The sequence below is a fragment of the Rhizobium halophilum genome (assembly GCF_021648825.1).
Classification (GTDB): Bacteria; Pseudomonadota; Alphaproteobacteria; order Rhizobiales; family Rhizobiaceae; genus Neorhizobium; species Neorhizobium halophilum.
The window spans coordinates 166,180-615,229 of the sequence record NZ_JAKJHS010000001.1 but is presented as its reverse complement, the minus strand read 5'-3'; the positions used below and the strand labels follow the sequence as shown (position 1 = coordinate 615,229).

Below are 449,050 nucleotides of genomic sequence, written 5' to 3'. Positions count from 1 at the left end.
TTCTGTGTGTGTCATGCATATCTCCTTTCGTTCCTCCTCAAGATACGAAGCCGGTTCAGAAGAACAATGAACGCGAATTGACATGAAAATTCATCCATGCTGAACAATGGCAGATGGATCGCCTGACGCGCATGGAGCTCTTCGTCCGGGTGGTGGAGCGCGGTAGTTTCGCCGCTGCCGCTGCCGATCTCCGTCTTGCGCGTTCCACCGCGACGGCGGCGATCAAGGCGCTGGAGGCGGATCTCGGCGCGCGCCTCTTGGAACGGACGACCCGGCACGTCGCGGTCACCCTTGACGGCCGCGCGTTCTACCAGCGCTGCCTGTCGATCCTCGCGGAGATGGCCGAGGCGGAGACGATCTTCCGGGAGGCAAAGCCGCAAGGCGTCTTGCGGGTGGACGCGCATCCCATGCTGACGCAGACATTCTTGCTCCCGCACCTTCGCGAGTTCCTCGACCGCTACCCGGCCCTGGAACTGCAGATCGGCCAGACGGATCGCTATGTCGACCTAATCCGAGAGGGCGTCGACTGCGTCATCCGCGCCGGCGAAATCTCCGACAGTTCAATGATCATGCGGAGGCTCGGCGCGATCACCGAAGTGACCTGCGCCAGCCCCGCCTATATCGAGGCCCACGGCATGCCCGAGACGCCGGAGGCGCTGGAGGGGCATCAGGCGATCGGCTTCATCTCCTCGCGTACCGGGCAGGTCTTGCCGCTGGAGTTCACCGTCAACGGGCAGATCCGCGAGATTGCGCTGCCGACGCGCATCCGGGTCAACAATTCCGACACGATCGTGGACCTCGCCTGCCGTGGCTTCGGTCTGATCCAGGCGCCGCGTCACCGCCTTCAGCCCTTCATCGAGAGGGGTGAACTCGTAGAGGTGCTCGCGGATTTTCTACCGGCGCGAACGCCGCTTTCGGCCCTCTATCCACAGAACCGGCAGCTCTCGCCGCGGGTGCGCGTGTTCCTCGACTGGATCAGCGAGATCTTTGCAAAGGCCGAGCTCTAGAAGCCGCAGTTGCCTGCCTTCACGCGCCATCACCTTGGCGTGAATCGGCGCTGCGGCCATAGTTCAGGACCCGCGGCGCACTAAATTGGCGCCCATGATCAAAAGACGCACCCTCATTTCTGCCATCCCCCTCGCTCTCACTGCCCCTCATGCTCTCGCGCAGGCTGTTCCGCAGGCGCCGGAGCCCGGCGCATCCCTCGGCGCCGTCTTGGACGGGGCGAGAGGCCTGGAGCCTCTCAAGGTGGTGCTGGTTTCCCGGGAAGGAGAAATGCTCGCCGAACGCGCCTTCAACGGACATTCCATCGGCGCATCGACCAACATCAAGTCGGCCTCCAAGTCCATCATCTCCGCCATGGTCGGCATCGCCATCGACAAGGGTATGCTGCAGGGAACCGACCAGAAGATCGCGCCGATCCTCGAACGCGAGCTGCCGCGCGAGCCGGATCCGCGCATGTCGGAAATCACAATCGGAAACCTTCTCTCCATGCAGGCGGGTCTCGCCCGCATGTCGGGTCCCAACTACGGCCGCTGGGTGTCGAGCCGCAACTGGGTGCGGTTTGCCTTGTCGGAACCGTTCGACGGCGAGCCCGGCGGCTCTATGCTCTACTCCACCGCCTCCACCCATCTCCTCTCGGCCGTCCTCACCCGCGTCGGGGAGAAGTCGACGCTGGCGCTGGCGCGCGAGTGGTTCGAGCCGGTGGAAGGCTTCCGTATCGGCTCCTGGGAGCAGGATCCGCAGGGGATCTATCTCGGCGGCAACCAGATGGCGATGACGGCACGCTCATTGCTGGCCTTCGGGGAGGTTTACCGAAACGGCGGCAAGGCGGAGGATGGCACGCGCATCATCTCCGAGGACTGGATAGAGCAATCGTGGACCCAACGGACGAACTCCCGCTTTTCCGGCGATGGTTACGGCTACGGCTGGTTCCTGCGCAGGATCGGCGGCGAGGAGGTCAAGTTCGGCTGGGGTTATGGCGGCCAGATGCTCTATGTCGTCCCATCGCTCGGGCTCACGGTGGTGATGACATCGGACGAGAATTCACCCTCGGCACGGACCGGCTATCGCGACGACCTGCACGCCCTCCTGGCCGAGATCATCGGTGCCGTGCGCTCCGCCTGACGTGAGCAATGATGTTGCGCGGGCGAGAAATTGCGCTGGCGTTTCAAAGGAGCGGTTCCGCCATTCTTCCCCGTCCATCCCCGCAGCCTTGCCTCGTCCTATCCTGAAACAGTCATCGGGCAGGGGCCGGGTTCGCGAACCGGTTGCCTCCCCCCCGGGAAGCACCCGGCGCCCGGTGATGGTTGCAGACGGTGGCGGGCCGGCGTCAGGCCGGTCCCCACCCGAAGCTCCGGAAAGAGAACTGACACCTCTCCTCCGGATCTTCGGGAAAGCCGGAAGCGATCGGGCAGGCAGTCATGCCTGACACACCAATACCCTCGATGCCGATTGCCTGCCCATCCCCTGATCCCGTCGCGGAGCTTTCCGACGCGGTTCTTCCTGCTGCCGGTCGGCAGGTGCAAGGGTTCTAGCGAGCCTGCTTCACGCCAAGCCAAATCATGTGCTTCGCCCCGCGGCCCCTGGTGCTGGCACGCGTCGGATTTTCCTCAACCGCGAACCCTGCCGACTCCATCCGGCGCGTGAAGCGGGAATCCGGGGCAGAAGACCAGACGGAAAGCACGCCACCCGGCCTCAGCGCAGATTTGGCCGCTCCCAGACCGCCGGCATCGTAGATGCGGTCGTTCTCGTCTCGCGTCAGCGCCTCCGGCCCGTTGTCGACATCGAGAAGGATAGCGTCGTAGACGGTCTTCTCGCGACGGATCAGCTCGCCAACATCCGCTTCCACGACCATGACGCGCGGATCGCCCAGGCAGCCCTTGAACACCTCGGCCATCTCGTTCTTCGCCCAGCGGATCACCGCCGGTACGAGTTCCGCAACGACGACCCGGGCGTCCTGCGGAAGTTCCGCCAAGGCCGCACGGAGCGTAAAGCCCATGCCGAGGCCGCCGATCAGGATCACGGGCCGCCCGCGATCACGGATCTTGTCGATGGAGAGACGCGCCAGCGCTTCTTCCGATCCGGAGAGCCGGCTGTTCATCAACTCGTTGGTGCCGAGCATGATGGAAAACTCGGAGCCGCGCCGCTTGAGGCGCAGTTCCTCGCCTCCGCCGGGAACGGTTACGGTATCGATCAGGGTCCAGGGGATCACGGGCTCAGGCCGAGATGTCGATGACGCCGCAGTCACCGGCTTCGGAGGAAAAGGCGAGCAGCTTGCCCGTCGCGCTCCAGCTCAGGCCGGTGATGGCCCCCTTGCCGGGACGACGCAACAGCGCCTCCTTGCCGTCGGCGATCCGCACGCCAAGGATCATGCCGTCGACGAAGCCGATTGCAAGGACCTCCTCCGCCGGATGGAAGGCAACCTGGGTGACCATGATGTTAGCGCGGGTGCCAACCTCCAACGGCGCCTTGCCCATCGGGCCGTCCTTGGCCGAGAACGGCCAGACGATCGCGGCGGGCGCGCCGGAGGAGGCGAGCCACTTGCCCTTCACCGACCAGGAGAGCGACTTCACCTTGGCCGGGTAGCCGGTCATGCGCATGTGGCGTGCTTCGCCGGGCTTGCCGTCGAGCTTCCAGCCGTGCAGCGCGTTTTCCTGCATGGTGGTGACGAGGAAGCGGCCATCGGGGGAGAAGGTCACGCCGGTGTGGGCACCCTTCCAGTCGAGATCGACAGGCGCGCCATTGGTGCCGACCCAATGCAGTGTGACGCCATTGTACCGCGCCACAGCAATCCGCAGGCCTTTTGGCGCGAAGGCAATGCCTTCCACCGTGCGCTGTTCCGAAAATTCCCGCGTCGTGCCGTCCGCAAGGCGCACGAAGCTCGTGCGCCCATGCGCATAGGCAACCGCCCCCTGCGGCCCGCCGGCGACCACGTTGATCCACTTCCGCGGCGCTTCGGCGAGCTGCGTCACGCTGCCGTCATGGGCAATGCGCAGCACCTTGCCATCCTCACCGCCGGTAATGAGGGTGGCGCTGTAGGGGTCGCGGATGCAGGTGAGCAAGCCCTCATGCGCTTCCGTCACCTTCTCGCCGCCATCGAGGCGGTGGATGGTGCCGGCAGCAGAGGCGAAGAGGGGAATCTCGCCGAGGAAATGCGTGGCGACGATGTGGCCTTCAAGATCAAGCGGTGCGACGGTCGGCATCAGGCTTGCGTCGCCTCGCAGGCCTTGAAGCTCTTCTCGATCTTCTCGACGTCGAGATTGCGTCCGATGAAGACGAGGCGGCTTTCGCGCTTCTCGCCATCCTTCCAGGGACGCTGGTGGTCGCCCTCGACGATCATGTGGACGCCCTGCACGACGTAACGCTCCTCGTCGCCCTTGAAGGCGATGATGCCTTTCAGGCGCAGGATGTTCGGTCCGTCCGTCTGGGTGATCTTCTGGATCCACGGGAAAAAGCGCTCGGGGTTCATCTCGCCGCCGCGCAGAGAGATGGACTTTACGGTGACGTCGTGGATCGGGGAGGGGGCTTGATGATGGTGGCCATGGTCATGGTCGTGATGATGGTGGTGATCATGATCGTGGTGGTGATGGTCGTGGCCGTGATGATGATGCCCGTGATCATGGTCGCAATCCGGGCCGCAGACATGGTCCTCGTGGCCATGCTCCAGGAACTGCGGATCGTTTTCCAGTGCGCGCTCCAGGTTGAAGGCGCCCTGGTTCAGGACCTTGGCAAGGTCGACGCCGGAACGGCTCGTCTTGTAGATGCGGGCGCCCGGGTTGATGGCCCGAACGACGTCCTCGATCTGCGCCAGTTCTTCCGGCGTCACCAGATCGGTCTTGTTGATGACAACGACATCGGCGAAGGCAATCTGGTCCTCAGCCTCGCGGCTGTCCTTCAGGCGGAGCGGCAGGTGCTTGGCGTCGACCAGAGCGACCACGGCATCGAGTTCGGTCTTGGCGCGCACGTCGTCGTCCATGAAGAAGGTCTGCGCAACCGGAACCGGGTCGGCAAGGCCAGTCGTCTCGACGATGATGCCGTCGAAGCGGCCGGGGCGGCGCATCAGGCCTTCCACGACGCGGATCAGGTCGCCGCGCACCGTGCAGCAGACGCAGCCGTTGTTCATCTCGTAGATTTCCTCGTCGGATTCCACGATCAAGTCGTTGTCGATGCCGATCTCGCCGAACTCGTTGACGATGACCGCATACTTCTTGCCGTGGCTCTCGGAAAGGATGCGGTTCAGAAGCGTCGTCTTCCCGGCGCCGAGATAGCCGGTAAGAACGGTGACGGGAACGGGCTTGGCGGTGGTCGTGTCGGTCATGGGAAACCTCGAAGGATGAGCCGGCGCCGGGCCGGCGCGCAAAAGGTGTCGGCCTGATATAAGGGCAAGCCGGAAGCAGTTCAAAGGGTTTTGAATGTTATAAGGTGACAGCGGTTGTCACGGCTTGGTGTCGACGTCTGTCTCCCGCAGGAGACGGTCTGTGGTCAGGATGGGCTGCCCCATTACCTTGGCATGCGCATACTGGAAGCAATCGAAGTTGCTCAGATACCGACGGCCGATGCCGTGATCCTGCGCCACTGCGACGGCGTAGTGCAAGATCTTGCGGGGCTGGCCTGTCTCCCTCAACTCGATATTGCGGTCGTCCAGCCATTCAAGTACGGCCCCTTCCGCGTCGCGATAACTACAGTCGAGCTGATCCGGACGCGAAAGGATAATGATGGCCTCCCAGGCAGCGAGTGCTGAGGTGAAGGACGAAGCTGCGCCGAGTAAGGCCTCTTCATAGGCGTCGGCCGTGTCTTCGCCCGCTATCAGCGATATGATTGCGCAAGCATCTACGAACATCAGTCAGATGCCTGTTCGTGGTCGAGTTCGTGGAACGCTTCGGCAGGAACAGGCTGTCTGCTCGGCTTGAAAGCGAGGCCGCGTCGAGCAAGTATGCGCCTTGCAGTCTCACGTGGACTTTCGTTCTTCAGGCGGTTCGCGATCGTTTCGCGCAGTGCATTGACGACTGCGTCTGTGATAGTCGTGCCGTCAAGCTCCGCCAATTCGCGCGCCAGAGCATCCGCTTGCTTGTTCCGGATATTCAGGGTCACTCATGGCCTCCTGTGTAGTAGCAACATAGCCACTTGTGTAGCTTGCTGCAATGTGAGTCATGCCAACTCCCCCGCATCAAACAACGCCACGTCCTCCAACAGTTCCACGATGCCCTTCACCGCATGCGCAAGTATCGCCTCGCCTTTCTCCGCGGTGGCCGCGACCGCGTTGCCGGCGACGCCTTGGCTGTTGAGATCTGACATCTTCCAGCCGAAGGCATGGCGGCCGTAGGCGCGCAGGTGCTTGAAACGCTTCTCGAACTCCGACTGCCGGGAGGCAAAGGCAGCAGCCTTCTCCATGTGGACCTTTTCCGGGTGCAAAGCCAGCATCACGGAGGTTTCGATGTCACCACCGTGGATGTCGATCGCTTTGTCTTCTGGCGCGATCAGACCTTCCGGCACGCCGAAGCGGGTCCAGCTTGTCGCGACGGCAAGCACGTTGAAGCGCATTCTGGCCTCCGTCGCGACGACCGTCATCAAGGGCGAGTTGCCGCCATGGGCGTTCAGCATCACGAACTTGCGCAAGCCCTGTCGGTGCAGACCGTGGGCGACGTCAAGCCAACGGTTTACCGCTTGGTCGAAGGTCAGCGTCCTCGTTCCCGGCACGTCCATGTGTTCGATGGAGTATCCGACCGGCTCAACGGGCAGGAAGGTGGCCGGCAGGCGAGGGGGCAGGGCCTCGATCAGCCGATCCACAATCCCTTTTGCGATCAGCGTATCCGTCTCGAACGGAAGGTGGGGCCCGTGCTGCTCGTGGGCGCCGAGCGGCAGGATGGCAATCCACTCCGCCCGCAAAGCAGGATCCAGTGTCGGTTCATTGTCCTCGAAACGTGGCAGCGGGTGGGGCATCTGGCGGTCTTTTCGCGGTTTCGGTATGGGTAAGGCGTCGAGCATAAAGCCATGCTCGATCCGGCATAGAGACGGGGAGACTGCATGGTCAAGAAGAAGGACGGCAAGAAGAAAGACGGCAAGAAGTGCAAATCCGACAAGAAGAAGGATTTTGCCGGACCTGCCGGAGGTGAGCTTGCAAGTGCCGTCACCCAAGCTGCCCGTTCCCTGCGTACCGCCCTCAGCCGCAGTCTCGCGCATAGCGGGCTCTACGCCGGCCAAGACGGCGTCATCCTCTCCCTGGCAGCGCAGGATGGTTTGACCGCCGGGCAACTGGCGGAGCGACTGGGGGTCAAGGCTCCCACCATGACCCGCACCATTGGCAGACTGGAGGTGCAAGGCTTCGTCAATCGCCGCGAAGACGGAACTGACGGACGCCTCACCAAGGTCTTTCTCACCGCACAGGGAAGGGCGACGGTGGAGCAGATCAATCGCAGCGTAGCGGATTGCAGCGCGCTGGCGTTACGCAATTTTTCCGAAAAGGAGACGAAGGCCCTGCTTCGCCTGCTGAAGGCGATGGACGAGAACCTGCAGGCTCCGGCCACCGTTGCCGTTCCTGTTGCTTCAGCAGAGCAGGCAGTTGCGGAACAGGATTAAAGAATTTAAACGAGTTTAAACGCCGGCTGACGCCGGTGTAGCCTGGCCGGAGGGGACGTGGCTCAGAAAATCAAGCTGTCGACCATAGCGGAAAGCCTTGGACTTTCCACGGCCACGATATCGCTTGCGTTGCGCGACAGCCCGCTTGTCGCGGCAGAAACACGCGAGAAGATCAAGGGTCAGGCCCGGACACTGGGTTATATCTACAATCGACGCGCCGCCAGTCTTCGCACGTCGCGCTCCGGAATCGTGGGTGTGGTCGTCCACGACATCATGAACCCGTTCTATGGGGAAATCCTCAAAGCCATCGAAAGTGAACTCGACCGCAGCGGCCAGACCTTCATCCTGTCCAACCACTACGATTCGGTCGAGAAGCAGCGGACATTCATCGAGACCCTGCTGCAACTCGGCGGTGACGGGGTCATCATGTCTCCGGCCATCGGTACGCCGATGGAGGACGTGAAGCTTGCCGAGGCCAACGGGCTGCCGGCGATTCTCGTGGCGCGCTCCATGGATGGGGTCAACCTGCCGACGTACCGCGGTGACGACAGCTACGGGATCTCGCTTGCCACCAACCATCTGATCGGCCTCGGACATCGCGTGATCGCCATGATAGGTGGAACAGACCAGACGTCCACAGGCCGCGACCGCTACCAGGGCTATGTTAACGCGCTTCGTCGAGCCGGGATCGAGGTGGATCCGGAGTTGCGCATTCCCGGACCCCGATCCAAGCAGGGGGGCTTCGAGGCGGCCGTGCATTTCCTCTCCCTGCCGCAGAAGCCTACTGCGGCCGTCTGCTGGAACGACCTCGTCGCCATCGGTCTAATGAACGGCATTGCCCGCGCCGGCCTCGTTCCCGGACAGGATATCTCGGTGACCGGTTACGACGACCTGGAGGAGGCGTCGATCGCGACGCCGGCGCTCACCACCGTGTGGAACGGCCAGAGCGAGGTGGGAAGGCTTGCGGCGCGCGCGCTTCTGGACCGCCTGGCCGGCAGCCATGATCCCGATGGCATCCACCTGATCAAGCCGGAAATGCGCATCCGCCAGTCGACCGGCATCTACAAGTCAAGAAGCTGAAGAAACGAGGAGACACCATGCCCGACCATTCCGTTGCCGTGCTCGTTCCAGGACGAATCCACCCGCGCGTTCTTGAAAGGCTGAAGGAGCACGTCGAAATCGTCGCCGTGCCTATGGGAGCGCCGACGGAGGTTGCTCCGGAACTGCGCGATCGTATTCGGGGTGTCGCCATCTCGGGCGTCCTTGACAATGGCTGGATCGAGAGCCTGCCCAATCTGGAGATCGTCTCAAACTTCGGCGTCGGCTATGATGGAGTGGACACCAAGAAGGCTGCTGAGCACGGCATTGTCGTGACCCATACGCCAGACGTCTTGAACGATGAGGTTGCGGATACGACGATTGCACTGCTGCTCAACACGGTCCGCCAATATCCAAAGGCAGAAAACCATCTGCGGGAGGGGCGCTGGAAGAACGAAGGCCCGTATCCCCTGACCCCGCTTTCGCTCAAAGGCCGCAAGGTGGGTATTCTTGGGCTCGGTCGCATCGGCATGGAGATCGCCAAGCGGCTGGAGCCGTTCAAGGTGGAACTGGGCTATCATACCCGCAGCCGTCGCGAAGGCGTCGACTATACCTATTATTCCTCATTGAAGGACATGGCCGAGGCGGTCGATACCCTCATCTCCGTTGTTCCGGGTACCGCTGCCACGCACAAGATTTTCGATATGGAGATCTTCAAGGCGCTTGGTGAAAACGGGGTGTTCATCAACGTGGGGCGCGGGACCAGCGTCAACGAGGACCATCTGATCGCCGCGCTGAAGAATGGCACCATTGCCGCGGCCGGGCTGGATGTCTTCTATGACGAGCCGAACGTGCGGCCGGAATTCCTGGAGCTGGCCAATGCTTGCCTCCTGCCGCATGTGGCCTCGGCATCCGTGCCGACCCGCAATGCGATGGCCGATCTCGTGGTCGACAACCTGATCGGCTGGTTCAAGGAGAAGAAGGTGATTTCGCCGGTGCCGGAGACGCCCGTAAAGCGTTGAAGCCTTCCTGCCCCTGCTGATCAGCGGACGGCGGAGAGCGACTTTGGCCGCTCGACCGCGGGTCCGGTCCTGTTGGTGGCATAAGCTCGAACAGCATCGCCGAAAGCCTGGAAGAGGGCGCGTGAGGGGCAATCGGTTTCCGCCCAATACTCCGGGTGCCATTGGACGCCGATTGCGAAGTTCTTGGCGTCGATGACCGAAACAGCCTCGATCGTCCCGTCCTCTGCGGTGGCTTCAACCTTAAGGCGCGGCGCCGTCTCGCCGATGGCTTGGCGGTGGAGCGAGTTCACCTGTATTTCCCCCGACAGACCGAGGTGACGGGCGATGCAGGATCCTTCCTGCACGAAAACGGGCTGGCGGATGGCGAACATGTGGTCACGTTCCGGCGCATTGGGCTTACGATGGTCCCACATTCCGGGCTGCTCGTGGATCTCCGTCGCCAGCGTTCCGCCGAGCGCGACGTTCAGTTCCTGGATGCCTCGGCAGATGGCGAGCAGCGGAATGTCGCGTTCCAGCGCTCCTCGAATCAGCGCCAAGGAGGTCGCGTCACGCGCGGGATCGAACGGACCATCGGCATCCGTCGCAGGCTTGCCGTAGAGTGACGGATGAACGTTGGTGGCGGATCCGGAAACGAGCACGCCGTCGACCCGATCAAGAATGGCATCGATCTCATTGCCCTCCTCGAAAGCCGGCACGACGAAGCACATCACCTCCGCTACTTTAAGGGCCGCCTTCAGGTACTGATTCGGGCTTGCATGCCATACGGCGCCTTCGATTTCCCGAATATCTGCAGGCACGGCTACGATCGGCTTTGGCATCTGGTGTCTCCGGAACATGAATTCGACTTGTCGCGCTGGATCAGCGGGTCGTCAAGCTTGCTGGGAAAAGCTCCTTCCGCCCAATCTTTAAGCATATGGTCAACAATCTCCCACGACTGGCCCGTTCTTGCGCAGGTTCCCGGATTCGTTGCAAAATTCCTGCTTCCAACACTAAGGAATGAGAGCCGAATACTTGCACACTGCAGGGCGACATGGTTACTTCGCCGCACCGTCGGGACAGGGAAAAGCACCTCCCGACCAGTTTCAACCGGGAGGTATTAATGGATCGTCGTTCGTTCATCAGGAAGGCTGCCGTGACAGGCGCGGGCGCAGCTGCTGCGACCACACTTGCGGCTCCGGCCATCGCGCAGCAAAATCCCAAGGTAACCTGGCGTCTCACCTCCTCTTTCCCCAAGTCTCTCGACACCATCTACGGCGGCGCTGAGGACATTGCGCGCCATGTTTCCGAAGCGACCGACGGGAATTTCACCATTCAGCCGTTCGCTGCCGGTGAGATCGTGCCTGGCCTGCAAGCGCTTGACGCCGTCAGTGCCGGCACCGTGGAAATGGCCCATACCTGCTCGTACTATTTCGTCGGAAAGGATCCGACGTTCGCAATCGGCAGTGCCATTCCGTTTGGCCTCAACGCGCGCCTGAGCAACGCCTGGTTCTACCAGGGCAACGGCAACAAGCTGCTCAACGAGTTCTACGCGACCCACAACGTCTACAGCATTCCTTCGGGCAACACCGGTGCTCAGATGGGTGGATGGTTCCGCAAGGAGATCAATACCGTTGAAGACTTCCAGGGCGTCAAGATGCGCATCGCAGGCATTGCCGGGCGGGTGATGGAGAAGCTCGGGGCCGTTCCGCAGCAGATCGCGGGCGGCGATATTTATCCTGCGCTCGAAAAAGGCACGATCGATGCGGCCGAGTGGATTGGCCCCTATGACGACCAGAAACTTGGTTTCCACAAGGTTGCCAAGTATTACTACTATCCGGCCTTCTGGGAGGGCGGTCTGATCATTCACTCCTTCATGAACCTCGACAAGTGGAACGAGCTGCCGAAGAACTATCAGGCTGCGCTGACCGACGCTTGCGCCTTCGCCAACACCAACATGATGGCGAAGTACGACATGAAGAATCCGACCGCTATCAAGCAGCTGGTGGCGGAAGGGGCGATCCTGCGGCCTTTCAGCCAGGAGATCCTCGAAGCCTGCTTCAACGCCGCCCAGGAGGTTTACGCAGAGATTTCAGGATCGAACGAAGCATTCAAGAAGATCTACGACGATCAGGTGGCCTTCAAGCGGGAAGGCTATCTTTGGATGCAGCTGTCGGAATACACCTACGACACCTTCATGATGATCCAGCAGCGCAACGGCAAGCTCTGATCAGACGAACCTGTCGCAAAAGAAATGGCCCGGGCAGCTATGTCCGGGCCATTTTCTTGGAAGGGTTGCGCGGGCGACCTCAGTCGCCCCCGTCATCACTGATTGATCGGCGGTGGCTGGCTGAGGTCCGGTTGTGCCGGTTGTTGGGCGGCTGCAGGTTGCTCTGTTTGCGCTGGCGGCTGGCCCGGGAGACCCTGTAGCGGTGGCAAGCCGATCTGTGGCGCGGCCGGCTGTGCCGGCTGCGGTTCGGGCTGCTGTCCGCCCAGATCGAGCGGAGGCAAGCCGAGCGCTGGCGGCGTTGCTGGCGCGGTCGAGTTGGGTGCCTGCTGTCCTCCGCCGAGGCCGAGCGGAGGCAGGCCGAGATTGGGTGCGTTGCCGCCACCAGCCCCACCGCTTCCCCCCTGTCCGCCAATCGGCGGGAGGCCGAAGTTGGGGCCGCTGTTGTTCTGGCCTCCAAACCCAGGGATCTCGATCTGGAAATCCGCCGGATTGGCTGCAGGCGTCTCGGCCTTGTAGTGCATCACCAAGCCCGGGAAGAAGATGACCACCAGGATCATCAGGAACTGGATGACAATGTACGGGAAGACGCCCTTGTAGATTTCCGTCGTCTTCATCGCCGGCATGGTCTTCTTGGTCACCTTGTCCAGCCATGGCGAGGCGGGAGCGATGGAACGCAGGAAGAATAGCGAGAAGCCGAACGGCGGAGTCAGGAACGACGTCTGCAGGTTGATGCTGAGCATAATGCCGAACCAGACCAGGTCTATCCCATGCGCTTCTGCCACCGGTGCCAGCAAGGGCACCATGATGAAGGCGATCTCGAAGAAATCGAGGAAGCAGCCGAGAATGAAGACGATGATCGTTACGACGATCAGGAAGCCGTAGTCTCCGCCGGGGAGCGCCAGCAGCAGTTCCTCGATCCAGACATTGCCGTTGATGCCGTAGAAGGTCAGGCCGAAGACGCGCGCGCCGATCAGGATCATCATGACAAAGGCGGAAAGCTTGGTGGTGGCTTCCAGCGCGTTCTTCACAATGCCGAAGTTCAGTCGACCCTTTCCAAGCGCCAACAGAAGTGCGCCGGTTGCACCCATCGCGCCGCCTTCTGTTGGCGTCGCGATGCCGAGGAAAATGGTGCCGAGGACGAGGAAGATCAGCGCCAGCGGCGGCACAAGAACGATGATAACCTGCTCGGCGAGCCGTGAGATGATCTTCTTTTCAAGCCGGCTGTTGATCAGTGCCACCGCATAGGCCGTTCCCACGGCGAAGGCCATGGCGGTGACCAGCTGCCATTCCGGACTGCCGATGGCCGTGAAAAGCACGTGCATGCCGAGATAATAGAGGGCGATGGAGACCAGGAGCATCACGCCGAGCGAGGTCACGCCATTGCCGAGCGTGCGGGCTTCCATCGGAAGTGCCGGCGCCCATTGCGGCTTCAACATGGAGATGGCGAAGATGTAGAGGCAGTAGACTCCCACGATCATCAGTGCTGGATAGAGGGCACCAACATACATGTCCCCTACCGAACGGCCGAGCTGGTCAGCCATGACGATCAGCACGAGCGATGGCGGGACGATCTGGGCGAGCGTCCCGGAAGCTGCGATCGTGCCGGCCACCAGCGGCCGCTGGTAACCGTAGCGCATCATGATCGGCAGGGAGATCAGGCCCATGGCCATGACCGAGGCCGCAACCACGCCGGTGGTGGCGCCAAGCAGCGCGCCAACGAGGATGACGGCATAGGCGAGGCCGCCGCGTACCGGCCCGAAGAGCTGGCCGATCGTGTCCAGCAGGTCTTCCGCCATTCGGGAGCGCTCGAGAATGATCCCCATGAAGGTAAAGAAGGGGATCGCCAGCAGCGTATCGTTATACATGATGCCGTAGATGCGCTCGGGGTGCGATTGCAGCAGCGGCCAGAACAGCCGGATTTCCGGCGAGATGGCGGAGAGTTCCACGCCGATCACGAAGTAGAGCAGGCCCCCGGCGGCAAGCGTGAAGGCGACAGGATAGCCGAGCAGCAGCATCAGCATGACGCTGGAGAACATCACCAGCGGCAGATTATGGGCAATGAAGTCAATCACGCGTCAGACCTCCGTCGCTGCAGGCGGCATTTCGCCGGCAGTGTCATGGCGCGGATCCTCCAGCCGTCCGGTGATGACGGCATAGCGCTTGATGATCTCGGAGAAGGCCTGCAGCAGGAGCAGCAGGAACCCCAGCAGCACAACCAGTTTTGCCGGCCAGATGGTGAGGCCCCCCGCATTGGAGGAAATTTCGCCGGAGTTGAACGACAGCCAGAACCATGGCCAGGCCAGGTAGGCCATGAGCCCAGCGAAGGGAACAAGGAAGATGATGTGCAGGACGAGGTCGATGATATCGCGCGTGCGCTTCGTCCACATGGAAGACAGGATGTCGATGCGCACATGCTCGTTCTTCAGGAGGGCATAGGCTGCCGCCATCATGAAGGCTGTACCGAACAGGTACCACTGCACCTCCAGCCAGGCATTAGACGACATGTCGAGTGCCTTGCGCAGGATGGCATTGCCGGCGCTGATCAAGACAGCAGCCAAAAGCAGCCATGACACGGATTTTCCGACTGCCGTCGTCACGGCATCGATCGCGCGAGAAAGCGCGAGCAGCGCAGCCATATTCCCCTCCTGTTGAAGCCTGCGGCGATCCTGCCGCTCACGTGGTGAGGAGAAAGCAGTCGCCAAAGCTCATAATCGAGGGCGACCTGTATTGGCTGGGCGGCGAAAAATCAATTGCGGCGCTGGCCGGTTCACTTGATTTTCAGACGCTGTGACCCAGCGGCTCCAAGTCACTGGCCCAAAATCCGAGCACGTTTCATTTTTCTTCTGGCTCCCGCGAAGTCAGCTGCGATAATGCAAGTTTCTTGAAAGCGGCTTTGAGATGTTGTTAAGCAAAGGCTGAAATACAGTCGGCTCGATCAGGAAGCAGGCTATACCTGAAAATTAAGGGGTTTGGGCGAGGATGCTGCTGAAGTCGAGGGGCAGAGTCGAATGATGGGGCGACAGGCGACGCTGCCGACAGATGTTTATCTGTCCTTCGTCAGCTCGCTGTTTGGAAATCGAGGCACATTGGTGACCGGCGTGGTCGTCCACGTCGTCTGGTGTGTGATCGTTTTCAGTTACACGGGATCATGGTTCTACCTCTATGCTGGCGCCGGCTTCCCGTTGGTGTTTGCTCTTCGCTATGCCGACTTTCTGCGATTCGACAGGGTTGACAAGGCCTCGCTGACCGACCGGGACATCAGTCGATGGGAGCGACGCTACGTCATCGGCGCGACGCTTCTGGCCCTCCTGCTCGGCACGACCAGCGGCCATGCCATGCTCGTCCTCAAGGACAGCTTCGTCGCCTTTACCTGCATTGCCATGACGATGGGTTCGATGATGTCGATCGTCGGCCGCAACTATGGATCGCGCCACGCGGTAAACTTCCAGACGCTCGGATGCTGCGTGCCCATCATCCTCGCCTGTGTCGCCAGTGGCGATCTGCACCTGGCGATGATGTCTCTGTTGCTCATTCCTTTCGGTTTGACGACGCGGTCGATGGCGAATGGCGTGCGGGAGTTTCTCTACGAGAACGTTCTGGCCACCAGAAAAAACCGACTCATCGCGAACCAGTTGGATCTCGCGCTTACGACCATCGCGCACGGTCTCATCATGCTCGACCACGAAGGGCGGATCGAGGTGGTCAACCGCCGAGCCTGCGATCTGCTTGGTCTGCCGGAGGCCTCCGAGATCCAGGGCCTTTCGCTGGTCGGCGTCCTCGATGCACATGGCAGCTACCGACCCACGAAGGTGGTCTGCGAGGTGAAGAAGCTTGTGAGCGGCAGCCTCGATCGGACCGTCTTCCAGTTGCGGGCTGAGTTGCACGTGGAGTTCTCCGCCAGTCGGCGTGAGGATGGTGGTGTTGTCTTGATCTTCGAGGATGTCACTGCCCGCGTGGCCGCTGACGAGAAGATCCTGCACATGGTGCAGTACGATACGCTGACCGGGCTTGCCAATCGCGCCCATTTCGCTGCCTTGGCTGCGGCCGAACTCCACCAACGGCCTGCCCAAACGCTTGCTGCTCTGGTCGTCCTGGACCTTGAAGGCTTCAAGCATGTCAACGATCTGCGCGGGCACGTGGTGGGCGACCGGCTTCTGATGGCAGTGGCAAGCCGGCTTTCGGCGCAATTCGGCCGGGATATTCTGGCCGGTCGGCTGGTGGGCGATGAATTCACCCTCTTTTTGCTTGCGCAGGATCGGTCGGAGTTGGAAGCGCGAGTCCAGCAGGTCCATCGCGAAATCCAGCAGGCCTATGAATTGCCAGATCTGCGCATTTCCATCTCCGCCAATGCGGGCTGTGTCGTGGCGCCGGCGGATACCTTCGACATGGAGAGCTGGCTGGTGAGGGCAGACCTCGCGCTGCGGGATGCGCAGGCCAAAGGAAATGGCTCGCTATCCCTCTTTCGTCCCGAGATGGACGCTCGCTACGTCGAGGAACAAAAGTTGCGGGCAGATCTGCGGGTGGCGGTGGCAGAGCGTCGGCTCGCCGTCGTCTACCAGCCGATGTACGTCGCTGACGGTAGCAAGATCGAGTGTATGGAGGCCCTTGTCCGCTGGAGACATCCCGAGAAGGGCATGATCCCCCCGAACGTCTTCATCCCGATGGCAGAGGAGATGGGGATCATCTCCCAGATCACGGCATTCGTTCTGGAGCGTGCCTGCGAGGAGTGCAGCGGCTGGGCGCGTCCGGTTGCAGTTTCCGTCAATCTCTCCGTCTACGATCTGCTCGATCCCGAACTTGTCGTGACCGTATCCGCCACGTTATCGCGCTTGGCCTTGCCACCGGCGCGCCTTCACCTGGAGGTCACCGAAAGCTCCTTCATCGATGATCCTGTTTCCGTAGGCAGGGTGCTGCATCAGCTGCGGGAAAAGGGCATTACGATTGCTGTGGACGATTTTGGCACCGGTTTTTCCAGCCTCAGCTATCTCACCTCACTGCCCCTGGACCTCGTCAAGCTCGATCGGGCGTTCGTGCGCGATCTGACATTGGAGCCGAAGCGGATCAAGCTTCTTCGCGGGATCGCACAGATGTCCCGCGACCTTGGGCTGCGGGTCGTGATCGAGGGCGTGGAAACAGCCGAACAGCTTCAACTCATCAACGACAACCACTTCGCTGATCTGGTTCAAGGTTATCTTTTCTCTCCGCCGGTCGATCCGCATGTTGCTGCAGCCATGGTGCAAACAGCACGCCGGGTCCCGGCATCGAGAGGGTCGCGCAAGCGCGTCAAGCCCAACTCTTAAGCCCCGCTGCATGTCTAGGAGAGGGCGGCGCGGATTAACCATCTGTGTCGAAATAGCACGCCCCGCCTGCCCTTAAACATCCACATTGCGTGAACTCCGGTTAACCTCTCGTTAACCTAGGAGAGTGTCCGCATGTCCCCCACCAGTTCCATAGCAACCAAAGACTTTTCCAAGAAGCTCCTTTCCGTTCTGGATGCAATCGAATACCGCCGTATCGAGAGCCAGGAAGATTTCGAAGACATCGCCCGACTTCGGTACAAGGCGTACCAGGAAAGAGGCGTGCTTCCGCGCTCTGCGAGCAGCATGCTGGATGAGGTCGACTTCGACGACCACGCCTATGTTTTCGGTATCTACCTGCACGAAGAGCTGGTCAGCACCATCCGGGTACACCATGTGACGCCGTCACACCGGATCAGCCAGTCCTCCGGCGTATTTCCGGATGCGGTGAACGCCTTCCTCGATGCGGGAATGACGTTGATCGATCCTGCGCGCCTTGCGATCGATCCCGACCTGGACGGGGAGCGGATGGCGCTTCCTTATCTAACGGTGCGACCGACAATCCTCGCCGCCATCTATTTCAATGCCGATCGGATGCTGCAGCATATCCGGCCCGCGCATTCCGCGTTTTATCGACGCTACTTCTATGCAGACACGGTTGTGCCTGCCACCTTCGCGGACATGTATGGTTTCGACCTGACGCTTCTTGCGTCACGCACGCGCGAGATCGGCCCAAAGCTGCTCAGCCGCTTCCCAATATACGAGTCGCAACCCTACGAGCGCCGGCTGATGTTCGATCGTTCTGCGATCAGCGGAATGGCGCCGCTCACGATCCTGCCTACCGCCCGGCTGGCGCGATCCAGCATCAAGAGTGGTGGCCGCCTGATGTGATCGCGGGCGTGGAACGCCTGCGCCATAAGCTGCCATTGCGCTTTATGGCTGCTTTGTGTAAGGCCTGAAACAATGCCCGCTCCGCCGTATTCAACGATCTGGGGCGGTAAGATCAGGTATCTGACGGCCGTTGCTGCGCTTGGTCGGCGCATGCGCGCCGCGCAAGGGAGACGATAAATGGACAACCACAGCACCGGACCCGTGGAAACAGGCGCACAGATGGATTACGCCGAGCACGAGAAAACCTACGGCGGCTTCCTGACGCTCACCAAGTGGGGCACCATGCATCTCGTGGTGCTGATGATCGCGATGGCCGCCGGCTTCTTCGGCGGTGCAGGCTTCTTCGGCGCGCTGATCATCTTCATCGTCCTGAACGCAGCCGGGTTCTACCTGCTTCGGTAACGAGCACGCCGGATAAGTCGATGAGGACAGGTACAACATGGTTGTGCCTGTGAGGGCAGAGACGGGGAGGGGCGTGTCTTGGCGAAGTTAGTTTTCGTACCTCGCGAGAGGGCGGGTGAGGACCGGGTTGCGGCCTCGGCGGAGACGGTAAAGCGTCTTGCCGGGCTCGGATTGGATGTTGTGGTCGAATCGGGAGCCGGTATCGCATCCGGGATTCCGGATGCGGATTACCAGGCGGCGGGAGCACGTATCGGCGGATCCGGTGATGCCGCCTCTGCCGATATCGTCCTCAAGGTAAACCGCCCCGAAGGCGAGGAAATCTCATCCTACAAATCCGGCGCGGCGGTCTTCGCCAGCATGAACCCTTACGGCCAGGACGCCGCCATCGCCCGGATGGCGCAGGCCGGTCTAACCACCTTTGCCATGGAACTCATGCCGCGCATCACGCGCGCTCAATCCATGGACGTACTGTCGTCCCAAGCCAATCTTGCGGGATACCGCGCGGTCATCGACGCGGCCCATGAATTCGGCCGGGCGCTGCCGATGATGATGACGGCGGCGGGAACGGTTCCAGCGGCCAAGGTGTTCGTTATGGGGGCAGGCGTGGCCGGACTGCAGGCGATCGCCACCGCCCGCCGGCTCGGAGCGGTCGTAACCGCCACGGATGTGCGCCCCGCTGCCAAGGAGCAGGTCGCGTCGCTCGGCGCAAAGTTCATCGCGGTCGAAGACGACGAGTTCAAGGCGGCCGAGACTGCCGGCGGCTATGCCAAGCAGATGTCGAGCGACTATCAGGCGAAGCAGGCGGCCCTGGTCGCAGACCACATCGCCAAGCAGGACATCGTCATCACCACGGCCCTCATTCCTGGCCGCCCGGCGCCGCGTCTCGTCACCCGCGCCATGCTCGCCTCGATGAAGCCGGGATCCGTTGCTGTCGACCTTGCGGTGGAGCGGGGCGGCAATATCGAGGGATCGGTGAAGGGTGAGGTTGCGACCGTCGAGGGCGTCAAGGTCATCGGCTACGCGAACGTGCCAGGACGTGTTGCTGCCTCCGCTTCGGCGCTATACGCCAAAAATCTCTTCGCCTTCTTGGAGACGATGGTCGACAAGGAGACCAAGGAATTCTCGGTCAATCCTGACGACGAACTGATCCAGGCAACCATGCTGACGCATGGCGGGCAGGTGGTTCATCCCAACTTCGCCGAGGCCGCGAACGCCGCTCGCGAAACGGCTGCGGCAGCAGTGCCCGCAGGTCCGGTCGCAACGAACGCTGCGGCGAAGCGGGCGGTCGCAAAGCCTGTCCGCAAGGCTGGCACGGCCGCTGCTGCGACCGAAGGGCTAGAAAAGCCGAAGCGGGTGCGCAAGAAGCCTGAGACGGCGACGCCGGGCGAGAAGGAGGAGCTTTGATGGCGAGCGATATGATGAACTCTGCGCTGGAGAGGCTCGACCAGGCCGTCGATGCGGTCCGGGTTGCCGCCGAGCAGGCGCCTGATGCGGTGGCGCAGGCCGCCCACGGTGTTTCCGGCGGTGCCATCGATCCCTTCGTCTTCCGGCTGGCGATCTTCGTGCTGGCGATCTTCGTCGGCTATTATGTTGTCTGGTCCGTCACGCCGGCTCTCCACACGCCGCTGATGGCGGTGACGAACGCGATCTCCTCCGTCATCGTGGTTGGCGCGTTGCTGGCTGTCGGCATCTCGGCCAGCGGCTATGCCACGGGCTTCGGCTTCGTGGCGCTGGTGCTGGTCTCAGTCAACATCTTCGGCGGCTTCCTGGTGACGAGCCGGATGCTGGCCATGTACAAGAAAAAAGAACGCTGAGGGTCCTGGGAACATGTCGCAGAACCTCGCAGCCTTCCTCTATCTTGTCTCCGGTGTGCTGTTCATTATGGCGCTTCGCGGTCTTTCCCACCCGACCACCAGCCGCCAGGGCAATCTCTACGGTATGGTCGGCATGGGAATCCCCATCGGCACGACGCTGCTGCTCGCGACACCGAGCTTCGGCGGGCTTGTCCTGATCGTCGTGGCGCTTGCCATCGGCGGCGGCGCCGGCGCCTATATCGCCCGCACCATCCCAATGACGGCGATGCCGCAGTTGGTCGCCGGCTTTCACTCGCTGGTCGGTCTGGCTGCGGTTATGGTCGCCGCAGCAGCTCTTTATGATCCCGTCTCCTTCGGAATCGGCGCCGTCGGTGAAATCCATGCCCAGGCGCTGGTCGAAATGGCGCTCGGCGCGGCGATTGGGGCGATCACCTTTACCGGCTCCGTCATCGCCTTCCTCAAGCTGGATGGGCGCATGTCCGGCAAGCCGATCCTGCTGCCGTTCCGGCACGTGATCAACATCGGGCTCTTGCTTGCTATCCTCGTCTTCATCGTCAGCCTCACCCAGACGGAAAGCCACGCGCATTTCTGGCTGATCATCGTCCTGTCGCTGGCGCTCGGCGTGCTGCTGATCGTTCCGATCGGCGGCGCCGACATGCCGGTCGTCGTTTCGATGCTGAACTCATATTCCGGCTGGGCCGCCGCCGGCATTGGCTTTACGCTGGGCAACCTGGCGCTGATCATCACCGGTGCGCTGGTCGGCTCGTCGGGTGCGATCCTCTCCTACATCATGTGCAAGGGGATGAACCGCTCCTTCATCTCCGTCATCCTTGGCGGTTTTGGTGGTGAGACCGCCGCGGCCGGCGCAGACGACGGCGTGCAGCGGACGGTGAAGCAGGGCTCCGCCGACGACGCGGCCTTCCTCATGCAGAACGCTCAGAAGGTCATCATCGTGCCGGGCTATGGTATGGCGGTCGCCCAGGCGCAGCATGCGCTGCGGGAACTGGCCGACACGCTGAAGGAACACGGCGTCGAGGTGAAATACGCGATCCACCCGGTGGCCGGCCGCATGCCTGGCCACATGAACGTGCTGCTGGCCGAGGCCAATGTTCCCTATGACGAGGTCTTTGAGCTGGAAGACATCAATGGCGAGTTCGCGCAGGCGGATGTCGCCTATGTGATCGGCGCCAATGACGTTACCAACCCTGCGGCGCGCGACGACAAGTCCTCGCCCATCTACGGCATGCCGATCCTGGACGTCGACAAGGCGCGGACCTGTCTCTTCGTCAAGCGCTCGCTCGGCTCCGGCTATGCCGGCATCGACAATACGCTGTTCTACAAGGACGGCACGATGATGCTGCTCGGCGACGCCAAGAAGATGACCGACGACATCGTCAAGGCGATGAAGCACTAAGCTTTTGCTTGCGAGTAGCGAGTAGCGAATAGCCATTAGTTAGAGAGCCCGGTTTGCTGCCAGGCTTTTCTCGTTCTTGGGAATCATGTCAGAATGCTGAAGCTCAGAACCGGCGAGTTGGATGGTTACCGTCACCGTATCGCTTCCAGAATCGGCAAAGGACTGGCTGGATGAGCAGGTTCGCCGCGGTCCTTACGCAACTGCAGGCGATTATCTGACGCAGCTCATCTTGCGCGAGCGTGCGCAACGCGGGGAGGAGCTTACGATTGAGGAGTTGCGTGATCTCCTGTCAGCATCCCGGCATAGTGGTGTGAGCCCACGGAAGGTGTCCGAATTTTTCTCTGAGGCGGAGAAGGTTGCGGAGCAGTGGAAAGCGGGACGTGGCTGAACAAAGGCTGACACGTCAGGCAGAGGTGGATCTGCTAGATATCTTCCTCTATGGCATGGAAACCTTCGGGCATTTGCAGTCGCAGACTTATGCAACGTCCATGGAGCGCTGCCTCGAGCTGTTGGCGGAAAATCCGCGAATAGGGCGGCTCGCGCCCTACTTGGGCTCGAGGTTCGAAGGCATGAACATGTCGGTCACGTCATTCTATTCGAAGAGGCAGAGTTCGGCATTCTTGTGCTGGCGATCCTGCACAAGAGGGTGTTGCTTCGACTGAAGCCGTAGACGGCTTCCCGTTCAGCATCATCGAACAATCCGTCACGGTCCCTTTCCTCCCTCAGCCCTGACGAAGCGCGTGGTGCCACGCCATATAGGGTGAAACTGAGTTTGCGCTTCCTAAGGAGCACCCCATGAAAAAAATCGGCTTTCTTTCCTTCGGCCACTGGGCGCCCTCGCCGCAATCGGGCACGCGCTCGGCCGGTGACGCGCTGCTGCAGTCGATCGATCTTGCCGTCGCGGCTGAAGAGCTCGGCGCCGACGGCGCCTACTTCCGTGTCCACCATTTTGCCCGCCAGCTTGCCTCGCCGTTCCCGCTGCTTGCCGCCGTCGGCGCCAAGACCAGCAAGATCGAGATCGGCACCGGCGTGATCGACATGCGCTACGAGAACCCGCTTTACATGGCCGAGGACGCCGGTGCCGCAGACCTGATCTCGGGCGGACGCCTGCAGCTCGGCATCAGCCGCGGATCGCCGGAGCAGGTGATCGATGGCTGGCGCTATTTCGGCTACGAGCCGCAGGACGGTCAGAGCGACGCCGACATGGGCCGCCGCCATGCGGAGGTGTTTCTTGACGTGCTGAAGGGGGAAGGCTTCGCCAAGCCGAACCCGCGGCCGATGTTCCCCAACCCGCCGGGCATGCTGCGCCTGGAGCCTTACTCCGAAGGGCTGAGGGAGCGCATCTGGTGGGGCGCCGGTTCGAACGCGACGGCTGTCTGGGCCGCCAAGCTCGGCATGAACCTGCAGTCCTCGACGCTGAAGGACGACGAGACGGGCGAAGCCTTCCACATTCAGCAGGCCAAGCAGATCCGCGCCTATCGTGATGCCTGGAAGGAAGCCGGCCATACGCGCACGCCACGCGTTTCGGTGTCGCGTTCGATCTTCGCCATCGTCAACGACATGGACCGCGCCTATTTCGGCCGCAGCAAGGATCAGGATTCGATCGGCTATATCGACGCGAACACGCGCGCGATCTTCGGACGGTCCTATGCGGCGGAGCCGGATGCGCTCGTCGAGGAACTACGGCAGGACGAGGCTGTGGCTGAGGCCGATACGCTGCTCCTCACCGTGCCGAACCAACTGGGCGTCGAGTACAACGCCCACGTTATCGAAGCGATCCTGAAGCACGTCGCGCCGGCGCTCGGCTGGCGGTAGGGTCGCCGGCGTCCAGTTGCCGAAGGCCTCAGCTGGTGCGGGTGCGGGCGAGGCCATCCTTGGCCGGCTGGTAGTTCGGATCGAGCCGGGCCGCGTGGGCGAAGGATTTGGCAGCGCGGGCCCTGTCGCCGCGTGTCTCGTAGACAAGGCCTTGGTTGGTCCAGGACTCTGCAAGCTTGTCGTTGTAGCTGATGGCCGTGTTGATGTCGGCAAATGCGTTCTCGTCATCGCCGGTGGCGAGGTAGGAGACGGCGCGGCCGTTGTAGGGTTCAGGCGAGCTTGGCGAAAGCGAGATGGCCTTCGAGAAGTCCTCGATCGCCTGCGCATGCTGGCCACGAAGCTGGTAGATCAGTCCGCGGTTGTGGTAGGCGCGGCCGTCGGTTGTGTCGAGCTGGATGGCGCGGTTGAAGTCGTTGAAGGCCTCGTCGGTGCGGCCCGCCTGCCGATAGATATTGCCGCGGCCAATATAGGCGACGTCGTAGTTCGGGTTCAGCTGCAGCGCGCGGTTGTAGTCATTGGCGGCTTCCACGGGCTTGCCCATGTTGCGGTAGACGAGCGCGCGGTTGGCATAGGCCTGATAGAACTGCGGGTTGAGCTGGATGGCGCGGTCGAAATCCTCCAGCGCCCGATTGAACTCTCCGGCGCGACCGTAAGCGGAGCCGCGAACGTTGTAGCCCTCCGGATTGTTCGGGTTGCTGTTGATGACGGCTGTCAGCGAGCCGATATTCTCTTCCGAACCCTGTGCGCGGTCGAGGGTGATCAGGTCGGTGGTTTGGGACGTGGTCGAGCAGCCGGCGAGGAGCGCCGCCGCCGCGAGAGCTAGAGCGGGAAGCGTGGCGCTGCTGCGAACTGATGCGATGATAGCCGGGGTTTCGAATGTTGCGAGAGAAGGAGCAGCAGTCTTGAAGGCCATCAGGCGCAGTTCCTCGTATTTTTGCAGGAGCGGACGGTTCGTCCGGACAAAGTAAAAGCGGAGGCGCCATCGTCGCCCCCGCCTTATTAACACGTCAAAAACGTCTAAAAAACGACCGATTAACGGGCGGTGCGAGCCGGAGCTGCGATCAGACCTTCGCGCTGCAGGCGCTTGCGGGCCAGCTTGCGGACGCGGCGAACCGCTTCGGCCTTTTCGCGAGCACGCTTTTCAGAAGGCTTTTCGTAATAGTCGCGCATCTTCATTTCCCGGAAGATGCCTTCACGCTGCATCTTCTTCTTGAGAGCGCGGAGAGCCTGATCAACGTTGTTGTCGCGGACAAGTACCTGCACGTGTAAACCCGTTCCTTTGGTTGGTTATTCGCCAAGAATCGACCAGATCCACGGCGAAAGAATGACTTTGCCCGGCGGGAAGCCGTGCGATTGGACGAGGCAGTTAGCAGAAAGCGTGCCGCAAGTCCATATGCCATAGGGGTTGTGGCTTCAAATTCCTGCAAGCCGAGCCTCCTGCCTTTCAACCTTTCAGGCCCACACTATATCGGTGTCCTCAGATACGAGGTCCCATCCTCATCTGGCATAAAAAGGAGAGCTCCATGCGCAGCGTAGCCCATTCGCGATTCGGAGATCCAGCGGAAGTGCTGGAGATTCGTGAGGTGGAGATGCCGGTGCCGGCAGCCGGCCAGATCCGTGTGAAGATGGTGATGGCATCCATCCACAATCACGACCTGCTGACGGTGAGCGGCGACTACGGCTACAGGCCCGCACTTCCCGCGCCGGCGGGGACAGAGGCGATGGGCATTGTCGACGCGCTGGGGAATGGCGTAACCCATCTGAAGGTTGGCCAGCGTGTCGCAGCGTCGGGCCAGGGGACTTGGGGCGACTACTATCTCGCTGCGGCCGCTTCGGCCGTGCCCGTACCGGACGACATCTCCGACGAGGCCGCAGCGCAGCTGGTTTCCATGCCGCTCAGTGCTTTGACCCTCCTCGATTTCATCGGTGTGGGTCGCGGGGGCTGGATCGTTCAGAACGCTGCCAACGGCGCCGTCGGCAAGGCGCTGGCAAAGTTCGCGGAGCGGCGCGGCGTCAATGTGGTTGGCCTCGTCCGCCGACAGACGGCTGTCGAAGAATTGGCGGCGCTCGGCATCGGCAATGTCGTTTCTACTTCAGACCACGGCTGGAAAGACCACGTGGCGGCCATCACACAGGGCGCTCCGATCGTGGGTGCCGTCGACGGCATTGGCGGGCCGGATGCGGGCGACCTGCTGTCGCTCCTCGGGGAGAAGGGGGTATTGGTTTCCTTCGGCCTGATGTCTGGACGCCCGCTCGAGCTCTCGGCCAGCGACCTCATCTTCAAGGAAGCATTGGTGAAGGGCTTCTGGTTGTCCAAGATTGCTCCGACGCTGGGTGCCGACAAGCTGAGAAGCCTGATATCCGAGATCGTTCAAGCAGTGGCGGCCAGAGACGTCAGGCTGACGGTGTCGGAGGTGTTTCCCCTTTCCGACGTTGGGCGCGCAGCGGCGGCTGCAGCGGAGCCGGGCCGCAAGGGCAAGGTCCTGCTGAAGCCATGATGCCGTCTGCAGCATCGTCCATTCGCAACGAGAGACGGTGTTGATGGCGCACAGCGGAGGCAGTGCGCGTCGAAGAGACGGCTGGCGTAGACGTTGTCGCGCGCTGCTCGCGTGTTTCTATGGCCTGGCCGGCATCCTGCACGTTGCCTTTCCGCGTCCATTTCTAAGCATCACGCCCTCCTGGGTCCCACAGCCCGAGACGGTGATCTTTCTGACCGGGCTTGCGGAAGTTTCGGGTGCGGTCGCCCTTCTTCGGCCTTCCTTGAGAGGCTATGCCGGGGTCGGCCTCGCGCTCTACGCCATCTGCGTTTTTCCAGCGAACGTGAAGCACGCGATGGATGCCTTGGGATCGGCCGAGGCTTCCTTATGGCAGTGGCTGTACCACAGCCTGCGCCTGCCGTTTCAACCCGTGCTCGTGTGGTTGCCTCTGTTTGCGACGGGTCTCCTCATGAAGGAAAGCGCCGACCGCTCATCGCAGGGACGGTGAAGTAAGCGCCCCATGCGTCCCTCCATCGTGCGCCGACGAGGCAGAATGTCACGCCCTCGTGTCGAAACAAATCCGCATGGAGTCGCAAAAGCGCTATTGCGGCTGGTGTCGATTTGCGATGGGTATGTCTACAAAGCACCCCTGGCACTGAGGAATTGAAAGGGCGTCATGCGCAAATATTCGGTCTTCGCTCTGGCTCGCGAAGCGCTGCGGGCGCACAAGGGTTGGGACGCCCAGTGGTCGTCGCCGGAACCGCGATCGAGCTATGACGTGATCATTGTCGGCGGTGGCGGACACGGCCTGGGAGCGGCGTACTACCTGGCCAAGGAGCACGGCATCACCAATGTTGCGGTGCTGGAAAAGGGCTGGCTCGGCGGCGGCAATACCGGTCGTAATACGACGATCATAAGGTCCAACTATCTCTATGAAGAGAGCATGGACATGTACGAGCATTCCCTGAAGCTGTGGGAAGGCTTGAGTCAGGATCTGAACTACAACGTCATGTATTCGCCACGCGGCGTGATGATGCTCTCGCACAACACGCATGACATGCAGAGCTTCAAGCGGCACATCAATGCCAACCGGCTCTATGGCATCGACAACGAATGGCTGACGCCGGAGCAGGCGAAGGCCTATTGTCCGCCGCTCGATATCTCCAAGACCGCACGCTACCCGATCAACGGGGCGGCCCTGCAGAAGCGGGGCGGCACGGCGCGCCACGATGCAGTCGCCTGGGGTTACGCCCGCGCCGCTTCCGACCGCGGCGTTCATATCATTCAGAACACCGAAGTCACCGGCATCCGCCGCGGACCGGACGGCGAGGTGACGGGGGTGGAGACCAATCGCGGCTTCATCGGCGCCAAGAAGATCGGCGTTTCGGCCGCAGGACATTCGTCCGTGGTGATGGAGATGGCGGGCGTTCGAGTGCCTCTCGCCTCCAACCCGTTGCAGGCGCTGGTATCGGAGCCACTTAAACCCATCTTCCCCTGCGTCGTGATGTCGAACACCGTGCATGCCTACATCTCGCAGTCGGACAAGGGCGAGTTGGTGATCGGCGCCGGTACCGATCAATACAACTCCTACAGCCAGACGGGCGGCCTGCAGATCATCACGCATACGCTGGACGCGATCTGCGAGCTCTTCCCGATGTTCCGCCGCGTCAAGATGATGCGCCAGTGGGGCGGCATCACCGACAACACACCGGATCGCTCCGCCATCCAGAGCGTCACACCGGTGCCGGGCCTCTTCGTCAACTGCGGCTGGGGAACGGGCGGCTTCAAGGCAACACCGGGCTCGGCAAACCTCTTTGCCCATCTGATCGCGAAGGGCGAGCCGCACAAGCTGGCCGCGGGCCTAACACTCGACCGCTTCCGCACCGGCCGCCTGATCGACGAAGCGGCAGCCGCCGCCGTGGCGCACTGATTTCCCGAGGATCCCCAGATGCTTCTGATCCACTGCCCCTATTGCGAGGAAGATCGCTCGGAACTGGAATTCCGCTGGGCCGGCGAAGCGCATATCGCGCGGCCCGACGCGATCGCCGACATTACCGACGAAGAGTTCGCCGAATACTTCTTCCTGCGCAACAACGAGAAGGGTCTGACCTACGAGCGCTGGCGCCATATCCATGGCTGCGGCCGCTTCTTCAATGCAGCGCGTGATACGGTAAGCGACCGGTTCCTGATGACCTACAAGGCCGGTTTGCCGAAACGGCCGGTGCCCGGCGTATCCGCAACGGAGAAGACCGTCGAAACCTATGAGCAGACGGAAGGAGATGCGCGATGAGCGGTTCTTCCCACGGCTCCGCCAAGAACCTCGGCGCTTTTCGCCTCAAGGGCGCAGGGCGCCTGACCCCGGCACGCACGTCGCGCTTCACCTTCGACGGCAAGAGCTATACGGCGATGGAGGGCGATACGGTCGCCTCCGCACTGCTGGCGCATGGCGTGCATCTTGTCGGCCGCTCATTCAAGTATCACCGCCCGCGCGGCATCCTGTCTGCCGGACCGGAGGAGCCCAATGCGCTCCTCGACGTGGCGCGCGACAGCGCACGCCGCCAGCCGAATGTCCGGGCGACCGTGCAGGAGGTGTTCGATGGTGCAAAGATATCCTCGCAGAACCGCTGGCCGTCGCTCGCCTTCGATGTGGGTTCGGTCAACAACCTGCTGTCGCCCTTCTTCCCGGCGGGCTTCTACTACAAGACGTTCAAATGGCCGCGGGAGGCATGGGAGAAGGTCTACGAGCCGATCATCCGTCGTGCGGCCGGCCTTGGCGTGGCGCCGAAGGAAGAGGATCCGGACCGCTATGCCAACCGCTTCGCCCATTGCGATGTGCTGATTGCGGGCGCTGGGCTGGCCGGGCTGACGGCAGCCCTTTCCGCGGCGGCGACGGGGGCGGAGGTGATCCTTGTCGACGAGCAGCCGCAGGTTGGCGGGGCGCTGCATTTCGAGACCTCCACGACGGTCGACGGGAAGAACGGCTTTGACTGGGCGCAGGAGACGGCGGCGAAGCTTGCCGCCATGCCGAACGTGCGCATCCTGACCCGCACCACCGTCTTCGGCTACTATAACCACGGCTTCCTTGGGCTCGCCGAGCGGGTGAGCGACCATCTCGATCGGCCGGGACGGGAAACGCCGCGCGAGCGGTTGTGGCAGGTGCGCGCGAAACGCGTGATCCTGGCGACAGGCGCGATAGAGCGTCACATGGTGTTTGCCAACAATGACCGTCCGGGCATCATGCTGGCGTCCGCAGCACGGACGTTCCTCAACCACTACGGCGTTGCCGTTGGCCGCAATGTTGGCGTCTACACCGCCCATGACAGCGCATATGAAGCCGCCTTCGACCTGAAGCGTGCCGGGGTCTCGATTGCTGCAATCGTCGACTGCCGCGAGCAACCGGGCGAGGCGGTTTTGGCGGAGGCGCGTGCGCTCGGCATCACCGTGCTGACAGGTCATTCCGTCATTGATACCACCGGGCGCCTGCGCATCAAGTCGATGACGGTTGCCCGCAACGGCAACATGGACATCCGCAAGATGGCGGTTGACGCGCTGATCGTATCCGCCGGCTGGACGCCGTCCGTGCATCTGTTTTCCCAGTCGCGCGGCAAGCTGCGCTGGGACGAGGCGAGCCAGCGCTTCCTGCCGGACATCTACGCGCAGGATTGCGTCTCGGTCGGCGCCTGCAACGGTACCGACGAGACGGATCTGCTGGTGGACGAAGCCATTTCCGCCGGCGGCGGCGCTGCGTCGGTCAACGCCGAGAGGCGCTTCGGCTGGAGCGGCGGCATGATCGGCGCGGCGGAAGGAGCAGGACCGGACACAAGGGTGAAGGCCTTCGTCGATTTCCAGCATGACGTAACGGCAAAGGACATCCGCCTTGCGGTGCGCGAAGGCATGCACTCGATCGAGCACATCAAGCGCTTCACCACCAACGGCATGGCATCCGACCAGGGCAAGCTTTCCAACATGCACGGGCTGGCGATTGCCGCCGAAATGCTGGACCGGCCGATCCCGCAGGTGGGGCTCACCACCTTCCGTGCCCCCTATACGCCGGTGACCTATGGAACGCTGGTGGCGCATTCGCGCGGCGAGTTATTCGACCCGGCACGCAAGACGCCAATGCACGATCTCGAAGCGGCTGAAGGCGCCGAGTTCGAGGATGTCGGCAACTGGAAGCGCGCCTGGTATTTCCCGAAGCGCGGCGAGGATATGGCGTCCGCGGTCAACCGCGAATGCCGCACGGTCCGCGACGTCGCGGGTGTCTTCGATGCCTCCACCCTCGGCAAGATCGAGGTGGTGGGGCCGGATGCGGCGCAGTTCCTCAACCTCCTCTACACGAATGCCTGGGACACGCTGAAGCCCGGCAGATGCCGCTACGGCATCATGACCCGCGAGGACGGCTTCGTCTACGACGACGGCGTCGTCGGCCGGCTGGCAGAGGATCGCTTCCACGTGACGACGACGACCGGCGGCGCACCGCGGGTGCTGCACCACATGGAAGACTATCTCCAGACGGAATTCCCGCATTTGAAGGTCTGGCTCACCTCCACGACCGAGCAGTGGGCGGTGATTGCCGTGCAGGGGCCGAAGGCGAGAGAGATCATCCAGCCGTTCGTCGAAGGGCTGGACATCTCCAACGAGGCCTTCCCGCATATGAGTGTGGCGGAGTGCGCAGTGATGGGCGTGCCAGCGCGGCTCTTCCGCATGTCGTTCACCGGCGAACTGGGCTTCGAGGTCAATGTGCCGGCGGATTACGGCCCGGCGGTTTGGACGGCGATCTGGGAGCGGGCGAAGAGCATGGGCGCCTGTCTCTACGGCACGGAAACCATGCACGTGCTGCGCGCCGAAAAGGGCTACATCATCGTCGGCCAGGACACCGACGGGACCGTGACGCCGGACGATGCGGGGCTCGGCTGGGCGGTTTCGAAGAAGAAGACCGACTTCGTCGGCATCCGTGGCCTGAAGCGTCCGGACCTCGTTCGCGACGGCCGCAAGCAGTTGGTGGGGCTGCTGACCAACCGTCCGAGCGACGTGCTGGAGGAGGGGGCGCAGATCGTTGCCGATCCCAATCAGCCGAAGCCGATGACTATGCTCGGCCACGTCACTTCGGCCTACTGGTCGGAGAACTGCGGCCGTTCGATTGCCATGGCGCTGGTCGCCGGCGGGCGGTCACGGATCGGCCAGACGCTCTATGTGCCGATGAAGGACAGGACGATTGCCGTCGAAGTGACAGACACGGTGTTCTTCGACAAGGAAGGAGGCCGCATCCATGGCTGAGATGTCTTCACCCGCCGCCGCGCGTACACTCGCGCTTTCAGGCGTTCGCGGACGCGCCGCTTCCCTTGCCGTCACGCCCGCCGCACCCGCGGAACGCATCTCGCTCAGGGCGCGATCAGAAGATGTCGCGGCCCTTTCCGCGGCGCTCGGACTGGAGCTGCCGACGAGGCCGAAGACGTCCGCCGCTAACAACGGGCGAACGGCGCACTGGCTCGGGCCGGACGAATGGCTGGTGATAGGCGAGGGCGAGAAGGGAAGCGGCCTGATGGCCGCCTGTGTGGCCTCCGGCGTGCTGCATTCGGCCGTCGACGTCTCCCATCGCAACACTGCGATACTGGTGGAGGGGGCCGGGGCGGCGGCAGCGATCAATGCAGGTTGCCCGCTGGACCTGTCGCTTAAGGCTTTTCCTGTCGGCGCCTGCACGCGCACGATCTTCGGCAAGGTGGAGATCGTGCTGCTGCGGACCGGTGAAGAAAGCTTCCGAGTGGAGGTCTGGCGGTCGTTTTCGGACTATGCCTATGCCTTGCTCGCCGAAGGGGCGCTCGACGCCACGTTCTGACGCGGCCGCCGGGCAGCTATTCGCCCGGCTGGCGGTGCTTGTGCTTGCGGTCGAGATCCCATTCGTGGAGGCGAAGGGCGAGATAGCCAAGCAGAACGATAATCGACGGTAGGACGATCGAGTAGAAGAACCAGAAATCCATCAGGCGAGCCTCCGGAGTGCGCGTCTTGCCTGGTAATGTAATAGAACTGCGCCGATTAACCAACCAATCAAGCTGATAATCATGCGCGAGCCGGGAATCGTGTTGAACACGGTCAGGTTATAGACATAGCCGGCCAGTGGTGTCGCTATGCCGACGGTGAAGCAGGCGGTGAATGCGCGATCGAGTGCATTGGCCAATAGCTTCGTCTGCTCGATCTCTGCCGCGTTGAGATCCGTCATTGCCAGCCCGTCCATTTGACCCAGCGGCCGTGGAAGTCAGCGCGACCGATCTCCTGGCGCTTGCCGCCCGGCCAAACCTGGAGGCGAAGGGCCGCACCATCAGGATTGTCGTCAGCTTCCAGTTCCAGACGCGCAAGAGGTGCGTCGGCGGTGGCGGGGCTTCCGGCGTCGGCGATGATGGCTTCGCCTTTGGCGCGATTCTCCGGCGGCAGGTATTGCCAAGCGATTGTGTGGTAGATGACCGTTGCGGCACCTTGCCGGTCCTTTGACAGCATCCGGGGCAGCCATGAGAGGGCATCGGCCCGGTCCACCGGCGGCGGCGCGGAGGCGGCGATCGACAGAGCTGCCTCCAGGCGCTCCATCCGGTCCCTCTGGTCGGCCCAGACATAGGACATCAGCCGCTGGCGATCTTCGGCGGAGGTCGGGTCGAGCGGGTTGAGGTCGCAGCCGCGGCGTGACGGACATCGAGGTGAGCGGTCGGCGGCTCTGAACCCTGCCAATCCGGCTGAAGATGAACGCGCGACGCCGGATCGCCCCATTCAAAGCTGCCGAGACGATAATGGTAGTAGTCCCACTGCAGGTTCAGGCCGGCACTAGCGCCGATCTCCAGCAGGTCGAGAGGCTTGCCGAACAGCTGGGCTAGGGTCAGGAAGCCCGGCAGGAGCGCACTGCTGCGGCGGATCTCGTTGGTCTGTGGCGCCGAGCGCAGACGGTCGGAGATGAAGTCCCCGTGCGTCTTCATGGCCGCCTTGACCGCACCCCACAGCTCGTCATCGGAGACCTCGTGCGGCGGGTAGACGGACGCCAATGCCTCGTCTTGTCGCGAAAGAACCAGGGCATGAAGGGCGCCGGCCAGCCGAAGGGCAAGAGCATCACCGGCGCCTGTTGGGTCATTGGGCCAGTTCAGGATCTCTTGCTCAACCCGGCCTTTGGCCTCCAGCCTTTCTCCAGCCAGCCGGGCTGGCTGTCAAAGGCGAGCCGAGGGTTTCGCAGGCGACAGCCTGCCGTTCGAAGGCCTGCCGGATCATGTCCTGCCTGTCCATGTTTCGCGCCGTCATCTTTTAGAGGGAGAGGTTCAGCGTCTTTTCCCGCTCGATGTAGTCTCGTTGCTTGTCGGTGATGTAATCGCGGGTGATGGGGGCGGCGTCTCGCTTGCGTGACATCTGCATGTGGAAGACGAGCTGGCTACCGGTGCGGAACATCATCTCCGCGCTGATCAGGTAGAATTCCCACATGCGGGCGAAGCGCTCGTCATACATGGCAATTACCCGCTCGCGGTTCTTCTCGAACCGCTCCGCCCAGTGGGAGAGCGTGATAGCGTAGTGAACGCGCAGGAACTCCAGGTCCATGACCCAGAGGCTATTCTTCTCGACGCTTTCGAACACTTCCGAGAGGGCAGGCGAATAGGCGCCGGGAAAGATGTATTTCCTGAGCCAGGGGCTTGCCATGCCGGGCGGGCTCATGTGGCCGATGGAGTGGAGGACGGCGATGCCATCGTCCGGCATCAGGTCGTTCAGGTGGGAGAAGAACTCGTCATAATGCTGCACGCCGACATGTTCGAACATGCCAACCGAGACGATGCGATCGAACTTGTCGTCGACGTCGCGATAGTCGCGGAGCTCGAACTTAACCCGATCGGAAAGGCCGGCCTGCTGTGCCCGCTCCGAGGCAAGCTTCTGCTGTTCCCTTGATAGGGTAACGCCGGTGACGCGGACGTTTTCGATCTGAGCCAGATACAGGGCAAGGTCGCCCCAGCCGCAGCCGATGTCGAGCACCGTCATGCCTTCCTTCAGGCAGAGCTTGGAGGCAAGTAGCCGCAGCTTGTTGCGCTGCGCCTGCTCCAGCGTTTCTCCCGGCTCGCGAAAATAGGCGCAGGAGTAGAGCATGTTGTCGTCGAGGAAGAGCCGGTAGAAGTCGTTGCCGAGGTCGTAATGGTGCGCGACGTTCTGCTGTGCCTCACCCTTCTTGTTCGACTGCTGGCGCTTGCGAAAGCGCATCTTGATCGAGCGGAGGGCCTTCTGCAGCGGATATGAGCCGAGCGACAGCCGATTGATGGAGAAGAGGGTCAGGAAGTCGCGAAGCGTCGAACCCTCCTCGAAGCGCATCGTCCCGTCCATGTAGGCTTCGCCGGCGGAAAGCTCCGGGTTGAACACCAGCGTGCGGTAGAGCCGCTTGTCGGTGAGGCGCATCGTCACCTCCGGGCCGGGCGCCTGGCCGCCGAAGACGTGACGCTTGCCATCGGCATCAATGACCGTCAGGCGTCCCTTCCGGATGAAGGACTTCATCATGTGGGAAAGCGGAAACATTCGTACCTCGCATATCGGTTGTAGACGATAGGATGGTCTGCGTATGCTTCAGGCTCGGCTCAAACCTCCGGCGGCCGATCTTTTGGATCAAACTGCACGATGGTAGTCCAGTTCGCCGTCAGTGCCGGCTTCTTCTCGTTCTCGATCTCGACGGATACGTCGTAGGTGGTCATCAGCATTCCGGCACCGCGGAAGCGGCAGTCACTCAGCGTGAAGTGCCCTCTCACGCGGGCGCCGCAGCGAACGGGTGACATGAAGCGGATCTTGTCGAAGCCATAGTTCAGCCCCATGGTCTGCTCGCGAATCTTCGGCAGGCAGCCGAAGTTCATTGCCGACAGAAGCGACAGTGTCAGGAAGCCGTGTGCGATGGTACCGCCGAACGGGCTTTCGGCTGCGGCGCGCGCGGGATCGACATGGATGAACTGGTGATCGAGCGTCGCATCGGCGAACTTGTCGATCATCTGCTGGTCGACGGTGATCCAGTTCGAGATCCCGAGAACCTGTCCCACCAGGCCCGGCACGTCCGCCAGCGATATTTCCCGCGCCATCTTGCCTCTCTGATTTCCGTCGTCTGGCAGCAATGTACAGACTTTGCGCCCGATGGGTAGCACATGCGTGCAATGCAGCGTCAGGCTAAGATGCAGAAGGTCACGCTGCGCGGGGGAACGATGCTTTCCCAAGGGCTCGCGTCCGGAAGGCTCAACCAGTCTCCCGCCAATGCGACGGGTTGGGCTTCCGGCGTACGATTGAAGATGACGGCGACCCAGGTCTGCCGTCCTGTCGTCGCGTCGTTCGTCTTCAGTCTGAGGGTGAGGACGGAGGCGTCCCCCCTTTCCCAGTCATCGGCCGTCATCGGCGTGCCGGAGGGATCAAACCAATCGATGTCGTCGCCAGCATCGGCAAAAAAGCCGGTTTCCGCGAAGACCGAAAACCGTTTGCGCAGCGCCGAGAGTTGCGCCGTGTGCTCGAGCAACTCGTTGTCGAGCGCCTCCCAGTTTACCCAGGTGATCGCGTTGTCCTGGCAGTAGGCATTGTTGTTGCCGCCCTGGCTACGTCCGGCTTCGTCGCCCATGGTCAGCATAATGGCACCGCGGCTGGCAAAGAGGGTGGAGAGCAGCGCCTTGACGTCGCGGCGGCGTTTCTTGGTAATGCCGGCGTCGTTGGTCGCCCCTTCGATGCCGTTGTTCCACGAGAAGTTGTCGTGGTGGCCGTCCCGGTTCTCCTCGCCATTGGCATGGTTGTGGCGTTCCTCATGCGAGACCATGTCCATCAGTGTGAAGCCGTCATGGGCGGCGATGAAGTTGACGCTGCGCGTGACGTGCTGGCCGTGGCGGGCGAAGATGTCCTGCGAGCCGGCAAGCCGCGTGGCGAGTTCTCCGAGCGTCCAGTGATCGCCGCGCCAGAAACGCCGAATATCATCGCGGGCGCGGTCGTTCCATTCCAGGAATGGTGGCGGGAAGTTGCCGAGCTGATAGCCGCCGGGGCCGATGTCCCAAGGTTCGGCGATCAGGATGCGGTCGGCAAGCACAGGATCCTTGATCATTGCCTGCAGGGTCTCGCTTTCGGCGGAAAATCCGTGGGGGCCACGCCCCAGGATCGGTGCCAGATCGAAGCGGAAGCCGTCGATCCCGGCATGCAGCACGAAGTGCCGTAGGCTGTCGAGGATCAGGCTTCGGACGAAGGGATGGTCGCAGGCGACGGTGTTGCCGGTGCCGGTATCGTTGACCAGCGTGCCCGGTTGGCCTTCCACATGGCGGAAGCAGGCGAGGTTGTCGAGGCCGCGCAGCGAGAGTGTCGGGCCTGCACGATCGCTTTCGCCGGTATGGTTGAAGACAAGGTCAAGGATGACGCCGATGCCGGCGTCGTGCAGCGCCGCCACCGTCTCGCGCAGTTCCCTGATGCCCCCGGGGCAAAGGCGCGGGTCGAGCGCCATGAAGCCGACCGGGTTATAGCCCCAGCCGTTGGTAAGCGCGAGCGGCGGCAGGTGCCGCTCGTCGATCCAGGCGGTGATCGGCATCAGCTCCACCGCGTCCACACCGATGCGCTTGAGGTGCGCGAGGACGGACGGGTGGGCGAGGGCGGCGATGGTGCCGCGCTGATGCTCGGGTATGTCCGGGTGGAGCATCGTGAAGGGACGGACGGCAATCTCGTAGATCAGCCCGCCGGTGCGGAAGAGCGGTGCTGTCTGTACAACCCTGTCGTGGCTGCGAAGGATCGCCTTCGGCATGAGAGAGGCGGTATCGACACCGTGTAGTCCCAGCTTTCGGTCATAGACAAAGGGCCGGTCGATCTCGGTGGCATAGGGGTCGAGCAGCAGTTTCGACGGATCGAACCACAGGCCTTGGTCCGGCTCGTAGGTGCCGAGGGCGCGATAGCCGTAGCGAGTACCTTCCGCCGCCTTCGGTACGGAAAGGCGGTGGATGTTATCCTCGCCGCGCTGCATCGGCAGGCGGGTCTCCCTGTTGCTCTCGTCGAAGAGGCAGAGGTCGATCGCCTGTGCGCCCTGCGACCACACAGCAAAGTCAGCGCCGTCGTTAGTGGTTCGAACACCGTCCGGGATTTCTTCGTCTGCCATCGATCAGGTGATCACGGTTGGCGCGCTACGGCCGGTGCGTGTCTTGATCCCGGCGATCTCGTCGGCCACCGCGATCAGGTCGGCGAGTGCCGCCTGCGTCTCGATGCCGTGCCTGGAAGCATCCGGCTCGTAACGCTCGACATAGACGCGCAGGGTCGCGCCCGAGGTGCCGGTGCCGGAAAGGCGGAAGACAACGCGGCTGCCACCTTCAAACAGGATGCGGATGCCCTGCTTCGTGCTGACGGAACCATCGATTGGATCGGTATAGGAAAAGTCATCCGCCGCCTCGACCTTCAGGTCGCCAAAGCTCTCGCCGGGGAGCGACGACAGCTTCTCGCGCAGCGCGTCCATCAGGCCATTGGCGGCGTCGGTATCGACTTCCTCATAGTCGTGGCGGGAATAATAGTTGCGGCCGTATCCGGCCCAGTGCTTGCGGACGATGTCGGCGACGCTTTCCTTGCGGGCGGCGACGATGTTCAGCCAGAAGAGGATGGCCCAGAGGCCATCCTTCTCCCGGACGTGATCCGATCCCGTTCCGAAGCTTTCCTCGCCGCAGACGGTGACCTTGCCGGCATCCATCAGGTTGCCGAAGTACTTCCAACCTGTGGGCGTCTCGTACATGCCCAGCCCGAGCTTTTCCGCCACGCGGTCGGCGGCAGCGCTGGTCGGCATGGAACGGGCGATGCCGGCGATGCCTTTAGCGTAGCCGGGGGCGCATTTCGCATTGGCAGCGATGATCGCGAGGCTGTCGGACGGAGTAACGAACATGCCTTTGCCGACCACCATGTTACGATCGCCGTCGCCATCGGAGGCGGCGCCGAAGTCCGGGCCATCGGCGCTCATCACATCGTCATACAGCTCCTTGGCATGGACGAGGTTCGGGTCCGGATGGTGGCCGCCGAAGTCTGGCAGGGGCGTCGCGTTACGAACGGAGCCTGCGGGCGCGCCAAGACGATTCTCGATGATCTCCATTGCATAGGGGCCGGTAACGGCACCCATGGAATCCATCGCGATGCGGAAGCCGCCGGAGATCAGGTCGCGAATGGCGCTGAAATCGAACAGGCTCTCCATCAGTTCGGCGTAGTCCGCGACCGGATCGATGACTTCCACGGCCATGCCGGCGAGCTCAAAGCTGCCGACCGTGTCGAGGTCGATGTCGGGTGCGTCGGCAATCTTGTACTCGCTGATGATCTTGGAGCGCTCGAAGATCGCTTCCGTGATCTTTTCCGGTGCCGGGCCGCCATTGCCGATATTGTACTTGATGCCGAAGTCCTCGTTCGGCCCGCCGGGGTTATGGCTTGCCGACAGGATGATGCCGCCGAAGGCACCGTACTTGCGGATGATGTTGGAGGCGGCGGGGGTGGACAGGATGCCACCCTGGCCGACCATCACCTTGCCGAAACCCGCAGCGGCGGCCATTTTCAGGACCTTCTGGATGACCTCGCGGTTGTAGTAGCGGCCATCGCCGCCGACCACCAGCGTCTTGCCTGCAAAGCCCTCGAGCGAGTCGAAGATCGACTGGATGAAGTTCTCCGCGTAGTTCTCCTGCGCGAAGATGGGCACCTTCTTGCGGAGCCCGGAAGTGCCGGGCTTCTGGTCCTTGTAGGGGGCGGTCGCAACGGTCCGGATCATCGTCTTATCGGCCTTTCGTGGTCAGTCGGGTGTAGAGGGCGGCATAGACGCCCGCGCTCTTGTTCCAGGATACATCGGATTTCATGCCCTGCTTCTGCATCGCGAGCCAGGCCTTCTGGTCGGCGTAGAGGCGGAAGGTTCGGCGAAGCGCCCGGCGAAGGCCATCGTTCGTCGTCGGGGCGAAGCTGATGCCGGTGGCAACCTTGGCGGCAAGGGCTGCGGGATTGGCATCGATGATCGTATCGTTGAGCCCGCCGGTGCGCGCGACGACGGGAATGCAGCCGTAGCGCAGGCCGTAGAGCTGGGTCAGGCCGCAGGGCTCGAAGCGCGACGGGATGAGGATCGCGTCTGATCCCGCCTGCATCAGATGCGACAGCGGTTCGTCATAACCGGTGATAATGGCGACGCGGCCGGGATGCTGCGCGGCTGCGTGGCGGAAGGCGTCCTCCAGCCAGGCTTCCCCGGAGCCGAGGACGGCAAGCCGGCCGCCCTGAGGTACGAGATCGCCCACGCATTCAGCCAGAAGATCCATGCCCTTCTGCCCGGTCAGGCGGGAGACCACGCAGAATAGCGGGCCATCCTCCTGCTCAAGGCCGAAACGTTCGGCCACGGCGCGCTTGTTCTTCCCGCGGTTCTTGAGGTTGGCCGTACTGTAATTGGCCTTGATCAGCGGGTCGCGTTCGGGGTTCCAGACGTCGGCATCGATGCCGTTGACGATGCCGTGCAGATTACCCGCACGGGAGGCGAGCACGCCTTCCATGCCCAAGCCAAATTCGCCTGTCAGAATTTCCTCCGCATAAGTCGGGCTGACCGTGCTGACGGCCGCTGCCGCCTGCACCCCGGCCTTGAGATAGCCGATGCCGCCCCAATACTCGATGCCTTCGATCGAATAGGCATCCGGCGGAAGCCCGAGATGGGGAAAGATGTCGACCCCGTAGCGTCCCTGGAAGGCGATGTTGTGGATCGTCATCAGGCTCGGCGGTGCCGGCTTACCGGAATAGCGCAGATAGGCGGGCAGCAGTCCGGTCTGCCAGTCGTGCACATGCACGAGATCGGGACGCCATGCCTCAATCCTCCCCAGCGCGATATCGGCGCCGGCGCGAGACAGGGCGGCAAAGCGGCGCCAGTTGTCACCGTAGTCCTGGCCGTCCGTATCGAGATAGGGGCCGCCGGCGCGATCGAAGAGTGAGGGCGCGTCGAGGATGAGGAGATCGAGCCCCTCGTGACGGGCCTCCAAAATCGTGGCCGCATGGTCCAGCAGGTCGTCGTAGTGCAGGCAGGGCGAGGCGTCGCGCACCGCCCGCATGACCGCCGGGTAGCCGGGAATGAGCGTGCGGGTGCGCACGCCATGTTCATCCAACGCCAGCGGCAGGGCGCCGACGACGTCGGCGAGCCCTCCGGTCTTGATCAGCGGATAGATTTCGGAGGCGACCGAAAGGACGTTCATGCGGCGCTACAGATCCAGTTTGTCGATCATCGGCTGGGTGATGAGGCAGATGCCGCTTTCGGTGCGGCGGAAGCGTTTTGCATCAAGCTCCGGATCCTCGCCGACGACGAGACCCTCCGGAATGGTGACATTGGAATCGATGACGACGTTGCGAAGCTGAGCGCGGCGTCCCACCCGGACGTTGGGAAGAACCACAGCGCCATCCAGCCTGGAATAGGAATTGGCGCGCACGCCGGTGAAGAGCAGGCTCCTGTGGAGTGTCGAGCCGGAGATGATGCAGTCCCCCGATACGACCGAGGAGATCGCCGAGCCGCGGCGGTCTTCGTCGTCATGGACGAACTTGGCGGGCGGGGTGATCTCCGCATAGGTCCAGATCGGCCAGGACTTGTCGTAGATATCGAGTTCCGGCAGCACCGCCGTGAGATCAACGTTCGCCTGCCAATAGGCCTCGATGGTGCCGACGTCCCGCCAATAGGACTCGCGCTCGAAATCGGAACGGACGCAGGAGTTGGTGAAACGGTGCGCCACCGCTTTACCGTTCTTGACGATCCACGGAATAATGTCCTTGCCGAAGTCGCGGCTGGAAGAGGAGTCGGCGGCGTCGCGCCTCAGCGCCTCGAACAGGAACTTGGTGTGAAAGACGTAGATGCCCATGGACGCCAGAGCGAAGTCCGGCTTGTCGGGCATGCCCGGTGGGTCTGCGGGTTTCTCGACGAAATCGATGATCTCGTCCTTCTCGTTGACATGCATGACGCCGAAGCCCGTCGCTTCCACGCGCGGCACCTCAAGGCAGCCGACGGTCACGTCTGCGCCTGAATCGACATGCTGCTGGAGCATGTATTCATAATCCATCTTGTAGACGTGATCGCCCGCCAGGATGACCATGTATTCAGGATTGTATGTCTCGATGATGTCGATGTTCTGGTAGACGGCATCCGCCGTGCCTTCATACCACTGCGTTTCCGAAACACGCTGCGAGGCGGGCAGGATGTCAAAGCTCTCGTTTCGCTCCGGACGGAAGAAACCCCAGCCGCGCTGCATGTGGCGGATCAGCGAATGCGCCTTGTATTGGGTCGCGACGCCGATGCGGCGGATGCCCGAATTTAACGCGTTCGACAGCGCGAAATCGATGATGCGCGCCTTGCCGCCGAAGTAGACGGCTGGCTTGGCGCGCCGATCGGTTAGTTCCTTCAACCGGCTGCCGCGGCCACCGGCGAGGACATAGGCCATGGCATCACGTGCCAGCGGTTGGTACCTTTTATCGTCCATAGTCCTCCCCCCTTTGTTTATGACTGTTCCAGTTCAAGCATGATCGTCGCCAGCGGCGGCAATGTCATCGTCGCGCTGATGGTTCCTCCCGCATCGACGGCCTGCACGCGACCACCATTGCCCTTGCCGCCGCCGCCGTAGATCTCCGCATCCGTATTGAGGGTTTCACGCCAGCGGCCCGCTTTTGGCAACGGGATTCGGTGATTTTCGCGATATACGGGCGTGAAATTGGTAATCACTGCCACAGGTTTTTCGCCAGGTGCGAGGCGCAGCCAGGCGAAGACCGAGTTCTCATCGTCATCGGCGACCAGCCACTGGAAGCCTTCCGGCTCGCAATCGCGAGCGTGAAGGGCTGGCTTTGCGCGGTAGGTAATGTTGAGATCGCGAACAAGCCGCCGCATGCCCTCGTGCTGGTGATAATGCAGGAGGTTCCAGTCGAGCGACTTCGCCTCGCTCCACTCGCTCCACTGGGCAAACTCCTGACCCATGAAGAGCAGCTTCTTGCCCGGATAGCCCCACATGAAGGCGTAGTAGGCGCGCAGGTTGGCGAATTTCTGCCAATCGTCGCCGGCCATCTTGGCAATCAGCGAACCCTTCCCATGCACCACCTCGTCGTGGCTGAGCGGCAGGACGAAGTTCTCCGAAAAGGCATAGGTCAGCCCGAAGGTGATCTCGTTGTGGTGATGCCTGCGGTGCACCGGCTCGCGGCTCATGTAGCTCAGCGTGTCGTGCATGAAGCCCATGTTCCACTTGAAGCCGAAGCCGAGCCCGCCTTCGTGGACCGGGTGGGACACCTTCGGCCATGAGGTCGATTCCTCGGCGATCGTCATGACGCCTGGATGGTTGCCGTAGGAAAGCGTGTTGAGCTTTTGCAGGAAGCGCACGGCTTCCAAGTTCTCGCGGCCGCCGTATTCGTTTGGGATCCACTCGCCATACTTGCGCGAGTAGTCGAGGTAGAGCATCGACGCCACCGCATCGACGCGCAGGCCGTCGAGGTGAAATTTCTCGGCCCAGTAGAGCGCGTTGTTGATCAGATAGGACAGAACCTCCAGGCGGCCGAAATTGTAGATCGCTGTGTTCCAGTCCGGATGGAAGCCCTTGCGAGGGTCCTCATGCTCGTAGAGGGCGGTGCCGTCGAAATGGCTGAGGCCGTGCGCGTCCGTCGGGAAGTGGGCGGGAACCCAGTCGAGGATGACGCCGATGCCGACCTTGTGGCAGCCGTTGACGAAGCGGGCGAAGCCTTCCGGGTCGCCAAAGCGGGCGCTTGGCGCGTAGAGCCCGGTCGTCTGGTACCCCCAGGACGGATCATAAGGATGCTCGGTGATTGGCAGGAGTTCGATATGGGTGAAGCCCATGTCCGTGACGTAGGGGATGAGGCGCGAAGCCAGTTCATCCCAGGACAGGAAGCTGCCGTCCTCGCGGCGCTGCCAGGAACCGGCGTGCACCTCATAGATGGAGATCGGCTGCCGGCGGTGGTTCGCCTGTTCCCAATGGCGCCGGTGGGCCTCATCCTCCCACTCCTGCTTGAGTTCGGGCGTGGTCACGGAGGCGTTCTTCGGGCGAAGCTCTGCGCGGCGGGCAAAGGGATCCGCCTTCAGGGGGAGTACATTGCCCTCACTGCCGACGATCTCGAACTTGTACGACGAACCTGCCTGGACATCCGGGGCGAAGATCTCCCAGATGCCGGTATCGACCCGCAGCCGCATGACGTGCATGCGGCCGTCCCAAGAGTTGAAATCGCCAACCACAGAGACGCGTTGCGCATTTGGCGCCCAGACTGCGAAATGGAAGCCGTCCACGCCTTCGTGCCGGATCGGATGAGCCCCCATCTTGTCGAAGAGACGCAGGTGTGAACCTTCGCGGACGAAATAGTCGTCCATCGGGCCGAGCACAGGACCGAAACTATAGCAATCGGTGACGGCCCACTCATCATCGGCGCGCCGTGCGCGATAGCGGATCGGGCGGAGGTTCTGCGCCTCCACCGGTCCCTCGAAAAAGCCCGCCTCATGGCGCTGCTTCAGCTCTCCAAGCGGAGTGCCGTCGAGCGCGAAGACAGAAACGGCCTCCGCGCCGGGAATAAAGCAGCGGACATGATAGCCGGAGGAGAGCTTATGGATGCCAAGGACGGCGAACGGGTTTGCGTGCCGTCCTTCCACGATCGCCTCGATCTCGGACGCCGGAATTTCGCCAGGGGCTCTTCCGTCGTCGGCAGACCGCGGCGATGTTGTCATCAGGCTCTCCAGATCTCCGACGCGTATTGGCGAATGGTTCTGTCAGAGGAGAACCAACCCATCCGGGCGGTATTGCGAATTGTCTTTGAATACCATGATTTAGGGTCGGTCCAGATTTGGTCAACGGTTCTTTGTGCGGCCGCGTAGGCATCGAAATCGGCGGCGACCATGAACCAGTCATGGTTGTAGATGCCGTCGATCAACCCGGTGAACCGGGAGCGGTCGTCCGGAGAAAAGACGCCCCCAGCAATCGCATCCAAAGCCTGTGCAAGCTCCTTTGACCGCTCGATGACGGTCCGCGGCTCATAGGCGTCGGCGCGGAGTTCGGCCACTTCTTCCGCCGTCATGCCGAAGATGACGATGTTGTCTTCGCCGACATGATCCCGCATCTCGACATTGGCGCCATCCAGCGTGCCGATGGTGAGAGCCCCATTGAGCGCAAACTTCATGTTGCCGGTGCCGGAAGCCTCCATCCCGGCTGTCGAAATCTGCTCCGAGAGGTCGGCGGCGGGAACCATGACCTCGGCCAGAGACACGTTGTAGTTCGGGATGAAGACGATCTTCAACAGACCCCGCACGGCCGGATCGTTGTTGATGACCCGGGCGACATCGTTTGCCAGTTTGATGATGAGCTTGGCGTTGTGGTAGCTCGGAGCGGCCTTGCCGGCGAAGAGCTTGACGCGCGGCACCCAATCCAGCTCCGGACGCGAGCGGATCTGGTCGTAGAGGGCGACGGCTTCGATGATGTTGAGAAGCTGCCGCTTGTATTCATGGATACGCTTGATCTGAATGTCGAACATCGCCGAGGGATCGACGCGCACCCCCATGCGACTACCGACCAGGTTCGCGAGCTGGACCTTGTTCGCCCGCTTCACCGCCGCGAACTTGTCCTGGAAGGGGGGATCGTCAGCAAAATCGTCGAGTGCACGCAGAGCCTCCGTGTCGTCGAGGAAGTTTTCACCGATCGCTTCGCGGATGAGGGAGGTCAGTTCGGGGTTGCACTGCATCAGCCAGCGACGGGGCGTAATACCGTTCGTCTTGTTGTTGATGCGCTGTGGATAGAGCTTGTGGAGGTCCTGGAACACCGTAACCTTCATCAGGTCGGTGTGCAGAGCGGAGACGCCATTGACCGAATGCGAGCCGATGAAGGCGAGATTGCCCATGCGCACCCGGCGATCGCCATTCTCGTCGATCAGCGATATCGAGCGGATCTGTGTGTCGTTGAAGCCCTTTTTCTTGCGCGCCTCAAGCAGGATCTTGGCATTGATGGCGTAAACCAGTTGCATGTGGCGCGGCAGGAGGCGCTCGAACAGCGGCACGGGCCAGCTTTCGAGTGCTTCGGGAAGAAGCGTGTGGTTGGTGTAGGAGAAGGTGCCGCGCGTGAGTTTCCACGCCTCTTCGAATTCGATGCCGTGCACGTCGATGAGCAGGCGCATCATCTCGCCAATGGAGACGGCAGGATGGGTGTCGTTCAGCTGGATCGCGACCTTGTCCGGCAGGTTCGAGAAGTCGGGATACTGCTGAAGATGCCGGCGCAGAATGTCCTGCAAGGAGGCGGACGAGAAGAAATACTCCTGGCGCAGGCGAAGCTCCTGGCCGGCCGCCGTGGCGTCGGCCGGATAAAGAACGCGGGTCAGCGCCTCCGCCTTGTTGCTTTCGCGCAGCGCGCCGATGTGGTCGCCAGCGTTGAAGGCGTCGAGCAGGATCGGGTCGATCGGCTGGGCGGACCAGAGACGCAGCGTGTTGACGCGCTGCGCGCGCCAGCCAACGACCGGCGTATCATAGGCGGTGGCGATGACGCGCTCGGCCGGTTTCCAGACATAGCGGGGAGGCTCGTCGTAGCCTCCGATGGTTTCCACCGAGCCGCCGAAGCCGATCTCATAGGAGCTTTCGCGGCGCTCGAATTCCCACGGGTTCCCGTGAGCAAGCCATGTTTCCGGCAGTTCAACCTGCCAGCCATCCGCCATCTGCTGGCGGAACAGGCCGTGGATATAGCGGATGCCATAACCATAGGCAGGAATGTCGACGGTCGCCATGCTTTCCATGAAACAGGCCGCAAGACGGCCGAGGCCGCCATTGCCGAGCGCCGCATCTGGCTCCAGCCCTACGATGACATTGAGATCAACGCCGAGGGACCCTAGAGCCTCCTTCAGATCTTCCATGACGCCGAGATTGGAGACGGCATCGCGCAGCAGGCGGCCGATCAGGAATTCCAATGACAAATAATAGACCCGCTTGTCGCCGTTCCGGTAGGCGCGGCGGGTGGATTCCATCCACCGGTCGATAATCCGGTCACGCACCACGAGAATCGCTGCGGTCAGCCAGTCGTGCGGCTTTGCCACCTTCGCGTCCTTGCCGATCCGGTAGGTCAGGCGCTCGATGATCTCCTCGGCGAGGATCTGCGGATTGGTGCTGCGCGGCGGCGGCTGGGGAATATCAACGGTGGGAAGGGTGTTGTCCATGGGTTCGCCAATTCTTCTGGTGGAGCAGGATGGGAGAGGCCCGCTTCGGCCATTGGTCCCTGATTTGCATTGTGCGAAGTTTACGCATCCTTGCGGGATGCTGGCAACAAACCGATTGAATCGGCGGAAAAAAGGCGTGGAGGAAAGGAGGCCGTGGAATAACGACAAAAGAAAACCCGCCGGTGAGGGCGGGTTCATGACAGACGGCGGAGTAAAATCAGTGGGTGAGTAGCGTACGAGCTTTGACCGCTTCCTTCGCGATCTGGGAGAAGTCGGATACCAGCTGCTCCATGGTCTCCGGCTCGTAGTAGTCACTCGCCGTGCTGGCACAGTAGCGAAGCAACTGCTTTCCCTTGTCGGGTGCCATGAAGGCGACGGTGAAGACACGCGTTTTTGCCTCCTTCGCATCGTCACAGCGATCCCGCACCGCCGCATCGATCGTGGGGTTCCACTGGTTGCTGTAGCCGGTCATCTCACCGTCCGTCATGAGGACGATGAATCGCTCGACGGTCTCATTCTCTTTCTTTTCGTGCTCTTCACTTTCGCTATCGCTTCCGTCGGGGGCTTTTTGGACCCCAAGATGTGCGACCTCCATTGCCCCGCTGGCGTCCGTTCCTCCCTCCGGTTTTTCGGGCAAGCCTGCAACATAAGTGCGTGCCGCGGAGGTGCCCCATCCCATGAGTGGCTGGGTCTGTCCCATGACGTTGTGGTTGTAGGATACTGCACCGGTCCGCGTCAGATCTCCCTCTGGATCTGCGTCATCCAGAGCGCTGAACAGGGCGTTCGCTGCCATCTTGAGAGCAGCGATCTTCTTTACGTAAGTGATGTCCCATTCCTTGCACTCGTCACTCCAATTCTTTTTCTTTTTGCACGTCTTGCTCTCGACAGTCGTCGTATTCCAGTCCATCGACCCTGATTCATCGAGAACGAGCGCCATCGAGAGTGCGGTCTCCTTCTCGCTGATGCCGCTCGTCGACGTGCTGTTCGTCGCAATGTTCATTGTCTGATAGCCGAATACGCCCATCAACGGCGTCAATGCCACGTCGTAACTCGAGCCGACGGAGACTTCGAAGTTCGTGCCGGCACTGGTGGTGGTGGTCTTGATGTCGACAGCGGTCGTCGCCGCCATCTCGCTTGCCGCTTCCGAGCCTATGGAATTCCCCATCTGGGCAATGAAGAACTGCTTGGCGATCTCCTTGGCCGCCGCTTCGTTGACGGCTTCACCCGTAGCAAGCGCGGTGGAGGCCGCAAGTGCCGCAGAATCGGCTGCTTCCTGCAACTGCGTCTTCGACATCATCATGTTTGTAAGATCGAGGGCAACGCCGCCGGCTCCGATCAGGACCGGCAGGAGGATTGCCGTCATCATACCGAAATTGCCGCTGCGGTCCTCGAGGAGCCGCGATATCCGTTTGTTCGCCATCATCGCCGTCTTCCCTGTTCATGCACCTGAACCACGGAGAAGCTGTATCAGGAACCCGTGGAGGAACGGCTAAGCGATTGGATTGCATTTTAACGGTATCGGCGGAAACGCCGGCACGGCTAGTCGTGAGGAACCACATCCACGGCCTGCTCGATCGTCTGCCCGCCGTGACCCCTCAGTACGCCGATCACAGGGGCGATGTCGGCGTAGTCTCGGCCATAGGCGACGACGATATGATCGGCACCGGCCGCGATGTTGTTGGTCGGGTCGAGTTCCACATATCCCATCGCGTCCCCGCACCAGACCCGTACCCAGGCATGCATGGCGTCGGCTCCCTCCAGGCGCTCCTGGCCCGGCGGAGGATTCGTGCGCAGGAAGCCGCTGACATAGCCGGCGGGAATGCCGAGGCTGCGCAGGGCAACGATCATCACGTGAGCGAAATCCTGGCAGACGCCACGTCGCAATCGGAAGGCTTCCTGCGGCGTGGTATCGACAGTCGTGGCGTTGCCGTCGTAGGCGAACTCGCGATGGATGCAATCGCAAAGTGCGAAAGCCACCTCCCGAACCGTCTGCTCCGACTGAGTCATGTCGCCGGCAAAGGTGGCGATCTCCGGGACGTACGGGGTACGCGCGCCCGGTGCTGCCAGATGATGAGGCGAGGCAGGATCCAGCGACCAGATCGCAGCCAGCTCCTTCGGCAGATCCCGCAGCGTGGTCCAGTTTTCCGGCCGGACCGGACAGTCCTCGACCAGCACCCGAGCCTTCATCCGGATGTCGAGCCGGCGGTGCGGAGCGCGCAGGAGGACGGACGTGGCGGGCTGGCCAAAGAAATCGGTGAAGGTGGTCATGTCTTCCGGTGAGGGGGAGACATCGATGGACCCGTCAAGCAGCGTCTGGCGCCCGGGGATTTCCAGGGGCAGCAGCCGGATCATGTGCCGGGCATTGGAGGCCGGCACGTCGTAGGCGTAGCCCATGTGAAGCGAAAGGTCGTAGCGCATCGGGCGTTCAGGCCAGATAGGTTCGGGCGAGGGTTTCGGAGAGGTACTCCATGTCCCGCTCGAGCTTAACGTAGCCGTCCTTTGTCATGTCATCGGCGGTCATCACCGCAAGCCCGGACTGGAGCCGCATGATCTGGCGAAAAACCTCCGACATCTGGCCGTCGACATAGGCGTTCGGCAGTTGTTCGATCTCCGTGCGCAGCTCGTTCAACTGGAACAGGATGGAGCGCGGGTTGACCGGATCGAGCGCCAGAAGGTCGGTGACGGTCAGGCTGGTCGTGTTGACGTTGTAGCGGCGGCGATGGGTCATGACGTTGTCGCCGATCTCGAGCAGCATGTCGAAAGCACCGTCGGGAGCGTCCGCTCCGGACATATGACCGAGAAGCCGCGTCATGTGCAGCCCACGCTCCAGATAGCGGCCGATCGACAGGAAGCGCCAGCCGGTGAAGCGGTACATGTTTTCGTGCACAAGACCGGCAAAGCCTGCGAGCTTTCGCAAGAGAACGGTCATGGCATGGGCAGCATCGTCACCGGGGCTGACAGTTTCATGGAAGCGGCGGGCGGTGCGGGCGAGGTCTGTGAGGGCAAGCCAGCCATCGGGGGAGAAGCGGTCACGGATATTGCCCGCGGCGTAGCTTGCACTTTCGATGCTGTGCAGGAGCGGCGCGGGCACGCCGCTCGAGGCCGCATAGATGCCGACCGCTTCGAGATAGCCTGCAACGTCGGCCAGAAGCGGCTGGCGCGGATCGGCCGCTTCTGAGAACCGCTGGTGCCAGGCGCGCAGGATGCGCAGGGAGCCTTCCGCCCGTTCTGTATAGCGGCCGAGCCAGAAGAGGTTGTCGGCGGCGCGGCTTGGCAGGCTGCCGGGTGCGGCTCGTTCGACGGTGCCTTCCCGCGGCAAAAGGGTCGGTGTCGCCACAGGCGTCTCGCTGACGATCCACACATCGGCTGCCGTTCCGCCTGCCTGCATGGCGATTGCCGCGACATCGTCTCCCGCACCAATACGGGCGAAACCACCTGGCATGATCTGCCAACCTCTCTCAGTGCGTGCAGCGAAGACCCGCAGCGACATCGGCCGCGGGACCAGTTTTCCATCTTGAAAAGCGGGCGTCGTAGACAGCGTTACGACCTCCTGGCCGACGAGTTTGGCGCCATCGGTGGCAAGCCAGTCACCCACGCGTTCCCGGGCGGTGTCGCGCAGCGAGCGGCCGAGCACCGACTGGCCCTGGTCATCGAAGAAGGGGCGTGTGGAGAAAGCCGGACCGATCACCATGCGCTCGATATTCGCGGCAACGTGATTGCGTTCATTTTCCTGACCGCACCACCACGTGGCGATCGACGGCAGTTTCAGCTCTTCGCCGAGAAGCCGGCGCGCGATCGCTGGCGTGAAAGCTAGCAGCGCCCGCGTTTCGAGGATGCCCGAGCCGAGGGCATTGATCATCATCGCGGAACCCGACCGCAACGCCTCCACCATTCCCGGTGCGCCGATGTGCGAGGTTTGGTCGAGCTCCAGCGGGTCCGCGTAGGAGGCATCCAGCCGTCGCCACAAGGCGCCGATCGGTTTCAATCCTGCGACCGTTCGAACCATAAGCTGCCGGTTGACGACCGCGAGATCCTCCCCCTCCAGCAGCATGAAGCCGAGATAGCGGGCGAGGTAGGCGTGTTCGAAATAGGTTTCGTTTGCCGAGCCGGAGGTCAACACCGCAATGCGATGATCCGGCGAGGGGCGTTGCGCCTGCAGCGTTTCCCGGAAGCTGCCGAAGAAGGAGGCCAGCCGGTGGACATGCATCTCTGCATAGAGGTCGGAGAAGGAACGGGTGGTGGCGACGCGGTTCTCCAGCGCAAAGCCGGCTCCCGAGGGCGCCTGCGTTCTGTCCGACAGCACCCACCATTTTCCGTCAGGGCCGCGGCCAATCTCGAAAGAGCAGAAATGCAGGTAGTGACCGCCTGCGGGCTTAACGCCGACCATCGGCCGCAGGAATTCGGGGTTGGAGCCGATGAGGGACGGCGGCAGGAGGCCTTCTCCTACGAGCCGGTTGTCTCCGTAGATGTCGGCGAGCACTGTCTCCATCAGGTCCGCGCGCTGGATCAGCCCCTCTGAGACGATGGCCCACTCGCGGTCGTCAATAAGAACCGGGATATGCGAAAGCGGCCAGTGGCGCTCGGCATGCGGTTCGGAAGCATAGGAATGATAGAAGACGCCGGCGTCTCGGAGATAGCGATCGGCGCGGGCGAAGCGCTCGTGAAGCTGGTGCTCCGACATCGCCGCCAGCGCGGTTGTGAACTGTCGCCAGGCGGGGCGGATGCCGCCATCGCCGTCCATCATCTCATCAGCGATGCCGGGTAGGGGTGCATAGTCAAGACCCGGCTCTCGGCGCCGCCGATCCAAATCCCCTGCCGGTGCCTTTGCCATACGTAGTTCTGGCTCCCAGGGGCCGGCGCGTTGAGAATGGATTCGAGTGTGTGCAATGCGGCAAGGGAAAGCAAGGCAAGCTTTGCGTCACTGCTGGGAATTTTGTGGCTAATCGAGCGTGCGACGGAAGCGGTGTGCGGCGTCAGGAACCCGCCTTCGCACAAGATGCGAGGCGGGTCTCGCAATCTAGCTGCGGCCGAACTCGTCGACGATGCGGATGATGTCGTCTTCACCCAAGTAGGAGCCGGTCTGCACCTCGATCATCTCGAGCATGATCTTGCCCGGGTTGGCGAGGCGGTGAAGTTCACCCTGGGGAATATAGACCGACTCGTTCTCCCTCACGACCTTCACCTCGTCGCCTATCGTAACCTCGGCGGTGCCCTTGACGCAGATCCAGTGCTCGGAGCGGTGGTGGTGCTTTTGCAGCGAAAGCTTCTTGCCCGGCAGGACGAAGAGGCGCTTGACCTGAAAGCGGTCGCCATTGAGGATCGAGGTATAGCCGCCCCAAGGGCGGTAGGAGGTCGGGTGATCCCGCGTCAGCGGTGCGGTTTCCTTGTCCGCAGCAAGGCGCTTCACCAGCTTGCCGACCTGCTGGCTGTCCTCCAGGCGCCCGATGTAGACGGCGTCTTCGCTGGCAACGATGGCGACATTCTCCATGCCCTGCACGGCTAGATGGCTCGTGCGCGACATGACGAGCGAATTCTTCGTGTCGAGGAGGGTGGCGTTTCCGGAGACGACATTTCCTGCATCGTCGCGGCGGCCAAGCTTCCACACGGCGTCCCAGCTCCCCAGATCCGACCAGGCGAACGAGGAGGGCACGACGGCGGCATTGCCGGTTTTCTCCATGATCGCGTAGTCGATCGAGATGTCGGGACTTGTGGCGAAGGCTTCGGCATCGAGCCGGATGAAGTCGAGGTCTGCAACTGCCGTTGCGACGGACGCGCGGGCGGCGGCGGCGATCTCGGGCACATGGATCTCCATCTCGTGCAGGACCTGGCCTGCGGTAAACATGAAGATGCCGGAGTTCCAACAGAAGCCGCCGGCGGCCAACATGCGTTCAGCCTCGGCAGCCTGCGGCTTCTCGACGAAGGCCTTGACCGCATGCGCGCCCCCTGCCAGCGCTTCGCCAACCTCGATGTAGCCGTATCCCGTGGCCGGCTCCGTCGGAGTGATCCCGAAGGTGACAAGCTTGCCGGAGCAGGCGGCCTCGCGGGCGATGCGGATGGCTGCGAGGTAGTCCTCGTCGGCGGCGATCTCATGGTCGGAGGCCAGCACCTGCAGGACCGCCTCTTCCCCGGCACAGCTGGCAACGAAGACGGCGGCTGCCGCAATGGCCGCCGCCGTGTTGCGTGCCATCGGCTCCAGAAGCGTGCCTCCAAGTTCAACGCCCATTTCGCGCGCCTGCTCGGCAACCAGGAAGCGGAACTCCTGGTTTGTGACGATCACCGGCGGATCGTAGAGCGCGGTGTCGGAGACCCGCGCAAGAGTTTGCTGAAAAAGCGTATGCTCGCCGACGAACTGGATGAACTGTTTCGGTGCACTGGCCCGTGACAACGGCCAAAGGCGCGTCCCCTTGCCGCCCGCCATGATCACCGGGACTATCCTCACTGCCATATCGGTTCGCCTGCCGTTGAAACTCGTGCTTTGGAAGCTGACTGTGTCAGTGTCTAATGGCTCTCGAGCACGATGCAAGGGGGAAGGAGCTGTTGCTGCTCCCCCCGCAGGCGGAGTTTAGCGGAAGAGCTGCATGATGGTTTCCGAGTTGCTGTTGGCAATCGACAGCGACTGTACCGCCAGTTGCTCCTGCGTCTGCAGTGCCTTGAGACGCGTTGAGGCCTCGTCCATGTCGGCATCCACCAGTCTGCCGATGCCGCGGTTGATGGAGTCGCCCAGCTTGTCTGCGAAGAACGACTGCATTTCGATGCGCGACTGAAGCGAACCCAGTTGTGCGGCAGCCGAGGCAACCTTTTCCGCCATATATTCGACGCCCTGCAAAAGGACGTCGACGGAGCGATATGAGGAGGTGACGTCGACATCAAGGATGCCGAAATTGGTGGGTGCCGCAATGGCCTGAACGTCGGTTACCGAGAAAGAGGAATGCTTTCCAAGGGCCGGATGCGCGGAAGGCTCCAAGTCCAGATAAACCACAGTCGAGTTTGCTGAAGCGGTGATACCCAAATCTCCCAGCTTGTAGTCCAGGACCTTCGCAAGATCCTCAGCGTCAGACACGAGCCCCGTGCGAATGCCGAGCGCCTGGTTGATGTCGTGCTTCAGAATGATCACCGTGGTGGAGACTTCGGTATTGATTTGAAGCGTGAGAGAAATTGCTTCGGCATCACCGAGTTCGAAAGCTTCGGTGAAACCGAAAGCGCCCCAGGCGACCTCACCCTGGTCAAATTGCCCGTTATACAACCCCAAGGTTTCGGCGCCGGGCAGGGTCGAGGTGAGGTGGCTGATGCGGATGCTGGATTCGATGCCAGGGAGGCCGTCGTCGGATCGGATTGCGGCACCGTCGTCTAGCCAAGGACTGGTATTGTCCAACGGGTCCACTCGAAAGTAGCTCGTGGGACTCGAGTGTGCTGGAACAAGCGCGTTTTCTAAGGCCTTGTTGAAGACCTTCGCCAGGTCAGAGCCAACACTGATCTGTCCGGTGGAAACCCCAAGTGCATCGTTAACAACTGTTTCGTCAATGATGACACTATAGGTTTTCCCATCGGACGTATCACCCGCGTCCATGGTGATGTCGAAGGATACCTGCTCTCCTGCAGAAAATGTAACGGGATTTGGAAAGTAGGCGCTAGTTCTGGCGGAAGAGCCGTAGCCGTCTATCGGATAGCCGCCGTTCAGCCCTCCGAACGTCCCCGTTCGAATCGGCTCAGCCTGCAGCAGCCCGCCGGCGGTGGTATTGAACAGTGCCATCTGGCGCAGGTCGACGGGAACCTTGGAAACGTGAACACGGTCCGAGGAATCGCGAATCAAGGCCGAGACAACAGACGCCGTTGCCTGACGTGGGTCGGACATGTCGGCGATGTTCGTGGACAGCCAGTTCTCGCCGCTGAAGCTCGACCCTTGGGCGATGGTGAGGATTTCCTGCTTGAGCTGCTCCAGTTCTTCCTGAATCTTTGCGCGGTCCACGCCTTCTTCCGCGGCAGCGACAACCCGAGCCTTGAACTGTGAAAGGATATCCGAGACGGCATTCATGCCCGCATAGGCGGTGTCGACCTTTGCCGCGCCCAGGCCAAGCGCATCCTGTACTGCCGAAAGCGCTAGATTGTCCGACCGCATGGTTGTTGCCACCGACCAGTACGCCGCATTGTCTTCTGCCGTGGCGACACGCAGACCTGAGGAAACCTGTTGCTGAGTGTGGCTCATCTGGCCGCCGATCGCGCGCAGCGTCGCAAGCGCGGATTGCGCCGCAATATTGGTGTGTAAGGATGTCACGGGATAACCTTAGCTAGGTTGCTGAGGACATTAAGGAATCGCGAGTGTCATGATCGCTGTTCTGCAACCTATGAAGTGTATGGTTAATGGATGGTAAAGAGGAGAGTGCATCTCCTCGCAGGAAGATGCGCGCCCGCCAGGGGCGGAACCGCCTCCCTAGAACACGAGACTTCCTGCCATGAAGGCGAGAACCAAAAAGATCAGGAAGACGAAGAGGGCGAGGAAGAACAGAACTTTTGCAATGGTCGCGGTCGCAGCAGAAACCCCGGAGAAGCCGAGGAAACCAGCGATGATAGAGATCACAAGAAAGATCAAAGCCCACTTCAGCATGTTCGACACCTCTTCTTTCGGACCTGACAACGCCGTGGAAGCTGCCGATGTTCCAGCCAAGAGTTCCGGTATCGGTGGCAAGGAGGCGTATAGTCCCAACATCAGCCAATGCTGGCAAAGCAGGCGTGGTGACGCCAAGGCCGGTCTGCAGGAGGCGACGAAAAAGGGCTTCCGATGCGTCGGAAGCCCTTGATCTGAAACTGGATGGTGGGCGTGACAAGGATCGAACTTGTGACCCCTACGATGTCAACGTAGTGCTCTCCCGCTGAGCTACACGCCCATCCGATGTCGGCGCATAGATCATATGGTGGTCGGGCCGTCAACTGGTTTTTGGTCAGGAATGCGAAGCTTTTTCGAAGGGCCGCGCCTATCCCGTTCTTGCCCCTCAGGCGGCCGTCAGCATCTTGTTGACCTCGTTGACGAGGTCACGGAGGTGGAAGGGTTTCGAGAGGACTTTCGCATCCTTGGGGGCCTTGGAGTCGGCGTTGAGCGCGACGGCGGCAAAGCCGGTGATGAACATCACCTTGAGATCCGGATCGAGCTCGGTGGCGCGCCGGGCGAGTTCGATACCGTCCATTTCGGGCATGACGATGTCGGTCAGGAGCAGCGAAAAAGGCTCTTCGCGCAGCCGGTCATAGGCGCTTGCGCCGTTGTCGAAGGAGGATACTTCATAGCCAGCCTTCTCAAGCGCTTTGACCAGAAAGCGCCGCATGTCGTTGTCGTCTTCCGCGAGAAGAATTTTCTGTATCATCCGTGGGTCGTCGTCCATCATCACGAGAAAGTTGGAGCATGCAGCCTAGCCAAATCAGGGTAAACGCCCATTTAATGGCGGCAGACGCAGTTCACTAGAACAGATAGATAGTATGGACTTCACCAGAGGCAACTGGCAACATGCCGCATCGGGAAGTTCGCGACATGGTAAAGGCTAGATGGATCGGGCAGCGGGCGATTATCATCATTTCGAAATCACAGAACCGACCGCTCAGACACTGCCTTTCGTCTACAATTCCCCTCATAGCGGGCGCCACTATCCGACCTCCTTCCTGAATGATGCTAGGCTGGACTCGATTGCGATTCGCCGCTCCGCCGACCATTATGTTGATGAATTGTTCGCTGCCGCGCCGGCTCTTGGCGCGCCGCTGCTCGCAGCTCATTTCCCGCGTGCTTATCTTGACGTCAATCGCGAGCCCTATGAACTGGACCCGAAGATGTTCGACGGCCCGCTGCCGCCGTTCGTCAACATCGGTTCGCTGCGTGTGGCGGGCGGCCTAGGGACCATCCCGCGCATCGTGGCGGAGAATATGGAGATCTACCGGCGCAGATTAAGCGTGGACGAGGGGCTTTCGCGCATCGAGGAGATCTACAAGCCCTATCATGCCGCATTGCGTCGTCTTATCGCGCGCACTCACGCACGCTTCGGCTTCAGTGTCCTCATTGACTGCCACTCGATGCCGGGCAACATCCGCGTCTCTGGGTCGGACATCCGCCCCGACATCATCATCGGCGATCGCTACGGCACGAGCGCCTCGGCGGACTTGTCCCGGGCCGCGATCAGTCTGCTGACGGAACTGGGGTTCACGTCGGTGCGCAACAAGCCCTATGCCGGGGGCTTCATCACCGAACATTATGGACGACCCGTTCGCGGCCTCCACGCCCTGCAGATCGAGATCAGCCGGGCGCTCTACATGGACGAGGTGACGCTTGAAAAGCGGCCTGACTTTGAGTCGATGGTCGGAGCCCTGTCCACCTTCATGCGCGGCATGGCGCAATTCGCCGAGGAATTCGGCAGCACCACCGCGCTGGCCGCGGAGTAGGTCGCCGACAAGGCGGGCAAAAAAAACCGCGCCGAGGCGCGGCTAGTCTAGGGAGGAAACACCCAAGGAGGGCATTACAGTCAAAGACTGTGATGTGACGCTACGTTTGCGTTGCACAATTGTCAAGCACGCAGACGCCATGTCTATATTTTAGACAGCGGCTGTTGCAGTTCTCCCACATTGCATCTTGCCCTATCCCGGTTAGAACGGCCGGACCATTTCCGTCATGAGGTCTTTTATGGTTCCCGATCGCGCCTTCTTCTGTGCCCTCGCCGACGCCGCAATGGCGGAGACGCTGCCGCGCTTCCGGACCGGCGCCTATGTCACAAACAAGCTGGAAGGCGGATTCGATCCGGTGACCGAAGGAGACCGGGCGGCGGAGACGGCTATCCGCCGGCTGATCGAAGAGCGCTTTCCCGAGCACGGCATCCTCGGCGAGGAACATGACAGCATCGGCCTGGATCGCGAGCACATCTGGGTCATCGACCCGATCGACGGCACGCGCGCCTTTATTTCCGGCGTGCCGGTCTGGGGGACGCTGATCGGTCTCCAGAGCGGTGGCCGTTCGGTGATGGGGCTGATGGACCAACCTTTCACCGGAGAACGGTATTTCGCCGACGGGGAGCGCTCCTGGTATAGCGGCCCGGATGGGGAGCGGCAGATCCGAACACGCGCCTGCACCACGCTGTCGGACGCGATCCTATTTACGACCTCGCCGCACATCTTCCTGGAGGAGGAGGCGGAGCGTTATCACGCCGTTGAACGACATGTTCGGCTTTTCCGCTATGGTACCGATTGCTATGCCTACGCCCTGCTTGCCGCCGGACATGTGGACCTGGTGATTGAAAGCGGTCTGAAGCCTTACGACGTCGGTGCGCTCATTCCTTTGATCGAACAAGCGGGCGGCGTCATCACGACCTGGGATGGTGGCCGGCCCGAGACGGGCGGCAATATCATAGCGGCAGCGACGGGTGAGTTGCACGCGCAAGCGATCAGCATCCTGCGCGGCGGCTGAGGGATTTAGGCCGCTGTCTCGGAAAGGTCCATCCCGCCGTCCAATCCCGGCATGAACGCTTCGATCGCGGCAAGGGCCTGAACGCGGTAGATATCGCGCTCGTGGAAGAGTTCATGGCGGGCGCCGTTGATCGTCACCAACTGGCCGGCACGGAAGTTGCGGGACAGTTTTTCTTGCTCGACATAGGGGATGACGCCGTCGAGAACGGGCGCCAGCAGGAGCGTCGGGATGGTGATGTGGGTCAGGTGCTCCTGCTGAGACACCCGTTTCGCGCCCTTCAGCGTCTCGTGCAGCCAGCGAAACGTCGGAGCGCCGACGGTGAGTTCCGGATGCGCCTCCATGATGTTTGCGGTGCGAGCGAAACGCTCTTTCGACGACGTGAGCGGGTTGCCCTCGAAGGGCCGATGGCTGCGGTTACCTCCGGTGGAGAGATTGCCCAAACCCGTCCAACAGGCGAGGGCGGCGAGCGGCCGGATCAGTCCGATCGGCAGGCGCTCATGCCGCAGGCCGACGTAGGGTGCCGCAAGCGCCATGCGACTGATCCGATTGGAAAGACGGGGCGCCGCCGACAGAGCGATAAGCGCGCCGGTTGAATGAGCGACCAGGAAGAAGGGAAGGCGGGTATCCGGAAGGACGATCTGCTCCAGGAAGATCTCCAGATCCCGTTCGTAATGTGCCAGCCGCCGCACGTGGCCCTTGCGCTTATTTTTCAGCAAGCGATCAGAGCCGCCCTGGCCGCGCAGATCGAAGGTTGCAACCCACAGCCCCATCGCGTTCAGGTCACGGATGGTTTCGAAGTACTTCTCGATGAACTCGTTACGACCGTGGAGGAGGACGACGGTGCCCTTCGCAGGTGCGCCGTCGGAGCGGAAGATCGCATAGCGAAGCCTAACGCCCTTGTAGCCGCTGAAATATCCGGCGGTGTAGTTTGCGGGTGGCGGATTGTCCGGCGTGAGGTGAAGGATGTCGTCCATCGGTCCTGGGCTCGCGAGGTTTCGCCAAGCGATAGGCGCTGGGCTGGCAAGGTCAAGGAAAAAAGCCGGAGCAGGCAGAAAGCCTTGCTCCGGCAGCAGGACTGAAGAGAAGGGACGTGGCTTCAGTCGACGACGACACTCTGGCCGTCGATCGCTGTGGTTATAGTGGTTCCGGCTGAACCCGGTTTGACCGTCCCATTCATGTATCATTCAGCGGTCCACGCAGCGGCAATGCGAGGTCTTGACGCCGAAAATTGCAATTCCCATCTAACTTCTGCGGGCGCCAAACGGGCTCGTCAAACGGTCGCCGCATCGCCTTTTCGGGATGTGGAGATCACCAAACCAATCGCAACGTCGCTTCCCAGGAGGACACTTATGCGTCACGTCGACTTCTCCCCCCTCTACCGCTCCACGGTCGGTTTCGATCGTCTTTTCAACCTGCTTGATACGCGTGGCCAGACCGAACAGGCGCCGAGCTATCCGCCCTACAACATCGAGCGCACCGGCGAAAACACCTATCGCATCACCATGGCGGTTGCCGGCTTCGACGAGAAGGAACTCTCGATCGAGGCCCATGCGCATGTACTGACGGTGAAGGGTGAAAAGGGCGAAGAGGAAACCACCGAGCAGAGCGAATATCTTTACCGTGGTATTGCCAAGCGCGCGTTTGAGCGCCGCTTCCAGCTGGCCGACCATGTGGAAGTTCAGGCAGCGTCTCTCAAGAACGGCCTGCTTCACATCGACCTTCTGCGCAACATCCCGGAAGCTATGAAGCCGCGCCGCATTGCGATCGCCGCCGAGGCATCCGATGCGCCGAAGACCATCGAGGCGCAGGTCGCTCCGCAGCAGATCAACTAACGTCTGCCTTCCTGTCCCGCATCCAACGGCTCCTCCTCCCGGAGGGGCCGTTTCCATTTGAACACCATGCCCTTCCTCGCCTGACCGGCGGTCGCGAACAGTCGACCATCACGGATCGTCTCGAGCGATAAGAGGAAGGCAGGGGCTTTGCGAGGGCTAAGCAATCGCGTCCAGAAAGGCGTCGACGTCGTCTGGCGTCGTCGCGAAGCTGGTCACAAGGCGCACGAGTGTCTCGTCTTCCGATACCGCCTCCTGCATGTCCCTCGGCTGGAGCCAGTCGTAGAATTTCGCGCCCTTTTCGCCGGCAGCCTTTGCGGAACCCTTCGGTATGATGGCGAAAACCTCGTTCGATTGGGTCGGCCACGCCATCCGGGCGCTGTTGGATGCCGATAAGCCCTGACGCATCCGGTCGGCCATTGCGTTCGCATGGGCGGCCAGTTCCAGCCACAGGCCATCCTTCAAGTAAGCCTCGAACTGTGCCGCGATGAATCGCGACTTGGAGAAGAGTTGGGCTGTGCGCTTGCGGATGAAGGGTAGTTCCCTGGCCATATCGGGGTCGAAGAAGACGATGGCCTCGGCGCACCAGCAGCCGTTCTTCGTGCCACCGAAGGAGAGAATGTCGACGCCGCGCTTCCAGGTCATCTCAGCCGGCGTCGCGTCCAGCCCCACCAATGCGTTGGCAAAGCGAGCGCCGTCCATGTGGAGCGGAAGACTTTCTCCCTTGGCGATGTCGGCAATGACCTGGATTTCATCGAGGCTGTAGATGCTGCCCACTTCAGTTGCCTGGGTCAGGGTAATGGCGGCGGCGCGGCCGTGATGGACGGCATCCTGAGGGTAGCGGGCCATGCGCGCCTTGAGATTGAGAGGGTTGATCTTTCCTTCTGCGCCTTCGACGGGTATCATCCGCATGCCGCTGAAAAAGTCGGGCGCGCCGCATTCGTCCTCGATCACATGAGCCTCGCTGTGGGCGAAAACCACGCCGCCGGGGCGTTCGATGCTGGCAAGCGCCAGCGAATTGGCGGCGGTTCCCGTCGCGACGAAGAATACGGCGACCTCCCGTTCGAAGATCTCGTTGAAGCGCTGCTCGATGGACCGGTCCAGTTCACTGGTGCCATAGGCAGCGGCGAAGCGGGTGGATTCACGCAAAAGCCGTTCATTGATGGCCGGGTGCGCGCCGGCCCAGTTGTCTGAGGCAAAGAACATCGGGAGGAATTCCTTGGTGTTTGGGAGAGCTGGGACCTTAACGTTTTTTAGAGGCGGATCAATCCGCGGTTCCCGTTGTTCGACTGGTAGCAAAAAGAGATTGTTAAGCCGCGGGCGGAGGTAAGAAAATTACGTGAATCGCGCGGCAGTGCTAATCTTCTGTCGGCTCACTTCCGATTGTGGGGCTCCCGCTCTTGTGATGCCCGGTAAGCTATGGCATAGATCGATGCGAAATAGGTCATAATTGCTGTCCTATTTCGATCTGCTGATCCCCTTCTTGCGAGGAGGACGCCGACGGTGCCGGCGCTAAATTGCCCCTGATACAACTCAACCACCTTGTCCTGCGGGACCGAAGGAGGAAACGACGATGACGAAGACCGTTGACATGCATGCCGCTGGCGCGTTTGCCCGAGAGGCCGACATTGTAGTCAATCGTCCATCCGTGCCGTCGGGCTTGCCGGCTGCGCAGGGGCTTTATGATCCGCGCAACGAGCACGATGCCTGCGGCGTCGGCTTCATCGCGCACATGAAGGGCCAGAAGTCGCATCAGATCGTCAAGGACGGCCTCTTCATCCTTGAGAACCTGACGCACCGCGGTGCCGTCGGGGCCGATCCGCTGATGGGCGACGGTGCGGGCATCCTGGTGCAGATACCGGATCGCTTCTTCCGTGAAGAGATGGCCCGTCAGGGCGTCACGCTGCCAAAGGCCGGCGAGTATGCCGTCGGGCACATATTTATGCCGCGCGATCCGGAGCAGATCACCCATTTCAAGAAGGTCATTTCGGACGTGATCGCGGAGGAGGGACAGCAGTTCCTCGGCTTCCGTGATGTGCCGGTGGACAATTCGTCGCTGTCAAAGGCGCCGGAAATCGCCGCCACCGAACCGCATCACGTGCAGATCTTCATCGGCGCTGGCCGCGATGCTGCGACCAATCAGGATTTTGAACGCAAGCTGTTCACCCTGCGCAAGGTGATCTCGAACCGGATTTACGATGCCTTTGGCGGCCAAGAGACCGGCTTCTACCCCGTGTCGCTGTCGTCCTCGACGATTGTCTACAAGGGCATGTTCCTCGCCTATCAGGTGGGCGCCTATTACAAGGACCTGTCCGACCCGCGCTTCGAATCTGCCGTCGCGCTCGTCCACCAGCGCTTCTCCACCAACACCTTCCCCTCGTGGAAGCTGGCGCACCCGTACCGCATGGTCGCGCACAACGGCGAGATCAACACGTTGCGCGGCAACGTCAACTGGATGGCGGCGCGCCAGGCCTCGGTCTCATCACCGCTGTTTGGGGATGACATTTCCAAGCTTTGGCCGATCTCCTACGAAGGCCAGTCGGACACGGCCTGCTTCGACAACGCGCTCGAATTCCTCACCCGCGGCGGTTATTCGCTGGCGCATGCGGTGATGATGCTGATCCCGGAAGCCTGGGCCGGCGACCAGTCGATGTCGCCTGAGCGCAAGGCATTCTACGAATACCATGCGGCGCTGATGGAGCCGTGGGACGGACCGGCAGCGGTTGCCTTCACCGACGGCAAGCAGATCGGCGCGACGCTCGACCGCAACGGTCTGCGTCCGGCGCGCTATGTCGTCACCTCCGACGACCGCGTTATCATGGCCTCGGAAGCAGGCGTTCTGCCGGTGCCGGAAGAAACCATCATCAAGAAGTGGCGCCTGCAGCCGGGCAAGATGCTGCTGATCGACATGGAGAAGGGGCGCATCATTTCCGATGAGGAAGTGAAGAGCGAGCTTGCCACCAAGCATCCCTACCGCAACTGGCTGGACCGCACCCAGATCATCCTGGAAGAGCTGCGTCCGGTCGAGCCGCGGGCGCTGCGCCGCGACGTGTCGCTGCTCGATCGCCAGCAGGCCTTCGGCTACACCACCGAAGACACCAAGATCCTGATGTCACCGATGGCGACGACCGGGCAGGAAGCTGTCGGTTCGATGGGGACCGACACGCCAATCTCAGCGATGTCGGCAAAATCGAAGCTGCTTTATACCTATTTTAAGCAGAACTTCGCGCAGGTGACGAACCCGCCGATCGACCCGATCCGCGAGGAACTGGTGATGAGCCTCGTCTCCTTCATCGGCCCCCGTCCCAACATCCTCGACCATGAGGGTATGGCGAAGGCGAAGCGGATGGAGGTGCGCCAGCCGATCCTGACCAACGGCGATCTGGAAAAAATCCGCTCCATCGGTCACATGGAGGATCACTTCGACACCAAGACGCTCGACTTCACCTATGCGATCGAGCGCGGCGCCGAAGGCATGCCGGAAATGCTCGACCGGCTCTGCGAGCGGGCGGAAGCAGCCGTGCGCGGCGGATACAACATCATTGTCCTTTCCGACCGCCAGATCGGCCCGGATCGTATCGCGATCCCGGCACTGCTCGCGACGGCTGCCGTCCATCACCACCTGATCCGCAAGGGGCTGCGCACCTCCGTCGGCCTCGTGGTGGAGACCGGCGAGCCGCGCGAAATCCATCACTTCTGCTGTCTCGCCGGTTTCGGCGCGGAGGCGATCAATCCCTATCTCGCCTTCGACACGCTAATCGACATGCATACCCGCGGCGAGTTTCCCAAGGAGGTAGATGCCAGCGAAGTCGTCAGCCGCTACATCAAGGCGGTGGGCAAGGGCATTCTGAAGGTCATGTCGAAGATGGGCATCTCGACCTACCAGTCCTATTGCGGCGCGCAGATCTTCGACGCGATCGGCCTGTCCTCCGAGCTCGTCAACAAGTACTTCTTCGGCACGGCGACCACCATCGAGGGCGTCGGCCTGAAGGAGATTGCCGAGGAAACGGTCCGACGTCACCAGGCGGCCTTCGGCAAAGACCCGGTTCTGGCGCGCACGCTCGATATCGGCGGCGAATATGCTTACCGCATGCGCGGCGAGAGCCATGCCTGGACGCCCGATGCCGTCGCCTCACTGCAACACGCGGTGCGTGGAAACAGCCAGGACCGGTATCGTGAATTCTCCGCAATGGTGAATGATACGGCGCTCAGGATGAACACGATCCGCGGCCTGTTCAAGATCAAGACGGCGGAGGAGATCGGCCGCAAGCCGGTTTCGGTTGACGAGGTCGAACCGGCCGTGGATATCGTCAAGCGCTTCTCGACCGGCGCGATGTCCTTCGGCTCGATCAGCCGCGAGGCGCATACGACGCTGGCGATCGCGATGAACCGGATCGGCGGCAAGTCGAACACCGGCGAGGGCGGCGAGGAGAGCGACCGCTATTTCCCGCTGCCGGACGGCTCGCAGAACCCCGAGCGTTCGGCCATCAAGCAGATCGCATCGGGCCGCTTCGGCGTGACGACCGAATATCTGGTCAATGCCGACATGCTGCAGATCAAGGTGGCGCAGGGTGCCAAGCCCGGCGAAGGCGGTCAGCTGCCTGGCCACAAGGTGGACGCGACGGTGGCCAAGACGCGGCATTCGACGCCAGGGGTCGGCCTGATCTCGCCGCCGCCGCACCACGACATCTATTCGATCGAGGACCTGGCGCAGCTCATCTACGACCTGAAGAACGTCAATCCGGAAGCGGACGTCTCGGTGAAACTCGTGTCGGAAGTCGGCGTCGGTACGGTTGCCGCCGGTGTTGCCAAGGCGCGCGCCGACCACATCACGGTCGCCGGCTTCGACGGCGGTACGGGTGCTTCTCCGCTCACATCGCTGAAGCATGCCGGCTCCCCGTGGGAGATCGGTCTGGCGGAGACGCAGCAGACACTGGTGTTGAACGGGCTGCGGTCACGCATCGCGCTGCAGGTCGACGGCGGCCTGAAGACCGGCCGCGACGTCATCATTGGGGCGCTGCTCGGCGCCGACGAGTTCGGTTTCGCCACAGCGCCGCTGATTGCGGCGGGCTGTATCATGATGCGCAAGTGCCATCTCAACACCTGCCCCGTCGGCGTGGCGACGCAGGATCCGGTGCTGCGCAAGCGCTTCAAGGGCACGCCGGAGCACGTCATCAACTACTTCTTCTTCGTTGCCGAAGAAGTGCGCGAGATGCTGGCGGCGCTGGGCTTCACCAAGCTCGACGACATCATCGGAATGTCGGAGCTCTTGTCCAAGGACGACATGATCGCTTACTGGAAGTCCGAAGGCCTGGATTTCACGAAGATCTTCCACAAGGTGGAGGCTCCGAAGGAGGCGACTTACTGGACCGAGCGGCAGAAGCACCCGATCGACGACATTCTCGACCGGAAGCTGATCGAGAAATCGATGCCGGCGCTGGAAAACAAGGAGTCGGTGGTCTTCGAGGTGCCGATCAAGAACGTCGACCGGTCCGCCGGGGCGATGCTTTCGGGGGCACTTGCCAAGCGCTGGGGCCACAAGGGGCTGAAGGACGACACGATCCATGTGACGCTGAAGGGTACGGCGGGCCAGTCGTTCGGGGCGTTCCTTGCACGCGGCATCACCTTCGATCTGGTGGGCGACGGCAACGATTACGTCGGCAAGGGGCTTTCAGGCGGTCGCATCATCGTTCGGCCGCCGGAGAACTCACGTCTCAAGGCGGAGCAGGCGATCATTGTTGGTAATACCGTGCTTTATGGTGCCATCACCGGCGAGTGCTATTTCCGCGGCGTAGCCGGCGAGCGCTTCGCCGTTCGCAACTCCGGCGCACTGGCCGTCGTCGAGGGCGTGGGCGACCATGGCTGCGAATACATGACGGGCGGCATCGTGGTGGTGCTCGGCGAGACGGGCCGCAACTTCGCGGCGGGCATGTCGGGCGGCGTTGCCTATGTGCTCGACGAAAGCGGCGATTTCGCCAAGCGCTGCAACATGGCGATGGTGGAACTGGAGCCGGTTCCCGAAGAAGACGACATGCTGGAGAAGCTGCACCATCATGGTGGTGACCTCATGCACAAGGGGCGTGTCGACGTCTCGGAAGATATGACGCGCCACGACGAAGAGCGGCTTTACCAGATGATCTCCAACCACTTGCACTACACGGGTTCGGAGCGGGCCAAGGAAATCCTCGACCGCTGGACCGAGTTCCGGCCGAAGTTCCGCAAGGTCATGCCGGTGGAGTACCGGCGTGCGCTGGAGGAGATGGAACGGATGCGCATGGGTGTTGCGGCGGAGTGAACCGCCTTCGCCTTATTCATTGGCTGTTTGCCATGGCAGCAGCAGTCGCCGTGCCGGCGGCTGTGTTCGTGGCGAGTGGCACTATCGCAGTAGAACATTGGGTGCTGGGGGCGACCATGGGTTTCGCCTACTGGTACTGGGGGCCGACAGGCACCTCGCTTTGAAAAGGGACGAAACATGGGCAAGGTAACGGGTTTCATGGAAATCGACCGGCAGGTCATGAAGTACCAGCCGGCATCGGACCGTATCCGCCATTTCCGCGAGTTCACCATCCCGATGTCGGATGCGGAAGTGACCAAGCAGGCGGCACGCTGCATGGATTGCGGCATTCCCTACTGCCACGGCCCGACCGGCTGTCCGGTACACAACCAGATCCCGGACTGGAACGACCTCGTCTACAGCGGCAAGTGGGAAGAGGCGATCCGCAACCTGCATTCCACCAACAACTTCCCGGAGTTCACGGGTCGCGTCTGCCCGGCCCCTTGCGAGGAGGCTTGCACGCTGAACCTTGAGGACTCGCCGGTCGCGATCAAGACGATCGAGCAGGCGATTGCCGACAAGGCCTATGAGCTTGGCCTGGTCGGCCCGCAGCCGGCGACGGAAAAGACCGGCAAAAAGGTCGCGGTCATCGGCTCCGGACCCGCCGGCATGGCGGCGGCTCAGCAACTCGGCCGCGCCGGCCACGACGTGCATGTCTACGAGCGCGAGACGAAGCCCGGCGGCCTGCTGCGCTACGGCATCCCGGACTTCAAGCTGGAGAAGAACTTCATCGACCGCCGCATCGAGCAGATGAAGGGCGAGGGCGTCACCTTCCATTGCGGCGTCAACGTCGGTGTCGACATGCCGGTCGAACAGATGCTCGCCGAGCATGACGCGGTGCTCTACTGCGGCGGGTCGGAAACGCCCCGCGCCGCCGGCATCCCCGGCGTCGACCTGCAGGGCGTCCATGACGCCATGCCCTATCTGGTGCAGCAGAACCGCCGCGTCGGTCGCGAGAATATCGACAGCGTCGGCTGGCCGGCGGATCCGATCATCGCCGGTGCCAAGCATGTCGTAGTCGTCGGCGGCGGCGACACGGCGTCCGACTGCGTCGGCACGGCTTTCCGCCAGGGGGCCGTGAAGGTCACCCAACTCGACATCCGCCCACAGCCTCCCGAAAAGGAAGACAAGCTTGCCGTCTGGCCCTTCTGGGCCACCAAGATGCGCACCTCCTCGTCCCAAGCAGAGGGGGCTAAACGCGAATTCCAGGTGGCGACACTCGAGTTCGTCGGCGAAGACGGGCATCTCACGGGCGTCCGTTGCTGCGAGGTGGACGAGCGTCGTAGGCCAATCGCCGGCACCGACTTCATCATCAAGGCGGACCTCGCCTTTATCGCCATCGGCTTCTCCGGGCCTCTGCAGGAGGGCGTCCTGAGCGAACTGGAAGGCAAGCTGACGCTGAATGTCGACCGTCGGGGCTCGACCAATGTCGTCGCAAACGACCGCGACTACCGGACATCGGTCGACAAGTTCTGGGTTGCTGGCGACGTGCGCCGTGGCCAGTCCCTGGTTGTCTGGGCAATCCGAGAGGGGCGCCAGGCAGCGCGCGCGATCGACGAAGCGCTGATGGGGGCGTCTGTGCTGCCCGTATAGTGGGCGCTGGCGTCAACCGGCGCATCCCAGTCGACACGGGGTCGCGGACCATTGGCGTCCTAAAGGTTTTCGCAGAGCATATCGAGCGGAGACCGGCAATGGCCGCCATCGGGGGCGACTACGGCAAGGCGCGGTCTTGGGAACCCATTTTCAGCGCTCTTCCGAACGCCTGTAGTCGTCTATCCTTCCCGTTGGGGCGGGCGGAAGTTCGCCGCGCTTGACCAGCATGTCGCGCGGTGACTCGACGATGGGGGCCGGGAGTGGGGCTGCGCCGAGCAGCTCGCTGCCACCGTCCAACTCCGGGTCCGTCAGACTGATGGGCTGCACAGGAACCGCGGCCGTGGGTGAGGGCGGCAGGATCTGCAGTTCCGGCAGGTTGCTGGCATCAAGCTCCACCAGTTCCGGGCTGGCCATTTCCCCAAGATGCCGTCGGGCATATTTTTCGACGTAGAACGCAAGCTTGCGCTTGCCGGCGGTGGTAAAGCCGATGCCGTCAGAACCCCGCAGGCGGGCCTGTTGGCCGTTCATATCAGACCCCGTGATGACGAACTTGCCTTCCTCATCGACAAAGCCATCCCAGATATCCACGAACTCTCCGCCGATCTTGGACATCTCGGCGCGGTAAATCCCATTGAGCTTCACGGCGTCGCGCATCAGCGACGGCGACTGGAAGGATGGCAGACCAACCCACAAAAGCGGAATGCCTCGGTCGGTGACAATGGTGCCGATTTCCCGCACGCGGCGCTCATACTCCCTGAACCAGTCATCAGCGGGGAAATCAAGTTGGCCCCCTTGCGTCTTCATCTGCTGCCGGTCGTTGGCCCCGATCATCACAACCACCAGCGCTGGTTTGACCTCGTCCAAGGCCGTCGGCAATTGCTCTGGCCAGTTGTAGTAGTCCTGGCGCACGAGGCCGGAAGAGCCGTTACTTCTCTCTTCCACGACCACACCCGGTGACTGCTCGAAAGCTGTCTGGAGTTCGCTGCCGAGACCGCCGGCGAGGAAATCTCCGACCACCAGGATCGACCGCGCATTCTCGAGCTTTTCGACCGGTTCTGGCTTTGCAGGCGCTGGGGGTGGTGCAGGCCGCGGAGCCGAGGCTCGTGCTGCTGGAGCACGGTTGCGTCTCGGCGGCCTCTGTTCGCGTTGCCGCTGACGCCGTGGAGCGACTTCCCGCATCGGCGGCGGCGGATCGATGTAGCGCCGGCCACCGCCGAAGATCATATCAAGAAGGTTGCGACGCGGAGCCGGCTCCTGCGCGGAAGCTCTGTCCCAATGCATGGGCCATGCCAGCAACAGGGTGAGGAAGATCACCATGCACCGGCGGAAGATGCGGAGACCGCCCATATTCTGCAAAACCTTCATGCTTTTGCCGTCTGTTCTCGCCGCAGGAGCTCAAGAGCGCGATCTGGGGCGAGAGGATGTTGTTGTCAACTCAGCGCAGCGCCTTGAGAAGGTGATGCGACGGCTCACCATTGGCTTCCATCCCCAGCCGCTGCTGGATCGCGGAAATGGCCGCCTTCGAGCCGGAGCCGAAGTTTCCGTCAATTTCACCCTGGTAGTAACCGAGTTGCTTGAGCTTCGTCTGCAGTTCGAACTTCTCCGCCACGTCGAGGGTGCCATCCGGTCGCGGCCAGCGCTGCTGCATCCCGCCAAAGCCGGCGATCTGGTCGGCGAGCAGGCCCACCGCAAGAGCGTAGGTATCAGCTGCATTGTAACGTTTGATCACGAAGAAGTTGCGCGTCATGAGGAAGGCGGGACCACCGGCGCCGGCCATCAGCTTCAGTTCAGCGCGATCGCTCGGGCGAGGAAAGGGCTTGCCGTTGGGGCGCGCGAAGCCGAGCGCCGCCCACTGTGCCAAGGTCTTGGTCTGGCCGTCGTACTTTGCAGCGCCACGCGGCAGGACCGCTTCATAGCCCCAGGTCTTGCCCGTCTGCCAACCGTTCTTGGCCAGCAGGTTGGCGGAGGTCGCAAGCGCGTCCGGAATGGAGTTCCAGATATCGGCACTGCCATTGCCGTCGGCATCGAACTTGTAGAGGAGATAGCTCGACGGGATGAACTGTGTGTGGCCCATGGCGCCTGCCCAGGAGCCGGTGAGATGGCCCGGCGTGATGTCACCCGATTGAAGGATCTTCAGCGCAGAGACAAGCTGCGTACGTGCAAACTTGGCCCGCTTCGGATCGCCCCAGGCAAGCGTGGCTAAGGCTTGCGGGACATGATGCAGGCGATCCGGCTTCTCCAGGACGGCTCCGTAATTGGATTCCATGGACCAGATGGCCAGAAGAACATGTTTGTCCACGCCAAAATGGCGTTCGAGGGCAGACAGCGTACGCCCATGCTTCGACAGCATCTGCTGGCCGATCTGCACGGTATAAGGGTTCACGCGGGAATCGAGATAGTCCCAGACCTGGGACTTGAACTCCGGCTGGTAGGCGGCTTTCTCAAGCACCGCCCTGTCCGGTCCGGTAATGCCTGCGAACGCTTTGTCATAGGTTGAACGGCTGATGCCGGCCTTGGCCGCAGTCGGGTAGAAATCTGCAATCCAAGACTTGAAACCCGCATCGGCGCGGGCATGTATCGGAGTGGTCGCGAGGGCAGCCCCTGCGATCAGGGCGAGGGCGAGGCCGCGAATGCGATTGGTAGAAAAGAGTGTCATCGGCAGTCGTGTCCGTTGCTCATCAAGTTCATACTTCACCGAGCATGGTGTCCGGCTTAACGAATGGATAACAGCACAGGGTCAACAAACCCTTTACCATATTCTACAAGATGGCGTCACCGGTTGTATCCGAACGTAAATCAGCCCAAAATGACGGGATTGTGATTAGCACATCGAAATGTGCTCAGGAGGTGTGCGTGGCACAGAAGAAGATTCGTAAGGCGGTCTTTCCAGTGGCGGGGTTGGGCACCCGGTTCCTTCCGGCCACAAAGGCCGTACCGAAGGAAATGCTGACTGTCGTCGACAAGCCGGTCATCCAGTATGTCGTGGACGAGGCAGCGGAAGCCGGCATCGAACACTTCGTGTTCGTCACGGGCCGCGGCAAGGGCGTCATCGAAGACTATTTCGACATCCAGTACGAACTGGAGCAGATGCTGCGCGAGCGCAACAAGAACGCTGAACTCAGCCTGCTCGCGGACCTGCTGCCGACGGCCGGGACGGCGAGCTTCACGCGCCAGCAGGTGCCGCTCGGCCTCGGGCACGCCGTGTGGTGCGCTCGCGACATCGTCGGCAACGAACCCTTTGCCGTCCTGCTTCCTGACATGATCATGTCGTCGCAGAAGAGCTGCCTCAAGGGCATGGTGGAGATCTACGAGCAAACCGGCGGGAATGTTCTGGCGGTGGAGGAGTGCGATCCCGAGATGGCTCATAAATACGGCATCGTGGGCGTGGGTGACAAAGTCGGAGAAGGCTTCAAGATCACCCAGATGGTCGAGAAACCGGCCAAGGGGACGGCACCCTCGAACTTCTACATCAATGGCCGCTACATCCTACAACCGGAAATCTTCGATATCCTGGAGACGCAGGAGCGAGGTGCCGGCAACGAAATCCAGCTCACCGACGGCATGCTCGCGCTCGCCAATCAACAGGACTTCGCCGCCTACCATTTCAAAGGGCAGACCTTCGACTGCGGCGCCAAGGATGGCTTCATTCTTGCCAACCTAGCCTTCGCCCTGCAGCGCGGCGACATCCGTCCCGCGATCGAGGGCCCGCTAAAGGACATGGTCGGCAGGCTCGGCTGAGCCGATATCACCTGAAGGAACGAGCGCCCGGCCCAGTGTCGGGCGTTTTGCTATCGGCGAAGGGTAAGGCCGAGACCGGCCCGAAGCGTCCTGGTGTCTGTGCCGACGCGGTCAGTCAGCTCGTATTCCACCGCCGTCGTCATCTCCAGATAGCGGCTCACGTTCCAGGTCAGGCCGGCGCCGGTGGTCCAGGTGGTTTCGTCGGCCGTGTGCGGGAACTCGCGCTGCGTTGCGCCTCCTGTGAGCCGGCCGACGAGATTGTGTCGCAACTGATGCGTCAAGGTGGCGGCGAGATTATACTCGACCCAGCCGTTAGAACCTGCGCTTGCGGCATCCTGCAGAGTCGTGCGCAAGGCAAGGTCGAGATCTGTTCCGCGGCGGGGAGACCAGTTCAGACGCCCGTCAAGCGCTACGCCATCGAGTGTCTCAAGGCGCCGGTCGATATAGTCGACCCACTCGTATCCGGCGCCAAGCTCGCCTCTCAGCTTCTCTCCAAGATCGACTTCGACACCGCCACGCGCGCCATAGATCCATGAGGACCTTTCGTAGCCTCCCGCATCCTGCCGTTCATCGTAGAATGTGCGACCACCGCGGATCTCAACGAAGGGGATTAGGGCGGGAGAGATCTCGTAACCCAGGCGCAGCCGGCCATCCACCGTGGTGCGATCGCGGTCGCTGAGATCGAGGCTCGAACCGTCCTGAAGCTTTGCGTCTCCGTAGATCTCGCGATTGACACCAAGCCCGGCCAGACCCCGAAGGATGCCAGCGTCGCGCTCGAGAGTGATGCCGCTGCGGAATTGATGAACTGTCGATTGGGAGGATGCTCCTCCGATGGCATTCGGATCGCTGTTGTCTTCGCGCTCGAAATCGTAGCCGGCGGAGATGTTCGCAACGGTGGTGTCGCTGAGGTCGAGCCGAAGATCAGCATCGAACTGTCCCTCGGGATCAGGGCTGTCACCGTCGCCGATATTGCGTTCGATCATCGCTTCGCCGGTCACGGAAAGCTGATGTCGAGACCAGTCAGAGCTCAGCGTCCCGCGGATGGTTGTGCCAAGGTAGTTGCGCCTGGTATCTGCCGCGCCGTCCTTGATTAGCTCCCGATTGATCGACTGGCTGATCGACGGGCGCAGCAGGAGGGTCCCCAGGCGAATGCCGCCGGGATCGTCTGGCGCCGTAGCTGCTTCTTCTAACGCAAACTCTTCTTCCGCCGGATCGCGCAGATCCTCGAAGGAAGGAGTGAGATCCTCCTCATAAGGGGGATCGTTGATCGGCGTACCATTCCCCGCGCTGGTGGCTCCGGTTATGACTTGGCCATCTGGAGGGGACGCAGAGGTCAAGACCGTCTCAGGGACTGTTGCGCCCTCAGATCCAGGGGCGGGCTCGGCACGGCCGATCGCGAGGGAGGTCGAACTGCTCGCGGCGGCGGAGCGGCTGCCAAGCGGGGTCACGCCAACCGGTGAAGCAGAGGCCCAGGTTCCATCCGCGGGGCGGCTCTGGATCGAAGAGGCGGGTTCGAGTTCCTGGCTGGCGCGGGCCGGATAGAGCGTCTGGGCCAGTCCGTTCTCTGGGTTGATCAAGGCCGAGCATGCCAGCAAAAGTGCCAGGACGGTTCGCCGCGGGGCGCGCTGCCGGCCTTGCTGCTCCATTGCCATCATCCCACTGTCGGTCCCACGATCGTTGCCTGATGGTAAAGCTTCTTGGTTAACAGATGCTTGTGAAGCACGAGGGCGAACGAGCCGAAACGGTGGACTCGATCCTGCGAAGGGATTACATGCAAGTCATGATCAAGAGCGCCATCAAACCTACAGACTTCGACATCCTGCAGTCGGCTCTGCGGACCATCGGGATCGAGAAAAACGGACTAGCTGCGCTTGAGCAGGCACTGCAGGGTGCTCTCGCTGAGCCGTTCCAGCACGCTGTCGACCTCATTCTCGGCCTGGCCGGCCGCGTCATCGTTACCGGTGTCGGCAAGAGCGGGCACATCGGTGCGAAGCTTGCGGCCTCGCTTGCCTCGACTGGGACCCCGGCATCCTTTGTTCATGCAGCGGAGGCCAATCACGGCGATCTTGGCATGATCTCTCGAAAGGATGCGGTGATTGCCGTATCCTGGAGCGGCGAGACGGCCGAACTGCAGAGCATCGTTGCCTATTGTCGAAGGTTTTCGATCCCGCTTATTGCTCTGACCTCAGGAGAGGTCTCCACCCTTGCACGGGAAGCGGACATTGTCTTGCTGCTCCCAAAGGAGCAGGAAGCCTGCCCCCACGGGCTGGCGCCAACCACCTCCACGATGATGCAACTCGCGATCGGGGATGCGCTGGCCGTGGCACTTCTGGAGGCGCGCGGTTTCACGGCACTGGATTTCCGCGTTTTTCATCCTGGCGGCAACCTGGGCGCCATGCTCAGCCACATCAGCGACATCATGCATACCGGCAGCCGGGTGCCTCTCGTGCCGAAAGGTACCCCGCTGCCGACCGCCGTGATGACGCTCTCCGAAATGCGCTTCGGTTGTGTCGGCGTTGTGGACGAAGATGGCTGCCTGTGCGGGGTCGTCACCGATGGGGATCTGGCGCGTGGGCTCAATCTCAACCTCAGCGCCATGATCGTTGATGACATCATGAGCCAGAGCCCAAAGACGGTGCAGGAGAAAACTCTTGCCACCACGGCCATGGCCATCCTCAATCAGTACAACATCTCGGCCCTTATTGTTGTGAACGATGACAATCGCCCCGTGGGGATCGTGCATTTCCACGACCTGCTGCGTGTCGGCGTGGCCTGATCAGATCATCTCGACCCGAAGATCGCGGCCGTCCGCAGAAACGATCTTGACCCGTGTTCCCGCCGGCAAGTCCGGCCCCAGGACCGGCCACCAAGTGTCGTCGAGGCGAATCCTGCCTCGTCCCTCGCTGATCGGTTCACGCAAGGTCGCGGTGCGGCCGACAAGGCTTTCGCCACGGCGGTTGAGATGGGGCTCGTCGCTGGTGTGCGGCTTGCCATAGAAGCGGCGTCCAGCAAGGGCAAAAGCTCCGGCAAAGGCTGCAAAGAGCACGAACTGCAACTGCCATGACCACCAGGCCGCATCCCAGAGCAGCAAGGACAGCGCGCCGACCACGATCGCGGCGGCACTGATCCAGATCAGGAAGACGCCCGGCGCCGCCAGTTCGGCGGCGAGCAGAACGATGCCGATGATCCACCAACTCCAGGGGCCGAGATTGGCGGCGAGGGTCTTTAGCATGGTCAAGTCTCGCTTCGCGGCGCGAATGGGTTGACGGGCGGCGTGGTGCGGGGCGCGGCCAAGGGCGCCTGTCGCGAAGACGATGGCGAGGCCGGCTGTTGCGGCACCGTTAAGCTAACACGCGCAGGCCCGTCACCGTCGCCGAACACTTCCTTCGCAATCGCGCCGATACCGCCGAGCGAGCCGATGAGCGAAGAGGCCTCCATCGGCATCAGGACGATCTTGGAGTTCGGCGCCTTGCCGATTTCGGCGAGGGCTTCGGTGTATTTCTGGGCGACAAAGTAGTTGATGGCCTGAACGTCGCCAAGGGCAATGGCTTGCGAAACCGACTGGGTCGCCTTGGCCTCGGCTTCGGCCAAACGCTCGCGTGCCTCGGCCTGACGGAAGGCGGCTTCACGCTCGCCTTCAGCTTGGAGGACGGCAGCCTGCTTCGCCCCTTCCGCGCGCAAGATCTGTGCGTTGCGGGAGCCCTCCGCCTCCAAGACCTGAGCGCGCTTCTCCCGCTCCGCCTTCATTTGGCGGCCCATGGACTGAACAAGGTCGGCCGGCGGCTGGATGTCCTTGATCTCGACGCGGGTTACCTTGATCCCCCAAGGACCAACAGCCTCGTCCACGACGCGTAGAAGTCGCTCGTTGATGACCTCGCGGTTGGAGAGGAGCTCGTCGAGATCCATCGATCCCATGACCGAGCGGATGTTGGTCATGGTCAGGTTCTGGATCGCATTGCGGAGATCGGAAATCTGATAGGCGGCCTGGGCCGGGTTCAGCACCTGGTAGAACGCCACGGCATCCGCCGAAACACTCGCGTTGTCCTTGGTGATGACCTCCTGAGTCGGAATGTCGAGCACCTGCTCCATCACGTTCATCCGGGCGCCGATGCGCTCGATGAACGGCGTGATCAGGTTCAGGCCCGGATCGAGCGTGCGCGTATAGCGCCCGAATCTTTCGACGGTATAGCGATAACCCTGCGGCACCGTTTTGATCCCGGCGAACAGGACCAGGATGACAAGGAGAACGATGACAATCACGACGATATCGAAGCCGCCCAGCATGGCTGACCCTCCAGCTCAAGAAATTTGAGACTGGAGTATCATGTTCCCGCCCGGGATGAAACGAAGGAGGTCAGACCCAGCCCTGAATCTCGCGGCGTACGACCTTTTCCAGCACGTGCATGCCCTCCGGGCTGTCGTTGAGGCAGGGGATGTGGAGGAACTTCTCGCCGCCGTGGTGCTGGAAGATTTCCCCAGCCTCGCCGGCGATTTCCTCCAGTGTTTCGAGACAGTCGGACACGAAGCCGGGGTTGATGACGGCGATGCGCTTGATGCCTTCGTCGCCCAGCTTCTCCATCGTCTTGTCCGTGTAGGGCTGGAGCCATTCTTCCGGCCCGAAGCGGGACTGGAAGGTAACCATGAACTTCTCCTTCGGCAGGCCGAGGCGCTCGCGCAGCAGCCGGCCGGTCTTCTGGCAATGGCAGTGGTAGGGATCCCCCTGCTTGAAGTAGGATTGCGGGATGCCGTGGAAGGAAGCGACCAGCATTTCCGGCTCCCAGTCGATCTGCGCCAGGGCCTTCTCTACCGAGACCGCAAGCGCATCGATATAGGTCGGATCGTCGTGATAGGGCGGGACGGTCCGAAGCGCTGGCTGCCAACGCATCTTCATCAGGTGCTCGAAGGCCTTGTCGTTCACGGTCGCCGTCGTCGAAGCGGCATACTGCGGATAAAGCGGGAAGAGCAGGATCCGCTCGCAGCCCTGCGCGTAGAGTTCATCGATCTTGGAGGCGATGGAGGGGGTGCCATAGCGCATCGCCCAGTCGACGACGACGTTCTGCAGATCTTTCATCGCGGCTGCCATCAGCTCCGCCTGGTTGCGGGTATAGGTGCGCAGATAGCTCTCGTTCAGGTCCTTGTTCCAGATCTCTTCGTAGGCCTTGCCGACCTTTTGAGGGCGCTTGTTCAGCACGATGCCGTAGAGGATCGGATACCAGTAGAGCCTGGACCATTCGATCACGCGCCGGTCAGAGAGGAACTCGGCGAGATAGCGGCGCATCGGCCAGTAGTCAGTGCCATCCGGCGTGCCGAGGTTGACGAGAAGAACGCCGACTTTTCCGAATTTGATCTGGGGGTGACCTGGCGGCATGTAACTGGCTGTTACGTCCATCTGACGATTCCGCTTGTTGTTGCGAGAGCAGGGCGCCCTCGGAGGCTGGCACTATCTAGAAACAAAAAGCGGCCCGGGAAAGCCCGGGCCGCACATTGTTGCGCGCAAATTGTCTTATCTCGCAGGAAGTTGAAGCTCTTGCCCGATCTCAAGGAGATCGGGATTGCGGAGTTCGTTTTGCTCAGCGATTCGTGCCCATATGGTGCCGTCGCCATAGACGGCCTCGGAGATCCTCCACAAGGAGTCGCCGCGGGCAACCACGTGGGTCTGTGCTGTCGTGGTACTTTCGGCAGCGGCAGGCACAGTTGCGTCGGCAGCGGGAGGCGCCTGCGTTGGAGCGGTATTTGCAGGAGCGGCAGGTTCTGTCGGTGACGCCGGGGCAGGGGTTGCAGGCGCCTCGGTGGCCGGGGCATCGGCCTTCGCCGTTTCCTGCGCCGATGTCACCTCCGTGACCCGTCCTTCGGTGAAGGGTTCATAGGGGCTGTTGGCCGACAGATAATCGGCCACCGCCTGCTCGAGGTTGGGTCCGAAATCGTAGGGATTGATAGCGCTGGTCGCGAAGGTCTTGTAGCCGTCACCACCGCCGCGGACGTAGTTGTTGGTCACAACACCGTAGATCTTCTCCGGATCAAGCGGCACGAAGGCATCGCCTTCCTTGACCTGCACGTCGACGATACGTTCGCCAGCCGGTCTGGACTTATCAAACGAATATTTCATGCCGGCGACCTGCGGGAAGCGGCCGGCCACCTCCTCAATCTGGCTGACGCCGTTCTCAAGCGCGGCGCGAAGGTCGGTGCCCTTGAGCTGGAAGGTGGCAATCGTGTTCTGGAAGGGCAGGACGGTCAGGATCTCGCCCATGGTGACCTCGCCCGCGTCGATGGAGGCCCGCAAACCACCGCTGTTGGCGATGGAGATGGTAATGCCCTGATCCTTGACGCGGTCGAGCTGCGCGTCGGCGACGAGGTTGCCCATGGAGCACTCTTCGACGCGGCACACGTCTCGGTCTCCGACGATGACCTCCTTTGTGGAGCCCACCACCTTCTGCTTCAGCTCTTCCAGCGGCTGGCCGAGTTCTTCCACCTTGGCGGAATAGCCGGCATCGGGCACGACGGAGGAATCCAGCAACTGGGGAGCGCCTTCGGCGGATTTCACCACGCCGTTGTCGTCGAAGACGACCTTCAAGTCGCCGAGGTATTTGGAATAGGCATAGGCCTGCACGATCGGCACATCCGTGCCTCCCGGGTTCTTCACCAGGGTCGGGTAGGGACCGGCGGCCTTTTCATCCGTGCTGGAGAGGAGGGTGTGGCTATGGCCACCAACGATGACGTCGATGCCGTCCACGGCTGCGGCGATCTCCTTGTCCCGCTCGTAGCCGACATGGGAAAGCAGGACGATCTTGTTGATGCCCTGACCCTCGAGGTCGGCCACGGCCTTCTTCAGGTACTCCACCTCGTCCTCGAACCGGATCTGATCTCCTGGCGAGGAGGTCTCATCGGTGTCGGTCGCGAGAACGGAGACGACGGCGACCTTCTGGCCACCCATCTCCTTGATGATGTAGGGCTCGAACTTGCCAGCGACGGGGCTGCCCTCGGCGGCAATCGTGTTGCCAGAGATGATCGGGAAGTCCGATGCCTCGATGAACTTCAGCAGTTCCTCAGGGCCGTCGTCAAACTCGTGATTTCCGATTGCCATGGCATCGAAGCGGATGCCGTTCATGAAGTCGGCAATGGGGCCGCTCTTGAACATGCTGTAGAAGAGCGAGCCCTGGAACTGGTCGCCAGCGTCGAGCACGAGAAGGTTTGCGTCCCGCAATTCGCCGCGACGGGTGTCGATCGCCGTCTTCACGCGAGCGATGCCGCCGAAACACTCGTTCTTGGATGCCTCTTCCTCCGAGCAGGTGGAGTCGTATTTGTTGATGGCCTCGATGCGCGAATGGAGATCGTTGATGTGGAGGATGTTGAGCTCGTAGTCGGCCAGGGCCGTCCCGGCAAGAAGGGCAAACGCCGAAGCGGTCATCAGCCCCAGCCTGAATGTCTTCATCATCTTGGTCTCTCCGTTTCGCTTTGGATTGGCGGTCCTGCGCGCCAGGTAGCATCACCCTCGACCGGCGCCGAGAGCATGTTTCCACCAAGGGGGTGGCGACTGCAAGGAGAAATGTGCGGTGCGAGAGGACGTCCGCTGCGGCTGTTCCCAAACGGAAAAACCCCGCCGGAGCGGGGTTCGGAATGGAGCCTGATGCTGCGATCAGGTTCGGCGGGTCAGGGAGAACTGTGCTCCGCTGTCTTGCGTGCAGTTCAACTGGCTGGGCGTTACAAGCGCGCAGTTGACGCGGGACTGGGTGTTGCGGACAAGCGACGTCATGTTGATTTCCACCAGCGTGGGCGAAAGGCTGACATAGGTGCCCGAGGCCAGCAGGGTGTTGCTGTCGGTCGAGCGCGTATTGAAGGTTCCGCCTTGGAAGGTCGAGACTATTCCGTTCGGGTCCGCCCAGGTGCCTTCGACGCCCTGCGGCTGTGCGCGCTGCGGCGGAAGGCGCGATGGCTGCGGGGATGAAACGCAGGCAGTCAGCGTGGCGGCGGCAATGAGCGCAATGCTCGCTTTCAGTTTCATGGTCGTTAGTCTCCCGCAGTTCAACCGTCTGGGTGCTGATCGAAAATCTATCTAACGCAGTCTTGCCGGTTGCACAGCCCTTTTCCGGCGTTTCAACAAGGAAACGCCGGAAATCCGATGCTGCACCGGCAGGATCAGCGCACCAGGATGTTGCGGAACTGCCAAGGATCAGAGGTGTCGATGTCCTCTGGGAAGAGGCCCGGACGGCCATCGAGCGGCGTCCAGTCGGTGTAGTGGCCTTCTACCGGCCCGAGATAGGGCGACTGGACTTCCAGGCAGCGCTTGTAATCGACCTCGTCGGCCTCGACGATGCCGGCCTTCGGGTTTTCTAGCGCCCAGACCATGCCGGCCAAAACAGCCGAGGTTACCTGCAGGCCCGTCGCGTTCTGGTAAGGGGCAATGCGGCGGGTTTCTTCCAGCGACAGACGCGAGCCGTACCAGTAGGCGTTCTTGTCGTGGCCGTAGAGCAGAACACCGAGCTCATCTACGCCATCCACCAGTTCGTCCTCGTCCAGCACGTGCTGGACCGGTTGTGCCTTGCCGCCGTTGCCGAACATCTCGTGCAGCGAAAGGACGGCATCGTTGCAAGGGTGGTAGGCATAGTGGCAGGTCGGCCGATAGGAAACATCGTCGTGCTTGTCGCGGACGGTGTAGTAGTCGGCGATCGAGATCGACTCGTTGTGGGTGACGAGGAAGCCGTATTGCGGCCCCGGTGTCGGGCACCAGCTGCGAACTCTCGTGTTGGCACCCGGCTGCTCCAGATAGATTGCCGCCTTGCAACCCTTCTTGTGCTTCTTGGCGTTCTTCGGCATCCACTCCTCGTGGGTGCCCCAGCCGAGTTCGGCCGGCTGCAGGCCTTCGGCGATGAAACCTTCGACGGACCAGGTGTTCCAGAAGACGTCCAGCGGCTTCGGGTTCTTGGTCCGCTGCGTGTCGCGTTCGGCGATGTGGATGCCCTTGACGCCGACCTTCTTCATCAGCTTGGCCCAGCCTTCGCGATCATCGACCGAGGGCTCGTCGTACTTGATGCCGAGGTCGTTGGCGATGTTGAGCAGCGCCTGCTTGACGAACCAGGAGACCATGCCTGGGTTTGCGCCGCAGGTGGAAACGGCGGTGGTGCCGCCCGGGTTCTTCGCCTTTTCCTGGCGCACCGTTTCGCGCAGCGCGTAGTTCGTGCGATCGGCATTCTCAACGGAGGTATCGAAATAGAAGCCGAGCCAGGGCTCGACCACCGTATCGATATATAGAACGTCCAGCTTGCGGCAGAACTTCATGAGGTCGAGAGATCCGGTGTCGACCGACAGGTTGACGCAGAAGCCCTGGCCACCCTTGCCGTCGTCGAGCAGAGGTTTCAGGAGTTCCTTGTAGTTCTCCTTGGTGACGTGTTCCTTGATGTGCTTGACGCCATGCTTGGCCAGCAGGTCCGCCTCGTCGTCCCGCGGATCGATCACGACCATCCGGCTCTTGTCGAACTTGAAATGGCGCTCGATCAGCGGCAGTGTGCCGCGACCGATGGAGCCGAAGCCGATCATCACGATCGGGCCGGTGATTTCGCCATGAACCGGATATGTCATTTCACTCATATGCTTCTCCTTCAGAGCCGCGGCATCACGCCGCTGCGCCGCTGGGCTGACAGGGTGCGGATGAGAGCGCTCGATCGCAAATTCGCGCGCTCTAGATCATAAATCCCCGTCACAATAAAGAGGTTGCAGAGGGCGCTCGGAAAAACGGCAGATGCGGCTTTGCCGAGCATCAGGGCAAGGCGCCAAAGCCTCTCCGGCGCCTGTCCAGAGACGCCGCTTGGATGTTGCAGCGTCTCACGGTCGCCGGTGGCGGCGCAGGTGATCCACCAGCGCCCGCAGCTTCGGCGCCATATTGCGGCGGCTTGGATAGTAAAGATAGAAGCCGGGGAAGCGGGGGCAGTAGTCTTCCAGGAGCGGCACCAGTTCGCCACGCTCTATTGGCGCGCGAAAAGACTCTTCCATACCGAACGTGATGCCGGCCCCGGCGATCGCCAGGCGGATCATCAGCGCCATATGGGTTGTGGTTATCTCGTCGCCGACGGCGACGGAGAACTCCTTTCCATCTTCTGCAAATTCCCAGCGATAGGACGCAATGCCGGCGGCAGTTCTCCAGCCGATGCAGCGGTGCGACGCGAGTTCGCGCGGGTGGCTGGGTGCGCCGTGGCGTTCGACGTAACTGGGAGATGCTACCGCGAGCTGGCGCTGGTCGCCTGAGACGGGGAGTGCGATCATGTCCTGGGCGATCACCTCCCCGAGCCGCACCCCTGCATCATATCCTTCCGCGACGATGTCGAACTCTTCATCTGTGACGGTAACGTGGACTTTCACCTCGGGATTCGCCTCGGCGAAGGACGCAAGGAGCGTGCCTGACAGGAAGCTTTCGGCGATGGACGAGACCGCCAGATTCAATTGCCCGCGAGGACGGCCGCTGATGTTGCCCGCGGCCTCGACCGCAGCCTGGAGGCCGGCGAGCGCAGGTGCCGCATCGACGTAGAGCCGCTCGCCTGCTTCAGTCAGCGACACGCTGCGGGTGGTCCGATTGACCAGCGCAATGCCCATCGACTCTTCCAGCTTGCGCATGGTCTGGCTGACGGCGGCGCGCGTGACGCCAAGCGCGTCTGCGGCAGCGCGGAAGTTCTTCTGCTCCGCAACGGTGGCGAAGACTGCAAGCGCATTGAGGTCGACTATCATTGGTTAGCTTTCCTTACCAATCTGGAAACGTCGAGTTGGCTATCGCTGACAATCGCGCGTCCTTACCTTTCGATCAAGCTCAACGAAGCTTCGCGGAAGGAGAAAGAACGATGGAAAAGATTGTCCTCATCACAGGCGCATCAAGCGGCATCGGAGCAGGCATCGCCCGTGAACTGGCAAAGGCCGGTGCGACGCTGATGCTCGGTGCCCGGCGGACCGACCGGCTTGAGGAACTGGCGGCGGAAATCCACGGGGATGGCGCGAGGGTCGCCATCCGCCGGCTGGACGTGACGGATCGCGAAGACGTTGCCGCCTTCGCGGAAGCGGCCAGACAGCAGTTCGGCCGCGTGGACGTGATGATCAACAATGCGGGCGTCATGCCGCTGTCGCTCATGGCCTCGCTGAAGGTCGACGAGTGGAACCAGATGGTCGATGTCAACATCAAGGGCGTGCTCTACGGCATTGCGGCCGTTCTGCCGGAGATGACGGAGCGAGGCTCTGGCCACATCATCAACATCGCTTCGATCGGTGCTCTCAGCGTTGCCCCGACGGCCGCAGTCTATTGCGCCACCAAGTTTGCCGTCCGGGCGATCTCCGACGGTCTGCGCCAGGAGCGGGAGGACATCCGTGTCACCTGCGTCCACCCAGGCGTCGTGGAAAGCGAGCTTGCCTCGACCATCACCGATCCGACCGCCGCCGAGGCGATGAAGAGCTATCGCGCCATCGCGCTCACGCCCGATGCCATCGGCCGCGCCGTCCGCTTCGCCATCGAGCAGCCTGACGACGTGGACGTCAACGAGATCGTCGTGAGGCCGACGCGGTCGACGACCTGAGGAGAGATAGGTGGCAAACCGGCACTCGATTCTATTCGCCGCCGCGCTTGCGGGCGCGGCACCCAACACGGCAACTGCCGAGGAACAGATGACCAATCAGGTTGAAGTGCAGACCCATCCCTATGTCGGCATGTGGGTGACGGATGATAACCGCATCCGTCACGAACTTCTGCCCAACGGCCGCTACGATGAGGCCCGCGGCACGCGTGAAAGCGCCTACCAGGGCCGCTATGTCGTCACCGGCAATCACGTCGACTACTGGGACGACACTGGATTCACCGCGGACGGCGAGTTCGTGGACGAGGACACGCTGCACCACGCAGGCATGATCCTGCGGCGGCAGCGTTAACCTTCGACCAACTCGGCGGGGATCAGCCCGCGCAGGGCATTGCCGACGAAGAGCCGGCGGTTCGAAAGGGCGGCCGGCTTCAGGACCTCCGAACGAGCCTTGCCCTCGCGGATCAGCTCGGCGCGCAGGATGCCGGGCAGGAGGCCGCTGGAGATGGCCGGGGTGAGAAGGATGCCGTCCCCGGTCTCGATGAATAGATTGGTGATGGTGCCTTCACAGAGTTCGCCGCGCTCGTTCAGCAGGAGCACCTCGTCGGCCTCCTCCAGAGGAAATTCGGCGCGGGCCGCCTCGTAGAAATCGCGCCGGGTCGTCTTGTGGCGCAGGAAGGCGTCGTCGGAAGAGAGGCTTTGCGCGGCAATGCGCAGCCGCCAGATCTTTCCTTCCGGCTCCGGTTCGAAGGGAGCCGCGGTGACTTCCGTCTTGCCGCGGTAGCTGACGGAGAGGCGAACCCGCAACGGCTGGTCGCCGCTGACGGCGAGCTTGAGTGCCATGGCCGGATCGGCAGGAGGCAAGAAACCCAAGGCGTCGATCGAACGGTTCAGGCGCCTCAGGTGCTGGTTGAGACGCAGGAAACCCTGCTCGGGCTCCCAGCGCAGTGTCTCGATCAGTGCGAGATCGCCTGTTTGCCGACTGCGAACTGTGCTTTTAGAAGACATTCCTGATATTCCGCCTCGGCCGTCGAATCGAACACGATCCCTCCGCCGACATTGAAGACGGCCTTTCCGTCGTTGAAAAGGCTCAGCGTTCGGATCGCCACTGAAAACTGCATGGGGCCTTCCGGATCGCACCAGCCGATCGCGCCGCAATATACGTCGCGCGGTCCGGCTTCCAGATCATGTAGAATCTTCATCGCCCACATCTTCGGCGCGCCGGTGATGGAGCCGCAGGGAAACAGAGCCGCCATGATCTCCGGCAGGCCGATCTCCGGCCGCAGCCTGGCGCGCACATGGCTCACCATCTGGTGGACGGTCGGATAGGTCTCGATCGCGAAGAGCTTCGGGACCGAGAGCGTGCCGACCTCGCTGATGATCGAGATGTCGTTGCGCAGGAGGTCGACGATCATGCGGTTCTCAGCCTGCGTCTTCTCGTCCGCCAGCATGGCGGCGACGATGGCCGCGTCCTCCTGTGGCGTGGACCCCCGCGGTGCGGTTCCCTTCATCGGATGCGTCTCGATGAAGCGGTCCTTGTCGACGCGGAAAAAGAGTTCGGGTGAGCGTGACAGGATGATGGGCCCGCCGAGATCGACCAGCGCGCTGTAATGGACCGGTTGGCGTGCAACGAGGGACCAGAAGGCGTTCCATGGTTCGCCAGCCCAGCGAGCGGTCACCGGCATGGTGAGGTTAGCTTGGTAGCAGTCGCCACGGCGCAGGTGCTCGTGCAGCTTGTCGAAGCGGACGCGGTAGGCGGCAAAGTCCCAGGCGGCGCGGGGGTCGGTCAAGAACGATTCCTCCAATCGAACCTCGGGTGCCGCCAAGGGCTGGCCAGCGCCGGCCGGGCCATCGAAGATGCCGATCGCCAGCAGCGGCGTTTCCCGATCGTCGATGATCAGCGGCTTCAGCTTCTCCTCGAAGACAAAGCCGGCCTCATAGGAGAGGTAGCCGGCAAGCCAGCAACCGTCCTGCCGCGCCTGTTCGAGCCGGGCCAGCGCCGGGAGAACCTCGTCCGCCGTCCGGGCGATGACGAGGTCGAGCGGCTTGCGGAACAGCAGGCTTTGCGACCGTTTGTCGTCGCGGAAAAGGACGTAGGGGCTGTGCTTCATGTAAGTATTATGCCGGAGCTGCCCCGACGCGTCTCAAGCCTTGTCCAGCGCCTCCAGTTCGTCGATCAGCCCCTCGATCATCGACAGGCCCTTCGACCAGAAGGAGGGGTCGGTGGCATCGAGCCCGAAGGGCGCCAGCAGTTCCGAGTGGTGCTTCGTGCCACCGGCCTTGAGGAGATCGAAGTACTTCTGCTGGAAGCCTGGTTCGGCGTTCTGGTAGACCGCATAAAGCGAGTTCACCAGGCAATCGCCGAAGGCATAGGCATAGACATAGAAGGGCGAGTGGATGAAGTGGGGGATATAGGCCCACCACGTCTCGTAGCCTTCCGAGATGCGGATCGCCGGCCCGAGGCTTTCCTCCTGCACTGAAAGCCACAGCTCACCGATCTGCTCTGAGGTCAGCTCGCCTTCCTTGCGCGCAGTGTGGAGCTTGCGCTCGAATTCGTAGAAAGCGATCTGGCGCACGACCGTGTTGATCATGTCCTCCACCTTCTGGGCGAGCATAGCCTTGCGCTCGCGCTTGTCCTTGATTTTCTCCAGAAGCGCGCGGAAGGTCAGCATTTCGCCGAAGACGGAGGCGGTTTCCGCCAGCGTCAGCGGCGTCTGCGCCATCAAGGCGCCCTGTTCGCCGGCCAGCACCTGATGCACGCCATGGCCGAGTTCATGGGCGAGCGTCATGACATCGCGCGGCTTGCCCATGTAGTTGACCAGAACGTAGGGGTGAGCCGACGGCACGGTCGGATGAGCAAAGGCGCCCGGAGCCTTGCCGGGACGGACCGGCGCATCGATCCACTCCTCGTCGAAGAAACGGCGGGCGATGTCCGCCATTTCAGGGGCGAAGCCGGCATAGGCGGAGAGCACCGTCTCCTTCGCATCCGGCCAGGGAATGAGCGCCTTTGGCGTTTCCGGCAGCGGCGCATTTCGATCCCAGAAGTTCATTTCATCCATGCCGAGCCACTTGGCCTTCACGGCGTAGTAGCGGTGCGACAGGCGCGGATAGGCTTCGCGGACGGCGGCCGCCAGCGCATCGACCACTTCTCGTTCCACCCGGTTTGCGAGGTGGCGGCTGTCGGCGATGTCCTCGAAGCCGCGCCAGCGATCGGAGATTTCCTTGTCCTTGGCCAGCGTGTTGGTGATCAGCGTGAAGACGCGGATATTCTGCTGGAAGGTTTTGGATAGCGCCTCTGCCGCCTTGCGACGCACTTCCTCCTCCGGCTCCTGAAGCATGTTGAGCGTGAGCTCCAGCGGCAGCTTCTCGCCGTCGATCTCAAAGCGAAGCTCCGCCATGGTTTCGTCGAACAGGCGGTTGAAGGCGGCGGCACTGGTCATCGACTTTTCGAGGAAGAGCTGCTCGAGCTTGTCGTCGAGCTGGAAGGGCTTGTCCTTGCGCAGGTCGATGATCCAGGGACGGTAATGCCCCGCCTGCGGATCGCGCTCCATGGCCGCGTCCACGACAGCATCCTCGATCCGGTTGAGCTCCAGCGCGAAGAACAGCAGGTGGGCGGAAAGATCTGTCAGCTTCGACTGTACATCGCCGTAGAACTTGCCGTTGGCCGGATTTGAGGTGTCGGAGAAATAGGTGAGCCCGGCAAAGGAGCCGATCTTGCCGAGAAGGTCTTCCAGTTCCTCATAGTCAGCCAATGCCTGACCGAGACCCTCGGCGCCGGTCTTTTTGGCAGCGTCGGCTAGCTTGCCCTTCCACTTCGCCTCGAACTCCCGGGACAGTGTGGCTGCCCGTTCCATGTCGGAGCGAAACTCGGCGGATTCGCGCGAGGGATAGAGATCAGAGAGCTTCCAGACCGGCAGGTCGCCGAGGGGTGGGAGCACGGCTGCGCCTTGCTGCGCCGGCGATCGTACAGCGGTCACGGAGGTCTCGGGGCGTCTCATCACATTTCCCTTCTGGTCGTTCCATCAACGGCTGTCATTCCGTGGAAGCCGTTAAAATGCAAGCCTTTCTGAAAACATCATGTTCAAGCCTGTCTGTCACACCTGACATCGTTGAAGACCCAACTGCCACATTATGATTGATGTCGGGAGCCGAGCATGACTGCGCAAATCCTTCTGATCGATGACGATCCGATCCAGCGCCGCTTGTTGAAAAGCACGCTGGAAGCCTATGAACATGTCGTGCATGTGGCCGAAAACGGCCCTGCTGGCCTTGAGTTCCTGCGCCAGCGCAGCAAGCAGGTGGATGTGATCATCCTCGACCTTGAGATGGGAGGCATCAACGGCGAGAGCATCATCGAGGCGATCCGTGCACTGGGTGTTGAGACACCGGTGGTGGTGCAGACCAGCCAGCCCGACGGCGAGGCAATGGTGCAGGCGGTCCGCTCAGGTGCCTTTGACTTTCTGGTGCGCCCGGTCTCCCCCGAGCGGATAGCCGCCTCGGTTGCCCACGCGCTGAAGCTTGGTCGGTTGGATGCGAGCGGTAGGACCGCACGCCGCTCTCGTTCCGGCGCCATCACGTTTGCCGACATCGTTTCGGCGAGCTCCGACATGCTCCGGGTGGTGGATCTTGCCCAACGGGCTGCAGATGCTTCAATTCCGGTCGTTCTGGAAGGAGAAACGGGCGTCGGCAAGCAATTGGTGGCGCGCGCCATTCATACGGCGAGCGGCCGCTCAGCGAAGCCCTTTGTAGTGCTCGATTGCAATGCTGTTGCAGCCGAAGACATAGAGCAGGCGCTGTTTGGCAGCGTGAGGGGCGGTTCTGAGCTTTCCGGCAAGCTCGCCGAGGCCGAAGGGGGCACACTCTTCCTCGATGAGGTGGGCGATCTGCCGCTGGATGTACAGGCAAAGCTTGTGCGTGCCGTCCAGGAAGGGGAGATCGAACCGATCGGCTCCTCCGCACCGCGGAAGGTCGATGTACGGATCATCTCGGCGACGACCAAGGATCTGATCGAGGAGGTGCGGGAAGGGCGGTTCCGCGAGGACCTCTACTACCGCCTGAATGTGTTTCCCATCACCATCCCGGCGCTGCGCCGGCGCAAAGAAGACGTGCCCCACCTAGCGCGGGTTTTTGCAGAGCGCTTCGCGTCCGAGCAGAAGTTGCCGCGCAACGTGACTGTCGGGCCCGCGGCAATGGCACTGCTCACCGCATATGACTGGCCGGGGAACGTCAAGGAGCTCGAAAACGTCCTGTTCCGTGCCGTTGTCCTGGCGCAGGGGGAGGTGCTCCGCGAAACAGATTTTCCACAAATTGCCGCCCAAATGTCGCAGATGATGCGTCCCACAACAGGGCGGGGCGATGGCTTCATCTCTGGACTGACGGCAAGCTCGCCGCCGTCGCCCCTTGAGCAGGCTTCGTCTCTATCGGTGTCTGGTCTTGCGCGTGAGGCCTTCGGTCATCTGGTGCCACGGACCACCCGTCCTGACCCGCGTGCCCTTCTGGCAGCCGCCTATCCCGCTGCAGCGGCTCCGGAGAACGCCATTCCTACGGTGGACCCCTCCGGCGAAGTCCGCAAGCTTTCCGAGGTGGAAGAAGAGCTTATCCGGTTCGCGCTGAAGTTCTACCGGGGCCAGATGAGCCAGGTCGCGCGCAAGCTCGGCATCGGCCGCTCCACCCTCTACAGGAAGCTGAAGGACTATGGCATCGACCCCGACGACCCGCTGAAGGAGGCCGCATAATCGAATGTCCATTAGCGAGCGTTAACTTTCACGCAAGGATGTTCTGTCAGCTTCTGTCAATCACTCGGTAGCGAATTATTGACTCTGATGAAGAGAGTCGTGATTGTGTGGCAAAATTGCCATCGTCTGACCGCAATTGACAGACATAGACGGCAACCAGGGATGTTGTCGACAGGACGGGGATCGCCTTGCCGGATCTGAATGAACAGAAGACGCCGCCAGACGGGAGCATATGGCTTCGTTCGGCCCGTCTTCTGAAGTCGCTGAGGGCGGCTGCCGTTTCGATTGCAACCGCCTTCTGCGTGGCCGCGCCACTCGTGCTCGCCGCCTCCTCGGAGGCCGCCGCAGAGACGCGCAGCCTGAAACTCTACTTCATCCACACGAAAGAGCGGGCCGAGATCGTCTTCAAGCGCAACGGCCGCTACGACCAGAAGGGTTTGCAGCAGATCAGTCAGCTGTTGCGCGACTGGCGCCGCAACGAGCCGACGAAGATGGACCCGCGGCTGTTCGACCTCGTCTGGGAGGTTTATCGGCGCAGCGGGGCAAGAGATTACATCCACGTCGTTTCCGCTTATCGCTCCCCGGCCACGAACGGCATGTTGCGGTCGCGTAGCAAGGGCGTGGCGAAAAACAGCCAGCATATGCTCGGCAGGGCGATGGACTTCTACATCCCGGGTGTCAAGCTTGCCACATTGCGCGCGCTTGCCATGCAGATGCAGGTTGGCGGCGTCGGCTATTACCCCACGTCCGGCTCGCCATTCGTGCATCTGGACGTTGGCGGTGTGCGTGCATGGCCACGCATGAGCCGCCAGGAGCTCGTCAAGCTCTTCCCTAAAGGCAACACGGTTCATCTCCCGGCCGACGGTAAGCCTTTGCCCGGCTACCAGCAGGCGCTGGCCGACTACAAGAAGCGCGTCAGCGGAAGCAGCATCGAGATTGCCAGCACGGCGGGCGGCAGCAGCCGCTCGCAGGAGAAGAAGCGTCCTAACCTCTTTGCCATGCTCTTTGGCGGAGGCGACGAGGACGAGGATGCCGATGCAATCGCGGCGCCGGCTCCGGCTCCGGCCGATCGTCCGACCCCCGTCGCTCCCGCAGCAAGGGCGCAGGAGCCCGTCATGGTGGCCGCCGCGGAGCCAGAGGGGCTTCCGGGCGTGGAGACGATTGCCGCACCTGTTCCCGAGTCGCGCCCCGCCTTCCGCCAGGATGGCGGACCCGGTGGCCTGGCGACGGCCCTTTATTCACCTGCGCGCAACGCGGCGCAGGAGGCCCTGCAGGCCGCACTTCCGCCAACTCCGCGGCCGGGTGAAACGCTGGTGGCGCCAGAAGGCGATGGATTCGCGGATCTGCAGCAATACGCGATCCCTGTTCCGACGCTCCTCGGCAACCGGGGCATGAAAGGCGACAGCGAAGGCGGCATCATGACCGCGTCGGCCACCGCCGAGCTGCCAGAGGAAGTGTTTGCCTCCATTCCGCTGCCCGTGTCACGGCCATCCGTGGCGGAGCCTCTGGTCGCGGCGGTGACTGTCGATACGGAAGGCGAGACAGCTCTTGAAGAGCAGCAGCAACTGACCCCTGAAATCGTCGCGGCACTGGCGGAAAGCGGGGCTTACGCCCGCTCGGCCGTGCAAGCGCCGGCAGCTCCTGCACAGGAAAAGCCGTTCGAGATGGCAGCTATCCCGGCCACCCAGAACGCCGTCGAGGCTATGCGCTTCGGCGACGGCTTCGATGCTCCCGCACCGACAGCGCAGGACGTGACGACACCTATGAAGGGCGGCCGCGCCGCAGCGGCAGCACATCAGGCGGCTGCGCCGGCATTGACGGGCGATCTGCTCACCAAGTGGGCGGTCAGCAACAACCGGGTCGCAGAGGTCGCATCCGTCAAGGCGCCTCGGGTTGTGACGCGGACGTTGAACAGCGAGTATTCCGCTGCCTATGCGGCCGGTGCCTTCAAGCCGGTGACGCGGGCTGCTGCGATCGACCTCAACCGCTTCAGTGCACCTCCGACCACGCGGTAACGTAAACTCTCCAGAAAAAAACCCGCCTTGAAGGCGGGTTTTTTTAGTGCCGGCTGGCCGGGTCGCTTATGCGGCGTCCTGTTCCGGAGCGCCCTCGATCATACCGAGAGCCTGCAGGTAGGTGTCGAGGATCAGGTCTTCTTCCATCCGCTCCTGCTCGTCCTTCTTGCGCAGCGCGATCACCTTCTTGAGGATTTTCGTGTCGAAGCCCATGGACTTGGCTTCGCCGTAGACATCCTTGATGTCGTCGGCGATCGTCTTCTTTTCTTCTTCCAGTCGTTCGATGCGCTCGACAAATGCGCGGAGTTGGTCGCGGGCGACGCCATGAGCATCAGACATCGAGGGTCTCCTCTAGTGCGGGTTCTGAGATTGTCGTGTCACCTGCCGCGAAGGGCGCCGAAGGTCAAGTCGAATCGACCCAGGTCTTAGTGATCAACAGGCTTGTTTCGCTCGAATGCGGCTTTTTGATCGCCATTGGCCTCGTTCTGGTGGAGTCTCTTCCACTCTTCATACGGCATGCCATAGACGATCTCGCGAGACTGCTCCTTGCTGACATCGAGGCCACTGTCCATTGCGGCCTCGCGGTACCAGTTCGAGAGGCAGTTGCGGCAGAAACCGGCAAGGTTCATCAGGTCAATGTTTTGCACATCGGTTCGCTCGCGCAGGTGTTGCAGAAGACGGCGGAAGGCTGCCGCCTCGAGTTCCGTTTTCTGAGGGTCGCCGAGTTTGGTCAATGTCGTGCTCCGATCCTTAGGGTTAGGTGGAATAGGGGCCTGTGCGCGAGGCGAAGCGCTCGTAGCGGTGAAGAAGCGGATCTTCATTCAGGCGGGTCAAGATAGGGGCGAAGCGCTCAGTCCAGTCTTCGATGCCCGCATCGCTGCCGATCAGATCCTGGCGTACCTCGATCAGCGCATGCGGGGTGCCGGACGTCATGCAATGACGATACATGGTGTCGCCACGCAGCGCACCATCATAAGGCTCGTTGTCGCCGATCACCAGCTTCTCGTCTTCGCGCAGCATCGCGAGGAGAGGATGAACGACCCGATGGTCCGTGTCCCACAGCACCGCGGCGTGCCAGGGACGCGGCACACCCTTCCACGCGGGCGTAAAGGAATGTAGCGAAATGACGAGAGGGGCACGTCCCGACGCGCCGGCTTTTGCGAGCGTCCGCTCCACCGCACGGTGATAGGGGCGGTGATAGGTGTCGAGCCGCCGGTTCCATTCATCCTCTGTTATGGGATAGTTGCCCGGCACGATAGCACCGTCGGAAATCTTCATGATCAGCGTCGGATCGTCCTCGCCGCGATTGGGATCGATCAGCAGCCGGGAGAAGCAGCCGAGGACGGCAGGTATGTTGAGGCGTGCGGCAAGCCTGCGCGTCAATCCCTCGATCCCGATGTCGAAAGCGATATGTCGACCAAATGCGCTGTCGGGCAGGCCGAGGTTCCCGTATTGCGGCGGCAGGCGGTTCATGGCGTGGTCGGCCAGCAAGACCATTCCGCCGTCATAATCGCCTTCTACTATCTCGAACGGAACGAAGTCTTGCATGGTCGGTCAGCTTATTCTGGTATGTTGCGGAGAAGCCTCGGTTGATCGCATGCGACGTCTGAAGGTGCAAGCTTGGTCTCTTTCGCGCCGGCGTCGGGCCGGTACAATCGATTAAACCCGCGTTGACTTTCCCCCCCTGCCGGGTGAGAAGGTGCTTCGTGAATAACCATGGGGTCCCATCGGAAGCCGTGACGAAATTATCCCATTTCTCTCTTTCCCGCTCCTTCAGCCTAATGCCGGCGATTGCCCTAGTCGCCGCTTTCGGTGCGCCCATGTTTGCCGCCGGAGCGGCGCATGCGGATTTCCGCGTCTGCAATGGCACCCAGAACCTCGTCGGGGTTGCTATCGGCTATCGCGCGCAGGAGGGATGGACGACGGAAGGCTGGTGGCAGGTCCCTGCCTCGACCTGCGCTACCCTGATCGAGGGCGAGCTTCAGTCCCGCTATTATTATCTCTATGCCGAGGACGCCGCACGGGGCGGTCGCTGGACGGGCGACGTCAACATGTGTGTCGCCGAGAACGAATTCAAAATCGTCGGCGTCGAAGACTGCTTCACGCGCGGCCATCAACGCATGGGCTTCAAGGAATATGACACGGGGCGCCAGGGCAGCTGGATGGTGCAGCTTTCGGACGCACCAAGCGCGAATGCCCCAAGCCCGGGCACTCCAAATACGCAGGAAGGCCAGAATTGATGAAGCGTAACCGCAAGGTGAAGATCCTCGCCACACTTGGCCCGGCATCTTCCGAAGAGGATATGATCCAGAAGCTGCATGAGGCAGGCGCGGATTTGTTCCGCATCAATATGAGCCATGCCAGCCATGAGATGATGCGCACGCTGATTCAGCGCATTCGCTCTGTCGAGGAACGTTGCGGCCGTCCGATCGGGATACTCGCGGACCTTCAGGGGCCGAAGCTCCGCGTTGGCAAGTTCGCCGAAACGAAGGTGACCCTGGAGCCCGGGCAGACCTTCACGCTCGACAATCGTGAGGAGCCGGGTGATTCCACGCGCGTTTTCCTGCCGCATCCGGAAATCCTGGAAGCAGTGAAGCCGGGCCACCGGCTGCTGATCGACGACGGAAAGCTTCTTCTGCGGGCCGAGAAGGCCGACGGCAAGAAGATCGTCTGCACCGTCGTCTCCGGCAACAAGATCTCGGATCGCAAAGGCATCAGCCTACCCGACACGCTGCTGCCGGTCGGCGTTCTGACAGACAAGGACCGTGCCGATCTCGATGCGGCGTTGGCGACGAACGAGATCGACTGGGTGGCGCTATCCTTCGTGCAGCGCCCGGAAGACCTTGCGGAGGTGCGCAAAATCGCCCGCGGCCGCGTTGGTCTCATGTCCAAGATCGAAAAGCCGCAGGCAATTGAGCGCATCGAGGAGATCATCGAGCTTTCCGACGCGCTGATGGTCGCCCGTGGAGACCTCGGCGTGGAGATGCCGCTCGAGGCAGTGCCCGGGCTGCAGAAGCAGCTGACGCGCGCCTGTCGCCGGGCCGGCAAGCCGGTCGTGGTTGCAACCCAGATGCTGGAATCGATGATCACGTCGCCGGTGCCGACACGCGCCGAAGTGTCCGACGTTGCGACGGCCGTCTTCGAAGGCGCGGATGCCATCATGCTGTCGGCAGAATCGGCCTCCGGCGACTATCCGGTGGAAGCGATCTCCACCATGGCCTCGGTCGCCAGCACCGTTGAGCGTGACCCATATTACTCTAACATCATCTACGCCCAGCGTCCGACACCGGAAGCCACCGGCGCCGATGCCATCTCACTTGCGGCGCGGCAGATTGCGGAAACGCTGAGGCTGTCGGCCATCGTCACCTACACCTCTTCGGGAACGACGGGCCTACGTGCGTCGCGCGAGCGGCCGCAGGTGCCGATCATCGCGCTCTCGCCCATCGTCCAGACAGCCCGCCGGCTTTCGGTCTGCTGGGGCCTGCACTGCGTGGTTGCCAAGGACGCCGAGGATCTCGACGACATGGTGAACCGCGCTTGCCGCATCGTCGTGTCGGAAGGCTTCGGCAAGGCAGGCGACAGAATCATCATCTCGGCCGGGGTGCCGCTTGGTACGCCTGGGGCGACCAACATGCTGCGCATCGCCTATATCGGCAGCGACGGCCAGAGCGGGATCTAGGGCTCCAGGGGTGCGCCGGGCGGCTCTGTCACGGCGCGGTCACTTGTGACGCGGACGTCAAGTCGGCTGGCCGTGCCTTGCAGATCACGCTCGCGGCCAGCCAGCTTCTCGATTGCCGCGATGGCAACATCCGTCGCCACATAATCCGGCTTATGGCCGCATTTGTCGATCCACACCAATTCCGCGTCGTCGATGTCGAGCTTGAGACCGACCGAGTGGATTTCCTCGGCCACGACGCCGTCGCGGCTACCGCTGATGATGACGGTTGGGGCCTCGATTGTGCGATAGCTTGGCGCCACGCGGCGGGCATAGTCGTTTAGATTAACGACGTCGATCGCATTGTTGCGGAAACTGCGAGGCCGGACTGCCAGAGCCGGCGCGCCATGCTCCATGTACTCGTCTGGACGCGGGTTTGGATCAAACACGCTCTTCGTCGCCTTGTCGAGCCGCATCAGGCCCGCAGGCACGAGCACGGTGCGGGTGAAGAGCCAGCCGAGATAGGGCGTTGCTGCAAGTTCGTAGTACCAGTCGACGCCGCCCGGCCAAGGGTGGCTCGCCGGCGCGAGGAAGATCAGCCCGAGTGTCTTCTCGGGATGGTAGAGGCCGAAGCTCGCCGTGACGGCGCCTCCGAAAGAGTGGCCGACGATGATTGCCTTGTCGATGCCGCGGGCCTCCATCAAGCTCCCGATGGCTGCCGCCTGGCCATCGGGCCATGCATTCTCCTCGCCGCCACGTTCGGAATAGCCGTGGCCCGGGCGGTCGACAAACAGGAGCTCGGCACGACCCTCGAGTGTAGGGCGAAAGGCCGCCTCCTGATCGCGCAAATTACCGCCGGCGCCGTGTATGAAGACGATCGGCGGCAGATCGGCGTCGGGACCAGCCGGTATGTGCAGCGCGTTCATCTGAAAGCCGCCTACGTCGGTCAACTCGCCGCGGTTGGGAAACCTTTGCTCTATTGCATGAGCCTTCCAGGCGGAGAAACCCATGGCAGCGAGGATCAGCCCGACGATAACGACGGATACGGCAATGGCAAAATTCAGCATGATCAGGTTCGGCTGCCTGCAAGTTTTTCGGAGAGCTTGATGGCCGCTTCCTGCGCGTCGCGATCGGCTGGGTAGACCTCTAGATATCGCTGCCATGCCTTGAGTGCCAGTTCGTCCTGGCCGGCGTCGGAGAGAATTGCGGCCATGCCGGCAATGGCGCCGAAGTGACGCGGCTCTCGCTGCAGGACCTGATTGATGTCAGCCATGGACTTGCGCTTGTCGCCCATTCCATAGTGCAGGCCGGCGCGACGGTTCCAACCTTCAACATAATCCGGCTGAAGCAGGGTCACCTGATCGAGGAAATCAAGCGCAGCGGCATTCCGCTTCTCGCCGATTGCGGTGGCCGCCCACTGCATGAGCAGATCGATGGTGGCGCTGCCGGAGGCGCTGATCTCCGTCATGATCTCCTGCGCAAGACCGCGAGCCTTGCCTGGATCGCGCTCCCGTTTCAGCGCATCGAAGAGAGTGTCGAGAGCATCGTCGGCAACGACCGCGGGTGCTGCTTGAGGCCCTTGCTGCGATAGGGCAGCAGGTGCAGCGAAAAAGGCTGCCAGCAGGGCTGAGGTCAAAACAATTCGGCGCATGCGGATATAGGTAATCCGCATGCGCCGAAGATCAAACCGGAAAATCCGAACTTTCGACAATGTGAATGGCGCGGGTGCGCCAGTCGCTGCCGATCAGCCCTGGCGGGCCTTGAAGCGCGGGTTCTGCTTGTTGATGATGTAGATGCGGCCCTTGCGGCGAACCAGGCGGTTGTCGCGGTGACGGGCCTTCAGCGCTTTCAGCGAATTCTTGATCTTCATTGTTCTCGTCCGCAAATTTTACGAGCGACTTGGCCCGCTTGTCTCTTACATTGAAAAGCGCGCCGCTTTTTCCCGAGGAGAAGGGCGCGCTCGATGTTGGCCGTGCTGATAACCCGAGCCATACAGCCTGTCAACCATTGGACGGCGTTTTCGGTCCTGTGAGCTCCGTAACATGCCCCATTTTGCGGCCCGGCCGGGCCTCGGCCTTGCCATAGAGATGGACGAGCACGTCCGGGCGCTGGAGCCATGACGCGACATCCTCGATCTCATCGCCGATGAGGTTGGTCATCCGGCAGTCGGAATGGCGGCAGGGATCACCGAGCGGCAGGCCTGTAACAGCACGAATGTGCTGCTCGAACTGCGAAACCACGCAGGCTGCTTCCGTCCAATGGCCTGTGTTGTGGACCCGTGGGGCGATCTCGTTGGCAATGAGGCCGCCGTCGGCCATGACAAAGAACTCGATGCCAATCACGCCAACATAGCCGAGCGCGTCGAGGAGACGCTTGGCGGCGTCTTGTGCCGCAGCCGCCGTCGATTCGGAAACAGTCGCGGGAACCACGGAGGTGTGAAGGATGCCGTTTCGGTGGACGTTCTCAGCAGGATCATATGCCAGGACAGTTCCGTCCCGGGCACGCGCCGCGATAATGGAGATCTCTCGCTCGAAGGGGACGAGGCTTTCGAGAATCAGAGGAACGCCACCCATGGCATGGAAGACGCCGGTCGGCATGTCGGCGGACGAGCGGAAGACGCGCTGTCCCTTGCCGTCATAGCCGAACCTGCCGGTTTTCAACACTCCGCGTCCGCCGAAGTCGGCAAGCGCGAGGTCGAGGTCCTGCTGGCTGTCGACGGCCCGGAAGTCCGCGGTGGCAATGCCGCAGTCGTTGAGGAATCGCTTTTCGGTCAGCCGATCCTGCGCCACCTCAAGCGCCTTGGGCGGTGGGTAGACAGGAACGGTCGCCTGCAGGTGTTCTGCCGCCGATACCGGCACGTTTTCGAACTCATAGGTGACGACGTCGCAGGCCCGTGAAAGCGCTTCGAGCGCCGAAGGGTCGTCGTATTGCGCCACGATCTGTTCGCTCGCAAGCTGTGCTGCCGGGCAGTCCGATTGCGGCTCAAGAATGATGGTGCGGACGTTCAGGCGCGCAGCTGCCATGGCGAGCATGCGACCAAGCTGGCCACCGCCGATAATTCCGATGGTGGTGACGTTCATGCTTCCTTGTCCATGGGATATTCCGCAACGGCAGCACTTTGAGCCGCCCGCCATTCATCGAGTCGCTCGGCCAGATCGTCGTCGGTGAGCGCCAGAACAGCGGCGGCCAGCAGCGCCGCGTTAACTGCGCCCGCCTTGCCGATTGCCAGCGTCCCGACGGGGATACCGGCAGGCATCTGGACGATCGAGAGGAGGCTGTCCTGTCCGGAAAGGGCCTTTGACTGCACGGGCACCCCAAACACCGGGAGGGGTGTCATGGAAGCCGCCATGCCCGGGAGGTGGGCAGCGCCGCCCGCTCCGGCGATGATAACCTTGAAGCCTTCGTCGCGAGCCCTCTTTGCGAAGTCGAAGAGTCGGTCCGGCGTACGATGCGCGGAGATGATTCGCGCTTCATAGTCCACGTCGAGCTGGTCAAGCGTGTCGGCGGCATTCTTCATGGTGTCCCAGTCGGACTGGCTTCCCATGATGATAGCGACGGCGGGGCGGTCGGAGGCCATGGGTGCATCCTCCTCAGGCGATGATGTCGGGAAGAATTTGGTCTTCGAGCTGGGTGATCTTGTCCTTGATCACAAGCTTCTTCTTCTTCATTCGCTGGATGCGCAGCGCCTCGCACCCGACCTGGATCATCGCGTTGATCGCGGCATCATAATCTTCATGCTCCTGGCGAAGTCTTGCCAGTGCCAGCCGAATATCCGCCTGTTCCTGGTCCGCCATGATCGCTGTCCCCATTCCACTCAAACCTTCTGTCGACTGCTGCCGATGTGCGCAAGCTCCTACCATCAATCGGCATTAACTGGAAGTTATGCAGGGCCACCAATTTGCCCCAATCAAGTCATGATTCCACCTTCGACAAACCAGTTCGATCGTGTCACACTTCCTTCGCAAACCCCAAGCTTCGGCCATAGGGATGGCCGGGCAGGTTATCTAAGGAGGACATGCCGACATGACCATTCAGGCTCATATTGCATCGCTTGAAAAGAAGCACGGTGCTCTGGAGGACGAATTGCAGACCATCCTGTCCTCTCCTTCCTCTGACGATCGCGAGATCGCCGAGGTCAAGCGTCGCAAGCTCCGTCTCAAGGACGAGTTGGAGCGTCTGAAGGCCTCCACGCGCCACTAAGGCGTGGATACGTCCTGCCGCTCGCCAGCGTGTAACCCAGTTCCTGGCACAACGCGGTTTTATTGATCCTTCCCGACTTCTCTGGTCGTGGCTCCGGTCACGACCAGAATTGATCCAGCCAAAGATTGAGCCGGTCAAAGCCCTGGTTGTTGACGGAGTAGACCCTCCGCGTTCCGGCATTGCTGACCGTAACCAGCTTGCAATCCAACAGAGCCTTGAGATGTTGAGATACGGCGGGACGGCTGATTGGCAGGCCCTTCGCCAGCTCGTTGACCGTCTTCGGACCGCGCCGAAGCTCCTCCAGCAAATGGCGCCTGTTCGAATCGGCGATGGCATTGAAGGGGTCGGTGCTGCTCATTGCTTCAAGCTAAGGCAAAGGTGAAAACCCATCAAGCGGATTGTGCGATGCAGCATGAGGCCGCGAGCCATTCTTGTGTCGCCATGCTGCCCGTCCTAAGCTCGCGTGGGAGGAAGTGGGATGAGCCTTGCCGGACGGGAATACCATCAGATCTTCGAAGAAGCGTGCCGCGAAATCACCGGTGCAAGAGATGCAGCCGTCTTGCGCCGGGAACTCCTTCGTTTGGAAGGGGTGCTTTGGGACGGCATCGGGGGCGTCTTCATGCGGATTTCGCTCGCCATTTCATCACTGGTGGTCCTGCTGCCTGTTTATCTGCTGGACCTGCCGCAGTCGTTGAGCCTGGGACTGGTCGTCGCGGGCAGCCTCTTTGCCCTGACCGCCCTGATCTACGGGTTATGCCGCCTCGTGTTCTATCTCGAGATCGGGCGCCACGTCGGCGGTCGTCGGTTTGGTGAGCCGCCGGAGACCGATCTGGAGTCTCGCCCTTAGATCACTGCGTCCCAGAGGAGCTTCAAGCCCGTCACAAGCGCGAGGCCGTAGGTCAGCGGGTAGAAAACCTCTGTTTTCAGGTGATGGATGACCCAGGCGCCCATCATGGTTGCGGCGAGCGCAATGGGAAACAGTGTTGCTGACGCGACAAGGTTTTCGAAGTCCAGAGCACCCAACGCAAAATAGGGGATCAGCTTGATCGCATTGACCAGCGCGAAAAAACGAACGCTTGCACCGGTATAGGACTTGGGGTCGAGTTTGAGCGGCAAGGTGTAGATCTGGAAGGGCGGCCCACCCGCGTGGGCAACGAAACTTGCGTATCCGGCGAGCGTCCCCCAGGCAGTCGCCGCGACGGGTCGATGCTCCTTGGGAACTTGCTCCCTTGCGGAATGAGGCCCGTAGACCTGATAGAAATATCGGGCGGCGAAGAGGATGGTACACACGGCTATCACGAATTTGAGGGCATTCGGCGAGACATAGGCCGAAGTTGCCCAGCCCAACGCAATGCCGATGATGCCGCCGGGTAGGATCATCAGCAGCGTGCGCTGATCATTGTGGTTGCGCCAGGCCCAGAGTGCGACGATGTCCATGATGATCAGGATCGGCAGGAAGATGGCTGCGGCCTGCAGCGGGTCAACCACCAGCGCCAGGATCGGCACGCCCATCAGTGCGAATGCGCCTCCCAAACCTCCCTTCGACAATCCGACAAGAAGCACGGCGGGGATAGCCGCGGCGAAGAACGCAAGATCCAGATGCATGACGGGCAGTTGATCCAAGTATCGGTCCGGTCTATCGATCGGAGGAGGGGCGACCGATACTCGTCTCACAAAAATGCCGAACAGGAAACACCATGAGAGAACCCGACGACCGTTGCAGAGTCGTTTTGATCCTGCCCCCGAGCGACAACCTCGATCAGCAGGCGACGCAACTCGAAGACGCGCTCGCCGCCGGCGACGTGGCCACAGTGATCCTGCCGCAATATGATCGGGACGACCAGCAGTTCCAGAATGTGGCTGAGCGCCTCGTGCCGATCGTCCAGGCCCATGGTGCTGCGGCGCTGATTGCCGGCGACAGCCGGATCGCAGGACGCGCGAAGGCCGACGGATTGCATTTCGAAGGCGGCATCGAGGATCTGCGCGACACCTTGGCTAAGCACACGCCAAAGATGATCGTGGGCGCCGGAGGGGCGCCTGATCGCCACCGGGCGCTGGAGATCGGTGAGGCACAGCCGGACTACATCTTCTTTGGCAAGCTCGACGGCGACATCAAGCCGGAGCCCCACCCCAAGAACCTGGGGCTTGGCGAATGGTGGGCTTCCATGGTGGAGATCCCTTGTATCGTCATGGGTGGCAGCGACGTTTCCTCTGTGCTGGCCGTGGCGGAAACGGGCGCCGAGTTCGTGGCTTTGCGAACGGCTGTCTTCAACCATCCGGACGGGACTGCCGCGGCAGTGGCAACCGTCAATGCTCTCTTGGACGAAAAAGCGCCACGGTTTGAGGCTTGATGGCCCGTATGCGGTCCACATCCCACCCTCTTCGTCCTGGTATAGCCATTCTGGTCACCGCCCTTGCGGGCGCTCTGGCGGTTCCGCCGGTCTTCGCCCAGCAGTCGCCGCCGGCGGTAACGCGGCCGCTCGAGCGCGGAACCGAGCCCATGAAGAAGGGGCGGGTAGGGGAAGGCGAGGCGTCCGAGGAGCAAGCCGATGACCTCGATGCATCCGGCGGGGTGCAGCTTTATCAGAGAATGGGCGTCACGCTTCCGCCGGCGCCGCCCGAAAAGCCTTACGACGGTCCGATCGATGAGGCCTATGGAGCTTATCAGCGGGGCCTCTACGTGACCGCTCTTGCCAAGGCGTTGCCGCGTGCGGAAGAGGGAGATCCGGCGGCGCAGACACTGGTCGCCGAGATGGTGACCAAGGGGCTCGGTATCAAGCGCGATCCCAAGGCGGCTGCCTTCTGGTACGGGCAGGCCGCGGAGCAGGGCGACCCGGCGGCCATGTTTCAGTACGCGCTCCTGCTGATGTCCGGCCGCCATGTGGAGCGCGACAAGGCGAAGGCCGACGAGTTCATGCGCAAGGCCGCCGAAGCCGGCAATGCCTCCGCGCAGTTCAACTGGGCGCAGATCCTCGTTTCCGACAACCCGGGAGAAAAGGGGCTCAAGCTCGCGCTTCCGTTCTACGAGAAGGCGGCTGCGCAGGGACTGGCGGATGCGCAGTATGCCGTGGCGCAGCTTTATGTCTACGTCAGCGGATTGCCGGAGGAGAAGAAGAGCAAGGCGCGTCTATGGCTTGAGCGGGCGGCGAAGGCCGGCTTCGATACCGCTCAGCTCGACATGGGCGTATGGCTGGTGAATGGCACAGGCGGCGAGCGAGACTACGAGGAGGGTTTTCAGTGGATGCGCATTGCCGCCTTACGGGGCAATGTCGTGGCGCAGAACAAGCTTGCGCACCTTTACATCAACGCGCTGGGAACGCGGCCTGACCCAGTCCAGGCGGCCAAGTGGTATGTGCTGTCCCGCCGCGCGGGCCTCAAGGATCCCGAACTGGAGGATTTCTACCTGGGGATCAGCGAGGAGTTGCAGAAAAAGGCGATCGAAGCCGCAAATCTGTTCCAGCGCAGCCGCTGAACCGCGGGGTCTTGGCAGCCCGCAAAGGGCTGTCAGGCCGAGGGGACACAGATTGCCAACGACAGTGTCGCGAACTGGATGGGCGGTGCCTGGCTCTATCGTCGACGCCGAAAGCGCCGACGGATTGCGCAAATGACAATCCGGTTCCCGTGCAAGACTTGAACTTGCCCCGGTTTTATGGTCTTGAAGCCGCCCATCACTGCATAAGCCAAGAGATCCGTCCCGCCGCAACTCAGTGCGGGGCAAGCTTCCGCACTTCAAGGAATTTCCTGTATGGCTCGTTCCGCCCTTCTTAACGTCATGGTCCAGGCTGCCCTCAAGGCCGGTAAGTCGCTGTCTCGCGACTTCGGGGAGGTGCAAAACCTGCAGGTTTCCGTGAAAGGTCCCAGCGACTTCGTTTCGCAGGCGGACCTGAAGGCCGAGAAGATCGTGCGCGACGAACTGATGAAGGCGCGGCCAACCTATGGCTTTCTGGGGGAGGAAGGCGGCGAGGAGACGGGAACCGATGGGGCCCATCGCTGGATCGTCGATCCACTCGACGGCACGACCAACTTCCTGCACGGCATTCCGCAGTTCGCCGTCTCGATCGCGCTGGAACGGAACGGCGAGATCGTTGCAGGCGTCATCTTCAATCCGGCGACCGACGAGCTTTACACCGCAGAACGTGGCGGCGGTTCTTTTCTCAATGACCGCCGTTTGCGGGTAGGCGCACGCCGTGCCCTTTCCGACTGCGTGATCGGTTGCGGCGTCCCCCATCTTGGCCGTGGCAACCACGGAAAGTTCCTCGTTGAGCTTCGTCATGTCATGGGCGAGGTCGCAGGCATTCGCCGTCTCGGCGCAGCGGCCCTGGATCTTGCCTACGTGGCCGCCGGACGAATGGACGGTTTCTGGGAGACGGATCTGTCTCCCTGGGACGTGGCCGCCGGCCTGGTTCTGATCCGCGAGGCTGGCGGGTTTGTGAGCGACATGAGGGGCACCACCAATATCTTCGACAGCCGCAATGTCGTTGCCGGCAACGAATACGTGCAGAAGGCATTGCTTGAGGTGGTTAACCGCCCTGTGCCGACGCGCTAGGCCGGTTGAGGCGGCTGCGGGCGCTTCGGCACTTCAATTCGTCGCATTTTTCCACTAGCCTCCGGGCCAAACCTTACCAGGAGGCCGAGTCACAACATGGCGAATGCGAGAGTGGACGATCTGGACGAGTCGGAAACAGGCCGCGGCTACAGCCACAAACTCTCCAATCCCGTCCCCTTTCTGTGGACGATGTTGATCTTCCTCATCCTCGTCGGATTCATCGCGGCCATTCTCTACCGGCAGGCGCACAGCGCCTTCATGACAAATCCGGGGTTGAACGGCTTCATCCTTGGCGTCCTCATTATTGGCATCGTGCTGGTCTTCAACCAGGTGATCAGCCTCATTCCCGAAGTGCGCTGGTTCAATTCCTATCGAGCTGCGGGCAGTGCCGACCGGGTGGGGCGGGAGCCAAGGCTGCTCGCACCCATGCGGGCGTTGATCGGCCGTCGCCAGACCATGTCGCTTTCGCCATCCTCGCAGCGCTCCATCCTCGATTCGATCGGCACCCGCCTTGACGAGTCGCGCGAGATATCCCGCTACCTCATCGGCCTGTTGGTCTTCCTCGGGCTGCTCGGTACGTTCTGGGGCCTGATCGGCACAATCGGATCGATCAGCACCGTAATCCAGACGCTCGACCCCAATGGTGGGGATACGAATGATGTGCTGGCGGCCCTGAAGAGCGGGCTGACGGCGCCGCTTTCCGGCATGGGGACGGCATTCTCGTCCTCGCTCCTCGGCCTTTCCGGCTCGCTTATCCTTGGCTTTCTCGACATCCAGGCGGGCCGGGCGCAGAACCGCTTCTATACGGAACTCGAAAACTGGCTTTCTTCGCTTACCGATGTCGGCTTCGATCTTACGCCTGCGGCAAGCGGTGCGGGCACGCCTTCCTCGGAGGAGCTGAAGGCACTCACCGATCAGCTGCGCAAGCTGGCGGCAGTTCAGGCAAGGGCGAGCGATGGCGGACAGAACGAGAAGTCGCTGTCCGCCATGGCCAATCTTGCTGAAGGCATCCAGGGACTCGTCAAGAACATGCGCAACGAGCAGCAGATGCTGCGCGACTGGATCGAGGCTCAGCAGGAGGAGGCGAAAGCACTGCGCCGTACGCTCGACCGGCTCTCCGAGAAAATCGGGAGCAAGTAACGCATGGCGCTCGTGAAAAATCGTCGCCGGGAACGGGGGGTCGACTATTGGCCTGGCTTCGTGGATGCGCTTTCCACTCTGCTCCTTGCCATCATGTTCCTGCTTACGGTCTTCGTGCTGGCCCAGTTCATCCTTAGCCGGGAAATTACCGGTCGCGACGAGGTGCTTAACCGACTCAACAGCCAGATCGCTGAACTCACTGAACTCCTTGCGCTGGAAAAGGGGAACACCCAGGACCTCGAAGACACCCTTGCAAATCTGCAATCATCCCTCGCGAGTTCCGAAACCGAGCGGTCACGCCTTCAGGCGCTTCTCGATCAGGGGGCAGGAAGCAACGATGCGGCGAACAGTCGGATCGGGCAGTTGACGGAACAGCTCGATGAGGAGCAGCAGGTCAGCGCGCGTGCGATGAACCAGATCGAGCTGCTCAACCAGCAGATCGCTGCCCTTCGTGCGCAAATCGCGGCGGTCGAGCAGGCGTTGCAGGCGTCGGAATCGAAGGACCAGGCATCACAGGCGCAGATTGCCGATCTTGGTCGACGCTTGAACGTGGCGCTGGCGCAGCGGGTGCAGGAACTGAACCGGTACCGATCGGACTTCTTCGGGCGGTTACGGGAAATTCTTTCCGACCGTGAGAATATTCGCATCGTCGGCGACCGGTTCGTCTTCCAGTCGGAGGTGCTTTTCCCGGTGGGGGGCGCAGAGCTCGATGCCGCCGGTCGCGACGAAATGAGCAAGCTCGCTGCGGCTCTTCTGGAGCTGGCGCAGGAAATCCCGCCCGAGATCAACTGGGTGCTGCGTGTGGATGGCCACACCGACGCCTCTCCACTCACCGGAGCCGGCCGCTACGCGGACAACTGGGAACTCTCAACGGCGCGAGCAACGTCCGTCGTCAAATATCTGATCTCGCTCGGAGTGCCGGCAGAGCGACTGGCAGCCGCGGGCTTTGGTCAGTATCAGCCGATCGCCGAGGGAGACACGCCGGAGGCGCGAAACCAGAATCGGCGTATCGAACTGAAACTTACAGAGCGCTGACGGTATCGCGCTCTAGATCGTGGAACTGCAGGCGGGCGAGACGGGCGTAAAGTCCGCCCTTGGCGATCAGGGTCTGGTGCGTGCCTTCCTCGACGATGTGCCCCTCATCCATCACCAGAATGCGGTCCGCCTTGAGCACGGTTGCCAGACGGTGGGCGATCACCAGTGTGGTGCGATCCTTCATCAGACCATCCAGAGCCTTCTGGACCAGTGTTTCGCTTTCCGCGTCAAGCGCCGAGGTCGCCTCGTCGAGAAGCAGAACCGGCGCGTTGCGCAGGATTGCCCGAGCGATCGCAATGCGCTGGCGCTGGCCTCCGGAAAGAGTAATGCCACGTTCGCCAATCAAGGTCTCATATCCATGGTCCAGCTTCGAGATGAACTCGTTAGCCTGAGCGGCGATGGCTGCGGCCCTGACTGCTTCCCGGTTTGCCTCCGGTGCACCGAATGCGATGTTGTCGTGGATCGAGGCAGCGAAGATGGTGACGTCCTGCGGGACGATTGCTATCCGATCGCGTAACTGCTGGAGGGACGCCTCCCCAATATCGATCCCATCCAGCTGTACCGACCCGGAGACGGGGTCGTAGAACCGCAGCAGGAGCGAAAAGATGGTGCTCTTGCCCGCACCCGAGGGTCCGACGAAGGCAACCGTCTCACCAGGGTGGACGTGAAAGGAGAGGCCGTTCAGCGTTATGGTGTTCTGACGCGTTGGATAGGCGAAGGAGACCCTATCGAAGACCACGTCGCCGCGGGGCGGTGCGGGAAGGCTGATGGGGTCGGAAGATTCCTTAACCGCAGGTTCTTCGCGCAGGAGCTCCGTTAGCCGTTCGGCGGCGCCGCCTGCCTGCGAGAGCTCTCCCCAGACCTCGGAGAGCTGGCCCAAGGCGCTTGCACCGATGACAGAATAGAGAACGAACTGGCCGAGCGTGCCTGCGGTCATCGTTCCGGACAACACGTTCTGGGCGCCGTACCAGAGGATCGCGACAATGCTGCCGAAGACCATGAGAATCGCAAAACCCGTGAGCAGAGCGCGCGAGCGGATGGCAGCGCGTGCGGCCTCGAAGGCTTCCTCTACCGTTCCTGCATAGCGGCTGCTGGCCGCAGCTTCGCCGTTGAAGGCCTGGACAGTTCGAGCCGCGCCGACCGTTTCGGCGGCATAGGCTGAGGTGCGCGCCAGGGTATCTTGTGCTGCGCGCGAACGGCGCCGTACGGAGCGGCCGAAAGCGACGAGCGGGAAGACGATGATAGGGATCGCCCCCAGCGCCAGGCCGGAAAGTCTGGGGCTCGTGTAGATCATCATCCCCATGGCACCGAGGCACAGGATGGTGTTGCGCAGTGCCTGGGAGGCGGCAGATCCGAAGGTGGACTTGATCTGGGTGGTGTCAGCCGTCAGGCGGGACACGATCTCGCCCGACTGGTTGACGTCGAAGAAAGCCGGCGACAGGCTCGTGATCCGCGCAAAGACGTCACGCCGCAGATCGGCGACGACGCGTTCACCCACCGTGATGACGAAGTAGTAGCGGAGGGCGCTTGCAAGCGACAGCAGGACAGCGAGGCCAAACAACATGCCGAAGTAGTTGTTGATGAACGTGCCGTCGGAGATTGCAAATCCGTGATCGATCATGCGGCGGACGGCGAGGGGAAGGGCCAGGGTCGTGGCTGCCGAAAGGATCAGGGCAAAGAGGGCACCGAGAACAAGACCGCGATAGCGGGAGAGGTAGGGAAGGAGCCTCGCCAACGGCCCAATTGCCTTGCCTCTTGGCTTTTTGTCTTCTGCGTATGCCACTTTACCCTCTTACTCGCCCGCCTCTTTCTGAGGCCGACGGGCCTTGTGCTCCCGGCGCCCATCCTGTATAGGCTCCGCATCGAATTGGGAAGCCGTGGCCTTATGGTCTGCGGCTTTCATTTATTGAAGAGGGTTCGAGATCGCAATTGCGGCATATGGACCCGGACAGCAGGAATAGGGCCATGAAGACTGATATCCATCCCGAATACCACAAGATCAAGGTCGTCATGACCGATGGTACCGAATACGAAACCTTTTCCACCTGGGGTTCGGAAGGCGCCACGATGAACCTTGAAATCGATCCGAAGTCGCACCCGGCCTGGACCGGCGGCAACCAGCAACTGATGGACCGTGGCGGCCGCGTCTCGAAGTTCAACAAGCGTTTTGGTGGTCTCGGCCTCTAAGCCGATCGATCGTCCCCTTCATAAAAAGGCCCGATCCTTGACCGGGCCTTTTTCTTTGTCCGCGAACAAAAAAGCAGGCCGAAGCCTGCCCTTTCGATAGGTGGATTAATCTCGCCTCAGGCGCTGAAGGCCGTCTGTAGCAGGTTAAGCTGGGCGCGCACGCCGTTCTCGTTGTCAGGGGTGACCACAGCGTCCTTGGGTCGATAGATTTCACGATCGAGGATAGCGACACGATTCTGCAGGCGCAGGGACCGCTCAACAAGGTCCCGAAACCCTTCCGGCAGATCCAGCCAACCCGGGGCGTTCTTGTCGACATTGAAGCCGTCCAGACGCACCTTGTTTTTCTCGACCAGCACCTGATCCCGACTCATCTCGCCGTTGTTGACTGCGCGCTGTAGCAGAAGCCAGGACGCCATCTGCATGAGGCGTGTCGTGAGTCTCATGGATTCGGCCGCGTAGAGAACCGACGCGAGCCGAGGCAGAACCTTCGAGGCAGTGCGCCCGGGCCCATCCAAATAGGCTGCAGTCTCCTCGACCAACGACATCCCTTCGGCATAAAGCGCCTTGAAATGCGAGGAGGCGGCAGCGCGGCCTGCGAAGTTGACTGTGTTCAGTCCCTGTTCCGACATGAAGTTCACCTTGCTAACGCATCACTCGGGCAATGATGACGGGGAAAGAAAGTTCCGCGTCCGTGTTCTCGTAAGTTAAGATGAGGTTTATAGCGCCGATCGGCAAGCCGTTTATTAAGGAAGGGTTAATACCCACACTTTTGACGGTGCTGGAAAAAAAGAAGAGCCGCGAAAGCGGCTCTCAAGGTAAAACAGGGAGAAAGTCAGACCTCTTCGCCACGTGGTGAAACCGTCTGAGTCCGGGAGGCCCGGATGTTTCTTATCTTCCGCTTTGATGATTAAGATCCGGTTAAAGTCCGAATTGGTTTACCATTAATCTTTTCCGTTTCATCAAAGGCGAAAGAGACTTTCGGCAGCACTGCGACCGGCCGATTTCTTCTCCCTGTCGGCCTGAAGGCGCGTGATCTCGTTCTGTAGAAGGTCGATCCGCTGATCCAGGTCCTCGACAGAAAGTGAACTGAGGTCGCAGCCGACCTCGTGCGAATTTACCTGCTTCTTTGGCCTGTCGTCGTCGGCGATGCTCATGTCGGCTGCCTTTCCTCTCCATCCTCGGTGCCTTCCGTGGCACGAGGATTAAGCAGCAAGCTTTCAGGCGTGGTCAAGGAGGGAGCCAGTGCCGGAGAACCGGCATAGCTGTCGCGGTCTTCTACCGGCACCGGGGCACGCCGGCGGCTTCGGAAGATGGCATAGGCGGTCACGAGGACATGGCTTAGTGCCGTGACAGCGAACAGGGCATAGGGACCGAGCCACGTCATGACAGGGCCGCCGAGGGTGGGGCCGATGATGGTTCCCACGCCGTAGATGAGCAGAAGCCCCCCTGATACCTTGACGAAGTCTTCCGGAGCGGCGTGATCGTTGGCATGCGCGACGGCAATGGGATAAAGGGCATTCGAAGCCGCACCGTAAACCGCCACAAGCACCAGAATGACATAGACGTTTGCGGGTTCAAAAAGGCTCAATCCGAGACCAGCGATTGCTCCCAGCCCCGCAAGCGCCGCCAAGACAAACCGCCGGTCCATCCGATCCGAAAGGCGGCCTGCAGGAAACTGAGCAATGGCGCCCGCGAGGATGGTGACGCTGACCATGATCGCGATGCTGTCTTCCGGCAGCCCGGCGCGCGCCCCGAACACCGCCACCAAGGTACCATAGGCGCCGTTGGCGGTGCCGACGAGGAGGATGGCCACGAAGGAGACCGGAGAATTCCGATAGAGTGCTTTCAGGTCGAGTCGAACCCGTTTCAGCGGTTGCGGCGAGGCTGCCTTCGACACAGCAGTCGGAATAATGGCGAAACAGTAGAGAATGCCGCAGATCATGAACAGCGTCGGCGTGGAAATGTCGGCGAAGGGTACCATCATCTGGCCGCCGACGACGCCGAACAGCGTGATCGATATGTAGAAGGAGAAGATAGCACCGCGACTTTCATTCGTGGCTCTCTCGTTCAACCAGCTTTCGATAATCATGGAGGTGCCGGCGGTGCAGAAGCCGGTCACCGCGCGCAGGATCAGCCAAGCGGTCTGATCGACCAGGAGCCCGGTCAGCAGGACGTTGAGGCAAATCAGCGCGCCAAAACCCGCAAAGGCGCGCACATGGCCGATGCGGCGGACAAGATTCGGCGCCACGAAGCAGCCGACGACGAAGCCGGTCGCCCAGGTGGTGCCGATCAGTCCGAGGATTTCGTTGGAGTAACCTTCAAACGATCCGCGAACGGGCAGGAGAAGGCCCTGTAGTCCGTTGCCGAGAAACAGGAAGAGCGTGCTCGTCAGAAGCGCCAGGACCGGCAGCAGGTTACGTTGCATATGTAGTGGCCAACTTGTGCATCTGGGGACGTGCCTCGCGGGGCATATCGGGATTTATGTTGCAGGCAGCATCCATTGAGGATTAACGACCGGTAGCGCATTCCTGCCTATACGATTCGGTGCGTCGGCATTGGTGGCCACTAAACGTGACCAGCCTGTGACGACGGAACGGGAGAGAAACACATCTCGAAGCTGATCGGCATCCTGTTGCTCCTTGCCATGGCGGTTCACATCATCCGGCCGCTCGGCCTGCCTGGCTTGAAGCGTCGCGCCGATTTCTGGAAGGTCGCGGTGGCTGCCTTCGTGATCTGGGCGCTGGCGCTTCTAGCGCGGGACTTCACCTAGCGCGACTGTCACTACAGGCAACCAAAAAAGGCTGCTCCGTTTCCGGCGCAGCCTTTGCTCATAACGCAGCGGTGGTTGATCGGCCAACGGTTCGGCTGGCCGCAGCGTCTTGTGACCCGATCAGGCCTTGTTCACGCTGGCAGCATAGATCTGATCGATTGTTTTCGCGAGGCTCGTGTTGAACTCGTCGTCGCTCATCGAAACGCGCAGCTTTTCCGTCAGCGCGCGCGAGAAGCTGGCAATCATGCCGCGGTTGTGGCTGAGCTTCTCGCAGGCATCGGCCGTGCTGTAGCCGCCGGAAAGTGCAACGACGCGGATGACGGACTGGTGGGCCCCCAATGGAGCATAGAAATCCGCAACGGTCGGGATCGTCAGTTTCAGCATGACATTCTCGCCTGCCGGAAGCTTGTCGAGCTGCTCGGCAATTGCATCACGCAGAATGACTTCGGCTTCCTGCTTGGTGGGGCTCTTGATGGAGACCTCAGGTTCGATGATCGGCACGAGGCCCTGGCCAATGATCTGGCGACCCACCTCGAATTGCTGCTTTACAACGGCCTCGATCCCATCCTTGTCAGCATGAGCGATGACCGAACGCATCTTGGTGCCGAAGATTCCCTTCTCGCGCCCGCGGGTCAGGAGAGCATTCAGCTCGGGCATGGGCTTCATCAACTGGACGCCGCTTGCTTCGGCCTCCAGCCCCTTGTCGACCTTGAGGAACGGCACGACGCCGCGCTTTTCCCACAGGTAGGAGGGTACTTCCTGTCCCTCGACATCACCGTCCATAGTACGCTCGAACAAGATGGCGCCAATGACCTTGTCGCCCGTGAAGGCCGGCGCGCTCATGATGCGGACGCGCATCGCGTGCATCAGGCGGAACATCTCCTCCTCACTCTGGTAGTCGGATTCGGAAACGCCGTAGAGGCTCAATGCCTTAGGTGTTGACCCCCCGCTCTGGTCCAGCGCCGCGATGAAGCCAGGCGCAGAGCTCATTTTGTTCAACATCTTTGCGTCCACCATGTCCCACTCCTATCCCAAAATTGGCGCGATATGCGCTCATCTGCACTGTATTCCGAGGCTATCAATGGCCGATAACAGATGTGGGGCGGAAGTAAATCCTGGGGTAAGTCATTGAAACGATTGAATTCAATTCAATCGTTTCAAACGGCTAAATATTTCAGATGTTGTTGACGAAGGCGCGGAACGGCCTATTTCTCGTGCCTTCGACAGATCCTCGACTAGCGGCTGAGCACGGAGACTCCAGGTAGCTCCTTGCCTTCCATCCACTCCAGGAAGGCGCCGCCGGCTGTAGAAATATAGGTGAAGTCGTCGGCGACACCGGCATGGTGGAGGGCGGAAACCGTGTCGCCGCCGCCGGCCACCGAGACAAGCAGCCCGGAACGGGTCTGCTCCGCCGCATGGCGCGCTGCAGAGACCGTTGCAGCGTCGAAAGGCTCGATCTCGAAGGCGCCGAGAGGACCGTTCCAGACGAGCGTGTGGGCCTTGGCGATCCAGTCATTGACCTTTGCCACTGACTTCGGCCCGACGTCCAGCACCATGGCATCGGACGGAATGGCGTCGATGGCCACGATTTCGTTGGCTGCGCCGGCCTTGAACTCCCGTCCGACAACACCGTCCACCGGCAACACGATAGAGCACCCGGCGCCTTCCGCCTCTGTCATGATCTTGCGGGCAGTGTCCGCGAGGTCGTGCTCGCAAAGCGATTTTCCGACGTCGATCCCTTGGGCCGCCAGGAAGGTGTTGGCCATGCCGCCACCGATCACCAGAGCATCAACCTTCTTCACGAGGTTCATCAGCAGATCGATCTTCGTTGAAACCTTGGCGCCGCCGACAATCGCGACGACCGGGCGCGAGGGATTGCCGAGTCCCTTTTCCAGCGCCTCCAGTTCCGCCTGCATGGTGCGGCCGGCATAGGCGGGCAGGTGGCGAGCAAGGCCTTCGGTCGAGGCATGGGCGCGATGGGCGGCGGAGAACGCGTCGTTGACGTAGATATCGCCGTTCTTTGCCAGAGCCGCGGTGAAGTCCGGATCGTTCTTTTCCTCGCCCTTGTGGAAGCGGGTGTTTTCCAGAAGCAGGATGTCGCCGTTGTTCATCCTGGCGATCGCCTCCTCGGCCGGCGTGCCGATGCAGTCGGGGGCGAAGAAGACCGCGTGGTCCAGCACGTCTTCCACGGCAGGCGCGATCAGCGATAGCGACATGTCGGCAACCGGCTGGCCCTTCGGGCGACCGAAATGGGCCAACAGGATCACCTTGGCACCCTTCTCGGAAAGCTCGCGGATCGTCGGAGAAACGCGCTCGATGCGGGTCGCGTCCGTCACCCGGCCTTCGGAGACGGGAACGTTGAGATCGACGCGCACCAGAACGCGCTTCCCGGCGATGTCGTTGAGGTCGTCGAGTGTTTTGAACGCAGGCATGGAATGGGTTCTCGTCAGCTTGAAATTGCGAAGCGGACCATACTATTCCTGATGTTTGGCGCAAGGCGAAGCGCCGGCTTTGCGTCGATCGTTAGTCCTGCGGAGGTGTATGTGGCGTGTTTTTGCTGGAGACCGACTTGCCCCGGTAGCGGCGCAGCTGATCGCGTACCCGGTGCGCGATCTCGCGCATGTTAATGAAGACCGGCAACGCGGTTGCTGGCTCCACGGGCTCCAGAGAAACGCCGACCGCTGCGATCGCGTCATGTTCGTCGAGGTCGCGGACGATCAGGACGACGGAGCCGAAACGGACGCGATCGGCATACTCCGCGCGCCCGCCCAGACGGTGGGTCATGAGGTCGGCGATGGTCATGTTCTGCTCGGTCGAGGAAAGCAAGCCGGGCCCATAGGCGGCGTCGAGCTCCCGCGCCGGGCGCGATGGTGAAACCGAGAACGCCCCAAAGAAATCCTCATCATCATCTTCCACCGGAACCCGGCTGGCGAACAGCCGGTCGAGCAGCCGGATGTAAGTCGGCGTGACGAAGAGATAGACTTGGTCGTTTTCCTGCAGTCGGCCCGCATACTGGTAGCGCATGCTGCGGCCATCGCGGATCACGAGCGACGGCATGGCCCATCGAGGCACCCGTTCGCCGCGAAGCACGGGACTGTCCTTCATGACGCGGTAGGACAGAAGTTCGTGCGTCGACTTGCCCGGCAGGTCGAGCTCGATCTTGTCGATCTCGCCCATGCGTGGACGGATGATCAGGCCGAGCTTCTGTGCCATAGGCTTAATGGTCCAGCCTTGCAGCAACAACGAGACCAGAACGACGATAAAGGCGGTGTTGAAATAAAGGAGCCCGTTCTCCAGACCTCCCAGCAAGGGCATGATTGCCAGCAGGATAGAGACAGCGCCACGCAATCCAACCCAGGCGATGAAACCCGTTTCCTGTTGTGTCATCTGGAACGGCAGGAGACTGAGCCACACGGCAAGGGGGCGCGCCACGAACACCAGGAAGAGCGCAAGTCCGACAGCCGGCAGGATGATCGAGGGGAACTGCGACGGCGTTGCGAGCAGCCCGAGCACGATGAACATGACGATCTGCGCAAGCCACGTCAGCCCGGCGTGGAAGCGCGCGATGGACTCGCGCGCGAACATCTCCCGGTTGCCGGAATAGATGCCCGCGACATACACCGCCAGAAAGCCGCTGCCGCCAATGGCTCCGGTGAAAGCGAAAACCAGAAGCGCGAGCGCCAGTACGAAGATGGGGGCAAGACTTCTGTCTCGGGTGAAGTGATTGAGGATCCATACGATCATCATCCCGCCGAGAAAGCCGAAGACAAGGCCCAGCGCCATCTGCTCGATGAAGAGCAGCGCAAACTGAGTACCCAGCCCTTCAAAGCCTTGGCCGCTGGCGATCAGTTCCACCAGTGCAATCGTGAGGAAGATTGCCATCGGGTCGTTGGTCCCGGATTCAATCTCGAGCGTGGAGCGAACCTGCTCGCGGATGTTGATGCCGCCGATGCGCAGGAGGAAGAACACGGCGGCTGCGTCCGTCGAGCCGACAATCGAGCCCAGAAGAAGCCCCTCCAGCCAGGTGAAGTCGAGAAGCAGCATCGCTGCAAAGGCGAAGATGGAGGCCGTTACGAGGACGCCGAGCGAGGCGAGGGTGAGCGCTGGCCAGGCGGCGACGCGGAAGGAATGCGTAGAGGTCCCGAAACCGGAATCGAACAGGATGATCGCCAGCGCCAGCGAGCCGACCATATAGGCGAGAGCAAAATTATCGAAGGCAATGCCTAAGCCGTCGACACCGGCGAGGAGCCCGATCGAAAGGAAGACGAGAAGCAGGGGAGCGCCAAAGCGGAAGGCGATAAGGCTGGAAAAGGCGGCGGCGAGCACAAGGATGGTGCCCACCAGCAGAAATAGATAAAACGCCTCCACCATCGTGGCCTGTTCCTCTCCTTAAGGCTCAACAATCACGTGATCGCCTTCGCCCACGGCACTTGGTGCCGCCAGCTGACAGAGCCATCATATCTTGAAAGTCCGCGAGCGGACGAATCGATCCAGAGATAGTAAAGGCGGGAACAAATCGGGCAACAGAAGGGCGGCCACAAAAGAAATGGCGGCCCGAAAGCCGGACCGCCATCTGTTTGAAGGAACTGGCTGAGCGTCTTAGATCAGCTTGCCGAGGGCAAGTGCAGTATCGGCCATCCGATTGGAGAAGCCCCACTCGTTGTCGTACCAGGCCAGGATCCGCACGAGGTTGCCTTCCAGCACCTTTGTCTGGTCGCCCGAGAACGTCGACGAGTGGCTGTCGTGATTGAAGTCGATTGAGACCAGCGGCTCTTCCGTGTAACCGAGGATGCCCTTGAGTTCGCCCTCAGCAGCAGCCTTCACCGCAGCATTGACCTCTTCCTTCGTCACATCGCGGGAAGCAACGAATTTGAAGTCTACGACAGAGACGTTCGGTGTAGGAACGCGAATGGAGGAGCCATCGAGCTTGCCCTTCAGTTCAGGCAGAACCAGGCCGACCGCCTTGGCCGCACCGGTCGATGTCGGGATCATCGAGAGCGCCGCAGCGCGTGCGCGGTGCAGGTCCTTGTGCATAGTGTCGAGGGTCGGCTGATCGCCCGTATAGGAGTGGATGGTCGTCATGTAGCCCTTCTGGATGCCGAACTCGCGATGGAGAACATAGGCAACCGGCGCCAGGCAGTTAGTGGTGCAGGAGGCGTTGGAGACGACCAGATCATCCCTTGTCAGGCTGTCGTGGTTGACGCCGTAGACGATGGTCTTATCTGCGCCGTCGGAAGGTGCCGACACGAGAACGCGCTTGGACCCGTTGGCGAGGTGCAGCGAAGCCTTCTCCTTGGAGGTGAAGATGCCCGTGCATTCCATGGCGATGTCGATATCGCCCCATGGAAGCTCCTTCGGGTCCTTAACCGCCGTCACCTTAATTGGGCCGCGTCCTACGTCGATCGTATCGCCCGAGACAGTGACCGTCCCGTTGAACCTGCCGTGCACCGAGTCGTAGCGGAATAGATGGGCGTTAGTCTCTACGGGGCCCAGATCGTTGATTGCGACCACTTCGATGTCGGTGCGTCCCGATTCAATGATGGCGCGCAGAACGTTGCGTCCGATACGGCCGAAGCCGTTGATGCCCACTTTCAATGTCATTTCCAGATACTCCCGCTAGTCTGTCTTAACGTCTGGTTGAACTGCTGACGAGCGAACGGCTTTCAGGAAAGTCGCTTCTCTGCCGCTTCCACCACGGCTTCTGCCGTGATGCCGAAATGCTTGTAGAGTTCTTTCGCCGGGCCGGAGGCGCCGAAGGACTTCATCCCGATGAAGACGCCGTCGGACCCGATGATGGCGTCCCAGCCTTCTCGCACAGCGGCTTCGATCGCAATTTTGATCGGAGAGGTGCCGATGATGGCCTCACGATAGGCATCCGGCTGCTCCATGAACAACTCCACGCAGGGCACTGAAACAACACGGGTTGCAATATTGCGCTGCTCCAGCATGCCGGCTGCCTTTACGGCGATTTCGACTTCGGAGCCCGACGCGAAGATCGTCACTGGCGCGTCACTCGACGAGATGAGGTCATAGGCACCGTTGGCACAAAGGTTCTTCTCGTCATATTCCTTGCGCACCGGAGCAAGGTTCTGCCGGGTCAAGGCCAGGCCTGAAGGGCGGCGCTTTTCCTTCAGTGCGAGCTGCCAGCACTCGGCTGTTTCGGTTTCATCGGCAGGACGGAAGAGTAGCAGGTTCGGGATGGCGCGCAGCGCGGCGAGATGCTCGACCGGCTGGTGTGTGGGTCCATCCTCGCCGACGCCGATCGAATCATGCGTCCAAACGTGGATGACCCGAATCCCCATCAGCGCCGCCAGACGGACGGAGGGGCGGCAGTAGTCGGAGAAGATCAGAAAGCCGCCGGCATAAGGAATGAGGCCACCGTGAAGGGCAATGCCGTTCAGAGCAGCGGCCATTGCGTGCTCGCGGATTCCGTAGTGGAGGTAGCGCCCCTTGAAGTCTGTCGGCGTGATCGCCGTCATCTGGCTGGTCTTGGTGTTGTTCGACGGCGTTAGGTCTGCGGAGCCGCCAACCGTTTCCGGCAACAGGCCGTTGATCACCTCAAGCACGTCTTCGGACGCCTTGCGCGTCGCCACCGTGGGGTTGTTCTCCGCGACCTTCTTCTTGAAGGCATCGATCGCGCTATCGAAGCCGCCCGGCAGATCGCCAGCGAAGCGACGGACGAATTCGGCGCGGATTTCGTTCGAAGCTGCCGCCAAGCGATCGTCCCACTCCTTGCGCGCCTTGGCCGAACGCAGACCCGAGAGGCGCCACGCATCCAGCACGTCGGCCGGAACGCTAAAAGCTTCCGCATCCCACTCCAGCGACGCGCGCGCGGCCGCGATTTCCTCTGCGCCAAGCGGATTGCCGTGCACCTTGTGCGTGCCCTGCTTGTTGGGCGCACCAAAGCCGATCACCGTTTTGCAGGCGATCAGGGTCGGCTTGTCGGAAAGATGGGCCGTCTCGATGGCTGCGGCGATTGCATCCGGGTCGTGGCCGTCAACCGAGATCGTATTCCAGTTGACCGACTTGAAGCGGGCGATCTGGTCCGTGGAATCGGACAAGGAAACCGCGCCGTCGATGGTGATCGAGTTGTCGTCCCAGAAGAGGATCAACTTGTTGAGTTTCAGGTGGCCCGCAAGTGCGATCGCCTCCTGGCTGATGCCTTCCATCAGGCAGCCGTCACCCGCCAGCACATAGGTGTGGTGGTTCTGCAGGTCGGAGCCAAACTCCTGGGAAAGCTTGCGCTCGGCAATGGCCATACCGACGGCGTTGGCGATGCCCTGCCCAAGCGGCCCAGTTGTCGTTTCGATGCCTGAGATATGGCCATACTCCGGATGGCCGGCGGTCTTGGACCCGAGCTGGCGGAACTGCTTGATGTCCTCGATGGTGATGTCGTCGTAGCCCGTGAGGTAGAGCAGCGAATAGAGGAGCATCGAACCATGGCCGGCGGAGAGCACGAAGCGGTCGCGGTCCGGCCAGAGCGGGTTCTTCGGATCGAAGTTCATGAAGCGGGTGAACAGAACTGTCGCGACGTCGGCAGCACCCATCGGAAGGCCTGGGTGACCCGAGTTGGCCTTTTCCACGGCATCCATGGAAAGGAAGCGGATCGCATTGGCCATCCGGTTGTGTTTTTCGCGAGAGATCATGACTATTCCGCTGATTTTCCGAGTGTCGTTCACGGTCTTCGGACGGACCGCGTGAAAGCGGCTGATCCTTATCAGGTGCAACGCGCAAGTCAACAAAAGCGCCCCGCGATGGCGCCCTTGCCGTTGCAGGCGAGCGGGTTTGCGAATTCTTCCGCCAAGAGCAATCCTCTCCCGTTTTTCGTCATTCACAAGATTGAGCGTCGCTGGAACTGCAGCTTTGTTGACCAGCCTTCGCACGGCGAATAGTTTGCGGGTTCAGTCAGATCGGCGCAAAAGCCGATTCGCCACTTCAAACGGAAGACGTGAATGCCGGCGGAAAAGACGTTGGATCAGGCGCTTGCAGAGCTCAGAGGTGCCATAGGCGGTCTTGAGAACGCCGTCGACATGCGCATCGAGCACCAGCGCCAGAGCGCCGATGCCGAGGGCGAAGTTCGCAGAGTCCATGAGGATCGGGCGCGGCTGGCACAGGAACTCGACCAGTCCGAGTTTCGTGCCAACCGGCTGGAAGAGGTAAACCGTGAGGTATCGCGCCGGCTCGTCACCGCCATGGAGACGATAAGAGCGGTTCTTGACCGCTAACCGTTGAAGGAAACGTTATGGCTCAGGTGACGGTTACGATCGACGGGAAGGCCTATCGCATGGCCTGCGAGGAGGGGCAGGAAGACCATCTCACCGACCTTGCCGGCCGTCTCGACCAATATGTCGCCCACCTCAAGAGTCAGTTCGGTGAGATCGGTGATCTGAGGTTGACCGTCATGGCGGGCATCATGATCATGGATGAACTGGCGGAAGTAAAGCGCAAGCTTGCCGAGCGTGAGGCCGAGATCCACCAGGTGAGGTCCACCCTTGCGGGGGAGACGGAGCACCAGCAGAGCAACGAAATGGTGTTGGCGTCGACACTCAGTGAGCTGGCGGGCCGCATTGAATCGCTGACAGGAAAACTGTCGGGAAGGAGCGTGCCGGTGAATTAGCCGGAATGCGCTTGTGAGCTCTGGCGAAGACCGCGATTCCGGCATATATATGGAGTGCGGTCTGCGCCTCACGACAGGAACCACAATCCCTGGGGCCATACTCGATCCAAAGGGAGCTGTCCCTGACCAGGCCCGTGGGCTTGGACATATGGCGCCCACCTACGTTTGTAGGCACCCAGGATCGTAACTCTCCATCGGTTGCGTGGATCGCACCAAGCCGCCGCCCGGCGAAGACGTCCGGAGGCTTGACTTTGCAGCTGGCGCAAACGAGGTTCCCCCGGCCTCCACATTTCCGGGACCCCATGCCGCTCAACACCAATACCTTTGCCCGCTCGTCGCTGCTCATGCTGCTCGTCGGCGCCGCCATCCTCATCGGGATCGTGCTGTCATCGCTGTTTCAGGCGCGAATGACGCAGTCCTATTTCACCAATGTCATCCAGTTACGCAATGCCCGCGCGGCATCATCGGACATGCTGGTTCTTCTGTATGCGGCCGAGACGGGGCAGCGCGGGTATCTGCTGACGCAGAATCGCGCCTTCCTGGCGCCTTACGAGCAGTCCCTACAGGAGCTTCCGCTTCGTATGGAGCGGCTAAGGACAGCGCTGGAAGCGGAGACATCGGTAAGCGACTCGATCGCCCGAATCGAGTTCCTCATCAACGAGAAGCTCAATGAGTTGAGGCAGACCGTCGAGATGGCGGAGAGCGGGGACGTTTCAGGAGCAGTTGCGCTGGTGCGCGCCGATTATGGCCAACAGGTCATGAACGAGGCTCGCCAGAACCTGCAGGATCTCATCCGGTCCTTCGAAACACGGCTCGATGCGGGGGTGGAGGAGCTGTCGGCTTCGGCCGTTTCGATGCAATGGTTTGCCATCGGCGGCGGCATCGTCATCATTGCCGTCGTGGGTGGGGCGATACTCATCGTTGCCCAGCATGTGCGCGAACTGTCGCGAGCCCGAGGGGTGGTCGAGGAACTGAACGCAAGTCTGGAGGAGCGAGTCGAGGAGCGTACCGAGGACCTGATGCAGGCCAACCGCGAGATTCAGCGCTATGCCTATATCGTTTCCCACGATCTGCGCGCGCCGCTCGTCAACATCATGGGCTTTACCAGCGAGCTCGATGCGACGCTCGCTGCGGTGAAGGCTTATGTGCTGGCGGACGGAGACGTGCTGACAGAGGACCAGATCCGCGAGGCCCGCCTTGCGGTGGAGGAGGATCTGCCGGAGGCAATCGGCTTCATCCGCTCCTCGACGAAGAAGATGGATGGCCTGATCAACGCGATCCTGAAGATTTCGCGCGATGGACGTAGGGAGCTCAAGCCGGAGAGCATCAACCTTTCCGAGCTTCTGGAGAACACTGCGGCCAGCATCTATCACCAGGTAGATGAGGCTGGCGGTGAGATCCGCATCGCCGTCGGCGGCGCGCGCGGGATGGTGTCCGACCGGTTCTCGCTCGAGCAGATCTTCGGCAATCTTTTCGACAATGCCGTCAAGTACCGGCACGCCGACCGGCCGCTGCATCTGGCCGTGCGTGCAATGCCGGCCAAGCGCAATGGCGTGCGGATCGAGGTCGAAGACAACGGCCGCGGCATCGCGCCGGAGGATCACGAGCGCGTCTTTGAACTTTTCCGCAGATCAGGGGTGCAAGACAGGGCGGGAGAGGGTATAGGCCTCGCCCATGTCCGATCGTTAGTCAGAAATTTAGGTGGCGAGATTACCGTGACGTCAACTTTGGGGGGCGGGTCCACTTTCATCATCCGTCTGCCATCGGACTTGTCCCAGTTTGTCAGGAGTAGCGGGTCATGAAAGCTGCAGCAAAAGAAGTCACCATCGTCATGGTTGAAGACGATGAGGGCCACGCGCGTCTCATCGAGAAGAACGTCCGGCGCGCCGGCGTCAACAACGAGATCGTGCCGTTCACCGACGGCAATTCCGCGCTTGACTTCATTCTCGGCAGCGACCGCACGGGCGCCAGCACCCAAGACCGCCACCTGTTGATCCTTCTCGATCTCAACCTGCCGGACATGTCAGGCATTGACATCCTCGAAAAGGTGAAGTCCAACCCACATGCGAAGCGCCTGCCGGTTGTCATCCTGACCACCACGGACGATGAGCGGGAAATCCAGCGTTGCTACGACCTTGGCGCAAACGTCTACATCACGAAGCCTGTGGACTATGACAGCTTCGCCAATGCCATCCGTCAGCTCGGCCTGTTTTTCTCTGTGATGCAAGTGCCGGGGCAATAACGGAAGCAGATGCCGCAAACCGTTCTTTATGTCGACGACGATCTCGCGCTGGCACGCCTGGCGCAGAGGCATCTGGGTCGTGCCGGCTATGATGTCGTTCATGCCGCGGATTCGGCATCGGCATTGGCTGCGTTGGCAGAGGGGTCCTTCGGCGCCATCGTGCTCGACCACTACCTGCGTGCTGAGACCGGTCTACAGATCCTGTCCATGCTCAAGGAGCGTGAGATCGTCCTGCCGGTCATCTACGTTACCGGCTCGAGCGAAGCGACGATCGCGATCGAAGCGTTGAAGAACGGTGCCTCCGACTATGTCATCAAGACGGTCGGTGAGGAGTTCTGGCCCCTGATGGAAAGCGCGTTGCGGCAGGCGCTTGCCAATGCGGAACTGCGCAAGGCGAAGGAAAAGGCTGACCAGGAGATTCGCCTGGGCAAAGAGCGGGCGGAAGTCCTGCTGGCCGAAGTCAATCACCGCGTCGCCAACAGTCTTGCACTCGTTGCTGCCCTCATTCGTCTGCAGGTGTCGAACAGCAAAAGCGAGGACGTCAAGGAGGCGCTGACAGAAACACAGGCGCGCATCACGGCGATCGCCGGCATGCATCGCAGCCTCTATACGTCGGATGACGTCCGGACTGTGGAGATGGACAAATACCTTGGGACCCTCGTCAAGGAAGTCCAGAACTCCGTCAACATGGAACAACAGGGCCCGACCATCCAGCTAAAGGCGGATCCGCTCTCGCTGTCATCCGACCGGGCCGTCTCCGTCGGCATGATTGTCACCGAACTTCTGACCAACGCCATCAAATATGCTTATCCCGAGGGTGGCGAGGGGGACGTCCGCGTCGCGTTCACGGCGCAATCGCCGGAACAGGCGCTGCTCGTCGTGGAGGATGACGGCATTGGCTGGAGGGAAGGGGATACGCCACAGGGGACGGGTCTCGGCAGCCGGATTGTCAAGTCGATGGCAGCGACGCTGGGGTCAACCGTTGAATACAAATCACTGTCAAAGGGGACGCGGGCGGAGTTGATCCTGACCCTTCAGACGTAGCACGCCGAAGGCCCGGGGCCATTGCAATGGCCATGACGAACCCTATTATCTTCGTTGCAGATGCTGGTTCTTGTGCAAGAGCCTGAAGGCAAGAAGCATCACCACTCAGGACGAGTCGTCATGTGACCTTTGATCAGTTCCGCGACGCGGAATTTCGTGCACATCTTTTGTCCCAACCGAGAGTTTTTCTTGTTCACCGAAATCCTGATCGTCGTGGCGCTCACCGTCCTGAACGGGCTGCTTGCCATGTCGGAACTCGCCGTCGTGTCTGCCCGTCCGGTCAGGCTCAAAATCCTGGCGGAGCAGGGAAGCCGGGGGTCACGCCAGGCGCTCAAGCTCGCTGATGATCCCGGCCGTTTCCTGTCATCGGTCCAGATCGGCATTACCTTGGTAGGCATCCTTTCAGGGGCTTTCTCCGGTGCAACCCTGGGTGCCCGCTTTTCCGGTTGGCTGGAGCTGCAAGGACTTCCAGACAACTGGTCCGACGCACTTGGCGTCGGCACGGTGGTGGTTGCCATTACCTATCTTTCGCTCATCGTGGGCGAACTGGTGCCAAAGCAGATTGCTCTGCGGGCCCCGGAGGCGGTTGCCGCCCGCGTAGCGCCGGCCATGACATGGGTTGCTCGTGTCGGCGCTCCGCTCGTCTGGCTTCTGGATGTATCAGGCCGGCTGGTGCTCAAGGTTCTCGGCCAGAGTGGCGAGACGGGCGAACGGGTCACCGACGAGGAAATTCGGACGGTTCTTGCTGAGGCGCACAATGCCGGTGTGATCGAGACCGAAGAGTCTGCCATGATCTCCGGCGTCATGCGCCTCGCCGACCGCACGGCGCGTGGGCTGATGACGCCACGGCGAGACGTTGAGGTGGTCGATATCGAGGACGAGCTCGTCGAGATCAGGGAGCAACTTCGCATCACCCAGCGCTCGCGCCTTCCCGTTCGCAACGGCAGCTCGGACGAGATCCTCGGCGTGCTCTTCGTCAAGGATGCTTTCGAGCTCATCGCGTCGGGCAAGGGTCCGGGGGTTCGCGACCTGATGCGCGAGGCGCCCGTGGTCTCCGATCTGACCGGAGCCCTCGACGTCATCCAGGCGTTGCGACGCACGACCGCGCACATGGTGCTGGTCTACGACGAATACGGTCACTTCGAAGGGATCATAACCTCTGGCGATGTGCTGGAAGCGATTACCGGCGTGTTCCAGGAAGATGAGACCGACGAACCGGCCATTGTCGCGCGCGACGACGGGTCATTCCTGGTGGCCGGCTGGATGCCGATTGACGAGTTCACCCATGAGATGGGCCTGAGGATCGACGAGGATCCCGACTATGAAACGGTAGCGGGTTTCGTGTTGGACGAGATCAAGAGGCTGCCGGAGCTGGGCGAGAGGTTTGAGCGACAGGGCTGGCTCTTCGAGGTCGTCGACCTCGACGGGCGACGCATCGACAAACTGCTCGTGCGCCGGGTAGAGGAGACGCCGGTCTGATGGGGGAAGCTGCTACGCTAAAGGCAGAGCTCCGTGCAGGGAGACTCACGGCCCGTGACACCATCTCCGTGACGGAGAGGATCGAGAAGAGCCTGCAACTTGCACATCATGGCGCCGCGGCGATCGAAGCCGTTTCCGGCAGAACGGTGTCCGGCTTTCTGCCGATCCGTTCCGAGGTCGATCTGCGGCCGCTTCTTGCTGGGCTGCGCAGCCGGGGCGCACGGATCTGCGTGCCTGTAATCCTGGACAAGGAGCGGATCGTGTTTCGGGAGCTGGTTCCGGGCGCGCCGCTTGTGGATTGCGGCTTTGGGACTTCAGCGCCAGGGCCGGAGGCTCAGGTGCTCGATCCGGACATCATGCTGATACCGCTTGCCGCATTTGACAGGAACGGCCACCGGATCGGCTATGGCGGCGGCTACTATGACCGCGCCATCGCCCGTCTTCACCAGCGAGGTCTCAGCCCGAATCTGATCGGGATTGCCTTCGATTGCCAGGAAGTGGCATCAGTGCCCGCAGAGCCCCATGACGTCCAGCTGCAAGCCGTGCTGACTGAAAGCGGGCTGCGAATATTCAAGAAGCAGATTGGATAGGAATGCGACTTCTTTTTCTTGGCGACATGGTGGGCAAGACGGGCCGCACGGCCGTATGGGAACGGCTGCCGGGCCTCGTGTCGGACCTCAAGCTCGACTTCGTCATCGTCAACGGTGAGAACGCGGCCGGCGGCTTCGGGATCACGGAGGACATCTTCCTGGAAACGATCAACGCCGGCGCCGATGTGGTGACCACAGGCAATCATGTCTGGGACCAGAAGGACGCCGTCGTCTTCGCCGGCCGGCATGACCAGTTCCTGCGGCCGGCCAATTATCCTGCCGGGACACCTGGGCGCGGCTCCAGCATTTATTACGCCCGCAACGGCGCCCGCGTCCTTGTCGCCAACGTGATGGGCAGGGTGTTCATGCACCCGGAGCTCGACGACCCGTTCAAGACCGCCGAGGCGATCCTTGCCGCCTGTCCTTTGAAGGAACAGGCGGATGCGATCGTGTTCGACTTCCATGCGGAAGCGACCAGTGAGAAGCAGTGCTTTGGCCACTTTGTTGATGGCCGCGCCAGTCTTGTCGTCGGCACCCACACCCACGTTCCAACCGCCGACTGCCAGATCCTCAACGGCGGCACCGGCTATATGTCCGACGCCGGCATGTGCGGCGATTATGATTCCTCGCTCGGCATGGACAAGGAAGAGCCCCTGAACCGGTTCATTTCCAAGATGCCGAAGGGGCGGTTCGAGTCTGCGACTGGACCCGCCACGATCTGCGGGTTGGGGGTCGAGATTTCCGACTCGACGGGGCTTGCGGAGAAGATCGCGCCGCTGCGTATCGGTCCGCGTCTGCAAGAGACTGTGCCCGCATTCTGGTCGTGAGCCCGACGCGGCGAATGACAGAATTGTGAGACGGGTGAGGCAGGAAGCTGCTGGACCGTCTCCTTGCCTTGTCGCATCCTGAGGCCACCACCGGTCAGGGAGTGGCATGATGCTGCGGACTGTCGTCTTCTTTCTCTTCTGCCTTTCCGTTTCAGTCGTACAGGTGCGGGCGCAGGACGCGCCAATGGCCGTCAGCCAGTGCCAGGCCATTGCGCAGTCGCTGCCGCAAACGCGCTTTGCCCAATACGCGCCCGAGAGCTTCTTGCCGGTTATCCTGGCCCAGAGCGACGCGACGGAAGGACTGTCTGCGCGCGAGGAGGTCAGGATCACCTTTGTCGGGCACTCGACCTACTTTATCGAAACGCCTGGCGGGGTCGGCATCGCGACCGACTACAGCGGAGTGTACAGGCCCTCGCGCCTTCCCGATGTCGTAACGATGAACAAGGCGCATTCAACCCACTTTGAGCTGAACCCGGACGCGGGGATTGGGCAGGTCCTGCAGGGATGGAGTGATGTACCGGGCGAAAAGATCCAGCACAACGTCGTCGTCGGCGACGCCTATATCCGAAATGTGGCGACGGATATCCGCTCCTGGGGCGGTGGTCTTGAAGAAAATGGCAACTCCATCTTCATCTTCGAAATCGCCGGGCTTTGCATCGGCCATCTGGGGCACCTGCACCACGAACTGACTGAGAGCCATTATACGGAAATCGGCCGGCTCGACATCCTGATGGTGCCGGTGGATGGGGGGCTGACGCTCGGAGCCGACAGCATGAGCCGCGTGGTCGATCGGCTCCGGTCATCCATGATCCTGCCGATGCACAGGCCGGGAGGGCTAGACCGGTTCATCGGCATGCTGAGCGGTAAATTCGACGTTGCCTACGCGCGCGAACCGACGATCGTGGTTTCGATGCGCAGCCTTCCGAAGCGGCCGACCATTCTCGTGCCGCAGGGGATGTGAAAGCTGCACCTTGCAATCGGCTTTTGAAAACGAAACAGCGCGCCCGGCTTGAACCGCCGCGGCTTCGAACCTATAACCGCCGCCATTCCACCAGATAGACGTGATTAGGGGTGCCATGGCTGGCCATTCACAGTTCAAAAACATCATGCACCGCAAGGGTCGCCAGGACGCGATCCGGTCGAAGATGTTCTCCAAGCTCGCACGCGAGATTACCGTTGCCGCGAAATCGGGGCTGCCTGACCCGACCGCGAACTCCGCGCTGCGGCTGGCGATCCAGAACGCCAAGGCGCAGTCCATGCCCAAGGACAATATCGACCGGGCGATCAAGAAGGCTTCGGGTGCCGATGCGGAGAACTATGATGCGGTGCGCTACGAAGGCTACGGCCCGGGCGGGGTCGCCGTGATCGTGGAAGCGTTGACGGATAACCGCAACCGTACTGCATCCTCTGTGCGTTCGACCTTTACCAAGGCAGGCGGCGCCTTGGGCGAAACAGGGTCCGTTTCCTTCTCCTTCGATCATCTTGGCGAGATCACCTACAAGCTTTCCGCAGGTGACGCCGACGCCGTCATGGAAGCGGCAATCGAAGCCGGTGCCGACGACGTCGTCACCGACGAAGAGGGTCACACCATCACCTGCGCCTTCGAAAGCCTTGGCGAAGTGACGAAGGCGCTGGAGGCGAGCCTCGGTGAAGCCGAGACTGTCAAGACCATCTGGAAGCCGCAAAACACCGTCCCGGTCGACGAGGAAAAGGCGCAGTCGCTGATGAAGCTCATCGACACGCTGGAAGACGATGACGACGTACAAACCGTCTATTCCAACTTTGAAGTCTCCGACGAAGTGATGGCCAAGCTCTCCGCGTAATCGGAGATGGAGAAGGCGCTAATGCGCCTTCTCCATGATCGGCAGGCCGGCGAACAATTCAACCGACCGCAGCCGAGCACCGATGTCGTGGATCGGCATCGAGACGATCAGTTCGTCCGCGCCCGTTTCCTGAAGAAACTGCGAGAGCTGTGCCTCGATTCTTGCGGGAGATCCGACGACTGCAAAGCGTAGCGTGTGCTCGACGCTCATCCGCTCCATGTCCGTCCAGAGACCGTCCATCGTCTCCACCGGGCGTGGGAACTGCGAACGGATGTTCTTGCGCAGGTTGACGAACTGCTGCTGCGATGACGTGAACAATCGTGCGGCTTCCTCGTCCGTATCGGCTGCGACGCCCATGACGCCGACCATCACGTAAGGCTTGTCCAGCGCGTCCGAGGGCTGGAAGCGCTCGCGGTAGATGGCGATCGCATCCATCAGCATGTCGGGGGCGAAATGCGATGCGAAGGCATAGGGCAGGCCGAGGGCTGCCGCGAGGTGGGCGCTGTAGATGCTGGAACCCAGGAGCCAAAGCGGGACGTTCGAGTTCGCCCCGGGCACTGCCAGGATCGCCTGGTCCTCCGTCGGTTCGCCCAGCAGCCGTTGCAGTTCGACGATATCGTGCGGGAAATTCTCAGCTCCCGCTTCAAGATTGCGGCGAAGAGCGCGGGCCGTTCGCATGTCGGTCCCCGGCGCACGGCCGAGGCCGAGATCGATGCGGCCGGGGAAGAGGGCAGCGAGCGTTCCGAACTGCTCTGCGATGACCAGTGGCGAATGATTGGGCAGCATGACGCCGCCGGAGCCGACGCGAATGCGCCGGGTGGCCGCTGCGACATGGCCGATGACGATAGAGGTTGCCGCACTTGCGATGCCTGGCATGCCGTGGTGTTCGGCAAGCCAGAGGCGCTGGTAACCGCAGTCCTCCGCCTTCATCGCCATGAGGCGGGATTGTTCCAGCGCATCGCTGACGGTTAGTCCCTCAGGGACGGGCGAAAGGTCAAGAATGGAAAAGGGTATCATTAATTAAGTCCTGGGAGGGGAGTGTCCCATCCATGTAGGTATTCCAGCCGCGGATGCGAGGCTGGAATACCCGAAGAACGGACGCTCCTCTTCATCCTCGCCTAGGACTTCACCAGTCGAAGATGCGACCGCGGGCTTGAACCTGGCGTCGGGTCAACTGGCGGCGTCATGACACGAACTGGCATGTATCGGCTCGCCTGACGGTCGATCTCCGCAATCGCGCGATCGATACTGCTGAGTCGCATCTCGGGAGAGGGCTGGGCGTCGTCCAGCGGCCGGTTCCCTCGAGCCAATTCTGCCAGACCGGCTCGAACGTCCTCTGTAGCAACGGCGTGCTGGCGCGCCTCCTGTCCGAGGGAGCTCAACTGGGTGTCCAACGCCTCCGTATAGAGATCCAGGGCGTCGAACTCCCGGACGGTTTGCCCACTTGCTGTCGCCGCGGCATTGGCGTGCTTTACCGCACTCTCGCTGGCCTCCGCCAAAGCCTCGATCGTGGAGCTGACCTTGCGTGTCAGCGCGTGCAGGTTCTTTGCCGCACCCAGAGCCTCTTCACCTTCGAGGCCCGTGTGAGCGGCATTGATGCCGCCGTTCAAGGCGAGGAGAGAGGCTTCCCGCAGCATTGCCCGAACCTCGTCCGTCAGGCTCTTGAGTTGCGCCAGCGATTGGCAGGCGCGCTCGCTCTGCTCTGCGGATTGCGCGGCTGTCTCTTTGGGGCGGCGCATGTCGACGCGAGCATTGTACAGAATGCTCTGGATGTGTTCGACATGAGCAGACTGACGGCGGGCAGTGTCGGCGGCGCTACTCGTTTCGGCAACCTTGCCGGCAAGTGCCGTCTGACGGCACACTTCTTCTTCGGTCTTCCGCTTCAGGCTTTGATGTAGCTCGTCTGCCTCCAGCCGAACCCCACGAGACCGTGCAATGATGGTATCCAAGCTGGCGCCGACAGATGCAAGCCCGCGATTGAAGTCCTTGCGCAGCCCGTCATAGCCGCGCGGCAAAGGGTGTTGGATCTGCTGCTGAACGTCGCCCATGGCCAGCCGGCGCAAGCTGCCGTCGAACGTATCCACAACGGTACGCAGTTCCAGCAGTTCAATCTCGAGCTTATCTCGATCCTGCATAACGGTCTCCTCATGATTCCGGATGCCATTTGTCTGGACGGGCAACGCACGGACTAAAAGGCCGTTGCGGCAGAACCTGCTGTTTTGCACGCTTGTTGGTGGACATGGTTAACAGCGGTTAACGCCGTCATGCTTCGCTGTTTCTCATTTGTTCACTTCGGCGTGGCACAGAGCAGTGGCAAGGGATAGGTTGGCGCAATGACTGACACGATTCGCATCATCGGTATCGACCCGGGTCTCCGCCGCACCGGCTGGGGCATCATTGAAACGCACGGTAACAGCCTTCGCTTCGTAGCTTCCGGAACGGTGACATCTAACGGAGATCTCGATCTTGCGTCACGTCTATGCCAGCTCCATGATGGCCTAGCCGAGGTGGTGCATTCCCACCAGCCAGACGAGGCGGCGGTGGAGCAGACTTTCGTGAACAAGGATGCCGTTGCTACGCTGAAGCTCGGGCAGGCGCGCGGCGTGGTTATGCTGGTGCCGGCGCGGGCTGGGCTGCAGGTTGCGGAGTATGCGCCGAACGCCGTGAAGAAGGCCGTCATCGGCGTCGGCCATGGCGACAAGAAGCAGATCCACATGATGCTGAAGATCCTGATGCCGAAGGCAACCTTTGTCGGCGACGACGCGGCAGATGCCTTGGCGATCGCCATTTGCCATGCGCATAATCGTGGCGGCGAACGGATGCGGAAGATGCTGGCGAGCGCGTAGTGTGTTCTTGACTTGTTCTTTTGGTAATAATATGTATTACCAAAAGGAGTTCGTCATGCGCGTTACGTCGAAGGGTCAGGTGACCATACCGCGGGATCTGCGGGAACTGGTGGGTATCGAGCCGAACTCGGAAGTCGTCTTCACGGTCGAGAACGGCAAGCTGACTGTCGCACCGAAGAACGATCCGTTACACGAGCAGGAAAAGCAGCGGCTAGAGGGATTCATGGAGACGCTGCGGCGCCTGGAAGGAACCGGTGATCCGTCGATCGATGCGGACGTCCTGATGGGCTTGACGCGAGACCGCTGAGATGGCCGTACTCGTGGATACCAACATTTTGGTCGATATCGCCGTGCGCGACCCCGTTTGGCTCGCGTGGTCACGTGGAGCGCTTGCAAAGCTCGCTGCGCGCGTGCCGCTGATAATTAACCCAATCATCTATGCCGAATTCTCCGTGCGCTACCGCGACATGAACGAGGTTGAGGCACTGCTGCCGGCGGAGGAATTCCGACGCGAAGGCCTTCCCTGGGCTGCCGCTTTTGCAGCCGGTGCGGCTTTCAGCATATACCGCCAGGCCGGCGGGGCGCGCGAGCGCGTGCTGCCCGACTTCCTGATCGGGGCACATGCTCTGATCCGCGGCTATTCCATCATCACGCGTGATCCGAAAGGCTATCGTCGTTACTTCCCAGACGTTCCTCTCATCACTCCCAAAACCCACCCCTGACGGACGCAATTCATGATCGGCAAGCTCAAGGGCATCATAGACGAGATCGGCGACGACTACGTGCTCGTCGATGTGCACGGCGTCTGCTACGAGGCCTTCTGTTCTACGCGGACGCTGTCGCGCATGGGGTCGGCAGGGGAGGCGGTGGTGCTCTTCATCGAAACCTATGTGCGGGAGGACCAACTGAAGCTCTTCGGCTTCCTTTCCGCCCTCGAACGCGAGTGGTTCAACTTGTTGCAGAGCGTTCAGGGTGTCGGCGCCAAGGTGGCGCTCGCCGTGCTCTCGACGCTGACGCCGTCGGAACTGGCCAATGCCATTGCGCTGCAGGACAAGACAGCTGTGTCTCGGGCGCCGGGCGTTGGCCCCAAAGTGGCGATTCGCATTGTCACGGAACTGAAGAACAAGGCACCCGCCTTCGCCGGTGAGGCGTCCAGCGGCATAGGGTTCAAGCAGGAACTGGGGGAGGGCGTGGCCGCGGCGCCGGTGTCCGATGCCGTTTCGGCGCTGACCAACCTCGGCTATTCGCGTGACCAGGCCGCAAGTGCTGTCGCGGCTGCCATGAAGACGGCGGGAGAAGGAGCCGACAGCGCCAAGCTGATCCGCTTTGGCCTGAAGGAACTGGCACGCTAACGATGGCAACGGTGTCAAACCGGCCGCCCTTCGTGTATTGAACGACAACGGTTTTGAATGGACATGCCCCAATGAGTGATGCCGCCCGCCTGATATCGCCGGACAAGCGGGGTGAAGACCTCGATGTCACGCTGCGCCCGCAGACGCTGGACGAGTTCACCGGGCAGGCGGAAGCGCGCGCTAACCTGAAGGTGTTCATCGAGGCGGCCAGAAACCGCGGCGAGGCGCTGGACCATGTGCTCTTCGTTGGCCCGCCGGGGCTCGGCAAGACGACCCTGGCGCAGATCATGGCGAAGGAACTCGGTGTCAACTTTCGCTCGACCTCCGGCCCGGTGATCGCCAAGGCGGGCGATCTTGCGGCGCTCCTGACCAACCTGGAAGAGCGCGATGTTCTCTTTATCGACGAGATCCACCGCCTCAGCCCGGCCGTCGAGGAAATCCTCTATCCGGCGATGGAGGATTTCCAGCTCGACCTGATCATCGGCGAGGGACCGGCGGCGCGGTCGGTGAAGATCGACCTGTCAAAATTTACGCTGGTGGCGGCGACGACGCGGCTCGGGCTTTTGACGACGCCGCTGCGCGACCGCTTCGGCATTCCGGTGCGACTGTCGTTCTATACCGTGGAGGAACTCGAATCTATCGTGCGCCGTGGCGCACGGCTTATGGGGCTTGGAATGACGGACGATGGCGCCCGCGAGATTGCACGGCGCGCCCGCGGCACGCCGCGCATCGCCGGTCGGCTGTTGCGCCGTGTGCGCGACTTTGCAGAAGTGGCGCGGGCGGAGGCCGTGACCCGCGAGATTGCCGATGAAGCGCTGACAAGGCTCCTCGTTGACAACATGGGCCTCGACCAACTCGACATGCGTTACCTGACAATGATCGGCGTGAACTTCGGCGGCGGACCGGTGGGGATCGAGACGATCGCCGCTGGGCTCTCGGAGCCGCGTGATGCCATTGAGGACATCATCGAACCCTACATGATCCAGCAGGGCTTCATCCAGCGGACGCCGAGGGGGAGGGTGCTGACGGCAACGGCATGGAAGCATCTCGGGCTGCAGCCGCCGAAGGATCTGGAGGCTGCACAATTCAGACTGACGCTCGAGGACGACCATTGATCACGCGCCGGGGTTTGCTGAAGTTGGCCGGCTTTGGCTTTGCCTGCCTGGCAGCGGCGGTTGCGTATCCCGTCAGCGAGGTCTTGGCCCGCCCGCGTATCACGCCCTACCGGCTGACGCCCAACGGATGGCCAAAGGGGTTTCATCTGCGGGCCTGTCTGGTGGCCGATATCCATGCCTGCGAGCCCTGGATGAACCGCAGTCGGATCGAAGGGATCTGCGCTCAGGTCCGGGATCTGAAGCCCGATATCATTCTGCTGCTTGGGGACTATCTTTCGGGGATGACGCTGGCCACCGACCGTCTTGAACCGTCCGAATGGGCTCCGGTGCTCGGAACGCTGGCAGCACCTCTGGGCGTGCATGCCATTCTCGGTAACCATGATTACTGGGAAGACGCCACGTTTCAGCAGGACCCGACGCAGATGCCGATGGTGGTGCGGGCGCTGGAGGCGGCGGGCATTGCCGTCTACGTCAACCGTGCAGTGCGGATCGAGAAGGAAGGCCGACACTTCTGGCTGGCAGGCTTGGGAGATCAGTTGGCACTGCTGCGGGACGAAAGGGAGGGACGCTCCCGCATGCGCGGCGTCGACGACCTTGAGGCGACCCTCCGCGATGTGCAGGATGATGCACCGGTGATCCTGCTCGCGCATGAACCCGACATCTTCCATAATGCCGACGAGAGGGTGGCACTCACCTTGAGTGGCCACACTCATGGTGGGCAGATCAACCTTTTCGGCTGGCGCCCGTTTTCCGCCTCACCTGGATCCGCGCTCTATCCGGCCGGCGTTTATCAGGTTGATTCACGCCATCTCGTCGTCTCCCGTGGCCTCGGATGCTCGGCAATTCCGATGCGCATCGGTAACCGACCGGAACTTGTTGTTCTGGAGTTGGGGAACGAGTGATCGGCCTGAGCGGTTCTGCCATCTGCACAAGGAGAACGAGATGGCTAAAATCAAGGTCGGCGACGACGTCGAGTGGAAATGGGGCGCGAACAAGGCTGAGGGGACCGCGAAAGAGCGGTTCACGAGCGATGTCGAGCGCACTATCAAAGGCACGAAGGTGAAGCGCAAGGCGGACAAGGACGAGCCGGCTTTTCTGATCAAGCAGGAGGACGGCGACCGGGTGCTGAAGAGCCAGTCGGAGTTGAAGATGACGAGCGGCAAGTAACGAGGCGGCTCCAGCGCTAAGCGGCCGCGTGTGCTTTTACCAACGCTTCCAAGGTCTGGTTCAGCAGCGGCTTTCCGCCTGGGTGCCATCCGAGAGCTGCCAGTTTCTGCGTCGGCATCACTCTCACGGCGTGCGGATCCGATCGAGCGGGGAGCGGATGGTTCGATGCGGCGGCTGCCTGCAGCGACGCAAGGATATCAGCACGATCGACCAGAATGTCCGACATGTTGAACACCGCTCCGCCGACGTCGCTGGCTTTAGCCTCCAGGATCAACTGCACGCCGAAGGCTACGTCGCGCCCATGCACCTCGGAGGCCACGCGTGACGCAATGGGTTTTCCAGCAAGGTAGTCGGTGAAAAGCCCATCCCACTTGTTCGGACGAAGGTCACCATAGACGCCTGTCAGGCGTAGGCTTGCGGTTACGAAATCCGTCTCACCGAGATGTTTCACCGCCTGCTCGGACTCAAGCTTGACCCGACCGTAGAGCGATGTCGGGGCGGGAGCGGCAGTCTCATCGAGGGTTTTTCCTTCCGGAAGGCCGTCATAGACTGCCCTGCTGGACAAGAATACAGCACGATGCACGCCAGCAGATTTCGCATCCTCCAACAGCCTTATGGTGCCGTCGACGTTCAGCAGGCGGAAGCGGGCAGGATCGTCACCCTCGCCATCGCGATAGCGGCCCGGCAGATGATCGAAGGCAGCATGGACGTACCCCTCCACTCCACGAAATACGGCTCGCTGGTTACGGCCCGGATCGAGCGTCAGTGGCCGGAATTCGATCGGACGCACGAACCAATCGGGCGAGGGCGGGGTGCGCCCGCCCACGCTGACGTCGTACCCCGCCGTCAAAAGACCATTGACGATGTAGCGACCGACCAACCCCGTGCCGCCGGAGACCAGGACCCTCACGGCGTGTTACCGGGGTTAGCCAAAGTGTAAAAATCAGGCGCTCGCCCCTGATAGACATCGTGCCACAGGTTGATCAGCGGCTTGAGCGCTTCAGCCTTCGGGTGGTCCTCTTCCCAGGGCTTCTCGTACTGGTAGTGCACCACCGAGATGCTGTTCCAGTCCCAAAGGTCGGGCATGCTGAACCAAACATACTGCAGCATGTTCATGAAAACTGGCAGGCCGTGCCAGTCGGGGAAAAATGTCTGCAGGAAGGTCTGGTCGGTGCGGGGCCAGAAGGCCTCCGGCTCATCCAGCCGTTCCAGCATCCGTTCGAAGGTTGCCTTCGACGGTTTGGCAACGAAGACTCCGGAGTTCAGTCGGTGAAAATCGGCGAGGCTCTCGTAGACGTTCGGGGCGGCAGAGAACTCCGGGTAGTCGAACAGCTTGTCCACGTTTCTGAGCACGATCGCATCGGCATCAATGAAAATGCAGGTGCGGTAATCGGTCAGTTGCCAGAGCCGCAGCTTGCAGAAATTGTCGAGCGGCGTGTGGAAGTCCGGTTTGCGTCCCTTGGTGAAAGGAGCCGCACCGTGCACATTCCTGCGGGCGTGCCGTTCGTTGAACGCATCCGACAGAGGCAGGTGATCGACCTCCACGAGCCGGCAGCCGCCACTGGCGAGGCCTTCGAGATCCTCAGCATCCACGGCGCCGGTATGAAGCACGACGACGTCGGCCGTCGTGCCTGTGTGTCGCAGCGAATTGGCAAGCGCCGTTGCTCCCTTCGCATAGTCGGCATTGGTGACAAGCGTGACAAAGGCTCGATCGCTGCCGGCGGGGGAGGCGAGGCGAATGTCATTGTGGCCGCGACCGACCGCCATCAGGACACCGATTTTAGCCGCTTGCCTTCAGGATCGTGTTCCACCTTGGCGGCGATGTCCCTGGTCCAGGCGGAGACGGCTGGAACGCGTGAGCGATCCACGCGATAGGCGAACTTCTTCGCCACGTCGACGATCTCCTCCAGCAGACCTTCCCCGAGTGTCGTCGGCTCCAGTCCGAGACTGAGGAACTTCTCGTTCTTGACCACCAGGTCGTTCTCCGGCGCCTCCTTGCGCGGGTTCGGCAGCCAGGCGATCTCGGCGCCGGTCATCTTCGAGATCATCTCGGCCAGATCGCGCACGCGGTGCGTTTCCGTCATCTGGTTGAAGATCTCGACGCGTCCGCCGCGCTGCGGCGGGTTGTTGAGCGCAATCTCGATGCAGCGGACCGAATCTTGGATGTGAATAAAGGCGCGGGTCTGGCCGCCGGTGCCGTGGACGGTCAGCGGATACCCGATCGCGGCCTGGATCAGGAAACGGTTCAGAACCGTGCCGTAGTCGCCGTCGTAGTCGAAGCGGTTGACGAGCTGAGGATGCCGGCGCGTCTGCTCCGTGTTGGTGCCCCAGACAATGCCCTGATGCAGGTCGGTAATGCGGAGGCCGTCATTCTTGGCGTAGAAGGCAAAGAGCTGCTGATCCAGGCACTTGGTCATGTGGTAGATGGAGCCGGGATTGCTGGGGTATAGAATTTCCTGGCTCACCGTGCGACCGTCCATGGTCTCGATCCCGACGGGAAGATAACCCTCCGGGATGGCGGCGCCGACCGTGGAGTAGCCGTACACGCCCATGGTGCCGAGATGCACGAGATGGGCGTCTAGATCGAGCTCCACCATCGCGTTCAGCAGGTTGTGCGTCGCGTTGACGTTGTTGTTGACCGTGTAGTTCTTGTGGCGGTCGCTCTTCATGGAATAGGGCGCGGCCCGCTGCTCCGCGAAGTGGATGATCGCATCCGGACGATTCTTTGCGAGCCATCCCTTCAGAAGCTCGTAATCCCTCGCCAGATCGATCAGGTGGAAGTGGATCCGACGCCCCGTTTCCGCATGCCAGACGCGAGTTCGCTCCTGGATCGAATCCATGGGCGTCAGCGATTGAACGCCCAGTTCCGTGTCGATCCAACGGCGGGACAGGTTGTCGAGAATGTGGGTCTCATGGCCCGCCTCGGACAGATAGAGCGAGGTGGGCCAGCCAACGAACCCATCGCCGCCAAGAACTGCAATCTTCATCATTGAACTCCGCTGGTTTCGATCCCGGTTGTGAGATAGGGCCGATTTGTGACAGGAACACTATACCCGTGATGGCGCTACTGCCATCTTCAATCAGGACGGTCCACTAAGGCATCACGATGACAGACGAGAAACTTCTTCTTTCCGGAGAACTGACTGAAGCCGGTCATCGGCTCGTCCAGCGCGTCTACTACGAGGACACCGACTTCTCCGGACTTATCTACCACGCCCGCTACCTGCACTTCCTGGAACGCGGACGCACGGACTACCTCCGCTGCCTCGGCTGCCAGCAGAGCGATCTGCTAACGAGTGATGAGGAAGGCCTCGTCTTCGTCGTACACAGGATGGAAATCGATTTCAAACTTCCGGCGAAGATGGACGATGTTCTGACGATCCTGACGGCCACCGAAAAGGCCGGTGGGGCCAAGATGGTGCTCAATCAGGAGATCCGGCGGGGGCAAACCTTGCTGATCGCGGCCAGGGTGGTGATTGCCGTCATTAACCGGCAAGGCCGGCCGCGGCGGTTGCCCGAGGCGATCGCGCAGAAGTTCCTCGGCGTTCAAGCGCCGCCGCAGTAGTGGGCGGAGTCGGGCAGGTCCCAGCTTTCGCCAGTTCGCATGTTCAAAACACGATACTCACGGCCCCGCACGTCTCCGGTAGGGCATTCGCCCGGAATGAAGCTGAGACACATCTTCACCTCATCACCTGGTCTTGATGCGAGAATTGTCTCCACCCGCTCGTACGACACTTGGCGGCCCCCGTTGCCGAATTCCACGACGGTGCCGGACCTAAAGGTCGGATCATCCCCTGGGTGGTTTCCCAGCCGCGGATGAATGTCCGTGATTGTCGTGATGACGCACTCGCCCTGAACCTGGGGGAGGTCGGATACGGTCTGGGCAAGTGAAGGAGCCTGGGCGAGGCGGGCCAGCGGCGACGCGACAATCAAAGACCGGGCAAGCTTCATGATGCCGTTCACTTTAAGCAACTGTTCCATCCATGCATCCGAAGGAGAAGTTGTCCGCGATAACACATCCTTAACCATAATGAGGTCTTACTGAAGTCCAAGGAATTTGTGCAATGCACGCCTTCCTTTGACCAAATTTGAAAGCGAGAAGCCAAGGCTGAAAGCTCAGGGCACCTTGGGGTAGAAGAGCGCATTCAGCGGCCATACAGATCTCGCGAGAGCGCTTTTGAACCCGCCCGGTCCTGTGCCGGGCGTTTGGATTCGGGGATTAGGTAGATGGAAGAAGTAGGTTTGGCTGCCGCGGCCCATGACGTCAGTCTCTGGGCGCTGTTCATGCAGGCAGGTCTGGTCGTCAAGCTGGTCATGATCGGCTTGCTCGGCGCATCGATCTGGACCTGGGCAATCGTCATCGACAAGTATGTCAGCTTCGGCAAGGCCAAACGTCAGTTCGATCAGTTCGAGCAGGTCTTCTGGTCCGGCCAGTCGCTCGAAGAGCTTTATCGGACGCTTGCGGAGCGGCAGAACGGAGGCCTTGCGGCAATCTTCGTCGCCGCCATGCGTGAATGGAAAAAGAGCTTCGAGCGGGGGGCGCGTTCTCCGATCGGGTTGCAGATGCGGATCGACCGGGCGATGGACGTCACCATGGCGCGGGAAAGCGAAGCCTACGAAGCCCGTCTGGGTTCGCTGGCAACAATCGGCTCTGCCGGCCCCTTCATCGGCCTCTTCGGTACGGTCGTCGGTATCATGACCTCGTTCCAGGCGATCGCGGGATCAAAATCAACCAACTTGGCCGTCGTAGCGCCGGGTATCGCGGAAGCCTTGCTTGCAACCGCCATTGGCCTCGTCGCCGCCATCCCGGCAGTCATGGCTTACAACAAGTTCATGGGCGATGCTGCAAAGCTCTCCGCGCGCATGGAAGGTTTTGCCGACGAGTTTTCAGCCATCCTGTCAAGGCAGATCGACGAGAAGCTGCAGCCGCGCCAGGCAGCCCAGTAACGGCGCGGTCGGGTCAAGGAGCAATCATCCATGGGTATGTCTGCCGGAGGAGCCAAGTCATCAGGCGGCGGTCGTCGCAGTCGTCGCAGTCGTCGCGGCGGCGCCATCAGCGAGATCAATGTCACGCCGCTTGTGGACGTCATGCTGGTGCTTCTGATCATCTTCATGGTGGCTGCGCCGATGATGACCGTCGGCGTGCCGATCGACCTGCCTGAGACGCAGGCGAAGGCTATGAACTCGGATACCCAGCCGATCACCGTTTCCGTCAATCCGGCCGGGGAGATCTACCTGCAGGAGACGGCCATAGGTCTCGATGAGGTGGTGCCGAAGCTCGAGGCGATTGCCACCACCGGCTATAGCGAACGCATCTACGTGCGCGGCGATACCGCTGCAGCCTACGGCGTTGTCATGCAGGTCATGGCACGGATTTCATCTGCCGGGTTCAAGAACATCGGTCTTGTGACCCTGCAGGAACAGGAGCAGTGATCAGGTCGCGATGAAGGTAAGTCTGGGGACATCGCTGGTTCTCCACACCATGGTGCTCGGATTCGCGCTCGTGTCTCTCGGCACGCCTGCGTCCTTCGACGTGGCCGATGTGGAGGCGCTGCCGGTCGACATCATCCCGGTCGAGTCGATCACCCAGATCCAGCAGGGGGATAAGAAGGCGCCGCTTGCGGAGAAGGCGGCACCCGTGCCGACCAGCAAGCCCAACATGGTTGAGAATGCGGAAAATGCAGGCGACAACGACGTGGACCTGAAGGCCCCTCCGACACCTGCCAAGAAGCCGGTCGAAACGGAAGTCGCCGCGGCGCCGGAGAAGTCGGAAAAGCCGCTGCCGAACCCCACGACCGAAACGAACCAAATCAAGGATATCGTGCCGGAGGAAACGGCGCCGAAGCCTACCGAGGTCGCGGCCCTTCCGGAGCCCACGCCGCCGATTACGCCCGCGCCGACGCCGGAACCCACGCAGGAGCCGGTGCCGGAAGAGGCGGTTGCCGAAGAGATCCCGCTGCCGGATTCTGTTCCCGTGCCCGCCGCACGTCCGAAACCGGAGCCGCCGAAGGAGCAGGCAAAGCCCGTCGAGAAACCGGCTGAGAAGAAGCCGGAAACTCCTAAGGCGGCGGAGAAGCCAACGGACAAGAAGGTCGCCGACAAGAAGCAGGAGACTGCCAAGTCGGCCTCATCAAAGGAAAGCGATTTCAACGCCGATGAGATTGCAGCCTTGCTGAACAAGCAAGAGGCCGCCGGCGGTGGCGCCAAACGCTCAACGGAGACGGCGGCGCTAGGTGGCAAGAAGACCACCAGCGGCTCGACGCTTAGCCAGAGCGAGATGGACGCCCTGCGCGGCCAGATCCAGAACAACTGGTCGATCATCGCCGGGATTGAAGGTGCCGAGGGCGTCATCATCACCGTCCGGATGAGTCTCGATGAAAGCGGCCAGATCATTGGTCGCCCAGAAGTGTCAGCAAGCGGCGGCTCGGACACGGCCCGGCGGACGCTCGAAGGCAGTGCGCTCCGCGCTGTCATGCGCTCGGCGCCGTTCAAGAACCTTCCTGTCGAGAAATACGATGCCTGGAGCGAGGTTGTCGTGAACTTCGACCCCAGCGAAATGCTGTAAAAGCTGAAAGGCTGAAACTATGATGAAACGTTCTTTCATCCGCCTGATGATCGCGTTTGCGGGGATGGCGATGTCCTTCGTCCCGGCTTACGCGCTGGTGGAAATCAACATCAACAAGGGCAATGTCGAGCCGCTGCCGATCGCCATTACCGATTTTCAGTCCGGCAACGAGCTTGGTGCCCAGATCAGCCAGGTGATTGCCGCGGACCTGCAGCGATCCGGGCTGTTTGCGCCCGTCAACAAGGCCGCCTTTATCGAGAAGATCTCCAACCCCGACCAGCAGCCGCGGTTCGAGGACTGGAAGGTCATCAATGCGCAGGCCCTCGTCACCGGTCGCGTTACCCGTGAGGGCGATGGCCGCCTGCGTGCCGAGTTCCGGCTGTGGGATACGTTCGCCGGCCAGCAGATGACGGGACAGCAGTTCTTCACCCAGCCGGAAAACTGGCGTCGCGTCGCACACATCATCGCAGATGCGATCTACGAGCGCATCACGGGCGAGAAGGGCTACTTCGATACGCGCGTCGTCTTCGTCTCCGAAAGCGGACCCAAGACCGCACGTCAGCGCCAACTTGCTATCATGGACCAGGATGGATTCAACGTCCGCCAGTTGACCAATGGCAATGACATCGTGCTGACACCGCGCTTCTCGCCGAACCGGCAGGAGGTCACCTACATGTCCTTCGAGGGCGACCAGCCCCGCGTCTACCTGCTGCAACTGGAGACGGGACAGCGGGAGGTCGTGGGCAACTTCCCAGGAATGACCTTCGCTCCACGCTTCTCTCCGGACGGGCAAAAGGTGATCATGAGCCTTCAGCAGGAAGGTAATTCCAACATCTATACAATGGATCTGCGTTCGCGCACCACGACGCGGCTGACCAACACGGCAGCGATTGATACCTCGCCGTCCTATTCGCCAGACGGCACGCGCATCGTCTTCGAAAGCGATCGGGGTGGGCGTCAGCAACTCTACGTCATGGGCGCCGACGGCTCCGGCCAGACGCGTATTTCCTTCGGCGACGGGTCCTATTCAACACCAGTCTGGTCGCCGCGAGGGGATCTCATCGCATTCACCAAGCAGTCAGGCGGAAAATTCTCCATTGGGGTCATGAAGCCGGATGGATCGGGCGAGCGCATCCTTACGACGGGCTTCCACAATGAAGGACCCACATGGGCTCCCAATGGCCGCGTGCTGATGTTCTTCCGGCAGAATGCGGGCGCTGGCGGACCGCAGCTCTACTCGATCGACCTGACGGGCTACAATGAGCAGCAGATCAAGACGCCGGCTTATGCATCGGACCCGGCCTGGTCTCCACTTCTCGAATGATGGCAAGAGGTGGCGGAGAGCTCGGGCGTCGCCTTCTGCTCGCCTCTTTGCCGCCCCATTCTCCTGAAAAGGAGCGACGAAAGGGACATCGAATCAGTTTGTTAACCATCTGCCTTCTAATGGCGTTAACCGCCCTCGGTTAGAGTCTGGCAACTCTGTTACGTTGATCTAAGGAGAGACCGGCCATGAGCCGCACCGATACTTCGGCGATGAGCCGCATGCAGACCCTCGCTCGCAATCCTGCGGTGATTGCTTTGACCTTGGCCCTTGCTCTTGCGGGTTGCGCCAATAAGAAAAACCTGCCCAACAATGCCGGGGAGCTCGGTCTTGGGGGTGGTGCAGGCGCCGCGACGCCGGGTTCACAGCAGGACTTCACCGTGAATGTCGGCGACCGGATCTTCTTCGATACCGATTCCACGTCCATTCGTGCCGATGCTCAGCAGACGCTGGATCGCCAGGCTCAGTGGCTTGGACGCTACCCGAATTACGCGATCACGATCGAAGGCCATGCCGACGAGCGCGGCACGCGTGAATATAACCTTGCCCTTGGTGCACGTCGCGCAGCCGCGACCAAGGAATATCTTGCGGCGCGGGGCGTTCCAGCCAACCGCATGCGCACGATTTCGTACGGCAAGGAAAAGCCAGTCGCGGTGTGTGACGACATTTCCTGCTGGTCGCAGAACCGCCGCGCTGTGACGGTTCTCGGCGGCGCGGGGATGTAACTTCGCGATCATCCAAGGCAGTTGTGAAGGCGGTCCATCGGGCCGCCTTTTTCTTTCTCCATAGTTTGGCCGAAGTTCGGTTGATTTTAGCCGCAGGGCTTAGTTGCTTTTTCGCGTGGATTGGCAAAATCTGCAGTCGCGCCAAATCGGCGCAGATCAACGCAGGACAGAAAACATGAAGAAACTTGTCTTGGCAGCAATGCTGGGGCTGATGGTGGCGAGCAGCCCTGCCGGGGCGTTTTCCTTGTCGGAGCTTTTGGAGCGCAGTAGTCAAACCGCGCAGGCCCCCACTACGTCGCAAGCACCTGTTGTGTTGGCACAAGTGGGCGATCCGGTTCGCCTCCAGCAGTTGGAGGAAGAAATCCGTCAGCTGAACGGACGCATCGAGGAAATGAGCTTCCAGCTTCTGCAGATGCAAGAGCAGATGCGAAAGACGCAGGAAGACAACGAGTTCCGTTTCCAGGAGCTTGAAAAGAGCGAGAACGGAGCGGCCGGGAAACCGGCCGCGACCGCTTCGAGGTCGCAGCAGGCTGCGCCGGCGGCACCTTCGGATGACGTGGCGGGGCTAATCGAGACAGCACCGTCAGCCGTGCCCCCGGCTGCCAGCGCCACACCTGGTGCGCCGGCAACGACACTGGGGTCGATCGAGTTCGACCAGAACGGTAACCCGCGGAACGTGAGCCGCAATCAAAACCTGAACAATTCCTCCGGCTTGCCGGGTGTCGATACTGGTTCCGGGGCAGATCCACAGCAGACGGCGTCCTTGGGGAACGAGAACGATACGTACCAGGTTGCCTACAACCACGTATTGTCGGGCGACTATGCGTTGGCCGAAGAAGGCTTTACGCAGTACCTGACCGAATTTCCTGAAGGTGGGCGTGCCGCGGATGCCAGCTTCTGGCTTGGCGAAGCTCAATATTCGCAGGGCAAGTACAACGAGGCCGCCAAGACCTTTCTCAACGCGCATCAGGCTTATAATACTTCCGCCAAAGCGCCGGAAATGTTGCTGAAGCTCGGGATGTCGCTGGCGGCGCTCGATAATTCCGAAACCGCTTGCGCCACGCTCAAGGAAGTGCCGAAGCGCTACCCGAACGCACCGCGCCCCGTTCTTGCAAAGGGTGCATCGGAGCAAAAGCGGCTCAACTGCTGATCGGATCTCCGTTGATCGCCTGCACGCGGCCATTCCTGTCCATCAACGAGGCGATAGATAATTTTCTGCAACAGGCGCCGCGACCCTTGCGATTGCTTGTCGCCGTCTCGGGCGGCAGTGACTCGCTCGGACTTCTGCATGCCCTCGCCGAGCATGCTTCCGACAAGGTAACCCTCGTCGCCGCGACCGTAGACCATCGGCTTCGGTCGGAAGCCGCGGAAGAGGCCGCTTTCGTCGCGGCGCTCTGCCAGAGACTGCACATCCCTCATAGGACGATGGTATGGCAGGGTGAAAAACCGTCGACCGGCATTTCTGCTGCCGCACGAGAGGCGCGCTACGGGCTGCTCTGCCAAGCCGCCGACGAGGCTGACGCCGACTTCATTGTTACCGGGCACACTGTCGATGATCAGTGGGAAACGGTGGCAATGCGTGCTGCCCGCGGCGCAGGCTCCGATCGGCCCGGGCTGGCCGGCATGGCGGATCTCGTCCTGCTGTATCGGCGGTTCTGGCTGGTTCGTCCCTTGCTTCAGACGCGGCGCGCGACGATCAGAGATTTCCTCCGTTCAAGAGGGCAGGACTGGATAGATGATCCTTCCAACGCGGACACGCACTATGAGCGCGCAAGGATGCGGATGACGCCCGTCTCTCCCGCGGCAGAGCCCCCGGCGCAGATCGGTTTGGCCGGCGAGCGGCGGCGATCGCTGTCGGAGGCGGCGGCAACGCTGCTTGCGGAGCATGCGGTTGTGCAGCATGCGGCGCTGATGCGGCTTCCGCTATCGGCATTGCGTGGCGATATGTCGGTTCTGCGCTATGCGCTGTCCGTCTGTGCTGCAGTCCTGGGCGGTCGTGCTCAGGGCCCGGGAACAAGCAGCATGGAGCGGGTCTTGAAGGCGATCGGGGAGGGTGCCCGGGGGCGGATCACAGCGGGGCGCGTGATCTTCGACTTCCGTCGCGACGCCCTTTACCTTTGCAGGGAAACGCGCGACCTCCCAGACGTGACGGTGCCGCCACAGACGGCACTCGGCTGGGATGGCCGTTTCGTCATTACCAACAGGGGGCCCGGCACCGTCACCGTGGGTTCCGCCAGCGTGAATCGTGAGCGGGCACAGGAGTTGTTCCCCCGGGCACCGGCATCCGTGGCAATGCGGGCGGCTCGGGCGCTGCCTGAGGCGAGGGGGGCAGATCACACCATCATGATCGCACCCATCCTTTCCCCGTTTGACCGGTTTCTACCCTGTTTTGACCTGCGGCTTGCAAGCACGCTGGGGCAATTGTTCGGATGCGAGCGGTTCCCGACGCCGACGTGGGTCGGTTTGGAATGGAAAAGGTAACCAGTCCCTCCTGTTCGCCTTGGCAAGCAGTCGCCGCAACCCTATGTTAACGGGCAAGCAAGGCCGCTCCAGGGCTGCCACACACTTCCGGGGAGTTCGATGAACCCAAACTTTCGAAATTTCGCTCTTTGGGCGATCATTGCGCTGCTGCTGATTGCGCTGTTCAGCATGTTCCAGACGGCGCCATCACAGTCGGGCTCTCGGGAGATTCCGTATTCTCAGTTCCTGAGCGAGGTCGATTCTGGCCGCGTGCGGGAGGTCGTGGTCACTGGTAACCGCGTGATCGGCACCTATCAGGAAAATGGCGCCAGCTTCCAGACCTATTCGCCGGTTATCGACGACACGCTGATAGAGCGTCTGCAGTCGCGCGACGTCACGATCGTTGCGCGTCCGGAAACGGATGGTTCATCTGGCTTCCTGAGCTACCTCGGCACGCTTCTCCCCATGCTGCTGATCCTCGGCGTCTGGCTGTTCTTCATGCGCCAGATGCAGGGCGGCTCTCGTGGCGCGATGGGCTTTGGGAAGTCCAAGGCGAAGCTTCTGACGGAAGCACATGGTCGCGTCACTTTTGAAGACGTTGCAGGCGTAGACGAGGCAAAACAGGACCTGGAAGAGATCGTAGAGTTTCTTCGCGACCCGCAGAAATTCCAGCGGCTGGGCGGACGCATACCGCGCGGCGTTCTCCTCGTCGGACCTCCGGGTACGGGTAAGACACTTCTCGCCCGTTCCGTTGCAGGCGAGGCGAACGTCCCCTTCTTCACCATCTCCGGTTCCGATTTCGTCGAAATGTTCGTCGGCGTCGGCGCGAGCCGCGTCCGCGACATGTTTGAGCAGGCCAAGAAGAATGCGCCCTGCATCATCTTTATCGATGAAATCGATGCCGTGGGACGACATCGCGGTGCCGGTCTTGGCGGCGGTAACGACGAGCGGGAGCAGACGCTGAACCAGCTTCTGGTCGAGATGGATGGCTTCGAGGCCAATGAAGGCATCATTCTGATCGCCGCAACCAACCGTCCAGATGTTCTCGACCCGGCACTTCTGCGTCCCGGCCGCTTCGACCGCCAGGTGGTCGTACCGAACCCGGATATCGTCGGGCGCGAACGTATCCTGAAGGTTCATGCACGCAACGTCCCGCTCGCGCCGAACGTCGACCTGAAGGTTCTTGCCCGCGGCACGCCCGGCTTCTCTGGCGCAGACCTGATGAACCTCGTCAACGAGGCGGCACTCATGGCGGCGAGACGCAACAAGCGCGTCGTCACGATGTCCGAGTTCGAGGATGCCAAGGACAAGATCATGATGGGCGCCGAGCGCCGCTCCTCGGCCATGACGGAAGCAGAAAAGAAGCTCACGGCCTACCATGAAGCAGGCCATGCAATCACAGCACTCAAAGTCGCCGTTGCCGATCCCCTGCACAAGGCGACAATCATCCCGCGTGGTCGCGCGCTCGGCATGGTCATGCAGTTGCCTGAGGGCGACCGCTATTCGATGAGCTACAAGTGGATGATCTCCCGTCTGGTGATCATGATGGGCGGTCGTGTCGCGGAGGAACTGACCTTCGGCAAGGAGAATATCACCTCGGGCGCTTCGTCGGACATTGAGCAGGCGACGAAGCTTGCCCGTGCGATGGTCACCCAGTGGGGCTTCTCCGATATCCTGGGGCAAGTTGCCTATGGCGAAAACCAGCAGGAAGTGTTCCTCGGACATTCGGTTTCGCAGTCCAAGAACGTTTCGGAGTCCACCGCGCAGAAGATCGACACCGAAGTGCGTCGCCTCATCGATGAAGCCTATACCGAAGCACGCAGGATCCTGACGGACCATCACGACGAGTTTGTCGCCATCGCTGAAGGGCTGCTCGAGTACGAGACCCTGACCGGCGAGGAGATCAAGGCGCTCATTAAGGGCCAGAAGCCATCCAGAGATGTGGACGAGGCTCCTCCGACAAGAGGATCGGCCGTACCCAGCGCTGGTGCCAAGAAAGATGAGCCCAAGAGCGGTGAAGCAGAAGGTGGACTTGAGCCCCAGCCGCACTGACTGCCTTTGAGGAACGTGAAAAAGGCCATCTGTCCCCCGCAGGTGGCCTTTTGCGTTGGTAACGAGATGTAATCCCTTTTGACGCTATTTTACGTGTCAAACCCGGGTGGATGTGGCATGACCGCAGCCTCCGACGGGCATTGAAAGCTCGATGCGGCATCTGCCGCGGTAGGCGCCATGACGGGCCGTGACGAAGGAGCATGCATGACACGCCGATACTTTGGTACAGATGGCATCCGCGGCCATTCCAATGTCTTCCCGATGACGCCGGATCTAGCGATGCGGGTGGGGATCGCCGTGGGCACGATCTTCCGCAATGGCAATCACCGGCACCGCGTGGTGATAGGCAAGGACACGCGTCTTTCCGGCTACATGCTCGAGAACGCGATGGTGGCCGGATTTACCGCAGCCGGACTGGATGCTTTCGTTCTCGGACCCATTCCGACACCGGCGGTTGCGATGCTGACGCGATCGCTTCGCGCGGACGTGGGCGTGATGATCTCTGCCTCGCACAACCCCTACCAGGACAACGGGATCAAGCTGTTTGGTCCCGATGGCTACAAGCTCTCCGACGAGATCGAAGCCCGGATCGAGGACCTGATCGAGAGGGATCTTTCGCCCCAACTGGCGAAGTCGGCGGATATCGGAAGAGCCAAGCGCATCGACGGCATCGACGACCGGTACGTGGAGCATGCCAAGAGAACGCTGCCCCGCGACGTGACCCTTCAAGGGCTGCGAGTGGTGGTGGATTGTGCCAATGGAGCAGCCTATAAGGTTGCTCCAACAGCGCTCTGGGAGTTGGGCGCCGACGTTGTGACCATCGGCAACGAGCCGAACGGCCGCAACATTAATCTCAACTGTGGCTCGACAAGCCCCGGAAGTCTGCAAAAGAAGGTGCATGAAGTACGGGCAGACATCGGGATCGCGCTCGATGGGGACGCTGATCGCGTCATCATCGTCGACGAGACGGGCGCCATCATCGACGGCGATCAGTTGATGGCGGTTATTGCGGAGAGCTGGGCCGCAGAAGAAAAGCTGCGCGGCGGCGGTATCGTCGCTACCGTTATGTCCAACCTTGGGCTGGAACGTTTTCTTGCGGAGAAGGGGCTGAGCTTGGCCCGCACGAAGGTCGGCGACCGATATGTGGTTGAGCACATGCGCAATCACGACTTCAATCTCGGTGGCGAGCAGTCCGGTCATATCGTCCTGTCCGACTTCGGCACGACTGGGGACGGTCTGGTGGCCGCTCTGCAGATCCTTTCGAGGGTGAAGCGGCTAGGCATCCCGGTCAGCGAGCTGTGCCGCCGCTTTGAGCCGGTGCCCCAACTGCTGAAAAATGTCCGCTTCTCCGGGGGCAGGCCGCTTGAGGATATTATCGTTCAACAGGCCATCGCCGATGCGGAGGCGGAACTGGCCGGTAAGGGCCGCCTTGTCATTCGGCCATCCGGCACGGAGCCACTGATTCGTGTCATGGCAGAGGGCGACGACGAAGGTCAAATAGAGCGCATCGTCAACGGCCTGATAGGTGCCATCTCAAGCGTCCGGACCGCGGCGTAGCGAGCACAGGAAGAACGATCACATAAAAAACCGGCTTCTGGCCGGTTTTTTATTTGGAGTCGTAGTTAACGGCTATAGTTAAGCCACCCTTTACTTTTTCACTTCATTATCCATCGCAGATCAACCCATTGGTACGCCCGCGCGGGTCATGGCCAATGCAGACGAGCTTTGGAGATGAAGCCATGAGTAAGAGCCTGCTTGGGGCTGCCGCATTGGTGCTGTTGGCCGGTGCCGCCCATTCCGCTGATGTCTATCAACCAGAACCGTTGCCATCCATCATGGATGCGCCTGAGATCACCGTGCAGGAGGCGAGCGGCTGGTATCTACGCGGTGACATCGGGTATAGCTTCAATAAGAGCCGGGGCGTTGAGTATTTCCAGGGGAGCAACGATACACTCGTCGACTTCACGAGCGCGTCACTTAAGGATAGCTTCTGGGCAGGCGCTGGCGTCGGCTACCAGGTCAACGGCTACCTCCGGACTGACGTGACGTTCGATCACATGTTCAAGACTGATTTCCGGGGGTCGACCACCGGCCTCTGCGGCGGCGTCACCTGCACTTCAAGCGATGCCTCTGAGATGCGCGCCTACACCCTAATGGCGAACGCTTACGTGGATCTCGGCTCCTACGCCTACTTCACGCCCTATGTCGGCGCAGGTATCGGTGGCTCCTATGTCAAGTGGAACAGGCTGCGTAATACCATCTGCACCGGCGGAACCTGCGACACGACGGAGCACGACGGTGACGGAAGCTGGCGCTTTGCCTATCAGTTGATGGCGGGCGCGTCCTTCGACATCACGTGCAACGTCAAGGGTGACGTCGGCTACCGCTTCCGTCACACCCTCGGGGGCGACATGTTTGGCTATGCCGACAACGGCGGCCCAGGACGTGACAAGGGCTTCTATAGCCACAGCGTCCACGCTGGCGCTCGCTACGTCTTCGGCGGCTGCGACACCCCCGTCAGCTACGAGCCGCCGGTCGAGCCGTTCGTCTACAAATAAGATCGTCGAACGTTTTTCAGCAGAAGGCCGCCGGATCGCTCCGGCGGCTTTTTCGTTTCCCCGCAAGCCCCAGGGTGTAGCCCGGGAGCGTGATTTCCGCTTGACTAGGATGGAAGCGAGGATTAACCACGGCGGCGGGACACTCCTCCCCAACGAGGAGCTTTCTATCTGGAAGGATAGCCATATGAGCGATCTCGCAAAGCCGGACACCCGTCCGAACAATACCCATTTTTCTTCTGGCCCTTGCTCGAAGCGCCCCGGTTGGTCGCTCAAAGCGCTTTCTGATGCTCCGCTCGGTCGTTCGCACCGCGCCAAGATCGGCAAGGCAAAGCTGAAGCAGGCCATCGACCTTACCCGTGAAGTTCTGAACGTGCCGGCGGACTACCGTATCGGCATCGTGCCCGCGTCCGATACCGGGGCCGTCGAGATGGCGCTCTGGTCGCTGCTCGGCGAGCGCGGCGTCGACATGCTATCCTGGGAGAGCTTTGGCGCCGGCTGGGTGACCGATGTCGTCAAGCAGCTGAAGCTGAAGGATGTGCGCAAGTTCGAGGCCGACTACGGCCTGTTGCCGAACCTCGCCGATGTCGATTTCGACCGTGACGTCGTCTTCACCTGGAACGGCACGACTTCAGGCGTTCGCGTGCCGAACGCCGACTTCATTCCGGCGGATCGCAAGGGCCTGACCATTTGCGACGCTACGTCGGCGGCCTTCGCGCAGGACATGGACTTGTCCAAGCTCGACGTCGTCACCTTCTCCTGGCAGAAGGTGCTGGGCGGGGAGGGCGGTCACGGCATGCTGATCCTCTCGCCGCGCGCGGTCGAGAGACTTGAAAGCTATGTTCCTGCCTGGCCGCTGCCGAAAATCTTCCGCATGACCAAGGGCGGCAAGCTGATCGAGGGCATCTTTACCGGCGAGACCATCAACACACCGTCGATGCTCTGCGTCGAGGACTATCTGGATGCGCTCAACTGGGCGAAGTCGCTCGGCGGTCTGAAGACTCTCATTGCCCGCGCCGATGCCAATGCGAAGGTCATCTTTGAGTTTGTTGACCAGAATGACTGGATCGCCAACCTCGCCGTGAAGGACGAGACGCGCTCCAACACCTCCGTCTGCCTGAAGATCGTCGACCCGACGGTCACGGCTCTCGATTCCGACGCCCAGGCGGCATTCGCCAAGGGTATGGTCTCCATCCTCGAGAAGGAGGGAGTGGCCCTCGACATCGGCGCCTATCGCGATGCCCCTTCAGGTCTGCGGATCTGGGCCGGTGCCACGATCGAGACCGCCGATATGGAAGCGCTGATGCCTTGGCTCTCATGGGCATTCGAGACGCAGAAAGCTGCGCTCGCCAAGGCTGCGGCCTGACTTGACGCCTTTCCGGTCCCGCATCAGCGGGATCGGCCCATCCAATCCAGAGACTGAACCCATTTTAAGGGAGCCCACATCATGGCACCTCGCGTACTCGTATCCGACGAACTGTCAGAAACCGCCGTTCAGATCTTCCGCGATCGCGGCGTAGAAGTCGATTTCCAGCCAAAGCTCGGCAAGGACAAGGAAAAGCTCGCCGAGATCATCGGCAACTACGACGGTCTTGCCATCCGTTCCGCCACCAAGGCCACCGAAAAGCTGATCGCCGCGGCGACCAACCTCAAGGTCATTGGCCGTGCGGGCATCGGTGTCGACAATGTCGACATTCCTGCTGCCTCCAAGCGCGGCATCATCGTGATGAATACGCCCTTCGGCAACTCCATCACCACGGCCGAACACGCCATCGCACTGATGTTTGCCGTAGCTCGCCAGCTTCCTGCAGCCGATGCCTCGACGCAGGCTGGTAAGTGGGAAAAGTCGAAGTTCATGGGGGTCGAGATCACCGGCAAGACCCTCGGCGTCATCGGTGCGGGCAATATTGGCGGCATCGTCTGCAAGAAGGCAATCGGGCTTGGCATGCATGTTCTAGCCTATGATCCCTTCCTTTCCGCCGAACGGGCGCAGGAGATGGGCGTCACCAAGGTCGAACTCGATGAACTGCTTGCGAAGGCCGACTTCATCACGTTGCACGTTCCGATGACGGACAAGACGCGCGGTATCCTTGGGAAGGAAGCGCTGGCCAAGACGAAGCCGGGCGTGCGCATCATCAACTGTGCCCGCGGCGGTCTCGTTGATGAGGCAGCGCTTGCAGAGGCCATCAAGGCTGGTCACGTAGCCGGCGCGGGCTTCGACGTTTTCGAGGTTGAGCCTGCTACCGAAAGCCCGCTGTTTGGCCTGCCCAACGTGGTATGCACGCCGCATCTGGGTGCCTCCACGACGGAAGCCCAGGAGAATGTTGCTCTGCAGGTTGCCGAGCAGATGTCCGACTACCTCGTCAAGGGCGCGGTGTCCAACGCCATCAATATGCCGTCGATCACCGCGGAAGAGGCGCCAATCCTGAAGCCCTTCATCCGTCTGGCAGACGTTCTGGGAGCCTTTGCCGGACAGGTGACCGAAAGCCCGATCAAGCAGATCGAGATTCTCTATGACGGTTCCACGGCCAACATGAACACCCGGGCACTCACCAGCGCGCTGCTGGCGGGTCTCATCCGCAACCAGGTGTCGGACGTGAACATGGTTTCGGCGCCGATCATGGTGAAGGAAAAGGGGATCGTGCTTTCCGAAGTCAAGCGCGACAAGACCGGCGTCTATGACGGCTACATCAAGCTGACGGTGACGACGGAAAATCAGACGCGCTCAATTGCCGGCACCGTCTTCTCCGACGGCAAGCCGCGCTTCATCCAGATCAAGGGCATCAACATGGATGCCGATGTCGGTCAGAATATGATCTACATCTCCAACACTGACGTGCCCGGCATGATCGGCTTCATGGGTACGACACTCGGCGAAGGCGGCGTCAACATCGCCAACTTCCAGCTCGGTCGCGACCAGCAGGGTGGCGACGCTATCGCGCTTCTCTATGTAGACGAGCCGGTGAAGCAAGAGGTCCTGGACAGGCTAACGGCCCATCCGGCAATCCGCCAGGCCAAGCCGCTCACGTTCAACGTCGACTGATCGTCCTCCCAAGGACCAGCATGGAAAGCCCGGAGTGACGGATGTCGCTCCGGGCTTTCCCTTGTGCTGCTGCAACCGGCTGCGGGCGCAGTTGTCATAGAAAAAGGCTGTAGACGCGGCGCTCACGGTGGAACTGCTCTTAAAAATCGGGCATCTATCGCTATATGGGGAAAGGTCCGTAGAGTTGCGGACGCAGAGGAGATCAGAATGTTTTCATCCATCCGGCGCTTCAGGCATGTCTTTGCGGTCGCAGCGATCGCCATGGCGGTGTCACTGGCTGCCGTCGATTTCGCCGAAGCGCGTCGTGGCGGCGGCTTCGGTAGCCGTGGTTCGCGCACCTTCAATGCGCCCGCCGTTACCCGGACTGCGCCCAATCAGGCTGCACCGGTTGACCGCACCATGGCGCCGCGCACCCAGCAGCAGAACGCCGCAGCTCCAAACGCTGCGCGTCCGCAGAACCAGAATCGCGGCCTGTTTGGTGGCCTTGCCGGCGGTTTGCTTGGCGGCCTCTTCCTCGGCGGCCTGTTCGGTATGCTCATGGGCTCCGGTTTCGGAGGTGCCGCTGGCTTCCTTGGCATGCTACTGCAGATCGCGCTGATCGCGGGCCTCGCCATGCTGGCCATGCGCTTCTTCGCGCGCCGCCAGCAGCCGGCCGCGTCAGGCCCTGCCGGGACGCACGCTCGCAATGCCTATGAGGCACCGCAGCAGCGCGGTTCGTCCTTCCAGATCCCCAAGATCGGCGGTGGACCGAGTGCTGCGGCTGCCGCAGGCGCGCCGGAAACCGTGCGTTATGCATCGGATGCTACCGATGAGATCGGCATCACCAACCGCGACCTTGGGCAGTTCGAGAAGCTTCTGGCTGAAGTACAGGCCGGTTATGCCGCTGAAGACTATGCGGCTCTGCGGGCCATCACGACTCCAGAGGCGATGTCCTACCTCGCCGAGGAGCTTGGCGAGAATGCAACCAAGGGACTGAAGAACGAGGTCCGCGACGTGACGCTGCTTCAGGGTGATCTTTCCGAGGCCTGGCGCGAGAACGGGCAGGAGTATGCGACCGTCGCAATGCGTTATTCCAGTGTCGACTTCATGCGCGATCGCAATACCGGCGCCGTGGTCGAAGGGGATTCGGAGAATGCAACCGAAACCGTGGAGGTCTGGACCTTCGTTCGCAAGATGGGCGGCGAGTGGCAGTTGTCGGCGATCCAGGTCGCCTAACGAAGAATCGTGAGCGTCCGTTGGTCACGCTCACCTTCGTAGAAGACTTCAAGGGCTCGCTCGAAAAGCGAGCCCTTTTGCGTGGCGGCTTGAAACAGCGTCATGCTGCTCTTGAATTTCAGGTCATCGGGCGAGCCGAGGATGTCGTGGGCGCTCTTGCCCGAATGAAGAAGCATCATGTTCGTGCACTGCTCCAGGCGGGGGGCCAGCAGCGGGTGCAGGAGGTAGCCCTGCGCTTCCTCCAGAGACCTGATGGCATAGTGGCGCGCCGTGGGCGAGGTGCCGAGGCCATCCAGTTGCGGAAAGATGAACCACATCCAGTGTGACCGTTTTCGCCCATCGCCGAGTTCCAGGAGCACCTGGCGATAAACCGACTCTTGGGCGGCGACGAAGCGCTCGAGATTGAAGTCGTCTCCGATGTTCAAGTCTCTCCTCCGTGTTTGCCATGCCAACGCCGGAACAAGGGAAATGTTGCCGCGGGGGTTTTCCATGCCGCATCGCACCCTAACCTAACAGGCATGGAAGCACGTCTGGAACAATATATTCACCAATTCGTCCGCTGGATGCCTGATCCGATCCTCAGCATCCTGATTCTGCTCGTGTCGTTCGTCCTCGGGCTGCTCCTCCACACGGTCATCTTCCGGACCTCCACCCGGTTGGCCGAAAAGCGTGATCTTTTCTGGCGCTCTCTTGTTCAACGTACGCGGCGACCGCTGCGGCTCGCCATTCTGACCTGGACGTTGTCGCTGGGCGTAGTGGCCGCGCCCCTGAACAACAATCAGGAGAGCTTGCTTCGGCACATACTGCTTCTCTGCTTCATCGTTGTTGTCGGCTGGATGGCGAGAACCGCGCTGCACATCTGGACGACCGTCTACCTGCGACGCTTCAAGCTCGATGCAGAGGACAACCTGCTCGCCCGCAAGCATGTGACCCAGGCGCGGATCATGGAGCGGGTGGCGGCCACTGTCATTATTGCCCTCACTGTTTCCGCAGTGCTGATGACCTTCCCGGGTATTCGCCAGTACGGTGTGTCGCTGATGGCATCTGCCGGTGTTGCCGGTATCGTTCTTGGCCTGGCGCTGCAGCCTGTCCTCAAGAACCTCTTTGCCGGCATTCAGCTTGCCATCACCCAGCCGATCCGCATCGATGATGCGCTGCTCGTCGAGGGCGAATGGGGCAAGATCGAGGAAATCACCTCCACCTATGTGGTGGTCAAGCTTTGGGATTGGCGCCGCCTGATTTTGCCTCTCGGCTACTTCATTGAAAAGCCGTTCCAGAACTGGACGCGTGAAGGAGCGGCACTCATCGGCACGGTGATCATCTATCTCGACTACAGCGTTCCGGTGGGCGAGATCCGCCGCAAGGTCGAGGAAATTGCCGCAGCGTCGCCACTATGGGACCGGGACGTGGTCAACGTGGCCGTGACCGATTTCAAGGAAAGCGTCATGGAGGTTCGCATCCTCGTCTCGGCAGCCAACGCTGGAAGTGCCTTCGACCTGCGTTGCGAGGTTCGCGAAAAGCTGATCGACTTCATCCAAGATGCCTACCCCTCCAGCCTGCCGAGGGTCCGCGCGGAAGGTACGATGGATGCAACCGGCAATGCGGCTGCCGCGGAAGTCTCGCAGAGGGCGTCGCTGCAATCGTAAGGGAGAGGCTGCGCCTTGCATGGCCGGCCATTCCTTTCTATATCCGGCCTCACAATCTTCCCGCGGCCGATCCCGCTGGAGACCTGTTGCGCCGCTTCGATGCAGACCGGCGGCTGAACGAAGAGAGTTCCTGTGAGTACGCTGGATTTTGACAAGAGGCCGGAAGATACCCGCGTTGTGGTCGCCATGTCCGGTGGCGTGGATTCCTCCGTCGTTGCGGGGTTGCTGAAGCGCCAGGGCTACGACGTGCTGGGCATCACGCTGCAACTCTACGATCATGGCGCCGCAGTCCATCGCGCCGGCTCTTGCTGTGCGGGCCAGGACATTGACGACGCCCGACGTGTCTCCGAAACGCTCGGCATACCGCACTACGTGCTCGATTATGAGAAGCGCTTCCGCGACGCAGTGATCAACCCGTTTGCCGAAGCCTATGCAATGGGCGAGACGCCGATCCCCTGCGTCGCCTGCAACCAGACGGTCAAGTTCGCGGACCTCCTGGCGACGGCAAAGGAACTTGGCGCCGACGCGCTGGCGACCGGTCACTACATCCGCTCGCGGCCGAACCCGGCACCGGACAATCCGGGCCGTCGCGCGCTCTACCGGCCGATCGACAGCGATCGAGACCAGAGCTGGTTCCTGTTTGCGACGACCCAGGAGCAGATAGACTACCTGCGTTTTCCGCTCGGGGGCATGTCGAAGGCGGAGGTGAGAGCGCTTGCCGAGGACATGGGGCTGGTCGTCGCCAAGAAGGCAGACAGCCAGGATATCTGCTTCGTGCCGCAGGGACGCTACACCGACATCATCAACAAGGTGAAGCCGAATGCAGCGCTCGGCGGTGACATCGTCCACATCGACGGGCGCGTGCTTGGTCGGCACGAGGGCATCCTCCATTATACGATCGGCCAGCGTCGTGGCATTGGGGTTGCCACCGGAGATCCGCTCTATGTCGTTTATCTCGATGCGCGCGGACGCAGGGTGATCGTTGGCCCCAAAGAAGCGCTTGATACGCGCCGCGTCTACCTGCGTGACGTGAACTGGATTGGCGACCGTACGCTGCAGGAAGATGCACAGGATGGCTTCTTCTGCTTTGCAAAAGTGCGCTCGACCCGCCCGCCGACCCCTGTGACGCTTCATTGCGACGAGAAGGGGATCTATGTCGATCTGACGGTTGGGGAAGCCGGTGTGGCGCCGGGCCAAGCCTGCGTGCTTTATTCCGCGGAAGGCGCGGATGCCCGTGTCTGGGGCGGTGGCTTCATCGAGCGATCGGAGCGGGCAGCGGAGGCTGAGGCGTCACTGCAAGCTCTTCTGTCGACCCCCGTCGCGGCTTGAGTGGGGCACCCTAAAGGCGCCGTCTTTCAAGGACAAATTGGAGAAAGCGTGCTTGACACTGCCGCGAGGCCAGCTTTATAAGCCGCACATCCAAACGGACCCGACGTTCAGCCCGCTGAACCTCAGGGTCTTGTGGCGGGGTAGCTCAGGTGGTTAGAGCAGCGGAATCATAATCCGCGTGTCGGGGGTTCAAGTCCCTCTCCCGCTACCATCTCTTACGATTCAGCTTCGGGATTTGCGGCGTAGTACGGGAGGTTCCTGCAGAGGGGCCCGATCTGCTCGGTATTCGTCTGGTCCATCAAGCCTTTGTCAGGCCCGCATCACGCGGGCCTGACACCGGCGATCTTCCCTACCTATGACGTTCGATGATCTTAAGCGACCTGCTTGTCGGCTTCGATCTGTAGCGGCGGCGCCGTCGTTCCCGATGCATCCCCGATCGCGATCCGCCGGGGTTTCATCGCCTCAGGGACTTCCTGCTTCAAGACAATTCGAAGGAGCCCGTCAGCGAGGCTTGCCGTTTTAACATGGACGTGGTCAGCAAGCTCGAAGCGCCGCTCGAATGACTGGCCGCTGATCCCTCGGTGTAGGTACTCACCTTCCTTCTTCTCTGCCTTGCCGCCCTTGATGACCAGGACGTTGCGCTCCTGGGTGATGTCAAGATCGCTCTGGCTAAAGCCTGCCACTGCCATCGTGATCTCGTACTGGTCATCGCCAAGCTTCACGATGTCGTAGGGTGGCCATAGATCAACTGCCTGTAGCCGTTGTGCATTGTCGAGCAGATTAAAGAGACGGTCGAAGCCGATGCTGGACCGAAAGAGGGGGGTGAAGTCGAGTTCCGTTCTCATTACCATATCCTCCGTAAAGCAACATGGATTGGAGACGCCACCGAAAACCTGCGTCTCCGGTCTATCGGCCCCAATATGGCTGCCGATGCGATAGATCTGGTTGGCGAAAAATGCCTGTTCAAGAACCTTCGGAAAAAATTTTTGGACCGCGTTCCTGCGCTGGATCAGGACCCGGCGCAGTGCGTCTTCTTCTACCTCTACAAGCGCCTGGATTTCTCCTCTGACAGCCGGGCGGCCAAAACCGCTGTTCCAACCCCGGTTCTCCAGTGTCCGGCAACCGGCCTTTCCGGGCATAGCCAACAACGAAAGAGAGGTTTTTTCCTGTTATTCCGATTTGCGGATGACGCTGACAGAGCCGTCGCTTTCCAGGATCACGGCTTCTGCCTGTTTCAATCCATCGAGTCCCTGGGATCGCACGGCCGACAGTACCTCGTCTTCCGTCAGTCGCTGGTGGAGCAGGGCGTCGCTGCAGAACTCGCCGCTCCGTGCGAGAAGGGTTGGTTGCGAACGGATCAACTTGGCGAAGCCGTGGGACCTGACGGAAAGAAACGTCACCAGATATTGCAGGCCAATCAGGAGGCCGAGGGCGACCGCACCTTCGGTGAGGGCAATGGATTTCTGAAGGAGGATGGACGCAAGGGTGGAGCCAAGAGCCACGGTCACCACAAGATCGAAGGCGTTCAGCTTGGCCAGCGTGCGCTTGCCAGAAATCCGGATGAACAGGATGAGCACGACATAAGCAAGGACTCCGACGACAAGCGTCCTCACCACGTTTTCCCATCCTTGAAAGAACAATTCGCTCCAGTCCAATATATCCCTCCCTCCATTGAACATGTGCAACAGCCGGCGGCGCAGTTGGTTCCGCTTATCGTGGGAGGGGCAAGGCCTCCGTCACCCCGGAATACGGACATTTTGCGCAGGTCGGGCGGCCGCCATGCTCTCGCGCTTACCGCAGTGGTGTCTGGGATCAGACCGCTTCGGCAAGGCTCGTGGCAGTACCACGCCCGCTCTGGAACAGGGCGGCGATGAGGTCCGATTGTGTGATGATGCCGACGACATGGTTGTCGTGGTCGACGACCGGCATGTGATGCAGCCCCATGTCTGCCATTGGCGGCACCAGCTTGGCGATCATTGTTTCCGGAAGGGCGGATTGGACGCGACGCGTCATGATGTCTTCGACGGTGCGCGGCACGCCGCTGCGGCGAACGAGTTGCCCTGCCTGGATGCGCAGGCTCAAGCCGCCGCGCTCGTTGAGCATGGACATCCGCATGAAGTCGGTCTGGGTCACGATCCCGACAAGCTCGCGGTCGACCGTTACCACCGGGAGTGCCTTGATGTGGGCCTGTGCCAGCAATCGCCATGCCGCCTTGATAGGGGTCTCTGGCTCGACCGTGAGAACGTCTCGGGACATGATCTCGCCGCAGGTACTCTCACCCGAACGGCGCTCATAGGCGCGAATCTGCGCCTGATGGAGCAGGGCATCCAGGTCATCCAGGCTGATGTTGACCACTTCGTCATACTGTTCCAGCACCGCCCGGATATCGCCGGGGACCACGCCGATACGTTGTGAGGGCAGGGCATCGGCGGTGCCGTGTGTGTTGGTTGCACCCGACGGCGCAAGATGAGGATACCGCCGCCCGGTAGCATTGTTGAAGGCATAGGCGCTGACAAGCAGCAGCACGGAATTGAGACCCACAGGGGACAGCACGAACCAGTAGCCCCAATCATGGATCGCGCTGCCGGCAAGGACGGCGGTGAGTGCGACTGCGCCGCTTGGCGGGTGCAGGCAGTTGAGCAGCAGCATGCAAGCGATCGAGGAGGCGATGGCGGTACTTGCGGCCAACACGGGATCGTCGATCAGGAGAGCACAGGTGACTCCAATCGTCGCCGACACAAGGTTGCCGCCGAGGACCGACCAGGGTTGCGCCAGCGGGCTGCTCGGAGCGGCAAAGAGAAGGACCGCCGACGCGCCCATGGGCGCGATCAGCAACGGGAAGCTGCTGCCGGCGCCCAGGAGCATCTCGCTCAGCAGCCCCGTAAGCAAGATCCCTACCAGCGCCCCCAGCGAGGCACGGATGCGCTCGGCCGGGCTGACAGGGACGATCAGGGGGTTGAGGCGACGGAAAAACGACATTGGGAAGACCGCGTGAAGGGAGCTTCCGATTAGCAGAGCTTCTGCCGCAGCAATAGGCAGAATGCCCTAATTTTCATCCGCGACGGAAAACAACGTTCTGTCAGGCTGAACAGCGCCTTCACTTGCTCCCGCCAGATGCCGCTAGCCACGTCTCCAGATCATCGAGCATGGGAGCCTGTCCCTTGAGGATTTTGTGGCGCGCTTCGTCCAGCGGAAACCAGGCTGCACGGTCGATCTCCGGGAAGCTTTGCAAGCGCCCGGAGCGGGGCGGCCATTCCATTTCAAAGCCATTGCTGACGATGGCTGCTGTATCGATCGCTGCCTATGGCTCCACAGCCCAGACCAGAACCAGCTTGCCGCCCGGCTGCGTGTAGCTGCCGAGCCAGTGGAATTCGCCGCAGATCTTCAGGCCAAGTTCTTCTGTCGTTTCCCGCTGTGCTGCAAGAAGCGGATCCTCGTCCGCTCCAACGAGCCCTTTGGGGATTGTCCAGGCGCCTGCGTCCTTGCGGTGCCAGAAGGGGCCGCCGGGATGGCCGAGCAGAACCTCGGCGCGGCGATTGCCCGTGTGGCGAAAGATCAGCAACCCGGCACTCTTCCTCGCCATTCCCATTCCTTTTATTTTGACACGTTCAACGGGTGCTGAGGGCGGAAGTTGCAGCGACTGCTATAACCATTGTCCGCCCGTGCAGGACGACCATGCCATGGTGGCCGCTGACGTGCGTCTCCATGACTGTGCAGCACGTGCGCCTCGGAACACCGAGCCGGCGGCGGAGTTAACGCGCTTGCTGAAAATGCGGAGAAGGACGTGTCTGTAGCCACATCGCCCAACGGAACACTCTCTCGGGTTCCCTTTGATTGTCTCGTGATCGGCGGAGGTCCCGGCGGCATGACGGCCGCGATCTACTTAGCACGGATGAACCGGAAGGCCTTGCTGGTGGACGGCGGGCGCAGCCGGGCCAGACTCATCCCACGGTCCTATAATCACCCCGGGTTCCCCGGGGGCGTGAAGGGGCGCGATCTGCTCGCTCGCATGCGCGAGCAGATGCAGGAACTCGGGGTTCCGGTGGTCGATGGTGCGGTAACGAAGCTTGAGAAGACGCAGGACGGTTTCTTCCAGGCGGAGATCAGCGGTCGTGCCGTTGCCGGCCAAAACATCATCCTGGCGACCGGGTTGGAGGATAACCTGCCGCCGCTGCCCGATCCCTACGATCTTGTTTCGGAGGGCTATCTGCGGATCTGTCCGATCTGCGACGGCTACGAGATTGCTGGCCGCCCGGTTGCGGTCATCGGGGCCAGTATGCGCGCCGTCGCGGAAGCCCGCTTTCTCAAGACGTTTACGAGCTCGATCTTCATCCTTACGCTGGGGCAGGCGCCCAAGTGGGATGATGCGACGGCTGCCTCACTGCAGGACGACGATATTGATGTCCTTTCGGCACCGCTAGGGAATGTTTCCAAAACAGGGACCGGAGATGTCGATCTCCAGTTGGAGGGGGGGCAGCAACTTCACGGCATCGTGCTCTATACTGCCCTCGGTGTCCGGCCCCGCTCGCAACTGGCGGCGCAACTGGGCGTTCGTCTGGAGGAGGACGGCCGGATTACTACGGGATCGCACCAGGAGACGAATATTGACGGCTGCTTTGCCGCCGGAGATGTGGTTACAGGCCTCAACCAGCTGGGCGTGGCCATGGCCCACGGCGAGATCGCGGCCGTGACGGTCCACAACCGGCTGCGCAGCGGGACGGCGTGATCGGGAACCCGTGAGGCCGGCTGCCGTTCTGCAGCGACAGGGAAAGGCAAGGTCAACGATGAAGAAGATGGCATCGATTTCCGCTCTGGCGCTCCTTCTGAGCGCTTGTACGACATACGTCGCCACGACGTCGCCGGCACTTGAGCCCATCCCGGGCAGCATCACCTACGGTGGCCAGCCGCGCACCCGGCTGACCAAGGCGCCGATCGGGAGCCCAATCTCTCACGAATTCCGCAACGAGTTCGGGCAACGGGTCGTGGAACGCTATGTGATCCAGCCCGATCGCAGCCTGAGGCTGGTTTCCCGGCGTGTTTATCGTGACTGGCTGTTCGGCGACGACTGACGGATGGAGAGGCTCGACACGAGTTCCTTGCTCGTCAATTGGATTTCCCGCTGCCTGGCTCCGCCATCTTTCGATGCTGGCCCGCCAGCACAGCTGCTGGCGTGACGTTGGCGGCTGCCGACATCATCTTGTTTTTCATTCCGGCAACGACATCACCTTCGCCGTTCATCATCGCCTTGAAGCCGACCTTCGCCACGAAAGCCGGATCATCCTTCTTGCCCTGGCCGACCGCAGTGTCCAGAAGGTCCGCCCGTTCAAAAAACTCGGTTTCCGTCGGCCCCGGCATCAGACAGGTGACGGTTATGCCGCTGCCTTTCAGTTCCTCCCGAAGAGCAAAGGAGAAGCTGTTGATGAAGGCTTTGGTGCCATTGTAGATCGCCTGAAAGGCGCCGGGCATGAAGCCGGCAATCGAGCCGGTAAAAAGGATGCGGCCGGATCCGCGCGTGCGCATGCGGTTGCCAATGGCGTGCACGAGGTGGATGGTCCCGGTGATGTTCGTATCCACAACCCGTTGAGCGTCATCCGGATCCTCGTCCAGAAAGCCATGGCCCAGCCCTCGGCCGGCGTTCGCCATCAGCAGATCGATGGGTCGGCCCAAGGAGGAGATGCCGTCGACGAAACGGCGGACACCTTCGCGGGTTGCAAGATCAACCTGCATCGCTTCTACCTGAACGCCGAATTCCCTCAGCTTGGCCGCGGCCTCCTGAATACGGGGTTCGTCGGCGGCAATGGCGAGATCATAGCCATCTTGCGCGGCACATTTTGCGAGTTCAAAACCGATGCCGGTTGATGCGCCTGTGACAACGGCCAATCCATTTCCTGTGTCCACGGGGTTCATGCTCGTCTCCTGAGGATGCGGGGCGGGTTGAGTGGAGGATCTCTTTTGCTGCGTTGAACAGGAAGCGAGGTCAAAGGTTCCTCTTCAGTGTCATCGGAAGCGGGTCACATTGCCGCGTGCTGGCGGAAACACTTGATGGCGGTGCCGGTTGGACGGTATCGCATCCAGGAATCTTGGAAGGACTGGACATGACATCTGACGCCCAATGGGCCCCCCTGTCACCCTACAGCACAGGCGTGCGAGGTCGCTGCCCGCGTTGCGGCCAAGGTCATCTGTTCGATGGCTTCCTGAAGCTGCGTCCCAACTGCGAAGTCTGCGGCCTCGATTACTCCTTTGCCGATCCGGCCGATGGTCCCGCCTTCTTCGTCATCTGCTTCGCCTGCGTCCCGAGCGTTGCGCTGGCAGTCTGGATCGAAGTGGCGTTCCAGCCGCCGTTCTGGGTTCACCTGTTGACCTCTCTGCCTTTCATGCTGCTGACCTGCATTCCGCCTCTTCGACCCCTCAAGGGATGGCTCGTTGCGAGCCAGTATTTCTACAAGGCAGAGCAGGGGAAGTGGGATCGTTCAAGTCACCCGCAGAATCCCTCGGCGGCGGCGCCGGAACCTTTGCAACCTGAGGAATAGTCGGAACTTTTATCGGCTGAACTAATTCGTCAGGTAGCCAGCAGGGAGCCTGACATGCTTGATGTAGAAAATAACAACGACCGGGAAGCTCACCGTAGAGCGCTTGCCGTGGAGGGAGCACTTTTGCTCCTCATCGACGGGTTGGCGGCACGCGGCACCATTTCGGCCGACGAGGCGGAGGACATGCTGCGCATCCTTTCCAAGAGCAGCGACTTTTCCGCCGCGCGTGCGTCCGGCTCGCTCAGGATCGTAGACCAGTTACGGCGCCTGCGTGGGGGCGACGGCTTGGTAACCCCCGGCGCGTGAACGAGCGTCCCTGTCAAAGAAAAGGGCGCGGCCCCGGCCGCGCCCTTTTCTTGTGCTTGTTGCAGAATGTCACGCCGGAGCAGCTGCGATCTCGCTCCAATCGCCGCTTCCGGCACCGGTCGGTTGGCTGTGGATGCTGGAAATGGGGGCGGCGGGGCGCCTGCCGGTAGCTATGTATCTCAGGCCATGGCGGTTAACCTCTTCGGCCGCAAAGAGATTGCGAAAATCAAGAAGACTGCGGCCCGCCATCGCCTTCGCCAGGCGTGCCAGGTCGAGCGCTGCATATTCCTCCCATTCGGTCAGGATTACCACTGCATCGGCATTGGTGGCGGCTTCATAGGGGCAGTCGGCCCACGAAATTCCTTTCAGATGCCGTTCCGTCTCGTGGCGGGCTTTCGGATCATGGGCGGTGATCTTTGCGCCAGCCTTCTTCAGAAGCGGGATGACCGTAAGCGCAGCCGAGTCGCGCACATCGTCCGTATTCGCCTTGAAGGCCGTGCCGAGGATGGCAACGCGCCTGCTGCCTGCCTTAAGTTCTGAAAGGATACGATCCGACAGCGCCGCCTTGCGTGCCTCGTTGCGCTCGATCAACGTCTCGACAATCAACTGCGGCTGCCCATAGCGGCGCCCGATGGCGGCAAAGGCGCGCGTGTCCTTCGGGAAGCAAGAGCCCCCGAAGCCAGGCCCGGCATTGAGGAACGCGCGGCCGATCCGGTGGTCCAGTCCAATGCCGTCTGCAACGGCGGCCACGTCTCCTCCTGCCGCCTCACAAAGATCCGCGACCTCGTTGATGAAGCCGATCTTCAAGGCAAGAAAGGCATTGGCCGCATATTTGATCATTTCCGCATTGGTGGTGTTGGTGGCGACAAATGGAACACCCTTCGCCCGTAGCGGCTCGTAGAGGAGCGCCAGAACCTCTGCCGCGCGACGGTCGTCGGCTCCCGCTACGATCCGATCCGCCTCAAGAAAGTCCCGGATCGCGGAGCCTTCCCGCAGAAATTCCGGATTGGAGGCGACATGAACGTCGTCCCTGCCGCGCACCTCTGTCACCAGTTCGCGTACCAATTTCGCCGTGCCGGCGACGACAGTGGACTTGATGACGATCACGGCATCCGGCTTCAGCAGCGGGGCAAGACCAACCGCAGCGTTCTTCACATAGGAGAGGTCGATGTCGCCATTGGGCGCAGAGGGGGTGCCAACCGCGATGAAGGCAAGCTGCGCATGAGGCGCAACTTCTGCCAGATCATCCGAAAAGGATAGACGACCGGCAGAGACAAGCTTGCCGATCAGTTCCGACAAGCCCGGTTCGTAGATCGGTATCTCTGCCCGCTTCAGCCTCGCCACCTTCGAAGCGTCGTTGTCCACGCAGGTGACCCTGTGCCCAAGTTCGGCAAGGCAAGCACCGGTGGTCAATCCCACATATCCCGCTCCGATCATGATGACGTCCATGCTGCCTCTCCTTCGCCGGTATTCGGTTGCAGTCCGCCCCTCCGGCAGCTGCAGAAGAACGAGAAACACGGTCGGAAGCAGAGAGTTCCGGAAGAAGACACTGTTGTTGAAGTTATTGAAGAAGATGCGGCCGCTGGGGCCAGGTATCTGACATTCCTTGGGAACCTAGCGCAGGGGGCTCGGGTTGGGCGGGCAACCCATCAAAGCAGAAGAGGACGCCATGAGCCACTATCCCAAGCCGCCGTTTCCGGAAAAGACGCAGCCGATGCCAGGCCGTACGGCAGACATGCAGCCCATTCCTGACCACGGCGAAGAAAGCTATCGCGGCTCCGGTCGACTGAAGGGGCTAAAGGCCGTGATTACGGGCGGCGACAGCGGCATTGGCCGCGCTGTGGCGATCGCCTATGCACGAGAAGGTGCCGATGTGCTGATCTCTTATCTGGAGGAGGACGATGACGCGCAGGAGACCAAACGGCATGTCGAGGAGGCGGGACGCAAGGCCATCCTGATGCCCGGCGATATTCAGTCGGCGGAGCATTGCCGCAGAATCATCGACACAGCCGTCAGCGAACTCGGCGGCATCGATATCCTTGTCAACAATGCGGCGCATCAGGCGACCTTATCTTCGATCGAAGACATCACTGACGAGGAATGGGAACTGACCTTCCGGGTCAACATCCATGCGATGTTCTACCTCACCAAGGCTGCCGTGCCGCACATGAAGCCGAACAGCTCGATCATCAACACGGCATCGATCAATTCGGATTCCCCAAGCCCCACCCTGCTTGCCTACGCCACCACCAAGGGCGCGATCCAGAATTTCACCGCGGGCCTCGCGCAGCTGCTTGCGGAAAAGGAAATCCGAGCGAATGCGGTTGCCCCGGGGCCGATCTGGACGCCACTCATCCCGTCCACAATGACAGGCGATCGGCTGACGCAGTTTGGCAAGCAGGTGCCGATGCAGCGGCCGGGGCAGCCAGCTGAACTTGCGACCGCCTACGTCATGCTTGCAGATCCGCTGTCCAGCTACGTTTCCGGCGCGACCATTGCCGTAACCGGCGGAAAGCCGATTCTGTGATGCCCCGGGCGCGGCTCACAACAAGGGCCGCGCCTTCGCCTGCTCAATGACGAAGCCACTCTCGGGGAGGGCCGGCACACGGTTCATTCTGACGGAAAGGTTCTGAGGCGGGACAACGTAAAAAGTTTCCTGGCTCAGTAGCCTCACGGATTCCTTGATCAACTCGACGGTCATCATCTCGCCTGGGCAGCGGTGGGTCGAGGCGACGTGTCCTGCACCTTGCGGGATAAAATCATAGCCTTGATCGCGCCAGGAGATGGAACGATCGTCACGGAACACTTCCGGATGAGGAAAGAGCTTCGGGTCGTGGGTGGTGCCAAAGAGGTCGAGCAGAAACCACTGCCCCTTTGGAAAGATATGCTGGCGCCAACGCACGTCCTCCTGCGCCCTTGCGCCGATGAAAGGGAAGAAGGGGCTGATGCGCCGGACCTCTTCGGCGAACTGCTCCAATCGATCCTCATGGCCGTTGCGGAAGAGGTCGGCCCATTCGGATTTCTCATGCAGTTGGAGTGCCGCAAAGACGATGAAGCGCCCGACGGCAACAACCGGACGCAGCATGTTGATTATCTCCACTGCGGCCACATCGACGCTGAGCGCCTCGCCGTCGACGTCGCGGAAGGCCGCAACGCGGTTGAGCGGCAGGGACGGGTCCACGCTGCCCCTTTTGGCCCGTGCCTCCGCCACCAGCTTTCTCACATGCCGCTCCGTCCGACGTCGGCGCCAAAGTGCTCCGACGGTGCCCGGACGGAAATGACCGGCATATTCGACCATGCCTGCAAGTTCCGTCGCCATCTCTTCACTGTCGCCGACCGGCACGCCTGCCCAGTTACAGACCGCGCGGGTAAGGATCAGATGGACTTCGTCGATCAGGACGACTTTTTCATGGTTCTCCCAAGACTGAAGCCGGGCCAGCCACTCCCGCCGGAAAGCGTGCCGCAGACGCTCGACCTCGCCCGGAGCCATGAGGATCGAGATGAACAGCCCCTTTCGGTGCCTGTGAGCGTCCCCATCCAGTTGCTGGACGCTGCCCTTGTCCTGCAAGAGGCGGAGCACCGTCTGCGGCATGGCTTGCTGGCGGGTAAGCGGTGCGTCGCCATAGAAGAGCTCGGCTGCTTCCGGACCTTGCATACAAATCACGTCGGTGAGCGTGAGGCGGGCCCGGAAGATGTCGCTGTTCAGCCGACGGCAGCGGTTCGGGATGAAGTAGTAGCCCTCGCGCAAAAGGGACAAGGTAGCGTCCCACGCGCCGTCGCTGGGGATGGCGGCATGTGTTGGGCCAGATGAGGCTTTGGCAGTCATCCGGCCACCTCAGGTGCGGCGGCCGACTTCGCGGGCCAGATCCTCGAAGTCGAACGTATCACCGCGTTCGGCAGCTTCATTGGCCAGGAGCAGCACACGGATGGGGAACGCGACCGCCTTCTGATGCGATAGTGAGACATCAAGCGGTTGTTGGTCGTTCAGGACTGTCTGTTCCGCCTCTTGCAGCACCTGTTGCAGTTCAGAATAGCTGACGATGCCCTTGCTCACCAGCAGACGGTTGATTGAGGCAATGGCGAGGTAAAGACCTTCCAACTGTGGGTTTGCGGTGTTCATGTTTCCGTCCTTCGTGTCGAAGCCGGCACCTGGGTGGCGGCGTTCTCGTCGATGATGCGCGCGCCGCGCTGACGTGTGGCATAGCGCCAGATCCACTGGATGCTGACGAGCAGACGCTTTTCGAAGTTCACGAGCAGATAGACGTGGACCATCGCCCAAAGGAGCCAGGCCAACCTGCCTTTCATCTGCCAGGTGCCGAAGTCGAAGATCGCCGCATTGCGTCCGATAACGGCGGTGTTCCCGCGATCGCGGAAGCGAAATGCCTCCGGCGCCCGGCCGTCAAGCAGCTTGGCCTTGAGCGCTTCTCCGAGGTAGTCCCCTTGTTGCTTGGCAACCTGCGCCAGGGCCGCGAGCGGTTTTCCGCTCTCCCCCATTCCAAGGGCCGTATCGCCGATCGCATAGATGTCGTTGAAGCCCTGGACCGCAAGATCTGGTTCAACGGGGATGCGCCCGCCAGCCTTGCCTTCGATCCCCAACCAGCTTGCGGCAGGAGAGGCCTTTACTCCTGCGCCCCACACGACGCAGCCTGTCGAAAACGTCCTGCCGCCAGCGATGACTTCGCTCTTGGTGATGTTCTCGACGGGCGTATTGGTGAGCACCTGAACTCCCCCCTCCACCAGGGATCTTTCGGCGTATCGAGCCAGGTTCTCGGGAAAAGCGGCGAGCAGTCGCGGTGCCGCCTCGATCAGGATGACCTTGAAATGGTTTGGAGAGAGGTCGCGGAAATCCCGGGTAATCATGAAACGTCCCAGTTCGGCGATGGCACCTGCCATCTCCACACCGGTTGGGCCGCCGCCTATGACGACGCTGGTCAAAAGCCTCTGTTTTTCCTCGGGGTCATCTGTTCGTTCAGCCTTCTCGAAGGCGACCAGCAACCGCTGCCGGATGAGGCGCGCTTCATGTATCGTCTTGAGCCCCGGCGCCCACGCCCGCCATTCATCGTGGCCGAAGTAGTTGTATTCCGATCCAGTTGCTATGACGAGGTGATCGTAGCTTACCGCACCGCCGTCATCGAATCGAACCGATTTCGTTGTGGGGTCCACGCCATTGACCTCGGCGAGCATGACCTTGATGTTGCGGTAGCGGCCAAGCGTTCGGCGGATGGGCTCCGAGATGTCGGCAGGCGACAGCGCAGCGGTTGCGACTTGATAGAGGAGCGGCTGGAAGAGATTGTGATTGCGCCTGTCAATGACCGTCACATCGATCTCGGCGTTGCCGAGGCTTCGGGCGCAGGCGAGTCCTGCAAAGCCGCCGCCAATGATGACGACGTGCGGGCGCGCCGGTCGCAGTTGTGATACTCGAGAGATCTCTTCCGTCATACTCTCCCCGTGCTCGGCGACATCGACAATGTCGCAGACCGTTCAACACGAACTCCATGCCATTGTTCCAACCCGGAGGGGCTGGAACCTTTTTACCATGCCACCGTTCAACCTGCCGAGAAACACAGGAGAAAACCATGTACAGCATCGTGTGGTTGGTGGGCGCCGTGGTGATTGTGATCGCCATCCTCAACCTGATCGGTATGGCTTGATCACGAATTCCTCGCAAAAGAAAAGGAGAGAAACATGAACAGCATCATCTGGCTCGTTGGAGCAGTCGTCATCGTTCTTGCCATCCTGTCGTTTATTGGCCTCGGCTAAGAAAGACGATTCTCGGAGGGAGAAACGAAGGCCGCCGATTGGGAGATTGGCGGCCTTTTCTTGTATGGCTTACTGCGCGACCAGCACGGAGAACGGGTAAGTTGCGAATGCCCAACTGACGGAGAGGCTGGTGGTCGGCTGGAAGCTCCTGCCCGTGAAGATGTCGCTGTAGCTGCGTCCACCAAGCTCCTGCGGCAGCAAGATTTCCGTGTGGGCCCAAGGCTCCGACACCGGCAAGCCGCCTTGGCGGAAGGCGTTGAAGACGAGGCGCGGCGCGATGACGATCACCGCTGCATCCTGGCTCTGGCGCGAAAAACTCACGAGGTGGGGGGCGCGGTCGCCACGGGAGCTGAGCGGCATGTAGTTGCCTGAGGCAAAGAGATCCGGCAACCTCTGTCGTAGGTTCAGCACCGTCCTAATCATGTTTTGCTTCAGCCGACCGTTGCGCCAGTCCTCTTCTTCCGAAGGTAGTGCTCCATCGTCGACAAGTGCGCTTTTCAGCAGCCCGAACTCTGGGGGGCGGCGGTTGTCCGGATCGACCAGGCTGAGGTCAAGACGCTCGCTGCCCTGGTAGATGTCCGGCACCCCTGGAGCCGTCATCTTGATCAGCGTCTGGGTAATCCCGTTGACAAGTCCCGCGCGAAGGAAGGGCACGAGCGTGTTCTGGAAATCGGAAAGAAACTCGCTGTCTAGGGACAGAAGCCGCTTCGCGTAAGATTTGACCGCGTTTTCGTATGCTTCGTTCACGTCGTTCCAACTGGTGCGCTGCTTTGCCTCGCGAAGCGCTTTCTCGACATAGTCGAGGAACCGTTCTTCGAGAGCTTTCAAATCATTCGCATCACTCACCGATGGATCAGCAGGCCAGGCTCCCGCCAATGCCTGGTAGAGCATCCATTCGGTAGAGGGTTCAGGGGCCGGACCATCATCCAGGGAAGCGATATTCACTTGGTTCATGGCGCGCCAGCGCTCAACCGCCGCGGCCCAGACATCGGGAGCCTCGCTGATCGCGTAGAGCCGGGCCCTCGCGTCCTCCCCGCGCTTGGTGTCATGCGTGGATGTGCCTGACAGTCCGTGCGGCTGGCGCTGCAGACGAACCTGCATTTGCGCGTGGAAGCGTTCCAGGGACGCCGCCTTCGGCTCCGCCTCGCTCCCGACTTCGTTCAAGGCGAGGAAGCGGTGGTGACGGAAGAAGAGCGTGTCTTCCAGGGACTTTGCCATCAGCGGTCCGGTCAACTGCTGGAAGCGAGTGCGGAAGAGGGAAGCAATACCCGCCTGTGGCGCCGGCACCTTTCCGAGAAGGATGCGCTCAATGAAGCCGAGTGCATCAGGATCTGGAGCATGTGGCCCGTCTTTCACCGACTGAACAACGGCTGCCAACAGGTCCTGCCCCTCCTGCGGCATTCCCCGCTCCGTTCCATAGGTCCGGTAGACATCGAAGGCGACAAGGAGTTCACGAAGGGCATTGTGCACGGCATCTGCATCTGCGGGTCCGGTTCCACAGGCTTCATGCAGCTTCAGAGCAAGCCTGCGCAGCGTTGCAACCTCGCCCTCAAAGTTGTTGTTCGCCATCAGCAGCTTGGCTTCACGCAGAGCTTCCAGCGGCTGCGCGGTCTTCTCCGTCAGGGCGTCATAGGCTTTGCTCAAGGTTTCGGTCTTACTGCCATCCACCAGCACATTGGCAAGCGAGCCGATGAATTCGTATCCGGTGGTCCCGGAGACCGGCCAGTCGGATGGCAGTTGTTCGCCTTCGCCCAGTATCTTCTCGATGACGATATAGGTGTCGGGACCGACTGCCTGGCGAAGCCGGTCCAGATATCCCTTCGGATCAGCCAACCCGTCGACGTGGTCGATACGAAGGCCGTCGACGCGGCCATCTCTGACCATCTCCAGCACAGTGCGGTGGGCCGCATCGAAGACCTCCGGATCCTCCACCCGCAAGCCGACGAGGCCCGTAATCTCGAAGAAGCGACGGTAGCTGAGATCGCGCGGTGCATCGCGCCAGGACATCAGGCGCCACGGCTGCTGCTCGTGGACGGCGGCGATTCCGGCCGGGTCAGCGATAGTCAAGACCTCGTCTTCCCGTCCTTGATAGGTGGCGGGGGAGAGCGGGTAGTAGGTCTCGTAATAGGCGAGAGAAGGTTTTCCCGTCTTTGGGTCCTTCTGAATCGACAGATCCCCGTCCGCAAGAACCTTGTCGAAGGTATCGCCAAGGAAGGGCAGCGTCAGCCTGCGGGTCCAGTCGATGTCGAAGTAATGTGAGAATCGGCTCGCCTGGCCGTGTTCCACCACGTCCCGCCACCAATGGTTCTCCAGCGAGGCGGCCATGTGGTTCGGAACGATGTCGAGGATCAGGCCAAGGCCATGCTCTTGCAGCACTCGCGAAAGACGATCAAACCCCTCGCGACCACCGAGCGTTGGGTCGAACTCATTGGCATCCGTTACGTCATAGCCGTGGGTCGAGCCGCTGGTCGCGGTAAAGATGGGGGAGGCGTAAAGGTGGCTGATGCCGAGACGCTTCAAATAGGGAACCAGTGCGGCAGCACCATCGAAGGTCATGCCGTTGCGGAACTGAAGGCGATATGTAGAGGAGGGGATCTTCACGCCTTGCCTCCAGCCGTGGCGGTCACGATGATGGAGCCAGCGGGCAAGCTGCCGCCCGAGCCATGCGGCGGGAAGCTGTAGATCGGGTCTCCCGGAAGGTTGGGCAGCGGCCTGGCTTCAGTGCCGAGATTGATCGCCATGCCAAGTTTTCCCTCCGGAAAATCCCATGCGACGGCCACCAGTCCGTTCGCGGCCTCGACAATCGTTCCGCCAGCCTCCCTTGCATTGCGGATCAATGGGACGATCCTTTCCTTTCGTAGTGTCAAAAGCTGCTTCGTGAGTTCCATCCACTCCCGCCCTTCGTCGGTGGTGGGCTCGGTCCAGTCCAGCTTGCAGTCGCTGAAGGTGCTTTGTGCATTGGGATCCGGGATTTCTTCATCCTCATGACCGTGTCCGGCATGGCCCTCGAACTCTCGCCTGCGGCCTTCTCGAACGGCCTTTGCCAGTTCGCCGTGGAAGTCCGTGAAGAACAGGAAGGGGCGGGTTTCGCCGTATTCCTCTCCCATGAACATCAGAGGGATGTGGGGGGACAGCAGAAGTGCAGAGAGCAGCGCCTTGACCTTCTCGGGACCTGCCAGCGACAGCAGGCGATCGCCGAAGGCACGGTTGCCCACCTGGTCGTGGTTCTGGATGAAGTCCACGAAGGCGATGGGCGGTTGCTTGCGGCTGTCGACGCCGCGGATCTCACCGCTTACCTTTGATTTCTCGCCCTGGTAGGCGAAGCCTTCGGCAAACGTGCGGGCTACAAGACGCTCCGTCTCTTCCGCGAAATCGCGATAGTAACCATCGGTTTCTCCCGTCGCATAAACGTGGATGGCGTTGTGCAGGTCGTCGTTCCACTCTGCCGTGAACCGCGGAATACCTCCCTCGGCGTTTCGCTCATGAAGGAAGGTAACGTTGCGCGAGTCCTCCGTCGTCAGGTGGATGAGACGTTCAGCGAACTCTGCGCGGATACGCTCGGCGATCTCGATCAGAATGTGCGTTCCCGATTTGTCGTCGCCGATCTGATCGATGGCATCGAATCGCAATCCATCGAGCTGGAATTCGTCCAGCCAGTAGAGCGCGTTCTCGATGAAGAAGCGGCGGACAGCATCGGTTTCGTAGGCGATTGCTGCGCCCCAGGGCGTCTTTTTTTCAGGATGGAAGAAGCTCGGCGCGATCACCGGCAGATAATTCCCTTCCGGGCCGAAATGATTGTAGACGACATCGAGAAGGACCATCAGGCCGTGGCCATGGGCAGCGTCGATGAAGGCTTTCATGTCCTCCGGCTGGCCGTAAGCACGGTGCGGCGCATACAGCAGGACGCCGTCATAGCCCCAGCCGCGATTGCCCGCGAACTGTGCCACAGGCATGATTTCCACGGCGGTGATGCCGAGTTCCACCAGATGCGGCAGTTTCTGGATGGCCGATCGGAAGGTGCCTTCGTCGGTGAAGGTCCCAACATGCATCTCGTAAATAACGGCTTCTTCCCAGGGGCGACCCCGCCATCCCGCATTGCGCCACTCATAGTTCGTCGGGTCGATAACGAGCGACGGACCACTGACCTCGTCCTTCTGGCCGCGCGAGGCCGGATCGGGAATAGGAGTGCCGTCTGCCAGTACGAAGGCGTATTCTGTCCCGGCGGCAACCCCCGTGGCCAGAAGTTCAAACCACCCGTCGTCACTACGGCTCATCGGAGTTTCGCTGGTCCCGAGACGCAGGACCACCTCCTGCTGGCCCGGTGCCCATAGCCGAAAGCGCACTTCGCCTAAGGCTACGAATTCCGCCCCCCAGGTCTTTGGAAAGGCGCGGAACTCATCGTTTGTGTTCACTGCAGATGTCATGCGGAAGCCCCCTGATGCGGAGACGTTCAAACGGCCAAAGCGGGTGCTTGTTCCCGCACATGACGTCGGCGATGCGAGGGAGCATCCGAGGTGCCTCGCCCGGTGAAACAGCCTATCCCTGCTTCACCTGACGCCCCGGAACACGGTGCTGTTTCTATAGGCTAGCGTTTCTCGTCGCTTTCTTTGTTGCGCACGTCACGGCCATTTTCCTTGGCTTTCTTGTCATTCCGCGCAAGCTCGTGCTCGACAGTTTTGCGCGAGCCTTCAGCGGGTTCCTGATCGAGATGGGATGCGTTCTGCGTCATCGATGGTCTCCTTTATGATGTAGAACAAAGGACGGCGGCGCGGGTTCCTCACGTCAGAGTTCGAGCAAAGCGTAGGGCTTGCCGGTGGGCTTCTCGATGTGTGCAGCAACGTTGTAGACAGGCGCCCCGCCGGGTGTTCGCCCCTCATACGTTCCTCGGTGTGCATGGCCATGGACGACGGCGCTTACGGGGAAGCGGTCAATCGTTTCCGCCAGCCGCGACGAACCGAGGAAGGGGAAGATCTCAGGGGGTTCGCCGGCCAGGGTCTCAGGAATGGGTGCGTAATGAAGCACCACCATTGCCCGTTCGGATCTTACCTGACGGAGCGCGTTTTCCAGTCGCATGGTTTCGTCCACGCTTTCCGCCACCATCGCCTTGATGGCAGGTTCGCCAAACGACCCGAGCATGTAGCGGCCAAAGCCGCCGGCAAAACCCTTGACGCCGGCGAACCCCACGCCATTGATCTCGACCGCCTGACCTTCCAGCAGTTGCACGCCCGCCTCTTCGAAAATCTCCTTTACCTCGTCCACGTGACCGCATTCGTAGTCGTGGTTGCCCAAGACAGCGACGATGGGAATGGAGCAAGAGCGCAGGTCTGTGGCAAGCAGTTCCGCTTCCTTGGGCTTGCCGAGGTCGGTGAGATCGCCTGCAAGAACAAGGATATCCGCAGCCTGGGAGATCTCGGAAAAGAGGTCCTTGTACGAGGGGGACCCGTGTTCCCTGATATGGAGATCGCCCATCGCAGCTACCCGCTGCTTTTTGCTCTTTTCCGTCTTCGCGCCACCTTCGGGAATTGCTGACTCGGTCACTTCGCTCCTCCTTCTGCTTCTTCTTGGTCGCCGCGGAGCTAGCCTTCTCCGCCGACGTCAGCGAAACCCCATTCCTTGACGTCGATCTCGAAATCAACGCGGCTGAACATGCGTCCGCGGCAGATCTTCATCTGCGGCAGCGGCAGTTGACGTTGCGCCTGCAGACGATCGAGCAGTTCGTCCAGCAGCCAATCCGGAACTTTGTCGCGCTCGGTGGGATAGATCCAACGAAAGTTGAGGAGGTGGATCAGAAGCACCTCCCAGTGCACCTCCATATGGTTGAGCAGGCGTTGCCAGTCGATCTGGTCATGGGCGCGCAGGATCACATGCACCACGTCTCCGCCGTCATACCGGTGGCGCAACTGGACAAAGCACTTGGACCAGATGAGTTCCGTCGGAGCAATGATGCGGACATGGTGACCGTTCAGCTCCATCTGGCGCGCGTTCTCGAACCACGCATCGCCAATGGGCATGGTGCCATTGGAACCGGCAAAGATGACGTCGAAAAAGTGATTGCCCTTGATGACTTTTCCAAGCCAGCGATCGTCTTCGACCTCTATGTCGTAACCCCGCTCTTTGAAATGGGCGAGGATACGAGCGTAATCGCCGGCACGGCAGAAGATGTCGAGATCCTTCGTCGGACGTGAGATCCCGGTATAGGCACTCACCGCATAGGTTCCAGCGAGCAGGAAGGGAATGCCGCAGAGAGCCAGCTCCGAGAGCGCGTCTTGCACGAAGGCTTCGGCATCTGCGTCGGCAAGCGTCGGTGAGGCTTTGGCAAGCATATGTGGCATGGCGTCCATTCTATCGCGCCGCGCACGATCTTCAGGCGCTGCGGTCTCGGTGACCATGGTTCTCTCCAAGTTCAGCGGCAGGGGGAACTGCCGGCACTTTGCAAGGTTCCGCTTGAACGAAAAGCGGCTCCCTTTCGGGAGCCGATCTGCGATTGTTGTTGGATTCGGTTACCGCTCCGGATTGTCGGCGTTGGCCAATGCGCTGATGCTGCCGTCGTCGTTCTCGATGTCTTCCCGTTCATCAAGGTCCTCCAGGTCGGACTGGACGAGATAGGTATCGCCCCCACCGAGACGCGAGGCCTCCTTGACCGCGCTTGGGTTTGTAACATCGGCTTGGGCATGCAGAGCATCTTCCGCACGCTCACGGCCTTCCTGCTCGAACCGGGCAGAGGCATTGGTGCTGTCGGCGGTCTTGTCCTTCGCATCCATGATCAGGTCCTTTCTTCATGTGTGGCGTCCCAACGGCAGGGTGCGTCACTTGGTTCCCCGGGCCTGGAACCAAGGCACCGGGCTTCAAGTTCGATGGTCATCGAGATCAGGAGGTAGACATGCCCGCAAAATCGAAAGCTCAGCAGAAAGCTGCAGGTGCAGCCCTTGCCACCAAGCGCGGTGACATGAAGAAGAGCGCGCTCAAGGGTGCCTCGAAGAGCATGGAGAAATCCATGAGCGAAAAGGAACTGCACGAGATGGCCTCGACCGATCGCAAGGGCAAGCCGGAGCACGTGTCGCAATAGCACCTGCCTCCAAAGCAGGCATCCTCATTCGTTCGCGGGGACGGGGCTGCCTTGCGTCGGCGAGGTGACATCACCGAGACAGAATTTCATACTGGAGGACAGACATGCCGCCCGACGACCTCGACAAGACCCTTGCCGCGATGCCGCTTCGAGTGGGAACCTATGTGCCGGATGATCTGCTGGAGGACTGGTTCGCGCCGGGAACTGGCATGAACCCGGTTAGCGAGGATGCGCTCAAGGCGGCGGAAGCCTATGGCCGCCGCTTTGAATGCGAGTTCAAATATTATCCGGAGCGCCAGGAAGGGGTCTTCTGGAAGTGGGTGCCGGCGATATGACGCTGGCTTGAGGTGAGGTCCTGTTCAAAGAGCGCATATTCTCGCGAGCTAAGCGGTGTAGCGCCTTTTCAATGCTTCGAATTTATCCAATTGCTCTGCAATCAGTTCGCGTTGGGCGTCACGGCGAACGAAGACCTTGAACATCGCCGAACCTTTTTCGTTCATGAACCAGACCGAACACGAGCGGCGTCCATGGAATGGCCTGTCGACGAACGTGATCGACGCGCAATTATCCTTACGGATATGGCCGCCGATGGGGCTGTCACCATGAATGTTGAACCATCCGTGCCCCTCCGACCCTGCGGGCAAGCTTCCTTCGGCCTCCAGCACGATGTCTTCGGTGTGAACGATGAAGAGCACCTCGCCCCATGAGGTGATGTCCGTCCAAATGTCCAGGAACGCGTCCTTCGGTGCAATGACGGCGGCGCCTGCCGGAAGAATCGCGAGGATTTCTGCCGGCGTCACCTCGGCCTTGGCAGCAAGTGCCTCGACAACGCCATCCGGCTTCTCTGCCAGGGCTGTCAGCGCACGGTGACGTCGCTCATCGGGTGTCTGGGCCAATGCGGTCATGACGCCCCCTTACGCTGCGTCAGCCTTGCGGGCGCCGTTGCGATCTTCGTGGATGATGACCTCGAAGCCTTCGAAATGCGGACCGGACAGGTATTCTATCTTGCCGCGGCTCTCGCCAGCCTTTGCATGAGCCGCGCGGAACTGTTCAGACTTTGTCCATGCCTGAAAGTGCTCGAAGCTCTCCCACACCGTGTGCGAGGCATAAAGGGTATGATCTTCGGCCTTCGGGCCCTTGAGCATGTGGAATTCGACATAGCCGGGCATTTCCGCAAGCCGGCCTTCGCGTCCGCGCCACATGGCTTCAAATGCCTCTTCATAACCTGGAACGACGCGGAAGCGGTTCATTGCGATGTACATTTTGATGTGCCTCTTAAAGTTTCCGTCTCCACTCAAGATATCTGCTGACCCCCGTCTTGAAAAGCCAAAAAAACTTGCGTAACTGAGTCAAGTTATAGCCGCTAAGGCAGTCGGGAGGGGCCCGTGTTCAGATCCTGTTTTTCTTATAAGGCGGTCGCATTCGTGGTGGTGTCGGCTATGCTTGCGCACAATGCCGCTCATGCCACGGATGCCAGCAACCCTGCCGCGCAACGTATCGTATCGGTGGGCGGCACCGTGACCGAGATTCTTTATGCGCTGGGGGCGCAGGATCGGATCGTTGCATTGGATTCGACGAGTTCCTATCCGGCTGAAGCGACCTCCAAGCCTGACGTCGGCTATATGCGCCAACTTTCCGCGGAAGGCATCCTCGCACAGGAGCCGGATCTTATCTTGGCGGAAGACGGGGCAGGGCCTCCGCCGGTGCTGGACATTCTGCGCTCCAGCAAGGTGTCGATGGTCCTGGTTCCCACCCCTGCATCCGCCGATGGCATTCAGCAGAAGATCAATGCTGTGGGCGCTGCGGTCGGGCTCGCCGACCAGGCCGAGGCCCTCGCGGCAAAGACCTTGAAAGACCTTGCCGCGATCAACAATGAGGTCGCGAGCCTCAAAGAACCGAAGAAGCGTGTCCTTTTCGTCCTGTCGCTCTCCAATGGGCGCGTCATGGCGAGCGGCAGCGGGACGGAAGCAGCCGCGATCATAGAGATGGCGGGCGGGGTCAATGCCGTGTCTGATGTCTCGGGCTACAAGCCCCTGACGGACGAAGCGGTGATTGCCGCCAGGCCGGATGTCGTTCTCTCCATGATGCGAGGAGACCACAAGCTGACAGCGGAGGATGTATTCAGCCTGCCGGCGCTTCAGGCAACGCCGGCCGCTGCCGACAAGGCGCTGATCACCATGGACGGCCTCTTCCTGCTGGGCTTTGGCCCCCGCACCCCAGACGCGGTGCGGACTCTTGCAGGCCAGCTATACCCCGGAGCCATTGGCGGATGAAGGTGTCGAGCCTGCCGTTTAGCGGCGCCACGGCTGAGGGGGATCGCTCAGTCCAGGGTGCACTCGTTCTTTGCGGACTGGCGGTGCTTCTGTTTGCCGCGACCCTGGTCTCGCTCAGCAGTGGTCCTACGGGTGTGGGGCTAGGTGAACTCTGGCGTTATGCGACCGGCAACGCGAGCCAGTTGGCGGCACAGGATCTGGTTGTGCTGGAAGCCGTGCGCCTGCCGCGAACGGCGCTCGGCATTCTGGTTGGTGCGGGCCTGGCAGTGTCCGGCGCGATGATGCAGGGCCTTTTCCGCAATCCTTTGGCGGATCCCGGCATCGTCGGTGTCACTTCTGGTGCCGCGCTTGCCGCTGTCGTGGCGATCGTCCTTGGCCCGACATTGCTTTCGCCCTTGACCCGCATCCTGGGCAATCAGTTCCTGCCGCTGATGGCCTTTTGCGGCGCACTGGCGAATACCTGGGTTCTGTACCTCATCGCCACTCAGGATGGCCGCACCTCCACCACGGCGCTGATCCTGTCAGGCATTGCCATTGGTGCCTTGAGCGCAGCCGTGATGGGTTTGTTGATCTTCCTTGCTGACGACCGCCAGTTGCGGGACATCACCTTCTGGAGCCTCGGCTCGCTTGGTGGAGCCACGTTCGGACGCGTGCTGTCGGTCCTTCCTTTCGTTGCGGCGGTGCTGGTTGTTATTCCCTTCGTCGCTCGCGGCCTCGACGCACTGATCCTGGGGGATGCCGCAGCCTTCCACATGGGAATCCCGGTGCAGCGGCTGAAGAAGGTGGTGATCATTGCCGTTGCGGCCGCCTGCGGCTCCACGGTCGCCGTCGCCGGATCGATCGGCTTCGTCGGCATCATCGTGCCACATCTGCTGAGGCTGTTGATGGGACCGTCGCACCGTTTCCTGCTTCTCGGTTCGGCATTGGGCGGTGGAGCGCTGCTTCTGCTTGCCGACAGCGTGGCGCGTACCATTGCGGCGCCTGCGGAGCTGCCGATCGGCGTGATCACCGCGCTCTTCGGTGCACCCGTGTTTCTATTCCTGCTGCTTGGCAAGGGCGGCATCCGGTTGAAGGACATGCCATGATCTGCGGGCGGGACATCACGGTTGTGCGGTCCGGCCGCAAACTCCTCGACGCGGTCAGCATGGAACTCCGCCCAGGGCAGTTCACCGTCGTGATTGGCCCGAACGGGGCGGGCAAGTCGACATTGATGAAGATCCTGTCCGGGGAGATTGCTCCGGATGAAGGGGAGGTCTCCTACTTCGGCTCGGCGGCTCAACTTTATCCTCCGGCGGAGTTGGCGCGGCGCCGAGCCGTGCTGCCGCAGGCGGTGCAGTTGGCGTTTCCGTTCACGGCGCTGGAGATCGTGCGCATGGGAGCGGTGGCGCAAGGCGCACTGCAACCCACGGAGCAGGCTCGGCGGGCACTGTCGAAAGTCGGCCTGCGTGGCTTCGAGGCCCGGCCTTATCCGTCGCTTTCGGGCGGGGAGCAGCAAAGGGTGCAGTTCGCGCGGGCGTTGGCACAAGTGCCGGAGGCTGTTGTGGATGACATGCCGCGGGCGCTTTTTCTCGACGAGCCGACCGCGAGCCTCGACCTTGGTCATCAAATCTCGGTGCTGGAAGTGGCGCGCGACTTTGCCAGGGCGGGAGGCATCGTCTTTGCCATTCTCCATGACCTCAACCTCGCGGCCGAGTTCGCAGACCACCTCGTCGTGCTGGATCAAGGCAGGGTGGTGGACGCGGGCGCCTGCTGCCAGACGGTCAGTGACCGGACGATCGGCGCTGTCTATGGGATTTCAGGGGCGGTGGGGCGGCTGCCGGCTGCGCATATTCCCTTCGTGCTGCCCCAGTCGCGGCATCGGTGATCAGGTATCCGGTTCTGGCCGCGTCACCACGAACAAGGCTGGAGCGATCATGACCGCGGCAACGACTACGGCACGCCAGAAGGGTGGGGAGGTGCCAAACCAGAAGATGGCATAGCTCACGGCCATCATAACGACGGCTGCTATTTTTGCCTTGCGGGGGATCGCCCCTTTCTCCCGCCAATCGCGCAAGGGCTGGCCGAATTTGGGATGGTCGAGAAGCCAGGCCTCAAGTCTTGGCGAGGAACGGGCAAAGCAGGCCACCGCGAGGATCAGGAAGGGTGTCGTCGGCAAAACAGGCAAGAATACACCGATCACTCCGATGGTCACGAACAGCCACCCAAGGCTCAGGTAGATAGGGCGCATTCTCAGCTCGTCTCCGAGATGGCTGATGGTTGCGTCACCGCGTTACCAAAAACCTGCTACAGCGCGTCAAGATATGATCACCCATGCCGGAAATTCAATCAGCGGGACTGGCCAGTGGGGTGTAAATTCAGCTTCCGATTCGAAAGAACGGCATTGGCAAGCCCCCCTTGATTGCCGATAAACGGGCCGACAATTGGCAAGGAGTGCGAACGATGGCGAAGATGATCCATTCGATGATCCGGGTGCTCGACGAAAAGCGCTCGTTGGACTTCTACGAGAAGGCCTTTGGCTTGAAAATCGCGGAGAGGGTGCCGTTCGATGGCTTCACGTTGATCTACCTCTCTAATGCCGAAACCGGCTTCGAGCTTGAACTGACGGTCAATGCCGGACGCGACAAGCCGTATGATCTGGGCGATGGCTATGGCCATCTGGCGGTATCGGTCGAGGACGTTGAAGCAGAGCACAGGCGATTCAGCGAGCTGGGCCTGACGATCGGAAAGCTGGTCGACATGCCGCGTGACGGCAAGCCTTTCGCACGCTTCTTCTTTGCAACCGACCCGGATGGCTACAAGATCGAGGTGCTTCAACGCGGCGGCAGGTTCTTGTAGAGGCTGCCATGGTGGATGAGGTGAAGCTGGAGGAAAGCTGGAAGCAGGCCCTGGCGCCTGAATTCAGCAACCCGTACATGAGCGAACTTCGCGGCTTTCTCCTGAGCGAGAAGCAGGCCGGCAAGCGCATCTTCCCCAAGGGCGCGGAGTATTTCCGTGCGCTCGATCTCACCCCGCTCGATCAGGTCAAGGTCGTGATACTGGGCCAGGATCCTTATCACGGTCATGGCCAGGCACATGGCCTCTGCTTCTCGGTGCAGCCGGATGTCCGTATCCCTCCGTCGCTGGTGAACATCTACAAGGAACTCCAAAGTGACCTCGGAATTCCGCCCGCCAAACATGGCTTCCTCGAGCAATGGGCGAGGCAGGGTGTGCTGCTGCTGAACAGCGTTCTAACGGTGGAGGAAGGGCGTGCGGCATCGCATCAGAGGAAAGGCTGGGAGCGCTTTACCGATGCGGTCATCCGCGTCGTCAACGAGCGCTGTGATGGCGTCGTCTTCATGCTCTGGGGTTCATACGCTCAGAAAAAGGCAGCGTTCGTCGACTCCAGACGGCATCTGGTTCTGCGCTCGCCGCATCCATCGCCACTCTCTGCCCATAACGGGTTCTTTGGCTCTCGCCATTTTTCGCAGGCCAATGATTTCCTGGTGTCTCGCGGCAGGACCGCGATCGACTGGAAACTGCCGGATCCCACTTGATTTGTGAACGGAGATCTACTTCGCGGCATTCAAAAAGTGAACAATGCGTTCGTCCGAGCCCCCTATACGATCGCGGTGGCGATCGCCAGATATAACCCCAGAGACAGGCTCACAAAGCCAGAAGGGGTTTTAGATGCTCGATCAGATCAAGGGACTGCATCACGTCACATCGATGGCGGCGAGTGCGCCTATAAACAACAAGTTCTTCACCGATACGCTCGGCCTGCGCCGGGTAAAGAAGACCGTCAACTTCGACGCGCCGGACGTCTACCACCTGTATTACGGTGACGAGGTGGGCACGCCAGGTTCGGTGATGACCTATTTCCCGTTCCCGCATATCGCCCGCGGCCGTCCCGGCACGGGGGAGGTGGGGACCACGCTGTTCTCAGTGCCGGAAGGCTCTTTCGGATACTGGACCGACCGGCTGACCAGGGCCGGAGCGGAAGGTCTGAAAACGGCCAGCGCCTTTGGCGAGAACCGGCTCCACTTCGCCGGGCCCGACGGTGACGGGTTTGCCCTCGTCGAAGTCAGGGATGATCCGCGGGAAGCCTGGACCGGCAATGGCGTCGGCGAGGACTATGCGATCCGGGGCTTCCACTCCGCCTCCATGAGGCTGCAGGACGAAGGTGCGACGGCAGAGCTTCTGAAGTTCATGGGATATCAGCGGCTCGATGCGAAGGATGGCGTCCTGCGCCTGGGCGTGCCGGGCGGCAACGGTGCCGATGTCATCGATATCGAGACGATGCCGAACATCAACGGGGCGCGGCTCGGTGCTGGTTCGGTTCACCACATCGCTTTTGCAGTCGAGAACCGCGAGAAGCAACTCGAGGTCCGCAAGGCGCTGATGGACACGGGTTACAATGTGACGCCGGTGATCGACCGGGACTACTTCTGGGCGATCTACTTCCGCACCCCCGGCGGCGTGCTGTTCGAGATCGCCACGAACGAACCCGGCTTCGACCGCGACGAGGATACGGCGCATCTTGGCGAGGCCCTGAAACTGCCGACGCAGCACGCCCATCTGCGGGCAATGCTCGAAGAACATCTCGAACCGCTGGACGCCTGACGTGTGAGGCCTCCAAAGGAGAATACAATGAGTCATGAGAGTTACATCCATCGCGCCAAGCCGGGTGAGGCCGGTGCGCCCATTCTCTTCGTGTTCCATGGTACCGGCGGCGACGAGAATCAGTTTTTTGATTTCGGAACGGTGCTCCTGCCGAATGCCACGGTGATCTCGCCTCGCGGCGACATCTCGGAACATGGCGCTGCGCGTTTCTTCCGCCGCAAGGCGGAAGGCGTCTATGACTGCGAGGATCTGGCCCGCGCCACCAACCGGATGAGCGAGTTCGTGTCTGCAAACCGGGAGCATTATGGGGCGGGGCCGGTTCTGGGTCTCGGCTTCTCCAACGGCGCCAATATCCTCGCCAGCATGCTGATCCACAAGCCGGGGCTGTTCGAGGCGGCGGTGCTGATGCATCCGCTCATCCCATTCGAACCGGAGAAAAGGGCGCAGAGGGCGAGCAGCCGCATCCTGATCACAGCAGGCGAACGGGATCCGATCGCATCGGTGGAATGGACGCAGTCGCTGGCTGACTATTTCACTCGCTCAGGAGATGAGGTCAGCCTTGAGTGGCATCCGGGCGGACATGAAATTCGTGCAAATGAAATCGATGCGGCCAAACATTTTTTCGCGACGCTTGGGGCATGAGGCGGCTCAGGGTGTAGCGCCAAAGGAAGATGTGTCGCGACGGCCAAACACGCTGCCGGCGCGCTCCAGCGTGTCTTAAAGCGTCACGATTGGTGTCAATAGAGCTGGGGACGACCCTCAGCTCTTTCCAGACGGGCAGCCATTCCTCTAAGCTGCGTCAGGTCCAATGGCCGCCAGAGAGGAAAAAGAATGAAAACACTGCTCGCATCCACCGTTCTCGCAAGCATCGCCGCCTTTGCCTCGGTCGCCCATGCGCAGGTTAGCGAAATCCGTATCGCCACGGAGGGCGCCTATCCACCTTTCAACTTCATCGACGCAGACGGCTCGATGAAGGGCTTCGACGTGGATATCGCCAATGCGCTTTGCGAAGAAATGAAGGCGAAATGTACGATCGTGGCACAGGATTGGGACGGGATCATTCCTGGTCTGATGGCTAACAAGTATGATGCCATCATCGCGTCCATGAGCATCACCAAGGAACGCAAGCAACAGATCGACTTCACCAACAAGTACTACACCACGCCCTTGGCCGTAATTGCTCCCAAGGACGGCGACGTGGACGGCGTCTCCGTCGAAAATCTCGAAGGCAAAGTGGTCGGCGCTCAAGCCTCTACGACGCAGGCCAACTACGCCACAGACGTCTACGAGAAGGCGGGGATCGAGGTGAAACTCTACCCAACGCAGGAAGAAGCGGCCGCCGACCTCCAGAACGGCCGGATCGACGCACTCATTTCAGACAAGTTCGTGGTCGCCGACTGGCTCAACAACGATGGCAAGGACTGCTGCAAGATGATCGGAGATGTGCCCGGCACGGAGACCGAGGCCGGAATCGGCATCCGCAAGGGCGAGGAGGCGTTGAAGGAGCGCTTCAACAAGGCAATCGACGCCATCGTCGCGGACGGCACCTACGGAAAGATCGTCGCCAAGTACTTCCCCTTCGACATTTACTAAGGTCGCCGACCCACAAAAAGCCGTCGCCCTCCTTGGCGGCGGCTTTTTCGTCAGTAGCCGCAGGAGCGCAGCTGCGCTTCATATCTCTGGGCGATGGCGGCTGAGCGTTGCGCACCCTTGCGCGCTGTCGAGGTGAAGGATCCGCGCGCGTAGCCGGCGTGGCCCGTGTAATAGGCGAGGTAGAGCTTGTAGCTGTCGTTGCGGGGGATCCCGTTCTTGACGCTGCTGCGGTGGTGGTACCACCCTACGAAGTGGATTGCGTCGCCGAAATCACTGCGGCGCGCGGACCAGCGCCCGGTCGCACGCTGGTATTCCATCCAAGTGCCGTCGAGTGCCTGCGCATATCCATAGGCAGATGACTGCCGCTTCCAGGGAATGAAGCCGAGGAGCTTGGTGCGCGGCGGACGCGCGTTGGAGCGGAAGCCGGACTCGGTGTAGATCGTGGCCATCAGGATGGGGACCGGCACGCCGAACTCGCGCTCGACCTTCCTTGCCTCCCTCGACCAGTTGTTGAACAAGCCGCTGCGCTGTTCGAAAATCGCGCAGGCGTTGTTGATCCGGTTAGGGGCAGACGCACAGGCTGAGAGCAACAGCAGGAGCGCGACGGAGAACGCAATACGCATCGCTAGACCTCTTGATTCAAGAGAGTCATGACGATTAAAATTTAATGAAAGGTTTAGGCGTCCGGAAGCCGCTGCTTTACGAAGCGGGTTTTCCCCGTTCTGCGATCGCGATCCCTCCCAGCGCCAGGACCAGGGCAGCGACATGGAAGGCCTGCAGGTCTTCTCCGATGATGGCCACGGAAAGCAAGGTGCCGAAGACCGGGATCAGGTTGATGAACAGGCTGGCGCGATTGGGACCGATACCTTCGACGCCCTTAATGTAGAGCACCTGCGCGAGCAGGGAAGCGAACAGCGCGGTGTAGAGGATGATCGTCCAGCCCTGGGCATCTGGCCAGATCGCCTGGTTGCTGGCGTGTTCCCAGAGCGCAAGGGGGACAGTCGTCAGAAGGGCAAAGAGGGCCGGAAAGGCCATGAGCGTGCGCCAGTCGATCATCGGCTTCCACCGCAGCGACACAGTATAGATCGCATAAGCGACAACGGCGATCAGCATCAGAGCGTCGCCATAGTTGACCGTCAACTGCAGGAGAGTTGCCAAATCGCCGTGGGCCGCAGTCAGGGCAACCCCGACAAGGGTGAGAGAGAAGCCGAAAATCTGCGCAACCGAGACTCGGGTCCTAAACAGCAGGAAGTTGATAATGAAGATCAGCATCGGAATGCCGGCCTGCTCAATCGCGACGTTGATCGCGGTGGTGTACTTGAGCGCGGTATAGAGCGTCGCGTTGAAGGTCGTGTAGCCGATCACGCCGTAGAAAACGAGGATCGGCAGGCGCTTCCTGACGATCCGCCAGTCCTTGATAAGCTGGGGCACTGAGATTGCGAAGATGATCGCGACGGCGATCGCCCAGCGCCAGAACGTCAGCATCATCGGGCTGACATGCCCGATCGCCAATTTGCCGGCCACTGCGTTCCCGCCCCAGGAGAGCGTCGCGATCACGAGACACAGGTAGGCCTTCTTGTGCAAGGGAGACTCCAGCGGAAACGAGGCAGGGGGATGCCAGGGTGACAGGCTGATAGCCCCAGGGTTCATGATTTGTCACGTAAAAACCGCTTTTGTCGCGACAAACGGTTCGCTTTCCATGCATCTTGGTTTTATAGATGCGCCGGTTTGAGTGGGCGCAACAGCTTGCGCGGAATTAGGAAAGCGAAGAAATGACGAACGTCGTGGTGGTCGGTTCCCAATGGGGCGACGAGGGCAAGGGCAAGATTGTTGACTGGCTGTCTGAGCGAGCCGACGTCGTCGTTCGGTTCCAGGGCGGGCATAATGCCGGCCACACCCTCGTGATCGACGGCGTTTCCTACAAGCTGTCGCTTCTGCCATCGGGTGTTGTGCGACCGGGCAAGATGGCCGTCATTGGCAACGGCGTGGTGGTAGATCCGCACGCCCTCATCGCAGAGATCGAAAAGCTGGCTGGACAAGGGGTCCAGATCACGCCGGAAAACCTGCGGGTCGCCGATAACGCCACGCTGATCCTCTCGCTTCACCGGGAGCTAGACGGGATGCGCGAGGATGCAGCGTCCAACAGCGGTACGAAGATCGGCACGACCCGCCGCGGCATCGGCCCCGCTTACGAAGACAAGGTCGGTCGTCGCGCAATTCGTGTGATGGACCTCGCCGATCTCGATACGCTCGGCGGGAAGGTCGACCGGATCCTCACGCACCACAATGCCATTCGCCGCGGTCTAGGCGCCCCGGAGGTCTCCTATGAAGCGATCATGGAGGAGTTGACGTCGGTTGCCGACAAGATCCTGCCCTTCCGGGAGACCGTCTGGCTGTTGCTCGACAAGGAGCGCCGCAAGGGGGCCCGCATCCTTTTCGAAGGCGCACAGGGTTCGCTGCTCGACATCGACCACGGGACCTATCCCTTTGTCACGTCCTCCAACACCGTGGCAGGCCAGGCAGCGGCCGGTTCTGGCATGGGACCCGGCTCCCTCGGCTATATCCTTGGGATTACCAAGGCCTACACGACCCGCGTCGGCGAGGGGCCCTTCCCAACTGAACTGCATGACGAGGTCGGCCAGTTCCTTGGGGAAAAGGGGCATGAATTCGGCACCGTGACTGGCCGCAAGCGTCGTTGCGGCTGGTTCGACGCCGCGTTGGTTCGGCAGTCTGTTGCAACGAACGGCATCACCGGGATTGCCTTGACCAAGCTCGACGTCCTCGACGGCCTTGATGAGCTGAAGATCTGCGTCGGCTACAAGCTCGACGGGCAGGAGATCGATCATCTTCCGGCAAACCAGGCGGCGCAGGCGCGCGTCGAGCCGATCTATGTTACCCTTGAAGGCTGGAAACAGTCCACCGTCGGCGCGCGCAAATGGGCTGACCTGCCTGCACAGGCCATCAAGTACGTCCGTCAGGTGGAGGAGTTGATCGGCGCACCCGTGGCCCTACTTTCCACCAGTCCCGAGCGGGACGATACGATACTTGTGACCGATCCGTTTGAAGACTAATGTTCACCTTTGATTGACCATCTTTTGGTGAACGATCAATGATCATGAGAAAGTGCTGATGGCAGATTTTGTTGCGGTGATCCGCCGCGCCGTCGATGGTCTGGCGAAGAACACGCCGGAGATGCGCGAAAAGGTGTACGACAAGGCACGCGGCGCAGTTCGGCGGCAGCTCGAGAATATGAAGCCGGCACCGCCGGACTCGATGATCCATCGGCAGATGGAGAAGCTCGAGTCCGCGATCCTTTCGGTGGAGGCGGAGCACGCGGAAGCGCTTCCTGCCGAAGAGGCGGTTGTCGCCCCTATCGTTGCACCAGAGCCGGACTACGAGGAGCCGTTGGCCGAGGAGGCTCCAGCCGACGGCTATGAGCCGGCTTCTGCCGTTCAGGCTCAATGGCCCGAAGAGGGCGCGGATGAACCTTCGCCGGATGTGTATGCCGCTCCCCAAGAGCCGGAAGCTGTCCAGCAGGAGCACGCTCCCTACCACGAGGAGACCTATCCGGAGCCGGAACCGGCTCATGAGGCGCGCAGCGAGCAGGCTTATGACCATGCTCCGATCTACCGTGAGGAGCCTGTCGAAGATGCCTCCTACGGGGCTCCCTACGATGCCGCACCTGAGGGGCCCGCGACTGTTTCCGAGGAAGCACCGGAGGATGTGTGGCAGCCGCGCAACGAGCCGGAGCCCTATGCGGCGGTTGGGTCTTTAGATCATCACGTTCAGGAGCCACCCCAAGAAGAACAGCTGTCTCCGGAGCCTATCGGTCTTTGGCCGACTTCGGAGGCTGAGCATGCGCAAGACGGTGGGCAGGCGTTCACCAGTCCTTCGGTCGATGAAGCCGCGGAGCCGACTTTTGCAGAGGCCGCGCCGGCGACAACGGAGGTTGCAGACACCCCATCCTGGGATGGGCAGCCCGAGGCTGCAACCCCTGTTCAGGACGATGCCTGGCAGTGGCCGGAAGACCTCGATCCGCGACAGGAGGTTGGCGCCTGGAATGATGTTCCAGATCTGACGCCTCCACATGCGCCATCCCCCGCGCAGGACGCGGAAGCTCATTTCGAGGAGCAGACCTACGCAAGTGCGGCGTCGGTTAGGATGCCTTCCACCGAGGACTTCCCGATCTACCGCGACCCTGCAGCCGGTGAGGAGCCCAATCCTCAAGAACCGCTCGAAGCGGCAATGCCGGGCGAGGTTGCCAGCTTGGCAACCAGTGCAGCCCCAGCAACGGGAGCTTCCAAGGACCCTTGGGAGGATATCGAGGAACTTATCGGTTACAACCAGAGCGCCATGCCCGCGGGGCGCGCAGCAGAAGAGGACGTTACAGCGGCCGATGGGAGCGGTGACATGGTTCCGCCTCCTCCGCGGCCTTACCGGGTCGCGCCCAAGAAGCGCAACTACACAGCTCCCGTCCTCGCGGCCATAGGCTTCATTGTTCTCGCGGCAGGGGGGTACGCACTGTGGTTGAACCGCGATTCCCTTAGCGAAGTTGTCGGCGTCGGAGAGCCGCCTGCAGAAACAGCTCCTTCGGTCGAGCCAGTCGAGGGAGCCGTCGAGACGGCTGCCCCCGAGCCTGAGGTACAGGCGCCCGAAGCTGAGACGGCAGCAGAGAATGGGACGACTGCGCCGGCGGGTGAGGAGGTCGACAGCACCAAGTTCACCCAGCGGTTGCTGCCGGATGGGACGGAAGTTGACGAAGGCGCTGGACCCGTTGACACTGCCACGGAAGGGCAGTCTGTCGCTCAGCTGAACGCTCCGCCGGCAGCGCCCGTCGAAGCAGCTAATGCTGCAGGCGAGGAGACACAAGTCGCGCCATCGGCAACTCCCGCCGACGCGGCAGCGCTGTCTGGGGAGAAAATGTTCCTCTATGAAGAACGGGTTGGTCAAACAGCACCAACGGCGATCGAGGGTGCCGTCTCCTGGTCCCTGCAGCGGGAAGCAAATTCCAATGGCGTTCAGGAACCAGTCGTGCAAGGGCGCGTCAATGTGCCGGGAAGAGGGCTGACTGCGCTCATCACCTTCAAGCGCAATACCGACGCTTCGCTGCCCGCGAGCCATCTCATCGAGATCGTATTCGCCGTTCCTCCCGGCTTCGAGGGCGGCGCGATCGACAGCGTGCAGCGGATTGCGATGAAGCAGACGGAGCAGGATAGGGGTGATGCGCTGATTGCGGTGCCTGCCAAGATCACCGACGACTTCCACATGATCGCGCTCAATGACTTCCCGGATGCGCGGGCCACAAACCTTGAGCTTTTGCGGACGCGCAACTGGATGGACGTTCCCCTGGCCTATCGCAATGGGCGGCGCGCCCTTCTGACGCTCCAGAAGGGCGAAGAGGGGACGCAAGCGTTCAACGATGCCATCCGGGAATGGCAGCAGTTGAGCAGCAACAGCAATAGCGGCCAGTAAGTCGGCACAAAAAAACCGGCGGAGTGATCCGCCGGTTTTTTTCCAAGACCTGGTCAGTCGTTAGGCGTCGACGACGCGGAGCGCCTGAGCCTGGGCCAGCGCTTCCTTCTGCACGGCATCCTGCACCTTCTCGAAGGCCCTGACTTCGATCTGGCGCACGCGCTCGCGGCTGATATCGAACTCCGAGGAGAGTTCCTCCAGCGTGATCGGGTTGTCCGCCAGGCGACGGGCTTCAAAGATTCGCCGCTCGCGATCGTTGAGAACGGACATCGCCTTCGACAGCATACGCCGGCGCGTTTCCAGTTCGTCCTGCTCGATCAGCACCTGTTCCTGGCTCTCGTTGTCGTCGACGAGCCAGTCCTGCCACTGGCCGGATTCGCCCTCCGTCGCTCGGATCGGCGCGTTTAGAGAGGCGTCGCCCGAGAGCCTGCGGTTCATGGAGATGACTTCTTCTTCCGAGACGCCCAGCTTAGTTGCGATCTCGGCAACCTGATCGGGCTTCAGATCGCCCTCGTCAATGGCCTGGATCTTCCCCTTCATGCGGCGCAGGTTGAAGAACAGCCGCTTCTGGTTGGCGGTTGTCCCCATTTTTACCAGCGACCAGGAGCGGAGGATATATTCTTGGATAGAGGCTTTGATCCACCACATGGCATAGGTCGCCAGGCGGAAGCCGCGCTCCGGGTCGAACTTCTTGACCGCCTGCATCAGGCCCACGTTGCCCTCGGAGACGACCTCCCCGATGGGCAGGCCATAGCCACGGTAGCCCATCGCAATTTTCGCTACGAGACGAAGATGGCTCGTGACCAGTTGATGTGCGGCATCGCGATCCCCATGTTCGGCGTAACGCTTGGCGAGCATGTATTCCTGCTGCGGCTCAAGCATAGGGAACTTGCGGATTTCGTCGAGATAGCGGTTGAGACCGCCTTCTCCGGCGGTGATTGACGGTAAGGTATTCCGGGCCATGAAAGCACCCCCTTCTGATCTGTTTCCTGGCTCCCTCGTCACGAGCGACAGGCTGAGGCAAGCCAAACGGCATGGGTCATCATCGACCCCACACCGACCCAATTGCCAGATAAGTGCGGCAGAACGGTGATTCAAGAGATCACGAGGCCGTTATATCATTACAAGTTGTTCATACTATAGCGCATCGTCGCCCTGCTGTAGTGCGTCGATAAGGTGCTGCATGTCCTTTGGAACCGGAGCGGTGAACGTCATGACGTCTCCGGTCCGCGGGTGTTCGAAGGCCAGCAGGTAAGCGTGCAGCGCCTGGCGGCCGAAATCCCTTACCGTGCTCTTGGCCGGCTCGGGCAGCAGGTTTACCTTGGTGCGGAACCCGGCGCTATAATCCGGGTCACCAATCAGGGGGCATCCGATGTGCGCCATGTGGACCCGAATCTGGTGCGTGCGGCCGGTCTCTAGTTGGCATTCGATCAGCGAGGCAAGTGCCGTTGCGTCCGGTTTCTCCAGGAACCGCTCCAGCACCTCGTAATGGGTAACCGCTTCGCGGGCATCTCCGCTGGCTTCACGCTTGACGGCGCGCTTCGTTCGGTCGCCGGAGCGGCCGAGCGGCGCGTCGATCGTCCCCCTCAACTGCTTCGGCCGGCCCCAAACGACTGCCTGGTACGCTCGTTCCAAGGGCCCGGTGCGGCCGTGATCGGCAAACTGTGCCGCCAGATGACGGTGGGCGGCATCGTTCTTGGCTGCAACCAGGACGCCGCTGGTGTCTTTGTCCAGCCGATGCACAATGCCGGGGCGACGCACGCCGCCAATTCCAGAGAGACTGTCACGGCAATGATGAATGAGGGCGTTGACCAAGGTGCCGGTCCAGTTGCCGGCGCCCGGATGGACGACCAGACCTGCCGGCTTAGAGATGACGATGACGTCACTATCCTCGTATAGAACCTCGAGGGGAATATCCTCGCCCTTCGGTTCTGGATCCTCCGGCTCTGGCAGGATGATCTCAACCTGATCCCCGGCAGCGACCTTTCTCTTCGGTTCCGTACACACGACACCCTTGTGTCGGACAGCACCCTGCTCGATGAGGCTCTTGATCCGGCTCCGCGAGAATTCGCCCCCCAACGTTGCAGCAAGCCATGCGTCAAGCCGGCCCTCTGCCTCCTCTTCAGCCACCAGCACTTTCCTTGGTCGTTCGGCTTGTTTAAAGGGATCGTTCATTCATTGGACCCGACAGCAGCAAGGACACTCAGCAATGGCAAATCCTGATCTCGAAGAACAGGAAGAACCGCTTGATCCGGCAATGGAAAGGATCCGCCGGAAGATGGTGCTGCTGCAACTCGTTTCGGGCGGGATAATGTTCGTTTGCTTTATGGCGGTCCTGGCGGCGGTTGTCTACAAGGTCTCGCAGGGGCCCGAGTCACCTGTGGCGACGAACGGATTGGATGTTCCGGCGGACCAGCCGTTGACGTCATCGGTCGCCCTTCCTCCTGGCTTCGACGTTCGCTCGGTATCCCTTTCCGGATCACAGTTGCTTTTTTACGGCGTTGTTTCCGGTCAGCAGAGGGCTCTGGTCTTCGATCTTTCCGTTGGCCGCATCGTCGCCGATGTGGCGGTCGACGCAGCGCCCTGACCGATGCTGTCGCGCACCGATCCGATCTGGATTGACGATGCCGATGATCCGCGCGTTGCCGAGTTCCGCAGCATTCGGGAGCGAGACCTGACGGGCCGCGAGAACCGCTTCATCGCCGAAGGGACAGTGGTGCTGCGCATGCTGGCGGCCGCCCATGCGCGGGGAGGAGACTTTGTCGCGGAGAAGGTGCTGCTGCTGGAAAACAGACTAGCCGGGCTTGCGTTGGACCTGGCGTCATTTCCACCGGAGGTTCCAGTTTATGTCGCCAGCGCCGCCGTGCTGGACGCCATTGCCGGCTTCCATCTGCACCGCGGCGTACTCGCCCTTGGTCAAAGGCGGCGTCAGCCAGAGGCTCGGGAATTGATTGGGCAGCTTTCGCAGCGGGCACTTGTCGTCGTGGCGGCCGGGATTTCCAACCATGACAATATCGGGTCCATCTTCCGCAATGCTGCGGCGTTCGGAGTGGACGCGCTTCTGCTGGACCAAACCTGCTGCGACCCGCTCTACCGCAAATCGCTGCGGGTCTCGGTAGGGGCGGTGTTGAAGGTGCCATTTGCGCGCGGCGGTACGGTAGAAGGCAATCTGGCGCTTCTTCTCGAGCGCGGCTTCGACATCTGGGCGCTTTCTCCCTCCGGGCGCGTGGAGGTGAGCAGCATCACCCCGGGGCCGCGCACAGCACTGGTGACGGGGACGGAAGGGAGCGGTCTACCGGCGCCGATCCTGGAGAAGTTCAATACCGCCCGGATCGCGCAAGTGCCGGGGCTCGACAGCCTCAATGCTGCCACTGCGACCGGCATTGCTCTTTACCAGATCGCGAGCGCCCAGGGCCGCCTTCAAGACGCGCTGGCCGGCTCCTGAGCCGATAGAAGAGTGAGAGCGCGCGCAGCCAGGTTTTCGCGGTCGCCACTGCTCCCTTGGCCGCTCTGTTCGAGAATTGGGTAGAGAGGCGAGGCTGAACCTTCGGCGCGAGCGGTCAGGGCAATCATCGACGCCGCGATGGAGGCGAGTTCCTGCCGGAGCGCGTCATCGTTGTCATCCGTGCGGGCCTTCAGCAGTCGTTCCGACAGCGCTGTTGCCCTGTTGTGCGCCGTGTCGGCCATTTCGGACAACTGCGGAGACGCGGCGATGATTGCGGCGATATCCGCTCGGGGAAGGGAGGGGTCGCCTGCCAGTGGTGCAGAGTTCGACAGTGCGTCCGGCTTGCTCGCTGCGGATACCTTCACGCCTGTCTTACCGGACCTTGAGCTTGCCCTCGCGTCGATCGTAGCGGACTTCAGCTTCTGCTTGAGCCGTACGATCTCCTGGACCCGTCGCTCGAGCGCAGCTTCCTTGTCGGTACGAGATGCTACCTCGCGCGCCAGCTTGTCCTCCAGGCGTAGTACCCGATGCTCCTCCTGCGCCAGCCGTGCCTCCGCGTCCTTGGCCCGAGTCGTCTGTAACTTGACGTCTTGGCGCAGAGCCTCCCGCTCATCGCGAAGGCTAGCGATGCGGAATTTGAGATTTTCGACCTCCGTATCGCGTGCCGAAAGATCGATGCGCAGGTTATCGCCGTCAGCGGTCAGCTTGGACACGCGACGTTGCAGGTCCTCGATCTCCATGCCTTTCGCGGCATCCGCCTCTTCGGCAGCCTCTAGCGCCGCTTTCAGTTGCTGGATGTAACCATCTTCTTGCCGCAGGCGCGCGCGGAGATCTGCGGCTTCGGTATCCATGTCGGCGATCTGCATCTGCAGGTCGTGATTATCCGATTGAAGCTTTCGGGCCTCGTCGGCGAGCTTGTCATGGCGCAGCCTCAAAGCAAGCCCGCTATCTTTCTCGCGCACCAACTCCTGCTTTGTCCGGGCGTTCTCTGCCGCATAGACAGCACGCGCCAGATCACGCTGTGCACGAACTTCCTGCGGGCTGATCGGCAGTGTCGCCTTGATCCGGTTCTCGGTGTAGCGGACGATGCGGCCATGGATGGCGGGCGCAATCAACATGACCAGGAGTGCCGCACTGAGAAAGCCCAGGCCGAAGAGAAGAGCGAATTGGATCACAACAGGGCAATCTCGCCGGCTTGGACGCAGAACGGGTCGGTGGGCCGTTTAAGCACAATGGCTTTGGCGCGGCAAGCGATGCTGCATGATTCGGTGTAACAAGATGTCATCATGATCCCCCGACGGCGAGGGGATAATCCAGCGGATCAGAAAGGGTTCCAGGTCGGGCTTCGCGTCAGCTTCAGATAGCCGACATTGATGCCAAGACGTGCGCCTACGCCGGTGCGGATTGGAACGAGCACAACGTCGCCTTGGCGCAGCACCGTCATGCCGACGCCCGCGACGACGAAGGCTGAGCCAGAGACGCCGCCGAAGCGCGTGTAAAGGCTTTCAATCGAGGGGAGGTCGTAGACAAGCATCATGGCTCGCGAGCCTTGGCCACCATAGTCGATGCCGAGGGAAGGACCCTGCCAGAAGACAGGATGCTGTCCGGCATTCTTCGTGTAGAGCTCACCTTCACCATACGTGAGCCCGGCAATGAAAGCTCCCGATCCCTCCTGGCCGAGGATATAGCCGTTCGGCAGGCCATACTGCTCGAAAGCCTTCTCCACCACCTTTGCCAAGCCACCGCTCGCATTACCGAAAAAACCGTGGCCCGCGTCAACGATCTCCTGGGCGCTGTATTGTGAGCCGCCGCTTTGCGCGCGTGCCACGCCGCCGAAGCCCAGGCATGCCACTGCCAGCAGTGCGACTGCGAGGGCCGTGAGGCGGGCCAGCGGGAAAGTCGGGAAAAAGCGCATCATCCAAATCCGTTCTGTCTGTCCGTGCGGGTAGAGCCGCATATTGCGGTGATCGCCTTAACAATCGGTTTACCAAATATGTTGTCATTATGGCGCAGATCCCGCACCACTTTCGCACAACCTTAGGACGGCATTTGTGGCGGCGTAACACATCAGGAGACGAGCATGCCCAGGAACCCGAATCTTACTCTTGATGGGCCAGATCTTGCGGCGCTGCTATGCAGCCGTGTCTGCCACGACGTGATCTCCCCGGTAGGCGCCATCAACAACGGGCTGGAACTGCTCGACGAGGGTGGCTCTGACGCTGATGCGCTCGACCTGATCCGGACCTCGGCGCTCAATGCCGCGGTCCGGTTGAAGTTTGCGCGGCTTGCCTTCGGCGCTTCGGGGTCCGTGGGTGCGTCGATCGACACCGGCGAGGCGGAGAAGGCAGCGAAGGACTTTGCCGCAGCCGAAAAGAAGACGGAAGTCACCTGGAACGGACCGCGCGCGATCATCGCGAAGAATCGGGTGAAGCTCCTGCTCAATCTCTTTCTCGTCGCCTATGGAGGGATACCGCGGGGCGGCTCGATCGACGTGACGCTCGAAGATCCTGAACAGGAAGCCAAGTTCAGCATCACCATTCGCGGACGCATGATGCGTGTGCCGGCGAAGTTCGTCGAAATATGCTCCGGCGAGATGGAAGAAGCAGTCGACGCTCACTCGATCCAGCCTTACTACACCGTGCTCCTCGCCGAAGAATGCGGCATGGAGTTGGGATATGTCGTCTCTGAAGACAAGATCGTCTTCACCGCCAGGACCGTCGCTGCCTAGGCACCTTTTGCGGTAACCATTCCTTAGTTGCCTCCGGCCTACCTTGAACAGGCGCCTCTTCGATCGAAAGAGCCGCCTGTTTAAGGGAGAGGTCATGCAGCGTCTGATGATCGCCGACGGATCGGACGTCGTACGCAAGGTAGGCAAACGCATCCTGGCGGAATTGGGCTTCCTCGTAGCAGAGGCTGCCTCGTCCGAGGAGGCCCTCGGTCGCTGCCAACTGGAGCTTCCTGCCCTGTTGATCGTGGACGCGGGGATGGAAGGCGCCCTGGATCTAATCCAGAACGTACGTGCGCTGCCGAACGGGAAGAGCGTCCGGATCTATTATTGCGTCATCGAAGCCGACCTGAAGAAGATGATGCTCGGCAAGCGTGCCGGAGCCAATGATTTCCTGCTCAAGCCGTTCGACCGCAAGATACTGACCTCCGTGTTCGCAGGTTTAGGTGTGGCAGCCTGAGCTGTTTCAGAACGATATTTCTAGTCAGAGCTGAATGATCTGCCGCCCCGCCAGAGGTCGTGGCAGGTCGTCTTCAACAATAAAAACCACGAGAAACGCCCGCGAGTTCGCGGGCGTGTCCGGGTAGGGAGAAGGGCCCTCGTTGGGCTCAGGCACTTTCGGCGAAGTCGCCTTCCGGCTCGCGCAGCACATAGCCGCGGCCCCAGACGGTTTCGATGTAATTGGCGCCACCGGCGGCGTTTGCGAGCTTCTTGCGCAGCTTGCAGATGAAGACGTCGATGATCTTCAATTCCGGCTCGTCCATTCCGCCGTAAAGGTGATTGAGGAACATTTCCTTGGTTAGCGTCGTGCCCTTGCGCAGCGAGAGCAGCTCAAGCATCTGGTACTCTTTGCCCGTCAGGTGGACCCGCTGGCCGCCAACCTCAACGGTCTTGGCATCCAGGTTCACGATCAGCTCGCCGGTGATGATAATCGACTGCGCGTGACCCTTGGAGCGCCGCACGATCGCGTGGATGCGAGCAACCAGTTCGTCCTTGTGGAAAGGCTTGGTCATGTAGTCGTCGGCGCCGAAGCCCAGGCCGCGGACCTTGTCCTCGATGCCGGCCATCCCGGAAAGGATCAGGATCGGCGTCTTCACCTTGGACAGGCGCAGTGTCCGGAGCACCTCGTAGCCCGACATGTCGGGGAGGTTCAAATCCAGAAGGATGATGTCGTAATCATAAAGCTTGCCGAGATCGACGCCTTCCTCACCCAAATCGGTGGTGTAGACGTTGAAGCTCTCAGACTTCAGCATCAGCTCGATGCTCTGCGCTGTCGCGCTGTCATCTTCGATGAGTAGAACCCGCATGTTTTTCCCCTTTACCGCCGCTAAGTAGTCCGTGGCCCTACGCGTTACGGATCCAGACTGTGCCTGATTTGGAAGCTGCCACCAAATGGTTAACAAATTCTGATTCACTTAGCAAAGGTGTATCGTCATTATTAAGCATAAGAAGGCACCCGGTTGATTTTCCATCAGGATTGGCCATCGCCTGACTTGAACAACTACGTGAGGAAAATCCCGTAAGTGATTCATGCGACTCTTACATTGTCGCGCCAATTAGGCCTTGGCATTTACCGACCCTTAAATGATCAGCCTTATTGTTAATGATGCCCGTAAACGAAAGGTTAACGCGGAAGGGTTTTGATTAACGCGCAGGCGTTTTTTTTAACCCTTGGTGTACCAAACGGGTCACAGCGGGCTGGTGCCGCTACCATGGAGTATTGCGTATGAAGTCGCGTGACAGCCTGGTTCGCCTGAAGGAATTTCAGGTCAACGAGAAGCGTCGTCAGCTGCAGCAATTGCAGATGATGATGGCCGAATTCGAGCGGATGGCTAAGGAGCTCGAATATCAGATCGGCCTTGAAGAAAAGAAGTCGGGGATCACCGACCCGAATCACTTCGCTTATCCCACCTTTGCCAAGGCGGCGCGCCAACGCGCCGACAACCTGCAGGTGTCCATCCGTGATCTGCGGATACAACAGGAGGCCGCCGAGCTTGCTGTCGAAGAATCGCAGGCGGAACTTGAAAAAGCGACCGCTCTCGAAGAGCGGGACGGGACGATGCGCGCCCGCGCCTGACGGCCTGGCTGTTGACGGGTGAGGCGTCCAGCACGTTCGGGCGTGCGGACTCCCCACCGCTGAGGACCTGACGCAAACGGCGCATCAGCCGCTAATGACGTCCTGCCAATCGGCATGGCGTCGAGCCTGGCTCTTCACGAAGGGGCAGAGCGGGATGATCTTCCAGCCGTGCAGGCGCGCATCCTCGACCGCGCGTGCTGCCAGGGCCTGCCCAACTCCCCGGCCTCGCAGAACATCCGGGACGCCGGTATGGTCCACGATAATAAGAGTTGGGGAGGTGCGGGAATAGGTAAGTTCCGCCTCATGTCCATCCAGCACCGCAACATATCGTCCGCCGGACGTCGACTGCTGATGTTCGATTTCCATCTGATCCTCCGCCTGGGCATCCTGGCCAAGACGTAGAGCGCCGAGGGGATTTCACAAGCGTTGGCAATGCTGGCTGGAGGAGGTCTTCGTTGCCGAAGCCTCTGGTCGGACGGGTATCAACGTTTGAAAGCGCAAAAGGCGCCGCGGTGTGGTCTCCGAGCGGCGCCATTCCGGGCATCTTTTAGATCGGCAGCTAGTGGCGATATTGCTGGATGCGCGTCGTACGCAGACCGGCGAGGCCATGATCGTTGATTGACGACTGCCAGGAGAGAAACTCCTCGACGGTCAGCGTATAGCGTTCGCACGCTTCTTCCAGGCTCAGAAGTCCACCGCGGACCGCAGCGACCACTTCTGCCTTGCGGCGAATAACCCAGCGTCGGGTATTGGCCGGCGGAAGATCGGCGATCGTCAACGGACTGCCATCGGGGCCGATGACATATTTCACTCGCGGGCGTATCATTTCGGTCATGGAACTCTCTACACAAACACAAGACCACGTCGCGAAGGCTAGCGCCGCAGATTTAACATTTACCTAAATGTGGCGAAGCATTTGTTCCAATCTTCGCAGAAGGGCGCTTCTGGCTGGGTGGACTGCAGGAAAACACTGGGCAGCTTGGGCGTTCCCTGCTTCTGCGGCCGCATAGCCGCAACGCCATGAACTGCCTTACTTGCAGACGGGCGGAGAGAACCCCGCCCGCGCCGGCGATGGATACAATGGCGCATCTCACAGGAGATAGGCTGCAAGTGTCGTCTTGTGCGGACCTAGATCGATGCTGGCGGTGCCGCTGTGCCCAAGCATGAGAAGATCGCCCGCAGCCAAGGTTGCGATTATAGTCGCGGAATGAAGTCCGGTGCCGCCGGGCAAAGCGAGAAGGGGTACGTCGCTATTCATCAGAAGGGTGGTGACATGTCCGGCCGAGGAGGCCACCGACACGGTCAGGCTCAGGAGGAAGTTGCCGCTGGCGGGAACGACAATTGCTTGACCGCCTGCCGCCATGGTGCCCTCCAGTGAAAAGCCCCCTTCGGATTGGGAAAAATCTGTGAAGCCGCTTTGTTGGCCGTCCGCCGGAGAAAAGCTCGTGCCCGCGCGATAGGCGCGTGCCATCGGCTGGCTCGGCCGGGAGATGCGGCCACTCGGATCGATTGCCAGAGCGGTTCGCCACGCGTTGCCATCGCTGAAGGACAAGGCGTTGTCGCCTGCCAGGCCGATTTCCGCATGCCCGACCCAGCCGGACTGAAACACCAAAGTGGCGTTATCCGTCGGCGCCTGCTTGTTGATCTTTAGTTGATGACCACTTCCTGCGTGGGTGAACAGGCTGGCCGCTGCGGAGACGGCGAGGCGGTTCGTTTCATCGGGTGAGGCTGCTATGCCCAATCGCTCGAAGCTAGCGGCCGTCGGCAATATGTCGCGCCACTGGCCGCCCGTGAAGACCTTCAGCGCCAGGTCAGACACGAACCAGGCTCGCCATCCTTCGCGAGGAAGAAGAAAATTCCAGGCCCCGTCCTGCCAGGTGGCAACGTGGCCCTGCCGCCCGTTCCATTCCGCCGATGGATCCGGCCCGACCGCAAATGCTGCCCCGTCTTCGGCTGAAGAAGGAGGCGCGGCCTGCTCGCCGGCAATGGTGAGGTGCACAAGGGCGTCCAATGTCAGAAGTGCTTCATTGTGGGTGACGTGCTTCTGCGCCTGGGACGGCAGGATAAACGGCAGGTTCAGGTTTGGCGTTGCCTTGCTCATCGTCTTTCTCCTTTGGGAGAAGAGTAGAGGGAGATTCGCAGAGGTGAATCTGACGTGTGTTAAGTTCAGGTTTTTATTGGCCGGGCCGACAGTTCCATGAGCCAGGGGTGCTGCACCTGAAAGCTGCCGGCATCACTACAGCGCCGCGTTGCTGCGTTGCGGAAGGTTTGCTGCGTCGCACCTAGTATAAGCGCTGGCAAGAGCTGCTAGTGGATGCGGCAATGGCCTGCATCTTTTTCGACGTCCGCGCTCTTTCTCTGTGCAGCCTGTTGAGAACCCGGCGCTTTTCGCCTTTCTCTCGGCTTTTTGTCTTCACATTTCTGCCGAAAACGGTATGGATGCCCCGGAAGTGAAGAGACCCGCTTGGGTCGACAATACAAGAGATGCGGCCGACGGGGATCGCATCCGGGGGAAAACATATGGAGTACTTCGTCCAGCAGCTCATAAACGGGCTGACTCTTGGATCTATCTACGGCCTTATCGCGATCGGCTATACGATGGTCTACGGCATCATCGGGATGATCAACTTTGCCCATGGTGACATCTTCATGCTCGGCGCCTTCGCCGCACTGATCGTCTTTCTCATCCTCACATCGTTCTTTGCAGGCATTCCGGTCGCGCTGGCGTTGCTGGTGATGTTGATCATCGCGATGCTGATGACGAGCTTGTGGAACTGGACCATCGAGCGGGTAGCCTATCGGCCGCTGCGCGGTTCGTTCCGCCTGGCGCCGCTGATCACCGCCATCGGCATGTCGATCGTGCTGTCGAACTTCATCCAGGTGACGCAGGGCCCGCGCAACAAGCCCATCCCGTCGCTCGTCACGGATGTCTACCACTTTGGTAACATCACGATCTCCCTGAAGCAGATCATAATCATTGCCGTGACGGCTGTGCTGCTGACGATCTTCTGGTACGTGGTCAACAAGACGCCGCTTGGCCGCGCTCAGCGCGCCACTGAGCAGGACCGCAAGATGGCAGCGCTGCTGGGCGTGGACGTCGACCGGACCATTTCCATCACCTTCATCATGGGAGCCGCACTCGCAGCGGTCGCCGGTACCATGTATCTGATGTACTACGGTGTCGCGACTTTCAACGATGGCTTCATTCCGGGCGTCAAGGCCTTCACCGCAGCCGTTCTCGGTGGCATCGGCTCGCTGCCGGGTGCCGTGCTGGGCGGTCTGCTGATTGGTCTGATCGAGTCGCTCTGGTCGGCCTATTTCACCATCGCCTACAAGGACGTGGCCACCTTTGCGTTGCTCGCCTTCGTGCTGATCTTCAAGCCGACCGGAATCCTTGGTCGTCCGGAAGTGGAGAAAGTCTGACATGGCACAGTCTCCTGCTACGGAAAACAGCGGCCTGATGGCTCAGGCCGTCAAGGAGGCCTTGGTCGCCGCGGCAATCTCCTTTGGCCTTTTCGTCCTTTATGTCGGTATTGAAACCTATCAAGACATCAACAATGCGCTGGTCTGGCGCACCCGGTGGGGACTGCTTGCAATCTTCGTCGTGATTGCTGCCGTCAGCCGCTTCGTCGTCGTCGGCTTCATCAAGCCCCATCTCGACAAGCGGAAGCGTGACAAGGCCAAGGCCGGCATCCCGGAAGTCTCCGATGGGAAGACCTTCTTCCAGAGGAACTTCCTGAAGCTCGCCCTGGTGGGGCTGCTGATCTACCCGCCGCTTTCGGTCATGCTTGCAGGGACGCAAGGGTCGCTGAAATACGTCGATAACTTCGGCATCCAGATCCTCATCTACGTGATGCTCGCCTGGGGCCTCAACATCGTCGTCGGCCTTGCGGGCCTGCTCGACCTCGGATACGTCGCCTTCTACGCTGTTGGCGCTTATTCCTACGCGCTGCTGTCCCAGCAGTTCGGTCTTTCCTTCTGGGTTCTGCTGCCGTTGTCCGGTATTCTTGCCGCTTTCTGGGGCATCATCCTGGGCTTCCCCGTGCTGCGCCTGCGGGGTGACTACCTCGCCATCGTGACGCTGGCGTTCGGGGAAATCATCCGCCTCGTGCTGATCAACTGGACAGATGTGACAAGGGGAACCTTCGGCATCTCAGGCATCCCCAAGGCCTCCTTCTTCGGGATCTGGTCCTTCGACGTCGGCGCGGACAACAATTTCACCAAGGCGTGGGGTCTCTCCATGTCCTCTGCCTACTACAAGATCTTCCTCTTTTATCTCATTCTCGCTCTGTGCATGCTGACCGCCTATGTGACGATCAAGCTTCGCAGGATGCCGATCGGTCGTGCATGGGAAGCGCTGCGCGAAGACGAGATCGCCTGCCGCTCTCTCGGCATCAACACAGTGACCACCAAGCTGACGGCTTTTGCCATTGGCGCCATGATTGGCGGTTTTGCCGGGGCGTTCTTTGCCACGCGCCAGGGCTTCGTGTCGCCGGAGAGCTTTGTCTTCCTGGAATCAGCCGTTATCCTGGCGATCGTTGTTCTCGGCGGCATGGGATCGCTGACAGGCATCGCGATCGCTGCGATCGTGATGGTCGGCGGAACGGAAGTTCTGCGCGAGATGGAGTTCCTGAAGCACGTCTTCGGTCCCGATTTCACGCCGGAACTCTACCGCATGCTGCTGTTCGGCCTGGCAATGGTCGTGGTTATGGTCTTCAAGCCACGCGGCTTCGTCGGCTCCCGCGAGCCGACGGCCTTCCTCAAGGAACGCAAGGCCGTATCGGGCAGCTTCACCAAGGAGGGCCACGGCTGATGACCCTCGGAACGAATGTGATGAAAAACGAAACCATCCTTAAGGTCGAGCACCTGTCGATGAGGTTCGGCGGCCTGATGGCCATCGACGACTTCTCCTTCGACGCCAAGCGCGGCGACATTACCGCGCTGATCGGCCCTAACGGGGCAGGCAAGACCACGGTCTTCAACTGCATCACCGGCTTCTACAAGCCGACGATGGGCATGATCACCCTGACCCAGAGGGACGGCGATCAGTACCTTCTGGAACGGCTTCGCGATTTCGAGATCACCAAGGTGGCCAAGGTTTCGAGGACCTTCCAGAACATCCGGTTGTTTTCCGGTCTGACGGTTCTGGAAAATCTCCTTGTGGCCCAGCACAACGCGTTGATGAAGGCCTCAGGTTACACGGTTCTCGGGCTTCTCGGCTTGCCGGCCTACACCAAGGCTTCGGCTGCCGCCATCGACAAGGCCAAGTACTGGCTGGACAAGGCCAATCTGACGGAGCGTGCGGACGATCCCGCGGGCGATCTGCCGTACGGGGCTCAGCGCCGGCTCGAAATCGCCCGGGCGATGTGCACCGGACCGGAGCTTCTATGCCTCGATGAGCCTGCCGCCGGTCTCAATCCGCGCGAGTCTGCGGCACTCAACACGCTCCTGCACTCCATCCGCGACGACGGCGCATCGATCCTGCTGATCGAGCACGACATGTCTGTGGTGATGGAAATCTCTGACCATGTCGTGGTGCTGGAATACGGTCAGAAGATTTCTGACGGCACGCCGGATCACGTGAAGAACGACCCGAAGGTCATTGCGGCCTATCTCGGCGTCGAGGATGATGAAGTTGAACAAATTGAGGAACAGCTTGACGAGGGGAGGATCTGATGTCCGGTGAACCCCTTCTGAAAGTCGAGGGCGTCCAGACCTTCTACGGCAATATTCGGGCGCTCGACGGCGTTGACGTGCATGTGAACCGCGGCGAGATCGTCAGTCTGATCGGAGCCAACGGTGCCGGTAAATCGACGCTGATGATGACCATCTGCGGCAGCCCGCAGGCACGCCATGGCTCGATCATCTTCGACGGCGAGGACATCACCCAGCAGCCGACGCATCTGATCGCGCGGCGGCGGATCGCGCAGTCGCCTGAAGGGCGCCGCATCTTCCCGCGCATGACGGTCTACGAAAACCTGCAGATGGGCGCCGGCCTCGATAACCTCAAATATTTCGATGAGGACGTGGAAAAGATTTTCACGCTGTTTCCGCGCCTGAAGGAGCGGCAGAGCCAGCGCGGCGGTACGCTTTCAGGCGGCGAGCAGCAGATGCTGTCTATTGGGCGCGCGCTGATGTCACGTCCGAAGCTGTTGCTTCTCGACGAGCCGTCCCTCGGTCTCGCGCCGCTGATCGTCAAGGGTATCTTTGAGGCAATCAAGAAGCTTAACGAGGAGGAAGGCCTGACCGTCTTCCTGGTGGAGCAGAATGCCTTTGCTGCGCTGCGCCTGTCACACCGGGCCTACGTCATGGTCAACGGCAAGGTGACCATGGCGGGTACGGGCAGGGAGCTTTTGACCAATCCGGAAGTGCGCGCCGCCTACCTCGAAGGGGGCCGGCATTGAGCCGCGCGTCAGGGAGACAATAGATGCAAGGGTTATTCTTCGAAACTGATACCGGCGTCCGCTATGTGCTGCGCGCTCTCGTCTTGCTGGTCGGCTTCTGGACCGCGTGGCGCACCGGCAAGGCCGTTGCTGAAGGCTGGGAGGGCTATGTCATCGTCGTGGTGTACACGGCGTTGCTTGCCATCCTGATGCGCTTCCTGCACTTTGCGCTCTTCGAGGGGCCGTTCGTCAGCCCCTTCTATTATGTCATCGACTTCTTGCTTCTGCTGGTGCTGTCGACGATCGGATTCCAGATGCGCCGGACACGTCAAATGGTCGACAACTACTACTGGCTCTACGATCAAACCTCCGCTTTCTCATGGAAGAAGAAAGATTGACAGTCGTGAAAAACTGTCCTCACATTGGGACGGTTCAACACGACAAAACCTTAGAGTGGAACAGTTTTCCGGCGCGATGAAAGTGGGTATCGCGCCCGGATCTAAATCCAACCCGCTATAGAACTGGGAGTTAAATAATGAAGAAATCTCTCCTTTCCGCCGTTGCACTGACAGCCGTTGTGGCATTCGGTGGTACCGCATGGGCCGATATGGTCATCGGCGTTGCCGGTCCGCTGACCGGTGCGAACGCTGCATTCGGTGCACAGCTTCAGAAGGGTGCCGAACAGGCTGCCGCCGACATCAATGCGGCTGGCGGGATCAACGGCGAGCAGGTCAAGATCGTTCTGGGCGATGACGTCGCAGATCCGAAGCAGGGCATTTCCGTTGCCAACAAGTTCGTTGCTGATGGCGTGAAGTTCGTCGTCGGCCACTTCAACTCCGGCGTTTCCATCCCTGCCTCGGAAGTCTACGCCGAAAACGGCATCTTGCAGATTACGCCTGCTTCGACCAACCCGGAGTTCACTGAGCGTGGCCTGTGGAATACGTTCCGCACCTGCGGCCGTGACGATCAGCAGGGCGGCATTGCAGGCGCTTACCTCGCCGAGAACTTCGGCGATGCCAAGATCGCCATCATCGACGACAAGACCCCCTACGGTCAGGGCCTTGCCGAAGAAACCAAGAAGGCAATGAACGCTGCCGGCGTCACCGAAGTGATCCGTGAAGGCGTCAACACTGGCGACAAGGACTTCTCCGCCCTCATCGCCAAGATGAAGGAAGCCGGCGTTTCGATCATCTACTGGGGTGGCCTCCACACCGAAGCTGGCCTGATCATTCGTCAGGCTTCCGACCAGGGTCTCGACGCCACGCTCGTTTCGGGTGACGGCATCGTTTCCAACGAGCTTGCTTCCATCGCCGGCGACGCCGTCGAAGGCACACTCAACACCTTCGGCCCAGACCCACGCCTGGCGCCGCAGAACAAGGAACTCGTCGAGAAGTTCCGTTCTTCAGGCTTCGAGCCGGAGGCCTACACGCTGTACTCCTACGCCGCGATGCAGGTAATCGCTGAAGCTGCAAAGAAAGCTGGCTCCAACGATCCGGAAGCTGTTGCGGAAGCGATGAAGGCCAACACCTTCTCGACCGCGCTCGGCGACATGGGCTTCGACGAAAAGGGCGACCCGAAGCTGCCCGGCTACGTCATGTATGAGTGGAAGAAGGGCGACGACGGCAACTACACCTACGTCCAGAAGGAAGACTGATAGGTGTGCCGAAAGGCCCAACAGGATTGGAAAGCCCGGCTTCGGCCGGGCTTTTTACGTTGATGGCGGCCGTGCCGTCGGCGGTAATTCGATGGGGCAGTCGAGGGGGATATGTTGGATCATCCAGACCCATGCGCGCTCATGGCGGCCAACAATAATGCAGACCTCTATGAGGCTGTGTTCGGAGCCCACCGCCTACGCTATCGGCGAACTCCCTGCTGCTTCGTTGCAGAAGATCAGCCGCCCCCCTACTATGGCTGCCTGACCACGACCTCGATCGAGGAGGAGCCTGAAAAGGCGGAGATCGCCGTCGCGCGCCGACGCTTCGGCAAGAGTTTCGGCTTCAAGGACAGCTTCTGCCGGTACGACATGTCCGAGTCGGGCATGCGGCTTCTGTTCACAGCCAGTTGGATCTTCCGCCCGCCGGGCCCGTGCGAGGCCAAGCAGCTGCCGCAGGGCTGGGCTAAGGTCGATCAGGTCGACGAGCTTGAGGCCTGGGAGGATGCTTGGAGGGAGGCGGGTTCCCCAGCCTCGCAACGCGTCTTCCCGATCGCTCTGCTTGATCGACGAGACTTCTTCTTTCTCGGGTACAGGGCGCGAGGCGGATGGTCTGCGGGATGCATTGCAAATCTGTCCCAAGGATGTGTCGGCTCTCAAACGTCTTCTCCCGAAACTCCGACTATCCAGTCCACCGTTTCGCCGTCGAGGCGCTGACTGCGTCGGTGCCTGAGTTGCCCGTTGTGGGCTACGACAGGGGCGCAGATCTCCAGTCGATGTTGTCGCTTGGCTTCTCACCAGTGGGTGATCTCAGGGTGTGGGTCCTAGACGAGAGCTAACGCGCTCACGCCTCGTAGAGCACCTGAGCCGCCTTCACCGCTGCAGACGCGCGGTTTTCAACGCCAAGCTTCACGTAGATCTGCTCCAGATGCTTGTTCACGGTGCGGGCGGACAGGCCGAGAATATCGCCGATATCCCGGTTCGACTTGCCCTTGGCGATCCACTCGAGAACCTCGGATTCCCTGAGCGTCAGCGTGAAATGCTGGCGCAGGACATCCGGGCCAGCGCGCTGGTTCGAGCCGGTGAGGCGGAACAGGAACTCGTCGGATCCAATGGCACCGAGATAGGTGAAGTGCAGGCTGGCTTCGCCTGCCAGCGTCAGCGAAAAGGCATCCTCGCGCGCGCCGCCCTGCTTTGCCTGTGCCTTCAGCCAGGTGCCGATGTGGCGGGTGATGACGTGGAGGCCGTCATCGCTGCGGGTTGCGGCATTGACAAGCCGCGTCGCCTGCGGCGTCGACCAGTGGATCGCACCGTCGCCTTTGACCGCCAGCAGATGCCGCCCTGCCGCATCGAGCGCTACACGAGCGCTCTGGGCAGAGCGGGCATTGGCGAGATGCACGCGGATCCTGGCGCGCAACTCGTCGATGTTGATCGGCTTCGTTAGGTAGTCGACACCGCCGCTGTTGAGCGCATTCACCACATGCTCGGTTTCGGTGAGGCCGGTCATGAAGATGACGGGTATCTGCGAGATGGCGGCGTTGGCCTTCAATCGGCGGCAGGTCTCGAAGCCATCCATCACGGGCATCACCGCGTCGAGCAGGATGAGGTCCGGGGTAATCCGTTCGACGATGTTGAGGGCAGCCTGCCCGGAGGTCGCGATTAGTACGGAGAAACCGGACTGCTCCAGCGCCTCGGTCAGAAAGCCGAGCGCTTCGGGACTGTCGTCCACCAGAAGGACGATGTCGCGGGGAAGGGCAGCCTCAGCCATCTGTCGTGGTTTCTCCCATGAAGCGGTTCAGGAAAGTCATGTAACCGTCGAAGTCAAAGGCGCGCACGTGGGCCTCGAGCTCCTCGACGAACGTGCGGTGCTCATCCGATCGTGCAAGCTCTGCAAGTTTGGATTCGATGCCCCGGACGTAACCGATCTCACCGAGCCGCAACAGGTCCCTCAGATGGTTTTCCGCCGGAGCAACGACGGTGGCAGCCGGTGCGGGCGCAGTCACTGCCGGTAGCTCGTCTTCATAGATCCAGGTGAGGCCGAGATGGCTTGCAAGGCGGTCCGCAAGATGGCGCATGTCCACCGGCTTGGCGATCGCGTCGTTGTGGCCTTCGGTCTTTGCTGCGGTCCCGTCGCCGATATTGGCCGAGAGCATGACGATCGGCGCGGTCTGCCCCTGATCCCTCAGCCGGGTGACGAGATCCCAGCCGTTCATGCCAGGCATGGAAATGTCGACCAGAAAGAGGTCGGGTCTCACTCCTTCGATCAAGGTCAGGCAGTCCGGCCCGCTGCTTGCCGTCAGTACGACGAAGTCCATGGGAGCTAGGACTTCCTGCATCAGTTCGCGATGATCCTCGTTGTCATCCACGACCATGATCGTGCGCCGCGGCCCGGTATAGGAGACGATGCGGCGCTCAGGTGCCGGCGCCGTGCTGGGCCGATCGACGGCCGAAAGCATCAGCCGGACGCGGAAGGTCGAGCCCTCATCCTTGGCACTCGTGGCGGAAATGTCGCCGCCGAGCGTGTTGGTCAGCAACCGCGTGATCGTCAACCCTAGCCCGAGGCCTGGCATTGGCTTGACGCTGTCCGCTTCACCGCGCTGGAATGGCTCGTAGATCCGGACAAGATCCTTCTCCGCAATGCCACGACCGGTATCGCTGACGGTAAAGGTCGCCACCTGGCTGCGATAGGCGACGTCGAAGCGGACGGTCCCGGCGTCGGTGAACTTGATGGCGTTGGAGAGCAGGTTGACGAGGATCTGGCGCAGCCGCTTTTCATCCGTGCGGACGTACTGCGGCAGAGCGCGCGATCGATCGTGCTCGAAATTCAGGCCCTTCGCCTGCGCCTGCATTCCAAACATCTCGACGATCTGGTCGAGGAAGTCCTGGACGTTGATCTCGTTGGAATAAACCTGCAACCGCCCTGCCTCGATCTTCGAGATGTCAAGCAGCCCGTCGATCAGACCGGAAAGGTGGTCGGCCGAACGCTTGATTACCTTGATCGCCGATTGGCGCGGCGTGGGTATAGAGGCGTCGCGCTCGAGAATCTGAGCGTAACCCAGCACGGCGTTCAGCGGCGTGCGCAATTCGTGCGAGAGGCCGACAACGTAGCGGCTCTTGGCTCGGTTGGCGGCTTCCGCCGTTTCCTTGGCCTGTTGCAGGGCCGCATCCGTCTTCTTGTGGGCGGCGATCTCGCGCAGGAGCAGGGTGTTCTGGCGGGAGGATTCCTCTTCCGCCACCACCCGACTGTCATGAGCCAGCACGTAGAACCACGAGACGATGCCGGCAATGACGGCGAAGACGAAGAAGACGATGAAGATCGTGCTGTAGATGACCTCGGCATTGGCAGGCGCCGCGAGCCCGGCCTGATAGGCGATCATGCCGAGGATAATGCCGATGACGGAGATGGAAACCGCGGCTGCGATGGCATAGCGGCCGAGGCGTGTCGTCAGCTTTGTCACGACCGTCTGCGGCAGCACCGCGCGTGCCACCGTGCCCATCTGGGCGTGGAGACGCGCGTTCGGCTTGCACATGTCGTGGCAGCGGCTGTCGAGCGAGCAGCAGAGCGAGCAGATCGGGGCCGCATAGGCCGGGCACCAGGCCATGTCTTCCGGCTCGAAGGGATGTTCGCAGATCGAGCAGGTGATGGAGCCGAGGCTCTTCCAGCTCTGTCGCGGCTTGCGGGCGAGGTAAAACTTGCCGTTGGTCGCAAAGGCGATGGCTGGCGAGAGAAGGAAGGCGATCAGCGTCAGGTAGGTGGAGAGCGACGCCATCACCGGGCCGAACAGGCCGAAGTGAGCAGCAAGTGCAACGGCTGCCGATCCCCCCATGGCGCCGAGGCCAACCGGGTTGATGTCGTAGAGATGCGCGCGCTTGAACTCGATGCCGGGCGGCGAGAGGCCAAGCGGCTTGTTGATGACGAGGTCGGCCGAGATCGTGCAGAGCCATGACATGGCGATGATGGAGAAGATGCCGAGCGTAGCCTCGAGCAGCCGATAGATGCCGAGTTCCATCAGGAGAAGCGCGATGGCCACGTTGAAGATCAGCCAGACGACCCGGCCGGGGTGGCTGTGCGTGAGGCGCGAGAAGAAGTTCGACCAGGCAAGCGAGCCGGCATAGGCGTTCATCACGTTGATCTTGAGCTGCGACACAACGACGAAGGCCACCATCAGGAGAAGCGCGGCGGTTTCGTTGGGGATCATGTAGCCGAAGGCGACGAGATACATATGGGCCGGATCTGCGGCTTCCCGCACCGGCACAGCGGTCGACAGAGTGAGAACTGCGAGGAAGGAGCCTGCCAGTAGCTTTGGCACGCCGACCACCACCCAGCCCGGGCCCGCGAGAAACACGGCAAGCCGGTGGCGCCACTTCCGCTGGCCCTCGGCTGGAAGAAAGCGCAGGAAGTCCACCTGCTCGCCGATCTGCGGCATCAGCGCGAGGATCACGGCGGACGCCGCGCCGAATTCCAGCAGGTCGAAGGGTGCGGCCCCGCCGACCTGCGCATTCGAATGATCGATGCCAGCAAAGGCGCGCCAGAGGTCGAATTTCTCCCAGTCCAGAAATGCGATGAAGAGGAAAGGGAGGATGTTGAGGACGATCCAGAATGGCTGCGTCACCAGCTGGAAGCGGGAGATCAGCCGCACGCCGTAGATCACCAGGGGGACGACGACCACAGCACTGATGATGTAGCCGATCCAGGGCGGGATGCCGAAGGCAAGCTCCAGCGCACCGGTCATGATCGAGGCCTCGATCGCAAACAGCATGAAGGTGAAGGCGGCGTAGATGAGGGATGTGACGGTCGAGCCGATATAGCCGAAGCTTGCGCCGCGGGTCAGAAGGTCGATGTCCACACCGTGGCGGATCGCGTAGCGGCTGATTGGCAGCCCGATGACCAGCATGGCAACTGCCGCGGCGATGATGGCGAAGAAGGCGTTGGTCGTGCCGTAGGAGAGGGTGATCGTGCCGCCAATCGCTTCCAGCGCCAGAAAGGAGATGGCGCCGATGGCGGTGTGCGATATGCGGCTGGAGGAAAAGCGCCGGGCGCTCTTGGCAGTGAACCGCAGCGCATAGTCTTCCAGCGTCTGGTCTGCGACCCAGCGGTTGTACTCGCGCCTGATCGGTATGATGCGTTGCCGTGCGGCCATGCCTAATATCTAGCGCCCAAGGTGATGTGATTGCAGATTGGGCACTTTCCTGTGCGGGCGAGGGATTTGCAAGCCCTACCGAAGCAGGATCACAAGTGTCTGACAGAAAGCCGCCCACCCCATTTGCCGTTCAGGTAGTCGCAGACCAGCGTGCGGTGGCAATGGTGCGGCTTGTCTTCCTAGCACAGAAGGCAGGCGTCGTCGAACACCTCCGCTTTGAACTGGCTCTCGATCTTCCGCTCTGCCATCAGGCCAAGGAAGGCTTTGCGGAAGACGTTCCAGTCGCCCTTCAGCTTCTTGAAGGATGTCATGATCTCTTCCGTCGGCGCCAGAAGGGGCTCGTGCGTGTAATCTGCACCGCAGAGCTCTTTCAAGAAGAACGGCAGGTCATCGGCTTTGGCGAAGCCGGCAAGCTGGGAGCTGTTGTGCAGGCGAATGTCGATCACCTTTTTGACTCCAGCAGCCTTGATCCGGCCAAAAAAGTTCTCGGCATTCGTCTTGGTGAAGCCGATCGTCATCAAGTCCATCTGATCCTCCCGCTGCGATCCATTTCAGACGTTGAGTGCCCGCTGTCAACGGGATCGGTCCAGTCGACCTTTCCCTCTTCTCCCCCTCCGGTACGTCATTCTACGTATACGGGTTTGCGCTGCAGCATCGGATAGTTCCCTCAGCACTGGTCAAGTTTTCCGCTTCCGGCTGCGAACGAACAAAAAGAGGGGTTCGATCATGAAGATTTCCGTAAAACTCGGCGGTGTGCTGCTTGCAGCCGCGCTGTCCACCACTGCCTTCCATGGCGCCTTTGCCCAGGAAGACACGATCAAGATCGGCGTACTGCACTCGCTGTCGGGCACGATGGCGATTTCAGAGACGACGCTGAAGGACGCCATGCTGATGCTCGTCGAAGAGCAGAACAAGAAGGGTGGGGTGCTCGGCAAGCAGATCGAGGCGGTCGTCGTCGATCCGGCTTCCGACTGGCCGCTCTTTGCCGAAAAGGCGCGACAGCTGATCAGCCAGGACAAGGTCGCCGCCGTGTTCGGCTGCTGGACCTCGTCTTCCCGCAAGTCCGTCCTGCCGGTGTTCGAGGAGCTGAACTCGATCCTGTTCTATCCCGTCCAGTACGAGGGCGAAGAATCCTCGCGCAACATCTTCTACACGGGTGCGGCACCCAACCAGCAGGCCATTCCGGCCGTCGACTACCTGATGGAGACCGAAGGCGTCGAGCGCTGGGTACTCGCCGGTACCGACTACGTCTATCCGCAGACAACCAACAAGATCCTCAAGGCCTACCTGATGTCGAAGGGCGTGGCTGAGGATGACATCATGATCAACTACACGCCATTCGGTCATTCCGACTGGCAGACGATCGTGACGGACATCAAGAACTTCGGCTCTGCCGGCAAGAAGACCGCGGTCGTCTCGACCATCAACGGCGATGCCAACGTGCCCTTCTACAAGGAGCTCGCAAACCAGGGCGTGAAGGCGGAAGACATTCCGGTTGTCGCCTTCTCCGTCGGCGAAGAAGAGCTTGCCGGTCTCGACACGGCGCCGCTCGTCGGTCACCTCGCAGCCTGGAACTACTTCCAGTCTGTCGACAGCGAAGCCAATGCCGAGTTCATCGAGCAGTGGCATGCCTTCACCGGCAACGACAAGCGGGTCACCAACGACCCGATGGAAGCCGCCTATATCGGCTTCAACGCCTGGGTTAAGGCGGTGGAAGCTGCCGGCACCACAGACACGGACGCTGTGCTCGACACGATCATCGGCGTGACCGTGCCGAACCTCTCGGGCGGCTATGCGACCGTCATGCCGAACCATCACATCACCAAGCCCGTGCTGATCGGGGAAATCCAGGCCGACGGCCAGTTCGAAGTCGTCCAGGAAACGCCGGCCGTCGTCGGTGACGAGTGGTCCGACTACCTGCCGGACTCCAAGGACCTGATCGCGGATTGGCGTAAGCCGATGGAATGCGGCAACTTCAACGTCGCCACCGGCAAGTGCGGCGGCAAGGGTAGCTGATCCGACCACCCTCCAGGCCTGGCCCTCTTCCCGCAGTGGGGAGAGGGTCGCGCCTCAACAGCCTTCTCGCTCAAGCTGGAATGGCGCAGATGTTTCTTCTCCCGGATGCGGGGGAGGGTGCCGGCAGGCGGATGAGGGGCGGGTCGCGCTCCTGATCCGCAGCCAACCGGGGGCTAAGAGCATGCGAATCCGTTTCGTCAGTCTGATTTTTCTGATCCTTTCCTTCGCCGCGCCGTGTCTGGCGCAGAGCGATCCCAAGCCTCTCATCAATCAACTGGCCAATGCAAACTTCAAGCAAGCCGAAGATATCATCGGCCAGATTGCCGCGACAGGTGATGCTCGTGTGGTGCCCGCGCTGGAAGCCTTTGCGGAGGGCGATCTCTACGCCCGCAAGGCTGACGATGTCGTCTTCATCACCACGGCATCGGGCTCCAAGCTGGCGCTCGTCGACCCGCTGACCGGAGAAAGTGCCGGCGAGGTGGCCAAGGGCGCGATGACCAAAATCAAGGTCAACAACAACCTGCGCCGCGCCATCCGGGATGCACTCGGCGCCCTGACGCTGATGAGCCCGGACCGCAATGCGCGGCTGCAGGCGGCCAACACCATGCTCGCCGCACCGAGCGAAGACAATCTCGAACTCATAGAAACCGCTCTTGCCAGGGAAACCGATGGCGAGGTGCGGGCGAGGATGGAAGAGGCACGCGCCGTCTCGCTGCTTACCTCCGGCCGCTCGATTGAAGAGAAACGCGAGGCGATCGAGCGTATCCGCAATTACGGCGGGCGCGATGCGATCGGTGTATTGCGGGGCGCCTATGGCTCCATCGACGCCAGCCTTCAGCCGGACATTGACAAGGCGATCGGCGCGATCGAGAGCGAGATCGCGCTTTGGGACATGGCGCAGAACGTCTGGTACGGTCTATCGCTCGGGTCGGTGCTGCTGCTGGCGGCGATCGGGCTTGCCATCACCTTCGGCGTCATGGGCATCATCAACATGGCGCATGGCGAAATGGTCATGCTCGGGGCCTATTCCACCTTCGTCGTCCAGGACATCATCCGTTCCAGCGCGCCGCAGCTCTTCGACTGGTCGCTCGCCATTGCACTGCCTGTCGCCTTCCTGGTGACGGCGGCGGTCGGCCTTGCAATCGAGCGCGGCGTGATCCGCTTCCTTTACGGTCGCCCGCTGGAAACTCTGCTTGCCACCTGGGGGATCTCGCTCATCCTGCAGCAGGCGATCCGGTCGATCTTCGGGCCGACCAACCAGGAAGTCGGCAACCCCTCCTGGATGTCCGGCTCGTTTGCGCTGGGAGGCATGAATGTCACCTGGAACCGCATGTGGATCATCATCTTCTCGCTTTCGATCTTCTTTGCACTTCTAGTGCTGATGAAGAAATCCTCCTTCGGGCTGCAGATGCGGGCCGTCACGCAGAACCGCCGCATGGCGTCCTCCATGGGCATCCGCACGCCCTGGGTCGATGCCTTCACCTTCGCGCTCGGTTCGGGCATCGCCGGTATCGCGGGCGTGGCGCTCAGCCAGATCGACAACGTCTCGCCGAACCTCGGCCAGAGCTACATCATCGACAGCTTCATGGTGGTGGTGTTCGGCGGCGTCGGCAATCTGTGGGGCACGCTGGTCGGCGCCATGTCGCTTGGAGTGCTCAACAAGTTCCTTGAGCCCTGGGCGGGCGCCGTGCTCGGCAAGATCCTCGTGCTGGTGCTGATCATCCTCTTCATCCAGAAGCGGCCGCGCGGGCTCTTCGCACTCAAGGGAAGGGCGGTGGAAGCATGATCACCGGGTTCGTTCTTCGCGCTCTGGACGGCAAGATCGTCGTCGCCATCGGCATCCTCCTGGCGATCGCCGTGCTCGTTCCGGCATTGAACCTGCTGGTCCCGGCCGGCAGTGCCTTCCACATTCCCACCTATGCGGTGTCGCTGTTCGGAAAGTACCTCTGCTACGCGCTGCTGGCGCTCGCGCTCGACCTCGTCTGGGGATATTGCGGCATCCTCTCGCTCGGCCACGGCGCCTTCTTCGCGCTCGGCGGCTATGCCATGGGCATGTACCTCATGCGCCAGATTGGCAGCCGAGGCGTCTACGGCGATCCGGTGCTGCCGGATTTCATGGTCTTCCTCAACTGGAAGGAGTTGCCATGGTTCTGGTATGGCTTCGACATGTTCCCCTTCGCCATGCTGATGGTGCTGGTGGTGCCGGGGCTGCTTGCCTTCCTGTTCGGCTGGTTTGCTTTTCGCAGCCGGGTCAACGGCGTCTATCTGTCGATCATTACGCAGGCGATGACCTATGCGCTGATGCTCGCCTTCTTCCGCAACGACATGGGCTTCGGCGGCAATAACGGCCTGACCGACTACAAGGACATCCTGGGCTTCTCGGTACAGGCGCCAGGCACCCGCAACGTGCTGTTTGCGATGTCGGCGATCATGCTGGCGCTCTGCCTGCTGATCGCGTCCGCGATCGTCCGCTCCAAGTTCGGCAAGGTGCTGGTCGGGGTCCGCGATGCCGAAAGCCGCGTCCGCTTCCTCGGGTTTCGAGTGGAAAACATCAAGCTCTTCACCTTCGTCGTCTCGGCGATGATGGCAGGCATTGCGGGTGCACTTTTCGTGCCGCAGGTTGGCATCATCAACCCGGGCGAGTTCGCGCCGGCCAACTCCATCGAGGTGGTGGTCTGGACGGCCGTGGGTGGGCGCGGCACGCTGATCGGGCCGATCATCGGTGCGGTTCTCGTCAATGCCGGAAAGAGCTTCTTCACCGGCGCCTTTCCGGAGTTCTGGCTCTATGCGCTGGGCGGCCTGTTCATCGCCGTCACGCTGTTCCTGCCCAAGGGCATCGTCGGGACGATCCAGCACGGTTGGCACGCTCGCACCGAACGGAAGGCAGCGGCCGAGCGCGAGAAGGGCGAGGATGCCGACATGATGCCACAGGCTGCGGAGTAGGATGATGACGACGATTGCTGAAACGCGGTCCAAGAGCCTGCTCTATCTCGAAAACGTCTCGGTCTCGTTCGACGGGTTCAAGGCGCTGAATGCTCTGTCCTTCGTGGTGGAGCCGGGCGAACTCAGGGCCATCATTGGCCCCAACGGCGCCGGAAAGACGACGATGATGGACATCATCACCGGCAAGACCCGACCAGACACCGGTACCGTGCTGTTCGAGGACGCCATCGACCTCACCAAGCGGGATGAGGCAGATATCGCCCAGCTCGGCATCGGGCGCAAATTCCAGAAGCCGACGGTGTTCGAGAGCCATACCGTCTGGGACAATCTGGAACTTGCGCTGAACCGCTCCCGCGGCGTCTTCGCCACGCTGTTCTACACGCTGACTGGTGAGGATCGGGCTCGCATCGAGGAGATCCTCGAGACCATCCGACTGACGCATCGCAAGGACGAACTTGCGGCCAACCTTTCGCACGGCCAGAAGCAGTGGCTGGAGATCGGCATGCTCCTGGCGCAGGAGCCGAAGCTTCTCCTAGTCGACGAGCCGGTGGCCGGCATGACCGATGCCGAGACCGCCGAAACGGCCATCCTGCTGCGCGAGATCGCCAAGACACGTTCGGTGGTCGTGGTCGAGCACGACATGGGTTTCATTCGAGATCTCGGCGTAAAGGTGACCTGCCTTGCCGAAGGATCGGTGCTGGCCGAAGGGTCAATCGACTTCGTCTCGAGCGATCCGAAGGTCATCGAGAATTATCTGGGGCGCTGAGCGCTGCTGAAAGGGAACAGCGTCCATGCTGACCGTCGACAACATCGATCTTCACTACGGCGCGGCCCAGGCGCTGCGCGGCGTTTCACTCACAGCGGAGATGGGCAAGATCACCTGTGTGCTCGGCCGCAACGGCGTCGGCAAGAGTTCGCTGTTGCGGGCGGTCACCGGTCAGCACCCCGTCAGCAAGGGTTCGATCCGCTTCGGCGACACCTCGCTCGATGGCCTTGCGCCTTATGCCCGTGCCAAGAAGGGCGTCGGTTATGTGCCGCAGGGGCGGGAGATCTTTCCGCTGCTGACGGTCCAGGAAAACCTGGAAACGGGCTTTTCGCCACTGCCGCGCAAGGAGCGGGTTATACCGGATGAGATCTTCAGCCTGTTCCCGGTGCTCGGCACGATGCTGTCGCGGCGCGGTGGAGACCTGTCCGGCGGCCAGCAGCAGCAGTTGGCCATCGGCCGCGCCATGGTGATGCGGCCGAAGATCCTTGTGCTGGACGAGCCGACGGAAGGCATCCAGCCCTCGATCATCAAGGATATCGGCCGCGCCATCCGCTACCTGCGCGACTCCACCGGCATGGCAATTCTGCTGGTGGAACAGTATCTCGACTTTTGCCGGGAGCTTGCGGATCAGGTTTATATAATGGATCGTGGCGAGATTGTGCACAAAGGACTTGCCGATAGCCTAGATACGGCAGAAGCAAGGCGGCATCTTACTGTTTAGGGGTAAACATTCGTAGGTTCTATTCATCTAGATCGTTTTAAGCATTTCCTGCTTATGCTATTACCGCGTCGGTTTCAGAGCACACGGCAGACGGTGATGCTCTCCTGCAACTCCTAGGGAGGCGCTCGATGGCATTTGCAAGCATGGCTGGTTCTCGCTCTCTGAATGCTCTTATCCGCAAGATCGCGGTGGGAGCTTTTTTCTTGGCGGGCGGCTCAAGTGCTGCTCTGGCCGCCGGCTGCGGCCAGGCGCTGGAACGGGGGCGCCATGAGTTCAGCATTCAGTCCACCGATGCCCTTCGTTCTGGCATGTATTTCATTCCCTCCTCCTACACCGGCCAGGAGAAGCTGCCGCTGGTCTTCGACTTTCATGGCAGCGACAGCAATCCCAACGGTCAGTTGAACCGGAGTTCGTGGGATAAGGTGGCGGAGAAGAATGGCTTCGTTGTTGTGGCCCTTCAGGGCAGTCTACCTGGAAATTTCGAAGGCACCTATGCCTGGAACGTTCCCCTCGTCACACAGAGGGAGGGTGGCCTTGACGAGGTCGGCTTCATCTCTTCTGCGCTTGCTCAGATAAAGAAGGATTTCTGTGTTGATCCCGCGCGAATCTATGCCTCCGGCTATTCCGGCGGCGGCCGCATGCTGTCACACTATATCTGCAGCGGACACGGTGACTTCGCGGCAGCAGGTTTTGTCCACTCCTTGCGGGCCGGAGCGCCAGTCGAGATAGACGGCACGTGGCGTCCGGGCGACTGTTCGCCTGCCCGTCCAATCTCGATCATGGCCTTTGCGGGCGAGAAGGACAATGCCAACCCCTATGCAGGTGGCGGCAAGCCTTACTGGCAATATGGCTTCAAGACAGCCCTCCAGCGCTGGAGTGAGCTTGCCGGCTGCAATGGCGGGGCCAAGGTCGAAAGCGCAAGCGGCGTCACCTATGGCCTCTATGACACCTGCAATAACGGTGCGCGTATTGCATCCTACGTCTTTGCCGATGGCACCCATGCGTGGCCGAAGCCGAGCGCCACGGAAAGCGTGCTGGCGGCGAACGCTGATGCGCAAGCTGGTGTCGTCAAGGTTGCGGCGTCGGCCAGCAAGCCTTCCTTCACTCAAGGTGTTGATCCAGCCGAGCGGATGTGGGACTTCTTTCAGAAGGCTGACAGGTCGGAGGTCGTCGCCACGGTGGCACCTGCTGCCGCCACGGCAAATGCAACCTGCACGGCCACAACAGGCGCCGGAGAAGGCGCTGATCCGCAGGGGAACACGTGCAGCAGCAACCATCAGCCAATACAGGCACGCCGCAGCGCGCAAGGGGCAAAGGGCGCCTTGTAACCAAGCTCTTCGACGGGCGTACGCGGCTCGCCGAATTTTACCAGGAGGGATGCGCAAAGATCCGCCTTCCTGACACCTTCTCGCCTGAAATGGAGGCGATCCTTATCAATACGTCAGGGGGACTGACGGGCGGCGACGCGATCGAATGGTCCGTCGCCGCCTCTGCTTCCACCAAGCTCACCGTCACCACCCAGGCGAACGAAAAGGTCTACAAGGCCGCCGCCGATACCGCCTCAGTCACCACACGAATCTCGGTGGGCGAGCAAGCGTCGGTGTGCTGGCTTCCGCAGGAAACGATCCTCTTCGACCAATCTGCGCTGAGCCGCCGTCTTGAGGTTGAGCTTCAAGAGACGTCCGAATTTCTCGGCGTCGAAGCCGTGCTCATGGGACGCCAGGCCATGGGGGAAACCTTGAACCGCGGCCGCTTCCACGATCGTTGGCGGGTCAGGCGGGCGGGCTGCCTCATCCATGCAGAAGAGATGCGTCTTGACGGAGAGATCGACCGATTGTCCGTCCTGCCTGCGACCCTCGGCAGCCAATCTGCTTTTGCAACGCTCCTCTACGTGGGACCTCTGGCCGAAGCTCATTTGCCGCGGGTAAGGGACTGCCTTGGGAACGCCGGCGGAGCAAGCCATTGGCAGGGAAAGCTGGTGGTGCGACTGATCGCTTCCAGCGGCTACGAACTGAGAAAACTGCTGGTACCGGTAATTGCCGTATTGCGTAATGGCGCGGCGGTGCCGAAGGTCTGGAACATCTGATGATTGCAGGACGAACATGAACCTCACGCCGAGAGAAAAAGACAAGCTGCTGATATCGATGGCCGCCATGGTTGCGCGGCGCAGGCTGGAGCGGGGCGTCAAGCTGAACCATCCGGAGGCCGTTGCTCTCATCACCGATTTCGTCGTCGAAGGTGCGCGTGATGGCCGTTCCGTCGCCGAACTCATGGAGGCGGGTGCCCATGTGATCACCCGCGATCAGGTGATGGAGGGGATTGCCGAGATGATCCACGACGTGCAGGTGGAAGCGACCTTCCCGGATGGGACAAAGCTCGTCACGGTGCATGAACCGATACGTTAAGAAAGTGGGAGATCGATTCATGATCCCGGGCGAAGTCATTGCTGCAGAAGGTGAAATTGAGCTGAATGCCGGGCGGCCGACCGTTGTGGTGGAAGTTGCCAATACCGGCGACAGGCCCATCCAGGTCGGCAGTCACTACCATTTCTTCGAGACCAATGAGGGGCTTTCTTTCAATCGCCAGACGGCACGGGGAATGCGGCTCGATATTCCCGCCGGCACCGCCGTACGATTCGAGCCGGGGCAGACACGGCAGGTGACACTGATCCCGCTTGGCGGCGACCGACGCGTCTACGGCTTCCAGCAGAAGATCATGGGAGCACTTTGAGTGTTGAAGACATTGCTCACACTCCTGATGTGCGGTTGCGTGCTCCTGACGGAGGCTCCCGTTTCTGCGCAGGACGATCCGGAGGTCGACTGCGAGAAAGCGGTGACGCAGATGGAGATGACCTTCTGCGCCGAGCAGGATTTTGCCGAAGCGGATGATCGACTCAATGCCCAGTACAAGCTGACGCGCGAGGCAATGAAGGATTGGGATTCAGAGGCGGACGGCCTGGACCTCGGGAGTGCCGCAAATGCTCTCCTTGCGTCACAGCGGGCATGGCTTGCCTTCCGCGACGCGCAGTGTGCCTTCCATGGCTATCAGGCACGAGGTGGAACTATGGAGCCTATGCTCATCTACGGCTGCCAGGCTGAACTAACGCGGCAGCGAACGCAGCAATTGAAGGAACAGACGGATCTTATGGGCGGCAACTGACGCGCAGCCCGGCTGGTTTAACATGCCCATTTTCAGAGAGCTCACTGATGCCCCACAAGATGTCCCGCGCCGCTTACGCCTCCATGTTCGGCCCAACCGTCGGCGACAAGGTGCGGCTGGCCGACACTGAACTCTTCATCGAGGTGGAAAAGGATTTCACCACCTATGGCGAGGAGGTGAAGTTCGGCGGCGGCAAGGTTATTCGTGACGGCATGGGGCAGAGCCAGGCGACCCGGGCCGAGGGTGCGGTCGATACGGTGATTACCAACGCGCTGATCGTGGACCATACCGGGATCTACAAAGCCGATGTGGGTCTGAAGGACGGGCGAATTCACGCGATCGGCAAGGCCGGCAACCCGGACACGCAGCCGGGGGTGACGATCATCGTCGGCCCCTCGACGGAGGCGATTGCAGGTGAAGGCAAAATCCTGACCGCCGGCGGCATGGACGCGCATATCCACTACATCTGCCCGCAGCAGATCGAAGAAGCGCTGATGAGCGGCTTCACCTGCATGCTGGGCGGTGGCACGGGGCCAGCACACGGAACGCTCGCCACCACCTGCACCGGCGCATGGCACATCGAGCGGATGATCGAGAGCTTCGACGCCTTCCCGATGAACCTCGCGCTCGCCGGCAAGGGCAACGCTGCGCTGCCGAAACCATTGGAGGAGATGATCCTGTCGGGAGCCTCGTCGCTGAAGCTGCACGAGGACTGGGGGACGACGCCGGCCGCGATCGACAACTGCCTCACCGTCGCCGATGAATATGACGTCCAGGTGATGATCCACACCGACACCCTGAATGAATCCGGCTTCGTCGAGAATACGGTGGCCGCGATCAAGGGCCGCACGATCCACGCCTTCCACACGGAAGGGGCGGGCGGTGGTCACGCGCCGGACATCATCAAGGTCTGCGGTCAGCCGAACGTCATACCGTCCTCCACCAACCCGACACGGCCCTATACGGTTAATACGCTCGCCGAGCACCTCGACATGCTGATGGTCTGCCACCACCTGTCGCCGTCAATCCCGGAGGATATCGCGTTTGCCGAAAGCCGCATCCGCAAGGAAACCATCGCGGCGGAAGACATCCTTCACGATATTGGCGCCTTCTCGATCATCTCGTCGGACAGCCAGGCCATGGGCCGCGTCGGCGAGGTGGCGATCCGGACCTGGCAGACCGCCGACAAGATGAAACGCCAGCGCGGGCGGCTTGCCGAAGAGACGGGCGAGAACGACAACTTCCGCGTCCGCCGTTACATCGCCAAATACACGATCAATCCGGCGATCGCCCACGGCGTCTCGCATGAGATCGGCTCTCTCGAAGTCGGTAAGCGTGCCGATCTGGTGCTCTGGAACCCGGCCTTCTTTGGTGTAAAGCCGGAGATGATCCTGCTCGGCGGCTCGATTGCAGCCGCCCCGATGGGGGATCCGAACGCCTCCATCCCGACGCCGCAGCCGATGCACTACCGGCCGATGTTTGCAGCCTATGGCAAGCTCCGCACCAATTCCTCCGTCACCTTCGTTTCTCAGGCGTCGCTCGATGCCGGGCTCGCCCAGCGTCTCGGCGTGGCCAAGAAGATGGTGGCGGTGAAGAACACGCGCGGTATCTCCAAGGCCTCGATGATCCACAATTCGCTGACGCCGCATATCGAGGTCGACCCGGAGACCTATGAGGTTCGTGCCGATGGCGAGCTGCTCACCTGCGAGCCTGCCACCGTGCTGCCGATGGCGCAGCGTTATTTCCTGTTTTGAGGCATTATCTGCATGCAACGCATTACCGCATACCATCACGCCGGCGTCATCACCGATCCCCCGATCGACACGATCGCGCTGCCGCACGACCTGCGCCATTTGAGGCGAAAGGTGCTGCATCTGTCGAACGGCGAGATGGTGATGCTCGACCTGAAGGAGCCGGTGCTTTTTGCCGATGGGGACCGGCTGATCCTGGAGGACGGCAGCAATGTCGCGATCGCGGCGGCTTCCGAAAAGCTGTTCGAGATTACCGCTAGAGATCGCCTGCATCTCACCGAACTTGCCTGGCATCTCGGTAACCGGCACTTGTCGGCGCAGATCGAGGTGGAGCGTATCCTCATCCTGCGCGATCATGTCATCCGCAAGATGCTGGAAGGGCTCGGCGGGACCGTGACCGAGGTGGAGGAGCCGTTCCATCCCGTCCGCGGCGCCTATCACGCCCACGGCGGACATTCTCATGGGCACGACCATCACCACGTGCATGGATAGCCATGATGGCTGAGGCGCCCCGAACACAGGCGTTGCTTCGCCTGATGGCATGGATGTCCCCTGCCTTCCCGATCGGCGGCTTTGCCTGGTCCGGCGGGCTGGAGCGGGCGGTGCATGATCGGCTTGTGCAGGACGCCGGGGAGCTGCAGTCCTGGCTGGAAGCCCTGCTGCGGCACGGCAGCTTTTGGAACGACGCCGTCCTATTCGCCGTGGCCTGGCGGCGGCATCAGGACCCTGAGGGGCTGGCGGAGCTTTCCGAACTGGGACTGGCGCTTGCCGGATCGGCCGAACGCAATTTCGAGACGCTGTCCCTCGGCAAGGCCTTCGCCACCGCGGCAGCCGCCTGGCCTACGCCGGTGCTGGAGCGTCTGCCGGCTGACGTGCCGTTCCCGGTTTCCGTTGGCGCCGTTGCCGCCGCGCATGGGGTTCCGCTCGAAGATGCGCTGGCGGCTTACCTGCATGGGGCGCTGTCGCAGGCCGTCTCTGCCGGCATCCGCCTCGGTGCCTGTGGGCAGATGCATGGCGTTGCCATTCTGGCGGCGCTGGAGGCGGAGATCGGTGACGTTGCCCGGAGTGCCTGTGGAGCCACTCTGGATGATCTGGGAACCGCCGGAATTCAGGCAGACATTGCTTCGCTAAGGCACGAAACACAGCATTCCAGGCTCTTCCGCTCCTGAGGGACGAGCCTTCGCAGACGAAAGGACAACCCATGAAATCGCAGAACGGTCCGCTTCGCATCGGCATCGGCGGCCCCGTTGGATCGGGCAAGACGGCGCTGACGGAAAAGCTGTGCAAGGCCATGCGCGACGAGTACTCGGTCGCGGTGGTGACCAACGACATCTATACGCGCGAAGACGCCGAGGCGCTGGTGCGGATGCAGGCGCTTTCCTCCGACCGCATCGTCGGCGTGGAAACCGGCGGCTGCCCGCACACGGCAATTCGTGAGGACGCGACGATCAATCTGCAGGCGATCGCGGGCTTAAATGAACGCTTTCCGGACCTCGATATCGTCTTCATCGAATCCGGCGGCGATAATCTCGCCGCGACCTTCTCCCCGGACCTGGCAGACCTCACCATCTACGTGATCTCCACCTGCCAGGGCGAGGAAATCCCGCGCAAGGGTGGCCCCGGGATCACGCGTTCCGACCTTCTGGTGATCAACAAGAAGGACCTGGCGCCTTATGTCGGTGCCGATCTCGATGTGATGGATCGCGATGCCAGGCAGATGCGGGAGGCAAGGCCGCATCTCTTCACCGACCTCAAGCGCGGCGATGGCGTCGATCATGTCGTCCGCTTCCTGAAGGAGAACGGCGGCCTCTAGACGTCGCGCAGGGCGTTGACGTCGCCGATCTGGACGATGCGCCCGCGTACGGTCACGCCGACGCGGCGAAGCGAGGAAAAGGCGCGCGAGAGCGCTTCCGGCGCAAGTCCCAGCATGCCGGCAAGCAGGCTCTTCTGGAACGGCAGGCGGAGCGAGGTGGCGCCGCCATCGACCGGACAATGCTTCAGCAGATATTCGGCCACCCGCTGCTGGGCGGTGTGCAGGCGATCGTTTGCGACGCATTCCATCGTCGTCAGCAGGTGCTGCGACAGGCAACCCATGATCGCCTTGGCAACATCCGGCGCCTGTTCCGCCAGCGCCCGCACCGCGCGGATGTCGAAGCGGGCGAGCGTGGCGTTTTCAGCCGTCTGGATATTGAATGGCTAGGTGTCGTCGCCAAAGATCAGGCATTCGGCAAAGGTGTCGCCGGGACCGCAGATGCGGATGTCCGCTTCCCGACCTTCGCGGTTGAGGCGATAGAGGCGGACATAGCCGGACAGCACGCAGTAGAAGTAGTCTGCGGCTTCGCCCTCGCGAAACACAACGTGGCGGGCAGGGACGCTAGCGATCGTCGCCGCATTCAGCATCTTCACCAGCGAGTCGCCGCCGAGCGATGTCATGAACGGCGTGCGCACCAGAAGGGCCTTGTCCCGGCTGTTCACTTTCAGGCTCTTGTTCATCTGGACCGTCGGTGTTTCCATTGGCGCATCCGGCTGTTTCAGAGACCGGTCATGACGGGAATGTAACAGCCGCGGCGACAGAGCCTTTTGACATCGATCAATTGCGCCGACGTGCAACGCAAAAGGCCGGGCTTTCACCCGGCCTTGAACATGTTTCTGATCGCTTGAGTCGCGAAACCGCTACTCTGCCGCCCAAGGGGTGAGCCGCAGCACGTTCGACCCCTGCTCTCCCTTGTCGCGCTCTTCGCCCGCGCCGTTCTTCTTTTCGATCGAGGTGATCCGCTCCTCCAGCGTGTCGATCGACCGGGAGGTCTCCTTGGCATGCCGCGTGAGCTGTTCGGAAGAAAGCGTCTCCGCTTCCTCTTCCTTGCTGCCGAAGAAACGGCCGAAGATGCGGCCGAGAAGCTGGGACAGATCGTCCATGATCAGGAAGAAGGCCGGCACGACCACCAGCGACAGAACGGTCGAGACGATGATGCCACCAATCACGGCGATCGCCATCGGCGCGCGGAACGAGCCGCCTTCGCCGACGCCGAGTGCCGAGGGCAGCATGCCGGCAGACATGGCGATGGACGTCATGATGATCGGCCGGGCACGCTTGCGGCCGGCTTCCACCATGGCATGAACCCGCTCCATGCCATGACGGCGCATCTCGATGGCAAAATCGACCAGCAGGATGGCGTTCTTCGTCACGATACCCATCAGCATCAGAATGCCGATCAGGACCGGCATGGAAAGCGAGTTCTGCGTTACGATCAGGCCAATCGCGACGCCCCCGATGGCGAGTGGCAGCGAGAACAGGATGGTGAACGGCTGGATCACGTCCTTGAACAGCAGGATCAACACCACCAGTACCAGCAGCAGGCCGAGCAGCATGGCATTGCCGAAGCCCTGGACCATTTCCGCCTGGACCTTGGCGTCGCCGCTTTCTGCAAGCCGCACGGTGGGCGGCAGTTCGGTCTCGCTGACGATACGCTTGAACTCTTCCGTTGAGGTGTCGAGCGCCGTGCCGAACGGCACGTCGGAGCCGATCGAGACGACGCGGCTACGGTCGTAGCGCTTGATGGAGCTCGGTCCCTCCGAATAATCCACGTCCGCGACGCTGTAGAGCGGCACGGTATCGCCGCTCGCGGTCTTGATCTTCATCGCCTGGATGGCCGCCAGATCGCGCCGCAGATCCAGCGACGCCTGTGCCCGGATAGGGATCTGCCGGTCGTCAATCGACATCTTCGGCAGCTGAGCGTCGATGTCGCCAATGGTCGCGACGCGAACCGTTTCGGAGATCTGCTGCGGCGTGATGCCGAGGCGGGCCATCTCGTCCTTGCGCGGGCGGATCTGCAGTTCCGGTCGGGGCAAGGCACCCTCCGAACTCACGTTCGCGAGGATGGGAGACGTACGAAGGTTCGACTCCAGGCGGCTGACGGCGAGGTTCAGATCCTCTTCGCTGGACGCAAGGAAGTTGAAGCTGAGTTCGCGCTCGCCGCGGTCGTTTAGTTTGGAGATTCGTACGTCGGGAATGCTCCGAACCTTCTCAAAAAGTTCGCGTTCCACCTCCCATTGTGGACGCGTACGCCCGGGGTCGGGTACTTTGGGGATCAGGTCGCCGAGCACTGGGATCGAGCCGAGCCCCTTGTTGACGAGCGTCTTGAAGAGCGAATGGTCGATGTTTTCGAGGATGACGCGGACGGTGGCGCGGCGCAGTTCGAGGTCGCCCTTCGGTGAGGCGCCGCCAAGAACGAAGACGCTTTCGACGCCTTCCAGGTCGCGCACGGCGGCGTAAATCTGATCCGTCGTTGCTGCCGTCTCGTCCAATGTCGCATTTGGCGGCAATTCGACCGACAGCACGATGCGGGATGAATCTTCCGGCGGCAGGAAGCTGCCGGGGACCTGGGCCAGAAGCGCAAGCGAACCGATGAGGAAGGCGATCGCGCCCAGCAGCGTCGCATAGCGCATGTACCACTTGCTGGTGGTGCCGGTGACGAGACGGGTATAGGCCTTCATCAGGCGGCCGTCATTGTCGTGGTGATCGTCGATCGCGTCTTCGGCACGCATCCAGTAGGCGGCCATCAATGGCGTGATGAGACGCGCGACCATCAATGAGAAGAATACCGAAAACGCAACGGTCAGGCCGAACTGGATAAAGTACTGTCCCGGAATGCCCGGCATGAAGGAGACCGGCACGAAGACGGCAATGATGGTGAAGCTGGTTGCAATGACGGCAAGACCGATTTCGTCTGCGGCCTCCAGTGCTGCCCGGTAAGGTGTTTTGCCCATCTTGATGTGACGGGCGATATTCTCAATCTCGACGATAGCGTCATCGACAAGAATACCCGTTGCGAGCGTCAGAGCCAGGAAGCTCACGAGGTTCAGTGAGAACCCGAGAAGATCCATGACCCAGAAGGTCGGGATCGCCGAAAGCGGCAATGCAACCGCGGCAATCAAGGTCGCGCGCCAGTTCTTCAGGAACAGCATCACGACGATAACCGCCAGCAGCGCACCCTCCATCAATGTGTGCAGCGCCGCCTCATAGTTACCATAGGTGAAGTAGACGGAGTCATCCACCATTTCGATATTGACGTCGGGATGGGCGGCGCGGACACCGGTCAGGCTTTCTTCAACGGTTTCTGCAACCGAGACCTCGCTCGCGCCCTTGGCGCGGAAGACCGCGAAGGTGACCGAGGGAACGCCATTGAACCGAGAGAAGGACCTCTGTTCCTCGTAGGTATCGGAGATCGTGCCGAGCTCCGACAGCTTGACGAAGCGGCCGCCGGTGAGGGCGATGGTGGTGTCGGCTAGCTGCGTGACGGTGCGAGCGTCTCCAAGCGTACGGATGGTCTGTTCGTTGCCGGCGACCTGACCGCGTCCCGACCCCAGATCGACGTTGGTACCGCGAAGCTGGTTGTTCACGTCGACGGCAGTGATGCCGTAGGCGTCGAGCTTATCAGGATTGAGTGCGACGCGGATCTCACGATCGGCGCCACCATAGCGATCGATACGGCCGATGCCGGGCTGTCCCTGCAATTCGCGCTTGATTACGTCGTCGACGAACCATGACAGCTCTTCCAGCGTCATGTTCGGAGAGGACACCGCAAACGTCTGGATCGCCTGCCCCTCGACATCGATCTTCGAGACGATAGGCTCTTCTGCACTTGCCGGAAGGTCGCTGCGGATACGGTCGATCGCATCCTTGGTATCCTGGACTGCCTCGTCCGTCGGCTTTTCAATGCGAAACAGCACGACCGTCTGCGACTGCCCGTCTGTCACCGTCGAGGTGATCTCGTCCACGCCGCTGATGGAGGCGACAGCGTCCTCGACCTCCTTGGTCACCTGCATTTCCAGTTCGGCAGGCGAGGCGCCGCTTTGGACGACGGTGATCGAGACCACCGGCACGTCGATGTTCGGGAAACGGGTGATTGGCAGGGAATAGAAGGACTGCAGCCCCATGAAGAGCAGCAGCGCAAAGCCGAGCAGCGGCGCGATCGGATTGCGGATCGACCAGGCGGAGAAGTTCATCTTGCGTCCTCGCTCAGTTCGAAGCAGCCGGTTGTGCGGTCACCGGAGCAATCCGATCGCCGTCACGCACGAAAGCGCCAGCCTTTTCGACAACCAGATCACCGGCCGTCAGGCCGCCGGCAACTTCGACGAAGCCGCCATCCTGGATGCCGGTCTCGATTTCCACCTGCCGGACGACGTTGTCTTCCACCTTGCGCGTGAAAGAGCCGTCGCGGCCAGAGGTAACGGCCGAAAGCGGCAAGGCGAGGGCGGTCTTCTGATCAACGATGATCTCGGCGCTCGCATACATGCCGGCGCGTGCGCCGCTCTTTTCGTCGATCGCGATGCGGACATAGCCAAGCCGGCTGACCGCATCGACAGTAGGGGAAACCAGCCGGACTTCGCCTTCGACAGTATCTGCACCGCCTGCGATCGTCATCTGTGCCTTTTGACCTGGCTCCACCTTCCGGATGCTCGTCTCGGAAAGATCCGCAACAAGCTCCAGTGCGCCATCTTCTATGACGGTGAACAAGGGTTCGCCCGCACCGCTGGCTATGGCGCCAACCTTGGCATTGCGGGCCGAGACAATACCTGCGACCGGGGTCTTCACGTCCGTCCGTGCCAGCCTCAGATCGATCTCGGCGATCTGACTTTCAACGACCTCGATGTCCGCCTGGCCAACGGCAACCGCCTGCTTTGCTGCCTGGAGCCGCGCCTGCGCCACTTCCGCCGCAGCGGTGGCCTGCTCCACCTGGGCAGCGGTGCTGGTCCCGGAGCCCTGGAGGCGTGTTGCCCTGTCCCGCTGGCGGACCGCGTCGTCGAGGTTGGCCTGCGCCTCGATCACCTGCGCCTCGTACTGCGCAAGCCCGGCTTCCGCCTTCGCCTTGTTTGCCTGCAACTGGCTCTTCTGCAGGATCAGCGTATCATCATTCAGCGTCGCCAGGACCTGGTCTGCCTCGACGCGGTGGCCAACCTCTACCTTCAGTTCCCGAATAGAAAGTCCGTCGACCAGCGGCTGCACGTAGATCTCCTGGACCGGGCGAATGGTGCCGGTCGCTAGAACGCGATCGATCAGCGGCCTCTCGACCGCCTCCGTCACGATGATCGAGGGCAGCGTCGGTTCGCGCGCGGCCTTCCCCTCGTCCTGCGCAAGCACAGGAACAGCAAGGGCGAGAAGGGCAGCCGGGATGAAACCGGCAAGATTAACGTGCTTGCGAAGCATGCGAGATCGATTCCAGAAGAAGTGATGAGCGGTGTCAGGTTCCTGTTGTTCGGGATCCCGGACCCTCTAGGCCTACATGATGTTCACTTGGGAGCCAATCAGCACGGTTACAAGATCAGCTTCCGGCGTTTCATCCGTTGGACCCTTTTTACGTGCCCAGGCCGCACAAATCAATCGGCAGCGGTTATGGGAGATACGAGTTTTCGTTATGTATTACGTAAATGCGCGGCTGCTAAGCCGCGCATTTCTTTGCATATTACAGTATACTTGAGTCACTATTGCATGGCGGCGTCGGTGATCTCGGTCGTATAGGCGCCTTCCGGCTCCTTGGTGATGATGTTCTGGTCGAGCAGTGCCTTGGCCGTCCGCTCGTAGACGGCCGGATCCAGCTTGCCCGTCGCATCGCCGATCAGCTTGGCGACCTCGTCCATCATCCGCTTCTGGTGGTTTTCGTCCTGGCCGCCATTGTCCATGACGATCTCCGCGGCTTCATCAGGGTTTTCCATGGCATATTTCCAGCCCTTCATGGAGGCGCGGACGAATTTCACCATGTTCTCCTTGAATTCGGGATCGGCAAGCTTGTCCTCCAGAACGTAGAGGCCGTCTTCCAGTAGATCGTTACCCATTTCGGTATAGTTGAAGACCACCAGGTCCTCCGGCTTGAAGCCGGCATCGATCGCCTGCCAGTATTCGTTGTAGGTCATGACCGAGATGCAGTCCGCCTGCTTCTGGACGAGCGGCTGGACGTCGAAACTCTGCTTCAGGACGTTCACGCCATCCGCTCCGCCTTCGGTGGATAAGCCAAGTTTGTTCATCCAGGCGAAGAAGGGGTATTCGTTGCCGAAGAACCAGACGCCAAGGGTGTGGCCCTTGAAATCCGCCTCCGTCTGAATCGGCCCGTCTTTCGGGCAGATGAGCTGCAGGCCCGATTTCTGGAACGGCTGGGCGATGTTGACGAGCGGAACGCCCTTCTCGCGGGCGACGAGCGCGCCGCCCATCCAGGCGACGATCACGTCGGCGCCGCCGCCGGCGATCACCTGTTCCGGCGCAATGTCCGGACCGCCGGCCTTGATCTCAACGTCGAGGCCTTCGTCTTCATAGAAGCCCTTCTCCTGCGCCACGTAATAGCCGGCGAACTGCGACTGGGCGACCCATTTCAGCTGCAGGGTAATGTCGGCGGCCATGGCCGCCTGCGCTGCCGCAAGCGATATTGCGCCCGCCATCAATGTCATAAGGATATTTCTCATTGTTCTTATCCTTTCCCTCTGAGGTTCTACCGCCCTGCATCGTTGCGGAAGGCAGAAACGTCTAGCCACCACGGTTAGACGGATGCCAGAACGTCGTCGCCAGTTCGACGAGCGCCACGACGCCATAAAAGACCGATCCGATAAGCGCCGCAACGGCGATCTCCGCCCAGACCATGTCGACGTTCATGCGGCCGATCTCGGTCGAGATGCGAAAGCCCATGCCGACGATCGGCGTGCCGAAGAACTCCGCCACGATCGCGCCGATCAGCGCCAGGGTGGAGTTGATCTTGAGCGCGTTGAAGATGAAGAGCATGGCGGCGGGCAGGCGCAGCTTGACGAGCGTCTGCCAGTAGCCGGAGGCATAGGAGCGCATGAGGTCGCGCTCCATGGACCCGGAAGCCGATAATCCGGCGACGGTATTCACCAGCATGGGGAAGAAGGTCATGACAATCACGACGGCGGCCTTCGACTGCCAGTCGAAACCGAACCACATGACCATGATCGGTGCCACGCCGATAATGGGAAGCGCCGACATGAGGTTGCCAATCGGCAGCAGGCCACGCCGCAGGAAGGAGATCCGGTCGGCGAGGATTGCGACCGCGAAGCCGGCGGCGCATCCAACCACGTAGCCGAACAGCACGGCCTTGAAGACGGTCTGTCGCACGTCCGCCGCGAGGATCGGCACGGAGCTGACGATCCGGTCCCAGATCGCCGACGGTGGAGGTAGCAGAATGAAGGGAACGCCGGCACCGCGGGTGATGGCTTCCCACAGGATGAGGACCCAGGCGCCGAAGATCGCCGGGATCAGCAGCCGCAGTGCCATCATGGTCTGCCGGCTAGACGGCCGGATTTCCGCCAGTTCCGAAATGCACCGCCAGCCGAGGAGCCAGCTTGCCGCGATCAGCAGGAAGTAGGACAGGCTTGCATTGCCCTCGTTTCCTGACATGCCGCCGATCAGCAGCCAGGCAGCGGTATGTGCCGTGACGAACAGGATCAATGCCCTTGCCGCCCGGCTGATACGCATGAAGCAGGCGAGGGCGCCAACCGCGATCAACAGCAGGACGCCAGCGGTCCCTGCGGCAGCGAAGGGTGTCGATGCATCCGTCGCGAGCAAAGGCAATCTGACAAGTGCGAGAAGACAGAGAAGAAGGGCAATGCTGCCCTGCCAGGAGCGGAGGAGGTAGGTCATGCCGGCCTCACTCCCATTCTCCGGTCGATCAACCGGGCGCCGATTCCGACGATCGTGACCAGTATGACGGCCAGCAGGGACCCCGCGATCAGGGCGGCCCACATGTCGATCGTCTGACTGTAATAGGAACCGGCAAGCAGCTTCGATCCGATGCCGGCAGCGGCGCCGGTGGGTAGTTCTGCCACGATCGCTCCGACGAGGCTCGCTGCGACCGCGACTTTCATGGAGGTGAAGAGGAAGGGCATGGAGGCAGGCACCCGAAGTTTCCAGAAGGTTTGCCACCGGCTGGCATTGTAGGTGCGCATCAGGTCGAGCTGGATGATGTCCGGTGAGCGCAGGCCCTTCACCATGCCGACGGCCACCGGGAAGAAGGACAGGTAAGTGGAGATCAGCGCCTTCGGGATAAGACCCGTCACGTTGATCGCCGCCAGCACCACGACCACCATCGGCGCAATGGCCAGGATCGGCACTGTCTGCGAAGCGATGATCCACGGCATCAGGCTGCGGTCGAGCGCCTTCACATGCACGATGCCGACCGCGATCAGGACACCGAGCAGCGTTCCGAAGGCGAACCCTGCGAGCGTTGAGGAGAGCGTGACCCAGGAATGATAGACGAGGCTGCGATTGCTGCTCACCTTGCGCAGGAAGGTGTTCTCGAAGACATTCTGCGCCACCTGGTGCGGTGCCGGTACGATCGGCTTTGGCTGCGACAGCGTCTTGGCGATGAATTCCATGGTCGTGGAGGTGACGTCGCCGCGCCGGTCCAGATCGCGCTGGAAAGGCGCGTTCATCCAGACCGCGGCTGCGTACCAGATCACAATGATGGTCGCGACGATGGTCAGAACGGGGCCGATGCGGGAGGCGAATGTCTCACTCCTCATAGCTGTGCCCCGCCCTCAGTCCCTCCCGCACGCGATGGGCGATCTCCAGGAATTCCGGCGTCTCGCGGATTTCCAGGGGCCGTTCACGCGGTAGGGTTGAGTGGATCACGTCGGTCACCCGGCCGGGCCGAGGCGACATGACGACGATCTTGGTGGAGAGGTAGACCGCCTCCGGGATCGAGTGGGTGACGAAGCAGATGGTCTTTTCCGTTGCCGCCCAGAGCTTGAGGAGCTGTTCGTTCAAGTGGTCGCGGACGATCTCGTCGAGAGCCCCGAAAGGTTCGTCCATCAGCAGCAGGTCGGCGTCGAAGGCGAGCGCGCGGGCGATGGAGGCACGCTGCTGCATGCCACCCGACAGCTGCCACGGGTATTTTTTGCCGAAGCCTGTCAGGTTAACGAGGTCGAGCGTGCGTTGGACGCGCTGCTTCTGCTCGGTTTTCGAATAGCCCATGATCTCGAGCGGCAGGACGACGTTCTTCTCGATCGTCCGCCAGGGATAGAGCGCTGGGGCCTGAAAAACATAGCCGTAGCAGCGCGACTTGCGCGCCTCCTCCGGCGTCATCCCATTGACGGTGATCTCTCCCGCCGTATTCTTCTCCAGGTCGGCGATGACCCGTAGAAAGGTGGTCTTGCCACAGCCGGAGGGGCCGATGAAGGAGACGAAGTCTCCCTTTTCCACCTCCAGGTCGACTACGGACAGCGCGTGCACCGGTCCGTCACTGGTCTGGAAGGTGAGGCCGAGTTTCCTGGCCGAGACGACGGAGGAGGCAGAAGCATTCATGGGATGCGGCCAGTCATGAGTTCTGTGGATGCGAGAATGCGAGCGCGTGTTATGATCTTGGGCGAAAGGGCGCCAGGCGATGCCGGCCACCGGTCAAGGGAGGAAGTCCATGGACGCATCACCAAAGCCCACCTGCCGGATCGTGAAGCCCGGCGCCACCTATGACGGCAAGCAGGGGCTCAGCTACTTCGAAGGCATTGCGGCGGAGACCGTCGGATCGACAGGCATCTGCATGCACCTCCTGACCATTCCGCCGGGCGGGCGCGCCAAGGCGCATCTGCACCAGAGCCACGAGACGGCAATCTACATGCTCTCCGGCTCGGCCCACGCCTGGTACGGCGACCGGCTGGAGCACCACGTCGTCGTCCATGCCGGAGAACTCTTCTACATCCCCGCCGGCGTGCCGCATCTGCCGGCCAATCTCTCCAACACCCCCTGCACGGCGATCATCGCCCGGACAGATCCCAACGAGCAGGAGAGCGTTGTGCTCCTGCCGGAACTGGATGCGCTGGTGGAGATTTGAGGCTATCTGCATAGTGCCAGCGGCCCCCACTGCGAACCGTCATCGATGTTGAGGACGTAGCTCTCCGGTTCCACCAGCTCGATCTCGATCTCAAACGGCGCCAGATCCTCGGTCCATCCTTCTTCCTCGCATTGTGCCGTGACGTCGAAGCCTTTGTCGCTTCTGGGCCTGACGTCGAGGAACCTGCAATGGGCAACGGCCGTAGTGACGGCGTCTTTCGTCAGTAGAAAGAAGTCATCCGAGCCGGAGCTTTCGCCGCGAAGCGCATACGCGCAACCTTCAATGTTGCCGTAGCTTCCGGTGATCGGTAGCTCCGCGGCCACTGCCGTTCCGCCAAGGAGCACGCAGGCCCCAGCGATCGTGATCGGACGGCGAGTGGGAGAGGTCATCTCAAACCCCGCTCGCCGGAATGCCGGTGCGCTCCACCTTGCGCGGCGCCGTCAGTTCCTTCCAGGTCGAGAGTGCCTTGTTGACCGCCTGGAAGGGCTCGCGCTTGACGAACTTGCCGTGGCCTTCCTGCGTCTTGACCGTACTCTCCTCGATGGCGACGACACCGCGGGTCAGCGTGTAGCGCGGCAGGCCCGTGACCTCTTTGCCCTCGAAGACGTTGTAATCGATCGCCGATTGCTGGGACTTCGCCGAGATCGTCTTGGAGCGCTTCGGGTCCCAGACGACGATATCGGCGTCCGCGCCGACGAGGATCGCACCCTTGCGGGGGTAAATGTTGAGGATCTTGGCGATGTTGGTCGAGGTCACCGCAACGAACTCGTTCATGGTAATCCGGCCTGTCGCGACGCCATAGGTCCAGAGCATCGGCATGCGATCTTCCAGCCCGCCGGTGCCGTTCGGGATCTTGCGGAAGTCGCCGACGCCGGTGCGCTTCTGGTCTGTGGTGAAGGCGCAATGATCGGTCGCCACGACCTGCAGCGAGCCGGAGGCCAGGCCTGCCCAGAGACTGTCCTGGTGCTGCTTGTTGCGGAAGGGCGGGCTCATGACCCGGCGGGCCGCATGATCCCAGTCCGTGTTGAAATATTCGCTTTCGTCGAGCGTCAGGTGCTGGATCAGCGGCTCGCCGTAGACGCGCATGCCGTTCTGCCGGGCCCGGCGGATCGCCTCGTGCGCCTGTTCGCAGGAGGTATGGACGACGTAGAGCGGAACACCCGCCATGTCGGCGATGATGATGGCGCGGTTGGTTGCCTCGCCTTCGACCGAGGCCGGGCGCGAGTAGGCGTGCGCCTCCGGCCCGTCATTGCCCTCATCCATCAGCTTCTGCTGCACGGCGGCGACGACATCGCCATTCTCGGCATGGACAAGGGGCAGGGCGCCCAGCTCGGCACAGCGCTGGAAGGAGGCGAACATCTCGTCGTCGTTCACCATCAGCGCGCCCTTGTAGGCCATGAAATGCTTGAAGGTGTTGATGCCGTGGTTCAGCACCACCGCCTTCATTTCATTGAAGACCTGTTCGCCCCACCAGGTGACGGACATGTGAAAGGAGTAGTCGCAATTGGCGCGGGTCGACTTGTTGTCCCACCGCTTCAGCGCGTCGAGCAGGGACTGGCCGGGGTCGGGCAGGCAGAAGTCGACCACCATGGTCGTGCCGCCGGCAAGGGCCGCGCGCGTGCCGCTTTCGAAGTCGTCGGCGGAATATGTGCCCATGAAGGGCATTTCGAGGTGGACATGGGGATCGATACCGCCCGGCATGACATAACAGCCGGTCGCGTCCAGAACCTCGTCGCCGAACAGGCTGGGGCCGATCTCGACGATCTTGCCGCCATCGATCTTGACGTCGGCCTTGTAGGTCAGGTCGGCGGTGACGATGGTTCCGTTCTTGATTACTGTGGCCATGGTTGTTCCCCTTATCGTGTACCGCAGTCAATCACCCGAGATGGAGGACCTCAGGGACTGAACATCTCGGGTGGTGATCGTTGTATTCCGGTTTTGATGTGGAGGCGGCGATCATAGGGCAGCCTCCCGCTGTTTGAGATCCTTCATCATGAGCAGGCTGTGGGGGTTTTCTTCATAATCAGCGAAGGGGCCGCAAGAGCGGTAGCCGAGGGTTTCATATAGGCGGACCGCTTCGATGTTCAGAGGACCGGTCTCGAGATAGAGCCGGCCGACATGCCGCGTGGCCGCCAGAGCCTCAAGTTCGGCCATTATTTTCGGCCCACACCGTGGCCGCGTGCATCGTCATGGACGAAGATACGCTTCAGTTCTGCGCTACCATCCCCGAACCACTTGATGCCGCCGCAACCGACCGCCTTGCCGTGCAGTCTTGCTACCAGAAACGAAATGTCCGGGCGTGACAGGGCCTCCAGATCAACCGCAAAATTGCTTTCTGGCGGATAAAGCGACGCCATATAGTCGTCGGAAAGCCCGATCAGGGCGACGACGTCTGGCTGCTTTGGCTGCTCGATGGCAATCGTGACACTCACTCGACAATCTCCGCAGTTTCCAGCACCGCGTGGAGCAGCACGTCCGCCCCGGCACTTGCCCATTCCCTCGAAATGTCCTCCGCCTCGTTGTGCGATAGTCCGCCGACGCAGGGGCACATGATCATCGTGGCCGGTGCCACCTTGGCGGCCCAGCATGCGTCGTGGCCCGCACCGGAGATGAGATCCATGTGGCTGTAGCCGAGCTTCTCCGCCGCTTCCCGGACGCGACCGACGAGGATGGGGTCAAATGTTATCGGATCGAAATGTCCCACGGCCTCGACCGAACAGCCGACGCCGAGCTTTTCGCAAATCTCGGCCGCCTGCTTCTCGATCTTCGCCCGCATCCGGTCGAGCTTTTCCTGGCTCGGCGTGCGGATGTCGACGGTGAAGACCACTTTGCCCGGCAAGACATTGCGCGAGTTGGGCGAGAAGAACATCTGCCCGACCCCACCCACGGCGCCCGGCTGCTCGGCCATTGCCACGTCCTGCACCATCTCCAGGATACGGCTCATGGCGAGGCCCGCGTTGACGCGCATGTTCATCGGCGTGGAGCCGGTGTGGGCTTCCTTGCCGGTCAGCGTGAACTCCAGCCACCAGAGCCCTTGACAGTGGGTGACGACACCGATCTGCTTGTTCTCGGCCTCGAGGATCGGACCCTGCTCGATATGATATTCGAAATAGGCGTGCATCTTGCGGGCGCCCACCTCTTCCTCGCCGACCCAGCCGATGCGCTTCAGCTCGTCGCCGAACGTCTTCCCGTCCGGATCCTTGCGCGCATAGGCATAGTCAAGGTCGTGGATGCCGGCAAAGACGCCGGAGGCGAGCATTGCAGGCGCGAAGCGTGCGCCTTCCTCGTTCGTCCAGTTGGTGACGACGATCGGATGCTTGGTCTTGATGCCGAGGTCATTCAGCGTGCGCACGACCTCGAGACCCGAGAGCACGCCGAGCACGCCGTCATACTTGCCCCCGGTCGGCTGGGTGTCGAGGTGGGAGCCGATATAGACCGGCAGCGCATCCGGGTCAGTGCCAGCGCGGGTCATGAACATGGTGCCCATCTGGTCGACGCCCATGGTCAGCCCGGCGTCGTCGCACCACGTCTTGAACAGCTTGCGTCCCTCAGCATCCGCGTCCGTCAGCGTCTGGCGATTGTTGCCGCCGGCAATGCCGGGGCCGATCTTCGCCATGTCCATGAGCGAATCCCACAACCTGTCGCCATTGATGCGCAGGTTCTCGCCGGGTGCTGCCACCATCAGCTACATCCTCACCTGTTCTGGACCGCCCTTGCGGCCTATTCTGTTCCCGCCGGTTCTTTATTTCCTGCCCCGTCGACAGTGAAACTCAGCATTGCCTTTGTTGGACTTGTCGCTGATAATTTGACCGGTTGGTAAAAACATACAATTTCCGCGCCGCCACTCAAGACGAAAAATCGCAAATCTCACCGATGGATGAAAAGGTGATCTGCGCGTCGGGACGTGGGGATCGTGGCGGGGGATCGTGGCGGGACGGGGGGCAGCGAGGGCATGGCAGTACCGAGGGCGGCGAAGACGCAGCGGCGGACGCGGATCCAGGAGGAGAAGGAGGAGCGAATCCTGGACGCAGCACTGGAGGTGTTCTCCTCCAGTGGCTTCCGCGGTGCCACCATCGACCAGATCGCCGAAGCGGCCGGGATGTCGAAGCCGAACCTCCTCTATTATTTCCGCACCAAGGAAGCGATCTATCGGACGCTCTTGGAGAGCATGCTGTTCACCTGGCTGGAACCGCTCAAGGCGATCAAGGCGGAGGGCGATCCGGAATCGGAAATCCGTTCCTATATCCGCCGTAAGCTGGAGATGTCGCGGGACTTTCCGCGGGAAAGCCGGCTTTTCGCCAACGAGATGCTGCAGGGCGCACCGCATATCGAGGACGACCTTACTGGCCCCCTCAAGGCGCTGGTCGATGAAAAGGCGGAGGTAATCCGCAGCTGGATCAAGGCCGGGAAGATTGCCCGCTGCGATCCTCATCACCTGATCTTTGCAATCTGGGCGACCACGCAGCACTACGCCGATTTCGACGTCCAGGTGTGCGCCGTGCTGGGGGAGAAGCGTTCCGGTGAGGGACGGTTCGAGGATGCGGCGCGGTTCCTGGAGCAGTTGTTCTTCGAGGGGCTTCGGACGAAGCAGGCTTGAGCGGGCGGTTCTTAGATTTCCGTTCGCCGTAGCAGGTAATCCAGTCCGCCCACGCGAAACCAGCGGTAGGCATGGGCCTCCAGCAGCAGGCGGTGGCGCCCCTTCTCATCCGCTTCGCTGCTTTCGCTGTCGGCAATGTCGATCAGCAGCTTGCCGTGTTCACCGCATCCGACGTCAAGATCGATCTCCACAGGCTCCGGATGGAGGTTGTGGACGATCAGAACGGAGTTGTTGCGCCAGTCGTACCGCAAAGCGAGGACGCCGGGGTCCTTCGTGTCGACAGCCGTATAATCTCCCCAACCAATCTCAGGGACTTCCTTGCGCATGCGGATCAGCCGCTCCATCCAGTTCAGGAGGGAGTCGGGGGACCGGCGCTGTTCCGCGACATTGATATGTTCAAAGCCGAAGGGGCCTTTCGAGATTACCGGGGCCACCGGCTTATCGCTCTTGGTGAAGCCCCCTTGTGGCTCGTCAGACCATTGCATCGGCGTGCGACAGGCGTGGCGCTCTGGCAGGCTCAGGTCATCCCCCATGCCGATCTCGTCGCCGTAGCGGATGACCGGTGTCCCAGGAAGGGAGAACATCAGGCTATAAGCGAGCTCGAGGCGACGCTGATCGCCGCCGAGCATCGGGGCCAGCCGGCGGCGGATGCCACGGTCATAGAGTTGCATGCTCTTGTCGGGTCCGAACACTTCGAAGACCTTCTGGCGCTGCTTGTCGCTCAGGCGTCCGAGATCCAATTCGTCGTGGTTGCGCAGGAACTGGCCGAACTGGGCCGTGTGCGGCTTCTGCCTTGTCTTGTCCAAGGCATCGATCATCGGACGAGTGTCACCGCTTGCCAATGCGTAGAACAGCGTCTGGTTCACCGGGAAGTTGAACATCATCTGTATCCGGTCGCCGTCGTCGCCGAAGTACTTGAGGTTCTCCTTCGGCAGGATGTTCGCTTCCCCGAGGATCATCGAGTCGCCCTTGCGCCATTGCAGGAACTCGCGGAAGGTCCGCAGCATGTCGAAGTGCTCCCTGGTCTCCTTCTGCCCTGGTATCTTCTCGGCGATGACAAAGGGTACCGCATCCATGCGGAAGCCGCTAACCCCCAGTTGGATCCAGAAGCCCATGATCTTCAGAATCTCTCCCTGTACCATGGGATTGGACGTGTTCAGGTCGGGCTGGAAATCGAAGAACCGGTGAAAGTAGTAAAGCCCGGATTTGTCGTCGCGGGTCCAAGTGCTTTCTTGTACGCCCGGAAATATCATGCCTTGATCAGCATCCGGTGGCCTGGTCTCCGACCATACGTACCAGTCGCGATAGCGCGAATTGGGATCGCTGCGGGCTGACTGAAACCAGGGGTGCTGGTCGGAGGTGTGATTGACCACGAGATCGATCAGAACCCGGATGCCACGCTGCTTGCATCCGTGGGTGAAGTCGACGAAGTCGCCAAGCGTCCCGTAGCGAGGGTCGACACTGTAGTAGTCGGTAATATCGTACCCGTCGTCCTTGCCCGGCGATGGCTGGAACGGCATCAGCCAAATTGCACCCACTCCAAGCCCTGCAAGATAATCAAGCCGTCGGGAGAGGCCCTCGAAGTCTCCGACACCGTCACCATTGGCATCCATGAAGGTTTCGACGGAAAGGCAATAGACAACGGTATTTTTGTACCAGAGGTCGCTGATCAAGGCCGGGGCCCTCCTGCGCATTGGCGGCCCGTCTGCAATGAGGAGAGACCCACAATGGTTCCGAAAGTCTAGGAGCGCCGCGACTGAAACACGGCTCAAGAAGCCTTGAATACAGGCACGGCCCGGAGGGGTCACTCCAGGCCGTGGCGTTTCGCGTTGCCGATGATCTAGGCTGCAGCCCGCATGCTGCGACTTGCCGATCCATAGGCGTGGCCATCCAGCTTGAAGTTCTGAAGCATGCTCTGCAACTGCCGGCTTTCCTCGGCCAGAGTGCTGCTCGCCGCGGTCGTCTCCTCGACCATGGCGGCATTCTTCTGGGTCATCTGGTCCATCTGGTTGACGGAGGAGTTGATCTCAGCGAGTGCCGTTGACTGTTCGCGGGCAGCAGTTGCGATCGACTCAACGTGGCCGTTGACGCGGTTGACGAGGTTTTCGATCTCCAAAAGCGCATCGCCGGTCGAGCGAACGAGCGAGACGCCACCTTCCACTTCGGAGGCAGAGGCGGTGATCAGCGTCTTGATCTCCTTGGCGGCGTTGGCTGAGCGCTGTGCCAGTTCGCGCACTTCCTGGGCGACGACTGCAAAGCCGCGGCCGGCCTCACCGGCACGAGCTGCCTCGACGCCAGCGTTCAGGGCCAGGAGGTTGGTCTGGAAGGCGATCTCGTCGATCACGGTGATGATCTGACTGATCTTGTTCGACGAATCCTCGATGCGGCCCATGGCATCTACGGCGCTCTTAACGATCGCACCCGACTTCGCCGCGCTTTGCCGGGTCTCGTGAACCATGTCGCGGGCTTCGTTGGCACGCGAGGAGGCCGCGCGAACCGTCGCCGTGATTTGATCGAGAGCTGCCGCAGTTTCCTCAAGGGCCGCAGCCTGCTGCTCCGTGCGCTTGGAAAGGTCGTTGGCGGCGGAGCTCAACTCAGCGGAATTGTCGTTGATCGTGGTTGCAGCGCCGCGGACGTTGTTCATCGTGGCGCGCAGCGTCACCATCGTGGCATTGACGTTGGCCTGCAGCTCGGCGAAGGCACCCTGGAAGGTGCCGTTCATCGTCTGCGTCAGGTCGGCATCGGCAAGCGCTGCGATGACACGGCGGATTTCGGCAACGGCCGTGTCCACGCTGCCGACCAGTTCGTTGACGCTCTTGGCGAAGCGGTTGAGATCGTCGTTCTGGTAATCCTTGCTGATGCGACCGGAAAAGTCGCCAGCGACGGCAGATGCAACGACGGTGGCGATGCTGGACTGGAGGTCGCTGCTGCGCTCGTGGAGCGCCGCCTCCTGTGACTTCAGTTCCTGCATGGCGAGCGCATTGTTGCGGAAGACATCGACGGCGCGTGCCATCTCACCGATTTCGTCCTTGCGGCCGGCGTCGATGGATGTGCCCTGCAGGTCGCCCTGCGCAAGGCGGCTCATCGCATGGGTCAGCGAGCGGATCGGCAGGATGATGCCGCGGCGGGCGACGACCGTGCTGATGGCAGCGCCGATCAGGATGAAAGCCAGAGCTGAGACCGCCGCCGTGATCATCGCCATTGTGGAGGAGGCGAGGGCCTCGTCCCGCGCGGCGGAAAGAGCTTCTCCAGAATACTTGCTGTAGACCTTGACCGTGTCAGTCACGACCTTCTGGCTGGATAGAGCCTTGTCCAGCGCTGCTGTGATCGCCGCAGCATCGTCGGCGTCGGCTTCCGCGGCGCTGACCATTGCGCGGATGTCTTCGAAATAGCTTTCCAAGGCGCTGCGGATCGTCTTGAGCTGCTCCAGTTCCGCCGCGCCGGCGGCAAATTCGATCTTCGGCAAGCGGTCGAGCATTTCCGCAGCACGCTTCTCGGCTTCAACGCGGAAATCTGCAGCCTTTTCAGGCGCTGCCGCCAATTGGTAGGTCATGCGGCTGATGGCGATGATGTCCACGCGCAGGTCCATGGCCTCGCGGGCAACCTCTTCCTGTTCTCCAACGGAGGTCATCGCCTGCTGAAGTCCGTAAAGACCGCTGCCGGAAACGGCTGCAATGACGAGGGACGACAGTCCCATTACAACGACGAGAAGTCCGATCTTCTTCGAAATCCCAAGGTTCTTAAATGTTATGATCCAACCTACAAGGTGTTTGGCGACGACTGCTCCTATGGCGCGCGGAACGTCGCCTTAGGAAGTTCGGCCAAATCCTTGGCAGGATGAAGCTAATCCACGGTTAAGATGGGAGGGCGCTCTTTTGCAGTGCAGCATTGCGAAAAGAAGTTCACCCTGGAATGCGGAGGAGGTGTTTGCTCCCTCGCTTTCCGCTATTCCGCGGCGACCGGTGCGGCAGCCGGATTGTTCGGATGCATTGTCCAGTTGGCATAGGTAGTTTCGACAACCTTTCCGGTGCGCTGGTCGAGTTCGCCGGCCGCCAGCGGCTCCATCGTGATGCAGTTTTCGACGGGACAGACGTTGACGCAGAGATTGCAGCCGACGCATTCGTCATCCATCACCTCAAAATGGCGAACGCCGTCGACGACATTCGTGATCGCCTGATGTGACGTGTCTTCGCAGGCAATGTGGCAGCGGCCGCATTTGATGCAGAGATCCTGGTCTATTCGCGCCTTGGCTACATAGTTGAGGTTCAGGTACTGCCAGTCGGTGACGTTGCCGACGGCGCGGCCGCAGATGTCGTCGAGCGTCCGGTGCCCCTTGGCGTCCATCCAGTCGGACAGGCCGGAAATCATCTCCTGGACGATCTTGAAGCCGTAGGTCATCGCCGCCGTGCAGACCTGCACGTTGCCGGCGCCAAGGGCCAGGAACTCGGCCGCGTCACGCCAGGTCGTCACGCCACCGATGCCGGAAATCGGTAGTCCGTAGGTCTCCGGGTCGCGGGCAATCTCGGCAACCATGTTGAGTGCGATCGGCTTGACCGCCGGACCGCAATAGCCTCCATGGCTGCCGCGTCCGTCGATCGACGGAACGGGAGAGAAGTTGTCGAGGTCCACGGACACGATCGAGGAGATCGTATTGATGAGCGAGACGGCATCGGTGCCGCCACGCTTCGCCGCGCGCGCAGGAAAGCGGATATCGGTAATGTTTGGCGTCAGCTTGGTGATCACCGGCATGCGCGTGTACTGCTTGCACCAGCGCACCACCATCTCGATATATTCCGGCACTTGCCCGACAGCAGAGCCCATGCCGCGCTCCGACATGCCGTGCGGACAGCCGAAGTTGAGCTCGATGCCGTCCACCTCGGTCTCCTCCACGAGCGGCAGGATCGCCTTCCAGGCCTCCTCTTCGCAGGGCACCATGATGGAGGCTACGATCGCCCGGTCCGGCCATTTCTTCTTGACCTCCTTCATCTCGCGCAGGTTCACGTAGAGGTCGCGATCGGTGATCAGTTCAATGTTGTTGAGCCCAAGAAGGCGCCGGTCGGCGCCCCAGATCGCACCGTAGCGGGGGCCGTTGACGTTGACGACCGGCGGGCCTTCGGCGCCCAGCGTCTTCCAGACGACGCCACCCCAGCCGGCCTTGAAGGCGCGCTCGACGTTATAGGCCTTGTCGGTCGGCGGGGCCGATGCCAGCCAGAAGGGGTTGGGCGACTTGATGCCGACGAAGTTGTTGCGGATATCAGCCATGGTTCTTCCTCCCCTCAGGCGACCGCTACAGCCGGACGGGCGGCGGCAGCGAAGGCTCGGTTGATGCTCTCTGCCGCATCGCGCCCCTGCGCGGTTGCGGACACCGTGAGGTCTTCTCCGTGACCGACGCAGTCGCCGCCGGCCCAGACGCCATCGATCGAGGTGCGGCCTTCGAGATCGGCGGCGATCTTGCCGCTCTCCATGCGGAGACTTCCAAGCCCGCTACCGCCAAAGCTCTGGCCGATCGCCTTCATCACCTGGTCGGCCGCGATGATACCGGTTTCCCCGGTGCCGACGAGCTTGCCGTCGCGGATCGCGGTATATTCCACCTCCATACCGGCGACATGACCGTCCTTGCCGATGATGCGCTTAGGTGCCAGCCAGTGACGGATGATGACGCCGTTGGCAGTGGCGAGATCCTGCTCATAGCCCGAGGCGTTCATGTTCTCCTTGCCACGGCGGTAGCAGATCGTCACTTCCTCGGCGCCGAGCAGCTTTGCCTGGATTGCGGCGTCGATGGCCGTCATGCCGCCGCCAAGCACGACAACCCTGCGGCCGATCGGAACCTGCGCCTTGTAGGTGGCCTGGCGGAGCGCTGCGATGAAGTCGACCGCATCCTCCACGCCCGCGAGATCCTCGCCCTCGATCCCGAGGGCGTTGACGCCGGCAAGGCCCATGCCGAGGAAGACGGCGTCGAAATTGCAAGTCAGTTCGGTGAGGGTGAAGTCACGGCCGAGCATCTGCCTGGTGCGAATCTCGATGCCGCCGATCGCGGTAATGTATTCCACCTCGCGCTGCGCGAAGTTCTCCGTCGCCTTGTAGGTGGCGATGCCGTACTCGTTGAGGCCGCCGGCCTTTTCGTGCGCGTCGAAGATCACGACATCGTGGCCATGCATGGACAGCCGATGCGCGCAGGCAAGGCCAGCAGGGCCGGCACCCACCACCGCCACCCGCCGCCCGGTCGAGGCAGCGCGGTGGTAGAACTGGCGGTTCATCTCCATGGCGATGTCGGTCGCGTAGCGTTGCAGCTTGCCGATTTCGACCGGCCGATCCTCGGCGGTATTGCGCACGCAGGCCTGCTCGCACAGCGTTTCGGTGGGACAGACACGGGCGCACATGCCACCGAGGATGTTCTGGTCGAAGATGGTCTTGGCGGAGCCGAGGGGATTGCCGGTCGATATCTGCCGGATGAACAGCGGGATATCGATGGCGGTGGGACAGGCCGTCATACAGGGCGCGTCGTAGCAGAAGTAGCAGCGGTCGGCTGCGACCAGCGCCTCATGCTTGTCGAGGCGCGGGTGGAGGTCGGAAAAATTGGATGCGTATTCGTCGGGCGACAGGCGGCCAGCCTGTATCCCGCTTCCCAGTCGTTCCATCTGAGTTCCCTCTTTTATGGCTTTATGGACAACTATTGGAAGCAGGCTACCACAGGCCGAATTTTTATCAAACGGTAAATAAATGGGGCGGGAGCGAGCAGTTTTATAACTTGATGATTATCATCCACTTTAATCTTGCCACTGATAATCAAGTTAAATATGGTCCCGCCGTCGAGGGGGCTGAGGCCACGGAATCGAGAGGGATGTGACCATGGCAAAGAAGCAGAAGCGCAAGGGCAATAGCAGCAATGGCGACGGCGCCAGCGTTCAGGCTGCGCAGGAACCGTCTGCACTCGATATCCGCAGCTTCCTCTATGTCGGCGGGCGCGACTGCCAGGTCGCCCATCTTCGCCAGATCGCCAGCAAACACGGCGCGGAACTCATTCATCATGACGGGGGCTTGAGGGAAGCGGTCTCGCGCATCGATACGGTGCTGCCTTCGGTCGACTGCGTCTTCTGCCCCATCGACTGTATCAGCCACGATGCGTGTCTGAGGGTGAAGACTGGATGCAAGAAGTTCGGAAAGACCTTCGTCCCGCTGCGCAACGGCTCGAAGTCGAGCCTGGAGCGCGCGCTGCAGACCTTGAAGGAACGCAACGATGAGAGAAGAACGTCCTGACGCAAGCCTGTTCATCGGGCTCCACAAGCTCGCCGAACAGACGGGTGACGGTCTGGTGCCGGAGCTTTATGCGCTGCTGACACAGAATGAGCCGACGTCCGACATGACGAATGTCGTCACGTTGCGAGACCGCCAACGCCGCGATGTCGAACGTGATGTTGCATCGGACGTCCCCGCCCGCATTCTCGCCTTCCGCCGATAGGTGGCTGCGAGCTATCCTTCAGAACGAAGGAAGGCTCCGGCGGCGACGATCAACCAGCCAAGGATCATGGTCGTGCCGCCGGTCGGTGCGGCCATGGGAAACAGTCCGCTGTCGAGGAAGTGCCGCGCGAGGAGGTCACCGGCAAAGACGAGCGTACCGAGACCGATTACCAAGGCTGCGAGCGTGGCAGTTCTGACCCGCCGACCAACCGCATAGAGCGCGACGAGGGCAGGGGCCTGCACGAGACACATCATGGATGCCGTTTCAAGCAGCCGCGCGTCGCCGCCATGGCTCGCCGCAGCCGCCAGCGCCACGCCGGCGGCTCCCAAGATGCCGCTCATAAACAGAATCAACGGCCGCAGATTGTCGAGTCTTTCCAACGGGCTATTCCTTGTTCTGCATATGGTATGCAAGGCGCTCGATCGGCGGCCAGATGATGTCGCGGAGCTTGGGGTTCTCGACCGTTTCGTCCAGGGCCTGGCGGAAGCAGAGGAGCCATTCCGCCGTTTCCTCGGGACCGATGGGCGCTGCGAAATGCCGAGAGCGCAGCCGCGGATGCCCGTGCTTTTTCACATAGACCGGCGGCCCGCCAAGATAGCCAGTCAGGTAGTCATAGAGCTTTGCTTCGCTGCCCTCGAGGCTCGGCGGGTGCACGGCGCGGCAGCGTGCCGCCTCCGGCAGCGTATCCATCAATTCGTAGAAACGGCGCGTCAGAGCGCGAACGGTCGCATCGCCGCCGATCGCGTCGTAAAGGGTGATCGTTTCGCCCCCCATGCATGCGGTTCCGGTTCAAGACTGCCGTCGCTCTAGAGCCGGTGCGGTCTCTTGGCAAGCGCCATGAGGTCGCGGTCAGTCCGGTCCGATGTCGGCTTCTTTGCCCTGATCGTCCGGAAGCGAGCCGGCACCGGGGGTCTTTTCCGGATCTGTCAGCTTTTCTTTCGCATGCGGGCCGGCCGGGTTCCTTTCCTTGCCGTCACCGGATTTTCCACCGGTGCTTTCCACCGCCTCCTGCGCTCTCTCGTCCTTGTTGTCGTCGACCATCGCGGTTCTCCATTGTTTGAAGGAGAACACCGGGCTGCGTCCAACAGTTCCGGTGGGCGGCGTACTCTCGATTCCTGAACCGCTTCCCGCCCACCGACGTCCATGATGACAATCTTATGAAGGCGGCGGGAACGGAATCTGCTTGGGCGGGTTTTGGCGCAGGACGAGCTGAAGACTTGTCCCGCCCCAGAATGAGCATGAGATTGTGCATCATGAGTAAGGACACCCACGTTCTCGTCGTCGAGGACGAGCCTTTGCTGCGTTTGAACATCGTGGACAACCTTGCCGATGCCGGGTTTGTAGTCTTCGAGGCATCGAATGCCTCCGAGGCCATAAGGGTGCTGAATGAAAACCACGACATTCGGCTTGTTTTCACCGACGTCGATATGCCTGGCAGCATGGACGGTATTCGGCTGGCGGCCTACATTCGTGACCGGTGGCCGCCGCTGAAGATCATCGTCACCTCCGGCTATCGTCGTGTCTCAGATGGCGATATTCCCGCAGAGAGCCACTTCTTCAGCAAGCCTTATGATCCCCGCAAGATCGTCCGCTCAATGCAGCAGATGCTGACAAGCTGATCTCGAAGGCGTTGCGTTTCATCGCATCTCATTTATTAAGAATATGCTGATACACGCTGGCTGCCTCGTTCTGCGCCATGGCGGGTGACAGGGTCTTCTCCGCTTGCCGATGGGCGTCCGTTCTTGGCCGCTTCTGGTGCAGTGTGTGCGCGTGCCCCTTCTGGGGCGACGTAAGGAGTGTCAATGCTGATCCCGAGCGTGATCAGACAGTTCTTTCTTCCGCGCTACGACTCCACCGAGTTTCGGCGCGCGCAATATTTCGAACTCTCCCGCCAGATTCCGCTGATGTATGCCATCGTTATCGTCAACATGATAATGCTGGCGCTGACCTATGTGGATAAAGCGCCGGCCGTGCTTTCCATATGGACACCCGCCTTCTTCGTGACCGTTTGCCTGGTGCGCGCAATCCGCATGGTCATCGGGCGAGCCCAGGCGCCCTCGGATGCAGTGATCGAAAAGGCGCTGAGGACAGTGGTCGTCCTCGCCTGCACGATGGGAATCGCCGTTTCTGTCTGGTCGCTTCTCCTGTTCAGCTATGGCGACACCTACACGAAGGTCCAAAACACCTTCTTTACCGGTATCACGATTATCGCGGTGATGACCTGCTTGCGGCCTCTACGGCAGGTTGCGCCGATCCTCTTCCTTCTCGTCGTGCTCCCGACGGCAGCGTTCCTGGCCCTGCAGGATCACACCGTCTTCCACGCGATTGCGATCAACATGGTGCTTGCAATCGGCGGCATGATCGTTGTCATGCAGAGATCGCATTCGGATTTCCGTCAGCGCATCGAGAAGGAAGTGGAACTGGACCGGCAGCGCAAGCAGTTGCAGTCATTGAACGCGGAAGTGAGCCTTCTTGCCAACCAGGACAGCCTCACGGGCTTGGCCAATCGCCGGTGCTTCTTCGATCATCTCGAGCGGCGGATTGCAGATCACCACGCGGGCAGGGCGCGGCAACCCTTCGCTGTCGGTGTCCTGGATCTCGACGGGTTCAAGCCTGTCAATGACATCTTCGGGCACGGCGTCGGCGACCAGTTGTTGCGGGAGGTGGGCGAGCGTTTGACGGCAAACCTGCCGGAAGGCACATTGCTGGCCCGTCTGGGAGGCGACGAATTTGCCCTGATCCTCTGGGAGATCGGCAAGGAAGACGACCTGAAGGCGATCTGCACGCACGCGTTGGAAGCTCTGGAACCACCCTTCGTTTTCCAAGAGGGCAGCGTCACGATTTCCGCAACTTGCGGCATTGCCTGCTTCCCCGGTGTCGCCACCAGCGGAGAGGAGCTTTTCGAGAAGGCCGATTTCGCCCTCTACTACTCCAAGGAATACGAAAAGGGCGCCGTCGCCATTTTTTCCGACCTTCATGAGGCGGAGATCAAGAAAACGGCTGCCGTGGCGCAGCGGCTGCGCGCTGTCGACGAAGACGCGTTTCACCTCGCCTATCAACCGATTGTCGATCGCAACGGCTACGCCTTGGGCTTTGAGGCATTGGCTCGCTGGCACGACCCGGTCCTCGGCGACGTTCGTCCGGACGTGTTCATCCGGGTCGCCGAGCAGGCGGGCATCATCGGGAAGGTCACCGTTCCGCTATTCAGGAGCGCGCTGCGGGCGGCGAGAACATGGCCCGACAACCTTCGGCTCTCCTTCAACCTCTCCGCGTTCGATGTCTGCAGCCAAAGCACCATGGAGGCGATCCTGAGGGAGATCGAAGTCGGGGGGATCCCTCCGACCCGTCTGATGTTCGAGATCACCGAGTCCGCGATCATGCAGGATTTTTCGCGAGCGGTGGAAGCGCTTGCGCGGCTGCGGGCGAAGGGGGCGGCGGTCGCACTCGATGATTTCGGCACAGGCTATTCGAGCCTCAGCTATCTGCGGCGCCTTCCGATTGACCGCATCAAGGTCGACCAGTCTTTCATACAGGACCTCGAAAAGGAGGCGAGTGCTCGCGACATGATGCGAACGATCTCCGCCATGTGCCAGAGCCTGGGTCTGCAGTGCATCGTGGAGGGGGTGGAGACCCACGCCCAGCTTCAGTTTCTCTCCGCCGCCGGCTGCGATGGCTATCAGGGATATCTGTTCGCCAGGCCGATGCCCTTGACCGCCATCTCCCGATATCTCGCCGATCAGGAACGGCTGCGGGAGAGGGCGTGAAGCTGCACGGGCCATTCCCGTTCACACCTCTGTTCCACCAGCGAAGGGATGCGACACCGGCTAGACCGGAGCGGCCTGCGCAGTTCTCTTCCTTTGATCGATCGACCGGAAGCGCTAATGCACGGCGTCGGGAAAAGCCTTGTTCTGGAGCGTTTCCAAGTCCCCGGTGACTTCGACGCGTACGCCCTCGGGCAGATACTCTACCACCGCCGTGCCAAAGGCCTTCAGGCTCGTGGAGAGCAGCCTGCTACCAAATCCCTTTCGTGCGGGTTGCTCTACCTTGGGCCCGTCAGCTTCTTCCCACGTGAACTGGAACCGGCGTTTGCCCTCGAACGTGAGGACGGACCAGGTGACGTCAACGCTGCCTTCTTCGGCCGACAAGGCGCCGTACTTCCTGGCATTCGTTGCAAGTTCGTGCAGCACCAGGGCGAACGACAGCGCGGCCTGGGGACCCAGTTCGAGGAGTGGTCCCTGCATCCTGAACCGCTGGGAAGAATCGAGGGCAAGGCTTGCGGCGGTTTCCTCGACGATCGCTGACATCGTGGTTCCTTGCCAGTTGCGCTGAAGCAGGATGTCATGTGCTTTGGAGTAGGCAGCGAGGCGGGCAGAGACCGATGCCGAGGCCTCGTCCAGTGACGTGGCGCCCCGGAAGGACTGGGACACGATCGCCTGTACAACTGCGAGCGTGTTCTTCATGCGATGGTTTAACTCGTGCATCAGCATGCGCTGACGGTCCTCGTTCTCGCGCTGGTCCGTCCGGTCCCGGAGGATCTTGACGAAGCCCTCTACGGCGCCTTCGTCCGAGCGAAGCGCCATCATCTCCCCCGAGGCCCAGAACAGGCTGCCGTCCTTGCGCAGGTGCCAACGCTGATCCATCGCACTGTTTTTGCTGAGAGCGGTCTCCATCTCCCGCTGCGGCGCGCCGGCCTGCCTATCTTCCTCCGTGAAGATGATGGACCCCGGTTGGCCCGCAGCTTCCTCCGCAGTCCAGCCAAATATCCGCGTCGCGCCCTCGTTCCAGCTCGTAATCGAGCCTTGGAGGTCCAGCGAGAAGATGGCGTACTCGATTGCGCTCTGGAGGATGGTCTCAAGAAAACGCTCGCGCGGAGTGGTCTTCAACTGCTTCGTCAAAATCGTTCCCGGCTGCTCAGGTTCGGAGGGTGCAACATTGAGATATAGGATCGGGCCTGAAGCAGCAAGCGCGCCTTGTGACCGTCTCCTCCAGCAAGGCTAAGAAGGACACGCTACAGCTTGGCCGCACCCGTAGCGGTGCGGCCAGCTCGTGACCCGCCCTGCAGATCGTTTCCGCAGTGTTTCCGGGCGGGAGATTGTTAAGGGATTCGGAGCGAACGGCTTTCCCTCACGTGCCCCGCGCGCTAGATAGGCGTGGAACCTCCTAGCGATTGCCTTCATGACATCCAGCGAATATGACTTCCTCGCCCACCATGGCGAGCTTGCCACTTTGATCCGCGAATTCAACTGGGCAGCCACGTCGCTCGGGGTGCCTGCGCACTGGCCCCAGTCCACGAAGACAACGGTAAACACGATCCTGCAATCGCCGGTCCCGATCGTGACCCTTTGGGGTTCCGACGGCGTCATGATCTATAACGATGCCTATTCGCACTTTGCTGGAGGGCGGCATCCGCAGCTTCTCGGGTCGAAGGTGCGCGAGGGCTGGAGCGAGATTGCCGACTTCAACGACAACGTCATGAAAGTGGGCCTGGCCGGAGGCACTCTCTCCTATCGCGACCAGGAACTGACGCTTCATCGTCGGGGGGTGCCGGAGCAGGTCTTCATGAACCTGGATTACTCTCCCGTGATCGGCGACGACGGAATGCCGTGCGGCGTGATCGCCATCGTCATTGAGACGACGGCAAAGGTCGAGGCTGAGCGGTGGCGGCAGGGCGAGCAGGAGCGACTGCGCCGAATGTTCGAGCAGGCCCCCGGCTTCGTTGCAATGATGACTGGCCCGGACCACGTCTTCGAAATGACCAACAGCGCATACAGGCAGTTGGTTGGCCACCGCGATATCGTCGGACTTAGAGTGCGCGATGCCCTGCCTGAGATGGACGAGCAGGGGTTTCTGGAGATTCTCGACGAGGTCTACCGAACCGGCGTACCCTACAAGGGCCGAAACATTCCCGTGGACGTGAAGGTCTCGGAGGACGCCTCTGCCGAGCGCAAGTACGTCGATCTGGTCTACCAGCCGGTCGAGGACATGCAGGGCAGGATGGTGGGCATCTTCGCGCAGGGGTCGGACGTGACCGACCGCGTGGCAGTGGAAGATGCTCTGAAGGCGGCTGAGAGGCAAAGCCGCCAGATCATGGACGGCGCCACCGACTATGCCATTCTCGCGCTCGATCTGGAAGGCCGGATCCTGCGCTGGAACGAAGGTGCGCGTCGCATGTTCGGCTGGGCCGAGGAAGAACGGGTCGGCTCCCATTGGGAGGTGCTGTTCACGCCCGAGGACAGGCTGGCGGGAAAGGCGCAGGAGGCTGTGGCCGCGGCGCTGGAGCACGGCACAGCTCATCACGACCGCTGGCATATGCGCAGCTCCGGCGAACGCTTCTGGGCAAGTGGCGACATCCGGCCGCTCTGGGATGAAAAGGGCGTGGCGGTCGGACTGGTCAAGGTCCTGCGGGATCGGACGGAAGAGCATTTGGCAAGTCTCGCTCTCCAGGAGACGCAGGCCCGGCTGGATCGAGCACAGATCGCGGGTGGCGTGGGAGTGTTTTCACTGGATCTGGAAGCCGATGTCCTGCGTACTACCCCCGAGTTCTGCAGGATATACGGCCTTGAGCCGTCCGACGCCGTACCCGTAGACGTCGTGCAGCAGCTGATCGTCCCGGAAGACCAAGAGGTGGCCTCCACTGATGTGAGCCGCCGACTAGGCACTGCTCCTCCCAACGCGGAATATCGGATACGTCGTGCCAACGACGGCCAAGAGCGGGTTATCGCGCGGCGTGCTGAGTTCGAGTACGATACGGACGGAAATCCGTTGCGTTTTGTGGGCGTGGTGCAGGACATCACAGAGCGGCGGCGCGCGCAAAGGGAGCTTAGAGAGAGCGAGGAGCGTTTCCGCGCTCTCACCCAGGCGATGCCGAACCACGTCTGGACCGCCCAAGCGGACGGCAGCCTCGACTGGTTCAATGACCGAGTTTTGGAGTACTCCGGGTTCGGGCCCGCCGAGCTTCAGGGGGATGCATGGGGGAGGATGGTTCATCCGGACGACCTTCCGATCGCTGCCGCGCGCTGGCGCGAGGCAGTGGAGGGAGGCGAGATCTACCAGATCGAGTTCCGGCTGCGGGCGGCAGATGGCAGCTATCGCTGGCACATCGCCCGCGCGGTTCCGATCAGGGACGATGCCGGGAAAATCCTTCGATGGATCGGCACGAACACTGACATCCACGATCAACGTGAGACCAGGGCGAAGCTGGAGGAGTTGAACCGTACGCTCGAAGAACGTGTCGCGGAGCGCACAGCGGACCGCGATCGGATGTGGAGGCTGTCCACCGACATCATGCTGGTCGCCGATTTCAACGCAAAGATCTACGCCGTGAACCCCGCCTGGACCTCAGTGTTGGGCTGGGAGGATGACGAACTGATCGGACGCTCCTTCGTCGATCTCATCCACCCTGAGGAATTGGACGCCACTCTCGCAGAAGTCGGCAAGCTCAGCGAAGGCGCGACCACGTTTTCGTTCGAAAACAGGTATAGGGCCAAGGACGGCAGTTATAGAACGATTGCCTGGACGGCCGTTCCGGATGACCAGTTCATCCACGCCGTTGGCCGAGATGTGACTGAGGAACGCGACTCTGCGATTGCCCTTCGAAAGACCGAGCTCGCTCTTCAGCAGGCCCAGAAGATGGAGGCGATCGGCAATCTCACCGGTGGCGTTGCACACGACTTCAACAACCTTCTTCAGGTGGTGGCGGGGAATCTTCAACTTCTCGCGAAGGATATCGCCGGCAACGAGAAGGCACAGCGCCGTGTCACAAATGCCCTCGCCGGCGTGGACCGGGGTTCAAAGCTCGCGTCGCAACTCCTCGCCTTCGGACGGCGTCAAGCGCTGGATCCCCGCGTCGTCAGCGTTGGCCGCCTTATCCGCGGTATGGACGAAATGTTGCGCCGGACGATCGGTGAAGGGGTCGAAATCGAAACCATCGTTTCCGGCGGCTTGTGGAACACACTGGTCGACCCCACGCAGATCGAGAACGCGCTGCTCAACCTGGCAATCAATGCCCGTGACGCCATGGAAGGCTTCGGCAAGCTGACCATCGAGGCCGGCAACGCTTTCGTCGACGACGCATACTCGCGCCTGCATCACGACGTGGAGCCAGGACAATATGTCGTCCTGTCGGTCACCGATACTGGAACTGGAATGGCGCCGGATCTGATCGACAAGGTGTTCGAGCCGTTTTTCTCAACGAAACCGGAAGGCAAGGGGACGGGCCTCGGTCTCTCCATGGTCTATGGCTTCGTCAAGCAGTCGGGTGGGCATGTTAAGATCTACAGCGAGCTCGGTCTCGGCACCACGGTGAAGATGTATCTGCCGCGCTCGATGCAGCAGGAGGATCGCCCGGTCGAGACACTCGACGCCCCTGTGGAGGGCGGTCCGGAAACCATTCTCGTCGCAGAAGACGACGAGGGCGTGCGCGCAACGGTGGTCGAGATGCTGCAGGATCTCGGCTACCGAGTCTTGAAAGCCTCGGACGCCGCGGCCGCTCTGAGCGTGATCGAGAGCGGCATTCCTGTCGACATGCTGTTTACGGATGTCGTCATGCCAGGCCCTTTGAAAAGCGCGGAGCTGGCGCGCAAGGCAAAGGAACGTCTTCCCAGATTGGCGGTGCTGTTCACGTCCGGCTACACGGAAAACTCCATCGTCCACGGGGGGCGCTTGGACCCGGGCGTCCAACTCCTCAACAAGCCCTACTCGCGCGACGCCTTGGCGCGGAAGGTTCGTCAGGTGCTTGCTCTGGAAAAGAAGCAGCCGTTAGGCGACCGTCCTGATGTGGCTGTCTCGCCGGCACAAGAGGCGTCGGAACCGGAGATAGGGCAGAAGCCGCATCGGGTGCTTCTGGTCGAGGACGAGCCCCTGATCCTCTTGGCGACGGCCGACATGCTCCACGAGTTGGGATGCGAGGTGCTCGAGGCATCCTCGGCGGAGGAGGCCTTGCCTTTGCTAGAGCAGGGCGGAGTCGACGTCCTCATCAGCGACCTTGGTCTTCCCGGGATGACGGGGGAGGATCTCTGTCGCGAAGTGCGGCAACGTTGGCCGTCCGTCGCGATCATCTTCGCGACGGGTGCGGCGCACCTGCCGGAGCTCCATGACGCCTCGCGTACCGCCAGGCTCCCCAAGCCTCACGGATTGGAAGATTTGAAGAGGGCACTCCAGGCGGTGTGCGGTGAGGCGGTGGGGTGAAGCTACCGTCCGTCAGTCAAAGTCACCCGTTCTGCCGGTCTGGAAGATGATTTCGGGATCACCTTCCTCTCCGACGACAGGATCGCCTGTGCGTTTCCAAACAAGAACCCCGGCGTGCTGGCGCGAAAGCCGTTGCGCATCTTCCAGCGCGGCCGCCTCTGTGGCCGCAATGCAGGGTTCGAAAGACCGGACGGGCTGCTGCCGGTCGTCGAGGTCGAAGGCAACGACAAAGATGCTGGTGAACGTCCCTGGCATGGGGGAACAAGGCTCCTAAAACGAGATCCGATTACAACAATGTTGCAGAGACTGGACTATAGGGCCGAGCGTGTTGAAGTCTCGCGCGCCGCTTAGTCTTGGACTGACGCCTATTGTTTCCAAAGGACTTTCGTCGATACCGCTTTTCTGATTTTAGACTGTTGGGACAATATTTCTGGACTGCGCGCCCGCCGGTTCATTCAATTTTAGACTGATTTCCTGAGCGACAGCGAATAAAAAAAGCGCAGTCAAGCTGCGCTTTAAGACTTCTGATCGACACCTTAATCCTTCAGAAGACGTCTGATCACCGGTTGCCTGTAACGGAAGATTTCACACATCCTTCCAAGCGCGATCGCCGCGGCGTCAATCTCGGACGGATGTTCTGCGTACATGGCGGCAACTGCCGTACCCGTCTCCTCCTCCCAGACAAAAGGCTCCAGCGCTTGCAGCAGGTCATTTCTCCTTCTTTCGTAAGCCTCCCAATCCCGCCGAGAAAGACGAGCTGAAAACCGCTTCACGAACCGAAAACCTCGTTGTCCAACGGCTAGGTCAAAGGATGCCTTTATTGAGGTCGTCCACACTTGGAACTTTATGCCTCCCAGAAAGTCCGGAATGATGAAGGAAGGAGCGTGCGCCAGAAAGGCGTCTTTGAGACCGCCCCAGAGCGATTGCAGATGTTCATCGTCCGGAATCGTCTTTATTCCAGTCGCCTGCTCGAAAACGTCACGCTCAACGATCAGGTTGTCGCCCGCTTCTTTGAACATGATCGGGACGCCAAGTTGCTCGAGCTCCCGGCTGTGGTACCGAAAGTATCCCCGTAGATAGGGGGCGGGGTTCATGTAGCGCATGTGGAACGCCATAGCTTCCTTTCGCAGCAGCCGAGACTCCCCGGTATCCGTGGGAACGGTGGGCAACTGTCCCGTCGCAATGAGGTGCAACACCGTCTTGGGGCGAAGATGGGACATCACCCTAAATTCGGTACGCAGCATTGCAATATCGTTCGACTGCTTGCGACCTTTCTTGGCCGCCCGTCCTCCTCGCGTTCGCGGTTCGGCCCGGATCGACGACAGAAGTCGGAGCTTTCGAAAGCCGGAATGCGACCGGCTGCGCCAGCCCTGATATTTGCCTCTCAGGAATCCGATCATGACCGTTGAGACAGAAACCGCGTTGCGGCGCGCAAATTCTTCGACGTCCACCTCATCGCTGAGCGCTAACGGGAGGGCGTCGAGCTTCGCAACTAGAGCGTCGACATCTTCCTTCAGAATCCTGTAACGCCGACTTTTGCGCATGTAGATGCGTGCGACGACGCGCTTGGATGTCAAAACGCGAAGCTGGCTGTCCGAGCAGGCTAAAGCGCGCAATGCTTCCGTTCGCGAGCAGGTTCTCTCCAGAAGGGCCTCCATCGCGTCCAAAGCCTGTTTATCAAAGAAGCGGCCGCTGCCGCCGATCCTGCCGGATAGCACTTGGACCCCGGCTTCGGTGACCCCTAGAAGAGCCGCCGCCCGCTTGCGGGAGACGGGCCAAGCCTCACGACCTTTATAGCCTCTGTGTTGTGAACCTACTTTTCCGACCCTCGCACACGCAAACGCCTGGGCAAGGGCGACCTCCTTGCCCAAAGCGGAATCGTGCCTTGAGTAGCTCTTGATCTGCACGAGGGCGTTTCCCCATCCCAAGGTGTGGTTGCTTGCCTGCTGAAGGTCGACGGGCGTGTTGTGAATGACGAGCCAATCGGCGAGGGAATTAACTAGATGCTCTCGATCAAGGCGAAGCGCCTCAAAGCCCCGCTGATGGTCGTTTGACCTTTTGAACGGTCGGCGGATGCTTCTCGGGTTGTTTAGCAATCTCCCGACCCCGCCCGAGTACCAGATCACGTCATCCAGCGGGTTGTCGTCGAGAAGCGGTCTGGCCTCCCGCTGGCCATCGATCGCTCCAAGCCGGGCGAGAACATAGGTTTCAAAACGCTCCGAGCTGCAGGATTCGGCGGAAAGTTGTGCCGTCGCATCGTGCTGCGCGACACCATAAAATGGCGGCCAGACTCGATAGGTTTGGTCTTCAGTCCACCGCTTCAGGGGAATGAGGTGCTTCGGACATTGTTCGAATCCTGACAAGTTCCACCAAGATCTTTGGAAGGGAGCCTCCAGGATGCATGCGGGGCAGTGTCTGTGGTTTCGGGCTGACAGGATGCGGTCTGGAAACTTGAAGCCGTTCAGCGAGAATTCCGTGCCGTCCTGGATCGGAGTCCACCGATGCAGGCTTTCCATTTCCTCGGGAAGGAGGGGTAGCTTGGCCAGAGCACGCAGCAGTCGACTTCCGCCGACCTTACTCCCCGGCAACCCGACAGCCTGCGCGTACGTGATAGGACTCGAATTGCCCTGATCCTTCACTAGCCGATGGAAGTAGGAGAAGGCTCCTTCGCCGGGAAATGGACGGACCCGCCACTTCGAGAAGGGTCTCTCGATCCTGAAGAGATGACTGTTCATCGCGACTTGTATCCGAAGTAGTTGTAGTCGTCTCCAACAGCGATCCGCGTCTTGACCGCGAACCGGAAGTCCTCGATCAGGATGCGGGAGCGGTTGTAGTTGAGCGCTTCCGCGGCGGCGGCCTGAACGATGTTCATTACAATGCCGATCATGCCGCCGGAGAACCTGTACATGTCTTCGGCGAGCGCCTGCAGACCGGATGGTTCCGCGAAGGGTAGTCGCCTGTCGATGCTGCCTAGAAGCTTTCCGAAGTCCTCGATATCCTTGGCGCTGCTAGTGAGGGGCTTGAACATCATGGCGCTGTAGTCTCTGTTCTTGAGCGGCGGCGTCCGCTGGATGAAGTCGTCGGTCCGTGCCTCTCCCACGAGCAGGACGTTCGTACGGCGGGTGTCGAGGATCTTCTTCACCAGTTTAAACATGTCGTAGATCGAGTCCTCCCTTCGGTCGAAGAAGAGGTACTGGGCGTCGTCAAGGATGAGCAGTTCCGTGCCAACCTCAACCAGGTGCAGGAGGGCTCGTCTGACGTAGGAATGCCATCCGCCCCGCATAGGGGAATACCGATTGCCCGCCACGTCGTTCAGTTCCTGAGCAAACTCGAGAGGTGTCATCCTGACGCTGACCGTCATGTGGACGACTTTGTATAACTCCTGGTCTTCAGCCACCTGCGGCGGGTTGAGGTCCGCATAGTAGCGGCAGATCGAGGACTTGCCGACTCGGCTTTCGCCGAGCAGCGCGCGGAGCTTTCCTCCAGTCGGCGCCCCGTCGTCGTACGGATTGTGAGCCTTGCGAATGAACTCGCGCCCCTCCTTGAAGGTGACGTACTCCACCAGGAGGTTGTCGATCATCCACTGACGCTGTCGCCGCGGCAGTTTGCTTACGGCGACCCGCTCCTGTGGCGTAGTGAACGCAGCCGTGTGAAAGATCGCGTTCAAGGGTTTGGGTTCCTCAGACGTCATAGCCGTCCTCCTCTGGTTCGTCGTAGCTGGTGGAGTAGTCGATCAGAGTCGCCGGGAGTGGCGGCTGGATCATGTCCTCGAAAGGTGCGGTGTCCTCCGCAGCCCGCTCGCCCGGCATGACCGGCGCTGACCGGCTGCTGAACGGCAATGGGGCATCCACGACAGCGGGACTCGCGAGATCAATGTGCCCGCCGTCGTAGTTCACTGTCCTCATCTCGTAGCGACGCGAGCGGGCGAACTTCTTGGTCATGCTCGAGAGGAACTGCGCCAAGAGTGCCGCTGTACCGGCTTTCTTCCGCTTCTGCTGGAGCGCGACCATGGCGCTTGCGAGTTCCATCTTCGCCTCGAGCAGATCAAGCTTACGGCCCGCTTCCTTGGCCTGCTCGCGCCGATAGGCCAGGATCTTTCTGTGTTGATCGAGCCGAAGGCCGGCCGCGTAATCCGCCTGTGCTCCGGCGACCGGAACTTCAATGGCGCGATCCTTTTCGCCCCACGGATCCACGACCCAGATTCTGTCCAGGTTGTTAGGGTTCCGGCTCGCCTTGTACTGCGTCCCCTTGTGCCCGCGCCGCCCCTGCTTGTGTCCGGTACCGCGCTTATGCCCGCCAGCCCTTACGAACTGGAGTGCCCCGCTATTGTAGTACAGGCCATCCCATTGAAAGCCGTTGTTTGTGATCGTTCCGTCCGTGACGTCGCCGGCCAGGCGGGTAAAGATGTCGCGGTCGATCAGCGGCCGTACCGGCGCCCTGCGAATGCCTTCACGCCAAAGGTCTTCTGGAACGCCCTTGATGGTGGCCAGCTCGCCCAGCCCCTTGTGCGGCTCCTTGTGATAGATATTTGCGAAGTAGTAGTCGAGGAAGCCGCGTAGCTCCGGTAGCGTCAGCACCGGTTCCGCCTTTCGGCGTTCCTCGTCGAGCTTCATCCGCTCTTCCGGGTTCGATCTTGTAGTTCCCGGCAACAGATGCTCGACGTGGATGTTCAGGATGCCGAACAGGTGCTCAAGCGCGCCTTTCTCGCAGCCGCGGGCGGGACGGTATGCGACCGTCGTGAACCCGAATTGCCTTGCCGCAGCTTGGATGTTGATGCCGACAAGATGCTTGGCGTTGTCGGTCCCGAGCTGCAACGGATTTCCGAAGTAGGGGTATCGGGCCCCGTTCATGAGGTCCGGGTCCTTCTCGAACATCATGTGCTGAAGACCGTCGAGGAACGTCTGCCATGACGGCTTGCCGAAGCTGATGGAGTAGCCGACCACGACTCCCGAGTACCTGTCCCGGAAGACCAGGAGATCTGGTCGGCCGTAGGCGATCGGCAGCTCCGGATCGTAGACGGTAATGTCCATCGTGGTGTGGTCGACGTCGACCACTACCAGCGGCGCATCCGGCCGGACCTGCGCAATCGCGGCGCCATGTACCCGCTCCGCATAGTCGCGCCCATGAAGAAGGTGGTCGTGGACGTAGCGACCCATCTTCTTCGCATGGCGGTAGATTGCCGTCTCGCTGATCTTCAAGCCACCGTCGGTGTCCACGACCTGCTCACGGATATGGAAGTACTCGCCGTCTTCTCTTACAAGCCGCAGGACGAGCGTCTTCATCATATCGATCCGCCCACCCACCTGAAGGGCGGAGCTGACCGCGTCCGCGATCAGTTCGCGCACTTCGGAAGACAGGGTCTTGCGCCACCAGCCGCTTCCCTCCTTTCGGACGTGGTTCATCAAGGGATCGAAGTTGCCCCCGCGGCGATCGTTTGCAAGGTAGTTGTAGACCGACGCTCTGCAGGGTGGCTTCGGATCGCCGGTCTTCTCAGCCACCTCGGCGATCAGCTCCTGCATCTCGGGCCGCGTGAGGCCTGCGCCCCGCTTTTCCGCCATGCGCTCCCTCGCCGCCTCGACGTAGGCCAGCTTGAGACCGGCCTTCTTGAGGCTATCTTCCCTAACTGCGAGCGCCGCTCCGGGAAGGTTGCGTCGAGCTTCCTCCTTACCCACCAAGGGGCGGATTCTGCCAGCGCGCGGGAGCTCTGCCAGGTGCCAATTCGAGAACATCGCCGTCTCGTTGGAGTCGACGTGCTTCATCATGGCCTTCACGGCAGAGTCGCTGTCAGGCTGGAACCATCGTTCGAAAACAAACGTGCCGTGCCGGAGCAAGTCTGGTGTGGAAACGATGAAGGCCTCTCCGGGCTTCATGGAGAAGCCTTGAACAGGCGCCTGCTCGGGCCGATCCGGCCCGAGCTTGAGTTCATGGATGGTTCGTAGACGACTATCGTAACCGTTGGCCATCGTGTTCCCGGTCACGCTTCCGGACCTCGTGACCATTCATCACGCGACAGGCGTCGCGAATGTCGACACCTACGTACACGTCTTCGCCGGAGCTTTCCCGACAGGGGACCGGAAGGCTGTCCCGGCAGGCCCCACCGCGGCGGAGCGGGAGGCGAGCCCATACCACGCGTCAGTCGAGGTGATTGACGCCGACGGCACGATTGTCCGCTCCGTCCTTCATACGGTTAACGGCTACACGTTCACCGCCATTGCCGCGGCGCATACCGCGCAGCGTGTCCTCGCCGGTGAGACCCGGCCCGGCTTCCAGACCCCCGTAGGCCTTTTCGGTCGCGGCTTCGCCGAGACGATCGCCACAACGACAATCGTCGACCTCTGATCCAAGCCCCATCAACAGGAAACAGCAACATGACTGAGAACAGGAAAAAGACCGCGGTGGTCACAGGCGCAAGCAGCGGTATAGGCCTGGCAATCGCCAGACGTCTCGTCGCCTCCGGCATGCATGTCGTGATCACTGGCCGGCGCAAGGATGCGCTCGCCAAGGCTGCGGCGGAACTTGGGCCGGACGTGGAAGGGTTCGTTGCAGATGTCTCCAATCCCGCGAGCCTGGAGGCCCTTTTCGAGCACGTGCGGCAGCGCTTTGGCCATATCGATGTCCTCGTTCCCAACGCGGGCAAGGGCATCCATGCGCCGCTCGGGCAGATCACCGAGGCGGCCTATGACGAGCAGTTCAACACGAACGTGAAGGGCATCGTGTTTACAGTGCAGGGTGCTCTGCCTCTCCTGCGAAGGGGATCCTCGGTCGTGATCGTGGGCTCGACAGCCTCCATAGATCCGGGCGCAACTATGAGCATCTACGGAGCCACCAAGGCTGCCGTCCGCAATCTCGTCCGGAGCTGGATCAGCGACATCAAGGGCACCGGCATTCGGATCAACATTGTCAGCCCCGGCCCGACTAATACGGAGTCCCTGCGCCTTGCATTTGGCGATCATGCAGAAGAAGGCCTTTCCTTTCTTACGAACAAGAGCCCGATCGGTCGCATCGGTGAGCCGGAGGAAATCGCAGAGGTCGCGGCATTCCTCGCAGCGACGCCGCCAGCTACGTCAACGGCGTCGAGCTCTTCGCCGACGGCGGCGCCTCGCAGGTATGAAGGAGATAGGCATGGATCTTTTGAACCACATCGAGTTCTCCGTCGGAGACGGAGAACGGTCACGCTGCTTTTACGAGGCCGCGCTCGCGCCTCTCGGTCTGTCGCTGGTCATTACGATCGGCCCTTCGAAAACACCGCACGGAGGTGTCCGGCATGGGTTTGGCCGGGGAGGAAGGCCCAGCGTCTGGTTCCATGAACTGGGAGTTGCACATTCCGGGACGACGATCCATATCGCCTTCACGGCTGGAAGCCGCAGGGATGTTGACGCGTTCTACGCGGCGGCACTTTCGAACGGCGGGCGAGACAACGGCCCACCGGGCGTGCGGGAGCGCTACCACTCCACCTACTACGCCGCTTACGTTCTCGACCCGGATGGAAACAATATAGAGGCGGTCTGCGAGACGGAGGAGTAGGCATGGAATGGCGGAAGAAGGCCTAATTCCTCCGCCCACGCGGCTTTGTCGACATATCCGCCTACTTTGCGTCCAAAACGGTAAGCGCTCTCACCGGCCAGGAAGTAGAGGGCAAACGAATGCGGGTAGGTAGTGACATAAGAATGGGTCGTTGGCATCCAACCGAGCAACTGCCTTCATCAGAGGCGGATACGAGCATTCCGCTCCCAACCCGCTAGCGGTGCCGACTAGCAAGACGAAGCCCAAATCTAGTCAGCATACATTCGATGACCGGTTTTATGCTTGACGCCCTCAATTCCGTTCCTTATTTGTTCCGTCATCATGTCGTACATCGCTCGCCACCACTTGGTTCGAATACGTTGACTGACCGCCGGACTTGGTTTCCGGCGTTCGCCTCATCGTACCCTGTTCCGAGGAATGAGCATGACGAGCATTCCATCCCAGATGCCGCCGGGCGATGACGCTCCGCAACGGTCATCTTCTCGTTTCTTCTATCCGCTTGCCACCATCAAGTGCGAAGGCTCGCCTGTCTTCCGCACGCAGGACGCCCGCGACTTCGCATGCCTTCTCGACCTCGATCCCGAAGTCGACCGTTGGACGTGCGACGGCGTCGCCCTACAGATGGGCAGCGTGAGCTACCAAACGGACTTCCTCGTAACCTCGACGGAAGGCCGGACCTTCCTCGCCGATGTCTGCCGGGAAAAGCCAACGCCTCCCGATTGGGTGGAAGTGGCAGCCGACAGGACAGGGCACGGCTACCATCCGGTCGCCATGAGCGACTTCGCCGGCAGCAACCGGCTTCGCAACGCAAAAGACCTCCTGCGCTACGGCTTCTACCGATGCCCGCTCGGAGACCGCATCAGGATCCTTGCCGCCCTCGACGAGATGGACTCGCTCACCGTCGCGGAAACGATGTCCGCCTTTCATGCGGGTCGCCCGATGGGATGCCTGGCCTCCCTCATCTTTCAAGGTTTCCTGGAGGTCGATCTGGACGACGCCCTGATCGGGCCGGAGACGGTCGTCCGTCGGATACGGGACTGAGACCAGCCTATGTCTCAGCTCGTAATCCAGGTGGACAAGATGAAGAACCCCAGAACACTGCGGAAGGGCTACGGCCTGCCCGAATACCTCGCCTTCTGTAACATCCGGTCCGCGATGCGGCCGATTATCCGGGCGGAGGGGTACGTAGTAGCACTCGTGCGCCCTCCCGATGCCGATGCCACGGCCTACTTCCGCGCGGCGGACGCTGTCCTGCGGCGAGGCGATCGGTGGACACTGGCCGGCCTCGCTGAGTTCGACCCTCTGAAGCCAAAGAACTCGATCACCGCGATCGAGGAGGCTCTCCAAGAGATGAAGGTGATCGTTCTCTTCCCAAACCTGGCTTCCATCCCGGATTTTGTTCGAGTTGCCGCGGACCTGGTCGTCGAACTGCAACCGTCTTCCTTGCGGCAGATCAAGGGCGTCTTCCGCTGGTGGCACCGCTCCCGTCTTTCGGATGAGCAGGCCGAACTACTCCTCGCACTCGACACCGATCTGCAGCGCGCCGTGGCCCGTCCCGGCAGAAGCGTCGGCCGCATGCTCGCGCATCTTGTGATGCGTGCGAAGGAGACGGCTGCCCGACCACTGCCGAAGTCGGCCAACACAGAGATTGGGCTACGGCTCGAGACAATGAGCGGTTACGGCGCTGCGACGGATTGGGCGTCGATCTTGCTCGAGATATCACGGACTGGAAGGCAGGGCTTATCCCTTGGAGCGACGTAGACGGAGGTCTTCTGCTGTCGGGGCCGCCCGGCGTCGGGAAGACCATTTTTGCTGAGGCGCTCGCGAACACGTGCGGAGTGGAGCTGGTCACCGCCTCGGCTGCGAGGTGGCAGTCGCGGGGCCATCTGGGCGACATGCAGAGGGCCATGTTCCGGTCCTTTGAAGACGCCCGTAACGCCGCGCCCGCCATCCTCTTCATCGACGAGGTCGACTCCTTCACCGACCGTGACCGCGAAGAGAGCCGGAACGCGAGCTACGTGCGCCAGGTCATCAACGCCTTCCTCGAGTGCCTCGACGGAACGGTCGACAGGGAAGGGGTGGTCGTCGTCGGCGCCTGCAACAATCCGGCCGTCATCGACGGCGCGATCCTGCGGCCGGGCCGGCTCGACCAGCACGTCCGGCTGGGCTACCCGGACGCCGAGGCCCGCAAAGGAATTCTTCGGATGCATCTCCGGGGCGACCTTGCCAACGAAGACCTTTCCAAGTTCGCCGAGGAGAGTGTCGGCATGTCTGGTGCAGACATCGCCCAGGTGGTTCGGCTGGCTCGTAGGGTCGCTCGCCGACATGGGCGTGCCATCGTCATCGACGACGTGCTCGGGAGCCTGCCAGGACGCGTGAGCCTATCCCTGGAGGTGCGCAGGAAGGTTGCGATCCACGAACTCGGCCACGCCGTCATCGCCGTTTCCACCGGAACCAGGAAGCTCTGGGGCGTGTCCATCGAAAGTAGGATCTCGAATGACGTCGACCGCCAGATCCTCGGCGGGGCGGTGCTTACCCCGGACGATTGGCAGGCTCGCGACAGGCAGACCTACCTCGACAACATCTGCATCCTCCTGGGCGGGATCGCGGCGGAGCAGGTTCTCCTCGGGCAGCACTCGGATGGCGCCAGTTCCGATCTGGATCACGCAACCCGTCTTGCCGTCGTCATCGATCGCCACCTCGGCATGAACGGGCTCCTTCACTCGTGGCCGGCCGGTCTCGACGAGCAGAGGATCGACGAAGCCCGTCGCTACGACGCCGCGCTCATGGTCCGCGTGGAGAAGATCCTCGTCGAGCAGCTCGACCGGGCAAGGAACATCATCCAGTCCCGGCGGTGGCAGATCGAGCGCCTGCTGCTGGAGCTCGTGGACCGCGGCAGCCTCTCCGGAGCAGAGATCGAGGAATCCCTGTGGGTGGAAGACAAGATCCCGCTGCCGCCCACCCCAAAGGCCCGCCGCAAGATCAGAAACCGATAGCAAGAAGGAGAAGAGGAATGCGTACTGAAACAAGGGAGCCCGCTGCGTCGCAGAAGGTAACCGGCTGGAAGGGCATGAGCGACGACCAGCACTTCGATCGGCTGAAATCCATTCTCTCCAGGGCAAGGGGCCGCCGCCGCTTCGACCGGGCGGCTGCCGATCGGATCCTCGACGATCTCCGGCACGTCGCCTACCGGAACGGTGTCGCCGCCGCGCAGGTCTTCCAGTTCATGGACGAGGAGTTCATCGAGGCGGACGAAGACTTGGCTTCCGCGAAGGACGACCTCGACAGGATGTCGAGGAACATCTCGTTCATTCGGAAGGTGTCCGCCGTGGTCCAGGAGATCGGATCCATACAGGACCAGATGATGGAGGACGCCCGGCTGTTCTTCGGATGGAGGCCCTATGCGGAGAAATGGGCGTGGCCGAATCCTGTGTGGGCGGAACTGCGGCAGGCGTTTCAGGATGGGAGAGATGATGCGGAGAAGGGTATAGGGAAAGTAGTTTCGTCCAAGTACAGGCAAGGCGAAGCCGCTAGGAAGGTCAGTCGGCGCACGCTCCACAGACGACGGTGATCGACGCCCTTTTCGATGCGGCGCGGCAGGCGAGCTCACCCAAGAGCGGCCAAGGTTCCGCGAGACATCAATGGTCCATCGACCAGGCTTGCGAGCTTAGTGAGCTTTGTGAGCTCGGTCTCCGTCGCCTGACGAGGCATCCGACCGATGACGCAAAGCGCCCCGACGCCATTCATCAGCTTTACGCCTGCATAGAAGCGGATACCGAGGCCCGAGGTTACGAGCGGATTGCTTCGAAAGCGGCTGCTTTGCGTCGCGTCCTCAACTACCTTGACGCTCGGAGTCTCAATAGTATGGGCGCAAAAAGACTGACTGCGGGGCGGTTCCACGAACGTTCATGGCGGATCCTTTGACAAGCATAGGGCTTGGGCAAAGTCTATGGGCGTGGACCGGCGGCCGAAGTGACCACCGATCGGTTATAGTAGCAGCTCGCAGTCCGCCTTCATCACCGATCGTGATCAAGTCCTATATGCTACATTGCATGCCCGCCGATGAACCCCAGCTCACTGGCCGCCATCCAGACAGCCATGGCGATCATCATAAGGTTCTCGGTCAGCGAGATGAACCCAAGAGGTACGTTGCTGGCGCCGCCGACGCATGCGCACTTTAGCTCGCGCCTGTCTATGTAGACCGCCTTGAAAACCGAGGCGGCGCCGATAGTGCCGATGAATAGCGCGACGGGAACGGACAGCCAGGTCAATGCGCCGGCAACCATGAGAATACCCGCCAGACCCTCCGCGTACGGGTAGACGTAGCCGTAGGGCACCCATCTCTTGGCGAGCAGGTCGTAGTTCAGGAACATGGTTGCGAAGCTCTCCACGTTTTGGAGCTTCAGCATCGCCAACATGACCATCGAGAATGCTATGAACCATTCGGCTGCCCGCAGGGTGAAGGCGTCGCCACTGACCGCGTAGCTGGCCGCCATTGCCATCAGGGCCGTCAGCGAGAACAGCACTACGACCGGGCGGTAGGTCGTGGCCTTCGGGTCGACCACCTTCTTGCCCAGGAACCGGCGAAGATCGTCATGTCCTCCGATGCGGCTTCCGCCGATGAACACCTGGGGCGTGGTCGCGACCCCATGCTGTTCCTTGAACCCGTCCGTCTCCTCGCGCGTGGTCAGGTGCACGTCTTCCACCTCGTAGTCAGCGCTTTCGAGGAGGTGCTTCGCCTTCAGCCCGTACGGGCATGTATGGCCGGGCATAACCATCCGATAGAGGACAGCCTTCTTTGGGTTTTCGGCCTGCTTAACTTGATCCAACATTTCACGTCTCCTTTGCTTGTGAAACCGTTGGTAAGACCATACGTTCCGTACTGTGGTACGGAGTCAATAGCCATGGACATGACGATCGGAAAATTTGCAAAGGCCGGAAACGTGGGAGTGGAGACCGTCCGCTTTTATCAGCGCCGGGGGCTACTCCCAACTCCCAACGGACACGAAGGGGTCCGTCGCTACGATGCTGAAAATCTGCGTCGCCTGAAGTTCATCCGGCAGGCCCAGACGGCGGGGTTCACGCTCGAGGAAATCAAGCAGCTCCTGGATCTCGACGCCGGGGAGGACAGGGAGCGCGGGCGAAGCCTCGCCCGAGCAAGGCTCGAGGCTCTGAGCGTGCGGATCGCGGAGCTGGAGGCAGCACGGCGCTCACTGGAGAAGCTTGCAGACGAATGCGCTTCCGGGAAGACAGGGCCGTGCCCGATCCTGCACTCGTTCGGGGTGTGACCAAGGCTCCCTCTCCAACTCGTCAGGACGGCCGCACCTCCATGTAGACGTAGGGTTTCGATCCGTCCTTCGGTACCGCCATCACGTCGTAGGAAGCGTTGGAATCGGTACCCATTCCTAACGATCCCTTCGGCATTCCGGCCACCGCCAGGCCCGCGACGAGCGGTCGCTCCTTCAGGAGCTTCTCTGCGGCCTCGAGAGGCACGTGCCCTTCCAGGTAGTAGCCGTCGACAACGGCCGTGTGGCAGCCCCAGACGTCGGAGGGCACTTGCAGTCGCTCCTTTACAGCGTCCATGTCTTCTTCGTTGCGTGTATCCACCAGATAGCCGGCAGCTTCAAATGCCTTCGCCCAAGCGCCGCAGCATCCGCAATACGGATCCTTGTGAACGACCATGGTCGCGCCCTGCGCGACGGCGGCTGCCGGCAGAAGTGCTGCCGAGATCGCCATACAGACGAACTGTCTTCTGTTCATTCCTGCTTCTCCTCTGATGACTGCCGTCTCCGGATTCTACGCCGGAGACGGCGCTTGAGTCACTTCACCTGTGTCACGGTGAGCTTGCCGTTGACGCGGTCGGCGATGAATTCGACGGTCGCGCCTTGCTTCATCTTCGCAAGCATGGCTGCGTCGGCAACGCTGAACACCATGGTCATCGCAGGCATGTCGAGGCTCTTCAGTTCCTCGTGGATAAGCGTGACCTTCTTTGCCTTCTCGTCGACCTTCTTGACGGTGCCCTTGGTGAATTCCTGTGCCGAAACGCCGGCGGCGGAGGAGATGACGAGAGCTGCGACGGCAGCGAGTTTCAGAACTGCTTTCATGGACTTCTTCCTTCCTAGTTGCTTACTTCTTCGCGACGGTCACGTCGCCATGCATTCCAGCGTCGTAGTGGCCGGGCACGAGGCAGGCGACCTTGAAGACGCCGTCCTTCGTGAACTTCCAGACGATCTCTCCGGACTCCCTCGGTGCCAGGCGGATCGCGTTCGGATCGTCGTGTTCCATCTCAGGGAACTTCTCCATCAGAGCCTTGTGCTCCATGACCTTGTCTTCCTGGTCGAGCACGAACTCATGATCGATTTCGCCGTCGTTCTTCACAGCAAACCGGATCGTCTGGTCTTTGCGGACCTTGAAGCTAGCCGGCGTGAAGATCATGCGGCCGTCTTCGGTCTCCTTCATGCTGACGCGGATCGTCTGGGTGACCTTCGACTTCTCACCCGGTTCGCCGACGGCCATCTCTCCGTGTCCCCCGGCATGACTACCGGCGGCCAGAGCGGGCGTCGCCAGGGTGGCCAGAAGCAGGCCGATCAATGCGTTTCTCATGCGTTTTCCTCTTTCGTTCGGAGACCTGCGGTCAGCCGTGGTTGGAATGTTTGGATGGAGTCTGTGTCTTCGCGTCATTAGCCTTGGCAGGTTCGGGCAGGGCGCCCGTCCACTCCCAGGCCTGCGTGCCGGGCGGGTTTTCGTACCAGCCGGGATCGCTGTAATCGCCCGCCGAGATGCCCTCGCGGACCTTCACGACAGAGAACATGCCGCCCATCTCGATGGGGCCGTGAGGCCCCCAGCCGGTCATCATGGGCACCGTGTTTTCTGGGATTTCCATCGACATTTCGCCCATGTCCGCCATACCGGCGGTTCCCATCGGCATGTACTCCGGCTGGAATTGCCGGATCTTCTTCGTGACCTCCGTTTTGTCGACGCCGATGAAAGTCGGGATGTCATGGCCCATGGCGTTCATCGTGTGGTGTGACTTGTGGCAGTGGATTGCCCAGTCGCCGACATACTTCGCGTCGAACTCATAGGCCCGCATCGCGCCCACCGGGATGTCGATGCTGACCTCCGGCCATCGTGCCTCCGGCCGCACCCACCCACCGTCGGTGCAGGTGACCTCGAAGTCGTACCCGTGCATGTGGATGGGGTGGTTGGTCATGGTGAGGTTGCCGACCCGCACCCGCACCCGGTCGTTCTTCGAAACCACCAGCGGATCGATGCCCGGAAAGATGCGGCTGTTCCAGGTCCAGAGGTTGAAGTCGGTCATCTCCATGACCCGCGGCACGTATGTGCCGGGGTCGATGTCATAGCCGCTGAGGAGGAAGACGAAGTCCCTGTCGACCGGCATGAACGCCGGATCCTTCGGATGGACCACGAAGAAGCCCATCATGCCCATGGCCATCTGCACCATCTCGTCTGAGTGCGGGTGGTACATGAAGGTACCCGACTTCACGAGGTCGAACTCGTAAACGAACGTCTTGCCGACCGGGATGTGAGGCTGCGACAGCCCGCCGACGCCGTCCATTCCTGACGGAAGGATCATTCCGTGCCAGTGGATGGTCGTGTGCTCCGGCAGCTTGTTGGTGACGAAGATCCGGACGCGGTCGCCTTCAACCGCCTCGATCGTTGGACCCGGAGACTGGCCGTTATACCCCCAGAGGTAGGCAGTCGTGCCCTCGGCCATCTCGCGCTCGACTGGCTCGGCGACAAGGTGGAATTCCTTGACGCCGTTATTCATCCGGAAGGGCGCGGTCCACCCGTTGAGCGTGACGACCGGATTATAGTCGGGGCCGGTTGTCGGCCGCACGGGCGTCTGGGTGGCCGCGGTCTCCATGACCGCCGCCTCGGGCAATCCCATGTTGGACGTCTGCGACCAGGATTTCGAGGAGACGAGGGCGGCGCCCGCCGCGCCCGCTCCGAGAAGCTGTCTTCTGCTGAACATGCTCATGTCCTTTCTCAATGTCCGCCTGCCGGCGCTTCTTCGGACGTCGCGACCTCGGTCTCCGCCGCAGCCGAGCCCGTGCTGCCGCCGTAGACGACGGGAGCCAAGTTCGCATCGGCGAGCCAGAAGTCACGCTTGGCGTTGACGGCGAGGATGGTGGAATCGATCTTCTCGCGGGTATCCGAGATCAGTTCGAACGTGCTGGTGATCATGCCGTTGTATGTGAGGAGCGACTGCTCCTCGATCGCGTTGCGCAGCGGCAGGACGTTGTTGCGGTAGTGGCGGGCGATGTCGTAGTTCGACCTGTAGGACAAATAGGCCGACCGCGCCTGCGACCGGACGTCGACCGCCAGCTCGGCGAGCTGGTTTGCCGCCCGCATGTAGGCAAGCTCGCCCTTGCGCAGGCGCGCCTGCCCGGAATCGAAGATCGGGATCGTGAACTCGAGACCTGCCGTCCGCGAAATCTCCGAGACGATCCCGTCTTCCTCGCGCTCGCGCTCCTTCTCGACCGTGCCGACGAGCTCGATGTCCGTGACGATACGCGTCGCGTCCTCAAGCTTATAGGCCTGGGCGGTCGCCTGAAGCTCGAGGCGGGCCACCTGCAGGTCCATCCGCTTGTGTATCGCCTCCGCCTCGATGTCGTCCCTCTTGACGAGGGCCTTCGGAAGCGACGGCAGGCGGTTCGGGATCTGGAACTCGATGTCCGAGCCCGAGAGGCCCATCAATCTCACGAGTTCCTCCTTGGCGAGCTTCGCCGCCAGCCGTGCCTTCGCCGTCTCGCCCGTCAGCTCGGCATAGAAGACATGCTCACGCGCCTGCCCGGCCTTTGGCAGGGAACCAGCTTCGCCGATCTTCTTCGCAAGTTCCGAAGCGGCGTCGGCAGCCGCCTTCGCCTGGTTGAGGTAGGCGACGTTCTCCCAGGCTGCGACGGCCTCGATCCACGCCCGTCTGGTTTCCGCTGCCAGAGAGATCGTCGCGATCGCCGCGTTGAGCTGGGCCTGCCGGAAACGGGTCTCCGCAAGCCTGATGTTCCTGTCGTATGTAGCCAGCGCCAGGATGTTGGCGGCGATCGCCCCTTCAAGCACGCGGTATGCTTCCAGTCCCGGCGTCCCGATTCCGGAAAGCCCGACGGAGAAGGTCGGGAAAACCGACAACTGCGTCTGCCACGCGTCGGCGGTGCTGTCGCCCAGGTCGGCATAGGCCGCCTGCAGACCCCTGTTGTTGAGGAGCGCGACCTGCACGGCCGTTTCGGCGTCGATGGTCTTCCTGGCCATCAGCGCCTTCACGCGTGCCCGCGCCTCGGTGGCCTGCTGCTGGTTCTGGATCCAGACCGTCTGCTTGCCGGTGGCTTGGCCGCTCTTCAGCGACACGTTTAGGAAACCCGCATCCTTCGCGGAGTATGCGGTGGTGCACCCAGTCACCACGATCGGCAGCGCCATGACCGCGATGAGCTTCATCCCCCTGGAGATCATCATGTTCCCTCCTGCCTTGGGGCCTGGGCGTCGTTGAGCCCGCGCCACGGCTTCGGATCTACGGGGATGCGATGGGTGTAGCTTCCTATGGCGCCTTCGTAGCGCACGGGGGCAGCATAGGCGGAGTCGGGATGGCCGGCAGAGTCGACGACTTCCGGGAGGGTGGAGGCGCAGCCGCTCACGACGAGCGGCAGTGCGGCCACCAGAAACGATGATTTCATTTTGGAGTTCCGAGTATGAGGTCGCGAACACGCTCACGTCATCGCGGACGTGTACACGCGGCAAGACCCGCCTGAGCGGGTGCTCAGACTCGGATGTTAGGAGGCCTGTGAAGGCTCGGCCGCGTGCCGTGGACGCGCGAATCGTCCAGCGCGCCAAAGACCGTGGATGCTCTTGCCATTACGGACGTCTGGCAAGGAGAAGGCAGGGCGATGCTAAAGCAGAAGTCCTGGCAGCAGTTATCCTTGGCCGTCTTGCCGGCGTCGCCGCCATCGCCGTTATGACCGGCGTCCGCGTCGAGCACTTTCGCACCGTGGGAGTGGGCCTCGCCATGATGTCCGGCTTCGATGGAGATGGTCGCATCCGGATAGGCGGAGCCGTGCATGGCGGCATTGGCGTTGGGCATGGTGTAGCTGGCCAGCGACACGACGACCGCCAGACGAAAGACAACCATGATCCTGTTCGCCAGGTCGCGTAGCACCCTGCTCATACTCCTGGGACTACCATTGGTCCCGTAGCTGTTCAATCGCCGATTCGTGCGGCGAAACTAAGTGTGACGCAGTGAGCTTGTCAGGAGCTTGCCGCGAAGTCGAGGTAAGGGCTTCCTCTATGGAAGGTGAAGCGCTTTTTTTCTTCGTCATTCAGTCGGAGGCGCGCGCCTGCTCGAGAGCAAAATGGAACTTTCCGGGAGACGCGCTGTTTCCCGACTGCTGCCGGAGAGCGAAATGGTTTTTGCCAGGTACATGAGGACGGTCTTGACCCTTGTCGCCATCGTGGCGGCGATGGCTACCTTCGCGGACATAACACCTGCCGGCGCAGCCGCATCCAAGTGCCATCAGTTGCAAGCGGATTCACATCACGCCGATAAAGATACTGCCGCCAGACAATGCTGCGGCACGACGCACTGTTGTCCGCTCATGCCTGAGCTGCCGATCATGAGCGCTCCGGCGGCTGTCCCCTCCGTCCATCGGGCATACAAGTGTGCGGAGCAGCCTCTCCTCCTGATCAGGGCGATCGATCCTCCTCCTCGATGTGCAGACGCGTGAACAGGTAATCGCCCGCATCAACAAGAGGATAGATGAATGAATACGTTCGCCAAAACCGCGGCCGCCGCCGCGTTGGCCTTGGTCGGCCCTGCCACCCATGCTGCCGCGCAGCAGGTGGAGTTCCCCGAAAAGTGCAGATCGGACATCTCGGCAGGCGGTACCGCCGCCATGGATGAAATGATGCCGTCCGCGAACATGACGGACTACCAGCACGGGTACATGGAGGGCATGAAGAAGATGATGCCAAACATGATGCACGGCATTATGAAGGACGACGCCGACGTCGCCTTCATCTGCGGAATGATTGCCCACCACATGGGCTCTATCGCCATGGCGCGCGTAGAGCTCGAGCACGGCGACAACGACTATGCCAAGGAAACTGCCCAGAAGATGATCGACCGCCAGATCAAGGACATCCAGGAGATGTCCGACTGGGTCGAGCAGGAAGTAAAGTAGGAGGTCGAGGACATGCATCAAGTTTCACCAGAAATGAAGGCCTGCATCGACGACTGCCTGGCCTGCTACACTGAATGCCTGTCGTCCGCGATGGGGCACTGCCTGGAGATGGGTGGTAAACACACCGAGCCGGCGCACTTCAAGCTCATGATGGCTTGCGCGGAGATCTGCAGGACGTCTGCCCACTTCATGCTGATCGGCACCGAACACCACAGGCACACGTGCCGCGAGTGCGCGGAGATCTGCAGTCAGTGCGCGGATGACTGCGAGCGTGTCGGAGACATGCAGGCCTGCGTGGATGCCTGCCGCAGGTGCGCCGAAAGCTGCCGGAAAATGGCCGCCTGATACGTTGGCAGGGGAGGCGGAACACGTCTCGCCCTGCCGCGTGTCTTTCTTCGGCGCAGGCCACGGCGTCGAGAACATCTGAAACATTACCGATGTCCTGAACCGGCTCCGGCAGCGATGCTCCAGCAGTCATGCCTTTATTGGCGACGGGAGGGCGGCCGCGGGCCGGGCAGTAGCTCATCCCAAAAGCAGGAGACGACACAATGGGAATGTCCTATTGGCGCTTCGCCGCCATGATCGCGACCTCGACGGTGGTGATGTACGGACTGATATACCTCAACACCTACGCTCTCGAGCACGTGTTCTGGAGCGAGACCCGAGCGTGGATGGCTCTAGTGATGGGAGCGACGATGTCGGTCATCATGTTGGCCTTCATGCTGGGCATGTACAAGAACAGAATGTTAAACATGGCCATCTTCGGGGGCTCCGTCGCCGTCTTCGCCCTGTCCCTGTGGCTTGTCCGAGGGCAGGCGACGGTCGACGATGGCGACTACATGAGCGCCATGATACCTCACCACTCCATCGCCATCATGACCAGCGAACGCGCTCGCTAACGGACCCACGCGTGCGCAAGCTGGCTGACGAGATCATTGAGGCGCAGGAGCGGGAGATTGCCGAGATGAAGTATCTCATCAATGATCTGGAGGAGCGGGACTGATGACCAGGACGCTGTCTATGACCATCAAGGTAGTCGCCTTGGCGGCTCCCGCTGTTCTTGCCGGATGTGGAGAGAGCGCCGAGCCGGTCGATGTGGTCAACAATCCAAGGACCGCAGACCGGCACCGGTAGTTGCCGCCGGCGACGCCGTGTCAGGCGCCGATGTGCCGTCGCTCGATCCCGCCACCATGGTGGGTGCGGAGATGCGATGGTGCTTGGAGTTCTCCGGCGTGCACCTTCCGGTATACGAAAGCCGGAAAACCTGTGCTTGCTGTGGGTGCGGACGACGGACCGACCACGGCGGCGATGAACCTGAACGGAAAGATGCTCGAGTTGAGGGCAGCCGTCTCTGAGGGTAGCGTCACCGCAGAGGATCCTCCAGTGAGGCTTTCGACGAAGCCCCGAAGGAGACCCGAGGTTCGGACCCGTGGAGGCGGAGATGATCTTCAAAATCGGACATCAACTACGAATCGGATACCGCGGATATATCGAGTGCGCGCGCTAGGACGGACGGGCGGAACGGGCGTCGGTGGTCGGCCCCGCCGCCCGGCACGATACCTTCTCTGGAGGCCTCCCCAAGATGAGAATGCCAAGAACAATCGTGTCTACTGCCGGCCTGCTTTTTGCAGGACTAGCAGCGATGGCTGCCCCTGCCTGGGAGCGTCAGCTTGACATGAAGTCAATGGCGGACGCGTCCAAGGTTATCGAAGAACTTTTCAGCGGTCGGCGGCCTTACAGCCAGGAGGAGTTCAAAGCGGCTGCCGAAGCAATCCGGATCCGCTCAGGGGACCGGCTTGTAAAGAGCTTCCTAAACGAGCCGCCAACAGGGGATTCAAAAGCCGAAACCGAAGCCATTGCGGCATCCGCGGCGGAGTTCGGCCGGCTTGCCATGGACCTTGAAATTTATGCGTCAGCCCTCGGCGTGGCGGCGGATCACAACCCTCGCCAACTTGGATCGGACACCAGGATGAGGGGGAGCATGCTCCTGGGCAGCCCTTTCGGGCGCAGGGCGGACGCGTCTCGCGACGCGGCCGCGGTTCCTGCCGAACACGCGTTCCACATGATGCTCCAAACATGCACCTCCTGTCACCAGCGGTTCCGGCAGCCGACGCCGTAGAGCCGTTCTCCTTCACCTACGACTGCCGAGATGGCTGAATTAGGCCAACAGCTCCCGGAACGTCGCCGGATAGCCTGCTGACGTCAGCGCGGCCACTACCGCCTCCGGCGAAACCGAAGTCCCCACCGTCACTTTTCTGTTGGACAGGTCGAACTCGGTCGATGCCGCTGAGTCCACCCTTTTGATGACATTCTTGACCGCCCCGGCACAGTGTCCGCACGCCATTTTGGGTACTTCGAATTGATACATTTCATGCTCCTGTCGATGTGACAGAGAGAAGGTGGTCCTTCCCACCATGGGAGGGTCAATAGGAGGATTCTTGGAAGTGGCGGTCGTAGAACTCTTTCTAGAGACTACCTCCTTTTCCCTTAGACTACTGGTGCCATGGCTTTTGTAGACTCGGCATCGATCGCAAGGGAGGGCGGTTGGATAATCAGTTGACCGACCATTCCTGACCCTGGCCTGCGAAGCAGGGCCACCAGATCGAACTGCATCCCCCGTAGCGCCGAAAACATCGCCAACCCCACCGCCTGTGCTACCCGCACCGGAACCGCATTTTCGATCTGCTGTGCAACGCTTCCGACGCCGCCGACGAATTTCCACTGGTCCGGGAAATCCTGCAGCCTCGCTCGCATCGGAAGCGTCAGGCCTGGCACGAATCCTTCCTTCGCAGCATCCTCGTCCGTCGGCGCCGACTTCGGGATCGGGGCATATGTGAACCCGTTCCTCTTCCAGCGGGCGTCTTCCTTTTCTCGACCGACCCCCTGCCGCCCGCGCATGGTGGCCGACAGCGCTCCCTTCTGGACAAGGTTTCCGAACCGGTCATGGAAAGGCTGCTCGCGCATCGTTTGAACCCAGGCTCGAGCGCCCGACCACCCGTTCGCGCTCATCAGGTCCGCCAGTGCGTCACCGATGTTCGTCGCTATCTCCGGCATCCGTGGCGGCATCCTGAAGGCGCCTGCAAACTCCTTGCGAACGCCTACGATCAGGATTCGCGACCGGTCCTGTGCGACGCCAAAATCCCGCGCGTTGATCCGGTGGATTTCCGTTTGGCAGCCCGCCTTCATCAGCTTTCGAAGGGCCTCCGCCACGTGGTCCGAATGAGCACTGTGCAGGAGGCCCTCAACGTTCTCGAAGATGAACGCCTTAGGCTGCGCCTGCTTCACCGCCCGGACGCCTTCCATCAGAAGATCGTCCTCGTCCTTTCTTCCCTTGCGTTCGCCGACCGTAGTGTAGGGCGTGCACGGGAGACCGCCCGCGAGAAGGTCGATCCCCTGCTTGCGGTACCGGGTGAAGTCGATCTTGCGGACGTCGGCCTGCACCACGTTCCAGTCCGGCCGGTTCTTGCGAAGGGTGGCCGCCGCGTTCTTGTCGTACTCGATGAGCGCCACGTGCTGGAATCCTGCCCGCTCCAGTCCTAGTGCCATGCCCCCTGCGCCCGCACATAGTTCAAGAGCCTTCAGGCGGTATCGCTCAGGAGGAAGGCCCGTAAGGCCCGTCCGTTTACGTAACCCAAACACAGGAGAAACCCGTCCGGTCAGTGCCTGCAAGGGGGAGATCATTCTCGGGCCGTGGTCGCCGTCCTGGAGTTCGAAGGTCTGGTCGGAGCCGAAACCGCCCTCCTTCACCTTCCGCAGTGCATGCCACGCGACAGCGACCTGATGTCCTGCAGAGTTCAGTGGCAGGTCCGGAAGGGCAGGGTGATCGTTTCCGAATATGGATTCGAACTCAATCAGCAGTTCGCCCGCTTGGTGCTGGAGGCCGTTCCGTACCACTGCGGATTCCGGCAGCCGCCTGCGATAGATCGCTTGCAAGTCGTCGACGAGCGAGGACACCTTCTGTTCGAAGGAGGTCACCGAAGCCTTCGCGCGCTTGCGTGCCGCGGCCGCGACGGCCTTCCGATTCCTGGCAGCGAGGACTTCCGCCACCGTGAGCTTGTACTCCTGCAGCCGCTTCTTGATGGCAGAGACGTCCCGCGTATCGATCTGCGCCCCCGCCGCGATCCGAGCGAGAACGTCCTCACGCGTGTCAGCGTCCGCCGCGACGAGCGCCTTCACGACCGGGAAGGATACTCGCCCGGTTCGCAGGACTTCTTCCGCTCCCTTCAGGGCCTTCTCGAATCCCACATAGGTCGACAGTTCGACGGCGGGCAGGTTGCATCGCGCCTTGAGGAAAGCCTTCGCCTCCGTCGCGGAGACGACGTCCATCAGCTTTTCGACTTCCGCCGCCATTGCCAGGACGCGCTCCGTCATCTGCTCCTGGAGAGCAAGGATCCGTGTCCGGGCGGACGAGAGCGCCTGTGCCTTGATGTCGATGTCCGTCGCCATGAGAGTGTCCCCTTCTGGGACGCTTCATAGGGTATCGGATCTTTCGGCACCGGTAAGCGGATCGGTAAAATCCTAGCGGAACCCATAGGATTCGCGGGTTGGCCAGCCTTAACGAAACAGCAACGGTGACGGACGCTTATGCCGCCGATGACGGGCTCAACAAGAAGTTAGGGTTTGCAGCCTCTTAAGAAGGGCGGTCATTTACCCGGAGCGCCTAGGTCACCTCGTTTGCCTTCCTCGACCAGCACCTCGACGACATGCCGTACTCTAGGCAGCAGATGCCGGCTGGCCGGCCACACCGCGTAGATGCCGACGTTGACGTCCGTTGCATCCTCCAGCAGCGGAACCAGCCGTCCGTTTGCGATGTGATCCGCCACGATCGATATCGGCATCTGAGCCACGCCAAGCCCTGCGACGGCCGCGTCGACGATGGCGGCACCATCCCCGATCTCGTGGGTGACGCGCGGGAGGATGCGCTCCACCGTTCCGTTCGGCGCCGTCACCCGCCAGGTCGCCGGAATATCCCTTCGGAAACCTACGATGCCGTCGTGATGCTGGAGATCCTCGATCGTCGTGGGGTGCCCCCTTACGGCCAAATAGTCCGGTGAAGCGAAGATGCAGGTCCGTTGCTCGGTCAGCTTGCGCATGACGAGGTTGCTGGTGTCCTTGCTTTCTCCGAAGCGGATCGCGAGATCCACACCTTCCTCCACCGGATCGATAATGCGGTCCGCTAGCGACAAGGACAATGTGAGACCCGGATGCTTTTTGGCGATCCCTGTCAGGATGGGTAGGAGGAACTGCCGTCCCCAGGCAACTGGTGCATCGATCCGCAATCGGCCCGTAAGCGCCTGACTTGTGGCCGCCAGGGCAGATTCCGCTGCCCCAATCTCCTCGAGGGCGTGTCTGCAGCTTGCATAGTAGGCCTCGCCGTCCGGCGTCAGAGTGAGACGCCGGGTTGTGCGATGGAGGAGCTTGACGCCGAGACGAGCCTCCAGCCGCGCGACGCTTTTCCCGACGGCCGACTTGGTGATCCCGAGCTTTTCTGCCGCCGCCGTGAAGCTTGAGAGGCTTACGGCTTCAACGAACGCGATCACTCCATCCAGTTGCTCAAGCTGTGCCATTGTATCCCTTCAGGCTACGCAACGTATCCCACCGCGATGTTTATCTGCTTCAAGGTCTACATTATCTTCCACGGCAGATCAAACAGATGGTGGCCGTCGGTAAGGCCTGGTCGCCCAAGGAGCTGGGATGCGATTTTTATCCAGATTTGTGCTCACCGTGGCGTCGTTGGCGATTTCCACCTCGATGGTTCTGGCCGCCCCGGCACTCGAGGTGCTGGGCAAGGACTTTGAGTTCCCCAACAAGATTGAAGGAATGCCAAGGAAGCTGTCGGACTTCCAGGGTCTGCAGATCAACACCTTCGACACGCGCGACGGCGTTACGCTGTCCTACTGGGAAGCCGGAGAGGGCGAAACCCTGATCTTCGTGCCGGGCTGGTCCGCGAACGGTGCCGAATACGTCAACGTCATGTACCTGCTCGCGCAGAAGTACCGGGTGATCGTTTTGGATCCCCGCAACCAAGGTCTATCCGAGAAGGTCGAGTACGGATCGCGGATTTCCCGGTTCGGAGCCGACCTCAAGGAATTGGTCGATCACCTCGGGATCGAGGAGGCGAACTTCAGCGGATGGTCGATGGGCGCTTCCGTGATCTGGAGCTACATTGACCTCTTCGGCACGAAGACAATCCGCAAGGCAGTGTTCGTCGACGAGCCGATCTCGATCTACTCCCATTCCGACTGGTCGGAGCAGGAGCGTCTCGATGCTGGCGGCACCACTACGAGCGCCGAGCGGATGGTCGCAGGATACACGGCAGGCGCACCGCTCAACAGCCTTGTCACCGATCTGAAGGCGCTTGAACGCTCGATGCTCAAGGACTCGCCGTACTTCGTGAATTCCGGCGCCTTCGCCAGCGAGTTCGTGAAGACGGAGCCGGAAGCGATCAGACGCGTCCTGTTCGACCACGTCACCAACGATTGGCGCGACGTCATTGCGCACAAGATTGACGTTCCCGTTGCGATCTTCTCGGGCGAGGAGAGCACCAATCTGCTGAGCCAGCGGTGGGCTGCATCCACCATCCCGGACGCCACCCTCTACAGCTACACATCGGACGAGCAGGGGGACCACTTCCTGATGTTCAAGAACCCGATCAAGTTCACGAACGACCTCACGTCGTTCCTGGAACGCTGACCTCAAAGGCCAGCCTCGACCCCATAACCACCACAACGAACGTTCCCGGCGCCGCCGGACTAACGAAGGAGAGATAGCATGCCTGTTGTACGCGTAAGCTGGTTTGACGGTAAGGACGCCAAGGCGAAGAAGGCTGTCGCAGCCGAAATCACCGGGAGCATCGTCAAGAACACCGGAACCGATCCGAACTACATCTACGTCCTGTTCGAAGACATCGCGCCGTCGAACTGGGCTGGCGCCGGCAAGCTTTTCGGGGAGGAAGTCGAGAAAGCCTGAACCTTCGACAAGAGGGCCAAGGAACCTTGGTCCTCTTCCACCCCCTCCACGAACGGAAATGTCGATGAATCATATCACCTGTGTCTTCCACCTCGCGGTGGAGCCCGATCATCTGGGCGAATTCAAATCCTTGATCAACGACATCGTCGCTGACGCGCGCCGGGAGACCGGCACCGTGATCTACGAATACGCCATCAACGCAGCCGATGAGACCGAAATCCATATCGTCGAGCGCTACCAGGCCGATGCTGTGCTGCCTCACATCAACGAGACCTTCGCGCCTTATGCGCAGCGATTCCTGGCGCTGGCTCAGATCAAGGCGCTGTATGTGTACGGAGAGACAACCCTCGACATCCGCAACAAGCTGGATGACTTCGGGGCCGTATATCTGACGCCGCTCGTCGGCCTCCATAACTAAGTAGCAACCGATTGTTGCTCCGCAGGATACACTCGGTAGCCTCCGGGGCGATTTATCGTGCGACATTTCGGCGCTAGCACATCCGCCTGACACCTCGTCGCTGCCTCCAGCCTTTCCGCTTCTGCCGGACTGACGCCCGCCGTCGCGGAAGGGAGTACGTCTCGACTACCCGCCTTGGAAGGACCGGAGAGCCGACAAACGGGCGGCTCCGATGGACGATCCAAGGAGATATCATGTCAGAGACTTTCAGAACGAGCGCAGCCCCCGTTGGAGCAGGGCCGCGAATATGCGCCTCCCTCGTCGGCGTCGTTTCCGCCATCGTGGGCGGCTACTTCATCTATGGTGGGATTCAGCTTCTGTCGCTTGGGGGGTCGCTTTATTACCTTCCCGCCGGAGCAGCACTTCTCGCAACCGCAATTCTGCTCCTTCGGGCCGATGCCCGTGCCGGCTATGTCTACTTCGCGTTCTTCCTCGTGACCATTGCCTGGGCTCTCTGGGAGGTCGGTTTCCACTTCTGGCCGCTTGCCGCGCGCCTCGGGATGTTCGCAGTTCTGGGACTTCTGATTGCGCTCTGCATGCCGAAGCTTTCTGGTGCGGAAAGGATCGGGCATGTTCGTCCGATATCCTACGGAACGGCCGGCGTCCTCGCCGTCGGGGTCCTGCTTGCATTCATCAGTGCCTTCGGACCGATCTGGCTGGTCAAGCCGAGCTATGAAGCCGAAGTCGCGGCCGACTACGACCCCGCGAACGAGCCCGCGAACTGGGTCGGCTTCGGCCGCACCACGACCGGCGAGCAATTCGCGCCGGATACGCAGATTACCCATGACAATGTCAGCCAGCTTGAAGTCGCGTGGACCTTCCACACCGGTGATCCCGGCGGCAACGGTCGCGAGAACCAGAACACCCCGCTTCAGATCGGAAACACGCTCTATCCGTGTACGGCTACCAACCAGGTATTCGCGGTGCGTGGCGATACCGGCGAGCAGCTCTGGCACTTCGATCCGGGCGTCAACCCCGGCGATACCGCAGGCTGGATGCGTTGCCGCTCTCTCGCTTACTACGAAGTGCCGGGACTGGCCGACAACGCTCCAGGTAAACGTAGGCTCTACGTTACCACTGGAGACATGAGGCTGATCGCGCTCGATGCCGCCACCGGGTCTCCGGTTCCCTCCTTTGGCGACAACGGAACTGTGTTTCTCGCTACCGGCATGGGAGCTGTCATTCCTGGCTTCTACAACCCGACGTCGGGACCCCTCCTCGCGGGGGAGAATCTGATCATCGGTGGCTGGGTCATGGACAACCAGTCGGCCGACGAGCCATCGGGCGTCGTGCGTGCCTTCAACGCGGTGACTGGTGAATTCGCCTGGGCATGGGACGTCGGCCGTCCGGGTCAGCCGAACCCACCGGCCGAGGGCGAGAGCTACACCCGCAGCACGCCGAACATGTGGGCTACTCCCACCTATGATCCAGAACTCAACATGGTCTATCTGCCGACCGGGGGTGGAACGCCGGACCTCTTTGGCGGCCAGCGGTCGGAGGCGACCGAACGGGTTGGCACTTCCGTGGTCGCGGTCGATGCAACGACGGGAGAGGAGCGCTGGGCGTTCCAACTGGTTCATCATGACGTCTGGGACTTCGACCTACCCTCCAAGCCTGTGCTCTACGACATGCCCGACGGGCAGGGCGGTCGCACGCCGGCGCTTATCCAGGCGGGGAAGAACGGAGAGATCTTCATCCTCGACCGCCGCACCGGCGAGCCGATCACCGCAGTCGAGGAGCGACCGGTCCCGACGGAGGGTGTCCCCGGCGAGCGGCTCTCACCGACCCAGCCATATTCGGTCGGCATGCCGTCGATGCGGGATGCCGTTCTCACCGAGGCGACAATGTGGGGCATCACTCCGATCGACCAGCTCTACTGTCGCATCCAGTTCAAGAGCCTGTACTACGTCGGAGACTATACGCCGCCTCAGTTGCAGTGGTACCTCCAGAACCCATCGTGGTACGGCACGACCAACTGGGGTGGGCAGGCGATCGACAAACGTCATGACGTCATGATCGTCAATGACATGCGGGTCGCCATGAAGGGCCGCCTGCTGTCGCGCGAAGACGAAATCCGGCGCACGAAGGAGAGCGGCAAGGGCTCCCACAGCACCGGCGGCGTCGTTCCCATGAGCGAAACGCCTTACGGAGCGGAGCGAGGCATGGTCCAGTCCTTCCTCGGCGTTCCCCGCACGACGCCGCCATTCGGCACCATGGCCGCAATCGACATGAAAACGCAGAAGATGCTGTGGCACCGCTCTCTTGGCACGCCGGAGCAGTTCGGCCCGCTCGGTATCAAGACGCACATGCCGATCGAGTTGGGAATGCCGACGCTCGGCGGCGCTGTTCCTACAGCGTCGGGTCTAGTCTTCTTCTCCGCCACCTCGGACTACTATCTGAGAGCGATCGATGTGCTGACCGGCGAAGAGGTTTGGAAAAGCCCGCTCCCGGTAGGCGCCGGTTCCACGCCTCTCGTGTTCACCTCGCCGGAGGACGGCCGCCAATACGTGGTCGTCACGGTGCACGGTTCGCGGGCAGCTCCGGACTGCGGCGACTACATCATCGCCTTCGCTCTGCCGAAGAAGCAATAAATGAAAGCTGCCGCAGGACGTCATCTAGGTCCTGCGGCATTTCCTTTATCGAAAGCAGGTTCCAAATGGTTCAAGTCACACGCATTGTCCACCGCCGCGCCAATCCTGGTCAGGAGCGTCAGTACGAGCAGCTCGTACGGGGCATGCTTGCCGACTGCTCCAGAACGCCCGGCTACCTGTTCTCGACCGTGATACCGCCGCGGGTAGATGGCGAAGAGTTCCACATCGTTCAGTGCTTCACCACACAGGCCGCTCTGGATACCTGGCGGCACTCGAAAGAGTCCGCGGAGTGGCACGACCGTCTGAGGGAAGTTGCGGACCACGATCCGGAATACAGGGTTTTCAACACATCCGACCTGTGGTTCTCGGCAACGGGCCTGGAGGGAGAAAAGCAGCCTGCCAGATGGCGAATGGCCGTCCTCACATGGATGGGCATATTCCCGCTGGCCTCTCTTGCCGTCGCATTCCTGTTTCCGCTTCTCACCGATCTGCCATACATTCCAAGAATGATGATCGTCACCGCCCTGATCGTGCTGGCCATGTACTGGATCGTGATGCCCCGCCTCCTACGGTGGCTCGGATGGTGGGTCAAACGCTGAGGCTATCGAGCCGAAACTGAGGAATGGCGATGTCGACGCAGACGATGACGGCGGTCGTGATCCGGAAACCCGGAGGGCCGGAGGTCCTCAGGGTGGAGCAGTGGCCAGTTCCTGTTCCTCGGGCAGGTTGGGTGCGGATCGCGGTGAAGGCGTTCGGCCTTAACAGATCCGAGCTGTTCACGCGGCAGGGACATTCGCCCAGCGTCACCTTTCCACGCGTGCTCGGCATCGAGGCCGTGGGTGTGGTCGACGATGCGCCGGGTGGAGAGTTTCGAAAGGGAGATACCGTAGCAACGGTGATGGGCGGCATGGGCAGGCAGTTCGACGGGGGATATGCCGAGTTCACCTGTGTCCCCGCCGGTCAGGTTCGGAAGGTTGAGACGGCCCTCCCATGGAACGTCCTGGGTGCCCTGCCGGAGATGATGCAGACGGCCTGGGGCGCTCTATTCTCTTCGCTCGATCTGAAACCCCACGACCGGCTGCTCGTCCGAGGCGGGACCACGTCGGTCGGAATGGCAGCCATCGCCTTGGCCAGACGCCAAGGCGCTCATGTCACCGCCACGTCCCGCAGCGAGAAGCGGCTTGCAATGCTGCAGGAGCTGGGCGCGCGGGAGACGCGTATCGACGACGGAGCACTGTCTGACGGACCGGCACGCTACGACAAGGTGCTCGAACTGATCGGCACCTCGACGCTTCGGGACTCCTTGAGATGCGCAGCTCGCGGAGGGCTTGTTTCGATGGTCGGCATCGTCGGGAGCCAATGGTCGCTGGAACATTTCGCGCCGATGGACGACATTCCGAACCGCGTGGCGTTGACCGCATATAGCGGCGAACCGGAAGACTTTATGGAGATGCCCTTTCAGAGCATCGTCGACGACGTCTCATCCGGAAAGCTCACCATCGCGCTCGGTCCTACCTTCCAGATCGACGAGATCGTTGAAGCTCATCGCTGCATGGAATCGAACGCTGCGGGAGGCAAGATCGTCATCCTGGTGACCTGAGGCTCGCTCGCCGACGCTCACCGATCAAGCTACACTGGCCGCAGACTCGACGCACATTCAAAGCAAGGAACGAATGACTTGGACCGCCTCGAATGCGACCGCATGTTCGCCGCAGTGATCGAAACAGGAAGCTTCGCAGCAGCGGCAGCTCGTCTCGGGACTAGCACGGGCCAAGCATCGAAACTGGTCTCCCGGCTAGAAAAGGAACTCGGCGTCCAGCTTCTCACGCGGACCACTCGGGCATTGGCCCTGACGGAGGTCGGGCGTGCCTACTACGAGCGCATAAAGGCCATCATCGAGGAATTTGATCTGCTCGACGCGTCGGTCCGCAGTGCATCCGGAGCGCCGACGGGCAGGCTTCGGATAACGGCGCCGGTTACCTTCGGCACCGTGCAGTTGGCGCCCGTCCTGATCTCGTTCGCCACAGCCTTTCCTGATATTCAACTCGACGTCAGCTTTTCCGACCGCCTCGTCGGTCTCGTGGATGAAGGCTATGATGCTGCAATCCGGATAGGCCAGCCCGCCGACAGTAGCCTCATGGCGAAGAAGCTGGGAGCGATACGCATCGTCCTCGTTGCCGCGCCCTCCTATCTCGATGCTCAAAAGCTACCCGTTCATCCGAGCGATCTCGTTGAACATCGTTGTATCGTCGATTCCAATTTCCGTGATCCGACATCATGGCGGTTCAGAACCGTCGACAGGGAACAGGCGATCGCCACTGAGGTCAAAGGCCGGCTCCATTTCTCCAACGCCGGAGCCTGCCTTGCGGCGGCCGAGGCGGGACTGGGCATAGCCCGTGTACCGAGTTTTGTTGCGGGCGATAGTCTGAGGGCAGGCAAACTCAGATCTGTTCTGGCCGAGTACGAGGATGAGCCGCGGGGCCTCTATGCTGTCTATCCGCCCGGCCGTCACCTCGCGTTGAAGGTGCGGGTCCTCGTCGACTTTCTGGCCGCCGCCTTCAAAGGGCAACCGAAGTGGGATGAAGGATGGGTTTGATTGCGTCCGATTTGGAAGCAATCCCTCTCTCTTTCAGGGGATAATCGTCGATCTGAAGATGGGGCATATTCCGCCTCAGGAATTCACCCTGACGGAAGAGAACCATCATGATCGACACCCGCACCGCTCCCTACGCCGCACTCGTCCTGCGCGTCACCCTTGGCCTGCTTTTCCTTGCCCACGCCGGCCTGAAGATTTTCGTATTCACCCCGACGGGAACTGCCGGGTTTTTTGCTTCGCTCGGACTTCCGGGCTGGCTGGCCTATGTCACGATCCTTTGGGAACTGGCAGGCGCCGTCGCACTCATCGTGGGCATCTGGCCGCGTCTAGCCTCGCTTGCGATGATCCCGGTTCTGCTCGGATCAATCTTCACCGTCCACGGCGCAGCCGGCTTCTTCTTCAACAATCCAAACGGCGGCTGGGAATTCCCGGCGTTCTGGATCGTCGGCCTGATCGTTCTGGCGTTGATCGGTGATGGCGCCAAGGCGCTCCGCCCCACACCTCTGCGCAAGTAACATCTCAACAAGGATTTCGACCGGAGGCAGCCATGAACATGATACAATCATCGAAGACCGGCATCGGCAAAGTGACCCTGACGGTCAATGACCTCGATCGCGTGAGTGGCTTCTACCAGGAAGCCGTCGGCCTCCATCTCCTTCGCGGCGACGCTTCCACCGTGGAACTGGGCGTGGATGGAGACACCCTTCTGGAGTTGCGGCGCGACACGGCGGCACGCCGCCGTTCGCCCCGCGAGGCAGGCCTCTTCCACACGGCCTTTCTGCTTCCCTCCCGCGCCGACCTCGGCCGGTGGATCAAGCATGCAATGAAATCGAAGGCTCCCGTGGTCGGTGCATCCGATCACGGCGTCAGCGAAGCGCTCTACCTCTCCGATCCGGAAGGCAACGGAGTGGAGATCTATGCTGACCGGCCGGTCTTGTCATGGCAATGGAAGGACGGCCTGGTCGACATGCCGAGCGACCCGCTCGACATCGACGCTCTGGTCGACGCCAGCGGTGGCGAGGAATGGAATGGCTTTCCCGAAGGGGCGACCGTCGGCCACGTTCATCTCCAGGTGGGTGCGATACCGACGGCGGAGGCATTCTATCGTGACGTGCTCGGCTTCGCCGTGACGTCACGCTATCCCGGTGGGACGTTCTACGCTGCCGATGGATACCATCATCACCTGGCGACCAACATCTGGAACAGCCAGGGTGCGGGTGCACGCACCTTTCCGAGCACCGGTCTTGCCAATGTCGAGATTGTGTCCTCCCGCGACTTTGTGGAAGCGGTCGGTGCCAGGGCCGACCACACTCGACAAGAGCGCGACACACTGACCCTCGTCGATCCCTGGGGGACCGAGATCACAGTCGCGACTGCGACGCAAAAGAACATCAAGGAGTGAAACATGCTTGTCGAAGGTAAATGGACGGCCGACTGGCATCCGGTTCAAGCGACGGACGAAAAGGGCGGTTTCGTTCGGCAGATTTCCGGTTTCCGCAACTGGATCACCCCGGATGGCGAAGCCGGCCCGACCGGCGAAGGCGGGTTCAAAGCTGAAGCTGGGCGCTACCATCTCTATGTCGCACTGATCTGCCCCTGGGCGTCGCGCACCTTGATCGGGCGTGCCCTCAAGAGGCTCGAGGACGTGATCTCGGTGTCCGTCGTCGAGCCGGCGCTTTCCGATCAGGGCTGGCGTTTCGGCGATTATCCCGGCTCCGACCTTGATGACGTCAACGGAGCGAGCTTCCTCCACGAGATCTACACGAGCGCCGATTCTATTTACACGGGTCGCGCGACAGTCCCAGTCCTGTTCGACAAGAAGCGCCGTACCATCGTCAACAACGAGTCCGCCGATATTCTGAGAATGCTGAACTCAGGCTTCGGGTCTCTCGGTGACGAAAGCATCGACCTGTACCCGGAAGATCTGCGCGCGCAAATCGACGGGCTGAACGAGCGCATCTACCCGATGCTCAACAACGGCGTCTACCGCACGGGTTTCGCGACGACCCAGATCGCTTATGAAGAAGCCTTTGCCGACGTCTTCACAATGCTGGACGAACTGGAGACGCGGCTTGAGAACCGCGGCCCGTTCCTGTTCGGCGACCGGATGACCGAGGCAGACGTGCGGCTGTTCGTTACTCTCATCCGTTTTGATGCCGCCTATCACGGCCTGTTCAAGTGCAACCTGCGCCGGCTGGCGGACTACCCAAGTCTCAGCCGCTATGTCGAGACGGTGCTTGCTATCCCCGGCGTCCGAGGAACAGTGAACATCGACCACATCAAGCGCGGTTACTATTCGATCAAGGCACTCAATCCGACAGGAATCGTTCCCGTCGGCCCGCAACTGCCGTTCGCAACGGCATGAAGGACGAAACGATGTCTACCAACGCAGCCGATGTCCTTGTCATCATGCTCCACGGTGTCGGCTCAAGCGGCAGCGACCTCGCACCGCTTGCCGACGCTTGGACAACCGCCTTGCCTGGCGCCGCCTTTGCTTCCCCCGATGCACCTGCCGCTTCCAGCTTCGGTTCGGGCTACCAGTGGTTCAGCGTCGCCGGAGTGACAGAGGAAAACCGTGCCGGACGAGTCCACGACGCGCGGCCTTCCTTCGATGCCGTGGTCTCGGCGATCATCGAGGAAAACGACTTCTCTAACCGGCTGGACCGTGTCGCATTCGTCGGCTTTTCCCAGGGCACGATCATGGCACTCGACGCGGTGGCGTCAGGCCGGTGGCCGGTCGGCGCAGTAGTCGGCTTCTCCGGACGGCTTGCCTCGCCGCTGCCGCTTCAGCCAGCCCTGCGTACTCCTGTTCTGCTGATACACGGCAGCGGGGATGAGATTATCCCGGCAACTGAAAGCACCAGGGCTGCCGTCACTCTTCGGGCACTCGGCGTCGCCGTCGAGACAGTCATAGTTCCTGGTCTGCCTCACACAATTTCCATCGAAGGGGCGGACAAGGCCGGCAGTTTTCTCGCAGCATCGCTGTCGCGGCTTCTGCCCTGACTGTAGACGTCGACGCTGTTCAATGATGGGCTCTTTGCGTTGCGCGTCTTCAAAATTTACGCGCGGCGAGCGGAGATGAACCGTCGGCGGGTTGGAAACCATCTACTCCCCCGCGATACCTCTTCATCGTCCTCGTCCGGACAATTCATCGTCCTCGTCCGGACAAGGATCCGCACTTCTCATTTTTTCTCTTGCACCTCTAGCGGCTAGAGGTCGTAGACCATCCTTATGGACAGCATGAGGATCCCGCACATGAATGGGCCGACACAGACGAAATTCCGCGTCGACGGGATGGACTGCGCGTCTTGCGCGAGCAAGATCGACACGGCCGTCAGGCGCATGCCTGGCATCTCCGACGTCACCGTTTCCGTGACTGCCGGTACGATGACGGTCACCCATGACTACGCCAGCGATCTCAAGGCCGTGGGCACGAAGCTCTCGGGGCTGGGATTTCAGGCGACGCCAATACGTCCGAGGTCGGCTTCTGCTACCCCGGTGACGGAACACGCGCACGGTGTAGGCTCCGGGGTCGAACATCACGCCAACCACCACGACCACGACCACGGCCCGTCCGAAAGACCCTGGTGGAGGAGCGGGAAGGGCCGCCTGACCATCATGGCGGGCGCCGCACTCGTGTTTGCCTACGGCATCGGTCTTCTGTTCCCTGACATTGCGACCTACGCGTTTATCGTCGCAATGCTGGTCGGCCTCGTTCCGATCGCCCGTCGCGCCATCATGGCGGCAATGGCAGGCACTCCGTTCTCGATCGAGATGCTGATGACCATCGCCGCCGTCGGCGCGCTGTTCATCGACGCCACGGAGGAGGCGGCCGCCGTCGTGTTCCTGTTCCTGGTAGGCGAACTGCTCGAGGGCGTGGCTGCGGGCAAGGCGCGCGACAGCATCAGATCGCTGACGGCACTGGTGCCCAAGACGGCGATGCTGGAGGAGGCCGGGAAGAACCGCGAAGTTCCCGCAGAGACGCTTGAAGTGGGTGCGATCATCCTCGTCCGCCCAGGCGACCGGATCTCGGCCGACGGCGTCATCGTCGCGGGCGAGAGTTCGGTCGACGAGGCCCCTGTTACAGGTGAGAGCGTTCCCGTCCGGAAGGCCGTCGAGGACAATGTCTTCGCGGGCACGGTCAATGGCGATGCTGCGCTACGTGTGAGAGTTACGGCCGCCGCCGCCGATAACACCATCGCCCGCGTCGTAAGGCTTGTCGAGGAGGCGCAGGAATCGAAGGCTCCGACCGAACGCTTCATCGATCGCTTCTCCCGCTACTACACGCCGGGGGTCGTCGTCGTGGCCGCGCTGGTCGCCGTCATCCCTCCGCTGCTCGGCGGCGGCGTCTGGAGCGAATGGCTCTACAAGGGGCTCGCAGTTCTTCTGATCGGCTGCCCGTGTGCCCTCGTCATCTCGACGCCGGCCGCCATCGCCGCATCGCTGTCGTCGGGTGCGCGCCGCGGCCTGCTCCTGAAAGGCGGCGCCGTTCTTGAAGGACTTGGCAAGCTTACCGCCATCGCCTTCGACAAGACGGGCACGCTCACGGAAGGCAAGCCCAAGGTGACCGACGTCGTGCCGTTCGGCCGAAAGGTCCACGAGGTCCTGCGCTATGCAGCCGCGCTCGAAATGGGCTCAAGCCATCCGCTCGCTTTGGCGGTGCTCGAAAGGGCCGACGAGGACGGGATCGATGCTCCGGCAGCCACCGACGCCAAGGCCCTCGGCGGAAAGGGCGTGACCGCAGTGATCGACGGGGTCGAGGTGTTCTTCGGCTCGCCGAGGGCCGCCGCCGAACGTGTTTCGGTGCCGATGGCGCATTCGAAGACGATCACGTCCCTTAACGACGAAGGAAAGACCGTCTCCGTTCTCGTCATCGGAAACGTCCTCGCGGGTGCGATCGCCATGAGAGACGAGCCGCGGGCCGACGCAGTAGCCGGGCTGAAGACGCTGACGGATGCGGGCATCAAGATCATCATGCTGACAGGCGACAACAAGCGGACAGCCACCGCCATCGGAGCTCAGCTCGGCATCGAGGTCCGCGCTGAACTGATGCCCGAAGACAAGCAGCGGATAGTCGGCGAGCTCAAGCGAGAAGGATTCGTGGTCGGCAAGATCGGCGACGGTATCAACGACGCTCCGGCCCTTGCCGCCGCCGACGTCGGGATCGCCATGGGCGGCGGAACCGACGTAGCGCTGGAGACTGCGGATGCAGCGGTTCTGCATGGGCGGGTGGGCGACGTCGGCCTCATGGTCGATCTCTCGAAGCGCACGATGCGCAACATCTACCAGAACATCACCATCGCGCTCGGCCTCAAGGCGGTCTTTCTGGTCACGACGATCATCGGGATCACCGGGCTGTGGCCGGCCATCCTTGCCGATACCGGAGCAACCGTGCTGGTGACCATGAACGCGCTGCGCCTGCTGCGTCCGATCAGATAGTGATGGCGAGTCCTGCGGAAATGTTCGAATTGATGACCAAAGAGTATCCCGAGCATATCGAGTTGAAATCATGAAGCACAAAATCATCAAGGCCCTCGCGTTTGCAGCGGTCGTTACTGCGGGCATCGCTCCAGGCATCTCCACGGCCCACGACTTCAAGGTGGGAAGCCTCGAGCTCAAGCACCCGTGGTCTGCCAAAGCGCCTCCGGTCGCACCGGTTCTTGGAGGATATCTCACCATCGTCAACACAGGCAGCGAGCCCGATCGACTTGTCGGCGGCAGCACGCCTGTCGCCGAACGGATGGAACTGCATGAATCCTCGCTCGTAGACGGCGTCGCCCGCATGCGTCCGGCGAAGGGCGGCATCGAAATCCCCGCAGGAGAATCCTTGAACCTGATGCCGGGCGGCGCCCACATCATGCTCGTGAACCCGAAGCAGCGTCCAGCCGAGGGCGAGAAGTTCAAGGCGACCCTGCAGTTCGAGAAGGCAGGCCAGGTCGAGGTGGAATTCGTCGTCCAGGCCAAGGCGTCGACCCCGGCTCCCGCCGAGGATCACACGGGACATTCGAAGCCCTGAGATGGCAGGTGACCAAGACCCGAAGCCCTTGAAACTGAGGCAGCCAGCTCATACCTAGGGTTCACCACCCGTCATAGATGACTGCCTGCAGCGCCGCTCTCGGCCGCGCGTTTGCAGTTGTCCGGGTCCACGAAGGCGCTCCCCGGAAACGGGTCGAGCGCCTTCGTCATTTCTTCGATCTTCAGCCCGGCTGGCGGCCCCGAACCGCCGGCAAGAACTAGCTGCCCGACCAGAAGCGTCCCGTATCGAATTTCGGCTCATCAGGCATGGGGACCGGTGCGTCGTTCGAAGGAACGCCGGCCTCGGTCGCGCCGGACTGGAAGAGGAACGCCGGCGCTCTCATGCCCGTCGAGCTGCCAGGAGGCGAAAGCGCCCAAGAGATGATCGCTTCCTCGGAGTCGAATTCGTCTTCGTCATCCGTCTCCGACCGAAGGAACCCGAGCGTGTCGGTCGACGGCTGCCGCAGGTTCGAGAGCGGCATCTCTCCGCCGAGAGTGACGGCAGCTAGAGCCGTGACCGGTCCCAGAGACGCCGTCTCCACGGGAGCCGCCTCCGCGATGGCGGCAGGCCGAAGCATGGGGAGGGGGACGGCAAAGGAGGCAAGGTCTACGTAGCTTGGGCTGGGTTCGTCAAGATCCTGGACGAGCGCTCCTCCCTGTAGGTCCAGAGCCTCCTGTGCGCGGCTTTTCGGTGTCGGCAGCATTGCGGTGAGAAGGCTGCTTCCGGCGCTGGACGAGCGTCTTCCGCCAGCGGTGCTGGCGATCTCGATCGACTTCGAACCGACGCGCCGCTTGTAGTCCGCGACCGCCTGCTGGTAACCAGGCAGGGGCTTGCCGTTGGATGGAAGATGCATCGTCTTGCCGTCCGGGAAGATGGTTGCGAGCTCCTGGCGGGACATGCGGGGCCATGCGCGGACGTTCCCGACGTCGAGGTGGACGAAGGGCGATCCGGATGTGGGATAGTAGCCGACGCCGCCGACCTGCGCCTGCATCGCCAGCGCCCGGAGCTTGGAGAGCTTGACGCCAGGAATGTAGAAGTCCATCGCCTTGCCGAGCGTGTGCTGACTGTTCTTGGCGACGCCGGAGCTTCGCGAGCGGCCGCGGAGCATCTTGTTCGTGCCGGGCGAACGGTAGGCGGAAACGATATGGATGTAGTCCTTGGCGCCGCTCCGGCCGTAGATCTCCCAGACGAGATCGAGGAGGCGGGGATCCATGCGCGCCGGCTCGTTCTTTCGCCAGTCCCGGAGGAAGCGATTTACCTGCGCAAGGCCCTTCTGGTCAAACCGGCCGTCGCGCTTGTAGGTGATGGTCGCCCGTTCGCCAGTGTGCGTGAAGAAGAGCTTCAGCGCACGTTCCTCCGCGGCTGCGGCGCCCGGCGAACCGAAGATCGCCATCGCAGTCAGAGCTGCAGTGCAGGTTCTTCCCGCGACGCTTCGAAAAGCCGTCGCTACGACACGGCCGACGATGCCCTTCCAGTACTCGCTCACCGCACACTCCTACACGCTACAACGGATCGCGGTCGGATCCGGAAGCCCTAGTAGAAGCGAGTATGGTCAATAAAATCCTAATGGGCCGAAGTCTTGCCGCTTCGGAGTTCGATAGTGTGGCTCGTCGACTTAATCGTGATCCGTCTCGCAAAGGTCATGGTTGGCCAGCGCCCTGATAACGTAGCAGTCGCGCACATGGTTGGAGTGGCAATGGGTCGAAATCCGTTCGAGCTCCGCCTCCAGCTTCTTCAGCTTCGCGATCTTCTGGCGTACCGTCGCAAGCTGCTCCGCCGCGATACGATCGGCTTCCGCGCATGGCTTCTCGGGATGCTGGCTGAGGTCGATGAGCTCACGGATCGCCTCTATCGTCAGGCCAAGTTCCCGCGCATGCTTGATGAATGAAAGCCGGTCGCGCTCGCTCCTGGAGTAACGGCGCTGGTTGCCCTCGGAACGTTCTGCATGCGAAAGCAGACCCATCTGCTCGTAGTAGCGGATGGTAGGCACCTTCACGCCGGTTGTCTTTGCCATGTCGCCGATCGTCAGCATTTGGATCCTCTCGGTCGTTGCAGTTCATCCCAGCGCGACCACCCGCCATCGTGAAGTCAACATTCCCTGTAACAGCTCGGCATGCGGGGGTGACACGGGTTACTTTTCCTCTTGCAGCTAAAGCCGCTAGAGGTTTTAGGGTGGCACAGTTTCGACGATCCGTAATGTTCTGCGGTGGTCTTCGAGCGACATGAGAGGGACCTTGGTCCCGAAAAGCAGCACGAGCTCACCGACCAACGTCAGAGGAATGCACTTGATCGCGACCGTCCGAAGCAGGAACACTTCCCTTCAGCATGCGATACGTCGTTTCGCCGGCATGGCGGCCGTGGGACTGCTGCTGTCGAGTTGCGTTGCAGCCGATATGGCCTTGGACGGGGCCGCCAAGGCTCCGCCGCAGATCCCGAGCAAGATTATCGCGGAAATGTCGACGAAGGGCATGAAGGCCGGGAGCCCAGTCCTTGTAAGGATCTTCAAGCAGGAAAGCGAACTTGAAGTCTGGAAGATGGACGGGTCAGGGCGCTACGCGCTGCTCAAGACCTATCCGATGTGCAGGTGGTCAGGGAAGCTTGGTCCGAAGACAAAAAACGGGGACCGTCAGGCTCCGGAAGGCTTCTACCATGTGACGGCGGGCATGCTGAACCCGAAGTCTCAGTACTACGTGTCGTTCAATCTCGGCTATCCCAATCGGCTCGAATCCGCTCTCGGCTATACGGGTGACGCGCTTATGGTTCATGGCGCATGTTCTTCCGCAGGATGCTACGCTCTCACTGACCAGGGCGTCGGCGAGATTTACGCGATCGTCTCAAAGGCGCTCTCCTCCGGTCAGAACCACTTCCAGGTTCAGGCCTATCCGTTCCGCATGACGGCCGAAAACATGGCTCTTCATAGGGGTGACGAGAACCTGCCGTTCTGGCGCACGCTCAAAGAGGGCTACGACGCCTTCGAACTTACGAGGCAGCAGCCGAAGGTCTCGGCCTGCGGTCGGCGTTACGTGTTCAATACAGCCTTCGAAGGTGGCGAACCACGCGATCCACTGGCAGCCTGTCCAATCCCTGTCACGCAGCCGGATCCGCAGTTCATTGCGAAGATCGAAGCGGAGAAGCAGAAGGTTGACGCCGCCTTGGCCGAGAGCAAGGCGTCTCCCGTCACCGCCTATGTCGACGGGGGAATGCATCCCAGCTTCCGCACCCTTCTGAAGAAGAACGGCCCCGAGAAGCTGGCGGCCACCATCTCCGGCATCAAATATCCCGTCAGCCGGCCGGAGGCGGCACTTGCCGATCCATTCCAGGGTGCGAGGAAGAGGGCGGGAGCCGGTAGCATCTCCGACCAGGCGTCCGGAGACTGACGTGACGAACGATCAACGTCGGGAGCTGCGTGAAGGCTGCAACCCTTGCGGCGAGGATGCAAGACCTCACTCCGGCGGGCTCTAGGCATGTCGATCGACGTCAGCGACAGCCGCAGTGGAACCCGTCGGACGGAGGTCCTCGTCATTGGCGCAGGACAGGCGGGGCTTGCCGCCGCGAACGAACTAAAGAAGGCGGGGGTCGACTACCTCATGGTGGACGCCGGCGCCGCGGTCGGCGATAGCTGGCGGCAGCGTTACGAAACACTGACGCTCTTCACGCCGCGGAGCATCAGCAGCCTCCCTGGGCTGCCCCTTCCAGGCGATACGGAGGGATATGCTACCAAAGACGAGTTCGCGGCGTATCTCGCCCGGTATGCGAAGGTAGGCGGCCACCGTATCGAGACCGGGACGCGGATTTCAGCTCTCCGTCGGGAACACGGCGTATTCGAAGCCGTGTCCAGCGACGGCAGGATCTATGCTGCCCCGGCGGTCATCGTGTCTGGAACTGGTCATCGCTTTGAACTGGCATTTATGGTGGACGACGACGCAGCGGTAAATCGGCTTTACGATACTTGGCGAGCCGCTGGCGTGGCAATCGAGCAGGAGCCGAGTGTAGCGGTCTTCGGGCGCACATTTGTTGCTCTCGATCCAGATGGGCATCGCCTGCGCGTTTGCACGCCCGACGAATAAGTGCCGAGCGGGTTCAGCGGATGCGACGGCGGCAACATTCAGCGCCAATGATCGACCGTCAAAGGGGAGTGCCGACCTCACTCGGATCGCGCATTCCCCTCGCGTCCTTGATTCAGACGCTCGCCGTTGCCGAGTATCTAAACTTCCGCCACGCCGCCAGTGCGCTCGGCGTGGCGCAATCCAGCGTCAGCGCGCGCGTCAAGGCGCTGGAAGAAGACCTTGGCATCCTCCTGTTCGAGCGCCATGCGCGAGGCGTCCGGTTGACGGAGGCCGGACGCCACTTCGTCGAGCGGATAGCGGCCGGCGTCGATCAACTCGACCATGCGGTGAAGACGGCCGGCATGGCAGCGGTGGGGGAATATGGTCGCCTGCGCATCGGCATCCATGCCTTGATTCCCCGCAGCTTCCTCGCCGATCTGATCGGGCAGTATCGGAAAAACCATCCGGGCATCGAGGTCGATATCACCGAAGGCACGGCCCGCGATGCGGTGATGCAGCTTCGCGCCGACCGGCTGGACGTGGCGTTCGTCGCCGGCACGCCCGAGCTGCCCGACTGCCATTCTCGCCCGATCTGGACCGAACCGCTGGTGGCCGTGCTGCCGGATAGGCATCGCCTCGCCGGGCAGTCGGCAATCACTTGGGCCGATCTGTTCGGCGAGGCTTTCCTTGTCCGCCATGGCGGCACGGGTCCGCAAGTCCATGACCATATCGTGCTGCGCCTTGCCGGGCGCTGGTCTGCGCCGTCGATCCTGCGTTTCGACGTAGAGCGAGGCACGTTGCTGTCCATGGTCGGACAGGGATTCGGCATCACCATCGTCGGAGCGGCTACGTCGCTCTTGCCAACATCCGGTGTTGTCTTCGTCCCATTCGCGGATGAGCCGGAGCCAGTGCCGTTCTCGGCCGTCTGGTCGCCGTTCAGTCGTAGCGCCGCACTCCGCAATCTGCTGACGCTCGCAAGCGACATGGGGCGGCTGATCCGAGCGGACTGATTTTCCCCGCGATTCGGTTCGATCCACCAGCATAGCCATTCGCACAGGCGATGGCGCTGCCATGACCGTCCTATTTGCCGCCGATAGTATCCGGCAGCCCTCCGGCATCCTCTTTCCTGTTGCCCATCCCGATTTTGACTACTCTCTGATCGGCTCCGTCTCTTTTGCCGACTGGAGCCTGCATTGCGCGGAGGCCGAATCCTTTGGGGTCAAATCGCTGTCGTCTTCACCATCGTTCTGGTGATGGTGTGGGCAGCGACGCAATGGACGGCGTTCCGCCTCGGCTTCCAGCCGCAGCTTGGAGCACCATGGTTCGAGCTGGCGGGCCTGCCGGTCTATTATCCGCCCGCCTTCTTCTGGTGGTGGTTTTCCTTCGACGCCTACGCGCCCGCGATCTTCGTCGAGGGTGGCATCATCGCGGTATCAGGCGGCTTCCTCGCCATCGCCGCCGCCATCTTCATGTCGATCATCCGGGCGCTGGAAGCGCGCAACGTCGCCACATACGGATCGGCCCGATGGGCCGAGGACAAGGAAATCCGCAGCGCCGGCTTGCTCGGCCCCGATGGTGTCGTGCTCGGCCGATACGAACGGGACTATCTGCGCCATGACGGTCCCGAGCATGTCCTATGCTTCGCCCCGGCGCGCAGCGGCAAGGGCGTCGGGCTGGTGGTGCCGACGCTGCTGACATGGCCGGCTTCCGCCATCGTCCACGACATCAAAGGCGAGAACTGGACGCTGACAGCGGGCTTTCGCGCGAAGCACGGCCGCGTCCTGCTGTTCGATCCGACCAATGCCGGATCGTCCGCCTACAACCCGTTGCTGGAGGTGAGACGGGGCGAGTGGGAGGTCAGGGACGTTCAGAACATCGCGGATATTCTGGTCGATCCAGAAGGCAGCCTCGACAAGCGCAACCATTGGGAAAAGACTTCCCATTCGCTTCTGGTCGGCGCGATCCTGCATGTCCTTTATGCCGAGAAGGATAAGACGCTGGCGGGCGTCGCCAACTTCCTGTCCGATCCGCGCCGCCCGGTCGAGGCGACCTTGCGCGCCATGATGGACACGCCGCATCTCGGCGAGGCTGGCGTTCATCCCGTCATCGCGTCGTCGGCCCGCGAGTTGTTGAACAAGAGTGAGAACGAACGCTCCGGCGTGTTGAGCACCGCCATGTCGTTTCTCGGCCTCTACCGCGATCCCGTGGTGGCGCGGGTGACGGCACGATGCGACTGGCGCATTGCCGATCTGGTCGGCAGCCGCCAGCCCGTCACGCTCTATCTGGTCGTGCCCCCGTCCGACATAAACCGCACCAAGCCGCTCATCCGCCTAATCCTCAACCAGATCGGCAGGCGCTTAACCGAGGAATTGACCACCTCCGGCAAGCGCCATCGGCTGCTGTTGATGCTGGACGAGTTTCCGGCGCTCGGCCGGCTCGACTTCTTTGAATCGGCGCTCGCCTTCATGGCGGGGTATGGAATCAAAGGGTTCCTGATCGCGCAGAGCCTCAATCAGATCGAACGCGCCTACGGGCCGAACAACGCGATCCTCGACAATTGCCATGTGAGGGTGTCCTTTGCCACGAACGACGAAAGGACCGCCAAAAGGGTGAGCGACGCGCTCGGCACCGCGACCGAGCTGCGCGATTCCACCAACTATGCCGGGCACAGATTGGCCCCGTGGCTCGGGCATCTCATGGTGTCGCGGCAGGAGACGGCCCGGCCGCTGCTCACGCCGGGCGAGATCATGCAGCTTCCGCCCACCGATGAAATCGTCATGGTTGCGGGCACGCCGCCGATCCGCGCGACCAAAGCCCGCTATTTCGAGGATGCACGGTTTCAGGAACGCATCCTGGCCCCGCCCGATCTGGTCGCCGCTCCGCTGGCGCCCAGCCCATCCGCCGATGATTGGTCCGGCCGCGTGGTCGCGGCGGAAAGCCGTTCCGCGACCGACGCGGCAGACGGGACCGAGGGCGATCCGGCCAATGCCGGCATCCGCCGCGAGCCGGAATTGCCCGAGCATGAGGAAATCGTCGCCCCGCCGCCGTCGCCCGAACAGGAGTTCGAGTTTCTGGACGACGAGCCGGACGTTGACGCGGCCAAGGCCCGCGCCATGCGCCAGCGCATGAGGATGGTGGCGCGGCAGGTGGCGATGAACCCCGATGATGGAATCGACCTTTGAGGACACGCCCATGACTACACGCACCCGCCTGAATATCTATTTCGACCCTGCGCTCATTCCGCAGATCGAGGCGATGGCGCTGCGCCGCTCGGTGGCGCTGCGCCGTAATGTCTCAAAATCCGCCATCGTGGAGGCGGCGGTCATGTCCTACCTTTCCGGCGATGCCGACGACCAGCTTGAAGCCGCCATGTCGCGCCGCTTGGATAAGCTCGGCCGCCAGATCGACACGCTCGACCTAGATCTCGCCGTCCTCGGCGAGACGGTCGCGCAGTTCATCCATTTCTGGATGACCATCACCCCGTCGCTCACGGGAGCCGCGCAATCCGCTGCCCGCGCCAAAGGCGCGGAGCGGTTCGAGGGCTTCATGCAGAATCTCGGCCGGCGTCTGGCGACCGGCGACAGGTTCCTCAAAGAGCTGTCGCGTGACCTCGACTCACTTCCCGACGATCCGTTGCCGGACGAGTCCGAGAGCAACGGCGATCAAGAGTAAGTATTCGGACCCATCCTATTTACCGCCGTTCGCCGCCGATCATCGCACGCAGCTAGATACTTGTTGAACCGGCCCAATTCCGGGCTTTCTTAATCGACCCCGATCCGGGGACCGCCTGTTGCGCCCCGCCAGAAGCCGGGGCCGACATGACGAACAACCACCACAGACAGGAAGCGATCCAGCGCGGCGCGCGCATGTTGCGCACCGCGCTCGGCCCCGCCATTGCCCGGCTGCTCGAAGACCCGGCCGTGGTCGAGGTGATGTTGAACCCGGACGGCCGCCTTTGGGTGGACCGGCTGTCCGAAGGGCTTTCCGACACGGGCGAACGGCTGTCCGCCGCTGATGGCGAACGCATCGTGCGGCTGGTCGCGCATCATGTCGGCGCGGAGGTTCACGCCCGCAGCCCGCGCGTCTCGGCCGAGCTGCCCGAGAGCGGCGAGCGCTTCGAGGGCCTGCTGCCGCCCGTGGTCGCCGCGCCGGCCTTCGCCATCCGCAAACCCGCCGTCGCGGTGTTCACGCTCGACGACTATGTGGTGGCGGGCATCATGTCCGCCGATCAGGCATTGAGCCTGCGCACGGCCGTCGCAGCGCGCGCCAATATTTTGGTGGCAGGCGGCACCAGCACCGGCAAGACCACTCTGACCAACGCGCTGCTCGCCGAGGTGGCGAAGGGCGCGGATCGCGTCGTCATCATTGAGGACACCCGCGAGCTTCAATGTGCCGCGCCCAATCTGGTGGCGCTGCGCACCAAGGATGGCGTTGCCAGCCTGTCGGACCTTGTGCGGTCCTCGCTGCGCCTGCGACCCGACCGCATCCCTATCGGCGAGGTGCGCGGAGCGGAAGCCCTCGACCTGCTCAAAGCATGGGGAACAGGGCATCCGGGCGGGATCGGCACCATTCACGCCGGCACCGGCATCGGCGCGCTTCGTCGCCTTGAACAGCTCATCCAAGAGGCTGTCGTCACCGTCCCGCGCGCCCTGATCGCCGAGACCATCGACCTCGTTGCCGTCCTTTCCGGGCGCGGCTCCGCGCGCCGGCTCGCCGAGCTTGCCCGCGTCGAGGGGCTAGGGCCGGACGGCGACTACCGCATCACGCATCCCATCCCTTTGGCAATCCCCACCAGCACAGGAGAATCTTCATGACCCGCACTCTTTCGCGCGGCTATCGCTTCGCCGCGACCGCCGCATCCGCCCTTGTCATCAGCCTCATGCTCGCACCGGCCGCTCATGCGTCCGGTTCGTCGATGCCCTGGGAAGCGCCGCTTCAATCCATCCTTCAATCAATCGAGGGGCCGGTCGCCAAGATCATCGCCGTCATCATCATCATCGTGACCGGCCTGACTTTGGCTTTCGGCGATACAGGTGGCGGTTTTCGCAAGCTGATCCAGATCGTGTTCGGCCTGTCCATCGCCTTCGCGGCGTCGAGCTTCTTCCTGTCGTTCTTCTCGTTCGGCGGCGGGGCGCTCGTTTGATGGTGGGCGGCCTCGAACAGCTCGACGCGGTGCCGGGATTCACGATCCCGGTCCACCGGGCGCTGACCGAGCATATCCTGCTTGGCGGCGCACCGCGCTCCATCGCCATCATGAACGGGACGCTTGCCGGGGCCGTGGGCCTTGGCTTGCGCCTCTGGCTGGTCGGCCTCGCCATCTGGGCTATCGGCCACTTCGCGGCCGTATGGGCGGCGAAGCGCGATCCTCAATTCGTCGAGGTCGGGCGGCGGCATATCCGCATCCCGGCTTTCCTGTCGGTGTGAGGGCGCGGCCATGATGAACCTTGCCGAATACCGCCGCACCGCCACCCGGCTCGCCGACTATCTGCCATGGGCCGCATTGGTCGGCTCCGGCGTCGTCTTGAACAAGGACGGCAGCTTTCAGAGGACGGCGAAGTTTCGCGGTCCCGATCTGGATTCCGCCGTGGCGGCCGAGCTGGTCGCCGTCGCCGGCCGCATCAACAATGCCGTGCGCCGCCTCGGCTCCGGTTGGAGCATCTTCGTCGAGGCGCAGCGCAGCGAAGCGGCGACCTATCCCGACAGTATGTTTCCCGATCCCGCATCGGCGCTGGTCGATGCCGAGCGGAAAGCCGGTTTCGAAGAAGCGGACGCGCATTTCGTGTCCGGCTATTTCCTCACCTTCCTCTGGCTGCCCCCGGCCGAAGAAGCCGCCCGAACTGAGGCATGGCTCTACGAGGGCCGCGAGAAAACGGGCGTGGACCCGTGGGAACTGCTGCGCGGCTTCATCGACCGCACCGACCGCGTGTTGGCCTTGCTCGACGGCTTCATGCCGGAGTGCCGTTGGATGGATGACGGCGCGACGCTGACCTATCTCCATTCCACCATCTCGACCAATCGCCATCGCGTGCGCGTGCCCGAGGTGCTCATGCACCTCGACGCGCTGCTCGCCGACCAGCCGTTGACCGGCGGGCTGGAGCCGCGCCTTGGCGACGCGCATCTGCGCGTCCTGACCATCGTGGGATTCCCGACCGCGACGACGCCGGGCCTGCTCGACGAAATGAACCGGCTGCCATTCCCCTACAGGTGGAGCACGCGCGCGATCCTGCTCGACAAGACCGATGCGACCCGGCTGCTGACCCGCATCCGCCGCCAATGGTTCGCCAAGCGCAAGAGCGTCGCCGCGATCTTGAAAGAGGTCATGACGAACGAGGCGTCCGCGCTTGTGGACACCGACGCCGCCAACAAGGCGCTCGACGCCGACATGGCGTTGCAGGAGCTTGGGGCGGACGTGGCGGGCATGGCCTATGTCACGGCGACCGTCACCGTTTGGGATGCCGACCCGCGCCTTGCCGACGAGAAGCTGCGCCTGGTCGAGAAGATCGTTCAGGGCCGCGACTTCACCGCCATGCCCGAGAGCGTCAACGCGGTTGACGCATGGCTCGGCAGCCTGCCCGGACACGCCTACGCGAATGTCCGCCAGCCGCCCATCAGCACTTTGAACCTCGCCCACATGATCCCGCTTTCGGCGGTGTGGGCGGGGCCGGAACGGGACGAGCATTTCGGTGCGCCCCCTTTGCTCTTTGGAAAGACCGAAGGCTCAACCCCGTTCCGGCTAAGTCTCCATGTCGGCGACGTAGGCCACACCCTTGTCGTCGGCCCCACGGGCGCGGGCAAATCCGTGCTGCTGGCGCTCATGGCCTTGCAGTTCCGACGCTATGCGGGATCGCAGGTCTTCGCCTTCGACTTCGGCGGCAGCATCCGCGCCGCCGCGCTCGCCATGGGCGGGGATTGGCACGATTTGGGCGGTGGCCTCACGGAAGGGGACAAGGCGTCCGTTTCGCTCCAGCCGCTTGCCCGCATCCACGACACCTATGAACGCGCTTGGGCGGCGGCCTGGATTGCCGCCATCCTCATGCGCGAAGGCATCGCCATCACGCCCGAGGTCAAAGAGTATCTTTGGACGGCGCTGACTTCGCTCGCCTCTGCGCCGGTCGAGGAACGCACGATCACCGGCCTTGCGGTGCTGCTCCAGTCGAACGATCTGAAGCAGGCCCTTCGGCCCTATTGCGTCGGCGGTGCCTATGGCCGGCTGCTCGACGCCGAGACAGAGCATTTGGGATCGGCGGACGTGCAGGCGTTCGAGATCGAGGGGCTTGTCGGCACCGGCGCGGCTCCGGCCGTCCTGTCCTATCTGTTCCATCGCATCGGTGACCGGCTTGACGGCCGCCCGACGCTGCTCATCATCGACGAGGGTTGGCTTGCGTTGGACGACGAGGGTTTCGCCAGCCAACTCCGCGAATGGCTGAAAACGCTGCGCAAGAAAAACGCCAGCGTCATCTTCGCCACGCAAAGCCTGTCCGACATTGACGGCAGCAACATCGCGCCCGCGATTATCGAGAGCTGCCCGACGCGACTCTTGCTGCCGAACGAGCGGGCCATCGAGCCGCAGATCACGGCCATTTATCGCCGCTTCGGCCTCAATGACAGGCAGATCGAAATCCTCGCACGGGCCACGCCCAAGCGGGATTATTACTGCCAAAGCCGCAGGGGCAATCGTCTATTCGAGCTTGGCCTGTCCGAAGTCGGCCTCGCGCTCTGCGCCGCATCCGCCAAGTCCGACCAGACCGAAATCGCGCGCATCCATGCCGAGCACGGCCGCGCCGGTTTCCTCGCCGCATGGCTGCGCGAGCGCGGCGTCGATTGGGCGGCCGACCTGATCCCGAACCTCACCAATCTCATCCCCCAACCCGAAAAGGAGTCCCAACCATGACCATTTGTCGTTCCCGCTCGCGCGCCATTTTCATGGCGGCGACGCTGCTTGCCGCGCCGCTCGCGCTGTCGCCCATGCTGAGCAGCCCGGCCCATGCGCAATTCGGTTTCGGCCGGATCGTCTATGACCCGACCAACTACGCGCAAAACCTGCTCACCGCCGCGCGCACGCTGGAGCAGATCAACAACCAGATCATCTCGCTCCAGAACGAAGCGCAGATGCTCATCAATCAGGCCCGCAATCTGGCGAGCCTGCCGCATAGCTCGCTCCAGCAGATTCAGCAGAGCGTCCAGCGCACGCAGCAGCTTCTCGGGCAGGCGCAGAACATCGCTTTCGAGGTCGGGCAGATCGACCAAGCGTTCCAGCAGCAATATGGCAACGTCTCGCTATCGGCGACCGACGCCCAACTGGTCGCCGATGCGCGCGGCCGCTGGGAGAACACGGTTGGCGGTTTGCAGGACGCCATGCGGGTGCAGGCGGGCGCGGTCGGCAATATCGACAGCAACCGCGCCGAGATGGCCGCGCTGGTCGGCCAGAGTCAGGGCGCGACCGGGGCATTGCAGGCGACGCAGGCCGGCAACCAGCTTCTCGCCCTCCAGTCGCAGCAGCTTTCCGAGCTGATCGCGGTCATCTCGGCAAACGGCCGCGCCGACGCGCTGACAGAAGCGGAGCGCGCGACCGCCGCCGAGCAGGGCCGCATCCAGCGCGAACGGTTCCTGACGCCGGGCAGCGGATACCAGCCCGGCAACGCGCAGATGTTCAACGACAACAACTGACGGGGAGGCTCGCCGTGGACGGCAAGATGCTGGCCCGGCTCGGGGCCGTGGTGTTCGTTGCGATTGCCTTGACAGTGACCGCAATCGACATGGCGCGGAAGGACGAACCTTCCGCGTCGCCCCCAGCGCCGGCCTTACAGCCGCCGACTGACCCGCTGCGCGAGAGCTTGCGCCGTTGCCAGCGGCTCGGCGAGGCGGCGGCGAATGACGCCGACTGCCTCGCCGCATGGGCCGAATCCCGCGACCGCTTCCTCGGCCGTGACCGCAGCGAGGCACGCTGACCATGGGCAACACGGGCGTCATCGACAATTTTCTCGGGGTCTTCACCTCCTACATCGACAGCGGTTTCGGGCTGCTCGGCGGCGAAGTGGCCTTCATCGCCACCACATTGATCGTCATCGACGTGACGCTCGCCGCGCTCTTTTGGGCTTGGGGCGCGGATGACGACATCATCGCCCGGCTAGTGAAGAAGACCCTGTTCGTCGGCGTCTTCGCCTACATCATTTCCAACTGGAACAACCTCGCGCGCATCGTTTTCGAGAGCTTCGCCGGCCTCGGCCTCATGGCGTCGGGCACCGGCTTTTCGGCTGCCGACCTGATGCGGCCGGGCCGCGTGGCACAGACCGGCCTCGACGCCGGTCGCCCGCTGCTCGACTCCATTTCCGACCTGATGGGGTGGGTCAGCTTTTTCGAGAACTTCATCCAGATCGCGTGCCTGCTGTTCGCATGGGCGCTGGTGGTGTTGGCGTTTTTCATTCTGGCGATCCAGCTCTTTGTGACATTGCTGGAGTTCAAGCTGACCACGCTCGCCGGCTTCGTCCTCATTCCCTTCGGCCTGTTCGGCAAGACCGCGTTCATGGCCGAGAAGGTCTTGGGCAACGTGATTTCCTCCGGCATCAAGGTCTTGGTCCTTGCCGTCATCATCGGCATTGGCAGCACCTTGTTTTCGCAATTCACGGCCGGTTTCGGCGGCCAGACCCCGAGTATCGACGAGGCTATGGCGATTGTGCTCGCCGCGCTGTCGCTGCTCGGCCTCGGCATTTTCGGCCCCGGCATCGCCAACGGTATCGTGTCGGGCGGCCCGCAGCTCGGCGCAGGCGCGGCCGTGGGAACCGGCCTTGCGGTCGGCGGCGCGGCTGTCGCCGCTGGCGGCGCGAACATGCTGGCCGCGAAGGGCGGTGCCGCTGCCCTGTCCGGCGGGGCCGCGGCCGTCCGGGGTGGCGCGACGACCGCGGGAGCGGCGACCGCTGCCTATAGCCTTGGCTCGCTCGGCCAGTCCGGCGCGGCCGGTGTCGCCTTCGGCCTCGGCGGCGTCGCGCGGGCCGCTGGATCGGCCGCCATCTCGCCCCTGAAACGCGTGGCCTCAAAAGCTGCCGAAAGCGTCAAATCCAGCTTCTCAGATGGCGCGCGCGCAGGCTTTGCCGCTGGCGGCGGCACATCGTCGATGGGCACGGTCGGCGGCGCTAGCGCCGATCCTGTCGCAGCAGCATCCGGCCCGGCCGGCAGCCCGCCCGCATGGGCGCAGCGGATGCGTCGCTCCCAAACCATGAACCACGGCATCACCATGGCCGCCCATGCGGTGCGCTCCGGCGACAGCCATGGCTCCGGTTCCTCCGTCAACCTTTCCGAAAGTGACCGCTCATGAGCATCTTTAAACGACCAGCAACCCATTACGGCAAATCGCCGGAACCCGAGACGCCCTATCAGAAGGCCGCGCAGGCGTGGGACGAGCGTATCGGCTCTGCCCGCGTGCAGGCGAGGAACTGGAGGCTCATGGCCTTCGGCTCCCTGATCCTTTCGGCCGGCTTTGCCTCGGCGCTCGTATGGCAGACTACGCGCGGGACTGTAGTGCCTTGGGTGGTGCAGGTGGACAATCTCGGTCAGGCGCAGACCGTTGCGCCGGCCGCCGCCGACTATCGCCCAACCGATCCGCAGATCGCTTTCCATCTCGGCCGCTTCATCGAGCAGGTCCGCGCCATCCCGGCCGACGCGATCATTGTCCGCCAGAACTGGCTTCGGGCGTATGAGTGGACTACGGATCGCGGCGCGGCGGCGCTCAACGACTACGCTCGCGCCAATGATCCGTTCACCCGCGTCGGCCGTCAGCAGATCGCCGTCGAGGTTTCAAGTGTGATCCGGGCATCTCCCAACAGCTTCCGGGTGGCATGGACCGAACGCCATTTTGAGAACGGCCAGCTTTCGACCACGGAGCGATGGACGGCCATCCTCACCATCGTCATCCAACCGCCGCGCGACGCCGAGCGCCTGCGCGCCAATCCGCTCGGCATCTACGTCAATGCAATTTCGTGGTCGCGGGAGATGAGCCAATGAGGACGATCACCCGCACCCCAGCCGTTGCGGCGTTGCTGCTTTCGGCCACCATGCTCTCAGGCTGCGCCACCAATCGGACGCCGCAATTCAGTTATGATACCAGCGTTCCGCCGCTGCCGACTGTGCAGGGGGCGGCAACCGACAACACGCCCCGGCCTTTGCATGTGCCCCCGGCATGGACCGTCGCGCGGGGCGGAACCGCCGCAGGCACGCCGGCCGGCCGCGTTGAGAACGCCAATGCAGCAGCCCGCGTCGAGCCGCGCCGTGAAGGCTATTACAACGCGATCCAGATTTACCCGTGGTCGGAAGGCGCGCTCTATCAGGTCTATGCCGCAGTCGGGCAGATCACGACCATTGCGCTGGAGCCGGGCGAGAGCCTGACAGGTGCGGGGCCGATCGCGGCCGGCGACACCGCCCGCTGGATCATCGGCGATACCGAGAGCGGCAGCGGCGCAAACCGCCGTGTCCATATCCTCGTGAAGCCAACGCGGCCGGACATTTCCACCAACCTTGTCGTCACCACCGACCGGCGCACTTACATGATCGAGCTGCGCGCAAGGGAATCGCTCTACATGCCCGCCGTGGCATGGGCCTATCCCACACCGCCAGCAGGCCAGCGCCAGACGGTCCCGGCTGCACCCGTCATCCCGTCCGAGGCGGCGCGGAACTACCGCTACGGCCTGACCGGCGACAGCCCGCCATGGCGGCCTATCTCCGTCTTCGACGATGGCCGCCGCGTTTATGTCGTCTTCCCGGCCGGGATCGTGCAGGGCGAGATGCCGCCGATCTTCGTGCTTGGCTCCGATGGCGAGCCGCAGATCGTCAACAGCCGAGTCCACCAGAACGTCCTGATCGTGGACCGCCTGTTCGGCGCGGCCGAGTTGCGCCTTGGCAGCGGCAACCGCCAGCAGGTCGTCAGGATCGTCCGCATCAATCCGACGCAGGCTGCCGCCGTGCGGCCCGCCAGCGCGACCGGAGACTCCCCGTCATGACAGACAACACCATTACCGGCACGGCCGCGCCCATGCGGCTGCGCGCCGAGCCGCCGCGCGTCACCCGCCTGTCCCGCAAGATGCTGGCAGGCGTCGGAGCCGTGGCCCTTCTCGGCATCGGAGGCGCGCTGATCTATGCGCTCCAGACCCGCGATGCGGGACCGGGAGGGGACGAGCTTTATTCGACCGAGAACCGGTCCACGGCGGACGGGCTATCCGGCCTGCCGCGTGACTATACCGGCCCGGTGCTCGGCCCGGCGCTGCCGGGCGACCTCGGCCGTCCGATCCTCGACGCGCAGAACCGGGGGCAGCCGGTTGCACCGCCCGTCATGACGACGCCGGCCGTCGATCCCGAGGAAGAACGCCGCCGCGCCGAGGAAGAAGCCGCGCGCTTGAGCAATGTGTTCTTCCAGTCCGGCCCACGCACGGGATCACCGGCAGGAACGGCGATGCCCAACCTTGCCGGTCTCGACTTTGGCAGCCAGACGGCTACACAGGACCGGCATACGGCGTTTATTAACGGGCCGGCGGACCGGCAGACCGTCGCGTCGGATCGCGTCACGCCGCCGGCATCGCCCTACATCCTTCAGGCCGGGGCCGTGATCCCCGCTGCGTTGGTTACCGGCATCCGTTCCGATCTTCCGGGGCAGATCACCGCGCAAGTCACCGAGAACGTCTATGACAGCCCCACCGGCTCGCTGTTGTTGATCCCGCAGGGCACCCGCATCATCGGCCAATACGATGACGGCGTGACCTTCGGCCAGCGCCGCGTGTTGCTGGTGTGGAATCGCCTGATCCTGCCGGGCGGACGCTCAATAGTGCTGGAGCGCCTGCCGGGAGCGGACGCCAGCGGCTATGCCGGCCTTGAGGATGATGTCGATTATCATTGGTGGGATCTGATGAAGGCCGCAGGGCTGTCCACGCTGCTCGCGGTCGGCACGGAGCTGGCGACCAGCGACGAGGACCGACTGATCCGCGCCATCCGCGATGGGGCACAGGATACCGTCAATCAGGCGGGCCAACAGATTGTGCAGCGCCAGTTGCAGGTCGCGCCGACGCTCACGATCCGGCCGGGCTTCCCGGTCAGGATCATCGTCACCCGCGACCTTGTGTTCGAGCCGGCAGGAGGTTGACCATGACCAAGCTGAAACTCGGCGCGCTGCCCGACGACAAGCCCGTCAAGGTGACGGTAGAGCTGCCCGCGCCGCTTCACCGCGATCTGGTCGCCTATGCCGAGGTGCTGGCCCGCGAGAGCGGCCAGCCCGCCGCTGATCCCGTCAGGCTGATCGTGCCCATGCTTGAACGCTTCATCGCTACGGATCGCGGTTTCGCCAAGGCCCGGCGGGCCGCAAGCTAGGTTAATCTTGGCGGTAGGGGTGCCGCCAGCGCACAGGCGCGAATGCGGCACGCTACAGGCCGCCGACTGCCCTCCATGGTTCGCTTAATTCCGGGGCCTTGAGCGCCCCGGAATCCACCAGTACCAAGGAGGATTCCATGTCCGCAGAGCGCCGCCGCGCCCGCCAAGGCGACCGCGACAGTCGATCCCCGAACCACTTCCCGACGATCTGTTCGATTACGCCGACGATCCCACGTCGGACGGCCGGGCACGAGCTGCCGACGCGCCCCTTCTCGGCCCGGACGGCCAGAGGATGCGCATCACCGACGATTGGCCCTATGATGTTCCTGTCACCGAGGCCGAGATTGACGTGTTCGAGCGTTGGTTCGGCGATGTGTTCGACGAACTCTTGAACCCAAGAAAGCCGGATGACAGCTTGCATCTCCTATCACAGACTGATAGGAAAAAGACGTGAGCGGGCATCGTGATCCGGGCCTCGACACGCTTCTGGACCTCGACGGACAGATGCTCTTTGTCGATCCCGAGGGTGGTTATTGGGTGAAGTTCATCGTCACCCGCGTTTCGGCATCGCCGGAAAAGCCGCACGGTCTAGATTACTCGCTCACGCTTCACGGGCCTTCGGGCGAACGGCTGGTCGGCTTCGACAACGCCCATCCAGTCGGCCGGGGCAGACGCGGCGAGCCGATGGACCATCGGCACCGCCGCCAGACCGTGAAGCCATACGCCTACGAGGATGCGGTCACGCTGCTGGCCGACTTCTGGCAGGCGGTTGACGCGGTGTTGAAGGAGCGCGGTGCCCTATGACTACATTGAAAGTCGGAATTGCCGACTACGAAGAAATGAAAGCCCGCACCATGCGGATTGCCAAGGGCGAGGAAAAGCCCGCGCCCGGCGATCCGAAGGTGTGGTTCACCTCGACCGAATCTTTTGCCAAGGTGCTGTCGGCCGGGAACCGCGAGTTGTTGCGCATCATCGCCGAGAAAGCCCCGACGTCGCTTGAGGAACTGGCGGAAATTACCGGCAGGGCCGGCTCCAATCTCTCCCGCACCCTGAAAACCATGGAGAGCTATGGCCTTGTGCGGCTTGAGCCGGGGCATGGGCGCAAGCTCGCGCCCAAGGTGGTGCATGACCGTGTAGAGCTTGCATTGCCTCTGATAGACCGCCCAAAGGCGAACAAGGCCATGGGAGGCCAAGCATGAACATGCACGGCCCAACCGTTACCGCCCGCGCCGCCCTCTATCTGCGCGTCTCGACTGCCCGGCAGGCCGAGCATGACATTTCCATTCCCGACCAGAAGCGGCAGGGCGAAGCCTGTTGCGAGCAACGCGGCTATCAGCTCGTTGAGACGTATGTTGAACCGGGTGCAACCGCCACCAACGACAAGCGCCCCGAGTTCCAGCGCATGATCGAGGCGGGCACGTCGAAGCCCGCCCCCTTCGATATTGTCGTGGTGCATAGCTTCTCGCGTTTTTTCCGCGATCACTTCGAGATGGAGTTCTACGTCAGGAAGCTGGCGAAGAACGGCGTCAAGCTGGTCTCCATCACGCAGGAGATGGGCGATGATCCCATGCACCAGATGATGCGGCAGATCATGGCGCTGTTCGACGAATACCAGTCAAAGGAGAACGCCAAGCACGTCCTGCGCGCCATGAATGAGAACGCCCGGCAAGGGTTCTGGAACGGCGCGCGGCCGCCCATCGGCTATCGCATCGTCGCGGCCGAACAGCGCGGATCGAAGACCAAGAAGAAGCTGGAGATCGACTCGCTGCACGCCGACACCGTGCGGATGATCTATCGCCTGTTCCTTGTAGGCGACGGTACGTCCGGGGCGATGGGCGTCAAGGCCATCGCCACCTATCTGAACGAGCGCCGCTTCTTCACCCGCGACGGCGGACGTTGGGGGCTGGCGCAAATCCACGCCATCCTGACCCGCACCACCTATATCGGCGAGCACAGGTTCAATACGCGCTCGCACAAGGACCGGGAGAAGAAGCCGGAACGCGAAGTCGCCATTATGGCGGTGCCGCCCCTGATCGAGCGCGAGATTTATGATGCGGTGCAAGCCCGCCTCAAATCCCGCAATCCCATGGTGACGCCCGCGCGCGTGTCGAGTGGCCCCACGCTGCTGACAGGCATTTGCTTTTGCGCCAAATGCGGGGGTGCAATGACGTTGCGCACCGGCCAAGGCAGCACGGGAGCGACATACCGCTATTACACCTGCTCGACCAAGGCGCGGCAGGGCAAGACCGGCTGCAAGGGCCGCACGATCCCGATGGACAAGCTGGACCATCTTGTTACCGATCATATCGGGGATCGGCTGCTCCAGCCCAAGCGGCTGGAAACTGTCCTCGCCAGCGTCATCGACCGCCGACAGGAACGCACCGAGCGCCGTCGCGAGCATCTAGCCGAGCTTCACAGGCGAATAACGGAAGCCGACCAGCGCCTCGGTCGTCTCTTTGACGCCATCGAAGCGGGCATGATCGACAAGGACGACGCCATGGCGAAAGAGCGCATGGTGAGCCTTAAGGCGTTGCGGGATCAGGCCGCCGCCGATGCCGAGCGCACGCAGCTCGCGCTCGACAGTTCAGGCAATCAGGGCGTCAGCCCCGATATGCTCAAGGGCTTCGCCCGCAAAGCCCGCGAACGGATACGACTCGACGATGGCGGCTACCGCCGCGACCATCTGCGCGCGCTGGCGCAGCGCGTCGAGGTCGCCGACGACGAGGTTCGCATCATGGGATCGAAGTCGGAATTGCTGCGAACGCTGGTCGCTGCCTCTAGCGTAGAAACGGCGGCGTTCGGCGTTCATAGTTCTGTTCTGAAATGGCGCACCCGACAGGATTCGAACCTGTGACCTTTGGAATCGGAATCCAACACTCTATCCAGCTGAGCTACGGGTGCTAACCGACGGGCGAGGATGACTCGCCGCTCCGATGGCAGTTCCTTACCTCAGGATGGGGGCCGCATCAATGCCTCTTGGCGTGGCGCAGGCGGAAAATCGCCGGGGTGGTGAAACCGGTGCTACGGGGAAGTCTTAATGCCGTGCAGGGAAAGGATTCGGTCGTGCGATCACTGAAACAGGATTATCGTGCGCTGGTGATCGGCGCGAGCGGCGGGATCGGAGCTGCGATCGCCGCGCAGTTGCGCCAGGATTCCCGGTGCGGCGCGCTCGAGACGCTCTCGCGTCGCGGCGATCCCGGTTTCGACGTGACCGACGAGGCATCGGTGGCGGAGGCGGTTGACCGGCTGGGGCGGGCAGGGAGCTTCGATCTGGTCTTCGATGCAACCGGAGCGCTGACGATCGACGGGACCGGCCCCGAAAAGACGATCCGGACACTCGATCCGGCGGCCATGGCACGACAGTTTGCCGTCAACGCGATTGGACCAGCATTGCTGATGAAGCACGTCCTGCCGCTTCTGAGCCGTCAGGAGAGAGCCTTGTTCGCGACGCTCTCGGCGCGTGTCGGGTCGATCGGCGACAACCGGCTCGGCGGCTGGATATCCTACCGGGCCTCGAAGGCTGCGCTCAACCAGATCGTGCGCACCGCCGCCATTGAGGCCCGTCGCACCCATCCCAACGCTGTGGTTGCAGCGCTCCATCCCGGCACGGTTGCGACGTCGCTCTCGGAGCCCTACGGCGCCCGGTGCAACCGGCTTTCGCCGGATCAGTCGGCAGCCCTGCTGCTGGAGGTGCTCGATCAACTGGAGCGTGCCCAGAGCGGCGGCTTCTTTGCCTATGACGGCAGCGTCATTCAGTGGTGAGGCGAGGGAAGACCGGCAGGCTCGGCATGCCGGTCCCTTTGTTCTGTATCAGGCGGCCACCATGGCGCCGGGGCCCGGGGTGGCGCCTGGCGGGCACTTGCCGAGGATGATCATGCCGAGCACTTCGTCCTTCGTCACATCCTGCGTGCGGGCATGGCCCACCACCTGGCCGTTCTTCATCACAAAGACGCGGTCGGCAAGATCGAACACGTCGTGGATGTCATGGCTGATCAGGAAGATGCCGATCCCTTCGCGCTTCAGCTGCTTGATCAGGTCGCCCACCTGCGCGGTTTCCTGGGGCCCGAGGGCTGCCGTCGGCTCGTCCATGATCAGGATGCGTGCGTCGAAGAGGATCGCACGCGCAATCGCCACCGACTGACGCTGCCCACCCGAAAGCGCCTTCACCGGCTCCTTGAACCGCTTGAAGTTGGGGTTGAGCCTGCCCATTACCTCGCGGGCATTGGCCTCCATCGCAACGTCGTCCAGCGTCCCCCAAGGGGTTTGCAGCTCGCGGCCGAGGTAGAGATTGGCGGCGGCGTCGACGTTGTCGGCGACGGCAAGCGTCTGGTAGATCGTCTCGATGCCGTAGTGCTTGGCATCACGCGGGTTCTTGATTTCCGCCGGCTCGCCGTTGATGAGGATGTCTCCGGCATCCCGGCGATAGGCCCCTGACAGGATCTTGATCAGCGTCGACTTGCCGGCTCCGTTATGTCCGAGCAGCGCCACGACTTCCCCCGGATAGAGATCGATGCTGGCATCTTCTACGGCATGGATCCCGCCGAAGGCGATGGAAATATTCTTCATTTCCACGAGAGGAGTGGGTTGGTCCGTCACGATCAGAACTCCTGTTTACTTGGCGCGGGCGCGGTAGACGGTGTCAAGCCAGACGGCGAGCACCAGGACCGCGCCGACGACGATGCGCTGCAGCGGCGTGTCGATGCCGAGCAGGACCATGCCGGACTGGAGAGATTGCATGACCAGCGCACCAAGCATGGCGCCCGCAATCGTGCCCATGCCGCCCGAAAGCGAGGTTCCGCCGATCACCGCAGCCGCGATCGTGTAGAGCTCGTCGAGTTCGCCCTGCGCGTTGGTCGCCGCGTTGAGGCGTGCGGTGGAAATAGCGGCGGCAATGGCGGCAAGCATGCCCATGAGCGCGAAGATGCGGACCGTCACCCAGCGGGTCTTGATGCCTGCCAATTCCGCAGCTTCGGGATTACCGCCGATGGCAAAGACATATCGGCCGAAGCGAAGGCGGGTGGCGATGAAGGTCATGACGATGCCGACGCCGATGGCGATCAGGACCGGGACGGCAATCCCGTGGGAGATCAAAAGGCCACCCTCCGGCCAGGCGATGCTGTTGGCTTCGGCATAGCGGCGAGCAATCGCCGTCGGCCAATAGTAGCTGTTGGCGACCAGCACGACGCCGAGCACGGTCAGGCAGCCGATGGCGCCGATCACATATTCGGCCCAGACGGGCTTGCGCGGGAAAGCGAAGCGCTTGCGCTGGCGGCGGGCGTTGACGATGGCCGCGATCAGAGCCGCGCAGGCGGCAAGACCGAGAACCCAGCTCCAGCCAGCGCCGATCGAACCTGAAGTGCCGCCTCCCATTAGCCGGAAGGTGGGATCCATCGGGGCGACTGTCTGGCCGCTTGTCACGAACCAGGTGGCGCCGCGCCAAACCAGGAGGCCGCCCAGGGTGACGATGAAGGAGGGAACGCCCAGGAAGGCGATGATCACGCCGTGCAGCGTGCCGACCATTGCGCCGACCGCCAGCCCCGAGAGCAGCGCCAGCGCCCAAATCGCAGGATGCCCGAAGCCCAGCAACTCAGGCAGTATCTGCGCCTGCATCACGCCCATGATCATTCCGGTAAAGCCCAAGATGGAGCCGACGGACAGATCGATGTTGCGGGTGACGATGACGAGCACCATGCCGGTTGCCATGACGGCGACGGACGAGGTCTGGACCGTCAGGTTCCACAGGTTGCGCGGTGTCAGGAACAGACCGTCCGTGAGGATGTGAAAGCCGACCCAGATGATCAGCAGAGCAGCGATCATGCCGAGCAGCCGGGTATCCACTTCGGTGGCGCGGAAAAAACGCGTTACCGGATTGGTCTCCGCCTGGCGCGGAGTGGTCGTTGTCGTCGTTTGCATTGTATCGGCCATTCCCGCCGTTCCCACCCCTTGGTGACGCGGTTGAACTGCCACCTTGGGGTGGATCGCCGCGCCGGCTTAAGGCAGCCGGCCGCAGGTCTGCGGCTCTGCCTCGTCATGATGGAGCCCGACGCTACGCGATGTTCGCGCAGCGTCGGGAGCTTGGTCAGTCTTGTGGACCTTGCTTAGTTGCAGGCCTCGACGGAGCCTGCCTGGACGCCCTGGCATGCTTCTTCCTTGCTGATCCAGCCAGCATCGATGACAACGTCGAGGTTGTCCTTGGTAATCGGCAGCGGCGCAAGGAAGACAGACTTCATCTCAGCGCCCTTCGGGCCGCCGCTGAAGGTCTGGACATCTTCGATCTCGTCCTTGGTCTTGCCGCCGGCGAGCGCAAGCGCGATTTCGGCAGCGTTCTTGCCGAGTTCGCGGCTGTCCTTCCAGACGGAGACCGTCTGCGTGCCTCTGGCAACGCGATTGAGCGCGGCCTTGTCGGCATCCTGACCGGAGACCGGAACGGTGCCGGCAAGACCCTGGGCGTCCAGAGCGGCAATTGCGCCCCCGGCGGTGCCGTCGTTGGAGGCAACCACCGCATCCACTTCGTTGTTATTGGCCGTCAGGAATTGTTCCATGTTGCGCTGTGCGTTCTCCGGCTTCCAGCCGTCGGTATAGGCTTCGCCGACGTTCTTGATCTTGCCCGAGTCGATGGCTTCCTGCAGCACTTCCATCTGGCCCGAGAAGAGGAAGTCCGCATTCGGATCGGACGAGGAGCCCTTGATGAAGACGTAGTTGCCTTCGGGTGCCACCTTGAACACTTCGCGGGCCTGCATGCGGCCGACTTCCTTGTTATCGAAGGTGATGTAGAAGGCTTCCGGGTTTTCGATCAGGCGGTCGTAGCCGACCACGGGAATGCCTTCAGCGGTTGCCTTCTCGATGGCCGGACCGATTGCATCGCTGTCCTGGGCGAGAACGATCAGGGCGTCCGCACCCTGCGAAATCAGCGATTCCACATCCGTCAGCTGCTTTGCAGCGGACGACTGAGCATCGGCGGAAATATACTTGGCACCGGCTTCTTCCAGCGCCTTCTTGATCGCGGCCTCGTCGGTCTTCCAGCGCTCTTCCTGGAAGTTCGACCAGGAAACGCCAACGACCATATCCTCTTGTGCCAAGGCTGCAGTCTGCATGGTGACGACGATGGCTGCACCAGCCATCAACTTGACGATAGACTTCATAGTGTCCTCCCGAGTGACGGCGGATGGCCAAAGCCTCCGTGCTCTCCCCCCGCCAGATATGCTGCCAGTCAAAGCCGAACGCTTTTTTCTCGACAGTCGAGAAATTAACTGTCAGAGATTTTCCGGGGAGTCAATCAGGTGAGTTGAGCATTGTCGCCTGTTCGACTATCGGATGATGAACCCGCAGGAGACGCAGGCATTCATGCTGGCCAAGTCGAATACCGAGCTGGTCCGGCAACAGAACAGCGCCCTGGTTCTTTCGGTGCTTCGCCGAGATGGGCGCCTCTCGCATACGCAGATATCGGAGGCGACGGGCCTGTCATCGGCGACGGTCTCCGCCATCACTGCCGAGCTCGAACGCAACCGCATCATTGAGAAAAGCGAACAACAGGCGGCAGCAGGTCGAGGCCGTCCGCGGGTGATGTTCAGTCAAAATCGGGAATGCGGTTATCTGATCGTCGTCATCATCTCCTCCGACTCGCTGAACTTCTCTCTGGTGGATTATGCCGGGACACTGCTCGATCGCTTCTCCGAAAGGCGAGAGGAGAGAAGCGCAGAAGAATTCACTGCTGCAATCTCAGGGGGACTGGAACGCTTGGTCGAGCGATCGTCCTTGGCTCGTGAGCAGGTTCTTCTGGTCTCCCTCAGCAGCAAGGGGCTCGTCAGTCCACAGGAGCCGGTGCTGGTTTGGTCACCCATGCTTGGGGCACAGACGGTGGATTTCCGTACCGCTCTTGGTGGCGACTGGGGCTACAAGGCGGTGTTGAACAACGAGACACTGCTGGTAGCGAAGGCTTTGCAACAGCGTCAGGCGCGCGCCGGCGGGCCGACGGAGAGCCTCGCAGCGATCTCCTTGGGGCACAGTATCGGACTTGGCATCGCCAGGCGTATGGGAGAGGGGAAGACCGAGATATCTTCGCCGAACCTCGGTCACATGCTCCATATTCCGGGTGGCGCCCTCTGCCGCTGCGGCGCCCGGGGTTGCATCGAAGCTTACGCAGGGTTTTATGCCGTTCTGCGGGCGGCCTTTGAGGTGCCGCTCGATACGGTTCCGGCAAAGTTCGTCCCGCTTGCGGAAGTGGATAAAATCGCGGTTCAGGCGCGCGGAGGGCAACGGATGGCAGCACTCGCCTTCCGGCAGGCAGGAATAGCGCTCGGCAACGGCGCGTCGCGGCTCCTGAGCCTGCACGGTCACATGCCGATCTTCATCACGGGACCCGGCATACGATACTACGACCTTCTGCAGGCGGGCATCGAAGAGGGTCTGGCGCAGACTCACGTGGTGCGTCTTGCGGGCATGCCGCAACTGGATGTGGTGGCAGATGAGCCTGCGCTGGTCTACGAAGGTCATCTCGGTCTTGCCTTTTCCCGTCTGGACGATGATATCGTGGCCCTGCGCGCACCGATGCAGGCGGCAGGAGAATGACGCAATGATCGATCTCGACCATCCCTTCTACAAGCCGCTCTGGGCTCGGCTGCTGATCGTCGGCGTCTGTGCCGCGTGGGCATTCTTCGAGTTCTACAGTGGCGAACCCTTCTGGGGCACGATCGTCGGTGGTGCAGGAGCGTATGCTGCCTACAAGCTGTTTTACGAGTTCGGCAGACGGAATGCGGTGCCGACGGATCAGGAAGAACGCCAGTAGAGCTCCCGCAGGGCTCTGTCGATCAGGAGATTTGCCGTCTTCATGCGGAGCGTCGCACTGTCGCGCCAGGCTTCCGGCACCCGGTCCGGGTGATTGTTCTTGGCGAACTGGCGGCGCTTTTCCGCCAGCGTGGCGGTCGTTTCCTCAGAGCCAAGCGCCAGATCTTCGGCGATATCGGCTTCATCCAGGCGCAGCAGATGGGTTGGGACCTGCTGCTCCTCGACGGGTGGTGCCGAGGGCGTCACTTCGGACGGTGCAAGGTTATCAAGAACGTCCCGATAGGCGAGACCTGCGCGCGCAGGATTGAATGACGTGTTCTCCTCCGTCGCCGCGACGAAGCCGGAAGGCAGCCCGGCCACACGAAATCCCGGAGGGGTGGCGGCCACCTCTTCCTTCGCCTCTTCGTCCAGTCGCGTCAGCACCGACTGAAATACGGATCGTCCGAACAGCATCGCGCCTCCTGATGACCCCTTGAAGCATGTGAGGATTTCGCCGGGCTTGCGGCCGCGGGCGAGGCTATCTTCGGACCCTCATTCTCATTCCTGAAAACTTGTAGGATCAAGTTTAACCGCCTGCAAACCAGGAGGGCTAGGGTCGACTTCCCCGCAACTGTTTTCCATCGGTGCCCCATGAGCGAAATCCAGAACCGCGCTATCCAATTGTTTCATCTGGAAGCCGATGACGTGCCTGTGACGACGCACGAGTTTCGCGAGCAGATGCTGCAGGCTTCTCTGATGCTCTATCACGCGCTGGGCGGGACGGAGGTGGCGGCTCAGGACCTCCTTCGCAAAGCCGCCGAGCATCCGAAGGAGGATGTTGCGAGGTCGGTCGGCGAAGTGATGGTATCGCTGGCGGGCGTGAGTTATCTCCACGACATGGATATGATGCAGGCCGCTTATAACACGCTTCGTCTGCGGTTTCGCCAGCTTGCGCCTTCTGCTTGCGCGGCGGAATGAGGTTCCGGTTCGCGGGCGGCGCCTGAACCTCAGCTCTGGCTCTGTTGCTGGCTGGCTGAAGGCTGGACCCTGACAGCCACATGTAGGTTTTCCGCGGCCGGGCCGATGCGCATGCCTGAGATGGGCGCTGCGTCGCGATAGCAGAGGCCGGATGCAATCCGGATATAGCGTTCGTCCGGGCAGATGTTGTTTGCTGCATCGAACCCCACCCATCCCAGGCCCGGCAGATACGCTTCGGCCCAGGCGTGCGTGGCAACCTGCTCGGCGACGTCCTCCATCAGCAGATAGCCGGACACATAGCGGGCTGGAATGCCGAGAGAGCGTGCCGCGCTGATGAAGATGTGCGCGTGATCCTGGCAGACGCCGCACTTCGCCTCGAGAGCCTCTTCCGCGGTCGTCGCGATGTCGGTGGTGCCCGGCATGTAAGCCACCTCTTGGTGAATGACGTTCATCATCGCGTGCATGCGCGTCAGGTCGTTGTCGGCCGGAAGAGATCTCGCGATGCCCCGCACCAGCCGTCCGGCGTGGGTGCGCGGCGTGTCCCGCAGGAACAGCCATAGCGGGCAAAAGCCCTGGTGGGGTCCAAACACGCCCGCCGCGTCAAGGGTTTCCACTTCCCCGCGGGCCACGATTTTGATTGTATGTTCGGGTCCTTCCACGGACACAAGTTCGACGCGGTTGCCGTATTGGTCGGTGTAACCAGTCTCTACCTTTGCACCGTCAACAGTGAGTTCCCAGTCCAGCACCGTCTGCGTCGGCCCATTGGTCGGCGTCAGCCGCAGGCGCTGGAGCGCATAGACCACCGGTCGGTCATAGGCGTATTCTGTCGTGTGGGTAATGTTCAGCCGCATGGGTCGGGTCCTATTGGTCGAAGCGATAGCCCTCAGAGATTTCCGCACCTAGACGGTTGTTCCGGCTGACGAACTCATCGAGAAACTCATGTAGCCCCTGGTCCATGATCTCGCTGATGTTGCCGCACTTGAGAGTTGCCTGGATGGACTCGGCTGTTTCGATCGCCTGCGGCCGCATTGCGTAGTCCCCTTCGAGGTGATGCAGGTTGCTGACGATCTTGTCATAGCTGTAGGCAAGCGACCGCGGCATCTGCACGTTCAAGATCAGGAAGTCGGCGATGTTTGCGGGGCGATACTCCCCGTCATAGACCCAACCGTAAGATCGGTGCGCCGAGACCGACCGCAGGATCGATTCCCACTGCATGTTGTCGAGGGCGGATCCAACCTGGCTGACGGCCGGCAGCAGAACATAGTATTTGACGTCGAGGATTCGGCTGGTGTTGTCGGCCCGCTCGATGAAGGTGCCGATGCGGGAGAAATTGTAGATCTCGTTCCTGAGCATTGAGCCGTGGAAGGCGCCGCGGATCAGGCCGCAGCGATGCTTGATGACGTCGATCAGTTCCGGCAGATCCGCTGACTTGAGCCGCCGGGCGAGCCGCGCCTTGAGGTCGATCCAGCATTCATTGGTCGCCTCCCAGGTTTCCCGGGTCAAGGCTGTGCGGACCATGCGGGCATTGTTGCGTCCGGCGTCGATGCAGGACATCACACTGGAGGGATTGTGGCTGTCGCGAAGGAGGTAGTCGATGGCATCGGATGCCGTCACCTTGTCGTGGATCTGGGCGTAGGCCTGCCGCGCGCCGGCGCTTTGCAGCACCCCCTCCCAATCATCGTCGCCGCTGTCGGCGCGAGTCAGGGAAACGCGCAGTCCAACGTCCACCAGCCGGGCGATGTTCTCGGCCCGCTCGATATAACGGAACATCCAGTAAAGGCCGTTGGCGGTTCTGCCGAGAAGCATCGCTCAGTCCTCCAATACCCAGGTGTCCTTCGTGCCCCCGCCCTGGCTGGAATTGACCACCAGCGAGCCCTGCTTCAGCGCCACCCGGGTCAGCCCGCCCGGAATGATGGTCACCTTGTCGGAGACCAGCACGTAGGGCCTCAGATCCACGTGCCGGGGGGCGATCCCCTTATTGACGAAAATGGGGACCGTGGAGAGCGAGAGCGTCGGCTGGGCGATGTAGTTCGCGGGCCTGGCCTTCAGTTTGGCTGCGAACTCGGTGCGCTCCTTCTTGGTCGCTGTCGGGCCGACCAGCATTCCATAGCCGCCGGAGCCATGGACTTCCTTCACTACCAGTTCATCGAGGTGCTCGATGACATAGGCGCAGCTCTCCGGTTCCGAGCAACGCCACGTGGGCACGTTCTCCAGCATCGCCTTGCGGCCCGTGTAGAACTCGACGATCTCCGGCATGTAGGAATAGATCGCCTTGTCATCCGCGATCCCCGTCCCCGGCGCGTTGGCAATAGTGATGTTGCCGGCCCGGTAGACATCCATGATGCCCGGAACGCCCAGCGCGGAGTCGGGCCGGAAGGTGAGGGGGTCGAGAAAGTCGTCGTCGACGCGTCGGTAAAGCACGTCGATCGCTTCGTAGCCTCGGGTGGTGCGCATCTTCACCCGGCCGTCGATCACCCGAAGATCCGAGCCCTCGACCAGTTCCACGCCCATGGTGTCGGCAAGGAAGGCGTGCTCGTAATAGGCGGAGTTGTAGATGCCGGGGGTCAGCACCGCGACGCGCGGCTTGCCCGTGCAGCCTTTCGGCGCCAGCGAGGCGAGCGACTGGCGCAGGAGATAGGGATAATTCTCAACCCGCCGCACCTTGATGCGGGTGAACAGGTCCGGGAACATCTGCATCATCGTCTCCCGGTTCTCCAGCATGTAGCTGACCCCGGAAGGCGTGCGTGCATTATCCTCGAGCACGTAGAACTGGTCCTCGCCGGTGCGCACGATATCGGTGCCGACGATATGAGTGTAGACGCCGCCGGGCGGCTTGAAGCCGATCATCTCCGGCAGGAAGGTCTTGTTCCGCTCGATCAGTTCGCGCGGGATCCGGCCCGCCCGAATGATCTCCTGCTTGTGGTAGATGTCGTCGAGGAAGGCGTTCAATGCCAGGACGCGTTGCTCGATTCCCTGGGCGAGCCTGCGCCATTCGCGGGCGGAGATGATCCTTGGAATGATGTCGAAGGGAATCAGCTTCTCGGAGGAATCGGCGTGGCCGTAGACTGCGAAGGTGATTCCAGTCTTGCGGAAGATGTTTTCCGCGTCCCTTGTCTTCTGGAGGAGATGTGCCGGATCCTGGCTCGAATACCACGCATCGTAGGCGTCGTAGGGTGGTCGCGGACGGCTGTCCGCAGTCAGCATCTCGTCAAAGCCCAACGGCAGGTTCCCCATTTTTTAGCCATTTGAATACAAGCTCTTCGGTTATGCAAGAAGCATGCTAGCTGCGACCGCCCCTTAACGGCGGGGCTCCGGTTCGCCCTGCGCCTCCCGGTCCGTCGGATTGCATTTCTTTTGTGCAGGATTGGCTGAGGCCGGCATTCGAACTGCTTCGCCCTCTTTGCTCGTCAGCGGGATTGACTGCTCCTGTCAGTTTTTCTGCTTTGACGTTGATGTATACGGTGTCTAGGTACGTCCATCTCCGCTCTTGCCGATGGCCGGAACCGTTACATGCTCGATCGCCTGGCTCCGGCCCTCTTCGTCCTTCTCTGGTCTACTGGCTGGCTGGTTGCGAAGTTCGCCGTAGCACATGCGGACCCTCTTACCTTCATGGCCGCCCGGCATGCGCTGGCTGCGGTCGCCTTCACCGGCCTCTGTTTCGTCGCCGGTGCAAGATGGCCGCGCCAGCGGACGGCCATCCTGCACGGCATGGTCTCTGGCGTCTTCCTGCACGGACTCTATCTCGCTGGTGTCTGGTGGGCGATCGGCCAGGGGGTGCCGGCGGGACTTTCGGGGATCATCGCGGGCCTTCAGCCCCTTCTCACGGCCGCGCTGGCGCCGCTTCTGATCAGCGAGAGGCTGCGGCCGCGCCAGAAGATCGGCATCGTCGTGGGGTTCATCGGCATCCTGATCGCGATCTCTCCCCAGCTTCTCGACACCATGGAGAACGGACTTTCTGGCCTCGGCTTCCCGGTGATGATCAACCTCGCGGCGATGTTTTCCGTCACCTACGGTACGCTCTATCAGAAGAGGCACCTGCAACAGGGGGATCTTTTGAGCATCGCCGTATTGCAGTTCATCGGCGCCTTCCTCGTCACTCTGCCGCTGGCGCTCCTCATCGAGGACCTGCGCTTTGACTGGACCGGTGACGCGATCTTCGCCATGGCCTGGTCCGTCTTCGGCATTTCCATGGGAGCGGTCGGCCTGCTTCTCTACCTGATCCGACGGGGTCAGGTGTCCCGCGCCGCTTCGCTGATCTACCTGATGCCGCCGGTTGTCGCGATCGAGGCTCTGTTCCTTTTCGGTGAGCCGCTGACGCTGCCAATGATCGTCGGCACCGTGATCGTCGTCGCCGGTGTCTACATGGTGAACCGTAAGGCTCAAACGAAAACGGCGGGCATCGAGCCCGCCGTTTGATCATTCCATAGTTGGCCTTCAAGCCGGCCGCTTGCGGCCTTCGTTACCGCCGAACTTCACTGGGCCGGCGTTGCCGCTGCCCTTGTGAGCAGGACGGCCGTGGCCGTTGCGATTGCGCTGGTTTGCGCTCTCGTGGGCACCGTGGGCTGCCGGGGCATTGCCCTTGCGGTGGTCCTTGCGGGCCGGCCGGTTGGCCTGAGGCTGGTTGCCTCGCTCCTGGCCATCGCCGCGGCCTTCCCCGCCTTCCGACTGGAAGAAGGGCTTGCGGGCCGGGCGCTCACGGCGCGGTGGACGTCCTTCGCCGCCGGGGCCATTGCCGCCACGACTGCGATTGCCGCCGCGGTTGTTGTTGCCCCTGGCCGGACGGTTGGCGTTTTGCGGGCGCTCGCCGGACGCCGTGGTGATCTCTATCCCCATCAGCTTCTCGATGTCACGCAGCAGGCCCGTCTCGTCCGGCGTGCAAAAGGCGATGGCAATGCCATCGCGACCGGCGCGCGCAGTTCGGCCGATGCGGTGCACATAGGCGTCCGGAACCTCTGGAAGATCGTAGTTGAAGACGTGCGTGACGCCGGGGATGTCGATGCCGCGCGCCGCAACGTCGGTGGCAATCAGCGTCTGGATCTCGCCGTCGCGGAAGCCCTTCAACGCCCGCTCGCGCTGGCCCTGGCTCTTGTTGCCGTGGATGGAGGCAACGGAGTAACCGACCTGGTCGAGATGCTTCATCAGCTTCTCGGCGGTGTGCTTGGTGCGCATGAAGACAATCGCGCGACCATCCGGATTTGCCGTCAGCGTCTGCTTCAGGAGCTCCGTCTTGTCGTTCTTTCCGCCGAGGAAGTGGACATACTGCTCCACCTTGTCGGCCGCCTTGCCGGGAGGCGTCACGGACACCTGGATCGGATCCGTCAGGTACTCGCCAGCCAGTTCTGCAATCGCCTTCGGCATGGTTGCCGAGAAGAGCAGCGTCTGGCGCTTCTTCGGCACCATCTTGGAAATCTTGCGCAGGTCGTGGATGAAGCCGAGGTCGAGCATCTGGTCGGCTTCGTCAAGGACGAGGTAGCGGACGGTGGTCAGCCCGATCGCCTTGCGGGCAACGAGGTCCAGGAGGCGGCCAGGCGTCGCCACGAGGATGTCGGTGCCCTTCTCCAGCATCTGCTGCTGTTTGTTGATCGACGCACCGCCGACGACGGAATTGATCTTCAACGGAATGCCGCGGACATAGCTCTTCAGGTTGACAGCGATCTGGTTCACCAGTTCGCGGGTCGGAGCAAGGATCAACGTGCGGGTTGTACGGTTGTCGGGACGCTTCGGGTCCTTCGACAGCATCTCGATCAGCGGCAGGCCGAAGGCGGCCGTCTTGCCGGTGCCCGTCTGGGCGAGACCGATCAGGTCGCGGCCCTGAAGAAGATGGGGGATAGCCTCAGCCTGAATTGGCGTCGGGTTCTCGTAACCGAGGGCGGAAAGAGTGGTTACGAGCTGCTTGGCGAGGCCAAGCTCATGGAAGTTCGTCAAGTCGAATACCTTTTCGGGGCGCCAAAAGCGCACAACCGGCTACGGCACCATGCCGTCCGGTTTGCCCTTGGCGTCAAGAACCCCGCGTGAAATGGGAACTTGTGAGTTGGAAATTGCTTCCCAGCGCGTAAACCCTCGGGGGCGAGGGCGATCTGTCTGTGCGCCTTGTTCCTTCTTCGCGATCGGTTGTCGCAGGGCCAGCTCACGCGGCGGCCGGAAGGTGAAAGCTGAGCGTCATGTGGTGGATAAAGGGTCGGAAGTCAAGTGGCCAAAGAACGGCCTCAACGAAAGAGCCCACTTCCGGGTGGGAAATGGGCTCTTGAATGGCATTTGGCGTCTCGCCTAGTAGCAGACGCGAGCGCGGTACGCTTCGCCCCATTCATTCTCCACCCACTCGAAGTGGCAGCGCGGGGCGGTACGGTAATAGGTGCGGCGGTATACCGGCGGCGGCGGCGGCGCATATTCATAGGCCGGCTCGACATAAACCGGGCGCGGCTGAGAAGCGATTGCGCCTCCGATGAGGCCGCCGGCAAGACCGGCTGCGACACCCACCCAGACGTCATCATTGTGGTGGTGGCGTCCGCCAGCCTGTGCCGCAGGTGCCGTCGCTGGGAGTGCTCCGGCTGTCGACAAGGCAATCAGACCTGCAGTCGTTATCTTCTTGAGCATTGCCATCCTCTTGTTCCTTTCCCTTTCCAGGGCACTTCCGGAGTTTCCGATTGGATGCAGGCATATTGATGGAACGCCAATGAATGCAGGCTGAACGGCGCGCTGCAGATTGGCCCTCCTGCAGTTGAAGAAGCTGAAGCGCGCTGCAGCTTTCGCGAGAACTGCGGCCTGTTTCGGGCGCTTGCGTGGCGAAAGATGGACGAAGCTGTTGCAGCTCCCCGAGCCATCTCGTCCGGTCGCGTCACCCTGCCCGACAGGGAGAACACCTCGTGCTCAAGGAGTTGTTAACGCTCGCTATGGTGTTATTCGCGAATCGAACACAACAAAGTCGCTGCGGCAGCCGCCGACGCGGTTGGAGCGGAAGACGGTGGAGATGCAGGGTCAACTCCTGAGCATGGCCTGCGCGCGGATCGATGATCTGCGCGATCCTGCGTTCATCAAGGACAGCTCGCTCACCTACGTCGCCGTCAATGCCAGCTACGCAGCTCTGCTTGATGTCAAACCGGATGACCTGCTCGGGCGGCCAAGTCATACGGGCAACACTTTGTCGTGCGAGCAGGAACGCCGGGACAAGGAGTGCCGCGCGCTCATCTTCGGGACGGAAGAAACGGTGCGCTTCGCAGAGGCGGGTGTGGCGCACGAATACGATATCGCGATCGAGCGCTTCGTCACCGAAGATGACCAGACCTTCATCTTCGGTCGCTTCATGCCGGTGGAGGAGACGGATCACCTGGCGCAGGTGATCGCACCGCCAGGGGAGGGGAAAAATATGCAAGGAAACGCAGGCAGCCAGCAGCAGGATCTGCAGCTCGAGGATGCGCTCGACCTTCTCGACGTGGGCATCGGCATCTACGATGAGACCAACGCGCTGATCTACCATAATGCGCAGCTTGCGGAATTCTTCGACACCTTTGGGGTCTCGCTCCGGCACGGCCTCAAGTTCGAACAGATCGCCGAGGAAACCTACGAGAAGGGCCTGAAAGCCAGTCCGCGCTCTGCCGGGCGAGCCCTTCCCGACAAATCGGCCTGGGTGCAGGAGCGGCTCAGGACCTTCGCGCAGCCATACTCGGAAACGGTCGAGCAACTGCTTGACGGTCGCTGGTTGAAGAGCATCAACAAGCGATTGGACAACGGTCTGGTCATCGCTTTGCGCTCCGACGTAACCGACTTCAAGGAGCAGGAGCATCTTTTGCGCAAGAACATCGGTGATGCCGAGCTCCTGCGCGCCGTGCTCGAGGGCCTGCCGGTTGCCGTCTTCATGCGTGATAGTCAACAGCGGCTGCAGTTCGTCAATTCCGCCTATGAGGAAATGTTCGGCGACAAGCGCGAGAACATTCTCGGCAAGACGGATGCAGAGATGTTTCCGTGGAAAGCCGAGCGTAGCAAGGAAGAAAACAGCCGGATCATCGCCGAAGGCGAGATCGTGGAGAAGGCAGAGGACAAGAGCTTCCCGGACGGTCGCGTTATCCCGGTGATGACACGCCAGATGCGGGTGGTTGATGCCGAAGGCGAGCCTCACCTGGTCGGATCGATCACCGACATCACGCCTTACAAGCAGGCGATGGAGCATGCCGAGAAGCTGCGCCAGGATATGCAGACCATCCTCGGCGGGATTCCCGTGGGGATTGCCATTCTCGATGGCGAGCTGAAGTTCGAATATACCAACCCGGCCTTTTACGGCTTTTGGGACGCCGGCGAACGGTTCGAACTGATCGGCCGGCCGTACCGCGATTTCCTCCAGGCCAATTTCGACAACGGGATCTATGCTCATACCGGCAAGAGCTTCGACGAGATCTATGCCCAGCGCATTGCGGATCTGACCCACGAGGGGGAGCAGCCGCCGATCGAAGTTCGCAGCGCCCAGGGGCGCATCATCCTCATCTCAGGCACCCGGCTGACCGGCGACAAGCTGCTGCTCAGCTATACCGATATCACGGCGATCCGCAGGCGTGATGAGGAGATGCGGGCAGCTCAACAGGCACTGGACCGCCAAGGCGCGCTCATGCGGGAGGCCACGAGCGCGATGTCGCAGGGGTTGCTCATCCTGCACGATGGCACGATCGTGTTCTCCAACAACGCGCTTCCGACGATGCTGGAGATACCGGAAGAACTCGGCAATCCCGGCGCGCAGTGGCGGGACGTCTTCCGGCACTGCGTCAAGCGCGGCGATCTGGGTCCATCCGATGAGGCAATGGAGACCCTGCGCGCCTGGGAAGAAAATGTCAGCCAGGGTAACTCCGTGGAGGCGACCTTCAAGATCGAAGGTCGCAAGTGGATACACGTCGAAGCCAACCTCAGCGGCAGCGATCACTGGCTCGCCGTCTTTACCGATGTCACTGATGTCAAGGAGCGCGAACAGGAACTGACACGTCTGGTCCAGCGGGCAGAGGCTGCGGATAAGGCAAAGTCGGAATTCCTCGCCAATATGAGCCATGAAATCCGCACACCGATGAACGGCGTGCTCGGGATGGCGGAACTGCTGGCGAAGTCCAACCTCGACACGCGGCAGAAGACCTTCATCGACATCATCGTCAAGTCCGGCAATGCGCTCTTGACGATCATCAACGACATCCTCGACTTCTCCAAGATCGACGCCGGACAAATGAAGCTGCGCAAGGCGCCCTTCGATCCGGTCGAGGCGATCGAGGACGTTGCGACGCTGCTTTCCTCCTCCGCTGCAGAGAAGGACATCGAACTGATTGTTCGCGGGGACGCCTCGGTCAAGGACACGGTGCTGGGAGATGCTGGCCGCTTCCGCCAGATCATCACCAACCTCGTCGGCAATGCGGTCAAGTTCACCGAAAAAGGGCACGTCTTCATCGACTTGCATTCCGAAGCCGTTGCCGAAGGCGAGATGATGCTGAGCGTGCGGATCGAAGACACCGGCCTCGGCATCCCGGAGGAGAAGCTGAACTCGGTCTTCGAAAAATTCTCCCAGGTGGACGCGTCCTCGACCCGCCGTCACGAGGGCACGGGCCTCGGCCTTGCCATCACGGCGGGGCTGGTCGATCTCTTCGGAGGGCACATCGATGTGGCAAGCGAGGTCGGCAGAGGCTCGGTGTTCACCGTTCATCTGCCCTTCCACGTCGTCAGTGAGCGCACCACGAACACGACGCTACCCGTCAATACGGCTGGCGCGCGGGTACTGGTCGTGGACGATAATGCCGTGAACCGGCGGATCCTGACCGAGCAACTCACCATGTGGGGCTTCGATACTGTCGCCGCCGACGGTGGCGCAGAGGGCCTTGCCGTGATGCGGGAGTGTCTTCGCCTTGGCATCACGATCGAGGCCGTTGTGCTCGATTATCACATGCCGGAGATGAACGGGCTGGACGTTGCCCGCCACATCCGCAGCGACCGGCGCCTGGACGAGGTCGGCATCATCTTCCTCACCTCGATGGACATGGCTGGCGACGAGGCGACCTTTGCCGCTCTCAATGTACAGGCTCACCTGATGAAGCCGGCGCGGGCAAACCTCTTGCGGGCGACGGTGATCGAGGTGGTGCGCTCGGTTCGGATCAAGCGGCAGACGGCGGTCCCGATGAAAGCGCCTACAGTCGAGCCAATCGTCGCCGTTGTCCCTGAACCGGCCTTGCCTGGCGCGCCCGTTTCGACACCCGCCGTCCGCTCGCTGCCGTCCCTTGACGTGCTGGTGGCGGAAGACAATGAGGTCAACCAGATCGTTTTCACGCAGATCCTGCAGGGGACCGGCTGGCGCTTCGAGATCGTCGAGAATGGCGCCAAGGCCGTAGATACTTGGCAGCAGATGGATCCTTCTCTGATCCTGATGGACGTTTCGATGCCGGTGATGAACGGTCATCAGGCAACCCAGAAGATCCGCGAACTGGAAAAGCAGACCGGCGGCCATGTCCCAATCATCGGTGTGACGGCACACGCACTGGAAAGCGACAAGGAGCTCTGCATTGCTGCCGGCATGGACGATTATATGTCCAAGCCGATCAGTCCCGAACTCCTGGAGCAGAAGATCAAGGCATGGCTGGGGGAGACCGCTCCCTCTAGATCATCTCTCTAGATCCCTTCTGTCCGCACAGCATCTCGCGTTTGCCGGCGAAGCCCGGCCTGCGCTCCACCTCAAAGCCTGCCGCCTGTAGGTTTCGCCGCACGAAGCCGGCGGCGGCATAGGTGGCGAAGCTGCCCCCGGTGAGCGTCTTGTCGTAGACCGTCCGCATCAGTTCCGGCGACCACATGTCCGGATTGCGAGACGGTGCGAAGCCATCGAGGAACCATGTGTCGAAGTCGCCTGGTTCGCCAACGACGCCCTCAAGCGCGGGCCCGACGACAACCGTCAGCCGCGTCTGTTCGTCGGCAACAATCTCCACCCGTCCCTGCGGGTCCGCCGGCCAGGCCTCGACCAAGGCCTGTCGCTCATCGTCGATCTCCGACCAGTGCGAAAGTGCGCGGTCGATCTCCTGAGCCCGCATCGGGTAAAGCTCGAAGGACGTGAAGTGGAGGGTGGCGCCGGTCTTCCGGTTGAGCTTCCATTGCCGCCAGGTCTCGCAGAAGTTCAACCCCGTGCCGAAGCCGAGTTCGCCGATGCGGAATTCGCCGCCCGCTTCCCACCGGTCCGGCAGGCCGTTGCCGGCAAGAAAGACGTGGCCGCATTCGAGCCGCCCGTCGCTGCGGCAATAAAAGTGGTCGCCAAATTGGGTGGAAAAAGGCATATCGCCCTCATGCCACTGAAGGCCTTCGCCACCATTCTCGGAAATCTCGTCGCTCATGACCTCAGCCGATAGTCCCGCCGGCCGGGCCGGTCAATCGCTTCCCTCGCAGAAGGACCTCGTCATTATCGGCGGCGGCATCATGGGCCTCTGGGCAGCGCTGAAAGCCGACCGCCTGGGCATCCCGACGTTGCTGCTGGAAGCGGACCGGATTGCCAGCGGTGCAAGCGGAGGTCTGCTCGGCGCGCTGATGCCGCATGTGCCGGACAGGTGGAACGACAAGAAGCAGTTCCAGTTCGACGCGCTTATTTCCCTGGAGGTGGAGATTGCGCAGTTGGAGGCCGAAACCGATCGATCCTGCGGCTATCGCCGCTCGGGCCGGCTGATCCCGTTACCAAAGCCGCATCTGCGCGACATCGCGCTGCGTCACAGCGAGGAGGCGAAAGCGAACTGGGGCGGTGACGGTCGCGCCTTCGAATGGAACGTGCTGGATGCATCGGAGAGCTTCGGTCTCGATCCCGCCTTTGCCGAAGCGGGCGTGGTTCACGAGACGCTCGCCGGCCGCGTCTCTCCTCGCATGCTGATGTCGGTTCTGGCGGAGCGCCTGCGAGCATCGCGGCATGTGACGGTGGCCGAAGGAGCACCGGTCGCTCGCGTTGAACCGGAGCAGAAACGCGTGGTGATGAAGGGTGGCGTCGAGATCTCCTTCGGCCACTGCGTGGTCGCGGCAGGACCTTCGTCATTTCCCCTCCTGGATAGGGTCGGCGGGCCGTTGCCGCGATCGCTCGGCCGCCCGGTCAAGGGACAGGCGGCACTCCTCAAGGCAAACATGGACCCGGCACACCCGATCATCTTCCTCAACGGCCTCTATGTCGTCCCGCACGACGACGGAATGGTGGCGATCGGCAGCACCAGCGAGGAGGAATTCGAGGCTCCGTTTGCGACAGATGAGAAGCTGGACGACCTGCTGGAGCGCGCGCGCCAGCTGGTTCCGGCCCTAAGGCAAGCCGAGGTCGTCGGACGTTGGGCGGGCCTTCGCCCAAAGGCGATCGGCCGCGAACCCATGGTCGGGCCGCATCCCGATCACCCTGACCTGATCGCGTTGACCGGCGGTTTCAAGGTCAGCTTCGGCATCGCTCACCGGCTCGCCGATGCTGCCCTGTCGGCCATGGTAGGACGGCCGATGGACGTCCCGGCCTCTTTCACCTTTGCCAGTCATCTGGCGCTTGCGAAACAGCCGGCGTGAGGCGGGCCGGTGGCTGAGAATTCCGTCTCGACAGCGGCGAACCGGCTGGCTACCGTCACCACCATGTTTCACAAGGTGATTTGATGTCCGTGAACGATTACCCCCGCAATCTCGTCGGCTACGGCCGCAACCCGCCCGATCCGAAGTGGCCAGGCGGCGCTCATGTCGCCGTCCAGTTCGTCATCAACTACGAGGAGGGGGGCGAGAGCAGTATTCTCGATGGCGATCCGGCCTCGGAAAATCTCCTGTCCGAAATTGTCGGCGCCGCCCCTTGGCCCGGCCAGCGCAACCTCAACATGGAATCGATCTACGAATACGGCTCGCGTGCCGGCTTCTGGCGCTTGTGGCGGATGTTTACCGAGCTCAAGGTGCAGACGACGGTCTACGGCGTGACACTTGCCATGGCGCGCAACCCGGAAGCGGTCGCGGCGATGAAAGAGGCAGGCTGGGAAATCGCCAGCCACGGCTACCGCTGGCTGGAATACAAGGATTTTTCGCTCGAGAAGGAGCGCGAGCACATCCGGGAGGCCGTGCGCCTGCACACGGAACTGACGGGCGAGCGTCCGTACGGCATGTACCAGGGCAAGCCGTCCGTCAACACGCTGCGGCTGGTCATGGAGGAGGGCGGCTTCCTCTATTCGTCCGATTCCTACGCGGACGACCTGCCCTATTGGGTGCCGGGTCTCGACGGGAAGCCATTCCTGATCATCCCCTACACGCTGGAAACCAACGACATGCGCTTTGCTACGCCGCAGGGCTTTAACTCCGGCGACCAGTTCTTCGCGTACCTGAAGGATGCGTTCGACGTGCTCTACCAGGAGGGCAGGGAAGGCGCGCCGAAGATGATGTCCGTCGGCCTGCACTGCCGCCTCGTCGGGCGCCCCGGCCGCGCCGCCGCGCTTCGCCGCTTCATCGAATACATCCTGTCCCACGAGAAGGTGTGGATCCCGCAGCGGATCGAGATCGCTCGTCACTGGCACGACCATCATCAGCCGGGAGAGGGCGCATGACCGCGCGAGAGGACTTCATCGCCCGCTTCGGCGGCGTCTTCGAACATTCGCCCTTCATTGCCGAGCGTGCCTATGACAGCGGCATGATCTTCGTGCCGCTGACCGCAAAGGGCGTCCATGAAGCGATGGTGAGCGTGTTCCGGCAGGCAAGCCGCGAGGAACGGCTTGGCGTGCTGCGGGCTCATCCCGATCTCGCCGGCAAGCTTGCCATCGCCGGCGAGCTGACGGAGGACAGCCGCAACGAGCAGGCGGGCGCCGGCCTCGACCGACTGACCCCGCAGGAGCACGCCCGCTTCACCGAGCTCAACACCGCCTATACCGAAAAGTTCGGCTTTCCCTTCATCATCGCCGTCAAGGGTCTCGACAAGCACGAGATCCTCGAGGCCTTTGAGAGGCGGATTCACAATAGTCCCGAGCAGGAGTTCGAAACCGCAGCCGCCCAAGTGGAGCGCATTGCGAGCCTTCGTCTGGCAGCGCTTCTGCCGGAGGGGTAAGGCGGCATGTTCTTTCCAGCCTGTCTGCGATCGCCTATATTCACGGCATCAGGAGTGACTTGACCATGAGACCTTCCGAGGTGCTGGAGCAGAACAGGGAAGCGATCCGCGCTGCAACGGCCCGTCATAAGGCGGCCAATCCGCGTGTTTTCGGTTCTGTTGCACGGGGTGAGGGCCGACCGGACAGCGATCTCGACATTCTGATCGATGCTCTGCCCGGCATGACCTTGTTCGATCTCGGGGGGCTTCAAGCCGAGATGGAGGATCTGCTGCCTTGCAGGGTCGACGTGGTCACGGCCAGCGGCCTGAAGGCGCGGATGCGCGACCGGGTTCTTGCCGAAGCGCGCACCATATGACACCGGAAGAACGCCTGCTCGATAACCTTATCGATATGGAGGAGGCGGCGCGAGAGGCGATCGATTTCCTCGAGGAGGTGAGCTTGGAGGCATTCGAGCAGGATCTCTTGCGTCAGCGTGCGGTGGCGATGACCTTCGTTTTAATCGCGACCGCCGCTGCACGTATCCAGACGTTGTTTCCGGACATCGCGTCTGAGCAACCGGAGATCGCCTGGAGCAAGATCCGGCGTATGCGCAACCTCGTGGTTCACCAATATGACCGGCTGGATTTCCGTATCCTATGGGAGACTGTGCAGTGCGACCTGCCGAAGCTTGTCCGACAGATCGACCAACTCCGTCACCCGCATATCCAGGGAGAATGATGCCTTTGCCCATCGAACTCCCTATCCGTCCCTTAACGGCCGCGACGTTCGCGCCCTTCGGCGACGTCATCGAAGCCGATCCCTCAACGATGCGACTGATCAACGGCGGCACGACGGAGCGCTTCCATCGGCTCTCGGTTGCCGAGGCAGAGGGCGAGGGCGTCATCATCAGCCTCTTTCGGGGCCAGCCAAGGCGCTTTCCCTACGAGATCGCCATGATGGAGCGCCATCCCTTCGGCAGCCAGAGCTTTTCACCGCTCTCGGGGCGGCCCTTCCTCGTCGCCGTTGCCGAGGATGAGGATGGACGGCCCGGCCAGCCGCAGGTCTTCCTGGCAACCGGCCGCCAGGGCGTGAACTATCGCCGCAACGTCTGGCATCATCCGCTGATGGCGCTCGGCGATGTCAGCGATTTCCTCGTCGTCGACCGCGACCGGCCGGAAACGAACCTTGAAGAATTCGCCTACGAGACACCTTACCTGATCGAGGAGCCACGCCTATGACCGGCCTCACCACCCACGTCCTGGATACTGCACGCGGCGTCCCGGCACAGGGGCTGAAGATCGACCTTTACCGGCTCTCGGGCGGCGAGCGCGAGAAGGTGAAGAGCGTCGACACCAACGCCGACGGACGCGTTGATGGCGGCCCGATACTCGCCAACGATGCCTTCCAGACCGGCGAATACGAGCTTGTCTTCCACGCCGGTGATTACCTGCGCATGACGGGGCACAGCCTGCCGGAGCCCCCCTTCCTCGACGTCATTCCCATCCGCTTCGGCATCGCGGACACGACGGCGCATTATCACGTGCCGCTGCTTCTTTCGCCCTTCGGCTATTCCACTTACCGGGGCAGTTGAGCCGCGGGCATGGGGCTCGCAGAAACCTTTCGGAAACCATCGCGCGCCCATACTCCGCCGCGAGTCGATGAGAGGGCGAGATGGCGGGACCGAAACGCAAGACGGCACGCAAGGGCGGCGGGCGCAAGAAGCGCCCAGCAAGCAGCGGCGGCGGTTCCACCTGGATGTGGGGCCTCGCGCTCTTGGCAGTGGTTGGCGGCATTGCAGCCCATGACAACTCCGTCGAGCTGCAGCGTTTCGCGGCCTCCGTCATGGACGGAAAGCAGCCCGTCATCGCCTCCCGTGACGTTGCAAAAACTTCGGCGGAGCGCGGGTCGCGCAATTCGCAGTCAACAGCGCGGGATGTCCCGGTGCCGCAGCGCCCGGTCGGGCATGCCGAGCGCGAGAGCAAGAGATTAGCGCCGAACCAGCGCCATGACGGTATCCAGACGGCGGCCATCACTCCGCCGGCGCCGATCGGGAAGCCCGAGGCCGGTCGCCCGGCTGCCGTGACCCCTGCGGCCATCCGGCCGGACGCGCCGCAGATATCCGGTGGCCGTCACCAGACAAAGTTCTTCCTGTGCGGCACGGCCAAGCAGGATGACTGTGTTATCGCGGCTGACCGTTTCATGCTGAAGGGAGAGACGATCAGGATCGCCGGGATCGAGGTACCAGACATCAAGAAGCCGCGATGCGAAGCCGAACGGATCAAGGCAAGCGACGCGAAGCTTCGGGTGCGGGCCTTTCTTGATTCCGGCCCCTTCGACATCATCGCTGCCAGTGCCGGCGATGAAGACAGCGGTGGCCACAAGATCCGCGCCATCATGCGCAACGGTGTCTCGCTGTCGGATGTGCTCGTCCGTGAGGGCCTTGCCAGACGCCCCGGCTCCAGCGGCGGCTGGTGCTAGACATCCCTCAGCTTCGTGCGCGCTCCGGCACACGCCTTGCTACCTGCCGCTTGTCTGGAACCTTTCGACTCGCCGAAGATTCTGCCTGCGTAACAGCATTCAGGAGGATCTGACGATGAGCCACACCAACCGCGGACGCGCCCAGGATCGAGCCCGCGTCGCTGCCGGCCAGGACTACGAAGTCCGCTACGAAGCCGACAAGGAAGGCGTATCCAAGGCAGAGGTCAAGGACGCCGTGCACGACGTCGGCAACAGCCGAAGGAAGGTGGAGGCGAGGCTGGAAGAGGGCGAATAGCCTGAAGCCTACGGAGACGCGTCGGTTCCCTTACAAAGGCCCGCCTTCTCTCTCCATTTCATGCCGCGCGGCTCTTGCGAGGAACCCCGACCGCGTCATGCCTTGACGAGAAGCGAACGCATCGACCCTCTTCAGAACGTCCTCGGGCAACGTAACGTTGATGCGCACTGCCCGCGCCTCCGGCGTCTTCACCGAGACAAGGGTCGCGACACCGTCTCTGTTGGCGGGGTCGCGCATCACGAGTTCAAGGGGTGCAGGCTCCGGTAGTGCATCGCCATCCTCAAGCATGCCTTCGACGTGAAAAGACAGTGCCTCTTCGGCAAGATGTCTTGCCTCATCCAGCGTCACGCCAGCTGTGACGACGCCCGGGAAATCAGGAAACGATACACCGTAATCGCTGCCTTCTTCCTTGTGAATGAGGCCGATGTAGCTGGTCATGCTCGCCTCAGTTTCAGACCCGACTGTTTCTCGATACTTCGCAAGGTGCCGACCGGGATGTCGCGTTTCGGGTGAGGGATGGTGACACGGCCCGGCTTGAACGAGTGCTTCATCTGCACGTGGCTTCCCTTTCGGGCAACTTCACGCCAACCGTCTTTCTCAAGCGCGGCATAATGTCAGCACTCTTTAGCCGCGAAATATATACACACAACTACACATGCTCAAGTGTGCGGCTGGTTAGAACCGCGTCTCCGCGATCACGCTGCGGTCCACGGTGTGGATGTCGCGCTTGCCGCAGAGGGCCATGGTGACGTCCATTTCCTTGCGGATGATCTCCAGCGCCGTTGTCACGCCTGCCTTGCCCATGGCGCCCAGCCCGTAAAGATAGGGGCGGCCGATATAGGTGCCGCGGGCGCCGAGCGCCACGGCCTTCAGCACGTCCTGGCCGGAGCGGATGCCGCCGTCGAAATGGACCTCGATCTTGTCGCCGACGGCGTCGACGATGCGCGGTAGCATGCTGATCGATGACAGCGCGCCATCCAGTTGGCGTCCGCCGTGGTTGGACACGACGATCGCATCGGCACCGCTCTCGGCTGCAGCGCGCGCATCTTCCTCGTCCAGGATGCCCTTGAGGATCAGCTTGCCGCCCCAGCGCTCCTTGATCCAGGCCACATCCTTCCAGGACAGCTGCGGATCGAACTGTTCCGCCGTCCAGGACGAGAGCGAGGAGAGGTCGGAGACGTTCTTGGCGTGGCCGACGATGTTACCGAAGCCGCGGCGCTTGGTGCGCAGCATGTCCATGCACCAGAAGGGCTTGGTGGCCAGCTGTATGCCATGATGGACCGTCCACTTCGGCGGCGCGGATAGACCATTGCGCAGGTCCTTGTGGCGCTGGCCGAGGATCTGCAGGTCGAGCGTCAGCATCAGCGCCGAGCAGTTCGCGGCCTTTGCGCGATCGATCAGGTTGTTGATGAAGTCGCGGTCCTTCATCACGTAGAGCTGGAACCAGAAGGGCTTTGAGGTCACTGATGCTACGTCCTCGATCGAGCAGATCGACATGGTGGAGAGGGTGAAGGGAACGCCGAACTCCTCTGCCGCCTTGGCCGCCAGCATCTCACCGTCGGCGTGCTGCATGCCGCAAAGCCCGGTCGGCGCCAGCGCCACAGGCATGGATGTCTCCTGACCGACCATGGTGGTGGCAAGCGACCGGTTCGTCATGTCCACCAGCACGCGCTGGCGAAGCTTCACCTTGGCGAAGTCTTCCTCGTTGGCACGGTAAGTTTCTTCGGTCCAGGAGCCGCTGTCTGCGTAGTCGAAGAACATCTTCGGCACCCGGCGCCGCGCGCGCGTCTTCAGGTCGGCAATAGTCAGCGGCTTGGACATGATCGGAACTTCCTCCCCCGGCGCAGTCTCATCGTCAGCTAGCATGAGTCATTTGGAGACGTCAGCAAAAAAGACGCACCATGACGTTCAAAGTATGCAGAAGCCGAAGCGTTATGAACCAACGCCCCGCTTCATCGCCTTGCCCGCTACATAAGTCTCCGCCACCGCCCGGTCATCGCCCATGGTCTGCAGAAGGAAGAGCTCTTCCGGCAGGGTTGTCACGGCTTCCATTCTGAGCGCCATGGCCGGCGTCGCGCCCGCGTCCAGCACCACGAGGTCGGCGTCCGTGCCGACCTCCAGCGTTCCGATCCGGTCGATGAGCGATAGCGCCTCGGCGTTGCCGCGGGTCATCAGGTGGAAGCTGTCCAGCGGGTTTAGCCGCTCACCCAAGATCTGTTGGATCTTGTAGGCCTCATCCAGCGTGCGCAGCATGGAATAGCTCGATCCGCCGCCGATATCGGTCGCCACCGCCACCCGCACCGGCTTGTTCCGCCGGCGGATGGCGTTCAGCGGAAACAGGCCGGAGCCGATGAAGAGGTTGGATGTCGGGCAATGCACCGCCACCGAACCCGTTTCGCTCAAGACGTCGGCCTCGCGGTCGGAGAGGTGGATTGCGTGGCCGAGCAGGGTCTTTGCGCCAAGCAGCCCGTAGCGGGCGTAGATGTCGGTGTAGTCCTTCGCCTGCGGATAGAGTTCGCAGGTGTAACGGATCTCGTCGAGGTTCTCGGAGAGATGCGTCTGGATGTGGAGGTCCGGAAATTCCTGTGCCAGCGCCTGGGCGGCCTGCATCTGCTCCGGTGTGGAGGTAATGGCGAAGCGCGGCGTGATCGCGACGTAGTTGCGCCCCTTGCCATGCCATTCACCGATCACCGCACGCGTCTCGTCATAGCTCGTTTGTGGCGTGTCGAGCAGGCCCTGCGGGGCGTTGCGGTCCATCATCACCTTGCCGCCGACCATGCACATGCCGCGCTTCACGGCTTCAGCGAAATAGGCATCCGCGGAGGTCTTGTGGACCGAGCAATAGGCCGCAGCCGTCGTCGTGCCGTGGCGGATCATCTCGTCATAGAAGCGCGTCGCAATGCGCGCCGCATGATCTGATTCGACGAAGCGGCACTCCTCGTGAAACGTGTAGGTGTTCAGCCACTCCAGCAGGCTGCCGGCATAGGAGGCGATCACCTGCATCTGCGGGAAATGCAGGTGCGTGTCGATCAGTCCCGGCAGGACGAGATGCGGCCGGTGGTCGATCTCCTCGACATCCGCCGGCGCCGTTGCCTTCACCTGTGTATAGTTCCCGATCGCGGCAATCTTGCCTTCATCGACGAGCAGGCCGCCGTCATGCTCGTAGGTGTAGCTCTCGGTATCGGTCAGGCTCATCGGCGCCCGCTTGAAGGTCAGCAGTCGGCCGCGGATCAGGGTCTTCGTCATTGCGAAACTGTGCTTTCGTACCAGGCGGCGAGCAACTGACGCTCGTCGGCCGAGATCTCGGTGATGTTGCCGGGCGGCATGGCGTGGCTCCGGCCGGCCTGGATGTATATCTCGCGGGCGTGTGCAGCAATCTCCCGGTCGGTCTCCAGCTTCACGGCTTTCGGCGGGAAGTTCACGCCCTCCCAGACCGGTTCAGCCGCGTGGCACATGGAACAGCGCGACAGCACCACGTCGCGAGCGGCGTCGAAATGGGCGTTCGAGGCGAACTTCTGTTGCACCGGGGAAAGGGCTGCATTCTCGGTCTCGCCGGTCAGCACCTTGGGCACGGTCGAGAGCCACATGATGGCGATGAAGATGAGCAGCGTCACCAGCCAGGTCCAGGTTGGCTTGCCCTTCCGCGCATGGGTGGTGTTGAACCAGTGGCGGATGGTCACTCCCATCAGGAAGACCAGTGCCGCGATGATCCAGTTGAACTCCGTCGCGAACGCCAGCGGGTAATGGTTCGACAGCATGAAGAAGATGACGGGCAGCGTCAGGTAGTTGTTGTGCAGCGAGCGCTGCTTGGCGATCACCCCATATTTCGGATCGGGGGTTCGTCCGGCGATCAGGTCGGCCACAACGATTTTCTGGTTGGGGATGATGATGAAGAAAACGTTCGCCGACATGATGGTGGCGGTGAAGGCACCGAGATGCAGGAAGGCCGCCCTCCCTGTGAAGACCTGGGTATAGCCCCAGGCCATGGCCACCAGCACCGCGTAGAGGATCGCCATCAGGCCCCATGTGTTCTTGCCGATCGGCGACTTGCAGAGCTGGTCGTAGATGATCCAGCCGACGCCGAGCGAAGCGATGGAAATGCCGATCGCCTGCCACTGGGATAGCTCCATCACATGGCTGTCGATCAGGAAGAGGTCGGCGCCGGCATAGTAGACGATCGCCAGCATCAGGAAGCCGGAAAGCCAGGTCATGTAGCTTTCCCACTTGAACCAGGTCAGGTGCTCGGGCATCTGCGCCGGCGCCACCAGGTATTTCTGGATATGGTAGAAGCCGCCGCCATGCACCTGCCACTCCTCGCCATAGGCGCCGACCGGAAGGTGCGGCCGCTTCACCAGCCCGAGATCGAGCGCGATAAAGTAGAAGGACGAGCCGATCCAGGCGATGGCGGTGATCACGTGCAGCCAGCGTGCGGCGAACGACAGCCATTCCCAGGCCACGGCATATTCATACATTCGGCAATCCTCTGGAGCCCCTGTCTTCCGACTCGCCACATTGCGAAAAAACAGCGGGAGAGGGAAGGGCGGACCTCCGGAAAGAAGACGAACTAGTCCTGGAAATCCGGCATCTTCTTGCGCATGAAGTCGCGGAAGACGCGGATCTTGCGGGAATGGCGGCGCGCCTCCGGGTAAACAAGCCAGTAGTCCGAGCCATCGCTGGCGAGCAGGTCGAAGGGCTGGTACAGCCTTCCGAGGGCGACGTCGTCGGCATAGAATTCCGGCCTCAGAATCGCGATACCCTGTCCCGCGATCGCCGCAGCCGCGTGGAAATACTGGGCGCCGTATTGGCTTGCGGGAAACTTCGAGAGATCAACCTCTGCGAGCCCGGCACGTGAAAACCACAGGGGCCACCACTCGTCCTGCGGGTCGATGATCGGAAGTTTCAGCAGGTCTGCCGGTTGCCTGATGCCGCCGATGGTTTCAGCCAGCGCCGGGCTCAGCATCGGCGTGAAGTGACTTTTCATCAGGAAGTGTGACTTCAGCCCCGGCCAGACGCCCTTGCCGGAGCGGATCGCCACGTCTCCCTCCGTGCGCGCAAAGTCTATGACGGATTGTGAGGTTTCCAGCCGAACCGCGATCCCCGGGTTTTCGACCTGGAACGTGCCCAGGTGATTGGCGAGCCAGTGGGAGGCGAAGGTTGCCGTGGTGTGGATGGTTAGTGTCGCTTCCGACTGGTCGCGAATACCACCCAGCGCTTCCGCCAGCATGTCGAAAGCCTCCCCCACTTTCGGGGCCAGCCGCTCACCCACCTCCGTCAGCGCCACCTGTCGCGGGCGCCGCAGGAAGAGTGGTTCGCCCAGCGTGTCTTCCAGAAGCTTGATCTGGTAGCTGACCGCCGTCTGCGTCATCCCCAGTTCCAGCCCTGCCTTGGTAAAACTCCTCAAGCGCGCAGTCGCCTCGAAGACGTGCAGGGCATTGAGCGGGAATTGGCGCGACAGCTTCATGGATAAGTTCTCTTGATCCATACAGACGGTTGTTGAATTGGATCATGCCTGCATTGCCGTGCATCCTACGCCCACCAGACAATCGAATGGAAGTGGGTATTATGATGTCCTTTGCCCTGACCTCTCGCTGCGATGCACCTTGCAAGCCGGATCGTGGATGGTCCCTGTCGAGCCTATGGAAACGCCTCGCGCCGCAGCACCGGAGCATCAGCCGGGTTGATGCAGGCGATCTGACTGACGATGTGCTGCGCGACATTGGCCTGCGCGACGGGCGGCCGGTCTGCCGACCCATCGCCTGCAATTCAGCCTGGCAGGAAGCGATCCTGACCTACCCGCCGCGCAGCCTGTGAGCGGTGGGCGAGAATAAAACTGTCAGCAGTTCGGCGGCCACCATTGCGGCGATCACTTCCGGACGCTTGTCCCTGACCGTGTCGCCGCCGATCGGCAGGATTAGCCCGTCGATCAGGTCGGTGCCGGCGCCTTCGCGCTTCATCCAGTTGCCGAAGGTGGCGCGCTTGGTCTGCGAGCCGATCATGCCGACATAGGCAAGGTCGCGTCGGGCGAGCGCCTCCCGGGCGATCAGGAAGTCGAGCGCATGATCATGCGTCAGGATCACCGCAGCGCCCCCGGCGGAAATCTCGGCGACCATGGCCTCCGGTATGGCCACGTGCTTCCGCGTTACCTCTCGGGGTAACGCATCCAACGCATCGGCTCTCGTCTCCACCACGGTGACGGCGAGGGGCAGCGGGACCAGCGCCCTTGCAAGCGCAAGTCCCACATGGCCGGCGCCGAACAGGAAAACGGATGAATGAGCACGATCCTCCCGCTTCAGCCGTTGTTCAAGCTGCGCTATGATCGCCTCTGTCACCGGCTCGAACGAAAGCCGCATGCGGCCCCCGCAGCACTGGCCGATCTCCGGGCCAAGCGGGATGTCCATCACGGCATTGCCGCCCCCCGACAGAACCGCGCGGGCGTTGTCGATCGCCATGAACTCTAACTGACCGCCGCCGATCGTCCCCCAGATCGCATCCGTCGCCACCAGCATGGGCGTGCCCTGGTCACGCGGGGTCGATCCCCAAGCTTCGGTGATCTGCACCAGGACGCAATGCTGATGACTGGAAAGAAAGGCGGAAAGGGAGGCTTTTGGCATGGCTTGTTCGTCATAGCATGTGAAGCCGGCTGCTGCATCGGGTCTTCGCAGCTTCTTGTTCCGCCGGATGCCTGTCATGCTACAGTTTGCGCCGAACCACGGGGAGCACCATGAGCAGACGAACGTCCTCCATCCTATGGCTGCTGGTTGCGGCCTTTGCCGCGGCCATGTTCTTCGTCAACCCGCTGGCGGATGTCGCCGTCCGGTTCAGCCGCGAGGTGACCATCGGCAGCGGTGCCCTCTATGGCACGCTCCGCGTCGTCAACTCGCTGATGAGCGTTGCCAAGGATGCCGACATGACAGGTGGCGTCGGTGTTGCCTCGGTGACAGCCAGCCCAGGGCAGTTGCTGCAGCCCGTTACGAATACGATCGACCGGATGGCGGACCTCCTTTTCTATCTTGCGATTGCCTCCGGCATCCTTTCCCTTGTTCTCGTACCGGTAGCCAAGGCGGCCTCCGCCGTGCTTGCGCTCGGTGCAGCCGTCATTGCGATCCTGCTGTTGATCACTCGCTCCGTTCCGCCTGCCCTGGAGCGGATGTCGCGTTCCGCCGCAGTGCTTGGCATTCTCGGTGCGGTGCTGCTGCCTGCCTCCTACTCGCTCGCCTTTTACGCGGGCAACGCCATCACGGATGAGGCATGGGGGAATGCCACGCAGGTCTTTCACCGGATGGACGCGCAGTACGATCCAGCGGCGGTCGAGCAGCAGGTGGAGGCGCTGAGAAGCAATGAGCCGCCGGCTGTCGCGCCGCCGGCAGACCGGACACTCGAGCCCGGATTGCTGGACCGGCTCGGTTCAGCCGTCGATGCCTCACGCTCGGCGCTCACCGGCACGCTCGGTGCTGCCTCGGGCCTGGCACAGTCGGTCACCGGCGGGGTCACGGAGAATGCGCGCATCATCACCGAGGGCGTGGCAATCTCCGGGGACCTCTTCTCCGCCTCCATCGGCATCGCGGTCGCTTACCTGGTCAAACTCCTCGTACTGCCGCTGCTGATCCTGGCTGCATTCGTGTATCTCTTGCGTTCGGCGATTCGGTGAACAGGTGTCTCATCTTGGAATCGTTTCAAAAGCGCATTAGACTCTGAGGGAAGGGAGCATCGCCCTGCACCGGATGCTCTGATATTAATTCTCGTCTTCATTACATGGCACAGAACATCGACAACGATATTGCAATCATGCGGAGCGTTCCCACGGTCTCCAGCATTCTGGAGGTCGTGTGCCGTTCCACGGGCATGGGGTTTGCAGCAGTTGCACGCGTCACCGAAAGCCACTGGGTCGCTTGCCAGGTACTCGACAACATCGGTTTCGGTCTGGAACCCGGGGGCGAGTTGGACGTCGAAACGACACTTTGCCACGAGGTTCGCCAGGTCCGTGATGTTATCGTGATCGACAATGTCGCCGAAGATCCAATCTACTGCGATCATCACACGCCGCAGCTCTACGGCCTGCAGAGCTACATCTCAGTGCCGGTCATCCTGCCGGATGGACGCTTCTTCGGAACGTTGTGTGCAATCGATTCCAAGCCTGCCCAGCTAAGTGCGCCCCATAATCTGGCGATGTTTAAGCTCTTCGCGGAACTCATTGGCTTCCACTTTGACGCCGCGGAGAAACTGAAATCGGCGCATGCGAGCCTGATCGACTAGAAGACAGCGTCCGAACTGCGCGAGCAGTTCATTGCCGTTCTCGGCCATGACCTGCGCAATCCGATCGCCTCGATCGGCGGCGGGATCAACATCCTTTCGCGCGAACTGCAAAGTGAAAAGTCGAAACGTGTGCTGAACATATTGCGCGGCAGCGTGCTGAGAATGTCGGCGCTGATCGACAATGTCATGGATTTCGCCCGGGGCCGCTTGGGGGGCGGGATTGCGCTGACCCGCGATGGCGAAAGCCCACTTGCGCCGACGCTGGAGCAGGTTGTGTCGGAAATCCAATCGGGCCATCCCGAACGCAAGATCGTGGCCCAATACGATCTGGCAGACGTTGTTCCCGTTGACCACCAGCGCATCGCGCAGATGCTGTCCAATCTCCTCGGCAATGCCGTCACCCATGGCTCGCCAACAGAGCCGATCCGGGTCGATGCCTCCATCTCCGACGGGCTGTTGAAGCTTTCCGTAGCTAACTCGGGCGATCCGATCCCAGAACAGTCGTTGTCAAAGCTGTTCCAGCCTTTCAAGCGTGGTGAAGGCAGCTCAAGCCTGCAGGGGCTGGGGCTTGGCCTCTACATCGCCTCGCAAATTGCGGAAGCCCACGGCGGCAAGCTCGATGTTCAATCGGACGAAAGTGAGACGCGGTTCGTCTTCAGGATGCCGGTGGACGCTCACGCTGCGGCGATGGACTCGGCGCCATAGCGGGCCTTCGCTCAACTCCCCATCGGTTGAATTTTGAGGACTCCGACAACGGAAAGGCAAGCTCCTGCAGCTAGACTGCGCTGATGAGCCAGCTCACCGGGATCGTTGTTCTCGCATCTGCCGCCGCCTTCATCGGCGCGGGCGGCTATACGCTCCTGCCTCGCCAGGTTTATGACCCGGCCTGCACAATCAAGGGCAATATCTCCATCAATTCCGGCGAGCGCATCTACCATGTGCCGGGACAGGAGTATTACGCGCCCACCAAGATCAGCTACGAGCACGGCGAGCGCTGGGTCTGCTCGGAAGAGGAGGCGCGCCGCGCCGGGTGGCGCAAGGCGCGTCGCTAGCGTCACATCGCCTTCAGCCGCTCCACCGCCATCAGCACCCGTTCCGGCGTTGCCGGCGCGTCGAGCCGCGGGCAGACCTGGTAATCCGCGACGCTCGCGACCGCCATGGAAATCGCCTCCAGCACCGAAATCGCCAGCATGAAAGGCGGCTCGCCGACGGCCTTGGAACGGCCAATGGTCGGCTCGGCATTCTTTGACCACTCCGCCAGCTTCACGTTGAAGACCTTCGGCCGGTCGGAGGCGAGCGGGATCTTGTAGGTCGACGGCGCGTGCGTCCTGAGCCGCCCCTTGTCGTCCCACCACAGTTCCTCGGTCGTCAGCCAGCCCATGCCCTGCACGAAGCCGCCCTCGATCTGGCCGATGTCGATTGCCGGGTTGAGCGACCTGCCGACGTCGTGAAGGATGTCGGCGCGCTCCACCATGTATTCACCGGTCAGCGTGTCGATGGAGACTTCCGAAACAGATGCGCCATAGGCGTAGTAGTAGAAGGGACGGCCTCGGCCCGCCTCGCGGTCCCAGTGGATGTCCGGTGTCTTGTAGAAGCCGGCGGCGGAGAGATGGACGCGGTCGTAATAGGCTGCGCGCACCAGCGTGTCGAAGGGCACCACTTCGGTGCCGACCCGCACGCGGTTGGCTAAGAACTCGACCTCCTCGCGGGGCACCTCGAACTGGCGCATGGCAAAGTCGATCAGCCGCTCCTTGATCTGCCGTGCCGCGTCGAAGGCCGCCATGCCGTTCAAGTCGGACCCGGAGGAGGCGGCGGTCGCCGAGGTGTTTGGTACCTTGGCGGTCGTCGTTGCGGTGATCTTCACCCGCTCGATATCGACGTTGAAGGTATTGGCCACCACCTGCGCCACCTTGACGTAGAGGCCCTGGCCCATCTCTGTCCCGCCGTGGTTCAGGTGGATCGAGCCGTCCTGATAGATGTGGATGAGCGCGCCCGCCTGATTGTAGGCGGTCATGGTGAAGGAGATGCCGAACTTCACCGGCGTCAGCGCAATCCCCCTGCGGATGACCGGACTGTTCTCGTTGAAGTCGATGATCGCGTTGCGTCGCGCCTGGTAGTCGGAGGAGTGTTCCAGTTCCTCCACCACACGGGCGATGACATTGTCCTCGACCTCCTGGTGGTAAGGCGTCATGGTGCGGCCGGAGCCGGGCTGGCCGTAGAAGTTCAGCTTGCGGATCTCGAGCGGATCCTTGCCAAGCGCGTAAGCGATCTCCTCGATCACCCGTTCGGCGCCGAGCATGCCCTGCGGCCCGCCGAAGCCGCGAAAGGCGGTATTGGAGACAGTGTGTGTCTTCAATGGCTTCGAGGTCAGGTGGACATGCGGATAGAAATAGCTTGAATCTGCGTGGAAAAGAGCACGATCGGTGACCGGGCCGGACAGGTCGGCGCACCAGCCGCAGCGGGCGGCGTAGGTGGCGTCGAGCGCATGGATGCGGCCCTCGTCGTCGAAGGCGACGCCGTAGTCGACGCGGAAATCGTGGCGCTTGCCGGTGACAGCCATGTCCTCGTCACGGTCGGGGCGGAATTTGACGGCACGGCCGAGCTTCTTGGCTGCCACCGCCGCAAGGCAGGCAAAGTGGTTGCCCTGGGTTTCCTTGCCGCCGAAACCGCCGCCCATGCGGCGAATGTTGACCGTCACGGCATTGTTGGCGATGCCAAGTACATGCGCCACCATGTGCTGCACCTCGCTCGGATGCTGCGTGGAGGACCAGACGATCACGTCCTCGTCTTCGCCGGGCATGGCCATGGCGATCTGGCCTTCCAGGTAGAAATGCTCCTGGCCGCCGATCTCCATCCGGCCCTCGAGCCGGCGCGGCGCCTTGTCCATCTCGGATTGCGCGTGCCCGCGGACCAGCGTCATCGGCTTGACGACGAGCGGCGCGCCGTTTTCGACCGCGCCTTCGATATCGGTCCAGTGCGGCAGGTCGCGATATTCGATTTTCGCCAGCCGCGCTGCCCGGCGGGCCTGGTCGCGCGTCTCAGCGATCACCGCGAACATCGGCTGGCCGTGGAACTCGACCTTGTTCGTTGCCAGCAGCGGCTCGTCGTGTTGGCCGGTGGAGCCGACGTCGTTGAAGCCAGGAATGTCATCGGCCGTCATTACCCATACGACGCCGGGGGCTGCCTTCACAGCATCGAGGTCGACCGACAGGATTTCCGCATGGGCCCGGTCCGCCATGCCGAGGGCCGCATGCAGCGTATCCGCAGGCTCACGAATATCGTCGATATATTCCGCGGTTCCGGTGACGTGCTTGTGCGCAGAGTCATGCCGGATCGACGCGTGCATCGGCCCGTTGATCACGTTCTTCGGCTCGAAGGTCGCCTTGTCCATGTCACGCCTCCTCCAGTTCAAAGCGGCGCAATTCGGTCGGCGCACCGGCAGTTTCCAGGAAAAAGCGGGTCAGTAGGTTTTTTGCGGTGAGAGACCGGTACTGGGCCGTCGCCCGCCAGTCGGTGAGCGGTTGGTAGTCCTGGTCGAACAGGTCGCGGACGGCCGACACGGTCGCCCAGTTCCAGTCGGCGCCCGCCAGCGCCTCTTCCACATGGCGCGCCCGCTTCGGCGTCGCCGCCATGCCGCCGAAGGCGATGCGAGCCCGCTCGACGCGACCTTCCATGTCAAGCTCAATGTTGAAGGCGCCGCACAGCGCAGAAATGTCCTCGTCGCGGCGCTTGGAGATCTTGTAGACGGCAAAATACGCGTCTTCCCGCGGGCGGGGCACGAAGACCTTCTCGACAAACTCGCCGGCCATGCGATCCTGCTTACCGTAGGCGAGGAAGTAATCCTCCAGCGGCATCGTCCGTTTGCCGCTGTGGGAGCGCAGTGTCAGTTCAGCGCCGAGCGCAATCAGGGGAGGCGGCGTGTCGCCAATCGGGGAGCCATTGGCGATATTGCCGCCGATCGTGCCCATGTTGCGCACCTGGCCGCCGCCGATGCGATCGATCAGCCGCGCGATCTGTGGGATCTCTTCCGACAGCACCTCGAAGGCCTGCGTATAGGTGACACCGGCGCCGATGGTAATGCCCTTCTCATCGGCGCTGATCGACTGCAGTTCCGTCAGGTGATTGATGAAGACGACGGGGTCCAGCAGGCGCATCTGCTTCGTCACCCAGAGTCCGACGTCGGTGGAGCCCGCGACGATCGTCGCCTTCGGTTCGTCGGCGATGAAATCGGCAAAGGCCTGAAGATTTGCCGGGATGACGGATCGGGCCCCGTCCTTCTCCACGACGATGGTCTCGGGATGGGCGCGAATGTCCCAGAGCTTGGCGGCGATCTCGGTGCGGTCGCGCTCCAGCGGATCGAAGAGGGAGCTTGGCCGCTCCGCCGCCACCTGCTCGGCGGCTTTGACGATCGGCTCGTAGCCGGTGCAGCGACAGAGGTTCCCCTGCAGCGCGCTTTCGATCTCGGCGCGGGAGGGCGCGTCATTAGAGAGCCAAAGGCCATAGAGCGACATAACGAAGCCCGGCGTGCAGAAGCCGCATTGCGATCCGTGCTGGTCAACCATGGCCTGCTGCACCGGATGCAGCGTTCCATCCCTGGTGGCCAGGTGCTCCACGGTCACCACATGGGTTCCGTGCAGCGAGCCGAGGAAGCGGATGCAGGCGTTCACCGTCTCGTAGCGCAGGACCCCGTCGATCAGCCTGCCCACCAGCACCGTGCAGGCGCCGCAGTCGCCCTCGGCGCAGCCTTCCTTGGTCCCGGTCAGCTGGCGCTTCAGCCGCAGGTAATCCAGAAGCGTTTCCGTCGGGCCAAAGCCGCCAAGGGTTACGTCTTCGCCGTTGAGGATGAAGTGCATTGCAGCTGTCATTCAGTTTGTTCTCTTTATTGGGCGGTCCAGCCGCCATCGATCGAAATATGGGTGCCGGTGATCTGCCGCGCCGCGTCACTGGCCAGGAAGACGGCGGTGGCCGCCACTTCCTCGATAGAGACGAATTCCTTGGTCGCCTGTAGCCGCAGCATCACGTCCGTCTTCACCTGCTCTTCCGATATGCCGCGCTCACGCGCGGTGTCCGGGATCTGCTTCTCGACCAGCGGGGTCAATACGTAGCCGGGGCAGATCGCGTTGACCGTAATCCCGAATTCGGCAAGTTCCAAGGCAGCTGTCTTCGTAAGTCCTAAAATACCGTGTTTGGCGGCCACATAGGCGGATTTGAAGGGGGAGGCGACCAGCGCATGGGCAGAGGCGATGTTGATGATGCGGCCGCTCTTCTTGGCCTTCATAAGGGGGATCGCCCCCCGCATGGTGTGGAAGGAACTCGTCAGGTTGATGGCAATGATCTGGTCCCACTTCTCCGGCGGGAACTCCTCGATCTTGGCGACATGCTGGATGCCGGCATTGTTGACGAGGACGTCGACCGAGCCGAAGGTCTCCTTCGCCGTACCGATCAGGTTGCCGATCTCCTCCGGCTTCGTCATGTCGGCGCCGTGGTAGATCACCCGTCCGCCGCCGAGTACCTCCAGTTCGCGCCGCGCCGCCTCGATCTCGTCGGGGTTTCCGAAGCCGTTGATGACGACGTGACAGCCCTCGGCCGCAAAGGCCTTCGCGATGCCGAGCCCGATCCCGCTGGTGGAACCGGTGACGACGACTGTTCTGGACATGCCCGACCTCCCAATCCGTGGCTGTTGTGCACTGCACTGATTTGGCGAGGTTATGCGCAAATACCCGGCGCTGGCAATGAGGGCAGGCGCCTGCTGCGATTGTTGGCGCCGATCCTCGCAGATGCTATCGTCAGCGCGGGAGAAGGAGATGGCTGACATGGGACAGGCATCGAATGCAGGATTCCACACCCTTTCCGTCATAGGCCGATCGGTCACGGTCGCCGCGCTGGTGGCGATCGCCCCGACCGGCTTTTCGGCCGAGGCCGCAGAGCCGGTCACCGTTGCCACGGCAGGCTTCGACTTCATCGACACCTCGGGCGAAACGCGAGATCAGACCGCCGAGCACGACCGTCGCCTCCAGGCCCTCGACCGGACCATCCTCGACAGCCTTGCTGCGGAGAAGAACCTCAGGACGGTCCCGCTGGGTTGCGTGGAGAAATGCACTGTCGGAAGCGCCGGCGTCGAGGCGCTCTCCAGGCAGGCGGTAGAGGCCGGGGCGAGCCATCTGCTCATCGGTCAGGTGCGCAAGATGAGCACCCTGGTCGGCGGCGTGAAGTTCGCGGTCATCGACCTTGATACCAACAGGCCGACCTGTGACCGCTTTCTCAGCTACCGGGGCGATACGGACGAGGCATGGACGCGTGCCGCGGCTTATGCGGCGAAAGACGTGGTCGGGCACTGCCTTCCCTGAGCGGGCGCGCGTAAGGCAAAGGTTTGACGCGCGGGAGGCCTGTGATCTTCAGACGGTCAGCAAGGCCGGCGGGGCGATCCCGTCAGCTCCTGCCCGCCAGGAAGTCCATCGTGACCGCGTGCAGGGGCACCCCGGTGCTGCGGAAGGCGTCAATGTTGGCGATGGTGGTTTCTGCGATGGCCTCCAGGGCCTCGCGGGTGAAGAAGGCCTGGTGGCCAGTGATCAGCACGTTGGGGAAGGTCAGCAGCCGGGCAAAGACGTCGTCGCGCAGCACCGTGTTCGACAGGTCCTCGAAGAAGAGATCCGCTTCCTCTTCGTAGACGTCGAGGCCGAGGCTGCCGATCGTGCCGTCCTTCAAGCCGGCGATCGCCGCATGGGCGTCAATCACGGCGCCGCGGCTGGTGTTGATCAGCATGACGCCGGGCTTCAGAAGCGGCAGGGTGTCCTTGCGGATCAGGTGGTGCGTATCCGGGGTCCGAGGGCAGTTGAGGCTGAGGATGTCCGACCGCCGGAAGATTTCCTCGCGATCGACATAGGTCATGCCAAGCGCCTCGCAGTCCGGGTTGGGCTTGAGATCGTGGCCGAGGAGGCGGCAGCCGAAGCCAGCGGCGATGCGCGCCAGTACGGTCCCGATCTTGCCGGTGCCGATGATCCCCATAGTCTTGCCGTTAAGGTCGAAGCCGAGCAGGCCGTCGAGAGCGAAATTGCCCTCGCGGACGCGGTTGTAGGCCCGGTGGATCTTGCGGTTGAGCGCCAGGATGATCGCGATCGTGTGTTCGGCGACCGCATGTGGGGAATAAGCCGGGACACGGGCGATTCTCAATCCCAGGCGGTCGGCCGCAACCAGATCGACATGATTGAAGCCTGCGCTGCGCAGTGCAACCAGCCGCACACCATAACCTGCGAGGCGTTCCAGCACCGGCTCGGAAAGGTTGTCGTTGACGAAAGCGCAAATCGCCCCCGAGCCTTCGGCAAGGGTGACGGTTTCCAGGGAGAGACGTGACTCGCAATATTGGGGATCAAGGCCCTGGCTGGCGCTCCGGTCCAGAAACAGCCGATCATACGGCTTCGTGCTGAAGACGGTGACTTGCATGGGGCCCTCTATGGTCTTGCTTTCCTACGGAGGGAACGATGTCACGCGGCTCTTGTCAGGTCCAGCAGCCGGCGTGATGCCGGCTGCTGAGGAGCAGGCTAATTCTGCTCACCCGATTGGTTGTCCTCCACGGCCGCTTCCGGCTGGACGGCCGGCGCAATCTGCTGCTGGGCCGGTTGCGTCACCGTTTCACCATCGGTGGCTTCGCCACCGGTAGCCGCGCCGTTTGGCGTCTCGGAAGTCGAGGCGGGCGGCGTTTGACCGTTGGCCGGAGCGGGTTCAGCCGGAATGACGCCCGGCGGATTGGCATCCGCCGGCAGGCGGCCTGTGGTTCCGGCCGCGCCCGAGGGAGCGGGGGCTGCGCCTGCATCCGGCCCGCTGCCAGCCTCTGGTGCGGGCGCAACGACACCGGGCGGAAGATCCTCTGACGTCGTTCCTGCAGCATTGGAAGGCGACTGGTCCGTTGCAATTGGTTGCGGAATGGTGGTGCCGTCAGCAGGTGCAACGCGCCAAACGGTGTTGCCGGCATCATCGGCCACGAGGAGGGCTCCGGTGCCGTCAATACCGACGCCAACGGGCCGGCCGCGAGCGCTGTCCCCGTCGAGGAAACCGGTCACCATGTCGACCGGCATACCCGCCGGGCGGCCGTTCTCGAAGGGGATGTAGATCACCTTGTAGCCGTTGAAGTTGGTGCGGTTCCAGCTGCCGTGCTCGCCGACGAAAGCGCCGTTGGCGAACGGCTCCGGCATGGCGGATCCCATGGAGAACGTCATGCCGAGGGCGGCGACGTGGCTCGACAGGGAATAGTCGGGCGCGATGGACTGCTCCACCATGTCGGGCCGTGGCGGGTGGACGCGCTCGTCGACATGATCGCCGAAATAACTCCACGGCCAACCATAGAAGGCGCCGTCCTGTACCGACGTCATGTAGTCCGGCACCAGATTCGGCCCGAGCTCGTCGCGCTCGTTGACGACCGTCCACAAGACGCCCGTTTCCGGGTGGAAGGTCAGGCCGTTGGGGTTGCGCAGACCTGATGCGAAGATGCGGGCGGCGCCGGTCTCCCGGTCGACCTGCCAGATCGCCGCGCGTCCCTTCTCCGCCTCCATGCCGCGCTCGGCAGCGTTGGAATTGGAGCCGACGGAAGCGTAGAGGAACCGTCCGTCTGGGCTGAGCGCCAGATCCTTCGTCCAGTGGTGATTGATCGGGCCGCCAGGCAGTGGTGTCAGGACCCGAGGATCTTCCGAGATCTCATTCTGCCCGAGCTCATAGGGATAGGCCAGAATAGCATCGGCGGCCGCGACATAGAGCGTATTGTCGGCGAAGGCGACGCCGAAGGGCGAGTTCAGGCCGGTCAGCAGGTCGTGGCGCTCGTCGACGGTACCGTCCCGGTCGCTGTCGCGCAGCAGAGTGATCAGGTTGCTTTCCTTCTGTGGACCGTCGTCTCCGCCTTTGGAAAGCGACATGATCCAGCCGCGGATATAGTCTTTCGGTCTCTCCAGTGGTTTTCCGGCGGGTGCCTTCCCCTGAACCACCAGCACGTCACCGTTCGGCAGGGTGTGAACAGTGCGGGGATTGGCCAACTCGGCGGCATAGGCGCTGACGCTGAAACCTTCCGGCACGGTCGGCGTCTCGCCCTCCTGCCAGCCGACGACCTCAGCCACCTTGAGGTCCGGCAGAAGCTGGTTTTGCGGTTCCGGCAAAACCGGATCAGGTCCGATTTGCGTTGAAACGTCAAAATTGTCACCCTCATCGCTGCAGCCGGCAAGCGCCAGGATGATCACCGCGGTAGAGGCGAGGGCGGAGGTGCGGAAAAAGCGGTTCATCGTTCAACACTCCAGATGATGCGGGACCGTCTGCGGGCGGCAAGGAGGATCGTCACCAGGATCATGGCAACCGTAACAGCAGAGACGATCAACCCGTTCGGTACCACCGCCGTCCACCCATCGCCGGCATGGATGAAGGAGTTCAGAAGGCCGAGGGCCAGGACAACGAGGTATGCGATTGCAGCGGCCCAGCCGGGTCCGACGATCCGGGTCGAGCGGCGCGCCATGTCGATGGCGCCGGCAACAACGCCGATCCCGCCCATGACGAGGCCCGCAAAAAGCAGCCAGGCGGAGAAGTTCTGCCACATCAGATAGGACGTCTGCCAGTAGGTGATGTCGGTCACAAGTGCCAGCGTGAAGCAGACGAAGGGGAAGGGGACGAAGAGGGAGCGAAGGGGAAAACCCGCCCTCCCGGTCGTCGTCGTGGCGTAGGTTGTTGTCATGGCAGCCTCGGTGTCTGGAGAGCGTCGGTCACTCCATTTACGGATGAAGGTGCGATTTTGTTCCCGGGTTGTTGTTCCTCTTGTCCTGCACGTGCCGCGACATCCGTTGACACGACTTCCTTCCATCTGCTCAAACCGCTGACCGAGGACATGGCAGCGGGAGGAGCGTTGGAAATGGCAGGTTATGTGTTGGCGATCGACCAGGGGACGACCTCCAGCCGTGCGATCGTTTTCGACGAGAACATGAAGATCGCCGGCGCCGGCCAGAAGGAGTTCACGCAGATCTTCCCGAAATCCGGCTGGGTGGAGCATGATCCGGAGGAGATCTGGGGTTCCGTCGTGCTGACCATTCGCCAGGCGATCCGCAAGGCCGGCATCCGCGCCGCCGATATCGCCGCGATCGGCATCACCAACCAGCGCGAGACGGTGGTGGTGTGGGAGCGCGAGACGGGACAGGCCGTCCACAACGCCATCGTCTGGCAGGACCGGCGCACGGCCGGCGACTGCGAGCGGATGAAGGGAGAGGGGCTGGAGCCGCTCTTCACCGAAAAGACCGGCCTGCTGCTCGATCCCTATTTCTCCGGCACCAAACTCTCATGGCTGTTGAAGAACGTTGACGGTGCCCGCCGGCGGGCGGAGCACGGCGACCTCTGCTTCGGGACAATCGATACCTATCTGATCTGGCGGCTGACGGGCGGCAAGAGCTTCGTCACCGATGCCACCAATGCTAGCCGGACATTGCTCTACAACATCGCCGACAACCGGTGGGACGAGGACCTCTTGAAGGTGCTCGACGTCCCGGCGGCGATGCTGCCGGAGGTGAAGGACTGCGCCGACGATTTCGGCGTGACGGACGAGCGGTTGTTCGGTGCTGCCATTCCCGTCTTCGGCGTCGCCGGCGATCAGCAGGCGGCAACCATCGGGCAGGCGTGTTTTGAGCCGGGGATGATCAAGTCGACCTATGGCACCGGTTGCTTTGCCGTCCTGAACACCGGCAGCGAAATCGTCCCCTCCAAAAACCGGCTGCTGACGACGATCGCCTACCGGCTGAACGGCCGGACCACCTATGCGCTGGAAGGCTCGATCTTTATCGCGGGTGCCGCCGTCCAGTGGCTGCGCGACGGGCTCGGCATCATACGCAAGGCGGAGCAGACCGGTACGCTTGCCGACAGCGCCGACCCGGAACAGAACGTCTATCTCGTGCCGGCCTTCACGGGCCTTGGCGCACCGCATTGGGATGCGGAGGCGCGCGGGGCGATCTTCGGGCTTACCCGCAACACCGGGCCGGCCGAGCTATCGCGTGCTGCGCTGGAGGCGGTGTGCTATCAGACGCGCGACCTGCTGGAAGCCATGCACAAGGATTGGCAGAACGGAAAAAGCGATACGGTACTGCGCGTCGACGGTGGCATGGTCGCGTCCGACTGGACGATGCAGCGGCTCTCCGACCTTCTCGACGCGCCGGTGGATCGGCCAACCATCCTGGAGACCACCGCACTGGGCGCGGCCTGGCTTGCCGGCTCGAAAGCTGGGGTATGGCCTGACCGGACGGAGTTCGCGCGCAACTGGGAGCGGCAGCGGCGCTTCGAGCCGCAGATGGAGGAGGTCGTGCGGGCGGCAAAGATCGAGGGCTGGCGCAATGCCGTGCGGCGGACGCTGGGCGGCTTCTAGCCGCCGCCCGGCTCATTCGATGCGCTATTCGATGTGCTCGCCGGGGTAGACGCCCCAGAGCGACGCCTGCTCGACATAGCCTTGGACGCCGTTTCGCGGCAGGCTCACCTTGCACCAGGTGCCGTCGCAGGTGGTGACGCCCATCATCACCTTCGGCGAAAGCTTCGCAACGACGCGGCTCCTCGAGGAGGGTTCGCTGTGGAGCGTTACCGGCGTGTCCAGCCAAGGGCCGACGAGGGCGGCACGATCGCCGGACAACAGCGAGCCGTACATCCAGCCGCTGACGCCGTCGTAATCGCGCACACGCCGCCAGTTGCCGTATTCCTCGGTGATCTCCAGCGGCATGCCGCGATGAGTGTAGATCCACTTCGTCGCATAGTCCGTGGACGGGCCGATGCGCATGCGCGCGCGGCTTGCCTTCAGCGAAACATAGCGCGGAACGGCAAAGCCTGTTTCGCGGCCCTTGGTGAAACCGCTAGCCGCGCCCGCCTGCGCCGCCGCGTCATGGGGGAGTGCTGCCAGGATTACCGCAAGCAATGTGCCCGCCGCGGCGAGCATGGGTTGCTTGAACATCCGCTGAGGTCGGATCATGCGACCCCGCATGCCAAGGTGCAGCCGCATAGCAGCCTGCTCCTCAATTACACCTCTCGACTTCCTTGAGTGCCGCCGTGACACCGCTCAGCGAGAAGGTGTAGCTCGTATCCGTGCCGCGCTGGGAGGTCGCCTGCAGAACCAGCTGGCGGCCTGCCTTCATGGCATTGACCATGTCCGGCTCGGCGGCCTGGTTGCTGACCCAGGCAGCGTTTTCCTTCGGGCGCAGACTGAACGCCTTGTCGTCGACGCGAGCCCGGATGTCCCCATCCTGCTTCAGGTTGTATCCCATGATGGCCTGAGGCGCGTAGGCGGAGCCGCTGGAAGGCGCGATCAGAAGGAAATTGTCGCCGTGATTGACGTTGGTCGGCTGTGCGGAAACAGGCACCGAGAGGGCGTAGCAGTTTTTCTGGCCGCCCGACGTATAGGAATAAACGCCCCAGGCGTCGAATTGCTTAATGCGCGTCGGTTGCGCGCTGGCCGCCGCGGCCGAACCAAGGATGAGCGAAAGAGCAAAGCAGCACGTCCGGGTGAACATCTTGCCTCCATCTGTTTCTGTGCGGTGGGTTTTGGCCCGGAAAACGCGTTCCGCGGCCGTCTCAAATGAGGGTCTAATACAGCCCTATAGGGTTACCGGGAAGTTAACTTATGGGTTCGAATGGTGGTGACGCCGGTCACAAACGGGTGAGGCTGCCCGATTTCGAGACGAAAAAGGCCTCAAAACCCGTGACGTCCGATGGAGAAATGCAAGCGGAAAGATCCTTTACCGTTGCTCAGCGAAGGCTTTGCTGAGCCCTTCATAGGCCTCCATGGGCGGGAACTCCGGGAAGCTATGGGTGGCGCCGGTCGTGGCCCAGGGAAGCTTGACGCTGGTATAGGTTTCCACGAAGGGCGAGAACCATGAGGTGTCGCTCAGCATCGTAGGGCGGATGTTGACGAAGGCATCGATGAAGAATGCCTTCGTGAACATCCAGCTCTTGCAGTGCGGGCAGTGGTGGTGATGCAGATCGTCGCCATGGACGCCGCCGATCACCGGTTCGCCCTCGAGCACCTCAAAACCCTCAGACGGGATGGCGGCGCTGCAGGAAAAGGCGCTGGCGCTCATCTTCTGGCAGCCGCGGCAGTGGCAGGCCATCGTTAGAAGCGGCGGCGCGCTGATGCGGATGCGGACCTGACCGCAGCGGCAGGAACCCTCCATCGGCAGGACTGGCATGGGCATGAGGTCTCCTCCTTACGATCTTGCCGGAATGGTCAGCCCACGGTCCACCGCGGGTCTCGCGAGACCGCGCTCCAGCCATCGGGGCACGTGCTTCAACTCGTTGTACTGGACGAGTTCGCCGGCGCCATAGAAGCCGATCAGATTGCGAACCCATCCCAGCATGGCGATGTCGGCGATCGTGTATTCGTCGCCCATGATCCAGTCGCGGCCGCCGAGCCGGGTCTCCAGCACGCGGATGAGCCTTGCGCTTTCCTTGGCGTAGCGATCGCGCGGGCGCTTGTCTTCGTAGTCCTTGCCGGCGAACTTGTGGAAGAAGCCGAGCTGGCCGAACATCGGCCCTAGCCCACCCATCTGCCACATGACCCACTGGATCGTCTCGTAGCGGCCGGCAGGATTGGCAGGCAGCAGCTTTCCGGTCTTCTCGGCCAGATAAAGGAGAATCGCTCCGCTTTCGAAGAGCGCCAGCGGCTTGCCGTCCGGCCCGTTCGGATCGAGGATCGCCGGGATCTTGCCGTTGGGGTTGAGCGAGAGGTACTCGTCGCCCCAGGTCTCATCCGCGCCGATATTAATGAGATGCGGCTCGTAGGGCAGGTCGATCTCCTCGAGCATGATTGATACCTTCACCCCGTTCGGCGTCGGTGCCGAGTAGAGCTGCAGGATGTCGGGGTTTTTGGCCGGCCAGCGGCTGGTGATGGGAAATGCGGAGAGATCGGCCATGGATTGCCTCGAAAGTTCGCTGTCGCGGAAGACTATAGCGCGCGCGTGAGCCGAGGCCAGTAACCGGCCTGCCTGTTTTGCGGCGGAAATGAGGCGCAAGGGGTTGCCCGCGGACAAGTTCGCGCCATCTACGGCCTTCTGATGCTGCTCAGCCTCCCGCTCTGGAGATTTACACGGCTGCAGCCCTTAGGCGCGTGCTAGCTTGGCCTTTGGCCCCTCTCCGGTACGGGTCAAAGTCATGGCACAGGACGCAACACAATGGAGTAGATGATGACCGACCTCGGCGCTTCCAGCGCAGACGAAGCCATTCCCGCCCCGGAGGGAAACACGCAGATTATCGAGACCGATTACGAGATCGGCCAAGATAACATCAACTACCGACGCCGCTTCGTCTTCGAGATCGACATCCACAACATCGTGTTCAGCGTGTCGGCGTTGACCATCGTGGCGTTCACCTTCTTGACGCTGATCTTCCAGACGACGCTCGGCCCCGTCTTCGTGGCCTTGCGCGACGTGCTGACGTCGAACCTCGCCTGGTTCTTCCTCCTCGCTGGCAACATTTTCGTCCTCGTCTGCATCTTGCTGATCTTCCTGCCGCTCGGTCGGGTCCGCCTGGGTGGCCCGGACGCGACGCCGGACTACAGCCGCCTTTCGTGGTTTTCGATGCTCTTTGCCGCGGGAATGGGTATCGGACTGATGTTTTATGGCGTCTCGGAGCCGCTGGGCAATTACACCGCCGCCTTCGATGGGCCGGCTGTCGAGGACGGTGTCCGGACGGACTGGGCGCCGCTTGGCGGCGCGCCCGGCGATTCGGAGGCTTCCCGTCGTCTTGCCATGGCCGCCACCATCTTCCATTGGTCGCTGCACCCCTGGGCGATCTACGCCGTCGTCGCGCTGTCGCTGTCTCTCTTCGCCTACAACAAGGGCCTGCCGCTGACGCTGCGCTCAGTATTCTACCCGATCTTTGGCGAGCGCGTCTGGGGCTGGCCCGGCCATGTCGTGGACATCCTTGCCGTGTTCGCGACCATCTTCGGCCTCTCGACCTCGCTCGGCATTGGCGCCGAACAGGCGGGGGCGGGGTTAAACTTCCTGTTCGGGCTGCCGTCCGGCGTGGGCATGACCGTGTTCCTCGTGATCATCATTACGGGGATTGCAACGGCCTCGGTGATCGCCGGCATGGACAAGGGCGTCAAGCGCCTGTCGGAAGCCAACATGGCGCTCGCCTTCCTGCTTTTGATGTTCGTGATCCTCGTCGGCCCCACGCTGCAGATCGTGCGCGGCTTCTTCCTCAATCTCCTGGCCTACGTCGAATACCTGCCCGCGCTGTCGAACCCGTTCGGCCGCGACGACGACAACTTCCGCCAGGGCTGGACCGCCTTCTATTGGGCCTGGTGGATCAGCTGGTCGCCGTTCGTCGGCATGTTCATCGCGCGCGTCAGCCGCGGCCGCTCCGTGCGGGAGTTCCTGATCGCGGTGCTGCTGATCCCGTCGCTGGTCTCAACGCTCTGGATGACGGCGCTCGGCGGCACGGCGATCACGCAGGTGACGCAGGGGCTCACCTCGGTGCAGGATGCAGCGCTCGAGATCCAGCTCTTCGAAATGCTGGCACACCTGCCGCTGACGCAGCTCACCTCGCTGATCGGTATCGTGCTGGTGATCGTCTTCTTCGTCACCTCGTCGGACTCCGGCTCGCTGGTGATCGACACGATTGCGGCCGGCGGCAAGGTGAACGCGCCCGTGCCGCAGCGGGTGTTCTGGGCGACCTTCGAAGGGCTCGTCGCGATCGCGCTGATGCTGGGGGGAGGGCTTGCCGCCCTGCAGGCGATGGCGGTGTCCACCGGGTTTCCGTTCGCCATCGTGCTGCTGGCCGCGACCTGGTGCCTGTTCAAGGGACTGATGGCGGAACCGCGGCCGACGTCCGGTACGCCTAAGGCCGCCTGAGGCAGGCTGCCGGCCGCAGATTTTTTTGCTGCGGCCGGTCGGCCGCGGCGCTACTCCTTCGTCTTCCAACGGAGAAGGAGTTGACGATGCTTTACGCGATCCTCTGCTACGCAGACGAGGAGAAGGTGTTTGCCTGGTCGAAGGAGGAAGAGGCGGCCGTGATGGGGCGCCTCCAGGCCGTGCAGGAGCCGCTTGCAAGAGCCGGCAAGATGGGGCCGACCGGGCGGCTGATGCCGACGACGGCGGCCACCACGGTGCGCAAGGGCAGGGAGGAGCCGCTGGTCGTCGATGGTCCCTTCGCCGAGACGAAGGAAGTGCTGCTCGGCTTCTATACCGTCGACGTCGAAAACCTCGACGAGGCGATCGCCTTTTCCAAGGAGCTCTCTGCCGTCAATCCCGGCTCCACGTCCTATGAAATCCGGCCCTTCTACGTCTTCCAACCCGGGAGTTCTCCCAGATGAAGGACCCTGCCTGGATTGATCTTGCGCTGACGGCGGCCCGGCCGCAGGCCATGGGTGCGCTCTTGCGCTATTTTCGTCACCTCGACACGGCGGAAGAGGCGTTCCAGGAGGCGTGTCTGAGGGCAATCCGGACCTGGCCGGACAAAGGGCCGCCGCGCGATCCGACGGCGTGGCTGATCTTCGTCGGCCGCAACAGCGGCGTCGATCAGATCCGCAGGTCGGCGCGCAACACCGCGCTGCCGGACGAGAAGGTGCTGTCCGACCTCTCCGATGCCGAGGCCGACATGGCCGAGCGGCTCGACAGCTCGCATTACCGCGACGACATCCTGCGGCTGATGTTTATCTGCTGCCATCCTGATCTGCCGGCGACGCAGCAGATCGCGCTGGCGCTCCGGATCGTGTCCGGCATCAGCGTCGCCCAGATCGCACGCGCCTTCATCGTGTCGGAAAGCGCGATGGAGCAAAGGATCACCCGGGCCAAGGCACGCGTCGCCAAGGCGGGACTGCCGTTCGAGGCGCCAAGCGCCGCCGAGCGCGCCGAGCGGCTGCCGCCGGTCATGGCGATGATCTACCTCGTCTTCAACGAGGGCTATTCCGCGGGCATGAGCAATCCCGATGTCGCGGCGCTTTGCGAGGAGGCGATCCGGCTCGCGCGTCTGCTTCAGCGGATATTCCCGGCCGAGCCCGAGATCATGGGGCTTGCCGCACTGATGCTGCTGCAGCATTCCCGCCGCGAGGCCCGCTATGATGAGGAAGGGCAGGTCATCCTGCTCGAGGACCAGGACCGCACACTCTGGGACCGCCGGCAGATCGACGAGGCGCTGGCGCTCCTCGACAAGGCGATCCGCCACCGCAAGCCAGGGCCCTATCAGGTGCAGGCGGCAATCGCGGCGCTGCATGCGCGTGCCATGACGGCGGCCGAGACGGACTGGAAGGAGATCGAACTCCTCTACCAGCTCCTGGAAAAGCTCAACCCGTCGCCGGTCGTCTCGCTGAACCGGGTCGTCGCCTTTTCGAAGCTGCGCGGCCCCTTCGAGGCCCTCACCATGCTGGAACCCCTGGCGGATGCGCTGGATGGATACTTCTATTTCCACGGCGTGCGCGGCGGGCTGCTTGCCCAGACGGGCGAGACGAGGGAGGCGCGGGAGGCTTTCGGCCGGGCGATCTCCCTTGCCCGCTCGCCGGCGGAGGCCGCCCATGTGCGACTGGAACTGGACAAGCTGAGGGAAGAGGCGACGGCCATCCAATAAATTTCTGCCGCGATGTCGGCGTGCCCCCGTCTGCTGCGTCCTTGAGCCATCACACAGATTATCGGAGGGAAATGAGATGGATATGACGAGCAAGACCCCTGGGCACGAGCTGGTTCTGGTGCGCGAATTCGATGCGCCGCGCGAGAAGATCTACAAGGCGTGGACGACGCCGGAGCTGATGAAGGTGTGGTTCTGCCCGGAGCCTTGGAAGGTGACCGAGGCCGATCTTGACCTTCGCGTCGGCGGCCGTTGCAACACGGTGATGGAAGGGCCGAATGGCGAAGTGGTGCCCAACGAGGGCGTCTTCCTGGAGCTTGTCGAAAACGAGAAGATCGTGATTACCGACGCCTTTACCGAAGGTTGGATGCCAAAGGACAAGCCCTTCATGGTGGCGACCGTGCTGCTGGAGGAACTGCCGGGCGGGCGCACCCGCTATACAGCCAAGGCGCTGCACTGGACCGAAGAGGACAAGAAGACCCACGAGGAGATGGGTTTCCACGAAGGCTGGGGCAAGGCTGCAGACCAACTGGCGGCGCTGCTGGCGCGGATGTAATGCCACAGTGCCCATAGGATGAGGCGGCGGCGCACCCGCCGCCTCATTGCGTTCAGCCGCTTCGCATTGGACATCCCACCGATCGAACGAACCGTTCGAGATAATGGGGTTTGCCGTCTCCGGTCAGGTTGTCTATCTCCAGGGAAACCGGAGAGACACCGATGGAACTTGGCCTTTATACCTTTGCTGATGTCGACCCGCATGCGCGCGACAAGGGCGCAGAGGGCGTCCAGCGGATGAAGAACCTGCTGGAGGAGATTGAGCTGGCCGATCAGGTCGGCCTCGATGTCTTCGGGCTGGGAGAACATCACCGGCCGGACTATCTCGTTTCTTCGCCGGCGACGGTGCTGGCGGCTGCGGCGGTGAAGACGAAGAACATCCGGCTGACGAGCGCGGTTTCAGTTCTGTCGTCGGACGAGCCGGTTCGGGTATTTCAGCAGTTTTCAACGCTCGACCTGCTGTCGAACGGCCGCGCGGAGATCATGGCGGGGCGCGGCTCCTTCATCGAGTCCTTCCCTCTGTTCGGCTACGACCTCGGCGATTACGAGCAATTGTTCGCGGAGAAGCTCGACCTGCTGATGGCGATCCGCGACGAGGAAGTGGTGACATGGTCGGAAGGCCAGCTGCGGCCGCCGATCAATGGACGCGGCGTCTACCCGCGTCCGCTGCAGGAGAAGCTGCCGTTGTGGATCGCCGTTGGCGGTACGCCGCAATCGGTGGCGCGGGCGGGCGCGCTCGGCCTGCCGGTGGCGCTCGCCATCATCGGCGGCGAGTATCCGCGCTTTGCGCCGCTCTTCCACCTCTATCGCGAGGCGGCGCGGCGGGCGGGCAACGACCCTGCGACGCTGAAGACCAGCATCAACGTGCACGGCTTCATCGCCGATACAACGGAGCTTGCAGCGGACCAATTCTACGGACCGCAGGCGGCGGTGATGGACAGGATCGGCCGCGAGCGCGGCTGGGGCCCAACCAACCGGGCGCATTACGACGCCGCGCGCGGACCGACCGGCAATCTCTTCGTCGGCGATCCGGAACTGGTGGCGGAGAAGATCGTGGCGGCCCACAAGGTGTTCGGTAACGACCGCTTCCTGATCCAGATGGCCATCGGGCTGATGCCGCACGACCAGATCATGCGTGGCATCGAACTCTACGGCACGAAAGTCGCGCCGCTGGTCAGAAAGGCATTGACCGGCTCGGCGGATGGCGGCAAACCCGCCGCCAAAACCGGATAATGGAATGATCGTTAGAACGGAAGACGAACTGCAGAAGCTCAAGGATGTCGGGCGCCTCTGCGCCATCTCCATCGAGACGATGGCGAAGGCGCTGGAGCCGGGTATCACTACGGCGGAACTCGATGCGATCGGGCGCAAGGTGCTGGAGGACAATGGCGCGCAGTCGGCACCAGAGTTCTGCTACAGGTTTCCCGGCGCCACCTGCATCAGCGTCAACGAGGAAGTCGCCCATGGCATTCCCGGTGCGCGGGTGATCCAGGCGGGCGATCTGGTCAATATCGACGTGTCGGCGGTGAAGGACGGCTTCTTCGGAGATGCCGGCGCGTCCTACGCGGTGCCGCCAGTGACGCGGCAGGTGGAAAAGCTCTGCCGCGACGGCCGCCGGGCACTGTGGACCGGGCTGCAGCAGGTGAAGACGGGGCGGCCTCTAGCGGAGATCGGCAATGCCATCGGCGCGTTCGCCAAGAAGAACCGCTACACGCTGATCCAGAACCTTTCGAGCCACGGCATCGGGCTGACGCTGCACGACGAGCCGAAAGAAGTGCCGACCTGGCCGGACCCGACGGAGACGCGGGTCATCGAGGAGGGGCTGGTGTTCACGGTCGAGCCCTTCCTGTCGCTCGGCGCCGACTGGGCCGAGGACGGCGGTAACGGCGACCCGTGGACGCTCTATAGCGAGCCGAGGGCCCTGACGGTGCAGTACGAGCACACCATCGTCGCGACCAAGAACGGGCCGATCATCCTGACCCTGCCGGAATAGACGGGCTTACCTCCAACGGGCTCCGGCGCTCTGTCCAATCATTGAACAGGGCGCGCCAGAGTTTGCCGCGCCGCCGCGAGACGGTGGTTGCGGCTGGGCATCATGCCCGGCCGCCCGCCGGGACGTCATGTCGCCTGCGCCGAATCGATCGACTGCTTCTGTTTAAAGCAGGAGAGGGGATTAGGTTCACAGACAGTTGGTTACGCGGTCCCTTTGGTAAAGGACCGGTAAAGCAGCAGCCGCGCCGGCAGCGGAAAGTCTCCAGAGGTGTTCTGGTCTGGCACGTTGAGCCGTTTCCAGAGCCTTTATTTGGAAGCGTCCCTGTGGACAATCGCGGTCACGCGAGAAGGCACGGGACGAATCCCGTGCCTTCTCGCGTCAGGCATGGTCGCTTCAGGCGGAAGCGGTCCAGTGAACCCGGCTCAGGTCCTTGTTGAGGTAGACCTGGACTGGGATCTCGGAGCCAGTCGTGCCGGGCAAGGCAATCGCATAGGCGTCGAAACCCTGGTCCAGCAATGCCGCCAAAATGCCGGTCGAGGTCGAGGGCAGGTAGCCCAACTGGCTGCCGTCTCGACGCCGTACCGCGACGCTGGAGGGATCAAATGCTCGCTCGGGCCGCCTTTCGAGATGCAGCACCTCGTTCGCCTCGGGCGCTTTGGCGTGAGGGAACTGGTCTCGATTGGCGACATAGGAACGCAGCAACCCGACCCCGCCGGCCTCGCCGCGTGCCGCTGCCGCAGCACCGGTTGCGAAGGGAAGCGCAGCCAAGGTTCCGCCTGCTCCTGCAAGGAAGGAACGCCTTTCCATGTCGCCCTCCTAGAGCTGTTCGGCCTGGGCGCCGCTGTTGGGCTTGGCGCGGCCGAGATTCGGCTTTTCGCCGAGCGGCTGCATCGGGCGGCTGGAGAACGAACCATTGCCGTCGATTGACTGGCCTTCCGTCCAGCGCCCCTGGACCGGCTCGCTGCCGTCGTTCTGGAAGCCGAGGAAGACGTAGCTGAAGTCCTGGTTTTCCTGTTCCTGCGGAAAGCTGTTGGGGATCGGGAACACTTCTTCGTGGCCGCCCAGTTCTTGGAGCGCCGCCAGCCACTGGTTCTGGTGCATCGTGTCGCGCGCGATGAGGAAGGAGAGCATGTCCTTCATGCCGGGGTCGTTGGTCATGTTGTAGAGGCGTACCGCCAGGATTCGGCCGGTCGATTCCGCAGTGACATTGGCCGACATGTCGGCAGCAATGTTACCGCTTGCATAGATGTGCGACATGTTGAAGGGAACGCCGTCGGAGTCGATCGGCATGGCGGAAAGGCCGGCCGAGAGCAGGTTCTTCAGGTTCAGGCCGCCCAGGACGGCGCCGCCGACCGGATCACCGGCAACTTCTTCCTTGAGGCTCAGCGGGGCGCCTTCGAGGTTCATCGCGACGGCCGTCGCCAGCATCTCGATATGCCCGAGTTCTTCGGCGGCCGTGTTCATCAGCAGATCACGGAATTTCGGATTGCCGCGGGCACCGCAGGCCTGGAAGAAATACTGCATCGCCACGCGTATCTCGCCTTCGACGCCGCCGATCGCCTGCTGCAGGGCGCGGGCGAACAGTGGATCGGGATTTTCGACGCGCACCGGGTATTGCAGCTTTCCGTCTGTGTAGAACATGATTCTCTCCTTCATGTTGGGGACGGGTGCCGAACAAGAGCCCATAGTTATTGTTCCTCCGAAAGTTGCACCGGCCGACCTTTTGCTAGCCGTGAGCCTTTCAGAGGGGGACGCATCAGCGGGATGCATCGCTGGATCAATTTTGCGCGTTTGTGTGCTTCCGGCTGCGGTGCAATAACCGAGCCATGATCCGCCGCTCCGTCCCGCCCGTATCCTCGCCCATCCTTGTCGGCCTCGGCGGGGCGGTTGCGATGGCGGCGGCCATGGGGTTCGGGCGCTTCGTCTATACGCCGATCCTGCCCGGCATGATGGAGGGCGCTTCGCTTTCGGCGGCCGATGCCGGCCTGATCGCAGGTGCGAACTTCGTTGGCTACCTTGCTGGCGCGATCCTTTCCAGTTTCGGCTGGGCGGCGGGCAGGGAGCGGCGGGTGGCGCTCCTCGGGCTGCTCGCCACGGCGGTGCTGCTGGCGGCCATGGCGGTGATGGGTAGCCTCACAGCCTTCCTCGTCATCCGCTTCCTGGCCGGTCTCGCCAGCGCCTTCGCGATGGTCTTCACCTCCTCGATCGTGCTACCGCACGGAGCTCAGAGCGAGGCTGTGCCGCTTCTGCATTTCGGCGGCGTCGGCTTCGGCATCGCGCTGTCCTCGGCGCTCGTCTTTGTCATCAACGTCATTGCCGGCGACGGCGCCCATGGCTGGCGGATAAGCTGGATCGGCAGCGCGATCTTTGCGGCGGTTATGGTGGCGGTGGTTGCGCGGCTTCTGCCGAGGCCGGCTACTGGATCGGCGCCGGTGCGCGAGCCGGCGCTTTCCTGGGACCGGCCGCTCGTTCTTCTGACGCTCTCCTACGGCCTGTTCGGCTTCGGTTATGTGATCACCGCGACCTTCCTCGTCGCAATCGCTCGCTCGACATCCGCGGGTCCGGCGGTGGAATTCCTCGCCTGGTTCGTCACCGGAGCCGCAGCGGCCCTTTCTCTCATCGCCTGGCGGCTGCTGGTGCGCCGCGTGGGGCTTGCGGCGACCTATCTGGCCTGCATCGTGCTGGAAGCGATCGGCGTGCTGGCCTCGGTGCTCCTGCCGCCGGTCGCCGGCGCGCTCTTGGGCGGGCTCTTCCTCGGCCTTACCTTCATGGCGGTGACCGCCTACGGGCTGCAACTGGTTCGGCTGCTCTCGCCGGAAAGTCCGAGACGGGCGCTGGCGATCATGACGGCGGCGTTCGGTGCCGGGCAGATCGTAGGGCCGCTGGTGGCAGGCTGGCTGGCGGAGGGGAGCGGTAGCTTCGTCTTGCCCACCGCAATCGCCGGAGCCGCGCTTGCGCTCTCGGCACTGTTGGTATTCCCGCTCCTCCCTCATGCGAGAGTCTAACGAGCCCAGATTACAATTGGGTAAGACTGCCATCCTAGCGTTGCTGCTCACACAGTTCTGCCCTAGTTTGCCGCCACCACCGCCGGCCAATTACGGCCACAACTGCGCAAACGAGTGCTGTCCACGTGTTCAAGTCCTTCTTTCCCCAACCCAAGCTGTTGTTTCTCTCCCTTGTCATATGGTCGGCATTGGCCGTGGCGTTCTGGTATGGGTTCTTTTCCGATTACGGGGCTTCTCTCGGCATGGTGGCGCCCGAGACCCCGTCGATCAATCTCGGCTTCTTCGTCACGCCGGATTATCTCTGGTTCTATATGTACTTCAGCGTCGTGATTGTCGCGTTCTGTGGCTTCTGGCACCTGCGTGCCGGTGATCACAGGTGGAAGATTTGGTCGCTATGGGGGTCCGCGTTCATTCTGTTCACGACCTATTTCGGCGTGCAGGTATCGGTCGCGATCAACAACTGGCGGAGACCCTTCGGAGACCTGCTGCAGAATGCCCTGACGGGGCAACCGGGCGTCACCAATCAAGATTTCTACGACCTGATGATCCTTTTCTGCGGAATCGCCTTTCTCAACGTGATCGTTTTCGTCGTGGTCCGCTTCTTCGTCAGCCACTATATCTTCCGCTGGCGCACCGCGATGAACGAGCACTACATGTCGATGTGGCGGCGGCTGCGCCACATTGAAGGCGCCTCGCAACGTGTTCAGGAAGACACGATGCGTTTTGCGGCAACGACGGAGGGGCTTGGCGTCAGCCTGATCGATGCCGTCATGAACCTGATCGCATTTTTGCCGATCCTCCTGGCGCTCTCTTCGTATGTCACGGAACTGCCCATCATCGGCGCCATTCCACACAGCCTCTTATGGCTGGCGCTTCTCTGGTCGGTATTCGGGACCTTTCTTCTTGCGCTCGTCGGCATCAGACTGCCTGGTTTAGAATTTCGCAATCAGCGGGTCGAAGCGGCCTACCGAAAGGAACTGGTTTATGGCGAGGACCATGAGAACCGGGCGGAGCCCGTCACGGTCACTGAGCTCTTCGATAATGTCCGCCGCAACTACTTTACCCTCTATTTCCACTATCTCTACTTCAACGCGGTCCGCTCGGTTTATTTTCAGGCGGACACATTGTTTCTGACCTTCATGCTGGTGCCGACGATCGTTTCCGGAAGGATCACGTACGGCATCTATCAGCAGATCGCGACTGCCTTTGGACAAGTGAGCAACTCGTTCCAATACCTAGTGACCTCCTGGCCGACGATCGTTGAGCTTTTGTCGATCTACAAGCGCCTGCAGTCTTTCGAGAAGGCGATCGAAAACGAGCCGCTGCCGGAAATCGACGAGCATTACCTGCAGCGCGAGGCGATGGGCGGCGAGATGGAAGCGGACCGTCCGACCTAGAGACAAGCAGCCGTTTTGGCCGCGCCGGCGAAAGCCGCGCGGGGATGACGGGAAGGGGGGCAGGCGGTTGTCGTTCGGGGTTGGTGTTTCAGGCGTTCCGCCTGCCCCGGCTGCCGTTTCCGCTGCGGCGTTTCCCTGCTGCCGCGGCGGTCATTGCAGCATCACCGGCGCCGAGCCCTTGGCCAGGGGTGCTAGCCGGTTCGCGACCCGGCGTTCCCGTCCGATGACGCACGCATTGTCGCGCACTACGGCGGGGAGGGGGACGAAATACAGTGTGACCGGCAGCCAAGCCTCGGAAGTTGAAGGTGAAAAACATTTATGTGGAATTGAAACGTTCACTCTCGCGAAAGCTCATGATCGCTCGGTTGTATGGTTGCCGAGGCGGTGCGCTCACTCCGGCTGGACGCCTTTCCTCGTCACCCGCCGAAATGCGCGGCTGAACAGCATGCTGTCATGGATGAAGCCGAGGATATCAATAAGATCGTCCGCACCCAGCCGGAAGATGAGATAGTGGCGTGGCTCGCCGACCGGACCGACAGGATCGGGCACACGCTTTCGGCTGTTCCGGATGTGGTAGATGCCGACCTTTCCAGAAGGTATGGTTCTCCAGGAAACAGTCGGGCGGTGCGGATCATCGGCGGCATCCTGCATAGCGGTAACGAGAAGAGCCGCGTAGCGTTCGCGGGGTGGGGGGCTGAATTCCTCTTGGCTTCGTTCGAGAATTTCGCCGATCTGTTCCAGCGCAAAGGCTGAAAGTCGATAATTAGCCATTGCCTGGGAGGGTTTGCTTCCGGGCAAAGTTCGTGTTCAGACGCTCGAGAAGCTCTTTAGATCCGTCTTTGCCGCTTATCAGGGTAAAATCGCCGCCATCGATCGCCGCTTCACCATTTCGCGCAGCCTCCGCGATCACCGCCAGATCAGACATCTCTGCGTTGATGTCGTCTTCGTAACGTCTGAGCGCTTCAGTGACCACCTCGCTGGCGCTCCGATGTCTGCCAGAGGCCACTTCACGATCAACGAAGTCGCTGACATGCTGCGTGATGCTGAAATTCCTGCCGCTCATGGCACGTCTCCTCGAGGGGCAATGCTAGCAACGACTGACGTTCGCGCGCAAGAGTCTTTGCAAGCCGTCTCTACAGCCCCGAACTCTCCTGCACCCGGCGGTCCTCAAGCACTTCCATCGCCTCCCCATACGTCACGCAGGCGACATCCGGCAGGCTGCAGACCTCCGCCGCCAACCGCTCCATAGCCCGCCAATAGGCTCCGGCGTTCATCTTGACGAAGTGCAGGCCGATCTGGAGGGGAACGCGGTCACCTTCGTATTGGCGGTCGAAGGCGGCGCGGAAGGCGGCATAGGCGCGTTCCCCGAACTCAACCGATCGGCTGGGATTTTCGACGCCTGCGGAATGGCGGATGAAGAGATTGTAGTCCATCGCGATGATCGGGCGCTGCTTCGGCCCTTCCGGGATCAGCGGCAGACCGAAGCGGATGACACCACCCTTTTCCACAGGGGCCTCAGGTCCGCGGGTGACGGTGCTTGCGTCGTAGAGGAAGCCCGCCTGCTTCTCCGCCGCAAACAGCGTGTCCGGTACGGAAAGATAGGGGGCACGGAAACCGCGGATGCCGTTGTCAACAAATGATCTCCAGCCATCCGGCTCGTCCTTTGCTGCATCGTTGGCTGTCCAAGCGCCGGAGAGGACGGAGCGGAAAGTCGTCATCTCCTTGGTCCAGTCGGCTTGCGACCAATCGGCGCCGTCGAAGTGGCCGCAGGTGTGGCTGGCGATCTCGTGACCTTCCAGATGCGCCTGCCAGACATGGGCCAGCCGGGTGCGCGATTCCTCGCGACTTTGGGCAAAACCGATATTGGAACGGCCCGCCTTGTGATACGGGCCTTTGTAGGCTGCAGCATCGGGCTTTGCGATAACGAGTGCGCAGGAAAGGAAATAGGTAAAGCGGATGTTGGCCTTGCGGGCAAAGTCGCGGCTGCGCTGCCAGAGCGTGTTGTCGCCGGCGCCGTCGAAGGAGACGAGGAGCAACTGCTTCGGCTTTGATGGCCGCGCTTCTTCGGCGAGGGCAGACATCGGCATGCAAAGGAAAAGGCTCAGGAAAATGCGGAGAAACATGAACACCGTGCAAAGAAGGTTTGGCAAAGGTCGGCGGACCCTTGTGTGGCGCGATTGCGGCGAAGCCAAGGAGAGCACAGACACGGTTCCCTTTTGCCGGGAAAGGCTCTAGAAGGCGCTTTTCCGCATGATGGGCCGACGGGGGCCGGAGACTGGAATGGCGCAAGACAACGACAGCTTTATCCGCGAGGTGAACGAGGAACTCCGTTCCGACCAGTTCAGGACAGCCTGGAGCCGCTACGGCAAGATCATCATCGGGGTCGCTATCCTGATCGTCCTCGCCACGGCCGGCTATCGCGGCTATGAATACTGGGAAGCGCGCAACGCATCGGTCTCGGGCGACCGATTCCTCGCTGCCCTTCGGCTCGCCGAGGAGGGCAAGCACGACGAGGCGCTCGCCGCCTTCCAGGCCCTGGCAGAAGACGGCAGCGGCTCCTATCCGGTACTGGCGCAGATGCGTGCGGCTTCCGTTATGGCGCAGAAGGATGACACGGCGGGTGCCGTTGCGGCCTTCGGGGAAGTTGCGGAGAACGGCGCCGCCCCCGACGCGATGCGCGACGTGGCGCGGCTTCGCGCGGCCTGGCTGCTGATCGATACCGGCACCTATGAAGAAGTCTCGGCGCAGGCCGAGGTGCTCACCAGTGAGAATCATGCGCTGCGCAATTCGGCACGCGAGGCGCTGGGCCTGTCTTCCTACAGGGCCGATGACATGGTGCGCGCCAAGGAGTGGTTCCAGGCAATCGTTGACGACGCGGCCGCTCCGCGCAACGTCGCCAATCGCGCGCAGATCATGCTCGACAACATCGCCGCATCCGGCAAGGCGCCCTAATTCCCGCTTCGGGAAGGGCTGAAGGAACAGACGCATGAGCTTCACCGTCGCGATCGTCGGACGTCCCAACGTCGGCAAGTCCACGCTGTTCAACCGGCTGGTGGGCAAGAAGCTCGCCCTGGTGGACGACACGCCAGGCGTCACACGAGACCGGCGCCCCGGCGACGCCAAACTCGTCGACCTGCGTTTCACCATCATCGATACGGCCGGCCTCGAAGAGACTGGACCGGACACGCTGGAAGGCCGGATGCGGGCGCAGACCGAGATGGCCATCGGCGAGGCGGACCTGACGCTCTTCGTCGTCGACGCCAAGATGGGCCTGACGCCGCTCGACAAGACCTTCGGCGAACTCTTGCGCCGAAGCGGCAAGCCGGTGGTACTGGTCGCCAACAAATCAGAAGCCCGTGGATCCGATGGCGGATTCTACGACGCCTTTACACTGGGGCTCGGCGAGCCGGTGCCGATCTCGGCCGAGCACGGCCAGGGCATGATCGACCTGCGCGACGCGATCGTCGAGGCGATCGGCGAGGAGCGAGCCTTTGGCGACGACGAGGACGAGGAGGCGGTCACCGATGTCAGCATCCCGACCGGAGAAATGGAAGGCGACGATGACGAGGAGATCGAGGCGGCCTATGACGAGACGAAGCCGCTGCGCGTCGCCATCGTCGGACGCCCGAATGCTGGCAAGTCGACGCTGATCAACCGTTTCCTCGGCGAGGATCGTCTGCTGACCGGGCCGGAAGCCGGCATCACCCGCGATTCCATCTCGGTGGAATGGGACTGGCGCGGCCGGACTATCAAGATGTTCGATACGGCTGGCATGCGGCGCAAGGCGCGGGTGCAGGAGAAGCTCGAAAAGCTGTCCGTTGCCGATGCGCTGCGGGCGATCCGGTTTGCCGAGACGGTGGTGATCGTCTTCGATGCGACTATCCCCTTCGAGAAGCAGGACCTGCAGATTGTCGATCTCGTGCTGCGCGAGGGTCGCGCCGCCGTGCTTGCCTTCAACAAATGGGATCTTGTCGAACACCCTCAGGAGGTGCTGGCGGACTTGCGCGAGAAGACCGAGCGGCTGCTGCCGCAGGCGCGCGGTATCCGCGCCGTGCCGATCTCCGGGCAGACAGGCTACGGCCTCGACAAGCTGATGCAGAACATCGTCGACACCGACAAGGTGTGGAACAAACGCATCTCGACGGCCAAGCTGAACAAGTGGCTGGAGGGCGTGCAGGTGCAGCATCCGCCACCGGCCGTTTCCGGTCGCCGGTTGAAGCTCAAATACATGACGCAGGTAAAGGCCCGTCCGCCAGCCTTCATGATCTCGTGCACGCGACCTGACGCGGTGCCGGAACATTACCTGCGATATCTGACGAACGGACTGCGCGCCGATTTCCAGATGCCCGGCGTGCCGATCCGCATCCACCTGCGGGCGTCGGAAAACCCATTCGAATCAAAGAAGAAGCGTCGCTAGCGCAGACGGTGATTCAATGACTTGAGGCATCAAGTTAAGCATCGGCTGCCCCAGGAGCCTGTCATGGCATCGATCGACACGCTGGTCGCCTTCTTCATCACCACCGCTGTTTTCGCGTACATCCCCGGACCCGCGATGCTGTACGCCGCGGCGCAAACGGTTGCCTGGGGCAGGCGGTCGGGACTGTCTGCCGTTCTAGGGATCCATCTCGGCTGTTATGTCCATGTGCTTGCGGCCGCGGCCGGACTGTCGCTAGTTTTCCATGCGGTGCCGTTGCTTTACACAGCCGTCAAGTTGGCGGGTGCCGCCTATCTGATCTGGCTCGGCATCACGATGCTGCGCGCTCGTGACGACGGTGCCGGCCCGGCTGACGCTATCCAGCCGACGTCGGTTCGGCGCGCGTTTGTTCAGAGCGTGCGCGTCGAGGTTCTGAACCCGAAGACGGCCTTGTTCTTCCTTGCCTTCCTGCCGCAGTTCGTGGACCCGGGCGCGGCTCTGCCGGTCTGGCTGCAGTTCGCCATCCTCGGAACTGCGGTCAACCTGCTGTTCACGTCTGCCGATGTCGTCTGCGTTATCTTCGCCGGCGCGATGATACGCCGCTTGCGGGCGTCCCGCTACGCGAAGATCTGGATGCAGCGGGCCGGTGGGGCTGTGCTGGTCGGCCTGGGTGCACATCTGGCGCTACAGAGGCAGTAACGTAACGGCCTGAGTGTCGGATCGGGGATCAAGTCATCGCGCCGGCAAAGCGACATGGCTTTGCGACATGCGGATGTTGTCGAGGAACTGGCGCGAGGCGGCTTCCCAGGTGAACGTGCGGGCAAGGGTGCGCGCGTCTTCGCGCGAGCAGGTGAGCGCCGTAAGGCAGGCTTGGCGCAGATCCTCGTGCAAGGCACCTGCCCGGCTGCCGGGCTCGATGATGTCGATCGGACCGGTCACCGGATAGGCGGCCACCGGAACGCCGCTCGCCAGCGCTTCCAGAATGGTGTTGCCGAACGTATCGGTGCGCGAGGGGAAGACGAAGACGTCAGCTTGCGCATAGGCGTGGGCGAGATCCTTGCCAGTCTTCAGGCCGGTAAAATGCACGTCCGGATAGCGGCGCTGCAGGTCGGCACGGGCAGGTCCGTCGCCGACGACCATCTTGGAACCAGGCAGGTCGAGATCGAGAAAGGCCGGCAGGTTCTTTTCCATTGAGACCCGGCCGACCGTGAGAAAGATCGGGCGTGGCAACCCGAAGGGCTTCTCCTCCGGCGGGAGTGGGCAGAACAAGGTCTGGTCGATGCCGCGGCTCCAGCGCAATAGGTTGCGCAGGCCGAGCCTGAGGAGTTCCCGCTCCAGGCTCGCAGTCGCAACCATGCAGCCGTTGCCGGCATTGTGGAACCAGCGAACGAAGGCCTGCACCCAGGGGATCGGCACGGGGAAGCGTGCAGCGACATATTCGGGAAAGCGAGTGTGGTAACTGGTCGAGAAGGCAACGCCGTTTCGTAGGCACCAACGGCGGGCGAGGATGCCGAGCGGACCCTCGGTCGCGATATGAACGGCATCAGACGCGGCGAGTTCGATTTCGCGTGCCACCTGCCCGTAGGTGGCAACGGAAAGGCGGATTTCCGGATAGGTCGGACAAGGGACGTTGCGGAAGGTTTGTGGTGTGACCATGCTCACCTCCACGCCCATCCGCTCCAGTTCCCGATTGGTGTTCTGGATTGATCGGACGACGCCGTTGACCTGAGGGTGCCAGGCATCCGTGACGATGGTGATCTTCATGGCCTCTCCCGGTGCTGCGGAGGCCGCGACTCGGATCGCAGCCTCCTTGCGTGACGGGACTGGTATCGGAAGGTTTCGTTACAGCGTGATGTCAGGCATACGCGTGGTACGCGATGATCAGTTTGGCAAGAGCGCTGGGCTGATCAGGGCGCCGTGATGGCGCACGACGACGGATGCAACGGCCGCGCCGTAGGCGGCTGCGTCTTCGGGAGACGAGTCGCGCACAAGACGGGACAGAAAGCCCCCGTTGAAGCTGTCGCCAGCACTCGTCGTATCAACCACTTCAAGGGCGGGGACGGCCGGCACATGGGTGGTGCCTTCGCCGAAGCTCAGCGTCGCGCCGTGCTCGCCGTTCTTGACCACCACGCTCTCGACTCCAAGACTGTGGTAGCGGGCGATGGTAGCGTCGATGCTCCCGTCGCCGAAGTGAGTCGTTTCATCATCGAAGCTGGGGAGGACGAGGGTTGCGGCGCGGGCGCCGTCGCTGATCGTCTTCAGCATTGTCTCTTTGTCGGACCAGAGCCGCGGGCGGACGTTCGGATCGAAAGCGACGCGCTTGCCGGCCGCCTTGGCGCGGCGCAGTTCTGCGAGCAGCGTGTCATTGGCTTCGGGCGTCAGAATGCCGAGCGTGATGCCGGAGAAATAGACGATATCCGCGGCCTCGATGCAGGCGCGCAGGTGATCGGCATCGTCGGCAAGCTTGCGGGCGGCGGCGGTGTCGCGCCAGTAGCTGAAGGTGCGTTCACCGTTCTTCAGGGTAATAAGATAGAGGCCCGGTGTCTTGCCGGGAATACGGCGGATGGCGCCGGTGCCGATGCCCGCTTCCTTCATGAAGGTCAGCATCTCAGACGACATCGGATCGTCGCCGAGGGCAGTGAAGTAATCCACTGTCCAATCTGCAGGCAAGCATGCACGCGCATACCAGGCGGTGTTGAATGTGTCGCCGGCGAAACCGCGGCGCAACAGACCTTCGCCGGCCTGCGACAACTCAACCATGCATTCCCCAATGGATAACAGACGTCCCGCCACCGCGCTCTCCCTCAACCGCACCAGTTTGGCAATAGGCTGAACTTCCGAGCGAGGCAAGCTGCTGTGGGCAGGCGGGGTACGGCGGCAGATTGAGTTTGTCTTTTTTATCCATGGCTCTAGGTTGCCTTCGCGTTGCGAAACAGGAGACGGCGATGGCAGTGGACAGGGGCACGACGGCAGGTTCAGATTGGTGGCGTGGGGCCGTCATCTACCAAATTTATCCGCGCTCCTTTCAGGATACGAATGGCGACGGGATCGGCGACCTGAAGGGGATCACTCAACGGCTGCCGCATATCGCCTCGCTTGGCGTCGACGCCATCTGGCTGTCACCCTTCTTCACGTCCCCCATGGCCGACATGGGCTATGACGTGTCGAACTATTGCGATGTCGACCCGATGTTTGGAACGCTCGCCGATTTCGACGCGATGATGTCGGAGGCGCACCGGCTAGGGCTGAAGGTGATCATCGACCAAGTGATCAGCCATACCTCCGACAAGCATCCCTGGTTTGTCGAAAGCCGCACCAGCCGTACCAACGCCCGCGCCGACTGGTATGTCTGGGCCGATCCCAAGCCTGATGGGACGGCGCCAAATAACTGGCTGTCGATTTTCGGCGGGCCGGGCTGGGAATGGGATGGCGTGCGCAAGCAATATTACATGCACAACTTCCTGACGTCACAGCCGGACCTCAACTTCCATAATCCTGAGGTCCAGGATGCGGTGCTGGATGCCGTGCGCTTCTGGCTCGATCGCGGTGTGGACGGCTTCCGCCTCGACACGGTGAACTACTACTTCCACGACAAGCAGTTGCGCGACAATCCGCCGATGATCTACGACGCGGAGACGGCAGGGCTGGAGTCCGACACCAATCCTTATTCGATGCAGAATCACCTGCACGACAAGAGCCAGCCCGAGAACATCGAGTTCCTGAAGCGTCTTCGATCACTGATCGACAGCTACCCCGATCGGGCAACAGTGGGGGAGGTGGGTGACGGGCCGCGCTCGCTGACGACGCTTGCGATCTATACCAGCGGCAATGACAAGCTGCATATGTGCTACACCTTCGACCTCCTGGGACCAGCATTCTCCGCCCGCTTCATCCGCAGGGTCGTCTCGACCTTCCAGGACACGGTGGTGAACGGATGGGTGTGCTGGGCTTTCTCGAACCATGACGTGGTGCGGCATGTGACGCGGTTTGCCGAGAACCCGACGGAGCTCGAACGGGTGGCGAAGCTGTCGATCAGCGTGCTCGCCGCGCTGCGCGGGTCGATCTGTCTCTACCAGGGCGAGGAACTTGGGCTGACGGAGGCGGAGCTGACCTTCGAGGACTTGACCGACCCCTACGGGATCCGTTTCTGGCCTGCCTTCAAGGGCCGCGACGGATGCCGGACCCCGATGCCCTGGGAGGCGCAGAAGCATCACGCGGGTTTCACCGAGACAGGCCGTTCCTGGCTTCCTGTGCCGCCGGAGCATGTCGCCGCTGCCGTGGACGTGCAGGAGCTCGACCAGGGGTCGGTGTTACATCACTACCGGCAGACGCTGGCGTTTCGGAAGATGCATCCGCCGCTTCTCGATGGCGAGATGACCTTTGTTGACACCCACGATCGCGACCTGCTTGCCTTTATCCGGGAGAAGGAGGGTGAGCGGCTGCTTTTCGTCTTCAACCTGACGCGCGAGGCACAGGATTTTCCGTTGCCGGCAATGATGCGCAACTGCCTGCCGATCCCTGTGCCGGGATTCGAGCCAAGGGTGGAAGGCGGCGTGGTGAAGCTTGCGGCGCTGGATGCGTTCTGCGCGCGGATTTGAGACGGGGAGGACGCTGGCGCGAACCAACCCATTGGTTGTCGCGAAACGTCCGGCGGCTGCCGTTTACTTCAGGACTGAGCTCAAGCTAGATTTCTGATCACCCAGGAGAGGGTTTGGAGGAGAAATCGATGAGACGTGCTTGGCCTGCGGAACTAAGATCGCTGCTGGACGATGCCGAGGAGGTGATGCTGGATGTTCCAGTTTCCGAGCGGGCAGGTCGCGGCAATGCCGGAGAAACGCATCGACCGGCCCTGCGGGTGCGCGTGACGGAGGAGGACTACCGGCGCATTTGGCCGCTTGCCGAGGCGCGCTACAGGCTGGACGGAAAATATGCCGGCAAGGCGGTCACCCTGATCACCAACAATCCTCATTATCATGCCTGGCACCCTGCCGATGGGGGAACGGTGGACGCCACTTCGGACAGTGGTGCGCACTACAGCATCAAATATGTCGTGGTGCATCTTCTTCTCGATGACGTGCGCGAGGATGCAACAGCCGAGTAAGGCTCGCACCGCCGAACCGAATGCAGACGCAGCCACGTGCATGGCGCTCTCCGCGCTTCGCCGCCATCATGCTCCGCGGCGTTTCGAATGGCGCGGCAGGCGATGCGCTGGCTGGCCCATGGCAAGGTTTGCGCAATGCGCCTCGAAGGCTGCTCGCTTGCCTCACGCCTCCGCAAACCGTCCCGGCTCCTGCCGCAACCGTGCCACGTCCTGGATTGGCGGAGCGCCGAACAGGCGCCGGTATTCGCGGCTGAACTGGGAGGGGCTGTCGTAGCCGACATGCTGGGCCGCGGTGGCGGCATCGACGGCGCTGGTGAGGATGAGGCGCCGGGCTTCCTGCAGGCGGAGCTGCTTCTGGTACTGCAGCGGGCTCATGGCCGTCACATCGCGGAAATGCTGGTGCAGCGACGACGGGCTCATGCGCGCTTCCGCCGCCACCTGATCAATGGAGAAGGGGGCGGTGTAGTTCTGGCGGATCCAGGTGATGGCGCGGGTCACCTGCTGCAGGCGGCTGTCCGGCATCAGCATGCGGCGCACCTTGTGCGCCTGAGGCCCGCGCAGGAGGCGGTACATCAGCTCGCGCTCCGCAAGCGGCGCCAGATAGGCGATATCCTCCGGCGACTGCAGAAGCCGCAGCAGGCGCAGCGCCGAGTCGAGGAACTGCGGCGAGGTCTCAGCCAAGCAGATCGCCTTAGAGCATCCGCCCACGGGTTCGGCGGCGGGTGGCGTCACTTCCATGAACATCGCGCCGAGCGCCGGCAGGTCGAGATCAAGCCGGATGCATAGATAGGGCTTTTCTTCGCTCGCCTCGATGATCTGGCCGCTGACCGGCAGGTCGACGGAGACGACGAGGTGCCTTGCCGGACCATAGATGTAGATCTCGTCAGCGAGCATTACCTGCTTGGAGCCCTGCACGATAATGCAGAGCGCCGGATGCTGCACCGTCTGCAAAGGCTCCGTCTGCTTGGAGAAGCGCACCAGCGACAGGCGCGGAATGGAGGTCTCGAAGACGCCATCCTCGCTGGTGTTTTGTGCAACGATGGAGGCAAGCTCGTCCAGCTGAGGCATGTGGGTCGGTGTAGCCAGCATGGAAATCTCCAGATCTGCAGGGTTTTCTAAGGATAATGACTACGCCCGGTTCAGGCGAGAAGGAAGCTGAAAATCACGCCTTCGGAGGATCGTGCAATCATATTGGAGCTTCGGTCTACCGCCTGCCGCTGTTGATCGGCCATATTCCGCCTCGTCCGATGCAGCCAACCCCGGACAGAAATGGAGATGGTGATGGACAATTTCCAGCGTCTACTCGGAAGCCCCTTTCGCTGGCTTTCAGGCCTTGGCGGCCACCTTTTCCAGGAGATCCGCAGCGCCCTTGCCCGACGGCGCCAGCAGGACCTCAGACGGAAATACATGAATGGCTGAGTGCGATTTGCGCCACCGCTTCGCACTCGCCGCCTTCACGGCGGCCTTCGTCTTCATCGCCGGCGTGACTGCGTTCGCCGGCGACATGCCACAGGAGAACATCATGAACACACATCCCTATGTCGGTCTCTGGGTCACCCCCGACGACTACATCCGCTATGAGCTTCTGCCGAACGGCCGCTATTTCGAGTCTCGCGGTCACCGCGAGCGCGTCTATCACGGCGAGTATCGCGTGACCGGCGACCATATCGACTACAAGGACGACAGCGGCTTCATCGCCGACGGCGAGTTCCGCAACGACGTGCTGTACCACGCCGGCGTGATGCTGACGCGGGGGTGAGTTCGTCGTTCAGCTGCGGGGACCCTCGGCGGAAACGACGACGGGTCGGCCCTTCAGCTGAAGCAGAAATTCGCCTCGCCCCACCGGCACCAGCTGGATGGGCGAGGCCTTGTCGGCCAGGCGCCGACGCAGAAGGAGCAGCCGGGTCTCAAGATTGTCCTTGAACTCCGGCAGACGCAGCGAAGCCTCCAGCCGAAGCTCCCGGTTGGTGAAGCCGAGACGACCGGTTTCCAGATGAACCCGCAGGATGTGGTTCAGCAGCCGGCCGGCAATCCCTTTGATGATGTAGTCCCCCGCAATGAAGATGCTGTCGTCGAACTGGAAGTGGCGGACCTCGATGACCGGCAGCGCCGGCTCCGCCGCTGGCCGTTCAAACTGCCGGTCGGTCTTGGGGGCCTCCGCTTGCGCTTCCGAAAGCGCCACGAGCGCGGCGAGGTGCTGCGCCGCGATGATGAGTGCCGACTCGTGGACATTGGTGAAAGCAAGCCGCTGGCGGCTTTCCGCACCCAGCACGCCCTGCAGTTCCCCGTGCACGATCATCGGTACTGCGATCTGGCTCAGGCTGTCGGGATCCATCGGCACTGCAATGGTGCGGGTGAGGTTCTCGTCTCGCGTCGACTTACGGACGGCCTCGCCGTAGCGGCGCGTTCGGCTGAGGTCGCTAATCTTGACCGTCTCGCCTGTTGCGGCCGCCCCGCCGAAGATGCCGGAGCCGAATGCTATTTCCGAGCCGACGCCGGAGCGCTCGTAGCCGAGGCTTGCCGCCGTGGTCAGGATACGGGACTCATGATCGGCCATGAAGACGACCGCGCGGTCGCAGCCGAGTGACGTTCGCATCCAGGCGAGCAGTTCGTCGATGGCATGATCGAGACTGCTGCCGGGCGCGATGAGCCTCCTTGTCATTTCGGCTGTTGCGGTGAGAAGCGGTTCCCGCTGCGGCGGCGTGACTGGCGTGGGTGACGGGGCAGGGGTGAGCGTCACGCTTTCGACGCGGAAGATATCGACACCGCGCAGCCGCATGATGCCGGTCATGCCGACCTGGCTGCTGGATGCGCCAAGCTGGCTCGACATCCTGGAGAACAGTGGCCCCTCAAAGATCGTACGGACGAAGACCGCCCGCAGGCGGCACTGGTTCCCGTTCGTGCCATCGACCAGCAGGATGGCGGCATGCGGGTTTTCTGCGAGATTTGCCGCCGTTGTGGCGAAGAACTGGTTTGACAGTCCGACGTGCTCCTCGTCCACCAGCACGACATGCGAGATAGGAGACGTTTGGAATGCCATCCGCCGAACAGGTTGCTATGATGGAGGGGACGACGCCTTCGAAGAAGCGCTCCATCTCGGACAGCCGCAGCGAGACCTCCGTCATCTGCGCTCGCCCACCAACGTGCCGGCGTCAGCGCCGGGCGTCTTGATGGACAGGCTGCGGATCCCGAAGTGCGCCACGACCAGATCGCGCGGCATCAGCCACATCTCGGTCATCGCCGTCGGCACGCCCTGGTCGACGAGGGCTGCCGTTGCCGCCGCGATGTAGCGGTTACAGAGACTATAATGTTGGGGGGTGCAGTCTCTAAGGGTGGCGCGGCCTTTAATCTGATAAGCGCGGTAGTCGGCGACGCGAACAAAGGTTACCGCCACCTCGCCGGTGTCGCGCAGATTGGCGACGGTCTCGGGCCATTGCCAGGCCGAAACCAGCACCTCGACGGTATTGCCGGGGGCAAGCACGCGGCAGCCGACGCCACGGCCGATGTCCGGCAGCTTGCCGCGGCTGCAGGTGCCGAGGATGATCATCACCTCGCCTTGGATGAAGTCCGCAATGTCCGGATCCAGATGCACCTTTGGTCCCGCCATCCCTTCGTCGCGTCAAAATAGTCGCGTCGGAACGGACTTAGCAAACTTTTAGGAAGCCCTCTCGGTGGATGCGCTCTAGAAGCCGCCTCGTTCTTCAACCGGGGTGACCACCATGTTCAACATCGACCAATATACGCAGCGCACCGGCCTTGCGTCCTGCCAGGCCAACGAGGCGGGGCTGTTTGCACTCCAGCGGGCTCAGCTTTCGACAATCGCCTTTGAAAACATCGATCCTTATCTCGGCAGCGTACCGAGTCTGGAGTCGCACCAGATCTGGGCGAAGGTCGTCACCGGCGGCCGGGGCGGCTACTGCTTCGAGCTTAATTGTGTCTTCGGCGAAGCTCTCCGGCATTTCGGCTTCACTGCACGCCCGATCCTTGGCCGTGTGCGGATGGGTGCCCCCGTTGGTGGGATAAGAGCTCATCTTGCCTGGATCGTGATGATCGGTGGAGAGGAATGGCTGGCGGACGCGGCCTTCGGCGGCCCAGGGCCGCGCGACCCGATGCGGCTTCAGCCGGGCGTGCAGGTCAGCGGCGGTACGGAGTTTCGTTTGCGCCGAGATCAGGAGACAGGCGAGTGCGTGCTGGAGCGGCACAATGCCGACGGCTGGTTTGGCCTGTACGGCTTTAACGAACTGCACTTCACCCGCGAGGACATCGAGGGCGCCAACCAGTTGTGCGCGACCTGGGACATGCTTCCCTTCCGCAACAACCTGATGATGAGCATCCGCCTGCCGGCGAGGATGTGGCACTGCTTGGCCGCAACCTCCGGCGGGTTGGGGATCAGGGGCCGGTCGATGCGCAGATCGCCTCCGCCGATGAGCTGGCTGGCCACCTGAGGGGCCTATTCGGTCTGCGCCTGGACGACACGACCGTGGCGCAGATCTGGCGCCGGTTGAACGAGGCTGAAAGCCTGCCGGCGGCTGCGTGAGCTAGATCAGCGCGAACTTGTCCACGTCCACCATGCCCCTGTCGGAAATCTTCAGATGCGGGATGACCGGCAGGGGGAGGAAGGCGACCTGAAGGAAGGGCTCTTCGAGCGTGGTGCCGAGCGCGTAGGCGGCCTTGCGCAGGTCGTGCAGCGTGTCGCGGACCACTTCATACGGCTCGAGGCTCATGAGGCCTGCGACCGGCAGCGCGATTTCGCCGGTGACCTTTCCGTCTTCGACCACGACGAAGCCGCCCTTGATCTCGCCGAGGCGATTGGCGGCGAGCGCCATGTCGTCCTCCGAGACGCCGACGACGCAGATGTTATGGCTGTCGTGGCCGACGGTGGAGGCGATCGCGCCCTTCTTGAGCCCAAAGCCCTGGACGAAGCCGTTCGCGTGGTTGCCGTTCCTGCCGTGGCGCTCAATGACGGCAACCTTGATGATGTCGCGGGTAAGATCGACGCCGGTCTGGTTGCCGTCGGCGGGCAGGCGATAGCGACGGTGTTCGGTGATGATCTTGCCCGGCATGACGCCGATCACCGGCGTCTCGCCCTCGCTCACCGGCACACCGAAATGCATGGCCTGAACGGGCCGCGCCTTGACGCTGTCGAGGCCGACGGGGGCGACGGGCTTGCGGGTGGCGAAGAGATCGTCGGTGACGCGGCGGCCGGCCGCGAAGACCATCTCCGCCTTGCAGTTTTCCAGGCTGTCGACGACGACGAGGTCGGCACGCCAGCCGGGGGCGACGAGGCCACGGTCACGCAAACTGAAGGCACGGGCGGCGGAGATGGAGGCGGCGCGGTAGACGGCGATGGGTTCGACGCCGTTGGCGATGGCGGTGCGGATCATGTAGTCGAGATGGCCTTGCTCCGCGATGTCGAGCGGGTTGCGATCATCGGTGCAGAGCGCCAGGAAGGGCGACAGGCGCTCGGTGATGATCGGCATCAGCGCGTGGAGATCTTTGGAGACGGAGCCTTCGCGCACAAGGATGTGCATGCCCTTGCGGATCTTTTCCATCGCCTCTTCCGCCGTCGTGCATTCGTGCTCGGTACGGATGCCGGCAGCGAGATAGCCGTTCAGGTCATTGCCGCGCAGGAGCGGCGCATGGCCGTCGATATGGTTGTCCCAGAAGGCGTCGAGCTTGGCCAGGCAGCCGGGGTCCTTGTGGATGACGCCGGGGAAGTTCATGAACTCGGCAAGGCCGATCACCTTGGGGTGGTCGCGGAAAGGCAGGAGCTTCTCGATCGGCAGAACGGCGCCGGCGGTTTCCAGATGGGTCGCGGGCACGCAGGAGGAGAGCTGGACGCGGATGTCCATGATCGTTTGTTCGGCAGAATCGAGGAAAAGGCGGATGCCTTCCTCGCCCAGCACATTGGCAATCTCGTGCGGGTCGCAAATGGCGGTGGTGACGCCGTAAGGCAGGACGCAGCGGTCGAATTCGTGCGGCGTGACGAGCGAGCTTTCGATGTGGAGATGTGTATCGATGAAGCCGGGTACGACGATGCGGCCGGAGATGTCGATTTCGGTTTTGCCGGCATAGTCGCCGCAGGTGCCGACGATGCGCTCGCCGCAGATGGCGATGTCCGAGGCAACAAGTTCGCCGGTGACGAGGTCGAAGAAGCGTCCACCCTTCAGCACGATGTCGGCCGACTCACGCCCGGTGCCCTGGTCGATCAGCTTTTCGAGGCGCTGGCTCATTTCGGTTCTCCGCATTGTTCTCCCAGAGGGTTCTAGAATCTGCGTGGCGTCGGGGGAAGGGTGGTTCGGCGCTCACGGGTCAAATGGCGCTGGAACCGGATGTGCGGATCAGCTAAGGATCGCGCATGAGCAATGCATGGAAGAGCGCGGTCCTGATCTCGATCGGCGAGCCGTCTGTGGAGACAGCCATCGGTAGCGTGCAGGCGGCCTCTTGGGCGATGATCGAGGATTGGCCACTGGACGAGGGGCCAGCGCTCGATCGCGCGCTTCTTGCTTGCGCCGCCGTGATTGAAGGCAAGCGCAAGGCGGACGATGCTCGTGCAGCATTCGCGGCCGCGGCCGAAGAGGCGGGCATCCTGCTTCGCTCGTGATATCCCCGTCGGTCAGCAGCCGTTGAAGCCCTGCTTTCGTTGAAATGTCCAACACCCCCGACACGATATCTCGACAGCCGGAAAGCGGCGCCTATCTCTGACCGGATGAAAAGAGCAATCGTGACAGGTGGTGCCGGCCTGATCGGCACAGGTTTATGCGCAGCCCTTGGCCAAGCCGGTTTCGAGGTGGCATCCTTCGACTTGGAACAGGGACCAGAGGGGGCGCGGCAGATCCATTGCGACGTCGGCGACGAGACATCGGTCGCCGGCGCCTTCGAGGAGCTCGGCTGGGACAGCCTGGACCTGCTGGTGAACAATTCCGGAATTGCCGGTCCAACGAATGGGCCGATCTCGGACCTGTCGCTAGAGGACTGGCGGAAGGTGACCGACAGCCATCTGACGGGCGCCTTCCTGATGACGCGTTCGGCGGTGCCGCTGATGGGCGAGGGTGCATCGATCATCAACATGGCATCCACCCGCGCCTTCATGTCCGAGCCCGAAACCGAAGCCTATGCGGCATCGAAGGGCGGGCTGGTGGCGCTGACCCATGCGCTCGCCGTCAGCCTCGGACCAAAGATCCGGGTTAACGCCATCGCCCCGGGCTGGATCTCCGGCGAGGAGGATCTGCGGCCGGTCGATCATGAGCAGCATCCGGTCGGGCGCGTCGGGCGGCCGAAGGACGTCGCAGATGCGGTGCTCTACCTTGCCTCCGCCGGCTTCGTGACCGGCCAGGTGCTGGTGCTCGACGGCGGCATGACTCGCAAGATGATCTACGCAGAGTAACGGCCTTAGAGGTCAATCGAGGTCCGTCTGGATCCAACGCGGCGAATGGTGGATGTCGATTGTCTGCAGCCGGCCCGGGCCGAGGTTCTCGAACCGGTGCGGCACACCGGCCGGTCCGAGGACGGCTTCTCCCGCACTGGCCTCGATGACCGCATCTCCGACGAAGAAGCGCGCCCGGCCTGCGATGACGACGAAGGTCTGGTCATAAGGGTGGACGTGCAGGCGCGGCCCTTCGCCGGGCGTGTCGTTGCCATAGGCGAGCACAGTGACCTGACCTCCGAGCGCCTCTCCCGCGAGGAAACCGCGCCAGGGACCGGCGGAATCGGGGTCGAACAGCACGCCCTTGGCGGATATTCTGCCGTCAGGTTTCACGCTCTCTGGGTCGAAATCTCGTCTGGCCAACCTGCACCTCCCACACCTTCTTCATCTTCGACAGGATGTCAGCGACCGATGCGCCGGCCAACAAAAAAAGCGGCCGTCGCCGGCCGCTTCTTTTTGAGGTCGCGGTCGAAGCCTTATTCGACCGGCACGATCTTGCCGTCTTCCCACTTGTAGAGGTCGAAGGTCTGCGAGGTTAGGTCGCCGGCTTCGCCATAGGTGACGTCGCCGATCGCCGTGTTAATGGGCGAGCCGTCCTTCAGGGCCGCGGCAACGGCTTCCGTGTCCTCGGCAGTGCCGGCCTTCTCGATACCGGCCTTGATGACCTGAACGGCGGCATAGGCGTTGAGCGTGAAGGCCTCGGCCGGGATGTTCTTGGCCGCCAGCGCATCGGCGGCAGCCTTGGACGAGGGGTTCTTCGTCGCATCGGTTGCATTGGTGAAGACCGTGCCTGCCGCTTCCTCGTTGGCGATGCTCCAGTATTCGCTGTTGGACAGGCCGTCGCCGCCGATGATCGTGGCATCGACGCCGATGTCGGCGAGCTGGCGGGCGAGCAGGCCTGCTTCCGGATGGTAACCGCCGAAATAGACGACATCGACGTTTTCCGACTTCAGCCGGGTCGTCAGCGCGCTGAAGTCCTTGTCGCCGGGGGTGAGGGCGTCGTTCAGGACTTCATCGACGCCGCCTGCGTTCAAGGTTGCCTTGAAGGCGTCGGCGAGGCCTTTGCCGTAGGCGCCCTTGTCGTTGATGATTGCAACGCGCTTGTCCTTCATGTTTTCGAGCACGTAATTCGCGGCGACCTCGGCCTGCTGGTCGTCGCGGCCGGTGGTGCGCAGCACGTTAGGCAGGCCGCGTGCGGTCAGGTCCGGGGCGGTTGCCGTTGGGGTCACCATCAGCACGCCGTTTTCCGCCAGCACGTCGGAGGCGGGGATGGCGACGCCGGAGGTCACGGGGCCTACGACGAAGCGCACGCCCTCGCCGACCAGTTGGTTGGCGGCGGAAACGCCCTGCTTCGGCTCGCCGGCGTCATCCGCGGGCTTCAGCACGACCTGTTCGCCGAGAATGCCGCCGGCCTTGTTGATTTCCTCGACCGCCGTCTCAGCGCCGTTTTGCACCTGGGCGCCGTAAGCGGCGACGGGACCGGTAAGCGGTGCGATGAGGCCGATGACGATCTCGGCATGGGCGAGGGGGGCGAAAGCGAGCGACGCGAGCATGGTCGCGCCGGCGAGAAGTTTCCGGTTCATCGTGGTTCTCCTTGGATCGGGCCGCGGCCCTGTTCGTCCCGCCGGCGGTCGGCCCGCATCAGCCGGTAAGGGCTGTGCCAAGAGAGCGTCCGTGGCAGGTCCTTTGCCCGGCGCGCCATGTTTGGCTGCAGCACAAGCACTTCGAAGTCCTATCGGCTCCATTTGGCCTTCGCAAGGATATTGCTTAAAAATGATGCGTGTTGATCAAGTTGCTGCTGCAGCGGTGCCAGCCGATGCTCAAATATTGGCTTGGCCTGCGGCCTTCTCGTCAAGAAGGGCCCGGATAAAGGACCGGATCTGGCGGTTGAAGGCGGCGAATTGTTCAGGAGACATACCTGATCGGCGCAGCAGCGTCTCGCCGAGGCAGCGGCACTGCTTCACGCGGTCCTTGCCGGCAGGCGTCAGGAAGACGTTGACCTGGCGTTCGTCGATCTTGCTGCGGCGGCGCTCGAGAAGACCTGCCTGTTCCAGCCTTTTGACCGGCGGAGTGATTGTGCTGGATTCTAGAGATAGCCGCTCGGCGATGGCGCCGATCGTCAGACCGTCGTTCTCAGCCAGCGTGCTCAGCACGAGGTATTGCGGATAGGTGATCCCCATTTCGTCGAGCATCGGCTTGTAGGTGCGGTTGATCGCGATGTTGGCGGCATAGAGGGAGAAGCAGAGCTGCTCATCCAAGGGGTAGGCGGCGAGGGTGGTCATGGCGTTGCTCCCGAACTTTTCCATTGTCGTTTTCGTCGGATAGCGCCTTCTCTAGCAGAAAAATATATCGCGATAAAGTTTTTTGTGGACATTATCTCCGGCAGCCTCTATAAGATATTTATCGCGATAGATATTCCTTACGTCGCGGTCGTATCCGACGTGTCAGCAAGCCGACATGCATGGGTGCGATAATCCGGAGCCCAGTGGCTTCGATTTTCACAAGATCACATTGGAAAGGGTAGCAATATGAGCAGCAATTTTATCACCACCGAAGACGGTGCGCAGATCTTCTACAAGGACTGGGGTTCAAAGGACGCCCAGCCGGTCGTCTTCCATCATGGCTGGCCGCTGAGCTCGGACGATTGGGATGCACAGATGCTGTTCTTCCTCGGCAAGGGCTACCGCGTCATCGCTCACGATCGCCGAGGCCATGGCCGTTCCAGCCAGACCGACACCGGCAACGAGATGGACACCTATGCCGCAGACGTTGCGGCGCTGGTATCCCATCTCGACCTCAGGAACGCGATCCATGTCGGGCATTCTACAGGGGGCGGGGAAGTCGCACGCTATGTTGCTCGCTACGGCGGCAACGGCCGGGTCGCCAAGGCCGTGTTGCTGGGTGCCGTTCCGCCGATCATGGTCAAGACGGAAACCTACCCGGGCGGCCTGCCACCGGAGGTGTTCGACGGGTTCCGCGAGGCATTGCTCGCCAACCGGGCGCAGTTCTTCCTCGACATCCCGACCGGTCCCTTCTTCGGCTTTAACCGGGAGGGGGCAGAGGTCTCGCAAGGCGCGATCCGCAACTGGTGGCGCCAGGGCATGATGGGCGGGGCCAAGGCCCACTATGATTGCATCAAGGCCTTCTCGGAAACCGACTTCACTGAAGACCTGAAGGCGATCGAGGTGCCGGTTCTCGTCATGCATGGCGACGACGACCAGATCGTGCCGATCGAGAACTCCGCCCACCTGGCGGTCAAGCTCCTGAAGAACGGCACGCTGAAGGTCTACGAAGGTCTGCCGCATGGCATGGCGACAACCCATGCCGACATCATCAACGCGGACCTGCTCGACTTCTTCCGAGGCTGAATCGCCGTGATGCGCAAGAAGGCGGCTTCGGCCGCCTTCGGTATTTCATGACTGGGCGAACAGACTGGCGGCGGCTTTTCCCAGGGCGGCAAGACGTCGGTAGTGGTCGGCGCGGACGCTGCCCCGGCGCCAGAAGAAGCCGATCGTGCGGGAGCCGGGCCAGCCTTCAATCCGCAGCAGATGCACGTTCTGCTCGCCCTGGAACTCCGACCGGACATAAAGTTCCGGGAAGAGCGACAGGCCCATGTCGATCGACACCATCTGCCGCAGCGCGTCGAGGCTGGTGCCTTCATAGTCCTCGACCAGATGAGCGCCGGAAGCGCGGGCGAGATCGCGGACGGTATCGAGGAGGCGATGGCCGCGGCCGAGGGTGAGGAGCGGCTCGTGCGCCAGCGAGGCAAGATCCACCGTCTCCCGGCCAGCCAGCCGGTGCCCCCGCGGGATGCCGAGAAAGATCTGCTCTTCAAAAATCTCCGCGAACTCGAACATATCTTCGTCGGGGACAGGCCCCAACCCGCAATCGATGCTGCCGTTCAGGACCTGTTCCTCCAGTATGAGCGGGCGCTCCTCCCGGATGTGCAGCTTGAGCTGGGGGTATTCCTGGCGAAGCCGCGGCAGCAGATGGGGCAGGAAATAGGGTCCGAAGGTCGGAACGGCGCCAAGCCGGATCAGCCCGCCGAGCGAATCCCGGTTGGCGGAAGCCATGGCCACCATGCCGTCCAGCGTGTTGAGTACCGTCCGGGCCGAGGCGATGATGTCGGCGCCTGCGGGCGTCGGGGCGATCAAGCCGGGCGTCCGATCAATGAGGGCGCAGCCCAGCCGCTGTTCGAGGAGAGCGATCTGCACCGACAGCGTCGGCTGCGAGACGTGGCAGCGCTTTGCGGCCTCGCCGAAGTGGCCGGTCTCGCCGAGCATCACGAGGTATTCGAGCTGACGGATCGTCGGACGATAAGCCATGGCAATAGCTTTAAGCTATCGATTCGATACAATCAATCAATTTGATTAATGGTCGTCCACCTGGCAACGTGATTGCGTAGGAACGGAGATCGACATGAACCGACTGTTGAAAGCACTCAAAGCCAGGCACGCGATCATGGAGACGCGCGTGATGGAGGAACAACGCAGGCCGAAGCCTGATCCGATCCGGTTGAAGTCGCTGAAGACGATCAAGCTTCAGCTGCGCGACCAGATCGCCTCGCTCGAACGACTGCTCAGAGAATCGACGGCACCGGTGACGAACCGTCTGCGACCGAAGCGCCGCATCCTCACGTCCTGACTGCCTCCCGCCGTGACCGACCGCCAGCCGGTATCCACCCCGGCTGGCGGTCTTTCTGCGCGGTAAGGGGGCTGAAAGCTTCTTCTGGGCGGATCCGGCGCCAGCCGCCGCTCTTCCGTACACAATCCGAACAACATCCAGCCGGCTGCGCCTGACGGATAATTCCGGCGGGCGATACAGCGCGGCCTTTCGCGCGAGCTCACCCATGGATCTCTACCTCGATCTGGCCGCCCAGAATCTTCTCTCGGCGCCCGTCCTATTCTTCGCACTCGGCTTCTTTGCAACACTCGCCGGGGGACATCTGGCGCTGCCGGGAGGGGTGGGCAAGATGATGGCGCTCTACCTGATGCTGGCTATCGGCTTCAAGGGCGGAGCATCCGTCAGCGCTCACGGCCTCAGCCCGCAAATCCTTACAGCGCTTGGCATAGGTATCCTCCTGTCGGCAAGCATGCCGCTGCTGGGCCATATCATGCTCGGGGCCATGACCAGGCTGGGGCCGCGGGACCGTGCGGCGATTGCCGCCCATTACGGCTCGATCTCGATCGTCACCTTCGTGGCCGGCAGCGACGCGCTGACGCGGCTCGGGATCGGCTTCGACGGCGGAATGGTGGCAGTGGCCGCGGCCATGGAGGCCCCGGCGATCCTGACGGCGCTGTGGCTGATCCTGCGCCATCCGATGCCGGGAGCCGATCCCGAGATGGCGCAGAGCCGGCAGAAGGCGGCGCTACGGGATGTCATGCTCAACGTCACCATCGTCATCCTGATCGGCGCCTTTGCCATCGGTGCGGTGACCGGAGAGAAGGGGCTGGGCGAGCTTTCCGGCTTCGTCATCGATCCGTTCCGCGGCGTGCTCTGCCTCTTCCTCCTGGACCTCGGTGCCGTGGCGGGAAGTGGCATCCGCAAGGAGTGGCGGCTCCTGTCCCCGGGGCTTCTCGGGTTTGCGCTGGCCATGCCGCTGATCGGTGCTTCGCTCGCGCTGGTGCCGGCATTGGCTGCCGGACTATCGGTGGGAAACACGGCGCTTCTCGTCACGCTTGCCGCCAGCGCGTCCTATATCGCCGTACCCGCCGCGATGCGGATCGCGGCACCTGATGCACGGCCGGAGATCTATCTCAGCCTGTCGCTGGGGCTGACATTCCCGTTCAACCTTGTCGCGGGCCTGCCGATCTACGTCCAGCTGGCGAGCCTCGGCGCCTGAGATCGAAGCAGAAAGGTCGGCCCATCCGCCCTTTCTGAATTCGGGATGCTTCGTTCAGATGTTGCTCTTCCGGATTTCGGATCACCGCTCGCGGATCTCGTTGAAGACGGCGAGCGCCTCGGCGCTCGCCTCTTCGTCGTTCAACAGGGGAACGGCGGCCATCGTATCATCCTCTAGACCAGCGCCAGCACACGTGCCGGGCCGCCGGTGCCGCCTCTATGCTTCGGCGCTCCCACGACGATCGTCGCGCCTTTCACCGGTAGTTCCTCGAGATTGGCCAGCGCCTCGATGCCGTAGCGGCCGGCGGGAAGCCATGAGTTGTGCACGGCGAAATCTGCCGAATTGCCGGGGTCGATCGACAGAGTATCGACACCGATCGCCACGACGTCGAGCGTCAGCAACAGGTCGGTCGCCGACTTGCCAAAGCCGGGGAAGGCAAAATTGCCCTCGGCATCGTTGCGGAAGGACGCCTCCTTGACCTTCGTCGCCCAACCCGAACGCAGGGCGACGATGGCCCCTGCCGGAATTTCGCCATTGGCACTGATCCAGGCTTCGATATCGGCGGCCTCGACCGCGGTGTTGGCCTCTTCCCTGGCCCGATCCGTGATGTCGACGATGACGAGCGGCGCCACGAGTTTTTCCGGCTCGATCTGGTCGACGCTGGTGCCGTCGGCGCTGAAATGGAAGGGAGCGTCGATATGGGTTCCGGTGTGTTCGAAGATGGTCAGCTTGTGAAGCTGGTAGCCGTTCTGGGCGAATTCGACGGCCCATTCGTACTCGACCCCCGGGTTGCCGTCGAAGGTCGGGAAGGTTGAATCATAGGCATGGGTGAGGTCGATGACCTTGCTGGCGGGCTGGGCGAGGACCTCGCGTGGCGTGCTCGTCGCGACCATGGCGGCAGCCCCGGCGAAGGCTGCTCCCTTGAACAGCGACCGGCGCGACAGCATGTTCCGCTTCACGTTTTCGATGACGCAGTGATTGCACATTGGAATTCCCCTCTTATTAGGATTTGCGCCGCCTGAGAGTAATCCAGAACCGCCGGGGAGCAAGGCCGTCTCGACGAAGCTACGGGCAGGGACGAAGAGATGCCTCAGGTGAGGGCCAAGAATCAAAAGAGGCCCCGGAGGGCCTCTCGTTGGTGCAGACCTTGCGCCGGCATCCGAACCGGTGGATGCCCGGAGAGACGGGTCAAATGTTTGACTTCAGGATCCCGCGCAGCTTGCCGAAGATCTCGTCGATGTGGTGCTTCTCGGCGATCAGCGGCGGCGACATAGCGATGATGTCGCCGGTGGTGCGGATCAAGAGGCCGTTCTCGTAGGCCTTGAGGAAGGCGGAGAAGGCGCGCTTGGTGGGCTCGCCGGCGATCGGATCGAGTTCGATCGCGCCGATCATGCCGATGTTGCGGATGTCGATCACGTTCGGCAGGTCCTTCAGCGAATGCAGGCCGTCCTCCCAGTAGGGCGCCATGTCGCGGGCGCGGTCGAAGAGGCCTTCCTCCTTGTAGGTTTCCAGCGTTGCGAGGCCGGCGGCGGCGGCAATCGGATTGCCCGAATAGGTGTAGCCGTGGAAGAACTCGATCATGTGCTCCGGGCCGCTCATGAAGGCGTCGTGGATCTCGGAGCTGACGAGAACGGCACCCATCGGGATGACCCCGTTGGTGAGGCCCTTGGCCGTCGTCATGATATCGGGCGTGACGCCGTAGTATTGCGCGGCAAAGGGCGTTCCCATGCGGCCGAAGCCGGTGATGACCTCGTCGAAGATCAACAGGATGCCGTGCTTCGTGCAGATGTCGCGGAGCTTCTGAAGGTAGCCCTTCGGCGGGATCAACACGCCGGTCGATCCGGCAACCGGCTCGACGATCACGGCGGCAATGGTCGAGGCGTCATGCAGGGTGACGATGCGCTCCAGTTCGGAGGCGAGGTCGCCACCGTGCTCGGGCTCGCCGCGGGTGAAGGCATTCTTGCCCGGCTGGTGGGTGTGCGGCATATGGTCGACGCCGGTGAGCAGTGTGCCGAACATCTTGCGGTTGGCGACGATGCCGCCGACGGAGATGCCGCCGAAGTTGACGCCGTGATAGCCGCGCTCGCGGCCGATCAGGCGGAAGCGCGAACCGTTGCCCTTCACGCGATGATAGGCGAGGGCGACCTTGAGGGCGGTGTCGACCGACTCCGATCCGGAATTGGTGTAGAGGACGTGGTTCAGGCCGTCCGGCGCTATGTCGACCAGGCGGTTGGCGAGCTCGAAGGCCTTGGGGTGGCCGAGCTGGAAAGCGGGAGCATAATCCAGTTCGCCGGCCTGTTCGCGGATCGCCTCGGTGATCTTCGGTCGGCAGTGGCCGGCATTGACGCACCAGAGGCCGGCCGTCGCATCGAGAACCTGGCGCCCGTCATGCGTCGTATAGTGCATATCCTTCGCACCGACGAAGAGGCGCGGCTCCTTCTTGAACTGGCGGTTTGCCGTGAACGGCATCCAGAACGCGCGAAGATCGTTCGGCGTGGTGTTTAGGCGGTTGGACATGACATGCTCCCCGTCCGGCAGAAGCCGGCTTTTGACTGAATGGTCAAATTATCAGGGGCGTCAGGCCCGTCAACTGCCGTCAACAGATTCTGCCATTCGCGATTGCAGGCGCGCCAAAGAAAGATCACGTCGCAATGTGAGCGCTAACATCAAGCGGCTGCAACGCTTGCACGTAGCGGCTTGCAGTAGATCTCTTCCAGCGAGCCCAATACCTTCAGAACCGCCGGCGAGGCGCAGGAATAATAGATCGTCTGCGCGTCGCGTCGTGTCTTCACCAGCTTCTGAGCGCGTAGCTTTGACAGATGTTGTGACAAGGCCGACTGGCTAAGGCCCACTTGCCCGGCCAGCACGCCAACCGCCATCTCGTTCTCGACGAGGCAGCACAGAATAAGAAGGCGCTTCGGATTTGCCATCGCAGAAAGCAATCCGGCGGCGGCCAACGAATGCTCGGAAAGTGGCATCGTTTCCATGTCTATAGATATCCCCTTGAAGCGCGGAGGCTTCATAATGCCCAATTGTGAAAGCGAAAGATTAGCAAGTATCGGATATAGTTGTATATCCCTAATTTTCAGGTGACGGTATGCCTTGTGCGTTCCTGCCCGAGAAAGACGAAATATAGTAAAAGGCGTCGGCGGCGGTCGGAACGGAGCGCTGGAACTCGTGTCTGACCTGAAGATCGCCGCAGGTCAGATCGAAACCAAGGGGATCGACCCCGCTGAAGCGCCAGTTTCGGTCTTTTTCTGAAAACAGATGGTCAGCAAGCGCGCGTGCAACCTGCGGCAGGTCGCGAAGTTTCCGCTGGAGCGCTTGCCATTCGGCAACTGCGGGCACCTCCTGCAAGGTGATGTCCTCCGGCGACAGCAGATAGGCCCGCCCGAAACCACCATTGAGTGAGGCCGTCCGAGGCGTGAGCCGGAAAAAGCGGAAGTCGGGGAAATCAACGTAGAGGGCAGCTTTTGGATGATAGTCCAGGAAGCGCTCGCGGAGCCACTCCTGCGTCCCGCTCGGCTTCTCCACGGGGGCGGCGACACATTGCAGCGTGATGCGCGAATGGGCAAGGGGATCGCCCTTTCCGGGTTCACCCGCCAGCAGCGAACACCGAGGGTCGGCTACCAAGCCCTTGGTGTGGCCGGACAGCGCGGAAACGAGAACGACGGGAACGCCGTCGAGATCGGGCGCAGTCAGTGCACGGCTGACCGCCGGAAATCCCGTTTCGGGATCCATCACCGCCAGGCTCATATGCCGGGCGCAGTGGATGAGGCTGCGGGACAGACGGCGTGCTTCCTCGTCCGTCTCCCGCAGCACTTGCGGCCTGTCCTGGGAGAGCGAGGTCACGCTTCGTCCGTCTGACGTCGATGTCGCGTCAGCCCCGAAATGATGTCGTCGGCGGAGATCGTGCCGATCACGACGCCGTTGTCGATGACGCCGATCGTTCCGGGCTGGCGCGAGAGGGCGTCCAGAATGTCGACGAGGGGAGTGCTGGCCGTTGCGGTGGCCGCGACACCGACAGACGATCCGCCGTCGGCGACGCCGCGCCGCATGACATCACCGGCCGACAGCATTGCGATCGGATTCATGTTCTGGACGAAGTCTGCGACGTACTGATTGGCCGGGTCTCGCACAATTTCCTGGGGCGTCCCACATTGGATGATGCGCCCGCCATCCATGATCGCGATGCGATTACCGATACGGAATGCTTCATCCAGATCATGGCTCACGAAAAGGATGGTTTTCTTCAGTCGTCGCTGAAATTCCAGCAGTTCGTCCTGCAGACGGGTTCGAATGAGCGGGTCGAGAGCCGAAAAGGGCTCGTCCATCAGCAGGATTGGCGCGCCGGTTGCAAAGGCGCGGGCAAGGCCGACGCGTTGCTGCATTCCGCCGGAGAGTTCACCGACCTTGCGGTCGGCCCATTGATCCAGGCTGACAAGTTCGAGTTGTTCCCCGACCCGCCGTTTGCGTTCGCTTTCGCGAACGCCAGCCAGTTCCAGCCCGAAGCCGACGTTTTCCTCAACCGTACGCCAAGGTAGCAGGCCGAACTGCTGGAAAACCATGGACACCGTGTTCGTCCGCAACTGGCGAAGTATCTTCGGGCTTGTCTTGTAGGGGTCAATGGCTCCTTCCGGCGTCATCACCTGGACGTCCCCGCGCGCCACAGGCGCGAGACCGTTGACGGCACGCAACAGTGTTGATTTGCCCGAACCGGATAGCCCCATGAGGACGAGAATTTCGCCCTCTCTCACCGTCAGCGAGGCGTCGGCGACGCCTACCACGATGCCGGTATCATTGCTGATTTCCTCCCTGCTCTTGCCTTCATCGATGAGTGTTAGAACGTGGGCCGGTTTTTCGCCAAAGACGATGTCGACGTTCTTGAAGACGACTGCATCCGTCATGTGGCGTCTCCTGAAGCGGGGCGGAACATCCGGTCAAGAATGATGGCCAGAACCACGATACAAAGGCCGGCTTCAAAACCGCGGGCGATGTTGACCGTGTTGAGGGCGCGGACAACAGGGACACCAAGCCCGTTGGCGCCGACCAGCGCGGCGATCACCACCATCGACAGCGACAGCATGATGGTCTGGGTCAGACCGGCCATGATCTGCGGCATGGCATAGGGGAGCTCGACCTTGCGAAGCACCTGTGCCGGGGTGGCGCCGAAGGCAACCGCTGCCTCGGTCAAGGCTTCCGGCGTGGACACAATACCTAGTCGCGTCAGGCGGATCGGGGACGGGATGGCGAAGATGACGGTGGCAATCAGGCCGGGGACCATGCCGAGCCCGAAGAGGATCAGCGCCGGGATCAGATAAACAAAGGTTGGGATCGTCTGCATCAGGTCAAGCACCGGGCGCATGATCTCGTAGAGCCATGCCCGACGGGCGGCCGCAATCCCCAGCGGCACTCCTACGAGCATGCTGACGGCCGTGGCTGCGAGGACCAGCGATAGCGTCTCCGTCGTTTCCTCCCAATAGCCCTGGTTGATGATGAGAAGCAAACCAAGTGCCGTGAATATCGCAACCCCGATCGACCTGCGAAACCACCAGGAGAGTGCCGTTATAGCAATGACGATCAGGATGGGGTGCGGGGTCTGGAGAATGAAAAGCAGGCCGTCGATGACCCGGGACAGGACGTCGGAGAGCCAGTCGAAGAACCAGGCTCCGTTGGCAGTCAGCCAGTCTACAAACGACTTGGCCCAGGGCCCGATTGGGATCTTGAAGTCGGTCAGCAGTTCCACGTCGGCACTTCCCGTTCACTGGTGAAGATAAGACCGGAGCTATCTGCTCCGGTCGCGGGTGGAAACGCCTCAGAGGCCGAGTTCTGACGTTACGGCAGCCATTGCGTCGCCGCCGTCTTTCGTGGTGACGCCCTTAAGCCATGGCTCAATCGCACCCGGATTGCTCTTCAGCCATTCGGTGGCGGCTGCTTCGGCTTCCTTGCCGTCGTTCAGGATACTGCCCATGATTTCGTTTTCCATCGGCAGTGTGAATCTCAGGTTCTTTACGAAGGTTCCAACATTCGGGCATTCCTCGATATAGCCGGCGCGCACATTGGTGAAGACTTCTGCGCCGCCGTAGTTCGGGCCGAAGACGTCGTCACCGCCAGAGAGATAGGTGAGGTCGAAGCTTGCGTTCATCGGGTGGGGCTCCCAGCCGAGGAAGACAATGGGCTCGCCGGCGCGATCGGCACGGGCGACCTGTGCAAGCATTCCCTGCTCGGACGATTCTACCACCTCGAAATCCTTCAGGCCAAAGGTGTCGTTGGCGACCATGTCGAGGATGAGACGGTTGCCGTCGTTGCCGGGCTCGATGCCATAGATCTTGCCGTCAAGCTCCTCGCTGTGTTCGGCAATGTCGCTGAAGTCCTTGATGCCGAGTTCGGCGCCCTTGGCGTTGGTCGCCAGGGTATATTTGGCCCCCGTTAGGTTCGGGCCGTAGGATTCCACCGACTTGTCCTGGCGGTAGGGCGCGATGTCACCTTCCATGGTCGGCATCCAGTTGCCGAGGAAAACGTCGATGTCCTTGTTCTTGAGCGAGCTGTAGGTCACCGGGACCGAAAGCACCTTGACGTCGGTTTCATACCCGAGCGCCTTCAGGATAACCGAGGCGGTCGCCGTGGTGGCGGTGATGTCTGTCCAACCGACGTCGGAGAGGCGAACCGTGGCGCATGATTCGGGTTCTGCCGCCACAGCAAGCTCCGCGAACGCGACAAGTGAAATCGCTCCAGCCAGCAGGATCTTCAAGGGTCTCGTCGTCGGCATCATCAGTGCTCCCTGTTTATGAATTTCGCGGTCATTAACAATATATGTGAAGATGAGGCAAGCTTGCTCCAAGGCGTCAGATCGTGTCGGCTTTGCAACGGGCGGCTCCCGATGCACCGGTTTGCGGCGTTTTTCTGTGGTTTCAGGTTCCTGTGGACTTTTCCTCAGGCCGTGTGCGCACCAGAAGACGCACATGGCCAAGCTCTACTTCAATTATGCCTCCATGAACGCCGGCAAGTCCACGCTTCTGCTGCAGGCGTCCTACAACTATCGGGAACGGGGAATGCACACCGTGATCCTGACCGCGGCACTCGACAGGCGGGCCGGGGCGGGGCGCGTCGCATCCCGGATCGGGCTTCACGCAGATGCGATTCCCTTCAGCGACGGCGATGACCTCTTTGCACTCATTGCCGAACTGCATGGCAAACATCCGGTGGCCTGTGTGTTTGTCGACGAGGCCCAGTTCCTGGCACCCGAACAGGTCTGGCAACTTGCCAGATTGGCCGACCGTTGCGGTATTCCCGTCATGACATACGGCTTGCGCACAGACTTCCAGGGCAAGCTTTTTCCAGGATCGCGGGAGCTGCTTGCGATCGCCGATGAGCTTCGCGAGGTGCGGACGATCTGTTTCTGCGGCCGGAAGGCCACCATGGTGGCGCGCCTGGACGAGGAGGGCAAGATCGTGCGCGAGGGGGCGCAAGTCGATGTCGGCGGCAACGAGAAATATGTTCCTTTCTGCCGGCGGCACTGGGAGGACAGGATCAACTGCGTCGAAGTTACTTGATCTTCGTCAAAGAGCGGCGGTGCCGAAGCGCCTATCAATCTCGTCGACGCCTCCCAAGGCGCACATCAGGAGATTGAAAATGCTCAAGACTGCAAAGACCGCTTTCGTTCTGGCCACCAGCCTCGCCGCTTTCGCTTTCCCGGCATTGGCTGCCGAGATCGAGGTGAAGATGCTCAACAAGGGCAGCGACGGTCAGGCAATGGTATTCGAACCGGCCGCCATCAAGGCTGCGCCCGGCGACACCATCAAGTTCATCCCGACGGACAAGGGGCATGATGCTGCCTCGGTCAAGGGGATGATCCCTGAGGGTGCCGAAGAGTTCAAGGGCAAGATGAACCAGGAGATCGCCATCACGGTCGACAAGGAAGGGGCCTATGTGGTCAAGTGCACACCCCACCTTGGTATGGGCATGGTTGCTCTGATTGTCGTCGGCGAGGGCGAGCCCGCCAATCTGGAGGCGGTCAAGACGGGCAAGCTTCCGAAGAAGGCACGCGAGCGGATCGACGCTGCGGCCGCCGAACTCGGCCTCTAGCCGTCTCTCATTCTTCGCATTCTGCAGGCCGCCGTGGTAAAATTCCGCGGCGGCCTTATGTTGCCGAGAGCAAACACGATGCGAGATGGCAATGGGATGGAGACGACGGGTCGAGGACGAGTTGGCGGCGCTGACGGAAGAACTGGAGGGGCTCGACCGGCAGATGGAAGCTACTGCGCAGGATGTCGCAAAGGCTGCGCGCGCCAAAACCATTCCGGAGGCTTGGCTGGACACAACGGGCGAGGATCTCGCCGCGACGATCTCGAAGGCGTGGGCAACAGCCCGGCAACCGCTGGCGGATTTGGTCAGCGCGGTGGGCAAGCGCGTCGACCGGGCAATGGCGCCGCTGGAGGATAAGCCGAAGCCGACGAGGTCCGAACGCCTGGGCCTCGCTTGGCGGACGTTGGTTGCCATGCGTTGGGCGGGCAATACGCGATCCGAGGTGATATCGCTCGATCAGGCGCTCTTGCTCTCCAACAACCTGCACACCTTGCTTGTGCCGCGCCGGGAGCGGGTGCTGAAGCTGCGAAACAAGGTGGAGTCGGATCTCCTGGATATGACCGGGCACCGGGCGGTCCTGGCCGATGCCATGGGTCGGTCGAGCGATCCGGAGCGACGAGAGGAAAGCACGGCATCGGCGAGGGTGGAGCTCTGCCTGACGGTCATTCAAAACCTGACGACGCATCTTAATCGACAGGTGATCGAGATGAACGCGCTGCTCAACAAGCTGTCGATCGACACGCAACGTGCGATCGTGTTGGCCTCCGTCGTGGCGGAAGACCGACCAGAATCGGCACAATCGGAGGGACTGACGAAGGCTGAACTCCCACAACTGGCGCAACTGATCAGCCTGAATGAAACGGGCATGCTATCGAGTGTGGGGCTCCAGCAGCGCAGAGGGCGCATCGACGCCCGCTTCGACGACTTTTTTGGAGAAGGCGCGCAGGCAAGGGCGTTGCTGGGGCCGGTTGAGGGGATGCAAGAGACGGTCTCGCCGTAAGCTTGGTGTGTCTCAGGACAGTTAGTCTTTGCTGCGGCCAGCGCGGTCCTTCTCCCAAGGTGGGCGGTTCGCTAGAACCAAAGGGTACAGCACGCGCCGCCGCCGTTCGCGCCGGCCTCATCACGATGAAGGTGGTGTTCAGAGCAAGGCAGATCAGTTTATCAGACCGAGCCGGAGCGCCTTGGCGACCAGTTGCGGACGGTTGACGCAGTCGAGCTTCTTGATGGCGTTCGTCATGTGGGTATTGATGGTGTGATCGGACAGCGAAAGTATCCGTCCGATCTCGACTGACGTCTTCCCCTGAGCCGTCCAACGCAGCACTTCGAGTTCCCTTGTCGACAAAGGACTGGGCAGCGACGATCGCTCCGCCCGACGGAGCTTCTCGAAAACATCGAATGCGTGCAGCGAGACCATGGCGAGCTCGTTGAGCTCACACCGGCTGACTGGGCTGCGGTTGCCGTCGAAGCGCAGCAGGAAGCGCTCGCCTTCGAGGGAATGGAGCGGCATGGCGACTGTCGTGGTGACGTTGAAGCGGCGCATCAACTGCCGTATGGGCGCAGGTACTTCACCTTCGTCCTCAAGGTCCTCAAGCGTCCAACTGCGGGGCAGCATGGTCCCAAATAGCGTCGGCAGGATCGGACATTGCGCAAGAAATCGGCTGCTGTCGTATTGACGCACAAAATCCGCAGGCAGTGTGCTGTCGATGAGGAGCCGCGACAGGAACTCGTCCTCGGCCATCGGTTTCGCCAGCAACGTGACGTATTCGAACTCGAAGGCTCGTGCGGCATGCTTAACAGCTGCCAGAACCTCTGCCTGAGAGCCTGCCGCGGCGATGGAGCGGCTCAAGGCATCCTGTCGCTCCCGCGTTTCCACCTTCACCACCGACTATCCAAAACTTCTGTTTCTGCTTTTCTCATCTGACCGATGCTACCCGCGCGCTCCTTCCCACGCATTTACGATCAACCGTCACATTTTACAAATCTAGTCGGATTTTGTCCGGTTCGGCAATTCGTCCCTCGCAGCAAAGAGGGCTGCGATGAGGGGCACGGACGGTGACGTGGGCAGTCTTATAAAACATGACATACGGAGTCATGTTTTTATCTTGACAGAAGAAATCATGTTTTTTAGATGGCGGAACTGAGGCGTCCACTGCCTCGGAAATCAAACACCGGGAGACCTCCTGTCCGGCGCGCCCTTGCGCGTGCCGTCGATGTCGCATGCCGGTTGGAGAAAAGGATTGCCATGAGCACCCGGACCACACGATCTTTCTTGTTGGCATGCACGGCTTTGGCCGTGGCTGTGTCCTCGCCCGCGTCGTCGCAGGACACAACAACGGGAGGTGCGACCGTTCTAGAGACCATCATCCTGAAGGGGAGCCGCTTGAATTCACCGGCGGGCGATGTGGCGGAAACGCCGCTGGCTTCACGGACCACGGCTGAGGAGATCGAAGCCAACCAGATCACCAGCCTGGAGGATCTCGGCAGGAGCCTTGAGCCGGGCGTCGCGTTCAACCAAGCCACGAGGAGTGTGAATATCCGAGGACTGGAGCAGAACCGCGTGCTGACCAGCATCGACGGGATTCCGATCCCCTATCTGCTTGACGGGGCTCGTGACGCGGACGGTGGCGCCGATAGCTTCGACTTCAACTCTCTCTCGACGATCGATATCGTCCGCGGTGCCGATTCAAGCCGCGCCGGCTCCGGTGCGCTCGGGGGCGCAGTCGTGCTCCGGACGCTGGAACCGGATGACCTGATTGGCGAAGGCCGCGACTGGGGTGGCATAGCGAAATCGACCTACGACAGCGAAGACCGCAGTTTTGGGGGGTCTGTGGCTGTCGCCACGCGGATCGAAGAAACTTCCATTCTCTTCCAGGGCGGTTACCGCAAGGGGCATGAGCGCGACAACGAGGGCGAGGTGGGCGGTTATTCCACCACCCGAACCCAGCCCAACCCAATGGACTTCGACCAGTACAACCTGCTGTTCAAGCTGCGGCAGCACACGGACACCGGCCATATCTTCGGGCTCACGGCGGAGCGCTATAGCCGCCAGGAAGATTCCGACCAGAAGACCGGCCAAAGCCCGACCGGTAACTACCGTCCTGGCGATCTCGACGAGTTCGAAGACCTCCGGCGCGATCGGCTGTCATTTGACTATCGCTACAAGGCGACCGACGGCGATGCGTGGTTCGACAGCGCGAACGCCGTCTTCTACTGGCAGAATGTGCTCCGTAACAGCGGCTCGCGGGGTTATCGAAGCACTTCCGTCATCGGCGACTACTCCCGCGACAATGAATTGGAGGAGCGTAGCATCGGCTTTGCGGGCAACGCAGAGAAGGCCTTCACCACGGGCGAACTCACGCATGTCGTGACGGGCGGCCTCAGCGTCTCCTTCTCCAAGGCCTCGCAGTATTCGGCCGGCGAGGACAGTTGCCCGGGTGGCCCCTATCCCCCTTTCAACCCTTGCAACTTCCTCCACACCAACCAATCCGACATGCCGGATGTCGACGGCAAAATGGTCGGCCTCTTCCTCGAGGACAAGATCGGGTTCGGTGACAGCGCCTTTTTCCTCACGCCCGGCCTGCGCTATGATTGGTACGACTACAATCCGCAGGAAACGGTCGCCTACACGAACGGCGCCAACTACACAGGCATGCCGCCCGGACAATCCCAAGGGCAGTTTTCGCCCAAGCTGCGCGGGTCCTATGAGCCTGATCCTGCCGTCGAGCTTTATGCGCAGTGGGCGATGGGCTTTCGCGCGCCGGATGTCAGCGAGCTCTACCTGAACTATGGGGCGCCGGGGACATACCTGAATACAGGCAACCCAAATCTGGAGCCGGAAACGAGCAACGGCTTCGAGATTGGCGCAAATCTTGGCGATGAGGACTTCGGCGGCCACATCGGCGCTTTCTACAACCGCTACCGCAACTTCATCGACAGCGAGAATAGCGTGGATCCCACGGGCACGTATCCGCTGGGCATTACCGAATACTTCAACCGCGACAGGGTTCGGATCTATGGCTTTGAGCTTTCTGGCCACAGGCGATTCGACAATGGCATGCGTGTCTATGGCGCTCTTTCCTACGCCAACGGCGTCGATCTCGAAACCGATGAGGACATCCGCTCGGTGCCACCACTGAAGGTGGTGCTGGGAACCGGCTATGCGGCCGAGACATGGGGAGCCGATCTGATCTTCACCGCCGCGAAAGGCGTGGACGACGACGGCGATGCAGGCACACTGGAGGCGCCCGGCTACGGCATCTTCGACCTGACGGGTTGGTGGGAGCCGGAGCAGACGAAAGGCCTGACCATTCGCGCGGGGGTCTACAACATCTTCGACAAGGCCTACTACGACGCTGTCAACCTTGCGACGATCCAGACGCCGCAGCCGGACGAATTCTACTCAGAGCCGGGCAGGACGTTCAAGATATCGCTGACGCAGAGGTTCTAGCGAGCGCGGCCCGGCTCGCCGAGCAGGCGCGGCGCAGGAGACTGCGCCGCCGCTGAAGCGACGAGAAGAACTGCCGTTCTGCAGCAGCCACCGCTAGTCCTCCTCAATCGTCAACTGCACGCTGCCACGATTGTTCTCGTAGGCGTGCCAGGCGTCGTTGGCGAAGCAGTAAAGATAGCCGGATCCTTGCGGCGTGAACCGCACACCGGTGCCGATCTCGAAGACCTCGTGCGGCAGGCGGCCGATCTTCTGGTCCTCGTCCTTGCGCGGCGGCGGGACATCGTTAGCGACGAGGCCGACAAGACTGAACCAGGGCAGGTCCTCCTCGCGTCGTGTCCACCAGAAGTCGATCTGCTTGTTGCCGGTCGCCTTCTTCCAGATTGTTTCCACTCCGCCCCAGACGGAGGAGGCGATGTGGGCGATCTCTGCGGCCCGGAGTTTGCCATCTCGGGCACCGCCGGGGCCGCATTTGATAGAGGCGCCGTCCATCCATTCTCCGCTCGCCTTCATGCGGTAGGTCCTCCCGCCTTCCAGATAGACGCCGGTATGGTTCCAGTGCTCGCGAGCGAAGATGTCGAGCGTGGCGGGCAATTGCCTGTGGATGCGGTAGCGGCCCTGGGTAAGAGGCGGATTGCGGTGGCGGTCTGCGGCGGAGGCATGAACGGCCTCTGTAGGCTCGTCCGTGACAAGCGGCGTCGCCCGTGGCCGTGTCTTCAACGCCTTGAACAGGCCCTGAACGGAATCGTGCAGGAGCCCGCGGGGGTCGGGCTTCAACTGGTTGATCGCACCGGAGTTGAAACAAAGGCCCTGCGCCGCTGCTTCCTCCATCATCCAATAGAGTGCTCCATCCGACAGGCCTGACTGGCTGTAGCCGCCGCCAACGTCACCATGGGCGCCTGGAAACCAGACCTGTTTCAAGGTGCCGTTCCAATCTTGCGGCTTTTCCCACAGTGTCGGCAGGAAGCTCTGCCGGAATTCGTCGAGTGCCACCGCGTGACGCGCGTGCCGGACGACGGCCCCCAGCGTCGTGTCGTGGAAGCGGTGGTTCTCTGGATCGTCGAGCAGGTTCAGAAGTGCCATGTCGTCTGGAATGCCAAGGGAGCCGACGGTATCCCAGACGCCGATGAAGTAGATCGGCGTGCGACCGCCAGGGTGTTCTCCGGCGCGTGTGTGGTGAAAAACCTGGTTGGCCGAGGCCGTGATGTTTTCGGGCTTCTCCGCGCGATAGGCATCGAAGACGTTCTGAACGAGCTCCCATGCCTGTTTCGGTTGGCCGGCGAAGTTTTTGAGATCAAGAAGGCCGCACATGGAGATCATACCGCCGAGACTGCGGACCGTGTAGGCGCCGCGGCTGAAGCCGAAGAGCCAGATACGGTCGCCCTCACGATAGGTCCGTGCAAGCCAGTGATAGGCGCTCATGATATTGAGGCTGAGGCCCTTGCCGGTTCCGCCGCCGAGTGCCCGGTTGATCCAGGTGCCGTCGGTTCCCACCCCAGGGTGATAGTAGAATTCCTGCTCCCGCCCATCAGGGTCGAGGTGCGACAGGGCATTGTATAGCTTCACGACATTCGTTGGGCTCGGGAGCCCGTCTTCCATGGCATCGGGCGTATTCCACGTGCCGTCGCAGCAGACGATGATGTTCATTGACGTCCCTCCAAAGCCGCTTGCGCATCGTAGCTGCAGCCATGGGTTAAGATCAAGCGTGAATGCATCCGTAGGTGGTGAAACCCGAGCGTCTCGCGACTCGCGGGTGCTTGCCAGACGTCTGCGTCTGTGGCCAAGTCGCGCTACCAGAACATGAAGGGTGAAGACATTGGCGGTGACGTCGGACATTGAGATCGCGCGGGTTGCGCACAAGAAGCCGATCATCGAGGTGGGGGCGGGGCTTCATATCACTCCCGAACACCTTGCGCCCTATGGGCACGACAAGGCGAAGGTGGGGGCAGCGTTCATTGGCTCGCTCGCCGACCATCCGGACGGCAAGCTGATCCTCGTTACCGCCATTAACCCGACGCCGGCGGGCGAGGGGAAGACCACCACTACGGTCGGACTCGGGGACGGGCTCAACCGCATCGGCCGAAAGGCGATGATCTGTATACGAGAACCCTCGCTCGGCCCCTGCTTCGGGATGAAGGGCGGTGCGGCCGGCGGCGGCTATGCGCAGGTGATCCCGATGGAGGATATCAACCTCCACTTCACCGGCGACTTCCATGCCATCACCGCGGCGCACAACCTGCTTGCGGCGATGATCGACAACCATGTCTACTGGGGCAATGCGCTCGATATCGACGTGCGACGGATCACCTGGCGGCGCGCCATGGACATGAACGACCGGGCGCTGCGGCAGATGGTCGGCGCACTCGGCGGGGTTGCCAACGGCTTCCCGCGCGAATGCGGCTTCGACATCACCGTGGCCTCCGAAGTGATGGCCATCCTCTGCCTGGCGGAGGATTTCGACGACCTAGAGCGGCGTCTCGGCGGTATCATCGTCGCCTATCGCCGCGACAAATCCCCTGTCTTTGCCCGCGACTTAAAGGCGGACGGCGCGATGGCCGTGCTGCTGAAGGATGCCATGCAGCCGAACCTGGTTCAGACGCTGGAAAACAATCCGGCCTTTGTGCATGGCGGACCCTTCGCCAATATCGCCCATGGCTGCAATTCGGTGATTGCAACGAAGACAGCGCTGAAGCTTGCGGATTACGTCGTCACCGAAGCGGGCTTCGGCGCGGATCTCGGGGCGGAAAAGTTCTTCGACATCAAGTGCCGCAAGGCGGGGCTGAAGCCTGCGGCGGCGGTGATCGTCGCGACGGTCCGCGCGCTGAAAATGAACGGTGGGGTGAAGAAGGAGGATCTCAGTCGCGAGGATGTGGCGGCGCTAACGCGCGGCTGCGCCAATCTTGGACGCCATATCGCGAACGTCCGCCGCTTCGGCGTTCCGGTGGTGGTGGCGATCAACCACTTCACCACTGACACGGATGCGGAGGTGGCGGCGGTCAAGGATTACGTTTCGCGCCATGGCGCCGACGCCATTGTCTGCCGGCACTGGGCGGAAGGTTCGGCCGGCATTACGGAGCTTGCAGAGCGGGTGGCTGAACTGGCGGATGGCGGGCAGGCGGAGTTCAAGCCCCTCTATCCCGACGCCATGTCGCTGATGGAGAAGATTGAGACGGTGGCCACGAAGATCTACCACGCCGGGGAGGTGACGGCGGACAAGACGGTACGCGACCAGTTGGCGGTCTGGGAGGAGCAGGGCTATGGCAACCTGCCTGTCTGCATCGCCAAGACGCAGTACTCCTTCTCGACCGATCCCAGCCTGCGCGGGGCGCCGGAGGGCCATGTGGTGCATGTGCGTGAGGTGCGCCTTGCCGCCGGCGCTGGCTTCGTCGTCGCCATCACCGGCGAGATCATGACCATGCCCGGGTTGCCGAGCGCACCCGCGGCGGAGCGGATTTTCCTCAATGAAGACGGGAACATTGAGGGGTTGTTTTAAGGCGACCTTCTACCCGGTCCCATTCTCCTTGTCGGCCTTAGTCGCTGGCTGCGACGCGGGCCGGAGCGTGGCCTCGATCGCGTTCCTTCTGCGAGGGCCGCTGCAGCATGTCCGCGACCCTCGCACGGTTATAGGTGCCCCATTCGCAGAGTGGAACCAGCGCCTGAACCAGTGTTTCACCGAATGCTGTCAGCGTATAGTGGACCACCGGAGGCACCTGTTGATGATCGTGGCGCACGAGAACCTCCATTGCGACCAGTTCCCTTAGCTGCTGGATCAGCACTTTCTCGCTGATCCCTCCGATGCGCCTCTTGATCTCGGAAAAGCGCGTAGGGCCGCTTTGAAGATGGTAAAGGATCAAGGGCTTCCACTTGCCGCCGACGACGGCCAGCGAAACGTCCAGCCCACACTGGGTCGCGCATCTGTCCATAGAAAACTCACACTTACCTTTTGGTATGTTCTACCCGTAATGAAAGCGCATGTCTATCTATCTCCCATCACCGCCTGACTGAGGTCGCGGCACCCACTGTGTGACAAGGAGCTGTCGATGAGAGACGATATCCAGACGATAAAAGAACTGTACGCCGCAGCAGAGGGAGACGGGCTCGATGTGGCCAAGTTCGTCTCCAGTTTCTCCGAAGATGGCTATGTGCGGGACGTCCCAACTGAAACCGAATTTCGCGGAACGGATATTGCCCTTGTCCCAAAAGGCATGGCGCGCGCTTTCCCGGACATTCACCGAGAGCTCTTCAGTATCTACCAGATGGAGGATGTCATCGTCGTCGAGCTTGCTATTCGCGGCACACATACGGGAGAATTGGTGATGCCTGCGGGAACGATCCCTGCGACCGGCAATTCCATTGATGTGCCATGCTGCGATGTGTTCCATATGAGGGACGGAAAGGTCGTCTCCTTCCATTGCTACAACGCTGCGTCCATTCTCCAGCGCCAGTTGGGTCTTGCCGAGAGCCGAAACGCTTCTTGATGGGACCGCAGATCCCGTTGTGTTGACGCGGCCGGCTGCCTCTATTCCAAGGGGCCGGTTGCCCTTTCTCCAGCCGCGCCTTCATGTCATGAACCGCAACAGCTTGTCCGGTGCCAATGTCTGCAATGCGAAAAACCAGACCAACAAGTCTGCCAGCCCCATATCTGAAGCGCCTCTGGGTGCGGGAGGATGCCGACCTGGGCGAGCAGTATCCATTCAATCTACCTTGGCTGGACAAGGATTTCGTCCTCGATTTCTCGACCCCGGTCACGATCATCGTGGGTGAGAATGGCACCGGGAAATCCACGTTGATCGAGGCTGTGGCGGCGCTGTGCGGCTTTGACGAGGCGGGAGGCGGCAAGGGCTACAGGCCGGTCGATCATTCCCGTGCCGTCGACCGCAGCGGCGCTCTGCTCGCCGGCGCATTGCGAGCGGCCTGGTTGCCAAAAGTCACGGCGGGTTGGTTCTTTCGCGCCGAATCCTTCTTCTCGGTCGCACGTTTCCTGGATGAAGCCGCCCGCGATGCCAATGCTGCCGCGCCGGACTTCTTGTCCTGGAGCCATGGCGAGGGCTTCGTCCGCTTTTTTGAGGAACGCATGTCCAGGCAGGGAATATACCTGCTGGACGAACCGGAAAGTGCGCTTTCGCCCAAGCGTCAATTGGAACTGCTTCGCCTTCTTCATGGCGTTCAGGGATCGGCGAATGCTCAGATCATCATGGCCACGCATTCGCCCATCCTGATGGCGGTTCCTGGTGCCCGGTTGCTGGAGGTCACCCGCGCAGGCCTTGCGAAAGCTGCATTGCGCGATACTGGACATTTCAGGCTCTACAGAGACTTCACGCTCGACCCAGACGACTTCGTGGATCGTGCCTTGCGTGAAGAGATTTAACCTCGAAGAGAGCGCCTTACCGGCAATACCTGTACCCGCTTTCCCGCTCCAGTACGTCCAAATGCAGGTGGTCCTGATGGGTGGCGTCGCTGCCGGGGGAGAGGGCGGTGGTGAAGTGGAGGCAGGCGCCGGCTGAGGCGGTGCGCTGGAAGGCGCCTTCCATCGTGCCGTCTTCGTCTCGCGGCTTCATGGTGATCTCGGTGCCGTCGTCGAGGCGGAAGGCGGCGATGTCGATCGCGTTGCCGCGGGCGTGTTCGGAAATCTTGCCTTCCGTGGCGCTGTTGCGCAGACGGCAGGCATAGGTGGAGCCGGTGGTGAGTCCGGTGATCTTGCGGTCCGGCATGGCAATCTTCAGCGCCGGGTTGACCGTGTCCTTCAGCCAGTGGCCGAGCGCGCGGGCGGTCTCGCAGCGCATCTGTGCGCCGCCGGTGTCGATACCCGGCAGGACTTCAGCAACCTCCAGCGGATGGTCGATGCCGCAGCCCTCGCCATCATCGATGCGGGCGGCGGTCTCGAATTTCGTGCCGAGGGCCTCCAGGTCGGCGAGGCAGGCCTTCAGCATTTCGGGATCTTCCGTCGCGATCGGGGGTGGCGCTTCCGCCTGCTCGGGTTGCTGGTCCTCTTCGTCGTCCTGCTTCTCGTCCTCAGTCGCAGAGCGCGCGTCTGTGTCGTCTTGCGGCTCTTTTGCCGGCGAGGAGGCGTCCGGCTCCTGCTTGTCAGGGGCGGCGTCTTCCTCGGCGGTTGGGTCGTTTGCGGAGGGCGAGGAGGGTTGCTCTTCCGCTTCGACCGGCGGCTTAGGCTCGGGTGTGGGGACCTCTGCGGGTGCCGGTTCGGTTGCGGCGTCTGCCTCTGCTTCTGCCGGGGCCTGCGGCTCTGCGGCGGTCGCCGGCTTCTCCTGTGCCTCACCGTTTGCCGTGGCCTTTTCCGCCTCCGGCGGCTTCTCCTCCGGCACCGGGCCGGTGCGCGGCAGTGCGGCACCCGTCAGCAGGAGCGAGGCCGCAAGCAGGAGGGGAAGGTGGCGCGGCATAACAAAGGCTCCATCGTCGTTCTGGCTGCGGGTCTTGCCAGAGGCAACGCACGAATCCGGATTTGGTCGCATGCCCGACAAATCCGCTTGCGGAGAAACGAGACGCGCGGTATCTGTTTCGCCATGATCACGTCGATGAACATCGGGAACTGGTGGTGGGCTCGCTAGCGCGGCCTTGACCAGTCATGTCCATCGACAAGACCCCAAAGCCGCCCGAGAACCGAGGCGGCTTTTTTGTTATCCGCCGCAGGACCCCGGGCCACAGATTTCGGAGAGCAGGAATGGTGACGATCATTCGGGACGACGGTTCGGAGACCTACGAGACCAAAGGCGGGATCGCCGTCAGCCGCAAGCGTCGGCCGACGCCCTATGCGGATGCGGTGGCTAGCTACGTCGACAAGCTCGACGAGCGGCGCGGCGCGGTGTTTTCCTCCAACTACGAATATCCCGGCCGCTATACCCGCTGGGACACGGCGATCGTCGATCCGCCGCTAGGCATCTCCTCGCATGGGAAGAAGGTCTGGATCGAGGCATTTAATGGTCGCGGCGAGGTCCTTCTCGGCTTCATCGTCGAGAAGCTGAAGACGGTGGCGGACCTGACCCTCGGCGAGCAGACGGCGCGGCGCCTCGATCTTTCCATCAACGAACCGACCCGTGCCTTCACCGAGGAAGAGCGCTCGAAGATGCCGACGGTGTTTACCGTGCTGCGCGCCGTGGTCGATCTCTTCTATTCCGAAGCCGATTCGGCCATCGGCCTGTTCGGCGCGTTTGGGTACGATCTCGCCTTCCAGTTCGACGCGATCAAGCTTTCCATGCAGCGGCCGGAAGACCAGCGCGACATGGTGCTCTTCCTGCCGGACGAGATCCTCGTCGTCGATCACCACGCCGCCAAGGCTTGGATCGACCGCTATGATTTTGCCAAGAACGGCACGACGACGGAGGGCAAGGACGAGGCCATAGCGCCGGAGCCATTCCAGCGCACGACGGTGACGCCGCCGAAGGGCGATCACAAGCCGGGCGAATATGCGGAGCTGGTGACGAAGGCCAAGGAAAGCTTCCGCCGCGGCGACCTGTTCGAAGTGGTCCCGGGACAGAAGTTCATGGAGCGCTGCGACAGCAAGCCATCCGAGATCTCCAACCGGCTGAAGGCGATCAACCCATCGCCTTACTCGTTCTTCATCAACCTCGGGCACCAGGAGTATCTGGTCGGCGCCTCCCCGGAGATGTTCGTGCGGGTTTCCGGCCGGCGGATCGAAACCTGCCCGATCTCCGGAACGATCCGGCGCGGCGAAGATGCGATCGCCGATAGCGAGCAGATCCTCAAGCTCCTCAATTCCAAGAAGGACGAATCGGAGCTGACGATGTGCTCCGACGTCGACCGCAACGACAAGTCGCGCGTCTGCGAGCCAGGCTCGGTCAAGGTTATCGGCCGCCGGCAGATCGAGATGTATTCGCGGCTGATCCACACCGTCGACCACATCGAAGGACGCCTGCGCGAGGACATGGACGCCTTTGACGGCTTCCTTTCCCACGCCTGGGCCGTCACCGTGACCGGCGCGCCGAAGCTGTGGGCGATGCGCTTCATCGAGAACCACGAGAAAAGCCCGCGCGCGTGGTATGGCGGGGCGATCGGCATGGTGGGCTTCAACGGCGACATGAATACCGGGCTCACGCTGCGGACCATCCGCATCAAGGACGGCATTGCTGAGGTGCGCGCCGGTGCGACGCTGCTCAACGATTCGTATCCGCAGGAGGAGGAGGCCGAGACCGAGCTGAAGGCATCGGCCATGCTGTCCGCCATCCGCGATGCCCGCGCCGGGAATTCGGCAAAGGTGGTGCGCGACGTGGCACCGGTCGGCAAGGGCGTGCGCATCCTGCTCGTCGACCACGAGGACAGCTTCGTCCACACGCTGGCCAACTATTTCCGCCAGACGGGTGCGGAGGTTTCCACCGTGCGCACACCGGTGCCGGAGGAGATCTTCGACCGCGTCGACCCGGATCTTGTCGTTCTGTCGCCCGGTCCCGGCAATCCGAAGGATTTTGACTGCAAGACCACGATCAAGACCGCGCGGGCGAAAAACCTGCCGATCTTCGGTGTCTGCCTTGGGCTGCAGGCACTGGCGGAAGCCTATGGCGGCGAACTGCGCCACCTGGCGTTGCCGATGCACGGCAAGCCGTCGCGCATCCGGGTGCTGGAGCCGGGCGTCGTCTTCTCCGGTCTGTCGAACGAGGTGACGGTCGGGCGCTACCACTCGATCTTCGCCGACCCGCGGACACTGCCGACGGATTTTACGATCACGGCGGAAAGCGAGGACGGCACGATCATGGGGATCGAGCACGTGAAGGAGCCGATCGCGGCCGTGCAGTTCCACCCGGAATCGATCATGACGCTCGGCCAGGATGCCGGCATGCGGATGATCGAGAACGTGGTAGCGCATCTGGCGCGGCGCCGGAAGGTGCAGGCCGCGTGAGGCGGCCCGCGAGGGGAGGCAACCTTTTGCGGTTCTCTCGGGTTAGGGCGTCGAAAGATGTTCCAACCTGGGGAGAGACATGAGCAGAAGAGCACTGATTTGGCTGGTTGCCGCCCTTGTCGTCATCGTAATGGCGTTGACCATGTTGCCGGAAGAAGATGAAAACCTGCAGGCACCCCCGGCCGTCGGCGACCGACAGGACAATCCGGCAGAACCGGCGGATTGACGGCCAGCAGCAAGGCTGTTGAGGAGCTCGTGCTATCTTTTGACAAACGCTGACATCTCAGCCATACCGCCGACCATACGAAACCGCCCGGGTCCGCCCGGGCGGTTTCGGCGTTCTGGAGCAATGCTCCTGCAATTCACTCGCAAAGGCATGGGCGGCATGGTGGGCACGAGAACCGATCCGATCGTCGAGAGACTCGCCTTCTGGGGGATTCCGCTGGCCTTCGGAGTGATGGGGCTGAAGCTCGTGGCCTGGTGGCTGACGGGGTCGGTGGCGCTGCTTTCCGACGGGCTGGAATCCACCGTCAACGTGGTTGCCGCCTTCATCGCCTATTTCCTGATCCGCTACGCGGCGCGCCCGGCCGATGACGACCATCAGTTCGGTCACCACAAGGCCGAATACATGTCGGCGGTGCTGGAGGGCGCGCTGATCATCGTCGCGGCACTGCTGATCGTCCAGGAGGCGTGGGGCGAGCTCTTCGCGCCGAAGCTTCTCGAAGCGCCGGTGCTGGGGCTCGGGATCAATGCTGCCGCCGGCGTGATCAACCTTGTCTGGGCGCGTGTTCTGATCCGGGTGGGGCGGCAGCATATGTCGCCCGCGCTTGCCGCGGACGGCCACCACATCATGTCGGACGTCGTCACCTCGGCCGGCGTCTTCATCGGACTGGTGCTCGCCGTTTCGACCGGATACGCGATCCTTGACCCGTTGCTTGCCATGGCCGTCGCGGTCAACATCCTCTACCAGGGCTACAAGGTCATCAGCCACTCGCTCGGCGGGCTGATGGACCGGGCCGTGACGCCCGAGGAAGAGGCTGCCATCCGCGCGGCGATCAAGGCCAATTCCGCTGGCTCGCTGGGTGTGCACGATCTGAGGACACGGCGGGCGGGTGCGGCCGCCTTCATTGATTTCCATCTTGTGGTGCCGGCAGACCTGCCGGTGGCAGATGCGCACGAGATCTGCGATCGCCTTGAAGACGCCATCAAGGAAGTCATACCGGGCGCCAGTCTCGCCATTCATGTTGAACCCGAAGGGGAGCGCGCGCATGGCATCAGGGTCAAGGTAGAAGGAACACCCCAGTGAGTATGACTGACACATCAAGCCTTTCCCAGCTCGGCCGGCAGGTGGATGCGCCGCAGAACCCCGAAGAGGCGGTGCTGGAAAAGGTGCCGAACGGCAATCAGGGGACGGATTACGTCGTGCGCTTCACGGCACCGGAATTCACCTCGCTCTGTCCGATGACAGGTCAGCCGGACTTCGCGCATATCGTCATCGACTATATTCCCGAGGCGCATCTGGTGGAATCGAAGTCGCTGAAGCTGTTCCTGCACTCGTTCCGCAATCACGGCGCCTTCCATGAGGATTGCTCGATCTATATTGGCAAACGGCTGGTGGAGCTGCTGGAGCCGAAGTGGCTGCGGATCGGCGCTTACTGGTATCCGCGCGGCGGCATTCCGATCGACGTATTCTGGCAGACGGGCGAGGCGCCAAAGGGCGTGTGGCTGCCGGAGCAGGGTGTCGCGACCTATCGCGGTCGCGGCTGATCTGCGGCGGTACGCTCAGCATGAGAAAAGGGCACCCGTCGGTGCCCTTTTTTGCCTCAGGCTCATCCGAAGGCGAGCGATAGGCCGGCAAGCGCGGTGAGGCCGCCTGCCAGACGAGCTGCCCAGGGGGCGAAGCGGCCGATGCCGAGCCCGAGGGCGATGCCGGCTGCGTGCAGGAGGGCCGTCGATACGACGAAGCCTAGACCAAACTGCAGGGCACCAGCCGTGCCGAGTTCGCCGCCGTGGGCGTGGCCATGGAAGAGGGCGAAAATAGCGACCACCGCCGCCGAGGCAGCGGTCGGCAGGCGAGCCGCCATCGCGACGAGTAGGCCGAGCGCCACCACCGATGCGAGGATGGCAGGCTCGACGAAGGGAAGACCAATGCCTGCCACCGCAGCCAGGAAGCCTAGTGCCATGGTGCCAACGAAGGCTGCCGGAACGATCCAGAGCGGGCGGCGATTCCCGGAATTTACCACGATCTGGCTGGCCCAGAGCCCGACAGCCACCATCGCAAGAATATGGTCGGCGCCGAAGAGCGGGTGCGAAATGCCAGCCATGAAAGAGCCGTGGGCGGTGGGGTCGAGATGCGCAAAGGCCGGTGCTGCGGCAGTGACGGACATGGATGCGGCGATGGAAAGACGTTTCAACATTTCTTCGACCCCTCTGGAAGACGCCTCGGACCGTAGCGGACGCGAGGCAGCAATATCGGCGGCCACGATAAGACAGGCCGAGGGCGCGTGTCCATGCCGGTACGGACCCAGCGAGGCGCTGCACCTACGTCATTCACCTTAGTGGGTTTCGCGCATTGTTTTACCGGCACGAAGGCATTATGTCCGTGAAGACAAATCCCATACTGGAGATGCTGATGAACGACGAAAACGACGACGACAAGGTCAAGGAATTGCCGCTTGGCAAGGAAACGGAAGCGAACCTCTTCAAGTCGCGTTCGATCTTCATCTATGGTCCGATCACCCAGGAACTGGCGCAGAAGGTCAACACGCAGCTCGTGGCACTTGCCGCAGCGAGCGACGAGGACATTCGCATCTACGTCAATTCACCGGGCGGTCACGTGGAATCCGGTGACTCGATCCACGACATGATCAAGTTCATCAAGCCGAAGGTGTGGATGATCGGTACGGGCTGGGTCGCCTCCGCCGGCGCGCTGATCTACGTCGCTGCTCCGAAGGAGCGCCGAATCGCGCTCCCGAACACGCGCTTCCTGCTGCACCAACCGTCCGGCGGCACGCGCGGCATGGCTTCAGACATTGAGATCCAGGCCCGCGAGATCATCAAGATGAACGAGCGGCTGATCAAGATCTTCGCCAAGGCCACCGGCCAGACCGAAGAGAAGATCGCCAAGGACATTGATCGCGACTACTGGCTTTCGGCGGAAGACGGCGTGGCCTATGGCCTTGCGTCCCGCGTCGTGGTGAACCAGTCCGAGATCGGCTGAACCACTACGGAAAGATAGAAATTTGGACCCCGTCGGCCTCTGCCGACGGGTTCTTGTTTGGCAAAGCCCCCCAGCGGCACGGGTAGGGCGAACCGTTCGATGCCTGCGCCGACTTGCCAACATCCCGTTTCTCTGGTCTCGCTAGTGACTTTCAGAGTTGCCATTGCCGAGTCTCCCGTGCTCAAAGATCTTTCTCCACAGAGCTTCTTCATGGGCTGCCTGACAGCCTTCGTCGGCTTCGCCAGTTCGTTTGCCGTTGTCCTGCAGGGGCTGAAAGGCGTCGGGGCGACCGATTATCAAGCAGCCTCGGGGCTGATGGCGCTCTCGGTGTCCATGGGTGTCTGTGCGATCGTGCTCAGCGCCTTGACGCGGCTACCGGTCTCTATTGCCTGGTCGACACCGGGCGCGGCACTGCTTGCGACAGCCGGTGCCGTGGACGGCGGGTTTCCGGCAGCAGTCGGTGCCTTCGTCGTCTGTGCGGTGATGATCGTCTTTGCCGGCCTGTTCAGGCCGCTCGGCCGCGCAGTGGCGTCCATCCCGGCTCCGCTCGCCAATGCCATGCTTTCCGGCGTCATCCTCGGCCTCTGCTTTGCACCCTTCAAGGCGATCGCTTTCGATCCGCTGCTCGGCCTGCCGATCCTCATTGCCTGGGCGGTAGTCCTGATGGTGAAGCGGCTCTATGCAGTGCCTGCCGCGCTTGCCGCTTTCGTCGGTGTCATGGTGCTTGGCGTCGAGCTGCCGGAGGGGGCGATGGCTGAGTGGTCGCAGTCGCTGGCGCCGCCGATCGAGTTCGTCGCGCCGCTCTTCACGCTGCCGGCGCTGATCTCGATCGCGTTGCCGCTCTTCATCGTCACGATGGCGTCGCAGAACATCCCCGGGATCGCGGTGCTGAAGGTCAACCACTACGAGCCAAACCCGGGTCCGCTGTTTGCAACGACCGGGATCTTCTCGCTGCTGTCGGCACCGTTCGGGGGACATGCAGTCAATCTCGCCGCCATCACGGCTGCCATGTGCGCAGGCGAGGATGCGCATCCCGACCCTGCCAAGCGTTATTGGGCGGCGATCATTGGCGGCATCGGCTATGTCGTGCTCGGCCTCATGGCGGGGGCAGTGACAGCCTTCGTATCGCTCGCGCCGCCGATCCTCATCCAGGCTGTGGCGGGATTGGCATTGATCGGTGCTTTCTCGGGGTCGGCCGTGGCTGCCTTCAAGGAACCGGAGACGCGCGAGGCGGCGGCCGTGACTTTCCTGATCACGGCATCTGGTGTGTCGTTTGCGGGAATCTCCGGCGCCTTCTGGGGACTGGTCGCGGGCGGGCTGATGATGGGGCTGCAGCGGGTGATGGCACGACGTGCCGGGTGAGGGCGTACCGGAATGACGTCGTCCGCCTTGTCAGGGCTGCCCTCTCGGCGTATAGATTCGCCCATGACCATGACAGGCGCGATCATGTCTAGCCGTTTTGCCGCCCGCTGCACCGCAGCCGGGGCGACGGTTTTCGCGCCTCTCTCGCTTCTTAGCCTCGACCTTACGCGCGGTTGCCGGGTCCGTTGAGGAGCGCCCGGCGGCCGAAAAGCCTGCCGGCGCAAGAGCTCCTCTCACAATCATTCAAGACGGACCACATGAAGACCCGCGAGGGTCCGCACCTGCAACGGCATATGACCGGCGGTGCGTGAGCGAGAAGAGACGACGATGGATGCGAAAACCCCCATTTCAGCCAAGGGCATGCCGGACGCGGCAGTGAAGTACCGGCCCTATCCGCAGATCAACATTCCTGACCGTAGCTGGCCGTCGAAGATAGTCGACAAGGCGCCGATCTGGTGCTCCGTCGACCTGCGCGACGGCAACCAGTCGCTGGTCAACCCCATGGGTCACGACCGCAAGGCGCGGATGTTCAGGCTGTTGCTCGACATGGGCTTCAAGGAGATCGAGATCGGCTTCCCATCGGCGTCGCAGACCGACTTCGACTTCGCCCGCTGGTGCGTGGAGGAGGGCGGCGTTCCCGCCGATGTCTCGCTGCAGGTGCTGGTACAATGCCGGCCGGAGCTGATCACGCGCACCTTTGAGGCGCTGGAAGGCGCACACCGGCCGATCATCCATTTTTACAATTCGACATCGGAGCTGCAGCGCCGGGTGGTGTTCGGCAAGGACGTCCACGGCATCAAGCAGATCGCCGTCGATGCGGCGAAGATGATCACCGATATGGCAGCCAAGGCGGGCGGTGGTTACCGCTTCGAATATTCGCCGGAGAGCTTCACCGGTACCGAGCTGGAAGTGGCGCTGGAAATCTGTAATGCGGTCATCGCCGAGGTGAAGCCGACGGCGGACAACAAGCTGATCCTGAACCTGCCTTCGACCGTAGAGATGTCGACGCCGAACATCTACGCCGACCAGATCGAGTGGATGTGCCGGAATATCGACAACCGCGAGAACGTCATCATCTCGCTGCATCCGCACAACGATCGTGGCACTGGGATCGCTGCCACGGAACTGGGCTTGATGGCGGGTGCCGACCGTGTCGAGGGCACGCTGTTCGGCAATGGCGAACGGACCGGCAATGTCGACATCGTGACGCTGGCGCTCAACATGTACACGCAAGGCGTTGATCCACAGCTGGACTGCACCGACATCGAGCGGATCAAGGCTGTTTACGAATATTCGAATGAAATGGTGATCCCGGAGCGTCATCCTTACGTCGGCGAACTGGTCTACACGGCCTTCTCAGGCTCGCACCAGGACGCGATCAACAAGGGCATGAAGGCGATCAGACAAGCCAATTCACCTGTGTGGGAAGTGCCCTACCTGCCGATCGACCCGCAGGATGTGGGGCGCACGTACGAAGCGATCATCCGCATCAATTCGCAATCCGGTAAGGGCGGCATCGCGTACATTCTGCAGGCCGACTATGGCATCAACCTGCCGCGCAACCTCCAGGTAGAGTTCCGCGAGGACATCCAGCGGATCACCGACGAGGAAGGCAAGGAGCTGCCTTCGAAGAAGATCTACGAGCGCTTCATCGAGCGTTACGTCGAGCAGCCTGAAGCGCGCATCAAGTTCGTCGATCACCACACCTATCCCGCTGGAACCGAGCACAAGGGCGTGCGCGTGGTTGCGGCGGAGATTACCGATCGGGGCGAGACGAAGCGGATCGAAGGCAAGGGGACGGGACCGATCGACGGCTTCGTGAATGCGCTGTCCAGCTATCTCGGGATCGAGATTTCGGTCGCGGATTATTCGGAGCATTCGCTGCAGCATGGGTCGAATGCCGCAGCCATCGCCTATGTGGAGATGGAGCATCCTGCGGGCAAGCTGTTCGGGGCCGGGATCAATACCAACATCGTGACGGCGTCGCTCGAGGCAATCGTCTCGGCCGCCAATCGCGTGCTCGACGAGAAGAAGGCCTGATCCGTCAGATCAGGCCGGCTGCCTTTGCCGCAATCTCGTCCAGTGAGGCGGCGGAGGAAGGGCCGACGGCAACATAGGTGGCCGTCGCACTCTTCCACGACATCAGAGCGATGTTATCGCGGATGAGCTCGGTGAAGCCGTCGTCATCCGGATTGTACTTGCGAAACAGGATCGAGATCACTTCGCCTTCGGAAGAGGTGTAGATCAGTTCCCCGACCGGCTGTCCGCCGGCGGCAAACAGTCGAGCGCCCTCGAATTCGAGACCGTTCGGGGAAAGGTCAGGGATGCGGAAGTTGATGCCGGTATTGGCCAGGAGCCATTCGACGATTGCGGCTGGATCGGCGGCGGACATCTCCGCAAGCTGGCCCGGCTGGCGCGAGAAGATCCGGTAGTGAGCGACGACGTCGTCCAGCCAGTCGCGGTTCTCCATCACCAGTGCCTGCGCCGGCGCAACCGGTTGTTGGCCGATCCCGTAGCCCAGGCCGCCGCCAATCGAAAACAGCAGAACACCAGCCAGGATGGACTGGAGGGTGTTGGGCCTGAACGAAAAGGACGCACGCGGCTCCGCCGGAAGCCGGACCACCTTGCGTGGAGGCGGCGTGGTCTTGATGGCACGGACGAGGTCCAGCGGGACAGGCTCCTTCAAGAGGTCGTCAAAGATCTCACGGCCCCGGTTGTTGCCGTTCTTCAGCATGTCATGAGTCGCCCGTGCTTGCGCATTCTCCCGCAGCAAGGCCTCAAGCGCCCGCTGTTCATGTGCGGGCAGTTCCCGCTCGAGCAGCGCGCTCAGACCCAGGCCGTTTCTGTTCCCCGCACTCTTCATCAAGCTCTCCGTTGAACCGTGGGCGCCGCAATGGCGGCAAAGTTCACGCGCGCCTCATAAAGGCGCAAGACGAGCGTCTCGCGGTCGACGCCGAGGATGTCGGCTGCCTCTGCGTAGGTGAAGCCTTCGACTTCAACGAGCAGGAAGGCGCTTGCCTCGCCCGCCGGCAGCCCGAGGACTATCGCCTGCTGCTCGGTTTCAGAGGAGCGGCTGGCGTCCGACACTTCGGGAGCTTTCGTGGGGCAAACTGGTGCCAGCGAGGCTGCGCTCCGCACGAGCGCGAAAAGCCATGGAAGGATGGATGGACTTTGGGATGGAGATCGCCCGCCGGTGATTGCCCTCGTACAGGCCGAGCGGACACATTCGTCGGCTGCTTCGACGCTTGGGGGCAAGGTCTGCGCAAACCGTCGCAGGCGCGGTAGAAGCGAAACGATGTGGCGCCGGATTTCGGGCGATGCGCCGGATGTCATTGTCAAATCAGCAGGCCTTGTTGACGCTTGGATGCCAGCCCCTATCCCCAAGGTGTGAAGCGAATATGGCGAGGTGACAGATACCGCTTAAAACAATCTGGCCGCTTCAGGAGCTGAAAAAAATCCGGGATCCTCTCCATAGAAGATGTGGCTGTTGTCAAGCTGGACGCCGTCTCCGGCTTCGGTGAGGGCATACCGGTCGCAGGCAAGGTTCCATGCCCCGGCACTTCCCGAGAGGCGAAACAGGTTGTAGGCAGCACGGGGCTTGGACCCGCCGGGTCCCTGCGAGGCGGAGGCGATGCCGACCACCGGCACCTGTCCATGGTGGCCCTTCAGCCAGTAGACGGTGTTCAGATGAGTATGACCGTGCAGCACGAGTTCCGCGCCGCCCGTCGAGATCGCTGCGGCGAACCTCCGGATGCCGATCATGCGCTTGTGTGACGAGGCGGCGCCGCGGATCGGCGGGTGGTGGATCAGCACGACGCGGAAGAGCCCCTCATCACCTGCCGTTTTCAGGAGGTTCACCGTTTCACGTGCCTGGCGCGGGCTGAAATAGCCGGAGGCCGAGAAGGGTGGGGTCGCAACGGAGGTGGAGCAGCCGATGATGGCCACCGGACCACGTCGCCGGATGGTGGGGAATACCTTCGTCTCGTCAGACCAGTCGCGGGTGCCGTCGTCACCGATGATATAGGGATACCACTCGTTGACGGACCGTTCGTGCGCTCCAGGAACGTAAGCGTCATGGTTGCCGGGCACGACCGTCGTATCTTCGGCATCACCCACGGATCGGAGCCATTCCCCGGCGAGTGTTGTTTCAATGCTGGTCGCGAGGTTGACGAGATCGCCGGTAATCATGAGGTGGTCCGGCTCACGGAGCTTCAGGTCGCTGATGAGCAGATCAAGGGTGTTAACGAAAAGGTGCTTGCGCCGATTCCTGTGCCAGTTCACAAAGCCGGTAATGCGCTTCGACATCAGCTCGCGGAGCGTGAGGCGTGGAAGTGGGCCGAGATGAATGTCGGAGATATGTGCAAATTTGTACATGGTGCAGACATAACGCATCACGCTAGGATTCGTTATCCTAATCCTCTTTCTTCTGGGTGATTTGCTGATGAGCGAAGGCGGTGATGAGGTAAAGAGGCTGCGCAGCTGGCTTACTTTAAGGCTGTTCCACGGCATATTCATCCTGACGCGCGGCATGACCCTTGGTGTGCGCGCAGCCTGTTTTGATCCTGAAGGCCGCGTCTTCCTTGTCCGCCACACCTATGTTCCGGGCTGGTATCTTCCAGGTGGCGGCGTCGAGAGACACGAGACGGTGCGGGCGGCGCTGGAAAAAGAACTGCGTGAGGAAGGCAACCTGTTGATGACGTCGGCGCCGGAGCTCTTCCACGTCTATTACAACAGCCGCGTCAGCAAGCGTGATCACGTGGTGCTCTACAGGGTCGACGTGGAGCAGACGGAACCACGGCTGCCGGATCGAGAGATCGCCGAGGGGCGTTTCTTTGATCTCGATGCGCTGCCGAACGAGACGACGACAGCAACTCTTTCTCGTCTTCGGGAACTACGGGGAGAGGTGCCGCCGACGGATCTCTGGTAGAAGGTCGCCGCGATCAGTGGTGGAGCAGCGCCCGCTCATGCGGAGCATCCAGATCCATCTTCGGCCCCACGGGCACTACACCGGTTGGATTGATCGTCGGGTGGCTTCGGTAATAATGCTGCTTGATATGGTCGAAGTGGACCGTCTCCGACACGCCGGGAACCTGATAGAGATCTCGCAGGTATCCGCTCAGGTTCGGATAGTCGGTGATCCGGCGGATGTTGCACTTGAAATGCCCGACATAGACGGGATCGAAGCGTACCAAAGTGGTGAAAAGTCGCCAATCGGCTTCCGTCTGGCGATTGCCAAACAGGTAGCGCTGCGTGCCGAGCCGGTCCTCCAGCATGTCCAGTGTGCGGAAGAGGGCGTGCACGTTCTCCTCATAGGCTTCCTGAGTGGTGGCGAAACCTGCCTTGTAGACCCCGTTGTTGACGGTGTCGTAGATGGTATCATTGAGTGCATCGATCTCCGTGCGCAGGCCTTCTGGATAGAAGTCGTCCGACGAGCCGGTCAGTTCGTTGAAGGCCGTATTGAGCATGCGGATGATCTCCGCACTCTCGTTGGAGACGATCGTCTGCTGCTGCTTGTCCCACAGGGTTGGCACGGTAACCCGCCCGGAATAGTTCGGGTCGGCCTTCAGGTAGACCTGGTAGAGGTAGTCCAGCCCGAAGAGGTCGTCCTTCGTGCCGCCATCCTTTTCGGAAAACTCCCAGCCGTTGTCGAGCATCAACGGGCTGACAACGGAGACTGAGATGTAATCCTCCAGCTTCTTGAGCTTGCGGAAGATCAGGGTGCGGTGGGCCCATGGACAGGCATACGACACGTAGAGGTGGTATCGACCGGATTCTGCCTTGAACCCGTCACGCCCTGTCGGCCCTGCGGAACCATCTGCGGTGATCCAGTTGCGGAACTGGGATTCTGAACGCTTGAAATGTCCCTTGGTCGATTTCGTGTCGTACCAGACGTCCTGCCATTTTCCTTCAACGAGCCTGCCCATGCGGATCTCCTTTTTGCTTCCGCTAAACTTACGGCAGGAGATTGCGATTGCGAGCCTTCGCGCGTTGAACACTGCGTTTTTCGGTTGGCGGCACAAATCTTTCCTGCTAAGGCGCATCATCACCTTGGGAAATGCCATGACCGAAGCACGGGCACTGCGACGACGCTGATCTTCTGAAGGATGCCAAACGGCATCACAAGATCGCATTGTCCTGTCCGCTCTTTATCTACGGCTTCGGTTCACCATGGCTCCGCAACTTCTCCCCAAGCACGACCTCGTCTACATGACTGAAGATGCATCGCATGACGATGTCATCGAACTCATCAATGCCGAAGCCTTCGGGCCAGGCCGGCACGCCCGTGCGGCTGCGCGGATCCGCGAGCAGGGTCCGCACGACCGGGCCTTGTCTTTCGTTTGTGCCGACGACGGGGAGACGATTGCGTCGGTGCGGATGACGCCGGTGATTGCCGGCGAGGTCCGTGGTCATCTTCTGGGTCCGTTGGCCGTGCGGCCTTCCCACAAGAACCGCGGTATCGGCCGCGAACTGGTGCACATCGCGATCGAGGCGGCACGCCGTGCAGGTTCGGAAGCCGTGATCCTCGTCGGTGATCCGCCTTATTACATGCCGCTCGGCTTCGAGAAGGTCGCCTATGGTGCCTTGACCTTCCCTGGTCCGGTTGACCCCGGCCGCGTCCTCGTGGTGCCGTTGGCGGAGAGTGTACATCCTCGGCTTGCTGGAACAATCCACTGGCGTGAGTAAACCAAGTCCTCTAAGCAGCAGATGGGCGTGCCGATGGAGGCGCTGCCCTGCTCAGACGGGGGTGATGGCATGGCGACAATCACGATCGACGAGGCTCTGGAACGCGCCGGTGCGGGAAGCTACCAGAAGCGCCTGATCGGAATTTTCGGTCTGGTCTGGGCGGCGGACGCCATGCAGGTCTTGGCGGTGGGATTCACTGCAGCATCTATCGCCACCACCTTCGGACTGACTGTACCGCAGGCACTGCAGACAGGGACGCTGTTTTTCCTGGGCATGTTGCTCGGCGCGCTTGGCTTCGGTCGGCTTGCGGACAGGATTGGTAGACGAAACGTTCTAATCGTCACCGTTTCCTGCGACGCGGTCTTTGGCATCCTATCCGTCTTCGCGCCGGACTTTGCGATCCTGCTCTTGCTGCGGTTCCTGACGGGCGTCGCCGTCGGGGGGACATTGCCAGTCGATTACGCGATGATGGCGGAGTTTTTGCCGGCGAGAAATCGAGGGCGCTGGCTGGTGCTGCTTGAAGGTTTCTGGGCCGTAGGGACGCTGGTTGTGGCGATCGCGGCGTGGATCACAAGCCTTGCCGGGGTGGAAGACGCATGGCGATACATCTTCGCCGTGACCGCCTTGCCTGCGCTGGTGGGGGTTGGTCTTCGGTTCCTGGTTCCGGAGTCGCCGCTCTACCTGATGCGTTCCGGGCGTGGGGATGAGGCGAAGTCCATCATGGATCAGATCCTCGTGGCAAATGGAAAACCACCCATGCCCGTTGGATATCAGCTTGAAACGCCGCCGCCGATCGGGGAGGTGCAAATCTTCTCCGGTACATTGCGCCGGCGCAGCCTGATGATCCTGGCGATCTGGTTTCTTGTCTCGGTGTCCTACTATGGGGTCTTCGCGTGGATACCGCCGCGGCTGGCGGGGGAGGGCTTTGGCTTTGTGCGCGGGTACGGGTTTCTTGTCCTGATCGCGCTCGCGCAACTGCCGGGCTATGCTCTCGCGGCTTACGGGGTAGAAAAATGGGGCAGGCGGCCAACGCTGATAGGGTTCTGTCTGCTATCGGCGGCAGGCTGCCTGCTCTTCGTCATCGGCGGCAGCAGTGTCATGGTCGGGGGGGCGCTGCTGCTGATGAGCTTTGCGCTGCTTGGCACGTGGGGTGCTCTTTATGCCATCACGCCGGAGCTATATCCGACCGCCTCCCGTGCAACCGGCATGGGAGCGGCCGGGGCGATGGCCCGGTTCGGTGGGTTGCTTGCGCCTTCACTGATCGGGCTTGTGGTCGCGCAGAGCTTCGGCCTGGCGGTGGCGATCTTTGCGGTCCTGCTTCTGTTTGCGGCGGTTGCAGGGTTCCTGATCGACACGGAAACGCGGGCGGTTTCGCTGACGTGAGTAGCGCTTGGGTGCCGCTCTACTTGATCTTCAGAAGGTGGATCTTTCCGGCCATCGTGATCGTATGGGCAGACTGATCGGGTTCGACGTCCGCGTCCACCGGCTGGACAAGCCCCTGCTGTCGCAGTTCGCCGAGCGTGGTGGTCGTCATGAACTTGATCTTCTGCGGGCGCTCCTTGAAGCGATCGGTGCGGGCATAGGTGACCTGGGCGTTGAGATGCGTCCACTTCTTGCCTTCTTGTGGGTAAACATTCCCGTCTTTGGCCAGTTTCAGGCCTTTTACCTGCGTGGGTGTGAGTTCGATCATTCTGTTGTTCCTAGTCATGATGGTGTTCGAGCGTTCGCCCGCCCGGCAGACGAATGCGAGCGGCGCGTTCAGCGCTGGCGCGCCTTTCGGGCGGCATAGCGGCGGTCGCGTTCTGCTTTTCGTGCAGCCTCGTCGGCAACGACGCGCGATACCCGCTCGGCGATTTCGGCCTGACGGGCCTCGGCCTCGGCGCGCTGTTCCTGTTCGGCAGCTGCCGCCACTGCGGCTGCTTCGGCAAGGATACGATCGTGTTCGGCTTGCTTCTGGGCTTCCCGCTCTGCACGCCGCGCCTCGCGTGCCTGCGCGACGGCCTCACGGGCGGCAAGCTTCTCCTGCATTTCTGGATCGGTCGGCTTAGGCGCGGATGCAAATTTTGCCAGTAGTTGACGCTTGGCCTCGGCCGCGGCTGTGCGGCGTTCGGCGAAGCCATTGTCGCTGGGGTGTCTCAAATGAAGTTCCTTTGTGAAGCTTGCGGCCGCGGCCAAAACGGCGGCCGACACAATGCAAAAAGGCCAGACATGCTGCCTGGCCCTTCAAACTCATCGCCGCGATGCCAGTACATCCGCCGTCATCGGCAGCTGGAAGTCTCAGGCAGCGCGAAGCTGACCGGCGGACATCTTGCCCGACTTATTGTCGCGCTCGAGTTCGAAGCCAAGCTTTTGGCCTTCAACGAGCGAGTTCATGCCGGCGCGTTCGACAGCCGAGATGTGGATGAACACGTCCGCGCTGCCATCATCGGGCTCAATGAAGCCGTAACCTTTGGTGGAGTTAAACCATTTTACTGTGCCAGTGGTCATAACGAACCCTTTCCTAGCGAGATTGATCACCGCCGGGCGACGCACGACGGGGTTTCGACTTTTGAGAGAAGGAAGTTCGTCACGAAGCGCAAGGCGCGGTAAAAACTATCGGCAAACAAAGTATCGATATGCTTCATTACGCCACCGGTACCCCAATGTCAACTTTTTGTTTTGGTTGCAGCGGTGAATGCTTCCTCAGGTTGTGCTCCTTCAAAAGTCGCGCCGCTTTCGATCTCGGGCCGTCGTGAGCTAGAACGGCTTTTTCAGCCAGGTGATCGCATGACCACCGTCGAGCCCCGCCAGTTCGCCGATGACGCTGTAGCCGAGCTTCACATAGAAGTCGCGCGCGTGCGGGTTCATCGTGTCGAGATAGGCGCCGCGGCAGCCGCGGGCTTTCGCTTCCTGTTCCGCCTGGGCAAGGAGACGGGTCGCCATCCCTTGCCCACGGAGATGATCCGGGACGAACAGCATCTGGACATACAGCCAGCCACGACCGGTCCGTCCGATCAGGCCGCCTTCCGGATCGCCCGACTCGTCGCGCAGGATGATGGCGATGTCCTTGCGGTCCATAGGACCGAAGCGCTCGACGTTGTAGGCGACCAGCCGATCGAGGATCGCCTTCTCTTCTTCGGGCGAGTAGGTGTCGCTGAGTTCCAGTCCGAGATGCATCGCACTCTCCATGATACAAGAGAGGGAGCGATAGCAGGCATGTTGACGCGCAAAAACCCTGCCTAGCGTCCTTCGCGCCACCACATGGCGGCCACGGCAAAGAGCAGCGCCGAGAGGCCTGCGAAGCCGGCAAAGAGTGGGATGGTGTTGACGCCGCGCAGCACCGTCTCGTCGGTGAGGCGGATAACCATGCGGTCCGGATCGTTGATGCGCACCTCGCCGCGAACCGGCAGGATGTTCGGCAGTTGGACGCCGTTGCCATCCGCGACGCGGGTGACGAGCCCCTTACTTCGCTCCGCGTAAGGCGCCAGGGTCTCTTCCGTCGAGATCATGGCGGTGAATTCCGGCGCGTCGACCGCTCCGACATGGACGAGCGTGGTGAAGTCGCCATTGGCGATCTCGAACAGGCCCGTTTCCTCCATCCGCCGATCAAGGCGGTAGAGGCCAGGACCTGACTGGGCCAGGGGGACCGTTTCTGCCCGACCGGACGGGTAGGTGATGGTGGCAGGGCCAGGATCATCGCCGATCGTCTGGCGGGTCACCTCGAGCGTTCGCCCGCTGGCCCGCGCCGTCAGCGCTTCTTCCTCCAGATCCGGTTCTTTCATCAGCCAGTGGGCGATGCGGCGATAAAGCGCCACATGTGGCCCGCCGCCCTCGAAGCCGCGCGCCCAGAGCCAGCCGTGGTCGGAGAGCAGCATGGCCACGCGACCTTCGCCTTCGCGGTTGAGCACCAGGAGCGGGCGGTTATCGTCGCCGAGCATAACTGTCTGGCCTTCCGGCGGCGGAACGTCGATCGAGCGAAACCAGCGGCCCCAGGCCGGCGGCTCCTGACCCGATCCGTCGAGACCGCGGGTGACGGGATGCTTCTGACCATCCTCGGAAAGCCGCGGGTAAAAGCCAGCGTCGTGGACTTCGCCCGTGGGGACGGCGGGCAGCACCTGAGACAGCGGTGTCGCGGCAATCGAGCTGTCGCCCGCATACTCGGGGCCGGCGGCAATCAGCAGCGCGCCGCCGTTCTGCACATATTGCGAGATGTAGTCGTAGTAGAGGATCGGCAGCACGTTGCGATGCGTGTAGCGGTCGAAGATGATGAGGTCGAAGTCCTCGATCTTCTCGACGAAGAGTTCACGCGTCGGGAAAGCAATCAGCGATAACTCGTTGATCGGCGTGCCATCCTGCTTCTCCGGCGGGCGCAGAATGGTGAAGTGGACGAGGTCGACGGAAGCGTCCGATTTCAAGAGGTTGCGCCAGGCGCGCTCGCCCGCATGTGGCTCGCCGGATACGAGCAGGACGCGCAGGTTCTGGCGAATGCCATCAATGACATGGACGGCGCGGTTGTTGACTGGCGTCACCTCGCCGGGCACCTCGGCCACGGCAAATTCCATGACGTTGTTGCCGCCGCGCGGGACGGTGAAGGAGAAGGGCGTATCGACGCCCGGGGCCGCCTGCAGCGTCGCCAGCGGCTCACCGTTCATGCTGACCATCACTTCGGCCGAGCCTCCGGCACTGCGGCCGTCGTCAAAGACGCGGAAGGTAAGCTGCTGCTCCTCTCCGACAATGCCGAAGCGAGGCGCTTTGACGATCTGCACCCGGCGGTCAAACTCGTCCGGCTGCCCGGTGATGAGCCCGTGCACCGGTGCGTTGAAGCCGAGATCCTGGTTGACGCCGGGAAGGTCGTGGATCTGCCCGTCCGTCAGGAATACCGCGCCGCCGATGCGGCCGGGCGGGACGTCGGAGATCGCCGTAGAAAGGGCGGAGAACAGTTTGGTCGACGGGGTGTCGGTATCGGCATCGTCATCGACCTCGACCACCCGGGTCTCGATGCGCGGGAAGCGGGAAAAGCGCTCCTGCAGTCCTGCCAGCGCCTGATCGGTCTGGTCATCGCGGCCGGCCGTCTCCTGGCTCTGCGAGCGGTCGACGACGATCGGCACGACGGTCGTCAGTTGCTCGCGGTCCTCCTGGGTGAGCAGCGGGTTTGCAAGCGCGAGAAGCAGGGCTGCAAGCGCCACCGTGCGGAGAAGTGCACCGCGCACCCCGCGCCAGAAGCCGAGCGTGGCGAGGATCGCTGCCAGAACGGCAAGAACCGCCATGACGGCCCAGGGAAAGAAGGGTGAGAACTCGATCGTCATGCCGTCGCGTCCTACTGGCCGAGCCGTTCGAGGAGGGCCGGGACATGCACCTGGTCAGCCTTGTAGTTGCCGGTCAGCATGTACATCATGATGTTGACGCCCGCGCGGTAGGCATATTCCCGCTGCATGGCATCGGAAGGCACGGTCGGAAGAACCGGAGAGCCTTGTGCGTCGATCGCCCATGCCCCGGCAAAATCGTTGGCAGTGATCAAAAGTGGCGTTACGCCATCGCCGGACGAGGAGAGCTCGCTGCCGGCCTGCGTCGCTTCCTGGCGGGCCTCGACCCAGAGCCGGCTTCCTGCGTATCGACCGGGAAAATCGTTCAGCAGATAGAACGAGCGGGCGAGCACATGGTCTTCCGGCGTTGGCTCCAGCGGCGGAATGTCGATATTGGCGAGAATGGCCTGCAGCCGCTCCCCATTCGGCGTCGTTGCACCGGACTCCAGGCTTGAGAATTGGTCGCGCGTGTCGAAGAGAACCGTGCCGCCGTTGCGCATATAGGCGTCGATGCGGGAGATCGCAGCGGGCGAGGGCATCGGCGCATCGGCCGAGATCGGCCAATAGATGATTGGATAGAAGGAGAGCTCGTCCGTTGCGATGTCGACCCCGACGGGTTCTCCGGGTTCAAGGGTCGTGCGGTAGGTGAGGAACTGGGTGAGGCCCTGCAGGCCCAGTTCCGAGACGCGGTCTACCTCGTCCTCGCCCGTCACCACATAGGCGAGGTGGGTGGTATCGAGGCGGTCCATAATCACCTCGTCGCCGGCCTTGGTGTCCTGTGCGTAGCCTAGCCCCGGCTGGAGGACGAGGATCAGGGCGGCGATCGCGGCAATACCTGCCGTCGCTGACCGGCTCGGGCGGGGCAGGCGTGAGAAGGCACCGTTCATGAACAGGACGATGAGGCTGTCGAGAAGAATGAGCGCGAAGGCTGCGGCGAAGAGGAACGGCCGCAGGGAACGTGCTTCCTCGCCGATCAGGCCTTCACGCGCCACGTTCATGTCCGCGGTGTTCGCGTCGAACGGCTGCAGCTCCGTGTCCGGCGCCAGAAGATTGACGGCGGTGAAGCCGTCTTCGGTCCCGTAGAGACCTGGCGGGTGATCGAAAGCGGCGACCGGTGTTCCGCTCGCCTCAATTGCAATCGGCTTGGCGATGCCGGTTTCCGTTGTAAGCGAACCGTCTGCAGTCAAGAGCCGGTAGGGGGGCAGGGCGGCTGCACCCTCGGCGCCGTTTGCCGCACTCGCAGCGCCTCCGGCCCGTGCCATCTGGACGAGCCGGCGCAACATCTCGACGAAGGTTCCGGACAGAGGCATGTTCGACCACGTGGCTTCGGCGCTGGTGTGGAAGAGAACAATGCGCCCGTTCTCCTGTTCCCGCGTGGTAACCAACGGTGTGCCGTCTTCGAGGCTTGCCCATGTGCGCTCGGCCAGATCCGGCGTCGGTTCCGCCAGCACCTGCCGGATGATGGTGACGTCTTCGGCCGGCGGCAGTCCGGCGAAGGGGCCGGTCGGCGGGAACGGGGCGAGAGACTGGGGCTCCGACCATGACATCGCGCCGCCGAGCGCGCGCTCGCCTTGGCGAAGAACGACCGGCGCCAGCGGATCGTCGGCAGGCGCTGCGGCAAGGCGCGGCCCGGCGAAGCGGATGAGTGTGCCGCCGCGCGAGATCCATTGTTCCAGCGGTTCGTAGACCTCAGCCGGTAGTCGGCCGACATCGGCCATCACCATGGCGGACGGATTGCTCTGCAGGATCTGCGGGATCGAGACGGCAAGATCAGCGGTCGTCGGTTCGATCAGGTCGGCATAGGGCTGGAGCGCGCGGCTGATGTAGTAGAGCGGCTGCAGCAGGGGTTGGAAATCGCTGCCGCTGTCGCCAGCGATGAGCGCGACGCGGCGCCGCTTGAAGCCGTCGTCAAGAAGCCGCACCGAACCCGCGGTCGCCATGTCTGCGATCTGCAGGCGGGCGAAATCGTTGCGCAGTTCGAAGGGCGCCGAGATCTCGGCCGTCGCCGTGCCGCTGCCGGGGGAGAAGCTGAGGGTGCCGGATGCCAGAGAGCGTCCCTGGGTGTCGACCGCATTGACTGCGAGGCTTTGGGCGGAGGCGGTGTTCAGTCTTGTCGCCGTAACGGACATGGAGTCGGCATTGTTGGCTGCGCCGCTGAGGGCAACCGTTCCTGCGCCGTCGCCCTCGATGATCCTCATTTCGGCAGGTGCGAGGGAGGAGAGCGAGGCGAGAGCCGCCTCATCTGACGCCCCGGCGATGCCGTCGGTCAGCATCACGAGGCTGCCTGGCTGCGTCCCGTTCAAAGCTTCCGTGATGGCCGCTGCGGTGCGCTCGCGATCGGGGACGAGTGGCTTCGGACGCGCGGCAGCGAGCTTTTCCCGAGCGGCAGCAGCGCTGCCGGGGACGGCGTCGTAGCTTGTCTCTGCCGTAAAGGCGATGGAAACGGGGATGCCGGCATCCTCCGCATCGCCGATCAAGGCCTCCGCCGTGCGGACGCGGCGATCCCAGTCGGGAGCGGTCGCCCAGCCATTGTCAATCACCAAGACGAGCGGACCACCCGTGTTCAGCGAGTTTGCGCGCGGGTTCATCACTGGGTTGGCGATGGCCAGAATGATCGCCGCGGCCAGCGCCATGCGCAACAGGGTCAGCCACCAGGGGCTCTGCGCAGGCGTTTCTTCCCGCTTGAGGACCGTTGCGAGGATGCGCAGTGGCGGAAAGACTTCCGTCTTCGGGCGCGGCGGCGTCAGCCGCAGCAGCCACCAGATTACCGGGAGGGCGAGCAGGCCGAGCAGGATCGCGGGGCTGGCGAAGGCAAAGGCGCTCATGAGCGGCCTCCGTAGCCTGTGACCGGCATTCCGGAAAGAGAGCCGTGGACCGCGACCAGAGCTTCGGAGGCGAGGTGATCGGTGCGGTGGAAGGCGAAGCTCCAGCCGAGGCGCCGCAAGGCTTCGCCCAGCGTTTCACGGCGCAGCAGGTAGGCGCGCCGATAGTCCTCACGCACGGTTTCCGCACGTCCGGAGACGAGCTTCTCGCCGGTTTCGGGATCGGTAAATTCGGTGCGCCCGGTATAGGGGAAGGTCTCTTCCGCGGGATCGGCGACCTCGACGACATGACCGCGCATGCCGCGGCGGGCGAGCGGTGCAATCCGCTCCATGATGCGGTCCGCCTCGTCGAGGAAATCGCCGATCAGGACGATATCGCTGTTGCCGCGGATCATGCTCGTGTCCGGCATGCCACTCGTCTGCGGAGCGTGCATGATTGCCGTCGCCAGCCGTTCTGCTGCGTTGCGGGAAGAGACTGGCTCCATGATGCCAGGGCAGCCGATACGTTCGCCGGAGCGCGCCAGGATCTCGGCCAGCGCCAGCATCAGGACGAGCGCACGACTTTCCTTCGAGACACTGCCGAAGGTCGACTTGTACATCATTGAAGGGGAAAGGTCGGCCCAGAGCCACACGGTGTGGGCCGCTTCCCATTCGCGGTCGCGCACATAGGTGTGGTCGTCGCGGGCAGAGCGACGCCAGTCGATAGCGGCGAAGCTTTCGCCTTCAGCATACGGGCGGAACTGCCAGAAATTCTCGCCGATGCCGCGCTTGCGGCGGCCGTGCCAGCCGGCGATGACCGTATTGGCGATGCGCTTGGCCTCGACCATGCAGTCGGGCACCAGGGCTGCACGCGCTTGCGCACGCGACAGAACCTCGCTCCCTGAAGTCTGCTGAACGATCTGGCCGATGGAAGCCAACGCAGGGTCCTTTCTAGGGCAGCCGCGTCAGCCGCGCGCCTGTTTGACGAGACCGCCGATGACGTCGCGCACCGACATGCCTTCGGCACGCGCTGCGAAGGTGAGCGCCATGCGGTGCTGCAGCACCGGCTCGGCGAGCGCGTAGACGTCGTCGAGCGACGGCGCGAGGCGACCCTCGTAGAGCGCACGGGCGCGGGCGGTGAGCATCAGCGACTGCCCGGCGCGGGGCCCTGGGCCCCAGGCGACATTCTTGTCGGTGGTGGCGTTGCCATGGCCGGGGCGGGCGGAGCGGACAAGCGAGAGGATGGCATCGACCACCTTGTCGCTGACCGGCATCTGCCGCACCAGCGACTGGATCTCCTGCAGCCGCTCGGCCGCGATGACTTCACGCGGCTTCGCCTCGGAGCGGCCGGTGGTCTCGAGCAGGATCTGCCGTTCGGCATCCAGTTCGGGGTAAAGCACGTCGACCTGAAGCAGGAAGCGGTCGAGCTGGGCTTCCGGAAGCGGATAGGTGCCTTCCTGCTCCAGCGGGTTCTGCGTCGCGAGCACGTGGAAGGGCGCCGGCAGGTCGTAGCGCTGGCCGGCAATCGTCACGTGATATTCCTGCATAGACTGGAGAAGAGCAGACTGCGTACGCGGTGACGCGCGGTTGATCTCGTCGGCCATCAGCAGCTGCGCGAAGACCGGACCCTTGACGAAGCGGAAGGACCGGCGACCGCTTTCATCCTGGTCCATTACTTCCGACCCAAGGATGTCGGACGGCATCAGGTCGGGCGTGAACTGGATGCGGCTGGAGTGCAGGCCGAGCACGGTGCCGAGCGTGGTCACCAGCTTCGTCTTCGCCAATCCCGGAACGCCAACGAGCAACGCGTGGCCGCCCGACAGCAGGGCGAGCATGGTGTTTTCCACCACCCGCTCCTGACCAAAAATCACCTTGGCGACTTCATTGCGAACGGCGGCGACATCGGCAAGCGCTCGTTCCGCTGCGGCCACGACCGCCTTGTCGTCGAGAACGGTATCGGTGGAATTCATCAGGCCCATTTCGCGCTCTCCATCAGGCATGGCTCCCGGCTTCATGCCGGGACTGCGAATCGCTGCACTGCCGCATACGCTTCTTCCAAACCAACTTATTGCCACCACAGCGGCTGACAAGCACGCCGCGAATGACTATCTCGTGACACAGATGTGCTTAGAGCGGAAGCGGGACTGAAAGATGGCAGAGGACACCATTCAGACAGCGACGGACGCCGCCGGACTGGCTGCCATGATCTCCCGTGCCGCCGAGCAGAAGGCCGGCGGAAAACCTGGCCTTCCGCCGGTCGAGAAGTGGAATCCGCCCTTCTGCGGCGATCTCGACATGAAGATCCGAGCCGACGGCATCTGGTTCTACATGGGAACGCCGATCGGACGGCAGCCGCTGGTGCGGTTGTTCTCAACCGTGCTGCGCAAGGATGAGGACGGAAAGACCTATCTGGTCACGCCTGTGGAAAAGGTCGGGATCGAGGTTGAAGACGCGCCGTTCCTTGCCGTGGAGATGAACGTGTCGGAACGGGACGGGCAGCAGGTTCTGACCTTCCGGACGAATGTCGGCGATGTCGTCGAAGCCGGGCCGGACCATCCACTTCGCTTCGAAATGACGGGTGGCCATGCGGAGCTGAAGCCCTATCTCCTGGTGCGGGGAAGGCTGGAGGCGCTGGTTTCGCGAGCGGTGATGTACGATCTGGTGGCGCTTGGTGGAACAGTCAGCATCGACGGAGAGGAAATGTTCGCCGTTCGCTCCGGTGACGAGATCTTCCCGGTGATGCCTGCGCGAGAGCTGGATCAGCTGTCGCAATGAGTGAAACAAAACCATTTTCCGCCGAGGACTTTCGCACGCGGGCGCTCAATCAGGCCGGGGCGCCGGTGGAGGAGGCATGGCGCGACCATGGCGACCACCTGCTCAATCCGGAATGGATGACGATGATCGAGGGGCTGCATCTGCGCGACGCGGCGGTTTTGGTGCCGGTGATCGATGACGGCGACGAGGCCAAGGTGATTTTCACCCAACGGACGGCGACGCTGCGGAAGCATTCCGGGCAGATCGCATTTCCAGGCGGTGCCATAGATCTGGAGGATGGTTCGCCCGAAGAGGCGGCGCTGCGCGAGGCGGAGGAGGAGATCGGCCTGGCACGGCATTTCGTCGAGCCAGTCGGACGCTTGCCGCAATATCTAGCAGCGACGGGTTTTCGAATTACACCGGTTCTCTCGGTTGTCCGGCGCGGCTTCGACCTTCGGCTGAATCCGCAGGAAGTGGACAATGTCTTCGAAGTGCCGCTTTCCTTTCTGATGGAGCCGAAGAACCACCAGCGCGGTAGCCGGATCTGGAACGGTGCAGAGCGGCATTTTTATCAGTTGCCCTATCAGGAGCGGAACATCTGGGGCATTACCGCAAGCATTGTCAGGACGTTGTACGAAAGGCTTTATGCATGACTTCAGTGGCGCAGGAGGCCTGGTTCACCGAGCCGGCCCTGACGCGGATCCTCTCCGTGCTCAACAGCGACAGTGGCGAGGCGCGCGTGGTCGGCGGTGCCATCCGTAACACGCTGATGGGCCTGCCGGTCGGGGACATCGATATCGCAACCACACTTCTGCCGCAGGACGTGATGGAGCGCGCCAAGGAGAAGGGAATCAAGGCGGTTCCGACCGGCATCGACCATGGAACCGTGACGCTGGTGGTGGAGGGGCGCGGTTACGAGGTGACAACACTGCGGCGCGACGTCGAGACCGACGGGCGGCATGCGCGGGTTGCCTTCGGTACCGACTGGACCGTCGATGCGGAGCGGCGGGACCTGACGATCAACGCGCTTTACGCAGGTGCGGACGGGGAGGTGATCGACCTCGTCGGCGGGCTTGCCGATATCAAGACGCGCACCGTGCGCTTCATCGGGGATGCCGCGACGCGGATCGCCGAGGATTATCTGCGCGTGCTGCGCTTCTTCCGCTTCTTCGCCTATTACGGCAGCGGCCGGCCTGATGCGGATGGCCTGCGCGCCTCTGCCAGGGCAAAGGACAAGCTGAAGACGCTGTCGTCCGAACGCATCTGGGCGGAGACAAAGAAGCTGCTGGCAGCACCGGACCCGTCGCGGGCGCTTCTGTGGATGCGCCAGACGGGCGTGCTGACGGAGATCCTGTCGGAAACGGAAAAGTGGGGCATCGACGCCATCCATGCGCTTGTGCAGACGGAGCAGGCGCTTGGGTGGACGCCGGATCCGCTGCTGCGGCTTGCGGCGATCGTCCCACCGGACGCCGGGCGGCTGGAGGGATTGGCAAAGAGGCTGCGCCTCTCCAGCGCCGATGCTGCCCGTTTGCAGGAATGGGCGAAGGCACCGGTATTGCCGGACGAGGTCACGGACGTCGGCTTCGATCGGCTGCTCTACCGGCACGGTTCTGGGGGACTGTCGATGCGGATCCGGCTGGCGCTCTCTAGCGCGCGCGCGGCGGCGGAAGGCGATCCGCTGTCGATGCGAAAGGCGGCCCGGCTGACCGCTTTGCTCAAGCGGTGCGGCAGTTACACGAGACCGATCTTTCCGTTGACTGGCTCGGATGTACTCGCCGCTGGCGTGCCGGCAGGCAAAAAGGTGGGCGAGATGCTGTCGTCGCTGGAGACGCTTTGGGTGGAGCGCAATTTTTCGCTGGACCGGGCGGCGCTGACCGCCCGGCTCGAGGAGTTGGTTCGACACAAGCCCTAGCTTGCGGAATCAGGCCGCCTCGGCATCATCTCTGATGCGCGCCTTGATGTTCTCGACCATGCTTTCTCGAATGATCTCTTCACCGTGCACGTTACGCATATGCTCGACGGCACGGCGGACGATCTCCGCATCTTCATCTGCCCGGGTGTGCCAAGGGCAGCCTGGGACAAGGGTACCGCATTCGAATAATCTCATTGGGTCCTCCTCTCTCGTCGGCAGACGGAAAAAGTCCTTTCCGTCTGTGTCCTTAACAATAGAGGTCTAAGGGGGTTCCCTGAGGATCAGTCCGGCATGGCCCAAGCATGGAACACGGAGGCGGACTGAAGAGGCGCCTTCCTGGCTCCCAGGATCTGGTCCCCGACAGGGGTGCCGGTGACGCCGATACGGCCCGCCAACTGCCGCCTGACTTGCTCGATGTAGAATTCGTGCGGCAGGTGTGGGTCGCTACGGAGACGTAGTTCCCGCGCGAGCCGCTCGACAAGGTCATCATTGCCCTTGAGGCGGCCCCGTTCCGATACCGTATCGAGAACGGGCTTGCGCGGCACTGGCATGTCATTCGACGCTATCATTGCGTTCCTCCTCCGGTGCTGTGAAGAGGAAGCTAGCACCAAACAGATCGCTTGAATACGCTAAATTTTAGCAAGGCGTCATATGGGCATTTGCCTGGTATCCTAGGGCCACCGCACCACCGGTGGCAGCGAGGATAGAATGGAATCGACATTGCCCCCGGTCTTCAATCCAAAGATGGTCCCGCGGTCATAGAGAAGATTGAATTCCACGTAACGCCCCCGGCGGATGAGTTGCTCGTCGCGATCGGCTTCCGTCCATGAGGTGTCGAAGTTCGCTCGCACGATCCGCGGGTAGACGAGGTTGAAGGCGCGGCCGACATCCTGCACGAAGGCGAAGTCAGCATTCCAGCCCCCCCGTTCCTCGTCCGAATGCAGCCAGTCAAAAAAGATCCCACCGACGCCGCGAGGCTCGTTGCGGTGCTTCAGGAAGAAATACTCGTCGCACCAGGCCTTGTAGCGCTCGTAATCGGCCACGGCCTCATGCCGGCGGCAGGTAATCTCCATGGCGCGGTGAAAAAGTGCCGTGTCGGTATCATCCTGTGTTCGCCGGCGATCGAGCACCGGCGTCAGATCGGCGCCGCCGCCGAACCACTGACTCGATGTGACAACCATGCGCGTGTTCATATGAACCGCGGGCACGTTCGGGTTGATCGGATGGGCGATCAGCGAGATGCCGGAAGCCCAGAAGCGGGGATCTTCGTCTGCGCCGGGCATCTGGCTACGGAAATCGGCTGAAAACTCGCCATGGACTGTCGAGGTGTGGACGCCGACCTTCTCAAAGACGCGTCCTTCCATCATCGACATGCGGCCACCGCCGCCGATCCCCTCATCGCGCTGCCAGTCTTTTGCCACGAAGCGTCCGGGGGGTTGGTCGGAAAGGGGGCCGATCAGCTCGTCCTCCAAGGCTTCGAACGACGCGCAGATCGTGCCGCGAAGGCTCTCGAACCAGGCGCGGGCCATCGCCTTCTTTTCCTCGATGTCGTCGGGCAGGTTCTTCGGCAAGACTGGCCGTTCCATCGTCAAATCACCCTGGTCACTGATTCCTGTGGGAGACAGACCTTTAGCAGCAATGGCATTGGCGGGCCAACCGGTGACGCCTTTGGCCAGTGCAGATTCGACTCGTCAGGCAGGAACATGCACGCTATCTTCCTACCGGAGAGGTAGGGTGCATGGCGAAATTCAGACCGCCGCCGCTCGACGGCTTGAAGCGCAGGATGGACAGGCATCGCCTGGAGAAGGGCGAAAAGCCCTCCGGCCTGTTCGTCCGCGAGACCTTCACGATGTCGCGACAAGATGCGCGCGTTAAGGCGCGGGAATGGTTCGATGCCTTTCCCAAGGCTGCCTATTGGACCGAAGTGGAGAGCTGGCGCCAGCTTGAAGGGGACAAGATCGAGTTCACGATGCGTCGTCTCCCGACCGCCGACTAGCCCGCGACAGCGCCGTCAGCACGTGCTCATGATGGCAAAGTCAAGCGCTGGTCTTGTCCCGGCGCAGCCGACTTTCGCGAAGAAGACCACTATCATCCAGGATCGGGTGAGCGACGGAAACCAGATGGGAGTTGATCCGCTTCAGGTCGCGCAGGATGTCGAGATGCAGCGAGCTCGTCTGCAGACTCTCCACGCGTCCATCCCGCAACCGCTCCAAATGTCGTCCTGCAGATAGTTTTTCAGCCTTGCGAACGCTTACCTTGATTTCCATCAGGTGGAGAGCAAGCTTCAGATCACCGGTGACAAAAACAGTTTGTGCCGTCCGTAAATTGTCGGTGGTCAGATCGAAGAGACCTTTGAGCTCCCGATAGCCATCCTCGGAGAACTTGAGGTTGTGGGAGACTTTCTTGCGAACCTCTTCGCACAGTCCCTTCTCGATGATGTCGCCGACATGCTCCAGGTTGATGACGTAGTCGATGATGGCGATCGATCGCCGTCCATTGTCGCCATCGCTGCCATCGCGCCCGAGCTTGGACAGATAGACCTTGACCTCCTGCTGGATACGATCGACTCGTCTCTCGAGCGATTCAATCTCACTCAAAGGTGCAAGATCATTGTTCTGGAACGCATTCTCCACCCTGATCAGCATGCGCTCGATCAAATCCCCAACGGCAAGGACTTCGCGCGTCGCATTCGCAAGCGCCACAACCGGCGTCGACAGGGCCTCCGGATCGAGAAACTGCGGACCTGTATCCGAGTCCTCTTCTGAAGGCAGCCATTTCTTCATGGCATCCGAGAGGAGTTTCGAAAAGGGCCAGGCGAGGAGGGCGAGGGCGGCATTATAGGCGAGGTGCACGTCGACGGGCAGTGCGTCACGATTGAGCTGCAACATTTCCAGCGTGTCGGCCGCATAACCCACAAGCGGGAGCGCGATCAGGCAACCAACGGCCCGCACGACCAGATTGCCCGTCGTGATCCGTCGCGCCGAAGCGGGTCCTGACAGCGTCGCCAGAACCGGCGGGATCGCGCCGCCGAGGTTCGCTCCCAGAATCAAGACGATGATGAGCGACGTCGACAGGGTGCCGGTGGAGGCGATCGAGAGGACGAGCACGACCACGGCGAGACTGGACGAGGAGGCCACCGCAAGCCCCGCTGTCAGCACCAGAGCGACAGGCCAGGCACCGTCGAGCAACCTGATGAAGGCGGCAAGGGCAGGTGAGTCTCGCATGGGCTCAGTGGCGGCCGAAAGCAGGTAAAGCGAAAGCAGCATGAGCCCAACGCCCACAAGCGCCGCCCCGCCGCCCTTGCGCACTGTGGAGCCACCGCGACCCAAGATAACCCCGGCAAGGATGAGGAGCGGCGACAACCATTCGATGCCCGTTGCGACGATCCAGGCGGTCACGGCCGTCCCAACATTGGCACCGAGCAAGACGATCTGCGCCATCCTCGCGCGGATCAGGTCGCGTTCCACGAAAGAGGCGACCGTCAGGGCGGTGGCCGTGGAGCTTTGCAAGGCGATCGTTGCAATGAAGCCAGACACGAAGGACCGCAAACCGCTTTGCGTTCCCGTGGCGAGGCCGGTGCGCAGGCGGGAGCCGAAGGCGCGCGTGACGCCGTCCTTCACCTGAGCGAGCCCGAAAAGGAGCAAGGCGACGGCGCCGAAAAGATTGATGATGACGATCGTCGATTGCATGACAATTCCGAAGCAGGCGTAATGGGGGACAAGGCTAGGTTTTCTCGCCGGCTAAGTAAATATGCCGGGGTGCCGCGTTGGAAAGAGGTGCCGCCGCACCACGCCAAGAAGCAGTAGTCGATTCATCGCCAGAGTGTTTGCCGCAAGGCCTCGCCGGTAATCATCGCGGCCGATACTGCAACGTTGATGGATCTCTGGCCCGCCACCATCGGGATCAGTATCCGCGCGTCGGCGCCGTCATGGACATGATCGGGAACGCCAGCGCTTTCTCGGCCGAACAAGAGCACATCGTCAGGCTGGAACGGGTGGCGCACGTAGGGAGTCACGGCCTTGGTGGATGGCAGCACAAGCCTGCGGCCGCTTTCAGAGCGCCATGCCTCGAATGCCTGCCAGTTCACATGTCGGACGAGGTCCACGCTCGCGAGATAGTCAAGTCCTGCGCGCTTGAGGTTTCGATCCGATATATCGAAACCGGCGGGCTCGATGATGTCGACCCCCAGGCCGAGGCAGGCGGCAAGCCGTAAGATCGTGCCGGTGTTACCGGGGATATCGGGTTGGAAAAGTGCAATGCGAAGGTCGGACATGAGCGGTTGACAGCGAAAGAAGGGACCGAGGCGGATTATAGCGAGCGCAGGGGGAGATCAAGCAACGCAGCATATGGGCGTGTGCTCCGGTTGCCATCTTTGGCACTTCCAAATGACGACAATCGGCGATACAAGATCGACGTGTTCAACGCCAGCGCCAGGAGGCCACCATGGATATTGCCGTGCACATCTGCCTTCCGGCCCGGATGCGTCCAGCGTCCGTCTAGGCACTCGCGGTTACCGCGGCCTCTTCTTCGATATCCTGCATTGCGTGGGGCCCAAGCGGTCCTAAATCAGTTTTCGGTCGTCCGCTTCGCTCCTTCGGAGCTGTTTCCGGCACGCCATCTTATGGAGAATACCATGTTTTCCTGGTTCGAGCGGCGCATCGATCCCTATCCGGTCGATCCGCCCAGTTTGCCGCCAAAGGGACTCTTCGCCTTCTGCTGGCATTATACGAAGCCGACCGCGCCGTGGCTGCTGGTGCTCGGCCTCTGCTCGATGGTGATCGCAATTGCGGAAGTTGTGCTCTACCAGTTCCTCGGCAATATCATCGACTGGCTGTCAAATGCGAACCCCGACACCTTTCTCGCACAGGAGGGTGGACGGCTGGTGTGGATGGCCGCCGTCCTTCTTCTTTTGCTGCCGCTAGCAGGGGCGCTCCATACGGTGACCATGCACCAGGTGCTGGCCGGCAACTTTCCCATGATCGCCCGCTGGCAGATGCACCGCTACCTGTTGCGTCACTCGATGACCTTCTTTGCCAATGAGTTCGCTGGCCGCGTTTCGACGAAAGTGATGCAGACCTCGCTCGCCATCCGCGAGGCGGTGATGAAGATCATCGACGTTTTCGTCTACGCAATCAGCTTCTTCATTTCGATGCTGGCACTGGTGATCGTTGTCGATTGGCGGCTGGTTCTGCCCCTGATCGCGTGGTTCGTCTTTTACAGCCTTATCCTCCGGCACTTCATTCCGAAGCTCCGGAAGCTGTCCAGTGAGCAGGCGGATGCGCGCTCGAACATGACCGGCCGCATCGTCGACAGCTATACGAACATCGGCACCGTGAAGCTATTCTCGCATGCAGGTCGGGAGGAGACCTATGCACGTGAGGGGATGGACGATTTCCTGGGCACGGTTCACCGCCAGATGCGGCAGATCTCGCTCCTCAACATCTGCGTCGACCTCAACAATGCGATCACCATCTTTGCGGTGGCGGCGTCGAGCATCGCTTTCTGGCTGACCGGAGAAGTTTCCGTCGGGTCCGTCGCGGTCGCGATCGGACTTGCTATGCGCATCAACGGGATGTCGCAGTGGATCATGTGGGAAGTGTCCGCCCTCTTCGAAGCGATCGGCACCGTTTATGACGGCATGTCGATGATGACCAAGCCGCACGAGGTGACCGACGCTCCCGCCGCCCAGCCGCTGCGCACGCAGAAGGGCCATATCCGCTACGACAACGTCCGCTTCCACTACGGCAAGGCAAAGGGCGTGATCGAGGATCTGACGCTCGAGATATCAGCGGGCGAGAAGGTCGGGCTCGTCGGGCGTTCGGGGGCAGGCAAAACGACGCTGATGAACCTGCTGCTGCGTTTCTACGATCTGGAAGCCGGCCGCATCACCATCGACGGACAGGACATCTCGACCGTTTCGCAGGAAAGCCTGAGGGCGCTGGTCGGCGTGGTGACACAGGATACGTCGCTCCTGCACCGTTCGATCCGCGACAACATCGCCTACGGCAAGCCGCAGGCGAGTGACGCGGAGATCATCGAAGCCGCCAAGCGGGCGAATGCCTGGGAGTTCATCCAGGGCCTGTCCGACATGCAGGGGCGCGTGGGGCTCGATGCGCATGTCGGCGAACGGGGCGTGAAGCTTTCAGGCGGGCAGCGGCAGCGGATCGCGATCGCGCGCGTCTTCCTCAAGGACGCGCCGATCCTGGTCCTCGACGAGGCGACCTCGGCGCTGGACTCCGAGGTGGAGGCGGCGATCCAGGAGAACCTGTTTGCCCTGATGCAGGGCAAGACGGTGATCGCGATCGCTCACCGCCTGTCGACCCTGACCGAGATGGACCGGCTGATCGTGCTCGACAAGGGCCGCATCATCGAGATGGGAACCCACCAGGAACTGGCATCGGCCGGCGGCGTCTATGCCGATCTCTGGAGCCGCCAGTCAGGCGGATTCCTTGCAGACGACGCGGAAGCAGAAGCGGCGGCGGAATAGCAAAGCTGCCACTGTTAAGTTAAACCAGGGCCCGCTCGGGAAACGGGGCGGGCTTTCTGCTGTTCCACGTCGTCATTCCGGACAATCCGAGGCTGCAGGGAAGGCGCCCTCGGCCGGTAACGCATTGTTTATGCAAAGCTGTCACGAAAACGGCGGTGCCCGGCACCTCCCGCCAATCTCCTTTCCGGATTTTCATGATGAGTAGCTTTAAGATCAAATTTCTTCTTCCGGCACTGTTTGCGATGGCGGTTCTCGTCGCTGTCCTTCAGGGCGTCCTCGGGATGCGCTCCGTTCTCGAGCTGGAGACGCAGGCCGAAAAGATTGCCGGCCGTTTAGAGCAATCGACGATGATCGCCGATATGGACCGGCAGTTCTCGCACGTCCGGCGGTTGTATCTGATGGCGCTGTCGGCAAGCTCGGCAGCGGAAAAGAAGCAGTCGCTCGAGCAGTTGCAGGAGGCGCGGAGGGCGTGGGGTGAGGCACTGAGCGCCTTCGGTTCTGGAGTAAGCGATCCTGAGGCAAAGGAGAAGCTTGCGAACCTACAGGCGGTTTCCGCGGACTACGACACGCTCGGCGACGAATTCATCAAGCTGATCAGTTCGTCGCGCCTCTACGAGGCGCGGGCGGTGATCGCCAATATGGTGCCGAAGGGGAGCGAGGCCGGTGCACTGCTGCAGGACATGATCGATGCGAATGAAGCAGCAAGCGCCATCGACCGCACATTGGCTGCCGATGCGGCGGACTTTGCCTTCATCTCCACGATCCTCGGCGTCACCATCGCCGCAGCCGTTGCACTGGCAGCAGCGCTGCTGAGTTACCTGCGTGTGACGCGGCCGATCGGCCAGATCACGAACGCCATGAATGTTCTTGCGGCGGGCAATAACGACGCGGACATCCCGCATCGCGGGCGTCGCGACGAGATCGGCGAGATGGCTGCCGCCGTGGCCGTGTTCCGCGACAATGCACTGGCGCGCGACCGGCTGGAACGGGAAACGCAGGCGGCAAGATCGATGAGTGAGAGCGAGCGTCTTGCTCGCGAAGAACAGAAGGCACGCGAAAGCGCCGAAGTCTCCTTCGCAGTGGATGCGCTGGGCCGCGGGCTGACGGGGCTTGCCAATGGCGACCTGACGGTGCGGCTGGAGCAGCCGTTCGCCGGCCAGCTGGACCAGCTTCGCGTCAACTTCAACGAGTCGCTTCAAAACCTGCAGTCGGTGCTGCGCAATGTCGGCGATAACGCCCGCATAATCGATGCCAGCGCCAAGGAGATCAGTTCGGCGGTTGCGGATCTCTCCAAGCGGACGGAACAGCAGGCGGCGTCGGTCGAGGAGACTGCGGCGGCATTGGAGCAGGTCGCAACCGCGGTAAAGGATTCATCGGTCCGTGCCGGTGAGGCGGGCGAGCTCGTCGATCACACCCGTGCGGGTGCGGAGCGCTCGGGTGAGATCGTGCGGCAGGCGGTCGGTGCGATGGAAGCCATTGCGAAGTCTTCCGGCGAGATCAGCAACATCATTGGGGTCATAGACGAGATTGCCTTCCAGACGAACCTGCTGGCGCTCAATGCCGGTGTCGAGGCGGCACGTGCGGGCGAGGCGGGCAAGGGGTTTGCCGTCGTCGCTCAGGAAGTACGCGAGCTCGCCCAGCGTTCGGCCAATGCCGCGCGCGAGATCAAGACGCTGATCGCCACGTCGGGCGAGCGCGTTCGTGACGGCGTGGATCTCGTCGGGCAGACGGGGACGGCACTGCAGTCGATCGTCGCGGACGTGCAGCAGATCAACACGAATATGGCCTCTATCGTCGTTTCCAGCCGCGAGCAGTCGACGGGCCTCACCGAAATCAGCTCCTCCGTCAACCACATGGACCAGGGCACGCAGCAGAATGCGGCCATGGTAGAGGAAACCACGGCGGCGACCCACAGCCTCGCCACGCAGGCCGCGGCGCTGCGGGAGCTCCTTTCCCGCTTCAAGCTGGACGAGCGCGAGCCTGAGCTCCGGTCGGCATCCGCTTCTCACGAGCCTGCCGCATCACCGGCACGGGCTTTAGGGACGCGTGTCCGCTCCGCCTTCTCCGGCGGTGCTGCAGCCGCGGTCGCGCAACCCAACTGGTCGGAGTTCTAAGAGGGCTCCAGCCCTTCTTCTCGTAACTGATCGGATCGGCAGCTTCGGCTGCCGATCTCGTTTCCGGCGCCGTGGCCTCTCCCTGACGGAAATGTAAGCAGCCTTGCCCTTTGCCGCACTCATGGGGTGGACTATATCGTGGCCATGATCACAGCCATCTTCCGCTTCTTCGAGAACTGGATCCAGCCATTCGAGAGGCGGGATGACGTCAGGCCACCACAGGGACTGGTTGCCTTCGTCTCGTACTATGTGCGCCAAGCCAAGGCACCGTTCTTCGCCATGCTTGTGCTTGGCGGATTGGCGGCTGGTGTGGAAGCGGCGATGTTCTGGTTTGTAGGCCGGCTTGTCGATATCCTTGACACGATCCAGCCCGCCGACGGATGGAATGGCCTCATTGCGCAGCACGGCAGGGAACTGCTGCTGATGGCGGTGGTGATCGGGCTCGGTCGCTTTGCAGTTGCCTTCCTGACGGCACTTGTGGATCAGCAGATCATAACGCCCGGCTTCTACAACCTGGTTCGCTGGCAGTCATACCTGCACGTGTCACGCCAGTCGCTGTCGTTCTTTCAGAACGATTTCTCCGGCCGTATCGTCAACAAGGTCTGGTCGGCAGGGCAGGCGACAGGAGACGTCCTGACGACGCTGATGGAGAGCGTCTGGTTCGTCTTGATTTATTCGGTCTCGACCCTCGTCCTCGTGGCTCAGCTCGACCTCCGGATGGCCCTTGTCGTGCTGCTGTGGCTCGTTCTTTTCGGGTGTCTTGCTCGCTACTTCATCCCCCGGATCCGGGAAAACGCGAAGCTCTCAGCGGAGGCTGGATCGATGATCAGCGGACGCATGGTCGACGCCTATTCCAACATCCAGACACTCAAGCTTTTTGGCAGCGACGAAGCCAATGACGGCTATATGCGCCGGGGGTTCGAGAGCTTTCAGGAAACGATCCTTCGGTTCACACGTCTTCTGACGGGCGTGCGTGCATCGATGGCGCTCCTGTCCAGCATCATGATTGTGACCATGGCCGGATTGAGCATCCACCTCTGGCTAGGCGGACTTATCAGCTCGGGTGCGGTCGCCTTTACCCTGGCTCTGATGTTGCGGCTCAACTTCCTCCTCGGCCGCCTGATGACGCAGTTGAACGGATTGATGCGCAACATCGGCACAATTCAAAACTCCGCGGATCTCATCTCGCAGCCGGTGGCCCTCAAGGATCTGCCCGATGCACGGGTTCTGCAGGTCCGCGTGCCGGAGATCCGCTTCGACAACGTCAGTTTCGACTACGGCAACGGCAAGGATGTCTTGCGCAACCTGTCCCTCCATCTGGAGCCGGGCGAGAAGATCGGGATCGTGGGACGTTCCGGTGCGGGCAAGTCGACGCTGGCGAACCTTCTCCTGCGCTTTCACGATATCCAGTCTGGCCGCATCCTGATCGATGGCCAGGATATTTCGCAGGTGACGCAGGAGTCGCTGAGATCACAGATCGGTATGGTAACGCAGGACACGTCCCTTCTTCACCGATCGATCCGGGACAACATCCTGTTCGGTCGCCCCGACGCTACGGAGGAACAGTTGCGTCAGGCAGCGCGTCGCGCCGAGGCGGACGAGTTCATCATGGCGCTGGAGGACCAGCGGGGCCGCAAGGGCTATGATGCCCATGTTGGCGAGCGGGGCGTGAAGCTCTCCGGTGGTCAGCGCCAACGGATCGCGATTGCGCGCGTCATGCTGAAGAACGCACCGATCCTGGTGCTCGACGAGGCGACGTCGGCGCTCGATTCCGAGGTTGAGGCGGCGATCCAATCCAATCTCGTACGACTGATGCAGTCGAAAACGGTGCTGGCCATCGCCCACCGGCTTTCCACGATCGCGGCGCTCGACAGGCTGATCGTCATGGATGGCGGACGAATTGTGGAGCAGGGGACGCACAGCGAGCTCGTGTCGGCGAACGGAATCTATGCGGATTTATGGGCACGGCAGTCCGGCGGTTTCCTTGCCGCCGATGCGGCACAATAGGTCCACGTCATGGGGGCGCAAAAGCGATTTCCGCCAGCAGCCCGTAATGGTTCGAGCCAAGCGCGTCGGGCAGACGCTCCAATCTGCTGACTATCAGCGGCGGACGGACAAAGACGTGATCGATCGCTACTCCAGCCCACCCCGCCCGCACAGGCCAGGTCGCCGGCTCGTTTGGAGTCTTTCTCAGCCCCGTAGCCCGGAGAAACCAGCGCATGTTCGGCGCGAGGCTGGAAGCGTTGAAGTCTCCGGACAGAATGATCGGATCATTCAGACCATTCAGAAGCTCCGCAGCATTTCGCAGTTCATAGAACTGGAAATTGTCGAAGTAGGGCTTTGTCGTGTGGATTGCCGCAACGTGCAGGGGGGCGCCATTGAAGGTGACCCGCGCTACCATCATTCGCTCTTCGAAGATATGGCTGAGACTGACGACGGTGCGGTGGGTGAGAGGAAGCTTCGAGAGTATCATCAGGTCGCAGTGATCAGTCATTTCACCACAGCCCATTCGGTGAGGATAGACGGCAGAGAACGCCTCCAGGTGGGGCATAAGTGGCTCTGCCTCCATGATGTTCACCACGTCTGCGTCAGACGAGAGAATAAGGTCCCTGATCGCTTCGGCATTTCCAGAGTTTGTCATCAGGATGTTGAAGGACATCAGTCTCAACGTCGGTTGCGACGCATCAACGGAGGGCGCAACCTGGCTCATGTCGCGGGCCATCCAAAGCGCGTGCAGGATCAAAGCCAGTGCAGCCAGCAGGAGGCCGACGGTCAACAGGCCCCGCTGGAGGAGGAGGGCAAGAAGAAGTGCTGCCGCGCTTGCTATCGAAAGATGGAGTTGAAGATTGTGGATGGTGCCGAAGATCCAAACGCTGCTCACGTAGCGCGTTGCGATGGCAAGCAGCACGAGCGACACGATGACGCAGATCGCGACCGACAGAAAGTTTCT

Annotated in this window: 445 protein-coding genes, 3 tRNA genes, 1 other RNA gene and 8 pseudogenes (2 of these 457 running past the window's edge); 243 read left to right on the top strand and 214 right to left on the bottom strand. The window is 61.9% G+C overall.

What is annotated here, in order from left to right; genetic code table 11:
• Nucleotides 1-15 carry the 5' end (the start) of an SDR family oxidoreductase gene (locus tag LXM96_RS03135; RefSeq protein WP_239996885.1) on the bottom strand. The gene continues 726 nt to the left of window position 1, outside the view, so the window shows 15 of its 741 coding nt (coding positions 1-15); the start codon lies at nt 13-15; its stop codon lies beyond the left edge, outside the window.
• Between the two features lie 98 nt (nt 16-113).
• Here LXM96_RS03135 and LXM96_RS03130 point away from each other — a divergent pair, with 98 nt between their 5' ends.
• Nucleotides 114-1,007 (top strand): LysR family transcriptional regulator, encoded by an 894-nt coding sequence (locus LXM96_RS03130; protein WP_239996884.1) that lies wholly within the window; start codon nt 114-116, stop codon nt 1,005-1,007.
• Between the two features lie 94 nt (nt 1,008-1,101).
• Nucleotides 1,102-2,127: a serine hydrolase domain-containing protein gene (locus LXM96_RS03125; RefSeq protein ID WP_239996883.1), complete on the top strand. Its 1,026-nt coding sequence runs from the start codon at nt 1,102-1,104 to the stop codon at nt 2,125-2,127.
• A 406-nt stretch (nt 2,128-2,533) separates the two neighbouring features.
• Here the strand turns inward: LXM96_RS03125 and LXM96_RS03120 are convergent, their stop codons facing one another.
• From LXM96_RS03120 to LXM96_RS03095, 6 genes are all read right to left on the bottom strand, one after another.
• Nucleotides 2,534-3,214: a spermidine synthase gene (locus LXM96_RS03120; RefSeq protein WP_239996882.1), complete on the bottom strand. Its 681-nt coding sequence runs from the start codon at nt 3,212-3,214 to the stop codon at nt 2,534-2,536.
• Between the two features lie 4 nt (nt 3,215-3,218).
• The gene (locus tag LXM96_RS03115; protein WP_239996881.1) at nt 3,219-4,205 is read right to left on the bottom strand and encodes a WD40 repeat domain-containing protein; all 987 of its coding nucleotides are present in this window, start codon (nt 4,203-4,205) and stop codon (nt 3,219-3,221) included.
• Nucleotides 4,205-5,320: a CobW family GTP-binding protein gene (locus LXM96_RS03110; protein ID WP_239996880.1), complete on the bottom strand. Its 1,116-nt coding sequence runs from the start codon at nt 5,318-5,320 to the stop codon at nt 4,205-4,207. Before LXM96_RS03110 ends, LXM96_RS03115 begins: the two co-directional genes overlap by 1 nt.
• A 117-nt stretch (nt 5,321-5,437) precedes the next feature.
• Nucleotides 5,438-5,842 (bottom strand): type II toxin-antitoxin system VapC family toxin, encoded by a 405-nt coding sequence (locus LXM96_RS03105; protein ID WP_239996879.1) that lies wholly within the window; start codon nt 5,840-5,842, stop codon nt 5,438-5,440.
• Nucleotides 5,842-6,093 (bottom strand): type II toxin-antitoxin system VapB family antitoxin, encoded by a 252-nt coding sequence (locus LXM96_RS03100; protein WP_239996878.1) that lies wholly within the window; start codon nt 6,091-6,093, stop codon nt 5,842-5,844. The genes LXM96_RS03105 and LXM96_RS03100 overlap by 1 nt, the downstream gene beginning before the upstream one ends.
• 57 nt (nt 6,094-6,150) lie before the next feature.
• Nucleotides 6,151-6,942: a creatininase family protein gene (locus LXM96_RS03095; protein ID WP_239996877.1), complete on the bottom strand. Its 792-nt coding sequence runs from the start codon at nt 6,940-6,942 to the stop codon at nt 6,151-6,153.
• Between the two features lie 84 nt (nt 6,943-7,026).
• Between LXM96_RS03095 and LXM96_RS03090 the strand changes: the two genes are divergently transcribed.
• The 3 genes from LXM96_RS03090 to LXM96_RS03080 are packed head-to-tail and all read left to right on the top strand — an operon-like array spanning nt 7,027 to nt 9,638.
• Nucleotides 7,027-7,578 carry a MarR family winged helix-turn-helix transcriptional regulator gene (locus LXM96_RS03090; protein WP_239996876.1) on the top strand — a complete coding sequence of 184 codons (552 nt, stop codon included), beginning with the start codon at nt 7,027-7,029 and terminating at the stop codon, nt 7,576-7,578.
• 57 nt (nt 7,579-7,635) lie between these two features.
• On the top strand, nt 7,636-8,658 hold the full coding sequence (locus LXM96_RS03085) for a LacI family DNA-binding transcriptional regulator (RefSeq protein ID WP_239996875.1): 1,023 nt from the start codon (nt 7,636-7,638) through the stop codon (nt 8,656-8,658).
• A 17-nt stretch (nt 8,659-8,675) separates the two neighbouring features.
• The gene (locus LXM96_RS03080; protein WP_239996874.1) at nt 8,676-9,638 is read left to right on the top strand and encodes a 2-hydroxyacid dehydrogenase; all 963 of its coding nucleotides are present in this window, start codon (nt 8,676-8,678) and stop codon (nt 9,636-9,638) included.
• A gap of 20 nt (nt 9,639-9,658) precedes the next feature.
• On the opposite strand, the gene LXM96_RS03075 is transcribed toward LXM96_RS03080, so the two are convergent.
• The gene (locus LXM96_RS03075; RefSeq protein WP_239996873.1) at nt 9,659-10,456 is read right to left on the bottom strand and encodes a gamma-glutamyl-gamma-aminobutyrate hydrolase family protein; all 798 of its coding nucleotides are present in this window, start codon (nt 10,454-10,456) and stop codon (nt 9,659-9,661) included.
• Between the two features lie 281 nt (nt 10,457-10,737).
• On the opposite strand from LXM96_RS03075, the gene LXM96_RS03070 reads away from it, so the two are divergent.
• Nucleotides 10,738-11,844 (top strand): TRAP transporter substrate-binding protein, encoded by a 1,107-nt coding sequence (locus tag LXM96_RS03070; protein ID WP_239996872.1) that lies wholly within the window; start codon nt 10,738-10,740, stop codon nt 11,842-11,844.
• A 95-nt stretch (nt 11,845-11,939) separates the two neighbouring features.
• On the opposite strand, the gene LXM96_RS03065 is transcribed toward LXM96_RS03070, so the two are convergent.
• A complete protein-coding gene (locus LXM96_RS03065) occupies nt 11,940-13,916 on the bottom strand; it encodes a TRAP transporter large permease (RefSeq protein ID WP_239996871.1) in 1,977 nt (658 codons plus the stop codon).
• Nucleotides 13,917-13,919: 3 nt separating this feature from the next.
• Complete coding sequence (locus tag LXM96_RS03060; RefSeq protein WP_239996870.1) at nt 13,920-14,480, bottom strand: TRAP transporter small permease subunit; 561 nt, start codon at nt 14,478-14,480, stop codon at nt 13,920-13,922.
• A 372-nt stretch (nt 14,481-14,852) separates the two neighbouring features.
• Between LXM96_RS03060 and LXM96_RS03055 the strand changes: the two genes are divergently transcribed.
• The 9 genes from LXM96_RS03055 to LXM96_RS03015 all read left to right on the top strand — a co-directional run bounded on the left by LXM96_RS03055 (nt 14,853) and on the right by LXM96_RS03015 (nt 23,477).
• Nucleotides 14,853-17,144, top strand: a complete 2,292-nt coding sequence (locus LXM96_RS03055) for a putative bifunctional diguanylate cyclase/phosphodiesterase (RefSeq protein WP_239996869.1) — start codon at nt 14,853-14,855, stop codon at nt 17,142-17,144.
• Between the two features lie 132 nt (nt 17,145-17,276).
• On the top strand, nt 17,277-18,032 hold the full coding sequence (locus LXM96_RS03050) for an N-acyl amino acid synthase FeeM domain-containing protein (protein WP_239996868.1): 756 nt from the start codon (nt 17,277-17,279) through the stop codon (nt 18,030-18,032).
• 177 nt (nt 18,033-18,209) lie between these two features.
• On the top strand, nt 18,210-18,434 hold the full coding sequence (locus LXM96_RS03045; RefSeq protein ID WP_239996867.1) for an aa3-type cytochrome c oxidase subunit IV: 225 nt from the start codon (nt 18,210-18,212) through the stop codon (nt 18,432-18,434).
• 78 nt (nt 18,435-18,512) lie between these two features.
• Complete coding sequence (locus LXM96_RS03040; protein WP_239996866.1) at nt 18,513-19,838, top strand: Re/Si-specific NAD(P)(+) transhydrogenase subunit alpha; 1,326 nt, start codon at nt 18,513-18,515, stop codon at nt 19,836-19,838.
• Nucleotides 19,838-20,248 (top strand): NAD(P) transhydrogenase subunit alpha, encoded by a 411-nt coding sequence (locus LXM96_RS03035; RefSeq protein WP_239996865.1) that lies wholly within the window; start codon nt 19,838-19,840, stop codon nt 20,246-20,248. The genes LXM96_RS03040 and LXM96_RS03035 overlap by 1 nt, the downstream gene beginning before the upstream one ends.
• A 13-nt stretch (nt 20,249-20,261) precedes the next feature.
• The gene (locus LXM96_RS03030) at nt 20,262-21,662 is read left to right on the top strand and encodes an NAD(P)(+) transhydrogenase (Re/Si-specific) subunit beta (protein WP_239996864.1); all 1,401 of its coding nucleotides are present in this window, start codon (nt 20,262-20,264) and stop codon (nt 21,660-21,662) included.
• Between the two features lie 121 nt (nt 21,663-21,783).
• The gene (locus LXM96_RS03025) at nt 21,784-22,050 is read left to right on the top strand and encodes a ribbon-helix-helix domain-containing protein (RefSeq protein WP_239996863.1); all 267 of its coding nucleotides are present in this window, start codon (nt 21,784-21,786) and stop codon (nt 22,048-22,050) included.
• 55 nt (nt 22,051-22,105) lie between these two features.
• Nucleotides 22,106-22,324 (top strand): hypothetical protein, encoded by a 219-nt coding sequence (locus LXM96_RS21710; RefSeq protein ID WP_239997195.1) that lies wholly within the window; start codon nt 22,106-22,108, stop codon nt 22,322-22,324.
• 133 nt (nt 22,325-22,457) lie between these two features.
• Entirely contained in the window at nt 22,458-23,477 is a 1,020-nt protein-coding gene (locus LXM96_RS03015; protein ID WP_239996862.1) for an LLM class flavin-dependent oxidoreductase, read from the top strand.
• 28 nt (nt 23,478-23,505) lie between these two features.
• Here LXM96_RS03015 and LXM96_RS03010 read toward each other — a convergent pair whose 3' ends face one another.
• Nucleotides 23,506-24,390, bottom strand: coding sequence for a tetratricopeptide repeat protein (locus LXM96_RS03010; RefSeq protein ID WP_239996861.1), 885 nt, complete (start codon nt 24,388-24,390; stop codon nt 23,506-23,508).
• A 119-nt stretch (nt 24,391-24,509) separates the two neighbouring features.
• Nucleotides 24,510-24,740, bottom strand: a complete 231-nt coding sequence (gene rpsU, locus LXM96_RS03005) for a 30S ribosomal protein S21 (RefSeq protein WP_239996860.1) — start codon at nt 24,738-24,740, stop codon at nt 24,510-24,512.
• Nucleotides 24,741-25,000: 260 nt separating this feature from the next.
• On the opposite strand from rpsU, the gene LXM96_RS03000 reads away from it, so the two are divergent.
• The 6 genes from LXM96_RS03000 (at nt 25,001) to soxG (ending at nt 31,790) form a co-directional block, all read left to right on the top strand.
• The gene (locus tag LXM96_RS03000) at nt 25,001-25,975 is read left to right on the top strand and encodes a zinc-binding dehydrogenase (RefSeq protein WP_239996859.1); all 975 of its coding nucleotides are present in this window, start codon (nt 25,001-25,003) and stop codon (nt 25,973-25,975) included.
• Between the two features lie 202 nt (nt 25,976-26,177).
• Nucleotides 26,178-26,462 carry a DoxX family protein gene (locus tag LXM96_RS21830; protein WP_394801872.1) on the top strand — a complete coding sequence of 95 codons (285 nt, stop codon included), beginning with the start codon at nt 26,178-26,180 and terminating at the stop codon, nt 26,460-26,462.
• A gap of 168 nt (nt 26,463-26,630) precedes the next feature.
• Nucleotides 26,631-27,884: a sarcosine oxidase subunit beta family protein gene (locus tag LXM96_RS02990; RefSeq protein ID WP_239996857.1), complete on the top strand. Its 1,254-nt coding sequence runs from the start codon at nt 26,631-26,633 to the stop codon at nt 27,882-27,884.
• Nucleotides 27,885-27,902: 18 nt separating this feature from the next.
• Entirely contained in the window at nt 27,903-28,244 is a 342-nt protein-coding gene (locus LXM96_RS02985; RefSeq protein WP_239996856.1) for a sarcosine oxidase subunit delta, read from the top strand.
• Entirely contained in the window at nt 28,241-31,231 is a 2,991-nt protein-coding gene (locus tag LXM96_RS02980) for a sarcosine oxidase subunit alpha (protein WP_239996855.1), read from the top strand. Before LXM96_RS02985 ends, LXM96_RS02980 begins: the two co-directional genes overlap by 4 nt.
• On the top strand, nt 31,224-31,790 hold the full coding sequence (soxG, locus tag LXM96_RS02975; protein WP_239996854.1) for a sarcosine oxidase subunit gamma family protein: 567 nt from the start codon (nt 31,224-31,226) through the stop codon (nt 31,788-31,790). The genes LXM96_RS02980 and soxG overlap by 8 nt, the downstream gene beginning before the upstream one ends.
• A 16-nt stretch (nt 31,791-31,806) precedes the next feature.
• On the opposite strand, the gene LXM96_RS21565 is transcribed toward soxG, so the two are convergent.
• From LXM96_RS21565 to cpdR1, 19 genes and pseudogenes are all read right to left on the bottom strand, one after another.
• Nucleotides 31,807-31,932, bottom strand: coding sequence for a hypothetical protein (locus LXM96_RS21565; protein ID WP_262913454.1), 126 nt, complete (start codon nt 31,930-31,932; stop codon nt 31,807-31,809).
• The gene (locus LXM96_RS02970) at nt 31,932-32,171 is read right to left on the bottom strand and encodes a hypothetical protein (protein ID WP_239996853.1); all 240 of its coding nucleotides are present in this window, start codon (nt 32,169-32,171) and stop codon (nt 31,932-31,934) included. The genes LXM96_RS21565 and LXM96_RS02970 overlap by 1 nt, the downstream gene beginning before the upstream one ends.
• Nucleotides 32,168-33,214 (bottom strand): annotated as a pseudogene (locus LXM96_RS02965) (DUF2332 domain-containing protein). The gene LXM96_RS02970 and the pseudogene LXM96_RS02965 overlap by 4 nt, the downstream one beginning before the upstream one ends.
• Nucleotides 33,215-33,232: 18 nt before the next feature.
• Nucleotides 33,233-34,477 carry an SAM-dependent methyltransferase gene (locus LXM96_RS02960; protein ID WP_239996852.1) on the bottom strand — a complete coding sequence of 415 codons (1,245 nt, stop codon included), beginning with the start codon at nt 34,475-34,477 and terminating at the stop codon, nt 33,233-33,235.
• Between the two features lie 59 nt (nt 34,478-34,536).
• Nucleotides 34,537-35,025: a MaoC family dehydratase gene (locus LXM96_RS02955; RefSeq protein ID WP_239996851.1), complete on the bottom strand. Its 489-nt coding sequence runs from the start codon at nt 35,023-35,025 to the stop codon at nt 34,537-34,539.
• Between the two features lie 80 nt (nt 35,026-35,105).
• Nucleotides 35,106-37,052 (bottom strand): glycogen debranching protein GlgX, encoded by a 1,947-nt coding sequence (gene glgX / locus LXM96_RS02950; protein WP_239996850.1) that lies wholly within the window; start codon nt 37,050-37,052, stop codon nt 35,106-35,108.
• 3 nt (nt 37,053-37,055) lie between these two features.
• Nucleotides 37,056-38,684, bottom strand: coding sequence for an alpha-D-glucose phosphate-specific phosphoglucomutase (locus LXM96_RS02945; RefSeq protein WP_239996849.1), 1,629 nt, complete (start codon nt 38,682-38,684; stop codon nt 37,056-37,058).
• A gap of 4 nt (nt 38,685-38,688) precedes the next feature.
• Nucleotides 38,689-40,131, bottom strand: a complete 1,443-nt coding sequence (glgA, locus tag LXM96_RS02940; protein ID WP_239996848.1) for a glycogen synthase GlgA — start codon at nt 40,129-40,131, stop codon at nt 38,689-38,691.
• 6 nt (nt 40,132-40,137) lie between these two features.
• Complete coding sequence (gene glgC / locus LXM96_RS02935; protein ID WP_239996847.1) at nt 40,138-41,400, bottom strand: glucose-1-phosphate adenylyltransferase; 1,263 nt, start codon at nt 41,398-41,400, stop codon at nt 40,138-40,140.
• A gap of 17 nt (nt 41,401-41,417) precedes the next feature.
• Nucleotides 41,418-43,631, bottom strand: a complete 2,214-nt coding sequence (glgB, locus tag LXM96_RS02930; protein ID WP_239996846.1) for a 1,4-alpha-glucan branching protein GlgB — start codon at nt 43,629-43,631, stop codon at nt 41,418-41,420.
• Nucleotides 43,631-46,093, bottom strand: coding sequence for a glycogen/starch/alpha-glucan phosphorylase (locus tag LXM96_RS02925; RefSeq protein ID WP_239996845.1), 2,463 nt, complete (start codon nt 46,091-46,093; stop codon nt 43,631-43,633). The genes glgB and LXM96_RS02925 overlap by 1 nt, the downstream gene beginning before the upstream one ends.
• 217 nt (nt 46,094-46,310) lie before the next feature.
• On the bottom strand, nt 46,311-47,516 hold the full coding sequence (locus LXM96_RS02920; RefSeq protein ID WP_239996844.1) for a TadE/TadG family type IV pilus assembly protein: 1,206 nt from the start codon (nt 47,514-47,516) through the stop codon (nt 46,311-46,313).
• 116 nt (nt 47,517-47,632) lie between these two features.
• Complete coding sequence (locus LXM96_RS02915) at nt 47,633-48,511, bottom strand: transglutaminase family protein (protein WP_239996843.1); 879 nt, start codon at nt 48,509-48,511, stop codon at nt 47,633-47,635.
• A gap of 7 nt (nt 48,512-48,518) precedes the next feature.
• Nucleotides 48,519-50,924 carry a circularly permuted type 2 ATP-grasp protein gene (locus LXM96_RS02910; RefSeq protein ID WP_239996842.1) on the bottom strand — a complete coding sequence of 802 codons (2,406 nt, stop codon included), beginning with the start codon at nt 50,922-50,924 and terminating at the stop codon, nt 48,519-48,521.
• A 186-nt stretch (nt 50,925-51,110) separates the two neighbouring features.
• Nucleotides 51,111-52,538, bottom strand: a complete 1,428-nt coding sequence (locus LXM96_RS02905; RefSeq protein WP_239996841.1) for a mannose-1-phosphate guanylyltransferase/mannose-6-phosphate isomerase — start codon at nt 52,536-52,538, stop codon at nt 51,111-51,113.
• Between the two features lie 117 nt (nt 52,539-52,655).
• On the bottom strand, nt 52,656-54,365 hold the full coding sequence (locus tag LXM96_RS21705; RefSeq protein WP_239996840.1) for a flagellin N-terminal helical domain-containing protein: 1,710 nt from the start codon (nt 54,363-54,365) through the stop codon (nt 52,656-52,658).
• 156 nt (nt 54,366-54,521) lie between these two features.
• Nucleotides 54,522-54,695 carry a DUF1328 domain-containing protein gene (locus LXM96_RS02895; RefSeq protein ID WP_239996839.1) on the bottom strand — a complete coding sequence of 58 codons (174 nt, stop codon included), beginning with the start codon at nt 54,693-54,695 and terminating at the stop codon, nt 54,522-54,524.
• A gap of 205 nt (nt 54,696-54,900) precedes the next feature.
• A tRNA-Val gene (locus LXM96_RS02890) sits at nt 54,901-54,975 on the bottom strand.
• 105 nt (nt 54,976-55,080) lie between these two features.
• Entirely contained in the window at nt 55,081-55,446 is a 366-nt protein-coding gene (cpdR1, locus tag LXM96_RS02885) for a response regulator CpdR1 (protein ID WP_239996838.1), read from the bottom strand.
• A 178-nt stretch (nt 55,447-55,624) separates the two neighbouring features.
• Here cpdR1 and LXM96_RS02880 point away from each other — a divergent pair, with 178 nt between their 5' ends.
• Nucleotides 55,625-56,509 carry an N-formylglutamate amidohydrolase gene (locus LXM96_RS02880; RefSeq protein ID WP_239996837.1) on the top strand — a complete coding sequence of 295 codons (885 nt, stop codon included), beginning with the start codon at nt 55,625-55,627 and terminating at the stop codon, nt 56,507-56,509.
• A 238-nt stretch (nt 56,510-56,747) separates the two neighbouring features.
• Complete coding sequence (hisN, locus tag LXM96_RS02875; protein WP_239997194.1) at nt 56,748-57,524, top strand: histidinol-phosphatase; 777 nt, start codon at nt 56,748-56,750, stop codon at nt 57,522-57,524.
• 5 nt (nt 57,525-57,529) lie between these two features.
• Here the strand turns inward: hisN and LXM96_RS02870 are convergent, their stop codons facing one another.
• Nucleotides 57,530-58,498: an alpha/beta fold hydrolase gene (locus tag LXM96_RS02870; protein WP_239996836.1), complete on the bottom strand. Its 969-nt coding sequence runs from the start codon at nt 58,496-58,498 to the stop codon at nt 57,530-57,532.
• 375 nt (nt 58,499-58,873) lie between these two features.
• Here LXM96_RS02870 and LXM96_RS02865 point away from each other — a divergent pair, with 375 nt between their 5' ends.
• Entirely contained in the window at nt 58,874-59,356 is a 483-nt protein-coding gene (locus LXM96_RS02865; protein WP_239996835.1) for an Hsp20 family protein, read from the top strand.
• A 156-nt stretch (nt 59,357-59,512) separates the two neighbouring features.
• Here the strand turns inward: LXM96_RS02865 and LXM96_RS02860 are convergent, their stop codons facing one another.
• On the bottom strand, nt 59,513-60,559 hold the full coding sequence (locus LXM96_RS02860; protein ID WP_239996834.1) for a threonine aldolase family protein: 1,047 nt from the start codon (nt 60,557-60,559) through the stop codon (nt 59,513-59,515).
• 367 nt (nt 60,560-60,926) lie between these two features.
• Between LXM96_RS02860 and gltB the strand changes: the two genes are divergently transcribed.
• From gltB to LXM96_RS02850, 3 genes are read left to right on the top strand one after another with little or no spacing between them, the layout of a single operon-like run.
• Entirely contained in the window at nt 60,927-65,648 is a 4,722-nt protein-coding gene (gene gltB / locus LXM96_RS02855; RefSeq protein WP_239996833.1) for a glutamate synthase large subunit, read from the top strand.
• A 32-nt stretch (nt 65,649-65,680) separates the two neighbouring features.
• A complete protein-coding gene (locus tag LXM96_RS21550) occupies nt 65,681-65,812 on the top strand; it encodes a hypothetical protein (RefSeq protein WP_262913452.1) in 132 nt (43 codons plus the stop codon).
• Nucleotides 65,813-65,825: 13 nt separating this feature from the next.
• Nucleotides 65,826-67,280, top strand: a complete 1,455-nt coding sequence (locus tag LXM96_RS02850; protein ID WP_239996832.1) for a glutamate synthase subunit beta — start codon at nt 65,826-65,828, stop codon at nt 67,278-67,280.
• 150 nt (nt 67,281-67,430) lie between these two features.
• Here LXM96_RS02850 and LXM96_RS02845 read toward each other — a convergent pair whose 3' ends face one another.
• Nucleotides 67,431-68,597 (bottom strand): SGNH/GDSL hydrolase family protein, encoded by a 1,167-nt coding sequence (locus tag LXM96_RS02845; RefSeq protein WP_394801881.1) that lies wholly within the window; start codon nt 68,595-68,597, stop codon nt 67,431-67,433.
• A gap of 118 nt (nt 68,598-68,715) precedes the next feature.
• Nucleotides 68,716-69,936 (bottom strand): lytic murein transglycosylase, encoded by a 1,221-nt coding sequence (locus LXM96_RS02840; protein WP_239996830.1) that lies wholly within the window; start codon nt 69,934-69,936, stop codon nt 68,716-68,718.
• 197 nt (nt 69,937-70,133) lie between these two features.
• Between LXM96_RS02840 and galU the strand changes: the two genes are divergently transcribed.
• Nucleotides 70,134-71,018 (top strand): UTP--glucose-1-phosphate uridylyltransferase GalU, encoded by an 885-nt coding sequence (gene galU, locus LXM96_RS02835; RefSeq protein ID WP_239996829.1) that lies wholly within the window; start codon nt 70,134-70,136, stop codon nt 71,016-71,018.
• 50 nt (nt 71,019-71,068) lie between these two features.
• On the opposite strand, the gene LXM96_RS02830 is transcribed toward galU, so the two are convergent.
• Nucleotides 71,069-72,664, bottom strand: a complete 1,596-nt coding sequence (locus tag LXM96_RS02830) for an outer membrane beta-barrel protein (protein WP_239996828.1) — start codon at nt 72,662-72,664, stop codon at nt 71,069-71,071.
• A 134-nt stretch (nt 72,665-72,798) separates the two neighbouring features.
• Here LXM96_RS02830 and LXM96_RS02825 point away from each other — a divergent pair, with 134 nt between their 5' ends.
• Nucleotides 72,799-73,794 carry a KpsF/GutQ family sugar-phosphate isomerase gene (locus LXM96_RS02825; protein ID WP_239997193.1) on the top strand — a complete coding sequence of 332 codons (996 nt, stop codon included), beginning with the start codon at nt 72,799-72,801 and terminating at the stop codon, nt 73,792-73,794.
• On the opposite strand, the gene LXM96_RS02820 is transcribed toward LXM96_RS02825, so the two are convergent.
• From LXM96_RS02820 to LXM96_RS02790, 7 genes are all read right to left on the bottom strand, one after another.
• Nucleotides 73,795-74,250, bottom strand: a complete 456-nt coding sequence (locus LXM96_RS02820; protein ID WP_239996827.1) for an NfeD family protein — start codon at nt 74,248-74,250, stop codon at nt 73,795-73,797. It abuts the gene before it with no gap.
• A 2-nt stretch (nt 74,251-74,252) separates the two neighbouring features.
• Nucleotides 74,253-75,302, bottom strand: coding sequence for an SPFH domain-containing protein (locus LXM96_RS02815; RefSeq protein ID WP_239996826.1), 1,050 nt, complete (start codon nt 75,300-75,302; stop codon nt 74,253-74,255).
• A gap of 70 nt (nt 75,303-75,372) precedes the next feature.
• Nucleotides 75,373-76,407 (bottom strand): ferrochelatase, encoded by a 1,035-nt coding sequence (hemH, locus tag LXM96_RS02810; RefSeq protein ID WP_239996825.1) that lies wholly within the window; start codon nt 76,405-76,407, stop codon nt 75,373-75,375.
• A gap of 114 nt (nt 76,408-76,521) precedes the next feature.
• On the bottom strand, nt 76,522-78,450 hold the full coding sequence (locus LXM96_RS02805; protein WP_239996824.1) for a 5'-nucleotidase C-terminal domain-containing protein: 1,929 nt from the start codon (nt 78,448-78,450) through the stop codon (nt 76,522-76,524).
• Nucleotides 78,451-78,651: 201 nt separating this feature from the next.
• Entirely contained in the window at nt 78,652-79,017 is a 366-nt protein-coding gene (omp10, locus tag LXM96_RS02800; RefSeq protein ID WP_239996823.1) for an outer membrane lipoprotein Omp10, read from the bottom strand.
• 134 nt (nt 79,018-79,151) lie between these two features.
• The gene (locus LXM96_RS02795; protein ID WP_239996822.1) at nt 79,152-80,600 is read right to left on the bottom strand and encodes a homospermidine synthase; all 1,449 of its coding nucleotides are present in this window, start codon (nt 80,598-80,600) and stop codon (nt 79,152-79,154) included.
• A gap of 234 nt (nt 80,601-80,834) precedes the next feature.
• Nucleotides 80,835-81,731 (bottom strand): LysR family transcriptional regulator, encoded by an 897-nt coding sequence (locus LXM96_RS02790; RefSeq protein ID WP_239996821.1) that lies wholly within the window; start codon nt 81,729-81,731, stop codon nt 80,835-80,837.
• Nucleotides 81,732-81,841: 110 nt separating this feature from the next.
• Between LXM96_RS02790 and LXM96_RS02785 the strand changes: the two genes are divergently transcribed.
• Together LXM96_RS02785 and LXM96_RS02780 are read left to right on the top strand one after the other, a co-directional pair.
• Entirely contained in the window at nt 81,842-82,564 is a 723-nt protein-coding gene (locus LXM96_RS02785) for an SDR family oxidoreductase (RefSeq protein WP_239996820.1), read from the top strand.
• A 10-nt stretch (nt 82,565-82,574) separates the two neighbouring features.
• A complete protein-coding gene (locus LXM96_RS02780) occupies nt 82,575-82,913 on the top strand; it encodes an Atu4866 domain-containing protein (RefSeq protein WP_394801871.1) in 339 nt (112 codons plus the stop codon).
• On the opposite strand, the gene LXM96_RS02775 is transcribed toward LXM96_RS02780, so the two are convergent.
• From LXM96_RS02775 to LXM96_RS02765, 3 genes are read right to left on the bottom strand one after another with little or no spacing between them, the layout of a single operon-like run.
• Nucleotides 82,910-83,569 (bottom strand): aminotransferase class IV family protein, encoded by a 660-nt coding sequence (locus tag LXM96_RS02775; RefSeq protein WP_239996819.1) that lies wholly within the window; start codon nt 83,567-83,569, stop codon nt 82,910-82,912. The genes LXM96_RS02780 and LXM96_RS02775 overlap by 4 nt on opposite strands.
• Nucleotides 83,518-84,672: an aminodeoxychorismate synthase component I gene (locus LXM96_RS02770; RefSeq protein ID WP_239996818.1), complete on the bottom strand. Its 1,155-nt coding sequence runs from the start codon at nt 84,670-84,672 to the stop codon at nt 83,518-83,520. Before LXM96_RS02770 ends, LXM96_RS02775 begins: the two co-directional genes overlap by 52 nt.
• Nucleotides 84,673-84,705: 33 nt before the next feature.
• Nucleotides 84,706-86,559: a M3 family oligoendopeptidase gene (locus LXM96_RS02765; protein WP_239996817.1), complete on the bottom strand. Its 1,854-nt coding sequence runs from the start codon at nt 86,557-86,559 to the stop codon at nt 84,706-84,708.
• 156 nt (nt 86,560-86,715) lie between these two features.
• Between LXM96_RS02765 and LXM96_RS02760 the strand changes: the two genes are divergently transcribed.
• Both LXM96_RS02760 and LXM96_RS02755 read left to right on the top strand, forming a co-directional pair.
• Nucleotides 86,716-88,296, top strand: a complete 1,581-nt coding sequence (locus LXM96_RS02760; protein ID WP_239996816.1) for a sigma-54-dependent transcriptional regulator — start codon at nt 86,716-86,718, stop codon at nt 88,294-88,296.
• A 188-nt stretch (nt 88,297-88,484) separates the two neighbouring features.
• Nucleotides 88,485-90,311 carry a DUF882 domain-containing protein gene (locus LXM96_RS02755; RefSeq protein WP_239996815.1) on the top strand — a complete coding sequence of 609 codons (1,827 nt, stop codon included), beginning with the start codon at nt 88,485-88,487 and terminating at the stop codon, nt 90,309-90,311.
• A gap of 66 nt (nt 90,312-90,377) precedes the next feature.
• Here LXM96_RS02755 and LXM96_RS02750 read toward each other — a convergent pair whose 3' ends face one another.
• From LXM96_RS02750 to LXM96_RS02740, 3 genes are all read right to left on the bottom strand, one after another.
• A complete protein-coding gene (locus LXM96_RS02750; RefSeq protein ID WP_239996814.1) occupies nt 90,378-90,650 on the bottom strand; it encodes a DUF2312 domain-containing protein in 273 nt (90 codons plus the stop codon).
• Nucleotides 90,651-90,736: 86 nt separating this feature from the next.
• On the bottom strand, nt 90,737-91,045 hold the full coding sequence (locus tag LXM96_RS02745) for a DUF1244 domain-containing protein (RefSeq protein ID WP_239996813.1): 309 nt from the start codon (nt 91,043-91,045) through the stop codon (nt 90,737-90,739).
• Nucleotides 91,046-91,067: 22 nt separating this feature from the next.
• A complete protein-coding gene (locus LXM96_RS02740) occupies nt 91,068-91,859 on the bottom strand; it encodes an N-formylglutamate amidohydrolase (protein WP_239996812.1) in 792 nt (263 codons plus the stop codon).
• Nucleotides 91,860-92,092: 233 nt separating this feature from the next.
• On the opposite strand from LXM96_RS02740, the gene LXM96_RS02735 reads away from it, so the two are divergent.
• Nucleotides 92,093-92,551 carry a DUF1036 domain-containing protein gene (locus LXM96_RS02735; RefSeq protein ID WP_239997191.1) on the top strand — a complete coding sequence of 153 codons (459 nt, stop codon included), beginning with the start codon at nt 92,093-92,095 and terminating at the stop codon, nt 92,549-92,551.
• The gene (gene pyk, locus LXM96_RS02730) at nt 92,551-93,990 is read left to right on the top strand and encodes a pyruvate kinase (protein WP_239996811.1); all 1,440 of its coding nucleotides are present in this window, start codon (nt 92,551-92,553) and stop codon (nt 93,988-93,990) included. The genes LXM96_RS02735 and pyk overlap by 1 nt, the downstream gene beginning before the upstream one ends.
• Here the strand turns inward: pyk and LXM96_RS02725 are convergent.
• The 6 genes from LXM96_RS02725 to LXM96_RS02700 all read right to left on the bottom strand — a co-directional run bounded on the left by LXM96_RS02725 (nt 93,987) and on the right by LXM96_RS02700 (nt 97,760).
• On the bottom strand, nt 93,987-95,033 hold the full coding sequence (locus LXM96_RS02725) for an alpha/beta fold hydrolase (RefSeq protein ID WP_239996810.1): 1,047 nt from the start codon (nt 95,031-95,033) through the stop codon (nt 93,987-93,989). The genes pyk and LXM96_RS02725 overlap by 4 nt on opposite strands.
• A gap of 2 nt (nt 95,034-95,035) precedes the next feature.
• The gene (locus tag LXM96_RS02720) at nt 95,036-95,638 is read right to left on the bottom strand and encodes a tetratricopeptide repeat protein (protein ID WP_239996809.1); all 603 of its coding nucleotides are present in this window, start codon (nt 95,636-95,638) and stop codon (nt 95,036-95,038) included.
• Nucleotides 95,639-95,710: 72 nt separating this feature from the next.
• On the bottom strand, nt 95,711-95,836 hold the full coding sequence (gene ykgO / locus LXM96_RS02715; protein WP_006726873.1) for a type B 50S ribosomal protein L36: 126 nt from the start codon (nt 95,834-95,836) through the stop codon (nt 95,711-95,713).
• A gap of 130 nt (nt 95,837-95,966) precedes the next feature.
• Complete coding sequence (locus LXM96_RS02710; protein ID WP_239996808.1) at nt 95,967-97,046, bottom strand: 5-(carboxyamino)imidazole ribonucleotide synthase; 1,080 nt, start codon at nt 97,044-97,046, stop codon at nt 95,967-95,969.
• Nucleotides 97,043-97,543 carry a 5-(carboxyamino)imidazole ribonucleotide mutase gene (purE, locus tag LXM96_RS02705; RefSeq protein WP_239996807.1) on the bottom strand — a complete coding sequence of 167 codons (501 nt, stop codon included), beginning with the start codon at nt 97,541-97,543 and terminating at the stop codon, nt 97,043-97,045. Before purE ends, LXM96_RS02710 begins: the two co-directional genes overlap by 4 nt.
• A 13-nt stretch (nt 97,544-97,556) precedes the next feature.
• Nucleotides 97,557-97,760 carry a YdcH family protein gene (locus LXM96_RS02700; protein ID WP_239996806.1) on the bottom strand — a complete coding sequence of 68 codons (204 nt, stop codon included), beginning with the start codon at nt 97,758-97,760 and terminating at the stop codon, nt 97,557-97,559.
• A 229-nt stretch (nt 97,761-97,989) separates the two neighbouring features.
• Between LXM96_RS02700 and LXM96_RS02695 the strand changes: the two genes are divergently transcribed.
• Complete coding sequence (locus tag LXM96_RS02695) at nt 97,990-98,166, top strand: YdcH family protein (protein WP_239996805.1); 177 nt, start codon at nt 97,990-97,992, stop codon at nt 98,164-98,166.
• Between the two features lie 97 nt (nt 98,167-98,263).
• Here the strand turns inward: LXM96_RS02695 and LXM96_RS02690 are convergent, their stop codons facing one another.
• On the bottom strand, nt 98,264-98,524 hold the full coding sequence (locus tag LXM96_RS02690; protein WP_239996804.1) for an ArsR/SmtB family transcription factor: 261 nt from the start codon (nt 98,522-98,524) through the stop codon (nt 98,264-98,266).
• Between the two features lie 120 nt (nt 98,525-98,644).
• On the opposite strand from LXM96_RS02690, the gene LXM96_RS02685 reads away from it, so the two are divergent.
• Nucleotides 98,645-99,013, top strand: coding sequence for a hypothetical protein (locus LXM96_RS02685; RefSeq protein ID WP_239996803.1), 369 nt, complete (start codon nt 98,645-98,647; stop codon nt 99,011-99,013).
• Here LXM96_RS02685 and LXM96_RS02680 read toward each other — a convergent pair.
• Nucleotides 99,010-99,771 (bottom strand): sulfite exporter TauE/SafE family protein, encoded by a 762-nt coding sequence (locus LXM96_RS02680; protein ID WP_239997190.1) that lies wholly within the window; start codon nt 99,769-99,771, stop codon nt 99,010-99,012. The genes LXM96_RS02685 and LXM96_RS02680 overlap by 4 nt on opposite strands.
• 92 nt (nt 99,772-99,863) lie before the next feature.
• Here LXM96_RS02680 and LXM96_RS02675 point away from each other — a divergent pair, with 92 nt between their 5' ends.
• From LXM96_RS02675 to LXM96_RS02655, 5 genes are all read left to right on the top strand, one after another.
• Nucleotides 99,864-100,517 carry a thiamine phosphate synthase gene (locus LXM96_RS02675; RefSeq protein WP_239996802.1) on the top strand — a complete coding sequence of 218 codons (654 nt, stop codon included), beginning with the start codon at nt 99,864-99,866 and terminating at the stop codon, nt 100,515-100,517.
• 8 nt (nt 100,518-100,525) lie between these two features.
• Entirely contained in the window at nt 100,526-101,638 is a 1,113-nt protein-coding gene (locus LXM96_RS02670) for a tetratricopeptide repeat protein (protein ID WP_394801880.1), read from the top strand.
• 273 nt (nt 101,639-101,911) lie between these two features.
• Complete coding sequence (locus tag LXM96_RS02665) at nt 101,912-102,712, top strand: inositol monophosphatase family protein (RefSeq protein ID WP_239996800.1); 801 nt, start codon at nt 101,912-101,914, stop codon at nt 102,710-102,712.
• A gap of 96 nt (nt 102,713-102,808) precedes the next feature.
• Nucleotides 102,809-103,852, top strand: a complete 1,044-nt coding sequence (locus LXM96_RS02660; RefSeq protein WP_239996799.1) for a flagellar motor protein MotA — start codon at nt 102,809-102,811, stop codon at nt 103,850-103,852.
• A 3-nt stretch (nt 103,853-103,855) separates the two neighbouring features.
• Nucleotides 103,856-104,887, top strand: coding sequence for a peptidoglycan -binding protein (locus tag LXM96_RS02655; RefSeq protein ID WP_239996798.1), 1,032 nt, complete (start codon nt 103,856-103,858; stop codon nt 104,885-104,887).
• On the opposite strand, the gene LXM96_RS02650 is transcribed toward LXM96_RS02655, so the two are convergent.
• A complete protein-coding gene (locus LXM96_RS02650) occupies nt 104,874-106,670 on the bottom strand; it encodes an ABC transporter transmembrane domain-containing protein (protein ID WP_239996797.1) in 1,797 nt (598 codons plus the stop codon). The genes LXM96_RS02655 and LXM96_RS02650 overlap by 14 nt on opposite strands.
• 182 nt (nt 106,671-106,852) lie before the next feature.
• Between LXM96_RS02650 and rpmE the strand changes: the two genes are divergently transcribed.
• Complete coding sequence (gene rpmE / locus LXM96_RS02645) at nt 106,853-107,074, top strand: 50S ribosomal protein L31 (RefSeq protein WP_239996796.1); 222 nt, start codon at nt 106,853-106,855, stop codon at nt 107,072-107,074.
• Nucleotides 107,075-107,190: 116 nt separating this feature from the next.
• Here the strand turns inward: rpmE and rcdA are convergent, their stop codons facing one another.
• The 3 genes from rcdA to LXM96_RS02630 all read right to left on the bottom strand — a co-directional run bounded on the left by rcdA (nt 107,191) and on the right by LXM96_RS02630 (nt 109,499).
• A complete protein-coding gene (rcdA, locus tag LXM96_RS02640; RefSeq protein WP_239996795.1) occupies nt 107,191-107,703 on the bottom strand; it encodes a protease adaptor protein RcdA in 513 nt (170 codons plus the stop codon).
• A 330-nt stretch (nt 107,704-108,033) separates the two neighbouring features.
• Nucleotides 108,034-108,228 carry a DUF1192 domain-containing protein gene (locus tag LXM96_RS02635; RefSeq protein WP_239996794.1) on the bottom strand — a complete coding sequence of 65 codons (195 nt, stop codon included), beginning with the start codon at nt 108,226-108,228 and terminating at the stop codon, nt 108,034-108,036.
• Nucleotides 108,225-109,499 (bottom strand): MFS transporter, encoded by a 1,275-nt coding sequence (locus LXM96_RS02630; RefSeq protein ID WP_239996793.1) that lies wholly within the window; start codon nt 109,497-109,499, stop codon nt 108,225-108,227. The genes LXM96_RS02635 and LXM96_RS02630 overlap by 4 nt, the downstream gene beginning before the upstream one ends.
• Nucleotides 109,500-109,718: 219 nt before the next feature.
• Between LXM96_RS02630 and LXM96_RS21545 the strand changes: the two genes are divergently transcribed.
• Entirely contained in the window at nt 109,719-109,844 is a 126-nt protein-coding gene (locus LXM96_RS21545) for a hypothetical protein (protein WP_262913450.1), read from the top strand.
• A gap of 120 nt (nt 109,845-109,964) precedes the next feature.
• On the opposite strand, the gene LXM96_RS02625 is transcribed toward LXM96_RS21545, so the two are convergent.
• The 5 genes from LXM96_RS02625 to tkt form a co-directional block, all read right to left on the bottom strand.
• Nucleotides 109,965-110,861 (bottom strand): fructose bisphosphate aldolase, encoded by an 897-nt coding sequence (locus tag LXM96_RS02625; protein WP_239996792.1) that lies wholly within the window; start codon nt 110,859-110,861, stop codon nt 109,965-109,967.
• Nucleotides 110,862-111,079: 218 nt separating this feature from the next.
• Nucleotides 111,080-112,276, bottom strand: a complete 1,197-nt coding sequence (locus LXM96_RS02620) for a phosphoglycerate kinase (protein WP_239996791.1) — start codon at nt 112,274-112,276, stop codon at nt 111,080-111,082.
• Nucleotides 112,277-112,367: 91 nt separating this feature from the next.
• Nucleotides 112,368-114,215, bottom strand: a complete 1,848-nt coding sequence (locus LXM96_RS02615) for a potassium/proton antiporter (RefSeq protein WP_239996790.1) — start codon at nt 114,213-114,215, stop codon at nt 112,368-112,370.
• A gap of 228 nt (nt 114,216-114,443) precedes the next feature.
• Entirely contained in the window at nt 114,444-115,445 is a 1,002-nt protein-coding gene (gene gap / locus LXM96_RS02610) for a type I glyceraldehyde-3-phosphate dehydrogenase (protein WP_239996789.1), read from the bottom strand.
• A gap of 62 nt (nt 115,446-115,507) precedes the next feature.
• Nucleotides 115,508-117,490 carry a transketolase gene (gene tkt, locus LXM96_RS02605; protein ID WP_239996788.1) on the bottom strand — a complete coding sequence of 661 codons (1,983 nt, stop codon included), beginning with the start codon at nt 117,488-117,490 and terminating at the stop codon, nt 115,508-115,510.
• Between the two features lie 306 nt (nt 117,491-117,796).
• Between tkt and LXM96_RS02600 the strand changes: the two genes are divergently transcribed.
• From LXM96_RS02600 to LXM96_RS02550, 11 genes are all read left to right on the top strand, one after another.
• Complete coding sequence (locus LXM96_RS02600; protein ID WP_239996787.1) at nt 117,797-118,069, top strand: DUF4164 domain-containing protein; 273 nt, start codon at nt 117,797-117,799, stop codon at nt 118,067-118,069.
• Between the two features lie 17 nt (nt 118,070-118,086).
• Nucleotides 118,087-118,461 carry a cell division protein ZapA gene (locus tag LXM96_RS02595; RefSeq protein ID WP_239996786.1) on the top strand — a complete coding sequence of 125 codons (375 nt, stop codon included), beginning with the start codon at nt 118,087-118,089 and terminating at the stop codon, nt 118,459-118,461.
• Nucleotides 118,462-118,516: 55 nt separating this feature from the next.
• Nucleotides 118,517-118,674, top strand: a non-coding RNA gene (gene ssrS, locus LXM96_RS02590) — 6S RNA.
• An 89-nt stretch (nt 118,675-118,763) separates the two neighbouring features.
• Nucleotides 118,764-120,263, top strand: coding sequence for a sensor histidine kinase (locus LXM96_RS02585; protein WP_239996785.1), 1,500 nt, complete (start codon nt 118,764-118,766; stop codon nt 120,261-120,263).
• Entirely contained in the window at nt 120,260-120,703 is a 444-nt protein-coding gene (locus LXM96_RS02580) for a response regulator (RefSeq protein ID WP_239996784.1), read from the top strand. The genes LXM96_RS02585 and LXM96_RS02580 overlap by 4 nt, the downstream gene beginning before the upstream one ends.
• Nucleotides 120,704-120,712: 9 nt before the next feature.
• Complete coding sequence (locus LXM96_RS02575; RefSeq protein ID WP_239996783.1) at nt 120,713-121,747, top strand: sensor histidine kinase; 1,035 nt, start codon at nt 120,713-120,715, stop codon at nt 121,745-121,747.
• A gap of 204 nt (nt 121,748-121,951) precedes the next feature.
• Nucleotides 121,952-123,226 carry a hemolysin family protein gene (locus tag LXM96_RS02570; protein WP_239997189.1) on the top strand — a complete coding sequence of 425 codons (1,275 nt, stop codon included), beginning with the start codon at nt 121,952-121,954 and terminating at the stop codon, nt 123,224-123,226.
• Nucleotides 123,226-123,816 (top strand): 5-formyltetrahydrofolate cyclo-ligase, encoded by a 591-nt coding sequence (locus LXM96_RS02565; RefSeq protein WP_239996782.1) that lies wholly within the window; start codon nt 123,226-123,228, stop codon nt 123,814-123,816. Before LXM96_RS02570 ends, LXM96_RS02565 begins: the two co-directional genes overlap by 1 nt.
• Before the next feature lie 2 nt (nt 123,817-123,818).
• Complete coding sequence (locus LXM96_RS02560) at nt 123,819-124,643, top strand: TIGR00282 family metallophosphoesterase (protein ID WP_239996781.1); 825 nt, start codon at nt 123,819-123,821, stop codon at nt 124,641-124,643.
• Nucleotides 124,644-124,749: 106 nt separating this feature from the next.
• The gene (locus tag LXM96_RS02555) at nt 124,750-125,604 is read left to right on the top strand and encodes an MBL fold metallo-hydrolase (RefSeq protein ID WP_239996780.1); all 855 of its coding nucleotides are present in this window, start codon (nt 124,750-124,752) and stop codon (nt 125,602-125,604) included.
• A 115-nt stretch (nt 125,605-125,719) separates the two neighbouring features.
• Nucleotides 125,720-126,466, top strand: a complete 747-nt coding sequence (locus LXM96_RS02550) for a YebC/PmpR family DNA-binding transcriptional regulator (RefSeq protein ID WP_239996779.1) — start codon at nt 125,720-125,722, stop codon at nt 126,464-126,466.
• A gap of 18 nt (nt 126,467-126,484) precedes the next feature.
• On the opposite strand, the gene LXM96_RS02545 is transcribed toward LXM96_RS02550, so the two are convergent.
• Together LXM96_RS02545 and LXM96_RS02540 are read right to left on the bottom strand one after the other, a co-directional pair.
• On the bottom strand, nt 126,485-127,483 hold the full coding sequence (locus tag LXM96_RS02545) for an LLM class flavin-dependent oxidoreductase (RefSeq protein ID WP_239996778.1): 999 nt from the start codon (nt 127,481-127,483) through the stop codon (nt 126,485-126,487).
• Nucleotides 127,484-127,584: 101 nt separating this feature from the next.
• Nucleotides 127,585-128,601 (bottom strand): methyl-accepting chemotaxis domain-containing protein, encoded by a 1,017-nt coding sequence (locus LXM96_RS02540; protein WP_239996777.1) that lies wholly within the window; start codon nt 128,599-128,601, stop codon nt 127,585-127,587.
• A gap of 198 nt (nt 128,602-128,799) precedes the next feature.
• On the opposite strand from LXM96_RS02540, the gene ruvC reads away from it, so the two are divergent.
• The 7 genes from ruvC to LXM96_RS02505 all read left to right on the top strand — a co-directional run bounded on the left by ruvC (nt 128,800) and on the right by LXM96_RS02505 (nt 132,946).
• A complete protein-coding gene (gene ruvC / locus LXM96_RS02535; protein WP_239996776.1) occupies nt 128,800-129,312 on the top strand; it encodes a crossover junction endodeoxyribonuclease RuvC in 513 nt (170 codons plus the stop codon).
• A 55-nt stretch (nt 129,313-129,367) separates the two neighbouring features.
• Nucleotides 129,368-129,619 (top strand): AbrB/MazE/SpoVT family DNA-binding domain-containing protein, encoded by a 252-nt coding sequence (locus LXM96_RS02530; protein WP_239996775.1) that lies wholly within the window; start codon nt 129,368-129,370, stop codon nt 129,617-129,619.
• A gap of 1 nt (nt 129,620) precedes the next feature.
• Nucleotides 129,621-130,034 carry a type II toxin-antitoxin system VapC family toxin gene (locus LXM96_RS02525; protein ID WP_239996774.1) on the top strand — a complete coding sequence of 138 codons (414 nt, stop codon included), beginning with the start codon at nt 129,621-129,623 and terminating at the stop codon, nt 130,032-130,034.
• 12 nt (nt 130,035-130,046) lie between these two features.
• A complete protein-coding gene (gene ruvA, locus LXM96_RS02520) occupies nt 130,047-130,664 on the top strand; it encodes a Holliday junction branch migration protein RuvA (RefSeq protein WP_239996773.1) in 618 nt (205 codons plus the stop codon).
• Between the two features lie 71 nt (nt 130,665-130,735).
• On the top strand, nt 130,736-131,779 hold the full coding sequence (gene ruvB, locus LXM96_RS02515) for a Holliday junction branch migration DNA helicase RuvB (protein WP_239996772.1): 1,044 nt from the start codon (nt 130,736-130,738) through the stop codon (nt 131,777-131,779).
• Nucleotides 131,776-132,681: a metallophosphoesterase gene (locus LXM96_RS02510; protein ID WP_239996771.1), complete on the top strand. Its 906-nt coding sequence runs from the start codon at nt 131,776-131,778 to the stop codon at nt 132,679-132,681. The genes ruvB and LXM96_RS02510 overlap by 4 nt, the downstream gene beginning before the upstream one ends.
• A gap of 40 nt (nt 132,682-132,721) precedes the next feature.
• On the top strand, nt 132,722-132,946 hold the full coding sequence (locus tag LXM96_RS02505) for a hypervirulence associated TUDOR domain-containing protein (RefSeq protein WP_239996770.1): 225 nt from the start codon (nt 132,722-132,724) through the stop codon (nt 132,944-132,946).
• Nucleotides 132,947-132,962: 16 nt separating this feature from the next.
• Here LXM96_RS02505 and LXM96_RS02500 read toward each other — a convergent pair whose 3' ends face one another.
• The 3 genes from LXM96_RS02500 to LXM96_RS02490 are packed head-to-tail and all read right to left on the bottom strand — an operon-like array spanning nt 132,963 to nt 135,933.
• A complete protein-coding gene (locus LXM96_RS02500) occupies nt 132,963-133,856 on the bottom strand; it encodes an NAD-dependent epimerase/dehydratase family protein (RefSeq protein WP_239996769.1) in 894 nt (297 codons plus the stop codon).
• Nucleotides 133,853-134,713 carry a glycosyltransferase gene (locus LXM96_RS02495; protein ID WP_239996768.1) on the bottom strand — a complete coding sequence of 287 codons (861 nt, stop codon included), beginning with the start codon at nt 134,711-134,713 and terminating at the stop codon, nt 133,853-133,855. The genes LXM96_RS02500 and LXM96_RS02495 overlap by 4 nt, the downstream gene beginning before the upstream one ends.
• Nucleotides 134,713-135,933 (bottom strand): NAD-dependent epimerase/dehydratase family protein, encoded by a 1,221-nt coding sequence (locus tag LXM96_RS02490; RefSeq protein ID WP_239997188.1) that lies wholly within the window; start codon nt 135,931-135,933, stop codon nt 134,713-134,715. Before LXM96_RS02490 ends, LXM96_RS02495 begins: the two co-directional genes overlap by 1 nt.
• Nucleotides 135,934-136,052: 119 nt before the next feature.
• Here LXM96_RS02490 and ybgC point away from each other — a divergent pair, with 119 nt between their 5' ends.
• Entirely contained in the window at nt 136,053-136,511 is a 459-nt protein-coding gene (ybgC, locus tag LXM96_RS02485) for a tol-pal system-associated acyl-CoA thioesterase (protein WP_239996767.1), read from the top strand.
• Here ybgC and LXM96_RS02480 read toward each other — a convergent pair.
• Entirely contained in the window at nt 136,493-136,927 is a 435-nt protein-coding gene (locus LXM96_RS02480; RefSeq protein ID WP_239996766.1) for a hypothetical protein, read from the bottom strand. The two genes, ybgC and LXM96_RS02480, sit on opposite strands and share 19 nt — an antisense overlap.
• A 246-nt stretch (nt 136,928-137,173) precedes the next feature.
• Here LXM96_RS02480 and tolQ point away from each other — a divergent pair, with 246 nt between their 5' ends.
• From tolQ to LXM96_RS02415, 13 genes are all read left to right on the top strand, one after another.
• Nucleotides 137,174-137,893, top strand: a complete 720-nt coding sequence (gene tolQ, locus LXM96_RS02475) for a protein TolQ (protein WP_239996765.1) — start codon at nt 137,174-137,176, stop codon at nt 137,891-137,893.
• A gap of 30 nt (nt 137,894-137,923) precedes the next feature.
• A complete protein-coding gene (gene tolR / locus LXM96_RS02470; RefSeq protein ID WP_239996764.1) occupies nt 137,924-138,379 on the top strand; it encodes a protein TolR in 456 nt (151 codons plus the stop codon).
• Nucleotides 138,380-138,389: 10 nt separating this feature from the next.
• Nucleotides 138,390-139,511 (top strand): hypothetical protein, encoded by a 1,122-nt coding sequence (locus LXM96_RS02465; protein WP_239996763.1) that lies wholly within the window; start codon nt 138,390-138,392, stop codon nt 139,509-139,511.
• 19 nt (nt 139,512-139,530) lie between these two features.
• Entirely contained in the window at nt 139,531-140,835 is a 1,305-nt protein-coding gene (gene tolB, locus LXM96_RS02460; protein WP_239996762.1) for a Tol-Pal system beta propeller repeat protein TolB, read from the top strand.
• 185 nt (nt 140,836-141,020) lie between these two features.
• Entirely contained in the window at nt 141,021-141,557 is a 537-nt protein-coding gene (gene pal / locus LXM96_RS02455) for a peptidoglycan-associated lipoprotein Pal (RefSeq protein ID WP_239996761.1), read from the top strand.
• Between the two features lie 175 nt (nt 141,558-141,732).
• Nucleotides 141,733-142,707, top strand: a complete 975-nt coding sequence (gene ybgF / locus LXM96_RS02450) for a tol-pal system protein YbgF (RefSeq protein WP_239996760.1) — start codon at nt 141,733-141,735, stop codon at nt 142,705-142,707.
• Between the two features lie 11 nt (nt 142,708-142,718).
• On the top strand, nt 142,719-144,038 hold the full coding sequence (gene tilS, locus LXM96_RS02445; RefSeq protein ID WP_239996759.1) for a tRNA lysidine(34) synthetase TilS: 1,320 nt from the start codon (nt 142,719-142,721) through the stop codon (nt 144,036-144,038).
• A 99-nt stretch (nt 144,039-144,137) separates the two neighbouring features.
• A complete protein-coding gene (gene ftsH / locus LXM96_RS02440; protein ID WP_239996758.1) occupies nt 144,138-146,069 on the top strand; it encodes an ATP-dependent zinc metalloprotease FtsH in 1,932 nt (643 codons plus the stop codon).
• A 204-nt stretch (nt 146,070-146,273) separates the two neighbouring features.
• Nucleotides 146,274-147,626, top strand: coding sequence for a phosphoglucosamine mutase (gene glmM / locus LXM96_RS02435; protein ID WP_239996757.1), 1,353 nt, complete (start codon nt 146,274-146,276; stop codon nt 147,624-147,626).
• A gap of 182 nt (nt 147,627-147,808) precedes the next feature.
• A complete protein-coding gene (locus LXM96_RS02430) occupies nt 147,809-148,627 on the top strand; it encodes an outer membrane protein (protein ID WP_239996756.1) in 819 nt (272 codons plus the stop codon).
• A 184-nt stretch (nt 148,628-148,811) separates the two neighbouring features.
• The gene (locus LXM96_RS02425) at nt 148,812-149,990 is read left to right on the top strand and encodes a phosphoserine transaminase (protein ID WP_239996755.1); all 1,179 of its coding nucleotides are present in this window, start codon (nt 148,812-148,814) and stop codon (nt 149,988-149,990) included.
• A gap of 81 nt (nt 149,991-150,071) precedes the next feature.
• Nucleotides 150,072-151,667, top strand: coding sequence for a phosphoglycerate dehydrogenase (serA, locus tag LXM96_RS02420; protein WP_239996754.1), 1,596 nt, complete (start codon nt 150,072-150,074; stop codon nt 151,665-151,667).
• Nucleotides 151,668-151,874: 207 nt separating this feature from the next.
• Nucleotides 151,875-152,882 (top strand): Tim44 domain-containing protein, encoded by a 1,008-nt coding sequence (locus LXM96_RS02415; protein ID WP_239996753.1) that lies wholly within the window; start codon nt 151,875-151,877, stop codon nt 152,880-152,882.
• Here the strand turns inward: LXM96_RS02415 and LXM96_RS02410 are convergent.
• Entirely contained in the window at nt 152,879-153,307 is a 429-nt protein-coding gene (locus LXM96_RS02410; RefSeq protein WP_239996752.1) for a DUF1810 domain-containing protein, read from the bottom strand. The genes LXM96_RS02415 and LXM96_RS02410 overlap by 4 nt on opposite strands.
• Nucleotides 153,308-153,400: 93 nt before the next feature.
• On the opposite strand from LXM96_RS02410, the gene LXM96_RS02405 reads away from it, so the two are divergent.
• The 3 genes from LXM96_RS02405 (at nt 153,401) to LXM96_RS02395 (ending at nt 156,068) form a co-directional block, all read left to right on the top strand.
• Complete coding sequence (locus LXM96_RS02405; protein WP_394801870.1) at nt 153,401-154,528, top strand: mechanosensitive ion channel family protein; 1,128 nt, start codon at nt 153,401-153,403, stop codon at nt 154,526-154,528.
• 132 nt (nt 154,529-154,660) lie between these two features.
• Nucleotides 154,661-155,857 carry a tRNA 2-thiouridine(34) synthase MnmA gene (gene mnmA / locus LXM96_RS02400; RefSeq protein WP_239996751.1) on the top strand — a complete coding sequence of 399 codons (1,197 nt, stop codon included), beginning with the start codon at nt 154,661-154,663 and terminating at the stop codon, nt 155,855-155,857.
• Between the two features lie 134 nt (nt 155,858-155,991).
• A tRNA-Met gene (locus LXM96_RS02395) sits at nt 155,992-156,068 on the top strand.
• A gap of 160 nt (nt 156,069-156,228) precedes the next feature.
• Here the strand turns inward: LXM96_RS02395 and LXM96_RS02390 are convergent.
• The 4 genes and pseudogenes from LXM96_RS02390 to LXM96_RS02375 all read right to left on the bottom strand — a co-directional run bounded on the left by LXM96_RS02390 (nt 156,229) and on the right by LXM96_RS02375 (nt 159,440).
• A complete protein-coding gene (locus LXM96_RS02390) occupies nt 156,229-156,702 on the bottom strand; it encodes an Hsp20 family protein (protein ID WP_239996750.1) in 474 nt (157 codons plus the stop codon).
• 324 nt (nt 156,703-157,026) lie between these two features.
• Nucleotides 157,027-157,536 (bottom strand): DUF421 domain-containing protein, encoded by a 510-nt coding sequence (locus LXM96_RS02385; protein WP_449619155.1) that lies wholly within the window; start codon nt 157,534-157,536, stop codon nt 157,027-157,029.
• A gap of 133 nt (nt 157,537-157,669) precedes the next feature.
• Nucleotides 157,670-158,836 carry an HPP family protein gene (locus LXM96_RS02380; RefSeq protein ID WP_239996749.1) on the bottom strand — a complete coding sequence of 389 codons (1,167 nt, stop codon included), beginning with the start codon at nt 158,834-158,836 and terminating at the stop codon, nt 157,670-157,672.
• Between the two features lie 118 nt (nt 158,837-158,954).
• Nucleotides 158,955-159,440: pseudogene (locus LXM96_RS02375) on the bottom strand (NUDIX domain-containing protein).
• Between the two features lie 201 nt (nt 159,441-159,641).
• Between LXM96_RS02375 and LXM96_RS02370 the strand changes: the two are divergent.
• Entirely contained in the window at nt 159,642-160,583 is a 942-nt protein-coding gene (locus tag LXM96_RS02370) for an NAD(P)/FAD-dependent oxidoreductase (RefSeq protein WP_239996748.1), read from the top strand.
• Between the two features lie 58 nt (nt 160,584-160,641).
• Entirely contained in the window at nt 160,642-160,926 is a 285-nt protein-coding gene (locus LXM96_RS02365) for a hypothetical protein (RefSeq protein ID WP_239996747.1), read from the top strand.
• A gap of 34 nt (nt 160,927-160,960) precedes the next feature.
• On the opposite strand, the gene LXM96_RS02360 is transcribed toward LXM96_RS02365, so the two are convergent.
• Entirely contained in the window at nt 160,961-161,764 is an 804-nt protein-coding gene (locus LXM96_RS02360) for an SDR family NAD(P)-dependent oxidoreductase (protein WP_239996746.1), read from the bottom strand.
• 188 nt (nt 161,765-161,952) lie between these two features.
• On the opposite strand from LXM96_RS02360, the gene LXM96_RS02355 reads away from it, so the two are divergent.
• A complete protein-coding gene (locus LXM96_RS02355) occupies nt 161,953-162,387 on the top strand; it encodes a DUF983 domain-containing protein (protein ID WP_239996745.1) in 435 nt (144 codons plus the stop codon).
• 54 nt (nt 162,388-162,441) lie between these two features.
• The gene (locus LXM96_RS02350) at nt 162,442-162,693 is read left to right on the top strand and encodes a hypothetical protein (protein ID WP_239996744.1); all 252 of its coding nucleotides are present in this window, start codon (nt 162,442-162,444) and stop codon (nt 162,691-162,693) included.
• Nucleotides 162,694-162,762: 69 nt separating this feature from the next.
• On the opposite strand, the gene LXM96_RS02345 is transcribed toward LXM96_RS02350, so the two are convergent.
• Nucleotides 162,763-164,142, bottom strand: coding sequence for a UDP-glucose dehydrogenase family protein (locus LXM96_RS02345; protein WP_239996743.1), 1,380 nt, complete (start codon nt 164,140-164,142; stop codon nt 162,763-162,765).
• Between the two features lie 220 nt (nt 164,143-164,362).
• Here LXM96_RS02345 and LXM96_RS02340 point away from each other — a divergent pair, with 220 nt between their 5' ends.
• Nucleotides 164,363-165,220: an SDR family oxidoreductase gene (locus LXM96_RS02340; protein WP_239996742.1), complete on the top strand. Its 858-nt coding sequence runs from the start codon at nt 164,363-164,365 to the stop codon at nt 165,218-165,220.
• Nucleotides 165,221-165,235: 15 nt separating this feature from the next.
• Here the strand turns inward: LXM96_RS02340 and LXM96_RS02335 are convergent, their stop codons facing one another.
• From LXM96_RS02335 to LXM96_RS02295, 9 genes are all read right to left on the bottom strand, one after another.
• Entirely contained in the window at nt 165,236-166,519 is a 1,284-nt protein-coding gene (locus LXM96_RS02335; RefSeq protein ID WP_239996741.1) for a cytochrome P450, read from the bottom strand.
• A 9-nt stretch (nt 166,520-166,528) separates the two neighbouring features.
• Entirely contained in the window at nt 166,529-166,813 is a 285-nt protein-coding gene (locus LXM96_RS02330) for a hypothetical protein (RefSeq protein ID WP_239996740.1), read from the bottom strand.
• Complete coding sequence (locus tag LXM96_RS02325) at nt 166,810-168,132, bottom strand: NAD(P)/FAD-dependent oxidoreductase (RefSeq protein WP_239996739.1); 1,323 nt, start codon at nt 168,130-168,132, stop codon at nt 166,810-166,812. The genes LXM96_RS02330 and LXM96_RS02325 overlap by 4 nt, the downstream gene beginning before the upstream one ends.
• A gap of 390 nt (nt 168,133-168,522) precedes the next feature.
• Nucleotides 168,523-171,054 carry a malto-oligosyltrehalose synthase gene (treY, locus tag LXM96_RS02320; protein ID WP_239996738.1) on the bottom strand — a complete coding sequence of 844 codons (2,532 nt, stop codon included), beginning with the start codon at nt 171,052-171,054 and terminating at the stop codon, nt 168,523-168,525.
• Entirely contained in the window at nt 171,051-172,877 is a 1,827-nt protein-coding gene (treZ, locus tag LXM96_RS02315; RefSeq protein ID WP_239996737.1) for a malto-oligosyltrehalose trehalohydrolase, read from the bottom strand. Before treZ ends, treY begins: the two co-directional genes overlap by 4 nt.
• Nucleotides 172,878-173,038: 161 nt before the next feature.
• On the bottom strand, nt 173,039-173,182 hold the full coding sequence (locus LXM96_RS02310; protein ID WP_239996736.1) for a hypothetical protein: 144 nt from the start codon (nt 173,180-173,182) through the stop codon (nt 173,039-173,041).
• A 53-nt stretch (nt 173,183-173,235) separates the two neighbouring features.
• Entirely contained in the window at nt 173,236-173,922 is a 687-nt protein-coding gene (locus LXM96_RS02305) for a metallophosphoesterase family protein (RefSeq protein WP_239997185.1), read from the bottom strand.
• Between the two features lie 107 nt (nt 173,923-174,029).
• A complete protein-coding gene (locus tag LXM96_RS02300; protein WP_239997184.1) occupies nt 174,030-174,776 on the bottom strand; it encodes a nucleotidyltransferase family protein in 747 nt (248 codons plus the stop codon).
• A 177-nt stretch (nt 174,777-174,953) separates the two neighbouring features.
• Nucleotides 174,954-175,214: a hypothetical protein gene (locus LXM96_RS02295; RefSeq protein WP_239996735.1), complete on the bottom strand. Its 261-nt coding sequence runs from the start codon at nt 175,212-175,214 to the stop codon at nt 174,954-174,956.
• A 119-nt stretch (nt 175,215-175,333) separates the two neighbouring features.
• Here LXM96_RS02295 and LXM96_RS02290 point away from each other — a divergent pair, with 119 nt between their 5' ends.
• Together LXM96_RS02290 and LXM96_RS02285 are read left to right on the top strand one after the other, a co-directional pair.
• A complete protein-coding gene (locus LXM96_RS02290) occupies nt 175,334-175,519 on the top strand; it encodes a DUF3008 family protein (RefSeq protein ID WP_239996733.1) in 186 nt (61 codons plus the stop codon).
• 104 nt (nt 175,520-175,623) lie between these two features.
• A complete protein-coding gene (locus tag LXM96_RS02285) occupies nt 175,624-175,854 on the top strand; it encodes a hypothetical protein (protein WP_239996731.1) in 231 nt (76 codons plus the stop codon).
• A 48-nt stretch (nt 175,855-175,902) separates the two neighbouring features.
• Here LXM96_RS02285 and hutX read toward each other — a convergent pair whose 3' ends face one another.
• Entirely contained in the window at nt 175,903-176,424 is a 522-nt protein-coding gene (hutX, locus tag LXM96_RS02280) for a heme utilization cystosolic carrier protein HutX (protein ID WP_239996724.1), read from the bottom strand.
• Between the two features lie 9 nt (nt 176,425-176,433).
• On the bottom strand, nt 176,434-176,781 hold the full coding sequence (locus tag LXM96_RS02275; protein WP_239996723.1) for an antibiotic biosynthesis monooxygenase family protein: 348 nt from the start codon (nt 176,779-176,781) through the stop codon (nt 176,434-176,436).
• Between the two features lie 177 nt (nt 176,782-176,958).
• Here LXM96_RS02275 and LXM96_RS02270 point away from each other — a divergent pair, with 177 nt between their 5' ends.
• The 3 genes from LXM96_RS02270 to LXM96_RS02260 are packed head-to-tail and all read left to right on the top strand — an operon-like array spanning nt 176,959 to nt 179,656.
• Entirely contained in the window at nt 176,959-177,792 is an 834-nt protein-coding gene (locus tag LXM96_RS02270) for a heme/hemin ABC transporter substrate-binding protein (RefSeq protein WP_239997183.1), read from the top strand.
• Nucleotides 177,789-178,877 carry a FecCD family ABC transporter permease gene (locus tag LXM96_RS02265; protein WP_239996721.1) on the top strand — a complete coding sequence of 363 codons (1,089 nt, stop codon included), beginning with the start codon at nt 177,789-177,791 and terminating at the stop codon, nt 178,875-178,877. Before LXM96_RS02270 ends, LXM96_RS02265 begins: the two co-directional genes overlap by 4 nt.
• A complete protein-coding gene (locus LXM96_RS02260) occupies nt 178,874-179,656 on the top strand; it encodes a heme ABC transporter ATP-binding protein (RefSeq protein ID WP_239996719.1) in 783 nt (260 codons plus the stop codon). The genes LXM96_RS02265 and LXM96_RS02260 overlap by 4 nt, the downstream gene beginning before the upstream one ends.
• Here LXM96_RS02260 and LXM96_RS02255 read toward each other — a convergent pair whose 3' ends face one another.
• Entirely contained in the window at nt 179,657-180,019 is a 363-nt protein-coding gene (locus LXM96_RS02255) for a YbaN family protein (RefSeq protein WP_239996717.1), read from the bottom strand.
• A 212-nt stretch (nt 180,020-180,231) separates the two neighbouring features.
• On the opposite strand from LXM96_RS02255, the gene LXM96_RS02250 reads away from it, so the two are divergent.
• The 5 genes from LXM96_RS02250 (at nt 180,232) to LXM96_RS02230 (ending at nt 183,984) form a co-directional block, all read left to right on the top strand.
• Entirely contained in the window at nt 180,232-180,627 is a 396-nt protein-coding gene (locus LXM96_RS02250) for a VOC family protein (protein ID WP_239996716.1), read from the top strand.
• An 8-nt stretch (nt 180,628-180,635) separates the two neighbouring features.
• A complete protein-coding gene (ung, locus tag LXM96_RS02245) occupies nt 180,636-181,325 on the top strand; it encodes a uracil-DNA glycosylase (protein ID WP_239996714.1) in 690 nt (229 codons plus the stop codon).
• Nucleotides 181,326-181,458: 133 nt separating this feature from the next.
• Nucleotides 181,459-182,391, top strand: coding sequence for a VOC family protein (locus LXM96_RS02240; RefSeq protein ID WP_239996712.1), 933 nt, complete (start codon nt 181,459-181,461; stop codon nt 182,389-182,391).
• Between the two features lie 27 nt (nt 182,392-182,418).
• A complete protein-coding gene (locus LXM96_RS02235; RefSeq protein ID WP_239996710.1) occupies nt 182,419-183,033 on the top strand; it encodes an alpha/beta hydrolase in 615 nt (204 codons plus the stop codon).
• Between the two features lie 189 nt (nt 183,034-183,222).
• Complete coding sequence (locus LXM96_RS02230) at nt 183,223-183,984, top strand: ABC transporter substrate-binding protein (protein ID WP_239996708.1); 762 nt, start codon at nt 183,223-183,225, stop codon at nt 183,982-183,984.
• Between the two features lie 50 nt (nt 183,985-184,034).
• Here the strand turns inward: LXM96_RS02230 and LXM96_RS02225 are convergent, their stop codons facing one another.
• Both LXM96_RS02225 and LXM96_RS02220 read right to left on the bottom strand, forming a co-directional pair.
• Nucleotides 184,035-184,607 carry a transglycosylase SLT domain-containing protein gene (locus tag LXM96_RS02225; RefSeq protein ID WP_239996706.1) on the bottom strand — a complete coding sequence of 191 codons (573 nt, stop codon included), beginning with the start codon at nt 184,605-184,607 and terminating at the stop codon, nt 184,035-184,037.
• Between the two features lie 76 nt (nt 184,608-184,683).
• Nucleotides 184,684-185,568: a DMT family transporter gene (locus LXM96_RS02220; protein ID WP_239996705.1), complete on the bottom strand. Its 885-nt coding sequence runs from the start codon at nt 185,566-185,568 to the stop codon at nt 184,684-184,686.
• Nucleotides 185,569-185,756: 188 nt separating this feature from the next.
• Between LXM96_RS02220 and LXM96_RS02215 the strand changes: the two genes are divergently transcribed.
• Both LXM96_RS02215 and LXM96_RS02210 read left to right on the top strand, forming a co-directional pair.
• The gene (locus LXM96_RS02215; protein ID WP_239996703.1) at nt 185,757-187,055 is read left to right on the top strand and encodes an adenylosuccinate synthase; all 1,299 of its coding nucleotides are present in this window, start codon (nt 185,757-185,759) and stop codon (nt 187,053-187,055) included.
• A gap of 58 nt (nt 187,056-187,113) precedes the next feature.
• Nucleotides 187,114-189,456 (top strand): hypothetical protein, encoded by a 2,343-nt coding sequence (locus LXM96_RS02210; protein ID WP_239996701.1) that lies wholly within the window; start codon nt 187,114-187,116, stop codon nt 189,454-189,456.
• Nucleotides 189,457-189,516: 60 nt separating this feature from the next.
• Here the strand turns inward: LXM96_RS02210 and rpoH are convergent, their stop codons facing one another.
• Nucleotides 189,517-190,419: an RNA polymerase sigma factor RpoH gene (gene rpoH, locus LXM96_RS02205; protein ID WP_239996700.1), complete on the bottom strand. Its 903-nt coding sequence runs from the start codon at nt 190,417-190,419 to the stop codon at nt 189,517-189,519.
• Nucleotides 190,420-190,593: 174 nt separating this feature from the next.
• Complete coding sequence (locus LXM96_RS02200; protein ID WP_239996698.1) at nt 190,594-191,631, bottom strand: RluA family pseudouridine synthase; 1,038 nt, start codon at nt 191,629-191,631, stop codon at nt 190,594-190,596.
• A 34-nt stretch (nt 191,632-191,665) separates the two neighbouring features.
• On the opposite strand from LXM96_RS02200, the gene LXM96_RS02195 reads away from it, so the two are divergent.
• On the top strand, nt 191,666-192,043 hold the full coding sequence (locus LXM96_RS02195) for a hypothetical protein (RefSeq protein ID WP_239996697.1): 378 nt from the start codon (nt 191,666-191,668) through the stop codon (nt 192,041-192,043).
• Between the two features lie 3 nt (nt 192,044-192,046).
• Nucleotides 192,047-192,901 carry a TrmH family RNA methyltransferase gene (locus tag LXM96_RS02190; protein ID WP_239996695.1) on the top strand — a complete coding sequence of 285 codons (855 nt, stop codon included), beginning with the start codon at nt 192,047-192,049 and terminating at the stop codon, nt 192,899-192,901.
• On the opposite strand, the gene LXM96_RS02185 is transcribed toward LXM96_RS02190, so the two are convergent.
• Together LXM96_RS02185 and LXM96_RS02180 are read right to left on the bottom strand one after the other, a co-directional pair.
• The gene (locus LXM96_RS02185) at nt 192,877-194,076 is read right to left on the bottom strand and encodes a coiled-coil domain-containing protein (RefSeq protein WP_239996694.1); all 1,200 of its coding nucleotides are present in this window, start codon (nt 194,074-194,076) and stop codon (nt 192,877-192,879) included. The two genes, LXM96_RS02190 and LXM96_RS02185, sit on opposite strands and share 25 nt — an antisense overlap.
• Before the next feature lie 146 nt (nt 194,077-194,222).
• Nucleotides 194,223-194,816: a DUF1134 domain-containing protein gene (locus LXM96_RS02180; RefSeq protein WP_239997182.1), complete on the bottom strand. Its 594-nt coding sequence runs from the start codon at nt 194,814-194,816 to the stop codon at nt 194,223-194,225.
• A gap of 165 nt (nt 194,817-194,981) precedes the next feature.
• On the opposite strand from LXM96_RS02180, the gene chpT reads away from it, so the two are divergent.
• On the top strand, nt 194,982-195,629 hold the full coding sequence (gene chpT, locus LXM96_RS02175; protein ID WP_239996692.1) for a histidine phosphotransferase ChpT: 648 nt from the start codon (nt 194,982-194,984) through the stop codon (nt 195,627-195,629).
• A 94-nt stretch (nt 195,630-195,723) separates the two neighbouring features.
• On the top strand, nt 195,724-196,086 hold the full coding sequence (locus LXM96_RS02170; RefSeq protein WP_239996690.1) for a response regulator: 363 nt from the start codon (nt 195,724-195,726) through the stop codon (nt 196,084-196,086).
• A 148-nt stretch (nt 196,087-196,234) separates the two neighbouring features.
• Here the strand turns inward: LXM96_RS02170 and ctrA are convergent, their stop codons facing one another.
• Nucleotides 196,235-196,933, bottom strand: a complete 699-nt coding sequence (ctrA, locus tag LXM96_RS02165) for a response regulator transcription factor CtrA (protein ID WP_239996688.1) — start codon at nt 196,931-196,933, stop codon at nt 196,235-196,237.
• A 419-nt stretch (nt 196,934-197,352) separates the two neighbouring features.
• Here ctrA and LXM96_RS02160 point away from each other — a divergent pair, with 419 nt between their 5' ends.
• Nucleotides 197,353-197,703: a flagellar export protein FliJ gene (locus tag LXM96_RS02160; RefSeq protein WP_239996681.1), complete on the top strand. Its 351-nt coding sequence runs from the start codon at nt 197,353-197,355 to the stop codon at nt 197,701-197,703.
• An 84-nt stretch (nt 197,704-197,787) separates the two neighbouring features.
• Here LXM96_RS02160 and LXM96_RS02155 read toward each other — a convergent pair whose 3' ends face one another.
• The 3 genes from LXM96_RS02155 to LXM96_RS02145 all read right to left on the bottom strand — a co-directional run bounded on the left by LXM96_RS02155 (nt 197,788) and on the right by LXM96_RS02145 (nt 199,804).
• Complete coding sequence (locus LXM96_RS02155; protein ID WP_239996679.1) at nt 197,788-198,069, bottom strand: GNAT family N-acetyltransferase; 282 nt, start codon at nt 198,067-198,069, stop codon at nt 197,788-197,790.
• 193 nt (nt 198,070-198,262) lie between these two features.
• Nucleotides 198,263-198,538: a CtrA inhibitor SciP gene (sciP, locus tag LXM96_RS02150; RefSeq protein WP_018327815.1), complete on the bottom strand. Its 276-nt coding sequence runs from the start codon at nt 198,536-198,538 to the stop codon at nt 198,263-198,265.
• Nucleotides 198,539-198,793: 255 nt separating this feature from the next.
• Nucleotides 198,794-199,804, bottom strand: a complete 1,011-nt coding sequence (locus LXM96_RS02145; RefSeq protein WP_239996677.1) for a DUF2793 domain-containing protein — start codon at nt 199,802-199,804, stop codon at nt 198,794-198,796.
• A gap of 419 nt (nt 199,805-200,223) precedes the next feature.
• Here LXM96_RS02145 and LXM96_RS02140 point away from each other — a divergent pair, with 419 nt between their 5' ends.
• From LXM96_RS02140 to LXM96_RS02110, 7 genes are all read left to right on the top strand, one after another.
• Complete coding sequence (locus LXM96_RS02140; protein WP_239996675.1) at nt 200,224-201,126, top strand: branched-chain amino acid ABC transporter permease; 903 nt, start codon at nt 200,224-200,226, stop codon at nt 201,124-201,126.
• Nucleotide 201,127: 1 nt separating this feature from the next.
• On the top strand, nt 201,128-202,516 hold the full coding sequence (livM, locus tag LXM96_RS02135) for a high-affinity branched-chain amino acid ABC transporter permease LivM (protein ID WP_239996674.1): 1,389 nt from the start codon (nt 201,128-201,130) through the stop codon (nt 202,514-202,516).
• Entirely contained in the window at nt 202,516-203,379 is an 864-nt protein-coding gene (locus LXM96_RS02130) for an ABC transporter ATP-binding protein (RefSeq protein ID WP_239996667.1), read from the top strand. Before livM ends, LXM96_RS02130 begins: the two co-directional genes overlap by 1 nt.
• Nucleotides 203,379-204,107 carry an ABC transporter ATP-binding protein gene (locus LXM96_RS02125; RefSeq protein ID WP_239996665.1) on the top strand — a complete coding sequence of 243 codons (729 nt, stop codon included), beginning with the start codon at nt 203,379-203,381 and terminating at the stop codon, nt 204,105-204,107. Before LXM96_RS02130 ends, LXM96_RS02125 begins: the two co-directional genes overlap by 1 nt.
• Nucleotides 204,108-204,130: 23 nt before the next feature.
• Entirely contained in the window at nt 204,131-204,484 is a 354-nt protein-coding gene (locus tag LXM96_RS02120) for a DUF6867 family protein (RefSeq protein WP_239996664.1), read from the top strand.
• A gap of 137 nt (nt 204,485-204,621) precedes the next feature.
• Entirely contained in the window at nt 204,622-205,740 is a 1,119-nt protein-coding gene (locus tag LXM96_RS02115) for a branched-chain amino acid ABC transporter substrate-binding protein (protein WP_239996662.1), read from the top strand.
• A 141-nt stretch (nt 205,741-205,881) separates the two neighbouring features.
• Entirely contained in the window at nt 205,882-206,454 is a 573-nt protein-coding gene (locus LXM96_RS02110) for a hypothetical protein (RefSeq protein WP_239996660.1), read from the top strand.
• 127 nt (nt 206,455-206,581) lie between these two features.
• On the opposite strand, the pseudogene LXM96_RS21825 reads toward LXM96_RS02110, so the two are convergent.
• From LXM96_RS21825 to LXM96_RS02095, 4 genes and pseudogenes are all read right to left on the bottom strand, one after another.
• Nucleotides 206,582-206,896, bottom strand: a pseudogene (locus LXM96_RS21825) (response regulator transcription factor); the annotation flags it as partial.
• Between the two features lie 80 nt (nt 206,897-206,976).
• Nucleotides 206,977-207,505 (bottom strand): annotated as a pseudogene (locus LXM96_RS21820) (response regulator); the annotation flags it as partial.
• Nucleotides 207,498-210,878 (bottom strand): hybrid sensor histidine kinase/response regulator, encoded by a 3,381-nt coding sequence (locus tag LXM96_RS02100; RefSeq protein WP_239996657.1) that lies wholly within the window; start codon nt 210,876-210,878, stop codon nt 207,498-207,500. The pseudogene LXM96_RS21820 and the gene LXM96_RS02100, both read right to left, overlap by 8 nt.
• A gap of 179 nt (nt 210,879-211,057) precedes the next feature.
• Nucleotides 211,058-211,405: a DUF488 domain-containing protein gene (locus tag LXM96_RS02095; protein ID WP_239996655.1), complete on the bottom strand. Its 348-nt coding sequence runs from the start codon at nt 211,403-211,405 to the stop codon at nt 211,058-211,060.
• 199 nt (nt 211,406-211,604) lie between these two features.
• On the opposite strand from LXM96_RS02095, the gene urtA reads away from it, so the two are divergent.
• The 14 genes from urtA to ureG all read left to right on the top strand — a co-directional run bounded on the left by urtA (nt 211,605) and on the right by ureG (nt 224,047).
• Entirely contained in the window at nt 211,605-212,894 is a 1,290-nt protein-coding gene (urtA, locus tag LXM96_RS02090; protein ID WP_239996653.1) for an urea ABC transporter substrate-binding protein, read from the top strand.
• A gap of 181 nt (nt 212,895-213,075) precedes the next feature.
• Entirely contained in the window at nt 213,076-214,680 is a 1,605-nt protein-coding gene (urtB, locus tag LXM96_RS02085) for an urea ABC transporter permease subunit UrtB (protein ID WP_239996651.1), read from the top strand.
• The gene (gene urtC, locus LXM96_RS02080) at nt 214,677-215,837 is read left to right on the top strand and encodes an urea ABC transporter permease subunit UrtC (RefSeq protein ID WP_239996650.1); all 1,161 of its coding nucleotides are present in this window, start codon (nt 214,677-214,679) and stop codon (nt 215,835-215,837) included. The genes urtB and urtC overlap by 4 nt, the downstream gene beginning before the upstream one ends.
• Nucleotides 215,838-215,841: 4 nt before the next feature.
• A complete protein-coding gene (urtD, locus tag LXM96_RS02075; RefSeq protein WP_239996648.1) occupies nt 215,842-216,603 on the top strand; it encodes an urea ABC transporter ATP-binding protein UrtD in 762 nt (253 codons plus the stop codon).
• Nucleotides 216,604-216,628: 25 nt separating this feature from the next.
• Nucleotides 216,629-217,324, top strand: a complete 696-nt coding sequence (gene urtE, locus LXM96_RS02070; protein ID WP_239996647.1) for an urea ABC transporter ATP-binding subunit UrtE — start codon at nt 216,629-216,631, stop codon at nt 217,322-217,324.
• Nucleotides 217,325-217,452: 128 nt separating this feature from the next.
• A complete protein-coding gene (locus LXM96_RS02065) occupies nt 217,453-218,652 on the top strand; it encodes an alpha/beta hydrolase family esterase (RefSeq protein ID WP_239996645.1) in 1,200 nt (399 codons plus the stop codon).
• Nucleotides 218,586-219,410, top strand: a complete 825-nt coding sequence (locus LXM96_RS02060; RefSeq protein ID WP_239996643.1) for an urease accessory protein UreD — start codon at nt 218,586-218,588, stop codon at nt 219,408-219,410. The genes LXM96_RS02065 and LXM96_RS02060 overlap by 67 nt, the downstream gene beginning before the upstream one ends.
• Nucleotides 219,411-219,426: 16 nt before the next feature.
• Nucleotides 219,427-219,729: an urease subunit gamma gene (locus LXM96_RS02055; RefSeq protein ID WP_239996642.1), complete on the top strand. Its 303-nt coding sequence runs from the start codon at nt 219,427-219,429 to the stop codon at nt 219,727-219,729.
• Nucleotides 219,730-219,748: 19 nt separating this feature from the next.
• The gene (locus tag LXM96_RS02050; RefSeq protein WP_239996640.1) at nt 219,749-220,054 is read left to right on the top strand and encodes an urease subunit beta; all 306 of its coding nucleotides are present in this window, start codon (nt 219,749-219,751) and stop codon (nt 220,052-220,054) included.
• Nucleotides 220,055-220,081: 27 nt separating this feature from the next.
• Complete coding sequence (locus LXM96_RS02045) at nt 220,082-220,483, top strand: lysozyme inhibitor LprI family protein (protein WP_262913485.1); 402 nt, start codon at nt 220,082-220,084, stop codon at nt 220,481-220,483.
• A gap of 47 nt (nt 220,484-220,530) precedes the next feature.
• A complete protein-coding gene (gene ureC, locus LXM96_RS02040; protein WP_239996631.1) occupies nt 220,531-222,237 on the top strand; it encodes an urease subunit alpha in 1,707 nt (568 codons plus the stop codon).
• A gap of 12 nt (nt 222,238-222,249) precedes the next feature.
• Nucleotides 222,250-222,726, top strand: coding sequence for an urease accessory protein UreE (ureE, locus tag LXM96_RS02035; protein ID WP_239996630.1), 477 nt, complete (start codon nt 222,250-222,252; stop codon nt 222,724-222,726).
• A 5-nt stretch (nt 222,727-222,731) separates the two neighbouring features.
• Nucleotides 222,732-223,403 carry an urease accessory protein UreF gene (locus LXM96_RS02030; RefSeq protein ID WP_239996629.1) on the top strand — a complete coding sequence of 224 codons (672 nt, stop codon included), beginning with the start codon at nt 222,732-222,734 and terminating at the stop codon, nt 223,401-223,403.
• Between the two features lie 32 nt (nt 223,404-223,435).
• Nucleotides 223,436-224,047 (top strand): urease accessory protein UreG, encoded by a 612-nt coding sequence (gene ureG / locus LXM96_RS02025; protein WP_239996628.1) that lies wholly within the window; start codon nt 223,436-223,438, stop codon nt 224,045-224,047.
• Here ureG and LXM96_RS02020 read toward each other — a convergent pair.
• From LXM96_RS02020 to LXM96_RS01990, 7 genes and pseudogenes are all read right to left on the bottom strand, one after another.
• A pseudogene (locus LXM96_RS02020) lies at nt 224,044-224,727 on the bottom strand (Crp/Fnr family transcriptional regulator). The gene ureG and the pseudogene LXM96_RS02020 overlap by 4 nt on opposite strands.
• Nucleotides 224,728-224,907: 180 nt before the next feature.
• Nucleotides 224,908-228,240 (bottom strand): efflux RND transporter permease subunit, encoded by a 3,333-nt coding sequence (locus tag LXM96_RS02015; protein ID WP_239996626.1) that lies wholly within the window; start codon nt 228,238-228,240, stop codon nt 224,908-224,910.
• A 13-nt stretch (nt 228,241-228,253) separates the two neighbouring features.
• Complete coding sequence (locus LXM96_RS02010; RefSeq protein WP_239996623.1) at nt 228,254-229,441, bottom strand: efflux RND transporter periplasmic adaptor subunit; 1,188 nt, start codon at nt 229,439-229,441, stop codon at nt 228,254-228,256.
• Nucleotides 229,442-229,716: 275 nt separating this feature from the next.
• Entirely contained in the window at nt 229,717-230,688 is a 972-nt protein-coding gene (locus LXM96_RS02005) for an ABC transporter substrate-binding protein (protein WP_239996622.1), read from the bottom strand.
• Nucleotides 230,689-230,749: 61 nt separating this feature from the next.
• Nucleotides 230,750-231,877 carry an ABC transporter permease gene (locus LXM96_RS02000; RefSeq protein WP_239996620.1) on the bottom strand — a complete coding sequence of 376 codons (1,128 nt, stop codon included), beginning with the start codon at nt 231,875-231,877 and terminating at the stop codon, nt 230,750-230,752.
• Entirely contained in the window at nt 231,874-232,758 is an 885-nt protein-coding gene (locus tag LXM96_RS01995; RefSeq protein WP_239996618.1) for an ABC transporter permease, read from the bottom strand. Before LXM96_RS01995 ends, LXM96_RS02000 begins: the two co-directional genes overlap by 4 nt.
• Nucleotides 232,748-233,539, bottom strand: a complete 792-nt coding sequence (locus tag LXM96_RS01990; RefSeq protein WP_239996617.1) for an ABC transporter ATP-binding protein — start codon at nt 233,537-233,539, stop codon at nt 232,748-232,750. The genes LXM96_RS01995 and LXM96_RS01990 overlap by 11 nt, the downstream gene beginning before the upstream one ends.
• 109 nt (nt 233,540-233,648) lie before the next feature.
• Here LXM96_RS01990 and LXM96_RS01985 point away from each other — a divergent pair, with 109 nt between their 5' ends.
• Entirely contained in the window at nt 233,649-234,062 is a 414-nt protein-coding gene (locus tag LXM96_RS01985; RefSeq protein WP_239996615.1) for a cupin domain-containing protein, read from the top strand.
• A gap of 2 nt (nt 234,063-234,064) precedes the next feature.
• Here the strand turns inward: LXM96_RS01985 and LXM96_RS01980 are convergent, their stop codons facing one another.
• From LXM96_RS01980 to LXM96_RS01960, 4 genes and pseudogenes are all read right to left on the bottom strand, one after another.
• Nucleotides 234,065-234,451, bottom strand: a complete 387-nt coding sequence (locus LXM96_RS01980) for a hypothetical protein (protein WP_239996614.1) — start codon at nt 234,449-234,451, stop codon at nt 234,065-234,067.
• 1 nt (nt 234,452) lies between these two features.
• On the bottom strand, nt 234,453-235,907 hold the full coding sequence (gene hydA, locus LXM96_RS01975; protein WP_239996612.1) for a dihydropyrimidinase: 1,455 nt from the start codon (nt 235,905-235,907) through the stop codon (nt 234,453-234,455).
• A gap of 111 nt (nt 235,908-236,018) precedes the next feature.
• Nucleotides 236,019-236,419: pseudogene (locus LXM96_RS21815) on the bottom strand (GNAT family N-acetyltransferase).
• Between the two features lie 71 nt (nt 236,420-236,490).
• Entirely contained in the window at nt 236,491-237,744 is a 1,254-nt protein-coding gene (locus LXM96_RS01960) for a Zn-dependent hydrolase (RefSeq protein WP_239996607.1), read from the bottom strand.
• Between the two features lie 270 nt (nt 237,745-238,014).
• Between LXM96_RS01960 and rutR the strand changes: the two genes are divergently transcribed.
• Entirely contained in the window at nt 238,015-238,659 is a 645-nt protein-coding gene (gene rutR, locus LXM96_RS01955; protein WP_239996605.1) for an HTH-type transcriptional regulator RutR, read from the top strand.
• 11 nt (nt 238,660-238,670) lie between these two features.
• On the opposite strand, the gene LXM96_RS01950 is transcribed toward rutR, so the two are convergent.
• The 4 genes from LXM96_RS01950 to LXM96_RS01935 all read right to left on the bottom strand — a co-directional run bounded on the left by LXM96_RS01950 (nt 238,671) and on the right by LXM96_RS01935 (nt 245,297).
• Nucleotides 238,671-240,332: an alpha-amylase family protein gene (locus tag LXM96_RS01950; protein ID WP_239996603.1), complete on the bottom strand. Its 1,662-nt coding sequence runs from the start codon at nt 240,330-240,332 to the stop codon at nt 238,671-238,673.
• 167 nt (nt 240,333-240,499) lie between these two features.
• Entirely contained in the window at nt 240,500-242,356 is a 1,857-nt protein-coding gene (locus LXM96_RS01945; RefSeq protein WP_239996602.1) for a methyl-accepting chemotaxis protein, read from the bottom strand.
• Nucleotides 242,357-242,604: 248 nt separating this feature from the next.
• Nucleotides 242,605-243,921, bottom strand: a complete 1,317-nt coding sequence (gene preA, locus LXM96_RS01940) for an NAD-dependent dihydropyrimidine dehydrogenase subunit PreA (RefSeq protein WP_239996600.1) — start codon at nt 243,919-243,921, stop codon at nt 242,605-242,607.
• A 14-nt stretch (nt 243,922-243,935) separates the two neighbouring features.
• Nucleotides 243,936-245,297 (bottom strand): NAD(P)-dependent oxidoreductase, encoded by a 1,362-nt coding sequence (locus tag LXM96_RS01935; protein ID WP_239996598.1) that lies wholly within the window; start codon nt 245,295-245,297, stop codon nt 243,936-243,938.
• Nucleotides 245,298-245,508: 211 nt separating this feature from the next.
• Here LXM96_RS01935 and LXM96_RS01930 point away from each other — a divergent pair, with 211 nt between their 5' ends.
• Both LXM96_RS01930 and LXM96_RS01925 read left to right on the top strand, forming a co-directional pair.
• Nucleotides 245,509-245,916, top strand: coding sequence for a DUF2325 domain-containing protein (locus LXM96_RS01930; RefSeq protein ID WP_239996596.1), 408 nt, complete (start codon nt 245,509-245,511; stop codon nt 245,914-245,916).
• The gene (locus LXM96_RS01925; protein ID WP_239996595.1) at nt 245,897-246,118 is read left to right on the top strand and encodes a hypothetical protein; all 222 of its coding nucleotides are present in this window, start codon (nt 245,897-245,899) and stop codon (nt 246,116-246,118) included. Before LXM96_RS01930 ends, LXM96_RS01925 begins: the two co-directional genes overlap by 20 nt.
• Nucleotides 246,119-246,129: 11 nt before the next feature.
• Here the strand turns inward: LXM96_RS01925 and LXM96_RS01920 are convergent, their stop codons facing one another.
• The 3 genes from LXM96_RS01920 to LXM96_RS01910 form a co-directional block, all read right to left on the bottom strand.
• A complete protein-coding gene (locus LXM96_RS01920; protein WP_394801869.1) occupies nt 246,130-246,498 on the bottom strand; it encodes a DUF423 domain-containing protein in 369 nt (122 codons plus the stop codon).
• Between the two features lie 4 nt (nt 246,499-246,502).
• Nucleotides 246,503-246,892, bottom strand: a complete 390-nt coding sequence (locus LXM96_RS01915; RefSeq protein WP_239996594.1) for a globin domain-containing protein — start codon at nt 246,890-246,892, stop codon at nt 246,503-246,505.
• Nucleotides 246,893-246,967: 75 nt separating this feature from the next.
• Nucleotides 246,968-247,159, bottom strand: coding sequence for a hypothetical protein (locus tag LXM96_RS01910; protein WP_239996593.1), 192 nt, complete (start codon nt 247,157-247,159; stop codon nt 246,968-246,970).
• 212 nt (nt 247,160-247,371) lie between these two features.
• Between LXM96_RS01910 and LXM96_RS01905 the strand changes: the two genes are divergently transcribed.
• Entirely contained in the window at nt 247,372-247,737 is a 366-nt protein-coding gene (locus LXM96_RS01905) for a response regulator (RefSeq protein ID WP_239996591.1), read from the top strand.
• A gap of 183 nt (nt 247,738-247,920) precedes the next feature.
• The gene (locus LXM96_RS01900; RefSeq protein ID WP_239996589.1) at nt 247,921-249,882 is read left to right on the top strand and encodes a putative bifunctional diguanylate cyclase/phosphodiesterase; all 1,962 of its coding nucleotides are present in this window, start codon (nt 247,921-247,923) and stop codon (nt 249,880-249,882) included.
• Between the two features lie 114 nt (nt 249,883-249,996).
• Here the strand turns inward: LXM96_RS01900 and LXM96_RS01895 are convergent, their stop codons facing one another.
• On the bottom strand, nt 249,997-251,013 hold the full coding sequence (locus tag LXM96_RS01895; RefSeq protein WP_239996588.1) for a sensor histidine kinase: 1,017 nt from the start codon (nt 251,011-251,013) through the stop codon (nt 249,997-249,999).
• Nucleotides 251,014-251,293: 280 nt separating this feature from the next.
• Here LXM96_RS01895 and LXM96_RS01890 point away from each other — a divergent pair, with 280 nt between their 5' ends.
• Nucleotides 251,294-255,304, top strand: coding sequence for a PAS domain S-box protein (locus tag LXM96_RS01890; RefSeq protein ID WP_239996586.1), 4,011 nt, complete (start codon nt 251,294-251,296; stop codon nt 255,302-255,304).
• A 12-nt stretch (nt 255,305-255,316) separates the two neighbouring features.
• Here LXM96_RS01890 and LXM96_RS01885 read toward each other — a convergent pair whose 3' ends face one another.
• The 4 genes from LXM96_RS01885 to LXM96_RS01870 all read right to left on the bottom strand — a co-directional run bounded on the left by LXM96_RS01885 (nt 255,317) and on the right by LXM96_RS01870 (nt 261,267).
• Complete coding sequence (locus tag LXM96_RS01885; protein ID WP_239996584.1) at nt 255,317-255,559, bottom strand: hypothetical protein; 243 nt, start codon at nt 255,557-255,559, stop codon at nt 255,317-255,319.
• A gap of 281 nt (nt 255,560-255,840) precedes the next feature.
• Nucleotides 255,841-258,039, bottom strand: coding sequence for a TniQ family protein (locus tag LXM96_RS01880; RefSeq protein WP_239996582.1), 2,199 nt, complete (start codon nt 258,037-258,039; stop codon nt 255,841-255,843).
• Nucleotides 258,036-258,995 carry an ATP-binding protein gene (locus LXM96_RS01875; protein ID WP_239996581.1) on the bottom strand — a complete coding sequence of 320 codons (960 nt, stop codon included), beginning with the start codon at nt 258,993-258,995 and terminating at the stop codon, nt 258,036-258,038. Before LXM96_RS01875 ends, LXM96_RS01880 begins: the two co-directional genes overlap by 4 nt.
• Nucleotides 258,985-261,267 carry a transposase family protein gene (locus tag LXM96_RS01870; protein ID WP_239996580.1) on the bottom strand — a complete coding sequence of 761 codons (2,283 nt, stop codon included), beginning with the start codon at nt 261,265-261,267 and terminating at the stop codon, nt 258,985-258,987. The genes LXM96_RS01875 and LXM96_RS01870 overlap by 11 nt, the downstream gene beginning before the upstream one ends.
• On the opposite strand from LXM96_RS01870, the gene LXM96_RS01865 reads away from it, so the two are divergent.
• The 7 genes and pseudogenes from LXM96_RS01865 (at nt 261,260) to LXM96_RS01835 (ending at nt 266,399) form a co-directional block, all read left to right on the top strand.
• Nucleotides 261,260-261,643, top strand: coding sequence for a saccharopine dehydrogenase family protein (locus LXM96_RS01865; protein WP_239996578.1), 384 nt, complete (start codon nt 261,260-261,262; stop codon nt 261,641-261,643). The two genes, LXM96_RS01870 and LXM96_RS01865, sit on opposite strands and share 8 nt — an antisense overlap.
• A 29-nt stretch (nt 261,644-261,672) precedes the next feature.
• Nucleotides 261,673-262,415 (top strand): annotated as a pseudogene (locus tag LXM96_RS01860) (SDR family NAD(P)-dependent oxidoreductase).
• An 11-nt stretch (nt 262,416-262,426) separates the two neighbouring features.
• On the top strand, nt 262,427-262,828 hold the full coding sequence (locus LXM96_RS01855) for a VOC family protein (protein ID WP_239996576.1): 402 nt from the start codon (nt 262,427-262,429) through the stop codon (nt 262,826-262,828).
• 423 nt (nt 262,829-263,251) lie between these two features.
• Nucleotides 263,252-263,869 carry a hypothetical protein gene (locus tag LXM96_RS01850; RefSeq protein ID WP_239996574.1) on the top strand — a complete coding sequence of 206 codons (618 nt, stop codon included), beginning with the start codon at nt 263,252-263,254 and terminating at the stop codon, nt 263,867-263,869.
• 9 nt (nt 263,870-263,878) lie between these two features.
• Nucleotides 263,879-264,589, top strand: a complete 711-nt coding sequence (locus tag LXM96_RS01845) for a hypothetical protein (protein ID WP_239996572.1) — start codon at nt 263,879-263,881, stop codon at nt 264,587-264,589.
• Nucleotides 264,523-265,824, top strand: a complete 1,302-nt coding sequence (locus tag LXM96_RS01840) for an AAA family ATPase (RefSeq protein ID WP_239996570.1) — start codon at nt 264,523-264,525, stop codon at nt 265,822-265,824. The genes LXM96_RS01845 and LXM96_RS01840 overlap by 67 nt, the downstream gene beginning before the upstream one ends.
• A gap of 74 nt (nt 265,825-265,898) precedes the next feature.
• Nucleotides 265,899-266,399, top strand: a complete 501-nt coding sequence (locus LXM96_RS01835; protein WP_239996568.1) for a hypothetical protein — start codon at nt 265,899-265,901, stop codon at nt 266,397-266,399.
• 472 nt (nt 266,400-266,871) lie between these two features.
• On the opposite strand, the gene LXM96_RS01830 is transcribed toward LXM96_RS01835, so the two are convergent.
• Nucleotides 266,872-267,660 (bottom strand): glutaredoxin family protein, encoded by a 789-nt coding sequence (locus LXM96_RS01830; RefSeq protein ID WP_239996566.1) that lies wholly within the window; start codon nt 267,658-267,660, stop codon nt 266,872-266,874.
• A 72-nt stretch (nt 267,661-267,732) separates the two neighbouring features.
• On the opposite strand from LXM96_RS01830, the gene LXM96_RS01825 reads away from it, so the two are divergent.
• Complete coding sequence (locus LXM96_RS01825) at nt 267,733-268,116, top strand: MerR family transcriptional regulator (protein WP_239996563.1); 384 nt, start codon at nt 267,733-267,735, stop codon at nt 268,114-268,116.
• A 22-nt stretch (nt 268,117-268,138) separates the two neighbouring features.
• On the opposite strand, the gene LXM96_RS01820 is transcribed toward LXM96_RS01825, so the two are convergent.
• From LXM96_RS01820 to LXM96_RS01790, 7 genes are all read right to left on the bottom strand, one after another.
• Complete coding sequence (locus tag LXM96_RS01820; protein ID WP_239996561.1) at nt 268,139-268,588, bottom strand: DUF411 domain-containing protein; 450 nt, start codon at nt 268,586-268,588, stop codon at nt 268,139-268,141.
• 59 nt (nt 268,589-268,647) lie between these two features.
• Complete coding sequence (locus LXM96_RS01815; protein WP_037169570.1) at nt 268,648-268,932, bottom strand: copper-binding protein; 285 nt, start codon at nt 268,930-268,932, stop codon at nt 268,648-268,650.
• 22 nt (nt 268,933-268,954) lie between these two features.
• Nucleotides 268,955-269,431: a cupredoxin domain-containing protein gene (locus LXM96_RS01810; protein WP_239996560.1), complete on the bottom strand. Its 477-nt coding sequence runs from the start codon at nt 269,429-269,431 to the stop codon at nt 268,955-268,957.
• A gap of 31 nt (nt 269,432-269,462) precedes the next feature.
• On the bottom strand, nt 269,463-270,821 hold the full coding sequence (locus LXM96_RS01805; protein WP_239996558.1) for a multicopper oxidase family protein: 1,359 nt from the start codon (nt 270,819-270,821) through the stop codon (nt 269,463-269,465).
• Nucleotides 270,822-270,835: 14 nt separating this feature from the next.
• A complete protein-coding gene (locus LXM96_RS01800; RefSeq protein WP_239997180.1) occupies nt 270,836-272,293 on the bottom strand; it encodes a TolC family protein in 1,458 nt (485 codons plus the stop codon).
• Nucleotides 272,293-272,514, bottom strand: a complete 222-nt coding sequence (locus LXM96_RS01795) for a hypothetical protein (protein ID WP_239996556.1) — start codon at nt 272,512-272,514, stop codon at nt 272,293-272,295. The genes LXM96_RS01800 and LXM96_RS01795 overlap by 1 nt, the downstream gene beginning before the upstream one ends.
• Nucleotides 272,515-272,597: 83 nt before the next feature.
• Nucleotides 272,598-272,966, bottom strand: coding sequence for a hypothetical protein (locus tag LXM96_RS01790; RefSeq protein ID WP_239996554.1), 369 nt, complete (start codon nt 272,964-272,966; stop codon nt 272,598-272,600).
• Nucleotides 272,967-273,594: 628 nt separating this feature from the next.
• On the opposite strand from LXM96_RS01790, the gene LXM96_RS01785 reads away from it, so the two are divergent.
• From LXM96_RS01785 to LXM96_RS21810, 5 genes are all read left to right on the top strand, one after another.
• Nucleotides 273,595-274,014 (top strand): DUF305 domain-containing protein, encoded by a 420-nt coding sequence (locus tag LXM96_RS01785; RefSeq protein ID WP_239996553.1) that lies wholly within the window; start codon nt 273,595-273,597, stop codon nt 274,012-274,014.
• Nucleotides 274,015-274,026: 12 nt separating this feature from the next.
• On the top strand, nt 274,027-274,359 hold the full coding sequence (locus LXM96_RS01780) for a four-helix bundle copper-binding protein (protein ID WP_239996551.1): 333 nt from the start codon (nt 274,027-274,029) through the stop codon (nt 274,357-274,359).
• A 203-nt stretch (nt 274,360-274,562) separates the two neighbouring features.
• Entirely contained in the window at nt 274,563-274,913 is a 351-nt protein-coding gene (locus LXM96_RS01775) for a DUF305 domain-containing protein (protein WP_317208185.1), read from the top strand.
• Nucleotides 274,914-275,016: 103 nt separating this feature from the next.
• Entirely contained in the window at nt 275,017-275,148 is a 132-nt protein-coding gene (locus tag LXM96_RS21540) for a hypothetical protein (protein WP_262913444.1), read from the top strand.
• 448 nt (nt 275,149-275,596) lie between these two features.
• The gene (locus tag LXM96_RS21810; protein WP_394801868.1) at nt 275,597-276,133 is read left to right on the top strand and encodes a cytochrome c; all 537 of its coding nucleotides are present in this window, start codon (nt 275,597-275,599) and stop codon (nt 276,131-276,133) included.
• 39 nt (nt 276,134-276,172) lie between these two features.
• Here the strand turns inward: LXM96_RS21810 and LXM96_RS01770 are convergent, their stop codons facing one another.
• The 3 genes from LXM96_RS01770 to LXM96_RS01760 form a co-directional block, all read right to left on the bottom strand.
• Nucleotides 276,173-276,382: a heavy-metal-associated domain-containing protein gene (locus LXM96_RS01770; protein WP_239996549.1), complete on the bottom strand. Its 210-nt coding sequence runs from the start codon at nt 276,380-276,382 to the stop codon at nt 276,173-276,175.
• 119 nt (nt 276,383-276,501) lie between these two features.
• Nucleotides 276,502-278,460: a DNA cytosine methyltransferase gene (locus LXM96_RS01765; RefSeq protein ID WP_239996547.1), complete on the bottom strand. Its 1,959-nt coding sequence runs from the start codon at nt 278,458-278,460 to the stop codon at nt 276,502-276,504.
• 197 nt (nt 278,461-278,657) lie between these two features.
• On the bottom strand, nt 278,658-279,581 hold the full coding sequence (locus LXM96_RS01760) for a LysR family transcriptional regulator (protein ID WP_239996546.1): 924 nt from the start codon (nt 279,579-279,581) through the stop codon (nt 278,658-278,660).
• A gap of 127 nt (nt 279,582-279,708) precedes the next feature.
• Between LXM96_RS01760 and LXM96_RS01755 the strand changes: the two genes are divergently transcribed.
• From LXM96_RS01755 to LXM96_RS01695, 13 genes are all read left to right on the top strand, one after another.
• Nucleotides 279,709-280,707 (top strand): alpha/beta fold hydrolase, encoded by a 999-nt coding sequence (locus LXM96_RS01755; RefSeq protein WP_239996544.1) that lies wholly within the window; start codon nt 279,709-279,711, stop codon nt 280,705-280,707.
• A 78-nt stretch (nt 280,708-280,785) separates the two neighbouring features.
• Entirely contained in the window at nt 280,786-280,983 is a 198-nt protein-coding gene (locus LXM96_RS01750) for a tautomerase family protein (RefSeq protein ID WP_239996542.1), read from the top strand.
• A gap of 64 nt (nt 280,984-281,047) precedes the next feature.
• On the top strand, nt 281,048-281,401 hold the full coding sequence (locus LXM96_RS01745; RefSeq protein ID WP_239996540.1) for a putative quinol monooxygenase: 354 nt from the start codon (nt 281,048-281,050) through the stop codon (nt 281,399-281,401).
• Nucleotides 281,402-281,634: 233 nt separating this feature from the next.
• Nucleotides 281,635-284,031, top strand: coding sequence for a membrane-bound PQQ-dependent dehydrogenase, glucose/quinate/shikimate family (locus LXM96_RS01740; RefSeq protein ID WP_239996539.1), 2,397 nt, complete (start codon nt 281,635-281,637; stop codon nt 284,029-284,031).
• A 65-nt stretch (nt 284,032-284,096) separates the two neighbouring features.
• Nucleotides 284,097-284,630, top strand: coding sequence for an antibiotic biosynthesis monooxygenase (locus LXM96_RS01735; protein ID WP_239996537.1), 534 nt, complete (start codon nt 284,097-284,099; stop codon nt 284,628-284,630).
• Between the two features lie 29 nt (nt 284,631-284,659).
• Complete coding sequence (locus LXM96_RS01730) at nt 284,660-285,631, top strand: zinc-binding alcohol dehydrogenase family protein (protein ID WP_239996536.1); 972 nt, start codon at nt 284,660-284,662, stop codon at nt 285,629-285,631.
• Between the two features lie 78 nt (nt 285,632-285,709).
• A complete protein-coding gene (locus tag LXM96_RS01725; RefSeq protein ID WP_239996534.1) occupies nt 285,710-286,627 on the top strand; it encodes a LysR family transcriptional regulator in 918 nt (305 codons plus the stop codon).
• Between the two features lie 107 nt (nt 286,628-286,734).
• A complete protein-coding gene (locus LXM96_RS01720; protein WP_239996533.1) occupies nt 286,735-287,142 on the top strand; it encodes a DoxX family protein in 408 nt (135 codons plus the stop codon).
• 32 nt (nt 287,143-287,174) lie between these two features.
• On the top strand, nt 287,175-288,029 hold the full coding sequence (locus LXM96_RS01715) for a VOC family protein (RefSeq protein WP_239996527.1): 855 nt from the start codon (nt 287,175-287,177) through the stop codon (nt 288,027-288,029).
• Between the two features lie 3 nt (nt 288,030-288,032).
• Entirely contained in the window at nt 288,033-288,992 is a 960-nt protein-coding gene (locus LXM96_RS01710) for a glutathione S-transferase family protein (RefSeq protein ID WP_239996525.1), read from the top strand.
• An 11-nt stretch (nt 288,993-289,003) separates the two neighbouring features.
• Nucleotides 289,004-289,630, top strand: coding sequence for an alpha/beta hydrolase (locus tag LXM96_RS01705; RefSeq protein WP_239996520.1), 627 nt, complete (start codon nt 289,004-289,006; stop codon nt 289,628-289,630).
• A gap of 252 nt (nt 289,631-289,882) precedes the next feature.
• Nucleotides 289,883-292,066 carry a heavy metal translocating P-type ATPase gene (locus LXM96_RS01700; RefSeq protein WP_239996519.1) on the top strand — a complete coding sequence of 728 codons (2,184 nt, stop codon included), beginning with the start codon at nt 289,883-289,885 and terminating at the stop codon, nt 292,064-292,066.
• A 70-nt stretch (nt 292,067-292,136) separates the two neighbouring features.
• Entirely contained in the window at nt 292,137-292,643 is a 507-nt protein-coding gene (locus LXM96_RS01695; RefSeq protein WP_239996517.1) for a copper chaperone PCu(A)C, read from the top strand.
• A gap of 217 nt (nt 292,644-292,860) precedes the next feature.
• On the opposite strand, the gene LXM96_RS01690 is transcribed toward LXM96_RS01695, so the two are convergent.
• Both LXM96_RS01690 and LXM96_RS01685 read right to left on the bottom strand, forming a co-directional pair.
• A complete protein-coding gene (locus LXM96_RS01690; protein WP_394801867.1) occupies nt 292,861-294,129 on the bottom strand; it encodes a DUF882 domain-containing protein in 1,269 nt (422 codons plus the stop codon).
• A 129-nt stretch (nt 294,130-294,258) separates the two neighbouring features.
• Entirely contained in the window at nt 294,259-294,675 is a 417-nt protein-coding gene (locus tag LXM96_RS01685) for a MerR family transcriptional regulator (RefSeq protein WP_239996516.1), read from the bottom strand.
• Nucleotides 294,676-294,922: 247 nt separating this feature from the next.
• Between LXM96_RS01685 and LXM96_RS01680 the strand changes: the two genes are divergently transcribed.
• The 17 genes from LXM96_RS01680 to LXM96_RS01600 all read left to right on the top strand — a co-directional run bounded on the left by LXM96_RS01680 (nt 294,923) and on the right by LXM96_RS01600 (nt 310,036).
• Nucleotides 294,923-296,020: a hypothetical protein gene (locus tag LXM96_RS01680; protein WP_394801866.1), complete on the top strand. Its 1,098-nt coding sequence runs from the start codon at nt 294,923-294,925 to the stop codon at nt 296,018-296,020.
• Nucleotides 296,021-296,107: 87 nt separating this feature from the next.
• Nucleotides 296,108-296,710: an NAD(P)-binding domain-containing protein gene (locus LXM96_RS01675; protein ID WP_239996514.1), complete on the top strand. Its 603-nt coding sequence runs from the start codon at nt 296,108-296,110 to the stop codon at nt 296,708-296,710.
• Between the two features lie 47 nt (nt 296,711-296,757).
• Entirely contained in the window at nt 296,758-297,699 is a 942-nt protein-coding gene (locus LXM96_RS01670) for a LysR family transcriptional regulator (protein ID WP_239996512.1), read from the top strand.
• A gap of 61 nt (nt 297,700-297,760) precedes the next feature.
• Nucleotides 297,761-297,943 carry a hypothetical protein gene (locus LXM96_RS01665; RefSeq protein ID WP_239997213.1) on the top strand — a complete coding sequence of 61 codons (183 nt, stop codon included), beginning with the start codon at nt 297,761-297,763 and terminating at the stop codon, nt 297,941-297,943.
• A complete protein-coding gene (locus LXM96_RS01660) occupies nt 297,883-299,871 on the top strand; it encodes a conjugal transfer protein TraG (protein WP_239996511.1) in 1,989 nt (662 codons plus the stop codon). The genes LXM96_RS01665 and LXM96_RS01660 overlap by 61 nt, the downstream gene beginning before the upstream one ends.
• A gap of 10 nt (nt 299,872-299,881) precedes the next feature.
• Nucleotides 299,882-300,361 (top strand): CopG family transcriptional regulator, encoded by a 480-nt coding sequence (locus LXM96_RS01655; protein ID WP_239996510.1) that lies wholly within the window; start codon nt 299,882-299,884, stop codon nt 300,359-300,361.
• A 146-nt stretch (nt 300,362-300,507) separates the two neighbouring features.
• Nucleotides 300,508-301,503: a P-type conjugative transfer ATPase TrbB gene (gene trbB / locus LXM96_RS01650; RefSeq protein WP_239996508.1), complete on the top strand. Its 996-nt coding sequence runs from the start codon at nt 300,508-300,510 to the stop codon at nt 301,501-301,503.
• On the top strand, nt 301,500-301,832 hold the full coding sequence (locus LXM96_RS01645) for a TrbC/VirB2 family protein (RefSeq protein ID WP_239996507.1): 333 nt from the start codon (nt 301,500-301,502) through the stop codon (nt 301,830-301,832). The genes trbB and LXM96_RS01645 overlap by 4 nt, the downstream gene beginning before the upstream one ends.
• Nucleotides 301,832-302,113: a VirB3 family type IV secretion system protein gene (locus LXM96_RS01640; RefSeq protein WP_239996506.1), complete on the top strand. Its 282-nt coding sequence runs from the start codon at nt 301,832-301,834 to the stop codon at nt 302,111-302,113. The genes LXM96_RS01645 and LXM96_RS01640 overlap by 1 nt, the downstream gene beginning before the upstream one ends.
• Before the next feature lie 10 nt (nt 302,114-302,123).
• A complete protein-coding gene (trbE, locus tag LXM96_RS01635) occupies nt 302,124-304,580 on the top strand; it encodes a conjugal transfer protein TrbE (RefSeq protein ID WP_239996504.1) in 2,457 nt (818 codons plus the stop codon).
• Entirely contained in the window at nt 304,577-305,356 is a 780-nt protein-coding gene (gene trbJ / locus LXM96_RS01630; protein ID WP_239996502.1) for a P-type conjugative transfer protein TrbJ, read from the top strand. Before trbE ends, trbJ begins: the two co-directional genes overlap by 4 nt.
• A 14-nt stretch (nt 305,357-305,370) precedes the next feature.
• Nucleotides 305,371-305,637, top strand: a complete 267-nt coding sequence (gene trbK-alt / locus LXM96_RS01625) for a putative entry exclusion protein TrbK-alt (RefSeq protein WP_239996500.1) — start codon at nt 305,371-305,373, stop codon at nt 305,635-305,637.
• Nucleotides 305,638-305,639: 2 nt separating this feature from the next.
• Nucleotides 305,640-307,001, top strand: a complete 1,362-nt coding sequence (gene trbL, locus LXM96_RS01620; protein ID WP_239996498.1) for a P-type conjugative transfer protein TrbL — start codon at nt 305,640-305,642, stop codon at nt 306,999-307,001.
• Complete coding sequence (gene trbF / locus LXM96_RS01615; protein WP_239996496.1) at nt 306,998-307,687, top strand: conjugal transfer protein TrbF; 690 nt, start codon at nt 306,998-307,000, stop codon at nt 307,685-307,687. Before trbL ends, trbF begins: the two co-directional genes overlap by 4 nt.
• The gene (gene trbG, locus LXM96_RS01610; RefSeq protein WP_239996494.1) at nt 307,684-308,679 is read left to right on the top strand and encodes a P-type conjugative transfer protein TrbG; all 996 of its coding nucleotides are present in this window, start codon (nt 307,684-307,686) and stop codon (nt 308,677-308,679) included. The genes trbF and trbG overlap by 4 nt, the downstream gene beginning before the upstream one ends.
• The gene (locus LXM96_RS01605; protein ID WP_239996493.1) at nt 308,676-309,812 is read left to right on the top strand and encodes a TrbI/VirB10 family protein; all 1,137 of its coding nucleotides are present in this window, start codon (nt 308,676-308,678) and stop codon (nt 309,810-309,812) included. The genes trbG and LXM96_RS01605 overlap by 4 nt, the downstream gene beginning before the upstream one ends.
• 2 nt (nt 309,813-309,814) lie before the next feature.
• Nucleotides 309,815-310,036: a DUF2274 domain-containing protein gene (locus LXM96_RS01600; RefSeq protein ID WP_239996492.1), complete on the top strand. Its 222-nt coding sequence runs from the start codon at nt 309,815-309,817 to the stop codon at nt 310,034-310,036.
• Nucleotides 310,037-310,088: 52 nt separating this feature from the next.
• Here the strand turns inward: LXM96_RS01600 and LXM96_RS01595 are convergent, their stop codons facing one another.
• Nucleotides 310,089-310,457: a hypothetical protein gene (locus LXM96_RS01595; RefSeq protein WP_239996491.1), complete on the bottom strand. Its 369-nt coding sequence runs from the start codon at nt 310,455-310,457 to the stop codon at nt 310,089-310,091.
• A gap of 29 nt (nt 310,458-310,486) precedes the next feature.
• Between LXM96_RS01595 and LXM96_RS01590 the strand changes: the two genes are divergently transcribed.
• Genes LXM96_RS01590 through LXM96_RS01580 form a run of 3 tightly spaced genes read left to right on the top strand, consistent with a single transcriptional unit; the run spans nt 310,487 to nt 312,890 of the window.
• Nucleotides 310,487-310,840, top strand: coding sequence for a toxin-antitoxin system TumE family protein (locus LXM96_RS01590; RefSeq protein ID WP_239996490.1), 354 nt, complete (start codon nt 310,487-310,489; stop codon nt 310,838-310,840).
• Nucleotides 310,837-311,235: an HVO_A0114 family putative DNA-binding protein gene (locus tag LXM96_RS01585; RefSeq protein ID WP_239996488.1), complete on the top strand. Its 399-nt coding sequence runs from the start codon at nt 310,837-310,839 to the stop codon at nt 311,233-311,235. The genes LXM96_RS01590 and LXM96_RS01585 overlap by 4 nt, the downstream gene beginning before the upstream one ends.
• Nucleotides 311,232-312,890 carry a recombinase family protein gene (locus LXM96_RS01580; protein ID WP_239996487.1) on the top strand — a complete coding sequence of 553 codons (1,659 nt, stop codon included), beginning with the start codon at nt 311,232-311,234 and terminating at the stop codon, nt 312,888-312,890. The genes LXM96_RS01585 and LXM96_RS01580 overlap by 4 nt, the downstream gene beginning before the upstream one ends.
• On the opposite strand, the gene LXM96_RS01575 is transcribed toward LXM96_RS01580, so the two are convergent.
• Nucleotides 312,861-312,937: transfer RNA gene (locus tag LXM96_RS01575), tRNA-Arg, on the bottom strand. The two genes, LXM96_RS01580 and LXM96_RS01575, sit on opposite strands and share 30 nt — an antisense overlap.
• A gap of 162 nt (nt 312,938-313,099) precedes the next feature.
• On the opposite strand from LXM96_RS01575, the gene LXM96_RS01570 reads away from it, so the two are divergent.
• Nucleotides 313,100-313,798, top strand: coding sequence for an SDR family NAD(P)-dependent oxidoreductase (locus LXM96_RS01570; RefSeq protein ID WP_239996485.1), 699 nt, complete (start codon nt 313,100-313,102; stop codon nt 313,796-313,798).
• 48 nt (nt 313,799-313,846) lie between these two features.
• On the opposite strand, the gene LXM96_RS01565 is transcribed toward LXM96_RS01570, so the two are convergent.
• The 3 genes from LXM96_RS01565 to xylF all read right to left on the bottom strand — a co-directional run bounded on the left by LXM96_RS01565 (nt 313,847) and on the right by xylF (nt 317,178).
• On the bottom strand, nt 313,847-314,632 hold the full coding sequence (locus LXM96_RS01565; protein ID WP_239996484.1) for an ATP-binding cassette domain-containing protein: 786 nt from the start codon (nt 314,630-314,632) through the stop codon (nt 313,847-313,849).
• A 15-nt stretch (nt 314,633-314,647) separates the two neighbouring features.
• Nucleotides 314,648-315,961, bottom strand: coding sequence for a sugar ABC transporter permease (locus tag LXM96_RS01560; RefSeq protein ID WP_239996483.1), 1,314 nt, complete (start codon nt 315,959-315,961; stop codon nt 314,648-314,650).
• A 173-nt stretch (nt 315,962-316,134) separates the two neighbouring features.
• Nucleotides 316,135-317,178 carry a D-xylose ABC transporter substrate-binding protein gene (gene xylF, locus LXM96_RS01555; RefSeq protein ID WP_239996482.1) on the bottom strand — a complete coding sequence of 348 codons (1,044 nt, stop codon included), beginning with the start codon at nt 317,176-317,178 and terminating at the stop codon, nt 316,135-316,137.
• A gap of 202 nt (nt 317,179-317,380) precedes the next feature.
• Here xylF and LXM96_RS01550 point away from each other — a divergent pair, with 202 nt between their 5' ends.
• Together LXM96_RS01550 and LXM96_RS01545 are read left to right on the top strand one after the other, a co-directional pair.
• Complete coding sequence (locus tag LXM96_RS01550) at nt 317,381-318,604, top strand: ROK family transcriptional regulator (RefSeq protein WP_239997177.1); 1,224 nt, start codon at nt 317,381-317,383, stop codon at nt 318,602-318,604.
• Nucleotides 318,605-318,608: 4 nt separating this feature from the next.
• Nucleotides 318,609-318,821 carry a DUF3329 domain-containing protein gene (locus tag LXM96_RS01545; RefSeq protein WP_239996480.1) on the top strand — a complete coding sequence of 71 codons (213 nt, stop codon included), beginning with the start codon at nt 318,609-318,611 and terminating at the stop codon, nt 318,819-318,821.
• On the opposite strand, the gene LXM96_RS01540 is transcribed toward LXM96_RS01545, so the two are convergent.
• On the bottom strand, nt 318,803-319,273 hold the full coding sequence (locus LXM96_RS01540; RefSeq protein ID WP_239996478.1) for a hypothetical protein: 471 nt from the start codon (nt 319,271-319,273) through the stop codon (nt 318,803-318,805). The genes LXM96_RS01545 and LXM96_RS01540 overlap by 19 nt on opposite strands.
• A gap of 177 nt (nt 319,274-319,450) precedes the next feature.
• Here LXM96_RS01540 and LXM96_RS01535 point away from each other — a divergent pair, with 177 nt between their 5' ends.
• Nucleotides 319,451-319,777: a hypothetical protein gene (locus LXM96_RS01535; RefSeq protein ID WP_239996476.1), complete on the top strand. Its 327-nt coding sequence runs from the start codon at nt 319,451-319,453 to the stop codon at nt 319,775-319,777.
• A 29-nt stretch (nt 319,778-319,806) separates the two neighbouring features.
• On the opposite strand, the gene LXM96_RS01530 is transcribed toward LXM96_RS01535, so the two are convergent.
• The 3 genes from LXM96_RS01530 to LXM96_RS01520 are packed head-to-tail and all read right to left on the bottom strand — an operon-like array spanning nt 319,807 to nt 322,996.
• On the bottom strand, nt 319,807-320,628 hold the full coding sequence (locus LXM96_RS01530) for a transglutaminase family protein (RefSeq protein WP_239996475.1): 822 nt from the start codon (nt 320,626-320,628) through the stop codon (nt 319,807-319,809).
• A 10-nt stretch (nt 320,629-320,638) separates the two neighbouring features.
• Nucleotides 320,639-321,583, bottom strand: a complete 945-nt coding sequence (locus tag LXM96_RS01525) for an alpha-E domain-containing protein (protein ID WP_239996473.1) — start codon at nt 321,581-321,583, stop codon at nt 320,639-320,641.
• A 3-nt stretch (nt 321,584-321,586) separates the two neighbouring features.
• Nucleotides 321,587-322,996, bottom strand: a complete 1,410-nt coding sequence (locus LXM96_RS01520; RefSeq protein ID WP_239997176.1) for a circularly permuted type 2 ATP-grasp protein — start codon at nt 322,994-322,996, stop codon at nt 321,587-321,589.
• A gap of 291 nt (nt 322,997-323,287) precedes the next feature.
• On the opposite strand from LXM96_RS01520, the gene LXM96_RS01515 reads away from it, so the two are divergent.
• Nucleotides 323,288-324,193 carry a DMT family transporter gene (locus LXM96_RS01515; RefSeq protein ID WP_239996472.1) on the top strand — a complete coding sequence of 302 codons (906 nt, stop codon included), beginning with the start codon at nt 323,288-323,290 and terminating at the stop codon, nt 324,191-324,193.
• A gap of 18 nt (nt 324,194-324,211) precedes the next feature.
• Here the strand turns inward: LXM96_RS01515 and LXM96_RS01510 are convergent, their stop codons facing one another.
• Together LXM96_RS01510 and LXM96_RS01505 are read right to left on the bottom strand one after the other, a co-directional pair.
• Nucleotides 324,212-325,702 (bottom strand): DEAD/DEAH box helicase, encoded by a 1,491-nt coding sequence (locus LXM96_RS01510; protein WP_239996470.1) that lies wholly within the window; start codon nt 325,700-325,702, stop codon nt 324,212-324,214.
• A gap of 342 nt (nt 325,703-326,044) precedes the next feature.
• On the bottom strand, nt 326,045-326,371 hold the full coding sequence (locus LXM96_RS01505; RefSeq protein ID WP_239996468.1) for a hypothetical protein: 327 nt from the start codon (nt 326,369-326,371) through the stop codon (nt 326,045-326,047).
• Nucleotides 326,372-326,744: 373 nt separating this feature from the next.
• On the opposite strand from LXM96_RS01505, the gene LXM96_RS01500 reads away from it, so the two are divergent.
• The gene (locus LXM96_RS01500) at nt 326,745-330,404 is read left to right on the top strand and encodes a PAS-domain containing protein (RefSeq protein ID WP_239996467.1); all 3,660 of its coding nucleotides are present in this window, start codon (nt 326,745-326,747) and stop codon (nt 330,402-330,404) included.
• Here the strand turns inward: LXM96_RS01500 and mnmD are convergent.
• Nucleotides 330,388-331,110: a tRNA (5-methylaminomethyl-2-thiouridine)(34)-methyltransferase MnmD gene (mnmD, locus tag LXM96_RS01495; RefSeq protein ID WP_239996466.1), complete on the bottom strand. Its 723-nt coding sequence runs from the start codon at nt 331,108-331,110 to the stop codon at nt 330,388-330,390. The two genes, LXM96_RS01500 and mnmD, sit on opposite strands and share 17 nt — an antisense overlap.
• On the opposite strand from mnmD, the gene LXM96_RS01490 reads away from it, so the two are divergent.
• From LXM96_RS01490 to LXM96_RS01450, 9 genes are all read left to right on the top strand, one after another.
• Nucleotides 331,109-332,296, top strand: a complete 1,188-nt coding sequence (locus tag LXM96_RS01490; protein ID WP_239996464.1) for an NAD(P)/FAD-dependent oxidoreductase — start codon at nt 331,109-331,111, stop codon at nt 332,294-332,296. The genes mnmD and LXM96_RS01490 overlap by 2 nt on opposite strands.
• An 83-nt stretch (nt 332,297-332,379) precedes the next feature.
• Nucleotides 332,380-333,306, top strand: coding sequence for an allantoinase PuuE (gene puuE / locus LXM96_RS01485; protein WP_239996463.1), 927 nt, complete (start codon nt 332,380-332,382; stop codon nt 333,304-333,306).
• On the top strand, nt 333,303-333,800 hold the full coding sequence (uraD, locus tag LXM96_RS01480; protein ID WP_239996461.1) for a 2-oxo-4-hydroxy-4-carboxy-5-ureidoimidazoline decarboxylase: 498 nt from the start codon (nt 333,303-333,305) through the stop codon (nt 333,798-333,800). The genes puuE and uraD overlap by 4 nt, the downstream gene beginning before the upstream one ends.
• A 65-nt stretch (nt 333,801-333,865) precedes the next feature.
• A complete protein-coding gene (locus LXM96_RS01475) occupies nt 333,866-334,156 on the top strand; it encodes a nucleotidyltransferase family protein (RefSeq protein WP_239996459.1) in 291 nt (96 codons plus the stop codon).
• Nucleotides 334,153-334,518 carry a HepT-like ribonuclease domain-containing protein gene (locus LXM96_RS01470; RefSeq protein ID WP_239996457.1) on the top strand — a complete coding sequence of 122 codons (366 nt, stop codon included), beginning with the start codon at nt 334,153-334,155 and terminating at the stop codon, nt 334,516-334,518. Before LXM96_RS01475 ends, LXM96_RS01470 begins: the two co-directional genes overlap by 4 nt.
• A gap of 5 nt (nt 334,519-334,523) precedes the next feature.
• Entirely contained in the window at nt 334,524-335,018 is a 495-nt protein-coding gene (locus LXM96_RS01465; RefSeq protein ID WP_239996455.1) for an ureidoglycolate lyase, read from the top strand.
• A complete protein-coding gene (gene uraH / locus LXM96_RS01460; RefSeq protein WP_239996454.1) occupies nt 335,015-335,371 on the top strand; it encodes a hydroxyisourate hydrolase in 357 nt (118 codons plus the stop codon). The genes LXM96_RS01465 and uraH overlap by 4 nt, the downstream gene beginning before the upstream one ends.
• Before the next feature lie 80 nt (nt 335,372-335,451).
• Complete coding sequence (locus tag LXM96_RS01455) at nt 335,452-336,258, top strand: hypothetical protein (RefSeq protein ID WP_239996453.1); 807 nt, start codon at nt 335,452-335,454, stop codon at nt 336,256-336,258.
• A gap of 115 nt (nt 336,259-336,373) precedes the next feature.
• A complete protein-coding gene (locus LXM96_RS01450) occupies nt 336,374-336,553 on the top strand; it encodes a DUF3606 domain-containing protein (protein WP_394801865.1) in 180 nt (59 codons plus the stop codon).
• 30 nt (nt 336,554-336,583) lie between these two features.
• On the opposite strand, the gene LXM96_RS01445 is transcribed toward LXM96_RS01450, so the two are convergent.
• The 6 genes and pseudogenes from LXM96_RS01445 to LXM96_RS01420 all read right to left on the bottom strand — a co-directional run bounded on the left by LXM96_RS01445 (nt 336,584) and on the right by LXM96_RS01420 (nt 342,014).
• Nucleotides 336,584-336,991, bottom strand: coding sequence for a type II toxin-antitoxin system HicB family antitoxin (locus LXM96_RS01445; protein WP_239996451.1), 408 nt, complete (start codon nt 336,989-336,991; stop codon nt 336,584-336,586).
• Nucleotides 336,988-337,163, bottom strand: a pseudogene (locus LXM96_RS01440) (type II toxin-antitoxin system HicA family toxin); the annotation flags it as partial. The gene LXM96_RS01445 and the pseudogene LXM96_RS01440, both read right to left, overlap by 4 nt.
• A 65-nt stretch (nt 337,164-337,228) precedes the next feature.
• A complete protein-coding gene (locus tag LXM96_RS01435; RefSeq protein WP_239996450.1) occupies nt 337,229-338,374 on the bottom strand; it encodes an alpha-hydroxy acid oxidase in 1,146 nt (381 codons plus the stop codon).
• 111 nt (nt 338,375-338,485) lie between these two features.
• Nucleotides 338,486-339,799 (bottom strand): guanine deaminase, encoded by a 1,314-nt coding sequence (gene guaD / locus LXM96_RS01430; protein ID WP_239996448.1) that lies wholly within the window; start codon nt 339,797-339,799, stop codon nt 338,486-338,488.
• Nucleotides 339,796-341,025, bottom strand: coding sequence for a urate hydroxylase PuuD (gene puuD / locus LXM96_RS01425; RefSeq protein ID WP_239996447.1), 1,230 nt, complete (start codon nt 341,023-341,025; stop codon nt 339,796-339,798). Before puuD ends, guaD begins: the two co-directional genes overlap by 4 nt.
• A gap of 92 nt (nt 341,026-341,117) precedes the next feature.
• Entirely contained in the window at nt 341,118-342,014 is an 897-nt protein-coding gene (locus tag LXM96_RS01420; protein ID WP_239996446.1) for a LysR substrate-binding domain-containing protein, read from the bottom strand.
• A 101-nt stretch (nt 342,015-342,115) separates the two neighbouring features.
• Here LXM96_RS01420 and LXM96_RS01415 point away from each other — a divergent pair, with 101 nt between their 5' ends.
• Nucleotides 342,116-342,364 carry a hypothetical protein gene (locus LXM96_RS01415; RefSeq protein WP_239996443.1) on the top strand — a complete coding sequence of 83 codons (249 nt, stop codon included), beginning with the start codon at nt 342,116-342,118 and terminating at the stop codon, nt 342,362-342,364.
• Here the strand turns inward: LXM96_RS01415 and xdhC are convergent.
• A complete protein-coding gene (xdhC, locus tag LXM96_RS01410; RefSeq protein WP_239996442.1) occupies nt 342,343-343,164 on the bottom strand; it encodes a xanthine dehydrogenase accessory protein XdhC in 822 nt (273 codons plus the stop codon). The two genes, LXM96_RS01415 and xdhC, sit on opposite strands and share 22 nt — an antisense overlap.
• Nucleotides 343,165-343,274: 110 nt before the next feature.
• Between xdhC and LXM96_RS01405 the strand changes: the two genes are divergently transcribed.
• The 4 genes from LXM96_RS01405 (at nt 343,275) to LXM96_RS01390 (ending at nt 345,858) form a co-directional block, all read left to right on the top strand.
• Entirely contained in the window at nt 343,275-344,201 is a 927-nt protein-coding gene (locus tag LXM96_RS01405; protein WP_239996441.1) for a hypothetical protein, read from the top strand.
• Nucleotides 344,202-344,305: 104 nt separating this feature from the next.
• Nucleotides 344,306-344,806 carry a GAF domain-containing protein gene (locus LXM96_RS01400; RefSeq protein WP_239996440.1) on the top strand — a complete coding sequence of 167 codons (501 nt, stop codon included), beginning with the start codon at nt 344,306-344,308 and terminating at the stop codon, nt 344,804-344,806.
• Between the two features lie 15 nt (nt 344,807-344,821).
• Nucleotides 344,822-345,511 (top strand): sensor histidine kinase, encoded by a 690-nt coding sequence (locus LXM96_RS01395; protein WP_262913479.1) that lies wholly within the window; start codon nt 344,822-344,824, stop codon nt 345,509-345,511.
• A gap of 83 nt (nt 345,512-345,594) precedes the next feature.
• Complete coding sequence (locus LXM96_RS01390) at nt 345,595-345,858, top strand: sunset domain-containing protein (protein ID WP_239996438.1); 264 nt, start codon at nt 345,595-345,597, stop codon at nt 345,856-345,858.
• A gap of 2 nt (nt 345,859-345,860) precedes the next feature.
• On the opposite strand, the gene xdhB is transcribed toward LXM96_RS01390, so the two are convergent.
• From xdhB to LXM96_RS01375, 3 genes are read right to left on the bottom strand one after another with little or no spacing between them, the layout of a single operon-like run.
• Nucleotides 345,861-348,197, bottom strand: a complete 2,337-nt coding sequence (xdhB, locus tag LXM96_RS01385; RefSeq protein ID WP_239996436.1) for a xanthine dehydrogenase molybdopterin binding subunit — start codon at nt 348,195-348,197, stop codon at nt 345,861-345,863.
• Between the two features lies 1 nt (nt 348,198).
• Complete coding sequence (gene xdhA / locus LXM96_RS01380) at nt 348,199-349,671, bottom strand: xanthine dehydrogenase small subunit (RefSeq protein ID WP_239996434.1); 1,473 nt, start codon at nt 349,669-349,671, stop codon at nt 348,199-348,201.
• A gap of 14 nt (nt 349,672-349,685) precedes the next feature.
• The gene (locus LXM96_RS01375) at nt 349,686-350,462 is read right to left on the bottom strand and encodes a 3-hydroxybutyrate dehydrogenase (RefSeq protein WP_239996433.1); all 777 of its coding nucleotides are present in this window, start codon (nt 350,460-350,462) and stop codon (nt 349,686-349,688) included.
• Between the two features lie 148 nt (nt 350,463-350,610).
• On the opposite strand from LXM96_RS01375, the gene LXM96_RS01370 reads away from it, so the two are divergent.
• The gene (locus tag LXM96_RS01370; protein WP_239996431.1) at nt 350,611-351,153 is read left to right on the top strand and encodes a DUF2380 domain-containing protein; all 543 of its coding nucleotides are present in this window, start codon (nt 350,611-350,613) and stop codon (nt 351,151-351,153) included.
• Nucleotides 351,154-351,235: 82 nt separating this feature from the next.
• Here the strand turns inward: LXM96_RS01370 and LXM96_RS01365 are convergent, their stop codons facing one another.
• From LXM96_RS01365 to LXM96_RS01355, 3 genes are all read right to left on the bottom strand, one after another.
• Nucleotides 351,236-352,246, bottom strand: coding sequence for a 2-hydroxyacid dehydrogenase (locus tag LXM96_RS01365; RefSeq protein WP_239996429.1), 1,011 nt, complete (start codon nt 352,244-352,246; stop codon nt 351,236-351,238).
• 98 nt (nt 352,247-352,344) lie between these two features.
• Nucleotides 352,345-354,069 (bottom strand): PQQ-dependent sugar dehydrogenase, encoded by a 1,725-nt coding sequence (locus tag LXM96_RS01360; RefSeq protein ID WP_239996428.1) that lies wholly within the window; start codon nt 354,067-354,069, stop codon nt 352,345-352,347.
• Nucleotides 354,066-354,512: a DUF2231 domain-containing protein gene (locus LXM96_RS01355; RefSeq protein ID WP_239996427.1), complete on the bottom strand. Its 447-nt coding sequence runs from the start codon at nt 354,510-354,512 to the stop codon at nt 354,066-354,068. Before LXM96_RS01355 ends, LXM96_RS01360 begins: the two co-directional genes overlap by 4 nt.
• A 174-nt stretch (nt 354,513-354,686) precedes the next feature.
• On the opposite strand from LXM96_RS01355, the gene glpK reads away from it, so the two are divergent.
• Entirely contained in the window at nt 354,687-356,180 is a 1,494-nt protein-coding gene (gene glpK, locus LXM96_RS01350; RefSeq protein ID WP_239996426.1) for a glycerol kinase GlpK, read from the top strand.
• Nucleotides 356,181-356,204: 24 nt separating this feature from the next.
• Here glpK and LXM96_RS01345 read toward each other — a convergent pair whose 3' ends face one another.
• The 4 genes from LXM96_RS01345 to LXM96_RS01330 all read right to left on the bottom strand — a co-directional run bounded on the left by LXM96_RS01345 (nt 356,205) and on the right by LXM96_RS01330 (nt 358,707).
• Nucleotides 356,205-356,801, bottom strand: coding sequence for an SH3 domain-containing protein (locus tag LXM96_RS01345; protein WP_239996425.1), 597 nt, complete (start codon nt 356,799-356,801; stop codon nt 356,205-356,207).
• Between the two features lie 13 nt (nt 356,802-356,814).
• The gene (locus LXM96_RS01340; protein WP_239996424.1) at nt 356,815-357,309 is read right to left on the bottom strand and encodes an invasion associated locus B family protein; all 495 of its coding nucleotides are present in this window, start codon (nt 357,307-357,309) and stop codon (nt 356,815-356,817) included.
• A gap of 225 nt (nt 357,310-357,534) precedes the next feature.
• Nucleotides 357,535-357,990 (bottom strand): GFA family protein, encoded by a 456-nt coding sequence (locus LXM96_RS01335; protein ID WP_239996423.1) that lies wholly within the window; start codon nt 357,988-357,990, stop codon nt 357,535-357,537.
• Between the two features lie 12 nt (nt 357,991-358,002).
• Nucleotides 358,003-358,707, bottom strand: a complete 705-nt coding sequence (locus LXM96_RS01330) for a glutathione S-transferase N-terminal domain-containing protein (RefSeq protein ID WP_239996422.1) — start codon at nt 358,705-358,707, stop codon at nt 358,003-358,005.
• Nucleotides 358,708-358,977: 270 nt separating this feature from the next.
• Here LXM96_RS01330 and LXM96_RS01325 point away from each other — a divergent pair, with 270 nt between their 5' ends.
• The 6 genes from LXM96_RS01325 to map all read left to right on the top strand — a co-directional run bounded on the left by LXM96_RS01325 (nt 358,978) and on the right by map (nt 364,904).
• On the top strand, nt 358,978-360,648 hold the full coding sequence (locus tag LXM96_RS01325; RefSeq protein WP_239996421.1) for a BCCT family transporter: 1,671 nt from the start codon (nt 358,978-358,980) through the stop codon (nt 360,646-360,648).
• Nucleotides 360,649-360,734: 86 nt separating this feature from the next.
• The gene (locus tag LXM96_RS01320) at nt 360,735-361,109 is read left to right on the top strand and encodes a YciI family protein (protein ID WP_239996420.1); all 375 of its coding nucleotides are present in this window, start codon (nt 360,735-360,737) and stop codon (nt 361,107-361,109) included.
• Nucleotides 361,106-362,359, top strand: coding sequence for an RNA polymerase sigma factor (locus LXM96_RS01315; RefSeq protein ID WP_239996419.1), 1,254 nt, complete (start codon nt 361,106-361,108; stop codon nt 362,357-362,359). The genes LXM96_RS01320 and LXM96_RS01315 overlap by 4 nt, the downstream gene beginning before the upstream one ends.
• Before the next feature lie 82 nt (nt 362,360-362,441).
• Nucleotides 362,442-362,912, top strand: a complete 471-nt coding sequence (locus tag LXM96_RS01310) for an SRPBCC family protein (protein WP_239996418.1) — start codon at nt 362,442-362,444, stop codon at nt 362,910-362,912.
• A 161-nt stretch (nt 362,913-363,073) separates the two neighbouring features.
• Nucleotides 363,074-364,144, top strand: a complete 1,071-nt coding sequence (locus LXM96_RS01305; protein WP_239996417.1) for an LLM class flavin-dependent oxidoreductase — start codon at nt 363,074-363,076, stop codon at nt 364,142-364,144.
• A gap of 4 nt (nt 364,145-364,148) precedes the next feature.
• Nucleotides 364,149-364,904, top strand: a complete 756-nt coding sequence (gene map, locus LXM96_RS01300) for a type I methionyl aminopeptidase (protein WP_239996416.1) — start codon at nt 364,149-364,151, stop codon at nt 364,902-364,904.
• A gap of 393 nt (nt 364,905-365,297) precedes the next feature.
• Here map and LXM96_RS01295 read toward each other — a convergent pair whose 3' ends face one another.
• Entirely contained in the window at nt 365,298-365,711 is a 414-nt protein-coding gene (locus tag LXM96_RS01295; RefSeq protein ID WP_239996415.1) for an HIRAN domain-containing protein, read from the bottom strand.
• 9 nt (nt 365,712-365,720) lie between these two features.
• Nucleotides 365,721-366,545 (bottom strand): manganese catalase family protein, encoded by an 825-nt coding sequence (locus LXM96_RS01290; RefSeq protein WP_239996414.1) that lies wholly within the window; start codon nt 366,543-366,545, stop codon nt 365,721-365,723.
• 185 nt (nt 366,546-366,730) lie between these two features.
• Between LXM96_RS01290 and LXM96_RS01285 the strand changes: the two genes are divergently transcribed.
• The 3 genes from LXM96_RS01285 (at nt 366,731) to LXM96_RS01275 (ending at nt 370,059) form a co-directional block, all read left to right on the top strand.
• Nucleotides 366,731-367,909, top strand: a complete 1,179-nt coding sequence (locus LXM96_RS01285; RefSeq protein WP_239996413.1) for a YbfB/YjiJ family MFS transporter — start codon at nt 366,731-366,733, stop codon at nt 367,907-367,909.
• Between the two features lie 125 nt (nt 367,910-368,034).
• Nucleotides 368,035-369,306 (top strand): peptide antibiotic transporter SbmA, encoded by a 1,272-nt coding sequence (gene sbmA, locus LXM96_RS01280; RefSeq protein WP_239996412.1) that lies wholly within the window; start codon nt 368,035-368,037, stop codon nt 369,304-369,306.
• A gap of 453 nt (nt 369,307-369,759) precedes the next feature.
• The gene (locus LXM96_RS01275; RefSeq protein WP_239996411.1) at nt 369,760-370,059 is read left to right on the top strand and encodes a hypothetical protein; all 300 of its coding nucleotides are present in this window, start codon (nt 369,760-369,762) and stop codon (nt 370,057-370,059) included.
• A 10-nt stretch (nt 370,060-370,069) separates the two neighbouring features.
• Here LXM96_RS01275 and LXM96_RS01270 read toward each other — a convergent pair whose 3' ends face one another.
• Together LXM96_RS01270 and LXM96_RS01265 are read right to left on the bottom strand one after the other, a co-directional pair.
• Nucleotides 370,070-370,369: a ribbon-helix-helix domain-containing protein gene (locus LXM96_RS01270; RefSeq protein WP_239996410.1), complete on the bottom strand. Its 300-nt coding sequence runs from the start codon at nt 370,367-370,369 to the stop codon at nt 370,070-370,072.
• A gap of 70 nt (nt 370,370-370,439) precedes the next feature.
• On the bottom strand, nt 370,440-371,435 hold the full coding sequence (locus LXM96_RS01265) for a polysaccharide deacetylase family protein (RefSeq protein WP_394801879.1): 996 nt from the start codon (nt 371,433-371,435) through the stop codon (nt 370,440-370,442).
• A gap of 151 nt (nt 371,436-371,586) precedes the next feature.
• Between LXM96_RS01265 and LXM96_RS01260 the strand changes: the two genes are divergently transcribed.
• From LXM96_RS01260 to LXM96_RS01250, 3 genes are all read left to right on the top strand, one after another.
• The gene (locus LXM96_RS01260) at nt 371,587-372,258 is read left to right on the top strand and encodes a tetratricopeptide repeat protein (RefSeq protein ID WP_239996408.1); all 672 of its coding nucleotides are present in this window, start codon (nt 371,587-371,589) and stop codon (nt 372,256-372,258) included.
• A 34-nt stretch (nt 372,259-372,292) separates the two neighbouring features.
• A complete protein-coding gene (der, locus tag LXM96_RS01255) occupies nt 372,293-373,723 on the top strand; it encodes a ribosome biogenesis GTPase Der (RefSeq protein WP_239996407.1) in 1,431 nt (476 codons plus the stop codon).
• 63 nt (nt 373,724-373,786) lie between these two features.
• Nucleotides 373,787-374,419: a LysE family translocator gene (locus LXM96_RS01250; RefSeq protein ID WP_239996406.1), complete on the top strand. Its 633-nt coding sequence runs from the start codon at nt 373,787-373,789 to the stop codon at nt 374,417-374,419.
• 33 nt (nt 374,420-374,452) lie between these two features.
• On the opposite strand, the gene LXM96_RS01245 is transcribed toward LXM96_RS01250, so the two are convergent.
• A complete protein-coding gene (locus LXM96_RS01245; protein ID WP_239996405.1) occupies nt 374,453-375,484 on the bottom strand; it encodes a glycosyltransferase family 4 protein in 1,032 nt (343 codons plus the stop codon).
• 117 nt (nt 375,485-375,601) lie between these two features.
• Nucleotides 375,602-376,513 carry a sugar kinase gene (locus tag LXM96_RS01240; RefSeq protein ID WP_239996404.1) on the bottom strand — a complete coding sequence of 304 codons (912 nt, stop codon included), beginning with the start codon at nt 376,511-376,513 and terminating at the stop codon, nt 375,602-375,604.
• Nucleotides 376,514-376,665: 152 nt separating this feature from the next.
• On the opposite strand from LXM96_RS01240, the gene bglA reads away from it, so the two are divergent.
• The gene (gene bglA / locus LXM96_RS01235) at nt 376,666-378,318 is read left to right on the top strand and encodes a beta-galactosidase BglA (RefSeq protein WP_239996403.1); all 1,653 of its coding nucleotides are present in this window, start codon (nt 376,666-376,668) and stop codon (nt 378,316-378,318) included.
• A gap of 128 nt (nt 378,319-378,446) precedes the next feature.
• Entirely contained in the window at nt 378,447-378,821 is a 375-nt protein-coding gene (locus LXM96_RS01230) for a hypothetical protein (protein ID WP_239996402.1), read from the top strand.
• Between the two features lie 162 nt (nt 378,822-378,983).
• Here LXM96_RS01230 and LXM96_RS01225 read toward each other — a convergent pair whose 3' ends face one another.
• Complete coding sequence (locus LXM96_RS01225) at nt 378,984-379,910, bottom strand: AraC family transcriptional regulator (protein WP_239996401.1); 927 nt, start codon at nt 379,908-379,910, stop codon at nt 378,984-378,986.
• A gap of 322 nt (nt 379,911-380,232) precedes the next feature.
• On the opposite strand from LXM96_RS01225, the gene LXM96_RS01220 reads away from it, so the two are divergent.
• Entirely contained in the window at nt 380,233-380,580 is a 348-nt protein-coding gene (locus tag LXM96_RS01220) for an Atu4866 domain-containing protein (protein ID WP_317208184.1), read from the top strand.
• 9 nt (nt 380,581-380,589) lie between these two features.
• Here the strand turns inward: LXM96_RS01220 and LXM96_RS01215 are convergent, their stop codons facing one another.
• Together LXM96_RS01215 and LXM96_RS01210 are read right to left on the bottom strand one after the other, a co-directional pair.
• Complete coding sequence (locus LXM96_RS01215; RefSeq protein WP_239996400.1) at nt 380,590-381,861, bottom strand: GAF domain-containing protein; 1,272 nt, start codon at nt 381,859-381,861, stop codon at nt 380,590-380,592.
• An 81-nt stretch (nt 381,862-381,942) separates the two neighbouring features.
• Nucleotides 381,943-382,428, bottom strand: coding sequence for a pyridoxamine 5'-phosphate oxidase family protein (locus LXM96_RS01210; RefSeq protein WP_239996399.1), 486 nt, complete (start codon nt 382,426-382,428; stop codon nt 381,943-381,945).
• Nucleotides 382,429-382,540: 112 nt separating this feature from the next.
• Here LXM96_RS01210 and LXM96_RS01205 point away from each other — a divergent pair, with 112 nt between their 5' ends.
• Nucleotides 382,541-383,266 carry an arylamine N-acetyltransferase family protein gene (locus LXM96_RS01205; protein ID WP_239996398.1) on the top strand — a complete coding sequence of 242 codons (726 nt, stop codon included), beginning with the start codon at nt 382,541-382,543 and terminating at the stop codon, nt 383,264-383,266.
• Nucleotides 383,267-383,359: 93 nt separating this feature from the next.
• On the opposite strand, the gene ade is transcribed toward LXM96_RS01205, so the two are convergent.
• Nucleotides 383,360-385,054: an adenine deaminase gene (gene ade / locus LXM96_RS01200; RefSeq protein ID WP_239996397.1), complete on the bottom strand. Its 1,695-nt coding sequence runs from the start codon at nt 385,052-385,054 to the stop codon at nt 383,360-383,362.
• Between the two features lie 125 nt (nt 385,055-385,179).
• Here ade and LXM96_RS01195 point away from each other — a divergent pair, with 125 nt between their 5' ends.
• A complete protein-coding gene (locus tag LXM96_RS01195) occupies nt 385,180-385,425 on the top strand; it encodes a DUF982 domain-containing protein (protein ID WP_239996396.1) in 246 nt (81 codons plus the stop codon).
• A 120-nt stretch (nt 385,426-385,545) separates the two neighbouring features.
• Complete coding sequence (locus LXM96_RS01190) at nt 385,546-386,208, top strand: SDR family oxidoreductase (protein WP_239996395.1); 663 nt, start codon at nt 385,546-385,548, stop codon at nt 386,206-386,208.
• A gap of 12 nt (nt 386,209-386,220) precedes the next feature.
• Here LXM96_RS01190 and LXM96_RS01185 read toward each other — a convergent pair whose 3' ends face one another.
• From LXM96_RS01185 to LXM96_RS01175, 3 genes are all read right to left on the bottom strand, one after another.
• The gene (locus tag LXM96_RS01185; protein WP_239996394.1) at nt 386,221-386,610 is read right to left on the bottom strand and encodes a cupin domain-containing protein; all 390 of its coding nucleotides are present in this window, start codon (nt 386,608-386,610) and stop codon (nt 386,221-386,223) included.
• 113 nt (nt 386,611-386,723) lie between these two features.
• Nucleotides 386,724-387,830, bottom strand: coding sequence for an ABC transporter substrate-binding protein (locus LXM96_RS01180; RefSeq protein ID WP_239996393.1), 1,107 nt, complete (start codon nt 387,828-387,830; stop codon nt 386,724-386,726).
• 237 nt (nt 387,831-388,067) lie between these two features.
• Entirely contained in the window at nt 388,068-388,529 is a 462-nt protein-coding gene (locus LXM96_RS01175; RefSeq protein ID WP_239996392.1) for a MarR family winged helix-turn-helix transcriptional regulator, read from the bottom strand.
• Nucleotides 388,530-388,775: 246 nt separating this feature from the next.
• Between LXM96_RS01175 and LXM96_RS01170 the strand changes: the two genes are divergently transcribed.
• The gene (locus tag LXM96_RS01170; protein WP_239996391.1) at nt 388,776-389,615 is read left to right on the top strand and encodes an alpha/beta fold hydrolase; all 840 of its coding nucleotides are present in this window, start codon (nt 388,776-388,778) and stop codon (nt 389,613-389,615) included.
• 45 nt (nt 389,616-389,660) lie between these two features.
• Here LXM96_RS01170 and LXM96_RS01165 read toward each other — a convergent pair whose 3' ends face one another.
• A complete protein-coding gene (locus LXM96_RS01165; RefSeq protein ID WP_239996390.1) occupies nt 389,661-390,572 on the bottom strand; it encodes a hydrogen peroxide-inducible genes activator in 912 nt (303 codons plus the stop codon).
• 94 nt (nt 390,573-390,666) lie between these two features.
• Between LXM96_RS01165 and LXM96_RS01160 the strand changes: the two genes are divergently transcribed.
• The 3 genes from LXM96_RS01160 to LXM96_RS21535 all read left to right on the top strand — a co-directional run bounded on the left by LXM96_RS01160 (nt 390,667) and on the right by LXM96_RS21535 (nt 392,266).
• Complete coding sequence (locus tag LXM96_RS01160) at nt 390,667-390,891, top strand: YdcH family protein (RefSeq protein ID WP_239996389.1); 225 nt, start codon at nt 390,667-390,669, stop codon at nt 390,889-390,891.
• A gap of 205 nt (nt 390,892-391,096) precedes the next feature.
• The gene (locus tag LXM96_RS01155; RefSeq protein WP_239996388.1) at nt 391,097-392,089 is read left to right on the top strand and encodes a sodium-dependent bicarbonate transport family permease; all 993 of its coding nucleotides are present in this window, start codon (nt 391,097-391,099) and stop codon (nt 392,087-392,089) included.
• A 45-nt stretch (nt 392,090-392,134) separates the two neighbouring features.
• Nucleotides 392,135-392,266, top strand: a complete 132-nt coding sequence (locus tag LXM96_RS21535; RefSeq protein WP_262913441.1) for a hypothetical protein — start codon at nt 392,135-392,137, stop codon at nt 392,264-392,266.
• Here LXM96_RS21535 and LXM96_RS01150 read toward each other — a convergent pair.
• The 7 genes from LXM96_RS01150 to LXM96_RS01120 all read right to left on the bottom strand — a co-directional run bounded on the left by LXM96_RS01150 (nt 392,263) and on the right by LXM96_RS01120 (nt 398,858).
• Nucleotides 392,263-393,075, bottom strand: a complete 813-nt coding sequence (locus tag LXM96_RS01150) for a cyclase family protein (protein WP_239996387.1) — start codon at nt 393,073-393,075, stop codon at nt 392,263-392,265. The two genes, LXM96_RS21535 and LXM96_RS01150, sit on opposite strands and share 4 nt — an antisense overlap.
• Before the next feature lie 202 nt (nt 393,076-393,277).
• The gene (locus LXM96_RS01145; RefSeq protein ID WP_239996386.1) at nt 393,278-394,606 is read right to left on the bottom strand and encodes an aspartate aminotransferase family protein; all 1,329 of its coding nucleotides are present in this window, start codon (nt 394,604-394,606) and stop codon (nt 393,278-393,280) included.
• A 149-nt stretch (nt 394,607-394,755) separates the two neighbouring features.
• Nucleotides 394,756-395,076: an ArsR/SmtB family transcription factor gene (locus LXM96_RS01140; protein WP_239996385.1), complete on the bottom strand. Its 321-nt coding sequence runs from the start codon at nt 395,074-395,076 to the stop codon at nt 394,756-394,758.
• A gap of 91 nt (nt 395,077-395,167) precedes the next feature.
• Complete coding sequence (locus tag LXM96_RS01135; RefSeq protein WP_239996384.1) at nt 395,168-395,941, bottom strand: HugZ family pyridoxamine 5'-phosphate oxidase; 774 nt, start codon at nt 395,939-395,941, stop codon at nt 395,168-395,170.
• The gene (choV, locus tag LXM96_RS01130) at nt 395,938-396,996 is read right to left on the bottom strand and encodes a choline ABC transporter ATP-binding protein (RefSeq protein ID WP_239996383.1); all 1,059 of its coding nucleotides are present in this window, start codon (nt 396,994-396,996) and stop codon (nt 395,938-395,940) included. Before choV ends, LXM96_RS01135 begins: the two co-directional genes overlap by 4 nt.
• Nucleotides 396,993-397,835 (bottom strand): choline ABC transporter permease subunit, encoded by an 843-nt coding sequence (choW, locus tag LXM96_RS01125; protein ID WP_239996382.1) that lies wholly within the window; start codon nt 397,833-397,835, stop codon nt 396,993-396,995. The genes choV and choW overlap by 4 nt, the downstream gene beginning before the upstream one ends.
• Before the next feature lie 69 nt (nt 397,836-397,904).
• Entirely contained in the window at nt 397,905-398,858 is a 954-nt protein-coding gene (locus LXM96_RS01120; protein WP_239997172.1) for a choline ABC transporter substrate-binding protein, read from the bottom strand.
• A 193-nt stretch (nt 398,859-399,051) separates the two neighbouring features.
• Between LXM96_RS01120 and LXM96_RS01115 the strand changes: the two genes are divergently transcribed.
• From LXM96_RS01115 to LXM96_RS01105, 3 genes are all read left to right on the top strand, one after another.
• Nucleotides 399,052-399,642 carry a thymidine kinase gene (locus LXM96_RS01115; RefSeq protein WP_239996381.1) on the top strand — a complete coding sequence of 197 codons (591 nt, stop codon included), beginning with the start codon at nt 399,052-399,054 and terminating at the stop codon, nt 399,640-399,642.
• A gap of 79 nt (nt 399,643-399,721) precedes the next feature.
• Nucleotides 399,722-400,174 carry a pseudoazurin gene (locus LXM96_RS01110; protein ID WP_239996380.1) on the top strand — a complete coding sequence of 151 codons (453 nt, stop codon included), beginning with the start codon at nt 399,722-399,724 and terminating at the stop codon, nt 400,172-400,174.
• Between the two features lie 85 nt (nt 400,175-400,259).
• Nucleotides 400,260-401,174 carry a V-type proton ATPase subunit C gene (locus LXM96_RS01105; protein WP_239996379.1) on the top strand — a complete coding sequence of 305 codons (915 nt, stop codon included), beginning with the start codon at nt 400,260-400,262 and terminating at the stop codon, nt 401,172-401,174.
• 153 nt (nt 401,175-401,327) lie between these two features.
• Here LXM96_RS01105 and LXM96_RS21530 read toward each other — a convergent pair whose 3' ends face one another.
• Nucleotides 401,328-402,056, bottom strand: a complete 729-nt coding sequence (locus tag LXM96_RS21530) for a LuxR C-terminal-related transcriptional regulator (RefSeq protein WP_317208183.1) — start codon at nt 402,054-402,056, stop codon at nt 401,328-401,330.
• A 360-nt stretch (nt 402,057-402,416) separates the two neighbouring features.
• Between LXM96_RS21530 and LXM96_RS01090 the strand changes: the two genes are divergently transcribed.
• Complete coding sequence (locus LXM96_RS01090; RefSeq protein ID WP_239996378.1) at nt 402,417-404,621, top strand: TonB-dependent hemoglobin/transferrin/lactoferrin family receptor; 2,205 nt, start codon at nt 402,417-402,419, stop codon at nt 404,619-404,621.
• A 93-nt stretch (nt 404,622-404,714) separates the two neighbouring features.
• Here the strand turns inward: LXM96_RS01090 and LXM96_RS01085 are convergent, their stop codons facing one another.
• Nucleotides 404,715-406,265 (bottom strand): DUF2235 domain-containing protein, encoded by a 1,551-nt coding sequence (locus LXM96_RS01085; protein ID WP_239996377.1) that lies wholly within the window; start codon nt 406,263-406,265, stop codon nt 404,715-404,717.
• A 169-nt stretch (nt 406,266-406,434) separates the two neighbouring features.
• On the opposite strand from LXM96_RS01085, the gene LXM96_RS01080 reads away from it, so the two are divergent.
• Entirely contained in the window at nt 406,435-408,111 is a 1,677-nt protein-coding gene (locus LXM96_RS01080) for a formate--tetrahydrofolate ligase (RefSeq protein WP_239997171.1), read from the top strand.
• A 37-nt stretch (nt 408,112-408,148) separates the two neighbouring features.
• Here the strand turns inward: LXM96_RS01080 and LXM96_RS01075 are convergent, their stop codons facing one another.
• Nucleotides 408,149-408,541, bottom strand: a complete 393-nt coding sequence (locus tag LXM96_RS01075) for a winged helix-turn-helix transcriptional regulator (protein ID WP_239996376.1) — start codon at nt 408,539-408,541, stop codon at nt 408,149-408,151.
• A 117-nt stretch (nt 408,542-408,658) separates the two neighbouring features.
• Here LXM96_RS01075 and LXM96_RS01070 point away from each other — a divergent pair, with 117 nt between their 5' ends.
• Nucleotides 408,659-409,096, top strand: a complete 438-nt coding sequence (locus LXM96_RS01070; RefSeq protein WP_239996375.1) for an ester cyclase — start codon at nt 408,659-408,661, stop codon at nt 409,094-409,096.
• Nucleotides 409,097-409,212: 116 nt separating this feature from the next.
• Nucleotides 409,213-409,986 carry an AAA family ATPase gene (locus LXM96_RS01065; protein WP_239996374.1) on the top strand — a complete coding sequence of 258 codons (774 nt, stop codon included), beginning with the start codon at nt 409,213-409,215 and terminating at the stop codon, nt 409,984-409,986.
• Between the two features lie 16 nt (nt 409,987-410,002).
• On the opposite strand, the gene LXM96_RS01060 is transcribed toward LXM96_RS01065, so the two are convergent.
• Nucleotides 410,003-411,013, bottom strand: a complete 1,011-nt coding sequence (locus LXM96_RS01060; protein WP_239996373.1) for an extensin family protein — start codon at nt 411,011-411,013, stop codon at nt 410,003-410,005.
• Between the two features lie 281 nt (nt 411,014-411,294).
• Between LXM96_RS01060 and LXM96_RS01055 the strand changes: the two genes are divergently transcribed.
• The 4 genes from LXM96_RS01055 to queF all read left to right on the top strand — a co-directional run bounded on the left by LXM96_RS01055 (nt 411,295) and on the right by queF (nt 415,251).
• Entirely contained in the window at nt 411,295-413,484 is a 2,190-nt protein-coding gene (locus LXM96_RS01055) for an anthranilate synthase (protein WP_239996372.1), read from the top strand.
• Between the two features lie 79 nt (nt 413,485-413,563).
• Entirely contained in the window at nt 413,564-413,710 is a 147-nt protein-coding gene (locus tag LXM96_RS01050; protein WP_239996371.1) for a hypothetical protein, read from the top strand.
• A 159-nt stretch (nt 413,711-413,869) separates the two neighbouring features.
• Nucleotides 413,870-414,790 carry a cation diffusion facilitator family transporter gene (locus LXM96_RS01045; RefSeq protein WP_239996370.1) on the top strand — a complete coding sequence of 307 codons (921 nt, stop codon included), beginning with the start codon at nt 413,870-413,872 and terminating at the stop codon, nt 414,788-414,790.
• Complete coding sequence (queF, locus tag LXM96_RS01040; protein WP_239996369.1) at nt 414,787-415,251, top strand: preQ(1) synthase; 465 nt, start codon at nt 414,787-414,789, stop codon at nt 415,249-415,251. Before LXM96_RS01045 ends, queF begins: the two co-directional genes overlap by 4 nt.
• A gap of 62 nt (nt 415,252-415,313) precedes the next feature.
• On the opposite strand, the gene LXM96_RS01035 is transcribed toward queF, so the two are convergent.
• Nucleotides 415,314-415,901: a HupE/UreJ family protein gene (locus LXM96_RS01035; protein WP_239996368.1), complete on the bottom strand. Its 588-nt coding sequence runs from the start codon at nt 415,899-415,901 to the stop codon at nt 415,314-415,316.
• Nucleotides 415,902-416,116: 215 nt separating this feature from the next.
• On the opposite strand from LXM96_RS01035, the gene LXM96_RS01030 reads away from it, so the two are divergent.
• From LXM96_RS01030 to leuA, 3 genes are all read left to right on the top strand, one after another.
• On the top strand, nt 416,117-416,704 hold the full coding sequence (locus LXM96_RS01030) for an ATP-dependent Clp protease proteolytic subunit (protein ID WP_239996367.1): 588 nt from the start codon (nt 416,117-416,119) through the stop codon (nt 416,702-416,704).
• A 177-nt stretch (nt 416,705-416,881) separates the two neighbouring features.
• The gene (locus tag LXM96_RS01025; protein WP_239996366.1) at nt 416,882-418,066 is read left to right on the top strand and encodes a benzoate/H(+) symporter BenE family transporter; all 1,185 of its coding nucleotides are present in this window, start codon (nt 416,882-416,884) and stop codon (nt 418,064-418,066) included.
• Nucleotides 418,067-418,393: 327 nt separating this feature from the next.
• Complete coding sequence (gene leuA / locus LXM96_RS01020) at nt 418,394-420,106, top strand: 2-isopropylmalate synthase (RefSeq protein ID WP_239996365.1); 1,713 nt, start codon at nt 418,394-418,396, stop codon at nt 420,104-420,106.
• Nucleotides 420,107-420,110: 4 nt separating this feature from the next.
• On the opposite strand, the gene LXM96_RS01015 is transcribed toward leuA, so the two are convergent.
• The 3 genes from LXM96_RS01015 to LXM96_RS01005 all read right to left on the bottom strand — a co-directional run bounded on the left by LXM96_RS01015 (nt 420,111) and on the right by LXM96_RS01005 (nt 422,440).
• Nucleotides 420,111-420,929 (bottom strand): anti-sigma factor family protein, encoded by an 819-nt coding sequence (locus LXM96_RS01015; RefSeq protein ID WP_239996364.1) that lies wholly within the window; start codon nt 420,927-420,929, stop codon nt 420,111-420,113.
• A complete protein-coding gene (locus LXM96_RS01010) occupies nt 420,929-421,399 on the bottom strand; it encodes an RNA polymerase sigma factor (protein ID WP_239996363.1) in 471 nt (156 codons plus the stop codon). Before LXM96_RS01010 ends, LXM96_RS01015 begins: the two co-directional genes overlap by 1 nt.
• Nucleotides 421,400-421,486: 87 nt before the next feature.
• Nucleotides 421,487-422,440: a metallophosphoesterase family protein gene (locus LXM96_RS01005; protein ID WP_239997170.1), complete on the bottom strand. Its 954-nt coding sequence runs from the start codon at nt 422,438-422,440 to the stop codon at nt 421,487-421,489.
• 67 nt (nt 422,441-422,507) lie between these two features.
• Here LXM96_RS01005 and LXM96_RS01000 point away from each other — a divergent pair, with 67 nt between their 5' ends.
• Complete coding sequence (locus tag LXM96_RS01000; RefSeq protein WP_239996362.1) at nt 422,508-422,993, top strand: NUDIX domain-containing protein; 486 nt, start codon at nt 422,508-422,510, stop codon at nt 422,991-422,993.
• Between the two features lie 13 nt (nt 422,994-423,006).
• Here LXM96_RS01000 and LXM96_RS00995 read toward each other — a convergent pair whose 3' ends face one another.
• Nucleotides 423,007-423,990 carry a glutathione S-transferase family protein gene (locus LXM96_RS00995; RefSeq protein ID WP_239996361.1) on the bottom strand — a complete coding sequence of 328 codons (984 nt, stop codon included), beginning with the start codon at nt 423,988-423,990 and terminating at the stop codon, nt 423,007-423,009.
• 244 nt (nt 423,991-424,234) lie between these two features.
• Between LXM96_RS00995 and LXM96_RS00990 the strand changes: the two genes are divergently transcribed.
• Both LXM96_RS00990 and LXM96_RS00985 read left to right on the top strand, forming a co-directional pair.
• Nucleotides 424,235-424,750 (top strand): GNAT family N-acetyltransferase, encoded by a 516-nt coding sequence (locus tag LXM96_RS00990; protein ID WP_239996360.1) that lies wholly within the window; start codon nt 424,235-424,237, stop codon nt 424,748-424,750.
• A gap of 69 nt (nt 424,751-424,819) precedes the next feature.
• Nucleotides 424,820-426,133 (top strand): MFS transporter, encoded by a 1,314-nt coding sequence (locus LXM96_RS00985; protein WP_239996359.1) that lies wholly within the window; start codon nt 424,820-424,822, stop codon nt 426,131-426,133.
• Nucleotides 426,134-426,152: 19 nt separating this feature from the next.
• On the opposite strand, the gene LXM96_RS00980 is transcribed toward LXM96_RS00985, so the two are convergent.
• The 8 genes from LXM96_RS00980 to LXM96_RS00945 all read right to left on the bottom strand — a co-directional run bounded on the left by LXM96_RS00980 (nt 426,153) and on the right by LXM96_RS00945 (nt 434,812).
• A complete protein-coding gene (locus LXM96_RS00980; protein WP_239996358.1) occupies nt 426,153-426,440 on the bottom strand; it encodes a hypothetical protein in 288 nt (95 codons plus the stop codon).
• A gap of 68 nt (nt 426,441-426,508) precedes the next feature.
• Complete coding sequence (locus tag LXM96_RS00975) at nt 426,509-426,889, bottom strand: DUF6481 family protein (protein ID WP_239996357.1); 381 nt, start codon at nt 426,887-426,889, stop codon at nt 426,509-426,511.
• Between the two features lie 138 nt (nt 426,890-427,027).
• A complete protein-coding gene (locus LXM96_RS00970; protein WP_239996356.1) occupies nt 427,028-427,237 on the bottom strand; it encodes a cold-shock protein in 210 nt (69 codons plus the stop codon).
• Nucleotides 427,238-427,486: 249 nt separating this feature from the next.
• Entirely contained in the window at nt 427,487-427,906 is a 420-nt protein-coding gene (locus LXM96_RS00965) for a GNAT family N-acetyltransferase (protein WP_239996355.1), read from the bottom strand.
• Nucleotides 427,907-427,968: 62 nt separating this feature from the next.
• Nucleotides 427,969-430,035 carry a hypothetical protein gene (locus tag LXM96_RS00960; RefSeq protein WP_239996354.1) on the bottom strand — a complete coding sequence of 689 codons (2,067 nt, stop codon included), beginning with the start codon at nt 430,033-430,035 and terminating at the stop codon, nt 427,969-427,971.
• Nucleotides 430,036-430,046: 11 nt separating this feature from the next.
• Nucleotides 430,047-432,857 (bottom strand): DUF4159 domain-containing protein, encoded by a 2,811-nt coding sequence (locus tag LXM96_RS00955; RefSeq protein WP_239996353.1) that lies wholly within the window; start codon nt 432,855-432,857, stop codon nt 430,047-430,049.
• On the bottom strand, nt 432,854-433,771 hold the full coding sequence (locus tag LXM96_RS00950) for a DUF58 domain-containing protein (RefSeq protein ID WP_239996352.1): 918 nt from the start codon (nt 433,769-433,771) through the stop codon (nt 432,854-432,856). Before LXM96_RS00950 ends, LXM96_RS00955 begins: the two co-directional genes overlap by 4 nt.
• Before the next feature lie 27 nt (nt 433,772-433,798).
• Nucleotides 433,799-434,812, bottom strand: a complete 1,014-nt coding sequence (locus LXM96_RS00945; RefSeq protein WP_239996351.1) for an AAA family ATPase — start codon at nt 434,810-434,812, stop codon at nt 433,799-433,801.
• A gap of 172 nt (nt 434,813-434,984) precedes the next feature.
• Between LXM96_RS00945 and LXM96_RS00940 the strand changes: the two genes are divergently transcribed.
• The 3 genes from LXM96_RS00940 to LXM96_RS00930 are packed head-to-tail and all read left to right on the top strand — an operon-like array spanning nt 434,985 to nt 437,499.
• Complete coding sequence (locus LXM96_RS00940; RefSeq protein ID WP_239996350.1) at nt 434,985-435,608, top strand: DUF1285 domain-containing protein; 624 nt, start codon at nt 434,985-434,987, stop codon at nt 435,606-435,608.
• Nucleotides 435,605-436,240 (top strand): CoA pyrophosphatase, encoded by a 636-nt coding sequence (locus LXM96_RS00935; protein ID WP_239996349.1) that lies wholly within the window; start codon nt 435,605-435,607, stop codon nt 436,238-436,240. The genes LXM96_RS00940 and LXM96_RS00935 overlap by 4 nt, the downstream gene beginning before the upstream one ends.
• A complete protein-coding gene (locus LXM96_RS00930) occupies nt 436,237-437,499 on the top strand; it encodes a CCA tRNA nucleotidyltransferase (protein ID WP_239996348.1) in 1,263 nt (420 codons plus the stop codon). Before LXM96_RS00935 ends, LXM96_RS00930 begins: the two co-directional genes overlap by 4 nt.
• Nucleotides 437,500-437,508: 9 nt before the next feature.
• Here the strand turns inward: LXM96_RS00930 and LXM96_RS00925 are convergent, their stop codons facing one another.
• The 3 genes from LXM96_RS00925 to hemF all read right to left on the bottom strand — a co-directional run bounded on the left by LXM96_RS00925 (nt 437,509) and on the right by hemF (nt 439,085).
• Entirely contained in the window at nt 437,509-437,694 is a 186-nt protein-coding gene (locus LXM96_RS00925; protein ID WP_239996347.1) for a DUF1059 domain-containing protein, read from the bottom strand.
• Between the two features lie 86 nt (nt 437,695-437,780).
• Nucleotides 437,781-438,068 carry a hypothetical protein gene (locus LXM96_RS00920; RefSeq protein WP_239996346.1) on the bottom strand — a complete coding sequence of 96 codons (288 nt, stop codon included), beginning with the start codon at nt 438,066-438,068 and terminating at the stop codon, nt 437,781-437,783.
• Nucleotides 438,069-438,170: 102 nt separating this feature from the next.
• Nucleotides 438,171-439,085, bottom strand: a complete 915-nt coding sequence (gene hemF / locus LXM96_RS00915) for an oxygen-dependent coproporphyrinogen oxidase (protein ID WP_239996345.1) — start codon at nt 439,083-439,085, stop codon at nt 438,171-438,173.
• Between the two features lie 152 nt (nt 439,086-439,237).
• Between hemF and LXM96_RS00910 the strand changes: the two genes are divergently transcribed.
• Entirely contained in the window at nt 439,238-439,495 is a 258-nt protein-coding gene (locus LXM96_RS00910; RefSeq protein ID WP_239996344.1) for a hypothetical protein, read from the top strand.
• A 40-nt stretch (nt 439,496-439,535) separates the two neighbouring features.
• Here the strand turns inward: LXM96_RS00910 and LXM96_RS00905 are convergent, their stop codons facing one another.
• Nucleotides 439,536-441,188, bottom strand: a complete 1,653-nt coding sequence (locus LXM96_RS00905; protein WP_239996343.1) for a Na/Pi cotransporter family protein — start codon at nt 441,186-441,188, stop codon at nt 439,536-439,538.
• Nucleotides 441,189-441,310: 122 nt separating this feature from the next.
• Nucleotides 441,311-441,772 (bottom strand): tRNA (cytidine(34)-2'-O)-methyltransferase, encoded by a 462-nt coding sequence (locus tag LXM96_RS00900; protein ID WP_239996342.1) that lies wholly within the window; start codon nt 441,770-441,772, stop codon nt 441,311-441,313.
• 360 nt (nt 441,773-442,132) lie between these two features.
• Here LXM96_RS00900 and LXM96_RS00895 point away from each other — a divergent pair, with 360 nt between their 5' ends.
• The 3 genes from LXM96_RS00895 to LXM96_RS00885 all read left to right on the top strand — a co-directional run bounded on the left by LXM96_RS00895 (nt 442,133) and on the right by LXM96_RS00885 (nt 448,107).
• Nucleotides 442,133-443,986, top strand: coding sequence for an ABC transporter ATP-binding protein (locus tag LXM96_RS00895; RefSeq protein WP_239996341.1), 1,854 nt, complete (start codon nt 442,133-442,135; stop codon nt 443,984-443,986).
• Between the two features lie 197 nt (nt 443,987-444,183).
• Nucleotides 444,184-446,100, top strand: coding sequence for a HAMP domain-containing methyl-accepting chemotaxis protein (locus LXM96_RS00890; protein WP_239996340.1), 1,917 nt, complete (start codon nt 444,184-444,186; stop codon nt 446,098-446,100).
• A 144-nt stretch (nt 446,101-446,244) separates the two neighbouring features.
• Nucleotides 446,245-448,107 carry an ABC transporter ATP-binding protein gene (locus LXM96_RS00885; protein WP_239997169.1) on the top strand — a complete coding sequence of 621 codons (1,863 nt, stop codon included), beginning with the start codon at nt 446,245-446,247 and terminating at the stop codon, nt 448,105-448,107.
• Between the two features lie 7 nt (nt 448,108-448,114).
• Here LXM96_RS00885 and LXM96_RS00880 read toward each other — a convergent pair whose 3' ends face one another.
• A protein-coding gene (locus tag LXM96_RS00880) for an endonuclease/exonuclease/phosphatase family protein (protein ID WP_239996339.1) crosses the window boundary here: on the bottom strand, nt 448,115-449,050 show its 3' portion. It continues 3 nt past the right edge of the window; 936 of the gene's 939 nt are visible here — the last part of the coding sequence; the start codon falls outside the window, past its right edge — the gene reads right to left on this strand; its stop codon occupies nt 448,115-448,117.

Coding starts and splice junctions, on each gene's coding strand:
- LXM96_RS03130 (WP_239996884.1), top strand. CDS start 114: ATGGATCGCCTGACGCGCATGGAGCTCTTCGTCCGGGTGGTGGAGCGC.
- LXM96_RS03125 (WP_239996883.1), top strand. CDS start 1,102: ATGATCAAAAGACGCACCCTCATTTCTGCCATCCCCCTCGCTCTCACT.
- LXM96_RS03115 (WP_239996881.1), bottom strand. CDS start 4,205: ATGCCGACCGTCGCACCGCTTGATCTTGAAGGCCACATCGTCGCCACG.
- LXM96_RS03110 (WP_239996880.1), bottom strand. CDS start 5,320: ATGACCGACACGACCACCGCCAAGCCCGTTCCCGTCACCGTTCTTACC.
- LXM96_RS03105 (WP_239996879.1), bottom strand. CDS start 5,842: ATGTTCGTAGATGCTTGCGCAATCATATCGCTGATAGCGGGCGAAGAC.
- LXM96_RS03095 (WP_239996877.1), bottom strand. CDS start 6,942: ATGCCCCACCCGCTGCCACGTTTCGAGGACAATGAACCGACACTGGAT.
- LXM96_RS03090 (WP_239996876.1), top strand. CDS start 7,027: ATGGTCAAGAAGAAGGACGGCAAGAAGAAAGACGGCAAGAAGTGCAAA.
- LXM96_RS03080 (WP_239996874.1), top strand. CDS start 8,676: ATGCCCGACCATTCCGTTGCCGTGCTCGTTCCAGGACGAATCCACCCG.
- LXM96_RS03075 (WP_239996873.1), bottom strand. CDS start 10,456: ATGCCAAAGCCGATCGTAGCCGTGCCTGCAGATATTCGGGAAATCGAA.
- LXM96_RS03070 (WP_239996872.1), top strand. CDS start 10,738: ATGGATCGTCGTTCGTTCATCAGGAAGGCTGCCGTGACAGGCGCGGGC.
- LXM96_RS03060 (WP_239996870.1), bottom strand. CDS start 14,480: ATGGCTGCGCTGCTCGCGCTTTCTCGCGCGATCGATGCCGTGACGACG.
- LXM96_RS03055 (WP_239996869.1), top strand. CDS start 14,853: ATGATGGGGCGACAGGCGACGCTGCCGACAGATGTTTATCTGTCCTTC.
- LXM96_RS03050 (WP_239996868.1), top strand. CDS start 17,277: ATGTCCCCCACCAGTTCCATAGCAACCAAAGACTTTTCCAAGAAGCTC.
- LXM96_RS03045 (WP_239996867.1), top strand. CDS start 18,210: ATGGACAACCACAGCACCGGACCCGTGGAAACAGGCGCACAGATGGAT.
- LXM96_RS03035 (WP_239996865.1), top strand. CDS start 19,838: ATGGCGAGCGATATGATGAACTCTGCGCTGGAGAGGCTCGACCAGGCC.
- LXM96_RS03030 (WP_239996864.1), top strand. CDS start 20,262: ATGTCGCAGAACCTCGCAGCCTTCCTCTATCTTGTCTCCGGTGTGCTG.
- LXM96_RS03025 (WP_239996863.1), top strand. CDS start 21,784: ATGGTTACCGTCACCGTATCGCTTCCAGAATCGGCAAAGGACTGGCTG.
- LXM96_RS21710 (WP_239997195.1), top strand. CDS start 22,106: ATGGAAACCTTCGGGCATTTGCAGTCGCAGACTTATGCAACGTCCATG.
- LXM96_RS03015 (WP_239996862.1), top strand. CDS start 22,458: ATGAAAAAAATCGGCTTTCTTTCCTTCGGCCACTGGGCGCCCTCGCCG.
- LXM96_RS03010 (WP_239996861.1), bottom strand. CDS start 24,390: ATGGCCTTCAAGACTGCTGCTCCTTCTCTCGCAACATTCGAAACCCCG.
- LXM96_RS03000 (WP_239996859.1), top strand. CDS start 25,001: ATGCGCAGCGTAGCCCATTCGCGATTCGGAGATCCAGCGGAAGTGCTG.
- LXM96_RS02990 (WP_239996857.1), top strand. CDS start 26,631: ATGCGCAAATATTCGGTCTTCGCTCTGGCTCGCGAAGCGCTGCGGGCG.
- LXM96_RS02985 (WP_239996856.1), top strand. CDS start 27,903: ATGCTTCTGATCCACTGCCCCTATTGCGAGGAAGATCGCTCGGAACTG.
- LXM96_RS02980 (WP_239996855.1), top strand. CDS start 28,241: ATGAGCGGTTCTTCCCACGGCTCCGCCAAGAACCTCGGCGCTTTTCGC.
- soxG (WP_239996854.1), top strand. CDS start 31,224: ATGGCTGAGATGTCTTCACCCGCCGCCGCGCGTACACTCGCGCTTTCA.
- LXM96_RS21565 (WP_262913454.1), bottom strand. CDS start 31,932: ATGGATTTCTGGTTCTTCTACTCGATCGTCCTACCGTCGATTATCGTT.
- LXM96_RS02970 (WP_239996853.1), bottom strand. CDS start 32,171: ATGACGGATCTCAACGCGGCAGAGATCGAGCAGACGAAGCTATTGGCC.
- LXM96_RS02960 (WP_239996852.1), bottom strand. CDS start 34,477: ATGTTTCCGCTTTCCCACATGATGAAGTCCTTCATCCGGAAGGGACGC.
- LXM96_RS02955 (WP_239996851.1), bottom strand. CDS start 35,025: ATGGCGCGGGAAATATCGCTGGCGGACGTGCCGGGCCTGGTGGGACAG.
- glgX (WP_239996850.1), bottom strand. CDS start 37,052: ATGGCAGACGAAGAAATCCCGGACGGTGTTCGAACCACTAACGACGGC.
- LXM96_RS02945 (WP_239996849.1), bottom strand. CDS start 38,684: ATGATCCGGACCGTTGCGACCGCCCCCTACAAGGACCAGAAGCCCGGC.
- glgA (WP_239996848.1), bottom strand. CDS start 40,131: ATGAACGTCCTTTCGGTCGCCTCCGAAATCTATCCGCTGATCAAGACC.
- glgC (WP_239996847.1), bottom strand. CDS start 41,400: ATGGACGATAAAAGGTACCAACCGCTGGCACGTGATGCCATGGCCTAT.
- glgB (WP_239996846.1), bottom strand. CDS start 43,631: ATGACAACATCGCCGCGGTCTGCCGACGACGGAAGAGCCCCTGGCGAA.
- LXM96_RS02925 (WP_239996845.1), bottom strand. CDS start 46,093: ATGGACAACACCCTTCCCACCGTTGATATTCCCCAGCCGCCGCCGCGC.
- LXM96_RS02920 (WP_239996844.1), bottom strand. CDS start 47,516: ATGATGGCGAACAAACGGATATCGCGGCTCCTCGAGGACCGCAGCGGC.
- LXM96_RS02915 (WP_239996843.1), bottom strand. CDS start 48,511: ATGCGCTACGACCTTTCGCTTCACATGGGCTACGCCTACGACGTGCCG.
- LXM96_RS02910 (WP_239996842.1), bottom strand. CDS start 50,924: ATGGCAAAGGCACCGGCAGGGGATTTGGATCGGCGGCGCCGAGAGCCG.
- LXM96_RS02905 (WP_239996841.1), bottom strand. CDS start 52,538: ATGGCAGTGAGGATAGTCCCGGTGATCATGGCGGGCGGCAAGGGGACG.
- LXM96_RS02895 (WP_239996839.1), bottom strand. CDS start 54,695: ATGCTGAAGTGGGCTTTGATCTTTCTTGTGATCTCTATCATCGCTGGT.
- cpdR1 (WP_239996838.1), bottom strand. CDS start 55,446: ATGATACAGAAAATTCTTCTCGCGGAAGACGACAACGACATGCGGCGC.
- LXM96_RS02880 (WP_239996837.1), top strand. CDS start 55,625: ATGGATCGGGCAGCGGGCGATTATCATCATTTCGAAATCACAGAACCG.
- hisN (WP_239997194.1), top strand. CDS start 56,748: ATGGTTCCCGATCGCGCCTTCTTCTGTGCCCTCGCCGACGCCGCAATG.
- LXM96_RS02870 (WP_239996836.1), bottom strand. CDS start 58,498: ATGGACGACATCCTTCACCTCACGCCGGACAATCCGCCACCCGCAAAC.
- LXM96_RS02865 (WP_239996835.1), top strand. CDS start 58,874: ATGCGTCACGTCGACTTCTCCCCCCTCTACCGCTCCACGGTCGGTTTC.
- LXM96_RS02860 (WP_239996834.1), bottom strand. CDS start 60,559: ATGTTCTTTGCCTCAGACAACTGGGCCGGCGCGCACCCGGCCATCAAT.
- gltB (WP_239996833.1), top strand. CDS start 60,927: ATGACGAAGACCGTTGACATGCATGCCGCTGGCGCGTTTGCCCGAGAG.
- LXM96_RS21550 (WP_262913452.1), top strand. CDS start 65,681: ATGGCAGCAGCAGTCGCCGTGCCGGCGGCTGTGTTCGTGGCGAGTGGC.
- LXM96_RS02850 (WP_239996832.1), top strand. CDS start 65,826: ATGGGCAAGGTAACGGGTTTCATGGAAATCGACCGGCAGGTCATGAAG.
- LXM96_RS02845 (WP_394801881.1), bottom strand. CDS start 68,597: ATGGTGATCTTCCTCACCCTGTTGCTGGCATGGCCCATGCATTGGGAC.
- LXM96_RS02840 (WP_239996830.1), bottom strand. CDS start 69,936: ATGACACTCTTTTCTACCAATCGCATTCGCGGCCTCGCCCTCGCCCTG.
- LXM96_RS02830 (WP_239996828.1), bottom strand. CDS start 72,664: ATGGAGCAGCAAGGCCGGCAGCGCGCCCCGCGGCGAACCGTCCTGGCA.
- LXM96_RS02825 (WP_239997193.1), top strand. CDS start 72,799: ATGATCAAGAGCGCCATCAAACCTACAGACTTCGACATCCTGCAGTCG.
- LXM96_RS02820 (WP_239996827.1), bottom strand. CDS start 74,250: ATGCTAAAGACCCTCGCCGCCAATCTCGGCCCCTGGAGTTGGTGGATC.
- LXM96_RS02815 (WP_239996826.1), bottom strand. CDS start 75,302: ATGCTGGGCGGCTTCGATATCGTCGTGATTGTCATCGTTCTCCTTGTC.
- hemH (WP_239996825.1), bottom strand. CDS start 76,407: ATGGACGTAACAGCCAGTTACATGCCGCCAGGTCACCCCCAGATCAAA.
- LXM96_RS02805 (WP_239996824.1), bottom strand. CDS start 78,450: ATGATGAAGACATTCAGGCTGGGGCTGATGACCGCTTCGGCGTTTGCC.
- omp10 (WP_239996823.1), bottom strand. CDS start 79,017: ATGAAACTGAAAGCGAGCATTGCGCTCATTGCCGCCGCCACGCTGACT.
- LXM96_RS02795 (WP_239996822.1), bottom strand. CDS start 80,600: ATGAGTGAAATGACATATCCGGTTCATGGCGAAATCACCGGCCCGATC.
- LXM96_RS02790 (WP_239996821.1), bottom strand. CDS start 81,731: ATGATAGTCGACCTCAATGCGCTTGCAGTCTTCGCCACCGTTGCGGAG.
- LXM96_RS02785 (WP_239996820.1), top strand. CDS start 81,842: ATGGAAAAGATTGTCCTCATCACAGGCGCATCAAGCGGCATCGGAGCA.
- LXM96_RS02775 (WP_239996819.1), bottom strand. CDS start 83,569: ATGTCTTCTAAAAGCACAGTTCGCAGTCGGCAAACAGGCGATCTCGCA.
- LXM96_RS02770 (WP_239996818.1), bottom strand. CDS start 84,672: ATGAAGCACAGCCCCTACGTCCTTTTCCGCGACGACAAACGGTCGCAA.
- LXM96_RS02765 (WP_239996817.1), bottom strand. CDS start 86,559: ATGAGACGCCCCGAGACCTCCGTGACCGCTGTACGATCGCCGGCGCAG.
- LXM96_RS02760 (WP_239996816.1), top strand. CDS start 86,716: ATGACTGCGCAAATCCTTCTGATCGATGACGATCCGATCCAGCGCCGC.
- LXM96_RS02750 (WP_239996814.1), bottom strand. CDS start 90,650: ATGTCTGATGCTCATGGCGTCGCCCGCGACCAACTCCGCGCATTTGTC.
- LXM96_RS02740 (WP_239996812.1), bottom strand. CDS start 91,859: ATGCAAGACTTCGTTCCGTTCGAGATAGTAGAAGGCGATTATGACGGC.
- LXM96_RS02735 (WP_239997191.1), top strand. CDS start 92,093: ATGCCGGCGATTGCCCTAGTCGCCGCTTTCGGTGCGCCCATGTTTGCC.
- pyk (WP_239996811.1), top strand. CDS start 92,551: ATGAAGCGTAACCGCAAGGTGAAGATCCTCGCCACACTTGGCCCGGCA.
- LXM96_RS02725 (WP_239996810.1), bottom strand. CDS start 95,033: ATGCTGAATTTTGCCATTGCCGTATCCGTCGTTATCGTCGGGCTGATC.
- LXM96_RS02720 (WP_239996809.1), bottom strand. CDS start 95,638: ATGCGGATTACCTATATCCGCATGCGCCGAATTGTTTTGACCTCAGCC.
- ykgO (WP_006726873.1), bottom strand. CDS start 95,836: ATGAAGATCAAGAATTCGCTGAAAGCGCTGAAGGCCCGTCACCGCGAC.
- LXM96_RS02710 (WP_239996808.1), bottom strand. CDS start 97,046: ATGAACGTCACCACCATCGGAATTATCGGCGGTGGCCAGCTTGGTCGC.
- purE (WP_239996807.1), bottom strand. CDS start 97,543: ATGGCCTCCGACCGCCCCGCCGTCGCTATCATCATGGGAAGCCAGTCC.
- LXM96_RS02700 (WP_239996806.1), bottom strand. CDS start 97,760: ATGGCGGACCAGGAACAGGCGGATATTCGGCTGGCACTGGCAAGACTT.
- LXM96_RS02695 (WP_239996805.1), top strand. CDS start 97,990: ATGACCATTCAGGCTCATATTGCATCGCTTGAAAAGAAGCACGGTGCT.
- LXM96_RS02690 (WP_239996804.1), bottom strand. CDS start 98,524: ATGAGCAGCACCGACCCCTTCAATGCCATCGCCGATTCGAACAGGCGC.
- LXM96_RS02685 (WP_239996803.1), top strand. CDS start 98,645: ATGAGCCTTGCCGGACGGGAATACCATCAGATCTTCGAAGAAGCGTGC.
- LXM96_RS02680 (WP_239997190.1), bottom strand. CDS start 99,771: ATGCATCTGGATCTTGCGTTCTTCGCCGCGGCTATCCCCGCCGTGCTT.
- LXM96_RS02675 (WP_239996802.1), top strand. CDS start 99,864: ATGAGAGAACCCGACGACCGTTGCAGAGTCGTTTTGATCCTGCCCCCG.
- LXM96_RS02670 (WP_394801880.1), top strand. CDS start 100,526: ATGCGGTCCACATCCCACCCTCTTCGTCCTGGTATAGCCATTCTGGTC.
- LXM96_RS02665 (WP_239996800.1), top strand. CDS start 101,912: ATGGCTCGTTCCGCCCTTCTTAACGTCATGGTCCAGGCTGCCCTCAAG.
- LXM96_RS02660 (WP_239996799.1), top strand. CDS start 102,809: ATGGCGAATGCGAGAGTGGACGATCTGGACGAGTCGGAAACAGGCCGC.
- LXM96_RS02655 (WP_239996798.1), top strand. CDS start 103,856: ATGGCGCTCGTGAAAAATCGTCGCCGGGAACGGGGGGTCGACTATTGG.
- rpmE (WP_239996796.1), top strand. CDS start 106,853: ATGAAGACTGATATCCATCCCGAATACCACAAGATCAAGGTCGTCATG.
- rcdA (WP_239996795.1), bottom strand. CDS start 107,703: ATGTCGGAACAGGGACTGAACACAGTCAACTTCGCAGGCCGCGCTGCC.
- LXM96_RS02635 (WP_239996794.1), bottom strand. CDS start 108,228: ATGAGCATCGCCGACGACGACAGGCCAAAGAAGCAGGTAAATTCGCAC.
- LXM96_RS02630 (WP_239996793.1), bottom strand. CDS start 109,499: ATGCAACGTAACCTGCTGCCGGTCCTGGCGCTTCTGACGAGCACGCTC.
- LXM96_RS21545 (WP_262913450.1), top strand. CDS start 109,719: ATGGCGGTTCACATCATCCGGCCGCTCGGCCTGCCTGGCTTGAAGCGT.
- LXM96_RS02625 (WP_239996792.1), bottom strand. CDS start 110,861: ATGGTGGACGCAAAGATGTTGAACAAAATGAGCTCTGCGCCTGGCTTC.
- LXM96_RS02620 (WP_239996791.1), bottom strand. CDS start 112,276: ATGCCTGCGTTCAAAACACTCGACGACCTCAACGACATCGCCGGGAAG.
- LXM96_RS02615 (WP_239996790.1), bottom strand. CDS start 114,215: ATGGTGGAGGCGTTTTATCTATTTCTGCTGGTGGGCACCATCCTTGTG.
- gap (WP_239996789.1), bottom strand. CDS start 115,445: ATGACATTGAAAGTGGGCATCAACGGCTTCGGCCGTATCGGACGCAAC.
- tkt (WP_239996788.1), bottom strand. CDS start 117,490: ATGATCTCTCGCGAAAAACACAACCGGATGGCCAATGCGATCCGCTTC.
- LXM96_RS02600 (WP_239996787.1), top strand. CDS start 117,797: ATGCCGGCGGAAAAGACGTTGGATCAGGCGCTTGCAGAGCTCAGAGGT.
- LXM96_RS02595 (WP_239996786.1), top strand. CDS start 118,087: ATGGCTCAGGTGACGGTTACGATCGACGGGAAGGCCTATCGCATGGCC.
- LXM96_RS02585 (WP_239996785.1), top strand. CDS start 118,764: ATGCCGCTCAACACCAATACCTTTGCCCGCTCGTCGCTGCTCATGCTG.
- LXM96_RS02580 (WP_239996784.1), top strand. CDS start 120,260: ATGAAAGCTGCAGCAAAAGAAGTCACCATCGTCATGGTTGAAGACGAT.
- LXM96_RS02575 (WP_239996783.1), top strand. CDS start 120,713: ATGCCGCAAACCGTTCTTTATGTCGACGACGATCTCGCGCTGGCACGC.
- LXM96_RS02565 (WP_239996782.1), top strand. CDS start 123,226: ATGGGGGAAGCTGCTACGCTAAAGGCAGAGCTCCGTGCAGGGAGACTC.
- LXM96_RS02560 (WP_239996781.1), top strand. CDS start 123,819: ATGCGACTTCTTTTTCTTGGCGACATGGTGGGCAAGACGGGCCGCACG.
- LXM96_RS02555 (WP_239996780.1), top strand. CDS start 124,750: ATGATGCTGCGGACTGTCGTCTTCTTTCTCTTCTGCCTTTCCGTTTCA.
- LXM96_RS02550 (WP_239996779.1), top strand. CDS start 125,720: ATGGCTGGCCATTCACAGTTCAAAAACATCATGCACCGCAAGGGTCGC.
- LXM96_RS02545 (WP_239996778.1), bottom strand. CDS start 127,483: ATGATACCCTTTTCCATTCTTGACCTTTCGCCCGTCCCTGAGGGACTA.
- LXM96_RS02540 (WP_239996777.1), bottom strand. CDS start 128,601: ATGCAGGATCGAGATAAGCTCGAGATTGAACTGCTGGAACTGCGTACC.
- ruvC (WP_239996776.1), top strand. CDS start 128,800: ATGACTGACACGATTCGCATCATCGGTATCGACCCGGGTCTCCGCCGC.
- LXM96_RS02530 (WP_239996775.1), top strand. CDS start 129,368: ATGCGCGTTACGTCGAAGGGTCAGGTGACCATACCGCGGGATCTGCGG.
- LXM96_RS02525 (WP_239996774.1), top strand. CDS start 129,621: ATGGCCGTACTCGTGGATACCAACATTTTGGTCGATATCGCCGTGCGC.
- ruvA (WP_239996773.1), top strand. CDS start 130,047: ATGATCGGCAAGCTCAAGGGCATCATAGACGAGATCGGCGACGACTAC.
- ruvB (WP_239996772.1), top strand. CDS start 130,736: ATGAGTGATGCCGCCCGCCTGATATCGCCGGACAAGCGGGGTGAAGAC.
- LXM96_RS02505 (WP_239996770.1), top strand. CDS start 132,722: ATGGCTAAAATCAAGGTCGGCGACGACGTCGAGTGGAAATGGGGCGCG.
- LXM96_RS02495 (WP_239996768.1), bottom strand. CDS start 134,713: ATGGCGGTCGGTCGCGGCCACAATGACATTCGCCTCGCCTCCCCCGCC.
- LXM96_RS02490 (WP_239997188.1), bottom strand. CDS start 135,933: ATGAAGATTGCAGTTCTTGGCGGCGATGGGTTCGTTGGCTGGCCCACC.
- ybgC (WP_239996767.1), top strand. CDS start 136,053: ATGACAGACGAGAAACTTCTTCTTTCCGGAGAACTGACTGAAGCCGGT.
- LXM96_RS02480 (WP_239996766.1), bottom strand. CDS start 136,927: ATGGAACAGTTGCTTAAAGTGAACGGCATCATGAAGCTTGCCCGGTCT.
- tolQ (WP_239996765.1), top strand. CDS start 137,174: ATGGAAGAAGTAGGTTTGGCTGCCGCGGCCCATGACGTCAGTCTCTGG.
- tolR (WP_239996764.1), top strand. CDS start 137,924: ATGGGTATGTCTGCCGGAGGAGCCAAGTCATCAGGCGGCGGTCGTCGC.
- LXM96_RS02465 (WP_239996763.1), top strand. CDS start 138,390: ATGAAGGTAAGTCTGGGGACATCGCTGGTTCTCCACACCATGGTGCTC.
- tolB (WP_239996762.1), top strand. CDS start 139,531: ATGATGAAACGTTCTTTCATCCGCCTGATGATCGCGTTTGCGGGGATG.
- pal (WP_239996761.1), top strand. CDS start 141,021: ATGAGCCGCACCGATACTTCGGCGATGAGCCGCATGCAGACCCTCGCT.
- ybgF (WP_239996760.1), top strand. CDS start 141,733: ATGAAGAAACTTGTCTTGGCAGCAATGCTGGGGCTGATGGTGGCGAGC.
- ftsH (WP_239996758.1), top strand. CDS start 144,138: ATGAACCCAAACTTTCGAAATTTCGCTCTTTGGGCGATCATTGCGCTG.
- glmM (WP_239996757.1), top strand. CDS start 146,274: ATGACACGCCGATACTTTGGTACAGATGGCATCCGCGGCCATTCCAAT.
- LXM96_RS02430 (WP_239996756.1), top strand. CDS start 147,809: ATGAGTAAGAGCCTGCTTGGGGCTGCCGCATTGGTGCTGTTGGCCGGT.
- LXM96_RS02425 (WP_239996755.1), top strand. CDS start 148,812: ATGAGCGATCTCGCAAAGCCGGACACCCGTCCGAACAATACCCATTTT.
- serA (WP_239996754.1), top strand. CDS start 150,072: ATGGCACCTCGCGTACTCGTATCCGACGAACTGTCAGAAACCGCCGTT.
- LXM96_RS02415 (WP_239996753.1), top strand. CDS start 151,875: ATGTTTTCATCCATCCGGCGCTTCAGGCATGTCTTTGCGGTCGCAGCG.
- LXM96_RS02405 (WP_394801870.1), top strand. CDS start 153,401: ATGGAAGCACGTCTGGAACAATATATTCACCAATTCGTCCGCTGGATG.
- LXM96_RS02390 (WP_239996750.1), bottom strand. CDS start 156,702: ATGAGAACGGAACTCGACTTCACCCCCCTCTTTCGGTCCAGCATCGGC.
- LXM96_RS02385 (WP_449619155.1), bottom strand. CDS start 157,536: ATGTTCAATGGAGGGAGGGATATATTGGACTGGAGCGAATTGTTCTTT.
- LXM96_RS02380 (WP_239996749.1), bottom strand. CDS start 158,836: ATGTCGTTTTTCCGTCGCCTCAACCCCCTGATCGTCCCTGTCAGCCCG.
- LXM96_RS02365 (WP_239996747.1), top strand. CDS start 160,642: ATGAAGAAGATGGCATCGATTTCCGCTCTGGCGCTCCTTCTGAGCGCT.
- LXM96_RS02360 (WP_239996746.1), bottom strand. CDS start 161,764: ATGAACCCCGTGGACACAGGAAATGGATTGGCCGTTGTCACAGGCGCA.
- LXM96_RS02355 (WP_239996745.1), top strand. CDS start 161,953: ATGACATCTGACGCCCAATGGGCCCCCCTGTCACCCTACAGCACAGGC.
- LXM96_RS02350 (WP_239996744.1), top strand. CDS start 162,442: ATGCTTGATGTAGAAAATAACAACGACCGGGAAGCTCACCGTAGAGCG.
- LXM96_RS02345 (WP_239996743.1), bottom strand. CDS start 164,142: ATGGACGTCATCATGATCGGAGCGGGATATGTGGGATTGACCACCGGT.
- LXM96_RS02340 (WP_239996742.1), top strand. CDS start 164,363: ATGAGCCACTATCCCAAGCCGCCGTTTCCGGAAAAGACGCAGCCGATG.
- LXM96_RS02335 (WP_239996741.1), bottom strand. CDS start 166,519: ATGACTGCCAAAGCCTCATCTGGCCCAACACATGCCGCCATCCCCAGC.
- LXM96_RS02330 (WP_239996740.1), bottom strand. CDS start 166,813: ATGAACACCGCAAACCCACAGTTGGAAGGTCTTTACCTCGCCATTGCC.
- LXM96_RS02325 (WP_239996739.1), bottom strand. CDS start 168,132: ATGACGGAAGAGATCTCTCGAGTATCACAACTGCGACCGGCGCGCCCG.
- treZ (WP_239996737.1), bottom strand. CDS start 172,877: ATGACATCTGCAGTGAACACAAACGATGAGTTCCGCGCCTTTCCAAAG.
- LXM96_RS02310 (WP_239996736.1), bottom strand. CDS start 173,182: ATGACGCAGAACGCATCCCATCTCGATCAGGAACCCGCTGAAGGCTCG.
- LXM96_RS02305 (WP_239997185.1), bottom strand. CDS start 173,922: ATGGGCGATCTCCATATCAGGGAACACGGGTCCCCCTCGTACAAGGAC.
- LXM96_RS02300 (WP_239997184.1), bottom strand. CDS start 174,776: ATGCTTGCCAAAGCCTCACCGACGCTTGCCGACGCAGATGCCGAAGCC.
- LXM96_RS02295 (WP_239996735.1), bottom strand. CDS start 175,214: ATGGATGCGAAGGACAAGACCGCCGACAGCACCAATGCCTCTGCCCGG.
- LXM96_RS02290 (WP_239996733.1), top strand. CDS start 175,334: ATGCCCGCAAAATCGAAAGCTCAGCAGAAAGCTGCAGGTGCAGCCCTT.
- LXM96_RS02285 (WP_239996731.1), top strand. CDS start 175,624: ATGCCGCCCGACGACCTCGACAAGACCCTTGCCGCGATGCCGCTTCGA.
- hutX (WP_239996724.1), bottom strand. CDS start 176,424: ATGACCGCATTGGCCCAGACACCCGATGAGCGACGTCACCGTGCGCTG.
- LXM96_RS02275 (WP_239996723.1), bottom strand. CDS start 176,781: ATGTACATCGCAATGAACCGCTTCCGCGTCGTTCCAGGTTATGAAGAG.
- LXM96_RS02270 (WP_239997183.1), top strand. CDS start 176,959: ATGCTTGCGCACAATGCCGCTCATGCCACGGATGCCAGCAACCCTGCC.
- LXM96_RS02265 (WP_239996721.1), top strand. CDS start 177,789: ATGAAGGTGTCGAGCCTGCCGTTTAGCGGCGCCACGGCTGAGGGGGAT.
- LXM96_RS02260 (WP_239996719.1), top strand. CDS start 178,874: ATGATCTGCGGGCGGGACATCACGGTTGTGCGGTCCGGCCGCAAACTC.
- LXM96_RS02255 (WP_239996717.1), bottom strand. CDS start 180,019: ATGCGCCCTATCTACCTGAGCCTTGGGTGGCTGTTCGTGACCATCGGA.
- LXM96_RS02250 (WP_239996716.1), top strand. CDS start 180,232: ATGGCGAAGATGATCCATTCGATGATCCGGGTGCTCGACGAAAAGCGC.
- ung (WP_239996714.1), top strand. CDS start 180,636: ATGGTGGATGAGGTGAAGCTGGAGGAAAGCTGGAAGCAGGCCCTGGCG.
- LXM96_RS02240 (WP_239996712.1), top strand. CDS start 181,459: ATGCTCGATCAGATCAAGGGACTGCATCACGTCACATCGATGGCGGCG.
- LXM96_RS02235 (WP_239996710.1), top strand. CDS start 182,419: ATGAGTCATGAGAGTTACATCCATCGCGCCAAGCCGGGTGAGGCCGGT.
- LXM96_RS02230 (WP_239996708.1), top strand. CDS start 183,223: ATGAAAACACTGCTCGCATCCACCGTTCTCGCAAGCATCGCCGCCTTT.
- LXM96_RS02225 (WP_239996706.1), bottom strand. CDS start 184,607: ATGCGTATTGCGTTCTCCGTCGCGCTCCTGCTGTTGCTCTCAGCCTGT.
- LXM96_RS02215 (WP_239996703.1), top strand. CDS start 185,757: ATGACGAACGTCGTGGTGGTCGGTTCCCAATGGGGCGACGAGGGCAAG.
- LXM96_RS02210 (WP_239996701.1), top strand. CDS start 187,114: ATGGCAGATTTTGTTGCGGTGATCCGCCGCGCCGTCGATGGTCTGGCG.
- rpoH (WP_239996700.1), bottom strand. CDS start 190,419: ATGGCCCGGAATACCTTACCGTCAATCACCGCCGGAGAAGGCGGTCTC.
- LXM96_RS02200 (WP_239996698.1), bottom strand. CDS start 191,631: ATGAACGATCCCTTTAAACAAGCCGAACGACCAAGGAAAGTGCTGGTG.
- LXM96_RS02195 (WP_239996697.1), top strand. CDS start 191,666: ATGGCAAATCCTGATCTCGAAGAACAGGAAGAACCGCTTGATCCGGCA.
- LXM96_RS02190 (WP_239996695.1), top strand. CDS start 192,047: ATGCTGTCGCGCACCGATCCGATCTGGATTGACGATGCCGATGATCCG.
- LXM96_RS02180 (WP_239997182.1), bottom strand. CDS start 194,816: ATGCGCTTTTTCCCGACTTTCCCGCTGGCCCGCCTCACGGCCCTCGCA.
- chpT (WP_239996692.1), top strand. CDS start 194,982: ATGCCCAGGAACCCGAATCTTACTCTTGATGGGCCAGATCTTGCGGCG.
- LXM96_RS02170 (WP_239996690.1), top strand. CDS start 195,724: ATGCAGCGTCTGATGATCGCCGACGGATCGGACGTCGTACGCAAGGTA.
- ctrA (WP_239996688.1), bottom strand. CDS start 196,933: ATGCGGGTTCTACTCATCGAAGATGACAGCGCGACAGCGCAGAGCATC.
- LXM96_RS02160 (WP_239996681.1), top strand. CDS start 197,353: ATGAAGTCGCGTGACAGCCTGGTTCGCCTGAAGGAATTTCAGGTCAAC.
- LXM96_RS02155 (WP_239996679.1), bottom strand. CDS start 198,069: ATGGAAATCGAACATCAGCAGTCGACGTCCGGCGGACGATATGTTGCG.
- sciP (WP_018327815.1), bottom strand. CDS start 198,538: ATGACCGAAATGATACGCCCGCGAGTGAAATATGTCATCGGCCCCGAT.
- LXM96_RS02145 (WP_239996677.1), bottom strand. CDS start 199,804: ATGAGCAAGGCAACGCCAAACCTGAACCTGCCGTTTATCCTGCCGTCC.
- LXM96_RS02140 (WP_239996675.1), top strand. CDS start 200,224: ATGGAGTACTTCGTCCAGCAGCTCATAAACGGGCTGACTCTTGGATCT.
- livM (WP_239996674.1), top strand. CDS start 201,128: ATGGCACAGTCTCCTGCTACGGAAAACAGCGGCCTGATGGCTCAGGCC.
- LXM96_RS02130 (WP_239996667.1), top strand. CDS start 202,516: ATGACCCTCGGAACGAATGTGATGAAAAACGAAACCATCCTTAAGGTC.
- LXM96_RS02125 (WP_239996665.1), top strand. CDS start 203,379: ATGTCCGGTGAACCCCTTCTGAAAGTCGAGGGCGTCCAGACCTTCTAC.
- LXM96_RS02120 (WP_239996664.1), top strand. CDS start 204,131: ATGCAAGGGTTATTCTTCGAAACTGATACCGGCGTCCGCTATGTGCTG.
- LXM96_RS02115 (WP_239996662.1), top strand. CDS start 204,622: ATGAAGAAATCTCTCCTTTCCGCCGTTGCACTGACAGCCGTTGTGGCA.
- LXM96_RS02110 (WP_239996660.1), top strand. CDS start 205,882: ATGGCGGCCAACAATAATGCAGACCTCTATGAGGCTGTGTTCGGAGCC.
- LXM96_RS02100 (WP_239996657.1), bottom strand. CDS start 210,878: ATGGCCGCACGGCAACGCATCATACCGATCAGGCGCGAGTACAACCGC.
- LXM96_RS02095 (WP_239996655.1), bottom strand. CDS start 211,405: ATGGACTTGATGACGATCGGCTTCACCAAGACGAATGCCGAGAACTTT.
- urtA (WP_239996653.1), top strand. CDS start 211,605: ATGAAGATTTCCGTAAAACTCGGCGGTGTGCTGCTTGCAGCCGCGCTG.
- urtB (WP_239996651.1), top strand. CDS start 213,076: ATGCGAATCCGTTTCGTCAGTCTGATTTTTCTGATCCTTTCCTTCGCC.
- urtC (WP_239996650.1), top strand. CDS start 214,677: ATGATCACCGGGTTCGTTCTTCGCGCTCTGGACGGCAAGATCGTCGTC.
- urtD (WP_239996648.1), top strand. CDS start 215,842: ATGACGACGATTGCTGAAACGCGGTCCAAGAGCCTGCTCTATCTCGAA.
- urtE (WP_239996647.1), top strand. CDS start 216,629: ATGCTGACCGTCGACAACATCGATCTTCACTACGGCGCGGCCCAGGCG.
- LXM96_RS02065 (WP_239996645.1), top strand. CDS start 217,453: ATGGCATTTGCAAGCATGGCTGGTTCTCGCTCTCTGAATGCTCTTATC.
- LXM96_RS02055 (WP_239996642.1), top strand. CDS start 219,427: ATGAACCTCACGCCGAGAGAAAAAGACAAGCTGCTGATATCGATGGCC.
- LXM96_RS02050 (WP_239996640.1), top strand. CDS start 219,749: ATGATCCCGGGCGAAGTCATTGCTGCAGAAGGTGAAATTGAGCTGAAT.
- LXM96_RS02045 (WP_262913485.1), top strand. CDS start 220,082: ATGTGCGGTTGCGTGCTCCTGACGGAGGCTCCCGTTTCTGCGCAGGAC.
- ureC (WP_239996631.1), top strand. CDS start 220,531: ATGCCCCACAAGATGTCCCGCGCCGCTTACGCCTCCATGTTCGGCCCA.
- ureE (WP_239996630.1), top strand. CDS start 222,250: ATGCAACGCATTACCGCATACCATCACGCCGGCGTCATCACCGATCCC.
- LXM96_RS02030 (WP_239996629.1), top strand. CDS start 222,732: ATGGCTGAGGCGCCCCGAACACAGGCGTTGCTTCGCCTGATGGCATGG.
- ureG (WP_239996628.1), top strand. CDS start 223,436: ATGAAATCGCAGAACGGTCCGCTTCGCATCGGCATCGGCGGCCCCGTT.
- LXM96_RS02015 (WP_239996626.1), bottom strand. CDS start 228,240: ATGAACTTCTCCGCCTGGTCGATCCGCAATCCGATCGCGCCGCTGCTC.
- LXM96_RS02010 (WP_239996623.1), bottom strand. CDS start 229,441: ATGCTTCGCAAGCACGTTAATCTTGCCGGTTTCATCCCGGCTGCCCTT.
- LXM96_RS02005 (WP_239996622.1), bottom strand. CDS start 230,688: ATGAGAAATATCCTTATGACATTGATGGCGGGCGCAATATCGCTTGCG.
- LXM96_RS02000 (WP_239996620.1), bottom strand. CDS start 231,877: ATGACCTACCTCCTCCGCTCCTGGCAGGGCAGCATTGCCCTTCTTCTC.
- LXM96_RS01995 (WP_239996618.1), bottom strand. CDS start 232,758: ATGAGGAGTGAGACATTCGCCTCCCGCATCGGCCCCGTTCTGACCATC.
- LXM96_RS01990 (WP_239996617.1), bottom strand. CDS start 233,539: ATGAATGCTTCTGCCTCCTCCGTCGTCTCGGCCAGGAAACTCGGCCTC.
- LXM96_RS01985 (WP_239996615.1), top strand. CDS start 233,649: ATGGACGCATCACCAAAGCCCACCTGCCGGATCGTGAAGCCCGGCGCC.
- LXM96_RS01980 (WP_239996614.1), bottom strand. CDS start 234,451: ATGACCTCTCCCACTCGCCGTCCGATCACGATCGCTGGGGCCTGCGTG.
- hydA (WP_239996612.1), bottom strand. CDS start 235,907: ATGGCCACAGTAATCAAGAACGGAACCATCGTCACCGCCGACCTGACC.
- LXM96_RS01960 (WP_239996607.1), bottom strand. CDS start 237,744: ATGGTGGCAGCACCCGGCGAGAACCTGCGCATCAATGGCGACAGGTTG.
- rutR (WP_239996605.1), top strand. CDS start 238,015: ATGGCAGTACCGAGGGCGGCGAAGACGCAGCGGCGGACGCGGATCCAG.
- LXM96_RS01945 (WP_239996602.1), bottom strand. CDS start 242,356: ATGGGACTGTCGTCCCTCGTCATTGCAGCCGTTTCCGGCAGCGGTCTT.
- preA (WP_239996600.1), bottom strand. CDS start 243,921: ATGGCTGATATCCGCAACAACTTCGTCGGCATCAAGTCGCCCAACCCC.
- LXM96_RS01935 (WP_239996598.1), bottom strand. CDS start 245,297: ATGGAACGACTGGGAAGCGGGATACAGGCTGGCCGCCTGTCGCCCGAC.
- LXM96_RS01930 (WP_239996596.1), top strand. CDS start 245,509: ATGGCAAAGAAGCAGAAGCGCAAGGGCAATAGCAGCAATGGCGACGGC.
- LXM96_RS01925 (WP_239996595.1), top strand. CDS start 245,897: ATGAGAGAAGAACGTCCTGACGCAAGCCTGTTCATCGGGCTCCACAAG.
- LXM96_RS01915 (WP_239996594.1), bottom strand. CDS start 246,892: ATGGGGGGCGAAACGATCACCCTTTACGACGCGATCGGCGGCGATGCG.
- LXM96_RS01910 (WP_239996593.1), bottom strand. CDS start 247,159: ATGGTCGACGACAACAAGGACGAGAGAGCGCAGGAGGCGGTGGAAAGC.
- LXM96_RS01905 (WP_239996591.1), top strand. CDS start 247,372: ATGAGTAAGGACACCCACGTTCTCGTCGTCGAGGACGAGCCTTTGCTG.
- LXM96_RS01900 (WP_239996589.1), top strand. CDS start 247,921: ATGCTGATCCCGAGCGTGATCAGACAGTTCTTTCTTCCGCGCTACGAC.
- LXM96_RS01890 (WP_239996586.1), top strand. CDS start 251,294: ATGACATCCAGCGAATATGACTTCCTCGCCCACCATGGCGAGCTTGCC.
- LXM96_RS01885 (WP_239996584.1), bottom strand. CDS start 255,559: ATGCCAGGGACGTTCACCAGCATCTTTGTCGTTGCCTTCGACCTCGAC.
- LXM96_RS01880 (WP_239996582.1), bottom strand. CDS start 258,039: ATGAACAGTCATCTCTTCAGGATCGAGAGACCCTTCTCGAAGTGGCGG.
- LXM96_RS01875 (WP_239996581.1), bottom strand. CDS start 258,995: ATGACGTCTGAGGAACCCAAACCCTTGAACGCGATCTTTCACACGGCT.
- LXM96_RS01870 (WP_239996580.1), bottom strand. CDS start 261,267: ATGGCCAACGGTTACGATAGTCGTCTACGAACCATCCATGAACTCAAG.
- LXM96_RS01855 (WP_239996576.1), top strand. CDS start 262,427: ATGGATCTTTTGAACCACATCGAGTTCTCCGTCGGAGACGGAGAACGG.
- LXM96_RS01850 (WP_239996574.1), top strand. CDS start 263,252: ATGACGAGCATTCCATCCCAGATGCCGCCGGGCGATGACGCTCCGCAA.
- LXM96_RS01845 (WP_239996572.1), top strand. CDS start 263,879: ATGTCTCAGCTCGTAATCCAGGTGGACAAGATGAAGAACCCCAGAACA.
- LXM96_RS01835 (WP_239996568.1), top strand. CDS start 265,899: ATGAGCGACGACCAGCACTTCGATCGGCTGAAATCCATTCTCTCCAGG.
- LXM96_RS01830 (WP_239996566.1), bottom strand. CDS start 267,660: ATGTTGGATCAAGTTAAGCAGGCCGAAAACCCAAAGAAGGCTGTCCTC.
- LXM96_RS01825 (WP_239996563.1), top strand. CDS start 267,733: ATGGACATGACGATCGGAAAATTTGCAAAGGCCGGAAACGTGGGAGTG.
- LXM96_RS01820 (WP_239996561.1), bottom strand. CDS start 268,588: ATGAACAGAAGACAGTTCGTCTGTATGGCGATCTCGGCAGCACTTCTG.
- LXM96_RS01815 (WP_037169570.1), bottom strand. CDS start 268,932: ATGAAAGCAGTTCTGAAACTCGCTGCCGTCGCAGCTCTCGTCATCTCC.
- LXM96_RS01810 (WP_239996560.1), bottom strand. CDS start 269,431: ATGAGAAACGCATTGATCGGCCTGCTTCTGGCCACCCTGGCGACGCCC.
- LXM96_RS01805 (WP_239996558.1), bottom strand. CDS start 270,821: ATGTTCAGCAGAAGACAGCTTCTCGGAGCGGGCGCGGCGGGCGCCGCC.
- LXM96_RS01800 (WP_239997180.1), bottom strand. CDS start 272,293: ATGATCTCCAGGGGGATGAAGCTCATCGCGGTCATGGCGCTGCCGATC.
- LXM96_RS01795 (WP_239996556.1), bottom strand. CDS start 272,514: ATGAAATCATCGTTTCTGGTGGCCGCACTGCCGCTCGTCGTGAGCGGC.
- LXM96_RS01790 (WP_239996554.1), bottom strand. CDS start 272,966: ATGGTTGTCTTTCGTCTGGCGGTCGTCGTGTCGCTGGCCAGCTACACC.
- LXM96_RS01785 (WP_239996553.1), top strand. CDS start 273,595: ATGAATACGTTCGCCAAAACCGCGGCCGCCGCCGCGTTGGCCTTGGTC.
- LXM96_RS01780 (WP_239996551.1), top strand. CDS start 274,027: ATGCATCAAGTTTCACCAGAAATGAAGGCCTGCATCGACGACTGCCTG.
- LXM96_RS01775 (WP_317208185.1), top strand. CDS start 274,563: ATGGGAATGTCCTATTGGCGCTTCGCCGCCATGATCGCGACCTCGACG.
- LXM96_RS21540 (WP_262913444.1), top strand. CDS start 275,017: ATGACCAGGACGCTGTCTATGACCATCAAGGTAGTCGCCTTGGCGGCT.
- LXM96_RS21810 (WP_394801868.1), top strand. CDS start 275,597: ATGAGAATGCCAAGAACAATCGTGTCTACTGCCGGCCTGCTTTTTGCA.
- LXM96_RS01770 (WP_239996549.1), bottom strand. CDS start 276,382: ATGTATCAATTCGAAGTACCCAAAATGGCGTGCGGACACTGTGCCGGG.
- LXM96_RS01765 (WP_239996547.1), bottom strand. CDS start 278,460: ATGGCGACGGACATCGACATCAAGGCACAGGCGCTCTCGTCCGCCCGG.
- LXM96_RS01760 (WP_239996546.1), bottom strand. CDS start 279,581: ATGGCACAGCTTGAGCAACTGGATGGAGTGATCGCGTTCGTTGAAGCC.
- LXM96_RS01755 (WP_239996544.1), top strand. CDS start 279,709: ATGCGATTTTTATCCAGATTTGTGCTCACCGTGGCGTCGTTGGCGATT.
- LXM96_RS01750 (WP_239996542.1), top strand. CDS start 280,786: ATGCCTGTTGTACGCGTAAGCTGGTTTGACGGTAAGGACGCCAAGGCG.
- LXM96_RS01745 (WP_239996540.1), top strand. CDS start 281,048: ATGAATCATATCACCTGTGTCTTCCACCTCGCGGTGGAGCCCGATCAT.
- LXM96_RS01740 (WP_239996539.1), top strand. CDS start 281,635: ATGTCAGAGACTTTCAGAACGAGCGCAGCCCCCGTTGGAGCAGGGCCG.
- LXM96_RS01735 (WP_239996537.1), top strand. CDS start 284,097: ATGGTTCAAGTCACACGCATTGTCCACCGCCGCGCCAATCCTGGTCAG.
- LXM96_RS01730 (WP_239996536.1), top strand. CDS start 284,660: ATGTCGACGCAGACGATGACGGCGGTCGTGATCCGGAAACCCGGAGGG.
- LXM96_RS01720 (WP_239996533.1), top strand. CDS start 286,735: ATGATCGACACCCGCACCGCTCCCTACGCCGCACTCGTCCTGCGCGTC.
- LXM96_RS01715 (WP_239996527.1), top strand. CDS start 287,175: ATGAACATGATACAATCATCGAAGACCGGCATCGGCAAAGTGACCCTG.
- LXM96_RS01710 (WP_239996525.1), top strand. CDS start 288,033: ATGCTTGTCGAAGGTAAATGGACGGCCGACTGGCATCCGGTTCAAGCG.
- LXM96_RS01705 (WP_239996520.1), top strand. CDS start 289,004: ATGTCTACCAACGCAGCCGATGTCCTTGTCATCATGCTCCACGGTGTC.
- LXM96_RS01700 (WP_239996519.1), top strand. CDS start 289,883: ATGAATGGGCCGACACAGACGAAATTCCGCGTCGACGGGATGGACTGC.
- LXM96_RS01695 (WP_239996517.1), top strand. CDS start 292,137: ATGAAGCACAAAATCATCAAGGCCCTCGCGTTTGCAGCGGTCGTTACT.
- LXM96_RS01685 (WP_239996516.1), bottom strand. CDS start 294,675: ATGCTGACGATCGGCGACATGGCAAAGACAACCGGCGTGAAGGTGCCT.
- LXM96_RS01680 (WP_394801866.1), top strand. CDS start 294,923: ATGCACTTGATCGCGACCGTCCGAAGCAGGAACACTTCCCTTCAGCAT.
- LXM96_RS01675 (WP_239996514.1), top strand. CDS start 296,108: ATGTCGATCGACGTCAGCGACAGCCGCAGTGGAACCCGTCGGACGGAG.
- LXM96_RS01670 (WP_239996512.1), top strand. CDS start 296,758: ATGATCGACCGTCAAAGGGGAGTGCCGACCTCACTCGGATCGCGCATT.
- LXM96_RS01665 (WP_239997213.1), top strand. CDS start 297,761: ATGACCGTCCTATTTGCCGCCGATAGTATCCGGCAGCCCTCCGGCATC.
- LXM96_RS01655 (WP_239996510.1), top strand. CDS start 299,882: ATGACTACACGCACCCGCCTGAATATCTATTTCGACCCTGCGCTCATT.
- trbB (WP_239996508.1), top strand. CDS start 300,508: ATGACGAACAACCACCACAGACAGGAAGCGATCCAGCGCGGCGCGCGC.
- LXM96_RS01645 (WP_239996507.1), top strand. CDS start 301,500: ATGACCCGCACTCTTTCGCGCGGCTATCGCTTCGCCGCGACCGCCGCA.
- LXM96_RS01640 (WP_239996506.1), top strand. CDS start 301,832: ATGGTGGGCGGCCTCGAACAGCTCGACGCGGTGCCGGGATTCACGATC.
- trbE (WP_239996504.1), top strand. CDS start 302,124: ATGATGAACCTTGCCGAATACCGCCGCACCGCCACCCGGCTCGCCGAC.
- trbJ (WP_239996502.1), top strand. CDS start 304,577: ATGACCATTTGTCGTTCCCGCTCGCGCGCCATTTTCATGGCGGCGACG.
- trbL (WP_239996498.1), top strand. CDS start 305,640: ATGGGCAACACGGGCGTCATCGACAATTTTCTCGGGGTCTTCACCTCC.
- trbF (WP_239996496.1), top strand. CDS start 306,998: ATGAGCATCTTTAAACGACCAGCAACCCATTACGGCAAATCGCCGGAA.
- trbG (WP_239996494.1), top strand. CDS start 307,684: ATGAGGACGATCACCCGCACCCCAGCCGTTGCGGCGTTGCTGCTTTCG.
- LXM96_RS01605 (WP_239996493.1), top strand. CDS start 308,676: ATGACAGACAACACCATTACCGGCACGGCCGCGCCCATGCGGCTGCGC.
- LXM96_RS01600 (WP_239996492.1), top strand. CDS start 309,815: ATGACCAAGCTGAAACTCGGCGCGCTGCCCGACGACAAGCCCGTCAAG.
- LXM96_RS01595 (WP_239996491.1), bottom strand. CDS start 310,457: ATGCAAGCTGTCATCCGGCTTTCTTGGGTTCAAGAGTTCGTCGAACAC.
- LXM96_RS01585 (WP_239996488.1), top strand. CDS start 310,837: ATGACTACATTGAAAGTCGGAATTGCCGACTACGAAGAAATGAAAGCC.
- LXM96_RS01580 (WP_239996487.1), top strand. CDS start 311,232: ATGAACATGCACGGCCCAACCGTTACCGCCCGCGCCGCCCTCTATCTG.
- LXM96_RS01560 (WP_239996483.1), bottom strand. CDS start 315,961: ATGGCCGATACAATGCAAACGACGACAACGACCACTCCGCGCCAGGCG.
- xylF (WP_239996482.1), bottom strand. CDS start 317,178: ATGAAGTCTATCGTCAAGTTGATGGCTGGTGCAGCCATCGTCGTCACC.
- LXM96_RS01550 (WP_239997177.1), top strand. CDS start 317,381: ATGCTGGCCAAGTCGAATACCGAGCTGGTCCGGCAACAGAACAGCGCC.
- LXM96_RS01545 (WP_239996480.1), top strand. CDS start 318,609: ATGATCGATCTCGACCATCCCTTCTACAAGCCGCTCTGGGCTCGGCTG.
- LXM96_RS01540 (WP_239996478.1), bottom strand. CDS start 319,273: ATGCTGTTCGGACGATCCGTATTTCAGTCGGTGCTGACGCGACTGGAC.
- LXM96_RS01535 (WP_239996476.1), top strand. CDS start 319,451: ATGAGCGAAATCCAGAACCGCGCTATCCAATTGTTTCATCTGGAAGCC.
- LXM96_RS01530 (WP_239996475.1), bottom strand. CDS start 320,628: ATGCGGCTGAACATTACCCACACGACAGAATACGCCTATGACCGACCG.
- LXM96_RS01525 (WP_239996473.1), bottom strand. CDS start 321,583: ATGCTTCTCGGCAGAACCGCCAACGGCCTTTACTGGATGTTCCGTTAT.
- LXM96_RS01515 (WP_239996472.1), top strand. CDS start 323,288: ATGCTCGATCGCCTGGCTCCGGCCCTCTTCGTCCTTCTCTGGTCTACT.
- LXM96_RS01505 (WP_239996468.1), bottom strand. CDS start 326,371: ATGCTCAAGAAGATAACGACTGCAGGTCTGATTGCCTTGTCGACAGCC.
- LXM96_RS01500 (WP_239996467.1), top strand. CDS start 326,745: ATGCAGGGTCAACTCCTGAGCATGGCCTGCGCGCGGATCGATGATCTG.
- LXM96_RS01490 (WP_239996464.1), top strand. CDS start 331,109: ATGACCTCAGCCGATAGTCCCGCCGGCCGGGCCGGTCAATCGCTTCCC.
- mnmD (WP_239996466.1), bottom strand. CDS start 331,110: ATGAGCGACGAGATTTCCGAGAATGGTGGCGAAGGCCTTCAGTGGCAT.
- puuE (WP_239996463.1), top strand. CDS start 332,380: ATGTCCGTGAACGATTACCCCCGCAATCTCGTCGGCTACGGCCGCAAC.
- uraD (WP_239996461.1), top strand. CDS start 333,303: ATGACCGCGCGAGAGGACTTCATCGCCCGCTTCGGCGGCGTCTTCGAA.
- LXM96_RS01475 (WP_239996459.1), top strand. CDS start 333,866: ATGAGACCTTCCGAGGTGCTGGAGCAGAACAGGGAAGCGATCCGCGCT.
- LXM96_RS01470 (WP_239996457.1), top strand. CDS start 334,153: ATGACACCGGAAGAACGCCTGCTCGATAACCTTATCGATATGGAGGAG.
- uraH (WP_239996454.1), top strand. CDS start 335,015: ATGACCGGCCTCACCACCCACGTCCTGGATACTGCACGCGGCGTCCCG.
- LXM96_RS01455 (WP_239996453.1), top strand. CDS start 335,452: ATGGCGGGACCGAAACGCAAGACGGCACGCAAGGGCGGCGGGCGCAAG.
- LXM96_RS01450 (WP_394801865.1), top strand. CDS start 336,374: ATGAGCCACACCAACCGCGGACGCGCCCAGGATCGAGCCCGCGTCGCT.
- LXM96_RS01445 (WP_239996451.1), bottom strand. CDS start 336,991: ATGACCAGCTACATCGGCCTCATTCACAAGGAAGAAGGCAGCGATTAC.
- LXM96_RS01435 (WP_239996450.1), bottom strand. CDS start 338,374: ATGTCCAAGCCGCTGACTATTGCCGACCTGAAGACGCGCGCGCGGCGC.
- guaD (WP_239996448.1), bottom strand. CDS start 339,799: ATGACGAAGACCCTGATCCGCGGCCGACTGCTGACCTTCAAGCGGGCG.
- puuD (WP_239996447.1), bottom strand. CDS start 341,025: ATGTATGAATATGCCGTGGCCTGGGAATGGCTGTCGTTCGCCGCACGC.
- LXM96_RS01420 (WP_239996446.1), bottom strand. CDS start 342,014: ATGAAGCTGTCGCGCCAATTCCCGCTCAATGCCCTGCACGTCTTCGAG.
- LXM96_RS01415 (WP_239996443.1), top strand. CDS start 342,116: ATGATGTCCTTTGCCCTGACCTCTCGCTGCGATGCACCTTGCAAGCCG.
- xdhC (WP_239996442.1), bottom strand. CDS start 343,164: ATGCCAAAAGCCTCCCTTTCCGCCTTTCTTTCCAGTCATCAGCATTGC.
- LXM96_RS01405 (WP_239996441.1), top strand. CDS start 343,275: ATGAGCAGACGAACGTCCTCCATCCTATGGCTGCTGGTTGCGGCCTTT.
- LXM96_RS01400 (WP_239996440.1), top strand. CDS start 344,306: ATGGCACAGAACATCGACAACGATATTGCAATCATGCGGAGCGTTCCC.
- LXM96_RS01390 (WP_239996438.1), top strand. CDS start 345,595: ATGAGCCAGCTCACCGGGATCGTTGTTCTCGCATCTGCCGCCGCCTTC.
- xdhB (WP_239996436.1), bottom strand. CDS start 348,197: ATGGACAAGGCGACCTTCGAGCCGAAGAACGTGATCAACGGGCCGATG.
- xdhA (WP_239996434.1), bottom strand. CDS start 349,671: ATGACAGCTGCAATGCACTTCATCCTCAACGGCGAAGACGTAACCCTT.
- LXM96_RS01375 (WP_239996433.1), bottom strand. CDS start 350,462: ATGTCCAGAACAGTCGTCGTCACCGGTTCCACCAGCGGGATCGGGCTC.
- LXM96_RS01370 (WP_239996431.1), top strand. CDS start 350,611: ATGGCTGACATGGGACAGGCATCGAATGCAGGATTCCACACCCTTTCC.
- LXM96_RS01365 (WP_239996429.1), bottom strand. CDS start 352,246: ATGCAAGTCACCGTCTTCAGCACGAAGCCGTATGATCGGCTGTTTCTG.
- LXM96_RS01360 (WP_239996428.1), bottom strand. CDS start 354,069: ATGAACCGCTTTTTCCGCACCTCCGCCCTCGCCTCTACCGCGGTGATC.
- LXM96_RS01355 (WP_239996427.1), bottom strand. CDS start 354,512: ATGACAACAACCTACGCCACGACGACGACCGGGAGGGCGGGTTTTCCC.
- glpK (WP_239996426.1), top strand. CDS start 354,687: ATGGCAGGTTATGTGTTGGCGATCGACCAGGGGACGACCTCCAGCCGT.
- LXM96_RS01345 (WP_239996425.1), bottom strand. CDS start 356,801: ATGCGGCTGCACCTTGGCATGCGGGGTCGCATGATCCGACCTCAGCGG.
- LXM96_RS01340 (WP_239996424.1), bottom strand. CDS start 357,309: ATGTTCACCCGGACGTGCTGCTTTGCTCTTTCGCTCATCCTTGGTTCG.
- LXM96_RS01335 (WP_239996423.1), bottom strand. CDS start 357,990: ATGCCCATGCCAGTCCTGCCGATGGAGGGTTCCTGCCGCTGCGGTCAG.
- LXM96_RS01330 (WP_239996422.1), bottom strand. CDS start 358,707: ATGGCCGATCTCTCCGCATTTCCCATCACCAGCCGCTGGCCGGCCAAA.
- LXM96_RS01325 (WP_239996421.1), top strand. CDS start 358,978: ATGACCGACCTCGGCGCTTCCAGCGCAGACGAAGCCATTCCCGCCCCG.
- LXM96_RS01320 (WP_239996420.1), top strand. CDS start 360,735: ATGCTTTACGCGATCCTCTGCTACGCAGACGAGGAGAAGGTGTTTGCC.
- LXM96_RS01315 (WP_239996419.1), top strand. CDS start 361,106: ATGAAGGACCCTGCCTGGATTGATCTTGCGCTGACGGCGGCCCGGCCG.
- LXM96_RS01310 (WP_239996418.1), top strand. CDS start 362,442: ATGACGAGCAAGACCCCTGGGCACGAGCTGGTTCTGGTGCGCGAATTC.
- LXM96_RS01305 (WP_239996417.1), top strand. CDS start 363,074: ATGGAACTTGGCCTTTATACCTTTGCTGATGTCGACCCGCATGCGCGC.
- map (WP_239996416.1), top strand. CDS start 364,149: ATGATCGTTAGAACGGAAGACGAACTGCAGAAGCTCAAGGATGTCGGG.
- LXM96_RS01295 (WP_239996415.1), bottom strand. CDS start 365,711: ATGGAAAGGCGTTCCTTCCTTGCAGGAGCAGGCGGAACCTTGGCTGCG.
- LXM96_RS01290 (WP_239996414.1), bottom strand. CDS start 366,545: ATGTTCTACACAGACGGAAAGCTGCAATACCCGGTGCGCGTCGAAAAT.
- LXM96_RS01285 (WP_239996413.1), top strand. CDS start 366,731: ATGATCCGCCGCTCCGTCCCGCCCGTATCCTCGCCCATCCTTGTCGGC.
- LXM96_RS01275 (WP_239996411.1), top strand. CDS start 369,760: ATGGATGAAGCCGAGGATATCAATAAGATCGTCCGCACCCAGCCGGAA.
- LXM96_RS01270 (WP_239996410.1), bottom strand. CDS start 370,369: ATGAGCGGCAGGAATTTCAGCATCACGCAGCATGTCAGCGACTTCGTT.
- LXM96_RS01260 (WP_239996408.1), top strand. CDS start 371,587: ATGGCGCAAGACAACGACAGCTTTATCCGCGAGGTGAACGAGGAACTC.
- der (WP_239996407.1), top strand. CDS start 372,293: ATGAGCTTCACCGTCGCGATCGTCGGACGTCCCAACGTCGGCAAGTCC.
- LXM96_RS01250 (WP_239996406.1), top strand. CDS start 373,787: ATGGCATCGATCGACACGCTGGTCGCCTTCTTCATCACCACCGCTGTT.
- LXM96_RS01245 (WP_239996405.1), bottom strand. CDS start 375,484: ATGAAGATCACCATCGTCACGGATGCCTGGCACCCTCAGGTCAACGGC.
- bglA (WP_239996403.1), top strand. CDS start 376,666: ATGGCAGTGGACAGGGGCACGACGGCAGGTTCAGATTGGTGGCGTGGG.
- LXM96_RS01230 (WP_239996402.1), top strand. CDS start 378,447: ATGAGACGTGCTTGGCCTGCGGAACTAAGATCGCTGCTGGACGATGCC.
- LXM96_RS01225 (WP_239996401.1), bottom strand. CDS start 379,910: ATGCTGGCTACACCGACCCACATGCCTCAGCTGGACGAGCTTGCCTCC.
- LXM96_RS01220 (WP_317208184.1), top strand. CDS start 380,233: ATGGCTGAGTGCGATTTGCGCCACCGCTTCGCACTCGCCGCCTTCACG.
- LXM96_RS01215 (WP_239996400.1), bottom strand. CDS start 381,861: ATGGCATTCCAAACGTCTCCTATCTCGCATGTCGTGCTGGTGGACGAG.
- LXM96_RS01210 (WP_239996399.1), bottom strand. CDS start 382,428: ATGGCGGGACCAAAGGTGCATCTGGATCCGGACATTGCGGACTTCATC.
- LXM96_RS01205 (WP_239996398.1), top strand. CDS start 382,541: ATGTTCAACATCGACCAATATACGCAGCGCACCGGCCTTGCGTCCTGC.
- ade (WP_239996397.1), bottom strand. CDS start 385,054: ATGAGCCAGCGCCTCGAAAAGCTGATCGACCAGGGCACCGGGCGTGAG.
- LXM96_RS01195 (WP_239996396.1), top strand. CDS start 385,180: ATGAGCAATGCATGGAAGAGCGCGGTCCTGATCTCGATCGGCGAGCCG.
- LXM96_RS01180 (WP_239996393.1), bottom strand. CDS start 387,830: ATGAACCGGAAACTTCTCGCCGGCGCGACCATGCTCGCGTCGCTCGCT.
- LXM96_RS01175 (WP_239996392.1), bottom strand. CDS start 388,529: ATGACCACCCTCGCCGCCTACCCCTTGGATGAGCAGCTCTGCTTCTCC.
- LXM96_RS01170 (WP_239996391.1), top strand. CDS start 388,776: ATGAGCAGCAATTTTATCACCACCGAAGACGGTGCGCAGATCTTCTAC.
- LXM96_RS01165 (WP_239996390.1), bottom strand. CDS start 390,572: ATGGCTTATCGTCCGACGATCCGTCAGCTCGAATACCTCGTGATGCTC.
- LXM96_RS01160 (WP_239996389.1), top strand. CDS start 390,667: ATGAACCGACTGTTGAAAGCACTCAAAGCCAGGCACGCGATCATGGAG.
- LXM96_RS01155 (WP_239996388.1), top strand. CDS start 391,097: ATGGATCTCTACCTCGATCTGGCCGCCCAGAATCTTCTCTCGGCGCCC.
- LXM96_RS21535 (WP_262913441.1), top strand. CDS start 392,135: ATGCTTCGTTCAGATGTTGCTCTTCCGGATTTCGGATCACCGCTCGCG.
- LXM96_RS01150 (WP_239996387.1), bottom strand. CDS start 393,075: ATGTGCAATCACTGCGTCATCGAAAACGTGAAGCGGAACATGCTGTCG.
- LXM96_RS01145 (WP_239996386.1), bottom strand. CDS start 394,606: ATGTCCAACCGCCTAAACACCACGCCGAACGATCTTCGCGCGTTCTGG.
- LXM96_RS01140 (WP_239996385.1), bottom strand. CDS start 395,076: ATGGAAACGATGCCACTTTCCGAGCATTCGTTGGCCGCCGCCGGATTG.
- choV (WP_239996383.1), bottom strand. CDS start 396,996: ATGACGGATGCAGTCGTCTTCAAGAACGTCGACATCGTCTTTGGCGAA.
- LXM96_RS01120 (WP_239997172.1), bottom strand. CDS start 398,858: ATGCCGACGACGAGACCCTTGAAGATCCTGCTGGCTGGAGCGATTTCA.
- LXM96_RS01115 (WP_239996381.1), top strand. CDS start 399,052: ATGGCCAAGCTCTACTTCAATTATGCCTCCATGAACGCCGGCAAGTCC.
- LXM96_RS01110 (WP_239996380.1), top strand. CDS start 399,722: ATGCTCAAGACTGCAAAGACCGCTTTCGTTCTGGCCACCAGCCTCGCC.
- LXM96_RS01105 (WP_239996379.1), top strand. CDS start 400,260: ATGGCAATGGGATGGAGACGACGGGTCGAGGACGAGTTGGCGGCGCTG.
- LXM96_RS01090 (WP_239996378.1), top strand. CDS start 402,417: ATGAGCACCCGGACCACACGATCTTTCTTGTTGGCATGCACGGCTTTG.
- LXM96_RS01085 (WP_239996377.1), bottom strand. CDS start 406,265: ATGAACATCATCGTCTGCTGCGACGGCACGTGGAATACGCCCGATGCC.
- LXM96_RS01075 (WP_239996376.1), bottom strand. CDS start 408,541: ATGGACAGATGCGCGACCCAGTGTGGGCTGGACGTTTCGCTGGCCGTC.
- LXM96_RS01070 (WP_239996375.1), top strand. CDS start 408,659: ATGAGAGACGATATCCAGACGATAAAAGAACTGTACGCCGCAGCAGAG.
- LXM96_RS01065 (WP_239996374.1), top strand. CDS start 409,213: ATGTCTGCAATGCGAAAAACCAGACCAACAAGTCTGCCAGCCCCATAT.
- LXM96_RS01060 (WP_239996373.1), bottom strand. CDS start 411,013: ATGCCGCGCCACCTTCCCCTCCTGCTTGCGGCCTCGCTCCTGCTGACG.
- LXM96_RS01055 (WP_239996372.1), top strand. CDS start 411,295: ATGGTGACGATCATTCGGGACGACGGTTCGGAGACCTACGAGACCAAA.
- LXM96_RS01050 (WP_239996371.1), top strand. CDS start 413,564: ATGAGCAGAAGAGCACTGATTTGGCTGGTTGCCGCCCTTGTCGTCATC.
- LXM96_RS01045 (WP_239996370.1), top strand. CDS start 413,870: ATGGTGGGCACGAGAACCGATCCGATCGTCGAGAGACTCGCCTTCTGG.
- LXM96_RS01035 (WP_239996368.1), bottom strand. CDS start 415,901: ATGTTGAAACGTCTTTCCATCGCCGCATCCATGTCCGTCACTGCCGCA.
- LXM96_RS01030 (WP_239996367.1), top strand. CDS start 416,117: ATGAACGACGAAAACGACGACGACAAGGTCAAGGAATTGCCGCTTGGC.
- leuA (WP_239996365.1), top strand. CDS start 418,394: ATGGATGCGAAAACCCCCATTTCAGCCAAGGGCATGCCGGACGCGGCA.
- LXM96_RS01015 (WP_239996364.1), bottom strand. CDS start 420,929: ATGAAGAGTGCGGGGAACAGAAACGGCCTGGGTCTGAGCGCGCTGCTC.
- LXM96_RS01010 (WP_239996363.1), bottom strand. CDS start 421,399: ATGACATCCGGCGCATCGCCCGAAATCCGGCGCCACATCGTTTCGCTT.
- LXM96_RS01005 (WP_239997170.1), bottom strand. CDS start 422,440: ATGTACAAATTTGCACATATCTCCGACATTCATCTCGGCCCACTTCCA.
- LXM96_RS01000 (WP_239996362.1), top strand. CDS start 422,508: ATGAGCGAAGGCGGTGATGAGGTAAAGAGGCTGCGCAGCTGGCTTACT.
- LXM96_RS00995 (WP_239996361.1), bottom strand. CDS start 423,990: ATGGGCAGGCTCGTTGAAGGAAAATGGCAGGACGTCTGGTACGACACG.
- LXM96_RS00990 (WP_239996360.1), top strand. CDS start 424,235: ATGGCTCCGCAACTTCTCCCCAAGCACGACCTCGTCTACATGACTGAA.
- LXM96_RS00985 (WP_239996359.1), top strand. CDS start 424,820: ATGGCGACAATCACGATCGACGAGGCTCTGGAACGCGCCGGTGCGGGA.
- LXM96_RS00980 (WP_239996358.1), bottom strand. CDS start 426,440: ATGATCGAACTCACACCCACGCAGGTAAAAGGCCTGAAACTGGCCAAA.
- LXM96_RS00970 (WP_239996356.1), bottom strand. CDS start 427,237: ATGACCACTGGCACAGTAAAATGGTTTAACTCCACCAAAGGTTACGGC.
- LXM96_RS00965 (WP_239996355.1), bottom strand. CDS start 427,906: ATGCATCTCGGACTGGAACTCAGCGACACCTACTCGCCCGAAGAAGAG.
- LXM96_RS00960 (WP_239996354.1), bottom strand. CDS start 430,035: ATGACGATCGAGTTCTCACCCTTCTTTCCCTGGGCCGTCATGGCGGTT.
- LXM96_RS00955 (WP_239996353.1), bottom strand. CDS start 432,857: ATGAGCGCCTTTGCCTTCGCCAGCCCCGCGATCCTGCTCGGCCTGCTC.
- LXM96_RS00945 (WP_239996351.1), bottom strand. CDS start 434,812: ATGGGCCTGATGAATTCCACCGATACCGTTCTCGACGACAAGGCGGTC.
- LXM96_RS00940 (WP_239996350.1), top strand. CDS start 434,985: ATGGCAGAGGACACCATTCAGACAGCGACGGACGCCGCCGGACTGGCT.
- LXM96_RS00935 (WP_239996349.1), top strand. CDS start 435,605: ATGAGTGAAACAAAACCATTTTCCGCCGAGGACTTTCGCACGCGGGCG.
- LXM96_RS00930 (WP_239996348.1), top strand. CDS start 436,237: ATGACTTCAGTGGCGCAGGAGGCCTGGTTCACCGAGCCGGCCCTGACG.
- LXM96_RS00925 (WP_239996347.1), bottom strand. CDS start 437,694: ATGAGATTATTCGAATGCGGTACCCTTGTCCCAGGCTGCCCTTGGCAC.
- LXM96_RS00920 (WP_239996346.1), bottom strand. CDS start 438,068: ATGATAGCGTCGAATGACATGCCAGTGCCGCGCAAGCCCGTTCTCGAT.
- hemF (WP_239996345.1), bottom strand. CDS start 439,085: ATGGAACGGCCAGTCTTGCCGAAGAACCTGCCCGACGACATCGAGGAA.
- LXM96_RS00910 (WP_239996344.1), top strand. CDS start 439,238: ATGGCGAAATTCAGACCGCCGCCGCTCGACGGCTTGAAGCGCAGGATG.
- LXM96_RS00905 (WP_239996343.1), bottom strand. CDS start 441,188: ATGCAATCGACGATCGTCATCATCAATCTTTTCGGCGCCGTCGCCTTG.
- LXM96_RS00900 (WP_239996342.1), bottom strand. CDS start 441,772: ATGTCCGACCTTCGCATTGCACTTTTCCAACCCGATATCCCCGGTAAC.
- LXM96_RS00895 (WP_239996341.1), top strand. CDS start 442,133: ATGTTTTCCTGGTTCGAGCGGCGCATCGATCCCTATCCGGTCGATCCG.
- LXM96_RS00890 (WP_239996340.1), top strand. CDS start 444,184: ATGAGTAGCTTTAAGATCAAATTTCTTCTTCCGGCACTGTTTGCGATG.
- LXM96_RS00885 (WP_239997169.1), top strand. CDS start 446,245: ATGATCACAGCCATCTTCCGCTTCTTCGAGAACTGGATCCAGCCATTC.